This is a genomic window from Microbacterium sp. NPDC089186, from assembly GCF_040685115.1.
In the GTDB taxonomy this organism is placed as follows: Bacteria; Actinomycetota; Actinomycetes; order Actinomycetales; family Microbacteriaceae; genus Microbacterium; species Microbacterium galbum.
In genome coordinates this window covers 113,185-564,193 of record NZ_JBFBHJ010000003.1, presented here as the reverse complement: position 1 = coordinate 564,193, position 451,009 = coordinate 113,185, and the positions used below count along the sequence as shown (strand labels likewise).

The following is a 451,009-nucleotide window of genomic DNA, read 5'->3' as shown; positions in this document are numbered from 1 at the left end:
CCCCTGATGGAGGCGCTCACCGCCTACTCCCGCGAGCGCGAAGCGGCGGCCGCCAAGGCCCGCAAGCAGCTCGGCGTGAACGAGCTCGACGCGAAGGCCCTCGCGATCGTCGGGGCTCGCCCGGGGATGCGTCCGTCGGAACTCGCCGCCACCCTCGGCGTCACCTCGGCCGGAATCACCACGATGGTCGAACGCCTCGTGCGGCGGGGCATCCTCCGGCGCGAGGCGGATGACAGCGACCGTCGCGTGAACCACATCCACCTCGCGGTCGATCTCGAGAAGGAGCCGTGGTCGCAGCTCGCGCGCTTCGACGACGCCTGCCGACGCATCATCGGCAGTCTCGACGCGCAGATCGAACGCGACCTGGCCGATTTCCTGACGAAGACCACGGCCGCGGCGACCGAGGAAGTGGAGCGCGTCGACGCCGAGGCCGACGCGTCCGCTGCGGCCTGACCTCCTCCGAGGGGCGGCGCGTCCGGTCGACGTGGGTCGAGGGCGCCGCGTCCTCGCGTCCGTGACGATCGGGCGTCAGGGCAGGGGGGTGTTGCGACCGTCGAGACGCGAGGTGTCGACCGTGTCGCGGGCGCCGCGGACGAGCGCCCACAGGAAGCCCGCTCCCCACGAGACGTGCATCGACGGGAGTACGGCGGCTGTCCACGCCTTGTCGCGCCAACCGCGGCCTCCGGCACGGCCGAGCGCGCCGGTGGCGACGAGCGCCGCGTACGCCGCCACGGGCAGATGCAGCACCGTGAGTCGTCCGGGGCGACGTCGGGCGATCTGGGCGACCCCCGCCACCAGTGAGACCAGCGTCGCGACCAGCAGCGCCGGGGGAGCGAAGAAGCGCAGCGGCGTGCGCCGCGGGTAGCGCCGCACGAGCTCGCCGCGCCAGGCGCCGGTCGCACGGAACTGCCGGATCAGGCGGGTCCAGCTCTCACGCGGCCAGTAGACGACCGACAGGGCCGGATCGAACCACACGCGATAGCCCGCGCGACGGATGCGGAGGTTCAGCTCCCAGTCCTCCCCGCGACGGATGCTCTCGTCGAACAGCCCGACCTCCTCGAGCACGCTGCGGCGCATGACCCCGAGGTACGCCGACTCGGCCGGCCCTTCGGCGCCGCCGCTGTGGTAAGCCCCGCCACCGAGTCCGACGCGGGAGTTGTAGGCGCGGGCGACCGCTCGCTGGAACGGCGACCGGCCGTCGGCGCGCATCACCCCGCCGACATTCGCGGCTCGCACGCGGCGCAGGGTGTCGAGGGCACGGCGGGTGTATCCCGGTGACAACTCCGAGTGCGCATCGACCCGCACGATCGTCGGGTACCGGCTCGTGCGGATGGCGAGGTTCAGTCCCACCGGGATGTCGGCCGCGGGATTGTCGACGAGGACGATGCGCCCGTCGGCATCCGCCAGCTCCTTCGCGATCGCGTCGGTGCCGTCGGTGGAGGGCCCGAGCGCGAGCACCAGCTCCACCGGTCCCGGGACGTCCTGGGAGAGAGTGGATGCCACGGCCCGGCGCAGATACCTCTGCTCGTTCAGCACGGGCATGACGAAGCTCACGCCGGCATCGTCGGGGGGAGCGGGCGCGTCTCTTCCGCCGGGGGTCGGGAGGGGCATCCGTCGATCCTGTCATGCGAGCCTGGCCGGTACCCTGGAACGATGCCTCTCGCCCGCGACGCCCAGCTGGCCGTGGGGCTGCTGCGCAAAGCCCTCGCCACCCGCAACGCCCGCCGCGACCTGCGCCGCGCCCTCGACGCGCGTGGTCCGCTGCCCGCCGGGCGCTTCACCATCGCGGTCTACTTCGCCGACGGCGCGGTGAACATGTACCAGATGCGCCAGTGGTACGCGCCCCTGCAGGAACTGGCGAAGACCTGGCCGGTCGTGGTCATCAGCCGAGCGATCCGCGGCGCGGACGCCCTGCTGAAGGATGACGCGCTCCCCATCGCCTACGCCCCCACCGTCGGCGCGGTGGAGGAGGTGCTCGCGGAGCAGGACATCCGCGTCGTGCTCTACGTCAACCAGAACACCCGAAACTTCCAGATGTTCCGGTACGGGCATCGATGGCACGTCTTCATCAACCACGGTGAGAGCGACAAGATGTACATGTCGACGAACCAGTACAAGGCCTACGACTACGCCTTCGTCGCGGGAGATGCGGCTCGCGCCCGCCTCTCGCGCGTGCTGTGGGACTACGACCTCGACCGCCGCACGTTCTCGATCGGCCGCCCGCAGGCCGACCACTACTCCGGCGACGTGCCGTACGAGCCCGACGACCGCACGGTCGTGCTGTACGCGCCCACCTGGGAGGGCGACCGTCCCTCCGCGCACTACGGGTCCGTCGTCACGCACGGGGAGACCCTCGTGAGGGCCCTGCTCGCCACGGGGCGCCACCGCGTCGTCTACCGCCCCCACCCGCGGTCGGGAGTGGTGGATGCCGCCTACGGCGCGGCCAACGCGCGGATCGTGTCCGCGCTCGCCGCGGCGAACGCCGCCGACCCCGACGCGCACCACGTCCATGACACGGGCGCCGAGCTCGGCTGGCAGCTCGCCGCGGCCGACATGGCGATCGTCGACATCTCGGCGATGGTGTACGACCGGCTCGCGGTCGGCAGGCCCCTGATGATCACGCGACCCCTCGACCCCGAGGCCCTCGTCGATGACAGCGGTTACCTTTCGGACTGCGAATGGCTGGATGCGTCGGCATCCGGGTCGATCGTGGCCGAGGCCGACCGGGTGCTGGGGGATCCCGACGCGGTCGGGCGGCTCGAGCACTGGGTGCGCCACTACTTCGGCGACACCGGCCCCGGCGCCGCCACCGCCCGCTTCGAGGCCGCGATCGGCGAGCTGATGCAGCGGTGGGAGCAGTGGCACGCCGACTCGGCCGGCTGAGCGCACGCGGCGGACATCGCTGAGCCCGGCGAAGGGTCCGGGACCCGCGGCGCACCGGAGGTCCCTGAGCCTGTCGATTGGTCCGGGACCCGCTGCGTCGACGGGCTCAGCCCCCTCGCGCCACCGTCAGGTGAGGGGAGCCAGGCGTCCGATCGCGGCGAGCGGGATGCCGACCCAGTCGGGGCGGTTGCGCGTCTCGTAGATCGCCTCGTACACGGCCTTGTCGAGTTCGAACGCCGCGAGCAGGGCGTCGTCGACCGCCCGGTCGGGGCCCGCCGTCTCGGCGTATCCCGCGAGGAACGCCTGCTGGGCGGCGATGACCCACGCGCGCACCGCGGCACCGTCGTCGTCGGCGACCGCACCCGAGACGTAGTCGAACGAGCGCAGCATGCCCGCGACGTCGCGGACGGCGACGTCGGGCTGCAGGCGCTCGGCGATGGGCCGCAACGGCTCGCCCTCGAAGTCGAGCAGCACCCATCCGTTCGCGGCCGTGTCGAGCACCTGCCCGAGGTGCAGGTCGCCGTGCACGCGCTGCAGCGCGGGCCAGGGGGCGGCGGCCGCCACGGCGTAGACCTCCCGGATGCGGTCGGCGTAGGGGGCGAGCGCGGGGACCTCGGCGAGGGCGATCGACAGCCGTCGCTCCCATGCGCCGGCCACGGCCGCTCGGTCGGCGTCGTCGGGCTCCCGCGTCGGGAACTGCGCGGCGAGGGCCACGTGCATCCCGGCGACGCTCGCGCCGAGCGCGTGCGCCCGAGCGGCGAAGTCCTCATCGGCGGCCGCGGCGTCCAGCGCCACCCGCCACGCGTCCTCGACGCCGGCGAAGAACTCCTGCGCGAACGCCAGCGATCCGCTGACGGGCACGCCCTCGGGGGTCACCCACGATCCGCGGACCTCGCCGATCGCGGCGGGGACGAAGGCCGCACCGCCCGCGGCCAGCGCCGACTGCAGCTCCACGTCGGGGTTGATGCCGGGGTTCACCTGGCGGAAGAGCTTGCAGATGACCGGGATGCCGGCATCCTGCGCGTCCGCTTCCGCGCCGTCCGCCGTGGCGGGACGGAAGATGAGCGACGTGTTCGACTGCTCCCCGCTGAGGACCTTCGCCGTCGCGCGCGGGGCCGGGACCCGGGGGCCGGGGGAGGCGAGGGCGATGCCGAGGAATCCGTTCTCGGGTGTTCCGACCTCCCCGCCGACGGTCACCCAGGAGTACAGCTGATCGGTGAAGCCGGGGTCGGTGGTGGCATCGGCCCACACGTCGTCATCGGAGGCGGAGCCGATCAGGCTGCCGGGAGGCACCGATCCCTCGGGGCGCCGCGCGACCGGTACTTGGTAGACGATCGCGGGCTGCACCGCCTCGTCGCGGACGAGGAGGAGTCGCGTGTCGGCGTCGAGCGTCCAGTCGGCGACGACGGTGAGCCGAGGATCGCGGCCCTTCGTGCCGTACCAGCGCTGACGCGGCATCCAGACCGCGAGGAGATCGAGGAGGTCGCCCATGCGGCGAGGCTAACGCGCCCGCCGCCGCGACACGCGGGCCTTGCGCCGGTGCGGGTGTCGATGAGATGAGAGGGGAATCCGGTGGCGGTCGGGCGGCGATGCCGTCAGTCGAGCGCCGTATCGCCACCGGTGTCGGCGTGGGTCTCGGCTGTTGCGGCTCTCCGGCGCCGCGGGAGCGCCCCGCGAGCGGCGGATCCGGTCCTGCGTCCGGCGCCGGCGACCGCGGCAGAGAGCGCATCTCCCACGCGGCGCACGCCTCCGACCGCGGTCCTCTCGGGGCGCTCGGTTCCCGGGCGCGGTTCGAGGTCGGTCGGCAGGACGAGCGGCGGGGCGCCGAACGCGCGGCGGGCGGTGACGAGCACCCGGCGTCCGAGGACGTGGTTGCCGGCTCCGCCGACGACGGCGCCCACGCCGAAGGGGAGGGCCTTGCCGACCCAGGACGCGCCGCCCCGAGTGGCGAACTGGCGGACGAACATCGTCTTGAGCCGGTCGACGAGCGGTCCGACGGCCGCGCGCGGCAGGGTCTTCGTGATCGTCTCGCCCCACGAGCCGGAGCGGGTCGTTCCGCGACCGTCACCCTGCCGGGCGAGCTGCGCGACGAGGTCGACGCCCTCCTTGCCGAGCAGGAGGGCGAGCACGAGGGCGCGGGCGCGGTCGGGGTCGTCGACGGCGACGCCGTGCACCTCGGCGACCGACTGCGCGTAGAGCGCCGTCGCCTCGAGGAATCCGAGGGTCTCGACGCCGCTGAGGGCGAGGGTCACCCCGGTTCCGATACCCGGGACGACAGCGGTCGCCCCCACCGCTGCGCCGCCCGTCGTGACCGCGGCCAGGTAGCGACGCTCGAGGATCCTCAGGATCTCGCCCACCGCGGCATCCGGATGCCGCAGGCGGATGCTCCGCAGGTGCGCGAGCACGACGGGTCGCTGCACCGACAGCACGCGGTCGAGCAGGCGGATGGCCTGCGGGTGCTCCTCCGACCCCGCGGGAGGCAGTCCCCCCTGCCAGGGGGCGTCCGACGGGAGGGAGTGGATGCGGTGCACCTTCTCGGCCATGCGCTCATCCTCTCCCGCTGGGCTGAGCGGTGGGCGAGAGCTCTCGCGTGCGCCGAGGAGATCGGGGCCGACCTGCGGTGCGCTCGGCCCGCGGCGGGTTCAGACGAAGAGGTTCGCGCGCTCGAGATCCTCGGCGAAGTCGACCTCGACCGCATACAGGTCGGAGATGTCGAGGGGCTCCACGCGCACGCCGTCCTCGGCGATGGCCAGTTCGAGGCCGCGCTCGAAGTAGTCCTGGTCGTCGACCCGCTGCAGATGGCGCTGCAGCGTCTTCTTGTCGCGCGACGAGATGTAGTTGATGCCCACGGCCTCGCCGATGCCGCCGACGACGACCTTCGACAGCTGGTGGATGAAGCCCTCGGCATCCACCGTGTATTTGACCTCTTCGTCGCTCACCTTGGCGGTGTCGACCGTGACGAACGAGCGGTCGTCGGCGACCAGGCGCGCGGCGCGACGGAGGACGAGGGGGTCGAACACGACGTCGCCGTTCATCCAGAGAACGCCGCCGCGGCCCGTTTTGGCGAGGGCGCGGAGCAGGCTCTTCGACGTGTTGGTCTGGTCGTAGCGGTCGTTGTAGACGTAGTCGACCCGGGGGAAGGCATCGACGATGGTCTCTGCGCGGTATCCGACCACCGTGGTGATGCGCGCGTCGGCGCCGAAGGCCGCGTGGATGTTGTCGTGCTGCTGCTGCATGATGCTGCGGCCGTCGGCGAGGGGCGTCAGCGGTTTCGGCAGGCTGCGGCCGAGGCGCGAGCCCATGCCCGCTGCGAGGATCACGATCTGGACTGTCAAGGCTGGCTCCTGGGGGGATGAGTCGTCATGTCCGGTTCACCGGAATGTCACGCCTTCGTGTTCGATCAACAGTAGCGAGGGGGGCCTGGAAGGTGGCATGATTCGCGCCGGTCGTTGTGGTTTCGTGATGCCGGTGGATCGCTGCGCCGCGCGACCAGCCTGCGGGCGGTGTCGGAGGAGGTTGATAGTTTGGTGCGATGACAGCCTCGCTGCCGGAATCGCCTGAACCCTCCTCGTCCTCCGTCGAGGGTGGTTCGGAGAGCGTCGAACCTTCTGCGTCGACGCCGGCGAAGCCGCGCACGCCGCGGGCTCCGCGCACCTCCACCCCGCGCACGACCACGCCTCGGACCACGACGCCGCGGACGCCCCGGCGGGCGCCGGGCTCCGCCGCGTCCGCGACGGCGGGCGACGCCGTCGAGAGTGCCGACGAGTCCGCGTCCCCCGCGCCGAAGCCGCGCGCGCCGCGCGCGAGCGGTTCCGCGACGACCGGTTCGTCGCCGCGCACGCCCGCCGCGAAGAAGTCCGCCGCGTCCAAGACCACCGCGGCGAAGACCACCGCGGCCAAGACCACCGCAGCGAAGACCACTACCGCGAAGACCTCTGCGGCGAAGTCCTCCGCCGCGAAGCCCGCGGCGAAGCGTCCGGCCGCCAAGAAGCCCGCCACGCCTCGAGGACCGGCCTCCGTGGCGCCGACGCACGCGCCCGCTGATCCGGCCGAGCAGCCGAACACGGCGGCGGATGCCGCTGTGCAAACGCCGGAAGAGGGCGTCGCCGCCCCGGCCGCCGCCAGCGAGACCGTGACGCCGGTCGCGTTCCCCGATGACATCGTGGTGCCCCCGCGTCCGCCGCTGCCCGCTCCCGCCGCGAGCACCGTCTCCGGTGACGTGATCGCCGACCCGGCAGCCCCCCTCGCCGCGTCCGCCGACGCGGACCCGTCGGCGGACGCGGATGCCGGAGCATCGACACCCGCGGAGGGTTCAGCAGACGACGACTCGTCGGCACCTGCGGGCGTCGATATCGCACCGAACTCCGACGACGCGGCGTCGGCGGACGCACCCGCCGCCGATACCGATGAGGCCGCGCCCATGGATGCGGATGTCGTCGCGGATGCCGCCGCGCCCGTCGACCCCACTCCGGCCGACGTCGCCGTGGAGGAGCCCGTCGTCGAGCAGCCGGTCGATGCGGAACCCATCAGCGCTGGGCCCGCCGCGACCGAGGCCGTCGACGGTGAGCCCGCCGGTGACGAAGCCGTCGACGCCGAGCTCGGCGGCGCGGAGCCGGGTAGGGCAGGACTGCCCGCCGACCCCGCTGCCCCGACGTCATCCGGCGACGGCACAGCCGCCGCCGGTGAGCTCATCAGTGCGGACACGCCCGCGGAAGAGGCGGACGACACCGCCTCGACCGACGCGCCCGCCCGCCTCCTCGACACCCCGCAGGTTCCCGCGGGAGAGGCCGCCGAGGGCGAGGATCCCACGCCTCCCGAGGTCCGTGTCGAGGAGCTGACCGTCGACGAGACGCCGGACGCCCCCGTGCACGCCCCGAGTGCCGAGGAGTGGATCCTCGATGCGGACGAGCCCGGCGTCGACGAGTCCGGAGACACCCGGCCCGGAACCGACGAACCCGTGACCGACGACCAGGGCGCCGACGACGCGGCGACCCACGACCCCGCGTCCGACGTTTCGGGGACCGACGTCTCCGCGACGGACGTCTCCGCGACGGACGTCTCCGCCGCCGGAGTCTCCGCGACCGACGTCTCCGCCGCCGACGTCCCCGCGACGGACGACCCCGACCTCGCGCTCGCCGCCGACACCGCCGTGATCGCCGACCGCCCCGCCGCCGAGGTCGACCCCGATGCCGTTCCCGTGCTGAGCCTGCGCAACGTGTCGAAGTCGTTCGGGGAGCTCCGCGCGGTCGACGCCATCGACCTGACGGTGCCCGCCGGCTCGTTCTACGGCCTGGTCGGCCCCAACGGCGCGGGGAAGACCACCACGCTGTCGATCATCGCCGGACTCCTGCGCGCCGACTCCGGCGCGGTCTCGATCAACGGCGTCGACGCGACGAAGCGCTCGCGCGAGGCGAAGAAGCTCATCGGGGTCCTGCCCGATCGTCTGCGCACCTTCGACCGCCTCACGGGACGCCAGCTGCTGTCGTACTACGGCGCCCTCCGCGGGCTGCCCGCCCCCCTCGTCGAGAGTCGCACGACCGATCTGGCCCGTGCGTTCGACCTCGTCGACGCGCTGACCCGTCCCGTGTCGGACTACTCGGCCGGTATGACCAAGAAGGTCATGCTGGCCGGAGCGATGATCCATTCGCCGCGCCTGCTCGTGCTCGACGAGCCCTTCGAGGCCGTCGATCCCGTGTCGAGCGGCGTCATCCTCGACATCCTCGGGTCGTACGTCGATCACGGCGGAACGGTGATCCTCTCCAGCCACGGCATGGAGCTCGTCGAACGCGTCTGCTCACGGGTGGCCGTGATCGTGTCGGGTCAGGTGCTCGCCGAGGGCACCGTCGACGAGGTGCGCGGCGAGGCGAGCCTGGAAGAGCGCTACCTCGAGCTGGCCGGCGGCCTGGGCGACGTGGAGGGCCTCGAGTGGTTGCACACGTTCTCCGCCTGAGACTGGCGATGATGGTGGGCGCCCTGCGGGGCGACCCGCGCGAGGTGGTGCGCCGCGCGATCGGCGTGGTACTGCTGATCGCCGCGACGGGAGTCGCCGCGGTCAGCGCCGCCGGCCTCGCCGACGCCGACCGTCTGACCACGGCCGTCGTGACGGTTCTCGCGGGTTCCGCCGTCACCCTCGGCTTCGCAGTGGGGCCCCCGGTGACCGCCTCGGTCGATCCGCTCGACCCGCGCCGCTTCGCCGTCGTCGGACCCGAGCCGCGTCCGCTGGCGGGTGCCCTCCTGCTCGCCGGTTTCCTCAGCGTCCCGGTCCTCGTCGTCCTCGTGCTCGGCATCAGCCTCGCCGTCGCCTGGAGCGCCCACGGTGCTCCGGCGGTGGCGACCGTGGCATCCGTCATCCTCGGGCTCACCACGTGCGTGCTGCTCGCCCGCGTCAGCATGGCCCTCGGCGCGCTCGTGCAGCGACCGCGGCAGTCCCGCGAGTTGATGGGCGTGTACCTCGTCGCCGTGCTGGTGGTCGTCGTGCCCGTCGGGGTGTTCCTCGGCTCGCTCGAGTGGCGCGGCGCCGTCCCCTCGCAGTTGGCCTCGGCGGCCGAGATCCTGGTGTGGACGCCGATCGGTGCCGCATGGGGCATCGCGCTGGCACCGACCGCGGGCGCCGCCATCGGCAGTCTCGTCGTGGCCCTCGTGACCATCGCCGTGCTCGGGCTGGCGTGGTTCGCTCTCGTGACTCTGCTCCTGACGACCACGCGCCGTCCGGCGGCGGCGCGCGAGCGCGGGGGGCTGGGGTGGTTCGCGATCCTCCCGGGCACGCCCGGGGGAGCTGTCGCCGCCCGCAGCCTGTCGTACTGGCTGCGCGACCGTCGGTACATCGTCAACGTGGTCGTCGTGCCGATCGCGGCCGTCGTGTCGACGGTGCCCCTGCTCGTGGCGGGTGTGCCCTTCGAGCTCGCGGTGCTGCTGCCCGTACCGATCATGGCGCTGTTCTTCGGCTGGCTCCCGCACAACGATCTCGCGTACGACTCGACCGCCCTGTGGATGCACATCGCCAGCGGCATGCGTGGCGCCCCCGACCGCATCGGCCGTCTCGTGCCGGTGCTGCTCATCGGCATCCCGGTGCTCGCCGTCACTCTTCCGCTAGCCGTCGTCGCCCACGGGCGGTGGGCGATCCTGCCCGCCATGATCGGCGTCTGCGCTGCTCTCTTCCTCGCCGGTCTGGGGCTGTCCAGCGTGTCGTCGGTGCTCGCCCCCTACGCGGTGTCGCGCCCGGGCGACAGCCCGTTCCAGCAGCCGCAGCGCACCGGCTCGGGCGGTGTCATCGCGCAGGGCCTCGTGATGGTGGGAGCCATCCTCGCGGCCCTGCCGTCGATCCTGCTGACCTGGCGAGCCGTCGGGGGAGACACCATCGATGCGATGTTCGCGATGTGGGTCGGTATCGGAGCCGGAGGCGTCGTCCTGATCGTCGGCATCACGGTCGGCGCGGTGCTCTTCGAGCAGCGGGCGACACGACTCATGGAGTTCGCCGAAGCGACCTGAGCGCGAACCCGACCGAGCCCGGGGCCGGGGTCGCGGCTACACTGGCTCTCCATGAGCACGCCTCTCGACAGTCCGGACAGCGGGGGTCTCGCGACCCTCGATCGCGAGCTCGAAGAGCTCATCCGCGAAGAGAACATCGAGCCCGGCGATCATGAGCGCTTCTCGCATTACGTGAAGAAGGACAAGATCCTCGAGTCGGCGATCACCGGCAAGCCCGTGCGCGCCCTCTGCGGCAAGAAGTGGACACCCGGGCGCGACCCCGAGAAGTTCCCCGTCTGCCCCCAGTGCAAAGAGATCTACGAGTCGCTCGTCAACTGAGGACTCTCCCCCCGTGAGGGGTCAAGAGATGTCGCCCGTGCGTCCGCCCGGCGGCACTTCTTGACCCCTCACGTGCGTCTCCGGCGTCTCGCGCGCTCCCCTCCCTGCGAAACTGCTCGGGCTCGTCTCCGCGTGGCCGCGCCGGCGACGATCCCCCGCACCTGACGCGGCCGGGGCTCGGTCGCGGCGGGGCGAGGTCGTTTCTGCGGTTGTGTTTGCCGTAGTTGGCCGCAAGGGGGGCGTGGGGGCGGCCTTGTGGGGCAATCGAGGCCGCGCGGGGGCCTCGGCTCGCGGCGGGGCGAGGTCGTTTCTGCGGTTGTGTTTGCCGTAGTTGGCCGCAAGGGGGGGCGTGGGGGCGGCCTTGTGGGGCAATCGAAGCCGTGCGGGGCCCGGCTCGCGGCGGGGCGAGGTCGTTTCTGCGGTTGTGTTTGCCGTAGTTGGCCGCGAAGGGGGCGTGGGGGCGGCCTTGTGGGGCAATCGAGGCCGCGCGGGGCCCGGCTCGCGGCGGGGCGAGGTCGCCTCTCGGATCGTGTTCGCCGCACATCGCCGCGCAGCGGTCGGCCGGGGGAGAACCCTCAGCCGTTCACGCCGCCGGGACCCGCGACCCCGCGTGAGGGCGGGGAGGGTCCTCCGCGCTTCCGACCGGCACACCACCCCGACCACGTGAGCACCGTGCGGGGCCACGGCCGTGCCGTACGTGCATCCGGTTCGTGAGCACCGTGCGGTGCCACGGCCGTCCCGCACGTGCATCCGGCCCGTGAGCGCCCGGTCCTCCGCGCGCGCGGCGCCGGGATCGCGCCATGGCCGAAGCCCCGCGTCAGACGGTGAGCGCCCCGTGCGTCACTGCGCCTCGCGATATTCCGTGGGCAGCGCGGGGTCGGCCTTGCTCAGCGCGAGCGCCCGCACGGGGAGCTCCTCCCGCACGCGCGCGTGGTGGGCCCGTGCGGCCTGCACGCCCGCGGCACCGAGGGCCGCGGCATCCGCTTCGCCGTGGTGCATGAGGGTCGTCTGCAGGGGGCGGGCATCGGGGTGCTCGGCCGCCGTCGACAGCTCCTCGAAGCCGTCGCTGACGACGACAAGCTCCGAGGTGGCGGTGCCCGCGTCGAGCGTGCGGAACGCCGCCTTGCGGCCGCCGTGCGACGCCTTCTGCGCCGAGGCCTTCGCCACGCCGACCCACGAGCCGTCGGCCGCCTCGCGCGCCACGAGCTTGAAGACCAGCCCCGCCGTGGGAACGCCCGACCCGGTTGCGACCGACGTGCCCACGCCGTACGCGTCCACGGGCGACGCCGCAAGCGCGGCGAGGGCGTACTCGTCGAGATCGCTCGTCACGGTGATGCGGGTTCCGGTGGCGCCGAGCTCGTCGAGCAGCTCCCGCACTTCGCCGGCGACGATCGGCAGGTCGCCGGAGTCGATGCGCACGCCCCCGAGCCCCGTGCCGGCGACGCGCACGGCGGTGCGCACGCCCTCGGTGATGTCGTAGGTGTCGACGAGCAGGGTCGTGGCGCTGCCGAGCGCGTCGACCTGCGAGCGGAACGCGTCCTCCTCGCTGTCGTGCAGGAGCGTCCACGCGTGCGCGGCGGTGCCCATCGTCGGCACGCCCCACCGTCGGCCGGCCTCGAGGTTGCTGGTCGCCGAGAACCCGGCGATGTAGGCGGCGCGGGCCGCGGCGACCGCCGCCTCCTCGCTCGCGCGACGCGAGCCCATCTCGGCGAGGGGGCGGTCGCCGGCGGCGACGCTCATGCGCGCGGCGGCGGTCGCGACCGCCGAGTCGTAGTTCAGGATGCTGAGCGCCAGCGTCTCCAGGATCACGGCCTCGGCGAACGTGCCCTCGATGGTGAGAAGGGGAGAACCGGGGAAGTACACCTCGCCCTCGCGATAGCCGGTCACGGATCCCGTGAAGCGGTAGTCCGCGAGGAAGTCGAGGGTCGCGGCATCCACGACCTTCTCATCATGCAGATAGCGCAGCTCGTCGTCGCCGAAGCGGAAGTCCTGGATGGCATGGAGCAGGCGGCCCGTGCCGGCGACCACGCCGAAGCGGCGTCCGCCCGACAGGCGCCGCCCGAACACCTCGAAGACGCATCGGCGCTGCGCCGTGCCGTCGCGGAGGGCCGCGTCGAGCATCGTGAGTTCGTAGCGGTCGGTGTGCAGGGCGGTGCTGCGGCTCATCGCGCCAGCCTATTGCGGCAGCCGCGCGCAGCCCGCCCGTCCCGTCGGCGGTTGACACGGGCGCGACGGTTCGCCCCGGCCCACCGAGCTCGTCCTTGCCCGCCGGGTAGGCTGGACCCCTATGGATGACGCGCCGATCGGGATCTTCGACTCGGGAGTCGGCGGTCTCACCGTCGCCCGGGCCGTGTCGGCGCAGCTGCCGCGCGAGTCGATCCTCTACATCGGCGACACCGCGCGCTCGCCCTACGGCCCCAAGCCCATCGCCGACGTCCGCAAGTACTCGCTCGAGGTGCTCGACACCCTGGTCGAGCAGGGCGTGAAGATGCTCGTGATCGCGTGCAACACGGCATCCGCCGCCATGCTGCGCGATGCGCGCGAGCGCTACGACGTCCCCGTGGTCGAGGTCATCGGCCCCGCGGTGCGCACCGCGATGTCGACCACGCGCAACGGCCGCATCGGCGTCATCGGCACGACCGGCACGATCGGCTCCCGCGCGTACCAGGACATGCTCGAGGTCAACGAGCGCCTCACGGTGTTCGCGGAAGCCTGCCCGCGGTTCGTGGAGTTCGTCGAGGCGGGTGTCACCGACTCGCCCGAGGTGCTCGCCACGGCGGAGCAGTATCTGGCGCCGCTCCGGCACGCGGGCGTCGACACCCTCGTGCTGGGCTGCACGCACTACCCGTTCCTCGAGGGCGCCATCAGCTACGTGATGGGTCCCGACGTGAGCCTTGTCTCGAGCGACAGCGAGACCGCGAAGGACGTGTTCCGTCAGCTCGTCTCGCGTGACCTGCTCGCGAGCCCGGATGCCGTTCCCCACCACCGCTACGAGGCCACCGGCTCGTCGGCCGACGATTTCCTGCGCCTGGCGCACCGCCTCATGGGCCGGGAGGTGCGCGAGGTGCAGCTCGTGCAGACCGGTGCCATCGACCTGCCGCGCTGAGGCGTGGCATCCATCTTCGTCCTGAGGAGGACCCATGACCCGCAAAGACGGTCGCGAGAACGACCAGCTCCGTCCCGTGACCATCGAACGCGGATGGTCGGCGCACGCCGAGGGCTCCGCGCTCATCACCGTCGGCGGCACGAAGGTGCTGTGCACCGCGTCGTTCACCAACGGCGTTCCGCGTTGGCTGACCGGCAAGGGCAAGGGCTGGGTCACCGCCGAGTACGCGATGCTGCCGCGCGCGACGAACAGTCGCAACGACCGCGAGAGCATCAAGGGCAAGGTCGGCGGTCGCACGCACGAGATCTCGCGCCTGATCGGCCGTGCCCTGCGCGCCGTCGTCGACACGAAGGCGCTGGGCGAGAACACCATCGTGATCGACTGCGACGTGCTGCAGGCCGATGGCGGCACGCGGACGGCGGCCATCACGGGTGCGTACGTCGCCCTGGCGGATGCCATCGCCTGGGGCCGCGAGAAGAAGTTCATCGCCCAGCGCTCCGAGGTGCTGCGCGACTCCGTCGCCGCGGTGTCGGTGGGCATCATCGACGGTGAGCCGATGCTCGACCTCGCTTACGTCGAGGATGTGCGGGCCGAGACCGACATGAACGTCGTCGTCACCGGGCGCGGTCTGTTCGTCGAGGTGCAGGGCACCGCCGAGGGGGCGCCCTTCGACAAGGCGGAGCTGGACCGGCTGCTCGACCTCGCGGTGAACGGCTGCGCCGATCTGCGCGGCATCCAGTCCGCGACTCTCGAGGCCTGAGATGGCGCGCGTCGTCCTCGCCACGCACAACCCGCACAAGGTCGAGGAGTTCCAGGCGATCGTCGCCGCCGTCCGCCCCGACCTCGAGGTCGTCGGATACGACGGGCCCGAGCCGGTCGAGGACGGCGTCACCTTCGCGGCGAACGCGCTGATCAAGGCGCGGGCGGCGGCGGCCCACACGGGACTGCCGGCGTTGGCGGATGACTCCGGCGTCGCGGTCGACGTGCTCGGCGGGTCTCCCGGCGTGTTCTCCGCGTACTGGGCCGGCCACCGGAAAGACGCCACAGCCAATCTCGAGCTGCTGCTCGATCAGCTGTCCGACGTCGCCGACCCGCATCGCGCGGCGCAGTTCGTGTCGGTGATCGCGCTCGTGCGTCCTGACGGGACGGAGAACGTTGTCGAGGGCCGCTGGCCCGGTCGCCTGGCGACCGCGCCCGCCGGCCCGGGCGGTTTCGGGTACGACCCGATCTTCATCCCCGACGGTCAGCCCGAGGGCGCAGAGCGCGCGGTGGGGGAGTGGACCGCCGAGGAGAAGAACGCCGCCTCGCACCGCGCCCGGGCGTTCGTCGAGCTGGTGCCGCTGCTCGCGACGCTGTAGTCGGGCCCCGGAGGTGCTCGACGAGGGACACCGTCGTGGCGCCCGGTGGTCGGGGTCAGTCGGCCAGCGTCGCGGCCAGTCCGCGAAGCGTTCCGCGATACATCGTGGTCAGGTCGCGCACGATACGTGAGGGCGCGCGGCGCGTGACCGTGTGCACGTCGAGCAGCTCGCGCGAGTTGAACAGCGCGTTGCAGGTTGCGAGGGCGCGGTCGTAGAGCGACTCGTCGACGCCGTCGAGTCTCATGAGCTCGCGCACGGCGGGTCCCCAGGCCGCGTCGATGATGAGCGCGTGGCGTTCGCCCCGGGCCTTGCGGGTGAGGAACCCCTCGCGCGAGCGGATGAGCACCATGGCCGGTCCGTGGGCCACGACGAGTTCGAACCACTTGCCGAGAACCGCCTCGAAGAGGTCGGCGCCATCGAGGTCCAGATCTCGGGCGTAGCCGATGAGCTGTTCGAGGACGTCGAGCAAGTACTCGCGATGAAGCTCGTCGATGGTCGGGAAATAGCGGTACGCCGTGGCGACCGACAGGCCGGCCCGCGCGGCGATCGCCGGCATCGACGCGGCCTCCGGATCGGCCAGCAGCAGATCACCGGTCGCAGCCAGGAGAGCGGCCTTGTTCCGCGCCACATCCTGCCGCGGACCCCGCCGCCGTACCGAGCCGGCGGCGGGGTCCGCGGCGGCGTCGACGGCGGGCAGGGGGGTCATGCAGAAAGGGTAGCGCGGGAGTCGGCGGCTCTGGGAACCGCCGACCCCCGCGTGCGTCACCGGTAGAGGTGGCTCGTGCTGTCGCGGCTGGGGCGCACCCCGGCGGTCACGAGGACGAGGCCCAGGAGGCCCGCCACGATGAGGATGAACGCCGGCATGTAGGTGTTGCCCGTGGCGTCGATCAGCCACGTGGCGAGGTAGGGACCCGCACCGCCGCCGATCACGGCACCGACGCTATGGCCGACGGCGACACCGGTATGACGGATGCGGGTGGGGTAGAACTCGGAGACCGAGCCATAGGTGCCGGCCTGGCACAGAGCGTACGGAATCATTCCCAGAGCCAGACCGAGGACGGCGAGCCCGAAAGACCCGGTGTTCATCAAGGCGAACGAAGGCAGGGTGATCACGACGTACGCGATGTAGGCCACGACGAGGGTGCGCTTGGCGCCCACGCGATTGCCGAACACACCGGCGAACGGGATGAGACAGGCCGCCAGCAGCACCGCGACCAGCACGATCGTCGAGGCTTGGCTCTTGCTGAAGCCGAGCACCTCGGAGAAGTAGACGGCGACGAACACGGTCCCGACGTAGGTCCCGAGGTTCTGGACGGTCGAGATGCCCATCACCTTGAACAACTGCGGGCGGTACTCGCGGACGAGGTCGAGGAACGGCTTCTTCGTGGTGGCGTCCTCCTGAGCGAGGGCGGTGAACTCGGGGCTGTCCTCGACCTTCAGGCGCATGTACAGGCACAGGATGCCGAGCGGCAGCGCCGCGAGGAAGGGCAGACGCCAGCCCCAATCCACCATGATGTCGGCCGGGATCAGCGCGGCGATCAGTGCCGCGGCGCCTGCAGCCAGGCCCTTGCCGAGGTTGGCGACGCTGGGGATGAAAGAGATGTAGAGCGGTCGACGGTGCGGCGGTGCCCACTCGCGGATGTAGGAAGCCGCGCCGCCGATCTCTCCACCGGCGGAGAATCCCTGCAGCATGCGCAGCAGGACCAGGAGGGCGGGGGCGAGGATGCCGATCTGCGCGTAGCCGGGCAGCAGGCCGGTCAGTGTGGCCGCGGCTCCCATCAGGGTGATGCTCGCCACGAGACTGACCCGGCGTCCACGCCGGTCACCGAGCCGACCGAAGTACCACGCTCCGAGGGGGCGCACGAGGAATGCCGAGCCGAAGACCAGGAAGGTATTGAGCAAAGCGACGGTCGGGTCGTCGCTCGGGAAGAACACCAGGGAGAGGGTCGCGGCGACGTAGCCGTAGACGCTGAAGTCGTAGTACTCGATGAACGTGCCGAAGATTGCGGCACCGGTGGCCTTCTTGGCGCCCGTTCGGCGTTTCTCGGTCACAGCGGTCATGAGTGAATCCTGTCTCCGTTGACTAAATGCGCCTTGTGTCGCACTTTACGAGTTCAGCATGAGGGGGTTTCGGCATGCTGTCAAGACGCCCATCGCGTGACTGCAGGAGCCGCATCACGTGCGAGACGATGATTGAGGACGACGCCGTTGCGACGTATGGTGTTTAAAACGAGAGCAGTGTCTCGATTAGCAAAGGTGCAGCGATGAGTCACATCCATGTCACGAACCCCATCGACGAGGACGTCTTGGCGGACCTGCGACGATCCCACCACGTCACCGTCGGGTTCGGAGACGACGCCCGGGGGTGGGGTGAGGTGGCGACCACGGTCGAGGCCACGATCGTCCGCGCGGAGACCATCGACGCGCGCATGATCGCGTCGGCCCCTCGCCTGAAGATCATCGCCCGGCACGGCGTCGGAACCGACAACGTCGACCTCGACGCCGCCGCTGCGGCGGGCATCTGGGTCACCACCACGCCCGGTGCGAACGCGCGCGCGGTTGCTGAGCACGTCTTCGCGCTGATGCTGACGCTCATACGACGCGTTCGAGAAGCCTCGTCGAGCGTTCAGCGCGGGCGCTGGAGCGAAGAGCGTCCCTCGCTCACCGGAGGAGAGTTGAACGGGCGCACCCTGCTGCTCGTCGGCGGAGGGGGGATCGCAGCCCTCGTCGCCCCGATCGCGCGTGGATTCGGAATGCGGGTCGTCGTCGCCGACCCCTATCTCGCACCCGAGGCGGCTCACGAGCTCGGCGTGGGCCTCGCCGGCCTCGACGACGCCCTTCCTTCGGCCGACGTGGTCAGCCTTCACGTTCCGCTGACCGCCGAGACGCGGCATCTGCTCGACGACCGTCGCCTCGGATTGCTACCCGCGCGAGCCGTCGTGATCAACACCTCGCGCGGCGGCGTCATCGACGAGGCGGCCCTCGTCGCCCGACTGCGGTCGGGGGCGCTCGCCGGCGCGGGGCTCGACGTGATCGAGGCCGAGAGCATCGACATGAACGACCCCCTGACCCACACTCGCACCGACCTGACGCTCGGGAACCTCCTGGTCACCCCGCATGTGGCCGGTCAAACGGAGGAGGCGCTCGTCGCGGTCGGCCGACTCGCGGCGCAGAGCGTGGAACAGGCGCTCGCCGGACGTCGTCCCGACCGGGCCGTCCGCGATCTCGCCGCAACGGCGGTGGTCTGATGTTCATCGCCGCCGACGCTTCCTCCATCTCCGTCTCCCCGGGGTGGCGTCGCGCCCCGATCGGCCTCGTCGACGCTGTCGCCGCGTATCCCGTCGCCCTCATCGGCGACGTCACCGCGCGCATGGGCATGATGACTTCCGTGATCCGCCCGCAGAATGGTCTCCCTCGGTTCGCGGGTACCGTCCTGCCCGTCCTCACCCGCGACGGTGACAACCTCGCCATCCATCGTGGTCTCGACGAAGCGGCCCCCGGCGACGTGCTCGTCGTCGACGCGCACGCTGAGACGAACCGCGCGGTCTTCGGCGACATCCTCGGCGAGGTCTGTGTCGTCCGCGGTGTACGCGGCGTCGTGATCGACGGGGCGACCCGCGACGTCGATGAGCTCGAGAGACTCGGCCTGCCCGTCTTCGCGCGAGCGGTCAATCCGGCCGGCCCCTCGAAGGCCGGCCCGGGGGTGGTGGGAGCGCCGGTCGCCGTCGGCAATGTCGTCTGCCGCGCCGGTGACGCGATCGTCGCCGACCGTGACGGGATCGTCGTGCTCCCCGCCGCGGCCCTCGAGGAGGTGCTCGAACGGTTGTCGGCCCAGGACGCCTTCGAGAACGGCCTGCGCGCGCGCATCCGGGGTGGCGAGGCCGTCGACGGCGGCTGAGCGCGTCAGGCGGCGATGACGAGAGGGGTTCTCATTCCCGACTTCCCCGGAATCACGCGGATGTCGCCGCACCGCGCCTAGCCTGGACCGATGCACGACCACGCCCCGTCCGGTGGCATCCGCGATGCCGGCAACCGGCGCCTGCTCGCCACCGCACTCGCGCTCACCGCGACGGTGATGCTCGTGCAGATCGTCGGGGCGATCCTGTCGGGCTCCCTGGCGCTGCTGGCCGACGCGGCGCACATGTTCACCGACGCGGCGGCGCTCGTCGTCGCGCTCGTGGCGACCGCGATCGCCGCGCGCCCCGCCGACGACCGCCGCACGTTCGGGTACCAGCGCGCCGAGGTGCTCGGAGCACTGGTCAACGGCGTCATCCTGATCGTCCTGTGCGCCTGGGTGGGGGTCGAGGCGGTGCAGCGGCTGCTCGCTCCCGCCGAGGCCGAGGTGCAGGGCGGGCTCATGCTCGTCGTCGCCGTTGTCGGCATGGTCGCGAATGCGGTGTCGATGTGGCTGCTCAGCCGCGCGCAGAAGCGCAGCATCAACGTCCGCGGCGCCTACCTCGAGGTGCTGGGCGACCTGGTGGGGTCGATCGCGGTGATCATGGCCGCGATCGTGATCGTCACGACGGGTTTCGTGCAGGCGGATGCCATCGCCTCCCTGCTCATCGCGGTGCTCATCGTGCCGCGGGCCATCGGGCTACTGCGCGAGGTCGTCGTGGTGCTGACCGAGTCGGCGCCGGTCGGGATGCACGTCGCCGAGATCCGCGAGCACCTGCGCGGAGCGGACGGAGTGGTCGACGTGCACGACGTACACGTGTGGCAGCTCACCCGCGGCGCGCCCGTGTTCAGCGCGCACGTCATCGTCGAGGACGCGGCTCTCGCGGACGGTCGCGCCGCGGCCATCCTCGCGTCGCTGCAGACGTGTCTGGCAGATCATTTCGATGTGGAGCACTCGACGTTCCAGCTCGAACCCGCCGGTCACGTCGAGCACGATTCGCGCCACGCCTAGGTCGCCGGACCCGGCGGCGTCGACGCGCTCAGCCACCTCGCGCCGCGGGCCGGGGGCTAGACCTCCCGCACGACCTCGTCGGGGCTCTTGTCCGGCCGCAGGCCGCGCCACCGCGCCTGGCGCAGGATGCCGCCGGGCGTGAATTCCGCGAACTCCACCTCTCCCACGAGCTCCGGCCGCACCCACAGCGCGTCGCGGGCGTCTGCCGCCGGAACCCCGACGAACGGGTCGGTCTCCGACCGGAGCGGCTCGAGAAGACCGCGGAGGCGGGCGAGCGTCTGCTCGCTGAACCCCGACCCCACGCGTCCCGCGTACCGCAGCCCGTCCGTCGACGGGACACCCACCAACAACGAGCCGATCGTGCCCGCGCGGTTCCCCTTGCCCGGACGGATCCCCCCGATCACCACCTCCTGCGTCCGCGAATGCTTGACCTTGAGCCACTGCTCCGACCGCGCCCCTCGGCGGTAGGTCGAGCCCGGGTCCTTGACCACGACCCCTTCGAGGCCGAACCGCTCGCTGGTGGACACGGCGGCATCCACGTCGTCGAAAACGGGCGGCACGACGATCGGCGCACCGGCCGCGGCGGCGAGGTCCTCGAGCACCTCACGACGCTGAGCGAGGGGGAGGGATGCCACATCGCGCGCTCCCACCGACAGCACGTCGAAGAGGTAGAGGTGCACGGGCGTCCGGGCCGCTTCCCGCTCGATCTCGCGGGGCTGCGCCAGGTTCATGCGCTTCTGCAGGAGCGGGAAGCTCGGTCGTCCCATGTCGTCGAGGGCCACGATCTCGCCGTCGAACACGGCGGGCTGGGGGCCGAGGTGCAGATCGACGGCGCTCAGCTCCGGGTAGGCGGCGGTGAGGTCGTTGCCGTTGCGCGAGCGCAGTCGCAAGCGGTCGCCGTCCCAGACCCCCAGACCCCGGATGCCGTCCCACTTCATCTCCACCCACGGGGTGCCACCCCAGCGCGCCGCCGCCGCGCGCGCGATTCCCGGCGTGGCGGAGGTGGCGAGCATGGGTCGAAGGTCCGCGGCGACGGGAGTGTCGCTCGCCGATCGGCCGATCACGGCGTCCGCGGCGACGGGGGAGGGCATGGGCGCCGCCCGGTCGCGCGCCACGACCGGGGCTCCCTCGTTCTGCGGGTGGCCGTCGGCATCCGTCTTCATGCGGTGCAGCAGCCACTGCGACTTCTCGCCCCGCCCCTCGGTGCGGATCAGCGCGAGACGCACGCGCCCGAGCGGACCACCCTCTCGACCGGTGAGGGTGGCGATCACCTCGTCGTCGCGCCACTTCTCGAGGGCGTAGGTGCCGGTGTCCCACACCGTCATGGTTCCGGCGCCGTACTCCCCGCGCGGGATCTCGCCCGCGAAGTCGAGGTATTGCATCGGATGGTCCTCCGTCATCACGGCGAGGCTGTTCTTCGCCGTGGTCGGCGGGACGCCTTTCGGCACCGCCCAGCTGACGAGCACGCCGTCGCGTTCGAGCCGGAGGTCCCAGTGCAGCCGCGAGGCGTGGTGCTCCTGGATGACGAAGCGGGGCGCGCCTTCGCCACGGGGAGCGCCGTGAGGATGCTCGGGCACCGGCTCGGGCGTCCGATCGGCGGATCGTTTCGCGATGTACGCGCGGAGGGGTCCATGGACCTCGTCGACCGGGGCCAGGGGGTCCTCGGGCCTGTCGAGCACCTCGGTGAACAGCAGATGCCGCAGCTCGGGATCGTCGAGCTCGGCCCACGTGCGGGGAGCTGCGACGAACGGCTGCGTGCGCCCGCGCAACGAGTACGGAGCGATCGTCGTCTTCGAGCCGTTGTTCTGGCTCCAGTCGATGAACACCTTCCCGGGCCGCGCGGCCTTGGACATCTGGCTGACCACGAGCTCCGGGTGATCCGCCTCGATCGCGCGCGCGAGTTCCTTCGCCACCGCACTCGCCGCGTCGCTCGACTGCCGCCCGTCGAGGCGCGCGTACAGGTGGATGCCCTTGCTCCCGCTCGTGACCGGCAGGGGATCCAGTCCCATGTCGGTCAGGATGGCGCGCGCCCACCGTGCGACCTCGGCGCACTCCGCGAGCCCTGTGCCCGGACCCGGGTCGAGATCGAGCACCAGCCGGTCGGGGTTCTGACGCTCTCCCTCGCTCGAGAAGCGCCATTGCGGCACGTGCAGCTCGAGGCTCGCCACCTGCGCCAGGTAGACGAGGGTGGGGAGGTCGTCGACCAGCGGGTAGTCCTTGGCGCCCGAGGAGTGGTCGATCGGGAAGCGCCGCACCCACGCCGGCGCCCCGGGCTCGAGGGCCTTGGCGAAGAACGGCTCGCCCGGTGCGGACGCCGTGCCGACGCCGTCGGGCCAGCGCTTGCGGGTGAGAGGCCGATCGGCCACGTGGGGCAGCAGCAGCGGGGCGATGCGCGAGTAGTAGTCGATGACCTCGCCCTTGGTGGTCCCGGTCTCGGGGTAGAGCACTTTGTCGAGGTTCGAGAGGCGCAGGCGGCGGCCGTCGATCCGCACCGTCTGCTCCGTCATCGCCCCAGCGTAGGGCGGGGGAGGGTCCGGATGCCGAGGGGGTTGCGCCCCGTCGGCCCTCCCGATGGCGTCGACGGGCTCAGCCACCTCCGCGGGAAGGTCCCTGAGCGTGACGAAGGGACCGGGGCTCTCCCCCCGGCGCAAGGGGCTCGGCATCCGTCCCCCTCCGGGTGTTCACTGGGGTCATGCGATCGATCTGGAAGGGCGCCCTGACGTTCGGCCTCGTCAACGTGCCCGTCAAGGTGTACTCGGCCACCGAAGACCACGACGTCTCGCTGCACCAGGTGCACAACGCCGACGGCGGACGCATCCGGTACCAGCGCATCTGCGAGATCGACGGCGAGGTCGTGCCCTACAGCGACATCGACAAGGCGTACGACGACGGCGAGCAGACGGTCGTCCTCACCAAGGACGATCTGGCGTCGCTGCCGAGCGAGCGCAGCCGCGAGATCGAGGTCGTCGAGTTCGTGCCCAGCGAGCAGGTCGACCTGCTCACCCTCGACAAGGCCTACTACCTCGAGCCCGACTCCTCGTCGCCGAAGGCGTACGTGCTGCTGCGCAAGACGCTCGAGCAGACCGACCGCACGGCGATCGTCCGGTTCTCCCTGCGGCAGAAGACGCGGCTCGCCGCCCTGCGCGTCCGTGGCGATGTGCTGGTGCTGCAGACGCTCCTGTGGGCCGACGAGGTGCGCGAGGCCGCGTTCCCGGCGCTGGAGGAGAGCGTGCGCATCTCGGCGAAGGAGCTCGAGATGTCGGCATCCCTGGTCGACAGCTTCTCGAAGGACTTCGACCCCGAGGAGTTCACCGACGAGTACCAGGAGGAGCTGCGCACCCTCATCGACGCCAAGCTCGAGCAGGGCGACGCCCTCGACACGGATGCCACCTTCGGCAAGGCCGAGGACGACGACGGCGGCGAGGTGATCGACCTCATGGAGGCGCTGCGGGCGAGCGTCGAGCGGTCGCGCGCCGCGCGGGGCGAGAAGGATGCGCCCGCGAAGAAGGCTCCGGCGAAGAAGAAGACGTCGAAGGCGTCGTGACGGGGTCGGGTGCCCGAGGCGTCGGCGGCAGCAGAGCGCCGGCGGCGCCCACGGCATCAGCGCGTCGGCTGGTCTCCGTCTTCGAGGGTCTTCGGGTCGAGGGAGAGTGACTCTGCCTCGGCGGGGGTGACCGCGCCCTCGCGCTTGGCGGCGGCGCGCTCGCGGAAGTAGTGGACGACGACGAAGCCCACCGTGCCGACGACGACCGCGAGGAGGATGACGTCGATGTACTCGGCGACGAACTCGCCCACGCCGGGGATGAGGCTCAGCACGTACCCGAACACCGTCAGGCCGAAGCCCCACAGCACGGCTCCGATGAAGTTGTAGAGGGTGTACTTCCACTTGTTCATGTGGCCGACGCCCGCGGCGATGGGGGCGAAGGTGCGCACGATCGGCACGAAGCGCGCCAGGATGACGGTCAGACCACCGAAGCGCACGAAGAACGCGTTGGTGCGCTCGACGTTCTTGCGGCTGAACAGGCCGGAGTCCTTGCGCTCGAAGATCGCCGGACCGGCCTTGTGGCCGATGACGTAGCCCACCTCACCGCCGAGGAACGCGGCGAGACCGATGAGCAGCCCGGTGACCCACACGTTGACGCCGAAGACGCCGTGCGGGGGGTGCGTGACCGGGTTCGACAGGATGCCGGCCATCACCAGCAGCGTGTCGCCGGGAAGGAGGAAGCCGATGAGCAGGCCCGTCTCGGCGAAGATGATGAGGCAGACGATGGCCAGGGCCCACGGGCCGGCCGAGTCGATGATCGTCGCGGGGTCGAGCCACGGGAGCAGTGAGGCGGTGGTGTGGATCACATCGGTCCCGTTCGGGTCGGAGAGGCGGTGCTGGCGAAACGGTGAACGTGCGGAAGGGGGGACTTGAACCCCCACGCCCGAAGGCACAGGAACCTAAATCCTGCGTGTCTGCCGATTTCACCACTCCCGCGAGTGGGATCAGTCTAAGCGCGCGCACGCGCGCGCTCGATGTGAACGAGCCGTCAAACCCCCGCGATCTCACCCGCGGCCGCCGCGGGGGCGGGGGCCCGCCGACACGCCCACGGGAATGCCCCTGCGCCGAGGCGGTTTGACTCCGTATGAAGGCGATCACGTATACCCAGCCCGGTGACTCCTCCGTCCTGTCGCTCGTCGAGCGACCACTGCCCGAGCCGGGCCCCGGCGAGGTGCGCGTGCGCATCACGGTGTCGGGGGTGAACCCCACCGACTGGAAGGCGCGTGAGAGCGCCGGCCGCCCCCTCCCGTTCGACGAGATCACCCCGAACCAGGACGGAGCGGGCATCGTGGATGCCGTCGGCCCCGGCGTCTCGACCCTCTCGGCGGGCCAGCGGGTCTGGGTCTACCTGGCCGCCCACCAGCGTCCGACCGGCACCGCCGCCGAGTACGCGGTCCTCCCGGCCGAGCGGGCGGTGCCCCTGGCCGACGGAGCGTCGTTCGAACTCGGCGCGAGCCTCGGCGTGCCCGCGATGACCGCCCATCGCGCGCTCACCGTGCACGAGGACGGCCCCTCGCGCCTCGCGCCCGGTGCTCTCACCGGCCGTACCGTGCTCGTCCAGGGCGGTGCCGGCGCCGTGGGGCACGCGGCGATCCAGCTCGCCGCCTGGGCCGGCGCGAAGGTCATCGCCACCGTCAGCAACGACGAGAAGGCGAAGCTCGCCCGCGCGGCCGGCGCGCACCACGTGCTGCAGTACCCGAGCGCGTCGCTGGCCGACGGCATCCGTGAGATCGCCCCCGACGGGGTCGAGCACATCGTCGAGGTCGCCATCGCCGACAACGCCGCCCTCGACGTCGAGGTCGTCGCCAACCACGGCACGATCGGCTACTACGCCGACAACGGCGGTGACACCTTCGCCGCCCCCGTCCGCCCCAGCTTCGCGAAGAACGTGCGCTGGCAGGGACTGCTGCTGTACACCGTGGGGGAGCGCGCGCTGGCCGCAGCGGCCGAGGACGTCGCGGCCGCGGTGGCCGACGGTGCCCTCCCGGTGGGCGAGGCGCACGGCCTGCCGCTGACGTGGTTCGACCTGTCCGACACCGCCGCCGCTCATGACGCCGTCGCGGGAGGCGCCACGGGCAAGGTCCTCATCCGGGTGACCGACGCGGAGTGAGCCCCCCTCATCGACGAACCGCCGGGACCCGAACGGGCCCCGGCGGTTCGCGTTCGCCTGCTTACTGCTGAGTGCGACGGCGGGCGATTACGGTGCCGGCTGCGACGATCAGCCCCAGGGCCAGCATGCCGGCGCCGACCGCGGGCAGCGGCGAGCCGTCGACGTCGCTACCGGTGTTCGCCAGGTCGCCGCCGCGCGGGCCGCTTCCGGCCGGGCCCCCGGTGGCGCTGGGCGCGGGGCTCGGTGCCGTGGTCGGCGCCGCGGTGGGCTCAGCCGTCGGGGCGACGGTGGGCTCGGTGGTCGGCTCGGGCGACGGCTCACCCGGCGTGGGCTCGGGGGAGGGCTCCACCGTGGCGTCCCACGCGAGGGCGAACGCGGCGTGGCCGATCGCGGGCGCGAAGATGTCGATCGCGTCGCGATTGACGTTCGCCAGGGTGTCGTCGATCGTGTGGTAGTTGCGGTCCATGAACACCCCGGCCGTTCCGCCGAACAGGCGCGCCTGCTCCTCGGTCTTGATGTCGTCGGCACCCGAGAACAGACCGCCCGCGGGGATGCCGTTGTCGATGAAGGCCTGGTAGTCGCTGCGGCCCGAGTACTCGGTGTCGATCCACGGCTGATCGATCGCGTCGAAGTAATCGGTGTAGATCTGCTCGATCTCCGCCGAACCCGCGGGGATCTCGACGGGCGCCTCGTACGTCGACTCGTTCGCGTCGTAGACGCCGACGGTGAAGTTCTCCGACCCGATCATGTCGTAGTTGAGGTAGGACGAGATGCGCTCGAGCTCGGCGGGGTCGTTGGCGATCAGATCGTCGACGTACGCGGTCGAGCCGACCAGGCCGACCTCCTCGGCGCTCCAGAGCGCGAGGCGGATCCGCTTGTCGTTGGGCGTCTCGGATGCCGCGATCCTCTCGGCCAGGGCGAGGATGGCCGCCGAACCCGAGGCGTTGTCGTTGACGCCGGGGCCCTCGGCCACACCGTCGAGGTGCGCGCCGATCACGACGGTGTCGTCGGGGTCGCCCGCGATGCTGTCGGCGATGACGTTGAAGGACTCGGTCACGAGGAACTGCTTCTCGATGACCGCCGTCCCTTCGACTGGAACGTCGGCAGGGGCCGCGGCGACGAGCGCCGCGATGGCGTCACCGCTGGCCTGGGGCAGCGTGGCGGCGGGGGAGTCGTCTTCGTTGCGCGGTCCCGAGGCTACGTTGGTCAGCTGGTCGTCCGGGGAAACGCCCTCCTCGGCGGGACGCTCGTTGTTGTAGACGAACACCGCTCCCGCCCCGGCCGCGGTGGCGTTGTCGATCTTCGCCTCGAAGGTGCAGATGCCGCGCTGGATGAGCACGATCGCGCCCGCCGGGACGGCGGCGAAGTCACCGGGCTCGCAGCCGAGGTGCGCGCCGTCGGCGTCGGAGGGCAGGGACAGCTGCGCGGTGTAGTCGCCCTCGATGCCCTCGCTGAGGTCGAAGTGCGACCCGGTGTAGGTGGTGCCGTCCACCGTGAGCGAGGCCTCGCCGAACTCCGGGGTGGGGACCTCGAACGTCTGACGCGAGACGGTGAAGGCGCCGGTTCCCTCGAGGACCTGCTCGGCGTAGCGGGCGGCGGCCTCGTACCCGGGTCCGTTCCAGACGCGGTAGCCGTCGGCGGCGAATGACTCGCTGATGTCCGACAACTCGGTCAAGTGCGTCATGACGTCGGCGCCCGTGACCCCGAGGTCATCGGGCGGGGTGGCCGGGGCGGCGAACGCGGCCGGGGCGATCAGCAGGCCGCCGCCCACCAGGGCGCCGGTCGCCAGCAAAGCCGACGCCCGTCGAGCGCGAGAGGGAGGGGAATGCAGGGTGTTTCGGAGCACGATGAATGCGCCTCTCCGCGGGCATCGATGCCCGCATCATCCAGGGGGAATGACGCGACGCCCAGAGAAGGCGATCGCGAGACGATTCTCATAGGGGATTCGTAAAAAACGCAATGGTGGCCGCATTCTTCACAGGGTTGAAACCTGGGGGTCACACGGCCGAGGACCCCGAGCGACCGGCGGCGCGATCAGCCGCGCCGCGGATTCCGCCCGACGATCGCCGCTGCCACGAGCATCGTCGCAGCGGCCGTCGCGAGCGCCGCGGAACTGCCGAGGTCGTGCGCGAGGGCGCCCAGGACGGCACCCGCGACGAGCGCCGCCCACAGCAGCAGGGGGCGGCGCCACGCGGTGCGAGAACGACCGGTCACGAGGGCGGCGAGACCCAGGCCAAGGCTCACGAGCGTGCCGGTGGAGTAGGTTATGGCGACGCGCGCCCGATCCTCGGCGAGGAACAGCGTGTTGAGGGCTCCCATCGCCGCGGCGAGCAGGCCCGCGCGCCACAGTGTGGACGGACCGGCGGTCGCGAGCACCGCGGCGAGCCCCACCACGAGGGCCGATCCCGCGATGAGCGAGGCCTGCGCGCGCCGCGACCGCGGGCGCACCGCGCCGCCGACCGCGACACCCACGACGAACGCCGCGATGAGGCCCAGCGGCACGAGGGCCAGGGCGAGCGAGCTCGGCACGTCGACCGCGCCCTGCGTGGAGTTGCCGCTCATGAACGACACGAACAGTCCGCCGGTGTCGAGGTACCCGACGGCGTCGACGAAGCCGGCGACCGCCGCCAGTGCGGCCGACAGCGCGAGGGCTCCCCGTCCGACGTTCTGCACCGTGCCTCCTCGCCTCGGTCGAGGGATCGAGGCGCTCCATCGTCGTCCCGGCACGGCGTACCCGGCAAATCCGTCCATCCGCGGCATCCACCGCCGCCGGGGTTCCGGGCCCCGCCGTCAGCGCACGCGGGGCACGTATCGCGGCACCCAGCGGATGAACCCCGCTGCGCCGAGGACCGCGATGACGCCCATGGCCCCCACGCCGATCGACAGCGTCGCCACCGCGGTGAGCGCCGACACGATCAGCGGGGCGACGGCACCGCCGGCATCCGTGAGCGTCCGCCACGAGCCGAGGAACGCCGCGGGCTCGTTCGGCGGTGCGATGTCGGCCCCGAGGGTGAGCAGGATGCCGCTGGACAGACCGTTGCCGACCCCGAGCACCGCGGCGAACATGGCGTACCACATGGCCGCCGAGTCCAGGTCGTGCGTGAACGACAGGGCGAAGAACCCCGCTCCCATCAGGATCATCGCGGGCAGTGCCGCCCACAGGCGTCCGAAGCGGTCCATGACCTGGCCGCTGGCGTAGAACAGGGCGAAGTCGATCGCGCCCGACACCCCGACGACCACCGCGATCGTCCCGGCATCCAGTCCGAGCGACACGCCCCACAGGGGCAGCACGACCTGCCGCGCCGACCGCACCGCCGACAGCGAGGCCGCGGCGAGCCCCAGCCGCGCGAGCACGCCGCGGAACCGCCACATCGTGCGGAACACCCCGGCGCGCTCGACTGTCGGGATCGCTCCCGTCACGGGTTCTCCGGTGTCCTCCGCGTCGCGCGAGTCGCCGTCGACGCGGCGCGCCCCCGCGCCCACCGGCACCGCCTTCTCGGGATCGGGGCCGAAGAACACGAGGAGGACGGTGGTGACCTGGCACACCGCGAAGAAGACCACGGATGCCGTCTCGTCGCCGAAGATCCCCAGCAGTGCCGCCGAGATGAACGGGCCGACGAACATCCCGAGGCGGAACGTCCCGCCGAGCAGCGACAGGGCCCGCGCCCGGAAGTGCAGCGGCACGCGGGTCGTCATGAACGAGTGGCGCGCGAGCGCGAACGACGCGGCGCAGAACCCGATGAGGAAGACGGCCGCGGCGGAGAACGCCAGCGACTGCGCGAACACGATCCCGGTCAGGCCCGCGAGCACGATGATCCCGGCCACGCCCATCGTGAGGCGCTCGCCGAAGCGGGCGACGGCCCATCCCGCCGGGATGTTGCCGCACAGCTGGCCCACGACGAGGGCGGCGGCGACGAGGGCGGCCACGGCGACGTCGGCGCCGAGGCGGTTGGCGATCACGGGGATGAGGGGGATCACCGCGCCCTCGCCGAGCGCGAAGAGCAGGGTGGGGCCGTAGATCATCGGTGCGAAGCGCACCAGCACGTTCCGGGGAGAGTCGGCTGTCACCGTCTCCACGATAGGCTTGATGTCTCATGCTCGAACTCGATTTGACCGCCGACATCCAGGCGCTGCGCTCGACCTTCGCCGATATCCAGGCCGTGGTCGACGTCGACGCACTCAAAGCCGACATCGATCGCCTCAGCGAAGAGGCCGGTGCCCCCGACCTGTGGGACGACGTCGAGAACGCCCAGAAGGTCACCAGCCGTCTGAGCCACCGTCAGGCCGAACTCAAGCGGGTCTCGGAGATCGAGCAGCGTCTCGACGACCTCGAGGTGCTCGTCGAGCTCGCGATCGAGATGGACGACGAGGACTCCGCCGACGAGGCCCGTCGCGAGCTCGCGGCACTGAAAGACGTGATCGGCCAGCTCGAGGTGCAGACGCTCCTCGACGGGGAGTACGACCCGCGCTCCGCGGTCGTCACGATCCGTTCGGGAGCGGGCGGCGACGACGCGACCGACTTCGCCGAGATGCTCCTGCGCATGTACCTGCGCTGGGCCGAGCGCCACAAGTACCCCGTCAAGGTCATGGACACCTCCTACGCCGAGGGCGCCGGCATCAAGTCGGCCACCTTCGAGGTCGACGTCCCCTACGCCTACGGCACGCTGTCGGTCGAGGCCGGCACCCACCGCCTCGCGCGCATCAGCCCGTTCGGCGGCGCCGACAAGCGTCAGACGAGCTTCGCCGCGGTCGAGGTCATCCCCGTGATGGAAGAGGCCGTCGAGGTCGAGGTCCCCGAGGGTGACATCCGCGTCGACGTCTTCCGTTCCTCCGGCCCCGGCGGGCAGTCGGTCAACACCACCGACTCCGCCGTGCGCATCACGCACCTCCCGACCGGCCTCGTGGTGTCGATGCAGAACGAGAAGTCGCAGATCCAGAACCGCGCCGCCGCCATGCGCGTGCTGCAGACGCGCCTGCTTCTGCTCAAGCGAGAAGAAGAGGCCGCCAAGAAGAAGGAGCTCGCCGGCACGATCACCGCGAGCTGGGGCGACCAGATGCGCTCCTACTTCCTCTACGGCCAGCAGCTCGTGAAAGACCTGCGCACCGGCTACGAGGTCGGCAACCCCGCCGTCGTCTTCGACGGCGATCTCGACGGTCTGATCGCCGCCGGCATCCGCTGGCGCAAGCGCAAGGACGACGACGACTGATCATCCCCTTTCGACGAGAGTCCTATGGATGCCGGTACCCCCGGCATCCATAGGACTCTCTCGGTTTGGCGACACGGCGCGTCCTGACGGGCTGTTTCGCGCCCGCGCTTAGGCTCGTCGAGCCATGATCCGGTTCGAGAACGTCACCAAGAGGTATCGCGGCACCGCGAAGCCCGCCCTCAACGCCGTCGACTTCGAGGTGCAGCGCGGGGAGTTCGTCTTCCTCGTCGGAGCCTCGGGTTCGGGCAAGTCGTCGTGCCTGCAGCTCATCCTGAGGGCGGAGACCCCCACCGAGGGGCGCGTCGTCGTGCTCGGCCGCGACCTGCGCACCCTGTCGAACCGCAAGGTCCCCTACTTCCGCCGCCACATCGGGTCGGTGTTCCAGGACTTCCGCCTGCTGCCGAACAAGACCGTGCACCAGAACGTCGCTTTCACGCTGCAGGTCACGGGCGCCTCGCGTGGGTTCATCCAGCAGGCCGTGCCGGAGGTGCTCGCGCTCGTCGGCCTCGACGGCAAGGAGAAGCGCCTGCCGCATGAGCTGTCGGGTGGCGAGCAGCAGCGCGTCGCGATCGCGCGAGCGTTGGTCAACCGCCCGCAGGTGCTCCTCGCCGACGAGCCGACCGGAAACCTCGACCCCGGCACCTCGATCGACATCATGCGCCTTCTCGCGCGCATCAACGCCGGCGGGACGACCGTCGTGATGGCCACGCACGAGGCTGGTTTCGTCGACCAGATGCAGCGCCGCGTGATCGAACTGCGCGGCGGCGAGATGGTGCGCGACGAACGCCACGGCGGCTACGGCGACACCTCCAGCCTCCCGCGACTCGCGCCCGAGGTCGAGAAGGGCGCCGCCGCGGTGGCCGCCCTCACCGCGGTGCTCGAGGTCCAGCGCGAGGTGACGAGCGTGACCGGCCCCGTGGAGCCGCTGCCGTCGGCGGCCGTCACCCGCCCCGCGGCCGCATCCGACCCGGCTACCACGACCCCCGCCCCCGCGGTGACCACGCCGGCCGCCGAGCAGACGCGCGAGCCGGGCACCAACACGCGCTCCATCCCCGTCACGACCCCCGACGTCGAGGCCCTCGGCGTCGCCGACCGCCTCGGTCTGGGCGCGAAGACGGATCGCAACGACGAAGTGGGACCCACGTCATGAGGTTCGGGCTCATCCTCTCGGAGGCCTTCACGGGCCTGCGACGCAACGCCTCGATGGTGATCTCGGTCATCCTCGTGACCTTCGTGTCGCTCACCTTCGTCGGCGCGGCGATGCTCATGCAGATGCAGATCGGCAAGATGCAGTCGTACTGGGCCGACCGCGCCCAGGTGGCGGTGTCGATGTGCGCGACCGTGTCGGACGTCGACACCTGCACCACCGGTCAGGCCGCCACGCAGGAGCAGATCGACGCGGTGACGGCGAAGCTCGACGGCGACGCCCTCGCCCCGCTCATCCGCGACTACACCTACGCCACCAGCGAGCAGGTGTTCGAGAACGCCAAGGGCCTGCTGCCCGACGACATCATCGGCGTCGTCACCGCGGATCAGTTCAATGCGACCTTCAGCATCAACCTCGTCGACCAGAACCAGTCCGACGTCATCATCGAGGCCTTCAGCGGCCAGGCGGGCGTCGAAGAGGTCACGAACCAGATGCAGTACCTCGAGCCCCTGTTCCAGGCGCTCACGGTCGCGACCTACGTCGCGGTCGGCATCGCCGGGCTCATGCTGATCGCGGCGGTGCTGCTGATCGCCACCACGATCCGCCTCTCGGCCTTCGCGCGACGCCGCGAGCTCGGGATCATGCGTCTCGTCGGTGCCTCGAACCGCTTCATCCAGACGCCGTTCATCGTCGAGGGCGTGCTGGCGGCGCTGATCGGCTCGGCGCTGGCGAGCGTGGCGGTGTGGGCGATCGTGGGCGTGGGTGTCAACCAGTACCTGCGCGACCGCATCGGCTTCATCACGTCGTGGGTGGGTATCGGCGACGTCGCGTTCGTCATCCCGGTCATCGTCGTGATCGGCGTGATCCTCGCCGCCCTCAGCGCGAGCTTCGCGATCCGTCGCTGGTTGCGCGCCTGACCGTTCGCGACGGCGGGCTCCGGCGTCCTGTAGGCTGAGGGGCTCTGTGTGCCCATGATCATGAGGAGGTGGCACCATGCCTCGTGAGCAGGGTGAGAAGCTCATCGCGTCGAACAAGAAGGCGCGTCACGACTACGCCATCGAGAAGACCTACGAGGCCGGTCTCGTCCTGACCGGCACCGAGGTGAAGTCGCTGCGCCAGGGGCGGGCGAACCTCACCGACGGCTACGCGTACATCGACGGCGGTCAGGCGTTCCTCGATGCCGTGCACATCCCCGAGTACTCGCAGGGACACTGGACGAACCACTCCGCCAAGCGCACGCGCAAGCTGCTGCTGCACAAGGAGGAGATCGTCAAGCTCTCGCACGCGGTCGCCGCGGGCGGCTACACCCTCGTCCCGCTGCGCCTGTACTTCCTCGACGGGCGCGCGAAGGTCGAGATCGCGGTCGCGAAGGGCAAGCGCGAGTTCGAGAAGCGTCAGACCATCCGCGAGCGCGAGGACAAGCGCGAGGCCGAGCGTGCGATGCGCACGAAGAACCGCCTGGGCGAGTAAGACCCGTCACTCGGCGCGGAAGCGCCCCTCGACGACCGAGGTCACGACGATCTCCGGCGGCTGCAGGCTGAACGACGATCCTCCGGCCGACGCAGCCGCCATCATGCGGGCGCCCATCGGCGCGGGGGAATCGGGGCGGGTCGCGAGCAGCCCGGCATCCGCCACCTCGACGGCGGAGACGGATGCCAGCCCCAGGGCGTCGGCGTAGGCGGTCGCGCGCTCCACGGCCACGTGCACGGCCTCGGCGGCGACCTCGCGCTCGGTGCGTGCGCGCGTGTCGGGGGAGAGGCGCCAGTCGACGGCGGTGACCTGCACGTCGTCGGACTCGGTGACGTCGCCGAGCCACCACGACAAGGCGCCGGCGTCGATGAACGTGGCCGAGAGCTCGACGCTCGCGTGGTGGACGAGGGGGAGTTGCGCCCCCTCGGCGTTCCACGGCCGGTCCGACCAGACCGAGACACGGGCGCTCGACCATTCCGAGACCTCGCCCGAACGCAGGTGGGCGACGAGGCCGTCCTGCACCGACGATGCGCGCTCCTGCGCCTGCTCCACGACGGGGCCGCGAGACGGCCCGTCGACCGAGACCGTGACACGGACCGCCGCTTCTTCGGCACGGACGCGGGCGTTGCTCTCGCCTCGGACGGTGATGACGACGTCGCTCATGCGGTGAGCCTACGCGACGGCGTCGACGGGGCGACGGGCGTGCGACGGTCCGATGCGCGAGTCGTCGACGCGGGGAATTCGCGGGCCGACGCGACGGGGCGACGGGCGCGGGGCGGTCCGATGCGAGAGTCGTCGACACCGGGAATTCACGAGCCCCCGATGCGTTGTAGACTGTGATGCTCGGGTGCTTTCTGCTCCCGGCATGGCAACTCAACAGCGTGACAACGGCCGCTCCTTCACGGAGTTCCCGGGGCTGATCGGTTTCGACAGCGCCTGCGAACCCGCGAGAAGCGGGCCGAGGATGTGGGGTTATCTCGTAAACGCTCCCTGCAAAACAATAAGTGCCAATGCTAAGCGCACTGACTTCGCCCTCGCTGCGTAAGCGAGCCCGATAGTCCGTCAGACCGTGTGTGACCCCGCCACGGATCCTGGCGTCATTTAGGGGTCTTGCTGCGTGACGGCGTCTGGACGTCACGCGGGACTTTTCCCAGGCTGGGCTCGTCGACTTAGGTGTCTGTGACAAAGGTCGGAGCCGAGCAGAACGTCTGCACAGACTGCGCCCGGAGAAAACGCGGAGACCCAGCGTTGGACGGGGGTTCGATTCCCCCCAGCTCCACGAGCCGTTGTCACGATGAGTCGTCAGAAAGCCCTCGCTCCCGCCCGTTTCGGTGGGGCGGGGGCTTTCGCGTACGCCGATGAGCGCCGCGCGGGCCTCTGTGCGGCGTGAGCGTCACCGGTGGGCGCGACGTACCCGGCCGTGTGCTCGGCCCGCCTGCCGGCGCCGCTCAGCTCGCGCTGCGCGTGTGGATGTCGCTCTCGCCCGAGGCGCCGTTCAGCTCGAGGTAGATGCGTCCCTCGGTGCGCGTCAGGGTGGCCGTGTTCCGTCGCTCGATCGACTCCGCGAGACGCTCGACGAACCCGGGGTCGAAACTGTGCAGCAGCACCTCGTCACCGCGGTGGATGCGCTTGCCCGCCCACGCGGCGGCGACCTTCTCGGGGTCGCGGTGGGTATAGACCGCGACGCGTTCGGCCTTCATGCTCCCGGTGTGCAGGCGGGCGGCATCCGGGGCTCCCACCTCCACCCAGGCGACGAGCGCGCCGGTGAGGTCGCGCACCAGGACGGCGGGTTCGTCGGTCGCGGCGACTCCCTCGCTGAAGGCGATGCCCTCTTCGAACTCGAGGCAGTAGGCGAGCACGCGGGTGAGCATGTAGGGCGCGGTCTCGGACGGATGCCGCGCGACGCGCAGCTGCAGCTCGTCGTAGACGCCGCGGTCGACATCGGAGAGCTGCACGGTGAACGTGTGAATGGTCGCGCCGATAGCCACGAGGGTCGAGCCTACGTGAGGAGCGGGGATCCTCGTGCCTCCGGACTCCGACCGCGGAGGGACGTTGCCCGGATGACTCCGTGCCGCCTAGCGTCGAAGGATGCCAGATCCCCGCGCCCTCCGCATCGACGTCGGTCCGTTCCACCTCGCCCCGACGCCCGACGCGTCCACGTGGACCGCCGAGCAGGAGCGCGGCGGACGCGGCGCCGCATCCGGGATCGACGCCGACGGGAATGACGCGGGACGGATCACGGCCGGGTGGACCGACTGGGTCGCGTTCGCGCAGCGGGTGCTGCAGGCCGATGCCGTGTGGCGCGATGTCGAGGCGCGGGGCGACGCGTGGGACGAGGGGTTCTCGGCGGCTCGCGACGTGGAGGCGCGCAACCCGTACCGGTGACGGGCGACGCCGAGCCGGCGACCGTCGGCGCCGTCGGCTACCGGGGGCTCTGGACGAGGATCAGGCTCTGTCGGGTGTCGGCGAGCTTCACGAAGCCGTCGCCGAAGAAGTAGGTCAGGCCGTAGCCGTCGGCACCGCGTCCGTTCAGCCAGTCGGGGTTCTCGGTCACGTAGACGCCGTCGGCATCTTTCTCGACCTTCCATCCCGCTGCGACGAGGTCTTTCTGCGCCGTCTTCGCGGTGGCGTCGTCGATGGGTGCCCAGCCGAAGATCTGCACACGGTCGGAGGCGATCTTCGTGTCGCCCCACTTGCACTGGATGCCGTCGTCGAGAGCCGTGGCGCCCATGCGGAACTGGTCCTCCTGCGACGTCCAGCCGAGGCTCTTGAAGTCGTCGGCGGTGGCTTGGGGGATGATGTTCTCGCACGTGGGGTCTGCGGGCGGGGTCGCCGAACCGGATGGCGATGCGGCCGGCGCAGGCGTCTCGACACCGGCGGCGGGCGCGGCCGAGGAGGGTGCCTCTGCGGCCGGCGCGGGCTCGGGTGCGGGGGCCGCGCACCCCGCGAGGACGAGGGCCGCGAAGGCGCCGCCTGCGACGAGAGCGGACACACGAGCACGGGCGGAGCGCCGCCGCGAGACGGTGGTCGCGCGCATCATCGTGAACCCTCGCCTTCGTGCAGCAGGGTGAGGAAAGCGTCGTGCAGCACGCCGTTCGTCGCGAGCGACGATTCGGCGTCGAGTCGGTCGGCTCCGTCGAACGCGGTGAAGCGTCCGCCGGCTTCGCGCACGATGGGGGCGATCGCGGCGATGTCGTACTCCTTCACGCCGAACTCGGCGACGAGCTCGAGCCTCCCCTCAGCGAGCCACATGTACGGCAAGGCGTCGCCGTAGGCGCGGTCGCGCCACACGGCACGGGCGAGGCGCTCGAGCGTCGGCACGAGGTCGACGTCATCCCACTGCTCGATGCTCTGGAAGCTGATGCTCGAGGCCGCGACGTCGTCGATACCGGAGACGTGGATGCGGCGGGTCTCCCCGGTGGCGGTGGTCGTCCACGCGCCCTGGCCGGTCGCCGCCCACCAGCGGCGCCCGATCGCGGGCTGGCTGACGACGCCGACGGTCGGGACGCCGTCGACGGTGAGGGCGATGAGCGTGGCCCACACGGGGATGCCGCGCATGTAGTTGTGGGTGCCGTCGATCGGATCGATCACCCAGCGCCGCGAGGTGTCGCCGGAGCTGCCGTACTCCTCGCCCAGGATCGCGTCGGCGGGGCGCTCGGCATCCAGGATCTCCCGGATGGCGCGCTCGGTGGCGAGGTCGGCCTCGGTGACGTGCGTGCGGTCGGGCTTGGTGTCGATGCGCAGGTCGGCGGCGTCGAAACGCTGCATCGCGACCGCGTCGGCGGCGTCGGCCAGGCGGAGGGCGAGTGCGAGATCGTCGGTCAGGTCCGCGAGGGTCGCGGCGGGCTCTTCGATGCGGGACACGGCTCCAGGATAACCGGCGCTCCTGGCTCGATTTGGTGTGGTCGCGTCACCCCTGGTATTGTCATTCCTCGGCGCGGAGAGCGAATCTCCCGCCGAACGGAACGCACCTCTAGCTCAATCGGCAGAGCAACTGACTCTTAATCAGTGGGTTCTGGGTTCAAGTCCCAGGGGGTGCACCACCACCGGAATCCCCTTCGCAGCCTCGCGGTTGCGGAGGGGATTTCGGCGTCTGCGGGGGAGGTCAGGTCAGGTTCGGTCGCAATCCCGTTGCGCGAGGGAATGCTCTCGGCATGATGGGATCCTGGCCGCTGAGCAGCGGCGCGAAGGCGGGAGGACACATGGCCGACGACGAGATGTGGGACGTGACCGACATTCAGGGCACGCCCACGGGCACCCTCCACCGACGCGGTGACGGCCCGGTGCCGGCCGGGTCATTCCATATCGTGGCATCCGTCTGCCTCGTGTCGTCGACCGGCCGCGTGCTGATGAGCCGCCGCGCCGAGGGCAAGGACTACCCCCTCGCGTGGGAGTTCCCGGCCGGGAGCGCGCTGCGCGGCGAGACGAGCCGCACCGGTGCGGTGCGCGAGCTCGCCGAAGAGACCGGGATGAGGGTCGCCCGCGACGACCTCGTGCTGGTCGGGCGGGTGATCGAGGAGCGGGCGCTCTTCGACCTGTGGGTCGCGCGCGTCGACGGCCAGCCCGTGCCCGTGCCGGATCCGGAAGAAGTGCTCGAGTCGGAGTGGGTCGGCCTCGACGTGGTGCGCCGTCGGTGGGAGGAGGGCCTGTTCGCGACGCCGTGGAACGCGCGATTCGACCAGCTGTGGGACACGCTCCAGGAGCGCGTGGCGGATATGGGGGTGGGGTTCGCTCGCTGATCCGGATGCAGCGGCTACGCCGGGGGGAGAGCTGCGATTAATCGCGAGCCGGATATCGACACGGCGACGATGGCCGCGGTCCCGGCCAGCGGCAGTACCGCGAGCGGGACGGCGGCGCTGGGGCCACGTTGTGCCCCCATATGTCGACCCTATGCAAACTGCTCGCCGGTCGCGAGGTCGTCACCGGCCCGTCCGCGGTCGGCAGCTGCGGGCATCGCATGCATTGCCGGTGCCGCGGGTCGCGGTGTCGGGCCGCCGTGCCACGATGTCGCCATGCCGAACGAGAGCGCCTCGCCAGCCACGTACGTCACCCATGACCTCGCGGTCGCGGAGGGAGACCTGCGCGTCGGTGAGTGGCATCCGGATGCCGAGGGCACCCCGTGGCTGCTCGTGCACGGGGTCACCGCGTCGCACGTGGCGTGGGCGTGGGTCGCGGCACAGAGTTCGGCGCGGCTGATCGCCCCCGATCTGCGCGGGCGCGGGCGCAGCACGGCATCGGCGCGGCGAATCGGCCTGGCGCAGCACGCCGATGACCTGGCAGAGGTGCTCGACGGCCTCGAGGTCGAGCGGGCGATCGTGGTCGGGCACTCGATGGGCGCGTTCATCTCGTTGGTGTTCGGCGAACGGCACCCCGACCGGGTCGAGCGGATCGTCCTCGTCGACGGCGGGCTGCCCCTGACACTGCCGCGTGGGATGGAACCGCGCGAGGCGGTGCGCCACGTGCTCGGACCGACCGCGGCGCGGCTCGACATGCGCTTCCCGAGCGAGGGCGCGTACCGTGATTTCTGGCGGGCGCACCCCGCGTTCACAGGGCGCGAAGACCCGCTGCTCGACGCCTACTACGCCTACGACCTGGTCGGTGAATCACCCGCGCTTCGGCCGGCGACGACGTTCGCCACGGTCGAAGCCGACTCCATCGACCAGAACGCCGGCGAGGCCATCGCGGGAGCGCTCGAACGCCTGCGCCGCCCGACGCGGCTGATCGCGGCTGAGCGGGGATTGCTCGGCGAGGTTCCGCCGCTGTACCCCGACCTCGACGGCATCCGCAGCCGATTCCCCCGGCTTGCGGCGACGCGCCGGGTGCCGGCCGTCGATCACTATTCGATCGTCATGTCGGCACCCGGCGCGCGGGCTGTGGTGCAGGAGGTCCTTGCGGGGGAGTGACGGTGTTACGCAGCGTCTCCGACCAGCACGGCGGCGCCTTCATCGGCGGCGTCGGGGTGCGAGCCGTCGACGTGGGCCAGCAGGCGACGGCCGAACAGGATGCACGCAGCGGCGATGAACACCGAGGCGGCGGCCATGAAGTACGGCACATCGGCGCCGTAGGCGTGCCAGAGCCACGCCGCGAGCGGCGGAGCGACGGCCCCGCCGAGGAAGCGGACGGCGGAGTACGCCGACGAGGCGACCGAGCGCGGCAGGTCGGTGGCCTCCATCACGGCCTCGGTCAGCGCGGTGTTGACCACGCCCAGCACGAGGCCACCCACGATGATGCACACGACGAGGGCGGTCGACGACGCCACAGTGAAGGCCGCGACCACCAGGTCGATTGCCAGCAGGGGCAGCGCGATCAGCAGCACGCTTGTCAGGCGCAGCCTGCGCAGCAGCAGCGGAGCGACCCAGACACTCGTGATCGCGAGGCCCACGCCCCAGCCGAAGAAGGTGAGGCCGATACCCATGGCACCGAATCCGAGGGGGAACGGCGAGAACGCCAGCAGGGTGAAGAAGCCGATGTTGTAGAACAGGGCGGTCGCCGCGAGGATCGCGAGCGCCGGGCGGCCCAGCGCGCGGAACGGGGCGCTGAAGGGAAGGGGCGTACGCGCGGGCTTCGGTCCGCGAAGAAGGACCGCCACCGCGATGAACGCGATCGCCATCAGGGCGACGACGCCGAAGAACGGTCCGCGCCAGCTGACCTCGCCGAGGACGCCGCCCAGCAGCGGACCGACGGCGATGCCGAGGCCGAGTGCCGCCTCGTACAGGATGATCGCCGACGACGTGCCGCCCGATGCGGCCCCGACGATCGTCGCGAGAGCGGTGGAGATGAAGAGCGCGTTGCCCAGACCCCACCCGGCGCGGAAGCCGATGACGGCGTCGACGCTGCCGCTCAGGGCGCAGAACAGTGCGAACACCACGATCAGCCCGAGACCCACCAGCAGGGTGGCCTTGGCGCCGATGCGGCTGGAGATCCAGCTGGTGACGAGCATCGCGAGACCGGTCACCACGAGGTAGCTCGTGAAGAGCAGCTCGGTCTGCACCGGGCTCGCCTTCAACGACTCGGCGATCGCGGGAAGAATCGGATCGACGAGCCCGATACCCATGAACGCCACGACCGACGCGAAGGCGACTGCCCAGACTTGTGCGGGCTGTTTCCAGACGCTCGGGGCCTTATCGACCGGGTCGGCTGCGGTACCGGCGCTCACCGGACCACCTCTCTTTCTTCTTCGGAGCGACGTGCGGCACCGCGCGAGGCGCGTACCTGGTCGCTCGGTTTCTCGGTGTGTTCGTTCGACCCGACGGGCGCCATCCCGACCTGGCGCGAGAGAGCCGAGGCCGCCGTGCTGACGGCCTCCCACTCCGCGGGGGACAAGTCGGCCACGTGCGGCGCGAGGGCAGCGCGGAAGAGCTCGTACCAGCGCTCGAGGGCGTCGAGGCCGTCCTCGGTGGCCGCCACCACGCTCACGCGGGAGTCGTCGGGGTGACTGCGACGCGACACGAGTCCAGCGGCATCCATCTGCCGGATCAGCCGGGTCATACCGGGCTGCGTGACGCGGCTGAGCGTCGCAAGGTCGCCGAGGCGCTGCGGGCCGTGGTCGCGCAGCAGCGTCAGCGTGCGCCACTGCGCCGCGGGAGCGTCGGAGTTCGTGTCGAGGGCGGCCACACGCGTGAGCGCATGCACGGCGAGCAGCAGGCGCTGGAGGTCGTCGTCCCGGGTCATAGGTGAAAGTATACCCCAGTTATATACCGTAGGTATCTATTGCGGGCTCCGCGCGCGCGGCCGGCGCCACACGTCGTGACAGGGCGCCGAGCGCCGGCGGCGCGCGCCCTGTTATCGCGCGGCGATCCGCGTCGACAACTGGTGCGCGTGCGCCAGCAGGATCCGCCCGAGTTCGGCGAGTCGCTCGCCGCCGAACCGGAACTCGACTCCCGTCAGGCTCAGCGCCCATTGCGGGTCGCCGGCCCGCGTGAAGACCGCGGCGCCCACACCCCAGCTGCCCTCGACGATCAAGCCGGGGTTGACCGCGTAGCCCCGCGCCTGTGTGTCGGCGACGCGCGCGCGTAGCCGCGCGGGGGAGTGGGAGGCTCCCCAGCGTTCGACGAGCTCCGGATGCCGTTCGAGGTAGGCGTCCACGTCCTGGGGCGGCAGGAACGCGAGGATCGCGAGCCCTGCCGACGCGACGCCCAGGGGGAAGCGCACCCCCTCCGACAGCACGAACGAGCGGATGGGGAAGCTCCCGTCCTCGCGGACGAGGCAGACGGTCTCGTCGCCGCGCCGCACCGAGAGGAACGCGCTCTCCTCGGTGCGGACCGCCAGCGAGCGCACGATGTCGCGCGCGGTCGCCGTGATGTCGAAGCGGGATGCCGCGACGCTGCCCATCAGGTACAGCTCGGGTCCCGGGAGCCAGTGCCCGGTCGCGTCGTCGCGGTCGACGAGACCTTCGGCTCGCAGGGCACTCAGCAGTCGGTGAGTCGTCGGACGTGTCAGATCGGCGTCGCGCGCGAGGTCGGCCACCGCGGCACCCGCCTCGCCGGCGGCTGTGACCAGACGCAGGAGGTGCGCTGCGCGGGCGATGGCCTGGGCTCCGGGGACGGTGGCCGGGGTCTCTCGCGCCGCGGCACGATGTGGTCGCGGCCCCCTCGGAGTGACTTCCCCGGGTGATTCGGGCGATCTGGTGTCCACGATGTGGACGCTACGCCTGGCGGCATCCACATGGCAAGAACGGGCTGGCCGCGGCGCCGGCCCGCGCCGCAGGGTGGAGGGACGCCGCTACGAAGGAGTTCGCGTGATCGACAAGACCGTCGCCTCAGCTGCCGAGGCCGTCGCCGACATCCCCGACGGAGCATCTCTCGCTGTCGGCGGCTTCGGCCTCTCGGGCAATCCCATCGCCCTGATCGAGGCTCTGCTCGCCCAGGGAACCCGCGACCTGTCGGTCGTGTCGAACAACTGCGGCGTCGACGACTGGGGGCTCGGCATCTTGCTGGGCGCCGGTCGCATCCGCAAGATGACCTCGTCGTACGTCGGCGAGAACAAGGAGTTCGAGCGGCAGTTCCTCTCGGGCGAGCTCGAACTCGAGCTCACTCCGCAGGGCACGCTCGCCGAGAAGCTGCGGGCCGGCGGCTCGGGCATCGCGGCCTTCTACACGCAGACCGGAGTGGGTACCCAGGTCGCCGAGGGCGGCCTGCCCCGCCGCTACGACGCGGCCGGCGGTATCGCTGTGGCCTCCCCGGTCAAGGAGGTGCGCACCTTCGACGTGAACGGCGAGCAGCGCGAGTTCGTGCTCGAAGAGGCGATCACCACCGATTTCTCGCTCGTGCACGCCTACCAGGGCGACCGCCACGGCAACCTCGTCTTCCGCAAGGCCGCGCGGGCCTTCAACCCCCTCGCCGCCATCGCCGGCCGTACCTGCATCGTGCAGGTCGAGCACCTCGTCGAACCCGGCGAGCTCGATCCGGATGCCGTGCATCTGCCCGGCGTCTACGTGCATCGGATCGTCGAGGTCGGGCCCGACATCCCCAAGCGCATCGAGAAGCGCACCGTCCGGGAGGGGAACCGGTGATCATGCCGAAATGCTGCCCCCGGTCCCTTCGACAGGCTCAGGGACCTGGAGAGGCTCAGGGACCTGGACAGGCTCGGAGACCTCGCGGTCAGGGGCCCCGCTTCGCGCCGATCTCGACCGTCACCGAGGAGAACTGAGATGCCCCTGTCCCGCATCGAGATGGCGGCCCGCGCCGCCCGGGAGCTCGCCGACGGCGCGTACGTCAACCTCGGCATCGGGCTTCCCACGCTCGTCCCCAACCACGTGCCCGACGGGGTGACGGTCGTGCTGCAGTCCGAGAACGGCATCCTCGGCGTGGGTCCCTACCCGACCGAGGACGCGGTGGACCCCGACCTCATCAACGCCGGCAAGGAGACGGTCACGACGTTGCCGGGAGCCGCGTTCTTCGACTCGGCCCTGAGCTTCGGCATGATCCGAGGCGGCAAGATCGACGCCGCGATCCTCGGGGCGATGCAGGTCTCGGCATCCGGAGACCTGGCGAACTGGATGATCCCCGGGAAGATGGTCAAGGGTCCCGGCGGCGCGATGGACCTCGTGCACGGCGCCGCCCGCGTGATCGTGCTGATGGAGCACGTCGCGAAGGACGGCTCGCCCAAGATCGTCGACTCCTGCTCGCTTCCGCTGACCGGTCGCGGCGTGGTCGACCGGATCATCACCGACCTCGCCGTCATCGACGTGACGGAGGATGGACTCGTGCTCGTCGAGCTCGCCCCCGGGGTGAGCGTCGACGAGGTGCGGGATTCCACCCAGCCCCCGCTGACCGTGGGACTCACCGAGAAGCGCACAGAGAAGCTCACAGAGGAGCAGAACGCATGACCACCGACAACGACGTCGTCATCGTCGCCGCCGCGCGCACCCCGCAGGGTCGTCTGAAGGGGCAGCTCGCGCCGCTCACGGCTGTCCAGCTCGGCGCCGCGGCGATCCGCGGGGCGCTCGAGCGCGGCGGCATCCCCGCCGACGCCGTCGACGCGGTGCTCGTCGGGCAGGTGCTGCAGGCCGGGGCGGGGCAGAACGCGGCGCGACAGGCCGCGATCGCAGCGGGCATCGGCTGGAATGTGCACAGCGCCACGATCAACAAGGTGTGCCTCTCGGGGCTCACCGCGGTCATCGACGCCGCGCGCATGCTCCGCCTCGGAGACGCGAGCGTCGTGGTCGCCGCCGGCATGGAATCGATGACCCGCGCCCCGCACCTGCTCATGAACTCGCGCGAGGGGTACTCCTACGGCTCCGTCGAGGTCCTCGACCACATGGCTCACGACGGGCTGACCGACGCGTACGACAGCGAGAGCATGGGCGCGTCCACCGAGCGCGCGAACGCCCGCTACGAGGTCACGCGCGAGGCGCAGGACGCCGTCTCGGCGCGGTCGCACCAGCGAGCCGGCGCAGCCCAAGCCGACGGGATGTTCGAGGCCGAGATCGTGCCCGTCTCGATCCCGCAGCGCAAGGGAGACCCGGTCGTCGTCACGGCTGACGAGGGGATCCGCCCCGACACCACGGTCGAGACGCTCGCGAAGCTGCGCCCGGCGTTCGCCGAGGGGGGATCGATCACCGCCGGCAACGCCTCGCAGATCTCCGACGGCGCCTCGGCGGTCGTCGTCACCACGCGCGCTGTCGCCGCCGAACACGGCTGGGACGTGCTCGCGGTCGTCGGCGCCGCGGGGCAGGTCGCCGGCCCCGACAACTCCCTCCACGCCCAGCCCGCGCGGGCGATCGAGAAGGCGCTGCAGAAGCAGGGACTCTCGGCCTCCGATCTCGACCTCGTCGAGATCAACGAGGCGTTCGGCGCGGTCGTGGCGCGGTCGCAGGCCGAACTCGGGCTTTCCGACGACGTCGTCAACCCGCACGGCGGGGGCATCGCGATCGGTCACCCGATCGGCGCCTCGGGCAACCGCCTCGTCGTTCACGCCATCCACGAGCTCGTGCGCCGCGGGGGCGGCACGGCGGCGGTCGCCCTCTGCGGCGGCGGCGGCCAGGGCGACGCGCTGATCCTCACCCGCTGACCCGCAGACGGAAAGACGGATGCCACGACCCTCCGGCCGCGGCATCCGTCGGTGTCAGGGGGTCAGCGACCCAGGCGCTTCTTGAACAGCTTGTCCTGCTTCTTCGAGACGGGGGAGTCGCCCGCGATGACGCGGCCGCGGCGCGCGCGGCGGGTGTCGACCACGGCGCCGATCGCCAGCGCCAGGGTGATGCCCCAGCTGAGCCACGCCAGCGCCGTGCGCCAGGTGAACGGCTCGTCGTTCTTGAGGCCGCGCAGGAGCGTGACGCCACCGGTGATGGCGCTGAGGAGACCGGTTCCGAAGATGTACTGCCGCATGCGCCCAACCTATCGAGGAGGGCGATCGGATGCCGCGCCTTGACAGCGCTCGACCCGGGGGCGCCCTGAGCACCGCTTATCGCATCGCGTCCACCCCCGTGCGCGGACCGAGCCCGCTGTTAGCCTGAGGACGATCCCCGAGGAGGACCTGTGACCCAGGCCGATTTCGTCGTCGTCGCCAACCGCTTGCCCGTCGACCGCACCCCCGACGGAGAGGGCTGGCGCCGATCGCCGGGCGGGCTCGTCACCGCTCTCGAACCCGTCATGCGCCGCGCCGAGGGTGCCTGGGTGGGGTGGGCCGGTCAGGCCGACGCCACCGTGGAGCCGTTCGACTTCGAGGGCACGCACCTCGTCCCCGTGACCCTGTCGGCCTCCGACGTCGAGCTCTACTACGAGGGCTTCTCGAACGACACCATCTGGCCGCTCTACCACGACGTCATCGCGGCGCCGACCTACAAGCGGGCCTGGTGGGACGCCTACGTCAAGGTCAACCGGCGCTTCGCCGAGGCCGCGGCCGAGGTCGTCGCCGACGGCGGCATCGTGTGGGTGCAGGACTACCAGCTGCAGCTCGTGCCGAAGATGCTGCGCGAGCTGCGCCCCGACCTCACCATCGGCTACTTCCACCACATCCCGTTCCCCGCCTACGGCCTCTACGCTCAGCTCCCCTGGCGCAAGCAGGTGCTCGAGGGACTCCTCGGCGCCGACGTCATCGGTTTCCAGCGCGTGGCCGACGCGGGCAACTTCGCCCGCGCCGTGCGCCGACAGCTGCGGTACGAGACCAAGGCCAGCGGCATCCTGGTCCCCGAGGGCGAGACGACGCGCGTCGCGCTCGCCAAGGCGTTCCCCATCTCGATCGATGCCGACTCCTACATCGAGCTGGCGCAGAAGCCGGAGATCCAGCAGCGCGCCAAGGAGATCCGCGAGGGTCTCGGCAATCCGCGCAAGATCCTCCTCGGCGTCGACCGCCTCGACTACACCAAGGGCATCCGCCACCGTCTCAAGGCGTGGGGCGAACTGCTCGAAGACGGTCGCGCGACGGTCGAGGACGCCACCCTCGTGCAGGTCGCGAGCCCCAGTCGCGAGCGCGTCGACGCCTACGTGCAGCTGCGCGACGAGATCGAGATGACCGTCGGCCGCATCAACGGCGACCACGACACCACGACGCACACGGCGATCCGCTACCTCCACCAGTCGTACCCGCGGGAGGAGATGGTGGCGCTGTTCCTCGCCGCCGACATCATGCTCGTCACGGCGCTGCGCGACGGCATGAACCTCGTCGCGAAGGAGTACGTGGCCAGCCGCGTCGACAACCGCGGCGTGCTCCTGCTCAGCGAGTTCGCCGGCGCCGCCGACGAGATGGGCAGCGCCCTGCTCATCAACCCGCACGACATCGACGGCATGAAGGATGCCATCGTGCGCGCGCTCGAGATGCCCGCCGCCGAACAGGGCCGCCGCATGCGGGCGTTGCGCAAACGCGTGCGCGACCACGACGTCGAGGACTGGTCGCAGGACTTCCTCGAGGCGCTCTCGGTGTTCCACGAGAAGGCCTCCAGCGCTGCGGCCGCCGCCGAGGTCACCCGCGACGACGACGGCTCCGCTCCCGAGCTCGAGCCCATCGACGAGACGGATGCCGGATGACGGGGTCGCAGCTCGACCCGATCCGCATCGATGAAGGGATGGATGCCGGATGACCGCCGCCGACGCCTCCGTCGAGGCCGTCGCGACGACCGCGACGCTGCTGATCGCCCTCGATTTCGACGGCACGCTCTCACCGCTGGTCGACGAGCCGATGTCGGCGCGCATGACGCCGGACGCCCGCGCGGTGCTCGAGGAGCTCGCGGGCCTCCCGGCGACGACCGTGGCCCTCGTCTCCGGCCGCACGCTCGCCGATCTCCGCGTCATCGCGGAGCACGACGACTCCTCTCCGTGGTGGCTGATGGGCTCGCACGGGGCCGAGGCCTGGGAGCCGGGCTCCGGTGCCGTCGAAGCGGACGACGACGCCGACGACCGCGCGCTGCGCGACCGCCTCACCGCCGAGGTCCGCGACGCCGTCGCCGCGTTCCCCGGAGCACGGGTCGAGCCCAAGCAGTTCGGGCTCGGACTGCACACCCGGACGGCGGATGCCGATGCCGCCCGCGCCGCGCGGGAGGCGACCGACGCCGTCCTGGCCGCCCAAGCGCCGTCGTGGCGACGGCGCACCGGACACGACATTCTCGAGTTCTCGTTCCGGCACGAGGGCAAGGACTCGGCCGTCGCGCACCTGCGCGAGCGCGTGAGCGCCACGGCGGTGCTCTTCGCCGGCGACGACGTCACCGACGAGGACGCCCTGCGATCGCTGGGGGCGGGCGACCTCGGCGTGCGCGTCGGCGGGGGAGAGACGGCGGCGACGCTGCGGGTCGACGACATCGCGGCCTTCGTGGCGGTCCTCGAGCGGATCGCCCGATTGCGGAGCGCGCACGCGGGGTGAGCGCCGGGGGCAGCGGCCCTCGACGATGAATCCACCGTTCACCGCCCGGGCGGCGTCGCGCGCGTGCCGCTCGCAATAGACTTCGAGAATGCCCGCACCGCAGAATCCGAACACCGGCGAGTTCGACATCAAGCCCCGCAGTCGCGTCGTCACCGACGGCATCGAAGCCACCACGTCGCGCGGAATGCTCCGCGCGGTCGGCATGGGCGACGAGGACTGGGACAAGCCCCAGATCGGCATCGCGTCGAGCTGGAACGAGATCACCCCCTGCAACCTCAGCCTCGACCGGCTCGCGCAGGGCGCCAAAGAAGGCGTCCACGCCGGCGGCGGTTACCCCCTGCAGTTCGGCACCATCTCCGTCTCCGATGGCATCTCCATGGGCCACGAGGGCATGCACTTCTCGCTCGTCTCGCGAGAGGTCATCGCCGACAGCGTCGAGACCGTCATGATGGCCGAGCGCCTCGACGGCTCCGTGCTCCTTGCAGGCTGCGACAAGTCGATCCCGGGCATGCTCATGGCATCCGCCCGTCTCGACCTGTCGAGCGTCTTCCTCTACGCCGGCTCCATCGCCCCGGGCTGGGTGAAGCTCAGCGACGGCACCGAGAAGGACGTCACGATCATCGACTCGTTCGAGGCCGTGGGCGCGTGTCTCGCGGGCAAGATGAGCGAGGCCGACCTCAAGCGCATCGAGTGCGCGATCGCCCCGGGCGAGGGTGCGTGCGGTGGGATGTACACCGCCAACACCATGGCCTCCGTCGCCGAGGCGCTCGGACTGAGCCTCCCCGGTTCGGCCGCCCCGCCCTCCGCCGACCGTCGCCGCGACTATTTCGCCCACCGCTCGGGCGAGGCCGTCGTCAACCTCCTCCGTCAGGGGATCACCACGCGCGACATCCTCACCAAGGAGGCGTTCGAGAACGCCATCGCCCTCGCCATGGCGCTCGGCGGTTCGACCAACGTCGTGCTGCACCTGCTCGCGATCGCGAACGAGGCCGAGGTCGAGCTGAACCTCCACGACTTCAACCGCATCGGCGACCGCACCCCGCACGTGGCCGACATGAAGCCGTTCGGCCAGTACGTCATGAACGACGTCGACCGCCACGGCGGCATCCCCGTGATCATGAAGGCGATGCTCGACGAGGGTCTGCTGCACGGCGACGCGCTCACCGTCACGGGCAAGACGCTCGCCGAGAACCTCGCCGACCTGAACCCCGACCCGGTCGATGGCAAGGTCATCCACTCGTTCGACGACCCGATCCACGCCACCGGCGGCATCACGATCCTGCACGGCTCGATGGCCCCCGAAGGCGCGGTGGTGAAGTCGGCCGGCTTCGACGGCAACGTGTTCGAGGGTCCCGCCCGCGTGTTCGAGCGTGAGCGCGGCGCGATGGACGCCCTCGAGGCCGGCGAGATCGCCGCCGGCGACGTGGTCGTCATCCGCTACGAGGGCCCCAAGGGCGGCCCGGGCATGCGTGAGATGCTCGCCATCACGGCGGCCATCAAGGGCGCGGGGCTCGGAAAAGATGTACTACTCTTGACGGACGGTCGATTCTCAGGCGGCACAACCGGACTGTGCATCGGCCACATAGCTCCCGAAGCGGTGGACGCAGGTCCCATCGCCTTCGTGCGCGATGGTGATCTGATACGGGTCGATATCGCCGCTCGCACTCTCGACTTGATCGTCGATGACGCCGAGCTGAGTTCCCGCCGTGATGGCTGGGAACCGCTTCCCCCGCGCTATACCCGTGGCGTTCTGGCCAAGTACTCCAAGCTCGTGCACTCCGCCGCGGAGGGCGCGGTCACGGGCTGACGGCCGTCCCCTTCTCACCTTCTTACGGTTCTCGAGGTACTCCCATGTCCATCGATTCCCCTACGGCGGCCGTGCCCCGGCCCCCCGCCCGCACCGCCCCGGCGCCCGTGATGACGGGTGCACAGGCGGTCGTCCGCTCGCTCGACCTGCTCGGCGTCACCGATGTGTTCGGCCTGCCGGGCGGAGCGATCATGCCCGTCTACGACCCGCTCATGGACGACGAGCACGTCCGCCACATCCTCGTCCGTCACGAGCAGGGCGCCGGTCACGCGGCCGAGGGCTACGCCGCGGCCTCGGGCAAGGTCGGCGTCGCGATCGCGACGTCGGGCCCCGGCGCGACCAACCTCGTCACCGCGATCGCCGACGCCTACATGGACTCGGTGCCGCTCGTGTGCATCACCGGGCAGGTGTTCTCCACCCTCATGGGTACGGATGCCTTCCAGGAGGCCGACATCGTGGGCATCACGATGCCGATCACCAAGCACTCGTTCCTGGTGAAGACCGCCGATGAGATCCCCGGCGCGATCGCGGCGGCCTTCGAGATCGCCTCGACCGGTCGTCCCGGTCCGGTGCTCGTCGACATCACGAAGGACGCCCAGCAGGCCGAGGCGCCGTTCGTCTGGCCGCCCAAGATCGACCTGCCCGGCTACCGCCCGGTCACCAAGGCGCACGGCAAGCAGATCCAGGCCGCGGCCCACCTGCTCGCCACCGCGCACAAGCCCGTGCTGTACGTGGGCGGCGGTGCGATCCGCGCCAACGCGGCGGCGGAGCTGAAGGTGCTCGCCGAGGCGACGGGCGCCCCCGTCGTCACCACGCTCATGGCGCGCGGCGCGTTCCCCGACTCCCACGAGCAGCATCTGGGCATGCCCGGCATGCACGGCACCGTCCCCGCCGTCCTCGCCCTGCAGGAGAGCGACCTCATCGTCTCGCTCGGCGCCCGCTTCGACGACCGCGTCACGGGCAAGGCGTCGCTGTTCGCGCCGAACGCCCAGGTGGTGCACGTCGACATCGACCCCGCCGAGATCTCCAAGATCCGCACGGCCGACGTGCCGATCGTGGGTGACCTGAAAGAGGTCCTCGTCGACCTGGACGCCGCGTTCCGCGCCGCCGACGCCGAGCACCCGCACGACTACAGCGAGTGGTGGACCTACCTGAACGGCCTCCGCGAGGAGTTCCCGCTGGGCTACACGCCCACCACCGACGGCCTCCTGTCGCCGCAGCATGTCATCCAGCGCATCGGCGAGATGACCGGACCCGAGGGCGTCTACGCCTCGGGCGTCGGCCAGCACCAGATGTGGGCGGCGCAGTTCATCAAGTACGAGCGTCCGAACGCGTGGCTCAACTCCGGCGGCGCCGGCACCATGGGCTACGCGGTCCCCGCGGCCATGGGCGCCAAGGTGGCCCAGCCCGATCGCGCCGTGTGGGCGATCGACGGTGACGGCTGCTTCCAGATGACCAACCAGGAGCTCGCGACCTGCGTCATCAACGACATCCCGATCAAGGTCGCGATCATCAACAACTCCTCCCTCGGCATGGTGCGCCAGTGGCAGACGCTGTTCTTCGACGGCCGCCACTCCAACACCGACCTCAACACGGGCCACGGCACGCGTCGCATCCCCGACTTCGTGAAGCTCGCCGAGGCGTACGGGTGCCTCGCGATCCGCGTTGAGAAGGAAGACGAGATCGACGCCGCGATCCAGCTCGCGCTGGACACGAACGACCGCCCCGTCGTGATCGACTTCGTCGTGAGTGCGGATGCCATGGTGTGGCCGATGGTCCCGCAGGGCGTCAGCAACAGCTACGTCCAGTACGCGCGCGATCACTCGCCCGCCTTCAACGAGCAGGAGGACTGAGATGTCTCGTCACGTTCTGAGCCTCCTCGTCGAGGACAAGCCGGGTCTGCTGACCCGCGTCGCCGGGCTCTTCGCCCGCCGCGGCTTCAACATCGAATCGCTCGCCGTCGGCGTGACCGAGGTGCCGGGTCTCTCGCGCATCACGGTCGTGGTCGACGTCGAGGGCCTGCCGCTCGAGCAGGTGACGAAGCAGCTCAACAAGCTGATCAACGTCATCAAGATCGTGGAGCTCGACCCCGCGGCATCCGTCCAGCGCGAGCACGTCCTCGTCAAGGTGCGCGCCGACAACGCCAGCCGCTCGAACGTGCTCGAGGTCGTGAACCTCTTCCGCGCCTCGGTCGTCGACTACGCACCCGATGCCATCGTGATCGAGATCACGGGCGACTCGGGCAAGGTCGGTGCGTTCCTCAAGGCCATCGAGCCCTTCGGTGTGAAGGAGCTCGCACAGTCGGGCCTTCTCGCCGTCGGTCGTGGCGGCAAGAGCATCACCGAGCGCGTCCTCCGCGGCTGACCCCGTCGGTCCCCGAGCCGGGCGGTCCTGAGCCTGTCGAAGGGTCCGACTCTCCGAATCCCGTCGGTCCTCGACCCTGTCGAGGGGTCCGACATCCGAACTTCATACGTCCCACAACCCCCGGTCCCTTCGACAAGCTCAGGGACCTGACTCAAGGAGAAACATCCTCATGGCAGAGATCTTCTACGACGACGACGCCGACCTCTCGATCATCCAGGGCAAGAAGGTCGCGATCGTCGGCTACGGCTCGCAGGGTCACGCCCACGCGCAGAACCTGCGCGACTCGGGCGTCGAGGTCGTCATCGCCCTCAAGGACGGCTCCAAGTCGGCCGCCAAGGCGCAGGAGGACGGCTTCGAGGTCAAGAACGTCGCCGACGCGGCCGAGTGGGCCGACCTCATCATGATCCTCGCGCCCGACCAGCACCAGCGCTCCATCTTCGCCGACTCGATCAAGGACAAGCTCACCGAGGGCAAGACGCTCGCCTTCGCGCACGGCTTCAACATCCGCTTCGGCTACATCGACGCCCCCGAGGGCGTGGACGTCATCCTCGTCGCCCCCAAGGCCCCCGGCCACACCGTGCGTCGCGAGTACGTCGCCGGCCGCGGCATCCCCGACATCATCGCCGTCGAGCGCGACGCCTCGGGCTCGGCCTGGGACACCGCCCTCTCGTACGCGAAGGCCATCGGCGGCACCCGCGCCGGCGTCATCAAGACGACCTTCACCGAAGAGACCGAGACCGACCTCTTCGGCGAGCAGGCCGTGCTCTGCGGTGGCATGAGCCACCTCGTGCAGGCCGGTTTCGAGACCCTCACCGAGGCGGGCTACCAGCCGCAGATCGCGTACTTCGAGGTGCTGCACGAGCTCAAGCTCATCGTCGACCTCATGTGGGAGGGCGGCATCGCCAAGCAGCGCTGGTCGATCTCCGACACCGCCGAGTACGGCGACTACGTCTCGGGCCCGCGCGTCATCTCGCCCGACGTCAAGGAGAGCATGAAGGCCGTCCTCGCCGACATCCAGTCGGGCGCGTTCGCCGAGCGCTTCATCGCCGACCAGGACAAGGGCGCCCCCGAGTTCCTCGAGCTCCGCGAGAAGGAGCAGGGTCACCCCATCGAGGCCACCGGCAAGGAGCTCCGCGGCCTCTTCGCGTGGAAGCAGCAGGACAGCGACTACGTCGAGGGCTCGGCTGCGCGCTGATCTCCCGATCGTCTCGAACGCCCCGTGGCTCCGGCCGCGGGGCGTTCGCCGTTCGGCGGGACGTCTTCGGTTCCGGATGCCGCGCACCCGGCGTGATCGGCGGGGCGCGACCCGGCCGCGGGGGAGCCCGCTACCGTGGAACCGTGAGCACTCCGCGCGATGACGACGCCCTCTCGTGGGGCGGTGACGACGACCCGACCCTCGACGTCGGCGAGAAGCGCGCGACCGAGGTGCGACCGTCGGATCCCGTGCAGCCCGTGTCGAGCGAGCCCGAGCCGCTGCAGCCGGCGGCCGAGCCGGAGCCGCTGCAGCCCGCCGCGAGGTCGGCGTCGCGGACTCCGCAGGTGGCGGCATCCGCGGTGCACGACGACCCCGCCGACGCCGGGCCGGCCGTCGACGACCACGACGCGGATGCCGACTCCTCGGCGCCGCTGGGCAACGTCGGTCTCGTGGGCATCGGCATGGTCGCCGCGACGTTCCTGCTCTTCGCCCTCGGCTGGCTCCTCGCCGGTCTGCGACTGCGCAGCCTGGGGCTGCCGATCCCCGACGTCACGGTGATCGCCCTCACCGCGGGAGCCGTGCTGGCCCCGCTCGTGTGGTTCGTGGCGGTCCTGGTGCTCACCCGTGCATGGCGGACATGGCAGCGATTCCTGCTGCTGATCGTGGGGATCGTGCTGCTCGTCCCCTGGCCGTTCCTGTCGGTGGGAGCACTCGCATGAGCACCGCCACGCGCACGCGCGTCCTGCCCACATGGGTCGTCGTGGCCATCGCCGGCCTCTTCGGGCTGTTCTACGCCTACGTCGTCTGGAGCGCGGTCGCGCTGCTCATCACGCAGGCGACCGGTCCGCTGGGTCTCAACACCCTCGGGTGGGTGGTCTACATCCTCCCGATCGTCTTCCCCCTGCTCGCGTTCGCCGTCGCCTTCGCGATCGGTGCGCGCCGCGCGGCGGGGGAGTTCGCCCTGGCGATGCTCGCGGGTCTCACCCTCTCGGCGGCGTTCTGGCTCGCGATCGTCGGCTACGGAGCGACGTCGTACGGGCTCTACGGGGGCTGAGGCGGGCGACTCCGGTCTCCGGCCGTGCGCCCCGCGGCGAAGCGGTGTCGTGCCGGCGTCCGATCGGGCGCCCCGCGGCGTGACGTCGTCGTGCCGGCATCCGTTCGTGCGCCCGCGGCATGACGTCGTCGCGCCGGCATCCCGAACCGTGGGCCGAAGCCGAGCCGCCGGGAGATGCCGCCTTGCGGCGTGACCGAGGGGCCGCGCGAGCCCGTGCGTCGCCGTCGTCGATGGGCCGAGGCGTCCGGCGTCATACGGTCGGGCGCCGTCGCGGGGCCGCGCTAGGCTGACACACGGCCCGCACGGGTCGTGCGCCCGGTTCGCGCCGGCGGTGCGCGGCGGTGCGCGCCGGTCCCCAGCACCGTTTCGAAGGACGCATCCGTGACGAAGCCCGTCGTGCTCATCGCCGAAGAACTCTCTCCCGCCACGATCGACGCGCTCGGCCCCGACTTCGACGTGCGCAACGTCGACGGGACCGACCGCCCCGCGCTGCTCTCGGCCCTCGCCGACGCGCACGCGGTGCTCGTGCGCTCGGCCACCCAGATCGATGCCGAGGCGCTTGCCGCGGCTCCCTCGCTCAAGGTCGTCGCCCGCGCCGGGGTCGGCCTCGACAACGTCGACATCAAGTCGGCCACCGCCGCAGGTGTCATGGTCGTGAACGCCCCGACCTCCAACATCATCTCGGCCGCCGAGCTGACCGTAGGCCATGTGCTGAGCCTCGCGCGCCGCATCCCCGCCGCGCATGCCTCTCTCGCGCAGGGCCTGTGGAAGCGCAGCTCCTTCACCGGCACCGAGCTCTTCGAGAAGACGATCGGCATCATCGGCCTCGGACGCATCGGCGCCCTCATCGCCGCGCGCCTTCAGGGATTCGACATGCGCGTCATCGCGTACGACCCCTACGTCACGGCCGCGCGTGCGCAGCAGCTCGGCGTGCAGCTGGTCTCGCTCGACGAACTCCTCGAGCAGAGCGACTTCGTCACGATCCACATGCCGAAGACGCCCGAGACGACCGGCATGATCGGCGCCGAGCAGCTGCGCCGCATGAAGAACTCCGCGTACGTCATCAACGTCGCGCGCGGCGGCCTCATCGACGAAGAGGCGCTGTTCGACGCCCTCACCTCGGGCGAGATCGCGGGGGCCGGCCTCGACGTCTTCTCGACCGAGCCCCCCGCCGAGGGCGGCCCCGCCCGCAAGCTCCTCGACCTTCCGAACGTCGTGGTCACCCCGCATCTCGGGGCCAGCACGGAGGAGGCGCAGGAGAAGGCCGGCGTCTCCGTCGCCCGTTCGGTCAAGCTCGCCCTCGAGGGCGACCTCGTCCCGGATGCCGTGAACGTCGCCGGGGGAGCGATCGACCCGTTCGTGCGTCCCGGTATCGCCCTGGTCGAGATGCTCGGTCAGTTCTTCAGCGGTCTCGCCGACAGCGCGCTCACGAGCCTGGACATCGAGGTGCGCGGAGAGCTCGCGCAGTACGACGTGAGCGTCTACCGCCTCGCGGCGCTGAAGGGCTACTTCAGTCGGATCGTCAGTGAAACGGTGTCCTACGTGAACGCCCCGCTCTTCGCCGAGCAGCGCGGCGTCGAGGCGCGCTTGGTCGTCGAGGCCGAGAGCCCGCTGTACCGCAACATCACGATCCTCCGCGGCACCCTCGCGGACGGCTCGACCCTCACGGTGGCCGGTACGCTCGCCGGCACTCGCATGGTGCCCAAGGTCGTCGCGATCAACGGCTACGACATCGAGGTGCCGATCGAGCAGCACCACATCGTCATGCGCTACGCCGACCGCCCCGGCATCGTCGCGATCTACGGCCAGAAGCTCGGTGAGGCCGGCATCAACATCGCGGGTCTCCAGGTGGCGGCCCAGGATGCCACGGGCCGCGCGCTGTCGGTGCTCACGGTGGACTCGCCGGTTCCCGACGAGATCCTCGGTGCGATGCGCGAGTCCGTCGGCGCCGATCTGTTCCGGCAGATCGAGATCATCGAGGGCTGAGTCCCGGACGCATCACGGGGGAGGGGGTCGCTGCGGCGGCCCCCTTTTCTCATTCGAAGGGCGGTGCCGCGTCGCGTTGCGGACTGGCTGCCTCAGGTGGTGGCAGCCACCACGGCGTCGATGAGCTTGTCGAGCTCCGGTCCCTCGAGGGTCGGGCCGGGGACGGCGTTGAGGTCGAGGACCGCGTTGAAGTAGAGCCCGTCGCTGACCAGCAGCACCATCTGCAGCGCCGTCTCGTCGCGCGTGTGCGCGCGGAGGCTCTCCTCCCACAGTTCGCGCACCCGGCGAAGCGAGGCGGATGCCGCATCGTTGCCGTTCTGGGCGAGCCGTGAGACGGCGAGGATGGTCACATCGAGCGGGGACCCGGTGTTCTGCGACGAACGAAGATGCGCCGCGACGACGCCTTCGGCGGACTTCTCGATCTCGTCGACGTCTTCCTGCGCCAGGCGCTCGAGGCGGTCGACCAGTGCCGCTTCGAGAGCGCTCTTCGAGTTGAAGTGGTAGAGCAGGCCGCCCTTCGACACGCCGGCGCCGCGCGCCGTGGCATCCATCGTCGCGGCGCGCTCGCCCTCGTCGACGAGGATCCGTGTGAAGGCGTCGAGGACGGCTTCGCGGGCGAGAGGGGGGCGACTCATGACTCCTCGATCGTACTGGCGGGTGGGACCTCGGACCTGATACTATACCGGCTGGACGGTTAAGAAACGGATCGGAAGAATGCTCACCTCGTCGATGCCCACCTCGGAGATCACCGTGACCCGCGCCGGGTGGCGCGGGTGGTTCGCGCTGGCGGTGCTCATGCTGCCCGTGCTGCTGGTCTCGGTCGACAACACGGTGCTGAGTTTCGCGCTGCCCGAGATCGCACTGTCGCTGCAGCCGTCCAGCATCGAGCAGCTGTGGATCATCGATGTCTACCCGCTCGTGCTCGCGGGCCTGCTCGTCACGATGGGCACCTTGGGCGACCGGTTCGGCCGTCGGCGTCTGCTGTTGATCGGCGCGACCGGCTTCGCGGCCGTCTCCGCACTGTCGGCCTTCGCGCCCACGGCGGCCCTGCTCATCGCCGGCCGCGCCCTCATGGGCGTCTTCGGCGCCATGCTGATGCCGTCGACGCTGTCGCTCCTGCGCAGCATCTTCCGCGACCGCGATCAGCGGCGCTTCGCCATCGCCATCTGGGCGTCGGGTTTCTCGGCGGGCGCCGCCCTCGGGCCGATCGTCGGAGGCTTCCTCCTCGAGCACTTCTCGTGGGGATCGGTGTTCCTCATGGCGGTGCCCGTGCTCATCCCCCTCCTGATCCTCGCCCCGTTCTTCGTGCCCGAGAGTCGCGACCCGCACCCCGGCCGCTTCGACCCCGTCAGCGTGCTGCTCTCGCTCGCGACGATGGTCCCGATCGTCTACGGCATCAAGAAGCTCGCCGTCGACGGCCCGCTTTCGCTCGCCCCGGCGCTCTTCGTCGTCGGCATCGTCTTCGGATGGCTGTTCGTGCGCCGTCAGCGCTCGCTGCCCACGCCGATGCTCGACATGTCGCTGTTCCGTCGAGGCACCTTCTCCGGCGCCATCCTCGTGAACCTGCTCAGCGTGGTCGGACTCGTCGGATTCCTCTACTTCGTCGCGCAGCACCTGCAGCTGGTCGTGGGGCTGTCGCCGATGGTCGCGGGCTTCGCGCTCCTGCCCGGGCTCGTACTCATGATCGTCTCCGGACTCGCCGTGGTGCCGGTCGCGAAGCGGTTCGCCCCGCGCGTGGTCGTGCCCGTCGCGCTCACGTTCTCTGTCGTCGCGTATGTCCTCGTCGCGCTCTCGACCGCCGACCTCGTCCAGCTCATCGTGGCGTTCGGCCTGCTGGGCATCGGTATCGGTGCCGCCGAGACCGTGTCGAACGAGTTGATCCTGTCGAGCGCTCCCTCGGCCAAGGCCGGTGCCGCGAGCGCCGTCTCCGAGACGGCCTACGAGGTCGGCGCGGTGCTGGGCACCGCCGTGCTCGGTGGCATCCTCGCGGCCTTCTATCGGGCGCAGCTGGTGCTCCCGGCGGGGCTCCCGGATGCCGCGGCCCAGGCGGCCCGCGAAACCCTCGCCGGGGCCGTGGCGGTGTCGCAGACCCTCGACGACCCGGCGCTGGCGGACGCCCTGCGGCTCGCCGCCGCGCACGCCTTCGACTCCGGCGTGGTCATCACGGCCTTGATCGGCGCGGGGCTGATCGTCGTGGCCGCGGTGATCGCTGCCACTACCCTGGGAGGAACCCGCGGCGCGTCGACGAAGTGACGTGCCCCGAGCTCTGAGGAGAGCGATGTCGCGTGTCGTGAAGCTGGCCGTCATCCCCGGTGACGGCATCGGTCCCGAAGTCGTCGCCGAGGCCGTCAAGGTGCTCGACGCCGTCACCGCCGAGTCGGATGTCGTCTTCGACAAGACGCCCTTCTCGCTCGGCGCCGGGCGCTACCTCGAGACCGGCGACACGCTCACCGACGACGACCTTGCCGCGATCGCGGGCCACGACGCGATTCTGCTCGGCGCCGTCGGCGGGGTCCCCGGCGACCCGCGCCTGAAGGACGCGAACATCGAACGCGGCCTGCTGCTGAAGCTCCGCTTCGAGCTCGACCACTACGTCAACCTGCGACCGTCGAAGCTCTACCCCGGCGCCGCGGGCCCCCTGGCAGACCCGGGCGACATCGACTTCGTCGTCGTGCGCGAGGGGACCGAGGGGCCGTACGTCGGCAACGGCGGTGCCATCCGCCGCGGAACCCCGCACGAGGTCGCCAACGAGACCTCGGTCAACACGGCCTACGGCGTCGAGCGCGTCGTTCGGTACGCCTTCGCCCTGGCCGAGCGCCGTCGCCGCACGCTCACGCTCGTGCACAAGACCAACGTGCTCGTCCACGCGGGCGGCATGTGGAAGCGCATCGTGGATGCCGTGGCATCCGAGTTCCCGGGGGTCGACGTAGACTACCTGCACGTCGACGCGGCGACGATCTTCCTGGTCACGAACCCGGGCCGCTTCGACGTGATCGTCACCGACAACCTCTTCGGCGACATCCTGACCGACCTGGCCGGCGCCGTCACCGGTGGCATCGGCCTCGCCGCATCGGGCAACATCAACCCCGACGGCGCGTTCCCCTCGATGTTCGAGCCCGTGCACGGATCGGCGCCCGACATCGCGGGAAGCCAGAAGGCCGACCCCACGGCCGCGATCCTCTCCGTCGCGCTGCTGCTCGATCATCTCGGGCTCACCGACGAATCCGCCCGCGTCACCCGCGCGGTGGAGGACGACATCGCCGGCCGCGAGGGCTCGCGCACCACCGCTCAGATCGGCGACGCGATCGCCGCGCGCGTCCAGGCGTAACCTGGACCGACCGGCCCGCCTCGCCCCTCGGCATACGAAGAGTTTTGGATCAAGATGACCACGATCGACACCGACCCCGACACCGGACTCGACCCGCTCGAGTTCTCCGTCACGCGCAACCTCGCGGCCAAGAGCACCGCCGACCGCGACGCGATCCTCGCCAGCCCCGGCTTCGGGCAGAGCTTCACCGACCACATGGTCGACATCTGCTGGTCGGTCCGCGGCGGCTGGCACCGCCCCCGAGTGTCTCCGTACGGCCCGATCTCGCTCGACCCGGCTGCGGCCGTGCTGCACTACGGCCAGGAGATCTTCGAAGGCATCAAGGCCTACCGCCACGCCGACGGGTCGGTCCACACCTTCCGGCCCGATCAGAACGGGCGACGGCTGCAGCGCTCGGCCCGACGCCTCGCGCTGCCCGAGCTGCCCGTTCCGTACTTCCTCCAGTCGCTGCGCGAACTCATCGCCGTCGACGGCGCGTGGGTGCCCTCCGGCGAGGACCAGAGCCTCTACCTGCGGCCGTTCATGTTCGCGAAGGAGGCGTTCCTCGGCGTCCGTCCCGCTCATAAGGTCGCGTACTACCTGATCGCCAGCCCGGCCGGCGCCTACTTCAAGGGCGGCGTCCAGCCGGTCTCGATCTGGCTGAGCGAGGACTACTCGCGCGCGGGCAAGGGCGGCACGGGGGCGGCAAAGACCGGCGGAAACTACGCCGCGAGCCTTCTTCCCCAGTCCGAGGCGTACGAGAACGAGTGCGACCAGGTCGTCTTCCTCGACCAGGATCGCAACGTCGAGGAGCTCGGCGGCATGAACGTCGTCTTCGTCTATAAGGACGGCACGATCGTCACTCCGCAGTCCGACTCGATCCTCGAGGGCATCACGCGCGACTCGCTTCTGCAGCTCGCGCGCGACCGCGGCCACCACGTCGAGGGGCGCAACGTCTCGCTGACCGAGTGGCGCGAGGGCGTGGCATCCGGAGACATCGTCGAGGTGTTCGCGTGCGGCACCGCTGCCGTGGTCACCCCGATCGGCATCCTCAAGGGGCGCGATTTCATCGACGAGCAGCCTTCGGGGACGCTCGCGCTCGAACTGCGCGAAGAGCTGACGAACATCCAGTACGGCCGCGCGGAAGACAAGCACGGCTGGTTGTACCGCCTCGACGCCTGATCCGCGTCGTCGGATGGAGGGGTTCCCGGATGCCGGGGGCCCCTTCGTCCGTGCACCGAGAGCTTCGACAAGCTCAGCCCCCGACGTCGCAGCCGCAACGGGAGCGAGGTCCCTGAGCCTGTCGAAGGGACCGGGCCCCGCCCGTATCGGACCCCGCGGATAGGCTGGCCCGGTGAAGATCGCTCGATTCAGCCACCAGGACGCCCTCCGCTACGGCATCGTCGACGACGACCACGTCGTCGTGCTCGAGGGTGACCCCATGTTCGCCGGGTTCGACACCACGGGTGAGCGCATCCCCCTCTCCGACGTGACGCTGCTGGCCCCCGTCATCCCGCGCTCGAAGGTCGTGTGCATCGGTAAGAACTACCACGACCACGCTGCCGAGATGGGGGGTGAGGCGCCCGCCGAGCCCCTGATGTTCCTCAAGCCGAACACCTCCGTCATCGGCCCGAACGACGTCATCGTGCGCCCGACGGCCCTCAGCTCGCAGACCGACTACGAGGGCGAACTCGCCGTCGTCATCGGCCGTATCGCCAAGAACGTCCCGGTCGAGCGGGCGGGGGAGTACATCTTCGGCTACACCGTCGCCAACGACGTCACCGCGCGCGATCTGCAGCGCAGCGACGGCCAGTGGTCGCGCGCGAAGGGGTTCGACACCTTCTGCCCCGTCGGCCCGGTCATCGAGACCGACCTCGACGTCTCATCGGCCACGATCGTGACCCGCGTGAACGGCGAGGTCCGTCAGGACGGCCCGGTCTCCGACATGATCCACGACATCCCGACCCTCGTCGCCTACGCCTCCGCGGTGTTCACGCTGCTTCCGGGCGACCTGATCCTGACCGGAACGCCCGCCGGGATCGGCTCCTTCGGTGCGGGCGACGTCGTCGAGGTCGAGATCGGCGGCATCGGGGTGCTGCGCAACACCGCCCGCGATGCCTGACACCGCCGCGCCGGCGGGTGTCGACCTCGTCGCCACGCAGCGCCGTACGGTGCGCGTGCTCGCGGCGGGGCAGGTGCTCACCGGCGTGGCCTTCGGGGCGACGCTCTCGCTCGGCGCCCTCCTCGCCGCCGACCTGTCGGGCCAGGGGGCGCTGTCGGGCTTCGCGACCGCCTCGGTGACGCTGGGGGCCGCGTTGACGGCGATCCCTCTCGCGCGTCTCGCTGCGCGCCGGGGGAGGCGCCTCGCGCTGACCACCGGCAACATCGCCGCGCTGACGGGCATCGCGGTGGTCATCGCCGCGGCGGCGTCGCGCGCCTTCCCCCTGCTGCTCGTGGGGATCGCGTTGATCGGAGCCGGCAACGCCGCGACCCTGCAGTCGCGTTTCGCCGCGACCGATCTCGCACCCACCGCCCGGCGGGGCCGCGACCTCGCCACGGTCGTCTGGGCGACCACGGTGGGTGGAGTGGTCGGTCCGCTCCTGCTCGCTCCCGGCGAACTCCTCGGGGCGAGCATCGGGATGCCGCGCCTCACCGGGGCGTACCTCTTCTCGTTCGCGGCCCAGGCGTGCGCCTTCGCGCTCTACGTGCTCGTCCTGCGCCCGGATCCGCTGCTGCTCGCCCAACGCCTCGATCGTGAGAGCACGGCATCCGCCCCTGCCGTGCCGCAGGCCGACAGTCCCGCGCTCGCGCGCTTCGCGATGCTCGCGGTCGCCGCCTCGCACGTGACGATGGCGTCGGTCATGGCGATGACGCCCGTCCATCTGTCTCACATCGTCGCCCCGGAGGCCGTCACCCTGGCCGTCGGCGTGACGATCGCCCTCCACGTGTTCGGGATGTACGGGCTGTCGCCGGTGTTCGGCATCCTGGCCGACCGCCGGGGGCGGATCCCCGTCATCGTGCTCGGGCAGGTGCTGCTCGCGGCTTCGCTCGCCACCGCGTCGGCTTTCGGTGGCTCCCAGGCCGGCGTCCTGGTGGCGCTGGTGCTGCTCGGCCTCGGATGGAGCGCGGCGACGGTGGCCGGCTCCGCCCTGCTCACCGAGGCGACGCCGGTGGCGCTGCGGCCGCGTCGTCAGGGACGCAGCGACACGCTGATGACGGCGTGCGCGGCTGCGGGCTCCGTACTCGCGGGCGTGATTCTCGGCCTCGTCGGGTACGGCGGTCTCGCCCTCTGGGCGCTCGTTCCGGTGACCGTGGTCTGCATCACCGCCGTCGTGGCGCTCCGCACCCGCGGGTGAGTCGCCGAGAATTATCGCTTTCGAGCCCCACCGAGCGACGATTCTCGGCACCTCGCACGGGGGAGTGGGTCAGATCGCGTAGACCAGGCCGTCGAAGGCCGAGAGGTTCTCGATCCCGCGCACGCCGAGCGCATGCAGGGCGCGGTCGACGTCGCGCTCGTCGTTGAAGACGTGGAAGGCCACCCGGGCGCGACCCGCGCGGCCCGACGCTGTGATGCCGTGGGCGGTGAGCTGCGCGAGGGCTTCGCCGGTGGCATCCGGCCAGGTGACGATGGCCGAGGGGCGCTCGGGGTGAGCCAGGCCCAGGCCGTCGCGGAAGCGCGCGGCGAGGCCCGTGGTGTGCGCGTACGTCGCGGTGATGTCGGCATCGGCGAACAGAGCCAGGGCGGGAGCGGCGCCGACGAAGGCCTGCCACGCCGGCGAGACGTCGAAGCGGCGCGCGTCGGGGGCCAGCGCGCCGCCCGTTCCATAACACGACGACCACGGGTCGTCGCCGGAGTACCAGCCGGCCTGCACCGATCGGATCTCGTGGGCGAACGCGGGTGAGATGGTGAGGAACGAGACGCCGCGGGGGCAGCACAGCCACTTGTAGGCGTGGCACACGGTCGCGTCGAACATCGTCGCGTCGACGGGCAGCCACCCGGCGGCCTGCGTGAGGTCGCAGAGCGTCCGCGCACCCGCGCGTGCGGCGGCGGCGGCGATGCCCACGGCATCCGCCACGTCGCCGGTGGCCGACTGCACGAGCGAGAAGGCCACGAGCCAGGTGTCGGCGGACACAGCGGCCGCGAGCTCCGAGAGGGGAGCGGTGCGCAACCGGATGCCTCGACCCGCGTGGGCGAACGGCGCGACGAGCGAGGAGAAGTCGCCTTCGGCGCAGAGCACCTCGGCGCCGTCGGGAACCGAGGCGGCGACGAGCGCGACCTGCACCGACGTCTGCGATCCGATCGCGACGTCGCCCCGCGGCGCGCTCACGAGGCGGGCGTACGACGCGCGGGCGTCCTCCACTGCCTGCGAGGCCGCGACGACGTCGGGGCGACCGGATGCCGCGGCGTCGAGATCCGCGCGGACGGCGCGCACCGTCTCGCGCGACGGTAGGCCGAGGGTGCAGGCGGCGAGGTAGTCGCGGCCGCCGGCGAAGTGCGAGGCGAGGCTGCTCATGGAACCAGGTTCGTCCGTCAGCGCCTATTGCACTAGGGCAGGTGTTGCATGAGAAGCATCCATCCTGCTTATGTGTTCGGATGAGCGACATCGACGAGGGCCTCGACGCCCACGGCCTGCGGGTCGTCAAAGCGATCGCCGACACCGGATCGATCACCGCCGCGGCGCGTGCCCTCCGCTACAGCCAGCCCGCGGTCAGTCAACAGTTGCGGCGCCTCGAGCAGCGCGCGGGCATGCCCATCGTCGAGCGCGTCGGGCGTGGGGTGCGCCTCACCGAGGCCGGCTGGGTGCTCGCCCGGCACGCAGCCACGGTGACGACGGCCCTCGATGCCGCCGCGGGCGACCTCGCGGAGCTGAGGGGGCTGCGCGCCGGACGCGTGCGGATCGCGGCGTTCCCCTCCGCGTCGTCGACCGTCGTGCCCCGCGTCATCGCCGCGGTCACGGCCCGCCGCCCCGGCGTCTCGATCAGCTTCGTCGAGGCGGAGCCGCCCGAGGCCATCTCGGCGGTGCGCGAGGATCGCGCCGACATCGCGCTCATCTACAGCTACCCCGGCGACCGCCGGGAGCAGCTCGCCCAGGCCGCCGCCGGGCTCTCGGTGCGCCGTCTCGGCGACGACGACACCGTCGTGGTCGTCCCCGCCGAGCACCCGGCCGCCACCGACGACCCGATCGACCTCTCGCAGCTCGCGGGGGAGCGATGGATCGCGGGCTGCCCCCAGTGCCGCGGGCACCTGCTCGAGGCCTGCGGGCGGGCGGGCTTCACCCCCGACATCGCGTTCGAGACCGACAACTACATCGCCGTCGAGAACCTCGTCGCGCTCGGCGTCGGCATGGCGATCCTGCCGCGCATGGCGGTGGCATCCCTTCCCCTCCCCGCCGGGATCGCGGTGCCGCGCCTCCCCGCCGCCGAAGCCCGGACGCTGCACGTCGTCACCGCCCGCGGCGCCGAGAGCGTGCCCGCGGTCGGTGCGGCCCTCGAGGTCGTGGCGGAGGTGCTGGCCGACCATCGGTCCGGTAACGCCCGCCGGTAGGATCGAGGGGATGTCTGCCACGCCCGATCCCCGCACCACGACCGCCACCGGCGCCGACGTTCGCGTCCGCTTCTGCCCGTCCCCGACGGGCCTGCCCCACGTCGGTCTCATCCGCACCGTCCTGTTCAACTGGGCCTACGCCCGGCACAACGGCGGCAAGCTCGTCTTCCGTATCGAAGACACCGACGCCGCGCGCGACAGCGAGGAGAGCTACCAGCAGCTCCTCGACGCGCTGCGGTGGATGAACATCGACTGGGACGAGGGCGTCGAGGTCGGCGGCCCGCACGCGCCGTACCGGCAGTCGCAGCGCCATGAGATCTATCGCGAGGTGCTCGACAAGCTCGTCGCGGCCGGCGCGGTGTACGAGAGCTACTCGACGGCGGAGGAGATCGACGCCCGTAACGAGGCTAACGGCCGCGCGAAGCAGCTCGGCTACGACAACTTCGACCGCGACCTCACCGATGAGCAGCGTGCGGCCTTCCGCGCCGAGGGGCGTCAGCCCGCGTGGCGTCTGCGCGTCCCCGATCACGACCTCAGCTACGTCGACCTCATCCGCGGCGAGGTGACGTTCCCGGCGGGGTCGTTCCCCGACTTCGTGCTCGTGCGCGCCGGCGGAGTGCCGCTGTACCCGTTCGTGAACCCGGTCGACGACGCGCTCATGGGCATCACCCACGTCATCCGCGGTGAAGACCTCATGCCGTCGACGGCGCGCCAGCTCGCTCTGTACTCGGCCCTGGTGGATGCCGGGGTCACGACGTTCATCCCGCGCTTCGGCCACATGCCCCTCGTGCTGGGCGAGACGGGCAACAAGAAGCTGTCGAAGCGCGACCCGCAGGCCGATCTGTTCCTGCAGCGCGAGAAGGGCTTCATCCACGAGGGCCTGCTCAACTACCTCTCGCTGCTGGGGTGGTCGCTCGCGAGCGATCGCGACGTCTTCTCGCTCGACGAGATGATCGCCGCCTTCGACATCGCCGACGTGAACCCGAACCCGGCACGCTTCGATCAGAAGAAGGCCGAGGCGATCAACGGCGACCACATCCGCATGCTGGATGCCGACGACTTCGCCGCGCGGATCGTCCCTTACCTCGCGGGCGCGGGGTATATCGCGGAGGAGCCGTCGGAGGAGCACCGCGCCATCATCGCCGTCGCAGCGCCCCTCGTGCAGGAACGCGTGCAGCTGCTCGGCGAGGTCCCGGGCATGCTCGGCTTCCTCTTCGTCTCCGACGTGTCGTACGCCGAGGACGCGCTGAAGGGGCTTCCCGCGAACGCGGCGGAGGTGCTCACGGCATGCTCCCGCGCCCTCGAGGGCGTCGACGACTTCACCGCCGCCGGTGTGCAGGCGGCGCTGTCGACGGCGCTCGTCGACGAACTGGGACTCAAGCCGCGCGTGGCCTACGGTCCGCCGCGCGTCGCCCTGACGGGCCGGCGGGTGTCGCCGCCGCTGTTCGAGTCGATGGAGCTGCTCGGGAAGGACGAGACGCTGCGGCGCCTGAACGCTCTGGTGCAGCACCTGGGCTGAGCGTCCTCGTCCGCGCGACGCGCGCGGGCGGGGCGGGATTTGGCAGGGGAGCGGCTCTCACGTAAGCTTGATCCTCGGCACGAGTTCCGGCTCAGCGCCTTGGGGTATGGTGTAATTGGCAACACGGCGGTTTCTGGTTCCGTTGTTCTTGGTTCGAGTCCAGGTACCCCAGCTTCGAGAAAAGTCCCGATGATCGAGAGATCGTCGGGACTTTTCCGTTTCTCCCAGCCCACGCCGAAGCGGCGGGCGCACACTGGTGCGATGGGACTCTTCGTACAGCGACCCGAGGAACCGAGCGAGTGGGCCGGGCTGCCCGGTGAGCCGGTGCGGCAGCGGACGCGCGCCGAGATGCTCCCCGACGATGACCACCCCGAAGCCTCCCCGGCCGGTCTGCTGGGGCTCGTCGACGCGCCCATCGCTTCGATCGAGATCCCGGTCCCGCCCGCCGAGGGCGCGAGGGGCTGAGCGCGTGATCATGCGTCGCGCCGCGACTCCGCCGTCGCGCGCCGAACGGGGGAGGCCGCGCGTCGTCGCCGCGGTGGCGGTCGGGCTGCCGCTCGTCATCGCGGGCTGCGCGCCCACGGCATCCTCCCCTGTCATTCCGGCCGAAAGCGCCCGCGCGCCCTCTCCGTCGGCGTCGCCGGGCACGCAGGTGCCGGAGCGCGCCATCGCGTCGCCTGACGACCTCGCGGGGACCGATGTCCGCGTCGCCATCGGGAGCGCGCTCGTCGTCGCCGTCCCCGACGGCACCGAGGCGGAGTGGGCCGGTACCACCGCCGACGTGACGATCGGGGAATTCTCCGCCGGCGGACCCTCGGAGGGCGCGGTGTTCCGCCCCGGGTTCATCGCCCGCGCGCTCGGGACGACGGCTGCGACCGTCACCGGCCCTGACGGGAAGCAGGTCGACTTCACGATCTCCGTGGTGGCGCCTTAAGCGCCGACCGCTCGTCATCTCGTGTCGAGCGGGGGTCTTCGAGGCCCGCCCGTTCGTCGCGCGGGGAGAGCGGCGGAGGACCGCGCGCCCGCGCGCCGCTGTGCCGCGCCTTTCCCGTGAGGACGCGTTCCGCCGTGTCGGTGCGCCGCGCATCTTCGCTGGATCCGATCATTCTGTTGCCCTGTGTGGGTTCATGTTGTACTGTGTGGGAATCTTCGAAGGAGATCCCGTGTACGCAATGGAGCGCCAGCAGCTCATCGAGCGCGAACTGCGCGAAGTCGGACGCGTCAGCGTAGTCGATCTCGCCCGCCGCTTCGACGTGACGACGGAGACCGTGCGTCGCGACCTCGACCGTCTGGAGAGCCTCGGCTCCCTCCGTCGCGTCCACGGCGGAGCGGTCGACGCCGGTCGGGCCAGCACGGCGGAGTCCCCGCTCACCGAGCGCCGCGAACGTCACGGCGATGCGAAGCGCGCGATCGCCGCGACCGCGGTCTCGCTGCTGGGTCCGGACTTCCGCGGCTCGGTCTTCCTCGATGCGGGGACGACGCCCGCTGCGGTGGCCGCTCTGCTGCCCGAGGCTCTCGTCGCGGGTGTCGGCGCCGTCGAGGTCGTGACGCACTCGCTCGAAGCGGCGCATGTGCTCTCCGGCGATGACCGCCTGTCACTGACCACCATCGGGGGCCGCGTCCGCGGGGTCACCGCCGCCGCGGTCGGCGCGCACACGGTCCGCACGATCGGTCAGCTGCGGCCCGACATCGCCTTCGTCGGCACGAACGGCCTCAGTGCGGGCTTCGGCCTCAGCACGCCCGACCCCGACGAGGCCGCGGTGAAGGCCGCCATCATCCAGTCGGCCCGCCGCGTCGTGCTCGTCGCGGATGCGGCCAAGTTCGGAGAGGAACTGCTCGTGCGTTTCGCCCAGCTCGACGAGATCGACGTCCTGGTCACCGATGCGACCCCGCCCGCCGATCTGGCCGACGCCCTCGCCGACGCCGACGTCGAGGTGCGCGTCGCATGATCGTCACCCTGACCGCCAACCCCTCGGCCGACCGCGCCGTCGTGCTGTCCGACGCCCTCGTCCCGGGCGAGGTCCAGCGCGCCGTGTCGTCGCGGGAGGATGCCGGGGGCAAGGGCGTCAACGTCGCGCGCGTCGTCACGGCTGCCGGCGCCCCGGCCCGCGCGGTCGTGCCGGTCGGCGCCCACGACCCCTATCGCGTCCTGCTCGAGGACACCGGCATCGGCCTCGACATCGTCGAGGTGGCCGGTCGTGCCCGCGCGAACCTCACCATCACCGACCCCGCCGGCGAGACGACCAAGCTCAACCTTCCCGGCGCCGAGCTGAGCGCCGCCGAGGCCGAAGCCCTCACGGCGGGTGTCGTCGCGGCGGCCGAAGGGGCAACCTGGCTCGTGCTCGCCGGGTCGCTGCCTCCCGGGGTCCCCGCGTCGTTCTACGCCGATCTCGTGTCCGCGGTCCGCACGCGGTGGGGTGTCGCCGCCCCGCTCATCGCCGTCGATGCCTCGGGCGAGGCCCTCGCGGCCGTGGTCGAGAGCGCGCGCCCCGACCTCATCAAGCCCAACCACGAGGAGCTCGCGGAGCTGGTGGGCGAGGATGCCGCAGACGACGTCGACGTGCTCGCCGAGGCGGTGCGTCGAGCCACGGCCCTCGTGCCCGGCCGTGTGGCATCCGCTCTCGTGACCCTCGGCGCCGATGGCGCCCTGCTGTTCACGGCCGAGGGAGCCTGGCGCGGACGCGCCCCCAAGATCCAGGTCGCCAGCACGGTCGGCGCGGGCGACAGCTCGCTCGCCGGCTATCTGCTGGCCGATCTCGACGGGGCCTCGGCCCCCGACCGTCTCGCACGCAGCATCGCCTACGGCGCCGCTGCCGCGACCCTGCCGGGGACGCAGGCCCCGACACCGGCCGATCTGCCCGCGGGCCCGATCGCCGTATCCGATTTCGCCACCCCCATCGCCACATCCTGACCACGGAGGTCACGACAATGTCCGACATCATCACTCCGGAGCTCGTCACTCTCGACGTGCCCCTGGGCACCGACAAGCAGTCGGTGATCCGCGCCCTGGCCGAGCGCGTCGTCGCGCAGGGCCGCGCGACGAGCGCTCAAGAGCTCTTCGACGACGCGTGGGCCCGCGAGCAGAAGGACGAGACCGGCCTGCCCGGCGGCATCGGCATCCCGCACGCGCGGAGCGCGTCGGTCACCGAACCGACCCTCGCCTTCGCCCGCCTCACGCCGGGCGTCGACTTCGGCGCCCCGGACGGTCCCGCCGACATCGTGTTCCTCATCGCCGCGCCGGCGGGCGCCGACGAGGCCCACCTCGCGGTGCTGTCGCAGCTCGCCCGCAGCCTCATGAACGACGGCTTCATGTCGGGTCTTCGTGCAGCGACGACGCCGTCCGACGCCGTGCGCATCATCACGGATGCCGTGAACCCCGCCCCGGCGTCCGCCCCGGCCGCCGAGGCCCCCGCCGCGACCCGCGCCGAGGCGCGCACCGCCACGGCCACCAAGACGAAGAAGATCGTCGCGGTCACCGCGTGCGCCACCGGCATCGCCCACACCTTCATGGCCGCCGACGCGCTCACCGCGGCCGGTGCCGAGACCGACGGCGTGGAGCTCGTCGTCGAGCCGCAGGGCTCGAGCGGCTACAAGGCGCTCCCGCAGAGCGTGATCGACGACGCCGACGCCGTGATCTTCGCGGTCGACGTCGACGTCCGCGAGCCGCAGCGCTTCGCGGGCAAGCCGGTCGTCCGCGCCGGCGTCAAGCGCGGTATCGAACAGCCGAAGCAGCTCATCGCCGAGGCCCTCGCCGCGTCCGACAACCCGAACGCCGCACGCGTGCAGGGCGCCGCCACGGTATCCGCCTCCGACGCTCCGGCGGCCCAGCAGTCGGTCGGCCGTCGCATCCAGCGATGGCTGCTCACCGGTGTGAGCTACATGATCCCGTTCGTCGCCGGTGGCGGTCTGCTGATCGCCCTGGGCTTCCTGCTCGGCGGCTACCAGGTGACGCAGAACGCCGCGAACGTCATCATCCAGAACTCGCTGTGGGACCTCCCGACCGACGGCATCACCTCGCCGCTCGGCCCGATCGGCCAATACCTCGGCTCGGTGGCCTTCATGATCGGTGCGACGTCGATGGGCTTCATCGTCGCCGTGCTCGCGGGCTTCATCGCCTACGCGATCGCCGATCGCCCCGGTATCGCGCCCGGCTTCGTGGCCGGTGCCGTCGCCGTGCTCATGAACGCGGGCTTCATCGGCGGCATCATCGGTGGTCTGCTCGCCGGCTTCATCGCCTGGTGGCTCGGCCGCTTCGACGCGCCGCGTTGGTTGCGGGGCCTCATGCCCGTCGTCATCGTGCCGTTCCTCGGATCGATCTTCGCCTCGGGTTTGATGATCCTCTTCCTCGGTCGTCCGATCGCCGCCCTCATGGCCGCCCTCACCGACGGTCTCAACTCGCTCGCCGCCTCCGGCGCCGGTGCGATCCTGCTCGGCGTGATCCTGGGCCTCATGATGTGCTTCGACCTCGGTGGACCGGTCAACAAGGTCGCCTACGTCTTCGCCACCACGGGCCTCGCCGCCGCCACGCAGACCAACACGGCTCCGTACCTGATCATGGCCGCGGTCATGGCCGCCGGTATGGTCCCGCCGCTCGCGATGGCCCTGGCCTCGACGCTTCTCGCCCGCAAGAAGTTCACGCCGGTCGAGCGCGAGAACGGCGCGGCCGCGTGGCTGCTCGGCGCCTCGTTCATCTCCGAGGGGGCGATCCCGTTCGCTGCGGCCGACCCGCTGCGCGTCATCCCCGCGTCGATGGTGGGCGGTGCCATCACCGGTGGTCTGAGCATGCTGTTCGGCACGCAGTCGTTCGCCCCGCACGGCGGCATCTTCGTCTTCTTCGCGATCAACCCCTTCTGGGGTTTCGCCCTCGCGATCGTGGCGGGTACCGTCGTGACGGCGCTGATCGTCGTCGCCCTCAAGGGCATCGGCCGCAGCACCAAGGACGCCGCCGTCGCCGAGACTGCTCCCGCAGCCACGGTCGCCGCGTAACACCCCGTCGAATCGGAAGGATTCACCATGGCAGAACGTCAGGCCACCATCGCCAGCGCCTCGGGCCTCCACGCCCGACCCGCCAAGCTCTTCGTGCAGGCCGTGCAGGAGAAGAAGGTCCCGGTCACGATCGCCGCCCAGGGCGGTCCCGACCTCAACGCGGGCAGCATCCTGTCGCTCATGGGTCTCGGCGCCGGCCACGGCACGGTCGTGACGCTCAAGGCCGAGGGCGAGGGTGCCGAGCAGGCGCTCGACGAGCTCGTCGCGCTCCTCGAGACCGACCTCGACGCGCAGTAAGCACTGGTTTCTCAGAACACCGGATGCCACGGGCCCCAGGGCTCGTGGCATCCGGTGTTTCTGTGTGCCCGGCGGGGGCCGTACACACCTACTCTGAACAGGCGCGAATTGGTCGCTCAGGACGTAAACGGCGTTGGTCTGCCGGAGTCGCGCCGTCTCGGGGCGTCAGACCTCGACCGAGTCGCCGGGCTTCAGATCGACGAAGGAGCCGCCGTTCTGCTCGACCGCCCACGTCAGGCGGGCGTCGCCCATCTGCTTGCCGGCGACCGACAGGGTCATGTCGTGGGTGGCGAACACCCGCTCGGGCTTGACCGCGAGGACGTAATCGATCGCGTCGCCGATCTTGAGCCAAGGGGCCCCGACCGGCGCGGCGAGGAGCGAGACCTTCTTGTGCTTCGGCACCGCGTAGGAATCGCCGGGGTAGTAGAGCGTGTCGTTGACGAGGACGCCGACGTTGTCGACCACGGGGATCGACTCGTGGATCACCTCGTGACGTCCGCCGAAGAACTCGAGGTGGAACGACCCGAGATCGAGCCGGTCGCCGGGTTTCACGACCATCACCTCGAACCCGGCAGCGGCGTCGCGAACGCCCTCGGGGCCGTAGATCGGCACGTCGGGGTGGGCCTTCTGCAGTCGCGTCAGGTGCTCCGGGGTCCAGTGGTCGGGGTGCTCGTGCGTGATGACCACGCCGACGAGACCCACCAGGTCTTCGAGGGGCGAGGTGAAGCTGCCGGGATCGATGACGAGCGTGTGCCCGGATTCGACGACGACGAGAGCGGCGTGTTCGTGTTTGGTGAGGCGCATACTCCGATCCAACTCCCGGATGCCAGGGGGCGGCAAGCGCTGGCGCGTGAGGTGAACAGCGTCTAACGCCTCTTCCGTTGACCGCCGGATCGCGGTACCGTGGCCGGACACGCCCGGGATATCGGCGGCTCGGCCCCGATTTTGCGTGCGCGTCATTCGTGGTGCATACTTGAACACGTTGCGACGCGGCCCCATCGTATAGCGGCCTAGTACGCCGCCCTCTCACGGCGGTAACGCGGGTTCGAATCCCGCTGGGGTCACCAACACGAAGAAGAGCTTCGACCGGATGGTCGGAGCTCTTTTTCGTTGTCGGCGACCTCAGTAGGACGAGGAGCCGCATGCGCGGGTTGGGCCCCACCGCCCGGAGGCTCCGCGGCATCCCTTCAGCTCTCGCGTGCGGCGCGGCGGCGGCGGATGATCCGGCGAACGCCCCACACCACGGCCGCGGCGATCGCGGCCACGGCGATCCACGGCAGCAGGAACCCGAGACCGATGACCGCCCCGTTCAGCGTCGCGACGAGCCCGTTCCACCCGGCGGAGAGGCCGTCGCCGAAGCCGGCCGGGTCGGCGGCGACGGATGCCGTGCGGGCGGTCAGCTGCACGCTCAGCGACGACATCTCCACCTGGGAGGACAGCGACTGCAGGACCTGCCGATCGCTGTCGAGCTGAGCCTGCCGCTCCGCGAGGGCGGACTCGGCGGCGATGAGGTCGGACACCGAGCCGGCCTGGGCCATCAGTTCGGTCAGCCGGGCGACCGAGGCCTCGCCGGCGGCCACCCGCGCGCGCAGATCGATCGCCTGGTCGGTGACGTCGGACCGGGTCACACTGGTCGCGGTGACCTCGCCCACGTCGCCGAGGCTGTCCATCACGCCGGTGAGCGAGTCCGCGGGCACTCGGACGGTGATCCACCCGGACGAGAGCGTCGCGCTGGTCGTGGCACCCTCGAGGGGCATCGCGACACCGCCGTCACCGAGTTGCGACGATTCGACGTAGCCGCCGGCGGCGGTGGCGGTGTCGCCGATCGCCTCGATGGCGGTACCGATGTCGTCGACGGCCACGGTGCTGGACCCCGTGGCGACGATCTCCCGCCCGGCGGTGGCCGTCGACGCGGAGGCTTCGGACCGGACTCCCGCGCCGCTCTGGTCGGGGGCGACCGGGGCGGAACCCGCCCCCGCGCCGGCGAAGCCCTGGGCGGACTGATCGGTCGTCCCGCTCTCCGGCGCCCTATCGGCCGCTCCCACGGCGGTCGACGAACCGCTGACGCCCGAGGTCGTGCCGAGCGAGGGGCCCACGACGGCGGCCACCACGACGACGGCCGCGGCAGCGCCGACGCCCGTCCACACGCCGCGGCGACGACGGCGACGACGGTCGCGCTCATCGGCGATCCGCCCGAAGACGGCCGTCTCGATGGCATCCACACGATCGGCGGGAAGGGTGGGGAGGGTGGGGCTGCTCATGGTGTCTCCGTCTCCATCGCGGTGGCGCGCATCCGTGAGCGGATGCGGGAGAGGCGGTTGCGCACCGTGCCGTGCGACACGCCCAGCGAGGCGGCGGCGGCCTCGTACCCGTAGCCCTCCGCCGCGCACAGCCGGAAGATCTCGCGGTCGAGCTCGCTCAACCGGTCGACGGCGGCCAGGATGGCGGCGACGGTCTGCACCTGCACGACCTGCGCTTCGACGTCGACGATGGAGGGGATGTCCGCGTCGAGTTCGGCGTGACTGCCGTGCCGCCGACGCGCCCGCAGGCGATTCTGCGCCTGCAGGCGGCAGATCGTCGCGAGCCACGGGAGGAGCGAATCGCCCTCCAGGCGCAGCGTCGGGATCTTCCGCCACGCGACGACGAAGGTCTCCTGGGTGACGTCCTCCGCGTCCGCGGCCTGGCCGACCAGCCCGAACGCGACCCAGTACACGGGCCGCACGTAGGCGCGATACAGCTCCCGGAAGGCCGCGTCCGACCCGGCGGCGGCGCGCGCGACGAGCGCCCTGTCGTCGATCACGGCGTCGGTCATCGGCATCCCTTCCCGGTCGGGCGAGGCTCTTCGAGCACTCTCTCATTGAGAGGTGTCCGCGCGCGGCGGATCGTCTCGCACAACTACGCACGCAATGAGAAGTACTTGCATAACCCGCGGGCCGACGAAGGGCGCTCGATAGACTCGAGCGTTTCCCCCGGAGAAAGGCCACGCGATGGAGCTGCAGCTCGACCCGCTCTTCCAGACGATCACGCTGGTGGTGCTGGTCGTCATCCTGATCGCCGACCTGCTGATCATCCTCAAGCGTCCGCACATCCCGGCGCCCAAGGAGTCGACGCTGTGGGTCGTCTTCTACGTCACTCTCGCGCTGATCTTCGCGGGCGTCCTGTGGATCGTCGCCGGGGGAGAGGTCGCGGGCCAGTTCGTCGCCGGCTGGCTCACCGAATACAGCCTGTCGATCGACAACCTCTTCGTCTTCGTGCTGATCATGGGCCAGTTCTCGGTACCGCGTCGCTACCAGCAGGAAGTGCTGATGGTGGGCATCATCATCGCGCTCGTCCTGCGCGGGGCGTTCATCCTGGTCGGCGCGACGATCATCGAGAACTTCAGCCCGATCTTCTACCTCTTCGGCCTGTTCCTGATCTACACCGCGATCCGGCAGGCGTTCCCGGGCGACGACGACGACGATGCGCAGAAAGAGAACCTCATCGTGCGGACGCTGCGTCGCGTGCTGCCCATGAGCGACTCCTACGACGGCAAGAAGGTCATCACCCGCGTGAACGGCAAGAAGCTGTTCACGCCGATGATCATCGTGTTCGTGGCGATCGGTGTGACCGACCTGCTCTTCGCGATCGACTCCATCCCCGCGATCTTCGGCATCACGCAGAGCCCGTTCATCGTGTTCACCGCGAACCTCTTCGCCCTCATGGGTCTGCGCCAGCTGTACTTCCTGCTCGGCGACCTGCTCGACCGCCTGAAGTACCTGCACTACGGCATCGCGTTCATCCTCGCCTTCATCGGCGTGAAGCTCATCCTGCACGCGATGCACGTCAACGAGCTGCCGTTCCTCAACGGCGGCGAGGCGATCGAGTGGGCGCCCGAGATCTCGACGTGGGTCTCGCTCGCGGTGATCATCCTGTCGATGGCGGTGGCCACGGTCGCGAGCCTGATCGCGGCGCGTCGGGACCCGGATGCCGATGGACGTCAGGATGCTGCGGCGGTCGTCGCCGACGAGAAGGGCACCCCCTCGACGGTGGAGCAGCCCGAGCGCGACTGATCCGGCGGCGCAGCAGGAGCGCGCGAGACCGGGAGGACCCTGGGCCCGTCGAAGGGTCCGGACGTGCGCGGGGGACGGTGGCTTCGACAGGCTCAGCCACCTCGCGGGAGCTCGGCCACCGTCTGGGCCCCGGCCTCCCGACGTCCGGGATCTAGAACGCGCGCAGGTTCGCCTGCAGACCGCCGTCGACGTACTCCTCGCGGAGGATGCCGCGGCGCCGGAGGATCGGCACCAGGTCGTCCAGCACCCGGTGCACCGTGACCGGGTGCAGGTCGCCCCACAGCAGCACGCCGTCGTTGCCCCACTCGCCGAGCTCCTCGATGCGGTCGGCGAACTCGTCGGCCGTGCCCACGAAGCCGGAGCCGTCGTTCAAGCGGCCGAGGCGTGCGTGCGCAGCGAGGAGTGTGCGCAGCGGGGTGTCGGCGTCGTGCTTCCCGACGAGGCGCCGGATGCTGCCCTCCGACACGTGCTCGCCGAAGATCGAGCGCTCGAGAGGGCGGTCGAGATCCAGACCCGTCAGGTCGGTCTCCAGGTCGCTCGACTGCTTGCGCGCGATAGCGATCAGGGCGTCGTCGGAGGGATCCGCGGATGCCGCCACCAGCCGGTCGGCTTCCTCCGGCGACGACACGAGCACGGGTTGGATCGCGAAGAGGATCTTGATGTCGGCGGCGGAGCGCCCGGCCGCCTCGGCAGCGGTGTGGATGCGCCCGCGATACGCGCGGATGCTCGCTTCGTCGAGCGGCGCCAGCGCGAGCTGAACGTCCGAGTTGTGCCCGGCGAACGAAAGACCGCGGCCCGAGCCGCCGGGGGAGACGATGGCGGGCTCGCCGTCGGTGAAGGGGATGGCGTTCAGCGGCCCGTCGAACCCGAAGTACTCGCCGCGGTGATGCGTGGCATCCATTTTCGTGCCGTCGGCGTAGACGCCGGATTCCTCATCGACGACGAGGGCGCCCTCGCCCCAGCTGCGCCAGAGCTGCCGGATGCCGTCGAGCCACTCCTCGGCACGGTCGTACGCCGCATCGTGCCCGAGCTGGGGAGCCGTGGAGAAGTGGCGTGCGCTGCCGGTGTCGGTGACGACGTTCAGGCCCAGGCGGTGCCCGCTGAGGTGCTGGAGCGTCGCGAACTGTCGGGCGGCGGTGTAGGGCAGGGAGGCCGCGGGATTGACGGTCGGGACGACGCCGAGGTGCTGCGTCGCCGCGAAGAGGTACGGTGCGAGCAGCAGCGGGTCGTGCTTGGGGCCGCCGAAGGCGTGGCGCACGCGCAGGTCGATCGTGTCGGCGCTGCCGAGCGAGGGCGCGTCCTCGATGATCAGCAGGTCGAAGCCCGCCTGCTCGAGGGTGCGCGCGGAATCCTGGTAGAGCCCGGGCTCGGTCCATCGGTGGTTCCACCGCAGGTACGGGTGCCCCCAGCCGTGCGGGCCGAAGCCGCGCGCCAGGAACCAGCCGAAATGCTGCAGGCGGCTCACAGGACGACCGTCTTCCGCTCAAGGGAGGGCACACCGACGAGCGCCTGCTCGAGGTCGGCGATGATGTCGTCCACGTCTTCGATGCCGATCGACAATCGCACCGTGCCCGGGAACACGCCGGCCCGCTCGCGCTCGGCGACCGTGCGTGCGGAGTGGGAGGTGCTCTGCGGATGCAGGATGAGCGATCGCACGTCACCGAGGTGCGTCATGTGCGTGATCAGGCGTACCGACTGCACGAGGTGACGCGCGGCTTCGAGCCCGCCGCGCAGGGTCACGGTGAAGACCGAGCCGTGCCCGGCTCGGAGATACCGCTCGCCGAGAGCGTGGTGGGGGTGCGATTCGAGCCCGACGTAATCGACGCGCTCCACTTCGGGGCGCCCCTCGAGCCACCGCGCCACCACCAGCGCGTTCGCGGACTGGCGCTCGACGCGCAGGCTCAGCGTCTCGATGCCCTGGCCGATGAGGAAGGCGTTGAGGGGCGACGGGGAGGGTCCGAAGCGCGGCGCCACGCTCTCGCGGATGTACTGCCCGCGCGCGCGGGGCCCGTGCTTCTCGGCGTAGCTCGCGCCGCCCAGCCGGTCGGTCTGCACCAGGTGGGGGAAGAGGTGCCCGGATGCCGCGGCGTCGAAGCGTCCGTCGTCGACGATGACACCGCCGAGCACCGCCCCCTGACCGGCCAGGAACTTGCTCGCGGAGTGCACCACGACGGCCGCGCCGTGCTCGATCGGGCGCAGGAGGTACGGCGTGGTGAAGGTGCTGTCGACGACGAGGGGGATGCCGCGCTCGGCACCGACCGCGGCGACGGCGGCGACATCGAGCACGTCGTTGCGGGCGTTGGAGAGGGTCTCGGCGAAGAGGGCCTTCGTCCGGGGTGTGACGGCTTCGCGGACGGCATCCGGATCGGAGACGTCGACGAAGGTCGTCTCGACCCCCAGCCGCGCGAGGTTGTCGAGCAGGAGTCCGCGCGTGCCCTCGTAGATGTGCTCCGAGACGACGACATGGTCGCCCGCGCCGGCAAGGGCGAGCAGGGCCACGGTCACCGCGGCCTGGCCGCTTGAGACGAGGACGGCCTGATCCCCGCCCTCGAGCGAGGCCAGGCGCTCCTCGACGGCCTGCACGGTCGGGTTGCCGGTGCGGCTGTACCCGAAGCCGGCGCCGGTCCCGAAGTGCTCGGCCGATTCGTCGAGGTCGCTGAAGGTGAACCCCGCGGTCAGGTAGATCGGTGTGGCCCGCGGCGTGGCGGGCGCGGTGGCCGAGCCCGCGTGCACCTGGCGGGTCGAGAATCCGGTGTCGGCACCTGCGGTCATGGGGCGCGCTCCTTCCTTCGGGATCGGGTCAGATTCGCACGCCTCGGCGCGGATCGACGAAATGTGCGGCGCCGTGTTACGCGGAAGGGGGTGTCGCGGCCGGTGGTATCGTGACCGGATGCGGATCGCTCGCCTCCTCCTTAGCGGCCGCGACGAGACCTTGTCCTAGGCCTCTCTCGTCGCGGAGTTCGTCGCGGGCCTCACACCCCTTCCGAGGAGAAACGCCACCATGAGCAGCACATCGATCGACGGCATCCACGTTTCGGAGCGCCCCCGCACCCTGGCCGAGAAGGTCTGGGACGACCACCTCGTGGTCAAGGGTGAGAACGGCCAGCCCGATCTCATCTACATCGACCTGCACCTCGTGCACGAGGTCACGAGCCCGCAGGCGTTCGACGGTCTGCGCGCCGAGGGGCGTCCGGTGCGCCGTCTCGACCTGACGATCGCCACCGAGGACCACAACACCCCGACCCTCGACATCGACAAGCCGATCGCCGACCTCACCAGTCGCACCCAGATCGACACCCTCCGTCGCAACGCGGAGGAGTTCGGCGTGCGCATCCACTCGCTGGGCGACAAGGAGCAGGGGATCGTCCACGTCGTCGGCCCGCAGCTCGGCCTGACCATGCCCGGAATCACCGTGGTCTGCGGCGACTCGCACACCTCGACCCACGGCGCCTTCGGCGCGATGGCGTTCGGCATCGGCACGAGCGAGGTCGAGCACGTGCTCGCCACGCAGACCCTGCCGCTGAAGCCCTTCAAGACGATGGCGATCACCGTCGAGGGCGAGCTGAAGCCCGGTGTCACCGCGAAAGACATCATCCTCGCGATCATCGCCAAGATCGGCGCGAACGGCGGCCAGGGCTACGTGCTCGAGTTCCGCGGCAGCGCGATCCGCTCCCTCTCGATGGAGGGGCGCATGACGATGTGCAACATGTCGATCGAGGCGGGCGCCCGCGCCGGCATGATCGCCCCCGACGAGACGACCTTCGCCTACGTCAAGGACAAGCCGCACGCCCCGCAGGGGCAGGACTGGGACGACGCAGTCGCCTACTGGCGCACCCTCCCCAGCGATGAGGGCGCCGTCTACGACGCGGAGGTGTTCCTCGACGCGAACGAGCTCGAGCCCTTCGTCACGTGGGGCACCAACCCCGGTCAGGGCGTGTCGCTGTCGGACGTGGTCCCGACCCCCTCCGACCTCGCCGATCCCAACGAGCGCGCCGCCGCCGAACGGGCCCTGGAATACATGGACCTCGCCGCGGGCACGCCGATGAAGGACATCCCGGTGGATGCCGTCTTCATGGGCTCGTGCACCAACAGCCGCATCGAAGACCTGCGGGCCTTCGCCTCCGTCATCGAGGGCCGGTCGAAGGCCGAGAACGTCCGCGTGATGGTCGTGCCGGGGTCGGCGCGGGTTCGTCTGGAGGCCGAGGCCGAGGGCCTCGACAAGGTCTTCATCGCGTTCGGCGCGGAGTGGCGCTTCGCCGGGTGCTCGATGTGCCTGGGCATGAACCCCGACCAGCTGGCGCCGGGGGAGCGCTGCGCATCCACCTCGAACCGCAACTTCGAGGGACGCCAGGGCAAGGGCGGGCGCACGCACCTCGTGTCGCCGCTCGTGGCCGCGGCCACCGCCGTGCGGGGGACGCTGTCGAGCCCCGCCGATCTCGACCCGCTCCCCGCGGAGACCGTTTCGGCCGGGGCGGAGGCCTGACATGGAGAAGTTCACGACGCACACCGGTGTCGCCGCCCCGCTGAAGCGCTCGGCCGTCGACACCGACCAGATCATCCCCGCGGTGTTCCTCAAGCGGGTCACCAAGACCGGCTTCGACGACGCGCTGTTCGCCAACTGGCGGCAGGATCCCGACTTCATCCTGAACCAGGACGCCTACCGCTCGGCATCCATCCTGGTGGCGGGCCCCGACTTCGGAACGGGTTCCAGCCGCGAACACGCCGTGTGGGCGCTGCGCGACTACGGTTTCCAGGTCGTGCTGAGCCCGAAGTTCGCCGACATCTTCCGCGGCAACTCCGGCAAGCAGGGCCTGGTCACGGGCGTGATCACCGAAGACGATCTGGAGCGCATCTGGGCCGCCATCGAGGCGCAGCCGGGCATCGAGATGACCGTCGACCTGCAGGCCAAGACGGCGATGATCGGCGACCTCACGGTCTCCTTCGACATCGACGATTACACTAGGTGGCGGCTTCTCGAAGGGCTCGACGACATCGGGCTCACGCTGCGCGATGAAGACAAGATCACGCAGTTCGAGGCGCGCCGCGAGGCATGGCGGCCGCGGACCCTCCCGGTCCGCTGAATCCGATCGACCCGATCGGATCGATTCGCCGCCCCTCGTCCACGAAGTGAGGTCCACCCCCCTATGAGCACACTCGTCACCGATTCCGGAGACCGCACCCCCGGACAGCCGGACTGGGAATCCGCGGAGACCCTGGCCATCCGCGGCGGGCGCCCGCTGCGGGGGACGGTCGAGGTCAAGGGCGCGAAGAACCTCGTGACCAAGGCGATGGTGGCGGCCCTCCTGGGCGAGACCGCGAGCACCCTGCGCGACGTGCCGATGATCAGCGACGTCAAGGTCGTCCGCTCGCTCCTCGAGGTGCACGGCGTCACGGTCACCGAGGGCGACGAGGAGGGCACACTCCACCTCGACCCCTCGGGCGCCGTCGCCGCGCACTTCGAGGAGATCGACGCGCACGCGGGGGCATCTCGCATCCCGATCCTCTTCTGCGGCCCGCTGCTGCACCTGCTCGGTGAGGCGCTCATCCCCGATCTCGGTGGATGCCGCATCGGCGACCGTCCGATCAACTTCCACATGGACGCGCTCCGCGCCTTCGGCGCGGTCGTCGACAAGAGCTACGAGGGCATCCGCATCACGGCGCCCAACGGCCTGCACGGCGCGAACATCACGCTGCCGTACCCGAGCGTCGGCGCCACGGAGCAGGTGCTCCTCACCGCCGTGCGCGCGAAGGGCGTCACGGAACTGCGCAACGCCGCGATCGAGCCCGAGATCATGGATCTCATCGCGGTGCTGCAGAAGATGGGCGCGATCATCTCGTACGAGCCCAACCGCGTCATCTTCATCGAGGGCGTCGACAAGCTCGTCGGCTACGACCACCGCGCGATCTTCGACCGCAACGAGGCCGCATCCTGGGCCTGCGCGGCCCTCGCGACCGACGGCGAGATCTTCGCCAAGGGCGCGCGTCAGCAGGACATGCTCACGTTCCTCAACGTCTTCCGCAAGGCCGGGGGATGGTTCGACGTGCGCGAAGACGGCATCCTGTTCCGTCGCGGCGACGAGCTCAAGCCCGTGATGGTCGAGACCGACGTGCACCCCGGCTTCATGACCGACTGGCAGCAGCCGCTCATCGTCGCCCTCACGCAGGCGGCGGGCACCTCGACCGTGCACGAGACCGTCTACGAGAACCGTCTCGGGTTCACCGCCGCGCTGAACAAGATGGGCGCCGACATCGTCGTGCACCCCAAGGGCATCGACAGCCCCGACCGTCGCGTCCCGCGTCGCGACCTCGAGCAGGCGGCCGTGATCAACGGCCCCACGCCGCTGCACGCCGCCGACGTCGAGGTCCCCGACCTGCGCGGCGGGTACAGCTACGTCATCGCCGCGCTGGCGGCCGAGGGCGAGTCGACGGTGCGCAACATCGGCATCATCCGCCGTGGGTACGAGAAGTTCCTCGAGAAGCTCACGGCTCTGCACGCCGACTTCGACGTCGTGGGCTGACGCCGGTGGCCTCGAACCCCGAGAAGAGCCGCCCGAGCGCCTTCTGGCCGCTCGCGGCGATCGTGGTGCCCCTCACCGGGCTCTTCGCCCGCATCGAGATCCGTGGTGCCGAGAACCTCCCGCGGGAGGGGGCGTTCGTACTCGCCCCCAATCACAACTCGGAATTCGATCCCCTCGTGGTCGCCGTCGCGGTGTGGCGGGTCGGTCGAGCCCCCCGCTTCCTGGCGAAGGAGAGCCTGTTCCGCGCCCCCGTCCTCGGTGCGGCGCTCAAGGCGACGGGGATGGTGCCCGTTCCCCGCACCTCGACGAGCGCCAACCAGTCCATGAAGGCCGCCGAGCAGATCGCCCGCGACGGGCGGGGCGTCATCGTCTATGCCGAGGGCACGCTCACGCGCGACCCCGAGCTGTGGCCGATGCGCGGCAAGACGGGAGCGGTGCGGCTTGCTCTCGCGGGCGACCTGCCCCTCATCCCGATGGCACAGTGGGGTGTGCAGCAGATCCTTCCGCGCTACGGCAAGCTGCGGTTCCCGCGCCGTTCGCGGGTGATCGTGGAGTTCGGACCGGCGATGGACATGTCGGACTACGCCGCCGCGCCCACCCAACCGGCGACGCTGACCCGGGCGACGGACGCGTTGATGAACCGCATCACGGAGATGCTCTCCGGCATCCGCGGCATTCCCGCGCCCACCGAGCGGTGGAACCCGTCTCAGCACGGGCAGAACGAAACGGGCCGCCTTGACTCGTAAGAACCTGCAGCCGGCCGCGGGTCCGAAGGTCGCCGTCGTCGGTGCCGGCAGCTGGGGCACGACGTTCGGCAAGATCCTCGCCGACGGCGGAGCCTCGGTCGTCATGTGGGCGCGGCGCCCGGAGCTCGCGGCCGAGATCACCGAGTCCAAGCGCAACAGCCGCTACCTCTCGGGCATCAACCTGCCCCGCTCCATGACGGCGACGACCGACCTGGCGGAGGCGTTGACCGGAGCCGAGCAGATCTACCTGTCGGTGCCGAGCCAGTCTCTGCGCGAGAACCTCGCCGCGATCCGCCCGCTCGTGGAGCGCACCGACGTCCCGCTCGTGTCGCTCATGAAGGGTGTCGAGAAGTCGACCGGCCTGCGCATGAGCCAGGTCATCGAGCAGGTGCTCGAGTGCGACCCGGCGCGCATCGCGGTGGCATCCGGTCCGAATCTCGCTCTCGAGATCGCGCGCGAGCAGCCGACGGCCGCGGTCATCAGCTCGTTGAGCCCCGAGACGGCCGAGGCCGTCGCCCGGCGCGCCCGCAACCGGTACTTCCGCTCGTTCGTGAACACCGACGTCATCGGCACCGAGTTCGGCGGCGTGCTGAAGAACCTCATCGCGGTCGCGATCGGCATCGTCGACGGCGTGGGCTACGGCGAGAACACGAAGGCCTCGATCATCACCCGCGGGCTCGTCGAGATGACCGACTTCGCGGTCGCCCAGGGCGCGCAGCCCGAGACCCTGCAGGGCCTCGCGGGCCTCGGCGACCTGATCGCGACGTGCCAGTCGCCGCTCAGCCGCAACAACACCGCGGGGCGGCTGCTCGGCCAGGGCTACGGCTACAAAGAAGTGGTCACGCAGATGCAGCAGACCGCAGAGGGGTTGGCATCCGTCGCGCCCGTGCTGCAACTCGCGAAGCAGGTCGGCGTCGACATGCCGATCGTGCAGCAGGTGAAGATGGTGCTCGACGGGACGATGGATCCCCGCGACATCGCCCCGCACCTGACCACAGACGACGACCAGCCGCAGGGCGAGAGGACGCAGAATGAGCAATCCGGTGGTGGTGGTGCTCTTCGGCGGGCGCTCCAGCGAGCATTCGATCAGTTCCGCCACGGCGGGCGGGGTGCTGCGGGCGATCGACCGTGAGCGCTTCCGGGTGATCCCGGTCGGCATCACCCGCGACGGCGCCCTCGTGCTCGAGGACGACGACCCCGACAAGTTCGCGCTGATCCCCGACGCGCTGCCCGAGGTCCGCGACAACGGCACGCGGGTACGCCTGCCCGATTCGACGCTGTCGCGCGAGTGGACGGTGACGGATGCCGACGGCACCCGCTCGCTGGGCGAGGTCGACGTGGTGCTCCCGATCCTGCACGGACGGTTCGGCGAAGACGGCACGGTACAGGGCCTGCTCGAGCTCCTCGGCATCCCGTACGCCGGCGGCGGCGTGCTGATGTCGGCGATCGGCATGAACAAGCACGTCACCAAGCAGGTGCTCCGCGCGGCCAGCGTGCCCGTCGTGCCGTGGGTCGCCGTCACGCGCGCAGACCTCGCCCGCGACCGCGGGCTGTGGGAGCGGCGGATGCGGGCGCTCGACCTGCCCGTGTTCGTCAAGCCCAACGAGGCGGGTTCCAGCGTCGGTGTGACGAAGGTCTCGCGCTGGGAAGACCTGGACACCGCCCTCGACACCGCCTTCGCCGAAGACGGCCTGGTGCTGGTCGAGAAGGCGATCGTCGGACGCGAGGTCGAGTGCGGCGTGCTGCCCGGGCGCGACGGCGGGCCGGTGCGGGTCTCGGTGGCGGGGGAGATCGTCGTCACGGGCCGCGAGTTCTACGACTTCGAGGCCAAGTACCTCGACGCCCCCGGCGTCGACCTGGTCTGCCCCGCGGACCTTCGCGACGGCGAGCTCGCCGAGATGCAGCGCATCGCCGCCCAGGCCTTCGAGGCGATCGGCGGTCAGGGGCTGGCCCGCGTGGACTTCTTCTACACCGGCACCGAGTTCTACGTGAACGAGGTCAACACGATGCCCGGGTTCACCCCGATCTCGATGTTCCCCACGTGCTGGATCGCCTCGGGCCTGTCGTACCCGGACCTCATCAGCGACCTGCTCGACGCCGCGCTCGAGAAGGCCTGACCCGTCGCGGGGTGCCGCGGCCGCGCACGACCGCGGGTCGTCGAGACGACACGGCGGGGGTGAGCGCCCGGACGAGGCGTGTCTGCGAACCGACCCGCGGTCGTGCTCGCGTCATCCCTCCGCGGGCCGTCGCCGGATTCCGCGCTCTGCCGATCTCCGCATCGTCCCCTTCCGTGCACAACGGCGGGCCGACGGTCCGGCACGCCGCGACTGGATGCCGGTGAGCGGCGTGTCGCCGTGTTCCACCGCCGCGGTGCTCATGGGTGCGCCGTGGCCCCCGGGCCGGGTCCGCTGTCGGGAGGGGGCGGGCTACGGCGCGGCGCTGGGGGTCGCCGTGGCGTCGGACGCCGAGGTGCACACCGAGCCGGTGGGCTGCAGATAGGTGCGGATCAGCGGTCCGAGCGCCTGGGCGACGTCGCCGCTGCTCGCCGCCTCGTAGTCGAGGTAGACCTGCAGGGCGGGGGTGCGACCGAACGTCGTGAGCGTGTAGCGGTTGTCGGCGGCCTGAGACTCATCGACGAGCCAGTCGACGCCGTCGAAGGAACGGCACGGCAGCGTCGAGGGGCCGGGCGTCTCGAGCCCGCAGGTCATCAGGATCGCGGCGGGGTCGCCCCACGCTCCGGTGGCCTGGGCGTCGGTCCATCGACGTTCCTGGCCCGAGATGGTCTGCGGCAGGCGCGAGACGATGTCGGCGCACGCCGGGTCGTTCGCGTCCTTCGCCGGTTCCATCGCCACCGTCGCGCTGCACGCCGCGAGCCCCGGGAGCAGGGCGAGGGCGGTCAGCAGCGCGAGGGTACGGGGAGAGCGGGGCACCCCTCCAGGCTAATAGCGTGGGAGGGTGACCGACGCCGAGACCACCCCCGAGACAACTGTGGGCGAGCTGTCCGAGGGGCAGGTCCTCCGCGGCATCCTCGATCGCCTCCCGCCCTCGACCGCGCCCGTGGGCCCGGGCGACGACGCCGCCGTGCTCTCGGTGCCCGACGGGCGCGTGGTCGCCACGACCGACACGCTCGTGCACGGGCCCGACTTCCGCCTGGCCTGGTCGTCGCCGTTCGAGCTCGGTTTCAAGGCCGCAGCGGTCAACCTCGCCGACGTGGCGGCCATGGGCGCCCGCCCCGTGGCTCTTCTGGTCGCGCTGGCGATGCCCGACGCGACACCCGTGTCGTTCGTGCAGGGCCTCGCCGACGGTCTCGCGGCGGCGTGCGACGAGCTGGCCCCCGGCTGCGCGGTCGAGGGTGGGGACCTCACCGTCTCGGACACCCTCACCATCGCTGTGACGGCGCTCGGCAGCCTCGAGGGGCGCGACCCCGTTCGCCGTTCAGGTGCCCGCGTGGGCGACGGCGTCTACGTGATCGGCGAGCTCGGCGAGGCGGCGAGGGGGCTCGAGGTGCTGTTCCGGCGTTTCACCGACGCCGACGGCGCCCCCGTCGCCCTGACGCCGCAGGCCCGCGCGGCGCTCGACCCCCTCGACGCACGGGCCGTGTCGCGCCAACTCGCCCCGCGCCCGCCTCTGGCCGCGGCGCTGGCGGCCGCGGCATCCGGGGCGACGGCCATGATGGACGTCTCCGACGGTCTCGTCCTCGACGCCACGCGCCTGGCCGACGCCTCCGACGTCACGATCGAGATCGACAGTGCCACGCTCGGCGATGAGCCGGCGCGCGCCCTGGACGGGGGAGAGGACCACGGGTTCCTCGTCGTGTTCCCCCCGGATGCCGAGCCCCACGGCCGTCGCATCGGCACGGTGGTCGCCCGGGGCGACGACGCGGTGCGGGTCGACGGGCACGCCTGGGAGGGCCCGGGCGGGTGGGACCCGTACCGCGATTGGGACGCGGGGCGCGGCTGAGGCCGCGGTCCCCGTCGGCGGGGCGTGACCACCGTGCGCGCTCCTGTCGCTCGAACGGCGTGGGCCGCGCGTTCTCCGGCCCTCCCGTCGACCGTGCGACGAGGCGCTCGTCAGGTCGCGGGGCGTCCCCACCACATCGTCGTGTCGCCGTACGCCCGGTCGCGGTCGGCCTCGAGGCCGGCGGCGACCCAATCGGGCGCGGGGGAGCGCTTCGCACGCTCGACGATCACGGTCGCCTCCGGGCTGAGCCGCGGCGCGAGCGCGACGAGCACGCTCGTGATCTCGGTCTCCGAGACGTCGTAGGGCGGGTCGATGAACACCAGGTCCCAGACCTGCGCGGAGGCCGCGAGGTAGGTCGTGACGTTCGCGCGGTGCACGCGCGCGGGCGCGGTGACGCCCGCCGTGCGCAGACGGTCGGCGTTCTTGCGGATGAGGGCCGCCGCCGGGGCGGAGAGCTCGACGAGGTCGGCGGACGCGGCGCCGCGACTGAGGCTCTCGAGGCCGAGAGCGCCGGACCCGGCGTATAGGTCGGCGACGCGGGCGTCGTCGAGGACGCCCGCGGACTCGAGAGCGCCGAAGAGGGACTCGCGCACCCGGTCGCTGGTGGGGCGCGTGCCCTTCGGGGGGACGTCGAGGACGGTGCCGCCGGCGCGGCCCGAGATGATGCGCGTCACCGCTCCAGCCTACGGTTTCCGGATGCCGCGGATCGGCCCCGCGACCAGGGGCCCGCTCCGGGCGGACTCGGGGTGCGGGCGGGTCGTGTCCGAGGGGCTGCCTAGACTCGGAGCATGCCCGGACTCTCGCTCGCGTCCCGCCTCGACGGCGCCGTCGGCGGCAAGACGGCGACGGCGTTCGACAAGGCGTTCGGCGTCAAGACGGTCGGCGAGCTCCTCGAGCACTACCCGCGTCGGTACGCGCGGCGGGGCGAGCTCACGCCCATCGCGACGTTGCCGCTGGGCGAGCCGGTGACCATCGTCGCCGAGGTGGTCAGCGCGAACGAGCGGCGAATGCAGAACCGCCGCGGGTCGCTGCTGGAGGTCGTGATCAGCGACGGCGACGGGCGTATGTCGCTGACGTTCTTCAACCAGCCCTGGCGACTGAAAGACCTCACCCCCGGTCGACGGGGGATCTTCTCGGGGAAGGTGGGCGAGTACCGGCGGCAGACGCAGCTGACGAACCCCGACTACGAGCTGTTCGACGACATCGCCGAAGCGCGCGCCGAAGCGGAGGTCACCGCGAAGCGACCCATTCCGATCTATCCGGCCACGAGCTCCGTCCCGAGCACGCTCGTGCAGAAGACGATCGCGCTCGTGCTCGACGGGCTGGGCGAGATCGACGACCCCCTGCCCGACGATCTGCGCGCGCGCCGCGGCCTCCTCGACGCCCGCGCCGCGCTCGAGCGCATCCATCGCCCCGAGAGCGACGACGACATCCCGCCCGCGGTCGAGACGCTGCGCATGCAGGAGGCCTTCGTGCTGCAGACCGCGCTGCTGCAGCAGCGGCAGTTCGTGCGTGCGCTCTCCGCCGCCCGACGTCCCGCCGCCGCAGGAGGGCTTCTCGAACGCTTCGACGCCATCCTCCCGTTCGACCTCACTCCCGACCAGCAGAGCGTCGGCGCGCAGCTGGCGGCCGACCTCGTCGGCGACTGGCCGATGAACCGGCTCGTGCAGGGCGAGGTCGGGTCGGGCAAGACCCTGGTCGCCCTGCGCGCCATGCTCCAGGTCGCCGAGTCCGGCGGCCAGTCCGCGCTCATCGCGCCCACCGAGGTGCTCGCGGGCCAGCACCTGCGCTCGATCGCCCGCATGCTGGGACCGGAGCTGGCCCCCGAGCTCATGCCCACCCTCCTCACCGGGCAGATGCCGGCGGCCGAGCGTCGGAAGGCGGCGCTGCGGGTGGCCTCCGGTCAGGCGCGCATCGTCGTCGGCACCCACGCGCTGCTGAGCGCGACCACCACCTTCGCCGACCTCGGGTTCGTCGTGGTCGACGAACAGCACCGCTTCGGCGTCGACCAGCGCGAGGCGCTGCGCTCCAAGGGCGACTCTCCGCACACCCTCGTCCTCACGGCGACGCCCATTCCGCGCACCGTGGCGATGACGGTCTTCGGCGACCTCGACGTCTCGACCATCCGCACCATGCCGGCCGGGCGTGCCGGCATCCAATCGTTCGTCGCTCCGCTCGCCGAGAAGCCGGGCTGGTTCGCCCGGGTCTGGGACCGCGTGGCCGAAGAGGTGGCGCTCGGCCGGCAGGCCTTCGTGGTGTGCCCCGCGATCGACGCGGAGCAGGTCTCCGCCGACGGCAAGAGCGACGAGCCCGCCGACGCCCCGGTCGCCACCGCCGCGGGCGAGGGAAGTCGCACCCGATGGGGCGTCGTGCAGGTCGACGCGCTCCTCGCACAGCTGCCGTCGTTCGCCGACATCCGCGTGCAGATCCTGCACGGCAAGATGGCCTCCGACGAGAAGGATGCCGTCATGCAGGCCTTCTCGCGCGGCGACATCGACGTGCTGGTCGCCACCACGGTGATCGAGGTCGGCGTCGACGTGCCCAACGCATCAACGATGGTGATCCTCGAAGCCGATCGCTTCGGCGTCTCGCAGCTGCATCAGCTGCGCGGGCGCGTCGGCCGCGGCGGTCTGCCGGGTCTCTGCCTGCTCGTGACGGAGGCTGCTCCGGGCACCTCCGCCCGGTCGCGGGTCGAGGCCGTCGCCGCGACCCTCGACGGATTCGCCCTCGCCGAGGTCGACCTCGAGCTGCGCGGCGAGGGAGACGTGCTCGGCGGCGCGCAGTCGGGGGTGCGGTCTTCGTTGCGGCTGCTGCGCGTGGTCACGGATGCCGCGCTCATCACCGAGGCCCGCGCCGAGGGCGAGCGCGTCCTCGCCGACGACCCGGCGCTCACCCGGCATCCGGGCCTCGCCGCCGCCCTGGAGCGGCGCGTCGGCGTCGAGGAGCGCGCCGCGCTGGCGAAGTCCTGAGTGGTCGGCCCCGCGGGGGAAGCTCCTCGCTAGGCTGGCCGAATGGACCCCCGGATCGCCGTCGTCCCCGGCTCGTTCGACCCGCCCACGCTCGGCCATCTCGACGTCATCCGACGCGCGGCCGGTCTGTTCGACCAGCTCCACGTGCTGGTGGTGCACAACCCCGGCAAAGAGGCCATGCTGCCCATCGCGCAGCGGCAGAGTCTGCTCGAGCAATCCATCCGCGAGGCGGGCATCGAGGGCGACGTGATCGTGGCGGCCTGGAGCATGGGCCTGCTGGTCGACTACGCGACCGACGTGGGCGCCAAGGTGCTCGTCAAAGGCATCCGTTCGCAGGTCGACGTGGCGTACGAGACCCCCATGGCGATCGTCAATCGCGACCTCGCGCACGTCGAGACCGTCTTCCTGCTGCCCGACCCCTCGCACGCGCTCGTGTCGAGCTCCCTCGTGCGGCAGGTCGCGGGACTCGGGGGCGACGTGTCGCCGTACGTGCCGGCGGCCGTGGCGCGGTTCCTCGACACGGGCGCGCGCGACCTCTGACGTCGCGGCGCCGCATCCGTGACACGCGCGCGCGGCGGGCGACATCGCAGGAGGCGGGCTCGCCGCGCGGCGCCCGGCCCGCGCCCAGGGGCGCGCGGGTAGCATTGTCGACCGTGAGAACCCACCGTCCCGGACCTTTCCAGCTCCCCGTGCGCGACATCGAGCGCAAGCCCGGAGAGATGCGCGAGCACTCGCTCGACATCCCCGCCCCCGAGAAATGGGGCGAGGGTCTCGTCTCGGTCCCCGAGGCCGAGGTGCTCGAACTCGACGTGCGTCTAGAGTCCGTGCACGAGGGCATCCTCGTGTCGGGAACCGTCGACACCACCGCCACGGGCGTGTGCGGACGCTGCCTCATCGACATCACCGAGCCTGTCGAAGTCGAGTTCCAGGAACTTTTCACGTATCCTGGGGGAGAAGCGAGTGACTTCGACGTTCAAGACGACCACGTGGATCTTGAAAATCTGGTCCGGGATGCCATTGTCCTGTCGCTTCCGTTCCAGCCGGTGTGTCAGCCGGATTGCCCCGGGCTCGACCCGAACACGGGCGAGAGGCTGACGGAAAGCCCCGGCGAACCGGAGCAGTCGCCCGTCGATTCTCGATGGGCTGCGCTCCAGCAGTACACCCCAGACCACGGCGATGCGCTCCGCGCCGCCCCCAAGACAGAGAAGAGCTAGACATGGCAGGTAACCCCCCGAAGCGGAAGGTCTCCCGCTCCAACACCCGTTCGCGTCGCGCCCAGTGGAAGGCTGAAGCCCCCGCCCTGGTCAAGACCATCGAGAACGGCAAGGTCGTCTACAGCCGCCCTCACCAGGCGAAGGTCGTCACCGACTCGCAGGGCACCGAGCTCTTCCTCGAGTACAAGGGCCGCAAGGTCGCCGACGTCTGATCGGCACTTCGTGACGCGTAACAACGTCGAGCGCGATGCGCTCACCGAGAAGCTCGGGGTCGACATCGACCCCGAGCTTCTTTCTCTTGCTCTGACGCACCGCTCGTTCGCCTACGAGAACGGTGGCATCGCCCACAACGAACGCCTGGAGTTCCTCGGCGACTCGGTGCTGGGCCAAGCCGTCACGGTGCGTCTGTTCACCGGGCATCCCGACCTCGACGAGGGCAGCCTGGCGAAGCGTCGTGCGAGCGTCGTCTCGACCGTGGCGCTGGCCGAGGTCGCCCGTGGCATCGCACTCGGCGATCACGTGCGTCTCGGCCGTGGCGAGATCCTCACCGGCGGGCACGACAAGGACTCGATCCTCGCCGACACCATGGAGGCGATCATCGGCGCGGCCTTCCTCTCGGCCGGACCCGAGGCGGCGACCGCGATGGTGCTGCGCCTGGTCGAGCCGCTTCTCGCCGATCCCGAGCGTTACGGCGCCGCGATGGATCCGAAGACGAGCCTGCAGGAGATCGCGGCCCGTCTCGGTCTGACCGCCCCCGTCTACGGCGTCGAAGCCGCCGGACCCGACCACGACCGTCGTTTCACCGCGACCGTCACGGTGGGCGACGTCGTGACCACGGGCCAGGGCTCCAGCAAGAAGCAGGCGGAGATGGCCGCCGCGCTGACCGCCTGGCGCGAACTCGACGCGCGTGCCTGAGCTTCCCGAGGTCGAGGTCGTACGGGCGGGCCTCGAGCCCGCCGTCCGCGGGGCGCTCATCACATCGGTCGACGTGCGCGACGACCGCGCCCTGACCCGCCACACCGGGGGAGCGGCCCACTTCGAAGGCGAGCTCACCGGCCGACGCATCGACGCGGCCGTGCGACGCGGCAAGTTCCTGTGGATGCCGGTGTCCGACGACGAGACGATCGTCACGCATCTCGGCATGAGCGGTCAGATGCTCCTGCGCGTTCCCGGGGCTCCCGAGGAGCGGCACGAGCGTATCCGGATCGAGCTCGAGCACCCCGTGCACGGTCCGCTGTCGGTCGTCTTCGCCGACCAGCGCACGTTCGGCTCGCTCGCGATCGACGAGCTCGTCGACACGCCCGACGGCGCCGCAGGGGGACGCGGTTCCGGACTCGCTCGGGTCCCCACGCAGGTCGCGCACATCGGGCGCGATCCCCTCGACCCGGCCTTCGACGCCGCGCGCTTCCGCACACGGCTGGGGCGCACGTCGTCCGGCGTCAAGCGCGTGCTGCTCGATCAGACGGTGGCCAGCGGCATCGGCAACATCTACGCCGACGAGTCGCTGTGGGCCGCGCGCATCCACCCCGAGACTCCGGCATCCGCTCTGTCGACGCGGGCGGTCAACCGCCTGCTCGGCGAGGTGCAGGCGGTTCTCGAGAAGGCTCTCGCCGAGGGGGGAACGAGCTTCGACGCGCAATACGTCAACGTCAACGGGCAGGCGGGGTACTTCGCCCACTCGCTCAACGCCTACGGGCGCACCGGCCAGCCGTGCCCGCGATGCGGTCGGCCGATCGTGCGCGTGTCGTTCATGAACCGCTCGAGCCACTTCTGCCCGCACTGCCAGCGCCTGCGCTGACCACGACTCGCGCGAGTCGCCAGGAATCGTCGCTCCGGGCTGCTCCCCGGCGACGATTTCTGGCGACTCACACGATCAGGCAAGGATCTTCTTCCACACGCCCTCGTACGAGATGGGGGCGAAGCCGATGCGTTCGTTGATCGAGAGCATCGGGCGGTTCTCCTCCGCGTTGTACGTCATGACGCGCGGGGACAGCGGCGCGACGTCGTGCCACGCGAGAAGCCCGGCGCACTTGACGAGCAGGCCGAGGCGGTGGCCGCGGTGGGCGGCGACGACCAGGGTGTCCTCCTGGCTCGTCACCGTGGTGCGGTCCTTCCCGATCACGAGCTCGTTGAACGCCGCGAGCTCGCCGCTGTCGATGTGCTGGGCGGCGGTGACGAGCATGTGCCGCCCCGCGTCGAGGTATCCGGCTTCGTAGCGGCGGAGGCGGTCGGCATCCCACACCTCCTCGTCGAACTCGAGATCGGCCGAGGGCGCGTCGGTGACCATGCGCGACTTCATCCACGCGAAACCGTCGACGAACTCGTCGGGGGTGGGCAGCGTCCACTGCACGACGCGGTAGCCCGAGGCCGCCTCCTCCGCCTCGGCCAGCAGGGTTCCGAGGTGCGGGCGCGCGCCGGCCAGATCGAGTTGACTCACCCGCACGATCTGCTCGAGGGTGCACCCGGATGCCAACAGGAAGCGCGCCGCGTGGTCTTCGGGTATCGCCCCGAAACCCGTGGGTGCCGCGAGACGGGGGCCGTTTGCGGCGGGGTGCTCCGCCCACGCCTGCAGAATGGTGCGGCCTTCGTCGCGGGCGATGCGCTCGATCTCGGCGAAGGCGGCGCGGCCGATGCCGTGGCTCCAGGCGGAGCGCCGCAGTTCGATCAGCCAGAACCCGGTGCGGGCGCCGTCTTCCTGCGGGAAGTCGAGACCCACCCGGCCCACGACTTCGCCGTGGAAGACCGCGATCCAGGAGAACCGTTTCATCTCGGGTCGTGGCTGATAGAGGGGGAGCAGTTCGTCGGCGGGCATCGAGGAGTCGTCGTGGCCGGAGACCTCGGCATAGACGAGGTTGCGCAAACGCACCATGTCGAGGAAGTCCGCGGCATCGGGACCGTCGAGGGAGGTCGGGATGTGGAGGGGGCGCAGCTCGAGGCCGGCCGGAAGGGTGGTCATGTCACAGCTTTCGGATCGAAGGGGGATGCCGGTGGGGCCGACGTCATCCGTCGGCCCCACCGCTCAGAAGGGCGGGCGGCTGAAGGCCGCAGCGCTTCGCCAGGCGCGTTCGCGCTTCTCGCGCTCGGCCTGGACCGTGCGGGCGCGGTACGCGCTGACCGCCTGGTGGTCGAGCGCCCGGGCTCGATCGGCGTGCCGCGTCAGCAGCCAGAGGCCGAGGCGCAGCGACAGCCGGTCGAGCAGGCCGAGCGGGCGGTAGGCGGTGGTGTCGAACGTGACCGTCGACGGGGTGGGTGTCGGGGTGGGCGCGGCCGAGGCGTGCTGCGGCGCGCGCGTGAACAGGGCGTTCATGCGGATACTCCGTGAGGATGAAAGCGAGCGGATGACGCGACGAGCGCGTGGAGGGACCGGGAAGGTCCGGCGAGCACGAGAGGCTCGCGGACGCGGAGACGGGGAACGTCTCGACGCGACGGGGTTATCCGAGTCGGGAGGGCATGCCGACGGTGGAAGCCCCTTCGGACACGGATGCGGAGAGCACGGGGACGGCGATGAAGCCGGGGGCGGTGAAGCCGGTGGTGATGCGAATCATGGAAGGAACCTCCTTTCGACGTCGGTTGCGACCCCCGACGCTAGCGAACGCTTTCAGCGAATGTCAAGCTCATCCTCAGAAACGGCCGCTCCCCGGGCGCGTCTGCGCGTCGAGATCGGCCCGCCGCCGCGGAATTCCGGGGGTGTTCGGATAGCGTGGAGCGCCGGGACGATCGAGGGAGGGTGACGTGCATCTGAAGAGCGTCACGCTCAAAGGCTTCAAGTCCTTCGCCCAGTCGACCACCTTCGCCCTCGAGCCGGGCGTCACCTGCATCGTCGGCCCGAACGGCTCCGGCAAGTCCAACGTCGTCGACGCACTCGCGTGGGTGATGGGGGAACAGGGGGCGAAGACGCTGCGCGGCGGCAAGATGGAGGACGTCATCTTCGCCGGCACATCGACGCGCGGCCCGCTGGGCCGTGCCGAGGTGCAGCTGACGATCGACAACGGCGACGGCGCCCTGCCCATCGACTACAGCGAGGTGACGATCAGTCGCACGCTGTTCCGCAACGGGGCGAGCGAGTACGCCATCAACGGACAGACCTGCCGATTGCTCGACGTGCAGGAGCTGTTGAGCGACTCCGGCCTCGGACGCGAGATGCACGTCATCATCGGCCAGGGGCGCCTCGACACCGTCCTCCAGGCCACCGCCGAAGACCGACGAGGCTTCATCGAAGAAGCCGCCGGCATCCTCAAGCACCGTCGCCGCAAAGAGAAGACCGTCCGAAAGCTCGAGGCGATGGAGACGAACCTCACGCGCCTGAGCGACCTGGCGGGCGAGCTGCGTCGTCAGCTCAAGCCCCTCGGCAAGCAGGCCGAGATCGCACGAGAGGCGGCGACGATCGCGGCGGTCGTGCGCGACGCCAAGGCGCGCCTGTACGCCGACGACCTCGTGCGCCTGCGCACGGAGCTGGCCGACGCGGCCCGCGCCGAGAGCGAGCGCCACACCGAGCGCCTCGGGCTCCAGGAGCAGGCCGACGGACTGCGTCGGCGCGTGGAGCGCCTCGAGAACGATCAGCGTTCCGAGGCCGTCGATCGGGCCCGCAGCGTCGCCTTCGCCCTTCAGCAGGTGCAGGAGCGTCTGCGCGGCCTCTACACCCTCGCCGGGCAGCGCCTCACCCTGCTGAGCGATGACGACAGCGACGGGTCCGGGTTCACACCGACGGTGTCGCAGCGCACGATCGATGACGTCCGCTCCGAGATCGACGACATCGCATCCGGTCTGGGCGACGCCCAGGATGCCGCGGCCGATGCGGCACGCGCTGTCGTCCGTGCGCGGGCCGACCTCGATGCCCTCGACGTCGACATCGCCGCCCAGAGCGCCCTCGTGTCGGAGCACGACCTCAGGATCCAGGCTCTACGGGGAACGGCGGATGCCGCGAACTCGGCTCTCACCGCCGTGCGCGGCGGTCTGGAGCGGCAGCAGAGGGCTTTGGACGCCGCGCTCGCGCGTCGAGCGGAAGCGGAGGAGGCCCGGGCCGAGTTGGATCCCGATGTCGTCCCCGAGGCGTCGACGGCGGAGCACGCGGCCGCGTACGAGCGCGCGCAGCGCGACGCGAACGAGGTCGAGACGACCGTGGCCGGACTCCGTGAGCGCCTGCACGCCGCCGAGCGCGAGCGTGACGCCCTGGCCGCCCAGACGACGGCCCTCGGCCGGGCCCTCGACGTGCGCAACGCCGCTGCCGACCTCCTCGCGGCGGGCGGGCCCGGCGTGCGCGGGCTCGTGAGCGACGACGTCAAGGTCACCGCGGGCTTCGAGGCCGCCATCGCGGCGGCGCTCGGCTCGCTCGCGGAGGGCCTGCTGGTCGACGACGCGGCATCCGCCTTCGCCGCTGCGCGCGAGGCGTCGGCGTCCGACCTCGGCCTGGTCGAGATCGCCATCGCCGGGGATGCGGACGCGGTGTCGCCTCCCGACCTCGGCGCGACCCCGGCGACGGACGTGATCACGGCGTCCGACGGGGTGCGCGGCATCCTGAGCCGGACCGTGATCGTCGACGACCTCGCCGCCGCGCACGCGCTGCGCGAGCGGATCCCGCACGACGTGACCGTCGTCACGCGTACGGGTGAGGTGATGACCGCGCACACGCTCCGGGCCGGATCGGATTCGGGGCGCTCGCGTCTCGAGCTCGCGGCCGAGCGCGACGCCGCGGCCGAACGGCTCGACGAGATCGTGGTGGTCGCCGACTCGCTCCGCGAAGCCCTCACCGACGAGCAGCGGGCGCTGGCGGACGCGCGGCAGCGCACCAAGGAGACGCTGTCGACACTGCGCGCGCATGATGCCGCCCTGGCGGCCCACGCCGAAAAGGTGAACCGCGTCACCGTTCGTCACGAGGCGGCGATGGCGGAGTGCGACCGGCTCGCGGCCGGTGTCGCTCAAGCGGAGACGGCCGTGGCCGAGGCCGAGTCGGCGGCGCGACGGGCCGACGACGCCCTCGCCCGTGCGCTGGACGCACCCCGGCCGCTGCTGGACGCAACGGCGAGGGAGCCCCTGGCCGCCGAGGTCGAGACGGCGCGCGAGCGCGAGATGCGCGCGCGCCTCGACATCGAAACGCTCAGGGAGCGGGTGCGTGCCGGTGAGCTGCGCATCGTGCAGCTCGAGCAGCAGCGCGAACGCGAACGCGCCGCCGCCGACGAAGCCGCCCGCCGTGCCGTGATCCGCCGCGCCCAGCGCGAGGTGGCGGCCGAGGTCGCCGGGGCGCTCCCGGCCCTCCTGGACTCGGTCGACCGCTCGGTCAGCCAGGCCCGCGTGGAGCTCGCGGCGGCCGAGACCGCGCGCGCCGCGGTCACCGACGAGCTGACCCGCGCCCGTGCGGAGGAGGCGGCCGTGCGCGACCGCCTCGCGCGCCTGACCGAGAACGTGCACGGTCTCGAGCTCCAGATGCACGAGAAGAAGCTCCACGTCACGAGCCTGCTCGAACGCGTGCGATCGGAACTGGCGCTCGAGGAGAACATTCTCGTTTCGGAATACGGTCCCGACCAGGGTGTCCCCGCAGATGGCGATGGGCAGCCGACGGCCTTCGACCGCGCGGCTCAGAAACGCCGCCTCCAGGATGCGGAGCGCAAGCTCGGGCAGCTCGGCCGGGTGAATCCGCTCGCGCTCGAGGAGTTCGCGGCGCTGGAGCAGCGGCACGCCTTCCTCACCGAGCAGCTCGCCGACCTGCAGCAGACGCGCGCCGATCTGCAGACGATCATCGCCGAGCTCGACGAGCGGATGCAGACGATCTTCGTCGCCGCGTTCGAGGACACCCGGGCGGCGTTCACCGACATCTTCCCGATCCTCTTCCCCGGCGGTTCCGGCAGCATCTCGCTCACCGATCCCGACTCCCCGCTGACCACGGGCATCGAGGTGGCTGTGCGGCCCGTCGGCAAGAAGATCGAGCGGCTGTCCCTTCTCTCCGGCGGGGAGCGTTCTCTCGCGGCGGTGGCGTTCCTGACCTCGATCTTCACGGCGCGCCCGAGCCCCTTCTACATCCTCGACGAGGTCGAGGCGGCCCTCGACGACGCGAACCTCGGCCGGCTCCTCGGGGTGTTCGAGAAGCTGCGCGCCAGCAGCCAGCTCATCGTCATCACCCATCAGAAGCGCACGATGGAGATCGCCGACGCGCTGTACGGCGTCTCGATGCGGCAGGACGGGGTGTCGGCTGTGGTGGGGCAGCGCGTGGGCGACCGCGCGGCGTCGCGACCGGCTGCCCCCGCCGCCGCCCGCGACGAGGCCGCCCCCGTAAGCTGAAGCAATGGCTGAGAACTCCTGGTCGCTGGGCCGCGCGCTGCGCGGGTTGTTCGTCAAACCCACCATCGACGAGACGACCTGGGACGACCTCGAGACGGCGCTGCTGACCGCGGACTTCGGTCCCGACGTCACCGAGCGCCTCATCGACGAACTGCGCGAGAAGGTCGACCGCTATCGCACCACCGATCCCCGAGATCTGCAGCGCATGCTGCGCGAGACGCTCGAGGAGCACTTCGCGAAGTTCGATACCACGCTGCGCCTCACCGAGCGTCCCGCCGTCGTGCTCGTGGTCGGCGTGAACGGCGTCGGCAAGACGACGACGATCGGCAAGTTCGCCAAGTTCCTTCAGCGCTACGGCCGTACCGTGGTGGTCGGAGCCGCCGACACGTTCCGCGCCGCCGCCGTCGACCAGCTCGCGACGTGGGCCGAGCGCGGGGGAGCCACGATCGTGCGCCCGCAACACGAGGGTCAGGATCCGGCGTCCGTCGCCTTCCAGACCGTCGCCCACGCCAAGGAGACCGCCACCGAGATCGTGCTCATCGACACGGCCGGGCGCCTGCACACCAAGGGCGGACTCATGGACGAGCTCGGCAAGATCAAGCGCGTCGTCGAGAAGCAGGCCCCCATCAGCGAGGTGCTGCTGGTGCTCGATGCCACGACGGGCCAGAACGGGCTCATGCAGGCGCAGGCGTTCCTCGACAGCGCGGGCGTCACCGGGCTCGTGCTCACCAAGCTCGACGGTTCCGCGAGAGGCGGGTTCGTCCTCGCGGTGCAGGAGCGCACCGGCATTCCCGTCAAGCTGCTCGGCCAGGGCGAGGGCATCGGCGATCTCACCGGTTTCACCCCGCACGTGTTCGCCGCGTCGCTCGTCGACTGAGCGCCCATACCGCACCGTCGGCTCCGGGCGGGTCTCCTTCCCGAAGCCCGCGCGTGATGCTTACATGGGACTCATGGCGATCGAGCACGACTTCTTCGGACTCCTCGAGTCGGGCCCCGACGGGTCGATCTTCTGGAGCGAGAACGTCGAGTTCGGCGACCAGAGCGTGACGGTCGACCTCACCGCGCCCGACCAGGACGACGTGTCGACCGAGGCCCTCGACGTCGCCGCCTCGCTCATCTCGTCGCTCGAGGCCGTCGATCTCGCCGCCCGCAATGCCATGGTCAACGAGCTCGACTCGCGCACCAGCGAGGTGACCGAGTACATCCTCCAGCAGCAGGCGACCCTGGGCGACGAGCTCGACGACCTGCTCGTCGATGCGTCCGGCGACACCCATATCGACGTCATCAAGGCCCTGCAGTTGATGAGCATGACGATCCTCGCCGACGAGCACGGCGGCGCCGACCCGTTCGCGGTGCTCGAGTACGCGCTCGATCCCGATGCCACCGACGACGTGCTGCTTGTCAACCTCGCCTCCGACGGGCGGGTGCAGTCGGTTACCAGCGCCGACTGATCGTGCAGACCTTCCTGCCGTACCCGTCGTTCCGCGACTCCGCCGCCGCCCTCGACCCGAAGCGCCTCGGCAAGCAGCGCGTGGAGACGTTCCAGCTGCTCCGAGCGCTCACCGTGCCCGGTCACGGCTGGCGCCACCACCCGGCCGCGAAGATGTGGGACGGCCACCTGCCGGCCTTGGTCGCCTACGGTCTCGTGATGTCCGACGAGTGGATCGCCCAGGGCCACGCCGACACGGTGCGCGAGAAGATCCTGGCGTTCGCACCCGAGGTCGACGGCACCGCGCAGAGCGATCTCGACCTCCCGCCCTGGATCGGCGACGAGGCGTTCCACCTCGCGCACCGCTCCAACCTCGTCCGCAAGGACCCGGAGTTCTACGTCCCGCGGTTCGGCGACGTCGCCGACGACCTGCCGTACGTCTGGCCGGTCTGACGCGTCACGCCTCGGCTCGCGGATGCCGCGGCATCCGCTGCGGGGCGGACGCTCCCGGCATCCGTCGGCTCACACCGCCTGCGCGAAGCCGGCGTCGGCGGAGGCGATGTCCTTCGCGAGGTGAGCGAGGTGCGGGGGGATCTCGCGCCCCTTCGACACCATCGACTGCGCCCACAGGCGCCCCGCGCGGTACGACGAGCGCACCAGCGGGCCCGCCAGTACGCCGAGGAAGCCGATGCGTTCCGCCTCCTCCTTGAACTCCACGAACTCCGCGGGCTTCACCCAGCGCTGGACGGGGAGGTGGCGCGGGGTGGGGCGCAGGTACTGCGTGATCGTGATGATGTCCGTACCCGCTGCGTGCAGGTCTTCGAGCGCCCGCACGACCTCCTCGGGCTCCTCGCCCATGCCGAGGATGAGGTTCGACTTCGTGATGAGCCCCGCATCGCGCGCGGCGCTCAGCACCCCGAGGGAGCGGTCGTACCGGAAGGCGGGACGGATGCGCTTGAAGATGCGCGGCACCGTCTCGACGTTGTGCGCGAACACCTCGGGGCGCGAAGAGAACACCTCGTCGAGGTGCGCGGGGTTGCCCGAGAAGTCGGTCGCGAGGATCTCCACTCCCGTGCCGGGGTTCTCGGCGTGGATGCGACGCACCGTCTCGGCGTGCAGCCAGGCGCCCTCGTCGGGGAGGTCGTCGCGCGCGACGCCGGTCACGGTGGCGTAGCGCAGCTGCATGCGCGTGACGCTCTCGGCCACGCGGCGCGGCTCGTCGCGGTCGTAGTCGGCGGGTTTGCCGGTGTCGATCTGGCAGAAGTCGCAGCGGCGCGTGCACTGCGAGCCGCCGATGAGGAAGGTGGCTTCGCGATCCTCCCAGCACTCGAAGATGTTGGGGCACCCGGCCTCCTGGCACACGGTGTGCAGCTCTTCGGTCTTCACGAGGTTCTGCAGCGCGGTGTACTCGGGGCCCATCTTGGCCTTCGTCTTGATCCACTCGGGCTTGCGCTCGATCGGTGTCTCGGCGTTGCGCACCTCGAGCCTCAGCAGCTTCCGCCCGTTCGGGGCGGTGGATGCCGGAGCCCCGGCGCCGCCGGTCCCGCAGGCGCTCATGCGGCGACCGCCGCGTACTCGGCGCGGAAGACGCGTTCGATGGCGGGCACGAGATCGGCGGGGGAGACGTCGGCCCCGAGCACCTCGCTGACGGTGGTGACCCCGGCATCCGAGATCCCGCACGGCACGATGTGCCGGAACCCCGCGAGGGTGTTGTCGCAATTGACGGCGAAGCCGTGCATCGTCACTCCTTTTTCGACGCGGACACCGATCGCCGCGATCTTGTCGACGCCGAGGGGGCGTCGGACCCAGACGCCGCTGCGTCCCTCCACGCGGAACCCGTCGACGCCGTTCGCACCGAGGGCGCCGATCAGCAGCGCCTCGAGGCGCCGGACGTGCGCGACGACATCGATCGGCTCGGGCAGGCGAACGATCGGGTATCCCACGAGCTGCCCCGGCCCGTGCCAGGTGATCTTGCCTCCGCGGTCGACGTCGACCACGGGGGTGCCGTCGTCGGGGCGCTCGTGCGCCTCGGTGCGCTTCCCCGCCGTGTAGACGGCCTCGTGCTCGAGCAGGAGCAGGGTGTCGGCGCGGGTGCCGGCCACGACGTCCGCGTGGATGCGACGCTGGTGTGCCCAGCCGTCGAGATACGGGACGTAGTGCGGCGCGAGGCCGGCGTCGTGGATGTCGATCATCGACCCCTCCGATGTTGGATTGAGTCCAACAATACATCCCGGGTCGCGACATAGTCTGGAGCGGTGACCCCCGAGCCCCGCAGCGGCAGACCGCGCGCCTCCTCGCGCGAAGTGCTGTCGGAGGCCGCGTGCGAGCTGTTCCTCGAGCAGGGGTACGACGCGACCTCCGTCTCGGACATCACCCGCCGTGCCGGCGTGAGCCGCTCGAGCTTCTTCAACTATTTCTCCGCCAAGAGCGACGTGCTGTGGTCGGGCTTCGACGAACGGGTCGACGCGGCGGTCGCCGACCTGCGCGACGGGGGCGCCCCTCTCGAGGTCCTCGCCGCGATCGGCGACGGGCTCGCCCCGGACGCCCTCGCACTCGCCATCGTCAACGCGGATGCCATGGGGATCGCCGCCGAGCTGGATCGCGATCGTGCGATCCGCCAGTTCCGCCTGCAGCGCGAGGCCGCCGCGCGGCTGGTCCGCGAGGGCGCCGCACCCCTGGCCGCGCAGGTGCGCGCGGGCGCTCTGTCGGCGGCCGTCCTCGCCGCCGTCTGGGCATGGGCCGATCACACGGCCGGCCGCTCGTTGACCGACGCGATGTCAGAGGCCCTGGCCGCGGCGTGAGGGGCCGGCATCCGGTGTCGGGCCGTCCCCGGCGGCGGTCCGGGCCGTCGCCGCGTAAACTCGACTCATCATGGCGACTTTCGGCACCCTCTCCGACCGGCTCACAGAGACCTTCCGCAACCTCCGGAAGAAGGGCCAGCTCACGCCCGCCGATGTCGACGGGACGGTGCGCGAGATCCGCCGCGCCCTCCTCGACGCCGACGTCGCGCTGCCCGTGGTCAAGGAGTTCACCGCCGCGGTGCGCGAGCGCGCCCTCGGCGACGAGGTCAACCGGGCGCTGAACCCCGCGCAGCAGGTCGTGCAGATCGTCAACGACGAGCTCATCGGCATCCTGGGCGGACAGCAGCGCCGTCTGCAGTTCGCCAAGAACCCGCCGACCGTCATCATGCTCGCCGGCCTCCAGGGCTCCGGAAAGACGACCTTCGCCGGCAAGCTCGCCAAGATGCTCGAGAAGGACGGCCACACGCCCCTCCTCGTGGCGTGCGACCTCCAGCGTCCCAACGCCGTCAACCAGCTGCAGGTCGTCGCCGAGCGCGCCGGTGCCACCATCTACGCCCCCGAGCCGGGTAACGGCGTCGGCGACCCGGTCAAGGTCGCCCGCGACGGCGTCGCCTACGCGACGCGTCAGCAGCACGACATCGTCATCATCGACACCGCCGGACGTCTGGGCGTCGACGCCGAGCTGATGAAGCAGGCCGCCGACATCCGCACGGCCACCCAGCCCGACGAGGTGCTCTTCGTCATCGACGCGATGATCGGTCAGGATGCCGTGAACACGGCCAAGGCCTTCCAGGACGGCGTCGACTTCACCGGCGTGGTGCTGTCGAAGCTCGACGGTGACGCCCGCGGTGGCGCTGCCCTCTCGGTCGCCTCGGTCACCGGACGCCCGATCATCTTCGCGTCGACCGGTGAGGGTCTCGACGACGTCGAGCCCTTCCACCCCGACCGCATGGCGTCCCGCATCCTCGACCTCGGTGACATCCTCACCCTGATCGAGCAGGCGCAGTCGGCCTTCGACGAGGCCGAGGCGATGAAGGTCGCCGAGAAGCTCGCGACGGAGACCTTCACGCTCGAGGACTTCCTCGAGCAGATGCAGCAGATGAAGAAGATGGGCTCCATGAAGAAGATGCTCGGGATGCTCCCGGGCATGGGGAACATGAAGCAGCAGCTCGAGGACTTCGACGAGCGCGAGATCGACCGCACCGAGGCCATCATCCGCTCGATGACGCTGGCCGAGCGTCGCAACCCCAAGATCCTCAACGGTTCGCGCCGTCTGCGCATCGCGCGCGGTTCGGGCATGACCGTCACCGACGTCAACCAGCTCGTCCAGCGATTCGACCAGGCCGCGAAGATGATGAAGACCGTCGCGCGCGGCGGCGTGCCCAACATCCCCGGCATGGGGCCGGTGGGCGGAAAGCCCGGCGCCTCGTCGAAGCGCGGCAAGCAGCCGAAGGCCAAGGGGTCGCGCTCGGGCAACCCCGCCAAGCGGGCGGCCGAGAACGCCGGGATCGCGGCGACCACAGCCCCCACGGGTTCGGGGTTCGGTCTCGGCGGTCAGAACGCACCGAGCGAGGCCGACCTCGCCGAGCTGCAGAAGATGCTCGGTCGGGGCTGACCGGCGCGATCCGAGGCCCTAGGGCAGGATGCCGGCGTCCTGCAACGCCGACATGACGGTCTGCTCGATCGCCCGCTGCCCGCGGGGGGTGGGGTGGACGTCGTCCTCCTGCATCCACTCGGGGTGACCTCGCAGCGGCTGGCCGATGTCGAGATAGGTCCCGCCCACCGCGTCGACGGCTTCGCGCAACGCGTCGGAGGTGACGGCCGTGTCGTCGGGGACGTCGTCCTCGTCGTTCCAGATGGTGCTGAGCCCGACGATGCGCGCATCGGGGGCGGCGTCGTGCAGTTCGGCCACAGTGTCCTGGGTGTCGGCCCGGATCTCGTCGGCATCCTCCCAGAAGTCGTTGCTCGAGGATTCGACGATGAGCAGCTGAGGCTGCAGAGCGGCGACCGCGGGGACGAAGCCCGCGTAGGTGGTTCCGCAGTCGCCCTGCACGACGAAGCCCATCCCGGCACATGCGAGGTTCGTCATGGCCACCTCGCCGCGCGCGGCCAGCATGACCGGCCACGCCTCGGCGGGATCGAGACCGAAACCCGACATGAGCGAGTCGCCCAGGGCGACGGTGCGCACCGGCGCGGGGGTGATCGCGGGACTCGGCGTGACGGAGGCGGTGGCCTTCGGCGCCGGCAGCTGCGGGGCCGCCAAGGACGGCGTGGGGGCTGCACCGACCGGTTCGGCCGCGCACCCGGCGAGCAGGGCCACCGCTCCCGCGCAGAGGGCCACCAGCGAGGTCGCCCGAACGCGGCGCGCAGAATGCATGACGCGATCCTACGAGCGCGCGCCTATGAACCCGCGCGGAGACCGCCCTCTAGACGCGCAGCGCGGCGAGGTGCTCGCGCAGCGTGGGGCCACCCCGGAACTCGCGGATGAGATGCTGCACGACCTCGCGCAGGTCGCCGTCGGCCGCGTCGGCCACCGCGACCTGTCGAGCGGAGCTGCCCCCGGTGGCGAGGATGGTCTCGAGGCTCGCGAACTCGCGCGCGCACTTCAGCTCCAGCGCCACCTCGGCGAGCTCCTCCATGGTCTCGCGCAGGTGCTCCACCACCGGGCGCTGCGTGCCCTCGCGGTCGACGATCACCCGGGCGTCGAGCCCGTAGCGAGCGGCACGCCACTTGTTCTCGCGCGCGTACCAGGGCGGGATGCCGGGCAACTCGCGCCCCTCGTCGAGCAGGCGCGAGAAGTACTCGACCAGTGTCTGCGCGAGGGCCGCGACGGCGGCGAGCTCCGGCAGCGTCGACATCCCGTCGCATGCGCGGATCTCCACCGTTCCCCACTTCGGCGCCGGACGGATGTCCCACCGCACCTCGCTGGCATCCGCCATGACGCCGGTGCGCACCATGTCGTCGAGGTAGCCCTCGAAGTCGTCCCAGGTCTGCAGCTGCCAGGGGAGTCCCGCGGTCGGGAGCTGCTGGAAGACGAGGGCGCGATTCGAGGCGTACCCCGTGCGTTCGCCGGCCCAGAACGGGCTCGAGGCCGACAGCGCCTGCAGGTGGGGGAGGAACACGGTGAGGGCGTTGACGATGGGGATGACCTTGTCGACGTCGTCGACGCCGATGTGCACGTGGATGCCCCAGATCATCATGTTGCGGCCCCACCACTGGGTCCGCTCGATGAGCGTGTGATAGCGCGTCTTGTCGGTCACCTGCTGGTCGTACCACTGCGCGAACGGGTGGCTGCCGGCGCAGAGCAGCTCGACGCCGCGCGGCTCGGTCTCCTCGCGCAGCGCGCAGATCGCGTCGCCGATGTCGTCGACGGCCTCGGCGACGGTGTGGCCGACGCCGCTGGTCACCTCGACGGTGTTGGTGAGCAGCTCTCCGGTGACCGTGAAGCGCTCGAGCGCCGACTTCTCCTCGAGTTCCTCGAGGACCTCAGGGGCGCGCGGGACCAGGTCACCGGTCTCGCGGTCGGCGAGCATGAGCTCCCACTCCAGACCCACGGACGAACGCGTCGATGCAGCGAACGGGAGCCTCATGCGGTCAGTCTGACACGGGGCCCCGACGCGCCGATCCTCCGCTACCCTCCGTGTCGCGGCGTGTCGCCTGTCACCGCGAGGTCCGCGCGTCTGGCAGAATAGAGGGCTGGACCCGCCACTCGACCCTCTATCCAGTGTCGGTCCACCCTTTTGAGCTTCCGCCGGGTGTGCACCCCACTCTCCAGGCGTTCGGTTCGTTCGTTTTCATCATTTGGAGTCATCGTGGCTGTCAAGATCCGTCTCAAGCGCCTCGGAAAGATCCGCGCGCCCTACTACCGCATCGTCGTCGCCGACTCGCGCACCAAGCGCGACGGTCGCGTCATCGAGGAGATCGGCAAGTACCACCCGACCGAGGAGCCCTCGTTCATCGAGGTCGACTCGGACCGCGCGCAGTACTGGCTGTCGGTCGGCGCCCAGCCCACCGAGCAGGTCGCCGCCATCCTCAAGCTCACGGGCGACTGGGGCAAGTTCAAGGGCGACAAGGACGCCGTTTCGACCGTCAAGGTCCGCGAGCCCAAGGCCGCGTTCGAGGCCGACGCCTCGAAGAAGTCGGTCGTCAAGCCCAAGGCCGAGAAGAAGGCCGACGCTCCCGCCGAGGCGCCCGCTGAGGACGCCGCCGAGACCTCGGCCGAGTAATCCCCGTGCTGTCTGCCGCGCTCGAACACGTCGTCAAGGGGATCGTCGATCACCCGGATGCCGTCACCATCCGTTCCAGCACCTCGCCTCGCGGCGACGTGCTGGAGGTTCGCGTGCACCCCGATGACCGGGGCCGCGTGATCGGGCGCGGCGGACGCACCGCCAAAGCACTTCGCACGGTGGTGTCGGCTCTCGCCGACGGCCGCCGCGTGCGCGTCGACGTCGCCGACGACTGATGACGAACGACGAGACCGCGGGCGCCCAGCCCGCCAAGACTCAGCTCCGCGTCGGACGCCTCGTGAAGGCCCACGGCCTCAAGGGCGCGTTCAAGCTCGAGCTCTACACCGACGACCCCGATGGACGCTTCGCGCCGGGGAGCACGTTCACCCTCCAGGTTCCGGAGTCCTCGCCGTGGCACGGCCGCGAGCTGACGGTCCGCGAGTTCCGCTGGATGAACTCGCACCCGGTGGCCTTCTTCGAGGGCGTCGACGACCGCACCGCGGCGGAGGAGCTCGTCAAGGCGATCCTCTGGATCGATCAGGACACCTCCGAGGCGCCCGCCGAGGACGACGCGTGGTACGACCACCAGCTCGTCGGCCTCGACGTGGTCCGTGACGGGGCGGTCATCGGCCGCGTCGCGCGCGTCGACCACTTCCCCGCGCAGGACCTGCTGATCGTCAAGCAGTCCGGCGACGACCGCGAGGTGCTCGTCCCCTTCGTGAGCGCGATCGTGCCCGAGGTCGACATCGCGGGCGGCCGCGTCGTGGTCACGCCCCCGGCGGGGCTGTTCGAGGAGCTTCCCCCGGAGCCGGACGACGAGCAGGAGCCGACGTCCGAGCAGGCTTCCGCCGCCGACGCACCCGCCGACGACGCTCCCACCCACTCCGAGGACTGACGTGCGCATCGACGTCGTGTCGATCTTCCCGACGATCTTCGACGCGCTCGAGGTCTCCCTCCTCGGCAAGGCCCGGCAGAGTGGTCTCCTCGACGTGCAGGTGCACGATCTCCGTGCGTTCACGCACGATCGACACCGCACGGTCGACGACACCCCGTACGGCGGCGGCGCCGGAATGGTGATGAAGCCGGAGCCGTGGGGCGAGGCCCTCGACGCCATCGTCGGCGAGGCCGATCCGCGCCCCGTGATCGTCTTCCCCTCTCCGGCGGGCGAGCGTTTCACCCAGTCGATAGCCCGCGAGCTGTCCACGGCCCCGCACCTGGTCTTCGGATGCGGCCGGTACGAGGGCATCGACGAGCGCGTCTTCGACTACGCGTCCGAGCTCGGCGACGTGCGGCTTCTCTCGCTCGGCGACTACGTCCTCAATGGCGGCGAGGTCGCCGTCATGGCGATGCTCGAGGCCATCGGCCGGCTGGTGCCCGGCGTGGTCGGCAACCCCGAGAGCCTCGTCGAGGAGTCGCACGAGGACGGCCTGCTCGAGTACCCGTCCTTCACGAAACCCGCGACGTGGCGCGAGCGCGAGGTACCCCCGGTGCTGCTGAGCGGCAACCACGGCGCCGTCGCGCGCTGGCGCCGTGAGCAGCAGCTCGAGCGCACGCGGACGCGTCGCCCCGATCTGCTCGCCGACTGAGCGTCCGCGTTCCGGCTCCGGCGGCGTCCAGCCGCCACCTCGTGTTCGCCGCGCCCGACGTCGGCGCGTTCCGCGCCCGGCGGGGCGCGCACGCCGCGATTGCCGTGCGGTGCTGCGCGGCCCGAACGCGACGGATGCCGCGACCCCGGGGCCGCGGCATCCGGAACACGAACTCAGTCGACGCCGAGGAACGACCGGTCGGTGAGCACGATCGGGCCGGCGGCGGTGATCGCGACGGTGTGCTCGGAGTGCGCGCCGCGGGAGCCGTCGGCGCTGCGCAGCGTCCAGCCGTCGGGGTCGGTCACGAGCTCGTCGGTCGTCTGGAGGAACCACGGCTCGAGGGCGACGACCAGGCCGTCACGGAGGGGATACCCGCGACCCGCCTTGCCGTCGTTCGCGACGTGCGGGTCGCCGTGCATCGTGCGCCCCACGCCGTGGCCGCCGAAGTCGGTGTTGATGCTCAGGCCCTCGGCGTGCGCCACTGCGGCGACGGCGGCGGAGATGTCGCCGATCTTGTGACCTACCGTCGCGGCGTCGATCGCCGCGGCGAGGGCGCGCTGCGTGGTGTCGATGAGGGCGAGGTCCTCGTCGCGGGGCGTGCCGACCACGAACGATACGGCGGAGTCGGCGACCCACCCGTCGACGGAGGCGGCGAAGTCGAGCGAGACGAGGTCTCCGTCGCGCAGGACGTAGTCGTGGGGGAGCCCGTGCAGGACGGCGTCGTTGATCGAGGTGCACAGCACCTTGCCGAACGGGCTCGCGCCGAACGACGGGTGGTAGTCGATGTAGCAGGACTCCGCCCCGGCCGAACGGATCATGTCGTGCGCGCGACGATCGAGGTGCAGGAGGTTGGTGCCCACCTTGGTCTCGTCGCGCAGCGTGGCCAGCACCTCCGCGACGAAGCGACCCGCGGGGCGCATCGCGTCGATCTCGGCCGGCGTACGCAGTTCGATCATGGTGGTTCCCTTTCGTCGAGCTTCCATTCTCCCCGATCGATGCGGATGCCGTGGGCTCGGGCGCGGCCATGGACTTCTCAAAGGTGCCGCACATGGTCGCGCCCTAGCATCGGCTCATGGTGCTGCGCCGTCTGTTCTTCCGCTGGATGTTCCCGGCCGCCGTCGTGCTGCCGCTGTGGCTGTTCGTCGGCTGGATCGTCTTCTCGGGCGGGAGCGGGTGGGCGCTGCTCTGGCTGTTCGTCGCCATGCCCGCCGTCTTCGTCTCGCAGCTGCTGCTGTCGCTGCTGGTCCGCGCACGGGGGAGCGTCCGCGAATCCCGCGCGGTGTCCTGGCGCGACGCGGTCGGCATCGGGCTCTGGCACCTCGTCATCGTCGCGCTCGGACTGTTCGACTCGCGGGTGTTCTTCCCGCTCCTCGTGCTGTCGGTCGTGGGAGCGCTCGTGCTGTTCTGGTCATCGCTCGCTCAGGTGTGGAACGAGGCCCGCGGCGCCGGGACCGTGCTGCACGCGACCGATGGCACCGCGTACATCCCGGCGCCGCAGGAGCGTCCGCAGCAGAGGGTCGACGGTGACGTCATCGTCGTGTCGGAGTCGCGACGCGCTGAGTGATCGCCGCGGCGCCGCTGGCGCACGCACGTTTTGGTCGCGACGCCGGAACATGGCAGAATGATCCTTTGTGCCCTGACCGGCTCTGCCTCAGGGGAGTCCGCCGCATCCGCGGCTCGGGCACGCCTCACCTTTTCCCTTTTCATCGTGCGATCGACCTGTGGCGGTCGCAGGAAGTGACGATCATGCAGATCCTCGACTCCGTCGACGCGGCTTCGCTCCGCTCCGACATCCCCGCCTTCGCCCCCGGCGACACCGTCAAGGTGCACGTCAACATCACCGAAGGCAACCGCTCGCGTATTCAGGTGTTCCAGGGCGTCGTCATCGGTCGCTCGGGCGACGGCGTGCGCGAGACCTTCTGCGTCCGCAAGGTCAGCTTCCAGGTCGGCGTCGAGCGCACCTTCCCGGTCCACAGCCCCGTGATCGACCACATCGAGGTCGTCACCCGTGGTGACGTGCGTCGCGCGAAGCTCTACTACCTGCGCAGCCTGCGTGGCAAGAAGGCCAAGATCAAGGAGAAGCGCGACCGCTGAGTCGACTCTCTCGAACGCCCCGTGGGTTTCCCCACGGGGCGTTCGGCGTTTTCGCGGCGACGCGGTCACGGTGCGGCACGCGGGTGTGCGACCCTTGTTGCTGCGGTTCTCCGGTGTGCGGGAACCCGGTGAAGGAAACATGAGCGACCAGACCGCCTCGACCCCGGATGCCGTGTCCCCGGCATCCCGTTCCACCGTCCGCCGTCGAGGCTGGGGGTCGTTCCTGCGCGACCTCGTCGTGATCGTGGTCATCGCGCTGCTGGTGTCGTTCCTGGTCAAGACGTTCGTGGTGCGATCGTTCTACATCCCGTCGGCGTCGATGGAGAACACCTTGATGATCAAGGATCGGATCCTCGTCGACGAGCTCACCCCGCGCTTCGGCGAGTACTCCCGGGGGGACGTCGTGGTGTTCCGCGATCCGGGTGGATGGCTCGACACGGCCCCGGCCCCGGAGCGGTCCGCATTCGTGGAGGGCGTGGACTGGGTGCTGTCCCTCTTCGGCCTGTCGGCCCCCGACAGCGACGACCACCTCATCAAGCGCGTCATCGGCACGCCGGGCGACCACGTCGTCTGCTGCAACGCCCTGGGGCAGACAACCGTCAACGGCGTGCCGCTCGACGAGAGCTACGTGCGCCTGGCGCCGGGAGCCACGGCTCCCGAACCCGTTCCCTACGACGTCACCGTGCCCGACGGTTCCCTCTGGGTCCTCGGCGACAACCGCAACAGCTCGCGCGACTCGCGCTTCAACCAGGCGCAGCCGGGGCAGGGCTTCGTTCCGATCGACAACGTCGTCGGCCGCGCGTTCGTCATCACCTGGCCCTTCGACCGGTTCGGGCTGATCGATTTCCATCACGAGGTGTTCGCGGGGGTCCCCGCGCCGGGGCAGCAGTGATCGAGCCGACCCTCACCCTGGAACGCCGACTGCTCAAGCAGCACGCGATCGTCATCGCGTGCGACGAGGTCGGCCGAGGGGCCCTCGCAGGCCCGGTCGCCGTCGGCGCTGCCGTGGTCGATCCGGCCCGCTCGCGTAAGCGCGTGCCGGCGGGTCTGCGCGACTCGAAGCTCGTTCCCGAGGCGCGCCGGCCGGAGGTCGCCTCCCGCGCGGCGGCGTTCGTGCAGCACAGCGCGGTCGGGTGGGCGAGCTCGGTCGAGGTCGATGAGATCGGCATCATCCGCGCGCTCGGGCTCGCCGCGGTCCGCGCGATCGCCGACCTGCGCGCTCACGGCGTCGTCCCGGAGGAGGCCGTCGTCATCCTCGACGGCAATCACGACTACATCACGCCGGCGGGGGAGTCGGGTCTGACGGTGCGCCCGGTCATCAAGGCCGACCGTGACTGCGCGAGTGCGGCCGCGGCGTCCGTCATCGCGAAGGTCGCGCGCGACGCCCTCATGACCGGGCTGCACGACGACCTGCCCGTGTACGGGTGGGCGCGGAACAAGGGCTACGCGAGCCTCGATCACCGCGAGGCCATCTCCCTGCACGGGATGAGCACGCACCATCGCCATTCGTGGGCCATCGCGGCGGCGCCGACGCTGTTCTGACACCCGGGTGGACGCGCCCGGGCGGGTGCTCCCGTGCGGCTGCGGTCGTCGCGCGCGCCTAGGATGGGAAAACCATGGATGACGACGTCTTCGAGGATTACGACCGCGAACTCGAACTGGCCCTGTACCGCGAGTACCGCGATGTCGTGCGCCAGTTCACCTACGTGATCGAGACCGAGCGCCGGTTCTACCTCGCGAACGACGTCAACGTCGTCCGCCGCGACACCGAGCACGACTTCTACTTCGAGATCTCGATGACCGACGTGTGGGTGTGGGACATCTACCGCGCCGACCGCTTCGTGAAGTCCGTGCGCGTGCTGACGTTCAAGGACGTCAACGTCGAGGAGCTCTCGCGCCACGACTTCCAGCTGCCCGACGAACTGTCGCTCGACAACTGACGCCTCCTCCCCACTCCGGCCCTCCCTCGATCCATCCACCGACAGGGCTCCGGGCTCCACGGGGAGGATGAGCCTGCTGCCACGCTCTCGGGCATGGCAGCGAAAGACGACCTCGGCAGAGCCGGAGAAGACCGCGCGGTCGCCTATCTGATCGGCGACGGCTACCGCATCCTGGCGCGCAATTGGCGATGTCCACAGGGGGAGATCGACGTCGTGGCCGAGCGCAGCGGCACGCTCGTCGTCGTCGAGGTCAAGACCCGACGCAGTGAGGACTACGGTCACCCGTTCGAGGCAGTCGATCGACGGAAGGCCGAGCGCCTCTGGCGGCTGTCGATGGCCTGGCTCGCCGAGCATCCGCAGCACGCGCGCGGGCGTCGTCTGCGGGTCGACGTCATCGGCCTGATCGGTGACGATCCCGCCGACGCGCGCCTCGAGCACCTCGAGGACGCCCTGTGACGGTTGCGCGCACGTGGGCGGTGGCGTTGACGGGACTGCGCGGCGACCTGGTCGAGGTCGAGGCGGACGTGTCGTCGCAGACTCCCGAGTTCGCGATCATCGGCCTGGCCGACAAGGCCCTGGGCGAAGCGGGCCGGCGGGTGCGCAATGCGTGCGCCAACCGTGGCCTGGACCTCCCCAAGCGGCGGATCACCGTCAACCTCTCCCCGGCGAGTCTGCCCAAGCGCGGCTCGGGCTTCGACGTCGCGATCGCCGTCGCGGCCCTCGCGACCTCCGTGCGGATGGATGCCGCTCACGTCGCCGACACGGTCCACATCGGCGAGCTCGGACTCGACGGTCGGCTGCGGCCCGTGGCCGGGGTCCTCCCCGCGGTCGTGGCGGCCCGCGCCGCGGGGCTGACCCGGGTCGCCGTACCGAAGGCGAACGCGGCGGAGGCGGCACTGGTCGACGGCATGGAGGTGTACCCGGCCGTCTGCCTCGCCGACGTGGTGCGCTGGCACGGGGGCAGCAGCGAGGCGCCCGACCTGGCCGCCGTCGAGCTGCCCGAATCTGCCGAACCGGCCGACGCCGTGCTCGATCTGGCTGACGTGGTGGGCCAGCGCGAGGCGGTCGAGGCCCTCGTGGTGGCGGCCGCGGGCGGGCATCACGTCCTCATGAGCGGACCACCGGGGGCCGGTAAGACCATGCTGGCCCGCCGACTGCCCGGCATCCTGCCGCCGCTCGACGACGAGGCGGCCCTGTCCGTCGCGTCGGTGCGCTCGCTCTCCGGCGAGACCGTGACCCGTCTGACGCGCGTACCGCCGTTCGAGAGTCCCCACCACGGGGCGACGGCGGCCGCGCTCATCGGGGGCGGCTCCGGAGTGATCCGCCCGGGCGCGATCGCGCGGGCGAGTGAGGGCGTTCTGTTCCTCGACGAGGGCGGGGAATTCCCGGCCACGGTCTTGGACGCCCTGCGGCAACCGCTCGAGAGCGGGGTGATCCAGGTGCATCGCTCCGGCGTGGCGGCGACCTATCCGGCGCGGTTCCAGCTGGTGGTGGCCACCAATCCGTGTCCGTGCGGGCAGTACGGCGTCCCGGGAGCCACGTGCGAATGCGCCCCGCAAGCGATCCGCCGCTACACCCGGCGCCTGTCGGGACCGCTGCTGGACCGCATCGACATCGACCTTCGCCTGCAACGCGTCTCGTCGGTGCGCCGCGACTTCGCAGGCGCGACGATGACGACGGCGCATGCCCGGTCGCTGGTGGCGGAGGCACGCGCCCGTGCCGCGCGACGGTGGGACGAGACGCCGTGGCGGCGGAACGCCGATGTCCCCGGAACCTGGCTGCGCGGACCCGCTGCGCCGAGCTCCGAGGTGCTCGCGCCGCTCGACGTCGCGCTGCGACGAGGCGCCCTGACGCTGCGCGGATACGACCGCCTCATGCGCGTCGCCTGGACGGTCGCCGACATCGCCGGCCACGACCGCTTGGAGGCAGCCGACGTCGGTCGAGCGCTCTTCCTGCGGCGCGGAGCGAACGCCTCATGATCCCCATCGAACTGTCCGAGGCGTCGGCGCGCCGCGCGCTCGACGGGCTTCGCGAGGGCGTCGACCTCGGCGACGAACCGCTCGACCCGGCGGAGGTCTATGCGCGCGCGGTGTGGAGCGTGCTCGTCGAGCCGGGAGACAGCGAGGCGGGCGTGCTGATCGCGGCCGTCGGCGCCGCCGCAGCGCTCCGTGTGGTGATGGACGGCCGCGGTGACGCCCTCGACCGGGCACGAGCGCGATGGATGCCGAGACTCCAGGGTTCGGCGGTCGACGGCGCTCTCGACGCGGCTCGGCGATGCGGCGCCCGCCTCGTGGTTCCCGGAGATGAGGCGTGGCCAGCGCGCTTCGGAGATCTCGAGGCGCACGCCCCGGTCGCCCTCTGGCGACGGGGGAGAGGGACGCCGTCGGATGCGCCCACGGTCGCTCTCGTGGGCGCGCGTGCCGCGACCGCGTACGGCGAAGGTGTGGCGGCCGATCTCGCCGCCGAGCTCGCGGCGGCAGGTGCGGTGGTGATCTCCGGCGCCGCCTACGGCATCGACGGCGCGTGCCACCGGGGTGCGCTGTCGATGGGTGGCACGACGGTGGCCTTCCTCGCCGGAGGGGTCGACCGCCCGTACCCCCGCGGACATGAGGGTCTTCTGGAGCGGATTGCGGCGACGGGGGCCGTGTGGAGCGAGACCCCGTGCGGAGCGGCGCCGACGAAGTGGCGGTTCCTCGGGAGGAACCGCCTCATTGCGGCGATGGCCCACGCGGTCGTCGTCATCGAGGCCGGCTGGCGGAGCGGATCCCTGAACACCGCCGGCCACGCCGCGATGCTCGGCAGGCGGCTCGGGGCGGTGCCCGGTCCGATCACGAGTGCGGCGTCGGCCGGATGCCATCGGGTGCTGCGCGAATTCGACGGCGTGTGCGTGACGTCGGCGGCGGACGTCCTCGAAATGCTGGGAGCGGACGGCCCTCCCGCGGGCGACAGTGGGCGCGCCGCCGATGCCGGCAGGACCGATGACACCACGAGGCTGTTCGACGCGCTGTCGCCTCGATCGGCGAGGTCGGTCGACGATGTGGCACGACGGAGTGGACTCGCCCGTGACGATGCCGCCGTCCTGCTCGGCTTCGCGGAGTTGGAGGGTCGTGCCGTCCGCGGCGACGACGGCGCGTGGCGTTCGGTGACGCGGGGGAGTACTCGGCCATGAGAGGGGGCGACGCCGCGTCCGGCTGCAGCGCGGCGGTCCTGGGCGGAGCGCATCGTCGGCGACGGGCCGAGGGCCGGGGCACCGGCTCGCGCGCTTCCCGCGCGTCACCCGCGGCTCGGCGACGGCGGGAGTCAAAGTGGGAGGGTGCGTACATCCGCGGTGGTCGAGGGCTATCTGTCCCACCTGGCGGAGGTGCGCCGCCTCTCGGCCGCGACGGTCCGCGCCTATCGGTCGGATCTCGACGACCTGGTGCGCGTCCTGAACGATCCGCCGATCGCCGAGATCGGGGTCGACGACCTTCGCGAATGGCAGTGGCGCGCCTCGCAAGCGGGCAAGAGCAAAGCCACCGCGGCTCGACGCACCTCGACGGTGCGCGGGATGTTCGCCTGGGCGGGCGACGCCGGCCTCGTCACCGTCGATCCGTCCCAACGGCTCGTCTCCCCCAAGCGCGGGCGGACGCTCCCCGCCGTGGCCACGCAGGACGCGCTCTCGGAGGTGCTCGCCGCGGTGGCCGAGTCGGCGACGCAGGGCGATGCCGTCGCTCTCCGCGATCACGCCCTTCTCGAACTGCTCTACGGCTCCGGGGCGCGGGTCTCCGAGGCATGCGGACTCGACCTCGACGACATCGACCACGAACGGCGGACCCTCCGGCTACGCGGAAAAGGCGACAAGGAGCGCGTCGTGCCGTTCGGACTGCCGGCCGAGCGCGCCCTCCAGGCCTACCTCGTCCGGGCTCGGCCGGTCCTCCGCGCCCGGAGGGAAGCGCAGGCGTCCGACGATCTCCCCCGCAGCGACCGGGGGCGCCCCGACGCAGCCCGTGGCGATGGCGGTCGGGCGGCCCGCTCCAGCTCGGGCGGCGCTGCACACGGCACGGACCGCGACGCGCGAGCTGTGTTCCTCGGAGCGAAGGGGTCGCGCCTGGGACCGCGCGCCGTCCATGCGCTCGTGTCGCGCACCGTCGGTCCGCGGCTGGGGACCGACGTGCTGGGCCCGCACGCGCTCCGGCACTCCGCCGCCACACACCTCCTCGACGGCGGCGCCGATCTGAGGGCCGTGCAGGAGATCCTGGGCCACGCCAGTCTGGGGACCACTCAGATCTACACGCACGTCTCGGCGGAGAGGCTCCGGGAGGCGTACCGTCTCGCCCACCCTCGAGCCTGAGCCCGGCGGCCCCCGGCTGGCGTGCGCGACCCCGCACCCCGTAGCGTGGGAGCCGTGCCGTCCCGTCGAGTCGTCGCCGCTGTCGCAGGTGCGTTGTTCGCCTGCGGTGCGCTCACCGCGTGTGCGATGCAACCCCAACCGGTCGAGACGCGACTCCCGCCCGGTTACGGAGCCTCGGACGCTTCGCCGACGGCATCCGTCCCGACGGCATCCGTTCCGTCGCCCTCGGTCGTGACGCGCTCGCCGGCCCCGGACGCCGATGCGACATCCGCGCCGCTGGTCACCGTCACTCCGCAGCCCTCGAGCCCCGTCGCCGACCCCGGCGCGCTCTCGTGCGGCGACGGCGGCAGCCAGAACATCTCGGGCTCCGAGCGATCCGTGCGTGTCACGGGCACGTGTTCGGAAGTGACCGTGTCGGGGTCGGCCCTCACCGTCGACGCCTCCGGGGCGTCCATCGGCACGCTCCGGATCTCCGGCGACCGGGCGCGTGTCGTCGCCGCCGGAATAGACATGGTCGTGGTGCAGGGGAACGACGGCTCGGTCGAATCCTCGGGCGGGATCGGAAGCGTCGACCTCAGCGGCGACCGTACGTCGATGCAGGCGGCGGGTGCCATCTCGGCGGTGACCGTTCGCGGGCAGGACAACGTGGTGCGCGCCGGTGGGGGCATCGGAACGACGACGATCGAGGGTCGCGGCAATCAGATCGGGTGATGCCGGTCCTCGACCGGGCGCCGGTGAGGCCGATCTTCGCCCGACACGGGGGAGCACGACGGGGCCCGAGGCGGCGCCCCACGAACGGGAGCGGTGAGGCCGACCTTCGCCCGACACGGGGGAGCACACGAGCCCTGTTGCAGCGCCCCGAACGGCAGCCGGTGAACCCGATCCTCGCCCGACACGGGGGAGCACCAGGATGTCCGAGCGGCGCCCTGCGACCGGGCGCCGGTGAGCCGATCTTGGCCCGAAGCGGGGCAGGACGGGGACCCGAGGCAGGGGCCCGGGGTGACGCCGACACGGGGAGGAGCGCCCCGGAACGACACCGCGAGTCACCCTCCGCCGCTCAGCAGCACGGCAGGAGCACAGCGCGTGGCACGCCGCCGAGAAGACGGAGCGGATTGACGTACTCGCCGTCGAGGCGGACCCCCAGGTGTACCGTCGCGGGCGCGGTGTGCCCGCCCTCGGCGACCATCGCGAGCGGCTGGCCCCGCGCCACGTGCTCACCGACCGCCAGGTCCGAGACGACCGGCTCGAACGAACTCACCAGGCCCCCGCCGTGGTCGATCGTGAGCACCCCGCGCCCCGCGACCGCGCCGACGAAGGCGACGACCCCGTCGGCGGGAGCGCGCACCTCCGTGCCGGCGAGGTCGACGCCCCGATGGCCCGGACCGTAGGGGTGCGCGGGGGCCTCCCACCCGCGCACGATCCTCACCGGAGAGACCGGCCACACCCAGCCGCGCTCGGCGAGGGGGGCCGCACCGTCCCCGCGAGCCGGGGCGTTCATGCCGACGAGCGCTGCGCACAGGGTCAGGATCACGACGATCGCAGCGAGGCGTCGGCGCGCGGAAGGAGGAGTCATGGCGGGGAGTCTGCCCCTCCCCGTCACCTCCGCGTGGCGGCCGCGGCGCGAATCGGGACGGACCCGTGCGCGCACGCGGTGGGGAGGAGGCGTCCTGTATGCTGGGGGATGCATCCCGCACGTCGGGATGACTCCGCGTGCCCACAGCGCATCGCGTCTTCTTCCCAGAAGCCGCACCGCGCGGCCTCCACACCCCATGGTCCTCCGCTCCGGCGGGTGGCGGGTGTGCGCCGGGCACCAGGCTCGCCGGACGGTCCGTCCGGCGCGAATAACCGCAACCACGGCGCGAAAGCGCCCAGAAACAGGAGTACGACCATGGCCGTCGTCACCATCCGCCAGCTGCTCGACAGCGGCGTTCACTTCGGACACCAGACCCGCCGGTGGAACCCGAAGGTCAAGCGCTTCATCCTGACCGAGCGCTCCGGCATCCACATCATCGACCTGCAGCAGTCGCTCGGCTACATCGACAAGGCGTACGAGTTCGTCAAGGAGACCGTCGCGCACGGCGGCACCATCCTCTTCGTCGGCACCAAGAAGCAGGCGCAGGAAGTCCTCGCCGAGCAGGCGACCCGCGTGGGCCAGCCCTACGTCAACCAGCGCTGGCTCGGTGGCCTCCTCACCAACTTCCAGACGGTGTCGAAGCGCCTCGCCCGCATGAAGGAGCTCGAGGAGCTCGACTACGAGAACCCGGCCGAGAGCGGCTTCACCAAGAAGGAGCTCCTGCTCAAGAAGCGCGAGCTCGACAAGCTGCACAAGTCGCTCGGCGGTATCCGCAACCTGCAGAAGACCCCGTCGGCCATCTGGGTCGTCGACGCCAAGCGCGAGCACCTCGCGGTCGACGAGGCCAAGAAGCTCGGCATCCCCGTGATCGGCATCCTCGACACGAACGCCGACCCCGACGAGTTCCAGTACCCGATCCCCGGTAACGACGACGCGATCCGCTCGGTGAGCCTGCTCACGCGCATCATCGCCGACGCCGCGGCCGAGGGCCTCATCCAGCGTCACCAGCCCGCCGGTGAGGAAGAGGCCGCCGAGCCTCTCGCCGAGTGGGAGCGCGAGCTGCTCGAGACCAACGCCGAGACCACCGAGGCCGCGACCGAGTCGGCTGACGACGCCGCCGGCGCCGAGGCTCACGACGAGGCCGTCGCCGCCGAGTCGGGCGAGACCGCGACCGAGGTCGCGGACGCCGAGGCCACCGACAGCAAGTAAGCCGCACGACGCCGCCGTCACCCCCGCGTGCACGGCGCGTCACCCGCACAGGCTACGATCCGGCGGGGTCGTGACAGCCCCCTTCTCGTGAGGGCGGCGACACGGCCCCGCCGGGCCCACATCTAGAACGCAAACGACAAGGAGACCGCCACACCATGGCAAACTTCACGATCGCCGACATCAAGGCGCTGCGCGAGCAGCTCGGCACCGGCATGGTCGACACCAAGAAGGCGCTCGAAGAGGCCGACGGCGACGTCGAGAAGGCCGTCGAGATCCTGCGCCTCAAGGGCGCCAAGGGCAACGCGAAGCGCGCCGACCGTTCGACGAGCGAGGGCCTCGTGGTCGCTCGCGAGAACGCCGGCTCGGTCACGCTGCTCGAGCTCGCCTGCGAGACCGACTTCGTCGCCAAGAACGAGCGCTTCATCGCTCTGGCCGACAAGGTCGTCGACGCGGCGGCCGCCGCCGGTGCCGACTCGGTCGAGGCCGCTCTGGCCGCCGACGCCGAGGGCAAGACCGTCGAGCAGCTCATCTCCGACGAGGCCGCGATCATCGGCGAGAAGGTCGAACTGCGCCGCGTGCGCACCATCTCGGGCGACAAGTTCGAGGTCTACCTGCACAAGACCAGCAAGGACCTGCCCCCGCAGGTCGGCGTGGTCCTCGCCTACACCGGTGACGACGCCGAGACCGCTCGCTCCATCGCGCAGCACATCTCGTTCGCCAACCCCTCGTACCTCACCCGCGACGCCGTGCCCGAGGCCGACGTCGAGAAGGAGCGCGAGATCGTCACCGAGATCTCCCGCAACGAGGGCAAGCCCGAGGCCGCCCTGCCGAAGATCGTCGAGGGACGCGTGAACGCGTTCTTCAAGCAGGTCGCCCTGCTCGACCAGGACTACGCGAAGGACAACAAGCTGTCCGTCGCCAAGGTCGCGTCCGACGCCGGTCTCACCCTGACCGACTTCGCCCGCTTCAAGGTCGGCGCGTAACCCTTCGACAGGCTCAGGGCCCGTCATGAGGCCCGGGATGCCATGGCATCCCGGGCCTTTTCCCTGCCCGCGGCCCGTATCGGTCGGCGTCGGCGGGGGGATAGTTTGTTCAAGACGAGAGGACACCACACGTGATCGATGAAGCCACCAAGCGCCGCCGGGTTCTGCTGAAGCTGTCGGGGGAGGCGTTCGGCGGAGGCCAACTGGGTGTCAATCCCGACGTCGTCAGCCAGATCGCACGCGAGATCGCCGAGGCGGTGGACCGGGTCGAGATCGCGATCGTGGTCGGCGGCGGCAACTTCTTCCGCGGCGCCGAGCTCAGCCAGCGCGGCATGGATCGCGGCCGCGCCGACTACATGGGCATGCTCGGCACCGTGATGAACTCCCTGGCCCTGCAGGACTTCCTCGAGCAGGCGGGAGCCGCCACGCGCGTGCAGTCGGCGATCTCGATGACGCAGGTGGCCGAGCCCTATATCCCGCGACGGGCCGTGCGTCACCTCGAGAAGGGCCGCGTCGTGATCTTCGGCGCCGGCGCCGGCCTGCCGTACTTCTCCACCGACACCGTCGCCGCCCAGCGCGCGCTCGAGATCGGTGCGACCGAGGTGCTGGTCGCCAAGAACGGCGTCGACGGCGTGTACACGGCCGACCCGCGCGTGGACCCCAGTGCCACCAAGCTCGACCACCTCACCTACAGCGACGCGCTGCAGAAGGGCCTCAAGGTCGTGGACTCGACGGCGTTCAGCCTCTGCATGGACAACGGCATCGACATGCGCGTGTTCGGCATGGAGCCGGCCGGCAACGTCACCCGTGCGCTGCTGGGCGACGAGATGGGAACCCTCGTCACCGCGTGACGCGCCGCGCGGGCCCGGGGAGCCGGGCCCGCGCGCGACTAGACTGGCACCTCAGTCCAACGAATGGAGTCACCGTGATCGCCGATGTCCTCGCCGATGCCGGAGCGCGAATGGATCGCGCCGTCGAGGCCGCGAAGGAGGACTTCGCGACCGTCCGCACCGGACGCGCGAACCCCCAGATGTTCCAGAAGGTCCTGGTCGACTACTACGGGTCGCCCACCCCTCTCGCGCAGCTCGCGTCGCTGAACAACCCCGAGGCGCGCACCCTCGTCATCAACCCCTACGACAAGTCCGCGTTGAAGGCCATCGAGCAGGCCATCCGCGACATGCCGAACCTCGGCGTCAACCCCACCAACGACGGCACGATCGTCCGCGTCACCATGCCGGAACTCACGCAGGACCGCCGCAAGGAGTACGTCAAGATCGTGCGCGGCAAGGGAGAAGACGCGAAGGTGCAGGTGCGCAACCTGCGCCGCAAGGCGAAGGACGACCTCGACGCCCTGAAGAGCGACGTCGGCGAGGACGAGCTCGTTCGGGCCGAGAAGGAGCTCGACGCCGTCACGCGCACGCACGTCGACCTGATCGACGACGCGCTCAAGCGCAAAGAGGCCGAGCTTCTCGAGGTCTGACCCGCATGCCCGACGCCCCTGAGACCGGTGACGCCGAGCCGGTCGACCCGCTCGACGTCCGTCGTGCCGATCCGACGCGCCGTCCGACGACGGGCGAGGGGGTCACGGCGATCGAGTCGCAGCTGCGTGCCATGCGATCGGATGCCGAGCAGCACATCGCGCACGCGCGCGCCGAGTTCGACCAGGCGAACGAGCGTCTGAAGCAGCGCACGGGGCGCGACCTGATCGTCGCGACGCTCATCGGCGTGGGGATCGGTGCGATCGTGATCGCCTCGCTGATCTTCGTGAAGTGGGCCTTCGTCCTCTTCGCCGCGGCCGCGATGGTGCTGGGGGTCGTCGAGTTCAGCCGAGCCCTGCAGGTCGCCGGGCGGCGCGTCGACGTCGTCCCGCAGCTGGTCATGGGGTTCGTGCTGCTGCTCAGCGGGTTCTTCCTCGGCGCCTGGGTGCACTGGATCGCCACCCTCGTCGCGGTCGTCGTGGTCGTCGTGTGGCGGCTGGTGGCGCAGCTCTTCGCCGCCGACGGACGGCTGCGCATCGACGTCATCGGCGATGTGCTCGTCGCGGGGTTCGTGCAGCTGTACGTCCCGTTCCTCACCAGCGTCGCCATGATCCTGCTCGCTCAGCCGCGCGGGGAGTGGTGGGTTCTCGCGTTCCTCATCCTCGCCGTCGCGGCCGACACGGGTGCGTACATCTCGGGCCTCACATTCGGTCGGGGCGGGCGGCATCCGATGGCTCCGCGCATCAGCCCGAAGAAGACCTGGGAGGGTTTCGCGGGCGCGTGCGTGGCGGCTCTGGTCGCCGGGGCGCTTCTGGCCGTGTTCATGCTCCAGGTCCCGTGGTGGGCCGGGCTCATCTTCGGCGCGACCGTGCTGGCCACGGCGACCGTCGGCGACCTCGGCGAGTCGATGGTCAAGCGCGACCTCGGTATCAAGGACATGAGCTCGTGGCTCCCCGGACACGGGGGGGTGCTCGACCGCCTCGACTCGATCCTGCCGTCGGCGACGGCCGCTCTGGTGATGTTCTATCTGCTCGCCCCGTTGGGAGTGTCATGACCGAGACCCCGATCCACGACAAGGTCGCCGCGACCCCTTTCCCCGAGACGACGGGACGCACCAAGGGCTACGAGAAGCGCGCCGTCGACGCATTCCTCGCCCGCGCGCGCGACGCGTTCGAAGCCGACGACCCCGGCGTCCTGCGCTCGTCGGAGGTTCGCGCGGTGTCGTTCCCGCTGGTTAAGGGCGGCTACGCCGTGGCATCCGTCGACGCGGCCCTGGGTCGGGTCGAAGACGCCTTCGCCGCACGAGAGCGCGAGCACGCTCTCTCCCGGCTCGGGGCGCGGGCCTGGGTCGCGGAGACGCGCGACACCGCCCAGGTCGTGCTCGACCGTCTCGGTCGGCCGCGCGGACAGCGCTTCGAGCGCGTGTCGCTGCTGCATTACGGGTACCGGGTCGACGAAGTCGACGTCGTCGCCGACCGCGTCGCGCGCTACCTCGCGGCGGGCGACCCCGTGACGCCCGACCAGGTACGCGCCGTCGCCTTCCGCCTGCAGCGCGGTGGATACCGCGAGACCCAGGTCGATGCGGTGCTCGACGCCGTCGTCGAGGTCATGCTCGCCGTCGGATGAGGCATCAGGATGACACCCGTTCCGACTCGTCGGTAGACTCGGCGGCACTGTGACTTCTGGCTCGGAACTCTCGCGTAGATCATCGGACCGCGTCGCCCGTCGAGGCGTCGGGTCGGTCGACGTGGTACCCCCCGCTCTTCCGCGCCGCTCGGCGCCACGCTGGTCCCGTCGTCGCGGCGTGGTCGGCGTGTTCGGCGCGTGCGCGGCGGTCCTGTTCGCGGCCGCCTACGTCGGGCCCATGAGCGCCGCGTTCTCGCCGGCGCAGGCCGAGGAGCCCCGCACGGTCACCCTCTACGCGGAGGGCCTCGGTGACACGCAGGCGGTGTCGACCTCGGGCGAGAAGCAGGCCCCCGACCTGCAACGCTCGAGCTACAACGTGTACGTCAAGCCGAAGCCGACCCCCACCCCCACGCCCACGCAGACGCGCAGCAGCGACTCGGGTTCGTCGGCCGGCGGCGACGGCGGTGGCGGTGGCGGAGGGCCGCTGTATTACTCCGGCGGGGGAGCGCCCGCGGAATGGATGGCCGCCGCCGGCATCTCGGATGCCGACATGGGCTACGTCGACTACATCGTCAGCCGCGAGAGCGGGTGGAATCCGAACGCCACCAACCGCTCCTCGGGAGCGTGCGGTCTCGTGCAGGCCCTGCCGTGCAGCAAGGTCCCCGGCAACGGGTACGACCCGGTCGACAACCTGCGCTGGGCGACCGGGTACGCCACGGGCCGATACGGCAGCTGGGCGGGCGCGTACGCGTTCTGGACGAGCAACCACTGGTGGTGAGCGGCATCCATGCCCCGCTCCCGTAAGCGCCGCCCCGATCCGGGTCGCGGCGACGACTCGCTCGATCGTCTGATCGCGGGGTGGAAGCGCACCGAGGTCAAGCGCGGATCGGAATGGACCGTGCAGCCGCTCTCGGGGCCGCAGGCGGTCAAGGACTACACTTGCCCCGGATGCGGACGCACGGTCGCTTCCGGCACCCCCCACCTGGTCGTCTGGCGCGCCGACGGCGTGCTCGGCGACGCGGCGGATCTCGCCGCACGTCGGCACTGGCACACCCACTGTTGGAGGATCGCCTGATGGAGATTCGCGGACCCGTCCTTCTGCCCGCACGCCGGGAAGACGTCGCCCTGCACACGGTCGATGAGCTCACCCTCGTCGGCGAGCTCGCCCTGCCCCTCGACCGCGAGCCGGTGGCGACCCTCGTGACGTTGCACCCGCTGCCCACGGCGGGCGGGTTCATGGACTCGCACATCCTGCGCAAGGCGGCCGGCCGCCTGCCGGCCCTCGCCGATCTCGCGGTGCTGCGGTTCAACACCCGGGGCACGACGTCTCCCCGCGGCACGAGCGACGGCGCCTTCGACGGGGGAGCGAACGAGTGCTTCGACGTGGCGGCGGCGATGGATCTCGTGCGCGAGCGCGGTCTGCCCCGTCCCTGGCTGGTGGGGTGGTCGTTCGGCACCGAGCTCGCGCTGAAGTACGGCCGCGACCACGAGATCGAGGGCGTCATCCTGCTGTCGCCCCCGCTGCATCGGGCGACCGCCGACGAGGTCGCGGCGTGGGCGGGAGACGAGCGCCGGGTGGTCGTGCTGGTTCCCGAGTTCGACGACTACCTGCGACCCGACGAGGCCCGCGAGCGCTTCGCGTCGATCCCGGAGGCCACGCTCATCGCCGTCGAAGGCGGGAAGCATCTGTGGGTCGGCGAGACGCAGACGCGCCGCGTGCTCACCGAGATCGTCGCCGCGGTCGCCCCCGACGCCCTTCCGCTCCCCACCGAGTGGGATGGCGACGTCGTCGGCTGAGCTCAGCTCAGCGCTCGTTCTGCCGCGGGATGATGACCTCGCGGTAGATGATGAGGATGCTTGCGGCCACGGGGATCGCGATGAGGGCGCCCAGCAGGTTGAGCAGTGCGCCGCCGGCCAGCGCCGAGATCACGACGACCGAGCCCGGCACCGACACCGCGCGGTTCATGATGCGCGGGGAGATGACGTACGCCTCGATCTGCATGTAGACGAGGTAGTAGATCGCCGCCGCGATGATCGCCCACCCCGGCGTTCCGAGACCCGGAATGAGGCAGGTGAGCACGATGATCGTCGAGCCCGTCAGCGTTCCCACCAGGGGGATGAGCGAGAAGAAGAATGCGATCACGGCGAGCACGGCCGGGAACGGCGCGTTGATGATGGTGAGGAAGATGGCGCTGAGCACGCCGTTGATGACGCCCAGGCTCACCTGCCCCATGACGTAGTAACCCACGGAGTCGGTGATCTTCTCGGCGAGCTCGATGAAGCGCGCGCGCTTGGACGCCGGGACCAGCTGGTACACCGCCGACTTGAGCGAGGGAGTGGATGCCGTGAAGTAGATGGTCAGGATCAGCACGATGAACGCGCCGCCGAGGCCCGCTGCCACGGCGCCGGCGCCCGTGAGCAGGCTGTTGCCGATGACCGTGGAGATCGAGCCGACGTCGAGGGTCGTGAACCAGTGCTGGATGCCGGCCCAGACGTCGTCGATCTTGAGCCAGGGAAGGGAGTCGGACACCCACTGCTGCACCTGCGTGACGATCTCGTTCCAGCGTCCCGGCTGCAGCAGCTGCTCGACCTGGGAGATCAGCTGGGCGATCTGGCTGACGATGATCGGCACGACCATGAAGATGATGCCGGCGAAGACGCCGAGCACCGCGAGGATCGTCACGAGGACGGCCGCCCAGCGGGGCAGACCGCGCCGCTCCAGGAAAGACACCACGGGGTCGAGGCCCAACGACAGGAACAGGGCCGTCCCGACGTACAGCAGGATCGTCGAGAGGTTCTGCACGCTCCCGATGAGCAGCAGGCCGACGCCGACTCCGAGAGTCGCCAGGAGTGCGACCCGGAAGGGGTTGTGGATCTTCATGCCGAACGACTCCCGCCTCAGCCGGGCACGCGCCCGTCTCGTCAGGATAGTGACCGTGCGGGGCGGGATCGGCGAGGCGCGAGCCTCGCCGCGAACTTTCAGCCGCCCTCCGATAGTCTAAAACGTCGATTCTTCGGTGGCGCCCGAGCTGCCGGTGGGGATGGTGTGAAGCGTGAGATTCGTCTGGGCCGTGGTGGCGTTCGTCATCGCCGCCGCCATGATCGGTGCCGGGATCGCTCAGCGCACGGTTTTCCAGGGTCCATCTGAGACCACCACGTCGGTGCAGACGGAGGGGTCGGCGGCGTACACGCTGATCGACGGCTCCGTGCTTACGAGCGTCCCGGGCGCCCAGACGCTGCGCGTCGAGGGCGACGGCGCGGTGTTCGTCTCCTACGGGCGCACGGCCGACCTCAAGGCGTGGCTCGCCGACGTCGACTACACCGCGGTGACCGTGGACGGTGAGGGGACGGTGCAGACCGCCGATCAGGCCCCGACCGTGACACCCACCTCCGACGCCGCCGCGGGGCGGAGTCCGATCGACAACGACCTGTGGCTGGACGAGTACGAGCAGACCGGGTCGCTGTCCACCACCCTGCAGCTGCCGGACGACATGAGCGTGCTCGTGGCATCCGACGGCACGGCTCCCGCGCCCTCGAACATCAGCGTCACGTGGCCCATCGACGACTCGACGCCCTGGGCGGGTCCGCTCATCGTCGGCGGCGGTATCGCCCTGCTCGCGGGCATCGTGCTCTACCTGCTCGGCATCCGGCACGTGCGCCGTTCGCGGCGCCCGCGCCGGAAGGGATTGCCCCTGCCGGTCACGGAGCCCATCTCCATCGCCGAGTCGGATGCCGCAGCTCGCGACGCGTCCGCGTCCAAGGGGGTCGTGAGCGAGAGCCCCGCGCGCCGCGGGACAGGCTCGCGCGGCCGGCGCGCACTCGTCGCGGTCCCGGCCCTCGGCGTCTCCGTCGCACTGCTCGCCGGCTGCTCGGCGGATGCCTGGCCGCAGTTGGCGGCATCCGAGACTCCGAGCCCGACGCCCACGGTCGTCGTTCCCGAGGGGCAATTCCCGCCCGCCGTGACCGAGGCGCAGGCGAAGCGGATCGTCGCGCGCGTCTCGAGCACCGTTTCCTCGGCCGACGCGGCGCTCGATCAGAACGCCGCCGCCCAACGCCTGTCCGGACCGGCGCTCGCCGAGCGCGCCACCAACTACACGCTGCGTGCGGCTCTGCCCGACCGCCCGGCGCTCCCGGCCATTCCCGCGGAGCCGGTTCAGATCGTGCTGCCGCAGACGACGGGTACCTGGCCGCGCACGCTCATGACCGTGGTGGAGTCGGCGGATGCCGCGACCCCGACCACGACGATCATGATGATGACGCAAGAGACGCCGTGGGACGAGTACAAGGCGTCGTACGTCGGGAACCTCGAGGCCTCCACCAACCTGCCGGAGCTCGCCGCACCGTACGTGGGCGCGACGCAGGTGCCGCCGGACTCCTCGTTCCTCACCCTCGCTCCCGAGAAGGTCGCCGCCGCCTACGCCGACATCATCAACAACGGCGAGAACAGCACCTCGGCCGCGCTCTTCGACACCGCGAACGACCTGTTGCTCTCCGCGATCCAGGACAACAAGACGAAGCGCACCGACGAGCTCAACCAGACCGGCGCCGGAACGGCTGAGATCAGTTTCGCCGCCTCGGCGGGGCCCGCCGCCCCCATCGCCCTCGCGACGCTCGACACCGGCGCGATCGTCGCCGTGAATGTCTACGAGAGCGACACGGCGAAGCCCACGAACGCCGACGCGGTCATCAAGCTCGACAACAATCCGGCGGTCAAGGCCCTGACCGGTGTCGACCAGTCCGCGACAGGCTTCACCACGACCTACTCCGACCAGGTGTTCTTCTACGTGCCCAGCCAGGGCTCCGACGACAAGATCCGCCTGCTCGGCTACCGTTCCAGCCTCCTCGAAGCGAAGGTGTCCCCGTGAGCACTCCCGCCCCCGGCTCCGTCATGCGCGGTGCCGTCGACCTCTCGTCGCTGCGCAACCGTCCCGCCGCCCCCGCGGCCCCCGCGACCCCTCCCGCCGAGGGCGCCGCCCCGGCCGGTGCCCTGCCCCTGGTCTTCGATGTGACCGACGCGACCTTCGGCGAGGTGCTCGAGCTCTCGCGCACGGTTCCCGTCGTCATCGACCTGTGGGCCGAGTGGTGCGGGCCGTGCAAGCAGCTCAGCCCGGTGCTCGAGAAGGTCGTCACCGAACTGGCCGGCCGCCTCGTACTGGCGAAGGTCGACGTCGACGCCAATCCGCAGCTGGCGCAGGGCTTCCGCGCGCAGTCCATTCCGATGGTCCTCGCGCTCGTCGCGGGTCAGCCCGTTCCGCTGTTCACCGGCGCGGTGCCCGAGCAGCAGGTGCGCGACGTCTTCGCTCAGCTGCTGCAGCTCGCCGCCCAGCACGGCGTCACCGGCACCGTTCCCGTCGCCGGGGCGGCCGATGCGGCTCCGGCAGAGGAGCCCCCGCTGCCGCCGCTGCACGCCGAGGCGTTCGCCGCGATCGAGGAGGGCGACTACGCCCGCGCGATCACGGCGTACGAGAAGGCTCTCGCCGAGAATCCGCGTGACTCCGACGCCCGTGCGGGCCTCGGTCAGGTGCGCCTGCTCGACCGCGTGCAGGGCGCCGACCTGCAGGCGGCGCGCGCCGCGGCGGCGGCCGATCCCACGGGCGTCGACGCCCAGTTCGTCGTCGCCGACCTCGATGTCGTCGGCGGACACGTCGATGACGCATTCGGGCGTCTGCTCGATCTCTTCGCGGCGCTCCCTGCCGACGAGCGCGCCCCGGTCCGCGAGCGCCTGCTCGAGCTGTTCGGGATCATCGGCGACGACGACGCCCGCGTCGTACGGGCGCGCGCGCGACTGGCATCCCTGCTCTTCTGACACGACCGACGACGCGGCCCGGTCCCTCTCGGGGGTCCGGGCCGTCGTTCGTCCTAGCCGGCGCGAGATGCGATCGTCGATCAACACGCGGGTGTCCCCTCCCACCGGAGGCCGGTCACGGACCCCGGGCACGCGAACGCCCCGCCCCGGTGATCGGGACGGGGCGTCGGACTCCGCGGGTCAGGACCCGGCGCGGTGGTGCAGCCAGAGCACCCCGAGCGGCGGGAGGGTGAGGGTCGCGCTCCCGCGGCTATCGGTCGTGACCGTGCCGAGGTTGCCCTGGCCAGAACCGCCGAACACCTCCGCGTCGCTGTTGAGCACTTCGGTCCACGACCCGGATTCGGGCAGGTCGAGCGGGAAGTCGGTGAGCGGGACGCCGGAGAAGTTGCACACGACCGCGATCGTGTTGCCGTGGTGGTCACGACGGGCGAAAGCGAGCACGTTCGGGTTCCACGCGGGCGCACCGAGACGCGAGAAGGCCGCTCCGTCGTGGTCGCGTGACCACAGCGCCGCCTGGTCCTTGTACACGCGGTTCAGCTCGGCGACGAATTCGTGCAGTTGCTTGTGGGAGGGCTGGTCGAGCATCCACCAGTCGATCGACCGGGACTCGGACCACTCCGACATCTGGCCGAACTCCTGGCCCATGAAGAGCAACTGCTTGCCCGGGTGACCCCACATGTACGCCAGGAAGGCGCGCATGTTGGCGAGCTTCTGCCAGTGGTCTCCCGGCATGCGGCCGAAGAGGCTCCCCTTGCCGTGCACGACCTCGTCGTGGCTGATGGGCAGGACGAAGTTCTCGCTGAAGGAGTAGACGAACGAGAACGACAGCTCGCCCTCGTGGTGCGACCGGTACATCGGATCGCGACCGATGTACTGCAGCGAGTCGTTCATCCACCCCATGTTCCACTTGAAGCCGAAACCGAGTCCGGCGTGCGACGTCGGGGCGGTGACGCCGGGGAAGCTCGTCGACTCCTCGGCGATGAGGGCGATGCCGGGGTAGCGCTTGTAGGACGTCGCGTTGACTTCCTGCAGGAAGCGGATCGCCTCGAGGTTCTCGCGACCGCCGAATTGGTTCGGTGCCCATTCGCCGTCGTTGCGGGAGTAGTCGAGATAGAGCATGGATGCCACGGCATCCACGCGCAGACCGTCGACGTGGAACTCCTCGAACCAGTACAGCGCGTTCGCGACGAGGAAGTTGCGCACCTCGTTGCGGCCGTAGTCGAAGATGAGCGTGCCCCAGTCTTTGTGCTCGCCGCGGCGGGGGTCGGGGTGCTCGTAGAGGGCCTCGCCGTCGAAGCGGGCGAGGGCGAAGTCGTCTTTCGGGAAGTGCCCCGGCACCCAGTCCATGATGACGCCGATGCCGGCCTGGTGAAGACGGTCGATGAGGTAACGCAGGTCGTCGGGGGAGCCGAAGCGGCTCGTGGGGGCGTAGTAGCCCGACACCTGATAGCCCCACGACCCTCCGAAGGGGTGCTCGGCGAGCGGAAGGAACTCGACGTGGGTGAAGCCCTGAGCGCCGACGTAGGCGATGATCTCGTCGGCCGCATCGCGGTACGAGAGGCCCTGCTTCCACGAGCCGAGGTGCAGCTCGTAGATCGACATCGGGCGGTCGATCGGCGCGGTGCGGGAGCGCTCGTCGATCCAGCCGTCGTCGGCCCAGGCGTAGGCGGAGTCGGTGACGACCGACGCGGTGGCCGGGGGGACCTCGGCGAGGCGCGCCATCGGGTCGGCCTTCTCGATCCACTGGCCACCACGGGTGAGGATCTCGAACTTGTAACGGGCGCCGATCCCGACCCCGGGGATGAAGAGCTCCCAGACGCCGCTTCCGCCCATCGAGCGCATCGCGCTGCCCGACCCGTCCCAGCCGTTGAAGTCGCCGATCACGCGCAACGCACGGGCGTCGGGCGCCCACACGGTGAAGGCGGTGCCCGAGGACCCGTCGAGTTCGCGGACGTGCGCTCCGAGCACGCGCCACAGCTCCTCGTGACGTCCCTCGGTGATGAGGTGCAGGTCGAGCTCGCCGATGGAGGGGGCGTGGCGATAGCCGTCATCGGCCGCATGCTCCGACCCGTCGTACGACGCACGTACCAGGTAGGCACCGGGGAAGGCGTCGACCGCGGCCTCCCAGATGCCCCCGCGCACGTGCTCGAGCGGAACCGGGGTACCGTCGGCGAGCTCGGCGACGACGGTCGCGGCGAGGGGGCGCCGCGAGCGGATGACCCACCCGTCGCCGGTCTCGTGCACGCCCAGCACGCTGTGCGGGTCGTGGTGGGAGCCGTGGGCCACGGCATCCAGGATCTCGGGGGAGAGGGAGGTCATCGGTTCTCCTTGACGTGCAAGATGTGCACGGGCTCGCTGAAGGCGTCGAGGCGGACGAAGTTGTGGTCGGCCCAGGTCCAGACCTGGCCGGTCACGAGGTCTTCGACGTCGTACGACGCGCCGGGTTCGACGCCGAACGCGGTCGTGTCGAGGTGGACGGTGGTCTCGCGCGCCGAGTGCGGGTCGACGTTGGCGACGACGATCACCGTGTCGGAGGTGCCCGTGGGGCTGAGGGCGGCATCCAGGTGCTTGGAGTACACGAGGATGGCGTCGTCGTCGCTCCAGTGCACCTGCAGGTTGCGCAGCTGACGGAGGGCCGGATGGGCGCGGCGCGCGGCGTTGAGCATGCGCAGGTAGGGGGCGAGAGAGTCGCCCGCTGCCTCGGCGCCCGCCCAGTCGCGGAACTTGTACTCGTACTTCTCGTTGTCGATGTTCTCTTCGGAGCCCGGGCGCGCGATGTTCTCGTAGAGCTCGTACCCGGCGTAGACGCCGTAGGTGGGGGCGGCCGTCGCGGCGATCGCGGCGCGGATCTTGTAGGCCGGGCGCCCCCCGAACTGCAGGTACTCCGTGAGGATGTCGGGGGTGTTGACGAAGAGGTTGGGCCGCAGGAAGTCGTCGGTCTCGTGGGCGAGGCCGCCGAGGAACTCCTCGAGCTCCTCCTTCGTGTTGCGCCAGGTGAAGTACGTGTAGCTCTGCTGGAACCCGGCCATCGCCAGACCCTGCAGGGGTGCCGGACGCGTGAACGCCTCCGCCAGGAAGACGGCGTCGGGTTCTTCCGCGCTCACCGTGGCGATGAGCCACTCCCAGAACTGCAGCGGCTTGGTGTGGGGGTTGTCGACGCGGAAGATGGTGACTCCCTGCGCGATCCAGTGGCGCACGATGCGTAGCACCTCGGCGCGGATGCCCTCGGGGTCGTTGTCGAAATTGACCGGGTAGATGTCCTGGTACTTCTTGGGCGGGTTCTCGGCGAACGCGATCGAGCCGTCGGGGAGCGTCGTGAACCACTCGGGGTGGTCTGCGACCCACGGGTGGTCGGGCGAGGCCTGCAGCGCGAGGTCGAGCGCCACCTCGACGCCGTTCTCGCGCGCGGCGGCGACGAAGGCGCGGAAGTCCTCGAGCGTGCCGAGGTCGGGGTGCACCGTGTCGTGCCCGCCCTCCGCGGCGCCGATGGCCCACGGCGAGCCCGGGTCGCCCGGCTGCGTGACGAGCGTGTTGTTCGGACCCTTGCGGTTGGTCACGCCGATGGGGTGGATCGGCGGGAGGTAGAGCACGTCGAAGCCCATGTCGGCCACGCCGGGGAGGCGATCGACGGCGGTGCGGAACGTGCCGCTAACCACGGACCCGTCGTCGTGGCGCGTGGCGCCCTCCGAGCGCGGGAAGAACTCGTACCAGGCGCCCACGCCGGCGCGCTCGCGCTCGACGAGCAGCTCGGCGTCTTTACCGACCGAGACGAGTCCCATCATCGGCCGGACCTCGAACAGCGCGGCGATCGCGGGGTCGCGCACGATCTGCAGGGCGGTGTCGTCGTGCACCTCCGGGTCGCGCAGCGCGCGGGCGGCGTCGTACAGGCGGTCCTTGTCGCTGCCGGGGCGCTTCTTCTCGCCACGGGCGCGGTCGAACAGCTGGGCGCCCATCTCGCGCATGAGCGCGGTGTCGACACCTGCGGCGATCTTCAGGTCGGCCGCGTGCTCCCATGTCGCGAAGTCGTCGGCGAACGACTCGAACCGGAAGCGCCACACGCCCTGCTCGAGCGGGGCCACGAGGGTCGACCAGCGGTCGAAGCCGTCGTTGAGGGGGCTGAGTCGATGCAACGACTCGTCACCCGAGGGCGAGAACAGTCGCACCTGGACGCCGATGCGGTCGTGCCCCTCGCGGAATGCGGTGACCGTGAAGGGAACGGCTTCGCCCAGGTACGCGGACGGGCGGAATCGCCCACCCGGGACGCTCGGATGCGGCAGGGCCATCGGGATGCGCGGCGTGACCACGCTGCGCGAGGCCGGCGTCGGCTTGACCGGACGCACGGGAATCGAGGCGGCGCTGCGCCAGGGCAGCTCGGGCGAAGGAGTCGTCGTGGTGGCCACGATCCGAACCTACCGCGGGCCACCGACGTTGCCGCATCGTTTCGCGCGGCCTTGACAGGGCGCTGCGGTTACTCGACGCGGAACAGCATCATCGACGCGCCCGTCACCGGCACGACGTCTCCCGCGGCGAACCGGGCTGGGGCGGACGTGGGCGTCTCGTCGGCACTGGACCACAGGGCGAGGTAGGCGAGGTCGGGCTCTCCGTCGATGCGCGGCAGCACGATCTCGGTGTCCGCCTCGGTGCCGTGCACCACGAGAAGCACGCGGTTCGGGTCCTCGTCCTCGGGCGTCGAAGTCGCGAGGTACTGCAGCGTGCGGTGGGCGGGGTCGTTCCACCGGTCGCTCGACATCGTGTCGCCGCGCTCGTCGAACCACTCCATGACGGATGCCGAGGGGATCCGCTCCCCGAGCCGGGCGAAGCGGCGGGGGCGCAGGGCGGGGTTCTCCCGCCGCACCTGCAGCAGGCGCTGGGTGTGGGCGAACAGGTCGCGCTGCCAGGGCGCGAGGTCCCACGACAACCACGTCAGGGCGGAGTCGTGGCAGTAGGCGTTGTTGTTGCCGCGCTGCGTGCGCCCCATCTCGTCTCCGGCCGTGATCATGGGGACCCCGGCGGACAGCAGCAGGGTGCCCATCAGGTTGCGCATGGCCTTGCGTCGCGTGGCGAGGACGCGCTCGTCGTCGGTGCGGCCCTCGGCGCCGTGGTTGAACGAGCGGTTGGTGTCGGCACCGTCGCGGTTCTGCTCGCCGTTGCCCAGGTTGTGCTTGACGTCGTACGACACGAGATCGCGCAGCGTGAAGCCGTCGTGGGCCGTGACGAAGTTGACGCTCGCGAGCGGGCCGCGCTCCTCGCTGAACGTGTTCGACGAACCCGCGAGCCGGGTGGCGAACCCGCCCACGCCGACCGGGGCGGTGTCGGCGCGGCGCGCGTAGTCGATGTCGCTCAACCAGAAGTTGCGCACGCGGTCGCGATACCGGTCGTTCCACTCCAGCCACCCGGGGCCGAAGTTGCCGGTCTGCCATCCGCCCATGCCGACGTCCCAGGGCTCCGCGATGAGTTTCGTGTCCGCGAGCCGCTCGTCCTCGCGGATGGCCGTGAGCAGCGGGTGATCGGGGGTGAAGGAGTGATGCGCGTCCCGCCCGAGCGTCACCGCCAGGTCGAAGCGGAAGCCGTCGATCTGCACGTCTTCCGACCAGTAGCGGAGCGAGTCCAGGACGAGCCGGGCAGCGGCATCCGTCGAGGTGTTCACCGCGTTGCCGCATCCGGTCTCGTCGATGTAGACGCCCTCGGCCGTCTGCCGGTAGTAGGCGCTGTTGTCGATCCCGCGCAGGCTCGTGCGGGGACCGCCGATGCCCTCTTCGGCGGTGTGGTTGTAGACCACGTCGAGCAGCACCTCGAGCCCCGCCTCGTGCAGGAGCTTGACCATCCCCTTGAACTCGCGCAGCACTGCGTCGGGGCCCTCGGCGCGGCTGGCGGCCGTGGCGTAGGGCGCGTGCGGGGTGAAGAAGTTGAGGGAGTTGTAGCCCCAGTAGTTCGACAGTCCGAGCTGCAGCAGGCGCGGTTCGGTGGCGAAGGCGTGCACGGGCAGCAGTTCGACGCTGGTGACCCCGAGCGAGAGCAGATGGTCGATCATCGCGGGGTGCGCGAGGCCCGCGTACGTGCCGTGCAGTGCCGGGGGGATGAAGGGATGCCGCTTGGTCAGGCCCTTCACGTGCCCCTCGTAGATCACCGTGCGGTCCAGGGGCACACGGGGCTTCGCCGACGAGCCCCAGTCGAACGAGCCGTCGACCACGACCGAGCGCCAATCGCCGAAGCTGCCCGACACGAGTCCACGCGAGTACGGCTCGATCAGCAGCGACTGCGGGTTGAAGGTGTGTCCCGGTCCGTGCGGTCCGCCCACGCGGATCGCGTACCGTGCCCCGGGCCGCAGGAGCGGTGTCGACGCCTCGAACACGCCCCCGCCCACGGGAGTCATCGTGATCGTCTCGGTGGCCCAGTCGAGGTCGACATCGTCGAAGACGAGCAACTGCATCGCGTCGGCGGCGCCCGACCACACGCGCAGCGTCCCGCCGTCGGGACCGAGGCGCACCCCGAGGTCGTCGAGCGCGGGAGTCAGCAGGCTCGGTCGGGTGGAGGAGCGGGCGGGGAGGACAGTCTCGGGTCGGACCATGCGTCTTAGGGTAGTGAAGACGGACGGCGGAGCCGGGAGGGTGGCGGATGCGGGTCTACCTCGATCACGCAGCGACGACGCCTCTTCGCGCAGAGGCGCGGGAGGCCTGGCTCGCCGCGCACGAGGTGCTCGGCAACCCCTCGTCGATCCATGGGGCGGGTCAGGATGCGCGGCGCCTGCTCGAAGACGCCCGTGACGGTCTCGCCGAGGTCCTGGGATGCCAGAGCATCGAGGTCGTGCTGACCTCGGGCGGCACGGAAGCGGCGAATCTCGCTCTGAAGGGGCTCTGGTGGGCGCGCGAGCCCGGTGCCCGTGCCCTGGTGCTGCCCGACGGCGAGCACCACGCGACCCTCGACGTCGTCGGCTGGCTCGCGGCGTCGCAGGAGGCCGAGGTCCGCTCCGTGCCCCTCGATCCGGTCGGGCGCATCGACGGCGACTCCTTCGCGGCCGCCCTGCCCGGGGCCGCTCTCGCGACGGCGCTCGTGGCCAACAACGAGGTCGGGACGATCCAGGATGCCGCGGGCCTGGCGGCAGCGGCATCCGGTGCCGGAATTCCCCTGCACCTCGACGCGGTGTCGGCGCTCGGGCAGATCCCGGTCGATTTCGCCGCGTGGCGCGGGGCCGGCTCGGCGCGCGGGGGACTGGTCGCGATGTCGGTGTCGGCGCACAAGGTCGGCGGACCCGTCGGCGTGGGCGCCGCCGTCGTGTCGCGGCACGCCACGATGACACCGCTCCTGCACGGCGGCGGTCAGCAGCGCGGGCTCCGCGCCGGGACGCAGGACGTCGCGGGTGCGGCCGGCTTCGCCGCCGCCGCACGAGCGGCCGAGGCGGAGCGCGAGCGGGAGAGCGCGCGTCTGGCGGCCCTGCGCGACCGTCTGGTGAGCGGCATCCTGCGGTCCATCCCCGCCGCGCGGCTGCTGGGCGACCCCCACGACCGCCTTCCCGGCAACGCGCACGTGCTGTTCCCGGATGCCGCCGGCGAGACGCTGCTGTTCCTGCTCGACATGGCGGGGGTCGCGGTCTCGACAGGGTCCGCCTGCCAGGCCGGGGTGGCCGAGCCCTCGCACGTGGTGCTCGCCCTGGGCCACGACGACCGTGCGGCGCGATCGGTGCTGCGCTTCACCCTTGGGCACACCTCCACGGCCGATGACGTCGAGTCCGTTCTCGCCCGGCTCCCCGACGCGTACGCGCGGGCCGTGGCATCCGGCGCATCCGGCGCCCGTTCAGCGGGCCGTTCGTAGACTGGGACGATGCGAGTTCTGGCGGCGATGAGCGGAGGCGTGGACTCCGCGGTGGCGGCGGCCCGCGCCGTGGAGGCCGGTCATGACGTGGTCGGTGTGCACTTGGCGCTCTCGCGGGCCGGCGGGACTCTTCGCGCCGGGAGCCGCGGCTGCTGCACGATCGAGGACGCCATGGACGCGCGCCGCGCGGCCGACAAGCTCGGGATGCCCTTCTACGTGTGGGACTTCTCGGAGCGCTTCCGTGACGACGTCATCGAGGACTTCGTGTCGGAGTACCGCGCGGGCCGCACCCCCAACCCCTGCATGCGGTGCAACGAGAAGATCAAGTTCGCCGCCCTCCTCGAGCGCGCGATCGAGCTCGGCTTCGACGCCGTCTGCACCGGCCACTACGCCACCCTCGTCGACACTCCGGAGGGTCGCGAACTGCACCGGGCCTCGGATGCCGCGAAGGACCAGTCCTACGTGCTCGGCGTGCTGACGGCCGAGCAGCTCGCGCACACGTACTTCCCGCTCGGGTCGACCCCCTCGAAGGCGGTCGTGCGTGCGGAGGCCCAGGCGCGGGGACTCACCGTCGCGCACAAGCCCGACAGCCACGACATCTGCTTCATCCCCGACGGCGACACGCGCGGCTGGCTCGCCGACAAGGTGGGCGCCGAGCGCGGTGACATCCTCGACCGCACGGGCGCCGTCGTGGGCACCCACGAGGGGGCGCACGCCTTCACCGTGGGGCAGCGACGCGGACTGCAGCTGGGGGTTCCGGCATCCGATGGGAAGCCCCGGTTCGTGCTCGAGGTGCGCCCGGTGAACAACACCGTCGTGGTGGGACCGAAGGAAGCCCTGGCCTGCAGCGAGATCGCCGGGGAGCGCTTCACCTGGGCGGGCCGCGCGCCGTCGGCGTCGACCTTCGCCTGTCACGTGCAGATCCGGGCTCACGCCGACCCGGTGCCGGCCGCCGCCGTGCTCGAGGACGGGGTCGTGACCGTGCGACCCGAGACGCCGTTCGACGGTGTCGCACCCGGGCAGACCGCCGTGCTGTACGACGGGACGCGCGTGATCGGTCAGTTCACCATCGACCGGACGGTGTCGGCGGTTCCGGTCGAGGTCTGACGCGTTCGACGTCGCGCGGTGGTGCGCGCCCAGGGCAGAACGGCGCGCGGCAAGGGCCGCGGCGATGTCGGAGGCCCTCCCTAAGCTGGATGCCGTGACTGAGCTCCCCGACATCCCCCTCGACGCGGCGCGCGCCGAATGGACCGACCTGGCCCAGCGCGTGCTCGACGCGCGCGACGCGTACTACGGGCGCGACGCCGAACTCGTCGACGATGCGACGTACGACGGATGGATGCATCGGCTCGAGGCCCTGGAGCGCCGCTATCCCGAGCTGCAGGGGCAGGACAGTCCGACGCAGTCCGTCGGAGCCGCCGAGGCGACCGACCTCGTGACGATCGAGCACGCCGAGCGCATGCTGAGTCTCGACAACGTGTTCTCACCCGACGAGCTGCGCGATTGGGCGGTCAAGACGCAGGCGTCGGCGGGCCGGCCCGTGCAGTGGCTCAGCGAGTTGAAGATCGACGGGCTCGCGATCAACCTCCGCTACGAGAACGGCGTCCTGACTTCGGCGGCGACGCGCGGAGACGGCCGCGTCGGCGAGATCGTGACCGAGAACGCCCTGCGCGTGACCGGCATCCCTCGCGAGCTGTCGGGCGAGGGGCATCCGGCCCTCGTCGAGGTGCGCGGCGAGGTGTTCATCCCCGTCGCCGCGTTCGAGAACCTCAACCGTCTGCAGGGCGAGTACCGCGAGCGCGCGATCGCCGAGGCGCGTGAGCGCTCCGCGGGACGACGCGGAGGGCGGGCGTTCGACGAAGAGAAGGCGGAGCTCGCCGCGGCGCGCCGCTTCCCGGCCTTCGCGAATCCGCGCAACGCGGCGAGCGGCGGGCTGCGGCAGCAGATCGAGAAGAAGAGCGGTCTCGAGCTCGAGGCCGGGCTCGCCCGTATCGCCTCGCTGGCCCTGTACGTGCACGGAATCGGCGCCTGGCCCGATCCGCCGGTGGCGGCGCAGAGCGAGATCTACGATCTGCTGAAGGGATGGGGCCTGCCGACCTCGCCGTACAGCAAGGTCGAGGCCTCGATCGACGGCGTCCTCGACTTCGTCGCCCATCACGGTGAGCATCGGCATGACGTCGAGCACGAGATCGACGGTGTCGTCGTCAAGGTCGATGAACTTGCCCTCCACGACGAGCTCGGCGCCACGAGCCGTGCGCCCCGCTGGGCGATCGCGTACAAGTACCCGCCCGAGCAGGTCAACACGAAGCTGCTCGACATCGTCGTGTCGGTCGGCCGCACCGGGCGCGCCACGCCGTTCGCCGTGATGGAGCCCGCCAAGGTGGCCGGAAGCGTCGTGCGCCAGGCGACGCTTCACAACCAGGACGTCGTGAAGGTCAAGGGCGTGCTCATCGGCGACACCGTCGTGCTGCGCAAGGCGGGCGACGTCATCCCCGAGGTGCTCGGTCCCGTCGTCGAGCTGCGCGACGGCACCGAGCGGGCCTTCGTCATGCCCGCCGACTGCCCGGAGTGCGGCACGCCGCTGCGCCCGGCGAAAGAGGGCGACATCGACCTGCGGTGCCCGAACGCGCGTTCGTGCCCCGCGCAGGTCCGAGGTCGCGTCGAGCACATCGGCTCGCGTGGTGCCCTCGACATCGAGGCGCTCGGCGAGGTGACGGCCGCCGCCCTCACGCAACCAGAGGTTCCCGAGCGCCCGCCGCTCGACACCGAGGCCGGGCTGTTCGATCTCACCGTCGACGAGCTGGTCCCCATCGAGGTCGTCGTCCGCGACTCCGAGACGGGGGAGCGCAAAGTCGACGCCGACACGGGCGAGCTGGTGCGACGCGCACCGTTCCAGAAGCTCGGCCCCGCGACCTACCCGCCCGGATCCGAAGACCTCGACCCCGCGGAGCGCCGCCGTCGTGGCATCCGGAAGGACTACCGCGAGGTGCGCCCCTCGGAGCAGGCGACCAAGCTGGTCGCCGAGCTGGAGAAGGCCAAGACCAAAGACCTGTGGCGCCTGCTCGTCTCCCTGAACATCCGTCACGTGGGTCCGGTCGCCGCGCGCGCTCTCGCGCAGTGGTTCGGATCGCTGGATGCCATCCGGGCGGCCACGCGGGAAGAGCTCGCCGCCGTCGAGGGGGTCGGCGGCATCATCGCCGACGCGGTGATCGATTGGTTCGAGGTCGACTGGCATCGCGAGATCGTCGAGCGCTGGCAGGTGGCCGGCGTGCGCTTCTCGATCCCCGGCCACCCAGGCCCGGGCGCCGCCGCCGCGGCGGGGGGCGTGCTCGCGGGCGTCACCGTGGTCGCGACCGGTTCTCTCGACGGCTACACGCGCGAAGGAGCTCAAGAAGCGATCATCTCGGCGGGTGGCAAGGCCGCGTCGAGCGTGTCGAAGAAGACGGACTTCGTCGCCGCCGGCCCGGGTGCCGGATCCAAGCTCGCCAAGGCCGAGGAACTGGGGCTGCGCATCCTCGACGCGGCGCAGTTCAAGATCCTGGTCGAGCAGGGGCCCGCCGCGCTCGACGGCGCGAGGTCGGAGGGTGACGCGGAGGCGCCGACCGAATGACGGGGGAAGGGCGGGGCCGAAGCCCCGCCCTTCCCCTTTGCGGGACCGCAGCCCCGCCCTTCCGGCTCGCGGGACCGCAGCCCCGCCCTTCCGGCTGCTGCCCGTCAGCCGGCGCAGGCCGTGCCGGCCTGTGTGAAGCTCTCCTGCAGTGCGGTGATCTGCTCACCCAGCCCACTCGCTTTGCTCGGGTCGGCCATGACCCCCTCGAGGAACGTGACGTACTGGTCGAGGGTCTGAGTGGCGTTCTGCGCCGCGGGGGCGATCTCCGCGTTCGTGATCTGCGAGAAGTCGCCCTTCACCTTGCTCGCGAGCTCCTTGAAGCGGGTGACCGCAGCCTGGGGATCCGACGTGTCGATGTCGCCACTGGCGGAGGTGACGTCGTTGAACGACGTGATGATGATCTGGCAGGCGTCCTGCTTCGACTGGTCTCCGGCCGGCGCGACCGGTGCCTGCGACGGCGTCGGGGCGGAGCCCGATGCGACGCTGCTCGGCGCCGAGCTCTCCTGCGCGGCGGAGTCCGCATCCGAGGATCCGCCCCCGGAACACCCCGCCAGGAGCAGAGCGGTCGCGGCGACGGCGGCGAACGAGGCGCGTTTGATGATCATGTGAGTCCCCCCAAAGGTCACGGCCGGGCCAGGGATCGGCCCGTCGCCCCACGGTAGCGAAGCCGCGCTCATCGGCACGGATCCGGTTACCCCCTTGCGCGGAGCGGGTCGCATCCCCCTCGGACGGTCGTGCGCCGAGGACCGGTCGCCGGGCAGCCCCGCGGCGCCCCCTCAGTCCGCCAGCAGCGTCTCCCGCACCTGACGGCGCAGGACTTTGCCGATGAGCGAGCGCGGGAGGTCGTCGACGATCACGATGCGACGGGGCACCTTGTACGGCGTCAGGATGCCGCGCGCGAACGCCCGGACCGCTTCGACGTCGAGTTCGCCGGCGACGGTCGGCACGACGGCCGCGACGACCTCCTCGCCCGAGTGCTCGCTCGGCAGGCCCACGACGGCGACGTCGGCGACGCCGGGGTGCTGACGCAGCACGTTCTCGACCTCGGTGGGAGCGACGTTGAACCCGCCGGTGATGATGAGCTCCTTGATGCGGTCGACGATGCGGACGAAGCCGCCCTCGTCGATCGTGACGATGTCGCCGGTGCGGAACCAGCCGTCGACGAACACCGCGTCGGTCTCCTCCGGCTTGCCGTAGTAGCCCGAGAACACCTGCGGTCCGCGCACGAGGAGCTCGCCGCGCTCGACGTCGGTCCGCGGGTCGTCGGGGTCGACGACCCGGCACTCGGTTCCCGGCAGCGGGAGTCCGACCGTCCCCGCGACACGGTTGTCGGCGACGGGGTTGGCCATGAGCACGGGGGAGCACTCGCTCAGCCCGTACCCCTCGACCAGGTATCCGCCCGTGGCCTCCTCGAAGGGGACGACCAGCTCGTGCGGCAGCGCCATGGCGCCGGAGATGGCCACGTCGGTGCCGGCGAGCGACACGCCCCGCTCCCGGGCGGCGGCCAACAACCGCTCGGCGATGGGGGGAACGAGCGGCAGAAAGGTCGCCGGATGCTTCTTCGTCACGGCGAGCACGAGGTCGGCGTCGAACTTCGGGAAGAGCACCAGCCGGGCGCCCATCGACATCGCGAAGGTGAGGCAGAGAGTGAGGCCGTAGGCGTGGAACATCGGCAGCACCGCGTAGACGACGCATCCCTCTCCCCGCACGATCTGCGGGACCCAGGCCCGCGCCTGCGCGGCATTGGCCAGCAGGTTGGCGTGGGTGAGCATGGCGCCCTTGGGCGTGCCCGTGGTGCCGCTCGTGTACTGGATGATGGCGAGGTCGGACGTGACCGGGCGCGGATGCGAGGCGGGCAGAGGTGCGTGGCGCACGACGTCGTCCCATCCCACTGCGCCCTTGGTGGCGGCGTGCAGAGCTGCGCGGGATTCGCGGGCCTTCGCGACCGGCAGACGCAGCGCGAGACGCGTCGTCCATGGCATCGCCCGGGTCACGTCCACCGAGATGAGGGTGTCCAGGCGCAGATCGGCCGGGAACTCCTGCACGGTCGCCACGACCTTGCTCCACACGATCGCGTGCTTCGCCCCGTGGTCCTCGAACTGCTTGCGCAGCTCCCGGGCGGTGTAGAGCGGATTGTGCTCGACCACGACCGCTCCGAGCCGCAGCACGGCGTAGAACGCGACGATGTGCTGCGGGCAGTTGGGCAGCACGAGCGCCACCGGGTCCCCCGCACGCACACCGTGCGCGGCGAGGGCCGCCGCGGCGCGCGCGATCTGCTCCGACATCTCGGCGTAGGTGGTCTCGCGTCCGAAGAACTGCAGGGCCGGGGCGTCGGGGTAGTCGCGCGTGGAGGCGTCGACGATGTCGAGGAGCGACCCCGTCTGCGCTTCCAGGTCTTCGGGCACCCCCGCGGCATAGCTCGAGGTCCAGGGTCGCGGCGGATCGAAGCTCGTCACCCGGCCAGCCTAGGGCGGCGTTCCGGTGGGAGCCAGGCGGCGCGCGACGGGGAGGAGACCGTCTGCGAACTAGACTCGGGGGGTGTCTGAAATCACTCCTGATCTCGTGCGCCATCTCGGTGTGCTCGCCCGGATCCAGTTGAATGACGAGGAGGTCCAGAGCCTCACCGGCCAGCTGGATGCCATCGTCGACAACATTGCGAAGGTGTCCGAGGTGGCGACGCCCGACGTGGCGGCCACGAGCCACCCGATCCCGCTCGAGAACGTCTTCCGCCCCGACGTCGTCCAGCAGCAGCTGACGCGCGAGCAGGTGCTGCAGAACGCCCCCGACCAGGCCGACGGCCGTTTCCGTGTGACCGCGATCCTGGGAGAAGAGCAGTGACCGACCTCACTCGCCTGACCGCGGCCGACCTGGCCGCCAAACTCGCCTCGTCCGAGGTGTCGAGCGTCGAAGCCACGCAGGCGCACCTCGACCGCATCGCCGCCGTCGACGGCGACGTCCACGCCTTCCTGCACGTGAGCGATCACGCGCTCGAGGTCGCGGCCGACATCGATCGCCGTCGCGCCGCGGGCGAGCATCTCCACGAGCTCGCGGGTGTCCCGCTCGCCGTCAAGGACGTGCTCGTCACCACCGACATGCCCTCCACGAGCGGATCGAAGATCCTCGAGGGCTACATGTCGCCCTACGACGCCACGGTCGTCGCGCGTTCCCGTGCGGCCGGCCTCGTGCCCCTCGGCAAGACGAACATGGACGAATTCGCGATGGGCTCCTCGACGGAGTTCTCGGCCTACGGTCCCACCCGCAACCCCTGGGACCTCGATCGCATCCCCGGAGGCTCCGGCGGCGGGTCGGCGGCGGCCGTCGCCGCGTTCGAGGCGCCCCTGGCCCTCGGCTCCGACACCGGCGGCTCGATCCGTCAGCCCGCGCACGTCACCGGCACGGTGGGCGTCAAGCCCACGTACGGCGGGGTCAGCCGCTACGGCGCGATCGCCCTGGCATCCAGCCTCGACCAGGTCGGTCCGGTCACGCGCACCGTCCTCGATGCGGGCCTGCTGCACGACGTCATCGGCGGGCACGACCCGAACGACTCGACCTCGCTCTCCGACGCGTGGCCGTCGTTCGCCGCAGCCGCCCGCGAGGGCGCGACCGGAGAGGTCCTCAAGGGCCTCAAGGTCGGCGTCATCCGTGAGCTCGACGACCGTGGCTTCCAGAAGGGCGTGTCGGACTCGTTCCGCGCGTCGCTGGCGGCCATGCAGGCCCAGGGGGCCGAGATCGTGGAGATCAGCGCCCCGCACTTCGAATACGGCGTCGCGGCGTACTACCTGATCCTCCCCGCGGAGGCGTCGAGCAACCTCGCCAAGTTCGACTCGGTGCGCTTCGGTCTGCGAGTCACGCCGCAGGGCACCCCCACGGTCGAGAACGTCATGGCCGCGACGCGCGATGCCGGGTTCGGTCCCGAGGTCAAGCGCCGCATCATCCTCGGTACGTACGCGCTGTCGGCGGGTTACTACGACGCGTACTACGGCAGCGCCCAGAAGGTGCGCACGCTCATCCAGCAGGACTTCGACGCGGCGTTCGCGCACGTCGACGTCATCGCGACTCCGTCGGCTCCCACCACGGCGTTCCGCCTGGGGGAGAAGCTCGACGACCCGCTGCAGATGTACCTCAACGACGTGACCACGATCCCGGCGAACCTCGCCGGCGTCCCGGGCATCTCGATCCCGAGCGGCCTGGCGGACGACGACGGGCTGCCCGTCGGCATCCAGTTCCTCGCCCCCGCCCGCGAGGACGCGCGTCTGTACCGCGTCGGTGCCGCGCTCGAGGCGCTGCTGGTCGACCAGTGGGGCGGACCGCTGCTCGACAAAGCCCCTTCTCTCACGAACGGAGCGTCCCTCTGATGGCCAAAGACGCACTCATGGACTTCGACGAGGCGCTCGAGCTGTTCGAGCCCGTCCTCGGTTTCGAGGTGCACGTCGAGCTGAACACCGCGACCAAGATGTTCTCGGCCGCTCCCAACCCCGCCAACGAGGCCCACCACGGCGCCGAGCCCAACACGCTCGTCGCCCCGGTCGACATGGGCCTGCCGGGTGCGCTGCCCGTGGTCAACGCCGAGGCGATCCGCTCCTCGATCAGCCTGGGCCTCGCCCTCGGCTGCTCGATCGCGCCCTCGAGCCGTTTTGCGCGGAAGAACTACTTCTACCCCGACCTCGGCAAGAACTACCAGATCTCGCAGTACGACGAGCCGATCGCCTTCGAGGGCTCGGTCGAGGTCGAGCTCGAGGACGGCACCATCGTCACCGTGCCGATCGAGCGAGCCCACATGGAAGAGGATGCCGGCAAGCTCACCCACATGGGTGGCGCGACCGGTCGCATCCAGGGCGCCGAGTACTCGCTCGTCGACTACAACCGCGCGGGTGTGCCGCTCGTCGAGATCGTCACGAAGCCGATCTTCGGCGCGGAGCACTCCGCTCCGGCGCTTGCGAAGGCCTACGTCGCGACGATCCGCGACATCGTGCGCGGTCTCGGCATCTCGGAGGCGCGGCTGGAGCGCGGAAACCTCCGCTGCGACGCGAACGTCTCGCTGCGCCCCCGCGGGCAAGAGAAGCTGGGCACACGCACCGAGACGAAGAACGTCAACTCCATGCGCTCGGTCGAGCGCGCGGTGCGGTACGAGATCCAGCGTCAGGCCGCGATCCTCGCCAAGGGCGGGACGATCACGCAGGAGACGCGCCACTGGCACGAGGACACCGGTCGCACCTCTCCCGGTCGCCCCAAGTCGGATGCCGACGACTACCGCTACTTCCCCGAGCCCGACCTGCTGCCGGTCGTGCCCGCGCCCGCGCTGATCGAGGAACTGCGCGCCGCGCTGCCGGAGCCCCCGGCCGCTCGCCGTCGTCGCCTCAAGGCCGAGTGGGGCTTCACCGACCTCGAGTTCCAGGACGTCGCGAACGGCGGGCTGCTCGACGCGGTCGCCGACACGATCGCCGCGGGCGCCGCCCCCGCCTCGGCGCGCAAATGGTGGACGGGCGAGATCACGCGCGTCGCCAATGCACAGGAGCGCGACGCCGCCGACCTCGTGTCGCCCGCGAACGTCGCCGCGCTGCAGAAGCTCGTCGATGAGGGAACGCTCACCGACAAGCTCGCGCGCCAGGTGCTCGAGGGCGTCATCGCCGGAGAGGGCACCCCGCAGGAGGTCGTCGACGCCCGAGGCCTCGCCGTGGTCTCCGACGACGGGGCGCTCATCGCCGCGATCGACGACGCCCTCGCCGCCCAGCCGGACGTGCTCGCGAAGATCCGCGACGGCAAGGTGCAGGCCGCCGGCGCCGTCATCGGGGCGGTCATGAAGGCCATGAAGGGCCAGGCCGACGCCGCGCGCGTGCGCGAGCTCGTGCTGGAGCGCGCCGCGCAGTAAGACACCGGATGCCACGGCCCCGGCGCTCCACGCGCGCGGGGCCGTGGCATCCGTCGTTCGCGGGGCGTTCCGCGGGGTGCCGACGGGGATCGTCGACCCGCCCTCGGTCAGCTGAGCCGCGGAATCGCTACGGAGCGGGGCAGATCGCCGTAGGCGGATCGCTGACTCGAGGGGTCGTCGCCCGCGCCGACCTCGATGTCGGAGGTCCGGGGGACAATGGACGCCATGGGACGCGGAGACGGCACGGGGCGCATCGTCTCGCGACCCGACGCCGACGACACGGGCACCGGCATCCTGCACGTCGACATGGATGCCTTCTTCGCGTCGGTGGCCGTGCTCGACGATCCGTCGCTCGCGGGCAAGCCGCTCATCATCGGCGGTTCCGAGGGGCGCGGCGTCGTCTCGAGCGCCTCGTACGAGGCACGCCGCTACGGCGTGAAGTCCGCCATGCCCGTGGCGATCGCACTGCGCCTGTGCCCCACCGCGATCGTGGTCAACCCGCCGTACCACCGCTACACAGAGATGTCGCGGCAGGTGATGGCGATCTTCCACGACGTCACTCCGCTGGTCGAACCGCTCTCGATCGACGAGGCGTTCCTCGACGTGCGCGGGGCGCGTCGGCTGTGGGGGAGTCCGGGCACGATCGCGCGCGACCTGCGAGCCCGCGTGCTCGCGGAGACCGGTCTCACGTGCAGCATCGGCGTCGCGGCCACCAAACACGTTGCCAAGATGGCCTCCACCATCTCCAAGCCCGACGGCCTGCTCGTCGTGGCGGCCGCCGACACGGAGGCGTTCCTGCGGCCGCGGTCCGTCCGCGCCCTGTGGGGAGTGGGGCCCAAGGCCGCCGAGGCTCTGGAGGCCCGCGGCATCCGTCTCATCTCCGACATCCTCGACACACCGCGGCACGCGCTCGATCAGGTTCTGGGGGCGGCGATGGGGGAGCGCATCTGGCACCTGTCGCGCGGGATCGACGCACGCGAAGTGCACACGGGTCGGTCCGAGAAGAGCGTCGGCCACGAGGAGACGTTCCACACCGACATCTCCGACACGCGCACGCTTCACGTGGAGCTGCGCCGCCTCGCCGACCGGGTCGGAGCGCGCCTGCGGACGCAGCAGTACGAGGCCGCGACGATCTCGATCAAAGTCCGCTTCTCCGACTTCACCACGTTGAGCCGCTCGCGCACGCTGCCCGAGCCCACCTCGGTCGGACAACGCATCGGCGACGCGGCGATCGACCTGTTCGACTCGATCGACCGCCTCCAGGCCGTCCGGCTGGTGGGGGTGCGTGGCGAGAAGCTCAAGCCGGCGGCCATGGCCGCGACGCTCTGGGACGACGACGCCGAATGGCGACGGGTCGAGGGCGCCCTCGACGGCGCGGCTGCGCGGTTCGGCCGTGGAGCCGTGACCCGCGGGTCGTTGCTGGGACCGTCGCGAGGGGGCGGCGCCCTGCCGACGAACCCGCGGCCGTCGTACGACCACTGACGACGAGCGAGACCCTCGCACGAGCCGTGACGGCGCGCAACGCCCTGCGGCCCGGCGAGGCGGGCCGCTACGGTGGGGGCATGCCCAACATCGCATTGGAACTCGGCAAGCAGGCCACCAGCTTCGGCGTCACCTCCGCGTACGGGGAGCAGCAGGACGTGGACGGCGTGCGCATCGTCCCCGTCGCGCTCACCTGGGCCGGGTACGGCGGCGGCTCGGACGAGCAGGGCAACGGTGGAGGCGGGGGAGGCGGATACACCCTCCCGCTCGGCGCCTACATCCGCCGCGGCGACGACCTGCGGTTCGACCCGAACCTCGTGTCGCTGCTCGCCGTCGGCATCCCGTTCGTGTGGGTCGCCGGTCGCGCGCTCAGCCGTGTCATCCGCGCCCTCAAGAAGTAACACGGACCCGGTCGACGAGGCCCTCACCGCGGCGGTGGCCGCGGTCTCGGCGCGTATCACGGCGGTCGGCGCACCGAACCCGGCCGTCGTCATCGACGGACGCAGCGGCGCCGGCAAGAGCTCGCTCGCACGGCGGCTGGTGTCGGCGTGGCCCGGTCGCGGGCGCGTGCAGCTCGTCGCGCTCGACGACGTCTATCCGGGGTGGGACGGGCTCGCCGAGGGCGTGGCCTACGCCCGGGAGGTGATCCTGCTGCCCCATGCCCGTGGACTGCTCGGCGTCTGGGAACGGTGGGATTGGGAGGCCGGGACGCGCGCCGAGGCGTACGCGGTGGACCCCTCGCTTCCGCTGGTCGTCGAGGGGGCGGGCATCCTCACCCCCGAGGTCGCGCGGCTGGCCGACGTCTCGGTCTGGGTGGAGGCGCCGACCGACTCGCGCCGGCACCGCGCGCTCGAGCGCGACGGCGACACCTATCGCCCGCACTGGCGGCGCTGGGCGCTCCAAGAGGACGCCCACCTCGACGCCCACAGCCCGGCTGAGCGTGCCGACGTGCGCGTTCGCATCCCCTGACACCTCCGCCGAGGCCGACCCGACCCGGGCTCAGGGGCGTTCGAGAGCGGCCATGAGGCCGTCGAGGCGATAGCCGATCCAGTCATAGACCCCGAACCTCGGATCGTCGGGCTGGTGATCGTCTTCGTCCTGGATGCCGAGTCTCGTGGCGAGCACGAGGCGCACCGCCGACAGCGTGCGCATCCACGCGAGGGCTTCCCCTTCGCCCAGGGCGACGGCGATCGTCGCATCCGGGTCGCCCGCGGGGGTGGGCTCACCGCCGTCGGCGCCCAGCGTCTGAAGGACGGTTGCGGCATCCTGGGAGCGCCGCTCGATCAGGTCGCCTCCGGTGAGCCGACGGAACTCGCGACTGGCGGCTTCGTCGTCGGGGTAGGCGTCGGGCATCAGTCGCGCCACGGCCGGGTCGTCGTCGGTGCGGGAGTCGGCGAGGAGATCGCGGAACTGCCCGACGATGCCGGCGAGGTGGAGGGCTTCGAGACCGCTGATCTCGAGGACGACGATCCGCTCGCTCACGAGGGGTCCTTCCTGACGGTGGCCCAGAGACCGAAGTCGTGCATGGCCTGGGTATGGGCTTCCATGACCTCGCGCGGACCGCGTGCGACGACGGCGTGACCGTCGTGGTGCACAGCCAACATGAGGCGGTGGGCCGTCGCGGCGTCGAAGCCGAAGTAGGTGCGGAAGACGTGGCTCACGTAGCTCATGAGGTTCACGGGGTCGTTCCAGACGACCGTCTGCCACGACGACGGCGGCTGGGCGTCGAGGTCGCGTTCGACGTCGGAATCCAGGTCGGGCGAAGCGAGGCCGGCCATCACGCCCACCCGAGTTCGTGCAGGCGGTCGTCGTCGATGCCGTAGAAGTGCGCGATCTCGTGCACGAGAGTGGTGTGGATCTCGTCGCGCAGGTCGTCCTCGTCGGTACAGGCGGCGAGGTGCGGTTCGCGGTAGACGATGATGCGGTCGGGCAGCTCGCCGACGCCGTAACGGTCGCGCTCGGTGAGCGCCCATCCGTCGTAGAGCCCGAGGAGATCGAGCGAGCCGTCCTCGGGACGGTCCTCGACGACGAACACGACGTTGTCGAGACCCTCGACCATGTCGTCGGGGAGGCGGTCGAGTTCGTCGACGACGAGCTGCTCGAACGCCTCCGGCGACATGACCATCGCGGGGCGCGCGTCGACGTCGTCGTTCACGTGGCCTCCCGGGTGTCGAAGCGAGGGGCGGATGCCGCATCCGTGCGGGCGGCGTCCACCGAACGATTCTACGGGCGTGGGGGAGGCGGCATCCGGAAATGCAGAAGCCCGGCGCGATCTCGGCCGGGCTTCTGTGAGTGGGGTGGCTAACGGGACTTGAACCCGCGGCCCCCGCGACCACAACGCGGTGCTCTACCAACTGAGCTATAGCCACCATGTGTCCTCGGAAGAAGACAACTGAAAGATTATGTCACACGTCGAGGGCGAACGACGACACTGCCGACGCTGACACGGCCTTCGCCTCGTCGCTCGTGGGGCCGGGCTGGGGCACGAACACGGCGGCGCGGTAGTAGGCGAGCTCGCGGACGGACTCGCGGATGTCGGCGAGGGCGCGGTGGCCGCCGTTCTTCGCGGGGGCCTGGAAGTAGGCGCGCGGGTACCACCGGCGCGAGAGCTCCTTGATGCTCGACACATCCACGTTGCGGTAGTGCAGCCAGCGGTCGACACGCGGCATGTACTTCGCGAGGAACATGCGGTCGGTGCCGATGGTGTTGCCCGCGAGCGGCGCCTTGCCTTCGACCGGCGCGAAGCGCTGGATGTACTCGAGCGTCTGGAACTCGGCATCCGCGAGGCTGACGCCGTTCGGGATCTCGTCGAGCAGTCCCGACGACCGGTGCATCTCGGTGACGAACTCGCCCATGTTGGCCAGGGCGGAGTCGTCGGGCTTGATGACGATCTGGAAGCCCGGATCGAGCACGTTCAGCTCGAAATCGGTGACGACGACGGCGATCTCGACGAGCTCGTCGACGCCGAGGTCGAGGCCGGTCATCTCGCAGTCGATCCAGACGAGCCGGTCGTTCTCGGAGGCGTTTACCATCCCCACATCCTACTGAGGGGGTGCGACACCGGTTCTGGTCCCCCAGACACGATTCGAACGTGTGACCGGCGGATTAGAAGGCCGCTGCTCTATCCACTGAGCTACTGGGGGTCGTCGGTCCAGGATATCGGTCGCACTCTCGGCGCGGCACCAGCCCCTGGCGCCGGCCCCCGCGCGGGCGTAACCTCCGGGCGAAGGAGAGCAAAGGAGCACTCATGTCAGACACCGCGACACGACGACTCTGGGTGGCCTACGGCCCGGTGGGGGTCGTCGGCACCATCCAGAAGGATGCCGAGGGCTACAGCGTCCACATGACGGGTAAGGACGAGCGGCTGGGCGTCTACCCGTCGATGGACATCGCCAAGAGCGCGTTGCACGCGCACCTCAAGCCCGGCAGCGACCGCCCGGAGTTCCGCGAGCACTGAGCGCGAAGCGCCCCGCCCGCGCGGTATCCGTCGCGGGCGGGGCGCTCGTGTTAGACCCGTGCCGCCGACCGCGGGCGCGGCGCCGACCGGGGAGTCGCGAGAAGCGGCATCGCGATGTGCACGAGGGGTCCGATGCCCAGGGCGAAGACGACGGTGCCGATTCCCACGGTGCCGCCCAGGAGCCACCCGAGCACGAGCACCGACCCTTCGACGGTGAGCCGGCACGCCCAGATGGGCCAGCCGAAGCGTCCGTGCAGGCCGGTCATGAGCCCGTCGCGGGGGCCGGGACCGAAGTTCGCTCCGATGTAGAGCCCGGATGCGACCGCCACGAGCACCACGCCGGCGACGAGCATGAGAGCCTGGAGCCAGAAGACGTCGGGGTGCGGCAGGATGCCGAGGGCGAGTTGCAGGCTGGTGCCGACCAGGAGGATGTTCGCGATCGTGCCGACGCCCGGCTTCTGACGCAGGGGGATCCACAGGAGCAGGACGCCGAGGCCGATGATGTTGGTGACCCACCCGATGCCGACGCCCGTCACGCGGGCGATGCCCTGCGCGAAGACGGTCCACGGGTCCACGCCGAGCCCGGCGGCGACGGTGAGGGCGCAGCCGGCGCCGTAGAGGACGAGGCCGACGAGGAGGCGGGTGACGCGGGAGAACATGAGGCAATCCAATCATCGGATTGGACCGTTGCTTAGAGGCCAATCGGGATAGTGTGGCCGCATGGACTCACGGATCTCCGCGCGCGCCCTCGCCGCAGCCCTCGGCGGCTGGCGGGGGAGCGGCCCGGCGTACGAGGCGCTCGCCGACGGGGTGCGTCTGCTGTGCCTCGACAACCGCCTCGCGCCGTCGACCGCTCTCCCCGCCGAGCGCGAGCTCGCCGCCGCGCTGTCGCTCAGTCGGACGACCGTCGCAGCGGCCTATCGCAGCCTGCGGGAGACGGGGCACATCGAGAGCCTGAGAGGCAGCGGCAGCGTGACGCTCCCGCTGCGGCGGAGCGACCCCGGCCGCCTGGAGGCCGACGCCGACAGCATCGACCTGCAGCAGGCCAGCCCGGCGGCGTGGCCGGGGCTCCCCGCCGTCATCGCCGAGGCGGCGGCCCAGGCGCCGGCGCTCGTCGCCCGGATCGGATACGACGTCGTCGGCGACCCGTCGCTGCGGGCGGCCATCGCGGATCACTACACGGCGCGCGGGCTGTCGACCGCCCCCGATCAGATCCTCGTCACGACGGGGGCGCAGAGCGCGATCCATCTGATCGCGTCCGTACTCATCGGCCGCGCCGACCGGGTCATGCTCGAGACGCCGACCTATCCGCACGCGGCCGACGCCTTCCGCCGGGTGGGTGCGCGGCTGATCGGCGTGCCCGTCGACGCGGAGACCGGGTGGGACATCGAACGCGCCGAGCAGAGTTTCGCGCGCGCCCTTCCGTCACTGGCTTACCTCATGCCCGACTTCCACAACCCGACCGGCCGCACGATGGACCCCCGCGAGGTCGACGCGTTCTTGTCGGGGGCCCGCGGCGCCGGAACGCTCCTCGTACTGGACGAGACGACAGGGCAACTCGACATCGACCGCCGGGGGGATGCCGCGCCCTTCCCGGACGACGATCGCATCATCCGCGTCGCTTCGTTGGGCAAGACCGTCTGGGGCGGCCTGCGGGTGGGATGGGTGCGCGCCGCTCCCGACATCATCCGCCGCCTCGCCAGCGGGCGCCCCGTGCACGACCTGGGAACGCCGGAACTCGAGCAGGCCATCGCGACGCGACTGGTGCCGCGGCTCGACGAGATCGCGCGGCAGCGGGGAGAGCTGCTGCGGGCGGGACGCGACGCCCTGCGCAGCGCGTTGATCGACGCGTTCCCGGAGTGGGACGTCCCGCGGGTGAGTGGCGGCGTGTCGATGTGGGTCGGCATCGGAGAGCCGCTCAGCACTCCGCTCGTCATGAACGCGCGCTCACGCGGTCTCGCTCTCTCCGCCGGCTCGCGGTTCGCCGTGGAAGGCGGCCACGACCGGCGCCTGCGCGTGCCCTTCACCGCTCCGCCTGCCACGCTCGAGCGCGCGGTGGGGATACTCCGTGCGGCGTGGGACGACGTGCGCGGTGGACGAACGGTGCCCGCGCGGGAGGACTTCGCCACGGTCGTCTGAGCCGGTCGCCGTCGCGCTCGGTCGGGGCTCACCCGGGTGCGGATGCGTCTGCGCACGTCGATGCGCCCGCGTGTCGGATGTCGCCGCGTCGGTGCACCCGGATGTCGAGGCGTCGCCGTGTCGAGGCGTCGCCGTGCCGGTGCGTCGCTGTGCCGAGGCGTCGCCGTGCCGATGCGCCCTGGCGTCGATGTACCCCGTGGTCAGTGCACACCCGCGTCGATGCCTCCGGCGTCCATAGACCCCGGCGTCGAGGCGCGCCCCGTGTCGATGCTGCCTGTGTTGCTGCCTCGCGTCGAGGCGCCGTTCATCGGGCGTAGCGCAGACACTCGACGGCATCGCTCGACGACCAGAACTCGCCGAGGCGTCGGAAGCTGCCCGAGGCGGCGTGGAAGCGTTCGGCCGCGTACCGCCATCCTCCATCGGACGCGATGGCACGGATGTGGCCGACCATGACGCCGCGCGGGTCGGCGATGCGCCACAGACCGGCGGCGACATGCGTCGCCGCACCCCACCCGGCCGGGCGCGGTGCCGGAGCGAGGTCGTTCCACAGTGCGGTGCTCATGCGGACACCGTACGACCGACCTCCGACATCACCGTCGCCGTGCCCATCCCACTCCTCCTCCCCACCGCCTCGGCTGCCCCATCCGTCCACGGAACCGGCGGAATCGCCTCCGCCGCCCGGGCGAGTCGCGCGACGCTGACATGGCTCCGGCATCCGTCGGGCACGCGGATGCCGGAGCGTCACAACACATCGAGAGGACACATCATGAGCGATCACATCACCCTGGTCGGCAACATCGTCGGCGACCTCGAGCAACGCACCACCCGCGGGGGCGGGCCGGTCGCGGCGTTCCGACTCGCAGTGGGCGAGAGGAAGTTCGACCGGGAGAAGGGCGAGTGGGTGGACGGACACACGAACTTCTACGCCATCTCGGTCTTCGGCGACCTCGGCGCCAACGTCCTCCGCTCCTTCCGGAAAGGCGAGCGCGTGATCCTGAGCGGCCGCCTGCGTCTGCGCGAGTGGGAGACCGAGAGCAAGCGCGGGGTCAGCGCCGACGTCGTCGCAGACGCGATCGGCCACGACCTGCGCTGGGGGGTGTCGGTGTTCCACCGCGCCGCGAAGCCGCAGACTGCCACCAGCCCGTCTCCCGCTGAACCCGCACCGCGCGCCGAAACGGACGGCGACGGATGGAGCCTGCCGGGCGCCTCGCTCAAGACGGACGCCGGGGGTTCGGGTGAAGGGGCCGAACGGGCTCGGGCTGAGGTCGGCGTGGCGGCGGGGGAAACCGGTCGTGTCGAGACGCCCGCCGACGCCACCCCGTTCTGATCCGGGGCGGGTCACCCTCCGGTGGTGCGTGGACGGGTCCGTAGACTCGTGATCGTGCCTCGCTTCCCCGGACGACTCTTCGCCGCTCTGACCCTCGTGGCCGTGTTCGGGCTCGCGGGCTGCACGGGGAATTCGGCCGCACCGGGGCCGGATGCCGGCGACGCGGCGACGTCGACGGCAGGGGAGACGCCCGGCGCGGAGGCGACGACTCCGTCGTCCGCGGGCGATGCGTCGTCGACCCCGGCGGCCTCGTCCGCGAGCGAGGGCGCGCAGCGCCTTCCGCTGTTCTCGCAGACCGTGGCCTCGGTATGGGCCGGGCCGAATCCGGCGTCGGGGCGCGCGTACATCGACGCCCTGACGGCGGCGGGCTTCGACAAAGCGGCGATGCAGGTCACCGCCGATGAGTCCACCATCGGCAATGCGGCGGAGAGCATCGAATTCGCGGTGCGCCTGGGCGACGAGTGCCTCGTCGGACAGGTGGGCCCGTCGATCGGCGACCCTGTGACGACGGTGCTCCCGGGACTCGGCTCCGGTGGATGCCTGATCGGGCAGACGCGCGCGATCGATTGGTGACGGACCCGCGGCGGCCGCTGTGCGCTCGTCACGTCGGTGCGCAGGGGAGCCGCCCCTAGACTGGAACGGTTATGGCCGAATACATCTACTCCATGGTCCGTGCCCGCAAGGCGGTCGGCGACAAACTCATCCTCGACGACGTCACGATGTCGTTCCTCCCCGGCGCCAAGATCGGCATGGTCGGTCCGAACGGTGCGGGAAAGTCCACGATCCTCAAGATCATGGCCGGCCTCGACACGCCCTCCAACGGTGAGGCGCGCCTCAGCCCCGGCTTCACCGTCGGCATCCTGATGCAGGAGCCCGAGCTCGACGACAGCAAGACCGTGCTGGAGAACATCCAGGACGGCGTGGCGATCAAGCCCAAGCTCGACCGCTTCAACGAGATCTCCGCCCTCATGGCCGACCCCGACGCCGACTTCGACGCGCTGCTGGCCGAGATGGGCACGCTGCAGGAAGAGATCGACGCCGCCGACGGCTGGGACCTCGACTCGCAGCTCGAGCAGGCGATGGACGCCCTGCGCACCCCGCCCGCCGATGCGAGCGTCGTCCCGCTCTCCGGTGGAGAGCGTCGCCGCGTCGCGCTGGCGAAACTGCTGCTGCAGAAGCCCGACCTGCTGCTCCTCGACGAGCCCACCAACCACCTCGACGCCGAGAGCGTGCTGTGGCTCGAGCAGCACCTCAAGGCCTACAAGGGTGCGGTCATCGCCATCACCCACGACCGGTACTTCCTCGACAACGTCGCGGAGTGGATCGCCGAGGTCGACCGCGGTCACCTGTACCCCTACGAGGGCAACTACTCGACCTACCTCGACAAGAAGGCGCAGCGCCTCGACGTCCAGGGCAAGAAGGACGCGAAGCTGGCCAAGCGCCTGAAGGACGAGCTCGAGTGGGTCCGCTCCAACGCCAAGGGTCGTCAGGTCAAGTCGAAGGCCCGCCTGGCGCGCTACGAGGAGATGGCCGCCGAGGCCGAGCGCACGCGCAAGTTGGACTTCGACGAGATCCAGATCCCCGCGGGTCCGCGCCTGGGCAGCATCGTCATCGACGCGAAGAAGCTCGAGAAGAGCTTCGGAGACCGCTCGCTCATCAGCAACCTGAGCTTCAACCTCCCGCCGAACGGCATCGTCGGCGTGATCGGTCCGAACGGTGTGGGAAAGACGACGTTGTTCAAGACGATCGTCGGCCTCGAGCCCCTCGACGGCGGAACGCTGAAGATCGGCGAGACCGTCAAGATCAGCTACGTCGACCAGTCGCGCGCGAACATCGACCCCGAGAAGACGCTGTGGGAGGTCGTCTCCGACGGTCTCGACATCATCACCGTGGGCAAGACCGAGATCCCCTCGCGCGCCTACGTGTCGAAGTTCGGTTTCAAGGGCCCCGACCAGCAGAAGAAGGCCGGGGTGCTCTCCGGTGGTGAGCGCAACCGCCTCAACCTCGCCCTCACGCTGAAGGAGGGCGGGAACCTGCTGCTCCTCGACGAGCCGACCAACGACCTCGACGTCGAGACGCTGAGCTCGCTCGAGAACGCCCTGCTCGAGTTCCCCGGCTGTGCCGTCGTCATCACCCACGACCGGTGGTTCCTCGACCGCATCGCGACGCACATCCTCGCCTACGAGGGCACCGAGGAGAACCCCGACCAGTGGCACTGGTTCGAGGGCAACTTCGAAGCCTACGAGGCGAACAAGATCGAGCGCCTCGGAGCGGATGCCGCCAACCCGTCGCGGTCGACCTACCGCAAGCTCACGCGTGACTGACGCAGAAGCATTCCCCGACTCGGGCCCCGCCACCGCGGGGCCCGAGCGGCTTCACGTGCCGATCCCCCTGCGCTGGGGCGACCTCGACGCGCTCGGACACGTCAACAACACCTCGATGCTCAAGCTGCTCGAAGAGGCGCGTCTGCGCGCTTTCTGGCGCGGGGACGGCGAGGGCGAGGCCCTGCCGACGGCCGTCTTCGACATGAGCGTGCTCGAGAGCGGCGGAGAACGCGCGACGCTGATCGCTCGTCAGGAGATCGAGTACCTCCGTCCCGTGCCCTACAGCCAGCGTCCGCTGGACGTGCGCATGTGGATCGGTGCGATGGGGGGCTCGAGCGCCGACATCTGCTTCGAGGTGTTCAGCCCGATCGGCGACGCCGAGCAGGTGCTCTACGCGCGCGCCACGGCCGTCGTGGTCCTCGTCGACACCGCGAGCGGCCGTCCCATCCGCTGGAGTGCGGCCGAGCGGGCTGCGTGGGGGCCCTACGTCGGTGACCCGATCGAGTACCGTCGCCGAGCCGCGAAGGGCTGACTCCGGTCGACGCACGAGGTCTGCGCCTCGACGCCGCCGTGCGTCGACATGGCGCGGGACGGATGCCGCCGGGCGGCGGCATCCGTGATCGCGGTCACTCGCGCGGGACCCGCACCATGACCTCCTGCGCGACGCTCGCCAGCAGCGCACCGTCACGCGTATAGACGCGGCCCGTCGACAGCCCGCGACCGCCGCGGGCGTTCGGCGACTCCTGCACGTAGAGCAGCCACTCGTCCACGCGTCCGGGACGGTGCCACCACATCGCGTGGTCGAGGCTCGCCACGCGCAAGCCCGGTGCGTTCCAGGGCACGCCGTGGGCGCGCAGAATCGTCTCCTGGATCGTCAGATCGCTGAGGTACGCGAGGGAGGCCCGGTGCACGGCCGGGTCATCGGTGATGGGACGGCGCAGCTTCATCCACACGGCCTGCCGCGGCACTCGCGGCCCCTCGACCGAGGCGTACACCGGTGACGACACGTGACGCACGTCGACAGGGCTCGCCGACAGCATCCGCCGGCTGATGGGGTGCAGCGTCTCGACGTCGACGGGCGCCGTGTCCTCGGGCGGGGCGATTCCGTCGGGCATGGGCTCGAAATGCTCGAGTCCGGGGTCGTCGTCCTGGAATGACGCGATCATCGAGAAGATCGGAACGCCCGACTGGAACGCCTGCGTGCGCCGGGTCGAGAACGACCGGCCGTCGTGGATCCGGTCGACCGAGAACGTGATGCCGTCGGCCGGATCGCCGGGACGCAGGAAGTACCCGTGCATCGAGTGCACGGTGCGTGCGGCCGGGAGGGTACGCGAGGCGGCGACGATCGTCTGCGCGAGCACCTGGCCGCCGTAGACACGGCCGGTCGGCATCGCCTGCGACACACCCGTGAAGATGTCTTCGGTCGTCCGGGCGCCGGCATCGCGGAGGTCGAGGACCGCGAGCAACGACGCCACGGGATCGATGGCGTCGGTCACGCTGACTCCCGTTCCGGTGCGGCGAGGTGCGCACCGCTTGCTAGTTTAGAGCGGGTGTCCGCGCGCCTGTTGTTCCCCGACCCGCAGGCGGCAGCCGACCTGCTGACCTTCTCCAGTCGAACGATCCGTCTCGGCGACGGAACCGTGCGCCTGCGCGCCCGCGGGGGAGTGCTCGTCACGACGGCCGCGCCCCTCGCGCCGCGCGGCCTGATGGACGCGACGCCCACCGTGCTCGGGCTGCGCGCATCGGCGATCGACCCCGAGCTGGAATGCGACCTCGTCGTCGAGGCGTCCGCGCTTCTGCCGGCCCCCGACGACGCGAACGCGGTCGTCCTGCCCGAGACGGCGACCTCTCCGGCATGGGCGGGCATCTCGCCGCCGCAGGGCGGCTGGGAGCAGACGGATGCCGTCGACTCGGCCGTCCTCGCCGCGCGTGCCCAGTACGGTGTCGCCGCCGTCGCCGACGCGCTCCCGGCCGACGCGGGCGAGGACGTGGTGCGGGTGATCCGGGCCCAGGTGTGGGGACAGGCCGACGAGGCTTTGGGCGGACTGCCGCTCGGGGTGGCCTTCGCGGCGTTCGCGCTCGGGTTCATCGCCGGCGGCGAAGAGGCGCCCGTGCGCCGCAGCGGAGCGTGGACGCGGCTGAGCCTCACCCGCGGGCACGTGCTCGTGCGCGGGCCGGTGCGCTCGGGGCTGACGGCGGTGCGCGCCACCGGAAGCTGACCGCACGGCGGCCGAGCGTCATCCAGGAAGCACAAAGGTGCCCGCCCTACCGTGGAAGCAGCAAGGGGAGTACTCCCGACGCGGCGTATCCGTCATCACGAGTCCACGGTTGGATTCCGGGTACGTCGGCCCCGAGGGGCGGAGGAGACCTTGACGTCGCGGCAGCATGCCGCCCGTCGAGAGGTATCCCCGTGGTTTCATTCTCCCGTCTGTTCGACCTCGCCTCGAAGGCCGCCGGCAAAGCCTCGGCCGCCAAGAGCGGGTCCCCGTCTTCCGGGAATCGCGACTGGCGCGACATGGTGCGCTCGGCCGCCGACGCCGTGACCGGCGACTCGCGGCCGCGCACCCCGGGGGCGCCGCCCGCCACCCCCGCCGATCGGTACGCCCCGCCCGCGGCGGGCCGACGCCCGGCATCCGGAGGCGCCGTCTCGGCCGACGATCGCGCCGCCATCGCGCGCTACGACTACCTGCTGCGCACGGCCGACCCCGACCGCGTCGAGCAGATGCACCGCGAGGCCTTCGCTCGGCTCACCCCGGCGCAACGCGCGCACGTGCGCGAGCGGATGGATGCCGAGCTGGCGCCGCACGAGCAGCCCCGGTCCGACGCTCCTGACGACCTCGCCCGCACCGCGGCGCGGGCGGAGGCGGCGAGACCGGGTCGCATGTCGTCGCTGCTCGCGAGGGCCGGGAAGGGCGGACTCGTCGGCGCCGGTATCGTCGGCGCCGGCGGCCTGCTCGCCGCGGTCGCCGGAGGCGCGATCGTCAGCGCGGTCGCCGCACCCCTGCTCGCGCAGGCGATGCAGTCCGGGGTCGACTTCGCGGGACTCGCCGAGGGAGTGGACCTGGAGGCCCTGGCATCCGGAGTCGATCTCACCTCGCTCGCGGAAGGATCGGGCATCGGCGAATGGGCCGGAGGGGCGCAGGATGCCGTATCGGGAGCGGGCGAGAAGATCAGCGGGTTCGGCGAGGGCCTGTCGAACCTCGACCTCCCGGGCTTCGGCGACTTCCTCGGCCGCTGAGCCCGGGCGACGGGCGGAGCGGCACCCGCGGGCGGGGTGCACCGACCCCGCGGTTGCTCGGCGAGGCCACCCGCGCTCGCTGAGCGGCGCGGGCCGGCGGGGCGGACGGCCGTCAGTCCGCTGAGCGGACCGGCAGCCCCGTATCGGGGCGTCCGTTCTGCTGCGGGCCGATCCCGCGCGCCTCGAACGTGTTGACCATGGCGTAGGCGGCGCGTTCGAGGTAGTCCCACAGGGGGGCCTCGAAGGCCGGCGGCAGGGCGATCTCATCGACGGCGGCGCGCATGTGTCGCAGCCAGCGGTCGCGCGCGTCGGGATCGACGTGGAACGGCATGTGCCGCATGCGCAGGCGCGGGTGCCCGCGCGTCTCGCCGTAGGTCGTCGGTCCACCCCAGTACTGCGCGAGGAAGAGCGTCAGCCGGTCGGCGGCCGGGCCGAGGTCCTCTTCGGGGTACATGGGCTTGAGAACCTCGTCGGAGGCGACGCCGCGATAGAAGGCGTCGACGAGTCGGCGGAAGGTGTCCATACCGCCGACCTGATCGTAGAAGCTGACGGGTTCGGTCATGACGTGCTCTCTTCGTCGGCGCGCACGGCCGGGGGAGTCGGCTTCGGCGTGTCGGCGCCCGGCGCGGCGGGCAGATCCACGACCGAGGTGGGGGTGTCGTCGCGCAGCGTCTTGGTCTTCTTCGTCTTCGGCGCCGGCGCGCCGTCGTGCTCGGTGTGGTCCTCCACCGTCTCGGAGACGTCGATGCGACGCCCGCGCGGCTTCCACCGGGGACGGTCGTTCACAACGGCGACGGGCGTCTCCTTCGTCTTCGGCGGGTGGGCGCCGCGCACGCTCTGCGCGCCCTCTGCTCCGGTGAGCACGATGGAGTTCAGCTGTGGCAGCGCGATCCCCATCGCATCGATGGCGCGCTTGAGGCGCGCGCGCAGCTCGCGGGCCACGTCGTCCTTCGCGCTCGAGCGCGTCTTCATCACCAGGCGGATGACGAGGGCGTCACCGCTGATGGACTCCAGGCCCCAGATCTCGGGCTGCTCGATGATGCGCGAGCGCCACTTCTGCTCCTTCGACATCGTCTTCGCCGCGGTGAGCATGGCCTGCTCGACGTCGTCGATGTCGGCATCCACCGGCACGGCGAGATCGATGATGACGCGCGACCAGCCCTGCGACATGTTGCCGATGCGCGTGATCTCCCCGTTGCGCACGTACCAGAGCGTGCCGTTGACGTCGCGCACGTGCGTGATGCGGACGCTCACGAACTCCACGATGCCCGTCGCCAGGCCCAGGTCGACGACGTCGCCGATGCCGATCTGGTCTTCGGCCACGATGAAGATGCCGTTGAGGACGTCTTTGACGATGTTCTGCGCGCCGAAGCCGAGGCCGGCGCCGATCGCGGCGGTGAGCAGGGTGAGGGATGCGAGGGCGTCGGGCGCGACGATGCCGGCGATCCACACGAGGGCGACGATCACGAGCACGACGTTGACGATGTTCTGCAGGATCGTCCCCAGGGTGCGCGTTCGCTGCACGAGGCGGACGGCGCTCAGGGGAGATCGGTCGAGGGCCTGCGTGTCGTCGACCCGCGCCTTGACCTTGGCGCCGTTGACGATGCGGTCGACCACGCGGCGGATGACCACGCGCAGGATCCATGCGGCGATGGCGATACCGACGACAATCCCCAGGATCTGCAGGAGCACGCCGCCGAAGTCGAGCAGGCGGCCGCCGATCCACGTCCAGGTGTCGAGGTTGGCGAGGTCCGAGGGCGAGGTGATCGTGGGAGACGGACTGGGGGAGGGATTTTCGGCGAGAACGAACATCGGGATTCAGACTAACGACGGATGCCTCGGCGCCGGCTGAGCGTCGAGGCATCCGTGGAGGGTGCGAAGGATGGGGAGGAACGATCAGGCGTCGCGTGTGCGCAGCGCGATCCATCCGAGCGCGAGCGGACCGACGACCCACCCCGCCAGCGTGAGCGCGGGCTCGAGCAGGTCCTGCGCTCCGGGTTGCGTCAGCGCAGCCGCCGCGTTGACGGGAAGGTACTTCGCCGACTCGACGATCCACATCCACTCCGGCCCCGCGATTGAGAAGAGGCTCAGGACGATGGGCAGCACGAACAGCACGCCCACCGTGACCGCGATGGCCCCCGCGCCGCTGCGCAGGAGGAAGCCGAAGCCGACGCCCATCAGGGTGAAGCACGCCATCGACAGCACGCCGAAGCCGAGCGGGACGACCGAGTCCGCCGGGGTCGCCCAATCGACAGGGGCCTGCATCATCGGTGCGGTGACGGCCATCGCGACGGCGTAGATCACGACCGTGGTGACCATCATGGTCGCGGCCACGACCATCGCCTTGGCCAGCAGCACGGCGCCGCGACGCGGTTCGGCGGTCAGGGTCGAGCGGATCATGCCGGTGGAGTATTCGCCGGTGACGACGATCGCGCCGAGGATCCCCGCCACGAGCATGGTGAACTGGGTGGGAGCCAGGATGACGTTGGTCGGCGCCATCGCCCCGCCGGTGTCGCTCGTGGCCAGGGCGATGAGGAGCGACATGCCGACGGACATCGCCGCGGTCACTCCGAGCGACCACCACGTCGATCGGAGGCTGAGGACCTTGACGGCCTCGCTGCGCAGCAGGTGGGCGAAGGTCAGACGGTGAGCCGGAGTGTGCGTGGACCTGCGGGGTCCGGCGGCGAGCGTGGTCATGCGATCTCCTTGGTCTTGTACTCGACCGAGTCATCGGTCAGGGCGAGGTAGGCGTCCTCGAGGGACCCCACGCGCGGACTGAGTTCGTACAGGGGGATGCCGCGGGCGGCGGCGATGTCGCCGACCGTCCGGGCCGTGACCCCGGTGATCTGGGCCGCGCCCGGCTCGATGGCCGTGACCGTGGCATCCGGGGTCTGCAGCGCGGTGACGAGGTCGTCGAGCCGGGGCGAGCGCACGACGAGGGTGGTGGTGGTCCACGCCCCCACGAGGTCGGCGAGAGGGGCGTCGGCGAGGACGCGGCCGCGCCCGAGGACGATGACGTGGTCGGCGGTCTGGGCCATCTCGCTCATGAGGTGGCTCGACAGCAGCACCGTGCGACCCTCCGCGGCCAGGTGACGCACGAACTGGCGCACCCAGCGCACGCCCTCGGGGTCGAGGCCGTTCACGGGCTCGTCGAGGATCAGCGTGTGCGGGTCGCCGAGGAGGGCCGCCGCGATGCCGAGGCGCTGTCCCATCCCGAGCGAGAACCCGCCCGCGCGCTTGCCGGCGACCGCGCCGATGCCCGTGAGCTCGATGACCTCGTCGACGCGATCGCGGCCGATGCCGTGCGTCGCGGCCAGGGCGCGCAGATGGTTCCTGGCCGAGCGGCCGGTGTGCACGGCCTTCGCGTCGAGCAGCACCCCGACCTCGGTGAGCGGCGAGCGCAGCTGGCGGTACTCCTGGCCCGCGACCGTGACCCGTCCGGCGGTGGGACGGTCCAGTCCCACGATCATGCGCATGGTCGTGGACTTGCCCGCGCCGTTGGGGCCGAGGAAGCCGGTCACCCGGCCCGGGGCGACGGTGAACGAGACGCCGTCGACGGCGGTCTTCGCGCCGTAGCGCTTGGTGAGGTTGTCTGCAACGATCATGCGTTCGACGCTACGGATCGGCCCCCGGACCGGTCATCGTCCGCGGGGATGATCCCGCGTCGCCGCGAGGATGACCGGAGACGACGGATGCCCCCTCCCGGGGTGGGAGAGGGCATCCATCGGGGGGCGCGACTTACTGCGCGTCGCGCTCCTGCACGGCCAGCGCGCGCTCGACACCGGCGAGGTTCTCGCCGACCAGGCGACGCAGCGCGGGAGCGGCGTCGGCGTGCTGCGAGAGCCACGTCCGCGTCGCGTCGCGCAGCGCCGTGTTCGCGAGGGCCGCGGGGTACAGACCCACGATGAGGTACTGCGCGATCTGGTAGCTGCGCGATTCCCAGATCGGCAGCAGCATCGCGAAGTAGGGCTCGACGAAGTCGGCGAGCACGTCGACCGTGGTCGGGTTCGTGAACCCGGCCGCGGTGGACCGCACGATCGTGTTGGGGGCGTCGGAGCGCGCGATGAGCGAGTCCCAGGCCTCCTGCTTCGCCTCGTGCGAGGGCAGCGACGCCTTCGCCATCGCGGCGAATTCGCCGCCCTTGGCGGTGTTGTCGGCGGCGCGGGCCTCGTCGATGTCGTTGGCGGTGACGGCGCCGGCCGCGGCGAGCGAGACGAGCAGCTGCCACGACAGGTCGGTGTCGATCTCGAGACCCTCGAGGGTCGTCGACCCGTCACGCAGGGCCTTCACCGTCTCGGCGTGGGCCGGGGTGGATGCCGCCGACGCGAACGCCGTGACGAACTGCAGCTGGCTGTCGCTCCCGGCCTCCGCCTGCTGCGCGAGCGTCCACAGCCCGTCGGCCACGCGCTCGCGCGCGGCGTCGCGGGTCGCCGGAGCGACGTAGGAGTTTGCGGCGAGCTGCAGCTGGGCGAGGGTCGTACGCACGGTGGTGGACTCGGTCTCGGAGCCGATGTTCTGCAGCACCAGATCGAGGTAATCGGTCGCCGAGGCCTCGGCATCCCGGGTCTGATCCCAGGCCGCACCCCATACGAGCGAGCGGGCGAGCGGGTCGGAGATGTCCTTGAGGTGGGCGATCGCGGTGGCCAGCGAGCGCTCGTCGAGACGGATCTTCGCGTACGCGAGGTCGTCGTCGTTGAGCAGCACGAGGTCGGGACGACGGATGCCGCGCAGCTCGGCCACCTCCGTGCGGTCGCCGTCGACGTCGAGCTCGATCTGGTGCACGCGCTCGAGCGCTCCCGCGTCGTTCAGCGAGTAGAAGCCGATGCCGAGGCGGTGCGGGCGGATGGTGGGGTAGTCGCTCGGCGCGGTCTGCACGATCGCGAAGCGCGAGATGGTGCCGTCCGCGCCCTCCTCGATGAGCGGGGTCAGCGTGTTGACGCCGGCCGTCTCGAGCCACTTCTTGGCCCAGTCGCCCAGGTCGCGGCCGCTCGTGGTCTCGAGCTCGGTGAGCAGGTCGCCGACCTCGGTGTTGGACCACTGGTGCTTCTGGAAGTAGGCGGCGACCCCGGCGAAGAACTGCTCGATACCGACCCAGGCGGCCAGCTGCTTGAGCACCGACCCGCCCTTGGCGTAGGTGATGCCGTCGAAGTTGACCTGCACGTCTTCGAGATCGTTGATCTCGGCGACGACGGGGTGCGTCGAGGGCAGCTGGTCCTGGCGGTACGCCCAGGTCTTCTCCATCGCGTTGAAGGTCGTCCAGGCGGCCTCCCACTCGGTGGCCTCGGCGGTGGCGATCGTCGACGCCCACTCGGCGAACGACTCGTTCAGCCACAGGTCGTTCCACCACTTCATGGTGACGAGGTCGCCGAACCACATGTGCGCGAGCTCGTGCAGGATCGTGACGACGCGGCGCTCCTTCACGGCATCCGTCACCTTGGAGCGGAAGACGTAGGTCTCGGTGAAGGTGACCGCACCGGCGTTCTCCATCGCGCCCGCGTTGAACTCGGGCACGAAGAGCTGGTCGTACTTGGCGAAGGGGTAGGGGAAGCCGAACTTCTCCTCGAAGTACGCGAAGCCCTGGCGGGTCTTGTCGAAGACGTAGTCGGCATCCAGGTACTGCCACAGGCTCTTGCGGGCGAAGACCCCGAGCGGGATGACGCGGCCGTCGGCGCTCGTCAGCTCGCTGTAGGTGGCCTCGTAGGGGCCGGCGACGAGCGCGGTGATGTACGAGGAGATGCGCGGGGTCGCGGGGAAGTCCCAGCGGGCGGCGTCGTCGGAGACGGCGACCGGCTCGGGCGTGGGGGAGTTGGAGACGACCTTCCAGCGTGCGGGCGCCGTGACCGAGAAGGTGAACTCCGCCTTCAGGTCGGGCTGCTCGAACACCGTGTACATGCGACGCGAGTCGGGCACCTCGAACTGCGAGTAGAGGTAGACCTCGCCGTCGACGGGGTCGACGAAGCGGTGCAGGCCCTCGCCCGTGTTCGTGTATTCGCAGTCGGCCTCGACGACGAGCTCGTTCGAGGCTTCGAGACCGTCGAGCGCGATGCGCGAGTCGGCGAAGACGGTCGCCGGGTCGAGCGAGCGACCGTTGAGCGTCACCGAATGCACGGTGCGGGCGATGAGGTCGATGAAGGTCGACGCTCCCTCGGTCGCGGCGAAGGTCACCGCGGTGCGGGAGGAGAACACCTCGTCTCCGCGGGTCAGGTCGAGCTGCACGTGGTACTCGTGCGTGTCGACGATCGCGCGGCGCTCCTGCGCTTCGATGCGGGTCAGGTTCTCTCCTGGCACTGGCGTTCTCCCGGGGATGAGGGTGGGATCGTCGCGGATGACGCGCCGGCGTGGGTGACGACGGACGCCGTCGGCGACGACGACAACCGTAATAGCCTAGTCGCGAGATAACTCGCGTCCAGGCCCATCGGGTGGATGGGAAGATGACTGCGTGAGCACGACCGACACGGACACCAGCCCTGAGACCGTCCTCTACGCGTCGCCCGCCGCGTCATCCGGACCCAAGTGGGTCGAGACGCCCGTGGCGTACGACGGCATCCTCCTCGCCGGCTTCGGCGGACCGGAGGGCCAGGACGACGTCATCCCGTTCCTGCGCAACGTCACGCGCGGGCGCGGCATCCCCGACGAGCGCCTCGAAGAGGTCGCCCATCACTACCGCCACTTCGGCGGAGTGAGCCCGATCAACCAGCACAACCGCGAGCTCAAGGCCGCCCTCGAGGCGGAGATCGCCAAGCGCGGGCTGGGGCTTCCGGTGTACTGGGGCAACCGCAACTGGTCGCCGTACCTCGAAGAGGCCGTGACCGAGGCGGCCGAGGCCGGCGACACCACCCTCCTGGCCATCGCGACCAGCGCGTACAGCTCGTTCTCGAGCTGCCGCCAGTACCGCGAGGACTACGCGCGGGTCCTCGAGGCCACCGGCCTCGGCGAGACCGTGACCATCGACAAGGTGCGCCAGTTCTTCGACCACCCCGGCTTCGTCTCGACCTTCGTCACGGGCGTCTCCGAAGCCGTGTCGGCATTCGTGGCCGAGGGCATCGCCCCGGAGAAGATCCGCGTGCTCTTCTCCACCCACTCCATCCCCACCGCCGATGCCCAGCGCTCCGGCCCGCGCGACGTGGACTTCGGCGAGGGCGGGGCCTACGAGGCCCAGCACAAGGCCGTCGCCGCCTTCGTCATGGCCGAGGTCGCCGCCGCCGTCGCCGACGTCGAGTGGGAGCTCGTCTACCAGTCCCGCTCGGGCCCGCCCACGCAGCCCTGGCTCGAGCCCGACGTCAACGACGTCATCGCCGAGCTCCCCTCGCGCGGGGCGGAGGCCGTGGTGATCGTGCCGCTCGGCTTCGTCAGCGACCACATGGAAGTGCTGTGGGACCTCGACACCGAGGCGATGGAGGCCGCCGAAGAGGCCGGCATCCGCGCCGTGCGCACGCCGACCCCCGGCATCGACCCCGCCTACGTGTCCGGCCTGGTGGATCTGGTCGAGGAGCGACTCAAGGGCACACCGAAGGCCGACCGTCCGCACCTGACCGACCTCGGGCCCTGGTACGACGTCTGCCGCCCCGGATGCTGCGAGAACATCCGCGCCGGCTTCAAGCCCGTCGCGGCGGGTCTGCGCCCCTGACGCCCCCGATGCCGCCCGTCCCTCGCGAGGGGGCGGGCGGCATCGTCATCCCCACCCGCGTCGCCCGCGGCCCTCAATAGGATTGGCCCCATGCGCATCCACATCGGCACCGATCACGCCGGTCTCGAGTTCTCCACCCAGATCCAGCACCACCTCGCCGCCCAGGGACACGAGGTCATCGACCACGGGCCGGTCGAGTACGACCCGCTCGACGACTACCCGGCGTTCTGCATCCGCGCCGCGCAAGCCGTCGTGCGCGACCAGGCGGCGGGCGTCGAGGCCCTTGGTGTGGTCTTCGGCGGCTCGGGCAACGGTGAGCAGATCGCGGCGAACAAGGTGCTGGGCGTGCGCGCCGCGCTCGTGTGGAACATCTCCACCGCCGAGCTCGCCCGCGAGCACAACGACGCTAACGTCATCTCCATCGGCGCGCGCCAGCACACCTTCGACGAGGCCGCGTCGTTCATCGACCGCTTCATCGCGACGCCGTTCTCGGGAGAGGAGCGCCACGCGCGCCGCATCGGCCAGCTCGCCGCGTTCGAGCAGGACGGGGTGCTTCTTCCCGACCCGCGCGCCGGCCGATCGGAGAACACCATGACCGACGCGAGCGATTCGTTCGACCCCGAGGCAGGCTGATGCCCGAAGGGCATTCCGTCCATCGGATCGCTCGGCAGTTCGAGCGCAACATCGTCGGACGCACGGTCTCGGCATCCAGCCCGCAGGGCCGATTCGCCGAGGGTGCCGCTGTGCTCGACGGACGCGAGGCGCTCGAGGCGCGGGCGGTCGCGAAGCAGATGTTCCTCCGCTTCGACGGCGACGTCTGGCTGCGGGTGCACCTGGGCATGTACGGCGCGTGGGACTTCTCGGGCGAGGTCTCGGTCGACGCCACCATCGCGTCGTCCAACGGGCGCATGGGCCAGACGAACCAGCGGGGCACCGTCGTCGACGGAGCGATCATGGATGCCGCGGGCGAGAACTCCCTGAGCTCGATCGGCGCCCCGCGACGTTCCCGCGTGCGGATGTCGGAGCAGACCACCGGCCTCGACGAGGAGACGGAGTGGCCGCCGCCACCCGTGGGAGCGGTGCGTCTGCGTCTTCTCACCGAGACCACGTGCGCCGACCTGCGCGGCCCGACCGCGTGCGCCCTGCAGACGCCCGACGAGGTGCAGGCGACGATCGACAAGCTCGGGCCCGACCCGCTGGTCGACGACCTCGCCGAGGGCGAGGAGCGCTTCACCGCAACGGTGAGGAAGAAGCCCACCCCCATCGGGCTGCTGCTCATGGACCAGTCCGTCGTCAGCGGCATCGGCAACGTCTACCGCGCCGAGCTGCTGTTCCGCGCCCGACAGAACCCGCACACCCCCGGTCGCGAGGTGCCCGAGGAGGTGGTGCGCGATCTGTGGCGCGACTGGTCGCGGCTCCTGCCGATCGGCGTCGAGACCGGCCAGATGATGACGATGGACGATCTCGATCCCGAGGCGTACCGCCGCGCGATGGCGCACCGCGACGACCGGCACTGGGTGTACCACCGCGCGGGGCTCCCGTGCCGGATCTGCGGCACGACGGTGCTGATGGAGGAGGCCGCGGGGCGGAAGCTCTACTGGTGCCCCACCTGCCAGGCGTGAGGGCGTCCCGAGGAGGTCGAGCCCGGTCGAGCCTCCAGGCGTTTCGGGGGTTCCGGTCTCTTCGACGGGCTGAGGGACCTGCGTCGGGCGAGGAGGCCGAGCGCGTCGGAGGCCGGCTCCGTTCTAGGCTGATCCGGTGCGCCAGAATCCGAGCTTCGCGATGACCGACGTCGGTGAGATCCGCCGTCTCATCGACCTCCATCCGTGGGTGACCCTCGTGAGCCAGACCGATGACGGCCTCGTCGCCTCGCACTACGCCGTCATGCTCGACGACACCCGCGACGATCTCACGATCGTGGGGCACGTGGGCAAACCCGACGATGTCATCCTCGGTCTCGGTGATCGCGAGCTGCTCGTGGTCGTCCAGGGCCCGCACGGCTACATCACCCCGCGCTGGTACGGCGACGTCCCCGCCGTGCCGACCTGGAACTTCATCTCGGCGCACCTGTCGGGCATCCCGGAACTGCTGTCGGCGGAGGAGAACCTCCGCGTGCTCGACCGGCTCGTCGACCGCTTCGAGGGTGACGGCGCCGATGCGCGCGGGCTGTACACGCTCCCGAACGACGCCGCCTTCGTCGAGCGCCTCGAGCGCGGCACGGTCGGCTTCCGCCTGACGCCGACGCGCGTGACGGCGAAGCGCAAGCTCAGCCAGAATCGCAGCCCCGAGGTGATCGACACGATCATCGCGGGACTCGGGTCTGACAACCCGGGGCTCGCGGCGGAGATGCAGCGCGCCGCCGACGCACGGGTGCGCCCGTGATCGGGGAGAGCGTCGGCTTCGTCCGCGCCGTGCGCGTGGCCGGCCCCGGGCGCGAGCTGCTGCCCACCGACGAACCGGTCGACCTCGTCCTCGTCGACGGGGTCATCGCCGACATCGCGCCGACCGGCAACCTGCGCCCCGCCGGTGTCGTCGTCGAGGGCGAGGGCGGGTGGCTCCTCCCGGGCCTGTGGGACCACCACGTGCACGTGCTCCAGTGGGCCCTCGCGGCGGATCGCGTCCCGTTGGGCGAGATCTCCTCCGCGCATGAGGCCGCGGCCGTCATGGCGCTCGCGCCCCTCAGTGACGGGCGACGGATCGGTTCCGGCTTCCGCGACGGGTTGTGGGCCGACGCGCCGCGCCTCGACCTGCTGGATGCCGCGACCGGCGACGTCCCGACCTATCTCATCAATGCCGACGTGCACAGCGTCTGGATGAACTCCGCGGCCTTCCGTCGCGAGCGGTTCGCTCCCGTGGCATCCGGGATGCTGGTCGAGGAGGACGCGTTCGAGATCTCCCGTCGCCTGAACGCCGTGGAGGCCGACGTCGCCGACGGCGCCGTCGAGCGCATGGCGCGAGCCGCGGCGGCCCGGGGCCTCGTCGGGCTCGTCGACCTCGACATGACGTGGAACGACGAACCGTGGCAGCGTCGCGCGGCGCGGGGCTTCGACGCCCTGCGGGTGTCGTACGGCACCTACCCTCAGCACCTCGACCGGGCGATCGCCGAGGGCCTGCGGACGGGTGACCGCGTGCGCGGCGGGCGGAACGACCTCGTCCGCGTCGGACCGCTGAAGGCCATCACCGACGGCTCGCTCGGCACGCGAACCGCCGCGTGCGCTCACCCCTATCCCGGCGATCCCGCCAACCGCGGTCTGCTCACCGTCGCCCCCGACGACCTCGTCGAGATGATGACGCGAGCGACCGCCGCCGGTCTCGCGTGCGCGATCCACGCGATCGGCGACGTCGCCAACAGTCACGCGCTCGACGCCTACGCGGTGACGGGTGCGGTCGGGACGATCGAGCACGCGCAGCTCGTGGCCCACGCCGACATCCCGCGTTTCGCCCGCCTCGGCGTGGCGGCCAGCGTGCAGCCCGAGCACGCGCTCGACGACCGCGACATGACGGATGCCATCTGGGCCGGGCAGTCGGCGCAGCCCTACCCCCTGCGGGCCCTTGCTGACAGCGGCGCCAACCTCCGCTTCGGATCCGATGCTCCGGTGGCGCCGCTGGATCCGTGGGCGGCGATGGCCTCCGCGGTGTTCCGCACCCGCGATGGGCGCGAGCCCTGGCAGGCGCATCAGAGGGTGGAGATCGGCACCGCGATCGCGGCATCCACCGCCGGGGGATCCACGACACCGGCCGAGATCGCGCCGGGGGCGGTCGCCGACCTCGTGATCGTCGGCGTCGATCCGCTGACCGCCGATGAGCGCGCGCTGCGGTCGATGCCCGTGCGCACGACACTGGTGGCCGGCCGGGTGACCCACGGCGTCTGACGGCTTCTCCCGCGTCGCGACGGTCCGGCATCTCCGGGACCGCCCGGATGACCGAGGGCGCCCGGGCATGACGAAGGGGGCGGTGCTCACGCACCGCCCCCTTCGTCGACGTCTTACGCGGCGAGGTGCGCGAAGAGGAACCAGCGGTCCTTGTCGAGGCCGCGCTTGATCTCGATCGCGACGTCCTGGCTCGACATGTCGATCTCGTCGAGGCCCTCGATGGCGGCCTCGATGTCGACGAGAACTGCGTCGATGTCGGCGATCACCGCACGGATCACGACGTCGGACTGCGCGAAGCCGGCAGGCACTTCGGTCGCCTTCGCCTTGGCGGCGACGGTGGACAGGCGCGAGTCGATCGGCAGGCCCAGGGCCACGATGCGCTCGGCCGCGAGGTCGGCCCAGTCCTGCGCGTGGGCGACCACGGTGTCGAGCAGCTCGTGCACGCCGATGAAGTTCGAGCCGCGCACGTGCCAGTGCGCCTGCTTGCCGTTGACGACGAGGGCCTCGAGGCCGATCACGACGGGGGAGAGGAACTGGGCCGTGCCGGCGGCCATCGTGGGGTCGACGGTGGTGGCGGCGGGGGTCTGAACGGTGCTCATGTCTGCTCCTTGTCGCAGTGAACGAAGTCTGATGGGTGCAACGCTACTCACGCCCGAGCATTCCGCAAGCAAGATGAGGCTCGGCTAAATCCCCGGTGAGGAGGCAATCCTTACCTTCCCTCCGCTCCTCTCCGACGTCCTGCCGCGGCGCCGGCTATCAGGGCGGCGGTAGCCACGATGACGAGCCCGACCGGAGCCGCGGGCGCACCCGTCCGGGGGAGCTCTGCGGAGGTCGGCCGCCCGGGGAGCACCGCACCCGCGGTCGCCTGGGTCAGCTGCACCACCGGGGTCACCGTGGCCCGTCCCCGGCGGGAGTCGTTCTGCGCCTCCGCGTCGAGACGCAGTGCCATGTCGAGGCGCACCGTGCGCCCCGCCGGAATGATCTCGCTCACCCACGCGCCGCCGGGCGGCACCGGGACCGACGCCACGACCAACCGCAGGGCGTCCGCCAGCGCTCGGCTGGCAGGGTCGCCGTCGTCGGTGGTCTCGAGCCGCAGTCCCGCGCGAGCGGGGTCGGCACTGCCGTTGCGGATCCAGAGAGTGGCGACGCTGCTCGTCCCGGGGACGAGCGGTCCATCCGGTGCGAAGAGGCGGATGGAGCCGTCGGCGACGAAGTGCTCGCCGTCGTCGCTCACGAGGAGCCGCGCTGGAGAGGAGCCGACGGTGTCCGCCCTCGCGGGCGCCGGGACCGCCACCGAGCACGACGCGGCCAGGATCGCCGCGACGACCGCCATCGGGGTGCGCGAGCGGCGTCGAGGACGACGCAGGTCGAGAGCGAACATCACCGCGCCCCACGCGATCACCGCGACGCCGACGACGGCGATCGCCGCCCCGCGCTCCTGGCCGCCGAAGACGGCCGAAGGGTAGCCGAGCAGCGGGAGCGCGAGCACGACCGTGCCGCGGAGCTGTTCGCGTTGCACGGGAGGGTCGTCGAGGTCGTTCGCGTCACCACGGGTGATGAGAAGTCGGTCCCCGCTCGTGCTCGAGGTCGTCCCCACGACGCGATGCGTCACCACGGCCGGCTCGCCCGACCGGATCTGGTAGGTCACGACATCGCCCACGCGTACGGCGTCGAACGGCGTCGGGCGCACCGCGATGAGGCTCCCCGGCGGCATCCCGGGATTCATGCTGCCGGTGAGCACCGTGTAGGTCTGCGCGCCGAGGACGGTGGGCACGACGACGGTCAGGAGGGCGAACGCCGAGACGGCGATCAGGAGGATCGTCGACAGGATGCCGCGCGCCCGCGCCATGCGTCCGGGGGAGGGCGGGGCGGAACGGCGATCGCGCCGGAGGCCGACGTTCACGGACACGTCGCACCCCCGAGGACGAAACCGAGGCCGTTCCCGGGGACGACGGTCTGCGCAGCGCTGGGCGACGACCGCCAGAGGCCGTTGATCGACACGGCGGCGACGGTGGGATTGCCGGTCAGCAGGGTCACCACGCCGCCGAGCAGTCCGCCCTGCACGGTGACAGAGAACGTCTCTCCGGTCACGGTGGCATCCTGCACGCGCGCGAGCTCGGGGGGCTGACCCGTCCGCACGTTGGTGGCGATCACGGAGTACTCCTTCGCCCCCGTCACCCGCGCCCAGGTGAGGCGCGCGGCGGCGAGCCCGTTGGCGGTCGTCGGCGCGCACGACAGCAGCGTCGGCGCACCGAGTGCGCCCGCATTCAGGGCGGGCAGCGGGACGGGCGCGCTCACCTGCCACGCGGCGGATGCCGGGCTGGCGCCCGCCAGGGCCAGGATCAGCGCGGTCACCGCGACCGTGGCCCGCGCGTGTCGACGCCGCGTCGTCACTGCACGACCTGGTCGGCGGTGACGACGACGGTCGGCGTGAGCGCCGTGCCCTGGAGGGAGGCGGGGGCATCCGCCGCGAGGGTGGCGCGCACGCACAGGTCGACCGACTGTCCCGGGCTGAAGCCGCCGGCCGGTGCGTAGGACGTACCCGAGGCGATGACCGTCGCGCTTCCGCACGAGCCGAGGTAGACCCGCGTCGTGACGTACGCCGGTGCGGTGACGGTGGGCGTCAGACGCCAGCGCAGCGTCGTTCCGCCGGCGCCGGTCTCGGTGACTCGCAGCAGGGGGGTGTCGCTGGAGCGGTCGGGGTACAGCGGCGTCCACGTCGACCAGTCCCCGATCCACTGGGTGGCGAGGTCGAACGACCCGGATGCCACGGGTCCCGCCGTCAGCGATGCCTGAGCGCGCCAGGAAGCCTGGGCGGCAGCGGTGCCGGTACCGAGCACCAGGGCCGCCGCGAGCACCGCCGCTGCGCGCAGTCGTCCGCGGGGGGACGCATCACGCGTCGACATCGAGGCACCGGGTCAGCTGGACGCCTGCGTGAGCGTGAAGGCGATGTCGTTGAGGTTGACGCTCTGGGCGGCTCCGGCACGGCCCGTCGTCCCGGGCTTGAAGGTGATGGTGAGGGTCGCCGTGGCGGCGCCGCTGTTGGCCGAGGTGAGGCGGTAGGTGTTCGTGCCGGTCGCCGTGCCGTAGCTGCTCACCGTGAGGACCACGTCGAGGTTGCTGCCCAGGGCTCCCGACGTGAACGTCGACCCCACCTCGGCCTTGAGGTCCGCGGCGATGGTGGTGCCCACCAGCGTCACGTCCAAGGGCTGGGTCAGGGTGAGGACGTCTCCGGGGACGATCTTGACGGTGGTCAGGTTGCTCACCGATTGCGCCGAGCCCAGCACGCCCTTCAGGCTCCACGTGCCCGTGCCGAGCGAGAGGTTGAGATCACCCGCGCTGACGGGGCCAGCGGTGAGCGCGGTCTGGGTCGACCAGTAGGCATACGTCCCACCGCCTGCCGACAGCAGGGCGGCACCGACGGCGATTGCGAGGATGGCGGTGGTGCGCCGGTGCCGTCGGACGGGTCGGTCGGTGGGGGTGGGGGCGGGGGCGGGTGCTGTCGACGATGACATGACGACTCCAAGAGCGGCTGCGACTGAGGTGGCTCCGAACCTACGAGGGCTCCGGCCGGCTGCCACTACCGGTTCTGGGTCGCCGGGTACCGTTCCGCTCGTCCCTCGGTAGTCGTCAGTAGTGCCCCGCGACGGCTAGCCTCGGCCCATGACGATCGCCCCCGATGCCTCCGTCCTGACCCTCGACGGCGCGACGCCCTCCCTGCACGGCAGTGCGTTCGTGGCATCCGGGGCCCGTGTCGTGGGTGCGGTGACCCTCTCCGAGGGGGCGAGCGTCTGGTACAACGCCGTCCTTCGCGCCGACAGCGCCCCGATCGTGATCGGGCCCCGCAGCAACCTGCAGGACAACGTCTCCGTGCACGTCGATTCCGGCCACGGGGTCGTCATCGGCGCCGACGTATCGGTCGGCCACAACGCGGTCGTGCACGGATGCAGGATCGACGACGGATCGCTCATCGGCATGGGCAGCGTGGTGCTCTCGGGTGCGCACATCGGCGCGGAATCGCTCGTGGCCGGGGGCGCGGTGGTGCTCGAGGGGACGATCGTGCCGCCGGGGTCGCTGGTGGCGGGTGTTCCGGCGAAGGTGCGCCGCGAGCTCACGGCGGCGGAGCGCGAGGGGATCGTCCGCAATGCGGAGACCTACCTCAGGCACACGGCGCGCCACGCCCACGCGCAACACGTCTGATCCATCACGCGGGACCGTCGGTGCTCGGGACGCGGTGCGCAGTGAGCGCGGCCCGCTGTTTCGCTCGCCGTCCGCCACCCGCGATGGGTGGGCGTCGCGAGCGAGGCGTGCATAGGGTGGGGCGATGACCATCACCACTCTTGAGCCCGGTGAGGTCTTCGTCTTCGGGTCGAACGCGGCCGGCGCGCACGGCGGGGGAGCGGCCCGGTTCGCCCTCGATCGTTTCGGGGCCGTGTGGGGACAGGGCGAGGGGCTGCAGGGTCGGTCCTACGCGATCGACACGATGTCGGGGCCGACCGTCTTCGAGGAGCAGGCGCGCCGATTCGTCGCGTTCGCCGCCGAGCACCCGGAACTGCGCTTCCTCCTCACCGAGGTGGGCTGCGGGATCGCCGGATACCGCCCCGAGCAGGTGGCGCCGTTCTTCACGGGGGCCGGTCGCAACGTCGAACTGCCCGCGTCGTTCCGCCGCGTCCTGGCCCGCCGTGCCCCCGGTGCCGAGGGAGAGGTCCCGTGATCATCGCCCTCAGCACCGCCGTCCCTCTGCTGATCGCCGGGGCGCTCATCGCGTGGCTGGCCTACCGGTCCTCCCGCGGCACGCTGACCCGCAACCTCTGGATGGGCATCCGCACGACCTCCACGATGCGCAGCGACGAGGCGTGGCGGGTCGGACACACCGCGGCCGTCGTGCCGATGGCCGTGTCCGGGGCCGGTCTCATCGCTGCGGGAGCCGCGGCGGTCGTCGCGGGCGAGGACGCGGCTGTGTGGACCGCGATGGCCGGCTGCGCGTGGGCAGTCGTGTGGCTTCTCGTCGCCGCGGTCGTGGCCGGGCGCGCGGTGGAACGGATGGATGCCGATACCGGGCGCTGATCGCAAGGAGCCGTGATCGTCGCAACGACGGGGGAGTGGAGGGGCTGACGAGAATCGAACTCGCATCATCTGTTTGGAAGACAGAGGCTTTACCACTAAGCTACAGCCCCGAATTCCGCCGCTCATGACGAGCCGCGGAGTCGGACTCGTCTACTGTACGACACGGCGCAGGCGGTCGCGAACGCACCCGGTCGACTCGGATGCCGATTTCGCCCCGCACCGCGAGAAAACCGGCGGTCCCAGGTCGATCGACTAGACTTTCCGAGGTCGTTTCGTCGAACGCGTTCGCGCGCGTCGCCCCGGGGCGTAGCTCAGCTTGGTAGAGCGCCCGCTTTGGGAGCGGGAGGCCGCAGGTTCAAATCCTGTCGCCCCGACGCAACGGCCCCACAGACCACAGGCCCACACGGCCCCCGCGTGCGCGCGGGCCACACGAGGAGAACACACCGCATGGTCAACAGCACCGTCGAGCAGCTCAGCCCCACCCGGGTCAAGCTCCACATCACGGTCTCGCCCGACGAGCTCAAGCCGAGCATCGCCCACGCCTACGAGCACATCGCCCGCGACGTGCAGATCCCCGGCTTCCGCAAGGGCAAGGTCCCCGCGCCGATCATCGACCAGCGCATGGGCCGCGGCGCCGTCATCGAGCACGCCGTCAACGAGGGTCTCGACGGTTTCTACCGTCAGGCCGTCGAGGCGCAGGACCTCCGCGTCATCGGCCGCCCGAGCGCCGAGATCGTCGAGCTCCCCGAGCTGAAGGACTTCTCCGGCGACCTCGTCGTCGATGTCGAGGTCGACGTGCGCCCCGAGTTCGAGCTGCCCGCGTACGACACCATCACGGTGACCGTCGACGCGGCATCCGCCGACGAGGCCGGCATCGACGCCGAGCTCGACCGCCTGCGCGCCCGCTTCGGCACGCTCGTCACCGTCGACCGTCCGGCCACCAGCGGCGACTTCGTCGAGCTCGACCTCGTCGCCACGATCGACGGCAACGAGATCGACCGCGCCGAGGGCGTGTCGTACGAGATCGGCTCCGGCGAGCTGCTCGAGGGCATCGACGAGGCGATCGAGTCGCTCACCGCCGACGAGCAGACCACCTTCCGCTCGAAGCTCGTCGGTGGCGAGCACGCCGGCGAAGAGGCCGAGGTCGCCGTCACCATCAAGGCCGTCAAGGAGCGCGAGCTCCCCGACGCCGACGACGACTTCGCCCAGATGGCGTCCGAGTTCGACACCATCGCCGAGCTCCGCGAGTCGCTCAGTGAGCGCGTGTCGCAGCAGGCCGTGTTCACGCAGGGTTCGGCCGCGCGCGACAAGTTCATCGACGCCCTCCTCGAGGCCGTCGAGATCCCCGTGCCCCCGCAGCTCATCGAGGACGAGGTGCACAACCACCTCGAGGGCGAGAACCGCCTCGAAGACGACGAGCACCGCGCCGAGGTCACCGAGGCGAGCGAGAAGCAGTTCCGCACGCAGATGGTGCTCGACAAGATCGCCGAGGACGCCAACGTCCAGGTGTCGCAGGACGAGCTGACGCAGTACCTCATCCAGTCGGCTGCGCAGTACAACATGGCGCCGCAGGACTTCGTCAACGCGCTGCAGCAGGGCAACCAGCTCCCCGCGCTCGTCGGCGAGGTGGCCCGCAACAAGGCCCTCGCGATCGCGCTCGGCAAGGTCACCGTCGTCGACACCGACGGCAAGCCCGTCGACCTGACCGGTTTCGTCGCCGTCGAGGGCGAAGAGCCCGTCGAGGGTGACGACGTCGCGGACGAGGCGCCGGCCGAGGAGGCCGCCGCTGAGGAGGCCCCCGCGAAGGCTCCGGCCAAGAAGCGCGCCCCCGCGAAGAAGAAGGCCGACGCTGACGCGGCTCCCGCCGAGGAGGCCGCCGCTGAGGAGGCCCCCGCGAAGGCTCCCGCCAAGAAGCGCGCCCCGGCCAAGAAGAAGGCCGACGCCGCCGACGGCGAGTAAGTCATGACGGAGGGGGTGGATGCCACGGCATCCGCCCCCTTCTTCGTTCCCGGATTCCGGTGAGCGTCCACGACACGCCCTCCAGCGCACCGCTCGCGCGTCGTGTCCAGACGCTCGACATCCGGGTCACCGACCCCTGTTGAGTGTCCCGAACACGCCGCGCGTACCGACGGTCGGCGGAGTGTCCTGGACACTCGACATGCCTGACGAGAGATGGATGCGACACATGGACGACTGGCAGAGCAGAGTGGATGCCGTCTGGGCCGATGATGCGCTCAGCCCCACCGAGGTGATCTCGCGGATCGACGAGCTCGCCGCCGAGCGACCCGACGACGACGCCGTGGCGCTCTTCGAGCGGGCGGGAGCACGCGACTCGGCGGGCGTCGAGGACGAGGCCGAGGTGTTGTACCGTCGCGCGCTCGAGATCGGCCTCGACGATGAGCGCCGCACCCGCGCGACGATTCAGCTCGCCAGCACCATCCGCAACCTCGGCAAGACGGAGGAGGCGCTCGGGATGCTCCGGGCGGAGTACGAGCGCGAGCCGCGCGGGGAGCTGCACGACGCGGCTGCCGCCTTCTACGCCCTCGCGCTGGTGTCGAGCGGGGAGCCGGAGCAGGCGGCATCCGTCGCTCTCCAGGCCCTCGCGCCGCACCTGCCGCGCTATACCCGTTCCGTGACCGGATACGCGCGAGAAATCGCCGACGATCCGCGCTGATCCGCCCGCGGCGAACACGGCATCCCGCCCCCGGACCCGCCGGTAGATTCGTTGCAGATCACCGGAAGAGGAGCACACATGCCCGAACCCCTTATGGCAACGAGCGTCTTCGACAGGCTGCTGAAGGACCGCATCATCTGGCTCGGTTCGGAGGTGCGCGACGAGAACGCGAACGAGATCTGCGCCAAGATCCTGCTGCTCGCGGCAGAGGACCCGCAGAAGGACATCTACCTCTACATCAACTCGCCCGGCGGCTCCATCACGGCCGGCATGGCGATCTACGACACGATGCAGTTCGTGCCGAACGACATCGTCACCGTCGGCATCGGCATGGCGGCGTCGATGGGCCAGCTGCTGCTGACCAGCGGCACCAAGGGCAAGCGCTACATCACGCCCAACGCGCGCGTGCTGCTGCACCAGCCCCACGGCGGCTTCGGCGGCACGTCGAGCGACATCCAGACGCAGGCGCAGCTCATCCTCGACATGAAGCGCCGCCTCGCCGAGATCACCGCGAACCAGACCGGCAAGAGCGTCGAGCAGATCAACGCCGACGGTGACCGCGACCGCTGGTTCACCGCTCAGGAGGCCCTCGAGTACGGCTTCGTCGACCACATGCGCGAGCACGCCACCGACGTCACCGGCGGCGGCGGAACCGCGGCCTGAGTCGAGAGGAAAAGGACACCGACATGAACATCCCCACCTTCGGTGGCGCAGCGGCCCACATGCCCTCGAGCCGCTACGTCCTTCCTCAGTTCGAGGAGCGCACGGCCTACGGCTACAAGCGCCAGGACCCCTACAACAAGCTGTTCGAGGACCGCGTCATCTTCCTGGGCGTCCAGGTCGACGACGCCTCGGCCGACGACGTCATGGCCCAGCTGCTCGTGCTCGAGTCGCAGGACCCCGACCGCGACATCATCATGTACATCAACTCGCCTGGCGGCTCGTTCACGGCCATGACGGCGATCTACGACACGATGCAGTACGTCTCGCCGCAGATCCAGACCGTGGTTCTCGGTCAGGCCGCGTCCGCGGCATCCGTGCTCCTGGCCGCCGGCGCGCCCGGCAAGCGTCTGGCCCTGCCGAACGCCCGCATCCTGATCCACCAGCCCGCCATGGGCGAGGCCGGTCACGGGCAGGCGTCCGACATCGAGATCCAGGCGCAGGAGATCCTCCGTATGCGCACCTGGCTCGAAGAGACGATGGCCCGCCACACCGGTCAGGACGTCTCGAAGGTCAACAAGGACATCGACCGCGACAAGATCCTCTCCGCCGCCGAGGCGATGGAGTACGGCATCGTCGACCAGGTGCTCACGACCCGCAAGCGTCAGCCCGCGGCCCTCACCGCCTGACACGCTCGCGACACGACGAAGCCCCGCAGACCCGTTTCGGTCTGCGGGGCTTCGTCGTGCGCGGGGCGCTCCGTGTGAGTCGCCGGAATTCGCCGTCCCCGGCGATGCGGGAGCGACAGATCCTGGCGACTCACGCGGGGGAGGGAGGGTCCGCCGTCGGCGATCACGACACCGCCGGGCGCGCAAATGCCCTCGGATGTCGCGGGCTCGGGTTAGGCTCGGGTACACACCGGCGGGGGCCGGGTGACGGGAGGAACCGGCATGGCACGCATCGGTGAGAGCGCCGACCTGTTCAAGTGCTCCTTCTGCGGCAAGAGCCAGAAGCAGGTGCAGCAGCTGATCGCCGGTCCCGGCGTGTACATCTGCGACGAGTGCGTGGAGCTCTGCAACGAGATCATCGAAGAGCGCATGGCCGAATCCTCGGCCGGCGAGGTCGCCGAATTCGACCTGCCCAAGCCGCGCGAGATCTTCTCCTTCCTCGAGGAGTACGTCGTCGGTCAGGAGCCCGCCAAGCGCGCCCTGGCCGTCGCCGTCTACAACCACTACAAGCGCGTCCGCGCGCACGGCACGCTGCAGCCCGCCGAGGCGCGCGCCGAAGAGATCGACATCGCCAAGAGCAACATCCTGCTGCTGGGCCCCACGGGCTGCGGCAAGACCTACCTCGCCCAGACGCTCGCGAAGCGCCTCAACGTGCCGTTCGCGGTGGCGGATGCCACGGCCCTCACCGAGGCCGGCTACGTCGGTGAAGACGTCGAGAACATCCTCCTCAAGCTCCTCCAGGCCGCCGACTTCGACGTCAAGCGCGCCGAGCAGGGCATCATCTACATCGACGAGGTCGACAAGATCGCCCGCAAGGCCGAGAACCCCTCGATCACGCGCGACGTGTCGGGTGAGGGCGTGCAGCAGGCGCTCCTGAAGATCCTCGAGGGAACCGTCGCCTCGGTTCCGCCGCAGGGGGGCCGCAAGCACCCGCATCAGGAGTTCATCCAGATCGACACGACGAACGTGCTGTTCATCGTGGCCGGTGCCTTCGCGGGGCTCGAGGAGATCATCTCCGCTCGCGTCGGCAAGCACGGCGTCGGCTTCGGCGCTCCGCTGCAGCGTAAGGAGGACGCGCCCGATCTCTTCAGCGAGGCGCTGCCCGAAGACCTGCACAAGTTCGGTCTGATCCCCGAGTTCATCGGTCGTCTGCCCGTCGTGGCATCCGTCTCGCCGCTGGATCAGGACGCGCTGATGGAGATCCTCACCGCGCCCCGCAACGCCCTCGTCAAGCAGTACCAGCGCATGTTCGAGCTCGACGGCGTGCAGCTCGAGTTCGACGACGACGCGCTGCGCGCGATCGCCGATCTCGCGGTGGCCCGCAAGACGGGTGCGCGCGGTCTGCGCGCGATCCTCGAGGACGTGCTCGGCCCCATCATGTTCGACGTGCCCTCGGCCGACGACATCGCGAAGGTCGTCATCACCCGCGCGGCCGTCGAAGACGGAGCCCAGCCGACGATCGTGCTGGCGCAGAAGCGCCGCAGCGCCTGACCACTCCGCTCGTGTTCCACGGGCGCGGTGAGCGGCTGCGGGTGAGCCCTCTCGCCGTCGGGGGAGTGACGCGCGGGGCGCGGCTGGTCGTGCGTGACGATCCGGGGGCTGCGCTGTCGACTCTCGTCGACGCCCTGCGTGCCGAGCGGTTCGACGTCGGCGACGACCGCATGTCGCGGGCCCTGTCGGCGCGGGGGTCGGAATGGATCGCGCAGGACGTGCGCATCGGGGATCCCTCCCCGACATGGTCGTCGGGGATCTTGGATGCCGCGCTGCAGCACACCCCGCTCGCCTTCCTACCCGGGCTCCGCCGACGCGCCACCCCGACGGTCGTCGTCGCGAGCGCCCGCGCTCACGACGAAGGGGCGGAGCTCGTGGCGTTCTCGCACCCGACCCTGGTCGGCTGGACCACGACGAACGACGCGGCGCACCTCCTCACCGCTGCCCTCGACCGCGTCGAGGCGCAGTACGCGCCCGCGGGACTCCTGGTGACGCGAGAGGCCCTGCGCGGCATCGCGAACGACGGAGCGCCCGCCTCGCAGCAGTTCGTCCGCGACGTGCTCGGCTGGCGCTGAGGTCCTCCGCTCCCGCGTCCGCGGTGCACCGGTGCGCGGACGCCCTCCGGCGGCCGGGCCGAGGAGCGCGCGGCCGGCGCGCCCACCCGACGGACGCCGAGCACCGTCCTGCACCCCGAGGCCAAAGAGGTTCCGAGGCGGGCAGGATGGAGGGATGCTGTCCGCTCTTGCTGTCCCCGTCGCCCTGTCGAGTCGAGCCGGGGAGGTGCAGCTGCGTCGGGCCGTTCCGGCCGACCTGTCCGGGCTGATGGTCCTTCTCGCGGATGATCCGATCAGTGCGGCGCGCGGCGACCGCGGTGACGATTCCGACGGCACGGCCTATGCGGCGGCGCTGCGAAGCGTGCTCGAGGCTCCGTTGAACGACCTCCTCGTCGTCGACGATGCGGAGGGCCGTCTCGTCGGCACCCTGCAGCTCACCGTCATCCCCGGCATGGCCCGACGCGGCGCCACCCGCCTGCTGGTGGAGGCCGTGCGCGTGGCCTCGACGGAACGCTCGGCGGGCATCGGCACGGCCGTGATGCAGTGGGTGATGCACGTGGCCGCACCGGCGACCGGCGCGAGCCTCGTGCAGCTGACCTCCGACGCGGCGCGCGTGGACGCCCACCGGTTCTACACGCGTCTCGGCTTCGTCGACTCGCACATCGGGTTCAAGTACGCGCTCTGACCCGGCGTCCCCGGACGCCGGGAGCGGCCGCGCGCACCGACCTCAGCCGGCGAGACCGCGCCGCTCGAGGAGCGGCTGGATCTCGGCATCCCGACCCCGGAAATCGCGGTAGGCGGCGAGGGGATCGCCGGACCCACCGACCCCCAGCAGCCTCCGGCGGAAGCGGTCGCCGTTCGCGCGCGTGAGTCCGCCGTTCTCGCGGAACCACTCCACGGTGTCGGCGTCGAGCACCTCGCTCCAGATGTAGGAGTAGTACCCGGCGCTGTACCCGCCCGAGAAGACGTGCGCGAAGTACGTCGAGGCGTAGCGGGTGGGAACGGCGGGGTTGTCGAGGCCGATGTCGGCGAGGGCTCGCGCCTCGAACTCCGCCACGTCGATACCCGCCGAGGCCTGGTCGACCGAGAGGCCGTGCCACGCCTGGTCGATCCAGGAGGCCGCGAGGTACTCGCTGGTCGCGAAGCCCTGGTTGAACGCCTCGGAGGCGTGCAGTCGCTCGACGACATCGGCGGGGAGCGGCTCGTCGGTGTCGATGTGGCGGGCGTAATTCGTGAGGATCTCGGGCCAGAGGATCCACATCTCGTTCACCTGGCTGGGGAACTCGACGAAGTCGCGGTAGACGGCCGTGCCGCCGAAGTGCGGATAGGTCACCGTCGCGAAGAGCCCGTGCAGGGCGTGGCCGAACTCGTGGAAGAGGGTGGTGACCTCGTCGAGCGTCAGCAGCGTCGGGGTTCCGGGAGCGGGCTTGTTGACGTTGAGGTTGTTGACCACCACCGGGGCCGTGCCGCGGAGCCGGGACTGCGTCACGATCGAGTTCATCCACGCGCCCCCGCGCTTCGTGTCGCGCGTGTACAGGTCGAGCAGGAACAGCCCGAGCTCGCCGCCGTCGGCGTTGTGCACCTCGAACACGCGCACGTCGGGGTGGTACCCCTGCAGGTCGTGGCGTTCGGTCATGCGGATGCCGTAGAGCTGCTCGGCGGCGAAGAACACGCCGTCGCGCAGCACGCGCTCGGCCTCGAACCACGGCCGGAGGGCCGCGCGATCGAGGTCGTACCGTTGGGCGCGCACCTTCTCGGTGTAGAACGCCCAGTCGTGGGCTTCGATGCGGATGCCGTCGGCATCCGCGATCTCCTGCAGGGCGTCCTGCTCGCAGCGTGCGTTGGCCGCTGCGGGGGCGGCGAGCCGTCGCAGCAGGTCGCGCGCGGCATCCGGCGACCCCGCCGTCTGATCCGCGAGGACGGCCGCCGCGTGCGAGGGGTAGCCGAGAACGGCGGCGCGCTCGGCGCGCAGGCGCACGATCTCGCGGAGGAGCCCGCGGTTGTCGTTGTCGTTGCCGCGCGCGGCGCGGGAGCGCGACGCCTCGAGCAGGCGGCGGCGGCTCTCACGATCCGTCAGAGAGGCGAGAAGCGGGTGCCCCGTGTACAGGGTGAGGGTGACGACGTAGCGGCCGTCGAGTCCGCGGCTGGTCGCTGCCTGAGCGGCGGCGGACAGTTCGCCGTCGCTGAGTCCGTCGAGTTCGGCGGCGGTGTCGAACACCACCGCGAGGTCGTTCGTGTCGGCGAGGAGGTTCTTCTCGAAGGTGTTGGTGAGCACCGACAGTCTCTGATTGAGCTCGGTCAAGCGCTGCTTCTCGGCGTCGTCGAGGCCGGCGCCCGCGAGCGACATCTCGCGGTGGTACCGCTCGACGAGGTAGCGGCTCTCGGCGTCGAGATCGAGGTCGTCGAGCTGCGCGTGCACGGCGGCGATGCGGGCGAACAGCGCGGAGTCGAGCTGGATGGCGTCGCGGTGTGCCGACATGAGCGGAGCGAGCTCCTCTTCGACGGCCTGGATCTCCGCGGTGCCGTCAGCACCGGTGACGGTGTAGAACGTGCGGCTCACACGACCGAGCAGTTCGCCGCTGCGCTCGAGTGCGACGAGCGTGTTCTCGAAGGTCGGCGCATCGGACTGCGCGGTGATCGTGTCGATCTCGTCGCGCTGTGCGGCGAAGCCGGCCTGGAACGCGGGCAGGTAGTGCTCGACGCGGATGCTGCCGTAGGGCGGCAGATCGTAGGGGAGCGAGGGCGGCGCGAGGAGGGGATTGGGGGCATCCGTCATCGGTCCAGCCTAGGCGGCGTGCCGTCCGCGGTCACGGCCGCGGCTCTTCCGCTGCGACGGCATCGACGCGCTCAGCCACCCGGGGCGGAGGGTCCTGAGCCTGCCGAAGGGACCGGGACCTCTCGACGTCGAACGAGAGAGCCCGCCGTCCGCCCGGAGGCGGCGGCGGGCTCTCTCCGGCGACGACGGCTCAGGCGAACTCGGCGTCGTCGTCATACCGCACGACGACCTCGCCCGAGGCCTCCTGCGAGACGATGACCCCCGTGTCGAGCTCGGCCACGGGGCGTCCTTCGAGGAAGGTCAGCGTCCACCGCGGCGCGGGGGCGCTCAGACCATCGGGGTTGAGCGCGGCCTCGACCGCGGCGATCTGGGCGTGCAACGCCTCGGGAACGGCCTTCGGCGGCTGCTCACGGGCGGTCCAGCGGGTTCCGAGCTGCATCAGGCCTCCTGGGGTGCGAACACGATGTCGGTGACGGTGGTGGTGTCGGCCTCGGCGAACGAGATCGTCTCGATGCGCCCGACCGCGCGCAGGTCGCCCTCGGCGAGACGCAGGGCCGCGACGTTCGGACCCGACACGATCAGCGAGGTGACCGGCGTCTTCTGCGAGGCCTTGGCCTCGGTCTTGGCGCGACGGATGCCGATGAGCGCGGCGCTCACCGCGGTCAGGACCGCGGGGTCACCCTCGATGCCCAGCGGCTCGGGCCAGGAGGCGGTGTGCACCGATCCCTCTTCGAACCACGACCACACCTCTTCGGACGCGAACGAGAGCACGGGGGCGAACAGGCGCACGAGCGTCGACAGGGCCGTTCGCAGCGCGAGGGCCGCCGAGGCCTGACCCACGTCGGTCTGGTCGTAGGCGCGCTCCTTGACGAGCTCGAGGTAGTCGTCGCAGAACGTCCAGAAGAACGACTCCGTGATCTCCAGCGCGCGTGCGTGGTCGTACGCCTCGAACGCGGCGGTGGCGTCGCGCACGACGGCATCCAGGGTCGCCAGTATCGACGCGTCGAGCGCGTGCGTGACCTGGGCCCCCTCGGGGACGGGGAACGACAGCACGAACTTGGCCGCGTTCAACAGCTTGATCGCGAGGCGCCGACCGATCTTCACCTGCGTGGGGTTCTGCGGGTCGAACGCCGCGTCGGTGCCGAGGCGGCTCGACGCCGACCAGTAGCGCACGGCGTCGGAGCCGTGCTGCTTGAGGATGTCGGCGGGCGTCACGACATTGCCCTTCGACTTCGACATCTTCTTGCGGTCGGGGTCGACGATGAAGCCCGAGATCGCGGCATCCGACCAGGGGCTCCGGTCGTCCTCGAGCGCGCTGCGCAGCATCGTGGAGAAGAGCCAGGTGCGGATGATGTCCTGACCCTGCGGGCGCAGGTCGAACGGCGAGACGAGGTTCCACAGCTCCTCGTCGCGCTGCCAGCCACCGGCGAGCTGCGGGGTGAGCGAGGACGTCGCCCACGTGTCGAGGATGTCGCGCTCGGCGTCGAAGCCGCCGGCGACGCCCCGCTGATCCTCCGTGTAGCCCGGGGGCACGTCGGTCGTCGGGTCGACGGGGAGCGAGGCGAGGTCGGGCGTGAGCACGCGCGAGTAGTCCCGCTCGCCGTTCTCGTCGAGGCCGTACCAGACGGGGATCGGCACGCCGAAGAACCGCTGGCGCGACACGAGCCAGTCGCCGGTGAGGCCGTTGGTCCAGTTCTCGAAGCGCACGCGCATGAAGTCCGGATGCCACGACATCTCGCGGCCGAGGGCCACCAGACGCTCGCGCAGCTCGGCATCCCGAGCGCCATTGCGGATGTACCACTGGCGCGTCGACACGATCTCCAGCGGGCGGTCGCCCTTCTCGAAGAACTTCACGGGGTGGGTGAAGGGCTTGGGGGCGCCCTCCATGGCGCCGGACTCCTGCAGGAGCTCGACGATGCGCTTCTTGGCGCTGAACACCGTCTTGCCCGCGAGTTCCGCGTACGCCGCCTTCGCGGCATCCGTCACGATCACATCGGGGGCCTCGGCGACGATGCGACCGTCCTTGCCGATGATCGTGCGGTTCGGCAGGTCGAGCTCGCGCCACCAGATGATGTCGGTCACGTCGCCGAAGGTGCAGATCATGGCGATGCCCGATCCCTTGTCCTTCTGCGCGAGGGGGTGCGCGAGCACGGGCACCTCGACGTCGAACAGCGGGGTGCGCACCGTGGTGCCGAACAGCGGCTGATAGCGCTCGTCATCCGGGTTCGCCACGAGCGCCACGCACGCCGGCAGCAGCTCGGGACGGGTGGTCTCGATGAACACGTCGCCCGAGCCGTCGGTCTTGGCGAAGCCGACGCGGTGGTAGGCGGCGGGCTGGTCGCGGTCCTCGAGCTCGGCCTGGGCGATCGCGGAGCGGAAGTCCACGTCCCACAGCGTGGGGGCGAGCGCCTGGTAGGCCTCGCCGCGCTCGATGTTGCGCAGGAACGCCAGCTGACTCGTGCGGATCGAGTCGTCCGAGATCGTGCGGTAGGTCTGGGTCCAGTCGACGCTGAGGCCCAGCTCGCGGAACAGCTCCTCGAACTGCTTCTCGTCTTCGATGGTGAGCTGCTCGCACAGCTCGATGAAGTTGCGGCGGCTGATGGGCACCTGGTCGGCGGCCTTGCTGCTCTTGTTGTCGCCGCCCGCGAACGGCGGGGTGAAGTCGGCGTCGTAGGGGAGCGAGGGGTCGCAGCGCACGCCGTAGTAGTTCTGCACGCGGCGCTCGGTCGGCAGGCCGTTGTCGTCCCAGCCCATCGGGTAGAACACCGTCTTGCCGCGCATGCGCTCGAAGCGCACCTTCACGTCGGTGTGGGTGAACGAGAACACGTGGCCGATGTGAAGGCTTCCGGATGCCGTCGGCGGCGGGGTGTCGACCGAGTACACGCCCTGACGGCCGGCCTCTGCGGCGCGCAGGCGGTCGAAGACGTACGTGCCGCGCTCGTTCCACGCGGCGTCCCACTTCTGCTCGAGGCCTTCCAGCGCGGGCTTGTCGGGAATGGTGGCAGCCATGGGGTACTCCTCGAGCGATATGGGCGGCACTGTGTGAGCGTGCCTGATGGGTGTGGGGTCCAGAATACCGGGGTCGCGGGCGGCACGTGGGTCTGCGGAGGGTGTGGCGGGAGCTGGCCGTGAACGAGACAGGGCCAGGGCGCTCCCGCCGCCGCCCTAGCGTTCGCGATCTGCCCAGCGTCAGTCGTGTTCGAGGTTCGGTGACTGAGCGGAGGCGGATTGCGAACGGGGAGCGGTGATAGGAGAGGGCGGACAGTGTCAATGCCTGCGGAGTGGACGGGAGATCGGGTTCGACAGTCGCTCGGCGACCCTTCCTCCCCAGGGCTTCGTGGTTCCACGGATCGTCCCATCGGCCCCGGTGGCTCTCCGCGAGCGGACACGATGGACGGTATGCACCCTCCGCCGACTCTTCTAATCGCCGATCGTGTGGCGCTGCTCGGCGGCGTCGCCCGCTCGACACGGCTCCTCGACGAGGGACACAGCAAGCATCACCTGGCCCGCGCGGTGGAGAAGGGACTGCTCTTCCGCGTGCAACGCAACTGGGTGGCCGTTCCGGGTGCGGATCCGCTTCTCGTCGCAGCGGCCCGTACGGGCGTCGTGCTGTCTTGCGTCACCGCGGCTCGGCGTCTGAAGCTCTGGATCGCAGAGTCGCCCGAGCTCCCGCATGTCGCGTACCGCGGGTCGGGTCGGGTGCGTGGGCCCGCAGCCGTCGTCCATTGGCAGCGACCGGTCGTCCCGAGGCATCCTGACGCCCTCGAAGACGGGGTGGAGAACGTGCTCATGACGGTCGCAGCGTGTCAGCCCTACGAACGGGCGCGAACGGTGTGGGACTCGGCGCTCAACCAGCGACTCATCGACGTGGAGGTTTTGCGGCGGCTGCCGTGGACGGGAGCGGCGCGGCGCCTCGCTCACGAGTCGTCACCGTGGGCCGACTCCGGGCTCGAGACCATCTTCATCGTTCGGCTGCGGTGGTTGCATCTCCCCGTCCGCCTGCAGATCTGGATCGCGGGTCACCGCGTCGATGTGCTGATCGGCGAGCGTCTCGTGGTTCAGATCGATGGCGCGCATCACGTCGGCGCACAACGGACTTCCGACATCGATCACGACGCGCAGCTCATGCTGATGGGCTATCACGTCATCCGAGTCGGGTACGCCCAGGTCATGCACCAGTGGGAGGACGTGCAGGAGCGGATCATGCACGCCGTCGCGCAAGGTCTGCACAAGGCCTGACGCACGGCCGACCGGGAGAGTGGTGGGCGCCGTCCTGGCGAGGGTCGAGGCCCGGTGCCGTCGCAGGGTCAGTTATCTGCCCTGAGGCGGGTGCCGTGGCAAGGAGGCGACTGATCGGGCGCCGATCACTGACCCCGGCCGGATCGCTGACGTGGGCCGGGGTCGAAGCTCGGTGCCTCTGCAGGCTCAGTGACCTGCTCCGGGTAAGTGCGGTGGCGGGGAGGCGACTGATCGGAGGCCGATGACTGACCCAGGGCAGACGACCGCACAACGGCCGATCGCCCCGCACGGGCAGATCGCGCGGCGCCGCAGCCGCCACTTTCCGCACCCGGTCCAGGAACACCGGTAGGCTGGGGGTTCCCCACCCGATACCTCGAGGTTTCGTCATGCCCTCTCAGCTTTCCCGCCGCGTCCTCTCGGCCGTGGCCGTCGGCGCGGTCGCCGCTCTGTCCCTCTCCGCCTGCGCCGGGTCCGACCCGGCGGCATCCGGTGACGGCGAGATCGTCTGGGCCATCGAGGGCGCGAACCTCTCGGCCGGCAAGATGGACCCGCAGACCAGCCAGCTCGACGTCACCGCGATGGTGCAGCGGGCCGTGCTCGACTCGCTCGTGTTCCAAGAGGCCGACGGATCGTTCTCGCCCTGGCTCGCCGAGTCGTGGGACATCGAGGACGGCGGCGCGAGCTACCTCTTCCGCCTGCGCGACGACGTGACCTTCCACGACGGCACGCCCTTCGACGCGGCCGCGGTCAAGGCGAACTTCGACCGCATCGTCGACCCCGACACCGCCTCCGCCCAGGCCGCGAGCATGCTCGGCGGCGAGCTGTACGCGGGCACCGACGTCGTCGACGAGCACACCGTGCGCGTGCGGTTCACGCAGCCGTACGCGCCGTTCCTGCAGGCCGCGAGCACGGCGCTCCTCGGCTTCTACTCCCCGAAGGTGCTCGAGACCCAGGCCGACCAGCTCGCCGCGGGCGGTCCCGACGTCACCGTCGGCACGGGCCCCTTCGAGCTGACCGAGTACACGCCCGACCAGGACATCGTCTACACCCGCAACGACGACTACACCTGGGGTCCCGACGGCGCCGGCGCGCCGACCTTCAAGACGCTTCGCGTCGACATCCTCCCCGAGGCCTCGGTGCGGGTGGGGGCGCTCTCCAGCGGCCAGGCGGACGTCGTGACCAACCTGCCGCCGAACCTCGTGTCGCAGGTGCCGGCCGACGACACCGTCCAGTCGATCGCCTACCCGGGCCTGCCCTACTCGCTCTTCCTCAACGAGAAGTACGGTGTCTTCGCCGATCAGAAGGTGCGCCAGGCGTTCACCCGTGCGATCGACGTCGACACCGCCGTGAGCGAGATCTTCTTCGGCCAGTACCCTCGCGCGTGGAGCATCCTCGGCGCCACCACCCCCGGCTACGACGCGAGCCTCGAGAACTCGTGGCCCTTCGATCCGGCCGCCGCGAACGCCCTGCTCGACGAGGCCGGCTGGACCGGACGGGATGCCGACGGCATCCGCACCAAGGACGGCCAGCGCCTCACGGCCCGCTGGATCGCCTGGACCCCCGTGCCCGATGACCGCGCCGCGCTGGCCAACGCCGTGCAGAGCGACCTGAAGGCCGTGGGCTTCGACCTGCAGCGCGAGGTGCTCGAGCCGGGCGCGTACAACGAGCAGTACGGCCCGAAGACCTACGACGTCACCGACTGGGGCTTCTCCGGCGTCGACCCCGACCTGCTGCGCAGCCACCTCGCGACCGACGGGTTCCAGAACGCCTCGCAGGTGAGCGACCCGGCGATCGACGCCCTCCTCGAGCAGGGCGCCTCGACCACCGACACGGCCGCGCGCAACGACGTGTACGCCCAGGTGCAGCAGTGGAACGCCGAGCACGCCGCGATCGTGCCCCTGTACAGCCCCACGCTGATCAGCGCCGTGCGCCCCGACGTCACCGGGCTGAGCTTCGACCTCTACGGTCGTCCGCTCTTCGCCACCGCCACGGTCGGCTGAGCGCCCCTGCGACGACGGATACCGGATGCCACGCTCTCGCCCGCGCGCGATCCTCACGCGCGTCGGCGGGCTCGTGGCATCCGTCGTCCTGGTCCTGTGGGGGGCGGCGACCCTGGCGTTCGTGGCCTTCCGCGTCATCCCGGGCGATCCCGTCGAGGTGATGCTCGGGCCGCAGGCGCAGGTGAGCGATGCGGTCAAGGCGGCGATGCGCAGCGATCTCGGCCTCGACCGCCCGGTGCTCGAGCAATATGCGGCGTTCCTCGGTCGCCTCGCCCGCGGCGACCTGGGCGAGTCGTACCAGCTGCGCCTGCCCGTGACCGAGGTGATCGGCCGGCAGCTCGGGCCGACGCTGCAGCTCTCGGCGCTCGCCCTGGTGATCGCGCTGGTGCTGGCCCTGGCATCCGCTCTGCTCGTGCGCGGGCGGACGGGCCGGGCCGTGGCATCCGGAATCGAGCTCGTGGTGCTGTCGTCGCCGGTGTTCTGGACGGGGCTCGTGCTGCTCAGCGTGTTCTCGTTCCAGCTGGGGTGGTTCCCGGTGTCGGGGGCGCGGGACGGCGCCGCGATCGTGCTCCCCGCGGTGACGCTGGCCCTGCCCGTCGCGGCCCTGCTGTCGCAGGTGCTGCGCGACGGCGTCGAGGCGGCCGAGCGCGAACCGTTCCTGCTGATCGTGCGGGCCCGCGGCGCCGGGGCGGTGCGCGAGAGCGTGCACCACACGCTGCGGCACGCGGGCGTCGGGGGACTCACCCTCGCCGCCTACCTCGTCGGATCCCTGCTGGGCGGGGCGGTGCTGGTCGAGACCGTATTCGCCCGACCGGGCATCGGCCGCGTGACGCTCACCGCCATCACCGACCGCGACCTGCCCGTGATCACCGGGGTGATCCTGCTCAGCGCGCTCGTCTTCGTCGTGGTCAACACGATCGTCGACCTCGTCGTGCCCCTCATCGACCCGCGGCTGCGTTCCGCGGGACCTGCTCTGCGCACGCGGACGGCGGTGCCGTCGTGAGCGGGCGCGCGACGAGCCGCGCCGGACGAACGGCGGCGCTGGGCGCCGCGGGCGTCGTGCTGGCGGCCATCGCCCTCGCCGCCGTCGCGCCGACGCTGCTGGCGACCCATGACCCGCTGCTCACCGACGTGCGCTCCGCGCTGCAGCCGCCCAGCGCGGCGCACTGGTTCGGCACCGATCAGAGCGGCCGCGACGTCTACTCGCGCGTCGTGCACGGGGCGGGGCGCTCGGTCGGCATCGGCCTGCTCGCCACCACCCTGGCGCTCGCGGTCGGCGTCGTGGCGGGCTCGCTGTCGGCCGTGGCGCCGCGCTTCGTCGACGCGGCCACGATGCGTGTGGTCGACGTGCTGCTGGCCTTCCCCGAGTTCCTCGTGGCGCTGCTCGTGGTGGCGGTACTCGGTCCCGGCGCGGTCAACGTCGCGATCGCGGTGACGATCGCGGCGGTTCCGGTGTACGTGCGACTCGCGCGCGCGCAGACGCGCTCGCTCGCGGCGGCGGAGCACGTCGAAGCGGCGCGCCTCATCGGCGTTCCCGCCCCGGTGGTGCACGTGCGCCACGTGCTGCCGGGGGTGCTCGGTGCCGTCAGCGTGCTCGCGACCATCGGGATCGGGACGAGCATCCTCGCCGCCGCGGGGCTCAGCTTCCTGGGACTCGGTCCCACCGAGCCGACGCCGGAGTGGGGCCTCATGCTCTCCGCGGGGCGCAACCTCCTGCTGCAGGCCCCGTGGGTGGCGCTGTTCCCGGGGGTGGCGATCACCGCGACCGTGGTGAGCGTCAGCGTCATCGGCCGCATCCTCCGCGCACGGGTCGAGGAGCGGGGCGCATGAGCGGCGTGCGGGTGCGGGGCTTGCGCATCGACGGTCCGTCGGGCGCGATCGTCAGCGGTCTCGACCTCGACGTCGCTCCGGGGGAATGCGTCGCGATCGTCGGCGAGTCGGGCACCGGCAAATCGGTGAGCGCCCGGGCGCTGCTGGGGCTCACACCGACGAACCTGCGAAGCACGGCCGACGAGCTCGAGATCGACGGCGTCGACGCGCGCGGCTTCGGCGAGAGGCAGTGGAGAGGGCTCCGCGGTCGTCGCATCGCACTGGTGTCGCAGGACGCCCTCGTCTCGCTCGATCCTCTGCGCCGCATCGGTGCCGAGGTCGCCGAGCCGGTCCGCATCCACGAGCCCGCGGTGCGCGGTGCCGCTCTCGCCACCCGGGTGCGCGACAGCCTCGAGCGCGTGGCGATGCCGGAGCCCGACGAGCGTGCGCGGCACTACCCGCACGAGCTGTCGGGGGGCCTTCGTCAGCGCGCGCTCATCGCCTCCGCGCTGGCGGCGCACCCCGCGGTGCTGGTCGCCGATGAACCCACGACGGCACTGGATGCCACCGTGCAGGCCCGCGTGCTGGGCCTGCTCCGCCGCATCGCCGACGACGGCGTGGCGGTCGTGTTCATCAGCCACGATCTCGGTGCGGTCGCCCGGGTCGCCGATCGCATCGTCGTCATGCACGAGGGACGCGTCATCGAGACCGGTGCGACGGCCGAGGTGCTGGCATCCCCTCGCGATCCGCACACGCGAGCGCTCGTGGCGGCGGTCTCGCACGAGCCGCTCGGCCGGGCCCCGCGCACCGACGAGCCCCTGGTGAGCGCCGAGGGCCTCGTCAAGCGTTTCGACGATCGCGTGGCGGTCGACGGCGTCTCGCTCGCGGTGCGCCGCGGGCGCACCCTCGCGGTGGTGGGGGAGTCGGGCTCGGGCAAGACGACCCTCGCCCGCATGATCGTGGGGGTGACGGATCCGGATGCCGGGTCGCTGCGCTTCGACGCCCGTCCCTGGTCATCGCGGGTCGCCGTCGGCGCCGCGCGCACGCGCGTGCAGCTGGTGCAGCAGAATCCGTGGGGCGCGCTCGACCCGCGATGGACGGTCGGACGAACCCTGACCGAGGCCGTCGCCGCCGGAGGGGTGCCGCGCAGGGGGCGCCGCGCCGCCGTCGCCGCGCTGCTGGACGAGGTCGGGCTCTCCCCGGGGTTCGTGCGCCGTCGTCCCGCGCAGCTTTCCGGCGGGCAGCGGCAGCGCGTGGCGATCGCTCGCGCCCTGGCGGTGTCGCCCGATCTTCTCGTGCTCGACGAGCCCGTGTCGGCCCTCGACGCCGCGGTGCGGGCGCGCATCCTCGACCGCCTCCTCGCGCTGCAGGCCGAGCGCGACCTCGCGATGGTGTTCATCACGCACGACCTCGACGTGGTCGCCGCGATCGCCGACGACGTCATCGTGATGAAGGACGGTCGAGTGGTCGACTCGGGCGCCGTCTCGTGCGTCTTCGCCGACCCCGGGCACCCCTTCACGCGCGAGCTGCTCGCCGCCGCCGGCCTGGGCCCCGCGGCATCCTGAGCCCGCTCCGGGTCGCCGGCCCCCGCAGCCGCATCCCTTCCCACGCGCCCGCCCCGCGGCCGCACGCCCTCCCGCACGCCGCGCCCGGCGCCCGGGCCCGCCCCCGTCGAGCGTCGAGCGTCCACGACACGCCGCATCGCTCCGTGCCGTGCGGCGTGTCGTGGACACTCGACCTGAACGGCGTCCGGTACGTCCTGAGAACCGCCGCGTAAGACGCCCGGCTCGCGTAGAATGGGGGGAACGGCGTCGATCCGGCCATCACCGGGGAGCTCGTGGAAGAAACGGGTCCAGGCCCGGACTAGAACCGCGCGGGGCAGGCCCGTCACAGCCGCAGTGAGAGTGGCGCTCCGTCGCGGGGCGCAATGCAGGGTGGTACCGCGGTCCCCACAGGATCGTCCCGGCGAGCAGACCTCGACCCGCGGAGAGACATGACCTACCCTCGCCCCTCATCCTTCGGCCCCGCCGCTGACCTCAGCGCCGCGGAGACGGCATCCGTCGTCCCCAGCCCCCGCTTCCCGACCATCGAGCAGGACACGCTCGCGTTCTGGCGGAGCGACGACACCTTCCGTGCGTCGATCGCGAACCGCGAGGGCGCCGAGGAGTGGGTGTTCTACGACGGCCCGCCGTTCGCGAACGGCCTGCCGCACTACGGTCACCTGCTCACCGGCTACGCGAAGGACGTCTTCCCGCGCTTCCAGACCATGCGCGGCAAGAAGGTCGACCGCGTCTTCGGGTGGGACACCCACGGCCTGCCCGCCGAGCTCGAGGCGATGAAGCAGCTCGGCATCACCGAGAAGGACGAGATCGAGGCGATGGGCGTGGCGACCTTCAACGCCAAGGCCCGCGACTCGGTGCTCGAGTACACGCGCGAGTGGCAGGACTACGTCACGCGCCAGGCCCGCTGGGTCGACTTCGAGCGCGGCTACAAGACGCTCGACACGACCTACATGGAGAGCGTCCTCTGGGCCTTCAAGACCCTGCACGACAAGGGCCTCGCGTACGAGGGCTACCGCGTGCTGCCGTACTGCTGGCGCGACGAGACGCCGCTGTCGACGCACGAGCTGCGCATGGACGACGACGTGTACAAGATGCGCCAGGACCCGTCGGTCACCGTGACGTTCCCGCTCGTCGGCGCCAAGGCCGAGGCCCTGGGCCTCACGGGTGTGCGCGCCCTGGCGTGGACGACGACGCCGTGGACGCTGCCGACGAATCTCGCGCTCGCGGTGGGTCCCGGCATCCGGTACGCGGTCGTCGAGGGCGGACCCCACGGCGCCGCCGACGTGCACCGGGCTCCCGACGGCACGGCCGACGAAGCCTTCGAAGCGGTCGCGCATCGCTACCTGCTGGCCGAGGACCTGCTGCCGAACTACGCCAAAGACCTGGGCTACGAGAGCCCGGATGCCGCTCGCGCGGCCGTGCAGACCACGATCCTGGGCGCGGAGCTCGAGGGCGTGTCGTACGACCGCCTCTTCGACTACTACGCCGACGCCGAGACGTGGGGGACGCAGAACGCGTGGAAGATCCTCGTCGACGACTACGTCACCGTCTCCGATGGCACCGGCATCGTGCACCAGGCTCCGGCCTACGGTGAGGACGACAAGCGTCTCGGGGATGCCGCGGGCCTGCCGACCATCATCTCGCTCGACGACGGCGGCCGGTTCCTCTCGGCGGTCACCGACGTCGCGGGGGAGCTCTGGATGGAGGCCAACCGGCCCCTCATCCGCTTGCTCACGCAGGCCGGCCGCCTGCTGCGCGAAGCGTCGTACGAGCACTCGTACCCGCACTGCTGGCGCTGCCGGAACCCCCTGATCTACAAGGCCGTGTCGAGCTGGTTCGTGCGCGTGACCGACATCAAGGACGATCTGCTGGCGAACAACCAGCAGATCACCTGGGTGCCCGAGAACGTCAAGGAGGGCCAGTTCCGCAAGTGGCTCGAGGGCGCGCGCGACTGGTCGATCAGCCGCAACCGCTACTGGGGTTCGCCGATCCCGGTCTGGAAGAGCGACGACCCGAACCACCCGCGCGTCGACGTGTACGGCTCGCTCGCCGACATGGAGGCCGACTTCGGCCGCCTCCCGCGCAACGCCGACGGCGAGGTGGATCTTCACCGTCCCTACATCGACGATCTGACGCGCCCGAACCCCGACGACCCGACGGGTGAGTCGACGATGCGCCGCATCGAAGACGTCCTCGACGTCTGGTTCGACTCGGGTTCGATGCCGTTCGCGCAGGTGCACTACCCGTTCGAGAACCACGAGTGGTTCGACGAGCATGCCCCCGCCGACTTCATCGTCGAGTACATCGGGCAGACCCGCGGCTGGTTCTACGTCATGCACGTCCTGTCGACCGCGCTCTTCGACCGCCCGGCCTACACGGGCGTGTCGTGCCACGGCATCGTGCTCGGCAACGACGGGCAGAAGATGTCGAAGTCGCTGCGCAACTACCCCGACGTCCGCGAGGTCTTCGACCGCGACGGCTCGGATGCCATGCGGTGGTTCCTCATGTCGTCGAGCGTGCTGCGCGGGGGGAACCTCGTCGTGACCGAGGAAGGCATCCGCTCGGGCGTGCGCGAGTTCCTGCTGCCGCTGTGGAACGCGTGGTACTTCTTCGCGACCTACGCGAATGCGTCAGGCACTGAGGGGTACACCGCCGAGTGGCGCACCGACTCGACCGACGTGCTCGACCGGTACATCCTCGCGCTCACCGGCGACCTCGTGACGAACGTCGCGGCCGATCTCGAGGGCCTCGACTCCACGACCGCGGCCGAGCGCCTGCGCGACTTCGCCGAGGTGCTGACGAACTGGTACATCCGCCGCTCGCGCGACCGCTTCTGGGTCGGCGTGACCGACGACCCGACGAGCCGCGAGGCCTTCGACACGCTCTACACCGTGCTCGAGACGCTCACCCGCGTCGCCGCCCCGCTCATCCCGCTCGTGTCGGAGCGCGTGTGGCAGGGGCTCACCGGCGGGCGCAGCGTGCACCTGACCGACTGGCCCGACGCCTCGGCGTTCCCCGCGGCGGAAGACATCCGCACCGCGATGGACACCGTCCGCGAGGTCTCCAGCGTCGCCAACGCCCTGCGCAAGAAGGAGGGCAAGCGCGTGCGCCTGCCGCTTCCGCGTCTGACGGTGGTGACCCCGGATGCCGCGGGCCTCGCGCAATTCGACGACATCCTGAGCGAGGAGCTCAACGTGAAGAGCGTCGAGCAGGTCGCGCTGCAGGACGGCACCGCCGCCGAGTACGGGATCACGCACCGCCTGTCGGTCAACGCGCGGGCCGCGGGGCCGCGCCTGGGCAAGCAGGTGCAGCAGGCGATCAAGGCCGCCCGCGAGGGCGACTGGAGCGAGCTCGACGGACAGGTCGTCGCCGGCGGCATCCCGCTCGAGCCCGCCGAGTACGACCTGGTCGTCGAGACCGCGGGCCGGCCGGAGGGCGAGGCGCTCGCGGTCCTCGCCGGCGGTGGTTTCGTGCTGCTCGACACCGTCACCACCCCCGAGCTCGAGGCCGAGGGCCTGGCGCGCGACATGATCCGCGGCATCCAGGACACCCGCAAGGCCGCCGGCTTCGACGTGAGCGACCGCATCTTCCTGTCGCTCACCTTCGTCGAGGACGCGGACGCGCAGGCGGTCGCCCAGGCGTTCGATGCCGCCGGGGTGGCCTCCGAGACGCTCGCCGAGGCGGTCGTCCTGGCCGGTCCCGAGGGCCGGCTCATCGAGCGCGGTTCCGCCCTGCCCGCCGAGTACGAGACGCAGCTCGCCGCCAAGACGTACGCGAACGTCGGTGCCGTCACGGTCGCCGTCGCGCGGATCGGAGCCCCCGCATGAGCGACCGCACCCGCGCCGACGCCGTCTACAGCGCGCTCCTCGAGCGCCAGGGCGAGCAGTGGGTCCAGCCGCGCGTCGAACGCACGCGCCGCGTGCTCGAGCTGCTCGCCGACCCGCAGCGCACGTACCGCGTGATCCACGTCACCGGCACCAACGGGAAGACCTCGACCAGTCGCATGATCGAGAGCCTGTTGCGCGCGATTGGCCTGCGGACGGGCCTGTTCACCAGCCCTCACCTCGAGCGTTTCACCGAGCGCATCCTCATCGACGGCGAACCCGTGGCGGATGCCGCGATCGCCGACGCGTGGGACGAGATCCAGCCGTTCGTCGACATGGTGGATGCCGAGCTCTCGGCATCCGACGACGCTCCGCTGACCTTCTTCGAGCTCCTCACCGTGCTCGCCTTCGTCGTGGCGGCGGACGCCCCGATCGATGTGCTCGTGCTCGAGGTCGGCATGGGCGGCGAGTGGGATTCCACCAACACCGCCGACGGGGACGTGGCGGTGTTCACCCCGATCGACATCGACCACGCGGACCGCCTCGGGTCGACGATCGCCGAGATCGCGACCGTCAAGGCCGGGATCATCAAGCCCGGTGCGGCGGTCGTCACGGCCGCCCAACCGCCCGAGGCGCTGCGGGCCATCCGCGCGCGCGCCGAGAAGGAGGGCGCCACCGTCTCCGTGGCGGGCGACGGCTTCGCCCTCGAAGACCAGACCCTGGCCGTCGGCGGGCAGCAGGTGTCGATCCGCGGCGTGGCCGGGAGCTACCGCGAGGTGTACCTCCCGCTCTACGGGGCCCACCAGGGCGCCAACGCCGCCCTCGCCGTCGCCGCGGTCGAGTCGCTCATCGGCGGGGGAGAGCAACCGCTCAACGCCGACGTCGTGGCCGACGGCCTCGGCAACGCGACCTCGCCGGGCCGCCTGCAGCTCCTCGGTACCGCGCCGACCGTGTTCGTCGACGCCGCCCACAACCCGCACGGCGCCCGCGCCCTGGTCGCGGCGTTGAGAGAGTCGTTCGACATCGACGAGTGGGGCGCCGTGGTCGGCATCCTGGAGGGGAAGGATGCCGCGGGCATCATGACGACGCTCGCCCCGGCCGTCGCCCGGGTCTTCGCCACCGCGCCCGACAGCGACCGCGCGACCGATCCCGATGCGATCGCCGATGTCGCCGAGGCCGCCGGCCTGCCGGTGACGGTGCACCCGACGCTCGAGGACGCCGCCGACGCGGCGCGCTCCTGGGCCGTCGAGTCGGACCGACGGGCTGTCGTGATCGCCGGGTCCGTCGTTCTCGCGGGAGAGGCTCTGCGCCTGTCGGAACTCGAGGACTGGAAGGCCGGGTGGCAGGGATGAGCCCGCACGAACCGCGTGCCCCGCGGCCCCGTCGTCAGCGCGGCGCGCAGGAGTCCCTCGGCGCGGTGGTCCTCGGCTTCGAGTCGATCATCGTCTTCCTCGGCGGTCTCGTGGTCTACGGCCTCAAGGTGCTTCCGTTCGGCATCGAGCCGTGGTGGGGGATCGTCGGCGGTGTCGTCCTCGCCGTCGCCATGGTCGCGGTCTCGGGCTCGTTGCGGCACCGCTGGGCGCTGTTCGCCGGGTGGGGGCTGCAGGTGCTCCTCCTGCTCGGGGGGTTCCTGGTTCCGGCCCTCGCCGTGGTCGCTCTCATTTTCGGCGGCATGTGGGCGTATGCGACGATCAAGGGAGCGGCCCTCGATCGTGCGAACGCGCGGCGGGCCGCCGACCCCGACCTCTCGAACGGAGAATGACCCATGGCCACCGAAGAGACCCTCGTCCTGGTCAAGCCCGATGGCGTGGCTCGCGGCCTGACCGGCGCGATCCTCGCCCGCATCGAGGCGAAGGGCTACGCCCTCGTCGACATCCGCCTGGTCGAGCCCGACCGTGAGACCCTCGCCCGGCACTACGCCGAGCACGAGGGCAAGCCCTTCTACGAGCCGCTGCTCGAGTTCATGATGTCGGGCCCCTCGGTCGCGATCCGCCTCGCGGGCAACCGCGTCATCGAGGGATTCCGCTCCCTCGCCGGCACGACCGACCCCACCACCGCCGCCCCCGGCACCATCCGCGGCGACTTCGGCCGCGACTGGGGCCTCAAGGTGCAGCAGAACCTCGTGCACGGCAGCGACAGCGTCGAATCCGCGGAGCGCGAGCTCGCGATCTGGTTCGCCTGAGCCTGGATGCCGAGAAGGCCGTCGCCCGAGAGGGTGGCGGCCTTCGTCGCTCCCGCGGACCTGTCGTGACGCACCGCCGGCCCGTCGCGGCGTGAGGTGGCTGAGCCTGTCGACGCCACCGCCTCGGCGGTTCCCGGCCCCTTCGACGGGGTCAGGGACCTCCGCTCGCGACCCGGGTGGCTGAGCCTGTCGACGCCACCGCCCCCCCCGGGACTCTGTGCCGCCGGGTGCGCTCGGGCCCCGCGTTTCAGACGCGCGGACGACTCACCGCGCTCCGGCGACCCGCCGTGAGCCAGGCCACCGGACCCAGCACGGGCACCAGCAGAATGAGCGCCGCCCACAGTGCCACCGCCAGTGACGACGCCGAGTCGGCCGTGCGCGAGAGACTGACCAGCCCCCAGATCGCGAGCCCCAGCGCGACGACGGCGCCACCCGACCACACGAGGTCGCTCGTCGCGGGCACCAGGGGGTTCACGGCATCCATGTCCCGAACGCTACCGCGCTCGCGTCAGAGCTGCGACAGCACGTCCAGGCGCACCTGCGCCAGCACGGCGACGACGACGTAGCCCGCGAAGCTCATGAGGGGCACCCACACCATCAGTCGGTCGGCGATCTCCCGCACCTTCGGCGCGCCCGGGATCACGCCCTCGCGCAGCACGTGCAACGTCACCACGAAGAACGACGGGATGACCACCGACCACGTGACCATGCACCACGGGCAGAGGGTCGCGAGGACGAAGAGGCTCTGCGCGATGAGCCAGACGACGAAGCCGATGGCGAAGACGAACCCGAGCCAGAACAGCCCCCAGAACCACCGGGCGAACCGGGCACCCGCCAGCAGCGCCATTCCGACCACGATCGGCGCGATCCACGCGGCGAGGCCGATGATCGGGTTGGGGAAACCGAAGACGCTGCCCTGCGACGATTGCAGATTGGTCGAGCACTGCACGAGGACGCTGAAGTCGCACGAGGCGGCGGCCCCCGGGTTCATGAGCTGATGGAAGCGTTCCATGGTGAGCGAGAACGCCGCCCACCATCCGACCGCGCCCGCGAGGATCAACCAGATCGCGACGCCGATCGGACGACGGGGGGTGACGCTTTCGCTCATGGGGCGATTCTGCCACCGTCGGCATATCGGCCCGCTGTGGGCCTCTCGGCGTCGAGCGAACGCCGGGAGACGCGCCACGGGAGGGGCGGATGCCGCCGCGTGTCGCCCGTCGCCGTCGATCGGGCCGCTCGACGGGACCGTCCGCTGGCTGTTTCGCCGGTCCGTGCGATAATGAAAGCTGATGTGACCGCGGCCGCGCCGCAGGAACATCACCCAGAAGACTTCGGGCGATGACCGCCCTTCGCAGCACGAGCCGCAGGCCTGCTGCAGACCGAGTGAGTTCGCAGCCCCGCCGGGTGCGGCGCTGCATGAGATTTCGTCGGGCGACGCGCGGTGTCGCCCGCCAGGGAGAACCCCGAATGGCCGAAGTGACCGACGATCAGACCCCCGCCGAGCAGGCGCCGATCGAGAACCCCGAGACCGAGACCCGCGAGACCGAGGCGGTCGCCACGTCCGACCCCGCCGACACCACGCCTGCCGCGACCTCCGGTGTCGACGAGGAAGAGGCTGCGGTCCAGGATGCCGCGCATGCCGCCGCCGAGGACACCCGGGCGCCGGCCGTGCTCGAGGGCGACACCGCCACGGGCGACACCGCCACGGGCGACGCCGCCACGGGCGACGCCGCCACGGGCGAGCAGCCCGAGGGCGAGGCCGACGCGGAGGCTCCGGTCGACCCGTCCGCCGTCTCGGCAGACGACGCCCCCATCGGCGGCGACTCCGACGCCCCCGCCGACGTGCTCGTCGAGCGGAGCGGCACCTCTTCGACCGCCGAGGCGACTGCCGCCCGCGAGGAGCCCTCCGCCGAGGAGCCCGCCCCCGAGAAGCTCGCGAAGGCCGAAGAGGCCGTCGCGGTGGAGCCGGAGAAGCCCGCCGAGACCGAGAAGCCCGCGCGCCCGACGGCGGTGTCGCTCGGCCTTCTGCCCGAGAACTTCGTGTCGGCCGTCTCGACCGCTCTGCACTTCTACGCTCCCGCGCTCCCGCCGCTGCCCGTCCGCGAGGAGTCGTGGGATCGCGACGACCGCGACGATGAGGGTCCCGCCGAGCGCGGTTCGTCCAACGCCCGTCGACGCAACCGCCGCCGTGGGGGAGCGGGCACCGGCGCCGCCGATGACGCCCCTGAGGCTCCCGCCGCCCCCGTCCGCCAGCGCGCGGTCGAGGTCATCACCGAGCCGCAGCGCATCAAGGGCTCCACGCGTCTCGAAGCCAAAAAGCAGCGTCGCCGCGACGGACGCGAGGCCGGCCGCCGCCGGCCCGTGGTGACCGAGGCGGAGTTCCTCGCCCGCCGCGAGGCCGTCGACCGCGTCATGGTCGTGCGCTCGAAGGCGGGTCGCATCCAGATCGCCGTGCTCGAGGACAACGTGCTCGTCGAGCACTACGTCGCCCGCAACCAGGACGCCTCGCTCATCGGCAACGTCTACCTCGGTCGCGTGCAGAACGTGCTCCCGAGCATGGAGGCGGCGTTCGTCGACATCGGCCGTGGCCGCAACGCGGTGCTGTACTCCGGCGAGGTCGACTGGGATGGCGTCGAGACCAACAACCAGCCCCGCCGCATCGAGCTGGCGCTCAAGTCGGGCGACCGCGTGCTCGTGCAGGTCACGAAGGATCCCGTGGGCCACAAGGGTGCACGCCTGACGAGCCAGATCTCGCTGCCCGGCCGCTACCTGGTCTACGTGCCGAACGGCACGATGAACGGCATCTCGCGGAAGCTCCCCGACACCGAGCGCGCCCGTCTGAAGAAGATCCTGAAGGAGGTGCTCCCCGAGTCCTCGGGCGTGATCGTGCGCACCGCCGCCGAAGGCGCCACCGAGGAGCAGCTCACCCTCGACGTGCAGCGCCTCACCTCGCAGTGGGAGCACGTGTCGAGCCAGGTCAAGACGATCCAGGCCCCGGCCCTGCTGCACTCCGAGCCCGATCTGCTCGTCAAGATCGTGCGCGACGTCTTCAACGAGGACTTCACGCGCATGCTCATCCAGGGCGACGAGGCGCTGCAGACGATCTCGTCGTACCTCCAGGGCGTCGCCCCCGACCTGCTCGAGCGGGTCGAGAAGTACGAGGGCGAGCAGGACCCGTTCGACGCGTTCCGCGTCACGGAGCAGATCGAGAAGGCCCTCGACCGCAAGGTGTGGCTGCCGTCGGGCGGTTCGCTCGTCATCGACCGCACGGAGGCGATGACGGTCGTCGACGTCAACACCGGCAAGTTCGTCGGTTCGGGCGGCAACCTCGAAGAGACCGTCACCAAGAACAACCTCGAGGCCGCCGAGGAGATCGTCCGTCAGCTCCGCCTGCGCGACATCGGCGGCATCATCGTCGTCGACTTCATCGACATGGTCCTGGAGTCCAACCGCGACCTCGTGCTCCGACGCCTCATCGAGTGCCTGAGCCGTGACCGTACGAAGCACCAGGTCGCCGAGGTCACCTCGCTCGGCCTGGTGCAGATGACGCGCAAGAAGCTCGGCCTCGGCCTGCTCGAGACCTTCAGCGAGGCGTGCGAAGTGTGCGCCGGCCGTGGCGTCATCGTGCACCACGATCCCGTGGTGCGCCACCGCGCCACGGGATCGGCGGGCGGCAACGGCGGCGGTAACGGCAACGGCGGTTCGTCGAACCGACGCGGTCGCGGCGGAAACGGGCAGAACGGCAACGGCCAGAACGGCGGCAACGGAAACGGCTCGTCGCAGAACGGCGGCAACGGCGGCAACACCGGGGCAGCCGCCGCGCAGGCCGGCGGAACGCACGTCATCACCGAAGGGGTGAAGTCCGCCCTCGCGCAGATCGCGGCATCCACCGTGAAGCCCACCATCGACGACCCGGCGGTCGTCGAAGCCGCGGTCGTCGCCTCGGTGGAGGCCGTTCTCGAGGCCAAGTCGGAGTCCGAGGCCCCCGCGGCACCGGCGCGCGAGAAGCGTCCGCGCAAGAAGCGCGAGCCCAAGGCCCCCCGCACCGAGAAGGACGCCCTCCTCGAGTCCGTGCTCGAGGCGCTTCCCGAGCCCAAGGCTCCGGGACAGGGTCGCTCACGTCGGCGCGTGACCACGGCCGCCCTCACCGGCACCCCGGTGAACGCGCAGCCGCCCGCCGACGCCTGAGCTCCCGGCATCCGTCATCGAGGTGTCGGACGTGTCACCCCCGCTCGTCTGCGGAGGGCGCGTCCGGCACCTCACTCGTGGGGACGACGCCGCTCGCGCGCGGTGATGCGCAGCCCCGAGGCGCGCAGGCGGCGCACGAGCTCCTTGCCGCCCACGTGCTGGGCACCCGCGGCGACGAGGTCGGCGTGCCGCTCATCGGGCACGTCGTAGTGGTCGAGATCGAAGGCGCGCGGAGGGATGCCGGCGGCGGCGGCGAAGGCGTGCAGCTCGTCGAGGTCGCTGTCGCTCACCAGGTGCGCCCACAGCCGTCCGTGCGCGGGCCACTGCGGGTCGTCGATGAGGATCGCCATCCCGCGATCCTACGGTCGACACGCGGGGCGGATGCTTTTGCCGGATCCTCCCGGGTGAGCTAAACTTGACCCTTGGTGCGTCGCGTCCGCTCTCATCGGAGCGTGACCCCGCTGACTTTCGTCGGCCGGATCGCACCGAGACTTGGGTCGTCAGACCCTCCCGACGTCATCAGACAACCGGAGCCGTGCGCTCCCGAACGAAAACAGGTGTGAAGTGGTTTACGCAGTTGTGCGCGCCGGCGGCCGCCAGGAGAAGGTCCAGGTCGGCACGGTCGTCGTGCTCGACCGCCAGAAGGCGAAGGTCGGCGAGAGCATCCAGCTGCCCGCCGTCCTGTTCGTCGACGGCGACGCGGTCACGACCGACGCCGACAAGCTCGCGAAGGTCTCGGTCACGGCCGAGGTGCTCGGCGAGGAGCGCGGTCCGAAGATCGTGATCCAGAAGTTCAAGAACAAGACCGGCTACAAGAAGCGCCAGGGCCACCGTCAGGACCTCACGCGCGTCAAGATCACCGGCATCAAGTAAGAGCCAGGAGACGCAGAGATGGCACACAAAAAGGGCGCAAGCTCCACCCGCAACGGTCGTGACTCCAACGCACAGCGCCTCGGCGTGAAGCGCTTCGGCGGCCAGGCCGTCAACGCCGGCGAGATCCTCGTCCGCCAGCGCGGCACGCACTTCCACCCCGGCGCCAACGTCGGTCGTGGTGGCGACGACACGCTGTTCGCTCTGGCCGCCGGTGCGGTCGAGTTCGGCAACAAGGGCGGCCGCAAGGTCGTCAACATCGTCGCTGCTGCGGAGTAATCCTCAGCGCTCCGGCGCTTCCGAGGGGGTGGGCACTGCCCGCCCCCTCGTCTTTTTTCCCGTGCACGGCTGACCCGAACCCCGCCTGCACCGACGGCATCCCCGTCTCCGCCGCGTCGGCCCCGCCGCCGCCCACCCGGAAGGACCCGCCATGGTCACCTTCGTCGACCGCGTGACCCTGCACCTGCGTGCGGGCAAGGGCGGCAACGGCTGCGTCTCGGTGCGCCGTGAGAAGTTCAAGCCGCTGGCCGGTCCCGACGGCGGGAACGGCGGCAGCGGCGGCGACGTCGTGCTCGTCGCCGACCCGCAGGTGACGACCCTGCTGTCGTACCACCACTCGCCGCACCGCTCCGCGGGCAACGGCGGTTTCGGTATGGGCGATCACCGCTCGGGCGCCCTGGGCGAGGACCAGGAACTCCCCGTCCCGCTCGGCACCGTGGTGAAAGACCCCGACGGCAACGTGCTGGTCGACATGCTCACCCCCGGCATGCGCTTCGTCGCCGCGCCCGGCGGCCTGGGCGGTCTCGGCAATGCGGCCCTGGCCTCGCCCAAGCGAAAGGCCCCCGGCTTCGCCCTGCTCGGCACCCCCGGATGGGAGGGCGATGTCGTCCTCGAGCTGAAGACCGTGGCCGACGTGGCGCTGGTCGGCTTCCCGTCCGCCGGCAAGTCGAGCCTCATCGCCGCGGTCTCCGCCGCGCGGCCCAAGATCGCCGACTATCCCTTCACCACCCTCCACCCCAACCTGGGCGTGGTGCAGGCGGGCGATGCGCGGTACACGATCGCCGACGTACCCGGCCTCATCGAGGGCGCGAGCGAGGGCAAGGGTCTGGGGCTCGAGTTCCTGCGTCACGTCGAGAGGTGCACGGCGCTGGTCCACGTGCTCGACTGCGCGACGCTCGACCCGGGCCGCGATCCGTTGAGCGACCTCGACATCATCCTCGCGGAGCTCGCTGCCTACCCGGTGCCCGAGGGTCAGGTGCCGCTGCTCGAGCGCCCGCAGATCGTCGTGCTCAACAAGATCGACGTGCCCGAGGCGCACGAGCTCGCGGACTTCGTCCGTCCCGACATCGAGGCGCGCGGCTTCCGGGTCTTCGAGATCTCCACCGTCAGCCGCGCGGGTCTGCGCGAGCTCACGTTCGCCCTCGGCGACATCGTGGAGCAGCACCGCCTCGCCACCATCGACGACGCTCCCGCCGAGCGGGTCGTCATCCGTCCCAAGGGCGCGGAGAAGGACTTCGAGATCAAGGTGGAGGGCGGCACGTACGGCCCCCTTTACCGCATCCTCGGCGACAAGCCGGTCAAGTGGGTGCAGCAGACCGACTTCCAGAACGAGGAGGCGGTGGGTTATCTCGCCGACCGCCTCGCCCGTCTGGGCGTCGAAGACGGTCTCTTCCGCGCCGGCGCGGTCGCCGGTGCGACGGTCGTCATCGGGCCCGGCGACGGCATCGTCTTCGACTGGGAGCCCACGCTCACCTCCGCCGCGGAGCTCATGACCGCGCCGCGCGGAACCGACCCCCGCCTGGTGCAGAACAACCGCCGCACCTCCTCGGAGCGTCGCGAGCAGTATCACGAGCGAATGGATGCCAAGGCCGACGCCCGCGCCGAGCTCGAGGCCGAGCGCCGTGCGGCGCGTGCCGCGGGGATCTCGCCCGACGGCGACTCGTCCGCCCTGACGTCCGAGGACGAGGAGCGGTGACCGCGACGACCCGCGCCGATATCCCCGGCGCATCCCGCGTCGTGGTCAAGGTCGGGTCGTCGTCGATCAGCGGCGACGGCGCTCACCGCATCGACACGATCGTCGACGCGCTGTCCCGCGCCCACGGAAGCGGCACCGAGGTGGTCCTCGTGTCGTCGGGCGCGATCGCCACCGCCCTGCCCCTGCTCGACCTGGAGGGGCGGCCGAACGACCTCGCGACGCAGCAGGCGGCCGCCGCCGTGGGCCAGAACGTGCTCATGTGGCGCTACCAGACCTCGCTCGACCGGTTCGGACTGCTGGCCGGGCAGGTGCTGCTGACCGCCGGCGACCTCGAGAACGCCACGCACCGCTCCAACGCTCGGCGTGCCATGGAGCGGCTGCTCGGTCTCGGCATCCTGCCCATCGTCAACGAGAACGACACCGTCGCCACCCACGAGATCCGCTTCGGCGACAACGATCGGCTCGCAGCCCTCGTGGCCCAGCTCATCGGTGCCGACGCCCTGGTGCTGCTGAGCGACATCGAAACCCTCTTCACCCGCCCGCCGAGCGAGCCGGGCGCCCGCCCGATCACCGATGTGGCCTGGGGCGACGATCTCTCCGACTTCGAGTTCGGTGCCGGGGTCGTCAACGGTGTCGGCACCGGGGGAGCGGCCACGAAGGCGTCCGCGGCGAAGCTCGCGTCGACCGCCGGCGTCGGTGTGCTCGTCACGAGCGCCGACCTCGTGGCATCCGCCCTCGCGGGAGACGCGGTGGGCACCTGGTTCGCTCCGAACCCCGATCCCGTCACCCTGGCCACGGGCCCCGTGGGCGCCGTGAGCGCGCCGGTACACTGAGCCCATGACCGTGATCGCCGCCTCCGTCGACGAGCGCCTGCGTCTGGCCAAAGACGCCGCGCGAGAGATCGCGCTGCTCGACTCGGCGCGCAAGAGCGCGCTGCTCGTCGCCGTCGCGGACGCCATCGACGAGGCCTCCGCCGAGATCGTCGCGGCCAACGCCGACGATCTCGAGCGCGGTCGGACGGATGCCATCGGCGAGTCGCTGCTCGACCGTCTGCGCCTCGACGCGGGGCGCGTCGCGGCGCTGGCCGCCGCCGTCCGCGCGGTCGCCGAGCTCCCCGACCCGGTGGGTCGCGTGCTCGACACGCGGACGCTCCCCAACGGTCTCGCGCTGCAGAAGGTCGCCGTGCCGTTCGGCGTCGTCGGCTCGATCTACGAGGCGCGCCCGAACGTGACCGTCGACATCGCGTCGCTCGCGCTGCGCTCGGGCAACGCCGTCGTCCTGCGGGGCGGTTCAGCGGCGCAGAGCAGCAACGCCACGCTCGTCCGGGTCATGCGCGATGCACTGAGCGCCCAGGGCGTCGACCCCGAGGCGATCCAGAGTGTCGACGACTTCGGGCGAGACGGTGCGCGCGCGCTCATGAATGCTCGCGGTCTCGTCGACGTCCTCGTGCCGCGGGGGAGCGCTTCGCTCATCGAGACCGTGGTGACCGAGTCCACCGTCCCCGTGATCGAGACCGGCGCGGGCGTGGTGCACGTCTTCCTCGACGCCACGGCGCGTGACGACTGGGCGCGCGACATCGTCCTGAACGCCAAGGTGCAGCGGCCGAGCGTGTGCAACGCCGTCGAGACGGTCCTCGTGCATCGCGACGCCGCCGACCGTCTGCTGCCCGAGCTGCTGGCATCCCTCTCCGACGCCGGGGTGACCGCGCACGGCGACGACGCCACCCGCGCGCACGACGACCGAGTCGTGGGCGCCACCGACGACGACTGGGCGCGCGAGTACGGGACGCTCGACCTCGCGGTGCGCGTGGTCGACGACCTCGACGAGGCTCTCGCGCACATCCGTCGCTATTCGACCCAGCACACGGAGTCCATCGTCACGGCCGACCAGGCCGCCGCCGACCGGTTCCTGGCGGAGGTCGACTCCGCCGTGGTGCTCGTGAACGCATCCACGCGTTTCACCGACGGAGGCGAGTTCGGCTTCGGCGCCGAGGTCGGCATCTCCACCCAGAAACTGCACGCCCGCGGACCCATGGGTCTCGCCGAGCTGACGAGCACCAAGTGGCTCGGGCGCGGCGACGGCCAGGTGCGCGCCTGACCGCCTAAAATGGCAACGCGCGTTGCGATGCGCGGATCTTTCGAACGGAGCACTGATGACTTTCGTGTCACTTCTCGCCCAGGCCGCTGAAGAGGGCGCCCACCACGGGGGCAACGTCCAGGCCTCGACCTTCTGGTACGGCGTGGTGGCCTTCGTCGTCTTCGTCTCGTTGAGCCTGGTCACGCTGTCGTACCGCAACGTGTCCAACCGGCACGCGCACAAGGCCGCGGCCTACACGCAGAAGCACGGCACGCCCACGCCCGAGGCCCACGGCCACTGAGGGCCACCGTATGTCGGTGACGCGCGCCCCTCGTATCGGGGTCATGGGTGGGACGTTCGATCCCATCCATCACGGTCACCTCGTCGCGGCCAGTGAGGTCGCGCAATCGTTCGATCTCGACGAGGTCGTCTTCGTGCCCACGGGTCGTCCCTGGCAGAAAGACGACGTCACCGAGAGCGAGCATCGCTATCTCATGACGGTGATCGCGACGGCATCCAATCCGCAGTTCACCGTGAGCCGCGTCGACATCGATCGCGCGGGCCCCACCTATACGATCGACACCTTGCGCGACCTGCAGGAGCAACGCCCCGGCGCCGAGCTCTTCTTCATCACCGGAGCCGACGCGGTCGCGCAGATCCTCAGCTGGCGCAATCACCAGGAGCTGTGGGACCTGGCGCATTTCGTCGCCGTCTCGCGTCCGGGTCATGTGCTCACCACGGAGGGACTCCCCTCCGAGAACGTGAGCCAGCTGGAGATCCCGGCGTTGTCGATCTCGTCCACAGACTGCCGCGCGCGTGTGCGCCGAGGACACCCGGTGTGGTACCTCGTGCCCGACGGCGTCGTGCAGTACATCGCGAAGCATCACCTCTACCGGAGTAAGGCATGAGCTCTTCCGAGACCCCAGAGACGCCCGCCCTGACCCGTCGTCAGCTGCGCGAGCTGCGTCAAACCGGCGCGACCCCGATCATCCCGCCGCAGCCCGAGGGTGAACAAGCTCCGGATGCCGAGACCTCCGCACCCGCAGAGGTCATCGACGCAGTGCCCGCCGCCGCGGGCGACGAGGCGGCCAACGGCTCCGCGGGCGACGAGTCGACCGCCGATTCCGCGGGTGACGAGTCGACCGCCGATTCCGCGGGTGACGTCGTGGACGACGGCGCCGTGGGCACGCCCGCCGAGGAGCCCTCCGTCGAGAACACGCCGGTTGAGGAGGCCCCCGCCGAGGAGGAGGCCTCCGTCCCGGCACCCTCCGAAGAACCGGCCACCCCCGCCCTGCGGCCCGCCGTCTTCGACTCGGCCTTCGCCGACGCGGGCGCCGAGTTCGGCGTGTCGGGTCTGACCCGACGCCAGGCGCGCGCGCAGGAGAAGATCCGCACGGCGGCCGTTCCGATCATCAGTTCCGACCTCGAGCCCGCGCAGCCCCGCCAGGCCGCCCCGCAGGCCCCGGTCGCCGAGGAGACCGCGCCTCCCGCGATCTTCCGTCCCGCCGCCTCCGAGACGGACGAGAGCCCGGTCGCGACCACCCAGGAAGCGCCCGCGCCGTCGGTGGTCAATCCGGCACTGGGCTCCGACCTGCTCGACGGGCAGACGCCCGACATCAGCCTGCCGGCGTCGTTCGATCAGCTCATCTCGCGCAACACCGGCGCCACGGGCGCCGTCTCCACCCCGAACGCACTGATCCTGTCGCAGACCCCGACCGGCGTGCCGCTGGTCGGCCCCATCAACGGCACGGGCGAGATCATGATCACCGGCACCTTCGCGCTCCCCGAGGGGCTCGGATCCGTCGGCCACGCACCCGGCACCACCGACGGCCGTGACGCCGACGCGGTGCTCCTCGACGGCGAGCTCCCGCCCGCCTCGTCCCCCACGCCGATCGCCGCCAGCGCCGCGATCAGCACCGTCAAGCAACCCGGCGAGATCATTCGCCCCCCGGCGCCCGAGAAGGGGAGCAAGCTCCTCGTCGGCCTCATCATCACGACCGGCGCCCTCGCGCTGGCGGTGGCTGTCACTCTCGTGCTCGCCTTCACGACAGGAGTCTTCCGATGACAGCCACCGACAACGGGCGGGAGATGGCGCAGATCGCCGCTCTCGCCGCCGACTCCAAGAGCGGCGACGACATCGTCGCCCTCGACGTGTCCGAGCCCCTTCCGCTGGTCGACGTGTTCCTGCTCGTCACCGGCCGCAACGAGCGCAACGTCGCGGCGATCGCCGACGAAATCGAAGAGAAGCTGCTCGAGGCCGGCCACAAGCGCCTGCGCCGCGAGGGCCGCCAGGAGTCCCGCTGGGTCCTCCTCGACTTCGGTGATCTGGTCGTGCACGTGTTCCACGAGGAGGAGCGCGTCTACTACGGTCTCGAGCGTCTGTGGAAGGACTGCCCGGTCATTCCGATCGAGCTGCCCACCCCCGCGACCGCGTCCGAGTGACCACGCCGCGAACATCGCCCTCTGCCGATCGGCAGGGGGCGTTTTCGTGTGGCCGGAGCGGGCGAGCCGACGTGCCCTCCGAAAGGCCCCGGATCGGCATCCGTTCAGGCATCGAGATCGGATGCCGAGATCCGGATCGCCCCGATTCCCGAGGCGTCCCGGGAAGCTAGGCGGCAGGGAGAAGGCGACTGGCGGGAACGCCGCCGCAACCAGGAAAGCCCCCGCCGAAGCGGGGGCTTTCTCTGCCGGGTGGACCTGAGGGGACTCGAACCCCTGACCCCCTGCATGCCATGCAGGTGCGCTACCAGCTGCGCCACAGGCCCGTATTTTTTATTTTCCGCCCCGTTTGAGGCAACTCCATGAGCTTACAACACGGACCGCAGACGAGGAAAATCGACGCCGCCGGGCGTGTCGTCGGACGACGTCACGGCAGCCAGCAGTCGCTGTCGCAGCTCCTGACCACGGGCGCTGAGCGCGCGCTGTCGCGCGACGTACGCGGCTTTCCCCTTCGGCGTTTCGATGGCCACCGCGTCGTAGCCCCAGTCGGTGAGGTCGTACGGCGACGCTTCCATGTCGAGGGTGCGGATGTCGCGGGCGAGTGCGAACGCGTCGAGGAGCACGGAGCCGGGGACGAGAGGGCCGAGCTTGACCGCCCATTTGTAGACGTCCATGCCGGCGTGCAGGCAGCCCGGCTGCTCCCACTCCACCTGATCGTCGCGCCGCAGCGTACGGCGGTTGAGCGGCACGGCGTCGGGGGTGAAGAATCGGAACGCGTCGAAGTGGGTGCACGTGAGGTCATGCGCGTCGACCACCGCGTCGGTGCCGGCACGGCCCAACCGCAGCGGAACGGCGTGGCGCACCTCGTCGGCACGGTAGGCCATCGCCCACTCGTGCAGACCGAAGCACCCGAACTGCGGGGGGCGATCGCGCGTCGCGCGCAGGAGGTTCACGATCCCGCGGTACATCGAGCCCCTGTCGGCGCGGAAGCCGGCGGCATCCACGCGCACGTCGTCGCCGTCGGCGCGGTACCAGCGCCAGGAGGTGCGTTCGGTCGCGTCTCGCAGGATCACGTCCGGTCCCGGATGCCACCGCCGCAGGATCGCGGGCTTGTACGAGTAGTACGTGAACAGGAAGTCCTCGACGGGGTGCTTCTCGCCGCGGCTCGCGCGCGCGCGGTGCGCGGCGGTCATCGCGTCCGCGCGCTCAGCGTGGGCGGAGGCCAGCGGCGTCCATTCGTCGCGGGGGAGAACCGCGTCGGTGTCGATGGTCACGGTCATTCGACGGGGGCGATGAGCTCGGGGGAGTCGTTGCGCACGTTGCCGACCGCCGACGACACGACGTGGTCGTCGAGCGTCTCGGCCACGTCGGGGGCCGCATCGATCGCGGCGTCGAGGATGTCGCCGACGTTCTCGGTGGTCGGGTCGAGCCACGCATCGGCGACATCGGGGTCCATGAACAGGGGCATGCGGTCGTGGATCGAGCCGAGGCGGCCGATGGAGTCGCGCGTGAGGATCGTGCAGCTCAGCACCCATCGCGCCGGATCGTCCTCGGCGCGGGCGGGGTCTTTCCACCACTCGTAGAGTCCCGCGAAGAACAGCGGCGACCCGTCGGCGGGGTGGATGTAGTGCGGCGTCTTGCCCGCCTCGGTGGTCTTCCACTCGTAGTACCCGGATGCCGGGATGATCGCGCGCCGCTTGATGAGCGCGTTGCGGAACATCGGTTTGTCTTCGACCTCTTCGCTGCGGGCGTTGAAGGCCCGCGCGCCGATTTTCAGGTCTTTCGCCCAGCCCGGCACGAGACCCCAGCGGGCCACTTCGAGGCGGCGCACCGGCGGCTCGCTCTTGAGCGAGTCGAGCACGATGGACACCGGCGAGGTGGGAGCGATGTTGTACGACGGCTGAGGCAGGTCATCGGCCTCGACGTCGACGCGCAGCACCCCCACGAGTTCACTGGCGACATTGGCCACGACGAATCGACCGCACATACCTCCACCGTACGCGGACCCTCCGACATCGGCGCGACCGTCACCCTTCCCGCGCTCTCGGCGAAGCGCAGAGCCGCGCGCATCCGACGGTCTCGCGGCGTGCGGGTTCTCGGCACACCACCGGATCGCCGATTACCTCCGAGACCCGCCGAGGCTGCGCGACTCCTCGAGGTTCCGCACGGCGCGGGGCGCCGCGGCATCCGGGATCAGGCGTCGCGGGAGATGACGCCGACGTCCTCCAGGCGGTCGAGCAGGGCGGCCCCGTCGGAGCCGGTGACCCACGGCACCTCGGCCGCGGAGTGATCGTCGACGACGGTGCGACCACCGGCGAGCACGGCCTCGGCGGGCAGGAGGCGGCGGATCGCGACGGCCTCGACGTTCTGCGGGTGCTCGATGGCGAAGCCGGTGTAAATGGCGTCGTCGTGCTGGCCGTCGTCTCCGACCAGCAGCCACTTCACGTGCGGGAACTCGGCGGCGAGGCGGCGCAGGTTGAGCTCCTTGTGGTCGCGGCCGCTGCGAAACCAGCGATCGTGCGTCGGACCCCAGTCCGTCAGAAGGAACGAACCCGCCGGGAACAGGTGACGGCGCATGAACCGGGTGAGCGTCGGGGCGACGTTCCACGCGCCCGTCGAGAGGTACACCACGGGCGTACCCGGGTGCTCGCGGGTGAGACGCTCGAGCATGACCGCCATGCCGGGGACGGGCTGTCGCGCGTGCTCGTCGACGACGAAGGAGTTCCACGCCGCCAGGAGGGGACGGGGGAGAGCCGTCACCATGACGGTGTCGTCAATGTCGCTGACCACGCCGAAGCGCACGTCGGAGCCCACGATGAAGACGCGGACCTCCGCCGGGGTGCTGCCCTCGACCGACATCGTGACCGTCTGCCAGCCGGGCTTGAGCGCGGCGGGGAGCTTCGCGTCGATGACGCCCCCGCGATCGGCGGCGACCTGGTGCGTCACCCCGTCGATCACGACGGTGACGTGAGCGAAGCCCACCGGAACGGCCGCGAAGCTGCGCCACCCGCGGAGGCTCTCGAGTTCACCCGTGGAGGTGCGCTTGGTCGGCGGGGCGATCAGGACGCGGCCCAGGACACGCACCCATTCCTCGGTGCCGTAGCCGGGGAAGCCGGTGACGGCGGGACGGAGGCCGCGGGCGCGTGCGCGTCGTTCGCGCCAGCGGTGGAAGCGACGCTCCAGTCGGGCGAACCAGAGCACTTTGGCGCGAGGATTGCGAGGCATCCGCCTCAGTCTTTCACGTCGCCGTCCGCGGATTCCAGGACGTGCCCGTCATCGGTCAGGTGACGACGTTCCATCCGTTCGATGACCTTCTTGCCCACGAAGACCAGCACGAGGAAGACGACGAGGATGCCGACGAAGACGTAACCGGCGTAATGGATGCGGTCGCTGAGCTCGCGGTAGGTGCCCGCCGCCCCCGCGGCGACCGTGACGTAGAGGCTCGCCCACACGACGCACGCGGGCGTGGTCCACGCGAGGAACCGGCGGTAGCTGTACCCGCTCATCCCCACCGTGAGGGGGACGAGGGAGTGCAGCACGGGGAGGAATCTCGAGAGGAAGATGGCCGGCCCCCCGCGCCTGCGCAGGTAGCGGTCGGCGCGGTCCCAGTTGCGCTCGCCCAGCTTCTGCCCCAGGCGCGACGCACGGATGCGCGGGCCGAAGTACCGCCCGAGCCAGAAACCGAAGCTCTCGCCGATGAGCGCCCCCACCACGATCGCGGCGGCCAGCACGACGCCCTCCAGCGGAGAGGCGACAGCCGTGCCGGCGACGATGACCATCGTGTCGCCGGGGACGATGAGGCCGACCAGCACGCTCGTCTCGAGCATGACCGCCAGACCGGCGATGACCGTGCGCAACACGGGGTCGACGTTCTGGACGACGTCGAGCAGCCACGTGAGGATCTCGTTCACCTCCCTCAGCCTAGAGCCGCCGGGCACGCCTAGCCTGGGAGCGTGCCCCACTCCGCCTCTCCATTCACCCGGCACGCATGGATCGACCCCGAGGCGGTGTTCCTCCACCTCTTCGCCACGGCCGCTCACGCGTTCTGGCTCGACGCCGGAGTCGATGCCGAGACGGGATGGAGCTGGATGGGGGCGGGGAGCCCGGCGGGGGAGGTCGGCCCCTCCGGCGTCGATGCGGCGCGGGCGAGCGCACCCGACGATGACGGGGCCGGCGCCTTCCGCGGGGGATGGGTCGGCTGGCGCACGTACGAGGGCGACGGGGCGTGGCTGCGCGTTGACGCGTTCCTCGCGTTCGACCACGCTTCCCGCCGCCTCTTCGTCTTCGGCGACGCGGCGGCGGCGGAGCGCCTCGTCTCCGTTCCCCCCGCCGACCCCGTTCCGGACGCACCGGCCCGGGGCGTGGCATCCGCGCGTGTCTCGCCCGACCGGTACGCCGAACTCATCCACGCGTGCCGCGAGCGGATCCGCGAGGGCGACGCGTACCAGCTGTGCCTCACCACCCGGTTCACCGTGCCGGGAGCGGTCGATGCGCTCGACGTGTTCCGCCGTCTGCGCCGGGCGTCGGGGTCGCATCACGCGGGATTCCTGCGGCAGGGCGGGACCGCCCTCGCCAGCGTGTCACCCGAGCGCTTCCTCGCCGTGCGCGACGGAGACGTGCACACGCACCCGATCAAGGGCACGCGGCGCCGCGCCGCCGATGCCGAGACCGACCGGGCGCTGGCCGAGGAGCTGCGGACGGATGCCAAGGAGCGCGCCGAGAACGTCATGATCGTCGACCTGATGCGCAACGACCTGTCGCGCGTGTGCGAGCCGTCGACGGTCGGCGTCGATCGCCTCCTCGAGGTGGAGACCTACCCGAGCGTGCACCAGCTCGTGAGCGAAGTGTCGGGGAGGTTGCTGCCCGGAACGACGATCGGGGAGCTGCTGTCCGCGACCTTCCCGGCCGGGAGCATGACGGGCGCCCCCAAGCAGTCGGCGATGGACATCCTGGCCGGGCTCGAGGGAGCGCCCCGCGGTGTGTACTCCGGCGCCTTCGGCTGGGTCGGCGACGACGGCTCCGCCGACCTCGCCATGGTCATCCGCAGCGTCGTCGTGGAACCGGATGCCGCCTGGGTCGGCGCCGGCGGCGGCATCACGTGGCGTTCGGTCGCGGCAGCCGAGGTGGCCGAAGTGGGGCTCAAGGCCCGCAGTCCGCTCGCCGCTCTCGGGGCCGACGTCCCGCCCGGGTGGTGACCGGGACTCCGATAGCCTGGGAGCCGGCCCTCGTGGCCTCCCGACCTTCACGATTGGCTTCACCCGTGTCTCAGAATTCCGCAGCAGACCCCCGCGAGGGGGGCTTCGACACCCACGCCATCCAGGCGAAGTGGCAGCAGGCTTGGGCCGAGAAAGACCCCTTCCGCGCCGGTGGCGACGACGACACGCGCCCGCGCAAGTACGTGCTCGCGATGTTCCCCTACCCCTCGGGCGACCTGCACATGGGTCACGCCGAGAACTACCTCTACTCCGACATCGTGGCGCGCTTCTGGCGCCACCGCGGCTACAACGTGCTCAACCCCATCGGGTGGGACTCCTTCGGCCTGCCGGCCGAGAACGCCGCGATCAAGCGCGGCGCCGACCCCGTCGAGTGGACGTACGCGAACATCGACCAGCAGAAGGCGAGCCTGAAGGACTACGGCGTCTCGTTCGACTGGAGCCGGGTGCTGCACACGAGCGACCCCGAGTACTACCGCTGGAACCAGTGGCTGTTCCAGAAGCTGTACGAGAAGGGCCTGGCCTACCGCAAGGACGCCCTGGTCAACTGGGACCCGGTGGATCAGACCGTGCTCGCCAACGAGCAGGTGCTGCCCGACGGCACGAGCGAGCGCAGCGGCGCCGTCGTGGTGAAGAAGAAGCTGACGCAGTGGTTCCTGCGCATCACCGACTACGCCGACCGTCTGCTCGACGACCTGAACCAGCTCGAGGGCTTCTGGCCGAGCAAGGTCATCCAGATGCAGCGCAACTGGATCGGTCGCTCGGTCGGTGCCGACATCGAGTTCGAGATCGAGGGTCGCGCCGACAAGATCACGGTCTTCTCCACGCGCCCCGACACGCTGCACGGCGCGACGTTCTTCGTCGTGGCACCGGAATCCGATCTCGCGGCCGAGCTCGCGGCATCCGCTGATCAGGGGGTGCAGGAGACGTTCCGCGCCTATCTGGAGCAGGTGCAGCGCGCGACCGACATCGAGCGTCAGTCGACCGACCGGCCCAAGACGGGCGTGTTCCTGGGGCACTACGCCGTCAACCCGGTCAACGGCGAGAAGCTGCCGATCTGGGCCGCCGACTACGTGCTGGCCGACTACGGCCACGGAGCGGTCATGGCCGTGCCCGCGCACGACCAGCGCGACCTCGACTTCGCGCGCGCCTTCGACCTGCCCGTCAAGGTGGTCGTCGACACCAACGCGCCCGTCACCGGGGCGATCCCGGTCATCGAGCTGGATGCCGACGGCGTGCCGATCGATCCGCTCGGCGACGTCGACGACCTCGATCCGGTCAAGACCGGGGTCGCGCTGACCGGTGACGGTCGCATGATGAACTCGGGTTCGCTGAACGGGCTGAGCAAGCGCAACGCGATCGCCCGCATGATCGAGGAGCTCGAGGCGAAGGGCGTCGGCCGCGCGGCCAAGACGTACCGCCTGCGCGACTGGCTGATCTCGCGCCAGCGCTACTGGGGCACGCCGATCCCGATGCTGCACGGCGAGGACGGCTCGATCACCCCGGTGCCCGCCGACCAGCTGCCGGTGCGCCTGCCCTCGGTCGAGGGTCTCGACCTCAAGCCCAAGGGCACCTCGCCCCTGGGGGCGGCGACCGAGTGGGTGCAGGTCACCGACCCCGAGACGGGGCAGACGCTGCTGCGCGACCCCGACACGATGGACACCTTCGTCGACAGCTCCTGGTACTACCTGCGCTTCCTGTCTCCGAACAACGAGACCGAGGCGTTCCCGACCCGCGAGGCGTCGAAGTGGGGTCCGGTCGACTTCTACATCGGTGGCGTCGAGCACGCGATCCTGCACCTGCTGTACGCGCGTTTCATCACCAAGGCGCTGTTCGACATGGGCCTGGTGGAGTTCACCGAGCCCTTCTCGAGCCTCATCAACCAGGGCATGGTCATCCTCGACGGCGCGAAGATGTCCAAGAGCAAGGGCAACCTGGTGCTGTTCCAGGAAGAGCTCGACGCCCACGGCGCCGACGCGCTGCGCGTCGCGCTCGCCTTCGCCGGCCCGGTCGAGGACGACAAGGACTGGAACGACGTCTCGACCACCGGTGCGGCGAAATTCCTCGCCCGCGCCCTGCGCATCGCGCACGACGTCGACAGCGAGACGGACGTCGTCTGGGCCGAGGGAGACGCGTCGCTGCGCCGCGTGACCCACCGCCTGCTGGCCGAGGCGCCGAACCTCATCGAGCAGACGAAGTTCAACGTCGTCGTCGCACGCCTCATGGAACTGGTCAACGCCACCCGCAAGGCGATCGACGGGTCCGCCGGGGCGAGCGACCCCGCCGTGCGCGAGGCCGCCGAGGTCATCGCCATGACCCTCGACCTGTTCGCCCCGCACACCGCGGAGGAGATGTGGCAGACGCTCGGCTACGAGGGATTCGTCGGCCTCGTCACCTGGCGCCAGGCCGACCCGACGCTGCTGGTCGAAGACACCGTCACCGCCGTCGTGCAGATCGACGGCAAGGTGCGCGGCACGCTGCAGGTTTCGGCCAAGATCGGCGCCGACGAGCTGGAGAAGCTCGCCCGCGCCGACGAGAAGGTGCTGCGCGCCCTGGGCGACCGCGAGATCGTTCGCGCGGTCGTGCGCCCGCCGAAGGTGGTCAGCTTCTCGACGAAGTGATCGTCGCCTCCGGATGCCACGTCCTGACGCTCCCCGGAGCGTTGGGGCGTGGCATCCGGTGTTCTCGGGGTGGGGGCATGAGCCGTGGCGCTTCGTGAGCGGGTGAGCGGGCCGGCCTCGATGCGGTAGCGGCGACGCCGTCGGGGAACTCCGCCTCAGGCGGTTCCTCCCCACGGGGCGAGATGGCGGGCTCGTCCACGGATGCCGTCGGCGTGCCCACTCGGGAACGGTGCTCCTGCCTACCGTGAGCGTATGACCGCCCGTCCCGTGCAGACCCCGGATGCCGACTCGTCCGGTGCGCGCCGGAAGCTCGGCGTCGGTGCGGTCATCGTGCTCGTGTTGGCGGCCTTCGCCATCACCATCGGGATCGGGATGTTCCGCGCAGCGACCGGGGCCGAGACCGTCACGCCCGGCCCGTCGCCGTCGCGCAGCGCGATCGTGCCCGTCCCGTCCGGCATGTACGTCCATGTCGCCGGTGCCGTCCGCCGGGCGGGGCTCTATCGGCTCGATGCCGGTGGCCGGGTGGCTGACGCCGTCGCGCTGGCCGGCGGGTTCGCCGACGACGCGGACCGCGACGGCGTCAATCTCGCCCGCACGGTGACCGACGGGGAGCAGATCGTCGTTCCGGTGGCGGGTGCCGCTCCGGAGACGAGCGCGCCGGCGACCGCGGGAGGCGCGAACACCCTCATCGACCTCAACACGGCGACGGCCGAGCAGCTCGACACCCTGCCGCGGGTGGGGCCCGCGATGGCCGACCGCATCATCGCCTGGCGGACGGAGAACGGACGGTTCACCAGCGTCGACGACCTTCTGTCGGTGCCGGGCATCGGCGACAAGATGCTGGCCGCCATCCGCGACCTGGTGCACGTGTGAACGTGAGGCGGGCACTGCTGCGGCGGTCCCTGCGGCCGGTCGCTGTGGCGGGGGGCACGTGGGCGGCGGCCGCCGCGGCGACCGTCCTGACCGATCCCGGCCTTCTCGCGGCGGGCCTTGCGGCGGCCGCGGCCGGAGCGGTGGCGCTCCTCACCCGGGTGCGGCATCCGATCCTGGTCGTCGCCGCTGTCGCGCTCGGCTGCGCGGGCGCCTCGGCCGGCACGGTGGCGTCCCTCGTCCCCACGCGCGAGGCCGTCGCGCATCTGCAGGTGGAGGGCGGGCGGCATCTGCGCGTCACGGCGACCGTGACGGGACATCTCGCCCGCAGTTCCCAGGGCGGGGCGTGGGCGGATGCGACGGTCTCCCTCGTCGCTGCGGGCGACACCGCGGTGCGCGGGCTGATCCCGGCCCGGATCGGCCTCGACTCCGAGACCCTGGACGACGCCGCTGCACTCGGGCCCGGCAGCGAGCTCGTCGTCGCGGGAACGGGTATCCCCACTGATCCCGCCGACCGCGCGATCCTGGCGCTGCGGGTGACCGAGGTCGAGCGGGCGGCTGCGCCCGAAGGTCTCTGGGCGACATTCGAACAGCTGCGAGACGGGCTGGTCGACTCGACTCGCGGCCTGCCGCAACCGGGGGCGGGCCTCATCCCGGGACTGGCCGTCGGAGACACCTCCAGCCTCGACAGCGCCACCGAGACCGCCATGAACGCCGCCTCCCTGTCGCACCTGACGGCGGTGTCGGGTGCGAACTGCGCCTTGGTCGTGGGGTCCGCGTTCGGTCTCCTCTCCCTGTGCGGGGTCGGCCGCGGCATCCGGGTGGTCGGCGCGCTCACCGTCCTGGCCGCGTTCGTCATCCTGGTCACACCCGAGCCCAGCGTCGTCCGAGCAGCGGTGATGAGTGCGATCGCGCTGCTGGCGGTCGCCCTGGGGCGATCGGCCGTCGGAATCGCCGTGCTGGCGGGGGCGACGACCGCGCTGCTGATCGCCGACCCGTGGCTGTGCCGATCGCTCGGCTTCGCCCTGTCGGCCGCGGCGACCGCGGCCCTGCTCGTGTTGGCGCGCCCGCTCGCCGACGGTCTCGGGCAATGGATGCCGGCACCCCTCGCTCTGGCGCTGGCGGTGCCCTCGTCGGCTCAGGTCGTGTGCGGCCCGCTGATCGTGCTGATCGACCCCCACGTTCCGCTGCTCGGGGTGGTGGCGAACATACTCGCCGATCCGGCCGCGGCGCCGGCGACGATCGCGGGGGCGCTCGCATGCATCGCCCCCATCCCCTGGTTGCGCGATGGTCTGACGGTGCTGGCGTGGATCCCCGCCGCCTGGATCGCCGCGGTCGCGCACACGACCGCCGGTGTGCCCGCGCAGAACCTGCCGTGGCCGGACGGGACCACGGGTGCTGCGCTTCTGGCCGTCGTCGGTGCCGCGATCATCATGGCGATCGTCCGCCCTCAGCGGGTGCCGCGCCTGACCGCCGTTGCGACGGCGATGGTCGCGGTCCTGGTGGGGGTGGCCGGCGCCACGGGAACCGTGCGCTCCGTGGCCGGGCCGCTCACCGTCCCGGTGGCATGGCAGGTGGCCATGTGCGACGTCGGGCAGGGCGATGCCACGCTGTGGCGGTCCGGTGCAGCGGTCGCCCTCGTCGACACGGGGCCGGACCCGCAACCGCTCGCGGACTGCCTGCAGACCCTCGGCATCGCGCGCCTCGACCTGGTCGTGCTGACGCATTTCGACAAAGACCACGTGGGCGGGTCGGCAGCGGTCGTGGGCCGAACCTCGCTGGTGCTCCACGGCCCCCTGGGAGAGTCGACCGATCAGAAGCTGCTCGACCGCTTCTCTGCCGGTGGGGCGCGGCTCCTCGCCGCCACGATGGGGATGACGGGCGAGGTGGGCGACACGCGGTGGCAGGCGCTCGGCCCCCTGCCCGGAATGGAGCCGGGAAACGCCGCGAGCGTCGCGATCGACGTCGCCGGCGAGAACTTCCCGCGTACCGTTCTGCTCGGCGACCTCGGCGCCGAGCCGCAGGCGGCGTTGCTGCGCCGCATCGAGCTGCCGCGGGTGGAGATCGTGAAGGTGTCCCACCACGGTAGTGCCGACCAGGACGCCGAGCTCTACCACCGGTTGCACGCCGCCGTCGGGCTCATCGGCGTCGGAGCCCACAACACCTACGGACACCCGACCGCGCGTCTGCTCGACATCCTGCAGAAGGAGGGCACGATCGCGGCACGGACGGACACCGGCGGGATCCTCGCCGTCTGGCATGACGATGAAGGACGACTCGCGCTGTGGCGCCAGCGCGAGGCATGACCGGACCGGCGCCCGTTCGGCGCTCGACCCGGGCCGCCACGCCCTGAGACGCCGACCGACCACGGTGTCCGAGGGCATCGGTAGGCTGGGGGAGTGACCCCGGCCCCTCGACGCGCAGCGCCCGCCAAGGCCAAATCGGCCATCCCGCAGGTGTCCTGGCGTGCCCCGCAGCCGGCGCCCATCGTGCTGGTCTCCGGCCCCGAAGAGGTCTGCGCCGAGCGTGCCATCGCCGGCATCCGTTCCTTGCTGAAGAGCGAAGACCCCAGCCTCGAGGTCACCGACATCCGTGCCGACGACTACGCCGCCGGCACCCTGCTGTCCGTCACGTCACCGTCGCTCTTCGGCGAGCCGCGCCTCGTCCGCGTCAGCGGGGTCGAGAAGTGCAGCGACACGTTCCTCACCGAGGCCGTGTCGTACCTGTCGCAGACGCAGGAGGGCGCCACGGTCGTCCTGCGCCACACCGGCGCGAGCGTCCGCGGGAAGAAGCTCCTCGACGGCATCCGCGCGGGTCAGGGGAGCGGCATCGAGATCGCCTGCCCCGCCGTCAAGCGCGACTCCGATCGCTTCGACTTCGCGGTCGGCGAGTTCAAGGCGGCCCAGAAGCGTATCGCCCCCGTCGCGCTCCGCTCGCTCGTGTCCGCTTTCGCCGATGACCTCACCGAGCTCGCCGCCGCATGCCAGCAGCTCATCGCCGATGTGCCGGGCGACATCGACGAGCGCATCGTCGAGCGCTACTACGGCGGGCGCGTCGAGACCTCGGCGTTCACCGTCGCCGACACGGCCATCGCCGGGCAGTACGGCCCGGCGCTGCTCGCGCTGCGGCACGCCCTGGCATCCGGAGCCGACCCCGTGCCGCTCGTCGCCGCTGTTGCGATGAAGCTGCGCACCATGGCGCGGGTCGCGGGGACACGCGAGTCGTCGTCGGCCACCGCGCAGCGTCTCGGCATGAAGGACTGGCAGGTCGACCGCGCGCGCCGCGACCTCGTCGGCTGGACCGGCAACACCCTCGGCATGGCGATCCACGCCACGGCGCGTGCCGATGCCGAGGTCAAGGGCGCCTCGCGCGACCCCGTGTTCGCGCTCGAGCGGATGATCACCGTCATCGCCACGCGCGCGCCGTACGGCGACTGAGGGGGCGCCCGGCGTCGGGGCCCCCGTGAGCAAGCGCCTCAGGTACGGGCGACGACAGCGCATCGTTCGGAGACAGGTCCGATCCGGCCGGGATGCCCCTGTCACGGAACGATCCCCTGTCCTCGAGTGCGAGCCGCGTCGGCACCCGATCACGCCCGCGCGATGTGGCGCGCCAGGAACGTCGCCGCCCGGAGCGTGAGTCGCGGCTCCGCTCGCCGCAGGTCGCGAACCACGACCACCTCATCGTCATCCGGTGAGGACACCGCCCGCGCCCACCGGAGCGCCGGTTCCGGAGGCTGCCCACCCGCCGGCATCTCACCGCTGAACAACTGCACCAGCCGGGACCGTGGATCCTCCCGGTCGCCGAAGACCTTCGCCGCTCGTTCGCTCTGCATGCTGCACCTCCCGGCATCCACGCTACGAACGCCGGTGCGCGGGTGCCTCCGCCGCGAGGAGGAGATCGCGTACGCCCAGGCCTGAACATGCCGCGGACATCCCGGACGCGACGAGACCCCCGGATGCGCTGGACCGAACCTCTCGCTCCGGGAACGACGAAGCCCGCCCCGCTGAAGCGGGACGGGCTGTCGAAACAACTGCGGCTCAGAGAGCGTTGACCTGCTTCGCGATGGCCGACTTGCGGTTCGCGGCCTGGTTCTGGTGGATGACACCCTTGCTCACGGCCTTGTCGAGCTTCTTGCCGGCGAGGACGAGCGCCTTCTCGGCGGCTTCCTTGTCACCGGCCAGAACGGCCTCGCGGGTGCGACGCACGTGCGTCTTCAGCTCGCTCTTGACGGCCTTGTTGCGCTCGCGCGCCTTCTCGTTGGTCTTGTTGCGCTTGATCTGCGACTTGATGTTCGCCACGTCGACGGTCTTTCGTTTGAGTGAGTGTTGGAAGTGCCGGTCGAGCGGTAGAGGGGCGCTGTACCGGCGGTCGTGGAGGTCGGGAAAAACCCCACACGCAAGCCAAGAGACGAGTCTAACAGGTCGAGGTCTCGACTGTGGTGAGCGCCACCTCGAGCAACGCGTTGAACACGCGGGGCCGCATCGCCGTGACGAGGTGGGTCGTGCGCGGGACCACGATCAACTCGGCATCCTTTGCGATTGACGTGAAGAGCTTCTCGTTCACGCGGAGTTGGTCCCACTGCCCGTTCACGAACCACAGCGGCACCTCGATGCGCCGCAGCGCCGCGAGCAGGTCGAGCACCGACAGCGACGCGAGAGCGGAGTCCTGCGCGTCGAACGCGTAGCCGCCGGCACCGAAGTCCGGCCGCGTCTCGGGCGGGAGCGTGCGGTCGAGCACCCGGTTGGTCAGACCCAGGCCGCGGTCGGGCAGGCTGTCGAATCGACGCGCGAGGAACCGATATGCGGCGAGCCCCACCCCGCGCGGGATCGAGGTGCAGGACGCCGCGATGAACGCCGCGACCGGCGGCGGGTCTTCGCGCCCGACGTATTCGATCGAGAGCAGACCGCCCATCGAATGGCCCACGAGCAGCACGGGACCGCGGGTCGCGGCATCCCGGACCGCCCGATCGATGGTCGCGAAGGCTTCGTCGAGGGTGAACTCCTCGCCCCGACGCGTGCCGTGCCCGGGCAGGTCGACGGCGGTCACCGGGGTGCCGCGCTGCTCGAGGTGGGCGACCTGCGCGCGCCACATGGTCGCCGACGTGCGGATGCCGTGCACGAGCACGACCTGGACCGCCATGGCATCCACCTTAGAAGCGCCGTCGAGGCGCAGCCTGAGCGTCCGCGGACGGCGATGTCGGCGCGCCACCGTAGAATCGACGGAACATGTCACCGCGCGCCCTGAAGCCCCTCGAGCCGTCCGCCACCCCGCCGGCGCAGATTCGCAACTTCTGCATCATCGCCCACATCGACCACGGCAAGTCGACGTTGGCCGACCGCATGCTGCAGATCACCGGCGTCGTCGCCGACCGCGACATGCGCGCGCAGTACCTCGACCGCATGGACATCGAGCGCGAGCGCGGCATCACCATCAAGTCGCAAGCGGTCCGGATGCCGTGGTCCACGGCCGACGGCACGTTCGCCCTCAACATGATCGACACCCCCGGTCACGTCGACTTCACCTACGAGGTGAGCCGTTCGCTGGCCGCGTGCGAGGGCGCGATCCTGCTCGTCGACGCCGCTCAAGGCATCGAGGCGCAGACCCTCGCCAACCTCTACCTGGCGCTCGAGAACGATCTGACGATCATCCCGGTGCTGAACAAGATCGACCTCCCCGCCGCCGACCCCGACAAGTACGCGGCCGAGCTGGCGGGTCTCATCGGCGGCGACCCCGCCGACGTGCTGCGCGTCAGCGGCAAGACGGGGATGGGCGTCGAGGAGCTGCTCGACCTCATCGTCGAGAAGATCCCCGCTCCCGTCGGCGTGGCGGACGCGCCCGCGCGCGCGATGATCTTCGACTCGGTCTACGACGCCTATCGCGGCGTGGTGACCTACGTCCGCATGATCGACGGGGCACTGCAGCCGCGCGAGCGTCTGCAGATGATGTCGACCGGCGCGACCCACGAGGCGCTCGAGATCGGCGTCTCCAGCCCCGAGCCGATCCCCACCCAGGGGCTCGGCGTCGGCGAGGTCGGCTACCTCATCACCGGCGTGAAGGACGTGCGCCAGTCGAAGGTCGGCGACACGATCACGACGCACCGCAAACCCGCCACCGAGGCTCTCGCGGGGTACACCGACCCGAAGCCCATGGTCTTCTCGGGTATCTACCCGATCGACGGCAGCGATTACGCCGAGCTGCGCGAGGCCCTCGACAAGCTCAAGCTCTCCGACGCCTCGCTGCAGTACGAGCCCGAGACCTCCGTCGCGCTCGGCTTCGGGTTCCGTTGCGGCTTCCTCGGCCTGCTGCACCTCGAGATCATCACCGAGCGCCTCTCACGCGAGTTCGGTCTCGATCTGATCACCACCGCTCCGTCGGTGACCTACGAGGTCACCACCGACACCGGCGAGACCGTGTCGGTCACGAACCCGAGCGAATACCCCGACGGCCGCGTGGCCTCGGTCTCGGAGCCGATCGTCAAGGTCGGCATCCTGCTCCCGAAGGACTACGTCGGTACCGTCATGGAGCTGTGCCAGTCACGCCGCGGCACGCTTCTCGGCATGGACTACCTCAGCGAAGACCGGGTCGAGCTGCGCTACAACATGCCGCTCGGCGAGATCGTCTTCGACTTCTTCGACCACCTGAAGTCGCGGACGCAGGGCTACGCGAGCCTCGACTACGAACCGGCCGGACAGCAGACCGCCGACCTGGTGAAGGTCGACATCCTGCTGCAGGGCGACAAGGTCGACGCGTTCAGTTCGATCGTGCACCGCGAGAAGGCCTACAGCTACGGCACGATGATGGCCGAGCGGCTGCGCAAGCTCATCCCGCGCCAGCAGTTCGAAGTGCCCATCCAGGCCGCGATCGGTGCGCGCATCATCGCGCGCGAGACGATCCGCGCGATCCGCAAGGACGTCCTCGCCAAGTGCTACGGCGGTGACATCACCCGTAAGCGCAAGCTCCTCGAGAAGCAGAAGGAGGGCAAGAAGCGCATGAAGATGGTCGGTCGCGTCGAGGTCCCCCAGGAGGCGTTCATCGCCGCGCTCTCCGGCGACGTCGAGGCCAAGAAGTAGAACGCACGCAACCGAGAGGGGTGGATCATGCGCAGGCAGAACTTCACCGATGACACGGTCGACTACGCGGCGGTCGGTGCCACCCAGGCGCCCGACCTCATGCAGTATCCGCCGGAGCACTCCGTGCCCGCCGAAGACGCCTGGCGCATCGGCAGCGGCGAGGAGCGTTTCGCCGCCGCGAGCGAGCTGCTGCTGTCGTGGGCGCCGTTGCGCGGCGAGGAACTCAGCATCACCGACGTGCGCCCGGCATCCGGGGAGGGCTACGCGGGCGTCGGCTTCGACGCCGAAGGCGCGCCCGTCGCGCCGAGCCGGCTCGAAGCAGAGCAGCGCTTCGCCGCCGACGGCACGCCGTTCGTCCGCCCCGGCACCGGCGTGCGCCTGCACGGCAAGGTCGATGGACACCGCGCCGACGCCGAGTTGCGCGTCATCTCGGTCTTCGAGGAGCCTCGTCGTGTCGGCTTCATCCTGGGCACCGTGGGGTACTCGATCGTGAGCGGCGAGGAGCTCTTCAGCCTCGAGTGGCGCGAGAACGACGAGGTCTGGTTCGTCGTACGCGCCTTCGATCGGCCCACCGCCCCGTCGTACCGCCTCTTCACCAGCCGCGTCCGGCGTCGGCGCAAGGCGTTGTTCGCGCGCTACCTGCGCGCGATCTCGCCGCTGTACTCCTCCTGATGGGCGGGCCCCTCCCGCTCGGAGACCCCGCGCCGGTCGACGGACGCCTCCCCGACGACCTCGTCATCGATCCCGGCGCCGATTTCGGCGTCTACCTGCACGTGCCGTTCTGCCGTGTGCGCTGCGGCTACTGCGACTTCAACACCTACACGGCGAGCGAGCTCCGCGGAGCGCGGCAGGACGACTTCGCCGACACCCTGGCCACCGAGGTGCGCCTGGCGGGCGCAGTGATGGATGCCGCGGGCGGTCGGCGCGCGGCATCCACGGTGTTCTTCGGGGGAGGGACGCCGACGCTGCTGCCGCCGGGTGACCTCGCTCGCATGCTCGACGCGGTCCGCGACGAGTTCGGTATCGCGGAGGGCGCCGAGGTGACCGTGGAGGCGAACCCCGACACCGTGGACGACGCGGTCGCCGGCACCCTCGCCGCCGCCGGGGTGACGCGCCTGTCGATCGGCATGCAGTCGGCCCGGCCCCACGTGCTCGCGGCGCTCGACCGCACCCACGATCCGCTGAACGTCGCCACCGCGGTCGCGGCCGCGCGCCGCGCCGGTCTCGACGTCTCCGTCGACCTGATCTACGGCGCGCCGGGGGAGTCGCTCGACGACTGGCGCGCCTCGCTCGAGGCGGCGACCGCTCTCGAACCCGACCACGTGTCGGCGTACGCGCTCATCGTCGAGGACGGGACGAAGCTCGCGCGGCAGATCCGCTCCGGCGCCGTCGCGACGCCGGACGACGACCTGCAGGCCGACATGTACGAGCTCGCCGACGATCTGCTCGCCACCGCGGGCTACGACTGGTACGAGGTGTCGAACTGGTCGCGGGGCGTCGCGCACCGTTCGCGCCACAACCTCGCGTACTGGCGCGGCACCGACTGGTGGGGCTTCGGTCCGGGCGCGCACAGCCATGTCGCGGGGCTGCGCTGGTGGAACGTGAAGCATCCCGCCGCGTACGCCCAGCGGCTCGCCGCCGCCGAATCGCCCGCCGCGGCGCGAGAGCGTCCCGACGAGACGGCGCGTCGGCTCGAATCGGTGCTCCTGCGCAGCCGCATCCGCGAAGGGCTCCCGGTGTCGGAGATCCTCGGCGAGGGGCGCAAGGCCGTGGCATCCCTCATCGCCGACGGGCTCATCGAGGGCCCGGATGCCGTTCGCGGGCGCATCGTGCTGACCCGTCGCGGACGCCTGCTGGCGGATGCCGTGGTGCGCGCGCTGACGGCCTGACCCGGGGACGCCTCTGCTGCCCACGGGCTGAATCGTCGGGCGTGACGATGCCCGCGGCCCGTTGGCGCGTCGGTGCTTCGTGCAAACGCCCGGCGAGGCGTAAACGCCCTGTCCGGGGGTTCGCCGCTCGGAGCGGCGTTCACACGCACGCCGCGCCGCCTGACCGCGACGCCGCCGACCTCCGCGAGCCGCTCGACGCACGGGCGGGGCGATCGTCGTAGAATTGGCACTCAGTCGAGTCGAGTGCCAAACGGGAGGAGCAGCCATGGTGTCGGAACGCGGCCTCCAGGTTTTGCGCGCGATCGTCCAGGACTACGTCGACACGCGCGAGCCCGTCGGCAGCAAGGCCATCGTCGACCGCCATGCCTTCGGGGTGTCGGCGGCGACCATCCGCAACGACATGGCCCTTCTCGAGGACGAAGACCTCATCGTCGCGCCGCACACGTCGTCGGGACGCGTCCCGACCGACAAGGGCTACCGCGTCTTCGTTGACCACCTCGCCGAGCTCCGCCCGCTGTCGAGCGCGCAGCGCAGCGCCATCACCTCCTTCCTCGATGAGGCGGGCGACCTCGACGACCTCCTCGCACGCACGGTACGGGCGCTGACGCAGCTGACCGGCCAGGTCGCGATCGTGCAGTACCCCTCGTTCGCTCGCGCCAACGTCACGCACGTCGAACTCGTCGCCCTCGGCGGGCCCCGGGTTCTCGTCATCCTGGTCACCGACACCGGTCGGGTGTCGCAGCGCATCGCGCTCGTGCCCGCCGAGCCCGGCGAGAGCGACATCGCCCTACTGCGCGCGCGCGTGGGCGCGGTGCTCGTCGGACACAGCGTCGCCGAGAGCTCCCAGCGCGTCTCCGAGGCCCTCACTGCCGGCCCGCGCCCCGGGGTCGTGCTCGACGCGATCGCCGACGCGGTCCTGCGCGTGGTCGGGGAGGAGCTCGAGGCCTTCCGTCAGGACCGTCTCGTCATGGCCGGCGCCGCGACCCTCGCCAAGCGCGAGCAGGACTTCCGCGGCAGTATCTACCCGCTCCTCGAAGCGATCGAGGAGCAGGTGACCCTGCTGCGCCTGATGAGCGAGATGGTCGCCGACGAGAAGGGACTGTCGGCGAGTATCGGGCGCGAGAACGAGCCCTTCGGCCTCGTCGAGGCCTCCGTGCTCGCGAGCCGGTACGACGGCTCCACCGGCGGGGCCCGCGTGGGTCTGCTCGGGCCGACCCGCATGGACTACTCCTCCAACCTCGCGGCGGTCCGCGCCGTCGCGCACTATCTGACCCGGATGCTCGAAGACGACGACAGCTCGCGCTGACGTCTCGCGCCGCGAGCACTCCCCACGAGAACGACCCCGCGCGAGCGGGCAGGAAGGCGATTGTGGCTGACCACTACGAGGTCCTGGGCGTCGAACGCGACGCCAGCCCGGAAGACATCAAGAAGGCCTACCGGCGTCTCGCGCGCCAGCTGCACCCCGATGTGAATCCCGGCGAGGACGCGTCCGAGAAGTTCAAACTCGTGACACACGCCTACGACGTGCTGAGCGATCCCGAGCAGCGCCGCCGCTACGACATGGGCGGCGACCAGAGCCCGTTCGGGGGCGGGGGAGCGGCCGGGTTCGGCGGTTTCAGCGACATCTTCGAGACGTTCTTCGGCGGCGCGCAGGGCGGCGGCGGAGGCCGCGGCCCGCGACCGCGGTCACGCCGGGAGCGCGGCCAGGACGCCCTCGTGCGCGTCACGCTGCAGCTCGGCGACGTCGTCTTCGGTACGCACCGCGACCTCGAGGTCGACACGGCGGTCCTCTGCGAGACGTGCCAGGGAGCGTGCACGCAGCCCGGTACCAGCGAGGTCACGTGCGACATCTGCCACGGTTCCGGTCACGTGCAGCGCACCGTGCGGAGCCTCCTCGGCAACGTCGTCACCAGCCAGCCCTGCACCGTGTGCCACGGTCACGGCACGACCATCCCCTACCCCTGCGGCACCTGCCAGGGTCAGGGCCGGGTGCGCGCGCGCCGCACGGTGTCGGTCGACATCCCCGCGGGCGTCGAGTCGGGCCTGCGCCTGCAGCTCCCCGGCTCGGGCGAGGTGGGCCCGGCCGGAGGCCCCAACGGCGACCTGTACCTGGAGATCACCGTGGAGGCGCACGACGCATTCAGTCGCGAGGGTGACGACCTCGTCGCCACCCTCGAGGTGTCGATGCCTGACGCCATCCTCGGCGCCACCACGACGATCGAGTCGCTCGACGGCTCCGTCGACCTCGAGGTGCGCCCGGGCGTGCAGTCGGGCGACGTGCTGACGATCAAGGGCCGCGGCATCACGCCCCTGCGGGGCAGCCAGCGCGGCGACCTGAAGGTCGGTGTGCACGTGGTGACCCCCACGCGCCTCGACCACAAGGAGCGGGCTCTCATCGAGGAGTTCGCCAAGCGCACCAAGGCTCCCGGGCCCCGCCTGGCTGAGCACCAACAGGGCATGTTCAGCAAATTCCGCGATCGCTTCCGCCACTGAGCATGGCGCTGCACTTCGTCACCGACGACGCCACCGACGCACAGCCGGGGGATGCCGTGACCCTCACCGGGTCGGAGGCGCATCACGCCGCGAGCGTGCGGCGCGTGCGGGTCGACGAGGCGGTCACGCTCGGCGACGGACGCGGCGTGTGGCTCTCGGGAGTCGTGACCGCTCTCGGCCCCAAGCAGGTCGACGTGCACGTCACGGGCCGCGAGGAGGTCGCGGCGCCCGTCCCGCGGTTCGTGCTCGTGCAGGCATTGGCGAAAGGCGACCGCGACGAGCTGGCCGTCCAGGCGGCGACCGAGCTCGGCGTCGATGAGATCGTCCCGTGGCAGGCGGCGCGCAGCGTCTCGCGCTGGGATGCCAAGGCCGACAAGGGGCTCGCGCGCTGGCGGACGATCGTCCGCGAGGCTGCGAAGCAGGCGCACCGCGCGTGGGTGCCCGAGGTCGAGGGCGTGGCCCGGACGGCCGACCTCGTCGCCCGTGCCGGTGCCTCTGTCGTCCTCGTGCTCGAGCCGACGGCATCCGTCCGCCTCACCGAGGTGGCCGCGGAGGAATCGGACGGTCGCGACGTGGTGCTCGTGGTGGGCCCGGAGGGCGGGATCGCCCCGGAGGAGCTGTCGGCGCTCGAAGAGGCCGGCGCCCGCCTCGTGCGGCTGGGCGACACCGTGCTGCGGACCTCCACCGCCGGGGCCGCGGCCATCTCGGTGCTGTCGGCGGCGCACGGGCGCTGGTGAGCCTGGCCGTGCCGGGCGCTTCTCGCATCCGGCGCGGATACGGCAGATCGGGGCGTAGATTCTCCGCCCCGAGCGGCGGGATCCGCCCCGATCCGGGTCGGTGAGCGCCGAGAGGGCGTCGGCGAAACGGCCGAGCCCCGGTGTCGGAGGCCCTCACTAGACTGGATGCCATGAGCGAACCGTCGATCTTCACGCGCATCCTGCAGGGCGAGATCCCTGCCGAGATCGTGGCCGAGACCGAGAACGCCTTCGCGATCCGCGACATCGCCCCTCAGGCGCCGGTGCACCTGCTCGTCATCCCCAAGACGCAGCAGTATCGCAACGTCGTCGAGCTCGCGGCCGGCGATCCGGAGCTGCTGACCGAGGTGATCGGTCTCGCGAACAGCGTCGCCGCCGAGCACGCCGACGGCGATTTCCGTCTGATCTTCAACACCGGCGAGGGTGCCGGACAGACCGTTTTCCATGTGCACGCCCACGTTCTCGCGGGCGGCCTGAACGAAAAGAGCCTGGGTGGCTGATTCCCCCGAAGAGACCGTCTCCGAGCAGATCGCCGTCGACGGCGTGGCCATGGTGCAGCTGCTCGGTCCGCAGGACCGTCTCCTGCGCGTCGTCGAGAAGGAGCATCCCGACGTCGACGTGCACGTGCGCGGCAACGAGATCACGCTGTCGGGCTCTCCCGCGGCGGTGCGGGCCGCTCGCGGCCTGGTCGACGAGCTGGTCGCCATGACCCGCTCCGGCCACGGCCTCGACCCGGCCGACGTGACGAGTTCCAACCGCATGCTCCGCACCGACGGCGGGCCTCGCCCGTCCGAGGTGATGGGCGAGGCGATCCTGTCGTCGCGCGGAAAGGTGATCCGCCCCAAGACGGCCGGCCAGAAGGAGTACGTCGACGCGATCGACGAGAACACGATCGTGTTCGGCATCGGCCCCGCCGGTACGGGCAAGACCTACCTCGCGATGGCCAAGGCCGTGCAGGCGCTTCAACGCAAAGAAGTCAACCGCATCATCCTGACCCGACCCGCCGTCGAGGCGGGCGAGCGCCTCGGGTTCCTCCCCGGAACACTGACCGACAAGATCGACCCGTACCTGCGCCCGCTGTACGACGCGCTCAACGAGATGATGGACCCCGACATCGTGCCCAAGCTCATGGCGACGGGCACGATCGAGGTCGCCCCGCTGGCCTACATGCGCGGTCGCACGCTGAACGACTCGTTCGTCGTGCTCGACGAGGCGCAGAACACCACGCCCGAGCAGATGAAGATGTTCCTCACGCGCCTCGGCTTCGGCACCCGCATGGTGGTCACCGGCGACATCACGCAGGTCGACCTCCCGCAGGGCGCCTCGGGTCTGCGTCTGGTCACCCGCGTGCTCGGCGACATCGACGACATCCACTTCTCGCGCCTGACCAGCGACGACGTCGTGCGTCACTCCCTGGTCGGCCGTATCGTCGACGCGTACAGCGAGTACGACGAGAAGCGCCTGGCCGCGCGTCGCGAACGCGACGAGGCCTCCGAGTTCGCCAACCGTGCGGAGCGACGCGGCCCCGGTGCCGCCGGTCCCCGCGATCACCTCCCGAGACGAAACCGCTCATGACGATCGAGATCAACAACGAATCCGGCCACGAGGTCGACGAGCAGGTCCTGCTGCGCCTGATGGAGTACAACCTGGCGGAGCTGCACGTCAGCGCCGACGCCGACGTGGCGATCGTGCTCGTCGACGAGGGGGCCATGGAGTCGCTCCACGTGCAGTGGATGGACGAGCCCGGCCCCACCGATGTGCTGAGCTTCCCGATGGACGAGCTGCGTCCCGGCTCCGAAGACGCCCCCACCCCCGCAGGGCTGCTGGGCGACATCGTGCTGTGCCCCGCCGTGGCCGAGACGCAGGCGGTCGCCGCGAAGCACTCGACGCAGGACGAACTCATCCTCCTCACCACGCACGGGTTGCTGCACCTCCTCGGATTCGATCACGCCGAACCCGACGAGGAGCGCGAGATGTTCGGGCTCCAGCGGGAGCTGATCACCGGGTTCCAGGCCGTCGAGCGCCAGCGTCGGGCATGACCGAAGCGCTCCTCCTCGTCGCCGCCTTCCTCCTCGTCGCGTTCGGCGGCCTGATGGCGGCCTCCGAGGCGGCGCTCGGCGTGACCTCGCGCACCGACCTCCTCGAGCTCGGCGCCTCAGGCCGCAACGCCCGATCGCTCCGGCGGATCGCCGACGACACGAGCGCGCACAACACCGCGGTGGTGTTCATCCGCGTGCTCGCCGAGACGACCGCCGCCGTGCTCGTCGCCGCCGCGTTCATGCTGATCTTCGACGACATCTGGTGGGCCGTGATCGCCGCGGCCGTGCTCATGACGGGCATCTCGTTCGTCGCGGTGGGGGCGAGTCCGCGCACCGTCGGTCGCCAGCACGCGCGCGGTCTGCTGCGCGGCGTCGCCCCCGTCATCCGGGGCATGCGCATCCTGCTCGGCCCGCTCGCGCATGGTCTCGTCGCCGTCGGCAACCGCGTGACGCCGGGGGTGTCGCACTCCACCTCGTTCGCGTCGGAGGAGCAGCTGCTCAGCATCATCGACGAGGCGGCCGAGAACGAGTTGATCGAGGAAGACGATCGCGAGCTGATCCACTCGGTCTTCGACTTCACCGATCGCTACGTCCGCGAGGTCATGGTGCCGCGCACCGACATGGTCAGTGTGGATGCCGCGGCCACCTCCCGCGAGGCCCTCGCGCTGTTCCTCGAGAAGGGCGTCTCCCGGGTGCCCCTCGCCGATGACGACGCCGACGACGTCGTGGGCGTGCTGTACCTGAAGGATCTCGTGCAGTTCGGCTTCCGCGACGAGGCCGGCTGGCGCGACGCCCCCATCCGCCGCATCGCCCGGCCGGCCGTCTTCGTCCCCGAGTCGATGAAGGCCGAGACGCTGCTGCAGCAGATGAAGAAAGATGCCGTCCACGTCTGCCTGGTCGTCGACGAGTACGGCGGCGTCGCGGGTCTCGTGACCCTCGAAGACCTCATCGAGGAGCTGGTGGGCGAGATCGCCGACGAATACGACGCTCCGAACACCGAGATCGTCGAGCTCGGCGAGGGCCGCTACCGCATCAACGCGCGCCTCGGGCTCGACGAGGTCGGCGACCTGTTCGGTCTCGAGCTCGACGACGAGGACGTCGACTCGATCGGCGGCCTGCTCGGCAAGGCGCTCGGCCGCATCCCTCAGCCCGGCGCCACCGCCGAGCACTCCGGCCTCGTGATGACCGGAGGCGCGTCGCGCGGCCGGAACCGGGGCATCGCCACCGTGATCGTCGAGCGCAGCGAGGTCTCCGCCGACGACGACGCCGACGCAGAGCTGTCGGCGCGTGAAAGGAACGACAGATGACCGACACCCGCTCCGGGTTCGTGACCTTCGTGGGGCGACCCAACGTCGGCAAATCCACTCTGACCAATGCGCTCGTGGGCGAGAAGGTCGCCATCACCAGTGAGAAGCCGCAGACGACGCGCCGCGCGATCCGCGGCATCGTCAACCGCCCCGGCGGTCAGCTCGTGGTCGTGGACACCCCCGGCATCCACCGCCCGCGCACCCTGCTCGGTCAGCGCCTGAACGACCTCGTCGAGCAGGTGCTCGGCGACGTCGACGTCATCGCCTTCTGCGCACCGGCGACCGAGAAGGTCGGTCCCGGAGATCGCCGCATCGCGGAGTCGCTGTCGGGCTACCCGCGCGCGAAGAAGGTCGCCCTCGTGACCAAGACCGACGCCGCGACCCGCGATCAGATCACCGAGCGTCTCGTCGAGGTCGATGCACTTCGCGAGGACTGGGCGGCGGTCATCCCGCTGTCGGCGGTGACCAACGATCAGCTCGACGTGCTGAGCGACGAGCTGCTCGCCCTCATGCCCGAGGGCCCCGCGCTGTACGCCGACGACGTGGTGACCGACGAGACGCTCGAAGACCGCATCGCCGAGATCATCCGCGAGGCGGCCCTGCACGGCGTGCGCGACGAGCTCCCGCACTCGATCGCCGTGACGGTTGACGACGTCGCGCCGCGCGAGGACAGCGACCTGACCGACGTGTACGCGAACATCGTCGTCGAGCGCGACAGTCAGAAGGCCATCATCATCGGCAAGAAGGGCTCGCGCCTGGCCGATGTGGGCGCGCGAGCACGCGCGGGCATCGAGCCGCTCGTGGGCGGCCGCGTCTATCTGTCGCTGCACGTGCGGGTGGCGAAAGAATGGCAGCGCGACCCGAAGCAGCTCGGACGCCTCGGCTTCTGAGCCCCGGAGACCGCGCGACACCCGCTCGGCCCCCGACCGCGTGACCCCGACCGTGCCGAACGCGCGGTCGCAACGAAAGGTGCAGGCATGGCGAAGAGGTGGACGGCTCCGGCTCCGGGGCCCATCGAGACGTGGAGCTTCGACGAGGTCGACGTCGCCGCCCCCGGGCCGGGCGAGGTGACGATCCGCGTGCGCGCGGCCGGCATCAACCCGGCCGACGCGAAGCACGTCGCGACGCAGCGCCCCGGCGCGACGTTCCCGGTGCCGATCGGGTACGAGCTGTCGGGTGAGATCACCGCGGTCGGCGATGGCGCGGTCGGCGGCTCGGGAGAGCTCGCGGTCGGCGACGAGGTCGTGGCGTTCCGGGTGCAGGGCGCCTACGCGACCGACCTCACCGTGCCCGCCCGCGACGTCTTCGCGAAGCCTGCGGGCCTCTCGCATCCCGAGGCGGCCAACCTGCTGCTCGCCGGAACCACGGCGGCCGAGATGATCCAGGTCACCCGGGTCGTCGAGGGCGAGACGGTGCTGCTGCACGCCGCCTCCGGCGCCGTCGGGGTGAGCCTGCTGCAGCAGGCGCGCGAACTCGGCGTCCGCGTGATCGGCACGGTCGGGGCGGATGCCGACGACTCGGCCGAGCGCGTTCGTCGCTACGGCGGGATCCCGGTGGCCTACGGCGACGGGCTGCGCGAGCGCGTCGAAGCCGCGGCGGAGGGAGCGGCGATCGTCGCCGCCTGGGACGCGGCGGGGACCGACGAGGCCATCGACGTCTCGCTCGAGCTGGTTTCGGAACGCGACCGCATCGTCACCATCGTCTCGCCCGATCGCGCGAAGGCCGACGGCTTCCTGTGGATCGCCGGAGCCCGCCCGGAGAGCGCCCGTTTCCGCGACATCGCCCGCGCTCGGGTGCTGGAGCTCGCGGCATCCGGGGCCCTGGAGGTTCCCCTCGCCCGCACGTACCCGCTCGCCGAGGCGGTCGAGGCCGTGCGCTTCGTCATGACCGGGCACCCCGGCGGCAAGGTCGCCCTCCTGCCGTGAGCACGTCGCCGTTCGCCCTGCCGCCCGCGCCCGAGACCCTCGAGGTGACGGGGGAGCGCGTGCGCCTGCGCCCTTTCGAGGAGCGCGACCTCGAGGCCATGGCCGGCTACCGCGGCGACGCCGAGGTGTGCCGGTTCCTCCCGTTCGACCCGCAGTCGCCCGACGACATCCGGCGCCGCATCGGGCATCTGTTCGGCGGGACGAGCCTGGACGGCGAGCGCGGCGGTGTCGTCCTGGTCATCGAGAGCGAGGGCGCCGTCATCGGCGACCTCGTGCTGTTCCACCTCGACACGGACGCGGGATCCGCCGAGATCGGCTGGGTCGTGAGCCCGGGGGCATCCGGCCGGGGGCTCGCCACCGCCGCGGTGCGCGCTCTCATCGACACCGCCTTCGGCGTCTACGGTCTGCGGCGGGTGGAGGCCCGGATCGATCCTGACAACGCCCGCTCGGTTGCGCTCGCCGAACGCCTCGGCATGCGCCGGGAGGCGCATTTCGTCGAGAAGGAATGGTTCAAGGGGCGCTGGGGCGACCTGCTCGTGTACGCCGTGCTGACGCGCGAGTGGGCAGCGCCCGCGGCCTGACGTCGGCGGCTCGCGACGCGGACGCGGCGGAGGCCGCGGTGCGGGGCTGCTACGATCGCTCCATGCGCTTCGGTGGCCTTCTTCTTCTTAGCTGCCGCGACGAGTCCTCGTTCTAAGGGCCTTCCTCGTCGCGGAGATCGTCGTCGGCCCCACCGAACGAATCTAAAGAAGCGACACATCATGAAGAACACCCAGAAGCCCACGTCCGCTCCGGTGCACAAGTACCGTCCCTTCCACGAGCAGATCCGGGTCGACCTGCCCGAGCGCACGTGGCCGAGCAAGCGCATCGAGGTCGCACCGCGCTGGTGCGCCGTGGATCTGCGCGACGGCAACCAGGCCCTGATCGATCCGATGAGCCCCGAGCGCAAGCGGGTCATGTTCGACCTGCTGGTGAAGATGGGCTTCAAGGAGATCGAGGTCGGCTTCCCCAGCGCCAGCCAGACCGACTTCGACTTCGTCCGCCAGCTGATCGAAGAAGAACTCATCCCCGACGACGTCACGATCCAGGTGCTGACGCAGGCGCGCGAGCACCTCATCGCCCGCACGTACGAGGCGATCGCCGGCGCGAAGCAGGCCATCGTGCACCTGTACAACTCCACGAGCGTGCTGCAGCGCGAGGTCGTGTTCCGCACCGATGAGCAGGGCATCGTCGACATCGCGCTCGAGGGCGCGCGCCTGTGCAAGAAGTACGAGGCGACGATCCCGCAGACCGAGGTCTATTACGAGTACTCGCCCGAGAGCTACACGGGCACCGAGCTCGCCTTCGCGCTGCGCATCTGCAACGAGGTGCTCGAGGTCTTCCAGCCGACGGCCGAGCGCAAGGTCATCCTGAACCTCCCCGCCACCGTCGAGATGGCCACGCCCAACGTCTACGCCGATTCCATCGAGTGGATGTCGCGGAACCTCGACCACCGCGAGAACGTCATCCTGTCGCTGCACCCGCACAACGACCGCGGCACGGCGGTGGCCGCCGCCGAGCTGGGCTACATGGCCGGCGCCGACCGCATCGAGGGGTGCCTGTTCGGCAACGGCGAGCGCACCGGCAACGTCGACCTGGTGGCCCTGGGCATCAACCTGCTGACGCAGGGCATCGACCCGCAGATCGACTTCAGCGACATCGACCAGGTCAAGCGCACCGTCGAGTACTGCAACCAGCTGCCCGTCCCCGAGCGCAGCCCCTGGGCCGGCGACCTGGTCTTCACCGCGTTCAGCGGTTCGCATCAGGATGCCATCAAGAAGGGCTTCGAGGCGATGGAGGCTCGCGCGACGGCCGAGGGCAAGACGATCGACGAGATCGAGTGGGCGGTGCCGTACCTGCCGATCGACCCGAAGGACCTGGGCCGCTCCTACGAGGCCGTCATCCGCGTCAACTCGCAGTCGGGCAAGGGCGGCGTCGCCTACCTGCTGAAGGCCGACCACGCGATCGACCTGCCGCGCAAGCTCCAGATCGAGTTCTCGGGGGTCGTGCAGGCGCGCACCGACGCCGAGGGCGGAGAGGTCTCGAGCGCCCAGATCTGGGACATCTTCACCGACGAGTACCTGCCCGCGACCGACGACGACCAGCGCTGGGGCCGCTTCGAGCTGCTCTCGACCCGCTCCTCGAGCGACATGTCGGGCGATGTGCACCTCGACGTCTCGCTGCGCGACGGCGACACCACGCACCCGGCCTCGGCCGTGGGCAACGGTCCGGTCGCCGCGTTCCTCGAGATCGTCCGTTCGCAGGGGTTCGACGTGACCCTGTACGACTACGTCGAGCACGCCCTCAGCTCCGGCGGCGACGCGCAGGCCGCGGCCTACGTCGAGCTGCAGGTCGACGATCAGCGCCTGTGGGGCGTGGGGATCGACGGCGACATCTCGACGGCGTCGCTGAAGGCGATCGTGTCGGGCGTCAACCGCGCGATCCGCACGCGTCAGGCCACCGGCGCCCTCGCGGGCGTCTGACCCGACCGGAGCCTCCGGCCGTGGCCTACGCCCACGGACACCACGAGAGCGTGCTGCGTTCCCACGCCGCGCGCACCGTCGCCGACTCGGCGGCGTACCTGGTGTCTTCGCTGTCGGCCGGCACCCGCATCCTCGATGTGGGCGCCGGCCCCGGCACCATCACCGTCGACCTCGCCGACCGGGTCTTCCCGGGTGAGGTCGTCGGGGTGGATGCCGCCTCCGACGTCGTCGAGATCGCCCGCGCCGCCGCCGGCGAGCGCACGAACGTGACCTTCCGCACCGGCGACGCCTACGCCCTCGACGTGCCCGACGCCTCGTTCGACATCGTCCACGCCCATCAGGTGCTCCAGCATCTCGAGCGGCCCGTCGACGCCCTGCGGGAGTTCCGCCGCGTCGCGGGACCCGACGGCCTGGTGGCGGTGCGCGACGTCGACTACGGCGGGGTGATCTGGCATCCGCTCATCCCCGCCCTCGACGAATGGCTCGAGATCTACCACGGCGTGCACCGCGGGTCGTCGGGAGAACCCGACGCGGGGCGCGTGCTGAAGGCGTGGGCGCGCGAAGCCGGGTTCTCGCGCGTCGAGGCGAGCGCGAGCGTGTGGGTGTTCGACACGCCGGAGAAGCGCGCCTGGTGGGGCGGCATGTGGGCCGACCGTGTACTCGCCTCGGCGTTCGCGGGGCACGCCAGGCGACTGGGCCTCGCGGATGGGGCGACCCTGCAGCGCATCTCGGACGCGTGGCGGGAGTGGGCCGCGCACCCCGACGGGTGGATCCTGCTGCCGCACGGCGAGGTGCTCGCGCGGTGGTGACGGCGGTGGAGGGCGTGGATGCGAGGATGAGCGATGTGATCCGCGTCGACGCCCTCTACCGCTACCCCGTCAAGGGCTTCACGCCCGAGAAGCGCGACAGTCTCGTCGTCCAGGACGACGGTCGCGTGCAGGGCGATCGCTCGCTCGTTTTCCGCTTCGCCGATGCCCTCGAGCCGGCGGATGCCACCTTCCCGAAGAGCCGCGGACTCGCGCTCATGTCGTTCCCCACGCTGGCGCGCGTGGAGCTCACCTTCGACGATGAGGCGCGGACGCTGCGACTGCGCGTCGACGACATCGACGTGACCGCCGATCTGAGCGACGAGGGCCGTGCGCGGCTCAGCGAGGCGGTCACGGCCTACCTGCGCTCGACGAGCGATGCGAAGCTGCTCGAGGCCGACGGCATCCTGCCCCTGGGACTGCTCGGAGACGGGGTGACGGCACGCTTCCAGGACCGGCCCCGCGGGTACATCTCGCTGCATGGAGCGCCCTCGGTGTCCGACCTGGATGCCGCGGTGCCGGCGCCCGTCGACGATCGCCGGTTCCGCTCGAACATCGTCGTCTCGGGCGCTGCCCCGTGGGAAGAGCTCACGTGGCGCGGTCGCGTGCGGATCGGCGAGGTCGAGTTCGAGGTGCAGAAGCCGATCGAGCGGTGCGCGGCGATCACCGCGAACCCCGACACCGGCGTGCGCGACGCGCGCCTGCTCCGCGTGCTGACCGGCGAGTTCGGTCAGCACGAGCCGACCCTCGGCATCCTGTTGCTCCCCGTCGCGGCGGGCGGAACGATCCGCGTCGGCGACGAGGTCGTCCTCGACGGGTGAGTCGCCGGGATTCGTCGCCGCGCGCCCGCCCGAGGCGACGAATCGCGGCGACTCGCGCGGTCACTCGTCGGTGCGGATGATGGGGATGCCGGTGGTCTCGACCGCGACCTTGCGGCGGTAGAGCTTGCGCTGCTCGGGCAGCGAGAGGTCGAACAGCACGGCGAGCACGCGGATGACGGTCGTCACCACCACACCGATCACCGCGGCGATCGGCAGCGGCACGCCGAAGGCGGCGGTCGTCGCCAACACGACGCATCCGCCGCCCGCAGCCACGGCGTAGAGCGAGCCCACGTGCATGATCGCCACCGGCAGGCCCATCAGCACGTCGCGGAGCACGCTGCCGCCGGCCGCGGCCAGCACCCCCACGAAGATGGCGGGTACCGCGGGCATCCCCAGGGCCAGCGCCTTCGAGGTGCCGAAGGCGCCGAAGAGGCCGATCACGACGGCGTCGAGCATCACGATCGCGCGGTTGAGTCGCTGGAAGATCCCCGACAGCAGCATGCCCACGATCGAGGCGAGCGTCGCGGTGATGAGGTACCAGTTGCTCTGCAGCGTGGCCGGCGTGAGACCCAGCAGCAGGTCGCGGATGAGACCCCCGCCCATCCCGAGCAGGATGCCGATGATCGCCACCCCGAGCAGATCGAGCCGGCGCTGGCCCTGGAACCCCGAGGCGAAGAGGGCTCCCTGGACGCCGCCGAGCGCGACGGCGGTCAGGTCGGCCCACAGGGGGATGACGAAGGTCGGGGAGTCCACGGCATCCATTCTCCGGCCCGTGCCTGGGCGGGTGGGGGAGGCGCGTCGCGCAGGCCGCTCACGGGTGCGCGGACGGATAATGGACTGTGCCCACCTACCGCGACGAAGTCGTGGTCCTGCGTACCCACAAGCTCGGGGAGGCGGACCGCATCCTCACCCTCCTCAGCCGCCGCAACGGAAAGATCCGCGCGGTCGCGAAGGGCGTGCGGCGGACGTCGTCGAAGTTCGGCTCGCGCCTCGAGCCCTTCATGGTCGCCGACGTGCAGCTGTTCAAGGGCCGCAACCTCGACATCGTGCAGCAGGCCGAGTCGCTCGGCTCGTACGGAGCCGAGATCGTGGCGAACTACGACGTGTACACCACGGCCAGCGCCATGGTCGAGACCGCCGATCGTCTCAATGAGGCCGAGGCGACGCCCCAGCAGTATCTGCTGCTGGTCGGTGGACTGCGTTCCCTGGCGCGCGGTGAGCATTCCGAGCGGAGCGTGCTCGACTCGTACCTCCTGCGCGCCATGGCCCTCTCGGGCTGGGCGCCGGGGCTCACGGAGTGCGCGCGCTGCGGCACGATCGGCGACCACGATTACTTCCTCGCCCAGCTCGGCGGCGTCGTCTGCTCGACGTGCGCGCCCGCGGGCTCGCCGCGCGTCGCGCGCGACACCGTCGACATGCTCCGCGCGCTCATGGCGGGGGAGTGGGAGACCATCGACACCGCCCCCGGCCGCACGGTGGCCGCCGCCTCGGGCCTCGTGGCCGCGTACGCGCAGTTCCACCTGGAGCGCGGCATCCGTTCCCTCTCGCACCTGGAGTCGCATCGATGACACCGAAGCCGTTCACGCACCGCGACGCCGTGCCGTACCGCCCCCTCGACTGGACGGGCGAGTACCCGCCCAGCTACCCCAAGGGGGCCGTGCCCGAGCATGTCGCGATCGTCATGGACGGCAACGGCCGCTGGGCCAACCGCCAGGGGCTCACGCGCGTCGAGGGTCACCGCGCGGGAGAGGCCGCGCTGCTCGACGTGGTCGCGGGAGCCATCCAGGCCGGGGTGAAGCACCTGTCGGTGTACGCCTTCTCGACCGAGAACTGGTCGCGTTCTCCCGATGAGGTGCGCTTCCTCATGGGCTTCAACCGCGAGGTCCTGCACCGTCGTCGCGATCAGCTGAACGAGTGGGGCGTGCGCATCCGCTGGTCGGGTCGTAAGCCGCGCCTGTGGGGCTCGGTCATCAAGGAACTGCAGCACGCCGAACGACTCACCGAGGGCAACTCGACTCTGACGCTGACCATGTGCGTCAACTACGGCGGGCGTGTGGAGATCGTGGATGCCATGCGCCGGATCGGCGACGACATCGCGGCCGGGAAGCTCAAGCCGTCGGCCGTGACCGAGAAGCTCATCCGCAAGAACCTCTACCAGCCCGACATGCCCGACGTGGATCTGTTCGTGCGCTCCAGTGGCGAGCAGCGCACCTCGAACTTCCTGCTGTGGGAGTCCGCGTACGCCGAGATGGTGTTCCTCGACACGCTCTGGCCCGACTTCCGCCGCACGCACCTGTGGGATGCCATCGGGCTCTACCTCTCGCGCGATCGCCGCTTCGGCGGTGCGGTCGACGCGCCGACGGCGTGACCGACTACGGCGCCAGCTCGGCCCGGAGGGAGGCGGCGGCCTCCATGGCCACGCGACGCATCGCCTCGCGCGTCTGCCCGCCGATGTGAGGGGTGACCACCACGTTCGCCCGATCGCGCAGCGGGTGGTCGGCGGGCATCGGCTCGACTTCGGAGACGTCGAGGCCCGCTCCGCCCACCTCCCCGGCGTCGAGCGCGGTGGCGAGGGCGTCCTCGTCGACGACCCCGCCGCGAGAAGTGTTCACCACGACCGCGTGAGAGCGCATGCGTCGGAACTGCGCGGCGCCGAGCAGCCCTCGCGTCGCGGGGACGAGGGGGACGTGCACGCTGACCGCGTCGGACTCGGCGAGCAGTTCGTCGAGGGCACGCGGGTCGGAGCCGTCGGCGCGGACGACGTCGTCGGGCACGGCGGGATCGAACGCGAGGATGCGCACGCCGAAGCCTCCCTGGGCGATCCGCGCGACGCGGCGTGCGATCCGGCCGTAGCCGATGAGCCCGAGCGTCGAGCCGCTCAGTTCGGCCCCGACCAGGGCGTCACGGTCGGCGGTACCTGCGGCCGCGGCCCCGATACCGCGCCGCACCGCCATGAGCAGGGCGATCGCGTGCTCGGCGACCGAGAGCACGTTCGCTTCGGGTGTCGTCGTGACCCGGATGCCGTGCTCCCGGGCGAAGGCGGTGTCCACGGTGTCGGTGCCGACGCCGTGCCGCGCGACGATGCGCAGCCGTGGCATCCGGCTCAGCTGTCCGGCATCCATCCGGGCGGTGCGCAGGAGCACGCCCTGTGCAAGCGGCGCGATGTCGGCCTCGGTCGCGGCATCCTGCCCCCAGCCTCGGCGGACCTCCGCCCACGTCTCGAGCTCGCCGATCGCGTCGGGGTGCACCTCTCGGGGGATCCAGATGAGCGGGCGGGCGGTTGCCACCTCAGACACGCGGCACCAGGGCGCGGTTGGCGCTGCGGCGGTCGGCCTCTGCGCGCACCAGGGCGTCGGCGGCGGACATGACCTCGGCGATGCGCTCGCGAGGGACGATCGTGATCCCGTCGGCATCGCCGACGACCCAATCGCCCGGCGCCACGGGAACCCCGCCCACGGTGACGACGCCGCCGAGGCGGTAGGGGCCGGTCTTCCACGGCCCCGCGGGCGTCACCGCGCGGGCGAAGACCGGCACCCCCACCTCGCGGAGCTCGACCGCATCGCGGGCGGCCCCGTCGAGCACGATGCCGGCGACGCCCAGCGCCTTGGCCTTCTCGGCGACGAGTTCGCCGATGAGCGCGCGCGTCTCATCCGCCCCGCCGTCGACGACGAGGACCTCGCCCGCGCGGATCTGCTCGAACGCCGCGTGCACGCCCTTGTTGTCACCGGGGCGGGTGAGGAGCGTGGCCGCGGGTCCGGACACGACCGCCCCCTCCCACAGGGGGGAGACGCCGCGGGCGACCCCGAAGCGCTCCATCGCATCGCCGACGGTCGCGGCGGCGTAGGCGCCCGGAGGCGGGTAGACGGTGCTGTCGGGGATCGTGCTCGTCATCGGGCGGTCCTCTCGATCGGGAAGGGGGTCAGTCCAGGGCGGCGGGCAGGCCGGTGCGCCGGATGTCGGCGGCCGCCGCCGTCAACGCGTCGAGGAACACGGGCACCCGTTCCTCGGTGAAGCGCGCGGTGGGTCCGCCGAGCCCGAGCACGACCGCCGGTCGGCGCTCGTCGCCCTCGCGCACGATGACCGCGACGCCGCTGTTCCCCGGCTCCCGTGCGCCGTGCGAGACGGCGTACCCGTCGCGACGGGCGTCGTGGACCGCGGCGCGGAAGGAGGCGACGTCGACGGCGGACCGCTCGGCCGCGGGAAGCGCCTCGAGGACGTGGTCGGCGGCGTCCGGCCCGCTCGCCGCCACGAGGAGCGTCGAGGCGGCTCCGAGCACGAGCGGCATCTCGTCGCCGACCTGGACGACGTGGCGGAGCGAGTAGGGGCTGGGCGACTGCCCGACGGCTACGCGCCGCAGGCCGCTGCGCGCGTAGAGGCTCGCGGTCTCGCCGGTCTCCTGGGCGAGCCGCGTCATGCGGTCGGCGGTCTCGTCGGGGACGGCCCACGCGGCCTCGGCGAACGCCGCCAGACGGATCAGGCGCGCCCCCACCGTGATGCGTCCGTCGGCAGCGTGCCGCAGCATCCGCTCGCCGACGAGGGTGTCGATCAGGCGCAGCACCGTGGTGCGCGGGAGCCCGCTCTCGCGGACGATCTCGGCGAGCGAGAGCACGGGCCGGGCCGCGGTGAAGCACTGCAGCACCTCGAACGCGCGGGCGACGGCGCGCACGCCCCCTCCCTCGGAAGCAGAACGCTCGGATGCCTCGGTCACGGTGGACACGGTCGCTCCCCTCCGCGGTGCGCCGGTTGCACCTGCTCGGTCCCGAGTGTACCGTCTGGTGGACACCGGAGTCCACTAGATGGACACCTGACATCTTCACGAAGGAGTGACGACGTGAGAACCAGACGCGTCCTGTGGAACGCCCTCGGGATCGCCGCCACCGCGGCGCTCGTCGGCGTGGCCGCAGTGAATGCCAGCGGCTCGACCGCCGGAGTAGACCCCCGCGCCAAGCTGACCATCATGGCCCCGGCCGCACCCGGCGGGGGGTGGGACCTCGCCTCCCGCGAGTCGCAGCAGGTCCTGCGCTCGACCTCGGTCGTGAACAACGTGCAGGTGGTGAACGTCCCCGGAGCCGGCGGCACGATCGGTCTCGGCCAATTCACTCAGCTCGGCGACGATCCGACGAACCTCATGATGACCGGCACGGTCATGGAGGGCGCGATCACGGTCAACGGATCGGAGGCGACCCTGGGCGACACGACCCCGATCGCCCGGCTCGCCGAGGACTACATCGTCTTCATCGTGCCCGCGAACTCGCCCTTCCAGAACCTCGACGACTTCATCCAGGCCTGGCGTGCCGACCCGCACGGCCAGGCCGTCGGCGGCGGCGGCATCGGCGGCACCGACCATCTGCTCACCGGTCTGACGGCGCAGGCCGCCGGCATCGACCCCGGAGCGATCAACTACGTCTCGTACGCCGGCGGAGGCGAAGTGCTGACCGCCCTGCTGTCGAACACGGTGGCGGTCGGCGTCAGCGGCTACAACGACTTCAGCGATCAGATCGAGGCCGGACGCCTCCGGGCCCTCGCCGTCTCGGCCGAGGAGCCGGTGCCCGGCATCGACATCCCCACCTTCATCGAGCAGGGCGTCGACGTGAACCTGCCGAACTGGCGAGGACTCGTGGCACCCCCCGGCATCACCGACGCGCAGCGCGACGAGCTCGTCGCGATCGTCGAGGAGATGGCCGCGACCCCCGAGTGGACCGAGGTGATGGAGCGCAACCGCTGGCGCGACGCACTGCTGACCGGCTCCGAATTCGCCGACTTCATCGAGCAGGACCAAGCGCGTGTGAACGCCATCATCGAGGAGCTGGGCCTGTGAGCGGCGTCATCCCCACCATCCCGCGGACCCACCGCGTCCGCACCTCCGACGGGTTCTGGCGCCGCCGCTCCGGACTCGTCGTCCCGGCGGTGATGCTCGCCATCGGCGTCGCGCTCATCATCGGAACGATCACGATGACCGTGCCGGCCAACACCGCACCCCCGGGCCCGCAGCTGTTCCCGACGATCATCGCGGTCGCCGTGATCGTGCTCGCGGTGCTGCTCGCGGTCGACATCCTGCGCCGGCCCGAACCGGTCGACGTGGCCGACGCCGGCGCCACCGACGATGACGCCGACGTCGACGACGAGGCGCTCCTCGCCGCCGTGGAGGGCCGCGAACCCGAAGCGCCCGCCGTGCGGCCCCGCAGCAACCTCTGGGCCATGCTGGGCGCCGTCGGGACGGTCGTCGTCTTCATCGCGGCGCTCACCCCGCTGGGGTGGCTGCTCTCGGGAGCGTTCCTGTTCTGGGGGATCGCGCGCGCGCTCGGCAGCCGCCGGCCGGTCTTCGACATCTTCCTGTCGCTGGCGATCTCCGCCCTCGTGCAGATCGCCTTCTCGGGCGGCCTCGGACTCAATCTTCCGCCCGGAATCCTGGAGGGACTCTTCTGATGGATGCGCTCGTCAACCTGGGGGAGGGCTTCGCCGTCGTCCTCACCCCCATCAACATGCTGTGGGTGCTCATCGGCGCCGTTCTGGGGACCGCGGTCGGTGTGCTGCCGGGCCTCGGCTCGGCGATGGCCGTCGCCCTGCTGCTGCCCGTCACCTTCTCGCTCGACCCCATCGGCGCGTTCATCATGTTCGCCGGCGTGCTCTTCGGCGGCCTCTTCGGCGACTCGATCGCCGGCATCCTCATGAACACCCCCGGCAACAGCACCGCGATCGCGGGCTCGATCGAGGGTCACCGCATGGCCAAGAGCGGCCGCGCCGCGCAGGCGCTCGCCACCTCGGCGATCGGCGCCTTCATCGGTGGGATCGTGGCATCCATCCTCGTGGTGTTCTTCGCGCCGCGACTGGCGGAGCTGGCGACCCTCTTCGGCCCCGCCGAGTACCTCGCGCTCGCCGTGTTCGCGTTCGTGGCGATCTCCGCCGTGGTGACCGAGTCGGTGGTGCGCGGTCTCGCGGCCCTGGTGATCGGCCTGGCGATCTCGGTCGTCGGCATCGACGGCGCCTCCGGCACCTCGCGCTTCACCTTCGGCCTGCCGGAACTGTTCGACGGCATCGACATCGTCGTGATCACGGTCGGGCTCCTGGCGCTGGGCGAGGTGTTCAGCGTCGCCGCACGACGCGGCACGCCCGACGAGACGAAGCTGCTGCCCTCGACCGGCCGGCTCTGGCTGTCGTTCCGCGAGCTGCGGCAGGCGCTTCCCGCGTGGCTGCGCGGCACGGCGATCGGCATCCCGTTCGGCATCATCCCCGTCGGCGGCTCCGAGGTGCCCACGTTCCTGTCGTACGGCGCCGAGCGCAAGCTCGACGGTCGCCGCAAGAAGCCGATGTTCGGACGCGGAGCGATCCAGGGTGTCGCCGGTCCCGAGGCGGCCGGCAACGCCACCGCCGGAACGGCGATGGGCGCCCTGCTCGCGCTGGGCCTTCCGACCTCGGCCACCGCGGCGATCCTGCTCGCGGCCTTCCGGCAGTACGGACTGCAGCCGGGGCCCCTGCTGTTCGACCGCGCGCCCGACCTCGTGTGGGCTCTGCTGGCGAGCTTCTTCGTCGGCATGGTCGTGCTGCTCATCCTCAACCTCCCGTTCGCGCCGTTGTGGGCGAAGCTGCTGAAGGTGCCGCGTCACTACCTCTACGCCGGCATCACGGTCTTCGCGATGCTGGGCGTCTACGCCACCAGCAGCAAGATCCTCGACCTCGTGCTCGTGCTCGTGGTGGGCCTGCTCGGCTTCCTCATGCGCCGGTACGGGCTGCCCGTCGCGCCGATGCTGATCGCGATCATCCTCGGACCGCTCGCCGAGACCGAGTACCGCCGTGCGATGGCCGTCAGCGAGGGGGATGCCGGCATCCTGGTGTCGAGCCCCATCTCGATCACCCTCTATGCGGTGCTCGCGGTCGCGATCGTCGGGGTCGTCTTCACCCGCGTCCGCTCGGCCCGCCGTTCGAAGGCCGCGGTATGACCGACACGGATGCCGGGACGCCCGGGCCGCTGGCCGGAGTGACGGTCCTCGATCTGACGAACGTGCTCGCGGGCCCCTATGCCGCGTACCAGCTCGCGCTGATGGGCGCCGACGTCATCAAGGTCGAGACCCCGCACGGCGGCGACCTGGCCCGACGGCTCGGCACCTCGGCCGAGCTGAACGCGCGCCACCTGGGCATCTCCTTCCTCGCCCAGAACGCGCAGAAACGGTCGATCACGCTCGATCTCAAGACCGAGGGCGGCGCGCAGGCGCTGCGCCGGCTGGTCGCGACCGCCGACGTGCTCGTGGAGAACTTCCGGCCGGGGGTGCTCGAGCGGCTCGGGTTCGGCTGGGAGCAGCTGCAGGCCCTCAACTCCCGCCTCATCCTGTGCCAAATCTCCGGATTCGGCCAGACCGGACCGATGCGGACGAAGCCGGCCTACGACCAGATCATCCAGGGCTACTCGGGGATGATGAGCGTCACGGGGACCGAGGAGACCGGCCCGCTGCGCGCCGGCTTCCCCCTCGCCGACACCATCGGCGGGCTCGCCGCGGCCTTCGCCGTGTCGAGCGCCCTCGCCGGCCGGGCCCGAACGGGGGTCGGCAGCGTCATCGACGTGTCGATGCTCGAGACCGCCGTGACCGCGATGGGCTGGGTGGTGTCGAACCTGCTCGTCGACGGTCACGAGCCGCGACCGCTCGGCAACGACAACGGCACCGCGGCACCCTCGGGCGCCTTCGCCACCGGCGACGGGCTGCTCAACATCGCCGCGAACAAGCAGGAGCAGTTCGAGACGCTGTGCGCGCTCGTCGATCGGGCGGAGCTCAGCACCGACCCGCGGTTCGCCGAACGCGAGAGTCGCAAGACCCACCGGGCGGCCCTCACGGCCGAGCTGGAACGCGCCCTCGCGGCCCGGCCCGCGGCCGAGTGGGAGGACCTCCTGAGCTCGGCCGGGGTCCCGGCCGCGGCGGTCCTGCGCGTGGACCAGATGCTCGCGAGCCCGCAGATCCGCGATCGCGGGCTCGTGCACGAACTGCCGTTCCCGGGCGGCGGCGGTGATCCGTTGCGGGTGCTCGGCAACGGCATCCGCATCGACGGGGCTCCCTCCACCCCGCGCACCCCGCCCCCCGTGCTCGGCGAGCACACCGACGAGATCCTGGCGGCGCTCGGCTACTCCGCCGACGACATCGCCGCCCTGCACGAGGAAGGCGCCGTATGACCGACGACCAGCTCGCCCCCGTCACCGCCTGGTGGGCGACCGCCATCACCCGCATCCAGCCCGGGGAGATCGCCTTCCGCGGTCGCCCGGTGCAGGACCTCATCGGCACGACGGGCTTCGTCGACACGATCTGGCTGCTCGTGACCGGTGGCGACCTCGCGCCGGCGCGCCGGCACCTCCTCGAGGCGACCCTGGTCGCCAGTGTCGATCACGGACCGCAGGCGCCGTCGATCGCGAGCGCACGCATGGCGGCCACCTGCGGCGTCGGCATCAACTCGGCGATGGCGAACGGCATCAACGTGCTCGGCGACACCCACGGCGGCGCCGGTCAGCAGTGCGTCGCGATGCTCGGCCGCATGGTGGACGCGCACCGCGAGGGCGCCGGGAACTGGGACGACCTCGCCACCGACGAGATCGCGCAGCACCGCGCGCGCGGCGCGTTCGTGCCGGGCTTCGGGCATCGCTTCCACCCCGTCGACCCGCGCCGGGATCCGCTGCTCGCGCTGGTCGAGCAGGCCGCGGCATCGGGAGACGTCGTCGGCGACCATCTGCGTGCCGGCCTCGCGATCGAACGGGCGCTCGCCTCACGCGGAGTGCCGATGAACATCGACGGCATCTCGGCGATCGTGTACGGCGAGCTCGGGGTCGAGCCGGAGCTCGCGCGCGGACTCTTCGTCCTCGCGCGCTCCGTCGGGATCCTCGCCCACGCGTGGGAGGAGAGCCGCTCGGGTCGGCGCATCAAGGGTCCGCTGCCTCCTCCGCTGCTCGCGGACTACACGGGGCCGGCGGTGCCGGAGCGATGACCCGCCGGTGATGAACGGCGAGGGATCCGGGAGAAGGATGCCGCGCGGGGAATAGACGGACGAGTCGCGCCGTTGCACGCGATATGACGGATGCCATCAAGATCGACGTGTGGAGCGACATCGCCTGCCCCTGGTGCTACATCGGCAAGCGGAACCTCGAGAACGGCCTGGCGGCCACGGCCGCGGACGACGACGCCCCGGTCGTCGAGATCGAGTACCACTCGTTCGAGCTGTCGCCCGACACCCCCGAGGACTTCCACGGCGGCGAGATCGACTACCTCTCGCAGCACAAGGGCATCTCCGCCGAGCAGGCCCGCGAGATGCTCGACCGCGTCACGGGTGTCGCGGCCGACGCGGGGCTCGCGTACCGCTTCGACATCCTGCAGCACACCAACACCGTGAAGGCGCACGAGCTGCTGCACTTCGCGAAGGAGAACGGCAAGCAGCTGGAGCTCGCGGAACTGCTCATGTCGGCGTACTTCCTCGAGGGCAAACACGTGGGTCGCGACGACGACCTCGTCGCCCTCGCGGTCGAGGTCGGTCTCGACGAGGCCGAGGCCCGCGAGGCCCTCTCCTCGCAGCGCTACCGCGCCGCCGTGCGCGCCGACCAGGAGCAGGCCCGCCAGTTCGGCATCACGGGCGTTCCCTTCTTCGTGATCGACGGCAAATACGGCGTGAGCGGTGCACAGCCGGTCGAGGCGTTCTCGCAGATCGCGCGTCAGGTGTGGGGCGAGCGTCGTGAGGTCGCGGAGACCGCCGACGCGTGAGGCTCCTCCCCACCCGGTGCCCGTCCCCGCATCCGTCGGGGGCGGGCACCGTCATGAGCGCACGTCTGGGAGAATGACATGGTGAACACGGCACTGGCCCCGGCGCGGACGCTCCGCATCGGCAACATCGAACTCGACGCCCCCGTCGTGCTCGCCCCCATGGCCGGCATCACGAACACGGCGTTCCGTCGCCTGTGTCGCGAATACGGTGCCGGGCTCTATGTGAGCGAGATGATCACGACGCGCGCCCTCGTGGAGCGCAACGACACCACGATGCGGCTCATCCGGCATCACGAGTCCGAGACGCCGCGCTCGATCCAGCTCTACGGCGTCGACCCCGCCACGGTGGAGGCGGCGGTGCGCATGATCGTCGACGAAGACCACGCCGATCACATCGACCTGAACTTCGGCTGCCCCGTCCCGAAGGTCACCCGTCGCGGCGGGGGGGCCGCGCTGCCCTGGAAGACCTCGCTGTTCCGCGAGATCGTCGAGCGCGCGGTCGCGGCCGCGGGCGACAAGCCGCTGACGGTGAAGATGCGCAAGGGCATCGACGCCGACCACCTCACCTACCTCGAGGCCGGTCGCATCGCCGAAGGGGCGGGGGTGGCATCCATCGCCCTGCACGCCCGCACCGCGAGCGAGTTCTACTCGGGCCACGCCGACTGGGCGGCGATCACGAAGCTGAAAGAGACCGTCTCGAGCGTGCCGGTCCTCGGAAACGGCGACATCTGGTCGGCCGACGACGCCGTGCGCATGATGGACGAGACCGGCTGCGACGGCGTCGTCGTCGGTCGCGGCTGCCTCGGTCGCCCGTGGTTGTTCGGCGACCTCGCCCGCGCCCTCGGCGGCCCCGGTGCCGCGCACGGAGAGCCCGTCGACGCCACGCTCGGATTCGTGGCGAAGGCCTTCCGCCGCCACGCCGAGCTGCTCGTGGAGTTCTTCGACGACGAGGGCCGCGGATGCCGCGACATCCGCAAGCACGTCGCCTGGTACTTCAAGGGCTACCCCGTCGGCGGCGAGCTTCGTGCCAGCCTTGCGACCGCGTCGACGCTCGAGGAGATCGACGAGCTGCTGGCCACGATGGAGCTCGACGCGCCCTACCCGGGCGCGGCGGCGGAGGGGCAGCGCGGTCGCGCCGGCACTCCCAAGCGCCCGGCCCTTCCCGACGGCTGGCTCGACTCCCGCGAGATCGGCCACGACGCCGGCCGCGCCCTCGCCGATGCGGAGCTGCACCACAGTGGTGGTTGAGGCGTCGGCCACGGCCGCCCGTCCGGCCGGCTACGACGATGACGACGCCGGCCGTTTCCACGTCGAACGGCACCGCTCGCAGCGCGACGACTTCGCGCGCGATCGCGCCCGCGTGCTGCACTCGGCCGCTCTGCGCCGCCTCGCCGCCAAGACGCAGGTGCTGAGCCCCGCGAGCCCCGCCGATTTCGCCCGCAACCGCCTCACGCACTCGCTCGAGGTCGCTCAGGTGGGCCGCGAGCTCGCGACCGCGCTGCAGCTGTCGCCCGACGTCGTCGACACCGCGTGCCTCAGCCACGATCTCGGTCACCCGCCCTTCGGGCACAACGGCGAGCGGGCGCTCAACGAATGGGCTGACGACATCGGCGGGTTCGAGGGCAACGCGCAGACCCTGCGGATCCTCACGCGCCTCGAGCCCAAGGTGTTCGGCGCCGACGGCGAACCGTTCGGTCTGAACCTGACCCGCGCCAGCCTCGACGCCACGTGCAAGTACCCGTGGACGGTCGACGAGCCGGTGCCCGACCCGGGCGGTCGGCTGAAGTTCGGCGTCTACCCCGACGACGAGCCGGTGTTCCACTGGATGCGCGGGGGCGCCCCGGCGCGACAGCGCTGCATCGAAGCCGAGGTCATGGACCTCTCCGACGACATCGCCTATTCGGTGCACGACTTCGAGGACGCCGTCGTCAACCGCTACGTCGATCCTGCGCGACTGGCCTCACGGGTCGGTCGCGAGGGGCTCCTCGACGCCATCCAGCGCTGGGTCGGGTACGACTTCGTGCGCGACGACCTGGCCGCAGGGCTCGAGCGACTCATGGCCATGCCGGAGTGGATCCACTCCTTCGACGGCACCCGGCCCGCGCTCGCGCGACTGAAGAACCTCACCTCCGACCTGATCGGTCGGTTCGCCCGCGCGGCCACCGCGGCGACGCGCGAGGCGTACCCCGCCGACGAGCTCACCCGCTACCGCGCGCATGTCATCGTCCCGGCCGAGGTCGAGGTCGAGATGGCGGTGCTGAAGGGCATCATCGGCGCGACCGTCGTCTCGATCGACGGCCGCAAGGTGCTGTACCGCGAACAGCGCCACGTGCTCAAGCGTCTGGCCTCCGCGCTGTGGGAGAACCCCGGTGCGCTCGACGCCCTGCACGCCCCCGACTTCGCCGCCGCGGCCGACGACGCCGCGCGCCGCCGCGTCGTCGTCGACCAGGTCGCGAGCCTCACCGACCAGCTGGCCATCTCGTGGCATGGGCGTCTCGTGGGCGAGGTCGACGCCGCCGAGCTCGGTGTCTGGGCCCCCGGCGCGCGGGCGTCGCGCGGAGCGGATGCCTGATGGCCGGACGCATCCGTCAGGCCGACGTCGACGAGGTCAAAGCGCGGGTGAACATCGCCGACGTGATCGGCGAACGGGTCGCGCTCAAGCCCGCCGGCGTCGGGTCGATGAAGGGACTGTGCCCCTTCCACGACGAGCGCAGCCCGAGCTTCAACGTGCGGCCGCAGGTCGGCTACTACCACTGCTTCGGCTGCGGCGAATCGGGTGACGTCTACTCGTTCCTGCGCGCGATGGACCACGTCTCGTTCACCGAGGCGGTCGAGCGCATGGCGGCCCGTGTCGGCTACACCCTGCACTACGAAGACGGGGGAGCGGCCCCCGAGACGTCGGGGCGGTCACGCCTGTACGCCGCGAACGCGGCCGCGGCGGAGTACTTCCGCGCGCAGCTGATGACCCCCGAGGCCGAGACCGGCCGCCGTTTCCTCGGCGATCGCGGGTTCGACGCGGGGGCGGCGGCGCACTTCGGTGTCGGATACGCACCCAAGGGCTGGTCGCATCTGCTCGACCACCTGAATGCGCAGAAGTTCACGCGCGACGAGCTGCTGCAGGCCGGGCTCGTCTCCCAAGGGCAGCGCGGGGTCTACGACCGGTTCCGCGGGCGCCTGGTGTGGCCGATCCGCGACATCACCGGCCAGGTGATCGGCTTCGGGGCGCGCAAGCTCTACGACGACGACCAGGGCCCGAAGTACCTCAACACCCCCGAGACCCCGCTCTACAAGAAGACCCAGGTGCTCTACGGGCTCGATCTGGCCAAGCGCGACATCTCGCGATCGCACCGCGTGGTGGTCGTCGAGGGCTACACCGACGTCATGGCCTGCCACCTCGCGGGCGTGACCACCGCCATCGCCTCGTGCGGCACGGCCTTCGGCAGCGACCACATCACCGTGCTCCGCCGCGTGATGGGCGATGACAGCAGCTCCGGCGAGGTCGTGTTCACCTTCGATCCGGATGCCGCGGGGCAGAAGGCGGCGCTGCGCGCCTTCGCCGACGAGAAGCGATTCGCGGCCCAGACGTACGTCGCCGTGGCTCCCGAGGGCCTCGACCCGTGCGACCTGCGCCTCCAGCGCGGCGACGGCGCCGTCCGCTCGCTCATGGAGACCAAGGCCCCCATGTTCGAGTTCGTCATCGACCAGCGTCTCAAGGACTTCAACCTCTCCAGCGTCGAGGGGCGCGCCGGTGCCCTCCACGCGGCGGCGCCCATCGTGGCCGACATCCGCGACCCCGCGCTGCGGCCGGGTTACGTCCGCGTGCTGGCGCGCCGACTCGGACTCGACATCCCCGAGGTGCAGGCCGCCGTCGAACGCGCCGCCCGCGGCGCCGACCGCGCCGAGAAGCGCGACGCGCAGCGCACCGCCGAGCCCGCCCCGGTCGCCGTGTCGGTCACGATGGCTTCGCTCCCGCACACCCGCGACGTCGCGCTCGAGCGCGGGGCCATGATGGCGTTCCTGCAGTACGGGCACCGGATCGATCCCGACCTGTTCCTGCGTGCGCTGCAGACGCCGTTCGGCCACCCCGCTCTCGAAGCGGTCCGCAGCTCTCTGGCATCCACCGATCTGTCGCAACCGGGCTGGGCCGTCACGGCCGTCGAGGCGGTGCGCGAGCCGTTCCGTTCGCTCGCCGCCGAGCTGCTGACGGCCGAGTTCCCGGCGCGCACCGAGGAGGGCGCGGTGGCGTCGGCGAACGACCTCGCCCGCGGCCTGCTCGTGCGCGAACTGCAGCGCGAGAAGGACGAGCTGCTGCGCGGGATCCAGCGTGTTCCCGCGGAGTCCGAGGAGGGGCGCCGCCTCCGCCTGCGCCTGCGCGAACTGGATGCCGATCGCCAGCGTCTCGTCGCCGGCTGAGACCGACGCGCGCTACCGCACCGGCGTGTCGTGAGGAAGCCCCGCGACGGGGAGGCGGATCCTCGGCGAGGATGGGGGCATGCCCCGGTCACTCGACACCGACGTCGCCCTCCGCACCGACGACCTCTCGCTCGCGCGCAGCGGCGTGCGCGTGATCGACGGCATCACCCTCACCCTGCCCGCCGGGCGCACGCTCGTGGTGCGCGGGGCGACCGGGGCGGGGAAGACCTCGCTCGTGTCACTGCTGGCCGGTCACCCCGACGACGGCCTCACGGTCGTCGGCGGAGACGCGCGCGTGCACGGCATCTCGGCACGGCGTCCCGGTCGTGCCCGTCGTGAGTGGACCTTCCACACCGGCTACCTGCCGCAGGGAGCCGGTGCCGGATTGCCCTCCCGCCTCACCGTGCAGGATGTCATCGCCGAGCCCATCACCAGCCGCGACCGCCGGGTCAACACCCGGGCGCTGGCGGTGCGCGTGGCGACGCTGCTCGACGAGATGGAACTGCCGCTGGGCACCGCGCCCAAGTACCCCTACGAACTGAGCGCCGGCATGCGCCAACGCGTCGCCCTCGCGCGCGCCCTCGTTCTCGAGCCGCGCCTCTTCGTGGCCGACGACCTCTACGCCAACCTCGACGTCGAGGTGCGCGCCGCCGCGCGCGCGTCGATCATCCGCCGCCGCGACGAGCGGGGGATGGCCTCGCTCATCGTCACGAACGACGCGGATGCCCCGCGCGATCTGGACGCCGACGTGCTCGTGCTGCACGCCGGCCACGCCGTCGCCCTGGGACACGGCGACCAGACGCTGCAGTGGACACCCGACGGCACGCCCGAGCGACGGATTTCGGCCCGCTGATTTTTCCGCCGCCCCCGCGTGCTGTTAGTATCGTGGGGTTGCCCGCCGCGAGGTGAGCATGATCCTCGGTAGCTCAATTGGCAGAGCAATCGGCTGTTAACCGATAGGTTCTTGGTTCGAGTCCAAGCCGGGGAGCCACAGAAGGCCCGACCTCCGCGTCGGGCCTTCGTCGTCTCACCCGACGGCGACGGGCAGGTCTTCGTCGGAACGCGGCGGATGCGCGACGAGGTCGCGCGCCTGCGCGGAGTCGAGGTGCGTGGGGAACAGCGTCCGCGAGAACCTCCCCGTCGGATCTTCCTTCGCGCGGGGCAGCTCGATCGCCGCGGCGTCCACCAGGGCGAGCGCGGCTCGTCGCTGCACCGGAGTCATCGCGAGCGCGCCGTGGCGACGCAGCAGCAGGGGGACGCGGAGCTTCTCCGGCCCCTCCAGGATGAGGAACAGCGATCGCGTCCCGCCGATGATCATCGCGGTGGCGCTCAAGCGCGCCGAGGTCAGCTCGCTCCCCGCGACGACCCGCGACCCGACCCGCGCGCGTCCCGCCTCGACGTCGACCCACACGTCGGGGACCTGGCGCCGCGCCCACGCGACTCCGCCCGCGACGGCGGCCACCACGCCGACCCCGAGGGCGACGAGGATCCCCGCCGGCGCCTCGCGAACGGTCAGCAGCACGAGCGGCACGAACTGCCACACGCCCCACACCCCGGCGACGAGGGCGGGAACGGCGAAGATGAGCAGGGAGCCGCGATCTCGCCGCGAGACGAGGATCCACCCCGAGGGGAGCGGACCGTCGCCGGGTACGGCATCCTCTTCTTTCCGACCCCGCCCCGTCCCGCGCGCGATGACGATGCTCACGGCGCCGAGGATCAGCAGGCCGACCCCCAGAGCGCCGAAACGCACCGTCGCGCGTTCGCCGTCATCCATCCCGTGCGAGAGCACCAGGATGCCGAGCCCTCCGGCCACACCGACCCACCCCTGCACCCGCAGCAGACGGCGTGCGCGGCGGTGCGCCGCGGCGCGGTCGGGGGTGCGCGGGGAGGCGGCGGGCTCCGGCTCCCACGACGAGCGGGTCGCCCAGACCAACGCGACGCCGACGCCCGTCAGGCCCGCGGCGAGCCCGAGGGCCGACACCAGGCTGACGACGCCGCCCGAGGGGAGCGAGACGAGGGATGCCACCACCACAGGCAGTGCGACGACGGCGACGACGATCGCGGCTCTCCTCGGCGACATTCTTCCCCCCGCGCACAGTGAAGCGCGATCCGCGCCCGCACGCGAGGGGTTGCGGCCGGCCCGCTCCGGATGCCACGGCCGTGAACGGGGGAGGCGGCTTCGCGCCGCGGAGCAGGCATACGCTCCAGAGCGAGATCGGCGGGTCAGGCCCGGTCGTCGAGGCCTTCGGTGCGTCGGGCCTCTTCCTCGGCGGGGTCGGCGTCCATGTCGGGGACGATGGAGGTGTCGTCGCGGTCGGTCTTCTGCGCGGCGGGGTCGGGGACGGGGAGACGGTCGGGATCACTCATGCCGGTAGCGCATCATGCTGCCGCGTCCGGCGTCACGACCGTTGACACGCAAGACCCGCCGCGCCGATCCGCACGACCGTCGCATCACCGCTTCCCGGGGCCGCCGTTCGCGTTACCGACGCCCGCGCCGTTTCCGTTGCCTGAGCCGTTGGCGTTCCCGTTCCCGTTCCCGTTCCGGTTATCTGCGCCGTTCGCGTTGCCTCGGCCCGATCCGGGCCCCCCGCCGGCATCCCTCCCCGGCTCGGCTCCTGACCCCGGACCGGGGTCCGTTCCCGGGTCCGACACGGGCGGGTCGGCGGGCGCGGGCTCGAGCGGCACGACCTCGACGGGAGTCTGATCGGCGGGTGACGTCTCGGTCGTTCGCTGGTCGGTGTTCACGACCGGATCGACGAGCGTGTCGGAGACCGGTGCCGAGGGAGTCGACTCCGGGGTCTCGGCCACGAGCGAGGGCGCAGGGGAGGGGACGCCCCCGGTGGCGGGGACGCCGCCCGCTCCCGCGAACGAGAACGCGACGAGGTGGCCCCCGACCACGACGGCGGCGGCCGTCCCGACCCCGGCCCACGCCCACCGGCGTCGGCGTGAGCGCGCCGCAGCGGGAACCGTCTCTCGCTCTGCCGGGTCGGATGCCACAGGCGAGGGGTGATCTTCGTCCAGCGCGGCCGACCTCGCCGTGGAGGATGCTGCGTCGAGGAATGCAGGAGCTGCCACCGGCCCGGCGGGCCGGCTGGCAGCCACAGCCGGAACGGGTGCCGTCACCCGCGCGGTGGGGGAATCGTCATCCGGCGTCGGATCGGGCAGGCCGAGGTCGGCCCATGTGGTGCCCGTCGCCACGGTCAGCGGACCCGTGTCGGCCGCGATCGCCTGCTGGCCGACCGCGAGCGCCGCCGCTCGCTCGGCCACCGCGGACGCACGGGGGCGGGCGGACGGATCGTGGGCGGTCATCGCCGACAGCAGGGATCTCCACTCGTAGCCGAGCGTCGACGGAACGTCGGGTTGCCGCGCGAGCCGCGCCAGCAGGGTCTCCTGCACGGATCCGCCGCCGAACGGGTGGAGGCGGGTGAGGGCCTCGATCGCCAGAAGCCCGAGCGCGTAGACGTCCGAGGCAGGCTGCGGCGCCTCACCGCGCACCTGCTCGGGGGCGAGGTACGCAGCGGTGCCGATGACCGTCCCGGGTGTCGTCAGCCGCGTGGCATCCACGAGGTGGGCGACGCCGAAGTCGGCCAGCACGGCTTCGACGGCGCGGTCGCTTCCCCGCAGGGGTCGCAACAAGACGTTCGAGGGCTTGACGTCGCGGTGCACGATCCCCGCCTCGTGGACGATGGCGAGGGCTGCGGCGAGGTCGGCCATGATGCCGGCGACCTCGGCGGGGGCGAGCACCCCCTGTTCGATACGCCGCTGGAGCGACGGACCGTTGATGAGCTCCATCACGAGGTAGACGTGATCGTCGGTGTCGAGGCGGGCGTCGTAGAGCGTCACGAGCGCCGGGTGATCGAGGGCGGCCAGTGCGCGCGCCTCCGCCATCCGACGCAAGGACTCGGCCTCGTCGGTGCGGTCGGTGAAGAAGATCTTGATCGCGACGTCACGGCGGAGCACCTCGTCGCGGGCGCGGAACACCCGTCCCATCCCTCCGGCGCCGATGCGCTCGGCGAGCACGTAGCGCCCTCCGAGGATGTCACCGGCGTGGGGCATCGTCAGGTCGGGAGCGTGGCTCATCGGTTCCTTCACAGGGGGTGCCGCGAGGGCGAGCAGCGGGCGGGCGTCGGGCGACATCCACCGATCCGAACGCTACGGGCCTCCGCCGCTCGCACAGCAGGGGTAGCGGCGGGCGCGGGGGGCGCGCATAATGACGGGCCGATCAGTTGCCGCCGCTGTCGCTCGACCACACCGCTCGCGCCCCGCTGTCGCCCACTTGCACGACCGAGTAAGTGGTCGCTCCGGCGACCAGCACCGCGACCACCGCGATGACGATCGTGGCCACGCGCGCCCCGGGTCTGGTCGTGCGCGCCGCGTCGTCGGTGCGTCGTGCCCGCAGTCGGAACCACAGCCACTGCCCGGCGGCGACGACGAAGAGCCCGATCGCCCACGGCAGGAGCTGGTCGCCGAGCTCGGTGTGCCGTTCGAGCACGGCGGATTCCGGCACCTGCCGCTCCAGCGCCTCTCCGGCCTCCTTCGCCAACGGTACGAAGACGAGGGCGACGAGCGCGACGATCGGGGTCAGCATGCCGAGCCGTCGGCGCGCCGCCGGCCACACGCTTCCCACGACCAGCATGAGGGCGGCGAGGGGGATGAGCACCACGACGGCATGGACCAGGAGAGGGTGGGCGGGGAGCCCGGCGATCTGCCACATGCGCTGATCGAAGCACCACCGCACGGGGGAATCTGGGGCTTGCACGTGGTCAGGCTCCGTGCTGCGTAATGAGGACACCGGTGGCGTTCATATGGGAGCGCTTCCACTATGCTCTTCCCGGCCGCTTCCCACCGGTCGGAAGGGACTCCCGTGACCGCTGGTGCCCCGCGCGTGCGCCGCGACCTCCAGGGGCTTCGAGCGGTGGCCGTTCTCGCCGTCGTCGCGACGCATCTCACGGGGTGGCCGCGCGGAGGGTTCGTCGGTGTGGACGTGTTCTTCGTCTTGTCGGGGTTCCTCGTGACCGGCATCCTTCTCGCCGATCTGCGCGCCGAGGGGACCGTTCGCCTGGCAGCCTTCTTCGCGCGGCGGGTGAAACGCCTGCTCCCCGCGGCTCTGCTCGTCATCGGCGGGGTCGTGGCCGTGGCATCCGCGCTCTTCTCCGCCACCCGGGTCGATCGCACCCTCGGCGACGCCCTGGCCGCGGTGGGCCTGGTGTCGAACTGGCGCTTCGGGCTCGAGGGCCGCGACTACTTCGCCACCGGCGACGTCTCACCCCTGCAGCACTTCTGGTCGCTCTCGGTCGAAGAGCAGTTCTCCCTCGTCTGGCCCCTCCTGGTGCTGCTGGCGGTGGCGCTCCTGCCCGCAGCTGCCCGTCGCGGACGCATCGCCCGCGCGACGATCGCGGTCCTCGCGCTCGCGGTCGTGGTGGCATCCGGTGCCGCCGCCGTGATGCTGACGCCGGGCGACCCCTCGTTGGCGTACTTCTCGACCGTCACGCGGGTGGGGGAACTCGCCGTGGGTGCGGTGCTCGCCGCGAGCGCCGGCCCGCTCTCCCGCGTCCCGGCCCCGATCGGCGGGGCAGGGGCCTGGACCGGTGTGGCGGTCATCGTCGCGGCGTTCTTCGTGGTGGACCCCGCCGCTCCCTTCCCCGCGCCCTGGGCGGCGCTGCCCGTAGCCGGTGCTGCTCTGGTGATCGCGGGCGGAGTGGCCGGCGACCCGCGTCACCGCCATCTCTTCGTGTTGACCAATCCCCTCTCCGTCGCCCTCGGCGACATGTCGTACTCGCTTTACCTCTGGCACCTCCCGGTCATCGTCTTCGCCGGCGTGGTGCTGACGCCGGGGCCGGCGGCCCTCGCGATCACCGCTCTCGCGATCGTCGTCCTCTCGGTCGCGACCTTTCTGGGCGTCGAGCAACCACTGCATCGCCTGCCGTGGCCGCGCGGTCGACACGTCGCCCTCGAGGCCCCGGCCTCGGCGCGCACCACCCCCGCCGCGCGACCCACGACCACCGCGCGCACCACCCCGGCCGCGCGCACCACCCCCGCCGCGCGACCCACGACCGCCGCGCCTCCGGCGGCCGCCGCGCCTCAGGCCCGTGTCGGCGCCCTCGCGTCGCGTCCCGCGGGCTGGGTGCCCGGTCAGCGGTACTACCCGGGCGCGCGACCCGCCGCCCGCGCCGAGGTCGAGGCCGCTCTTCCCGCGTCCGAGGAAACCGCCTCCGCCGAGCGCTCCGCCCCCGCGGCGCAAGCCCCCCGGCCGCCCCCGCCGAGCCGGGTCGTGCGACCGCCTCGCCCGTACGCACCCCCGCCGCGACCTCCTCGCCCGCGACCGGCGCCCCGACCACGGTCCCGTCCACCGCCGAGGCATGGGCGTCGTGGCGCTCTCGTTTCGCCCCGCGCGTCGGAATGGCCCTCGCCACCCTCGTCATCGGCGCCGGCGCGACCCTCCTCGCCGTCTTCGCGACCTACGGCGCCCCCACCCTTCCGGGCATGCCCGTCGCCGCGCCGGCCCCGGCCGAGGTCGACGCCGTGGCCGGAGACGCGCTCGCCACGCTGCAGAGCGACCTCGCGGCCGCGACGACGGCGAGCACCTGGCCCACCCTGCATCCGTCGCTCGACGACGCCATGCGCGACTCGTCGGCCGCCAACCTTGCGCACGACTGCTTCACCCCCGATCGTGCCCCCGATCTCCGCGGCTGCACGTGGGGCGATCCCGGCGCCGCGCACCACCTCTACCTCGTGGGCGACTCCAGCGCGATGGCCTACGCGCCCGCGTTCGCGCGTCTGGCCGACGAGAGCGGCGGCGCCTGGCGGGTGACGACCGTCGGCATGTACGGATGCCGTTTCACCGACGTCCTGATCGAGAGCCGTGACCCCGCGGTCACGGCCGGCTGCGGCGCACGCAAGAGCGACGTGGCGGCGATGGTGGCGTCCGACCCCGCGGATCTGCTCGTGGTGTCGAACGCGTTCACCCTCGCGCGCACGATCGACGGTCGGGACCTGAACGCGGGCGAACTGGCATCCTCCACCGCCCGGGAGGTCGCCGGCTGGGCTCCGCCGGGACGCACCGTGTATCTGGCGCCTCCGCCGCACGGCGCCGACCTCGGCCGGTGCTTCTCGCCCATCATGGGACCGGCATCGTGCCTGTCCGCCGTCGACGACGTCTGGACCGCCATGGAGGAGGCGAGCGAGAAGCAGGCGGCGTCGACCGGCGACGCCGCGATCAGCGCGCTGCCCTTCACCTGCTGGCAGGGGGGCTGTCCCGCTTTCGCCGGCGACACCCCCGTGCGCTACGACGACACGCACGTGACGCCGGCTTTCGCCGAGCGCCTGACCCCGATCCTGCGCGGCGAACTGGCGGCGCGCGGCCTCTACTGACCGCCGGAAAGCGCAATCGCCCGCGCCTGCGCCGGAGAGGGCTGCGAGGGTGGGGGAGTGACCCCTCCCGCATCGCCGTCTCCTGCCGACCCCTCCCGTTACGACGTCGAGGCGCTGCGCACGCGCCTGCGCCCCCACCGCGATGGTCGGGTCGACGACAGCATCCCGGCTCTCGCCGCCGCCGACCCCGACCTGTGCGCCATCGCCCTGGCCCTGCCGGACGGCAGCGTCCGCGGCAGTGCCGAGGCCGGTGTTCGCGTCAGCGTGCAGTCGGCGGTCAAGCCGTTCCTGTTCGCTCTCGCGCTGCTCGACACCGATGGCGGTGCCCTGGAGCGCGTCGGCATCGAACCGACGGGGGAGTCCTTCGACGCCATCACGCTCGAGACCGGCACGGGTCGTCCGCCGAACCCGATGGTCAATGCGGGTGCGCTGCTCACGGCATCCCTCGTCGACGGCACGGGCCCGGAGGGGCGGATGCAGCGGATCGCGGCCGGGCTGGCGGCATTCGCCGGCCGCGAGCTCGACGTCGACGACGAGGTCGCCCACGATGAGCACCTGCGGGGTGACCGCAATCACGCCCTCGCCCACCTCCTGCGCGCGGAAGGCGTGCTCGACGCGTCGGCCGACGACGCCGTCGCCGTCTACGCGCGGGCGTGCGCGACGCTGGTGGATGCCGAGACCCTCGCCATCATGGGCGCGACGCTGGCGGGAGGCGGCGTCAACCCGCGCACGGGAGACCGCGTGATCCCCGCGCGCGTCGCTCGAGACGTCGTGTCGGTGATGGCGACGTGCGGGATGTACGACGGATCGGGACGATGGATGCGGGCGGTCGGTGTCCCGGCCAAGTCGAGCGTGTCGGGCGGGATCGTCCTCGCCGCACGCGGCGGTCTGGGAGCCGCGATCATCAGCCCGCCGCTGGACGCTCAGGGCACGAGTGTGCGAGGACACGTGGCGAGCGAGCTCCTCAGTGAGGACCTCGGGCTGCACGCCTTCGGCGGGTGAGGTGCGGGGCGGTCCCGGGCGCACGACAGCAGACGAGGCCGTCGGTCGGCCGCTCGTATGGTCCGGATCGCGTCCCCCGGATGCCGGGACCGGCGGGGACGGTCAGGCGTCGATGTCGTCGACGCCCGGCATCCACGAGGCGCCCGGCTTCCCCCACTTGCGCTTCTTCGCGATCTTGGCGACCACGCGCGCGTCCTCGTCATCGAGACGGTCGATGTACAGGATGCCGTCGAGGTGATCGAATTCGTGCTGCAGGATGCGTGCGCGCCACCCCGACACCTCGATGCGCACCGCGTGGCCGTCGAGGTCGGTGCCCGTGAGCACAGCGGCCTCCGACCGGCGGAGCGGGAAACGCTCGCCGGGGAACGACAGGCACCCTTCGCTCTCGTCGTCGGGGTCGGGGTAGCCCGGCTCGAGCGGACGGATCCACAGCTCCGGGTTGATCACGACGCCGCGCCACGGGAGACCCTCGTCGTCCTCGTACGTGTACGTGAAGATCCGCAGACCCACGCCCACCTGGGGGGCGGCGAGGCCGACGCCGGGGGCGGCATCCATCGTCTCGAACATGTCGGCGACGAGCTGACGCACCTCGTCGGTGATCTCGTCGACGCGGGAGGCGGGAGCGTGCAACACGGGATCGCCCATGATGCGGATCGGGAGTACGGCCACGTCACCAGCCTATCCAGCGGGCGGACGGCTATCGTCGAGGGGTGATCCCGCTCGATGCAACCCTCAGCGACGGAATCGACCAGCTCGTCGGCGTGTTCCGCGATCCGCGCATCCTGCTCGGCATCCCGCTCGCCCTGCTGGGTGCGGTGTTCATGTCGTTCGGGGCGCAGTACCAGCACCGCGGGGTGCAGAAGGTGGAGCGCCTGTCGGGCAAGACCACCGGGGGGCTCTCGCGCTCGCAGCTCGCCTCGTTGCTGACGCGCCCGTCGTGGGTGGCGGGCACGCTCATGCTGGGCCTCGCGATCGTCTGCCAGCTCTCCGCGCTCTCGGTGGCGCCGCTCATCCTCGTGCAGCCCCTCGGCGCGATCGCCCTGGTCATCACGACCGTGCTGAATGCGCGCGTGTCGCGCCACAAGCCGACCAAGCAGTCGCTGTTCGCAATCGCGCTGTGCGTCGGCGGCATCTTCATCTTCGTGACGATCGCCGCGTTCTTCGCCACCGAGCACGTCATCACCGAGCGCGAACTGCTGATCATCCTCGGCATCCTCGCCGTGGTCGTCATCGTGTTCGGCGTGTTCTGGGTGCTCGTTCGTCGTCGCGCGCAGGCGCTGTTCTACATCATGGCCGCGGGCGTGATCTACGGGTTCGTCGCGACGCTCGCGAAGGTCGTCATCAGCCGCGCCCAGGCCGGCAACTTCGAGTGGCTGACGCTTCTCTGCCTCGTGGCGCTGCTCGCCGCGGTCGCGGTCGGCGCGTACTTCGTGCAGACGGCCTACTCGGTCGGTCCGCCCGACCTGGTGATCGCGGGACTGACCGTCATCGACCCCATCGTCGCCGTGCTCATCGGCCTGCTCGTCCTCGGCGAGGCCTCCACGGCCCCCGCCTGGGCGCTCATCGGGTTCGTCATCGCGGGGGCGATCGCCACCTGGGGCGTCATCCAGCTGACGAAGCACCACCCGCAGATCACCGCCGACGGCAAGCCCGCCGCACCGCGCGTGCACTGACGAGGCGACGGGATCCGGCGGTGTCGTTGCGTTCGCCGACCGCACGCTTGGCCGGTCGCACGTACTTCGCGCTGCAGGCGGTGGCCGGCGCCGCCTGGTGGGTGTCGGTGTTCACCGTGCCCTTCGTCCGTGAAGCGACCCTCGGCGGGCTCGACCCGGTCGTTGTGGCCGTGGTCGACATCCCGCTGTTCGTCGTGTCGTCCGCCCTGGCCGCCGTGCTGCCGGGCCGGGCGTCACGGGTGGCAGCGGGAGCGGCGACCGCCTGGACCCTGGTGGTGACGGCCCTCCTCGCGCTGTACGCGACGATGACGACCCTCGCCGGGGTGGGGGTGATCCTCATGATCGCGGCGAGCGCCGCCTCCGTGGGCGCGTGGCTGCTGCTCGTCTTCGGCCGCATCCCGACCTCGCTGCTGCTGGTCGGTCTGTTCGCCTTCCGACCGGCTCGCTCGCGCGCGACGCCCCTGGCCCACGTCATCGCGACGGCCGCGCAGATCGTCGTGTTCTGGGGACTCTTCCTCGTCGTGTTCCCCCTCGTCATCCGTTTCCTCGAGGAGCGGTGGCGGCTCGTGCTGCCGCTGCACCACGGCGTGGTCATCACGGGGGTCACGGTCGTGGTCGCCGCCAGCGCCCTCGGGCTGTGGTCGGCGGCGGCCATGACCGTCAAGGGGGACGGCACGCCCCTGCCCTCCGCCATGCCGAACCGTCTGGTGGTGGCGGGGCCGTACCGTTTCGTCCGCAACCCGATGGCGCTCGCGGGCATCGCGCAGGGCGTGGGGGTCGGACTGCTGATGTCATCGTGGATGGTGGTCGTCTACGCTCTCGCGGGCTCGCTCGTCTGGAACTACGCGATCCGTCCCCACGAGGAGTCCGACCTGGTCCGGGCCTTCGGCGACGACTATCTCGCCTACGCGCACGACGTGCGGTGCTGGATCCCCCGCCTGACGCCGGTGGTCTCTCGGCGCTAGCCGCGCGCATACGGACGGCGCCGGCCGCGATCGCTTTCGAGATCGGCATCCGGATGCCGGTAGGCTCGTTTCCGCTGGGGGCGGTGGCCAAGCTGGTCAAGGCAGCGGGCTCATAACCCGACGATCGTGGGTTCAAGTCCCACCCGCCCTACTCAAGCCCTCCGCCTGGTTTTGCCAGGTCGGGGGGCTTTTTTTGTTGCCTCAGGACGCGCGGATACCGAGGTCTGCCCACACTTTGCCCACATCCGTTGCGGCTGTGGCGCGCGCGTCAAGCAGCGTGGCGACGTTGTCGAGGTCGTCGTCGAAGAGGTCTGCGTAGGTGTCGAGGGTCATGGCCGCGGACTTGTGGCCGAGCATCCGCTGCAGCACCTTGACGTTGGCGCCGGCCGACACGGCGAGCGACGCTGCGGTGTGTCGAAGGTCGTGCGGGGTGAGGCGCTCGATGCCGGCCGTCCGGAGACCGGTGAGGAACCACGACTTCGGCGCGAACGGCATCGTTCTCCGCGGTGAGGGCGCTGGCGGGTACAACTTCGAGGCGGTCGTGGAGAACATCGAGGGCGCCGCGCTGCTCGCCGAGCCGGGCTTCCGGCTCACCCCGGGTGGCCTGCGTGTCGCGCTGCAGGTCTTCCGCGCGCTCAAGGGCGTGGACTGGCGCGCCGGCGGACGCATGGAACCGGACGTGATCTTCGAGGACGGGCACTACGAGGACAGCAACATCGGCCTCGACCTGCGCACCGCCATGCTGGCCCCCGGCATCCACCGGAACACGTTCCGCTCCACCTCCGGTGCGCAGCCAATTGCGGTGCGGTTCGACCCGGCAATGCCGGTCTCAAAGGCCGTCATCAGCGAGAACGTCGCCATCGACACCGCCACGTTTATCGACGGCCGTGCAGCGCTCACCGAGCTCGTCGAGCGCGACAACCGCGTCGTGTCGACGTCGGTGGACCCGAGCGTGATCTTCTTCGACCAGATGACGGCCTTCCCGGACGTCAGCGGACTCGGCGACGGGTGGATCGCCGCCTCCGTCGGTGCGTTCACGCAAAGTCACGTCTGGGGTCGCGGGCGCTACGGCGCGCAGCCTCAGCCGGGCGGCACCGGAAACTCGGGAGCGGGCGTCCGCTACCGCGACGCCGGCGTCCTCGGCTACTCGATCAGCGCGTGGATCGACCCGCCCTCCACCGGAATCGGCCGCCGCGGCATCGTCGCGTCGTTCGATCCGGCGACGGGTGTCTGCATGGTGATCGAAAACTCCTCGACCTACTACCAGGTCACCCGGTACGACCTGGCCGGAGCACGTCAGACCGTCGCAACGTCAACGGTCCCGACGGCCACGCGGGCGCACGTCGAGATCCGCCAGAGCGCCACAGGCAACTCGTTCTGGTTCTACATCAACGGCGAGCTCGTGCGCGAGGTGTTCAACACCAGCACCGTCCCGAAGACGCGCTACACAGGCATGTTCGGCCTGGCGTCCGCGGACGGCTGGATCAACGGTCTGGCGATCCGCCCGTGAGCGGCGCGAGAGGAGAAGACGCGATGTCCGACGGCGTGGTGAAGCGGACGGCGCTCGAGCGGCTGCAGGCGGCCCTGGGCGACCTGCCCGAGGAGCGATCGGCGCAGATCAAGGTGACGATCGAGACGGAAGGGGAGGTCGCCGCTGAGTGGCACGACGGCGACGCCTGGACGTACGTCTCGATTCGCGAGGACGACACGATGTTCCTCGTGCGTCAGCGTGGTCACGAACTTGAGGAAAAGGTGGTGCCCTTCGACGAGCGGCTGCTCCCCGCCCTTTTCGACTGGTCCGCGGAGCAGGAAGCGCCCGCCTGAGCATGGTGGGGCCGCGCAGCTAGAGCAAGGGCGCGCGGCTCAAACGACACGGCCACGACCCGACTGCGCCCGCCACACTGAACGCCCCCGGCGTCCCTCCTCGGAGGTGACGCCGGGGGCGTTTCGTCGTTCCTGGCTATAGGGTGCGGGTATGTCGCAAGTCCTCGTCCGCTGCCCTGTGCATGGCATCCAGTCTGCGGGCGGCATGTTCGGGGGCGACGCGAGCGTCATCTTCCGCAACGTGGGACTCAGTTGCCCGGTGCCGGGGTGCAGGCAGACGGCGTCGATGCTCGAGGGGGAGTACGAGTTTCGCGATTCGCTGCGGCTTCCCACGCTCTTCACTCCGACTCCGGCGGAAGCGCGGCGATTGCGGAATGTTCTGATTTGGGCGCAGGCGGAGGCGGCAAGCGACCGCCGTCCCGCGGAGGCGATCGCCGCCACGATCGAGCGCACGTTGGAGAAGGATGCTCCCGCAGTCGCGGGTTGGCTGAGCGCATTCAAGGGCCCAGTCAGTGCAAACGCAGCGGCCTGGCTGGCTGTGCTCCTAGCGATTCTCATGTGGGTCACGTCCGGGAGCGACGGCTTGACCCCGGAAGACGTGAGTCGGATCGTCGAGGAGACGGTCAAGACGGTGCAAGACGGCGGCTCGCCCGCCGGAGGTCCGCCAGCGATACCTCCTGCGGCGCCTGACGCGCCCGCCACCGGCCCGTAGGCAGCAGAGGCGTAGGGCGCTTCACCGGTTGCGAACGGTAATGAGTGCCCACCCGTCGGGGATCTGCGCGTCGAGCGCGGCGCGGTCGGCGGCTTCGATGTCGCGCGCGCCGTCGCGGCGGACGAACGTCCCGACCGCGGGGAGGAGTGTGGTGCCCTTGCCCATCGTGACGGGGGTGTTCGCGAGCTCGAACCCGGGAGGGCACTGCGCTTCGAGCAGGTCGTGCGCTTCGGCAAGGGAGTGGGCCTCGACCTCAACGCTGCGGGTTTCGACGCGGCGGATGGTTCCAATCAGCACCGGTCCATCGTAGAAGCGTCCGCCGACATCTTCCCCCGCTCATTCGGTCGGCGCACTGGGGCCCCGGAGATCAGCCGCGTGCCAGCTGCCAGGTCAGGTAGCCCGCTTCCTTCACGTTCACCTCGACGGCGTATTGCACCCCGTCCTCGAGCGCCGCGACGCACGTGAAGGTGTTGCCTTCGACCATGGACGGCGCGGCCGGGCAGTCGACGTCGACGAACGCGAGGCCCTGCTGGCTGGACCAGGCGAGGATGGCCTGTTCGGTGCCTGCCTCATCGAACACTGCGGGAGCGAACCAGGCGGCGACGGCGGGCGCCACGACGACGAAGAACCACAGCGTCGCCAGCGCTGAGATGCAGATTCCGACGATGGCTTTGGTACGGCCGACGGCGACGCCGGTGACCTCACGGATCCGCTGCGAGCGGATGAGTCCGATGATGCTCAGCGCGAGCGCACCGAGCTGCAGGAGCAGCGTGACGGAGATGACGCCGGACGCGATCGCCAGCCACATGCCGGCGGTGGCGAGCGGGTTTCGAGGGAGGGCCTTCCGCTCGCTGGGGGTGAGGGCGCCGTACCCGTCGGGCGCCTCCAGCAGCGGCATGGAGTCGTAGGACGGCGTCACCTGAACGGGAGGGGGCGGGGGCGCGGTGACCGGCGCTGCGGGGGCGGTATGCGCCGTCCATGACGTACCGTCCCAGTACCGCTGGCCTGTCGGGGATGAGGCCTCGGGGTACCAGCCGGGCGGTGTCGACATCATGCAGCCTTTCATATAGGAGCATGCCCACATCGGCGAGCCCCAGTCTGGTCAGCCTACGGTGCCCGCGCTCGGCGAATCTGGAGCACGAGGTCAGCCTAAGCGGCGGACGGTGACGGCGTCGGGTCGCTGTGCGCCCGGCCTTAGAGCTGGTGGTTGATGTGCGAGTGCTCTGGCTGAGACCTGGGGCGTTCGCGAAGATGTTGAGTGTGACGTCCGTCGGCGTCGGTGCATTCGTCTGATATGCCGACGCGTTGACGTACAGCCCGTCCGGCGTTGACGACTGGCCCGGTTGCAGGGTGATCATGTAGACGTCTCGACCGGGGGACGTCCACCCGTTTCTGTATGCCGCGCCAACAGTGGTGGGCGAGTAGGTGACCGTGACGGTGACGGTGAGTGCTTCGGTCGTGGGGTTGGCCACGATGGCGGCTGCCTCGAAGGTCCGGATGCCGGGGTACAACTGCTCGGTTGTCGTGAGTGGGACGGTCTGCTCGCTTGCCGACGCGGCGGGGGCGGCCACCGCGAGGGCGATGACTGGTGCCGCCCATGCTCCAGCGAGCAGCGCTCCGCGCCTAGATACCTGTGGCGGCGCTTCGCGGCCCTGAGGGTTCTGCACGTGCTGAGACTCGAGGGAAAGTTGCCTGGCCGCACTACCAAAATCGGTCCGGCCCCGCCCGACAAAAAGGTTCACCGGCTCACATGCCGCGGACGGTCACCGCGTGGCGCCAGACGACGGGCTACCGGTGCCCGCCGTCGCGGGCGCATCGAGCACTCCGACGCGGTCGCTCGAGAATGCGCGCGGATCGCTACTCCCGGATGAGCCATGCTCGACCGCCGATGACGGTCTGGTCCAGGGGCGGGTTTGAGACTCGGGCGTCGTAGCGGAACCGCACGGGGTAGTAGGTGTTCGCCTTCGGCAAGCTGTCAATGGTCAGGGGCCACCGGCGCTTCGCATGATCGCCGGGGTAGATCTCGACGGAGAGCGACTCGGCGCGGCGGGTGTACGGGGCGTCGACGTCCATGCCGACGCCGATGTCGTATTCCGGGAGGCCGATGCTCGAGCCCCAGACGCGGTCGCCAATGCCGGAGAAGTATGTGGAGGAGCCGGGGGTGGCGAAGACGTCGGCGCCGAGGGTGATGAAGCTGCCGCGCCATGTCCAGTAATGGCAGGTCCCGGTGTTAGTGAGGCGGGTGTCGACGTGGAGGACGTCGCCGACGGAGACCTTATAGACGGGCTCCCTCTTGCCATCGACCGTGCGGTAGGCGTCGGGCTTCTCGACCGGGTAGGAGGTCATTGTTGCGGTGATGGCGGCGCCCGCTTTACCTGGCACGGTGAGGCAGTCGGGTGCGTCGGCCGCCTGAGCTGCCGACGGGGCGAGCCCGATGGATAGCGCCAGAAGCGGGGCCAGGGCGAGGGTGATACGACGGCGCATTCGGCTCTCCTAGTCGAGACGTATGCGCAGGCTATGGCGGGGCATCAATACGCGGCCAGTGATTGCGGTGCCGCGGCACTGACCGGTATGCAACCAGGCGCCGTCGACATGGAAGGGGCGCGGCTTGGACAGAAGCGGTGATGCACGCGCGCCCACGCAGAAATGATCCCCGCACCGACGGGCGATGTCACGCGGCGAGTTCGACGCGACGGCCCACACCCCACTCTTCTGTGTCTGTCGTCGACACGATGGCGTACGTACCCGGTGGAACTCCTGGCAGAGCACTCAGCTCTCGCGCCAAGTCGAGCAGCGCATCCTCGTCCGCATCCGCGAGGAAGAACAGGTACTCGCCGTCGTACTCTTCCCCGTCGCCGTACATTTCTCCCCGGCCTTCACCCTCCAATTGGAAGAGGAAGCTCTCGATGGTCTCCAGGTACGGGTAGGGGTACTCGCCGTCCGGCACGGTGGAGGGTGCGAGCGGAACGTGGACTTCGATGACAGGTTCTGACACGGTCTCAGTTTGCTGTGCGCCACCCCAGCCCGCCTGATGTGTTTCCAGCCGACCGGGTAGTTGTCTCGCTCACGAGAACGGACCCAGGCGGCGCACCCTGACGGCGTTGCGCCAGACAACGGGCTGCCAGTGCCCGCCGTCGCAGGGCACCTCGAGTACGACGATGCGGTCGTTCGCGCCCATCGCCCACGCCTCGACGCGCTCGGCGGCTCGGTTCGGCCACTGCACCCACGCCCACACGGGCCGCTTCTGCTCGAACCACTCGACCGGCTGCGACCCGCACGCCTGCAGCGGGAGCGTGATCGGATGAACGGATGCCAGCGTGCGCGACAGCATCTCGTCGCTGACCTTCGTCGAACCCATAGACCGGTCCCCTTCCCCGGCCGGTAGACAGGCTACGCCGCGAACGGGCGAGCGTCGAAGGCGCGGGCAAGAGCGGCGTCCTGCAACATCGTGGGCGCGCTGAACGCGCCGTCGACGGCCAGTCCTACGAGGTAGACGGCCCCGCCCCCCAGTGTGGCTCGGCGCAGCTTGGCGAGGGTGTCTGGCCCGTACAGCCGGGTGACGGCGCGGGCGATCTCGTGGATGTCTACGGAGCGTCGGTCGCGGCCGCTTGTCCAGCCGGAGAACGAGATGATGACGAGCGCGCCTGAGAACAGTGTGGACTCGAGCGAGCCGGGCGCGTCGAGTCGTGAGACTCCCACCTTGATGCTTCCCTCACCGGTTGAGATGTGCGCGAAGGCCGGCTCGACGTCGTTCATCGACTCATCAAAGGGTCGGCGTCGTAGTGGTGTCAGATCGTCCATAGTGGGACCGTACGATTGACCTCTGACATTGCAGGCGGAAGCCAGGGCCGACGATAGCCTCGGTGACGTGCGTCATTCCGACCTAGAACATCTCGACTCGCTTCTGCGTTCTGCCGAGACGGGGTCCCTGACGAGATCCGACGTCGTTTCGCTACTCATCCTCGTTCGAGGTAGCGCGAGGCGAGGCTCAACGCTGCGAGACATTGGCGATGGTATCGCCCACGATGAGCGAGATCGAGGGCAGGCCTTCCAGACGCTCAAGGCAACGGCACGAACCATCATTCGTACAGCCATCACCGGCGGTTTCTGGGACTTTCCTCTGCTGTACCCCATCGACTCGCTCATTTCTGATCTAGTCGAGGTAGCGCAGGAGTTGGGTTGCCCAGTCGACGCAGACGCTCTCCATCTTCGGAGAGTGGAGCTGAGCACGTCGGTGGCCTCCGCGCTCGACGGAACGAAGTTCACCGTCAACAAGATGGTGGAAGTCGAGTTGTTAGCTGGCCCCCCGCCACTGTGGTCGGTCACATCTTTGTACGACGTCCGGGGGGATGCGCTCACGTTACGTCGGGGCAACACCTTCGGTGGTCACATGTTCATGGCTGACGGCCCGGGTCAGTCCGACGCGTAGTTGCCCACATTTTGCCCACAGGCTGCCCGTACCGCACCGTATTTCGATGTGCTCAACGGTGCCCTACCGGGGCATACTTCCGCGGGAGTTCAGCTGTGCCGCGGATGCGGACAGGGTTCAAGTCCCACCCGCCCTACTCCTTTCCTCGGGGCTCACGCGGGTCCCGCCCCCCGGGGCCTACGCGCGCGGGAGCTCGACACCGAGCCGCACGCCACCGGCGATCACCAGGGCGAGCCCGAGATCCATGATGTTCCATCGCCCCACCCCGTCGATGTCGAACGGTGCGACCGCGGCGAAGACGATCACCGCGGCGGTGCACAGCCACATCCACAGCGGAACGGATCCAGGCGGGGGAGTCGTCGTCACTCGACGCGAGGCACCTTCACCCGGCCTCGCCTCCGTCCCGCGGTGGTGCCGGCTCCCGCGCGCCGGCGATTCCGCGGCTCCTCCGTCGGTGTCGGGGGTCGGCGCTACCGTCGGGCGCGTGCCGGAGAGAGTGCAAGCGTGGTGGGCCCGCAGGCAGTGGTCGAAGGGGCTCGAGGTGCCCTACCCCCTGGGGGCGTACCGCGCGGCCTGGGCCACGTTCCCGGCTCTCGTGCGGCAGTATCATCCCGACCTCAACGACGGGATCGCGCTGAGCCAGGTCCCTCCCGCCGCCGACGTCCTGCTGCTCTGGCAGTGCGACGCCGGACACCGGTTCGCCGCCACCCCGGCCGAGCAGCGCCTGCGCCCAGGGCGGGAGCGCCGTCGCAGCGCGTGGTGCCCCGACTGCAGCGAGCGGGCGAACCCCACCCGCGCCGTGGCGCTGCCCCTGCGCGACGACGTCACGAAGCCCGCGGTGTCCGCCAACGCGGTCCTGCGGGCGCGACGCGCCCCGCGCCCGCAGCGTCTGTGCGGCAAGACGCCCGACGTGACCGTGGGGGAGGCGTTCGTCTCGGTGTGCGCTCCGAAGCCCGCCTCCGCCGTCGAAGGGCGGGTGCGCGCTGACCTGCGCGAGCGGCTGAACCTGAGCGAGAAGCTGAACGCGGTCCGCGTGGCGCGGCCATTCTTCGATCACCTGGAGGTGTGGCCCGACTTCGTCTTCCCCGAACTGCGCATCGCCGTCGAGTACGACTCGATCGGCCGGCACGGCCTCGAGCACGTCGGTCGTCGCGAAGACGCCGATCGGCGCAAGGACCGCGCGCTCCGCGGGGCGGGGTGGGAAGTCGTGCGGCTGCGCACCGGGAGGCTCGAGCCACTCGGCCCCCACGATCTGCAGCTCGCGAGTTGGAACCGCGCGGCGCTCGATCGATTGGTCGAGGCGTTCCGCGGCATCCGGGGGTCTTTTCTCGTCGACGCTTACGTGCGCTGACCCACCCGCGGCGCGACGGCGTTCGATGGAGCGTCCGTCGAGGCGCACGTGGCGAGACGAGCGCCGATCGCTCAGGTCGACTCGCGCGTGTGCAGCACGGGGAGGACGTACGTCCGCTGGACCGGCCGGCTCGCTCCCTCGCTCAGGCGTCCGACCATGGTCTCGACAGCGAGACGTCCGACGTGCTGCTTCGAGGGGCGCAGGGCCGTGATCGGCGGTTCGGCGCTCTCCGCGACCTCGTCGTCGTAGGCGAGTATCGCGAGGTCTTGGGGAACGTGCCAGCCGTGGTCGCGCGCGTACTGCTGCACGAGCACCGCCTGCGGGTCGGAGTGCACGAGCAGCGCTGTGGTGCCGGTGGCGCGGCACTGGGCGAGCAGGTCGGCCACGACCGCCTCGCGGGCGGTGCCGTCGAGGGCGTCGAGCGAGGCGTCGACGTCGACGGGGCAGTCGAGCCCGAGTTCGGCGAGCGAGCGTTCCCATCCGCGCCGCAGCTGCGACGAGGTGGGCGATCCCGCCGAGGTGAGGATCCCCACGCGGGTGTGTCCGCGCGTCGCGAGGTGATCGGCCGCGAGCGACCCGCCGAAGACGTGATCCGTCGTGACCCATTCGAGCTTCGTGAGGGCGAGGGCGGATGCCGCCCGGCGTTCGGCGAGCACGACGGGGAGCGGGAGCGACTCGAGCCAGTGCAGGAAAGCCCGCCCGTCGGCGCCGGTGGTCTCGGGGGCGACGATCAGGCCGTGGAGGCTCCCCGAGTCGACGAGCGAGGCGATCTGCCGCCGCTGATCGGCGACCGAGTAGCTGGCGCCGCGCAGCACGAGCTGCACACCGAGCTCGGTGGCGGCGGCGCGGGCGCCGACGATGATGTGCGGCCAGTAGTACGTGAGCGACGGGGTGACCATTCCGACCCGAAAGCGGATGGGCGCCGACGTCCGAGCCTCGGCGGGAACGCTGGTGTCGAGCCGGCTGCGCAGCGTCGCTCCGCCGTGCACCCGGGTCAGCAGTCCACGGTCGGCGAGTTGGCCGATGTCGCGCCGGATGGTCAGCTCGGCGACGCCGAGATCGCGGGCGAGGTCGGCGACCCTCACGGATCCGGTGCGGCGAAGCTCGTCGAGGATGCGTTCACGGCGCGACAGTCCGAAGGGCGGAGAACCTGCGCTCATGATCGGCCAGCGTAGGGCGATGTACGTATCGATTCAAGAGTGATCGAACGTGTTCGTTTTGCTTCCGCGCGACATACCTGGTGACCGACGATGTGGGCGGGCACACGGGCGTGCCCTGCGGCGATCGGAACGGACCGACGCTGCGCCCCCGTCGAAGGAGACTCCCCATGGTCACGGCACCGATCCCCCCGGTTCGACCTCATCCCCGTCCTACGGTCCGCACTGCGGCGGCGGCCGCACTCGTCACGGCGACGATGATCGGCGCCCTTCTCGTTCCGACCGCGGCACAGGCGGCCGGCGCCGATCCCGTCACCGTGACGGTGCGCGGCAGTGACGTCGCCGCGGCGGCGAAGAACGTCAACGGTCTGACCTTCAAAGGCTTCGGGGTGCTCAGCGCGAACTCGACGAGCGCCCTGCTGCTGGACTACAAGTCGCAGCACCCCGAGAAGTACTGGGAACTCATCGAGACGCTCTTCGGTGGCGACCATCCGATCATGAACACCGTAAAAATCGAGATGGGCAACGACCGCAACACCTCGACTGGAGCGAACGCCTCGACCATGCGCTCGCGCGACGAGTACCCCAACGTGCTCCGCGAGCCCGGATTCCAGCTCGCCGCCGATGCGAAGACCGTCGCGCACGGTCCGGTGCACGTCAGCATCCTCCGCTGGAACCGCCCGACGTGGGTGACGAACCACCAGGACCAGTACGTCTGGTTCAAGAACACCACCCTGGCTGCCTACCGGCAGTTCGGCTACATGATCGACTCGATCAACCCCGACGCGAACGAGACCTCGAACCCCGACCTGCAGCTCTATAAGGACTTCTCCGGGTGGCTGCGGAACGACACGAAGGGCTACGAGGGCGCCACCGCGGGCGACCCGAACAACGGCTTCGCCTCGCCGACCGAGCGCGAGCTGTACACCTCGATCCGTACGATCGCCGGCGACACCGTCGGCACCCCGCCGGTCGCCCTGGGCGATGCGATGACCGGCAGCGACTCCTCGTTGCGTGACGCCGTCGATATCGTCGGCTTCCACTACAGCAGCGCCGACGACCGCAACGGCAACATGAAGAAGATCGCCGAGCAGCTCGATCGTGAGGTGTGGAACTCCGAGGGCCAGTCGACGTTCTCGAACTCCGCCGACCGCCCGAACAACACCAACAGCAACGAGCAGGGCGGGGTGGGCACCTCGATGGGCGGCCCCGGCAGCGCGCTCGAGATGGGCAACTGGGTCACCACCGGCTTCTCGGCGTCGCGCCGCACGCTCAACATCTTCCAGCCGGCGATCGGGTCGTTCTACGACGGCTTCCAGTACTCCTCGAAGGAGCTCGTGAACGCCCGTGAACCCTGGTCGGGCTGGATCTCGTACGACGGCGGCCTTGCGGTGCTCGAGCAGTTCACGCAGTTCGCCACGCTCGGGTGGGAGAACGACGACAACACCGCGGGCATCTGGCGCGCGATCCCGCAGGCCTCGGGCAGTGAGCTCGGCACGGGCAACCCGCCGAGCGGCGCCCGTTCGGGCGGGGCGTCGTACACGACCCTCGCCGACCCCGACGGTGCGGACTTCTCCACCGTCATCGTCAACGACAGCTCGTTCACCAAGACCTACCGCGTCGCCGTCGACGGGATGCCCCTGGGCGACGACAGGACGCTGGAGGTGTGGGAGACGCGCGCGGCCGACGCCGGGCAGGCGGCGGATGCCAACTACGTCCGCCCCCTCGCCGAGATGGCGCCCGCCGCTGACGGGAGCTACACCGTCACCGTGAAGCCGTGGTCGACGGTGACGGCCACGACGCTCGATCACGCCGAGACACGCGATGGCGAGATCGCGCCGCGCGAGGGCTTCGGACGCACCGCCCCCGCGACGACGGAGTACACCGCCACCGACGGCGGCCGCGACGTGCTCGATACCGATTCGACCGGCGACGTCAACGGTGTGGTCGACGACGGCTACCTGTACGCCGACGACTTCGACTACCGCGGCACGGGCGACGTGCAGGGCTACGACCCTGACACGCGCACCCTCGTCGACAGCGGCGAGGGCTACCTCTCCAGCAGGGGAGCGGCCGACAAATCGTCGGGCACCCCGAGCGTGCAGGCCGAAGACCAGGGTGCGACCCCGCGCTACACCAACGACACGAACGGCGCCTTCGAATCCGTCGCGACCTCCGACGCCGCGCACGGGCGCGTGCTGCGCCAGCAGATCGGTTCGGGCATGGCCGGCGGCGCATGGAACGGCGGTGACCCCAAGACGACCATCGGCGACGCGCGGTGGGCGAACTACGTGGTCGGCGCCGACGTGATGTTCGAGGCCGACGGGGCTCAGTACGCCACCATCGGCGCGCGCGAGCAGGGCGGCACGGCGAACGGCCAGGCGGTCTCGGCCGCCGAGCTGCGCGTCGAGCCCACCGGGGCGTGGGCCCTGCAGCGCTACGGCACGGTGATCGCCACCGGCAACACCTCGACGACGGCGGGCGTCGACTTCCGCACCGGCTCGGGCGTGTGGAACCGCATCGCCCTGAAGGTGGCGGGAGAGGTCTACACCGCGCAGATCAATGGGGTCGAGGTGGCCTCATACACGGATGCCGCCCCCCAGGCGACCGGACGCATCCAGCTCGGATCGAGCTTCAGCTTCGTGCGCTTCGACAACCTCACCGTCGAGACGGTGCCCGGGTACACGCCGTACTACACCCAGATCATCGACGGCATGCACCAGACCAGCTGGAGCGACACCTCGGCATCCGTCCTGCGTTTCGACGAAGGGTGGAGCCATGTCAACGGCCAGGGCATGTACGAGTGGCAGCGCACCGCCTCGAAGAGCACCCGACAGGGTGCGACCATGGCGTACACGTTCGCGGGGACCGGTCTCGACATCGTCGGCACCAACTCCGGAGCTCCGACCCTCGACGTGATCGTCGACGGCGAGCAGCTCGTCGCCGCCGCGCCGACGCTGGCCGCGGGCAGCGAACGCACCGCGTACATGCTGCGGGGGCTCCGCAACGGCACCCACACGGTCGAGATCCGCACCGCGAACGCCGACGCGCTGAACATCGACGCGGTGGGGGTCGTGACCGCGAACGCCGACGCGAGCAAGGTCGACACCTCGGCTCTGGCCGCGCGCGTGGACACGGCACGCGCCCTCGACGAAGACAAGTACAGCGTCGACTCGTGGGCGCGGCTTCAGTCGGCGCGCGACGCCGCTCGCGACGCGGTCGCCGATCCGGGAGCGTACGGACTCGACGCCGAGGGCGCCCGCGCTCTGGAGGCGCGTCTGGCCGTCGCCGTCGATCAGCTCACCCCGCGCGACGTCAGCGACGACGTGAAAGACGTCGGCACGCTCTCGATGACCCTCCCCGCTCGCACCCTCCCCGCGACGGTGTCGGTCGAGGGCACGGATGCCGCGATCACTTGGACCGCGGGTTCGGTGAGCGCTGCGGGCTCCGCCGCCGAGCTGAGCTCGTTCACGGCCACCGGACACACGTCGGAGAAGACCGCCGCCGGCGTGTACCAGCGCATCACCGCGTCGGTGCTGACCCTGCCGGCCGATCTGACGTACGTGATCGACTCCGGTTCGTCGGGCGCGGCCGCCGGCTCGGTGTTCGCCACGGCGAAAGCGGCGTTCCCCGACCTGCGCAACGACAGCGCCGACCAGAAGTGGGACGGCACCAGCTCCGCGGCGACCTGGGGCTACGCGACCACCGCGACGACCGTCGCGGCGGGTTCACCGACCGATTGGGGCTCGTCGTACCTCGGCGCCGACTTCAACAAGCCGATCGTCTACAGCCTCACCCTGCCCGCCGGCTCCTACAACGTGGTCGCCGTGCAGGCTCCGCGGGCGGGGCTGACGACCAACGTCTACAGCAAGGTGCGGGCTCCGGGCGCAGCCGAGACCACGCAGTCCGCGGTCTCGAACGGCGCGGCCACGCCGGTCGCCCAGCGCATCACCCTCGCGGCGGACGGTGTCGTGCGCATGGAGTTCGGCACCACGGGGACGTCGGGTTACAACGCCCGCCTCGCCCTCGTCTACGTGCAGGCGCTTCCGCGCGATCTCGGCGTGGTCGGCACGCTGAAGGCCGACGACGAACTGCCCGCAACGGTCCCGGTCGACGGGGCCGACATGGCCGTGACCTGGGATGCCGACTCGGCCGCCCAGAAGCGCACCGACCTGCAGAAGCTGGTGTTGACCGGGCGCTTCACCGAGGGCGGTCAGAAGGTGGTCGCCGCCTATGAGGTGATCCCCTCGGGGCTCGTCTACTACATCGACTCCGGAACCGGCACGACGCCGTCGCCGCAATTCACCGCGGTCCAGAAGGCCGTACCGACGCTGCGCAATGACGAAGTCGATCAGGTCTCGACCTCGGCGGGCGAGTGGGGATACGTCGCCGACGGCATGAAGGTGAAGGGCTCGACCGACATCACCGACAAGTTCTCGACCGGGCTGTACCAGGACACCACGCGACTCACCTACCGCCTCCCGCTGCCCGCGGGGCAATACACGCTGACCGGCGGGTTCACCGAGTGGTGGGGTCTGAACCGCACGATGAATCACACCGTGTCGGTCGGCGGGACCGAGCTCGCCAAGGGCAATGTGCCACTGACCGGGGTGAGCGGACCGCTGACGGGCGATCTGACGTTCACCCTGACCGAGGCGGCGACGGTCGACTACGTGATCACCAACGAGGGCGCGGGCAGCGAGAAGCCCGTCATCTCGTGGCTCGCCGTGAGGGACACCACCCGCGCGACGGCACCGCAGAAGGTCACCGCCACCGCGGCATCCGACACCTCGATCACTGTCGCGTGGGAGGCGCCGGCGCAGATCGGCGCGGCGCTGTCGGGCTACCGGGTCTACGAGGCCGGCGCCACCGAGCCGGTGTGCGAGGTGGCCGAGACCACTTGCACGCTGTCCGACCTCGCGCCGGGTTCGGCGCACGCCTTCGAGGTGGCGGCCGTCAACGCCGTCGGCGAGGGAAACCGCTCGGCCGCGACGTCGACGATCACCCTGCCCGAGGTCCCGTCGAACGACGGGGCCACCGCCGCCCCGGGCACGGGCGTGCTCTCGTCGAACGACGGCTGGGACACCGGCCTGAAGGACGGCACCTTCCAGCTCACGATGAACCTGTGGTGGGGCTCGAACGGCTCGCTGTTCAAGCTGTACCGCGACGGGGAACTGGTCGCGACAATGCCCCTGACGATGGCGACGCCGAATGCGCAGAAGAGCGTCGTCGACATCGCCGGGCTCGGCAACGGCACCTATCAGTTCACGGGTGAGCTGGTGAACTCGAAGGGGACGACGGCGACCAAACCGCTCACGGTGAAGGTGACGGATGCCGCTCCGGGAGCGCCCGTGCTCTCCTCCGACAACAGCGACCGCGACGGCGCGTACTCCCTGACGGCGAACCTCTGGTGGGGCACGAACGCGACCTCGTACCGCCTGCTCGAGAACGACGTCGAGATCGCGTCGGGCGCGCTCACCGCGGCGACCCCGGCCGCGCAGAAAGTGGTCGTTCCCGTCACCGGCCGCGCGGTCGGCACGTACACCTACACCATCGAGTTCGCGAACGCCGGAGGAGCGACCACGAGCGCTCCGTTGAGGGTGGTGGTGGTGGCGAAGTAGAGCGGCGCGAGATCGCCCCACGGGTGCCTGCTCGGGCGCCCGCGGGGCGGTTCACGTGTACCGGGGCGCATCCCGTGCGAGGGGCGGTCACCGGACGCCCCACTGCACGGACGGCGCCCCGGAAGGCGCCGGACTCGCGATTACGAGCCGTGCGCCTCTTCGGACACCGGCTGCCATTCGCGCCACGTCTGCAGACGCGACTCGTAGTCGCGCTCGGCGATGCCGAGGGGCGCCTTGCCGAAGAAGATGCGCAGCGGCGGGTTCTCGGCATCCACCACCTTCAGGATCGCGGAGCGTGTGGCTTCGGGCTTCCCGGGGTCGTTGGCCGACGGACGCTTGGCCGCCTCCTCGCGCACGGCGGAGTACGCGTCGATCTCGTCGCTGCGCTTGGCCGACGGACCCGACCAGTCCGTGGAGTACCCGCCGGGCTCGATGAGGGTGACATGGATGCCGAAGCCCGCGACCTCTTGCGAGAGCGACTGCGACAGTCCCTCGAGCGCCCACTTCGACGCGTGGTAGGCGCCGACGGTCGGGAACGCGCTGATGCCGCCGATGCTCGAGACCTGGATGATGTGGCCCGAGCCCTGCTCCCGCATGATCGGAAGAGCCGTTTGAGTGACCCACAGCGCGCCGAAGAAGTTCGTCTCGAGCTGAGCGCGCACCTCGTCTTCGGTGAGCTCCTCGACCATGCCGAAATGCCCGAAGCCGGCGTTGTTGACGACCACGTCGAGTACGCCGAACTTCTCGTGCGCCTTCCGCACGGCGTCGATGTCCGCCGAGCGGTCGGTGACGTCGAGCTGCAGGGGCAGGAACGTGTCGGGGTGGGAGTCGACGAGCTCCTGCACGTCGTCGAGGTTGCGGGCCGTTCCGGCGACGTTGTCGCCGCGCTCCAGCGCCGCCTCGGCCCATTCGCGGCCGAAGCCCTTGGATGCACCGGTGATGAACCAGGTCTTGCTCATGGATGTCCTCCGAAGAGATGAGGGGGTGAATGCGGGCGACGGTACGCCGCGTTCCTCATCCCTCCGGACGGCTTGACAGCCCGACCTGACTCTCGCGCTCCGGCATCACCCGACCGGTTCGGGGCGGAATCCTCGCCTCGGGGCGCGCGATTCTCGCCCTGAACGGAAGGATCCGCCCCGAACCGAGTCATCCCGCGGCGACGACCTCGGGCTCGCCCGGCCCGGGCAGGATCTCGCGCAGCAGGTCGTCGAGCGTGACGACGCCGACGAGCCTCTCGCCCTCGACCACGGTCGCGAGCTGCACCCGTCCGCGGCGCATGCGGGCGAGGGCGTCGTAGGCGGATGCCGAGGGCTCGAGCAGCAGCGGATCGCGGGCGATGTCGCGCGCCGGCGTCGACGGATCGATGGCAAGCGTGTCGCGCACGTGGATCACGCGAGACGCCGCACCCGAGCCCACCAGGATGCGCAGGTGCGTGGACGACGCCGCGACGGCCTGGACGTCGGCGACCGTGGCGTCCATCGCAACGGCCGTGGGGGAGCGGTCGGTGCGCACGATGTCGCCCACGGTGAGCGTGCCGAGCGCGATCGCCTGGGCGATGGGTTCGGAGTATTGCTGCTCGAGCGTGCCCGCCTGACGCGAGTGCGCGACCAGTTCGCGGATCGTGTCGGCGTCCTGCCCACCCGCCGCGGCCTTGTCTACGGGCTCGACGCCCGAGGCCTTCACCAGGCGGTTCGCGATGTGGTTGATCCACAGCAGGAACGGACGCAGCGGCCAGGTGAGCGCACGGGCCAGGATGCCGGTGGCCTTCGCCGCGGTCTCGGGGTGCGCGATCGCCCACGACTTCGGCGCCATCTCGCCGATGACCAGGTGCAGGAACGTCACCACGATCAGCGCGAGCATGAACGCGATGATGTCGGCCAGGACGTAGGGGAGACCCCACGCCTCGAACACCGGGGCCAGCGCGTAGTCGATCGCGGGCTTCGTGATCGCTCCGAGCAGGAACGTGCAGGCGGTGATGCCGAGCTGCGCGAACGCGAGCATGACGGTGAGCTCGTTGACCCCGCGCAGGGCCGCGCGGGCGGACGCGCTCGTGGCGGCCTCCTCCTCGAGCCGGTGACGACGGGCCGCGAGGAGGGCGAACTCGACGATGACGAAGAAGGCGCTCGCGATGATGAGCGCGGCCGTGATGAGCGCGACGGTCCAGCCGTTCATCGGGCCACCTCCTCGCCGTGGGCCGGGCCGTCGACGGCGGCGGCATCCCGATCCACCTCGTGCAGCTGCACGCGCAACTGCGACGGCACGTGACGGTCGACCTCGACGACCTCGACCGCGAGCCAGCGCTCGTAATCGAGTCCCTGCACGGTCTCGGACGCCCGCTCGGGCAGGTCGATCCGTACGACCCCGCCGACGGGCGGGAGGTCGCCGTGCGTTTCGATCACGAGACCCGCGACGGTCTCGACGTCGCTGTGGGCGAGGTCGTGACCGATGAGCCTCTCGAGCTCGTCGAGGTGCAGGTCGCCCGGTACGCTCCACGCGTCGTCGCCGACAGCGGACACCTCGGCCACCTCGGCGTCGTGCTCGTCCGAGAGCTCGCCGATGACCTCTTCGGTCAGGTCCTCGATGGTCAGGATGCCGTCGAAGTTGCCGTACTCGTCCACGACGCACGCCAACTCGTTGCGCGTCTGCCGCATGCGCTCCAGGGCCACCGGGAGCAGCATCGATGTCGGGATGACGACCGCCGACCGCATGACGGATGCCACCGGCGCGGCATCCGCGGAATCCTCTCGGAGGATGTCGATGAGCTCGACCACGCCGACGGGGGAGTCCTCCGCGCCGATCACGGGGTAGCGCGTGTGGCCGGTGGCCATGAGAGCGCGCACCTCGCCGACGGTGGTCTCGGGCGTCACCGATCCCACCTGCGATCGCGGCACCATCGCATGCTCGACGTCGCGCTGGGGGAAGTCGAGGATGCGGTCGATGATCATCGACAGGTCGTCGGGCAGGTCGCCGCTCTGGCGCGACTCCTCGATGATCGCTTCGAGGTCTCGCGCCGTGGCGCTCTCGTCGACGTCCTCGAGGGGCTCGATGCGCAGGAGGCGCAGAAGCGCGTTGGCCGCGACGTCGAACACCGTGATGAGCCAGCCGAAGAGCAGCAGGTAGATGCGCGTCGGCACGGCGAGGGCGCGCGCGAGCGGCTCGGGGTTCGCGATCGCCAGGTTCTTCGGGTAGAGCTCGCCGAAGATCATGGTGACCACGGTCGCGAGCAGCAGCGCGCCGACGGTTCCGATCAGCACGGACACGGCCGGGTCGACGCCGACGCCGCCCAGCAGCGTGCCGATCGACTCGCCGATCAGCGGCTCGGCGACGTACCCGATGAGCAGTCCGGTCACCGTGATGCCGAGCTGGGCACCCGACAGCATGAACGACGTGCGCTTGGTGATCGCGAGAACACGTTTCGCTTGCGCGTCGCCCTTCTCGGCCCGCGCGGTCAGCCGCGCCCGGTCGACGGACATGTAGGCGAATTCCTGCGCGACGAAGAATCCGCAGGCGACGATGATCGCCAGGGTCACGATGATCCCCAACAGAAGCGTCAGGGCCGCAGCCAGCATCAGATCTCACCCCCTCTCGAGAAGAGGGGGCTCGAAGATCGGCCCTCCTGGTCGGGGGAGGTGCGGTGATGGCTCACGGGTTTCTCTCTCGTGGGTCGGATGATCGCAGATCGTGACCCAACTTAGCGACCCTGTCGTCGGACAGCCTGGGCATTCGCCGCGACCTCTAGAACGGCCCCCGAGGCGCGACACACCCGGTGAGCGATATATCGCTCGCGGAGTATCCCCACGGCGTGCGGAGTGGAATACTGGAACTCCCGCATTGCCTCGCTTCCCGGCGTGGTCCCGCCCTTGCTCTACCGGTACGTTTCGGCGCGCCAGAAAAGGACCTGTCGTGGGAAGACTTATCTACCGAGACCGCGCATCGTTCGACATCGACGACCGCATCCTCGCTCACCTCCGCATCGTCGTCATGAACAAGTTGCGACGCAATGAGGGGTTCATGCTCCAGCTGCCCGTCAACGAGGGCGTGCGCCAGGCGAGCCTGTGGATCCACGCCTCGAACGCGTTGGTCATGCAGTTCTACGGCGGTCGGGAGCCCGCGATCGACCGCGAGCTCATCGATCAGATGATGCACGACGCCAGCGGCGCCGACGGTCTCACACTCACGGCCGCGGGAATCGCCCCGCCGCCCGCCCCGCCCCGCCGCCCGGTGGGTCGCACGGCGAACTGACGCATCCCCGCCCCGGGCTGACGGCGCGGGCGCCGTTCACGCTCCGCCCGCCGGGCGGACGGCGCCCGCGCCCGGCGCGCGCTCATCGTCTCGCCTCACGCGCGGCGCGCTGATCGCGCCGCGTTCAGGCGACGGTGAACGGCAGCTCGACTTCGAAACGCGCCCCCGTCGGCAACGCGACGTACTGGACGTCGCCGCCGTGCGCGCGGGCGATCCCGCGGGCGATCGGCAATCCCAGTCCGACGCCCGCGGCCGAGGCCCGCGCGGCATCCAGGCGCACCAGCCGGTCGAAGATCCGCTCCCGGTCGGCGGCGGGCACCCCCGGGCCGTCGTCGGTCACCGAGATCACGGCGCGTCGGTCGTCCATCCGCAGGGCGAGTTCGATCTCCCCGGTCCCGCCCGTCGCACGGGCGGCGTTCTCGATCAGGTTCGCCACGACCTGGGCGATGCGATCGACATCCACGGTCGTCCGGACCGGCTGGTCGGGGACGGCCGTTCGCAGCCGCACCGAGGGGTGAACCAGCGGCATGCGACGCGCTTCGGCATCCACGAGCGTGCGCAGATCGATGTCGACGCGTTGCAGATCGAGTCCACGATCCACTCGCGCCATCGTCAGCAGGTCGTCGACGAGGCGCGACGCGCGCGTGGCCTCCCGTGCCACGTGCGCGGCGAGCATCTCGCGTTCGGGCCCGTCCAGGTCGGCACGCACGAGGGTGTCGGCGGCCGCCCGGATGCCGGCGACGGGCGTGCGCAGCTCGTGAGCGGCATCCGAGAGGAACGCCCGCAGCCGCTGCTCGGCCTCGCGGGCCGTCTTCTCCGCGCCCACGACATCGTCGAGCATGTCGTCGAGCGCCGTCGCCACTCGACCGATCTCGGTGTCGGTGCGCGTCGGGTGCAGTCTCCGCTCCCGTTCGCCCGCGCCGATCGCTCGGGCGACCTCCGAGACCCGGTCGAGGGGGCGCAGGCTCCGCCGGACGACGAGTGTCACGGCGCCCGCCGCGAGGACGAGCACCCCGATCGACGACACGGCCATGATCCATCGCACTTGCCCCAGGGTCTCGCCGACACCGACGGCCGAAGCGGTGAGCGTTAAAGTCGATCCGTCGCTGAGCGTCGAGCGCAGGGTGATCAGTTGATCGTCGCCCGACACCTCGGATGCCACGACATCCACGCCGCTGGAGGGCGTGGGCTGCGGTACCGAACGCTCCCCGGGCGCCCCGCCCCCCGGTCCTCCCGGCCCGCCCGGCGCCTCGCGCAGCTGCTCGGGGCTCGGGCCCGCCACCACCGACCCGCCCCCGGCGGAGTCGATGCGGACGGCGAGGCCCTGGTCCGACAGACGCTCCGCCAGGTCGGAGTCGTCGACGATGCCGACCAGCGACGCTGTGGCGGCGGCGCGATCACGCAAGCGCTCCTCGATCTGTCCGCGCAGTCGCGCGCCGAGCGCCAGGTCCACCACGACCGCCAGCACCACGAGCAGCAGCGCCACGAGAGCCACGACGGCGACGATCGTGCGGCGTCGCAGCGACCCGGAGCGTAGGACCGCGGAACTCACGCGACCGCGCTCAAGCGGTAGCCCAACCCGCGCACGGTGTGGATCAGCCGGGGCCCGTGCTGCTCCATCTTGCGACGCAGGGCGCTGAGATGCACCTCGACGAGGTTGGGGTCGTAATCGTCGTAGCCCCACACCTGGGTGAGGATCTGCGCTTTCGACAGCGTGCGTCCGCGACTCTCCGCGAACAGCTGCAGCAGGCGGAACTCCGTCGCCGTCAGGTCGAGCGGCGCTCCCGCGCGGTGGGCGGTCGCGGCATCGGGATCCACCAGCAGGTCGCCGACCGCGATGGTCTGCGGAAGGCGCCCGCGCCGACGGAGCACGACCCCGGCGCGCGCGACGAGCTCGGCCATCGTGAACGGCTTGACGACGTAGTCGTCGGCGCCCTCCGCGAAGCCGCGCAGACGGTCGTCGACCTCGTCGCGCGCGGTCAGCATGATCACCGGGATGTCGCCCGTCGCGCGGACGAGGGGCAGCAACCGGATGCCGCTCGGTCCCGGCATCATCCAGTCCAGGATGACGAGGTCGGGACGGAATCGATCGAGGCGGGCGCTCAGGTCGCTCCCGTCGGGGGCGGCCTCGGTGACGAAGCCGTCCGCCCGCAGCGCGGTCTGCACGGACACGCGGATCGTCTCGTCGTCGTCGAGGACGAGCACACGGGCGGGAGCGGACATCCGAGTGACGATAGGGCCGCCCCCTGAACGCGAGATATGGCTTGCGTATGCGCTCGCCTCTCGGGCACCGGCTTCAGGTTCGCTTCAGTCCCGGCTCGAAGTCTGGTCTCAGAGCCGGTGACAGCCACCGGTGCAGGAGGACATCATGAACGACGACGAATACCCCACCCAGCCGCTCCCGCGTCTGGAGGAGACCACCGAGCAGCGCCGCCGCTCCTGGCGGCGACCCGCCCTCATCGCGGGGGCCGTGATCGTGGCGGCGGGGCTCACCGGCGGCAGCGCCGCCCTGGCCGCGCAGACCGGGGGAGCGACGCTCACCGCGGCGACCTCGGCTCCGAGCGCCGACGGGGGCGCGACCGGCCCCGGCACCGTTCCCACGCCGGGCTCCACGCCGAGCGGAGCCCCCGCCGAGGGTACCGCGCCCACGCCCGCACCGGCTCCGACCGACGGCACCGCGCCCGCCGGCCCCGCCGCTCCCGACGGCACCGGCCCCGGTGAGTGCGGCCCCGGCGACGGCCCGGGCGCGAACGGTCCCGGAGCCCACGGCCCCGAGGCCGGCGGAGAGAAGCCCGCCCCGCCGACCGACGGCTCCGCCCCGACGCCGCCCGCTCCTCCCGCCGAGGGATCCGCTCCCACCCCTCCCACCGACGGCACCGCGCCCACCCCGCCCGCACCGCCCGCAGAGGGCTCGGCTCCCACGCCGTCGGCTCCGTCCGGCAGCTGAGTCGGGATCGCTCCGACCCCCTCACCGCGCTGACCGCCTCGCCACGCCATCCCCGTGCGTGCAGCGAGCGGTCAGCGCGGTGCGGCACGATCGAGGGGTGGTGAAGAGACGCAGGCGACGGCCTTCCGCGGCCCGCGCGCGCGTGCTCCGCCGTCGCCGGATCACCGTCGGCGTCACGGCCGTCGTGCTCGTCGCTCTGATCGTGGTCGCCCTCGTGCCGCTGGTGTCGCTCACGCGGGCGTGGAACGCCGCGTGGAGCGCCGAGACCCGACGCGACGCGGTCGACTTGGCGTCCTTCGACCCCGGCACCTTGATCGGCGACGACGACTTCTACGACGGTGACGCACTGACCGCCGATCAGATCCAGGCGTTCCTCGACGACCAGGTGGGCGCGTGCACGGGCGACACGTGCCTCGCCGATCTGCGCGTGGACTTCCCCGCGCGTGAACCGATCGTCTCGGATGCCACGGGCGAGACGGTTTGCGACGGGTGGGACGGGGGAGAGCTATCCGCCGCGCAGGTGATCGACCGCGTGCAGCGCGCGTGCGGCATCTCGGCGAAGGTCATCCTGGTGACCCTGCAGAAGGAGCAGAGCCTCGTCGCCGGTCGCTCGGCCCGCGCCCCCCGCGCCGAGCAGCTGGGGGCCGCGATGGGGGCGCGCTGCCCCGACGACGCCGCGTGCGACCCGGGCGCGGCCGGCTTCGCCGAGCAGGTCGCCCAGGGAACGACCGATCTGAAGTCGTACAGCGCCTCGGGCTTCATGCGCCAGCCCGGAACGCACTACATCGCCTACTCGCCCGACCCGGCCTGCGGCGGCACCGACGTGACGATCACGAACCGCGCCACCGCGGCGCTGTACAACTACACGCCCTACCAGCCGAATCCGGCGGCCCTCGCCGCCCGGTGGGGCGCAGGCGACGCCTGCTCGGCCTACGGCAACCGCAACTTCGCGTTGTACTGGGCACTCTGGTTCGCCTGACAGCGCCTCCGTGACGGGCGGCCGAATCACAGTGTTGTGATTTCGTTATGCACGGGCGATAATTGCCGGGACAAACGAACAGCCGCCGTGCTCCATCACAGGTCGTAGGGGAAGACGTACCTGACGAAGGAGAGACCATGGCGATCACGTCTTCGCGCGGAGTGATCCTGATCCACTCCGCGCCCCGCGCGTTGTGCCCCCACCTCGAGTGGGCGGTAGGACGCGCTCTCGGCCGTGCCGTCAACTTCGACTGGGCCGACCAGCCCGTGCTGATGGGCAGCCGCCGCGCGGAGTTCTACTGGGAGGGCCCGGTCGGCTCCGGCGCGGCGCTCGCGAGCGCGATCCGCGGATGGGAGCACCTGCGCTTCGAGGTGAGTGAAGACCCCACGCCGCGCAGCGACGGCGGTCGCTGGATGCACACGCCGGGGCTCGGCATCCACTACGCGCAGACCGACGCCTCGGGCAACGTCGTCATCGGCGAGGACCGCGTGCGCTACGCCATGGAGGTCGCCGCGGGCGATCCCTTCGAGTTGCAGCGCGAACTCGACGTGGCCCTCGGCTCCGCGTGGGACGAAGAGCTCGAGCCGTTCCGCCACGCGGGCGACGATCAGCAGATCGTCTGGCTGCACAAGGTCGGCTGAGACCCCCGGGCGGGGAGGCGCCACTACCGGAGGCCGGTGTCCATACCCGGCACCGGGACCGCGTATCCCCACCCGGATGAGAGAGAACGCCCCCTGGCATCCCCGATCGCAGTCGGGGGGATGCCAGGGGGCGTTCTTCTGCGGTCAGACCGAGGCGATCGCGACGACGGCGTTGTGCCCGCCAAAGCCGAACGAGTTGCTGATGGCGAGCTGGTCGCCCGCCCCCAGCTCGACGGGAGAGCCGGAGAGGGCAAACGGAACCTCGGGGTCCTGCTCGGTGAGGTTGATCGTCGGCGGCGCGACGCGGTTCTGCAGAGCCAGCACGGTGAAGATCGCCTCGAGGGCACCCGTGCCACCGAGCAGGTGGCCGGTGGAGGCCTTGGTCGCCGAGACGGGGATCTCGTCGACGCGGTCGCCGAAGACGGAGCGCAGTGCCTTGTACTCGTTCGGGTCGCCGACGGGCGTCGAGGTGGCGTGCGCGTTGATGTGGGTCACGTCGTCGACCGACGCTCCGGCCATCTCCAGCGCCATGTGCACCGCGCGGGCGGCTCCGTGGCCCTCGGGGTCGTTGGCGGTGATGTGGTACGAGTCCGCGGTCACGCCGCCGCCCACGATCGAGGCGTAGATCTTGGCGCCGCGGGCCTTGGCGTGCTCCTCGGTCTCGAGGATGAGGACGCCGGCGCCCTCGCCCATGACGAAGCCGTCGCGGTCGATGCTCGCCGGGCGCGAGGCGGTCTCGGGGGAGTCGTTGCGCTTGGACAGCGCCTGCATCGACGCGAACGAGGCAATCGTGATCGGGTGGATGGCCGACTCGGTCCCACCCGCGATCACCACATCGGCGAGGCCGTCGCGGATGTGCTGCACGGCGTTGACGATCGACTCCGTGCTCGAGGCGCAGGCGGAGGCGACCGTGCGTGCGAAGGCGCGCGCGTTGAAGTGCAGCGAAAGGTTGCCCGCCGCGGCGTTGGGCATGAGCATGGGCACCGTCATCGGCATGACGCGACGCGGGCCCTTCTCGCGCAGGGTGTCCCAGGCGTCGAGCAGCGTCCAGACACCGCCGATGCCGGTGGCGAAGTCGACGCCGAGACGGTCGGGGTCGATGTCGGGGCTGCCGGCGTCTTCCCATGCTTCCTTGGCCGCGACCATGGCGAGCTGCGACGAGGGGTCGAGCCGCTTGGCGACGGGTCGCTCGAGCACGGTCTCGGGACGCACGAGCGCCTCGGCGGCGAAGGTGACGGGCAGGTTGTACTGCTCGACCCATTCGTGCTCGAGGGATCGGGCGCCGGAGGTTCCGGCGAGCAGGGCGGACCAGCTCTCGGGTGCCGTTCCGCCGATGGGCGAGGTGGCTCCGATGCCGGTGACGACGATGCGGGGTGTGCTCATGAGCGAGAGATCCTTGGTGCGGCCGACAGGTCGTGACCGGTGGGGGCCGAAGCCCCCACCGGGAGGTGTCAGGACTGGTTCGACGTGATGAACGTCACGGCGTCGCCGACGGTCTTGAGGTTCTTGACCTCGTCGTCGGGGATGGTGACGCCGAACTTCTCCTCGGCGTTGACGACGATCGTCATCATCGAGATGGAGTCGATGTCGAGGTCGTCGGTGAACGACTTCTCGAGGGCGACCTCGTCGGCCGAGATACCGGTCTCGTCGGTGATGAGCTCGGCAAGGCCGGCGAGAACCTCGTCGTTGGTGAATGCCATGATGTCTCCTGTTTCTTGGGGGCGGGCCTGACAGGCCCCGATCAGTCTAGGGTTCGACGCTCTCGCGTCAGGGAAGCACGACGACCTGCGCGCCGAACACGAGCCCGGCGCCGAAGCCGATCTGCAGCGCGAGACCGCCGCTGAGCTCGGGGTGCTCCTCGAGCAGACGGTGGGTGGCGAGCGGGATGGATGCCGCGGAGGTGTTGCCCGTGGTCTCGATGTCGCGGCCGATGACGACGGTCTCGGGCAGGCCCAGCTGCTTGGCGAACTCGTCGATGATGCGCATGTTGGCCTGGTGCGGCACGAACGCCGCGAGGTCGCCGGGCTCGATGCCCGCGGCCTCGATCGCCTGACGCGCGACCTTCACCATCTCCCACACGGCCCAGCGGAAGACCGTGGGGCCCTCCTGGCGGAGGGTGGGCCACGGCGCCGTGCCGTCGCGGAACTCGTTGAGCGTGGCGTTCATGCCCACGGCATCCGCCTTCGAGCCGTCGGACCCCCAGACGGTCGGGCCGATGCCGGGGGTGTCGCTCGGTCCGACGACCACGGCGCCCGCGCCGTCGCCGAGGAGGAACGAGATGCTGCGGTCGGTGGGGTCGACGATGTCGCTGAGCTTCTCGGCTCCCACGACGACGACGTGCGTCGCGAGACCCGCGCGCACGAGAGCGTCGGCCTGGCCGACGCCGTAGGCGAAGCCCGCGCACGCGGCGTTCACGTCGTAGGCGGCGGCGGGGTTCGCGCCGATCCGGTCGGCGACGATCGCGGAGGCCGAGGGCGTCTGCTTCGGGTTGCTGATGGTGGCGACGATCACGGCGTCGATGTCGGCGGGGGAGACGCCGGACTTCTCCACGGCTTCGCGTGCGGCCTCGGCGGCCAGGTCGATGGCATCCGTCTCTTTGTTGGCGCGGACGCGCGTGACGATGCCGGTGCGCTGGCGGATCCACTCGTCGCTCGAGTCGATGGGACCCACGAGGTCGTCGTTGGGGACGAAGTTCTCGCCGCGGGCCGCGCCGTACGAGTAGATGCGGGTGTGGGCCGCGCCCTGGGTCTGGCGGAGGGTGGGGGTGCTCATGCCTGGTCTTCCTTCAGCAGTGAGACGGCCGCGTCGAGGTCGTCGGGGGTCTTGACCGCCACGGTCGGGGTGCCGCGCAGGGCGCGCTTCGCGAGCCCGGTGAGCGCCCCCGCGGGCGAGAGTTCGATGATGCCGGTGACGCCGCGCTCCGCGAACGAGGCCATGCAGCGATCCCAGCGGACGGGCGAGGCCACCTGCGCGACGACGAGGTCGAGCGCGCGGCGGCCGTCGGAGACGACGGAGCCATCGGAGTTGGTCCACAGCGTCAGGTTCGGGTCGACGACCTCGACGTCGGCCGCGGCGGATCGCAGCGTCTCGACCGCGGGCTCCATGAAGCGGGTGTGGAAGGCACCGGCGACCTGCAGCGGGATGACCCGCGCACCGCGGGGAGCCTCCGCCGTGAGTTCGGCCAGGGCCGGCAGCTCCCCGGCGGCGACGATCTGCCCGCCGCCGTTGTAGTTGGCGGGGGTGAGGTCCAGCGCCGCGAGGCGTTCGAGAACGGCCTGTTCGTCTCCGCCGACGACGGCGCTCATTCCGGTGTCGACCGCCGAGGCCGCCTCGGCCATCGCGCGGCCGCGCAGACCGACCAGGCGCAGCGCGTCCGCGTCGCTCAGGACCCCGGATGCCGCCAGAGCGGCGATCTCACCGACGGAGTGCCCCGCGACACCGGCGACGGGTGTGCCCGTGCGCTCGTTCAGTGCCGCCCACGACAGCAGGGACGCGGCGACGATGAGCGGCTGGGCGACCGCGGTGTCGCGGATCCGGTCGGCATCCCATTCGGTACCGGCGGCGATGAGGTCGACTCCGGCCTGATCGGAGAAGGCGGCGAGGCGCTCACGCGCCCCGTCGATCTCGAGCCACGGCGAGAGGAACCCAGGGGTCTGCGAGCCCTGTCCGGGGAAGACGGCGATGATCACCGTCCCATCCTGCCAAGGATCGGGCCGGTGCTTATGGAGATATCGGCACAGATATGCGGCGTGTCTTTGTGCGCGCCGTGCATCAGCACGGCCGCCACCCCTCCGTCGAGTGTCCACGACACGCCGCACGCCGGTGCGCGGAACGGCGTGTCGGGGACACTCGGCGAGAGGAAGCCGAGGGGCGCGTCAACGGGACGCGAGCGGTCGCCGACTGGCGAGACCGCGCCGGCGGGTGGCATCCGTGCCGATCGAGCCCAGGATCAGCGCCGTCTGCAGGATCAGCGCCTCGCGGGGGCCCGTGGCATCCCAGCCGATCACCTCGGAGACGCGCTTCAGGCGATAGCGCACCGTGTTGGGGTGCACGTAGAGTTCGCGGGCTGTCGCCTCGAGCGACCGGCCGTTGTCGAGGTAGCTCCACAGGGTCGCGACGAGATCGGCGCTGTGCGCCTGCAGGGGGCGGTAGACGCGGTCGACGAGGGTCTGCTTGGCCACCGCGTCTCCCGCGAGGGCTCGCTCCGGGAGCAGGTCGTCGGCCTCGACCGGACGCGGGGCGTGGCGCCATGCCCGGGCGACGGCGAAACCCGCCAGCGCGGCGCGGGCACTCTGGCCTGCGTCGACCAGAGCCGGAACGGCCGGGCCCAGCACGAGGTGCCCCGACCCGAAGCCGGGCTCGAGGCGCTTCGCGATCTCGGGGAAGGGCAGTTCAGCGGTGTCCTCTCCGCTCGAGCGTGCGGGCAGATCCGCACGGCCGACCACCAGCACGAGCCTCGACCCCTGCACGCCGATGAGCACATCCACGCCGAGCTTGCGCGCCGTGCGCCGCACCTGATCGACGTCGAGCTGCGGGGGAGTGGTGCCCACGAGCACCGCGACCTCGCCATGACCGTGCCACCCGAGGGCGGCGATGCGGCTGGGGAGTTCGTCGTCGGCCTCGCCCGTGAGGATCGAGTCCACCACGAGCGCCTCGAGACGCGCGTCCCACAGGCCCCGGGCCTCGGCCGCCCGGGCATAGACGTCGGCGGCGGCGAAGGCGACCTCGCGCGAATACGACAGCATCGCCTCGCGCACCTTCTCGCTCCGCCCGGCGACGCGTTCCTCCATGACCTCGACGGTCACGCGTACCAGCTGCAGCGTCTGCGTCAGGCTCACACTGCGCAGCAGTTCGCGCGGGGCCGCGGCGAAGATGTCGGCCGCGATCGCGGGGGTGGATGCCGGTTCCTCGAACCACTGCAGGAACGAGGTGATGCCGGCCTGCGCGACCAGCCCCACCGCCGATCGCCGCGCGGGGGGCATCTCGGCGTACCACGGGAGCGTCTCTTCGAGGCGCTGGATCGTCGCGGTGGCGAGATCGCCGGAGATGCGCCGCAGCCATGTGAGGGTCTCGGCCTTCTCGACCGCGGCGTCCCCCGCCGAAGACCGGTCGGACCCGGCCCCGCCCGCGGTGCGGGGGGAACCGGGTCCGACGGTGGAGTCCGTCACCGGACTCAGGCCTCGCCGCCCGCGTTGCCGCTGGTGCCGGCGTTGACGTCGTGCAGGCGGTACTTCTCGATCGCCTGACCGACGACGGCGCGGTCGACCTTGCCCTCTTCGGCCAGGGCCTGGAGGGCGCGCACGGCGAGCGAGGGGCCGTCGATCTTGAAGAAGCGACGGGCCGCGGCACGCGTGTCGGAGAAGCCGAAGCCGTCGGCGCCGAGCGTCCAGTAATTCTGCGGAACCCACTGGCGGATCTGGTCCTGCACCGCGTGCATCCAGTCGCTGACGGCCACGACGGGACCCTCGGCCTCCTTCAGCTTGTCGGTGAGGTAGGCCACGCGGGGCTCCTCATCGGGGTGCAGGAAGTTGTGCTCGTCCGCGGCGAGACCGTCGCGACGCAGCTCCGACCACGAGGTCACCGACCACACATCGGCTTTCACACCCCAGTCGTCCTTCAGCAGACGCTGCGCCTCGAGGGCCCACGGCACACCGACGCCCGACGCGAGCAGCTGGGTGCGGGGACCGTCGCCCTCACCGGTGGAGATGTGGTGGATGCCGCGGACGATGCCGTCCACGTCGACGCCCTCGGGCTCGGCGGGCTGCACGTACGGCTCGTTGTAGACCGTCATGTAGTACATGACGTTCGGGTCGGAGTGCTCGCCGCCGTACATGCGCTCGATACCGCTGCGCACGATGTGGGCGATCTCGTAGCCGTAGGCCGGGTCGTACGACACGGTGGCGGGGTTGGTCGAGGCCAGCAGCTGCGAGTGACCGTCGGCGTGCTGCAGACCCTCGCCCGTCAGCGTGGTGCGGCCGGCGGTGGCGCCGATGATGAAGCCGCGCGCCATCTGGTCGCCCGCGGCCCACTGGGCGTCGCCCGTGCGCTGGAAGCCGAACATCGAGTAGAAGACGTAGACCGGGATGAGCGGCTCGCCGTGGGTCGCGTACGCCGTGCCGGCCGCGGTGAACGCCGCGAGGGCGCCCGCCTCGTTGATGCCGACGTGGATGATCTGGCCCTCGGGGCTCTCCTTGTACGCCAGCAGCAGCTCGCGGTCGACGGAGGTGTAGTGCTGGCCCTTGGGGTTGTAGATCTTCGCCGTCGGGAAGTACGCGTCCATACCGAACGTGCGCGCCTCGTCGGGGATGATCGGCACGATGCGGTGGCCGAAGCCCTTGACGCGAAGCAGGTCCTTCAGCAGACGCACGAACGCCATCGTGGTCGCCACGTCCTGGGTGCCGGAGCCCTTCTTGGGCAGCGCGTACGCGGCATCCCCGGGCAGTTCCAGACCCACGTGGGTCGTGCGACGCTCGGGCAGGAAGCCGCCGAGCGAGCGACGACGCTCCAGCATGTACTGGATCGTCTCGTCCTTCTCACCGGGGTTGTAGTACGGCGGCTGGTAGGGGTTCTCTTCCAGCTGCGCGTCGGTGACGGGGATGTCCATCGCGTCGCGGAACGACTTGAGGTCGTCCAGCGTCAGCTTCTTCATCTGGTGCGTGGCGTTGCGGCCCTCGAAGTGGGGACCGAGGCCGTAGCCCTTGATGGTCTTGGCGAGGATGACGGTGGGCTGTCCCTTGTGCTCGGCCGCCGCCTTGAACGCCGCGTAGACCTTGCGGTAGTCGTGGCCGCCGCGCTTGAGGCCCCAGACCTGCTCGTCGGTGTAGTCCTTGACGAGTTCGAGCGCACGGGGGTCGCGACCGAAGAAGTTCTCGCGGACGTACGCGCCGTTCTCGGCCTTGTAGGTCTGGTAGTCGCCGTCGGGCGTGGTGTTCATGAGGTTGAGCAGGGCGCCCTCGGTGTCGCGGGCGAGCAGGTCGTCCCACTCGCGACCCCAGACGACCTTGATGACGTTCCAGCCGGCGCCGCGGAAGAAGCTCTCGAGCTCCTGGATGATCTTGCCGTTGCCGCGGACGGGGCCGTCGAGGCGCTGCAGGTTGCAGTTGATGATGAAATTGAGGTTGTCGAGGCCCTCGTTCGCCGCGACCTGCAGCTGGCCGCGGCTCTCGACCTCGTCCATCTCGCCGTCGCCGAGGTAGGCCCACACCTGCGAGCCGCCGACGTCCTTGATGCCGCGGTTGGCGAGGTACTTGTTCGACATCGCCTGGTAGATGGCGTTGATCGGACCGAGACCCATCGACACCGTCGGGAACTGCCAGAACTCCGGCATGAGACGGGGGTGGGGGTAGGAGGGGATGCCGTTCGGCGCCGCCGACTTCTCCTGACGGAAGCCGTCGAGCTGCGCCTCCGTCAGGCGACCCTCGAGGAAGGCGCGCGCGTAGGCGCCGGGCGAGGCGTGGCCCTGGATGAAGATCTGGTCGCCACCGGACGGGTCGTCGAGGCCGCGGAAGAAGTGGTTGAAGCCCACTTCGTACAGGGCCGCCGACGACGCGTAGGTCGAGATGTGGCCGCCGACGCCGATGCCGGGACGCTGCGCGCGGTGCACGGTGACCGCCGCGTTCCAGCGAATCCACTTGCGGTAACGACGCTCGAGCTCTTCGTCGCCCGGGAACTCGGGCTCGTTCTTCTGAGCGATCGTGTTGATGTAATCGGTGGTCGGAACCATCGGCACGTTGAGGTGCAGTTCCTTCGAGCCCTTGAGCAGGCTCAGCATGATCTCGCGAGCGCGAGCCGGACCCTTCGCCTGGACCAGCTGTCGCAGGGATTCCTGCCACTCCCCGGTCTCTTCCGGGTCGCTGTCCTGCGGCCCCTGCGAATACGGATCCTGGTCGTGAACAGTCACGGAAGACCTTTCGTCGTCTGGCAGGTCATGCCAGAGAATCGCCATACGAGTGCGGCAACCCTTGTTCGCTCCGCACAATCAACCAGCGTCCAGCCTAGCGAGTCGGCGCGCCATCGGGTGCGCGGGGAGCCCGCGGTCCTGCTCCGACCGTCGCGACCCTTCGACGTCGAGGAGTCCCGTCCCGGCTGTGGAGGAGCGATGAAGGACGCCCGAGCCCGGGCCCGAGGGCGGGACGGGTCTAGCCTGAGCGCGTGAGCCCGCAGGATCCCTCCGCGTTCCGCACGCGGCCCGAGCACCGCTGGCCGGTGCTGATCGCCCTCGCCGTGGGGGCGGGACTGTACGCCTTCCTGCCCACGGAGGCCGCCGGCATCCTGAGGTACGTCGTCGTGGGCGCCGGCGTGCTGTGCGCCGTCCCCATGGTGGTGACGAATCCATCGCGACTCACGCGCGAGTCGCGATGGGGGCGCGGCTTCGCGCTGGCGTTCACCGCCGTGCTGCTGCTCGCGAACCAGGTGGCGCTGGTGCTGCTCGTCCACCAGCTGTTGCAAGGACAGGGCGACGGGGCCGGAACGCTGCTCGGCGCCGCACAGGTGTGGGCGATCAACGTGATCGGCTACGCCGTCGTCTACTGGGAGATGGACCGGGGCGGGCCGATCGCCCGCCGTCGGGACCCCCGAGACGAGCTCCCGGCCGCCGATTTCCAGTTCCCGCAGGACAGCGACCGCGACGCCGTCAGCGAAGTGCGGCGACGCTCGTCCGACGTGGATGACTGGGCGCCCGGGTACGTCGACTACCTGTACTTCTCGGCATCCAACGCCATGGCCTTCAGCCCCACCGACGTCATGCCGCTGTCGAGTCGGGCGAAGCTGTTCATGATGGTGCAGGCGGTGTCGGGGTTCATCCTGCTGGCGCTGGTGATCGCGCGGAGCGTGAACATCCTGAACTAGCGCTCGGCGGCCGCGGGGGCCGTCAGCCACGAACCGTCGGCCAGAAGCTCGCGCAGTTCGTTCACGAAGCGGGCGGCGTGGAAGCCGTCGGCCGCGGCGTGGTGGATCTGCAGGGCGACGGGCAGCAGCACGCGGCCGTCGCGGTCGACGTACCGGCCGAGCGTGACGATCGGCGCGAGATGCGCCCAGCCCTTCTGGATGTGCAGCGTGAAGCCGGTGAAGTCCGTCCACGGCAGGCTCGAGACGTCGAAGGTGTTGCGCGGCGGTTCGCCCTGCGGGAAGAACTCCTCGGATGCCGCGTGCTCGGCGATCGTGCGCACGGCGGCATCGTGGAACGCGGCGAAGTCCGGGTCGAAGGGAACCCAGAGGCACGAGAAGGTCTCGCTCTCGGCGTGGAAGACCGTGAAGGCCGGGTGCACGCGATCCCACACGGCCGGCGCGCCCGTCTCGTCGAGGCTGAGGCGGAACTCGGGATGCCGATCGACGATCGCCGAGAGGGCCCAGATCTGCGCGACGTACGTGCGACGCTCCGACGCCCGCACGGCCGCGACGAAGTCGGTGACGTCGACCTCGACGGTCAGCGCGTACGTGCACGGCGACGCGTGCAGGTAGTGGTCGAAGTGCTGCCGACGCGGCCACGAGTCGAGGTCGATGGGGGTGCGGTGCTCCATCGCTCCATGATGCGCGACGTGAGCGGACGGTGTACGGCACCGCGGAGGTGGTGGGCCCTGCCGGGATCGAACCGACGACATCCACGGTGTAAACGTGGCGCTCTACCAGCTGAGCTAAAGGCCCGGGATGCCCCGAGTCTAGCCGCGGGCCCCCGCCGCGTGCGCACCCGCCGCTTCGATCGCCGGCCGACGCGCGCGAGATGACACGTCCGGCGCGAGGTCGCACCGAAGTGCGCGGCCCTACGCAGTGATCTCGCGCCGAAGGTGTGATCTCGGCACCGGGCGCGCGCGGGCCGCGCTGTCGGCGCGTACCGCCGATGTCCGACCCCCGGGGTAGCGTTGCATGCGTGAATGCCGATCCCGCCGACCAGCGCAAACTGCTCGATCTCGCCGACCTCGACGCCCGCATCCGTCGTGATGAGCGCGTCGCGGCGAACCCGCCGCAGGCCGAGCGCGTGCGCGAGCTCATCGCCCAGCGGGCGACGCTCGCGCAAGAGCTCGGTACCCGGGCCAACGTGCGCGACGACATCACCGCCGAACTGAAGCGCCTCGAATCCGACGTCGCCGTCGTCGACGCCCGCATCGCACGCGACACCGAGCGTCTCGCCGCCTCGTCCAACCCCAAGCAGGCGCAGGGCTTCGAGAACGAGCTCGTGTCGTTGAAGCGCCGCAAGGGCGACCTCGAAGACATGGAGATCGCGCTCATGGAGCGCCTCGAGGCCGCCGACGCCGCGGTCGCCGAGCAAGAGGCACTGATCGCCGACACCAACGCGCAGGGCGCGCAGCTCAGCGCCGAGGCCAAGACCACCGTGTCCGACGCGACGACGCGCCTCGACGGTGCGCGCCGCGATCGTGACGCCGTGGCCGCGTCCGTCCCCGCCGACCTGCTGGGGCTCTACGAGCGTCTCGCCTCCCGCGGCAACGGTGCGGGTCTGCTGCGCGCCGGCGCCTGCGAGGCCTGCCGCATGGTTCTCCCGCCGAGCGACCTGGCCACGGTTCGCCGGGCACAGACCGACGAGGTCGTGTTCTGCCCCGAGTGCGGCGCGATCCTCGTCCGCACCGAAGAATCGCGATGACCCCTGCCGGCGCCCGTGCCGTCTGACACGGTCGTCGTCGGGCGCACCGGCCCCGGCCGCTTCGCCCTCCAGTCGCTCGACGTCGACGCAGCCCCCACCGACGTCCCCGCCCACCGGCTCGCCGAAGCCGTTTCCGATCGTGAAGCGCGCGGAGACGTCCGGTGGGTGTGGGCCGATACGGCGAGCACGTATCCCGCTCTGCTGTCGGCGGGGGTGCGTCTGGCCCGCGCCTGGGATCTGCGACTGGTGCACGGCATCCTGCGCGACGCCGAAGGCGTGGTCGACGATCACGGGCTCCGTTCCCACCCGGAGTGGGATGCCGGCAGCGCCGCGCCCGCGGCGGGCGACACGCTCTTCGACCTCGGCGATCCCTCGACCGTCCTGCCCGACTCGCTCGACGACGCTGTCGCCGAGTTTCGACGGCAGCTCGCCGCCATCGACTCGGCGGCGGCCCCCGGCGCTCTGCGCCTGCTGTGCGTCGCCGAATCGGCCGGCGGATTGATCGCCGCCGAACTCCACGCGGCCGGTGTGCCGTGGAGCCGGCGCGCGCACGAGGAGATGCTCGAACGCGAGCTCGGCTCGCGTCGCGGCGGAGGTCTGCCGGAGCGCATCGAGCGCACCGCGGCGATCGTCCGGGCCGCTCTCGAGGATCCGACGGCCTCCCTGGACTCGCAGCCTCGCCTGCTGCGCTCCCTGCACCGGGCGGGGCTCCAGGTGACCTCCACGAGCCGGTGGGAGCTCGCCGAGCACGACCACCCCGTCGTCGACCCTCTGATCGCCTACAAGAAGCTCATGCGCCTGTACACGGCCAACGGATGGGCGTGGATGCAGGAGTGGGTGCACGACGACCGTTTCCGCCCCGTGTACGTTCCCGCCGGAGTCGTCACGGGCCGATGGGCGTCGTCGGGCGGCGGAGCGCTGCAGATCCCGCGCTCGCTCCGCACCGCCGTCCGCGCCGATCCGGGCTGGACCCTCGTGACCGCCGACGTGGCCCAGCTCGAACCGCGGGTGCTCGCGGCGATGGCGCGTGACACGGCGCTGGCGGAGGCGGCATCCGGTCGCGACCTCTACGCCGGCATCGTCGAACGCGGGGCCGTCGCCAGCCGCGCCGAGGCGAAGCTCGCCATGCTGGGCGCGATGTACGGCGCCACCACCGGGGAGAGCGGGCGCCTGCTCCCGCGTCTGCGCCGCACCTTCCCGCGGGCGATGCAGCTCGTCGACGACGCCGCGCGCACGGGTGAGAACGGGGGAGTGGTCCGCACGTGGCTCGGGCGCACCTCACCCGCCGCGGGAGAGGCGTGGCAGCACCTGCAGTCGCGCGCGAGCGACGCCGCGGCATCCGGAGTCGACGAGAGCCGCGCGCGTCGATCCGCTCGCGACCGGGGCCGCTTCACCCGCAACTTCATCGTGCAGGGCACGGCCGCCGAGTGGGCCCTCGCGTGGCTCGCCGACCTGCGCGCGCGTCTCGCCGTCCTCCCCGCGGCGGATGCCGCCCACGCGGCGCCCGCCTCGGGTCCGGTGTTCGCGCGGGTGCCCCACCTGGCGTTCTTCCTGCACGACGAGATCGTCGTGCACACCCCGCTCGAACACGCCGACGCCGTCGCGGATGCGGTGCGGGAGTCCGCGGCATCCGCGGGCCGTCTGCTGTTCGGGACGTTCCCCATCGACTTCCCCCTCGACCTGCGGATCGGCGAGACGGCCGAGAAGGGCTGAGCGGCCCGCGTAGACTCGACCCTGCGAATGGGTCGGCTGGACGGTCGCGTCACGGGTTCGCCCGTGCCGAGGAACGTCCGGGCTCCACAGGGCAGGACGGTGGGTAACGCCCACCCGGAGCAATCCGCGAGACAGTGCCACAGAGAGCAGACCGCCGCGGTCCGTCAGGACCGGGGTAAGGGTGAAAGGGTGGTGTAAGAGACCACCGGGGTCGTGGTGACACGACCCGCGAGGTAAACCTCGTCCGGAGCAAGGCCAGACAGGGGATGACGACGCGGCTCGCCGAGTCCCCGGGTAGGCCGCTGGAGCGGCACGGCAACGTGTCGCCGAGAGAGATGACCGTCCACGGGGTCCCCCGGGACCCCCGGACAGAACCCGGCGTACAGGCCGGCCCATTCGCATCCCGGTCCCGATCGAGTCGAAGCCGCGCTCTCGGACTCCGGATGCCACCACCCGCGACGGACGAAACCAGTAGTCGCACGAGGGATCTGTCCGCCTCCACGCTCCGAAGAGGAGTCGTGACCCAGCGCGATGCCCGCGATTTCCTGATCAACCTCATCGACCGTGCGGATGCGACCGGCCGACCGTTCTGGGACGCATCGCCGGAGGAACGCGCGCTCGTCCGCGCGCGCTTCGGAACACCGACTGCAGCGCTGCAGACAACGGCGACCGCCGACGGCGACACGCGGACGATCGGCGCTGCCGACCTCTTCCTCGGCACCGCGATCCTCGTCGAGATCGCGGCCGAGCTGCTGCAGGGTCCGAGCACCGGGCGCACGCGGGAGGAGGCGGTGGACGTTCTCCGGAGCCGCGTGCATCTGCTCCTCGGGTGAGGCACCGCGCATCCTCACCCGGTCGAGTGTCGGACATATGTTCTAGACTCGATCACGGCCGGGGAAGGGGTCCGGTGCATGGGGTCGATGAGAGTCAGCGACGAGATGGTCGCGCGGGTGCTGGCATCCATTGCCCCCTGCACGCTGCAGCCCGAGACCTGGGGCGTCCGTCCGATCGAGTGGTACGCGCAGAAGCGCCCGGTGTGGGCGTGGGTCACCTGGCCCAACCGGGCTTCGACGCGGGAGGCGGCCTGGGCGACCGGGGGCAACGACCGCGTCGTCATGCTCGAGGTGCCCTGCGAGGGCGGCCACTGGGCGCCCGTGGTGTGGCGCAACGCCGTCAGCGTCCGCGACGCGGCTCCGTGAGCGGACTCAACAGAGCGATGTGCGGGCGGCCCGCACGACGGCACCGATCTCTTCGCCGTCCGTGAGCAGCCGACCTCCGACGGTGATGACGATCGGCTCGCCCGGGTTCAGGTCCGTGTGATCCACGCAGTACTGCCAGGCCCCGGCGAGGACGTCCTCATCTCTCGACATCGCCACCACTCCTCCGTGCGGGGCGGCCGCGCGCACCGCGTCGAGGAAACCATCGGGATCGGCCGCGCGCGTGGCCAGGTGATACCGAGGGGCGGCCACCGTTTCCGTGTACTCGACGCCGGCGGAGACGACGGCCGCGACGACGACCAGGGCGACTAGAAGCCGCCGCCGACTCACCCGCACAGCGACACAGACGCGGCCTCGATGATGGCGAGGGCATCGTCGCCGCCGCGGGGCAGGGCCGACCCGGCGAGATTCAGCGCCATGACGGCCGGGACGAGGGAACGCTTCACGCGTGCCACCCTACCGAGCCTGTGAGCCGGCTGAGTGCCGTCTCAGTCGGAGGGGCAGAGGATGCTCCGTGCTGCGCTCGCGATCACGACAGCGTCATCGGCTTCGACGCGCATGCCGCCGACGACCTCCGGAAGCGGCGGCCTGTCATCGGCCTCCGCGGCGAGGAAGCAGAAATCCTCCCCGGCCTCCGCGAGCGCGTCATCCGAGGACGCTCGCAACGCACTCGATTCCGACAAGGCCGCGCGGACGGCGTCCACGAAGTCGCCCGGCGCCTCGTCGACCTCAGGGCTCGGCCGCTCCGTCTCCTCGACGAGAGGGGCTGCGTCGCTCCACCACCCGTGCTCGGTCACGATCGACCCCGTCTCCGACGGAGCGGCGTCAGCGGTGGACGCGCAGCCCGTCAGAGTCGCGACCCCGAGTCCGACGAGCGTCAGGATGCCACCCGCCCGGCGCCTCACTTGACGGCGGGCAGCGCCTCGGGAACCGGCACGGCGAGGGAGGCGGCACCGATGATGCCGGCGTTGTTGCGGTGCTTCGCCGGGACGATCGGCGCCCGCAGCTTCAGCAGCGGCAGGAAGTTCTCGGAGTGCTTCGACACGCCGCCGCCGACGACGATGAGGTCGGGGCTGAAGAGGAACTCGACGTAGTCGTAGTACCACTGCAGGCGCTTGGCCCACTTGTCCCACGACAGTTCCTCGCGCTCCATCGCGGAGTAGGCGGCGAAGTGCTCGGCATCCTTCTTGTGCCCGGCGCGCTGGAGGTGACCGAGCTCGCTGTTGGGGACGAGGACGCCGTCGTAGATCATGGCCGACCCGATGCCGGTGCCGAGCGTGGTGAGGATGACGAGACCGTCGACACCCTTCGCCGCGCCGTACCGCACCTCGGCGATGCCCGCCACGTCGGCGTCGTTGGCGAAGTGGATGTCGCGCGAGAGCCCGTGCTCGAAGAACTTCTCGGCCTCGAATCCGATCCACGACTTCGACACGTTCGCCGCCGACAGCGTGCGCCCGCCTTTCACGATCGCCGGGAACGCCACGCCGAGGGGCAGGTCGGCAGGAGCTTCGAGCGTTTCGAGGACCTGTCTCACCGCCGCCAGCACGTCGGCGGGCTCCGCGCCTTCGGGGGTGGCGACCTTCACCCGGTCGCTGACGAGCTCGCCGGCCTCCAGGTCGACGATCCCCGCCTTGATGCCGGTTCCGCCGATGTCCACTCCGACCGCACGAGACGCATTCGTTGCCATGCCCCTCAGCCTATCCAGCCGCGGGGTCGGCATCAGTAGGATCGGGGGAGCACCGGCGGGACCGCGCCGATCCGCGAGACCCACGTGAGGAGCCATCGTGAGCGACGACAACGAGAAGTACTGGTACAACCTCGAGACCGGCCAGGTCGAGAAGGGGTACGAGTCGCCCGCGATCGACCGCGCCGGTCCCTTCGACACCGCCGAAGAAGCGGCGAACGCGCCGCAGCTGCTCAAGCAGCGCGCCAAGCAGTGGGCCGACGAAGAGGCCGAGAACGACTGAGGCTCGGATCCGACGGACCGACCGCCCCCGAAACGAAGGATGACGATGGACAAGCAGCGTGATTTCGTCCTGCGCACGATCGAGGAGCGCGGCGTCAAGTTCGTGCGCCTGTGGTTCACCGACGTGGTCGGCACGCTCAAGTCGGTGGCGATCGCGCCCGCCGAGGTCGAGGGCGCCTTCACCGAGGGCCTGGGCTTCGACGGATCGGCGATCGAGGGCCTCACCCGCTCCTACGAGTCCGACCTGCTCGCCCACCCCGACCCCACGACGTTCCAGATCCTGCCGTGGCGCGGTGAGATCGACCCGACGGCGCGCATGTTCTGCGACATCACCACGCCCGACGGTCAGCCGGCGGTCGCCGACCCCCGCCACGTGCTCAAGCGCACCCTCGCCAAGGCGGCCGACGCGGGCTTCACGTTCTACACGCACCCCGAGATCGAGTTCTACCTGCTGAAGTCGTCGCAGCTCGGCGCCGACGGACGCCCCCAGCCGGTCGACTCGGCCGGCTACTTCGACAATGTCCCGGGCGGCACGGCCCACGACTTCCGTCGACGCTCGGTGCGCATGCTCGAAGACCTCGGCATCTCGGTCGAGTTCAGCCACCACGAGGGCGGCCCGGGTCAGAACGAGATCGACCTGCGGTACGCCGACGCGCTGACCACCGCCGACAACATCATGACGTTCCGCACGGTGGTGAAGGAGGTCGCGATCGAACAGGGCGTCTACGCCACCTTCATGCCGAAGCCCATCAGCGGGCAGCCCGGCAGCGGCATGCACACGCACCTGTCGCTCTTCGAGGGCGACATGAATGCGTTCTACGAAGAGGGCGCGCAGTACCAGCTGTCCAAGGTCGGCCGTCACTTCATCGCGGGTCTGCTGCGCCACGCGAACGAGATCTCGGCGGTCACCAACCAGTTCGTCAACTCGTACAAGCGCCTGTGGGGCGGCGACGAGGCCCCCAGCTTCATCTGCTGGGGCCACAACAACCGCTCGGCGCTCGTGCGCGTGCCGCTGTACAAGCCGAACAAGGGCCAGTCGACGCGCGTCGAGTACCGCGCCCTCGACTCCGCGGCGAACCCCTACCTGTCGTACGCGCTCATGCTCGCGGCCGGCCTCAAGGGCATCGAGGAAGAGTACGAACTCCCCGCCGAAGCCGAGGACAACGTGTGGTCGCTCAGCGACACCGAGCGCCGTGCCCTCGGCTACGCACCGCTCCCGTCGAGTCTCGACCACGCCCTCGAATACCTCGAGGAGTCCGAGCTCGTCGCCGAGACGCTGGGCGAGACCGTTTTCAAGTACGTCCTGCTCAACAAGCGCCGCGAGTGGAACCAGTACCGCGCGCAGGTGACGCCGTTCGAGCTCGCGAGCAACCTCGAAGCGCTCTGACGGACCGCCGATGACCTCGGGCGATCGCACCACCGCGCTCACCGCCCTCGCCCGCACCGGCTTCTCGCAGCTCACCGAAGCAGACACCCTGCTCGGCGAGCTCGAGGAGTCGGTGGGCGTTGACCGGGCGGACGCCATGCGGCTCGCGCAGCGCGTGGCCGATCCCGACCGCGCGCTGCGGGCGATCCTCCAGGTGGCGCGGCGCGACGTCGCCGCGGTCCGCGCCGCGGCCGCCGACGCCGGCGCCTGGCGTGCCCTGTGGGACATCGTCGGGGCGTCCGACGGCTTCGCCGAGTTCTACCTTCGGCATCCCGATGAGCTCGTGCACCTCTCGGGCGCCGGCCTCACCCTGCCCGACGAGCCCACGATGCGCACCGAACTGCTGGCATCCGTGGGGGACGACGAGGGTTTCGCGGCGGACGCGACGGATGCCGCCTGGGTCGCCCTGCGCGTCAGGTATCGGCGGCTGCTCGCCCGCATCGCCGCCTACGACCTGGGTCAGGACGACCCGGCGGGGGCGATCGACGTCGTCTCGTCGTCACTCGCCGACCTCGCGGGTGCAGCGCTCGAAGCCTCGCTGAGCGTCGCACGCTCGCGGGTCTCGGGAGCCGGACCCGGCGCTTTCCCCCGCGCGCAGGTCGAGGCGACCCGGTTCGCCATCATCGCCATGGGCAAGACCGGCGCGCGCGAGCTCAACTACGTCAGCGACGTCGACGTCATCTTCGTGGGAGGCTCGGCGGACGAGGAGGTCGTGAGCGAGGCGCGTGCGATCGACATCGGCACACGACTCGCGGTGCAGACGATGCGAGGCATCGCCGGGCCCGAGATCGAACCGCCGCTCTGGGAGGTCGACCCCAACCTGCGCCCGGAAGGCAAGCAGGGCGCGCTGGTGCGCAGTCTCGCCTCGCACCAGCAGTACTACGCGCGCTGGGCGAAGAGCTGGGAGTTCCAGGCGCTGCTCAAGGCGCGCGCGATCGCGGGTGACGCCTCGCTCGGCGCGGAGTACGTCGCCGCGGTGCAGCCTCTGGTGTGGCACAGTGCGGCGCGCGAGAACTTCGTCGAGGGCGTGCAGCGCATGCGCGAGCGCGTGACCGACCACATCCCCGCCGCGGAGGTGAACCGGCAGCTGAAGCTCGGCCCCGGCGGCATCCGCGATGTGGAGTTCACCGTGCAGCTGCTGCAGCTCGTGCACGGCCTCACCGACGAACGCATCCGGCAGCGCGGGACGCTCGAGGCGCTCGAGGCCCTGGTGGCCGAGGGCTACATCGGCCGGAGCGAAGCCGAGGCCTTTGGTCGCGACTACCGGCTCCTTCGTCTGCTCGAGCACCGTCTGCAGTTGCGCGGGCTCCGTCGCACGGCGCTGCTGCCCGAGAAGGACGACGATCTGCGGGTGCTCGCGCGCGCGTCGCGGCTGGCCGAGTCGGCATCCGGGGTGCAGGCGGTGTGGGAGGGCATCAAGCGCGAGGTGCGCGACATCCACGTGCGCCTGTTCTACCGCCCGCTGCTCTCCGCCGTCGCGGCGCTGCCCGAGGGCGAGCGCACGCTGTCGACCGAACAGGCGCGCGATCGCTTGGCGGCCATCGGATTCCGCGACCCCGCCGGAGCACTCCGGCACATCGCCGCGCTCACGAGCGGCCTGAGCCGGAAGGCGACCATCCAGCGGCACCTCATGCCGATCATGATCCGGTGGTTCGCCGACGGCGTCGACCCCGACTACGGCCTGCTGGTCTTCCGTCGCATCAGCGAGCGGCTGGGCAACACGCCGTGGTTCCTGCGGATGCTCCGCGATTCCGCCGGCGCCGCCGAGAGCCTCACACGCGTGCTCTCGGGTTCGCGATACATCGGCGAATTGATGGAGTGGATCCCGGAGTCGGTGGCGTGGCTCGACGACGACGCTCTCCTGCGCCCGCGCTCGGGCAAAGCCCTCGAAGACGAGGCGCGCGCCATCCAGACCCGCTGGCAGAACATCGACGATGCGATGCGCTCGGTGCGCGCGCTGCGCCGTCGGGAGATGCTGCGTGTGGCGATGGCCGCGGTCCTGGGCACCGTTTCGCTCGAGGAGCTCTCCGACGCCCTCACCACGATCACCGAGGTGACGATCCAGGCGACCCTGCGTGCGGTGCGTCGCGTCGTGGTGCCGCCCGAGGACGACGACCTCGACTTCGCCGTCATCGCCATGGGGCGCTTCGGCGGACGCGAGCTCGGTTTCGGGTCGGATGCCGACGTGATGTACGTCTACCGCGCGAACGGCGTCGATCCGCAACGAGCGAGTCAGCTGGCGCTGAAGATCGTCGCGGGGCTGCGCGAGCAGTCGGAGGACCACCGTCTCCCGCTCGACCTCGACGCGGAGCTGCGCCCGGAGGGACGCAGCGGCCCGCTGGCCCGCTCGATCGAGGCCTACACGGAGTACTACCGTCGGTGGTCGCTGTCGTGGGAGGCGCAAGCGCTGCTGCGGGCGCGCGGCGTCGCCGGCAGCGTCAAGCTGATCGCGGCGTTCATGGAGCTCGCCGACGAGGTGCGGTACCCGGTCTCAGCCGATCAGAACGGTCTGCGCGAGATCCGCCGCATCAAGGCGCGCGTCGAGAACGAACGCCTCCCGCAGGGCGCCGACCCCGCGCGGCACCTCAAGCTCGGTCCGGGCTCGCTGAGCGACGTCGAGTGGCTCGTGCAGTTGTTGCAGCTGCAGCATGCGCGTGCCGTGCCCGACATGCGCACGACGTCGACGCTCGGAGCCCTCGAGGCGGCGACCGTCGCCGGACTGGTCGAGCGCGACGCGAGCGACAAGCTCGCCGCCGCCTGGCACCTGGCATCCCGCCTGCGATCCGCCAACACCCTGCTGTCGGGTCAGACCAGTGACATCCTCCCGGTGGACCGTGGCCGCCTCGACGGCATCGGACGCATCCTCGAGTACGCGCCCCGCTCCGCGACGCAGGTCGAGGAGGATTACCTCGGCGCGACGCGACGGGCCCGGCGGGTCTTCGACAAGCTCTTCTACGGCTGATCACCCGTCGGCGGCAGCGGCGGGGCGGCCGGCCCGACCGGGCATCCCTTCACCTGAACGCTCGAGGCATCGAGCGCCCCGCCCCCGGCGCAGCAGCGATGGATGCCGTTCCGGCCGGGCGGTCGGCATCCGTTGCTGCCGTCGTGCTCAGGACATGAGACGCTCGCGCACCTCGCGCCGCTGGACCTTGCCGATGAGCGAACGCGGGAGGTCGTCGACGATGACGACGCGCCGCGGCACCTTGTACGCCGCGAGCCTCTGCTTGCAGAAGTCGCGGATCGCGTCGGGTTCGACCTGGACGCCCTCGCGCAGCACGATCGCCGCGGCGACGTCTTCGCCCCCGCTCGACTTCGGCAGCGCGACCACGGCCGCCCCGGCGATGTCGGGGTGGGAGGTGAGAACGTCTTCGACCTCGCTCGGCGAGACGTTGAAGCCACCGGTGATGATGATCTCCTTCAAGCGGTCGACGATGGTGACGAACCCGTCGGGGGATACCGACGCGATGTCTCCGGTTCGCAGCCACCCGCCGTCGAGGAGGGTGGCCGCGGTGTCGGACGGCCGGTTCCAATAGCCCTGGAACACCTGCGGACCGCGGAGGAGGAGCTCGCCGGGCTCGCCGAGGGGAAGATCGACGGTCGGGTCGTCGGGATCGACCACCCGGATCTCCGTGCTCGGGAACGGCACGCCCACCGTGCCGGGGCGTCGGGAGGGGCCGATCGGGTTGCCGAGCGCGACCGGCGACGACTCGGTCATCCCGTAGCCCTCGACGAGCAGCCCGCCGGTGGCAGCCTCCCAGCGGTCGACCGTGGCCACGGGCAGACTCATGGCGCCCGAGATCGCGAAGCGCACGCTCTTCAGATCGATCGTGCCGCGTGCCGCCGCGCGGGCGAGCTGGTCGTAGATGGGCGGCACGGCCGGGAGGAAGGTCGGAGGGCTCTTCTTCGCGGCGGACGCGACGAGGTCGAGGTCGTACTTCGGGAACAGCACGAGCTTCGCGCCGATGCTCATCGCGAACGTCAGGCACAGGGTCAGGCCGTAGGCGTGGAAGAGCGGGAGGACCCCGTAGAAGGTCTCCTCGCCGTCGTGCAGCCCGGGCACCCAGGCGCGGCCTTGCATCGCGTTGGCGCGCAGGTTCGCGTGCGTGAGCACCGCACCCTTCGGACTCCCGGTGGTGCCGCTGGTGTACTGCAGGAGCGCGATGTCGTCGAGCGCGGGACCGCCGTGCCGGCGCGAGAGCGAGCCGTGGGTCAGGAGCTTCTTCCACGCGACCGGCCGCTTCGACGTGGGCGCGGATGTGAGCTGGGCGCGGGCCGCCCGCGCCTTCGCCACCGGCAGACGCAGCGCGAGCCTCTTGCCGAGGGGGAGCGCCTCGGTGATGTCGACGCTCACCACGTGCTCGAGCGCCAGGTCGGAGGGGAACTCCGCGACGGTGTCGGCCAGCTTGTCCCACACGATTGCGAAGCGCGCGCCGTGGTCTTCGAATTGGTGCCGCAGCTCGCGGGGCGTGTAGAGCGGGTTGTGCTCGATGACGATGGCCCCGAGCCGCAGAGCGGCGTAGAAGGCGACGACGTGCTGCGGCGAGTTCGGCAGCACGAGGGCCACTCGGTCGCCCGCTCGCACGCCGAGCCGGCGCAGTCCCTCAGCCGCACGGGCGACCTGCTGACCGAGCTCCGCGTAGGAGGTCGATGCGCCGAAGAACTCGAGCGCCGTCTTCTTCCCGTAGCGGGCCACCGAGGCGGACAGCATCTCGGGAAGCGTCTGCGAGGGCTCGTCTATCTCCAAGGGAACGCCCTCGGCATACGAGGTCGACCACGGACGCGAGGCGTAAGGGGAGTCCGGCATCCCTCCATCCTGGCGTGCCCCCGTGACATCGCGGCGGAAGGGCACCTGTGCGGATGCCGGGAAGCGGATGCCGGCAAGCCGACGCCTCGGGGACGGGCCTGTGCCGGAGACCGCCGCAGGCGTGCTTCGATGGAGCGATGCCGCCGCCTCCGTGCCTCACCCGCCCCGACCGGACCCTGTACGTCCCCGACGAGTGGATGCGACGGGCCGCGGGGGAGTCGTCGTGACACCGTTTCGGAAGCGCTGGACCGACAGCCTCGACGCGAGCCTGCTGCGCCTCGGGCGCGGGCGGGCGCTGCTCCTGGTCGCCACGGCTCTCGTGATGGGTGCGATCATCGCCGCGTTCGCCCTCTCCACTCTCGCGCAGATCGCCGCCGGTGACCTGCAGTGGACCGACGCCGTGGGATCCGGCCGACGCCGCATGCCCGCGGTGCTCGTGGTCGGCATCGGCGGCCCCGTGGCCGTGCTGTTCGTCGTCTACGGCGTCGGCCTGGCGGGGCGTCTCGTTCGCCGGTGGCCCGACATCCCCGCTCGCCGCACGCGGTGACCTCGCGCGTCGCGCGCGAGGGGCCTAGCGTGTCGGGCATGTGCCGAAACATCGTTCCCCTGCACAACTTCACGCCCCCGGCGACGGATGCCGAGTGCCACGACGCCGCGCTGCAGTTCGTCCGCAGGATCGTGGGCACGACGACGCCGTCGCGGGCCAATCAGGACGTCTTCGATCGCGCGGTCGCCGAGATCACGGCATCCGTCCGGCATCTCCTCGACGACCTCGTGACGAGCGCACCACCGAAGGTGCGCGAGGTCGAGGCTGCCAAGCGGCAGGCCCGCTCCGCCGAGCGATACGAGGCGATCCGGGTGTTCCAGGAGCAGAAACGCGCGGCGCGAACCACCGGCTGACGTGCCGGGCCACCGCATCCATCTCGTCCCCGGGGAGGGATGACGACGCCCGCCCCCGCGAAACGGCGGGGACGGTCGTCGTCGTGAGGATCGGGCGATCAGACCCCGAAGTACAGCTCGTACTCGAAGGGGTGCGGACGCTGGGCGATCGGCTGGATCTCGTTCTCGATCTTGTACTCGATCCAGGTGTCGATGAGCTCCTGCGTGAACACGCCACCGGCGAGCAGGAACTCGTGGTCGGCGCGCAGGGCCTCGAGCGAGTCGAGCAGCGAGTTGGGAACCTGCGGGATGTTCTTGGCCTCTTCGGCGGGGAGCTCGTAGAGGTCCTTGTCGACGGGCTCGTGCGGCTCGATGCGGTTCTTGATGCCGTCGATGCCGGCCATCAGCTGAGCCGCGAACGCGAGGTACGGGTTGCCCGAGGCGTCGGGCGCACGGAACTCGATGCGCTTGGCCTTGGGGTTCGTGCCCGTGATCGGGATGCGGATGGCGGCGGAGCGGTTGCCGGCCGAGTACACCAGGTTGACCGGCGCCTCGAAGCCCTTCACCAGGCGGTGGTAGCTGTTGAGGGTCGGGTTGGTGAAGGCGAGCACGGCGGGCGCGTGCGCCAGCAGACCGCCGATGTACCAGCGGGCGATGTCGGAGAGTCCGCCGTAGCCGGTCTCGTCGTAGAAGAGCGGCTTGCCGTCGTTCCACAGCGACTGGTGGGTGTGCATACCCGAGCCGTTGTCACCGAAGAGCGGCTTGGGCATGAAGGTCGCGACCTTGCCCCACTGCTCGCAGGTGTTCTTGACGATGTACTTGAACTTCAGGATGTCGTCGGCCGCGTGCAGCATCGTGTCGAAGCGGTAGTTGATCTCCTGCTGACCACCGGTGCCGACCTCGTGGTGCGAGCGCTCGAGCGCGAAGCCCGCCTCGATCAGCTTGAGGGTGATGTCGTCGCGGAGGTCCGCCGTCTTGTCGACGGGGGAGACGGGGAAGTAGCCGCCCTTGTAGGGGGTCTTGTTGGCGAGGTTCCCGCCCTCTTCCTCGCGGCCGGTGTTCCAGGCGCCTTCCTCGGAGTCGACCGAGTAGAAGCTCGAGTTCTGCTTCACTTCGTAACGCACGTCGTCGAAGATGTAGAACTCGGCCTCGGGGGCGAAGAACGCGGTGTCGGCGATGCCGGTGGAGGCGAGGTACTTCTCGGCCTTCTTGGCGACCTGGCGCGGGTCCTTGCCGTAGATCTCACCGTTGCGCGGGTTGTAGATGTCGAAGACCATGACGAGGGTCTTCGCCTCGCGGAACTGGTCGACGTACGCGGTCGTCACGTCGGGGATCAGCTGCATGTCCGACTCGTGGATGTTCGCGAACCCGCGGATCGACGAGCCATCGAACAGCTGTCCGACGGTGAAGAACTCCTCGTCGACGGTCGAGGCGGGGATGTTGAAGTGCTGCTGCACACCAGGAAGGTCCGTGAAACGGATATCGAGGAACTTGACGTCCTCGTCCTGGATGAACTTCAGCACCTCGGACGAATCTTTGAACATGAAGACTCCAGAGGTAGAACATTCGGGATCATGCCGGCCTCGGCCAGCCTCCTCGACCCTACCCAGAACCGGTGTCCCGGTCATATCTCGCATGTTTCCGGGATGTTACGACGGCCCGATTACGCTGGATGCCGTGAGCGTCCCCGCCGAGAACGAATACCCGGGCCAGCGGCTCGGCCTTCCCCGCGAGGGTCGCGGCTCCATCGCCCGTCCGGGACGCCGCATCGCGGCCCTCCTGATCGACGTCGCGAGCGCCGGATTGATCGGCTTCGCATTCTTCTCCACCCCCGACCCGGTGACGGGCGTGCCGTTCGCCAACCCCATCGCGACGAACCTCATCTTCTTCGCGGTGCAGATCCTCTTCATCCCGCTCATCGGCGGAAGTCCCGGGCACCGGCTGATGGGCATGCGCCTCGAATTGGCATCCGGGGGCTGGGTGGGGCTCTGGCGCCCCATCGTGCGGACGCTCCTGCTCGCCGTCATCATCCCCGCGGTCGTGTGGGACGCCGATCAGCGCGGTCTGCACGACAAGGCGGTCGGGACGGTCCTGGTCCGCAGCTGACGTAACCCCGCGCCGACGAGGAAGGCCCCCGCTGAGCGGGGGCCTTCCTCGTGTGATCAGCGCGGGCGCGGAGCGCGCATCTTCGTCGGGTCGACGCCCTTCGGGATGGGCAGCGACGACAGGCCCTGCGAGACCGACGAGACGCGCTTGATGACGGCGGCCATCGTGGCGCGATCGACCTTCTTGGGCAGCGCCTTGATGGTCGAGGCGAGCTTGGCGATCGGCACCTCGTCGTCGCCGTGACCGACGTAGAGGACAGTGACCGGCACGCCCGCCGCGACGCGGAGTACACGGGAGCGCTCCTCGCCGACCAGACGGGTGAGGCGGCTGCGGTTGCCCTCGCCGATCAGCACGACGCCTCCGCGACCGATCGCGCGGTACAGCGCCTCCTGGGTGCGCGGGTTCACGCCGACCGGGGCCTCGGAGGCCTGCCAGTTGCGGCCGAGCGACGACGAGAGCACGTGGCCGGTGGCGCCGGGCATGCCGTCGATCTTCTTGTACATCGCCGTGGTCGACAGCCGCGTCATCGTGATCATCCCGGCCAGGATGCCGGCGAGAAGACCCGTGACACCCCACAGAATGATGCTCCACACCGCCAGCGGCGGGATGAGGAAGCCGACGAGCACACCGAGGGCGATGCCGACCAGGACGATGCCCGCGAGCAGGAAGGGCAGCCAGCGGTACTCCTTCTGCGTGAAGGTGTAGAGCGTTTTGAGCTGCGAGAAGAAGCCCGGACGCTTCTCGGGCGTGGTGGTGCGAGCGGCCATGAAGACGATTCTATCTTCGCCGCGAACGGTTCCTCCCCAGGGGCGCCGTCGCAGCGGTCATCCCCATCCGGCCCCGGCCGTCCCGCGCGCACCTCCCTCGCCGGCGCACGATCGGGGAATGAGCACCTCCCTCTCATCGACCCCCGTCGAGCCGTTCATCGTCTACCTGCGTCGCCGGGGCGCCAGCGCGACCGCGTTGACCCCCGGCGAGGTCGTCACCGCCGCCGTCGGTCTCCTGCGCGGATGCCGGAGCGCGGCCGTCCGAGGCGGGGGAGCCGCGTGGTGGTTGACGGCGGAGGGGCGACCCGTCGTCGTCGAAGATCACGGCGCTCCGGACGTCGTCGCGTCGACCGCCGACGGCCTTCGACGGCTCGCCGTGCTCGTCCCCGATCCGACGACGCGCGGCCTGATCGACCGAGCGGGAGAGGTGGTGGCGACCCGCCCGCCGCGGGAGTGGGATGCCGTCGAGAGGCGGCTCTTCGCACACGCCGACCCGGCACCGCTCGTGCTGGGACCCCTGGCACCGGTGATCATCGAGGAACGGGCGGAAGATCGCGACGACGCGCTGACGGGCGGTCCGCTCGGACTCCTCGACGACGACTTGTTCCGCACGATACGGAACGGCACGGCGGGCCTCCGCGAGCGATGGGCATCGTCGCCTCGTTTCCGCGCGGCCGTCATCGGGGTGGGCGTCCTCGCGGTCGCCGCCGTCGTGTCATCCGTCTTCCTCCCCGAGGTGCGAGAACCCGCGCCGGTGGCATCCTCGACGCCCCACGTGTCCCGTATCGCGCCGCCGACCATGTCGATCACTCCCCGACCCTCGGCCACGTCGCCCTGGCCGGCGGACGGTCGCGTTCCGCTCTCCGACGACATCGTCGAGGTCGCACGACGCGTCTTCGGCGAGATCTCCCGGTGCGGAGACGATCCCGAGTGCCGCAGCGCATTCGACGAGGGGTCGACGTTCACACGGGAGCCGCTGCTTCCCGATGCCGAGCACGCCGATATCGCGCTCCTCGAGGACTTCGGGGGTGTCGCCGTCGTCCGCGTCGCGGATGCGGACAGGGCGCAGTACGTCACGCTCGTCCGGCACGACGACAAATGGCTGGTCCGCGCCGTCGAAACGGTCGCGGACCAGCCATCATGAGCCGGCGGTCGGCGGTGTCAGATGCCGAGGTCGCCCTCGAACTGCGCCGCCTCGAGGCGGGCCTTGACGGCACCGAGGAAGCGGGCCGCGTCGGCACCGTCGATGATGCGGTGATCGTACGACAGGGCCAGGTAGACGTAGGAGCGCACCGAGATGGCATCCTTACCGTCGACCGACACGACGCCCGGCTTCTTCACCACGGCACCGAGTCCGAGGATCGCGGACTGGGGCAGGAACACGATCGGCGTGTCGAAGAGCGCGCCGCGCGAACCGGTGTTGGTCAGCGTGAACGTGCCCCCCGCGAGCTCGTCCGGCTTCAGCTTGTTGTCACGCGTGCGAGCGGCCAGGTCGGCGATCTCGCGCGCCAGCTGAGCGATGTTCTTCTCGCCCGCGTCCTTGACGACGGGGGTGAGGAGGCCACGCTCGGTGTCGACCGCGATCGCGACGTTCTCCTGGGCCGGGTAGACGATCTCGTCGCCCTCGACCGTGGAGTTGATGATCGGGTACGTCTTGAGGGCTTCGATGGCGGCGATCGCGAAGAAGGGGAGGAACGACAGCTTGTCGCCCGTCTTCTGCTGGAACTCGCCCTTGAAGCGGTCCCGCAGCGCCGCGACCTTGGTCACGTCGACCTCGACCACGGTGGTCAGCTGAGCGGTCGCCTGCATCGACGCGACGGCACGCTCGGCGATGACCTTGCGCAGACGCGACATCTTCTGCGTCGTTCCGCGCAGCGGCGAGACCTCGACCGGGGCGGAGGGCGCTGCGGCCGGGGCTGCCTGCGCGGCGGGGGCTGCGGAGGCGGACTTCGCGGCTTCGGCCGCCTTGAGCACGTCTTCCTTGCGGATGCGACCGCCGACGCCGCTGCCCTTGACCGTCGTCAGGTCGACGCCCTGCTGCTGCGCCAGGCGACGCACCAGGGGGGTGACGTAGGTGACGTCGTCGTTCGACGAAGCGGCGGGTGCCGGAGCGGCGGGTGCCGGAGCGGCGGGTGCCGGAGCGGCGGGCTTCTCCGCGGCGGGCTGCTCTGCGGGCTTCTCCTCCGCGGCGGGCGCGGGCTGCTCGGCCGGCTTCTCCTCCGCAGCGGGCGCGGGCTGCTCGGCCGGCTTCTCCTCGGCGGCGGGAGCGGCGGGGGCCTCCTCCTGCGCGGGGGCGGCCGCACCGCTGCCGATGCGGGCGAGGGCGGCTCCGACGTTGACCGTCTCGTCCTCCTGGACGAGGATCTCCTGCAGCGTGCCGGCGACCGGCGAGGGGATCTCGGTGTCGACCTTGTCGGTGGAGATCTCGAGCAGCGGCTCGTCGACCGCGACGTCGTCGCCGACGGCCTTCAGCCAGCGCGTGACGGTTCCCTCGGTCACGCTCTCGCCGAGCTCGGGAAGGACGACCTCGGTGGAGTCGCCGGAGGCAGCGGGAGCCGACGCGGCCGGAGCGGGCTGCTCGGCGGGGGCCGACTCGGCCGGAGCGGCGGGAGCGGACTGCTGCTCGGCGGGAGCGGACTCCTGCTCGGCAGGGGCGGCCTGAGGGGCGTCGTCGCTGGACGAGGCGCCGGAGCCATCACCGATCTTGGCGAGGACGGCACCGACCTCGACGGTCTCGTCCTCCTGGACGAGGATCTCTTCGATCACGCCCGCGACGGGGGAGGGGATCTCGGTGTCGACCTTGTCGGTCGAGATCTCCAACAGCCCCTCGTCCTCCTGGACGGTGTCACCGACCTGCTTCAGCCAGCGGGTGACCGTTCCCTCGGTGACGCTCTCGCCGAGAGCGGGGAGGACGACGGATGTGCTCATGGATATGTCTCCTTCGTACCGGATGCGGTATCTAGCTTAGTGACCGGTTGTCGGTCAGAGTGCGTGCAGCGGCTTGCCCGCGAGCGCCAGGAAGGCCTCGCCGAGCGCCTCGCTCTGGGTGGGGTGCGCGTGGACGAACGGCGCGATGTCTTCGGGATGCGCTTCCCAGCCGACGGCGAGCTGGGCTTCGGAGATCAGCTCTCCCACGCGATCGCCCACGAGGTGGGCCCCGACGACGGGTCCGTCGACACGACGCACGATCTTGACGATCCCCGAGGTCCCGATGATCTCGCTACGGCCGTTACCGGCCAGGTTGTACTCGTATGCGCGGACGGCCTCGGATCCGTAACGATCCTGAGCCTGGGCCTCGGTGAGTCCGACCGACGCCACCTCGGGGTGCGAGTAGGCGACCCGCGGCACGTCGACGTCGGGGACGAGCACGGGCGAGAGCCCCGCGATCTCCTCGGCGACGAAGATGCCCTGCTGGAAGCCGCGATGCGCGAGCTGCAGACCGGGCACGATGTCGCCCACGGCCCACACGTGCGCCGCAGCGGTGCGCAGGCGGGAATCGGTCTGCACGAAGCCGCGCTCGAGCACCACCCCGGCCTCCTCGAAGCCGAGACCGGAGGTTGCGGGACCGCGGCCCACGGCCACCAGGACGTAGTCGGCGACCAGCTCGCTGCCGTCGTCGAGGGACACCGTGACGCCGCGGTCGTCCGAGGTGAGCGACGTGAATCGCCGGCCCAGCTGGAAGGCGATGCCGCGTTTGCGGAAGGCGCGCTCGAGAGCCTTGCTCGACGAGACGTCCTCGGCGGGGAGGAGGTGGGGGAGGGCTTCGACGATCGTGACCTCGACGCCGAACGAGCGCCACACGCTGGCGAACTCGACGCCGATGACCCCGCCGCCGAGCACGACGACGCGCTCGGGGATGACGTCGAGATCGAGAGCCTGCTCGCTGGTCAGGACGCGCCCGCCGATCTCCAGGCCCGGAAGGCTACGACTGTACGAACCCGTCGCGAGGATGACGTCCGTTCCGCGGTACAGGTCGTCTCCGACGCGCACAGCGGGCCCTGCCTCGAGCGTCCCCTCGCCCGAGACGACGCGGATGCCGCGGGCCGAGATGAGACCCTCGAGACCCTTGTACTTCTTGGCGACGATCCCCTCGCGATACGCGCGCACCCGGGCCGGGTCGATTCCGCTGAACGTCACGTCCACACCGATGTCCGACGCACCGCGGGCGGCATCGGCGACCTCACCGGCGTGCAGCAGGGCCTTCGTCGGGATGCAACCTCGGTGCAGGCAGGTGCCGCCGAGCTTGTCCTTCTCGATCAGGACGACATCCTTGCCGAGCTCGGCGAGGCGCAGCGCGGCGGCGTATCCGCCACTGCCGCCACCGAGGACGACGACGTCCGCGGTGTACTCGGTCACCGCGCGCCGTCCGAGACGAGCAGTTCCACCAGCGAACGGACGGTCGCGCCGGTCACGCCCTTGTCGGTGTATCCGAACGGGGCGGACTTGTTCATACCGACCCCCGCGATGTCGAGGTGCACCCACGGGATGCGAGGCGCATCGGCCTCGTCGGACACCCTGCCGACGAAGTGGCGCAGGAACAGGCCGGCGAAGAGCGAACCGCCTGCGGGGTCGCCGATCTTCGCGTTCTGCAGGTCGGCGATGGGGGAGTCGAGGTCGTCCACCATGTGGTCGGGCAGCGGCAGCTGCCACGCCAGCTCCGCGACGCGACCCGCCGCTTCGAGGTACGACGCGACCGCGGCGTCGTCTCCCATGACCCCGGTGTGGCGGTTGCCGAGGGCGACGGTGATCGCTCCGGTGAGAGTAGCGACGTCGACGATCAGGTCGGGGTTCTCGCGGCTCGCCGCGGCGAGACCGTCGGCGAGCACGAGGCGACCCTCGGCGTCGGTGTTCAGCACCTCGACGGTCGTGCCGTCGAGGGTGCGCAGCACGTCTCCGGGGCGGGTGGCCCGACCCGACGGCATGTTGTCCGCGATGCAGAGCCAAGCGCTGACCTTGACGGGCAGGGCCATCTCGGCGGCGGCCTTCAGCACGGCGAGGACCGTGGCGGCGCCGCACATGTCGTACTTCATCCCGACCATGGATGCGGGCGGCTTCAGCGACAGACCACCGGTGTCGAAGGTGATGCCCTTACCGACGAGGGCCACGTGGCGCTCGGCCCCGGCGGGCGAGTACTCGAGGCGGACCATGCGGGGCGGGCGATCCGAACCCTGGCCGACGCCGAGGATTCCGCCGTAGCCACCCTGGCGCAGCGCAGCCTCGTCGAGCACCTCGACCTCGACAGGCAGATCCTTCACGGCCGCGACGGCGGCATCGGCGAAGTCCGCGGGTCCAAGCCACTCGGCGGGCGTGGTCACGAGGTCCTTGACGAGCGCGACGGCTCCCGAGATCGCGGCGACCGCGGTGACGTCGGTCTCGGCCGGCGCTTCGCTCGTCGACACACTCACGCGCTCGGCTCGCGCCTTCGCGGCCTTCTTCTTGTAGTCGGCGAAGCGGTATCCGCCGAGTGCGGCACCCTCGGCGATCGGACGCCACGGCGCCGCCACCAGCGACTGGATCGCGACATGCGCGAAACCGGTGAGTTGGCGCAGGCCGACGCCGGCGGCATCCCGGACGGACGCGTCGGTCGCGTCGGAGCCCGCACCGACCACGGCGACGGGCTTGTCGACACCGGGCACGTGCACGCGCTGGTAGGACCCGACGGCCCCGGTGAATCCGACCGCGGACAGCGCCGCCCCCAGTCCGTCCCAGCCATCGGGGTCGGACGCTCCCTCCGCAGTGGTGGGGACGATCAGCAGGATCGCGTCGGCATCGGATTCGAGGACGGGGGCGTCGGTGTACGCCACGGAGGGGAACGGCATGACATCCATCCTAGGTTCGTGCGTGTTCGCTAGCAGCGGGACGCACCGCGACCGGGCATCCGGGAGCGCTCGTAGAGTGGATGCATGCCCTCCTCCGCCCCGCTGTACGACCGCGCCCCCGCGGCGCCGCCCGTGCCGTCGGGCCTGCCGCTCGTGATCGCCCTCACGGGGTTCACCGACGCCGGCGGGGCCGTCACCCGACTGGTCGAGTACTTCCGCGACGACCTGGAGCCGAACCCCGTCGTCGTGTTCGACAACGACGTGCTGCTCGACTACCGCGCGCGGCGTCCGGTCATCACCTTCGTCGAGGACCACCTCACCGACTACCGACCGGCCCGGCTCGAACTCTCGCTCGCGCACGACTCGCTCGGGCACCCGTTCCTGCTGCTGGCCGGCTACGAGCCCGACTTCCTGTGGGAGGCCTTCGCCGAGACCGTTCTCGAGCTCTCCGCCGGCATGCAGGTGTCGTCGGTCACGTGGGTGCACGCGATCCCCATGCCGGTGCCGCACACGCGGCCCATCGGCACCACGGTCAGCGGCACGCGACCCGACCTCGCCGAAGCGCACTCGGTCTGGCGCCCGCACACGCAGGTCCCCTCCACGGCGGGTCATCTGCTCGAATACCGCTTCGCGGAGGCCGGCGCCAAAGTGGCCGGCTTCGCGCTGCTCGTTCCGCACTACCTCGGCGACACGGAATACCCGGCCGCCGCCCTGGCCGCTCTGGACAGCCTCACCGTCGCGACGGGACTCGTGTTCTCCGGAGAGGTGCTGCGCGAGGAGAACCGCGAGTTCATCGGCAAGGTCGCCGAGCAGGTCGAGGGAAGCGAAGAGCTCACCCGCATGCTCGAGGGGCTGGAGGAGCGCTACGACTCCTATATGGCCGGCTCCACGCACGCGACCCCCATCATCCACACGGGCGACCTGCCCAGCGCCGACGAGCTCGCGGCGGAACTCGAGCGGTTCCTCGCCACCCGCCCCGGCGACGACGACCGGCGCGGCAAGCTCGGCTGAGTCCGGCGGAGTACGGCGACGCGCCCAAGACGCGGCGACCGCGCGGCGACCCCGTCACCGGATGCCGCAAGGTACGGCGTCCGGAGGGAATGCGGATGGCCGGAAGGGCGTTGTCTACGCATAGATCCCCGGTCCGCGTCAAGTCCCGGTCGGGGGATGTGAGACAATGAAGAACCTGACCCGTTGTCATCCGGTCAAGGAGCCACGCTCCTCGGCTCGGTACTTGACAAGGGTCTTACTAGTGTCCGAGAACGACCGGTGGCCGTGCAACGTACGTTCCCGGTGAAAGGCGAAACGTGGCAGGCACGACAACCAAGACCCGCTCCCGGGGTGCGAAGGACACCGAGCTCGAGAACTCCGAGGAGACCGTGACGGCGTCGACGACGACGACCGCGAAGAAGGCTCCCGCCAAGAAGGCCCCCGCCAAGGCCAAGGCGACGCCCGCCAAGGCCAAGACCAAGGCGAAGAAGGACGACGACCTCGAAGACGAAGAGGACGTCGAGGACGAGGGCGACGTCGAGATCGACGTCGAAGACAGCGACGACGCGGAGGAGTCCGACGACGCGGCCAAGCCCGGCGCCAAGAAGTCCGACGACGATGAGGACGACGAGACCCCGGCCGCGCCCGCCGAGGCCCTGCCGTCCGGCGCGATCGTCATCTCGTCGAGCGATGAGGACGACGTCCCCGTCTACTCGGCGCAGATCACCGGCGCGACCGCCGACCCGGTCAAGGACTACCTCAAGCAGATCGGTAAAGTCCCGCTGCTGAACGCGGCCGAAGAGGTCGAGCTCGCGATGCGCATCGAGGCGGGCCTGTTCGCCGAAGAGAAGCTGTCGAACATGTCGGCCGCCGAGAAGACCGGTCAGCTGGGTCTCGACCTGCAGTGGGTCGCCCGCGACGGCCAGCGCGCGAAGAGCCACCTGCTCGGCGCCAACCTCCGCCTCGTCGTCTCGCTCGCCAAGCGCTACACCGGTCGCGGCATGCAGTTCCTGGATCTCATCCAGGAGGGCAACCTGGGTCTGATCCGTGCAGTCGAGAAGTTCGACTACACCAAGGGCTTCAAGTTCTCGACGTACGCCACCTGGTGGATCCGTCAGGCGATCACCCGCGCCATGGCCGACCAGGCCCGCACCATCCGCATCCCGGTGCACATGGTCGAGGTCATCAACAAGCTTGCACGTGTTCAGCGTCAGATGCTGCAGGACCTCGGTCGCGAACCCACCCCGGAAGAGCTCAGCCGCGAGCTCGACATGACCCCCGAGAAGGTCATCGAGGTGCAGAAGTACGGCCGCGAGCCCATCTCGCTGCACACGCCCCTCGGTGAAGACGGCGACAGCGAATTCGGTGACCTCATCGAGGACACCGAGGCCGTGGTCCCCGCCGACGCGGTCGGCTTCACCATGCTGCAGCGTCAGCTGGAGTCGCTCCTCGACTCGCTGAGCGAGCGCGAGGCGGGCGTGATCCGCATGCGCTTCGGCCTCGGCGACGGTCAGCCCAAGACCCTCGACCAGATCGGCGACACGTTCGGCGTCACGCGCGAGCGCATCCGCCAGATCGAGTCGAAGACCATGGCGAAGCTGCGTCACCCCAGCCGCTCGCAGTCGCTCCGGGACTACCTCGAATGAGTGCGGAGGCCAACGCCGGCAAGGCGCTCACCCGTACCGTCGACGGCACGTCGTACGCCCGCATCCCGATCCGCACGCGGGTCGTCATGCCGGGTGACGACCTCGACGCCTTCATCCTCGAGTACGCGAAGGAAGCCGTTCAGCCGGGCGACCTGCTGTTCGTCACCGAGAAGATCGTCGCGATCACGCAGGGCCGCTCGTTCAAGCTCGACTCGATCACGCCGCGCAGGCTCGCTCTGTTCCTGTCGAAGTACGTCACGCGCACTCCATACGGCATCGGTCTCGGGATGCCCGAGACCATGGAGATGGCGCTGCGCGAGTGCGGCACGCCCCGCATCCTGTTCGCCGCGGCGGTCTCCGCCGTGACCAAAGCGTTCGGGCGCAAGGGCGACTTCTATCGCATCGCCGGCGACAAGGCCCGCGCGATCGACGGTCCGACCAAGGGCACGATCCCGCCGTACAACCAGGCCGTCGTCCTCGGCCCGGAGCGCCCCCGAGAGGTTGCGGCCCGTCTGAAGTCGCTGCTCGGCATCGACCTCGACGTCGCCGTCGTCGACATCAACGATCTGGGCGGTAACATCCTCGGCTCCACCATGGACAAGGCCGGTGAGAAGCGACTTGTCGCGATTCTGAAGGACAACCCGCTCGGTCAGGGTCACGAGTCGACTCCGCTGGGTATCGTCCGCCACAGCTGACACCTGTCGCACGGAAGGCCCGTCCCGTTCGCGGGGCGGGCCTTTGCTGTGTGGATGCCGAGGGGCGTCGTGCCGCGCCATGACCCTTCGTCGAGCTCAGGCTCCTCGCCACCCAGGTGGCTGAGCCCGTCGAAGCCACCGGAACCCCTGACGACCCCAGCGCCCTCCGGGCACGCGTGAGGCCCGCCCCCGCGTGGGGAGCGGGCCTCACGGCATCCGGGATCAGAACCCGATGGCTGCCTGGTAGCGCGGCTTGTGCCCGGTACGGATCCCCGTCACGCTCGGCTTGTTCTCGTAGACCCCGGCACCCCAGTTGCCCTCGACGAGCACGGGACCCTCGGGACCGACGACGATGTCCCAGCCGACGTACTGCACCTGCGGCACGACACGGGCGACCTGGTCGACGAACGCCTTGACCTCGTCGATCATCGGCAGCTGGAAGTCGGCGATGCGCACGCCCGAGTCGGGGTGCAGCTCGTGCACGTGGCCGTGCGAGTCGTACCCGGCGCCGAGGGCGTGGCCGTTCTCGTCGAGCATCGTGTAGAAGCCGCCGAACGTCATCTGGTCGCTCACCGCACCGCGGCCGAACTTCTGCGCCATCGCCAGGATGTGGGTCTTCTCCCCGTCGAAGAACGCCGTGACGCGCGTGGTGTTGACGGTTCCGGGGCAGACCGCTGCGAGGTCGTCGTGCTGGCGGATGACCTCTTCGACGAGGATCTCTCCGCGCTCGAGGAGCCCGCGGTGGAACTGCGTCCAGTCCTCGACCCCGGCCGCGTGGTAACGGTGCACACCGGTTCCGGCCTGGCCCACCGGCTCCTTCGTGACGATGGTGCCCAGCCGCTCGGTGAAGGCGCGCAGCTCGTCGGCGTTGCCGGCATCCACCACCATCCAGTCGCGGCGGAGGAAGTCGCTGAATTTCCGGTCGAACTCCACCTTGTCCTGGAACAGACCGCGGTAGTCGGGGTGGTCGTACTTCTGCGAGATCTGGTTCGAGACCGGGTGCGTCATGTACGTCGCGCGCTCGGCGGGCGTGAGGATCGCGAAGTCGTAGTCGATGTAGTCCTGGAAGCCGACGTTCTTCACGCCGGCCTGGAAGAGCATGTCGGCGACGACCAGCGGCAGCGACTTGCCGTGCTGGGCGGAGGCCTCCTTGGCGCGCTCCACGACGGATCCGACGTCGATGCGACGGGCGCGTCCGGCGAGGTAGCGCAGACGGGTGACGGGGGAGAAGCCCTGGCTAGGCATGCACGCTCCGGGGTCGGGGACGAAGGACCCCGTTAGTCTAAAGGGGTGACCTCCACGCTCCCTGCCCGCACGCCCGGGGCCGGGGGAGTCGCTCCCGTCGCGGCTCTGTCCACCGCTGCTCTGAGCGCCAACGCCCCGCTCTCCCTGGCGCCGAACGGCGCCGACGCCCTCGCCGCCGACGCCTGGGGCCACGGTGCCGCATGGGTGGCATCCGTCCTCGCCGACCTCGGAATGGATGCCGCCGCCCTCGACCCGGTCGCGCTGTACGGCCTCCCGGGGGCGCACACGCGCCCGGTGATGTCGCTGCGCGGGCGCGCTCTCGGCACCAAGCCGCTGCTGCGCGGGGAGGGGGTGTCGTACGGTTACACGCACCGTGCCCCGCACGACACGACCGTCGCCCTGGTCACCGGGGGCTACGCACAGGGCGTCGTGCGCGCCCTCGGCAATGCCGCGACGGTGTCGATCGACGGGCGGCGTCATCGGATCGTCGGGCGCGTGGCGATGGACGTCAGCGTCGTCGATGTCGGCGACACGGCGATCACCCGCGGAGCAGAGGTCGTGTTCTTCGGCGATCCCGCCGATGGGCACCCCTCCCTCGAGGAGTGGGCGGATGCCACGGGCCTCACCGCAGCCGAGATCGTCGCCATGGTCGGCGCGCGTGCCGAACGGGAAGTGATCGCGTGACCGCCTCGTACCGCGTCGACCTCGACGCCTTCTCCCGCAACCTCCACCGCGTGCGCGAGGCCGTCGCCCCCGCCGCCCACATGCTGGTGGTCAAGGACGACGCCTACGCGCATGGACTCGAACGCCTCGTCGCCCACGCGTTCGCGCAGGGCGTGCGCTGGTTCGGCGCGTTCGACGTCGTCACCGGCGCGGCCGTCCGGGCGGTGGTCGGTCCCGAGGCCCGCATCTTCGTCTGGCTCATCGGCGGGGCCGATGACCTCGCCGCCGGCATCGCGGCCGATCTCGACCTCGGCGTCGGCGACGAGGCCCTGCTCGACGACCTCGCCGGCCTGACCGTGGGCGGTGTGGCGCGCATCCACCTCAAGATCGACACGGGCCTGCACCGCAACGGCATCCGTCCCGAACGGTGGGGCGAGGCGCTCGATCGCACCGCCGCGCTCGTCGCGCGGGGCCGCGCGGAGCTCGAGGGCATCTGGTCGCACATCTCCGAGGCATCCGACGCCGACGACGATGAGGCCCGAGCGGTGTTCCTCGCCGCGCGCGAGTCCGCCCGCGCCGCCGGTCTCGATCCTCGCTTCTCGCACCTCGCCGCCAGCGCGGCCGGGTTCGCCCGTGGGGAGTTCCGAGAAGACCTCGTGCGCGTGGGGGCGTTCTCGTACGGCATCCGCCCCGCCGGCGGCCCCGACGAGGCCTCACTGGGGATCGAACCGATCGCGGCTCTCGTGGCGACGGTGACCGACGTGGACGCCGCGGGGGTCCGCCTCGATGTCGGTAGTCTCCACGGGCTGCCGAGTACCCTCGCGGGGCGCTTCGACGTCGACACCCCGGCGGGTCCCCGGCGGGTCGAGGCGATCACCCCCGTCTCCGTGTCCGTCGCGCCCTGGCCCGGGGCGGCCCCGGGAGACGAGGTCATCGTGTTCGGACGGGGATCACGCAACAGCGCCACCGATCTCGCCGAACTCATCGACACGATCGGCGAGGAGATCGCCCTCCGCGTGTCTCCCGCCGTACCGCGCCGCTACGTCTCGAGCTGACCGGACGGGCGAGCGGGCGCGAGTCGGGCAGGCATGCCGTCGCGCGGGGGTCGGACGGCAGGCCGCCGGTGCGGGTGAGATCGCCGTGCCGGAGCGCGGAACGGGCCCCGGACCGGCTCCCGAAGGAGACGGCACGAGGCCCGTTCGGACGGTGTGTCAGTCGGCGGCGTTGAGGCGCGCCGTCTCGTCGTGCCAGGAGGTGGCGACGCTGCGGAGCTTCTCTTCGTACTTGCGGCCGTGGTGCGCGCAGAACAACAGTTCGCTGCCGTTCACCTCGGCGGCGATGTAGGCCTGAGCGCCGCAGGAGTCGCAGCGATCCGCCGCCGTCAGGCGGTGGTCGAGAACAGACGCGTCGGGTGCGGTCGTGGTGGTCATCTCGGGTGCCCTCCTCAGGTGATCGTGGGCGAGTCCACACATATAACCACGCGGATGTTTCCCCTATGCCGCGGCTTGATCACATTTCGCTGTGCGCGTACGGTGACCCGACCCCGCTGTGTGTCTGGCAGGCGATGTCGGTGGCCCCGATTACGCTGAAAACCGTGACGTCCGAGTACTCCGCCCACCACCTGCAGGTCCTCGAGGGCCTCGAAGCCGTGCGCAAGCGCCCCGGAATGTACATCGGCTCGACCGACTCCCGCGGCCTCATGCACTGCCTGTGGGAGATCATCGACAACTCCGTCGACGAGGCCCTCGCCGGCCACGGGACGCGCATCGACATCGTGCTGCACGCGGACGGCAGTGTCGAGGTGCGCGACCGCGCGCGCGGCATCCCCGTCGATGTCGAACCGCGCACGGGACTCACCGGTGTCGAGGTCGTCTTCACGAAGCTGCACGCGGGTGGCAAGTTCGGCGGCGGTTCGTACGCGGCATCCGGCGGTCTGCACGGCGTGGGCGCGTCGGTCGTCAACGCCCTCTCCGAGCGCCTCGACGTCGAGGTCGACCGCTCGGGCAAGACCTACGCCATGTCGTTCCATCGCGGCGAGCCCGGCCTGTTCGCGGGCGACGGACCCGACGCGCCCTTCACGCCCTTCGAGCGCAGCAGCGAGCTGCGCGTGGTCGGCAAGGCCGCCCGGGGCGTCACCGGCACGCGCATCCGCTACTGGGCGGATCGGCAGATCTTCACGAAGGATGCCGCCTTCGGCCACGACGAGCTCGTCCAGCGCGTGCGTCAGACGGCGTTCCTCGTGCCGGGGCTCGAGATCGTCGTCCTCGACGACCGCGGCGAGGAGCGCGTCGAGACGAGCTACCGCTTCGACGGCGGCATCTCCGAGTTCGCCGACTTCCTCGCCCCCGACGCGGCCGTGACCGACACCTGGCGCCTCACGGGAACGGGGACGTTCACCGAGACCGTACCCGTTCTGCAGCCGGGCGGGTCGATGATCCCCACCGAGGTGCAGCGCGAGTGCGAGGTCGACATCGCCGTGCGGTGGGGGACCGGGTACGACACGACGGTCCGGTCGTTCGTCAACATCATCGCCACGCCCAAGGGCGGCACGCATCAGCAGGGCTTCGAGCAGGGTCTGATGAAGGTCCTGCGCTCGCAGGTCGAACAGAACGCGCGCAAGCTCAAGGTCGGAAACGACAAGATCGAGAAGGACGACATCCTCGCCGGACTCTCCGCGGTCCTCACCGTTCGCCTGCCGGAGCCGCAATTCGAAGGCCAGACCAAAGAGGTCCTCGGCACTCCTGCCGTGCGCCAGATCGTGGCATCCGTCGTGCAGAAGGAGCTGGCGGCGTTGTTCGCCTCGACCAAGCGCGACGACAAGGCGCAGACCGCGCAGCTGCTCGAGAAGATCGTCTCCGAGATGAAGGCGCGCATCTCGGCGCGCACCCACAAAGAGACCCAGCGGCGCAAGAACGCCCTCGAGTCCTCGTCGCTGCCGGCCAAACTGGTGGACTGCCGTTCCAACGACGTCACCGATTCGGAACTGTTCATCGTCGAGGGCGATTCCGCGCTCGGGACCGCCAAGCTCGCCCGCAACAGCGAATACCAGGCGCTGCTGCCGATCCGCGGCAAGATCCTCAACACGCAGAAGGCGTCGATCAGCGACATGCTGTCCAACGCCGAGTGCGCCTCGATCATCCAGGTGATCGGTGCGGGCTCCGGCCGTTCCTTCGATCTCGACGCCGCCCGCTACGGCAAGATCATCCTGATGAGCGACGCCGACGTCGACGGGGCCCACATCCGCACCCTGCTGCTGACGCTGTTCTTCCGCTACATGCGACCGCTCGTCGAAGAGGGGCGGGTCTTCGCCGCCGTCCCGCCGCTGCACCGCGTCGTGGTGATGAATCCCGGGACCAAGCCCAACGAGACCATCTACACCTACAGCGAGCAAGAGCTGCACGCCCTGCTCACGAAGCTCAAGCGCTCCAACAAGCGCTGGCAGGAGCCCGTGCAGCGCTACAAGGGTCTTGGCGAGATGGATGCCGACCAGCTCGCCACGACCACCATGGACCGCGGCGGGCGCACCCTCCGTCGCGTGCGCGTGCAGGACATGGAGGCCGCGGCCTCCGTGTTCGATCTGCTCATGGGCAGCGACGTCGCGCCGCGTCGCGAGTTCATCATCGACTCCAGCGACCGGTTGGCGCGGGAACGCATCGACGTCTGAGTCCGTGGCGGGTCGACCCGCTGTACCGGCCCGCGTCGAGACCGACTCGCGGAGCTGAGCCCACGGTCCCGGTACCTCCGATGAGAGGCCGGCCGCGGCTCTCGAGGCGGCGCGGCGCTGACGCGCGAGGTGTGCACACCAGCGGGCGCCGGCCCGCGAGGCGTGCACAACGGCGGGCACCCAGGACGCCGCGCCGGGGATCCGACGGCGCACCCGGCGTTTCTTCGGAGACCCTCGCGATCGTGCACGCCGGTGCCGGCACGGGCGACCCGCGCCCGGCCCGACTCAGCGGACCACGGTGCCGATCGCGCCGACGGCGGCCTCGAGAGGCTGACCCGACGCGTCGCGCTTGGCTCCGGACTCCGGCAACGCCCGGACGGAGCCGTCCGAGCCCACGGCCCGGGGGTCCGTCCCGACCCAGGCCACGGTGAGGGCGTCTTCTCCGCGCAGCAGGCGTTGCGCGCGCACGCCGCCCGTGGCCCGACCCTTCGCGGGGAACTCCGTGAACGCCGACACCTTGGCCGTGCCGGCGTCCGTTCCGGGCAGGGCCGACGACGATCCCGCGACCGTCACGACGACCGCGTCGAAGGCCGAGGCGCCGACGACCGCGAACGCGATCACGCGCGCGCCGTCGGAGAGACGGATGCCGGCCATCCCGCCTGCGGATCGCCCCTGCGGTCGTACGGAGGAGGCATCGAAGCGCAGGAGCTGCGCATCGCTGGCGACGAACACCAGCTCGGCGTTGTCACCCGCCGGTGCGGCCCCCACCACCTCGTCGCCGTCGCGCAGCGAGATGATCTCGATCTCGTCTTTGGTGCCGAGCTCGGTCGCGGCGACGCGCTTGACCACGCCCTGCGCGGTGCCGAGCGCGATCGTCGGTGCGTCGACGAGGGGGACGAGGGCGACGAGGGTCTCGCCCTTGGCGAGGGCCAGGTACTGCTCGACCTTCGTGCCCGCGCTGAGGTGCACCGAGTTGGCCGGAACAGAGGGCAGATCGACGGGGGAGAACCGCACGAGGCGCCCGGCCGAGGTGACGGCACCGATGTCACCGCGTGTCGTGGTGTCGACGGCCGAGCGGACGGCGTCGTGCTTCGACCGTCGCGTCGGAGCGATCACCCCTCCGCCCGGCGCGTCGGCGACGAGCTCGGCGCGCACCATGCGCCCGGTGGCCGACAGGTACACCCGGCAGGGGGCGTCGGCGATCTGCAGGTCGGCGGCGGCCGCGGCCCGCGCGGATCGGGGCTGCACCGGTCCACCGTTGAGCAGCATGGTGCGGCGAGGGGTTCCGTACGCCTCGGCCGCGGCATCCAGTTCCGTCGCGACCTGCTGGCGCAGGAGCGTCTCGCTTCCGAGCAGTTCGACGAGCTGGGCGATCTCGGCGTGCAACTGGTCGCGCTCCGCCTCGAGTTCGATGCGCGAGAACTTCGTGAGGCGCCGCAGGCGCAGCTCGAGGATGTACTCGGCCTGCGGATGCGAGAGGTCGAAGACCTCCTGCAGCTTGGTACGGGCCTGCTCGCCGTCGTCGGAGGAGCGGATGACCTGGATGACCTCGTCGATGTCGAGGATCGCGATGAGCAGTCCCTCGACGAGGTGCAGGCGTTCGCGCTTGCGCGCGAGGCGGTACTCGCTGCGACGCGTGACGACGCGGATGCGGTGGTCGATGTAGACGCGCAGCATGTCGCGCAGGCCGAGCGTCTGCGGTTGCCCGTCGACGAGCGCGACGTTGTTGATGCCGAACGAGTCCTCGAGGGGGGTGAGCCGGTAGAGCTGCTCGAGAACGGCCTTGGGGTCGAAGCCGGTCTTGATGCCGATGACGAGCCGGAGTCCGTTGTTGCGGTCGGTCAGGTCGGTGACGTCGGCGATGCCGGCGAGCTTCTTCGCCTGCACGGCGTCTTTGATCTTCTCGATCACGCGCTCGGGGCCGACGAGGTACGGCAGCTCCGTGATGACGATTCCCGTGCGGCGCGGCCCCAGCGACTCGATCGACGCTTTCGCCCGCGTGCGGAACGTGCCGCGGCCGTTCGTGTAGGCGTCCTTGATCCCGTCGAGACCGACGATGATGCCGCCCGAGGGGAGGTCGGGTCCCGGGACGAACTCCATGAGCTCCTCGACCGTGGCATCCGGATTCTGCAGCAGGTGGGTCGCCGCGGCGACCACCTCGATGAGGTTGTGCGGCGCCATGTTGGTCGCCATGCCGACCGCGATGCCCGTCGCACCGTTCACGAGCAGATTGGGGAAGGCCGCCGGGAGCACCTCGGGCTGCTGGAACTGTCCGTCGTAGTTGGGGATGAAATCGACGACGTCTTCGTCGAGATTCTCGGTGAGGGCGAGGGCCGGGGGAGCGAGGCGCGCCTCGGTGTAGCGGGGTGCCGCCGGGCCGTCGTCGAGCGAGCCGAAGTTGCCGTGCCCGTCGACCAGGGGGACGCGCAGCGAGAAGTACTGCGCGAGGCGCACGAGGGCGTCGTAGATGGGCGCGTCACCGTGCGGGTGGAGCTTTCCCATCACCTCGCCGACGACGCGCGCGCTCTTGACGTGGCCGCGGTCGGGGCGCAGCCCCATCTCGGCCATCTGGTAGAGGATGCGACGCTGCACGGGCTTCAGCCCGTCGCGGGCGTCGGGCAGCGCGCGCGAGTAGATGACCGAGTAGGCGTACTCGAGGAACGAGCCCTGCATCTCGGTCGAGACATCGACGTCTTCGATGCGCTCGGTCACGGGGGAGCCCGTCGCGGGCGAGGAAGAACGGGAAACGGGCATATCAACGGCCTCGGGTCGGGCGGGCGTCCGGTCGGGACGGGGTCGGGAGCCGTGTGGAAGACTTGCTCCGATGTCACTCAGCCTACCGGCGGACCCGCCGCGCTCCCGGAGCCTCACCGGTGTGGTGGAGCAGTCGATCGCCGCACTGTCCGGCTCGTCGGAGTGGTTCGCGCCCGCCCAGAGCGCGATCGTCTTCGTGATCGACGGCCTCGGCGCCCACAACCTCGCGGCGCGACGCGGTCACGCGCGGTTCCTCGGTTCGGTGGGCGGGCGCCGCGACGTCGCCCGCACCGTCTTCCCGTCGACCACCGCCGCCGCGCTGACGAGCCTGCTGACCGGAACCGCCCCCGGCGCCCACGGGATCGTGGGGTATCGCGTCCGCATCCCCGGGACCGACCTGGCGCCGAATCAATTGCACGGCTGGGAGACCGACGGCCTCGACCCGCATCTGTGGCAGCGTCGGACGCCGTTGTTCGAGACGCACGCGGCGGCCGGCCGGGAGGCCTTCGTCGTGTCGCGCACGAGCTACACGGGTACCGGCTTCACCGAAGCCACCCTCCGCGGCGCGTCCTTCTTCCCCTCCGACGACCTCGACGAGCGCGTGCGGCTGGCGGCCGATCTGGCCGCGCGGCATCCGGGATCCATCACGTACCTGTACGCGCCCGAGCTCGACACCGCCGGTCACCGCGACGGCTGGGAGTCCGACCGGTGGACCGACGCGCTCGAACGCGTCGACGCGGCGGCCCGTCGCCTCGCGGAGTCGATCGGCCCCCGCACCGGTGTCATCGTCACGGCGGATCACGGCATGGTCGACGTGCCCGCTCACAAGCACGTCCTGCTGCGCGACGGACATCCCCTCCTCGACGACGTCGCCCTGCTCGGCGGCGAGCCGCGAATGCTCCATCTCTACGCCCACGATGGACGGGCGGATGCCATGGCCTCGCGCTGGAAGAGCGACGAGGCCGCGCGGGCGTGGGTGCTGACGCGCGACGAGGCGATCGCGGCCGGTCTCTTCGGCCCCGTCGACGACGAGGTGCGCGAGCGCATCGGCGACGTCGTCGTGGCGGCGCGCGGGCGCTTCGCGTATTACGACGACCGCGAGGTCGACAAGCGACCGCAGCGCATGATCGGCCAGCACGGCTCCCTCACCGACGAGGAGCGCACGGTGCCGCTGCTCCGCCTGGGCGCTTTCGCCTGAGGCCCGGCGCCCTCAGCTCTCGTCGGTGCGTGCGCCGAAGACGATCTCGTCCCACGACGGCATCGACGGGCGACCCTTGGCGCGTCGTACCGTGTCGGGCTGCGGGCGTTCCGGTTCGACGGTGTCGTCGACGGAGTCCTCGACGTAGCCCGGCTCGACGGCGTCGAAGAGGGCGACCGGCGGCGACGCGGGCCGCGGCTCGGGCTCGACATCCGACGTCCCGGGCAGAGGCTCGCGCTGTCCGCGGCGTCGACGGAGGGCCTCGAGCAGATCGGCGGTCTCGGACGAGGCCACCGGGGCGTCGGGGGCGCGTTTGATGGCGGCCGCCTGAACCGCCGGGGCCACCGGTCCGGTCGCTTCGACGCCGGGTTCGTCGTCGATGTCGAGGCGCCGGGGACCGAATGCGCCGCTGTCGAAGCGGGAGTCGTCCTTCGCCACGTTGTCGAGGGCGCGCAGACGCGGGATGAGGCCTTCCGGCAGCGATCCCTGGCGGGACAGCTGGATCGCATCGGCGTTCTGCGGGGAGAGGCTGCTGCGGCGCGGCTCGAAGCCCCACCGCGCGTCGTGCTCGATCCCGTTGGCGGTGAACTCCAGCTTGACCATCCAGCCGGAGCCCTCCTTCCAGCTGGTCCATCGCTCGGCCGAAGCCCCGGCCTCGGCGAGCTTGGCCCGCACCGCTGCTCCGAAGGTGATGGGGGCGTCGTGCTCGAGGGTGCCGCCCAGCAGGACGGGGACCGCGAGGGCCTGCGCCACGACATGCTCGCGCTCGGCGAGCACCGGCCCCTCGAAGCGCTCCACGTCCTCGACGCGGGCGTTCAGAAGCGTCGCCACCTCGCGCGCCGACAGACCCGCCCGGATGTGCGCCTGGATCTCGCGGGGGCTGGGACGCGGGGCGCGGTCGTCGTCTTCACGGTCCCGGCGCGCGCGGCGAGCCTCGGCGCGCAGCACCTCGTCGAGCGCCAAAGCGAAGCGTTCACCCGATTGCGTCGCCACGACGAGGACGTCATCTTCGGTTCCGATGACTTTGAGCTGTTCCATGCGAAACACCCCTCCGATCTGCGGTCAGCGCCCATGCTGACATGCGCGTCGCCCGGTTCCGGGAATATCCGGGGCGCGCCGCGAGTTTCCCGTCTCGCCCGACACGCAGGCGCGCCCGCGAGCATTTGCTTATCGCAGACGTGTCATGCAAACTATGGCCGCCCGATCGGGCACCCGATGGGGCACAGCACCACGAAAACCGGAAGTAGAGACCCGCACGCATGGCAACCGATTACGACGCACCGCGCAAGACCGAGGACGACAGCGAGTCGATCGAGGCCCTCAAGGAGCGCGTGCCCGACAAGGCGTCGGGGTCGATCGACAACGAGGATGCCGACAACCCCTCGGGCTTCGAACTGCCCGGCGCCGACCTCTCCGACATCGAGCTGGATGTCGTCGTCCTGCCCCCGCAGGAGGACGAGTTCACCTGCATGAACTGCTTCCTCGTGAAGCACCGCTCTCAGATCGCAGAGGAGAGCGGCCCCGGCTTCATCTGCCTGGAGTGCGCAGCCTGAGCTGAGCACGCTGGATCGCCGCGACGAGGCGATCCGGCGTGCGGGTGGACACCACCCACGACGGGGTCGGGTCGTCGGGATCGGTCACGGGAATCGTGACGATGCCGTCGATCCCGCCCCGGATGACATGCCAGGCCCGATGGTCGAGACCACTTCCACGGGCTATGCGGGCCTCCTCGGCGACGACGCCGGCGGGAACGCCCAGGAACTCCACCGGGATGTGCGCGCGACCGGCGCGCAACTCGCCGTCGCGCACCTCGACGACGGGTGAGATCGCGAGGAGACCGACCACGATCGCCACCGACACGATGAGGCCGATGAACAGCGCCAGAGTCGTATCGAGCGGCGAGAAGACGACGGCGGCCATGGGACCGCACACGGCGGCGGCGACGAGCGCCCACAGCGACGGGCTCAGACGCTCTCGATACTCGACTGCGGTGCGGATGCCGCACCCCCTCTTCTGCATTACCCTCGTGGGGTGACCGAAACGGTGGACGTCCCAATTGTCGCATCCGAGCCCCCGGTCTTCGCCCACCCCGGCGACGCCGGCGCCGACCTGACCGCCGCCGAGGCGGTTCGTCTCGAGCCCGGACGCCGCGCCCTCGTGGGCACCGGTGTTCGCATAGCCCTTCCCGAGGGCCACGCCGCCTTCGTGGTTCCGCGCAGCGGTCTGGCCGCCAAGCACGGCATCACCATCGTCAACGCGCCCGGAACGATCGACGCCGGATACCGCGGCGAGATCAAGGTCGCGCTGCTGAACACCGACCTCGACGAGGCCTACGACATCGCGGTCGGAGACCGCATCGCCCAGCTCATCGTGATGCCCGTCCCGCCCGTGCGCTTCGTCCCCGTCGACGAACTCCCCGAGAGCGTGCGCGGCGAAGGCGGTTTCGGATCGAGCGGATACCAGAGCCTGCAAGGGAGCACCCGATGACCGACGAGTCGCAGACCACCCCCACGCCCGAAGGGTCCGAGACCACGGAGCCCGGGACCGAGCTGGCTCCGCCCGCGAAGAGCGCCCCGGTCGACCGCGACAGCGCGGGACCCTTCGACGAAGCCGAAGCGAACCCCGTCCGCCCCTACATCGACCTCGGCGGTATCAAGATCCTTCCGCGCGAGGGCCTGAACCTGCGTCTCGAGGTGGAGGAGCAGACCAAGCGCATCGTCGCCGTGGGGCTCGACTACGCCGACTCGACCCTGCAGGTGCAGCCCTTCGCCGCTCCGCGCTCGAGCGGGCTGTGGGAGGAGACGCGCGAGCAGATCCGCCAGCAGGTCAAGCAGCAGGGCGGACGCGTCGAGGAGCGCGAAGGCCCCCTGGGTCCCGAACTGCTCGCCGAGGTCCCGGTCATGGCGGGAGCGGACGGCGCGGGGAAGCGTCTCGCGCGCTTCGTCGGCGTCGACGGCCCGCGCTGGTTCCTGCGCGGAGTGGTCGGGGGAGCAGCGACGAGCGACGTCGAAGCCGCCGCCGCGGTCGAAGACCTCTTCCGCTCGATCGTCGTCGTCCGGGGAACGTCGCCGATGCCGCCGCGCGACCTGATCCCCCTGCGGATGCCGTCGAGCCCCGCGACCGCATGAGCGAGGAGTCCTCGCGCTCGACGTCGGACTCCGACCGCGTGCCGCTGCAGCCACCGTCCGCCGCCGACAGCATGGGAGCAGCCCTCGGCAACGCCGCGCGGCGCGCCGGCCTCGACCCCGCGGCGCACGCCAGTACCGGAGCGGCGGTGTGGTCCGCGATGGGCGGGTGGCGCGGCATCCTGGAGTCGGTGCTGCCGTCGCTGGCGTTCGTCGTCCTCTTCACCGTCACGATCGACCCCGAGACGCGACAGGGCAACCTGTGGCTGAGCCTCGGCGTCTCCGTCGGGCTCGCCGTGGTCTTCACCCTCGCCCGGCTGATCGCGAAGTCGCCCCCGAGCGCCGCGATCGGCGGACTGCTCGCCACCGTCGGAGCCGCCGTCCTGGCCCTCGTCACCGGTCGCGGGCAGGACAACTTCGTGCTGGGCTTCTTCACCAACGGCGCCTACGGCACGGCGTTCCTCGTCTCGGCGCTGGTCGGATGGCCGCTCATCGGCCTCGCCGCGGGATACCTGCTGGGCGAGGGGACGCGCTGGCGCTCCGACCGGCGCAAGAAGCGCGCCTACACGTGGCTCTCGCTGGCGTGGGCGGCCCTCTTCGCCGCGCGCCTCGCGGTTCAGCTCCCGCTCTACTTCGCGGGCGACGTGACCGCGCTCGGGACGCTGAAGATCGTCATGGGCCTGCCGCTCTTCGCGCCGATGCTGGCCGTGACGTGGCTCGTGGTCCGATCTCTCTCGCCACGCCGCGAGTCCTGATATTATCTTGACATCAAGATAAATCCGTCCCCCCGATCGGTTAGGCCGACCTTCCTGGAATCGGCTGCGCAGCGCGGGGAAGATGGAGAAATGCGGGCCGACGCCTGCGCATTCGCCGACGAAGGAGACGATCGTGTCCACGGTTGACAGCTTCGGTGCAAAGAGCACCCTGACGGTCGGCAGCACCGACTACGAGATCTTCCGGATCGACACGGTCGCCGGTCACGAGAAGCTCCCCTTCAGCTTGAAGGTGCTGCTGGAGAACCTGCTCCGCACGGAGGACGGTGCCAACGTCACCAAGGAGCAGATCGAGGCGCTCGGCTCGTGGGTGCCCACGGCCGACCCCGACACCGAGATCCAGTTCACGCCCGCCCGCGTCGTGATGCAGGACTTCACCGGCGTCCCGTGCATCGTCGACCTCGCCACCATGCGCGAGGCCGTCACCGCTCTCGGCGGCGACCCGAACAAGATCAACCCGCTCTCGCCCGCCGAGATGGTCATCGACCACTCGGTCATCGCCGACCTCTTCGGCAGCGAGAACGCCCTCGAGCGCAACGTCGAGATCGAGTACGAGCGCAACGGCGAGCGGTACCAGTTCCTCCGCTGGGGCCAGACGGCATTCGACGACTTCAAGGTCGTCCCCCCGGGAACGGGCATCGTCCACCAGGTCAACATCGAGCACCTGGCCAAGGTCATCTACGACCGCTCGGTCGACGGCGTGCTGCGCGCCTACCCCGACACCTGCGTCGGCACCGACTCGCACACCACGATGGTCAACGGCCTGGGCGTGCTCGGCTGGGGCGTCGGCGGCATCGAGGCCGAGGCGGCCATGCTCGGCCAGCCCGTCTCCATGCTCATCCCGCGCGTCGTCGGCTTCAAGCTCAGCGGCGAGATCCCCGCGGGCGTCACCGCGACCGACGTCGTGCTGACGATCACCGACATGCTGCGCCAGCACGGCGTGGTCGGCAAGTTCGTCGAGTTCTACGGCGAGGGCGTCGCTTCGGTGCCGCTCGCCAACCGCGCCACCATCGGCAACATGAGCCCCGAGTTCGGCTCGACCGCGGCGATGTTCCCCATCGACGACGTCACGCTCGACTACCTGCGCCTCACCGGTCGCGACGAGCAGACCGTCGCCCTCGTCGAGGCGTACGCCAAGGAGCAGAAGCTCTGGCACGACCCGGCCCGCGAGCTCGTCTTCAGCGAGTACATGGAGCTCGACCTCGGGACCGTCGTCCCCTCGATCGCCGGACCCAAGCGTCCCCAGGACCGCATCCTGCTCTCCGAGGCCAAGAACCAGTTCGAGAAGGACATCCTCAACTACGCCGGCACGTCGGTCTCGGACTCGATCGTCGACCTCGAGGTCGACGGCACGTTCCCGGCATCCGACCCGGGCTCGGTCCCCGGTGAGGAGCACGAGGAGGTCACCGAGAGCGAGGTGCTCATCTCGTCGGGTCACCCCGCGAACGCGTCGAACCCCGTCAAGGTCACCACGCCCGACGGGCAGTCGTACCTGCTCGACAACGGTGCCGTCACACTCGCGGCCATCACCTCGTGCACGAACACCTCGAACCCCTCGGTCATGATCGCGGCGGGTCTGCTCGCCAAGAACGCCGTCGACAAGGGTCTGAAGCGCAAGCCGTGGGTCAAGACGACGCTCGGCCCCGGCTCGAAGGTCGTCACCGACTACTACGAGAAGTCCGGTCTCGACAAGGCGCTCGAGGGTCTCGACTTCTACACCGTCGGCTACGGCTGCACGATCTGCATCGGCAACTCGGGCCCCCTCATCGAGGAGGTCTCCGAGGCGATCAACGAGAACGACCTCGCCGTCACGGCCGTCCTCTCGGGTAACCGCAACTTCGAGGGTCGCATCAGCCCCGATGTGAAGATGAACTACCTGGCTTCTCCGCCGCTGGTCGTGGCCTACGCCCTCGCCGGCTCGATGAATTTCGACTTCGAGACCGACGCCCTCGGCAAGGACCAGAACGGCGACGACGTCTTCCTGAAGGACATCTGGCCCGCGCCCGACCAGGTGCAGACCATCATCGACGCGTCGATCTCGCGCGAACAGTTCATCCAGCAGTACGCCACCGTCTTCGAGGGCGACGAGCGCTGGAAGAACCTGCCCACGCCTACCGGCCCCGTCTTCGAATGGGATGCCGACTCCACCTACGTCCGCAAGGCCCCGTACTTCGACGGCATGTCGATGGAGCCCTCGCCGGTCGCCGACATCACCGGTGCGCGGGTCATGGCGACCCTCGGTGACTCGGTGACGACCGACCACATCAGCCCGGCCGGCAACATCAAGGCGGGCACGCCCGCCGCGCAGTACCTGACCGAGCACGGCGTCGCGCAGAAGGACTTCAACTCCTACGGCTCGCGCCGCGGGAACCACGAGGTCATGATCCGCGGCACGTTCGCGAACATCCGCTTGAAGAACGAGCTGACGGCGGCGGTCAACGACGGCGCGGTCGTCGAGGGCGGCTACACCCGTGACTTCACGCAGCCCGGCGGCCCGCAGTCGTTCATCTACGACGCGAGCCAGAACTACCAGGCGCAGGGCACCCCGCTGGTGATCTTCGGCGGCAAGGAGTACGGCTCGGGCTCGTCGCGCGACTGGGCGGCCAAGGGCACGAACCTGCTCGGCGTCAAGGCCGTCATCACCGAGAGCTTCGAGCGGATCCACCGTTCGAACCTCATCGGCATGGGCGTCGTGCCGCTGCAGTTCCCCGCGGGCGAGAGCTGGAAGTCGCTGGGCCTCGACGGCACCGAGATCGTCTCGATCGAGGGCATCGAGCAGCTCAACGAGGGCGTCACGCCCAAGACGGTGAAGGTCACCGCCGAACCGAGCGAGTTCTCGCCCGAGGGCAAGCAGACCGTCACGTTCGACGCCGTGGTCCGCATCGACACCCCCGGTGAGGCCGACTACTACCGCAACGGCGGCATCCTGCAGTACGTGCTGCGCTCGCTCGTCTGAGCGACATCCGTCAGGTGCCCCGGGAGCCTCGCGCTCCCGGGGCACCTTCGTTTTCCCCTCGGGTAGATTCGACGGATGACGATCTGCCCACGCCAGCCCCGCCCGGGGCCGGCGACGAACGAGGGGACACCTCTGTGCGCAGATCATTCGCCAATGCCGTCTTCCGCCTGACGGGTCACCGTCTCTGCTGCGGCCGCATCCCGGAGTGGGCCGCCCACGTCGGTCAGCCCTGGCGGCCCATCGACGAAGCCCCGCTGAATCTCTACAACGTGATCTGGCGCCTTCAGACCACGCTGCGGGGGTGGATGGACTGACCAGCGGGGCGACACCGCGGCTCTCGCGGTGTCGTCCCTGCGCCCGCGAAGGCGGACACTACCGGAGCGCGATCGGCAAGCCGTTGCCGGGCCCTCCGCACCCCCCGAGACTAGAATCGACAGACGCGCAGACCCCTGCGCGCCCCGCACGAGAGGAGTCACATGGCTCTCCTACCCGGCATCCACGGCCCCCGTGACCTCGACAGCCTGAACCCCGACGAGCTGCGTCAGCTCGCCGCCGAGGTCCGATCCTTCCTCGTCGAGAACGTCGCCCGCACCGGCGGGCACCTGGGTCCGAACCTCGGCGTCGTCGAGCTCACGATCGCCTTGCACAAGGTGTTCGACTCGCCCGCGGATCCCATCATCTTCGACACCGGACACCAGTCCTATGTGCACAAGATCCTCACCGGGCGCCAGGACTTCGAGAACCTCCGCTCGCGCGGTGGACTCGCCGGCTACCCCCAGCGCTCCGAGAGCGAGCACGACGTGGTGGAGTCATCGCACGCCTCCAGTTCGCTCAGCTGGGCTGACGGCGTCTCCCGGGCGTTCAGCCGCACCGGCCGCCGCGATCGCCACGTCATCGCCGTCGTGGGCGACGGTGCCCTCACCGGCGGCATGACGTGGGAGGCGCTGAACAACATCAGCGACGACAACGACCGCAACCTCGTCATCGTCGTCAATGACAACGGACGCTCGTACGCCCCCACCATCGGCGGCATGGCGCGCTACCTCAACCGTGTCCGCACGAACGAGGCGTACCGCACCCTGCACCGCGGCTCCGACACGCTCTTCCGCCGACTGGGTCCGGCGGCCCGCGCCGTCTATCGCGGCGTCCGTGGAGGCACCCACGGCTTCCTCTCGCGCTTCACCAACAACGAAGCGCTCTACAGCAACCTCGACATCAAATACCTCGGCCCGATCGACGGGCACGACTTCGAGTCGCTCATCGAGACGCTCGAACTGGCGAAGTCGTACGGTGCCCCCGTCATCGTCCACGCCATCACCGACAAGGGCAGCGGCTACGCGCCGGCCATGAGCGACGAGGCCGACCAGTTCCACGCGGTGGGCAAGATCGATCCGATCACGGGCGAAGCACTCGGTTCCGGTGGCGGGGTGCAGTGGACCGATGTCTTCGCGGAGGAGCTCGTCACGGTCGGCGCCGAACGCGATGACGTGATCGCGATGACGGCGGCGATGCTGCGCCCCACCGGCCTGCAGAAGTTCGCCGAGCGCTTCCCCGAGCGGGTGTACGACGTCGGCATCGCCGAACAGCACGCCGTGGCATCCGCCGCCGGCCTCGCCTTCGGCGGGCTGCACCCCGTCGTCGCCATCTACGCCACCTTCATGAACCGCGCGTTCGACCAGGTGATGATGGATGTCGCGCTGCACAAGGCCGGCGTCACCTTCGTCCTGGACCGCGCCGGTGTGACCGGCCCCGACGGCCCCAGCCATCACGGCATCTGGGACCTGGCGATGCTGCAGCTGGTTCCCGGTATCCGGATCGCGGCCCCGCGCGACGCCGCCCGTCTGCGCGAGGTGTTCCGCGAGGCCACCGCGGTCGAGGATGCCCCCACTGTCGTGCGTTATCCCAAGGGCAAGGTCAACGACGACGTCGAGGCGATCGAGCGCCTGCATGACGGAGTCGACGTCCTCAGTCGCGGTTCGGGTGAGGACGTCCTCCTGGTCGGCATCGGCCCGATGGTGCACCTGGCCCTCGAGGTCGCGGAACGGCTCAAGGCGCAGGGCATCGGCGCCACCGTGATCGACCCGCGCTGGGCCATCCCCGTGCAGCCCTCGATCGTCGACCTGGCGCGGGAGCACCGTCTGGTCATCACCATCGAGGACGGCATTCGCGTGGGCGGTGTCGGCACGCGGGTCCGTCAGGTGCTGCGCGAGGCCGGAGTCGACACGGCGGTCGACGAGCTCGGCATCCCCGATGAATTCATCGATCACGCCACGCGCGAGCAGATCCTCGAGGATGCCGGTCTCACGGCGTCGAAGATCGCCCACGACGTGGTGGCCCAGGTGCTCGGCACCCGCATCCCCATGGCCCGCCAGACGCCCACCGGCTCGATCCCGACGATCGAGGAGTGGGAGAAGTCGCGCCCGTAGGCGCGTGAGCAAGCGCGAACGGGCCGGGATGCCGATATCCCGGCCCGTTCTGCATGTTCGGCGCCGATCCGCCGTCACCAGTACAGGGGAGGCGACGAGAACAGGCTGAGATCGCAGCAAGCGGCCTGTCCTCGTCGCACAGCCTGTTCTGGTGATCATGCCGCGGGCACGCCTCGCGCACCCTGCCGTCACGAAAACAGGGCGATGCACCGAGAACAGGCCGAAACGGCCGGAACCGCCCTGTCCTCGTCGCGCACCCTGTTCTGGTGACGGCGCTCGACTTGCGCGAACGACGACGGCGCCGCCCCCGAGGGGACGACGCCGTCGCGAGGGAGAGTCTCAGCCTCCGATGCCGCGGATGGGCGGGTGGTGGAACGTGTCGCCGAAGGCGCGCTCCGACGCCCCCTCGCGGTCGAGGTAGGGCGAGGCCCCACCGTCGATGAAGGGCCAGCCGGCGCCGAGGATGAGGCACAGGTCGATGTCCTGCACCTCGGGGACCACGCCCTCGTCGAGCATGATCTTGATCTCCTGCGCGAGGCCGTCCTGCACGCGGGCGAGGATCGTCTCGGGCGCGACGGGCGTCTTGCCGGCGACGAGCACCTTCTGCGCGGCCTTGGTCCAGCCGGTGACACGGCCGCCCTTGTCCTTCTCGACGACCTCGGGGAGAGCGGCGAGCTCGTGGAAGTTCTCCGACGAGAAGAATCGGTCGGGGAACGCGTGCGCCATGGTGTCCTGCACGTGCGCGGCGACCTTCCAGCCGACGAGGTCGATCAGCTGGAACGGACCCATCGGCAGGCCGAGCGGCGCGAACGCCTTCTCGACGACCGTGATCGGCGTTCCCTCGTAGACTGCCCGGGCCGCCTCGCCCATGACCTTGGCCAGCAGACGGTTCACGACGAAGCCGGGCGCGTCCGCGGTGAGCACCGCGTTCTTACCGAGGCCCTTCGCCACGACGAACGCCGTCGACAGAGCGGCGTCGGAGGTGGCATCCGTCTTCACGACCTCGATGAGCGGCATGACCGCGACGGGGTTGAAGAAGTGGAAGCCCACGAGACGCTCCGGGTTCTGCAGCACCGAGCCGATTTCAGCCACGGAGAGCGACGAGGTGTTCGTGGCCAGGATGGCGTCGTCGGCGACGATCTTCTCGATCGCGGAGAACACCTCCTGCTTCACGCCGACCTCTTCGAAGACGGCCTCGATCACGAAGTCGCAGTCCGCGAACTCGCTGCGGTCGGTCGTGCCGTGCACGAGCGCGCGCAGCTGGTTGGCGGTGTCGCCGTCGAGGCGCCCCTTGGCCTCGAGCTTGCCGATCTCGTCTCGAATGGATGCCACGCCCTTGTCGACGCGTCCCTGGTCGAGGTCGGTGATGATCACCGGCACCCGGAGCTTGCGCACGAACAGCAGCGCGAACTGCGAGGCCATGAGACCCGCGCCGATGACGCCGACCTTCGTGACCTTCTTCGCCAGCGCCTTGTCGGGGGCCCCGACCGGACGCTTCGCGCGCTTCTGGACGAGGTCGAAGGCATACATGGATGCCGCGAACTGGTCGCCCGTGATGAGCTCGGCCAGCGCCTCGTCCTCGCGGGCGAAGCCCTCGGCCTTCGTACCGCTCTTCGCCTTGTCGAGCAGGTCGAGCGCGACGTAGGGGGAGCGGGGCACGGTGCCGATCTTCGACTCGAGCATTCCGCGGGCCATCTTGATCGCGATGGGCCATTTGGTCAGGCGCTCGAGCTTGCCCGGCTCGCTCTTGCGCTCGACCTTGACGCGGCCGGTCAGCACGCCGTCAGCCCACCGCAGCGAGTCCTCGAGGTAGCTGGCCGCCGGGAAGAGGGCATCCATGATCCCGAGGTCGAAGGCCTGCTGGGGCTTCAGCATCCGGTTCTGCTTGAGCGGGTTCGAGATGACGACCTCGAGCGCATTCTCGATGCCGATGAGGTTCGGCAGCAGGTAGGCGCCGCCCCAGCCGGGGATGATCCCGAGGAACACCTCGGGCAGCGCGATCGCCGCCGCCGAGGAGTCGACCGTGCGGTAGGTCGAGTTCAGCGCGATCTCGAGGCCACCGCCGAGGGCGAGGCCGTTGACGAACGCGAACGAGGGCACGCCCAGCTCCGACAGCGAGCCGATCACCTGGTGTCCGCGCTGCGCGATGAGGCGGGCGACCTCCGTGGAGGGCAGCTTCGCGACATCGGACAGGTCGGCACCGGCGGCGAGGATGTACTGCTTGCCGGTGATCGCGACGGCGTGGATCTCGCCCGCGGCGGCGCGCCTCTTGAGCGTCTCGAGCGTCTGCCCGAGTTCGGCCAGGGTCGCGGGCCCCAGGGTGTTGGGCCGGGTGTGGTCGCGCCCGTTGTCGAGCGTGATCAGCGCCAGCACGTTGCCCGAGGGCAGACGCACGTCGCGGACGGGGGAGTGGGTCACGACCTCGTCCCCGGTCAAGGCGTCGAGAGGCGAGAAGTCGATCGAGGTGTAATCGGTCACTTGCGCTTCTTCTTTCCGTCGAAGAACGGGTTCTCCCAGATGACCGAGCCGCCCTGGCCCAGGCCCACGCACATCGCGGTGAGGCCGTAGCGCACGTCGGGTCGCTCGGCGAACTGCGCCGCGAGCTGGATCATGAGGCGGACTCCGGATGCCGCGAGCGGGTGCCCGACGGCGATCGCGCCGCCCCACGGGTTCACGCGCGGGTCGTCGTCGGCGATGCCGAAGTGATCGAGCAGCGAGATCACCTGGATCGCGAACGCCTCGTTCAGCTCGAAGAGCCCGATGTCGTCGATCGTGAGTCCGGCCTTCTTCAGCGCCTTCTCGGTCGAGGGGATCGGACCGATGCCCATGATCTCGGGCTCGACGCCGGCGAAGGCGAACGACACCATGCGCATCTTGGGCGCGAGACCGAACTCCTTCACCGCGCCGGCGCCGGCGAGGAGGCTGATGGTCGCCCCGTCGGTCAGCGGCGACGACGTGCCGGCGGTCACCCGACCGTGGGGGCGGAACGGTGTCTTCAGCGTCGCGAGACCCTCGACCGTGGTCTCGGGGCGCCGCCCCTCGTCCTCGGTCGCGAGGCCCCAGGCACCGTCGGCATCCTTCACCGCCACCGGCACGAGATCGGGCTGGATCTTCCCGGCCTCGTATGCCGCCTGGACCTTGTGCTGACTCGCGGCGCCGAAGCGGTCGGCACGCTCCTTGGTCAGGTGCGGAAAGCGGTCGTGGATGCGCTCGGCCGTTACCCCCATGTTGAGGGCGCCCGGGTCGACGAGCTTCTCGGCCACGAAGCGGGGGTTGGGGTCGACGTTGCCGCCGATGGGGTGGCGTCCCATGTGCTCGACACCGCCAGCGAGGGCGAGGTCGTACATGCCGACGCCGATCGAGGCGCCCATGGTCGTCACGCTCGTCATGGCGCCGGCGCACATGCGCTCGATCGCCAGCCCCGGCACGGTCATCGGCAGACCCGCGAGGATCGCCGCCGTGCGCCCGAGGGTCAGCCCCTGATCACCGGTCTGCGACGTCGCGGCGATCGCAACGTCGTCGATCCGGTCCTTCGGCACGTCGCCGTTGCGCTCCATCAACCCGATGATCGCTTTGACGACCAGGTCGTCGGCGCGGGTGTTCCAGTACATGCCCTTCTCGCCGGCGCGCCCGAAGGGGGTGCGCATTCCGTCGACGAAGAAGACGTCCGTCATCTCGGCCACTCTGCCTCCATAGTTTGGGATGACCCCAGCCTAGGAAGAGCACTCGACCGCGCCGAATCGGTTGTCCGAACCTACGAATCCGTGCCAGGGGCCTCGTCGGTGGGTTTGAGGGAAGCTACAAAGCTATCGACGATCACCTGTGCAGTCTGGTCAATCTGCCACGGGCGTGCGCCGAGATCCGCGAGAGCGGCCCCGACGTTCTCGACCGTGAAGTCGGCCGGGGGCGCCCATGCCAGACGGCGCAGCGACTCGGGGGTGAGCAGGTTCTCGGTCGGCATCCGCAGCTCCTCCGCCCGCGCCTCGACCGCGGGACGCGCGGCCTTGAGGCGACGGTCGGCCTCGGGGTTGCGGTCGGCCCACGCGCGCGGCGGCGGAAGGGTGTCGCTGGGTACCCGGTCGGCGGGGAGGTCCGTGGTCTCGCGTCCCGCCACGATGGCGTTCCACCAGCGGTCCAGCTGCGTACGGCTCGCCCGACCGTTGAACTCCTTGACCGCCGCGAGCGCCTGCTTGCTCGAGGGATCCGCCAGGACCGCCGCCACCAGGGCGCGATCGGGCACGAGCCGACCGGGAGCGACGTCCTGCTCGCGGGCGTAATCCTCGCGCGCCTGCCACAGTGCCCGGGCGATCGCGAGGGAGCGGCGCCCCCGCACGGTGTGCAGGCCGCTCAACCGGCGCCACGGGTCATCGCGCGGAGGCTTGGGCTCGCGATCGAGCACGGCCTGGAACTCCTGCCGCGCGAATTCCGTCTTCCCCTGCTCCGCCAGCTCGGCGACGAGCACGTCCCGCACGTCGATGAGGTGCTCGACGTCGAGACCGGCGTACTCGAGCCAGGATGCCGGCAAGGGGCGCGTCGACCAGTCCGCGGCAGAGTGCGCCTTGGCGAGCGTGATGCCGAGGGTCTGCTCGACGACGGCGCCGAGACCCACCCGCTCGTGGCCGAGCAGGCGCGAACCGAGCTCGGTGTCGAAGATCACCGGCGGCTCGAGACCGCGCTCGCGCAGCGACGGCAGATCCTGGCTGGCCGCGTGGAAGACCCACTCCGCCTCGCCGATCGCGTCCTGCAGGGGGGAGAAGTCGTCGATCGTCGTGGGATCGAAGAGGAACACGCCGGCATCCCGGCGGAACACCTGGATGAGATAGGCGCGCTGCGAATAGCGGAAGCCCGAGGCCCGCTCGACGTCGACCGCGACCGGCCCCGTTCCGGCGGCCAGCGCCTCGCACGCGGCAAGGAAGCCCGCAGCATCCTCGATGACGATGTACTCAACCACGCGTGGGCCTCCGGGCTCCGAACACGGCAACGCCCTCCGACCCCGGGGGGAGGCCGGCGAGCATGCACACGAGCTCCGCCCACGCCTCGAGGTGCGGGCGGAAGGGACCGCGCGGCGACCATGACGCGCGAAGTTCGATCTGCGACCCCTCACCCTGGGCGGCGAGAGCGCCGAACCCGGTCGAGAGGGTCTTGGTGGCGGTGCCCGACTCGGAATGACGGTCGGCTCCGCGCGAGTCCAGCGCGTCGATGAGCCACGACCAGGCGACGTCGGCCAACAGAGGGTCGACCCCGATCTCCGGCTCGAGCGGCGCCTGGGCGAAGCAGACGATGCGCCACGCCCCTCCCCAGGGCTCGGGCTCCTCGGGGTCGTGCAGGAGGATGAAGCGACCGGTGCCGAAGGGCGAGTCGGTGGCGTGCTCCTCGGGGCGCACATCACCGGCGAGGGCGAGCGAGAAGGGCGCCAGACCCGCCGGGGAGGGGATCTCCCGCACGACGAGGTCGTCACGGAACGTCGTGGCACGCACCTCCTCGGCGGCACGCGCGAACGGTCCGGCGGCCTCCGCCGGGCGATGGTCACTCACGGCAGCAGACTAGAGTGAGGCCTCGATGAACGCTCCCAGGCGCGCCGCGGGTCCCCGCGCATCGCGGCGCCGCATCACCGGTTTCCGCATCGCCCTCTCCTCCCTGGGTCTCGCCCTGGCCGCCTCGGCGGGCGCACTCAGCGCCGTCTCGCTGCGCGTCGCCCGCACCGTCGTGCGCCCGGCCGGCCGTCGCCCCGACACCCGCATCCTGCGCCTGGACGCCGCCGCGCAGACCATCACCCTGGCGCGAACGCCCGACACCGCGCTGCCCGGCCGATACGGACTCTTCACCGTCGGTTCGGCCGAGTACCTGCGCCTCGGCGCCATCGTCGGCAGCGAAGAGACGAGCGTCACCCGCAAGCTGCTCACCCACGTCGCCGCCGGCGGTGATCTCGCTGCCGAGGCCGCATTCAGCGGCTGGTACTACGACCAACCCGGTCAGCTGCATCTGCCGTTCCATGATGTCGACATCGAGACCGGAGTGGGCCCGTGCCCCGCGTGGGAGTTCCCCGCCTCCGACCCCACCGACGTCTGGGTGATCCAGGTGCACGGTCGCGGCACCACCCGCGCCGAGACCCTCCGCGCCGTCCCGGTCTTCCACGCGCTCGGCATCACGAGCCTCGTCGTGTCGTATCGCAACGACGGCGACGCCCCGACGAGCCCCTCGGGCACCTACGGCCTCGGCGCGACCGAGTGGCGCGACCTGGATGCCGCGATCGGGTACGCCCGACGGCAGGGGGCGCGCCGCGTCATCCTCATGGGATGGTCGATGGGCGGTGCGCTCGCCCTGCAGGCGGCCCTCGAGTCGCCGCACGGCGACGTGATCGCCGGTCTCGTGCTCGACTCGCCCGTCGTGGACTGGCGCACGGTCCTCGCGTTCCAGGGACGCATGATGCGTCTGCCCGCGCCGGTCATCGCGCTGGCCCAGACCACGATCCGCTCCGGCTGGGGCGCGGCGATGCTGGGCGCTGACGAACCCATTCCCCTCGATCGGCTCGACGTGGTCGCCCGCGCGCGGAGCCTTCGGCATCCCCTGCTCATCCTCCACAGCGACGACGACGGCTTCGTCCCGTCGGACGCCTCGCACGCGCTCGCGACGGCCCGGCCCGACCTCGTCACGATGGAGACGTTCACGACCGCCCGCCACACCAAACTGTGGAACTTCGACGAGACGCGCTGGTCCGACGCCATCGCGCGATGGCTGCGCGAACGGGGTCTTTCCCGAGCGAGCTGATCCCGGATGCCGGAACCCGGCGGGAACACCGAGATCGGCTCGACCCCGAGGGGGAGCGCTTCAGGCGGCGCGCTTGGCGCGCACCTGGCGCTTGGCACGCATGAGCATGCCGGTCATGCCGGCGATGCGGAGCGGGCTCACGGCGCGGGTGAGACCGATGCTCTGCGGGAAGTCATCGGGCACGGCGAGCATCTCGTCGGCGCTCAACCCGGTCAGCCCCTGCGCGAGGATGCTGGCGAACCCGCGCGTGGTCGGCGCCTCGGCGGGCGCCGTCGCGTGCATCGCGACGCGGTCGTCATCGTCGACGGTGACGATGATGAACACCGGCGACTGGCATTCCGCCACCCGTTCAGCGAGCTCCGGGTGATCCGCGTACTCCGCGGGCACCTCGGGCAGCTCCTGGGAGAACTCCAGCAGCAGCTGCAGGCGGTCGGGCTCGTCGAGCTCGAGGAACTCCTCGCGGATCTCGGCGAGGCGGGCGGGGAGGGCGATTTCGGACATCACCGTCATCCTCCCACGCCCACCGCGGCCGGGCTCAGCGACCCGGGACCTCACCCGGCTCGGCGCCGGCGACGATCGGCACGCGCACGGCGCTGCCCCACTCGGTCCACGAGCCGTCGTAGTTGCGCACGTCGTCGAAGCCGAGCAGGTGCTTGAGCACGAACCAGGTGTGGCTCGAGCGCTCGCCGATGCGGCAGTACGCCACGATCTTGTCGCCGTCGGCCAGGCCCGCACCGTCGCGGTAGATGGCATCCAGTTCGGCACGCGACTTGAAGCCGCCGTCCTCGGCGACGGCCTTGCCCCACGGCACGCTCTGCGCGCTCGGGATGTGACCGGCGCGCAGCGCGCCCTCCTCGGGGTAGGCGGGGGCCGTGGTGCGCTCGCCGGAGTACTCCTCGGGGGAGCGCACATCGATGAGGGGGTTGCCGAGGTGGGCGAGCACGTCGTCCTTGTAGGCACGCAGCAGGGAGTCGTCGCGCTCGACGACCGGGTAGTCGGTGGGCTCGACGACGGTCTTTTCGGTGGTGAGGGGGCGTCCCTCGGCGATCCACTTGTCGCGGCCGCCGTCCAGCAGCCGCACGTCCTCGTGGCCGAACAGCGAGAACACCCAGAGGGCGTACGCGGCCCACCAGTTGTTCTTGTCGCCGTAGATCACGACGGTGTCGTCGCGGGAGATGCCCTTGCCGCTCAGCAGCTTCGCGAAGCCCTCGCCGTCGACGTAGTCGCGCACGACGGGGTCGTTGAGCTCGGTGTGCCAGTCGACCTTCACCGCCCCGGGGATGTGACCCGTCTCGTACAGCAGCACGTCCTCGTCGGACTCCACCACGACGAGCCCCGGCGCCCCGAGACGCTCCTGCAGCCATTCACCGGTGACGAGTCGGCCGGGCTCGGAGTACTCGGCGAATTTGGGGGAGGTGGTGTCGATCTCGACGGTCACGGAGAACTCCTCTTGTCGGGGCGGCAGGAACGGCGGCATAGGGTGGACACCGCACCATCGACCCTAGATCCGCGGCAGGGGGCACGCACCCCTCCCGTAAGACTGCGACACAGGACGGCCATGACCTCTACGCCCGCGACGACCGGCCTCATCCACCTCACCGATCGCGAGCCCGCGGTCACGGGCGCCGAGATGGTGAGTGCACTGGTGCCGCCGCCGCAGTTCGACGGGGCGACGTTCGAGTCGTACCGAGCGGACGACGCGTACCCCTCGCAGCAGGAGGCCAAGGAGCTGCTTCAGGCCTTCGCGGGCAAGCAGTCGGCCCCGGCCAAGAAGGGCGGGTTCTTCCGCCGCGCCGAGAAGACGCCGCCCATCAAGCCCGGGGTCTACCTCGACGGCGGGTTCGGCGTCGGCAAGACGCACCTCCTCGCGTCGATCTACCACGCGATGCCCGCCCGCCGGAAGTACTTCGGCTCCTTCATCGAGTACACCGCCCTCGTGGGCGTGCTCGGCTACGCGAAGGCGGTGGAGCTGTTCCGCGGTTCCGACCTGCTGTGCATCGACGAGTTCGAGCTCGATGACCCGGGCGACACGATGGTCATGACGCGGCTCCTCGGCGAGCTGGTCGCATCCGGAACCCGACTCGCCGCGACCTCGAACACCCCGCCGAACGCGTTGGGCGAAGGTCGCTTCGCGGCGCAGGACTTCCTGCGCGAGATCCAGTCGATGTCCGACAGCTTCCGCACGATCCGCATCGACGGCACCGACTTCCGCCAGCGCGCCATCGACGGTGAGGCGAAAGCGCTCTCCGGCGACGAGTACCGGACAGCGCTGGATGCCGCGGCCTCCGGCTCGGTGGCCTCCGACGACGCGTTCACCGACCTCGTCGGGCATCTGGCTCGGGTGCACCCGTCGCGCTTCATCCGCCTGATCGACGGCGTCGACGTCATCGGTCTGCGCGATGTCGAGGTGCTGCACGACCAGTCGGCCGCCCTTCGCCTGGTGGCCTTCGTCGACCGCGCCTACGACGCCCAGATCCCGATCCGCGCCACGGGGGTCGCGCTCAACTCGGTGTTCGGCGACGAGATGCTCGCCGGGGGATACCGGAAGAAGTACCTCCGCGCGGTGTCGCGCCTGGTCGCGCTGACGCACTCCTGAACCCGGTTCATCAGCGCCTCCCATCGGCGCGAAACGCGATGTTTACCGGAGGGCCGCGCCTGTAACCTTCGCGAAACACGGGGCGGACGGCGGTGGTAACCGCGACTGGGAACACTGAGGGGACCCGACGCTTTACCTGCGTCCCTGCAGAGAGGTTTCCTCCGAGATGGATCAAGGCAACACCGCATTCATCCTGATAGCAGCGGCACTCGTGCTGCTCATGACGCCAGGACTCGCGTTCTTCTACGGCGGCCTGGTCAAGGCCAAGAGCGTCATCAGCATGATGATGATGAGCTTCGGCGCCATGGGCCTCATGGGGGTCCTCTGGGTGCTCTACGGCTACTCGATCGCGTTCCCGACCACGGCTGAGGGCACCACCCAGTTCCCGTGGGCGATCGACCCCAGCAACTTCAGCCTCGCCGGCGTCCTCGAGACGCCCGAGGGCGCGGCCTACCCGCCGCTCGCCTTCGTCGCGTTCCAGGCCACCTTCGCCATCATCACCGTCGCCCTGGTCTCGGGTGCCATCGCCGACCGCGCCAAGTTCGGCGCGTGGATGATCTTCGCCGGCATCTGGGCCACCGTGGTGTACTTCCCGGTCGCCAGCTGGGTGTTCAACTTCGGCCTCGCCGACGACGCGTCGTTCTCGTACGGCGGCTGGATCACGCACGGTCTGCAGGACGTCTTCGGCGTCGGCGCGATCGACTTCGCCGGTGGAACCGCTGTGCACATCAACGCCGGTGCCGCCGCCCTGGCCCTCGCTCTGGTGCTCGGCAAGCGCGTCGGCTTCCAGAAGGGCGCCCACGTCCCCCACAACCCGCCGTTCGTACTGCTGGGCGCCGGTCTGCTGTGGTTCGGTTGGTTCGGCTTCAACGCCGGCTCCGAGCTCGCCGCCGACGGCACCGCCGCGCTGGCCTTCGTCAACACCATCGCCGCCCCGGCCGCAGCTCTCCTGGCCTGGCTGATCGTCGAGAAGATCAAGGACGGCAAGCCCACCTCGGTCGGCGCCGCCTCCGGTGCCGTCGCGGGTCTGGTCGCCATCACGCCCGCCTGCGCCGCCCTCACGCCGTTCTGGGCCATCGTCCTGGGTCTGCTCGCCGGTGCGGTCTGCGCCCTGGCCATCGAGCTGAAGTTCAAGCTCGGCTTCGACGACTCGCTCGACGTGGTCGGCATCCACCTCGTCGGCGGTCTGATCGGAACCCTGTACCTGGGCATCTTCGCCACGGGCACGGGCCTCATCAACAGCGGTTCGTTCAACCAGCTGATCGTCCAGGCGATCGCGGCCCTCGCGGTGCTCGTGTACTCGTTCGTGCTCGCCTTCGTCATCGGCTTCGCGATCGAGAAGACGATCGGCTTCCGCGTGAAGAACGAGGACGAGATCGCCGGTATCGACACCGTCGTCCACGGAGAAGAGGGCTACGTGCTCTCCGACGTGCGCGGCTGAGTCCGCTTCACCCCGAGCGGGGCGCCACCGATTCGTCGGCGGCGCCCCGTTCCGCGTGTCTAGGGTGGGCCCATGGGAACGACTTCTCGCGTGCTGTCGGCGCTGCTCGGCCTCTTCCGGTCCGGATCCGCGCCCGCCACCCCCGCCCGCCCCCCGCGCCCGGCCACGGCCCCTACACGGCGCCCAGCGAGCCCCTCACGGCCCGCCACCGCCTCGACCGCGCCCGCAGGCACCGAGACCGTCGAGATCGATCCTCCGCGGCGCCTGACGCTGTCGTACGCCCCGGAGCGCGACGACGCACCCGACGGGGGAGAGATCATCTGGACGTGGGTGCCCTACGAGGAGCGGGACGGCCGCGGAAAAGACCGCCCCGTGCTCGTCCTCGGCAGAGCGGATACCACCCGGTCCTACGCCGTGCGCCTGACGAGCAAGCCGCACGACGGCGACCGCCAGTACCTGTCGCTCGGCACGGGGGAGTGGGACCCGCAGCGCCGACCGTCGTGGGTCGACGTGGAGCAGGTGTACCTCGTACACGACGCGGGCATGCGCCGCGAGGCGGCCGCCCTCGACCGGAAGCGCTTCGACGCCGTCGCGGCAGCCCTGCAGAAGCGGTACGGGTGGTCGCGGGCGTGAGCGAGATGCTCCTCGATGGACCGAGGGGACGTCGACTGTGTCTCGAGTACGCGTGTCGCGATCCGCGGCTCGCCCACCTCGTGAGCTCCTACGCCTTCCACCATCGGGACGAGCGGTCCACGGTCATCGCGTTCGACGATGGGGAGCGGGCACCGATCCCCGACCCCGGCGTGGGCGACATCGCCGACGTGCTGGCCGCGGCGTCCGCGGCTCCGCTCGACGACGTCGCCCTCGCAGCCGCGCTGCGCGCGACGGTCGATGTCGCGCGGTACTGGCAGGAGCCCGACACCCTCGACGGGCTCTGCTTCGATCCACGCGTCATCGGAGCGCTGAGCCCGCTCGCCCGCGACCTCCTCCGCCACGCGGGGGGCCGGTGGAACCGCGAGCGGAACGAAGAGCAATGGGCCGTGCAGTGGCGGCGGCCCGAGGCGACCGGGCCTCTCGCCCACGACGCCGCCAGCGCGCTCGCGGCGTGGGACGCCGGCATGCGCGCTCTGGAGGAGAGCGCGCGTGAGGAGTGGCCGAGCGATCCGACGGCCCGCCTGTCGGGCGAGTGGTGGTCGGTGCCCGTGCGGCTGCTGTCGACGCGAGGGAGCGTCGACGCGGCGCTCGACCTCGTCGAGGACTCCCTCGGCGAGGAGGTCGCGACGGTGGTCCCGGTCGTGGGATCGGGGCGCACGCTCGAGATCCGCGGCGCCGCGGACTGGGCGGCGCTCTGCCGGCGGTACCCCGTCGAGGTGACGGCCTCGCGCCGGCACGACTGGTTCCGCACGACGGGGCGCGACGGGCGCTGGCTCGTACCCGACTGGGGCCGCGTCGCCCACGAGTGGGAGGCCGTGCACCTGACCACCCTCGGCTACCTCGCCGGCGCCACACGAGCCATCACCGTCGACGACGAGTACGCGAGCGTCATCGCGGGATGGGAACCGGATTCGACGATCTGGCTCGCTGATGCGGTGGTCGAGAACGGTGATCGACAGGAGTGGAGACGCGATCATCCGGATGCCGCGTGGACGCGGGTCGCGTGAGTCGACACCCCGGGAACGACGAAGGCCCCCGGATGACCGGGGGCCTTTTCGGTGGGCGATACCAGACTCGAACTGATGACCTCTTCCGTGTGAAGGAAGCGCGCTACCAACTGCGCCAATCGCCCGCATCCCGAACGGGACTCATCGATCGTACCGGATGCCGAGAGGTGCTCCCGACCATTCCGGGAGACACGCGCGGGGCGCACCTCGTTTTGCGCGCGCGCTCAGATCGGGTAATGTCTTACGAGTGCTCGGGGCAAGCCCCGGGAACGAAATGCGGATGTAGCGCAGTTGGTAGCGCACAACCTTGCCAAGGTTGGGGTCGCGAGTTCGAGTCTCGTCATCCGCTCGAGTGGAGGGAACTGTCATCAGCACGGCTGATAAACAGATCACGACACGTGGGTCGAACCACATCACGGTGGCGTGGCCGAGCGGCTAGGCACCGGCCTGCAAAGCCGTTTACACGGGTTCGAATCCCGTCGCCACCTCAACTCACAAAAGAACAGCCTGTATAGGCGCGATTGGCGCAGCGGTAGCGCGCTTCCCTGACACGGAAGAGGTCACTGGTTCGATCCCAGTATCGCGCACCGAATAAAACCCCCGGTTCGCCCGGGGGTTTTTTCGTTCGCGCGGCGGGGGATGAGGAGCCGGCATCCCGGGCGCCTGTTCGCGCGAAGAGACAGCCCTGCCGAATCAGGTCGAGCGTGGCCGGCGCCGTCGTCGCGATCTTCGCGCGAGGAAAGTGCTCGCCGCCTCACGTGCGAGCTCCTGACGGGTGGGCGGATCGGCGTCACCGTGCCGAAGCCGTCTTCGAGTTCCTCATCGCTGAGGAACTCGTCCACCGGCGATGGCATCCCGGGCGAACCGGGGGAGTGGTCGTTCCCGCCGCCAGTAAGGGGGGCTGCGGAGTGCCTGGCGGCGGGAACGACACGACGCTAACCCATGTCCACCGAAAGGGGGACACGAATCCACCGGTCTTGCGGCACCGTTGCGCATTCCTTGCGCCGGCGTTGAGGTTCGGCATAGTCGCCGCACAGGCGGGTCGATCAGATCACGTCGAGGCTCTCGAGATATTGCGCCACTCGCTCCTCGTCGACGACGTCCAGCGGCTGGCCGTTCACCCGGCGGACGGATGCCAAGGTCGTCATCGACTCGTTCGTCAATCCGAACCGGTACGTCTCCAGCGACACGACCACAGGCCCCACCTGCGGGACGTCATAGCTCCCCATGACCGCGAGCGTAGGGGCGCGGGAACACCACATGGAAGCGCTCCCATGAACAGTCTTCGCAATTTGGCCGCCCTCCGGCGTCTCGCGCAACCCCCGAGTGGGCTGTTCGAACCTCGCTAGCGTGGAACCATGACGGTCCCCGACACCCACTGGCGTGAGATCGCCTCGTCGCCCTTCGTCTCGCTCGGCACCTTTCGAAAGAACGGCGCACTCGCGGCGGTGCCGGTATGGATCGCCCGCGACGGCGACGAACTCGTCGTCACCAGCGAGCGGTCCACGGGGAAGGTCAAGCGCCTGCGCAACGATTCGCGGGTCGTCCTGCGCCCCTGCAGCCGCATGGGGTCCATCGACCCGGATGCCATCACCGTCGAGGCGCATGCGCGCATCGCGGGGCCCGCGACCGACGATGACCGGGCCGATCGCGCCCTGCGCCGGAAGTACGGCCTGCAGTTCCGCATCATCCTCGGCGTCGAGGCGCTGGTCCGGCGCATCCAGCGCAAGCCCGGTGATCGGGTGATCCTGCGCATCTCGCGCGCCGGCTGACGTTCGGCATCCGTCCGGGATGGACGCATCGCGCGAACCACTAGCCCCGTAGCGACGGAGGAACAAGGGGGTTTGCGCCGGACGGCTGGATGGGGGACAGTGCACGAAGAGACGGCGATGGAACCCCGGCCATCAGCGTTCGACTTCTCGCCGAGAGATGCGCACTCCGGGGCGACGATCGCCGGGGGGTCATCATGGGCAAATTCATCTACGACGGCGACGTCAAAGTCGATTTCGAGGACCGTCTCCTTGCGCACCTCCAGGCGGTGATCATGGCCAAGGTGCGTCGCGGGGAGTCCTTCCCCTTCACCTGGAAGGACGACATCAGCACGGGCGGAGGACGGACGACGGTGTACATCCACCCCAACGTCTCCCTGGTGTTCAAGTACCACGGCAGCCGGACGCCGCAGCTGAGCCCGGCATGGCTGCACGCGCTCACCTACAACGCCAACTCCGGGCGGGGCCTCTACGTCATCCCCGAACCCGACGAGTTCTCTCCGCGCGAGAGCCTGCAGCGGGAGGAGATGGTCTTCCGCGAGGTGCCGAACGAGCAGGCCCCCGCCCCCGCGCAGTCCTGAGAACGGGAATGCTCGGCGGTCGCGCGGCGGTTACGACTCGCATGACCTCCTGGACCGATGCGAAGCCCTTCTTCGAGACGAACGCCGTCGCCCACCTTTCCACCCTCATGGCGGACGGCTCTCCTCACGGGATCCCGCTGTGGGTGGGTGTCGACGGGGAGCGTCTCATGATCTTCACCGAGGTGGACACGCTCAAAGACCGCAACATCCGGCGTGATCCCCGCGTCGCCATCTCGGTGACCGGCACGGACAACCCCTACGCCATGGCGTTCGTGCGCGGCGAGGCGGTCGAACGCATCGACGGCGAGGACGCGCTGCCGTACGTCGACCGCATCTCGACCCTTTATACGGGTGAACCGTACGGCCTTCGCGACGGCCTCGCCGTGTGGTTCATCGAGCCGCGCAAGGCGTGGTCGCGCACCTACGAGGACTGACCCTCAGAGCGCGAGCGGCAGGACCCCGAGCAGCAGGATCAGGGGGGCGATCACGGCGCCGAGCACGATGAAGCGACTCCAGCGCACCTCGACACCCGCCGCCACGAGCCGGTCGTGCCACAGCAGCGTCGCGAGCGACGCCCATGGCGTGACGATCGGCCCGGCGTTGACGCCGATCAGCAGCGCCGCCAGACGCACGGGGGAGCCCGCGACGGATTCCAGCGCGAGGTACGCGGGCAGGTTGTTGATGCCGTTGGCCACGAGCGCCCCGACTCCGGCGAGCTGCCAGAGCGACCCCAGGTCGTCGCCCGTGCCCGCGAGCACCGAGGTGACCCGTCCGATGCCGAGGGCCTCGAGGGCTCCGACCGCAAGGAACAGCCCGCCGGCGAACACGAGCAACGACCAGGGCACCAGCCGGATGCCGAGGCTCTTCGGCGCGCGCAGGGCGAACGCGACGACCAGCACGACGGCAGCGGCGACCGCCGGCATCCACGGTTCGAGACCGACCACGAGCAGCGGCAAGAGCGCCACCGTGACGATGCCCGCCACGCGCAGGAGAACGGGGTCCGAGACGGTGGGGGCGGCGGCATCCGGGTAGGTCCGGGGGAGACGGCGGAGGAAGACGACCGTCAGCACCACCACCGACACCGCGATCGCGATGACCGCGGAGGGACCGAGCAGGGCCAGGAACGCCACCGGATCGTGTCCCCCGCCGAGGGCCTCGGATGCCAACAGGTTGGTGAGGTTCGACACGGGCAGCACGAGCGAGGCGGTGTTCGCGAGCACCACGGTCACGAAGGCGAACGGCAGAGGATCCATCCTGCGTGCGACCGCCATGGCCACCACGACGGGTGTCAGCAGCACCGCGGTCGTGTCGAGGGAGAGGAAGGCGGTCGCCACGGTCGCGAGCAGCACGACGAGAGCCCACAACAGGGCGGTACGTCCTCGCGCGATCTTCGCCAGACGCGCCGCGACCACGTCGAAGAGCCCCGCTTTGGACGCCAGTTCCGCCACGATCGTCACGGCGACGACGAAGAGCAGGATCGGCCACACGCGATCGGCGACGGCGAGGGCGTCGGCGGCGGGGAAGGCGCCGGTGAGCAGCGCGATGATCCCGAGGATCCAGAGCACGCCGCCGATGATGGCCAGAGTCACCGCTCCACTATGGGGCACGTCCGGTGCGATCGAGGCCACGCCCGCCCGGTAGCCTGGAACAGACCCCTTCAGGAGATGTTCTGTGACTGATTTCCCCGCCGATGGCTTCGCCCTCTTCCCCGACCGCTCGGTCGTCGCCCTGCGCGTGAACGGGGAGCTGAAAGACCTGGCCACGACCGTGACGGCCGACGATCAGGTCGAGCCGGTCACCATCGACAGCGCCGACGGTCTCTCGATCCTGCGCCACTCGACGGCGCACGTGCTCGCGCAGGCCGTCCAGCGTGTCAAGCCCCAGGCCAACCTCGGCATCGGGCCGCCGGTCACCGACGGCTTCTACTACGACTTCCAGGTCGACGAGCCCTTCACCCCCGAGGACCTGAAGGTCATCAAGAAGGAGATGGAGCGCATCGTCCGCGAGAACCAGCGGTTCGTGCGCCGCGTCGTCTCCGACGACGAGGCTCGCGCCGAGCTCGCCGACGAGCCGTTCAAGCTCGAGCTGATCGGGCTGAAGGGCGGGTCCGCCGAGGCCGCCGAGGGCGCGTCCGTCGAGGTCGGCGCCGGCGAACTGACGATCTACGACAACGTCACACGCGACGGCGAGACCGCGTGGAAAGACCTGTGCCGCGGACCCCACGTGCCCGGCACCCGTCTGATCGGCAACGGCTGGGACCTCACGCGTATCGCCGGCGCCTACTGGCGCGGTAGTGAGAAGAACCCCCAGCTGCAGCGCATCTACGGCACCGCGTGGCCCACGAAAGACGAGCTGCGCGCGTACCAGCATCGCCTCGAGGAAGCCGCGAAGCGCGACCACCGCAAGCTCGGCAAGGAGCTCGACCTCTTCTCGTTCCCCGATGAGATCGGTCCGGGACTCTCGGTGTTCCACCCCAAGGGCGGCATCATCCGCTACGAGATCGAGCGTTACATGCGCGAGCGCCTGCTCGCGAGCGGGTACGAGGTCGTCAACACCCCGCACATCACCAAGGGCGACCTGTTCATGACGAGCGGGCACCTGCAGTGGTACGCGGACGGCATGTACCCCCCGATGGTCCTCGACGAGGTCGTGGATGCCGACGGGCACGTCTCGCGGGAGGGCCAGGAGTACTACCTCAAGCCCATGAACTGCCCGTTCCACAATCTGATCTTCCGCTCGCGCGGACGCAGCTACCGCGAGCTCCCCCTGCGCCTCAGCGAGTTCGGGTCGGTCTACCGCTACGAGAAGAGCGGGACCCTGTCGGGCCTCACGCGTGTGCGCGGCATGACCCAGGACGACACGCACATTTACGTCACGGCCGATCAGGTGAAGGACGAGCTGACCCACAGCCTCGACTTCGTGCTGCAGACGCTCCGCGACTACGGTCTCAACGACTTCTACCTCGAGCTGTCGACCAAGGAGGACGGCAACCCGAAGTTCATCGGCGACGACGCCCTCTGGACCGAGGCGACCGAGACCCTCCGCGAGGTCGCCGAGGCCTCCGGACTCGAGCTCGTTCCCGACCCGGGCGGGGCGGCGTTCTACGGACCGAAGATCTCGGTGCAGGCTCGAGACGCGATCGGCCGCACGTGGCAGATGTCGACGATCCAGCTCGACTTCAACCAGCCGGAGCGCTTCGAGCTCGAGTACACGGGCCCCGACGGCGAGAAGCACCGTCCTGTCATGATCCACCGCGCGCTGTTCGGGTCGGTCGAGCGCTTCTTCGCCATTCTGCTCGAGCACTACGCCGGGGCCTTCCCCGTGTGGCTCGCGCCGGTGCAGGTCGTGGCCGTGCCCGTCGCCGCCGAGTACGGCGACTACCTGCAGGGCATCGTCGCCGACCTCAAGACCAAGGGCGTGCGCGCCGAGGCCGACCACAGCGACGACCGCATGCAGAAGAAGATCCGCACCCACACCACGCAGAAGGTGCCGCTCATGCTGATCGCCGGCGAGCAGGACCGCTCCAACGGCACGGTGTCGTTCCGGTTCCGTGACGGCACGCAGCTCAACGGCATCCCGGTCGACGAGGCCGTGGCGCGGATCACCGACGCGATCTCCGACCGCACGCTCGTCAACACCGCCGAGGACCTGGCATGACGGACGATCCGGATGCCGCCGCGGCGGGCCCGTCGCCGGTGACCGGCGAGACGGCCCCCGTCGGCGGGTCCGGATCTCCGACGACCGACGCTGAGCTCGTCGACGCGATGACCCTGCCCGGCGTTCCCGACGAGTTCCAGCGCCTGTGGACTCCGCACCGCATGGCGTACATCTCCGCGGGGCGGGAACCGATGGAGCAGAACTGTCCGTTCTGCGCGGCGCCGGACAAGAGCGATGAAGACGGGCTGATCGTCGCGCGCGGGAAGACCGCGTACGTGCTTCTGAACCTCTTCCCCTACAACTCGGGGCATCTGCTCGTGTGCCCGTACCGTCACATCGCCACGTACGATCAGGCGACCGACGAAGAGGTGGCCGAGATCGGTGCCCTCACCCAGCGCGGAATGCGGGTCCTGCGGGCGGTGTCGAACTGCGACGGTTTCAACCTGGGGATGAATCAGGGAGCGATCGCGGGGGCCGGGGTGGACGCTCACCTGCACCAGCACATCGTTCCGCGGTGGGCGTCGGATGCCAATTTCTTCCCCATCATCGCCAAGACGAAGGCGCTGCCGCAGTTGCTCGGCGACGTGCGTCGGACGGTGTCGGAGGCCTGGAACGCCTGAACCGGCGTCATCCACAACCCCGCTCGGCGCGGGCGGCCGCCTGGTTATGGTGTTCCGATGAACGCTCGGACTCGCCCCTTCGTGCTCACGCTGACACTGACCGCCGTCGTCGTGGCGACAACCGCGTGCCTTCCGCTTCCGAGCCCGCTCGACCGCGGAGAAGCCGGTGAGGTGTCCGCGGCGACCCCCACCGCGGCGCAGCCGTCCACGCCCGGCGACGAAGCGACCGCCGATCCTGACGACTTCGCCGACGTCTTCGCCGAGCGGGACGAGTTCTTCCGCGCGCAGCAGCTGCCGATGGATGGCACGCCGCTGGTCGCGGTGACACCGGCTCAGCAGGACTTCATCGCGCAGCAGCGCGCGTACGTCGAACAGCAGGGGCTCGAGTGGACGGCATCCGATGAGAATCTCGCCCTCGCCCTCGCGGGCGACGCGTGCGAGACCGCGATCCTGAGCCGTCATCAGGTGGACTCGTCGACGCTCATCGCCCACGTGACAACGTCGCCGCTGTTCGCTCAGCTCATCCCCGCCGAGCTCGACGGCGACGCCCGCACGCAGGCGGAGGCCCCGATCGCGAGCGTGATGGTCTTCGGGACGACGTTCCTCTGTCCCGACGACGGTACGCAGTGGGTGACCGCGTACCGCGAGGTGTACGGGGGCTGAGGCCTCGCCGCCCCGCGGCTCGCAGGTCGGGCTCGGTCCCTTCGACAGGCTCAGCGACATCCGCTTGCGCAGGTCACGCACGCGGGTCGGCGCCTTCGACAGGCTCAGGGGCTCCGCTCGCGCGGGTCGCGCACACGGATCGGCGCCTTCGACGGGCTCAGAGGACTCGACGGGCCGACGAGAGCAGAACCGGTGGCCGAGCCCGTCGAAGCGGCAGGGCCGTCGCCGGGGTGCTAGCGCACCTGGCGCACGGCGAACTGCAGGCGCGGGTGGGCGTAGGCCTCTTGCGACTCGACGAGACGCAGCTCGCGCGAGCCCGACTCGTACGTGTTCGACAGCAGGTCGAAGACGCTCGACGCGGTGCGGGCCAACGCGTCGGCCGCATCGCCGGAGCGGCGGTAGTGCGCGGTGAAGAGCGCCGCGGTCACGTCGCCAGAGCCGTTCGCCTTCATGGGGATGAGGGGGGTCTGCACGATCCAGGCGCCGGCATCGTCGATCACCATCATCTCGATGGTGTCGGCCTCCCGGTCGGGGCGCTCGACGCTCGTGACCAGGACCGTGCGCGGGCCGCGCTCGCGCACGAGATCGGCGGATGCCAGGGTCGAATCGATGCTCCCGGGCTCGGTGCCGGTGAGGAAGCCGAGCTCGAACTGATTGGGCGTGATGATGTCGGCCACGGGCACCACGCGCTCGCGCAGCAGCTCGGGGATGGCCGGAGCGACGAAGCACCCCGACTTGGCGTTGCCCATCACGGGGTCGCAGGCGTAGACGGCATCCGGGTTGGCCTTCTTCACACGCGAGACGGCGTCGATGATGACGTCTCCGATGCCCTCTCCGCCCTGGTAGCCCGAGAGCACCACGTCGATCTCGGGGAAGACACCGCGGTCCTCGATGCCGGCGATCACGGCGGCGACGTCGTCGGGCGAGATGAGCGGTCCGCGCCACGCGCCGTAACCGGTGTGGTTCGAGAAGTTCACCGTGTACACGGGCAGCACCTCGACGCCGATGCGCTGGAGGGGGAAGACGGCGGCGGAGTTGCCGACGTGCCCGTACGCGACGGCGGACTGGATCGAGAGAACCTTCATGCCTCGATCCTTCCACTTCCCGCGTCCGCGCGGAGCACCCGGCACGCACGCGCGAGATCGTCGGCCAGGGTGCGCGCCGAGGCCTCGTCGAGGTCGTGCACGGTCAACCGCAGGAACGCGCCGTGGTCGCCGTCGCCGAGGAAGAACGGGTCGCCCTCGCGCACCAGCCACCCGCGGCGCATGAGGTCCTCGCGGACGCGGGCAGCGGCGACCGGGAGCGGCACCCAAAGGTTGAGACCGTCGCCGGGGGAGACGGGGACCCCTCTCTCGGTGAGCGCGCGGGCGAAAGCGGCGTTGCGCTCGGCATAGTGCACGGCGGCACGTTCGATCCCGGCGCGCACCCCCTCATCGGTGACGAGCGCCAGGGTCAGTCGCTGGAGGATGTGGCTCACCCACGTCGTGCCGGGGGTGAGCCGCACCGCGAGACCGTCGGCGGTGTCGGCATCGGATGCCGTGACGGCCAGGCACGTGTCGGGTCCGAGGAACTTCGACATCGAGCGGATGCGCGCCCACCGCCGCTGCGCGGGGCCGATCACTGTGTGCAGCGGCGCGCGCGACAGCAGGGAGAAGTGGTCGTCTTCGATGACGAGCACGTACGGATGCTCGGCGAGCACCGCACGCAGCGCCGCGGCCCGGTCGGCGGTCAGGCTCGCCCCGGTGGGGTTGTGCGCGCGCGGGGTGACGACGACCGCGCGGATGCCGGCGGCCAGCGCCGCGCGGAGTCCCTCGACGGTCATGCCCTCGGCATCCACCGGGACGGGTACCGCGCGATAACCGCCGGTGCGCACGGTGTGCAGCGCCGAGAGGAAGCACGGGTCCTCGAGCGCCACCGCGTCGTCGCGTTGCAGCGCCTGCGCGAGCAGCCGCTCGATCGCATCACTCGCGCCGCTGGTGACGGTGATGCGCGTGTCGTCGTGGGGGAGCTGATCGGTCATCCACTGACGCGCCCACGCCTCGAGTCCGGGGTCGATGACCGGCTCGCCGTAGAGCACGGGACGCGCGGAGCGGGCGAGGGCCGCGGTCGGGTCGGGGATGAGGGCGGGATCGGGATTGCCCGTGCCGACGTCGCGCAGCACGGTGTCGGGCGCGTAGCCCTCCTGGGCCACGGCGGCGCGGTCGGCCACCCGGGTGCCGCCTCGACCGCGCGCCTCGACGAGCCCCGCCTGCGCGAGCTGGCGATACGCCGCCACGACGGTGTTGCGGTTCACGCCCAGCTCGGCCGCGAGCGTGCGGACGGGAGGGAGAAGCGTGCCCGGGGGCAGCTCGCCGCGTTCGATGCGCGTGCGGAGCCCGGCGGCGATCTCGGATGCCGAGCGCCCGGTGATGTCGATGGTCATGTGCCCCCCGGAGTCGACGTCCAGCCTATGTCCTGAGCCATGCTACGGTTTGGCCTAAGCCAATAGATCGCGCCCCGAAGCGCGGAACGGAGCAGTCATGACCGACACCGGAACCTCCCGCGTCAAGCGGGGACTCGCCGAGATGCTCAAGGGCGGCGTCATCATGGACGTCGTCACCGCCGAGCAGGCCCGCATCGCCGAAGACGCGGGCGCGGTCGCCGTGATGGCGCTCGAGCGCGTGCCCGCCGACATCCGCGCCCAGGGCGGCGTGGCGCGCATGAGCGACCCCGACCTGATCGACGACATCATCGCTTCGGTGTCGATCCCCGTCATGGCCAAGGCGCGCATCGGCCACTTCGTCGAGGCGCAGATCCTGCAGGAGCTCGGCGTCGACTACATCGACGAGTCCGAGGTGCTCTCGCCCGCCGACTACGTCAACCACATCGACAAGTGGAACTTCACCGTGCCGTTCGTGTGCGGCGCGACCAACCTCGGCGAGGCGCTCCGGCGCATCACCGAGGGCGCGGCGATGATCCGGTCCAAGGGCGAGGCCGGCACGGGAGACGTGTCGGAGGCGACGAAGCACATCCGCACGATCCGCTCGGAGATCAACGCCCTGCGCGCGAAGACCAAGGACGAGCTCTACGTCGCGGCGAAGGAGCTGCAGGCCCCGTACGACCTCGTCGCCGAGATCGCGGAGACCGGCGAGCTGCCCGTCGTGCTCTTCACCGCCGGGGGAGTGGCGACTCCCGCCGACGCCGCCATGATGATGCAGCTCGGCGCCGACGGCGTGTTCGTGGGCTCGGGCATCTTCAAGTCGGGCAACCCCGCCCAGCGCGCCGCGGCGATCGTCAAGGCGACCACGTTCCACGACGACCCGAAGATCGTGGCGGAGGCGTCGCGGGGACTCGGCGAGGCGATGGTCGGCATCAACGTCGCCGACCTCCCCGCCCCCCACCGCCTGGCCGAGCGTGGCTGGTAACGGTCCCCGCGTCGGCGTCCTCGCCCTGCAGGGCGATGTGCGCGAGCACCTCGCCGTGCTGACCACCCTCGGAGCCGACGCGCAGCCCGTGCGTCGGCCCGAGGAGCTCGCCGCCGTGGAGGGCCTCGTGCTCCCCGGCGGCGAGTCGAGCGTCATCGACAAGCTCGCGCGCACCTTCGGCCTGTTCGACCCGATCCGCCAGGCGATCACCGACGGGATGCCGATGTACGGCACCTGCGCCGGGCTCATCCTCCTCGCCGACCGCATCGACGGCGCCATCGCCGGCCAGCGCACCTTCGGCGGAATCGACGCGCGGGTGGCCCGCAACGCCTTCGGCTCCCAGACGCAGTCCTTCGAGACCGACCTCGAGGTGCCCGCGCTCGGCAGTCCGCCGGTGCACGCGGTGTTCATCCGCGCGCCCGCGGTCGTGGAGTGGGGCCCGGATGCCGAGCCCCTGGCATCCCTCCCCGATGGGCGCGTCGTGGCGATCGAGCAGGGGTCGCTGCTCGGAACGGCGTTCCATCCGGAGTCGACGGGGGAGACGCGCTTCCACGAACGGTTCCTGCACCGCGTGCGCAACCGACGCGGCGCAGGCCGTGTCGCACCGTAAACTGGAGCAATGTCCGGACATTCCAAATGGGCCACGACCAAGCACAAGAAGGCGGTCGTCGACGCCCGCCGCGCGAAGTCGTGGGCCAAGCTCATCAAGAACATCGAGGTCGCGGCCAAGCTCGGCGGTGCCGACCTGCAGGGCAACCCGACCCTCTTCGACGCCGTTCTGAAGGCCAAGAAGACCTCGGTCCCCAAAGACAACATCGATCGCGCGATCAAGCGCGGCGCGGGCATCGGCGGCGAGGCCGTCGAGTACGCCTCCATCATGTACGAGGGCTACGGTCCCAACGGCGTCGCGTTCCTCATCGAGTGTCTGACCGACAACAAGAACCGAGCGGCCGCCGAGGTGCGCACGGCTCTCAGCCGCAACGGCGGCACCCTGGCCGATCCGGGCAGCGTCGCGTACAACTTCAGCCGTAAGGGCGTCATCGTGGTCCCCGCCGAGGGCACCAGCGAGGACGACGTCATGCTCGCGGTCCTCGAGGCCGGCGCCGAGGAGGTCGAGCCCCACGGCGAGGGCTTCGGCGTGATCACCGAGGCGAGCGACCTCGTGTCCGTGCGCAGCGCCCTGCAGGACGCCGGGATCGAGTACGACTCCGCCGACGTCGAGTTCGTCCCCTCGCTCAAGGTGGAGGTCGACGCCGACACCGCCCGCAAGGTGTTCCGCCTCATCGACGCGCTCGAAGACAGCGACGACGTGCAGAACGTCTACACGAACTTCGACATGACGCCCGAGGTGCAGGCCGAGCTCGAGAACGACGAGTAAGGGCGCGCCCTTCTCCGCGACACGGCCCCTGCGCTTAGCGTGGGGGCCGTGTCCCGTTCTCTGCGCGTCCTCGGCATCGATCCCGGCCTCACGCGCTGCGGCATCGGGATCGTCGATGTCTCGCCGAACCGCACCGCGTCGCTCGTGCATGTCGGCGTCGCGCGGTCGGCGCCCGGCGACCCGATCGAGAAACGTCTCGCGGCCATCGCCGCCGGCATCCGCGAGGTGCTCGTCGCCCACCAGCCGCACGTGGTCGCCGTCGAGCGCGTCTTCGCACAGAACAACCGGCACTCGGTGATGGGAACCGCCCAGGCGAGCGGCATCGCGCTGCTCCTGGCCGCCGAGCACGGACTGACCGCGGCGACGCACACCCCCAGCGAGGTGAAGGCGGCCATCACGGGGTACGGCGCCGCCGACAAGGTGCAGGTGCAGACCATGGTCGCGCGCGTGCTGCGCCTCGACACGCTGCCCCAGCCGGCCGACGCCGCCGACGCGCTCGCGATCGCCCTCTGCCACGCCTGGCGCGGCGGCCCGGCGACCCCCTCGGCGGAGGCCGCCCTCACGCCTGCTCAGCGGGCCTGGCGGGATGCCGAGAAGCGACGTTCTCCACAGCCCCGTGTCGCTCGAACACATGTACGAACGCCCGGCGTAGGCTGATCGCATGATCTCTTCGCTGCATGGGTCGGCGGCGCACGTCGCCGACGATTCGCTCGTGGTCGTCGTCGGAGGCGTGGGCTTCTCGGTCGCCGTGACCGCGCAGTTCGCGCGGACGGTTCACCTCGGCGACGATGTGCACCTGCACACGAACCTCATCGTGCGAGAAGACGCCCTGTCCCTCTACGGCTTCGAAACGCGGGAAGAGCTCACGGTCTTCACCCAGCTCATCAGCGTGACCGGCGTCGGACCGAAATCGGCCCTCGGGGTGTTGTCCTCCCTGACCGTGCCGCAGATCGCGCAGGCCGTCGCCGATGACGACGACGCTCCCTTCCGTCGCGTGTCGGGGATCGGCCCCAAGACCGCCAAGCTCATCGTCGTGCAGCTCGCCGGGAAGCTCGCCGTCGCGCCCGCGTCCGCGCCCGCCGCCGTCGCGCCGCACGGCCAGATCCCCGTCCAGGTCACCCAGGCGCTGATCGGCCTCGGGTGGACCGAGCGCACCGCGGCCGAGGCCGTGGCATCCGTCGCCGAGAACGCCTCCGAAGCCGACCGCGCCTCCGTCCAGGCCCTGCTGCGCCTGACGCTGGCGCTGCTCGGTCCGGCACGGAAGGAGAACGTGGGTGGCTGACGTCCGCGACGCCGGCACCCCCGACGACGAGACCGAACTCGCGATCGAAGGAGCCCTCCGCCCCACCTCGCTCGCAGAGTTCGTCGGTCAGCAGAAGGTGCGGGGGCAGCTGCAACTCCTGCTCGATGCCGCGCGCATCCAGCAGCGCTCGCCCGACCACATCCTGCTGTCCGGCCCTCCTGGGCTCGGCAAGACCACCCTGGCCATGATCGTGGCGCATGAGAGCGGACGTCCACTGCGCCTCTCCAGCGGGCCGGCGATCCAGCACGCGGGTGACCTCGCGGCGCTGCTGTCGTCGCTCACGCCGGGAGAAGTGCTGTTCATCGACGAGATCCACCGGATGGCGCGCTCCGCCGAAGAGATGCTGTACCTGGCGATGGAGGATTTCCGCATCGACATCATGGTCGGCAAGGGGGCGGGTGCCACGAGCATTCCCCTCGACCTGTCTCCGTTCACCCTGGTCGGAGCGACCACGCGCGCGGGCCTGCTCCCCAACCCCCTGCGGGACCGTTTCGGCTTCACCGCGCACCTGGAGTACTACGAACCCGAAGAACTCGAGCAGGTGGTCTCGCGGTCCGCGGCCATGCTCGACGTCGGCCTGCCGGGTACCGCGCGCTCCGAGATCGCCCGACGTTCGCGGGGCACGCCGCGCATCGCCAACCGCCTGCTCCGGCGCGTGCGCGACTACCTGGTGGTCCACGGCCCCTCGGCGGGCGCCGAGGACGGCGATGCGGACGTGCGCACGGTCGGCGCCGCCCTCGATCTCTACGACGTGGATGCCATCGGGCTCGATCGCCTCGACCGAGCGGTCCTCGACGCCGTCGTGCGTCGATTCCGCGGCGGACCGGTGGGTCTCAGCACGCTCGCGGTGGCCGTCGGCGAAGAACCCGAGACCATCGAGTCGGTCGTGGAGCCCTACCTCGTCCGTATCGGTTTCATGGGACGCACGCCGCGCGGACGCGTCGCCACCCCCGAGGCATACGACCACCTCGGCGCCCCTCACCCCGACGGCCTGCTCCGGTTCAGCCAGGGGTCATGACCTATACTCGGCGAGGGATTCCCCGACCCCCGCTTGACTCACGCTAGGCAGTGCCGCACGGCGCGCCTGACTCGAAAGGTGCACCGCCTCGATGGATATCGCCCGGTTCTTCGCTGATTACGGCATCGTCATCCTGCTCATCGCCCTGCTGATCTTCATGTTCTACAGCTCGCGGCGCCGCATGCAGAAGCAGAAGGCGGAGCTCGAGAAGAAGTCGCGCGAGACCGTTCCCGGCGCTGAGGTGCTCCTGCAGGGCGGCCTCTACGGCACCGTCGTCGAGTACGACGGCGTCGACCTCGACAAGCCCGCCCTGGTCGAGATCGCCCCCGGTGTGGTCATCAAGGTGCACAGCCAGGCCGTGCTGCGCATCGTCGACCCCGCTCAGGGCGCCGTCACCGAAGACGAGTTCATCGAGGCGGAGGAGACCGAGGCCGAGTACGTCGCCGGGGTCGCCGACGGCGACATCACCTCGATCAGCGACGACCAGCGCGCCGCCCGCCAGCACGCGGCCGACCCCGACCAGACCGACAAGGACCGCCCGCAGGCCTGACGCCCGCTCCGCCGTTCCCGCCCGCCGCACAGAAAGCCGACTCCGTGGCGCCCTCGACCCCTGTCCGTCATGCCTGGCGCGTACTGACCGGATTGCTCGCCATCGTCGGCGTGCTCTTCGGCATCAACGCGCTGGGCGTGTACGTCTTCAACGCAAGTTCCTGGACGCCCGAGCTCGCGCTCGACCTCCAGGGCGGGACGCAGATCATCCTGCAGGCCCAGACGACCGACGGGGCGGCCCCCGACAGCGAACAGCTGGCCCAGGCCGTCACGATCATCCGTCAGCGCGTCGACGCCTCGGGCGTCGGTGAGGCCGACGTCGCCACCGAGGGCGGGCGCAACATCGTCGTGCAGATCCCCGGTCAGGCCGACGACGCCACGCGTCAGCGCATCCAGAGCTCCGCACAGCTCCAGCTGCGGCCCGTGCTGTTCACGGGTTCGCCGGCGACGTCGTTCGTGGGCGAGGACGGCAACAACACCCCGTACCCGACGCCCGACCCGAGCCTGCCGGGGACGCCCACCGCGTCGCCGACCAACGCGAGCGACCCCGCGTACATCACTCCCGCCCTCCAGGCCGAGTTCCTCTCCTACGACTGCGCCAACCCGCCGTCCAACCCCGCGCAGGCCCCGGCCGATCAGCCGATGATCACCTGCGACGTCAACGGGCAGGCGAAGTACATCCTCGGCCCGGTCGAGCTCGACGGAAACGACATCTCCGACGCCACCAACGGCCAGGAGCAGAACACGGGCCAGTGGGCCGTCAACCTCGTCTTCAACGACCAGGGCACCCAGAAGTTCGCCGACGTGAGCCAGCGTCTGTACGGAGCGCAGGCCCCGTTCAACCAGTTCGCCTTCGTCCTCGACGGCAGCGTGCTGTCGGCCCCGTCGATGAACGGCATCATCGTCGACGGTCGACCGAGCATCACCGGAAGCTTCACGCAGGAGTCGTCGAAGGCCCTCGCCGACCAGCTGAAGTACGGTGCCCTGCCGTTGAGCTTCACCGTCGTCAGCTCCGACACCGTCTCAGCCACCCTCGGCTCCCAGCAGCTCCAGGTCGGCTTCATCGCCGGGCTCATCGGCCTCGGTCTCGTGGCGATCTACTCGCTGATCGTGTACCGCGCCCTGGGCACCGTGATCATCGCGTCGCTCGCCGTGATGGCGGTGTTGACGTATCTCGCCCTGTGCATCCTGGCCTGGCGCGCGGGCTTCCGACTGTCCCTCGCCGGCGTCGCGGGCCTGATCGTCACGATCGGCTTCACGGCAGACTCGTTCATCGTCTACTTCGAACGCATCCGCGACGAGCTGCGCGACGGCAAGTCGATCACCGCGGCCGTCGAAGACGGATGGTCGCGCGCCAAGCGCACGATCTACATCTCGAAGTCGATCAACGTCCTCGCCGCCGTCGTGCTGTACATCCTGGCGGATGCCACGGTGAAGGGCTTCGCGTTCACGCTCGGACTCACGACCGCGATCGACGTCCTCATCTTCATCCTCTTCACGCACCCGGTCATGCAGCTGCTCGCGCGCACGCGTTTCTTCGGCTCCGGCCACCCGCTCTCGGGTATGGACCCGAACGCGCTCGGCGCTGTGTACCGGGGCCGTGCGCAGTTCCGCGCCCCAGTGGCCGATGCCGGTCGCGCCAAGCGGTCACGCGGCGAAGCCCAGCGCCGCCAGACGATCGCTGAGCGCAAGCAGGCGGAACTCGCGGCCGCCGCGCGCGGCGATAGCGGCTCCACGAAGGAGGGAAGCGACTGATGCGCTCCATGTCGCAGCTCGGTAACGACCTCTACTCCGGGAAGACCTCCTTCCCGTTCGTGCAGCGTCGTCGCCTGTGGTTCATCATCGCGGCGGTCCTCGTGATCGGCGCCGCTCTCGTGCCGCTGTTCCGGCCCGTGCAGTTCTCGATCGAGTTCACCGGCGGGTCGCAGTTCACCGTGTCGAACCCGACCTCCTTCGATCAGGCCCTCGCCACCGACGCGGTCACCTCGGTCGTTCCGGGAGCGACGACCCGAGTCACGACGATCAGCGACCAGGCCGTTCGCGTGCAGACCGACCAGCTCGGCAGCGACGAGACGCAGGCCGTCTCGGCCGCCCTGGCCAGCGCGTACGACGTTCCTGCGTCGGAGGTCACCGACTCCTTCATCGGTCCCACCTGGGGTGCCGACGTCACGCGTCAGTCGCTGTGGGGTCTGTCGATCTTCCTCGCGCTGACATTCCTCATCCTCGCCCTGTACTTCCGCACGTGGAAGATGTCGGTCGCCGCGATCATCGGCCTCGTCGATGTTCTCGTCATCACGATCGGCGTCTACGCGGTCTTCGGTTTCGAGATCTCGCCCGCTGCCGTGATCGGCTTCCTCACGATCCTCTCCTACGCGCTCTACGACACCACCGTCGTCTTCGACAAGGTGCGGGAGAACACGAGAGAAGACGGGGAGATCTCCGGCCGCACGTTCGCCGAGTCGGTCAACCTCGCGGCGAACCAGACGCTGATCCGCTCCATCAACACGACCGTGGTCGCGATCCTGCCCGTCGGCGCGATCCTGTTCATCGGTGTACCGCTGGGAGCGCGGACGCTCAGCGACATCTCGCTGTCGATCTTCGTCGGCACCATCGTCGCGGCCTACTCGACCCTGTTCGTCGCCGTCCCGATGTACGCCCTGCTGCGCGAAGGCGAGAAGCCGATCGCCCAACGCGATCAGCGCGTGCGCGCCGCCCGGGAGAAAGCCGGCATTCCGGCCTGATCACCGCAGCACCCCCGCGTACGCCCATCGTGCGCGTGTGAGCTCCCCCGACGTGCCCTCTTCGGCACGTCGGGGGAGCGTAGACTTGATCGACTGGCCGTGAGGAAGGGGTGACGATGACAGAGACCGCCTCTTCTGCGCCGCCGCCGTCATCGCTGCGACGCCTGGTTCCGCGCATCTTCTCGCGCGCCGCCCGCCGCGACGACGTCGACAAACTGCTGCGAACTGTCCGTACGCATCACCCCAAGGGCGACCTCGCAATCATCGAGCGCGCATACGCCGTTGCCGACAAGGCGCACGACGGTCAGAAGCGCCAGAGCGGCGAGCCCTACATCACGCACCCGCTCGCGGTCGCGCAGATCCTCGCCGAGCTGGGGCTCGGACCGAAGGCGATCGCCGCCGCCCTCCTGCACGACACGGTAGAGGACACGGGCTACCCGCTCGATGAGCTCGCGGCCGACTTCGGCGACGAGGTCGCCATGCTCGTCGACGGGGTCACCAAGCTCGACAAGGTCAAGTACGGCGACAGCGCTCAGGCCGAGACGGTGCGCAAGATGATCGTGGCGATGTCGAAAGACATCCGCGTCCTGCTCATCAAACTCGCCGACCGTCTGCACAACGCCCGCACGTGGGGCTTCGTGCCCCCGCACAAGGCCGCGAAGAAGGCCACCGAGACGCTGGAGATCTATGCGCCCCTGGCGCACCGTCTCGGCATCCAGGCCATCAAGAGCGAGCTCGAGGACCTCTCGTTCGCGGTCATGCATCCCAAGCTGTACGCCGAGATCGACAGCTTGGTGAAGCAGCGCACCCCGCAGCGCGAGCAGTACGTGCAGAACGTGATCGACGCGGTCGACGCCGATCTGCGCGAACTCCGTGTGCGCGGTCGGGTCATGGGCCGCCCGAAGCAGTTGTACTCCGTGTACCAGAAGATGGTCGTACGCGGCCGCGAGTTCGACGACATCTACGACCTCATCGGCATCCGCATCCTGGTCGGCACGGTTCGCGACTGCTACGCCGTGCTCGGCGCCATCCACGCGCGATGGACGCCCCTTCCCGGGCGGTTCAAGGACTACATCGCCACGCCCAAATTCAATCTCTATCAGTCGCTGCACACGACGGTGATCGGTCCCGGCGGTCGTACCGTCGAAATTCAGATCCGCACGAACGAGATGCACCAGCAGGCCGAGTTCGGTGTCGCCGCGCACTGGAAGTACAAAGAGCGCATGGCGGGCGGCAAGGCGGATGCCAAGGCCGTCGACGCCGACATGGCATGGATCGCGCACATCTCCGACTGGCAGGCCGAAACCGCCGACCCGGGGGAGTTCCTCGACTCGCTGCGCTTCGAGATCGGCGCGAAAGAGGTCTACGTCTTCACGCCGAAGGGCCGGGTGGTCGGCCTTCCGACCGGGGCGACTCCGGTCGACTTCGCCTACGCCGTGCACACCGAGATCGGTCACCGCACGATGGGCGCCAAGGTCAACGGCCGCCTCGTTCCGCTCGAGTCGACCCTGCAGAGCGGCGACGTCGTCGAGGTGTTCACCTCGAAGAACCCCGACGCCGGCCCCAGCCAGGACTGGCTCGGATTCGTCAAGAGCACCCGCGCGCGCAACAAGATCCGCGGCTGGTTCACGAAGGAACGCCGCGAAGAGGCGATCGAGCAGGGTAAGGACTCCATCGCCCGCGCGATGCGGCGGCAGAACCTGCCGCTCCAGCGCCTGATGAACCAGGATTCCTTCACCGAGGTCGCCCGCGGTTTCCACTACGAGGACGTCTCGGCGCTGTACGCGGCCGTGGGCGAGGGGCACGTCTCCACCCAGTCGGTGATCGAGAAGGTCACCGCACTGGTCAGCGCCGAGGAGACCAACACCGGACCGATCGACATCCCGGTGGGCCGCAGCCGCGCACCGCGCGGTGGCGATTCGGGTGTGCTCGTCCGTGGAGCGCCCGACATCCTGGTCAAGCTCGCCAAGTGCTGCACGCCGGTTCCGGGCGACGAGATCGTCGGCTTCGTGACCCGGGGCAGCGGCGTCTCGGTGCACCGGGGCGACTGCACCAACGTGCGGTCGCTGAAGGAGGAGCCCGACCGTCTCATCGATGTCGAGTGGGCCCCCACGACGAAGAGCGTGTTCCTGGTGCAGATCCAGGTCGAGGCTCTCGACCGCTCCGGCCTGCTGAGCGATGTGACGCGCGTGCTCAGCGAGCACCACGTCAACATCCTGTCCGCGACGGTGTCCACGACGAACGATCGACTCGCGCTGAGCAAGTTCGTCTTCGAGATGGGCGACACCGTCCACCTCGACCGCGTGCTCAATGCCGTGCGGCGCATCGACGCCGTGTACGACGTGTACCGCGTCACTTCGTCGTAGACCGGGGATCCGCCACCCGACGACCTCGCGTCAGTCGTCGGCATCCGCCCCGGCCCCTTCCGCCGGGACGGCACCCGCGTCAGCGGCGGCACGGAGCAGACGGGTGGCGCGGTGGACATGCGGAAACCGCGGATGCCGCTCGAACCAGACCTCGGCATCCCTTCGAAGCAGCGGGTCGCGGTACGCCCATGCCCGCGCCGCGGCGATCTCCTCGCGGGCGTCGGATCGGGCCAGATCGACGAGCGTCCGCGCGGGGGTGCTGACGGGAACCCCGGCGACCGACATGATGTCGTCGGCCGGGAGGCGCACGTCGTGGAACACGGCGCGAAGGTCGCATCCCGCGCGGACACGGGCGGCGCGGACGCGTTGCAGGTGATGGATCGCCGGCTCCTGGGCGATGCCACCGTGCACCCATGCCGCGGTCAGACGGATGGCTGCCCACCGATCGCCGAGCAGGGGCGCCACACTGCGCGCGCGCATCCACTTCGTCTCCGCCGCGTCAGCGGGCATGTAGCCCTCGCCCAGAGGAACGAGCGCCCCGTCGAGGCACGCCGCCGTGAGCTCGGCGAGCGAGAGTCTTTCGTCGGCGAAGAAGAGAAAGGGCGACACCATCCCGCCAGTGTGGCGGAGCGGTGTCGCCCCTGACGGCGAACCGTCGGATCTGTGGAGAGCTGGTCAGCCGCCCAGGGCGCGCAGCCAGGTACGACGCGCCTCGAGCGCCTCCGAGGCCTGCGCGGCGGCACGCTTGTCTCCGCGTGCCTCGGCCTCGGCGAGCTCGGCCTCGAGCTTGTCGATCGCGTCGGTGAGCTGACGCGTCATGTCGTTCGCACGCGCCTTCTGCTCCGGATCGTTGCGCTTCCAGTCAGCGTCTTCGCGCGTGCGCACGGACTGCTCGATCTTGCGGAGCTCGTCGTCGAGGGTGCGCTCCTTGTCGCGCGGGAAGATACGACCGATCTCGTCCCACTGACGCTGGATCGCCGTGAGCTTCTGACGGGCCGTCGCGAGGTTCTTCTCGTCGACGATGGGCGCCGCCTGCTCGAGCAGGGCGCGCTTCTGCTCGATCTTCTCCTTGGACGCTTCGGCGTCAGCCGTCTCGCGCTCGATGCGAGCACCGTACAGCGCGTCACCGGCCGCCTTGAACCGCGCCCACAGGGCGTCGTCGACCTTGCGGCCCGCGCGGCCCGAAGCCTTCCAGGCATCGAGCAGATCGCGGTACGCCCCGATGCCGTCCTCCCCGCGGGGAGCGAGCGCCTCAGCGCGCTCGACGAGGCGGGTCTTCGCCTCGCGGGCGGCCTTGTGCGTCTCATCGAGCGACGAGAAGAACTCCCGCCGGTGGCGGTCGACCGTCGCACGGGCGTCGCGGAAACGACGCCACAGCTGCTGCGCCGTGGACTTCGACAGACGCGGGCCGTTCTGCTGATGGGCCTGCCACCGGTCGAACAGGGCCGCCATGTCGGCGGTCATCTGCTTCCACTGCACCGACTGCGGATCGCGGGCGGCCAGGGCCTCGGCCTCTTCGACGATCGCGGTGCGCTCGCGCACCGCCTCCTCGGATGCCTGCTTGTTGGCGACGGCCTCGGTCTCGCTCGCCTCGGCGAGCTCGGCCGTGAGGGCGTCGACGCGGCCGAGGAGGGCGCCGAGGTCGCCGACCGCGGCGGCTCCGTCGAGCTTCGCACGCAGCGTCTTCGCGGTCGATCGGAGATCGGATGCCGAGGCTCCGCCGCGACGATGACGGGTCTCGAGCAGCGTCACCTCGCCGGCCAGGTCGGCGAACTTGCGCTGGAAGTAGGCGAGGGCCTCCGCGGGGGTGCCGTCGGGGTACTGACCCACGACGCGCCAGCCGTCGCCCTCTCGGACCGAGACCGTGCCCTCGTCGTCGACGCGACCCCAGGGCTGGCTCGCCGTCTTCGACGCCGTGGCGCCGGGCGGGGGACCGGGGATGCGTGCGCCCGGTACGGGGCGCGCGGCGGGCTGCGGCGCGGCGGGGGTGTCCGCAGCCTCGGGCGCATCGGCTGCCGGTTCGGCGGACTCGGCGTCGGCGGTCTCCGCCTCGGCGGTGCCGGGCTCATCGGAGGAGGAGCCCGCCGCGTCATCAGTCGGCTCGGGCGCAGCCTCGGCCGCGTCGACGGCGTCCGTCGACTCGTCGGCGGGGGTCGCGGCATCCGCCGACTCGTCGGTCGCGGAGGAGGCCGAAGGCGCGGGCGCCTCGGCATCCGTGATGTCGGCCGCGATCTCGGTCGCGGCGGGATCGACCTCGGGGGTGCTCGCGTCGTCGCGCGGGTCGGAGGTCTCGGGGGAGGGAACGGAAGTCACGGGTAGCACCTCATCGCGGCAGAACCGCCTGGGGGAGAAGGACCCTCCGAGCCTAGTACGAGCGGCCGCGCCGCCACAGGTGCGTGGACCGCGGGGGATAGGCGTCGACCTTCTCGCCGCCGTCGAGGCGGCGGGTCAGGGAGCCGTCGTCGGAGCTGTGGTCGGCGACGCGGGCGACTCGGTCACGGGCGCAGACGGGCTCTGCGCCGGTGCGGGCGCGCCCGGGCCGGCGACGAAGTACGCCGTCTGCGCACCGACCGCCCCGGCGATGACGATGAGACCGATGACGACGCCGAGCACGTCGTCGCGGGTGCGACGGCGGCGCTGACGCTCGTGAAGGGCGACGCGGACCTGATAGGCGCGGGCTCGCTCGCGTTGTTCCCGCGTCTGCCGGTCTTTCCCGCGCGTCGCCACATCGACCTCCTCCGCCCGCCACCGGGCTCCTCGATCCTACAAAGCCCGCGAGCAGGCGTCCGCGGGGCCGCCGCGCTCGGAACCGGTGTCGGAGGCCGCGGTTAGCCTGGAGGGGTGACACCCTCCTCCGCGCTGTTCCAGGGCCAGACGCCGCTCGCGGTCCGGATGCGCCCGGTGAGCCTCGACGAGGTGGCGGGTCAGGGGCATCTGCTGCGCCCCGGGTCGCCGCTCGTCACCCTCGCCACCACCGATTCCTCGGCATCCGGGGCTGCGGTCTCCGTCATCCTCTGGGGTCCGCCCGGCACCGGCAAGACGACCCTGGCTCAGGCCATCGCGCGCTCGTCGGGGCGACGGTTCGTGGAGCTCTCGGCCATCACCGCAGGGGTGAAAGACGTGCGGGAGGTCATGCAGGAGGCACTGACGCAGCGCGATCTGTACGGACAGTCCACCATCCTGTTCCTCGACGAGATCCACCGCTTCACCAAGGCGCAGCAGGACGCCCTCCTCCCCGGCGTCGAGAACGGGTGGGTGGTGCTGATCGCGGCGACCACCGAGAACCCGTCGTTCTCGGTCATCTCGCCCCTGCTGTCGCGGTCGCTGCTGCTGACCCTGCGCCCGCTCGGCGACGACGACCTGGGCGCGCTCGTCGATCGCGCGGTCACCGACCCGCGCGGTCTCGCCGGACGCGTCGTGCTCGACGACGACGCCCGAGCCGCACTCGTGCGACTGGCATCCGGCGACGCGCGCCGCGCGCTCACCGCGCTCGAGGCCGCTGCGTCGGTCGCGGGCGACGACGGGGGATCCCCGAGCGACGTCACCCGCTCGGGAGGGCACGAGGACGACGATGACGACGACGGGGCCCCGTTCGAGCTGACGGAGACGGAGCCACCCGTCATCACGGCCGACCACATCGCGCAGGCCGTCGATCGCGCTCTGCTCCGTTACGACCGCCAGGGCGACGAGCACTACGACGTCATCAGCGCCTTCATCAAGTCGGTGCGCGGCTCCGACCCGGATGCCGCGATCCACTACCTCGCGCGAATGATCGAGGCCGGCGAAGACCCCCGGTTCATCGCGCGCCGACTGGTCATCTCCGCCGCGGAGGACATCGGCATGGCCGACCCGCAGGCGCTGCAGATCGCCGTGGCCGCCGCAGACGCCGTCGCCTTCATCGGTATGCCCGAAGGGCGCATCCCGCTCGCCGAGGCGACGATCTACCTCGCGACCACGGCCAAGTCGAACGCCGCGTACAACGCCATCAACACCGCGATCGCCGATGTGCGAGCCGGCGGGTTCGGGCGCGTGCCGATGCACCTGCGCGACGCCCACTACCCGGGCGCCAAGCGGCTCGGACACGGCAAGGGATACAAGTACGCCCACGACAGCGAGATCGGCATCGTCGCCCAGCAGTACCTTCCCGACGAACTCCGCGGGCGCCGGTATTACGAGCCGACCACCCACGGCACCGAACGCGACGTATCGGCGCGGTTGGAGAAGATCAGACGCATCCTCGAGGGGAAGTGACGCGTGCAGGGGTTCCCCGGGGCGCTCTGATAGCATGAACCGGCTCGAAACAGGGTTTTCGGGCATCCCCTCCTTTCTGTGATCACCTTCCGACGCGCCCCGGCGTGCGCGTCGGATCGGGCGGAAGGGGGCGATACGCCCGTGAGCCGTGAAAGGCGCGGCCACGTCATCGGAAGGAGAACTTCGTGACCACGAAGTCTCAGGACCGCCGCAAGGTGCGTCTGTCGCGCGCCCTCGGCGTCGCACTCACCCCCAAGGCCGCCCGCTACCTCGAGAAGCGTCCCTACGCTCCCGGCGAGCACGGTCGCACCAAGCGCAAGGCCGACAGCGACTACGCCGTCCGTCTGCGCGAGAAGCAGCGTCTGCGCGAGCAGTACGGCATCCGCGAGAAGCAGCTGCGCATCGCGTTCAACGAGGCCCGCCGCACCGACGGCCTGACCGGTGAGAACCTGGTCGAGCTGCTCGAGATGCGTCTGGACGCCCTCGTCGTGCGTTCGGGCTTCGCCCGCACCACCGCGCAGGCCCGTCAGCTCGTCGTGCACCGCCACATCATGGTCGACGGCCAGCTCGTGGACCGCCCGTCGTTCCGCGTGAAGCCGGGTCAGCAGATCCACGTCAAGCCCAAGAGCGAGGGTCTCGAGCCCTTCCAGGTCGCCGCCGCCGGCGGGCACGCCGAAGTGCTGCCCCCCGTCCCGGGCTACCTCGAGGTCGACCTCTCGACGCTGCAGGCGAAGCTCGTGCGTCGCCCCAAGCGCGCCGAGGTGCCCGTCACGTGTGACGTGCAGCTCGTCGTCGAGTACTACGCCGCCCGCTGATCCCAGCGAGCAGAGAAGGGCGTCGGGTTCTCCCGGCGCCCTTCGCGGTTTCAGGACGCGCTCTCGCGCTGCCCTCCGTCGTCCGGGTCGCGCTCTCGCGCTGCCCTCCGTCGTCCGGGTCGCGCTCTCGCGCGGCCCTCTGTCGTCTGGGGTGCGCTCTCGCGCGACTCTCTGCCGTCCGGGTCGCGCTCACGCGCGGCCCCTTGACGCTTCCGGGGCCGTTGGCGGCCTGTCGAGCTGACGCTGCCGTGTGCGGCGAACATCGATCGCGCCCCGTTCGATTGCCCGAGACAGCGGATCATGCCCGGCCTCACCGCCCATCTGCGGCAAATGAACGAAAAGGCCACGCGCTCGCTCGCCCCAGAACGCCGCCCCTCACCGAGCCACCGACCACCCGCGGCAACCCGAATGAAGACGCCGCGCGCTCGTTCGCCCCGGATCGCCGGCTCCCGCTGAGCCACCGACCACCCGCGCCAAACGAACGAAGACGCCACGCGCTCGCTCGCCCCAGAATGCCGCCCCTCACCGAGCCACCGACCACCCGCGGTAATCGCACGCAGAGGTGCCGGTCCTGCTGCCCCGGTCGGCGCCCACGCGGGTGTGCGGTCGCGTCCGGTACGCGGTGGACTCCGGGGAGTCGGCATCCACAGGTCTCTTGCACGAGGCACGGGGGCCGTCGCCTACGATGAAGGATGCCGCGACCGCGGCGTCGCCTCGAGGAAGAAGTCGTGATCGTGAAAAGCCTCTTCTGGTTCGCGCTGGGGATCGCCGGCGGATTCGTCGCCGCGCATCTCGTCAACAAGGACCCCCGCGGTCAGGAGTTGCTCGCCCAGCTCGATTCGCGGATCGGGGAGTTCACCGACCACATGAGCGACGCCTACCACCAGCAGGAGACCCGCCTGTCGGAGATCATCGACGACGCCAAGGGCGTCGCCGCCTCCGCGGTCGACCGGGCCTCCGAGGCGATCGGCGACGCCGCCGCCTCCGCGAAGACCGCGGCATCCTCGACCGACTGACCTCCCCGGCATCCGGCCCCCGATGACCCGGGGTCGGCCACCGCACGCGCACGGAAAGACCCGCCATGAAAACCGCCGAGATCGCCCAGCGCTTCCTCGACTTCTTCGAGAAGAAGAACCACACGATCGTCCCCTCGGCCTCGCTCGTCACCGACGACCCGGCCCTGCTGTTCACCGTGGCGGGCATGGTGCCCTTCATCCCGTATCTCAGCGGCGTCGTGCCGCCGCCCTACCCGCGTGCGGCGGACGTGCAGAAGTGCATCCGCACCAACGACATCGAAGAGGTCGGCAAGACACCGCGGCACGGCACGTTCTTCCAGATGCTCGGCAACTGGTCGTTCGGCGACTACTTCAAGGAAGACGCGATCCGCTTCGCCTGGGAACTGTTGACCGCGCCCGAGTCCGAGGGCGGCCTGGCCTTCGACCCGAAGGACCTCTGGGTCACCGTCTACGAGGAGGACGACGAGGCTCGCGACCTCTGGCTGAAGCTCAGCACCCTGCCCGACGAGCGCATCCAGCGCCTCGGGAAGGACACGAACTACTGGTCGACGGGCCTTCCCGGCCCCGCGGGCCCCTGCTCGGAGATCTTCTTCGACCGCGGTCCGGACTACGGCATCGACGGCGGTCCCGCGACCGACGACGACCGGTACGTGGAGATCTGGAACCTCGTGTTCATGCAGTACGAGATCACGAACGTGCGCTCGAAGTACGACTTCGACATCGTCGGAGAGCTCCCCGCGAAGAACATCGACACCGGCATGGGCCTCGAACGCATCGCGTTCATCAAGCAGGGCGTCGACAACATGTACGAGACCGACCAGGTGCGCCCCGTGCTCGACCTGGCGGCGAAGCTGGCCGGCAAGGCGTACGGAGCCGAGTCGCACGAGGACGACGTGCGCCTGCGCATCGTCGCCGACCACGTGCGGTCCTCGCTCATGCTGCTCGCCGACGGAGTGACCCCCTCGAACGAGGGCCGCGGCTACATCCTGCGGCGCATCATGCGTCGCGCGATCCGCTCGATGCGCCTGCTCGGCGTCGAGGGCGCGACCTTCCCCGAGCTGTTCGCGGCCTCGCGCGACGCGATGAAGGAGTCGTACCCCGAGGTCGAGACCGACTACGCCCGTCTCTCGGCCTACGCGATCGCCGAGGAGCAGACGTTCCTCCGCACCCTCGCGGCCGGCTCCGCGATCCTCGACCAGTCGGTCGCCGAGGCCAAGACCGGCGGCGGCACGACGCTGTCGGGCTCCGAGGCGTTCCTACTGCACGACACGTACGGCTTCCCGATCGACCTCACGCTCGAGATCGCCGAAGAGGCCGGGCTGTCGGTCGACCGCGGCGCGTTCGACCAGCTCATGCTGGAGCAGCGCACGCGTGCCAAGGCCGATGCGCGTGCCCGCAAGGGTGCCATCGCCGACCAGAGCGCGTACCGCGAGTTCCGCGCGCTCGGCGAGACCGTGTTCACCGGATACACCGAGCTGCAGACCGAGTCGAAAGTCCTCGGCATCCTGGTCCAGGGGCAGGGGACCGACCGCGCCTCGGAGGGTCAGATCGCCGAGGTCATCCTGTCCGAGACCGCCCTCTACGCAGAATCCGGCGGCCAGGTCGCCGACAAGGGCGTCATCGTGGGCCCGGGTTACGAGCTCGAGGTGCTCGACGTGCAACGTCCCGTGCCGGGTCTGGTCAGCCACACGGTCGAGGTGACCACCGGTGAGGTCGCCGTGGGCGCACCCGCCACCACCGTCGTCGACGGACTCAACCGCCACGCGGCGCAGCAGGCGCACACCGCCACGCACCTCGTGCACGCGGCGATCCGCGACACTCTCGGCAAGACCGCGACGCAGACCGGGTCGCTCAACCGTGCCGGCTACATGCGCTTCGACTTCAGCTGGGGCTCGGCGCTCTCTCCCGAGACCCGCACCGAGATCGAGGACATCGCCAACAACGCCGTCCGCGACAACCTCGAGGTCACCACGCGCGTGATGTCGCTCGACGAGGCGAAGGCCGCGGGCGCCATGGCCCTGTTCGGCGAGAAGTACGGCGACACCGTGCGCATGGTCGACATCGGCGGCCCGTGGTCGCGCGAGCTCTGCGGCGGCACGCACGTCGCGCGCAGCGCCGAGATCGGCCTCGTGAACCTCGTGGGCGAGCAGTCGGTCGGCGCCTCGAACCGACGCGTGGAGGCGCTCGTCGGCCTCGACGCCTTCCGTGACCTCGCCGCGGAGCGCGCGATCGTCTCGCAGCTGTCGACGTCGCTCAAGACACCGCGCGAGCAGTTGACCAACCGCATCGCCGAGCTCGCCGCGAGCCTCAAGGCCGCCGAGAAGAAGATCGCCGCCTTCGAGGCACAGGCCCTCACCGGCCGCCTGCCGCAGCTGGTGGAGTCGGCGGTGGCCGTCGGCACCGTCAAGGTCGTGGCGCAGAGCCTCGGCGAGGGCGCCTCGGCCGACGACGTGCGCTCCCTGGCCCTGCAGGTGCGCGACCGCCTCGGCAGCGACCCCGCGGTCGTCGCCCTCGGTTCGGTCGCCGGCGGCCGCGCGACGGTCGTCGTCGTCACGAACGACGCGGCACGCGAGCGCGGTCTCGCCGCCGGTGCCCTCGCGAAGGCCGCAGCCGCCGTGCTCGGCGGCGGCGGCGGCGGTCGTCCCGACGTCGCGCAGGGAGGCGGAACGGATGCCGCGGCCCTGCCGCAGGCGCTCGACGGCATCGTCGCCGACGTGCGGGCGACGACCGCGTGACGGAGTTCCGACGCGGCATCCGTCTGGGGATCGACGTCGGGCGCGCCCGCGTGGGCGTCGCCCGCTCGGACCCGGACGGCGTGCTGGCCGTGCCCGTCGAGACGGTGCCGCGCAAAGGCGAGCCGGTGCGCCGGATCGCCGCACTGGCGGCCGAGTACGAGGCGTTCGAGGTGCTGGTGGGTCTGCCGCTCAACCTCCGCGGGGAGGACACCCCGTCGACCACCGATGCACGGAGATTCGCCGAGCAGCTCGCATCCGCTCTGCCCATACCGGTGCGGCTGGTCGACGAGCGACTGAGCACCGTGTCGGCGCACGGCGTGCTGCGGGAGGCAGGTCGTTCCCAGCGCGACTCTCGTAGCATTGTGGATCAAGTCGCCGCTGTGGTGCTGCTGCAGCAGGCGCTCGACGTGGAGCGACAGTCCGGCGAGCCGGCCGGACCCGCCGTATCACCGGGACAGGAGCCCGCCTGACATGCCCGAGAACCAGCCCCCCGAGAGCGATCCGTTCGCCGACCTGTACGGTCGCCTGCCCGACCCGCGCAGCGGCGCGCGCGCGGCCGACGATTCGGCCGACGCCGCTCCGCCCTCGCGTCGCGCTGCTCGTGAGGCGCGCCGCGCGCAGACCGGCCCGACCGACACGACACCCGCCGTCGCCGCGGCCCCCGCCCCGGACGGTGCCGCCGCCCCGGCGCCCCGGTTCGACGCGGCGCGACGCGCGCCGGAGGAGACCTCCGCGCCGGAGCCCACCCGCGCCGCGGAGCGCATGCCCGCGCCGCGTGCCGCCGAGCCCGCGCCGCGCACCGCCGCACCCACCCCGGCGCCCCGCGCCACCGAGCCCGCGTCCGCGCCGCGAGCCACCGACGCGGCCGCAGCCACGGCATCCGCCTCATCCTCGGACGTCGCACGCGACGGCGGAGCATCCGCGCCCGGACCCCGCCGGACGAGCGCGTCGGCGACGATCGACGACGTCTCGCGCGAGGCGCAGCCGGCGCTGATCGGTTCCGCGACGGCCGGACGCCCCGCTCCGGGTGCCGCCGGCATGGCCTCCGGGTCGCTCGAAGACCTCTTCACCGGCCAGACCACGACCCACGAGATCGGCCACGCCGCGCCCCGCGCCCCCAAGAAGCGCCGTCGCGTCGGCGGCTGGATCGCCCTCGCCGTGGTCCTGGTGCTGCTCGGCGGCATCGCCGCGGGCGGCATGGTCGTCTGGAACACCTACGGCGATCGCATCCAGGCGTTCTTGGGCAACGGCGAGCCCCTCGACTACGAGGCGGGGCAGGCCACGGGCGAGGCCCGCGTCACCATCGTCTCGGGCGACACGGGGGAGTCCGTCTCACCGAAGCTGTTCGAGGCCGGCATCACGAAGGCCTCGAATTCGCTCTACAAGTACATGGTCGACAACTCCGTCGCCTTCACCTTCCAGCCGGGCGTCTACAAGCTGCAGCAGCAGATGACGTCGGAGGCGGTCCTGGCCGCTCTCCGCGACCCCGCGAGCCGTCTGGACTACTCCGTGCAGCTGCGCGAGGGGCTCACCCTGACGCAGTCGCTCGACGTCATCTCCGAGCAGCTGAGCATCCCGCGCGCCGATCTCGACGCCGCCGCCGCCGACCCGTCGGTGTACGGCGTGCCCGCCTCGACGCTCGAGGGGTGGATCTTCCCGGCGACCTACGACTTCGACGAGGGCGTCACCGCCCAGCAGGTCATCGAACGCATGGTGCAGCGCACCATCCAGTCGCTCGACGCCGCGGGGGTCCCGGAGTCCGACCGGGAGCGCATCCTCATCGTCGCGTCGATCATCGAACGCGAGGCGCGCAGCAGCGAGGACTTCTACAAGGTCTCGCGAGTGATCGAGAACCGCCTCCAGCCCGACAACACCGAGACCCACGGCCTGCTGCAGATGGACTCGACCGCCCAGTACGGCGCGGGAGAACTGGATGCCGGGTCGTCGTCGTCGTCCGAGAACGCGCTCACCAGCGACAACCCGTGGAACACCTACGTGCGCCCGGGTCTGCCGATCGGGCCCATCGCCAACCCCGGCGATCTCGCGATCGACGCGGCGATGAAGCCGGTGGACGGCTCGTGGTACTACTTCACCACCGTCAACCTCGCCACCGGCGAGACGGTGTTCTCGACGACCTACGCCGACCAGTTGAAGGCCGTGGACCAGTTCCGTGCGTGGTGTCGCGAGAACCCCGACGGCGGATGCTGACCGACGCCACCCGGTTGGCCGTCTGGGGCGACCCGATCGCGCATTCGCGGTCGCCCCGGCTGCACGCCGCCGCGTACGGCGTGCTCGGACTCGACTGGGAGTACGGACGGCGACGCGTCGACGAGGCGACCTTCGCCGCGGAGGTCGACGGGTTGGATGCCACCTGGCGCGGCCTGTCGTTGACGATGCCGTTGAAGCACGTCGCGGCCGCCCGGGCCACCACCCTCGACGATGACGCGCGACTGACCGGCGCCGTCAACACCTACCTGCTGACCGACGGGGGAGCCCACGGCTTCAACACCGACGTGGGCGGACTCGCCCGCGCCCTCGACGAGGTCGGCGTACGCCGACCCGAGCGCGTGCGCGTGCTGGGTGCGGGAGCGACGGCGACCTCGGCCCTCGTCTCGGCGGCCCGCGCCGGAGCGGTCGAGGTGGAGGTACGGGCTCGGCGCCCCGAAGCGGCAGCGGCCCTCGCCGAGCTGGGGGCGCTCCTGGGCGTCGCGGTGCGGACCGCGCCTCTCGACGCGCCCGATCCCGTCCAGGTCGACACCACCATCGCCGCCCTGCCCGGCGGCACCGACCTCGGCGCCCTCGCGGGGGCGCTGGCGTCCACGTCCGGGCCCCTCGTCGACGTCGTCTACGGCGGCTGGCCCACACCTCTGGCGCGGGCCTGGGAGAGCGCCGGGGTGGCCGCGCACGACGGGCTCACGATGCTGCTGCACCAGGCACTGCTGCAGGTGCGCGTCTTCGTCGCCGGTGACCCTGCGCAGCCACTCGTCCACGAGGACGAGGTGCTGGCCGCAATGCGCATCGCGCTCGTGGGAGACTAGACGAATGCTTCGCGTCTTCACCGCCGGCGAGTCCCACGGCCCCGAACTGATCGCCCTCATGGAGGGGATGCCGGCCGGTGTCCCGGTCTCCTCGGCCCAGATCCGCGCCGAACTGGCGCGCCGTCGACTCGGGTACGGTCGCGGCTCGCGCATGAAGTTCGAAGAAGACGAGCTGACGCTGTCGACGGGCATCGTGCACGGCTTCACGATCGGCAGCCCGATCGCCCTGCGCATCGGCAACACCGAGTGGCCGAAGTGGACCGAGGTCATGAGCCCCGAGCCCGTCGAGCTGTCCGACCGCTCCCGCGGACGCGGAGCCGCGCTCACGCGCCCCCGCCCCGGCCACGCCGACCTCGTCGGCATGCAGAAGTACGGCTTCGACGAGGCCCGCCCCATCCTCGAGCGCGCTTCCGCCCGCGAGACCGCAGCACGCGTCGCCCTGGGCGCCGTGGCCCGTTCGTTCCTCAGCGAGCTCGGCATCCGCCTGGTCAGCCACACGCTCTCGATCGGTCCCGTGCGCGTGCCCGACGACGCCGAACTGCCCACGCCCGACGACGTCGACCGGCTCGACGCCGATCCGTTGCGGTGCTTCCACGCCGACACCAGTGCGGCGATGGTCGCCGAGGTCGACGACGCGAAGAAGGCGGGCGACACGCTCGGCGGCATCGTCGAGGTGCTCGCGTACGGCCTGCCCCCGGGGCTCGGCTCGCACGTGCAGTGGGACCGCCGTCTGGACGCCCGCCTCGCCCAGGCGCTCATGAGCATCCAGGCCATCAAGGGCGTCGAGGTCGGCGACGGCTTCCTCACCACGACGCGCCGCGGTTCTCAGGCGCACGACGAGCTGTTCGCCACCGAAGACGGCATCACCCGATCGTCCGACCGTGCCGGCGGCACCGAGGGCGGCATGTCGACCGGCACCGTGCTGCGCGTACGCGCCGGCATGAAGCCGATCGCGACGATCCCCAAGGCCCTGCGCACGGTCGACGTCGCCACCGGCGACACCGCCGCCGCGCACCACCAGCGCTCGGACGTCTGCGCGGTGCCCGCGTCGGGCGTCGTCGCGGAAGCCATGGTCGCGGTGACCCTCGCGGATGCCGTGCTCGAGAAGTTCGGGGGCGACAACGTCGCCGAGACCCGCCGCAACCTCGAGTCGTACCTCGCGAACCTGCCCGAGACCCTGCGCACGACCGACGCGTCGGACGCCGCGCTTCTCGCGCATGACCTCGCCTGAGCAGGCTCCCGCCGGAGCCGACGACCGTACGCCGGTGACCGGGACCGGTTCGGCCGTCGTGCTCATCGGTCCGATGGGCGCCGGGAAAACCAGCGTGGGGCGCCGCGTCGCTCGCGCCCTCGGCACCCCCTTCACCGACACCGACAAGCTCGTCGTGCGCGAGCACGGGCCGATCCGAGACCTGTTCCTCGTCCACGGCGAAGCGCACTTCCGCGCGCTCGAACGCGACGCGGTCGTCGAGGCGCTGGGCCGCGGGGGCGTCGTCGCGCTCGGCGGGGGAGCGGTGCTCGACCCCGCGACGCGGGAACGCCTCACCGCGCATCGCGTCGTCCTGCTCACCGTAGCGCCGCACGTGGTGGCATCCCGTATCCACGGCGACGATCGGCCCCTCCTCGGGGGCGAAGACCCCGTCGAACGCTGGCGGCGCATCTACGACGAGCGGCGCCCCGTCTACGAGGCCACGGCCGACATCACCATCGACACGTCGTCGGGGCCCCTGTCCCGCGTCGTCGACGACATCGTGGCCTGGGCGCAGAGCGTCCCGGCCCAGGAGACATCATGAGCGACACCACCACGATCAGCGTCGCCGGCGACCCCGGCTACGACATCACGATCGGCCGGGGCCTGTTGGCCGCGCTGGGCGAGAAGCTGCCCGCCGCCGCCCGGAAGGTGCTCGTGGTGCACCCACCCACCCTTGCTGCGCAGGCCGAGGCTCTGCGCGCGCAGCTGGTGGGCGATCGCCAGGTACTGCTGGCCGAGATCCCCGATGCCGAGCAGGGCAAGCGCGTCGAGGTCGCCGCGTTCTGCTGGCAGGTCATGGGCCAAGCCGACTTCACGCGCACCGACGTCGTGGTCGGTTTCGGCGGGGGAGCCGTGACCGACCTCGCGGGCTTCGTCGCGGCGACCTGGTTGCGCGGGGTCGCCCTCGTGCAGGTCCCGACCACCGTTCTGGGCATGGTCGACGCCGCCGTGGGCGGGAAGACCGGCATCAACACCGCCGAAGGCAAGAACCTGGTCGGTGCGTTCTGGCCGCCCGTGGCCGTGGTCTGCGACCTCGACCTGCTCGACACCCTCTCGAAGAACGAGGCGACCGCCGGCTTCGCCGAAGTGGTCAAGGCGGGCTTCATCTGGCATCCCGAGATCCTCGACCTCATCGAGGCCGACCCGACGGGCATCGTCGATCCGAAGGGCGACGCGTTCCGCCGCTGCGTCGAGCTCGCGATCGACATGAAGGCGCGCGTCGTCGGGGAAGACCTGCGCGAGGCGGGCCTTCGCGAGGTGTTGAACTACGGGCACACCCTCGGCCACGCCATCGAGCATGCCGAGCGCTACCGCTGGCGTCACGGGGCGGCGATCTCGGTGGGCATGGTGTTCGCCGCCGAGCTGTCGCGCCTCGCCGGGCGCCTGTCGGACGACGTCGCGCAGCGGCACCGCACCGTGCTCGAGTCGCTGGGGCTGCCGACGACCTACCGCGCCGGGGCGTTCCAGACGCTGAAGGCGACGATGCAGCGCGACAAGAAGAGCCGCGGGAGCATGCTGCGCTTCATCGTGCTCGACGACCTGGCGCGGCCCACCGTGCTGCAGGCACCCGACGAGTCGCTGCTGTTCGCGGCCTACCAGGAGGTCGGTGCGTGACCACCTCCGTGCGCCGCGTGCGCGCGGGGGAGGGCGGACGCGTCCGTGAGCTGCGGCTGCGCGCGGTCGGCGACCCGGCGGCATCCATCGCGTTCCTCACGACCTACGACCAGGAGCTCGAGCGGGACCAGGCGTTCTGGGACGAGCGAGCGGCGGGCGGCGCCGACGGCGACTCCGCCGCGATGTTCGTAGCCGAGAGCGCCGACACGTGGATCGGCACGTGCACGGTGCTCGTCCGGCGCGCGGGCGACGTCGACCACACCGGGCGACGACTCACCACGGGACGCGCCGACGTCGTGGGGGTCTACGTCGATCCCGCACATCGCGGATCCGGCGCGATCGACGCCCTGCTCGACGCCGCGGCGCGTTGGAGCGCCGATCAGGGATTCGAGACGCTCTCGCTCGACGTGCACGTCGACAACGCCCGGGCCCAGGCCGTCTACCGCCGCGCCGGCTTCGTGCCGACGGGCGAGACCTTCACGAGCCCCATCGGCGACGAGCTCGCGATGAGCCGGTCGCTTCGCACACTGTGACACGGCCCGGGCCGGCCGGCCGACGCTCCCGTCGGACGAGCGCAACGGAGGCCGCTGATAGCGTGCGGGACATGACCACGCCCCGCCGACTGCTCCTCGTCAACGGCCCCAACCTGAACCTCCTCGGCACCCGTCAGCCCGAGATCTACGGCCGCGACACCCTCGCCGACGTCGAACGCGTGACGGCCGAGGCCGCCGGCCGGCACGGCCTCGAGGTCCGCGCGATCCAAAGCAACCACGAGGGCGTCCTCATCGACGCGATCCACGCCGCCCGGCTCGACTGCGCGGGCATCGTCATCAATGCCGGGGGGTACACACACACCTCCGTCGCGCTGCGCGACGCCCTGGCATCCGTCGATCTCCCCGTCGCCGAGGTGCACATCTCGAACATCAAGGAGCGTGAGGCGTTCCGGCACTTCTCATACATCGAGAACGTCGCCGCGGTGCACGTGATCGGCGAGGGCGTGCCCGGATACGCGCGAGCCGTCGACCTGCTCGTGGAGGTCATCTCGGGCCGCGCCGACGGCTGAGCCCGCTCATCACGTAGACTCTGACGTCGGGCTCTCGCCCACTTCGACTCACGAAACGGAATATCGGCACTCATGGCATCCACCGCAGACATCAAGAACGGCGTCGTCCTGAACATCGACGGTCAGCTCTGGAGCGTCGTGGAGTTCCAGCACGTCAAGCCCGGCAAGGGCGGCGCCTTCGTGCGCACCAAGCTCAAGAACGTCATGAGCGGCAAGGTCGTCGACCGCACGTTCAACGCCGGCGCCAAGATCGACCTCGAGAATGTCGACCGTCGCGACTTCACCTACCTCTACAACGACGGCGAAGGCTTCGTCTTCATGGACGTCGCCGACTACGACCAGATCACCGTGGGAGCCGCGACCGTCGGCGACGCGGCGAACTTCCTGCTCGAGAACCAGCAGGTGCAGATCGCGCTGAACAACGGCAACCCGCTCTACATCGAGCTGCCGCCGTCGGTCATCCTCGAGGTGACGTACACCGAGCCCGGTCTGCAGGGCGACCGCTCGTCGGCCGGCACCAAGCCCGCCACCGTCGAGACCGGTTACGAGATGCAGGTTCCGCTGTTCCTCGAGACCGGCACCAAGATCAAGGTCGACACTCGCACGGGCGAGTACCTCGGCCGCATCAGCTGACGTCTCGATCCCGACAGAATGAGTGCTCGTACCAAGGCGCGCAAGCGCGCCCTCGACATCCTGTTCCAGGCCGACGTGCGCGGCGAGGAGCTGCCCGTGATGCTGGCCACCGAGGCCAAGCGCGCGGCCTCCGAGCCCGACCGTCAGGCCTCGTGGCTGTACGCTCGCGACATCGTCGACGGCGTGATCGACAACCGCGATGCGATCGACGAGCAGATCACCACGTTCGCCAAGGACTGGTCGCTGCAGCGAATGCCGGCCGTCGACCGGGCGCTGCTGCGGATCGGCACGTGGGAGATCCTCTACAACGACGAGGTGCCCACCGCCGTCGCGATCGACGAGGCCGTCGAGCTGGCGAAGGAGTTCTCCACCGACGACTCCGGTTCGTTCGTGCACGGCGTGCTGGCCCGGATCGCCCGCTCGTCCTGACCCCGCCCCACGAACGTCGACGCGGCCCCGACATCTCGTCCGCGGCCGCGTCGCGGCGTTCGCGGGTCGGGTGGGTTCGAGGCAGAGTGGGTATATGAGCTCGTGGCGTGACCTCATCCCCGGGGCCGAGCGCGCGTCGTTCGACGCCCTCGCCCTGGGCATCGAGCTGCGCCAGCGCGAGGCCTACGACCCGGCCCGGTGGGAAGCTCGTGCCGTCGTCCCGGTGACACCACGCCTGCTGGCCCGACGGCAGGACGACCTGCAGCTCGTCGCCCGTCCGCTCGTGCGCGGCGCCCGCGACGCCTGGATCCGAGCGGATGCCACGTGGGACATGGTCCGTCGGTCCTCCGGCCGCTTCGATCCGGCGCATGTGCGCTGGTTCGCCGAGCTGCACGCCCTCGCCCAGGCGATGCGCACGACGGGGCCCTTCGCCGCGCCCGGTGACACGATCGCACTCGACACGGTCGATTCCCCACTGCTCTGGCCGCACCTGGCCGCGGCGGCGGAGCTCGGCATCCCGCTGACCGCGATGCATGCGCAGCAGAGCGTGCGCCTCGCCGCCGGGGCCGAGGCCCGCGTGGCGATCGACGCCGAGGTCGGGGGAGCACTGCGCCTGTCGGCCGACGTCTCGCTCGACGGCGCGCCCGTCGCGGCCGCACACGTCCGACCCCTCGGGGGCTCGGGGATGTTCGCCTTCGCGCTCGACCGCGATCCCGTGCCGATCGTGCTGGCGCCCGTGGCGCTGCCGGCGCCCCTGCCCGCCCTGCTCGGCACCGACGGGGTCGAGATCGCGCGCACGGACGCGGGGGAGTTCCTCGCCGAGGCCTACCCGCGGCTCGCGCGCCGCGCCCCGCTGTCGGTGGGCGCCGGCGTCCCCGCACCGCCCGCGCCCCGCCCGACGCTCGAGGTGACGGTCGGCTACACCGATGACGACGTCTCGTACCGCCTGGAGTGGGTGTACCCCGGCTCCCTCCGCTTCGCCTATGACGGCGAGGGTCCGGATGCCGGGCGACCGGGCGGGGCGCCGGCTGCCGACGTCGGTCCCGCCCTCGCCGAGCGCGACGCGCGCGCCGAGGCGCAGATCGGCGAACGTTTCGAGACGGCGTGGATGGCGGCATCCGATCTCCCCGTCGTCGGGCGCGCGCGTCTGCTCGACGCCGATGCGGCGGCGTTCACGACGCGTGTACTGCCGGCCGTCGACGTCGTCGACGAGGTGCGCGTGCGCACGAGCGGCACCGTTCCGACGTTCCGCGAGCTGCGCGGAGACCCCCACCTGCGCATCACCGCGGTGGAGTCCGTCGATCGCGACTGGTTCGACCTGGGGATCGTGGTCACCATCGACGGACGCGCGATCCCGTTCGGCACGCTGTTCTCGGCGCTGTCGCGCGGCCGCACACGCATCAAGCTCTCGGACGGGGCGTGGTTCTCCCTCGCCCACCCATCGCTGCAGCGTCTGCGCGATCTGCTCGACGAGGCCGCGGCCCTCGACGAGTGGGAGACCGGTCCTCGCCTGCCGCGCACGCACCTCGCTCTGTGGGCGGAGTTCGAGGACCTCGCCGATCAGTCCGAGGCCGCGGTGGAGTGGCGCGGTCTCGCCCGGGCGTTGCACGACGTGGATCAGGTCCCCGCGGTGTCGACGCCGCCGGACTTCCGCGCCGTGCTGCGGCCCTACCAGAGGGAGGGCCTGTCGTGGCTCGCGCTGCTGCACGGGCACCGGCTCGGCGGGATCCTGGCCGACGACATGGGCCTCGGCAAGACGCTGCAGCTGCTGGCCCTCATCGCGCACACCCGCGCTCGCGGCGACGAACGCCCGTGGCTGGTGGTGGCACCGACGTCGGTGCTGCCCACGTGGCGCGACGAGGCGGCGCGCTTCGCCCCCGGGCTCCGGGTGAGCGTGGTCGAGGCCACCGCGGTGCGGCGCGAGCGCACGGTCGCCGCGATCGCGTCCGCGGCCGACGTCGTGGTCGCCTCCTACGGCATCGTCCGGGCGGATGCCGCGGAGTTCGCCGCGCCGCACTGGTCGGGGGTCGTCCTCGACGAGGCGCAGTTCGCCAAGAACCCGGCCACCCGCATCCATCGGGCGATCGCGGGCCTGTCCACCGACGCCGTGTTCGCCGCGACGGGGACGCCCATCGAGAACGGCCTCGACGACCTCTGGGCGCTGCTGTCGCTGACCGCGCCGGGGCTCTTCCCCTCGATCCGGCAGTTCCGCGAGGACTACACCCGGGCGATCGAACAGCTGCCGACCGATCAGCCCACGGCGCTCTCCGCCGCCGCAGCGAGCGCGCACCGCGACAAGACGCTCGCGCGGCTGCGTCGCCGCGTGCGCCCGTTCCTGCTGCGCCGCACCAAGGACGTCGTGGCATCCGATCTGCCTCCCAAGCAGGAGCAGGAGATCGTGGTGCCTCTCGCGCCGGCCCATCAGGAGGTGTACGACCGGGTGCTGCAACGCGAGCGGCAGAAGGTGCTGGGGCTGCTCGACGATCTCGATCGACAGCGGTTCATCGTGTTCCGGTCGCTGACGCTGCTGCGCATGCTCGCCCTCGCACCGGGCCTGGTCGACGAACGCGACGCGCACCTGGGTTCGGCGAAGCTCGACGTCCTGCTGGATCGTCTGGTCGAAGTGGCTGCCGAGGGGCACCGCGCGCTGGTGTTCAGTCAGTTCACCTCGTTCCTCGACCTCGCGGCGGAACGCCTGGATGCCGCCGGCCTGGCGTACGCGCACCTCGACGGCAGCACCGCGCGGCGGGGCGAGGTGGTCGAGGGGTTCCGCGAGGGCGACGCGCCCGTCTTCCTCATCAGCCTCAAGGCGGGCGGGTTCGGGCTGACCCTCGTCGAGGCGGAATACGTGTTCTTGCTGGACCCGTGGTGGAACCCCGCGGCCGAGAACCAGGCCGTCGATCGCGCCCACCGCATCGGGCAGACGCGGAGCGTGTTCGTCTACCGGCTCATCGCCGCCGGCACGGTGGAGGAGAAGGTTCGCGCCCTCCAGCGCCGCAAGGCCGCGTTGTTCGACGCCGTGATCGATGACGGAGAGGCGTTCGCGGCGTCGCTGGACGCCGATGACATCCGCTCGCTGCTCGGGCCGTGACGACGCCGGTCCGTAGGGTGGGACGATGACGACCTCCGTGGCGATCGAGGTGATCCCGGATGCCGAGCTCGCCGACGCCGCGACGGTCCGGTCCTCGTCGACATCGACGGCACGTCGCGAACCCTGATCCTCGACACGGGAGGCGCCACGAGCGGTCTCCGCGCCGATGATCTCCCCGCGTCGTCCTCGACGGTCGCGCGGGAACGCCCCGGCGGTAGAGGCGCATTCGCCCCGGGCGGCGCCACCCGGCAGGTCGAGGCCGAGGTCGTGACCGTCGGCGATCTGCGCGTCCCCGGCCTGTCGTTCGACGTGGAGGAGCATCCGGCCGCACGTTCCATCCTCGGTCTCGACGTGCTCGCGCACCATCGCCTCGCCCTCCGTTTCGGTCGGGGCGTCCTCGAGTTCGACGGCGACGAGGCGGTCGACCGGCGGCATCCCCTCGTCCGGTCCGCCCACGGCCACCCGTTCGTGCGCGCGTGCTGGGACGACGTGGAGACCGACGCCCTGTGGGACTCCGGCGCCGAGGTCACGGTGGTCGACGAGTCCTTCGCGGCCCGGCACGGGCGTCTGTTCACTCCGCTCGGCGACGCGGAAGCGGGAGACGCGCGCGGGGCGAGCCGAGAGGTGCGACTCGTCCGCATGGCGGGCGTCACGATCGGCGGACGCGCTTTTCCGCCCAGCACCGCCGTGATCACCCCGCTCGCGGGGCTGGAACGACCGGGCGTGCCTCGTCTCGACGTCATCCTGGGCATGCCCGTGCTGCGCCGCGCGGACTGGACGCTGCACCTGGCCGAGGGCTGGTGGGGCTATCCGTCGGCGGCGTCGTGACCGTGCCCCGTCGCCGCTCGGCTCAGCCCAGCTCGCCCGTGACGAACTGCGCGACGCCGCGGCCGAACGACCAGTCCGCGTCGCCGTTCTCGGTGATGCTGACGACGAGGTCGTTCCCCTGGACCCCGACGCGTTCGCCCAGATACTGGGCGAGTAGCCGGTAGAGCTCCACCTTCGCGCCCTCGGTGCGCTGCTTCGACGCCAGGCGCACAATCACGAGGCGTTCGCTGCGCTCGATGCCGAGTCCCGTGTCGAGGGCGACGAGCTCGAACGGCTCGTGCTGCGTGAGGATCTGATACCTGTCGGGGACGCCGAACGCCTCGACGACGGCCTCCTGCACGGCATCCATCATCGTGCGCAGTTCGGACTCGTCGTAGCGGCCGCGGATCGTGTCGATCATCACCAGGGGCATGGGAATCCTTTCGTGGGGGTCCGCACGTTACCCGCGGCGATTGTGCGGGCGGACCGCTTGACGCGGACACCCCTGCTGCTCTCAGGCCTCTTTCCGGAGCCCCGCGTAGACTCGACGGGTTCGCCAACGACACAGGAGCGGCATGAGAATCACCGGCCTCGGCCACGCGGGAATGTTCATCGAGACGCGCGGCGGCAGCATCATCTGCGACCCCGTCCTCGGTCCGAGCTTCTTCGGCTCGTGGTTCCCGTTCCCCGACAACCGTGCCCTCGACTGGGAGCGCTTCGGCAAGGCGGACTTCCTCTACATCTCGCACCGTCACCGCGATCACTTCGATCCGGCTCTGCTCGAGCGCTACGTGCCGAAGGACATCAAGGTGCTCCTGCCCGAGTACCCGACCGACGACCTCGAGCAGGACCTCCTCGCCCTCGGCTACACGAACCTCGTCCGTACCGAAGCGGGCGTGCCTTTGCAGTTCGGCGACCTGAAGCTCATGGTGACGCCGCTGCGCGCCCCCTCCGACGGTCCGATCGGCGACTCGTCGCTCTCGCTCGACGACGGCACCGCCTCGGTCCTCAATCAGAACGACTCCCACCCTCTGGATCTCGAGAAGCTGTTCGACTTCGGCAAGCCCGACGCGTACTTCACCCAGGTCTCGGGCGCGATCTGGTGGCCGATGGTCTACGACCTTCCCCAGGATGCCAAGCAGAACTTCGCCCAGCTCAAGCGCGACGCGCAGAACAAGCGCGCGATGTACTACATCGACAAGGTCGACGCCGAGCACGTGTTCCCGATGGCGGGCCCGCCCATGTTCCTGCGCGAAGAGCTGTTCCGTTACAACGGCACGGGCCTCGAGAACGACTCGATCTTCACCGACCAGCGCGAGTTCCTCGCGCACATGAAGGAGCAGCGCCCCGACCAGAAGGGCTATCTGTTCCTTCCCGGCACCGAGGTCGAGGTGCAGGGCTCCGACGTCACGGTGACGCAGACGCTGTACACGGATGCCGAGATCGAGCGCGTCTTCGGCGACAAGTGGAACTACCTCGCCGAGCAGCGCGACAGCCGCCAGGCCGAGGTGCGGGCCGAAGAGGCGACCCGCGCGGATATCATCCCGCCGGCCGAGATGCTCGCCGCCCTCAAGGAGTGGTGGGAGCCGCTGCTGCGTCGCGCCCGCACGATCCGCAACGGCGTGGGCGGCATGGTGCGCTTCCGCATCGGTGAGCTCGACATGGTCGTGGACTTCCCCAAGGCGAAACTGCGCGAGTACGCGGGGGAGGAGTGCATCTACTGGTACACCATCCCCGCCGACCTCGTCTCCACGAACATCCGCGACCACGAGATCGACTGGTCGAACTCGATCTTCCTGTCGATGCAGTTCGAGGTCGGTCGCTCGGGCAAGTTCAACGAGTTCCTCACGACGTTCCTCAAGTGCCTCTCGCGCGACCGCATCGAGTACGTCGAGAACTGGTACGCCGAGCAGTCGGACCAGACCGAGGATGCCGAGATCGGCGACTGGACCGTGCAGCGTCGCTGCCCGCACCTGCGCGCCGACCTGACGAAGACCGGCAAGATCGAGGACGGCGTGCTGACGTGCTCGCTGCACGACTGGAAGTGGGACCTGGAAACGGGTCGCTGCCTGACGACGACGGGGCATCCCATCCGCTCGTCGCGCGTGCGCACCACCCCGAGCGGAGAGCGCGCCGCCGCCGAGGTCGCCGCGGGCTGACCCGTGCCCGGCTTTCACCACGTCGAGGTGTGGGTCAGCGACCTGACCACGGCGCAGTCCGAATGGCGCTGGCTGCTCTCCGCGGTCGGTTTCGAGCGAACCGCGCACTGGGCCGACGGCGAGACGTGGAGTGCGGGTGATGGCCCGTACCTGACGCTGACGACCTCACCGAACCTGTCGGGGCTCGATCACGACCGGCGCGCTCCCGGGGTGAACCATCTCGCCTTCCTCGGCGGCTCTCGCGGGCAGGTGGATGCCGTGATGGCCGCGGCGAGCGCCCACGGGTGGCGCCCGCTGTATCAGGAGCGTTACCCGTTCGCCGGCGGCCCGTCGCACTATGCCGGGTGGCTCGAGAACTCCGCGGGATTCAAGGCGGAGGTCGTCGCGGACGAGGAGTGACCCGACCGCGGGCGTTCGACCGCACAGCGGTGAGCAGGCGGTGGATCCGCGGGACTCGGGGAGCAATGCTCCGTGACCCGACCCCGCGCGTTCGAACGCACAGCGGTGAGCAGGCGGTGGATCCGCCGGACTCGGGGAGCGAACCTCCGAGACCCGACCCCGCGCGTTCCGCTGCACAGCGGGGAGGAGGCGGAGGATGCCGCGATGCCCCGGGGTGCGCCCTTCCGTGACCCGACCCCGCGCGTTCGAACGCACAGCGGTGAGCAGCCGGCGGATACCTCGACGCTCAGGGTGCACCCTGCACGGCACGATTCCCTTCGGGCGATCTGCATCCGCCCGCGCTCGCTCACGCCGCGCCGAAGCGGCGCGGAGATCTCGACCGCAACAGCGTCGGCGGTCGCACCTCGCCCGTGCGCGGATCGGGTGGCGCGTGCAACCAGTACGAATCCCTGCCGGTCACGGGATCCCGCTGACGCACGATCTTCTCGCCGCGATTGTGCAGACCGAGGTGGTGGTTCCGACAGAGCGGAACGCCGTCGTCGACGTCGGTTCTGCCACGATCCGACGCCCAGTGATCGATGTGGTGCATCTCGCACTGCGAGATGGGAGCTCGGCATCCGATGCCGACGCAGCCGCCGTCGCGCACGGCGATCGCAATCCGCTGGGCGCGGGTGAACAGACGCTGATGCCTCCCGACGTCGAGCGGCCGCCCCGCCTCGCTCAACGAGACAGGCACCGCGCCCGCATCGCAGAGATAGCTCTCGACGACCCCGCCGGGGAGGACCTCCCCACCGTCTTCGAAGTGTCCGACGCCGCGCACGACAGTCTTGACACCCGACCGCACTTCGGTCCCGACGCTCGGTCGCTCGACGCCATCCGCCGCGCTCGAAACCAGCGCCGATGCCTCCAGCACGATCCGCACCCCAGGCTGCCGGTCGCCGAACGCCTGCGCCGGATCCGCTGCGGCTCCGGTGCGTAGGACCGCGATCAACGTGTCGTAGGCGATCTGCTCGCCCGACCGATCATCGGGGGCGTCAGCGACCACGGCATCCGGATCCACGAACCGCGGTCCACGCCGCGGACGCAGAGCGGCCTGAATGATCGCGTCGACCCATGCCGCCGCGTCGTCGTCGAACACGAACCGTCCGTGCCGTTGCCCGTGCTCATCGACCCACGAACGGTACGACCGGGCGGCGAATCGCTCCTCGAACCGCACCCTCACACCGACGGGGTCGAGCCGGTCGCGCGCGATCCGGGCGGACGCCCGCAACTCTTCGACCGGCCGATGCGGCGCCTCGTCGATCAACCGCTCGACGGCCGTCGCCCAGGCGCGGGGGAGGAGGTCCGGGTCGAGCTCGCGATACCTCTCGACAGGTGGCTCACCCAGCCCCACGCGGATGGCCCGGAACTGCGCGTGGCTCAGCGATCCGTCACGCAGCGCGCCGGCTGCGCGCTCGAGCCATTCCGCCCCCGCTCCGCTCGCTGCCGACCCCGCGCTCGCCGCCGGCCCCGCGCTCGCCCCCGGCGCCGTGGCCGGGCACGCTGCCGGGCCTGCGCTCGACGCCGGACCGCCAGCCCCGCTCCCACGCTCGAGAGGTGCCTCACCGAACAGATCACCCCCGGTCTTCACCGACCGGGTCACATCCCCCCGGGGCAGGCCCGTCAGCGACTGCAGCAGTTCGGTCGCATTGCGATGCCCCGCCCTCTGCGCGAGGCCCGCGCCTCCCCGATCGCGCGTCGACCTCGCGTCGATGACCCGCGCAGCGCACGCCGCCAGCACGTCGAGGGCGTTCCGCGCCGCGGTGACCTCGGCCATCACTTCCACGACCTCGCGATCGCCGAGGAGTTCGATCTCGTTCCCCGCAACCAGCTCGACGACACGCTCGCTCGCCACCCGAAGGCGGTCGATCGGTGCGCTCACATCCATAGAACAAATGTACGAATATCCGCACTCACCGCGAGCGCCAGAGCCCGAGATCAGCCGCCGCCGCTCAGATTTCACCCCGCCGCACCCGCTAAGCTGGTCAACGAACCACAGCAACCTTTAACCCCGTCCCGTGAGGCGGAGAAGGGAGCGGCGGATGAATACGCGCACCGTCATGCACGATGCCGATATCGCCCGCGCTTTGACGCGCATCTCGCACGAGATCCTGGAGTCCAACAAAGGACCGGATGGACTCGTCCTCCTCGGCATCCCGACCCGCGGCGTCACGCTCGCGAACCGGATCGGCCCCCTCGTCAGCGAGTTCGGGGGAGCGGCCGTCCCGGTCGGATCCCTCGACGTGACGATGTACCGCGACGATCTGCACCGCAACCCCACGCGGGCCCCGCGCAGGACCGAGATCCCCGCCGGCGGCATCGACGGCAAGACCGTCGTGCTCATCGACGACGTGCTGTTCTCGGGGCGGAGCATCCGCGCCGCCCTCGACGCCCTGCAGGACATCGGACGCCCCGCCGCGGTGCGCCTGGCGACGCTGATCGACCGCGGCCACCGCGAGCTGCCGATCCGCCCCGACTTCGTGGGCAAGAACCTCCCCAGCGCCCGCGACGAGCGGGTCAACGTGCGCCTCGCCGAGATCGACGGCGTCGAGGAGGTGACGATCGAGTCATGAGGCACCTCCTCGACACCCAGCACCTCTCCCGCGCCGACGCGCTCGAGATCCTCGACGTCGCCGAGGACATGGCCGACACCCAGCGCCGCGAGATCAAGAAGCTCCCGACGCTGCGCGGCAAGACGGTCGTCAACCTCTTCTTCGAGGACTCCACGCGCACCCGCATCTCGTTCGAGGCCGCGGCCAAGCGTCTTTCCGCCGACGTCATCAACTTCTCGGCGAAGGGCTCCAGCGTCAGCAAGGGCGAATCGCTGCAGGACACCGCGCAGACGCTGCAGGCGATGGGGGCGGATGCCGTCGTCATCCGCCACGGAGCCTCCGGCGCACCCCGCACGCTCGCCACCAGCGGCTGGATCAGCGCGGGCGTGGTCAACGCGGGCGACGGCACGCACGAGCATCCCACTCAGGCACTGCTGGACGCGTTCACCATCCGCAAGCGCCTGCACGGCGACGACAGCCGCGGCCGCGACCTCGACGGCATCCGGGTCACGATCGTCGGCGACGTGCTGCACTCGCGCGTCGCCCGCTCGAACGTATGGCTGCTGCACACCCTCGGCGCGCACGTCACGCTGGTCGCCCCGCCGACGCTCGTGCCCCAGGACGTCAGCGGCTGGCCCGTCGAGGTGGACTACGACCTCGACCACGCGATCGCGGCCGGACCCGACGCGCTCATGATGCTCCGCATCCAGCTCGAGCGCATGTCGGCTGCGTATTTCCCGACTGAACGGGAGTATTCCCGCCGGTACGGTCTCGACGCGCGGCGTCTGCAGGCCCTCCCGGGCGGTAGCATCGTTCTACACCCCGGTCCGATGAACCGGGGCCTGGAGATCTCCGCCGAAGCCGCCGATTCCCCGCGCTCGACGGTGCTCGAGCAGGTCACGAACGGTGTCTCCGTGCGGATGGCCGTGCTTTACCTGCTGCTGGCGGGCGAGCGGCCCGACAGCGAGAGAGAGGACCTCCGATGAGCCACGCCACCCCCCAGACCCTTCTGGTGCGCGGCGCACGCGTCGAGGGTCAGGATGCCACCGACCTCCTCGTGAAGGACGGCGTCATCGCCGAGACCGGCTCCGGCCTCTCGCACGCGGGCGCCACGGTCGTCGACGCCGACGGTCTCATCGCCCTCTCGGGTCTCGTCGACCTGCACGTGCACCTGCGCGAGCCCGGCTACGAGGCGTCCGAGACGATCCTCACGGGCTCGCGCGCCGCGGCGGCGGGCGGGTTCACCACCGTCTTCGCGATGCCGAACACCTCGCCGGTCGCCGACACCGCCGGCGTGGTCGAGCAGGAGCTCGCCCTCGGCGAGGCCGCCGGCTACGTCCACGTGCAGCCGATCGGCGCCGTGACGGTGGGGCAGAAGGGCGAGCGCCTCGCCGAGCTCGGCGCGATGGCCGACTCCCGCGCGCGTGTCCGCGTCTTCAGCGACGACGGGTTCTGCGTCTTCGACCCGCTGATCATGCGCCGAGCCCTCGAGTACGTGAAGGCCTTCGACGGCGTCGTCGCGCAGCACGCGCAGGACCCGCGCCTCACCGAAGGCGCGCAGATGAACGAGGGCGCCGTCTCGGCCGAGCTGGGCCTCACCGGCTGGCCCGCGGTCGCCGAGGAGTCGATCATCGCGCGCGACGTGCTGCTGGCCGAGCACGTGGGCTCTCGCCTGCACGTGTGCCACCTGAGCACGGCGGGCTCGGTCGACATCATCCGCTGGGCCAAGAAGCGCGGCGTGAACGTGACCGCCGAGGTCACCCCGCACCACCTCCTGCTGACCGATGAGCTCGTGCGCGACTACGACGCGCGGTTCAAGGTCAACCCGCCGCTGCGCCGCGAGGAAGACGTCATGGCCGTGCGCGAGGGCCTCGCCGACGGCACGATCGACATCGTGGCGACCGATCACGCTCCGCACCCGACCGAGGCGAAGGCCTGCGAGTGGGCCGCCGCGTCGAACGGCATGGTGGGCCTCGAGAGCGCCCTGCGCGTCGTGCAGCAGGCGATGGTCGACACCGGGTTGCTCAGCTGGGCCGACGTGGCGCGGGTGATGTCGAAGACCCCCGCGCGGATCGGCCGCCTCGACGGGCACGGCACCTCCGTCGCGGAGGGCCGGCCGGCCTCGTTCACCCTGTACGACCCGCGCCCCTCGCGCACGTTCGTGCTCGACGACCTGCGTGGCCGGAGCAAGAACTCCCCGTACCTCGGCCGAGAGCTCCCGGGAGAGGTGCGCTGGACCGTGCGCTCCGGCATCCCCACGGTCGTCGACGGTTCCGTTCTCGACACCCCGGGAGTGCTCGCGTGAGCAAAGAGGGTGCCCTGCTCGTCATGATCGGCGTCGCCGTCGCGCTCCTCGCGGTTCTCGCGTGGGCGTGGTGGCGACGAACGCGGCGCGATGCGCGCTACTCCGCCCCGGTGGGGGAGCTGCCCGCGGACGCCGTCGAGACGGCGGTGTTCCCGGGGCTCTACGTCGCCACGACCCGTCATGACGAGCCGCTCGAGCGTCTCGCTGTCAAGGGCCTCGGCTTCCGCTCCCGCGTCGACGTCACGGTCACCTCGGCCGGCGTCGCCCTCGACCTCCCGGGCCAGCCCCGCATCGCGCTCACCCGTGACCGCCTGGTGGACGCCGCCCAGGCCACCGTCGCCATCGACCGCGTGGTCGAGGCAGGCGGCCTCACGCGCGTCAGCTGGCGCATCGACGACGACACGATCGTCGACACCTACCTCCGTCCTCAGGACGCCTCGGCCAAATCACTGGCCGACGCCATCCGCCCCCTCACCTCGACAGGAAGCGACGCATGACCTCCCTGATCCCTTCCGCGCTCTCCGCGCGGGAACCGGCCGTCCTCGTGCTCGAAGACGGCACCCGCTACACCGGCCGCGCTTACGGCGCACGCGGCGAGACCCTCGGCGAGGTCGTCTTCGCCACCGGCATGACCGGGTACCAGGAAACGATCACCGACCCCTCGTACGCGGGCCAGATCGTGCTGCAGACGGCCCCCCACATCGGCAACACCGGCGTGAACGACGAAGACCCCGAGTCGCGGCGCATCTGGGTCGCCGGCTACGTCGTGCGCGACCCCTCGCGCATGGTGTCGAACTGGCGCGCGAACCGCTCGCTCGACGAGGCGCTCGTCGAAGACGGCATCGTGGGCATCTCGGGCATCGACACCCGCGCCGTCACCCGCCGGATCCGCTCCTCGGGCAGCATGCGCGGCGGCGTCTTCTCCGGCGAGGCCGCGAGCCTGGATGCCGAGGAGCAGCTGCGTCGCGTGTGCGAGGCTCCGGGCATGGCGGGCCGCAACCTCTCGGCCGAGGTCTCGGTCACCGAGGTCGAGGTGACCCCCGCGACCGCGAAGCGCATCGGCAACCTGGCGGTGCTCGATCTGGGCGTGAAGAAGTCGACCATCGACAACCTCGCCACGCGCGGCTTCGACGTGCACGTGTTCCCCCAGTCCGCCACGATCGACGAGATCCGCGCGATCGAGCCGGTCGCGGCGTTCTACTCGAACGGCCCCGGCGACCCCGCGGCATCCGACCAGCACGTGGAGCTCCTGCGCGAGGTGCTCAGCGACGGCCTGCCCTTCTTCGGCATCTGCTTCGGCAACCAGCTTCTGGGCCGCGCCCTCGGTTTCGGCACCTACAAGCTGCCGTTCGGACACCGCGGCATCAACCAGCCCGTGCTCGACAAGACCACCGGCCGCGTCGAGATCACGTCGCAGAACCACGGCTTCGCCGTCGACGCGCCGCTCGACGCCGTCATCGACAGCCCGAACGGCTTCGGCCGGGTCGAAGTGAGCCACATCGGCCTCAACGACAACGTCGTCGAGGGTCTGCGCGCCCTCGACATCCCCGCGTTCAGCGTGCAGTACCACCCCGAGGCCGCCTCGGGTCCGCACGACGCCAACTACCTGTTCGACCGCTTCCGCGACATGGTGATCGCGACCCAGGAGACCAAGACCAATGCCTAAGCGCGACGACATCACCTCCGTCCTCGTCATCGGCTCCGGCCCGATCGTCATCGGTCAGGCCTGCGAGTTCGACTACTCCGGCACCCAGGCGTGCCGCGTGCTGCGCGAAGAAGGCGTGCGCGTCATCCTCGTCAACTCCAACCCGGCGACGATCATGACCGACCCCGACTTCGCCGACGCGACGTACATCGAGCCCATCACCCCCGAGGTGATCGAGTCGATCATCGCCAAGGAGAAGCCGGATGCCGTGCTCCCCACCCTCGGCGGACAGACGGCCCTGAACGCGGCGATCCAGCTGCACAAGCGCGGCATCCTCGAGAAGTACGACGTCGAGCTCATCGGCGCCGACTTCGACGCGATCAACCGCGGTGAGGACCGCCAGATCTTCAAGGAGCTCGTGCTCGAGGCGGGCGCCGACGTCGCGGCATCCGTCATCTGCCACTCGATGGACGAGCTGCTGGCCGGAGCCGAGAAGCTCGGCTACCCGCTGGTCGTGCGTCCGTCCTTCACCATGGGCGGCCTCGGCTCCGGCTTCGCGTACGACGAGGCTGACCTCCGCCGCATCGGCGGTGCGGGCCTGCACGACTCGCCCACCAACGAGGTGCTGCTCGAGGAGTCGATCCTGGGGTGGAAGGAGTACGAGCTCGAGCTCATGCGCGACACCGCCGACAACACGGTGGTCGTCTGCTCGATCGAGAACGTCGACCCGGTCGGCGTGCACACGGGCGACTCGATCACGGTGGCTCCCGCGCTCACCCTGACCGACCGCGAGTACCAGCGCCTGCGCGACATCGGCATCGACATCATCCGCGCGGTGGGCGTCGACACCGGTGGCTGCAACATCCAGTTCGCCGTCGACCCCCAGACCGGCCGCATCATCGTCATCGAGATGAACCCGCGCGTGTCGCGGTCGAGCGCGCTCGCGTCGAAGGCGACGGGCTTCCCGATCGCCAAGATCGCGGCCAAGCTCGCCATCGGCTACCGGCTCGATGAGATCCCCAACGACATCACCAAGGTCACCCCGGCGAGCTTCGAGCCCACGCTCGACTACGTCGTGGTCAAGGTGCCGCGGTTCAACTTCGAGAAGTTCCCCGCCGCCGACACCACGCTGACGACCACCATGAAGTCGGTCGGCGAGGCGATGGCGATCGGCCGCAACTACTCCACGGCCCTGCAGAAGGCGCTGCGCTCGCTCGAGAAGCGCGGCTCCAGCTTCCACTGGGGCGAGGAGTCCCGCTCGGTCGAGGAGCTGCTCGAGATCGCGAAGACCCCGACCGACGGCCGCATCGTTGTGCTGCAGCAGGCGCTGCGCAAGGGCGCGACGCCCGAGCAGGCGTTCGACGCCACGGCGATCGACCCGTGGTTCATCGACCAGATGGTGCTGATCAACGAGGTCGCGGAGTTCATCGCGCAGGCCGACGAGCTGGATGCCGACACCCTCCGCGTCGCGAAGGAGCACGGTTTCAGCGACGCCCAGATCGCCGAGATCCGCGAGCTCGACGAGACGGCGGTGCGCGAGGCCCGCTACGCGCTCGACGTGCGCCCGGTCTACAAGACGGTCGACACGTGCGCGGGGGAGTTCCCGGCCCTGACGCCGTACCACTACTCCTCGTACGACGCCGAGACCGAGGTCACCCCCTCCGACCGCACGAAGGTCGTCATCATCGGCTCGGGCCCCAACCGCATCGGCCAGGGCGTCGAGTTCGACTACTCGTGCGTGCACGCCTCGTTCGCCCTGTCGGACGCCGGGTACGAGACCGTCATGGTCAACTGCAACCCCGAGACCGTGTCGACCGACTACGACACGTCCGACCGCCTGTACTTCGAGCCGCTGACGCTCGAGGACGTGCTCGAGGTGCTGCACGCCGAGAGCCAGTCGGGCACGATCCTCGGCGTCGTCTGTCAGCTCGGCGGACAGACACCTCTGGGCCTCGCGAAGGGCATCGAGGCCGCGGGCTACACGATCCTCGGGACCAGCCCCGAGGCGATCGACCTCGCCGAGGAGCGCGAGCTGTTCTCGCGCCTGCTCGACGACGCCGGCCTCGTCGCACCCCGCAACGGCACCGCGATCGACGTCGAGGGCGCCGTGCAGGTGGCCGAGGAGATCGGCTACCCCGTGCTCGTGCGCCCGAGCTTCGTGCTCGGCGGACGCGGCATGGAGATCGTCTACTCGACCGAGGCGCTGCGCGACTACTTCGTGCGCGTGGCCGATCAGGCGATCATCGGACCCGGCCTGCCGCTCCTGGTCGACCGCTTCCTCGACGACGCGATCGAGCTCGACGTCGACGCGCTGTACGACGGCACCGACCTGTACATCGGCGGCGTCATGGAGCACCTCGAGGAGGCCGGCATCCACTCCGGCGATTCCTCCTGCACGCTGCCGCCCGTCTCGCTCGGCCGCACCGAGGTCGACCGCGTCCGCGAGGCGACGCTCGCGATCGCGAAGGGCGTCGGCGTCCGCGGCCTGCTCAACGTGCAGTTCGCGATCTCGGCGGGAGTCCTCTACGTCATCGAGGCGAACCCCCGCGCGAGCCGCACGGTGCCGTTCGTCTCGAAGGCACTCGGCATCCCGCTCGCGAAGGCCGCCAGCCGCATCATGGCCGGTAACGCCATCGCCGAGCTCATTGCCGAGGGACTGCTGCCCGAACAGGACGGCTCGCGCGTGCCGCTCGATGCGCCGGTCGCCGTCAAGGAGGCCGTGCTGCCGTTCAAGCGGTTCCGCACCGCCGACGGGCACACCGTCGACTCGGTCCTCGGACCCGAGATGCGTTCGACGGGCGAGGTCATGGGCATCGACCGCGACTTCCCGACCGCGTTCGCGAAGTCGCAGGAGGCCGCGTACGGCGGCATGCCGACCTCGGGCACCGTGTTCATCTCAGTCGCCGACGCCGACAAGCGCGCCGTCATCCTGCCCGCCCACCGCCTCCAGGAGCTCGGCTTCCAGCTCATGGCGACCGAGGGCACGGCCGAGATCCTCGCGCGCAACGGCATCCGGGTGAAGGTCGTCGAGAAGTACTCCGAGACGCAGGGCTCCGGCCAGCAGAACGTGGTCGACCTGATCAACGCCGGCGAGATCGACATGATCGTCAACACGCCCTCCGGCGGCACCGCGCGCGCCGACGGCTACGAGATCCGCGCCGCCGCCGTGGCCGCCGACAAGGCGCTGTTCACCACGATGGCCGTCCTCGGCGCCGCGGTGAGCGCTCTCGGCGCCATGAAGGACGGCTTCGCGGTGCGCAGCCTCCAGGAGCACGCCACCGACCGCGCGGGACGCCTGTGAGCGACACGTTCGGTCAGCGCCTTCACGCCGCCCTCGACCTGCACGGCGCCCTGTGCGTCGGCATCGACCCCCACGCCGCCCTCCTGTCGGCGTGGGGGCTGGATGCCACGGCCGAGGGCGCGCGGGAGTTCGGCCTGCGCACGGTCGAGGCCGCGCGGGGGAGGGTCGGCGTGGTCAAGCCGCAGGTGGCGTTCTACGAGCGCTACGGCTCCCGCGGCTTCGCCGCCCTCGAGGACGTCATGGCCGCCGCCCGCGACGCGGGGCTCATCGTGATCGCCGACGCCAAGCGCGGTGACATCGGCACGACGATGGAGGGCTACGCCCACGCGTGGCTCGAGCCCGGTTCTCCCCTCGAAGCGGATGCCGTGACGCTGACGCCCTACATGGGTGCCGACTCGCTGCGCGACACGCTGTCCCTCGCGGTACGCCACGGCAAGGGCGCGTTCGTCCTCACCGCGACGAGCAACCCCGAGGCCCGCGCGCTGCAGAGCGCGATCGTCGACGACGCCCTCGCCATCGGCGATCACGAGCACGTGGCGGCGCGGGTCGCCCGCGACGTTAACGAGGCCAATGTCGGCGCCCCCGGCGCTCTCGGTCCCGTCGGAGTCGTGGTGGGGGCCACCGTCGACCGTGCGGCCTTCGGTCTCGGCGATGTGGCCCTCGCGGGCATGCCGATCCTCGCGCCCGGCTTCGGCGCTCAGGGAGCCGCGCCCGCCGACCTCGGCCGACTCTTCGGATACGTGGCCTCGGCCGTCGTCGCCAACGAGAGCCGAAGCATCCTCGCGGTCGGGCCCGAACGCCTCGCCGCCCGCATCGACGAGCGCGCCGCGCTCTACCGGGAGTCCCTGCATGGCTGAAACCCGTCGTCCGCCCGAGGTCGACCGTGCCGCCGCCTCGCGCCGCGCCGTCGAGGCGCGGCGCGAACGCGCCGCGCTGAAGCGCGACGTCTCCACCCGCGTGATCTCGCCGCAGGAACTGCTGCGCCGGGGCCTGGCCGACCCGCTGTCGCCGGCCGGGGCGATGCGCGTCACCGAGTTCCTCACCGCGATCCCGGCGATCGGCGAGAGCAAGCGCGACCGCATCCTGGCATCCCTCGGGATCTCGCCCGTGAAGCGGCTCGGCGGTCTCGGCACTCGCCAGCGCGACGCGCTCCGCGACTTCCTCGACACGCGGTGGCCCGAGCCGGGGCCGCGCGACGGACGCAGCCGCCTCATCGTGCTCGCCGGGCCGACGGCCGTCGGCAAGGGCACGGTCGCCGCGCACATCAAGGAGAACTACCCGGAGATCCACCTGTCGGTGTCGGCGACCACGCGCACCGCGCGCCCGGGTGAGGTCGAGGGCGAGCACTACTACTTCGTCGACGACGCGGAATTCGACCGCCTGGTCGCGTCGGGGGAGCTGCTGGAGTGGGCCGTCGTGCACAACAAGAACCGCTACGGGACCCCGCGCGCTCCCATCGAGCGCGTCCTCGCCGAGGGGGGCACCGCCCTGCTCGAGATCGATCTGCAGGGCGCGCGTCAGGTGCGCGCGGCCGACCCGTCGGCGACCCTGGTGTTTCTCCTGCCGCCGAGCTGGGACGAGCTCGTCCAGCGCCTGGTCGGGAGGGGGACGGAGGATGCCGAGGAGCGCGCCCGGCGCCTGCGCACGGCCCGCGTCGAGCTCGCCGCGCAGAACGAGTTCGACTACCGGGTGGTGAACGACGAGGTGGCGCACGCCGCCGCCCAGGTCGTCGCCCTCGCCGCCGCTCAGCACTGACCGGGGCCTGAACCGGGTTCGCGGCGGATTCCCGTCATCCGGGCGTGGAAGATCCGCCCCGGACGGCGTGACCCGTCCCGAACCCGCGAGCCCGACCCACCCGACCGCCCTCGGCACGAGCCGCGCGGGCGTCGGCTAGAATAAGAGGATGCTTCGGCGCTTCAGCGCCGCATCCACCCCATCCGCCGAACCAGGAGGTTCCCCATGGCCGGACGTGACAAGGGCATCATCGACCCGCCCATCGACGCTCTGCTCGACAAGGTCGACTCGAAGTACCAGCTCGTCATCTACGCGTCCAAGCGCGCGCGTCAGATCAACGACTACTACTCCGACCTGCACGAGGGCAACCTCTTCGACAACGTCGGCCCGCTCGTCGACTCCACCGTCGAAGACAAGCCGCTGACGATCGCTCTGCACGAGATCCACGAGGACAAGCTGCGCCTTCGCGCCGCCGAGTGATCTGTTCACAGATGTGACGATGCCCCGGGCGGCCTGGCGCCGCCCGGGGCATACTTGTGCCCGTTCCCCGCTCGCAACCACCCCGGAGTCGTCTTGACCGACCTGCGCCTGTTCACGTCCGAGTCCGTCACCGAAGGACACCCCGACAAGATCTGCGACCAGATCTCCGACAGCATCCTCGACGCCATCCTCACCGACGACCCCACCGGTCGCGTGGCCGTCGAGACCCTCGTCACGACGGGGCTCGTGCACGTCGCCGGCGAGGTGTCGACGAGCGCCTACGTCGAGATCCCCGCGATCGTGCGCGACGTGGTCAATCGCATCGGCTACACCTCGAGCGACACCGGCTTTGACGGGGAGTCGTGCGGGGTCAGCGTGTCGATCGGCGCGCAGTCGTCCGATATCGCCGCGGGCGTCAACAAGGCGTTCGAGCAGCGCGAGCGCGGCTCCGTCGACCCCCGTGATCTCCAGGGCGCGGGTGACCAGGGCATCATGTTCGGCTTCGCCACGAACGAGACGCCCCAGCTCATGCCGATGGCCGCGTGGACCGCCCACCGCATCGCCGAGCGCCTGGCATCCGTCCGCAAGAGCGGCGCGCTGCCCTTCCTCCGCCCCGACGGCAAGACGCAGGTGACCCTCGGCTACGACGGCTTCACCCCGCGCACCGTCGACTCGGTCGTGCTCTCCACGCAGCACCACCCCGACATCTCGCAGGAAGACCTGCGCGCCGAGGTGCAGGCGGCGGTCATCGACCCGGTGCTGGCCGAGACGGGTCTCGAGCTGCCCGACGTGAAGTACTACATCAACCCCGCGGGACCGTTCGTCATCGGAGGGCCCAAGGGCGACGCCGGGCTCACCGGCCGCAAGATCATCATCGACACCTACGGCGGGGCCTCGCGTCACGGCGGTGGCGCCTTCAGCGGAAAGGACCCGTCGAAGGTCGACCGCTCCGCGGCATACGCCATGCGGTGGGTCGCCAAGAACGCGGTGGCAGCGGGCCTGGCCGACCGTCTCGAGGTGCAGGTCGCCTACGCGATCGGCAAGGCGAACCCCGTCGGTCTGTACGTCGAGTCGTTCGGAACGGCGCACGTGGCCGACGACGTCATCGTGCGGGCCATCCGCGACGTGTTCGACCTGCGACCTGCCGCGATCGTCGAGCAGCTCGACCTGCTGCGTCCGATCTACGCGCAGACGGCGACCTACGGCCACTTCGGCCGTGAGCTCTCCGACTTCACGTGGGAGCGCACCGACCGCGTCGACGAGCTGCGTACCTCCGCCGGACTCTGACGGTGGGTGGGGGAGAGCACCCCGCCCGCGTCGAGGGTGCGTGCCAGGGAGGCTCGCGCGGTGACGCGGCCGCTGCCGGCCGCCCGGCTGCTGAGCGGGCCCGCGGCGAGGATGCGCGCTCATGAGCGAGCGCCGCGTCGCGCGCGTGCAGCTCGAGTCGCCCGTCCCTCAACTCGACCGCCTGTTCGACTACGCCATCCCGCACCCCCTCGTCGCCGACGTGGCACCGGGGGTGCGGGTCAAGGTGCCCCTGCGGTCCGCCGGTCGCATGATGGAGGCGTTCGTCGTCGAGGTCGTCGCCGACGACGGCACCGAACGTCCGCTCTCCTCCGTCGAGGCGGTCGTGTCCACGACGCCCGTGCTGCCGGCACGCCTGTACACGCTCGCTCGGCGCGTCGCCGATCGCGCGGCGGGTTCGGTCAGCGACATCCTGCGTCTGGCCGTGCCCAAGCGCATGGTCCGCGCCGAGAAGGCGTGGGCGGCGGCCCCCGCACCCGCGACGCCCGACGTCGTCCCCGCCGCGCGCGACCACGCCGACAGCGTCCTCGGCGCGTATCCCGGCCTCGGCGCCGCCCTCGACGCGGGCGAGCGCCTCGCGGTCGACGCCCCGCCGCACCCGCACCCCGAGCTGCCACGCGGCGCCTGGGCCGACCTCCTCGCCGCCGCCGCGACCCGCACGCTGGCACGCGGCCGGAGCGCTGTGCTGATCGTGCCCGACTACCGCGACCAAGCACAGCTGCTGGCGGCCCTGGCCGAGCTCGTGCCCGCGGAGGCGATCGTCCGCGACGACGCCGACCAGTCGGGTCCCGCGCGCTACGGGCAGTATCTGCGCACCCTCGCCCCCGTCCCGTGCATCGTCGTCGGACGTCGCTCGGCGGTGTACGCCCCCGCGCACGACACGGGCCTGGTCGCGCTGTGGGACGACGGCGATTCGCTGCTCGCCGAACCGCTCTCGCCGGGCGTGCACGCGCGCGACGCCGCCCTCGTGCGACAGGAGATCGAGCACTCGGCGCTCGTGTTCGCCGGACACACGCGCACCTCCGACGTTCAGCGACTGGTCGACGTCGGCTACGTGCGCGAGGTGCCCCAGGCACGACGCCCCAGCCCCCGTGTGGTGCTGAGTGCGACGCGCGAGGGCGAGCAGCGACAGTCCCGCGTCCCGTCCTCGGCCTTCGCCGCCGCGCGCGAAGCCCTGCAGCACGGACCGGTGCTCGTGCAGGTCGCGCGTCCGGGCTACGCGCCGTCGCTCGTGTGCGCCGACTGCCGCCGGCCCGCGCGGTGCCCGCACTGCGCGGGTCCCCTCCGCGCCGCCCGCCCCGGGGCGACGCCGGTGTGCGCGTGGTGCGGCCGCAGCGCGCACGCGTGGTCGTGCGGTCACTGCGGGTCGGTCAAACTGCGCATGGCCTCTTCGGGCAGCGAGCGCACGGCCGATGAGCTCGGCCGGGCCTTCCCGAACACACGGGTGATCGTCGCCGACGGCGCGCACCAGGTCGCCGAGGTGGATGCCGCCCCGGCCCTGGTGATCGCGACGCGCGGCGCCGAACCGCTCGCGCGCGGCGGGTACCGCGCCGTGATCCTGCTCGACGGCGACCGCATGCTGCAGAACGAGGCGCTGCGCATCGGGGAGCACTGCCTGCGCTGGTGGTCGAACGCCGCGGCCCTCGCCGCGCCCGGCGCGCCCGTTCACCTCGTCGGCGTCGCCGGGCCCGTCGCGCGGGCGCTCGCGACCTGGACGCAGCCGGCCTACGCCCGCGCCGAGCTCGCGGACCGCGCGCCGCTGCGGATGCCCCCGGCCGTCCGCGTGGCGAGCGTCGACGGACACGCCCGGAGCGTCGACACTCTCCTCGCCTCCCTCCGCGAGACGGTGCCCGATCTCGACGCCCTCGCCGTCCTGGGGCCGGTCGACACCTCGACAGACCCCGACACCGCGACGGCCCGCGCGCTCGTGCGCTTCGACTACGCCCACGGCCGCGCGGTCGCGGAGGCGCTGCGCGCGGGAGTCATCGCCGACGCGCTACGGGCGCGCAAGTCGCGCAAAGATCGCGGTCCCCGCCCGCGCAGTACGCTCAGAGTCCGCCTCGACATCCCCGAGCCCGACCTCTGAGCGCGCCCCCCACCCATCCGCCCGCTTCCGAGAGTCTGAGGAGAACCATGCGCCTCGTCTTCGCCGGCACCCCCGCCGTCGCCGTCCCGTCGCTCCGCGCCCTGGCATCCGGTCCCCATGAGATCGCCGCGGTCGTCACGCGCAGCGACGCCCCGCTCGGACGAAAGCGCGTCCTGACGCCGTCGCCGGTCGCCCAGGCCGCCGACGAGCTCGGCCTGCCCGTCATCAAGGCCGATCGCCTCGACGCCGACGCCACGGCCCGCATCGCCGCGCTCGAGCCGCACCTCGGCGTGATCGTCGCCTATGGCGGTCTCGTGCGCGAGCCGCTGCTCTCGACCCCCGATCGCGGCTGGATCAACCTGCACTTCTCGCTGCTGCCGCGCTGGCGTGGAGCCGCCCCCGTGCAGCGCGCGCTCATCGCGGGCGACGCCGTCACGGGAGCCAGCGTGTTCCAGCTCGTCGCCGCCCTCGACGCCGGCGACGTCTTCGCCGAGGAGCGGTACGAGGTCCCGTCGGGGGCGACCTCGGCGGACCTCCTGGACGCCCTCGCCGACATCGGCGCTCCTCTGCTCGCGCGCGTCGTCGACGGGATCGCCGACGGCACCGCCGTCGCGGCCCCGCAGGAGGGCGAGCCCACCCTCGCCCCGAAGCTCACCCTCGACGACGGCGCCCTCGACCTCACCCGCGACGCAGCCTCGCTCCTGCACCAGATCGCGGGCGTCACCCCCGAGCCCGGGGCCCACACCACGTTCGACGGCGCCCGACTCAAGGTGCTGCGCGCGTCGGCGTCGGACGCACCGCCCCTTCCGCCCGGCCGGGTCACGGCATCCGGCAAAGAGGTCGTCGTGGGCACGGGCACTTCGCCGCTGCGTCTCGAGACGGTTCAGCCGGCCGGCAAGGGCGCGATGAACGCGGGCGACTGGTTCCGAGGCCTGCGCACCGACCAGCCGGTGCTGGGCGCATGAGCGTTCAGGGAGCACGCGCGGCGGCCTACGAGGTGCTGCGGGCCGTCTCGGGAGACGAGGCCTACGCCAACCTGCTGCTGCCGCACGCGATCGCCCGGCAGGGTCTGGATGCCAAGGACGCCGGCCTCGCGACCGAGCTGACGTACGGCACCCTCCGCCGTCGCGGCACGTACGACGCGATCATCGCGATCGCCGCCGATCGCACGGTCGACCGCATCGATCCCGCCGTCCTCGATGCGCTCCGCCTCGGCGTCCATCAACTGCTGTCGACGCGCGTCGCCTCGCACGCGGCGGTCAACGAGTCGGTCGAGCTCGCCCGCCGGAACGGGGGCGGGCGCGGTGCCGCCGGGTTCGCCAACGCCGTGCTGCGTCGCGTGTCGCGCGACAACCCGGGGCACTGGATGGAGCGCGTCGCCGAGGGGGCGCGCAGCGACGACGAGCGCATCGGCCTGACGACCTCGCACCCGGTGTGGATCGTGCGGGCCCTGCGTCGCGCTCTGACCGCCGAGGGACGCGCGGATGAGCTCCCCGGACTGCTCGAGGCCGACAACGTCGCTCCGCGCGTGGCGATGATCGCCCTCCCGGGCCTCGCCGAGGTCCCCGACGACGCCACCCCCGCGCGCTTCGCGCCGACGGCGTTCACCACGCGCGGGGGCGACCCCGAGCACCTCATCCGCGAGACGGGCGGACGTGTCCGCGTGCAGGACGAGGGCTCGCAGCTCGCCGCCCTGGCGCTCAGCCGGGCGCTGCCCGTGCGCGAGGGGGAGCGCTGGCTCGACCTGTGCGCCGGCCCCGGAGGCAAGACCGCCCTGCTGGCCGCGGAGGCCCTCGCCCACGGGGCCCGACTGGATGCCAACGAGATCGCGCCGGCGCGAGCGGGACTCGTGCGGCAGGCCGTGGCATCCGTCCCCCTCGAGGTCGAGGTGAGCGAGGAGGACGGGCGCGAGCGCGCGGCCCGCGCGGCGGGGGAGTACGATCGCATCCTCGTCGACGCCCCCTGCACCGGGATCGGAGCCCTGCGCCGACGGCCCGAGGCGCGCTGGCGCAAGACGCCGGCCGACGTGCCCGATCTCACCGAGCTGCAGCGCGAGCTCGTGCTCTCGGCGTTCGAGGCCCTGAAGCCGGGTGGGGTGCTGGCGTACGTCACGTGCTCCCCGCACCTGGCCGAGACCTCCGGAGTGCTGGCCGAGGTGACGCGGACGCTCGGCGACGCGGCGGAGGAGCTCGACGCCCGCGCCGTCGTGCGCGCCGTGGCGGTCGACGAGATCGACCTGCCGGAGCAGGCCGACGGCTCGCTCCGCGCTCAACTGTGGCCGCACCGCCACGGCACGGATGCCATGTCGATCGCCCTCCTCCGCAAGCGCTGACGCGCCCGCGCGCCGCGCCGCGCCGCGCCGCGCCCCGCCTCCACGCACGCATAAACGGCATCCGTGCCCGGAAACGCTCCCGCAACGCGTTTCTGAGCACGAATGCCGTTTATGGAGCCGGGCATCGACGAAACCGGCACGCGCAGGGTCACACGCCCATAATGGTCGGGTGCCTACCGACGCCCCGCGCATCAACCCGAGCATCCTGGCCGCCGACTTCGTGAACATGGAGGCCGAGCTCGCGCGCATCGCGGGAGCCGACTTCGTGCACGTCGACGTGATGGACAACCACTTCGTGCCGAACCTCACCTTCGGTCCGCAGATGGTCGGTCGCATCCAGGAGACGAGCCCCGTGCCGCTGGACGTGCACCTCATGATCGACGACCCCGACCGCTGGGCTCCCGCGTACGCCGAGCTCGGTGCGGCTTCCGTCACCTTCCATCTCGAGGCGGCGGCATCCCCGGTCGCCCTCGCCCGCCAGCTGCGCGCGATCGGTGCGCGCGCGGGCGTCGCCGTCAAGCCCGGCACGCCGGTCGAGAACCTGTTCGATTCGCTCAACGAGTTCGACCAGATCCTCGTCATGACCGTCGAGCCGGGGTTCGGCGGCCAATCGTTCATGCCCGAGACGATGCCGAAGCTGCGTGCCCTGGCCGACGAGGCGAAACGACGCGGGTCGAGCGTCTGGCTGCAGGTCGACGGGGGCATCGGCGAAGCGACGATCGCCCAGGCCGCCGAGGCCGGGGCCGACACCTTCGTCGCGGGTTCCGCGGTGTTCGGCGCCGACGACCCCGACCGCGCGATCCAGTCGCTGCGCGCCTCCGCCGCCCGCCACCGCCACTGACCGCGCGTTCGTCACCGCCCCCCAGCCGCCCCGCGACAACCCCACCCCCGTCGACCCGATACCCTGGAGGGGTGAAGACCTTCGACGACCTGTTCGCGGAACTCAGCGCCAAGGCCGTCGAGCGACCCGAAGGCTCCGGCACCGTCGCGCAACTCGACGCCGGCGTGCACGCGATCGGCAAGAAGATCGTGGAAGAGGCCGCCGAGGTGTGGATGGCCGCCGAGTACGAGTCCGACGAGGCCGCGGCCGAGGAGATCTCGCAGCTGCTCTACCACCTGCAGACCCTCATGCTCGCGAAGGGGCTGTCGCTCGAAGACGTCTACCGACATCTCTGAGCCGCACTCGCCCTCCCCACGCTCACACAACACGAAAGCCCCCGTCATGCTGCGAATCGCCGTGCCGAACAAGGGGTCGCTCGCCGAGACCGCCGCCGAGATGCTCTCGGAGGCCGGATACACCGGACGACGCGACTCGAAAGACCTGTACACGGTCGACCCCGTCAACGAGGTCGAGTTCTTCTACCTGCGTCCCCGTGACATTGCGACCTACGTCGGCTCCGGCGCGCTGGACGTCGGCATCACCGGTCGCGACCTGCTGCTCGACGCCCGCATGCCCGGCGCGCGAGAGGTCGAGTCCCTCGGCTTCGCCGGCTCCACCTTCCGCTTCGCGGGTCGCCCCGGCCGCTTCACCGACGTGCAGGACCTCCAGGGTCTCCGCGTCGCGACCGCCTACCCGGGCCTGGTCGACGCCTTCCTCGACGAGCGCGGCATCGCCGTCGACATCGTGCCGCTCGACGGCGCGGTCGAGTCGGCCGTGCAGCTCGGAGTGGCGGATGCCGTGGCCGATGTCGTCTCGACCGGCACGACGCTGCGCCAGGCCGGGCTCGAGATCTTCGGACCGGTCCTGCTCGAGAGCGACGCCGTGCTGATCGCCGGTCCGCAGGAGGCCGACGGCACCGAGACGCTGCTGCGACGCCTGCGCGGTGTCCTCGCCGCCCGCAAGTACGTGCTCATCGATTACGACCTGCCCGCCGCCCTCGTCGAGCAGGCGGTCGCGGTGGCCCCGGGTCTGGAATCGCCCACGATCTCGCCGCTGCGCGACCCCGAGTGGGTCGCCGTGCGGGTGATGAGCCCGCGCCGCGACGTCAACCAGGTCATGGACGCGCTCTACGCGATCGGCGCGCGAGCGATCCTCGTCACCGAGATCCTCGCCGCGAGGCTCTGATGACCCTCGCGCGTCGCGTCATCCCCTGCCTCGACGTCGCCGCGGGCCGCGTCGTGAAGGGCGTCAACTTCCTCGACCTGCGCGACATGGGCGACCCTGTCGAGCTCGCGAAGCTCTACTTCGACCAAGGCGCCGACGAGGTCACGTTCCTCGACGTCACCGCCACCGTCGACGAGCGCTCCACCACCTACGACGTCGTGCGCCGCACGGCCGAGCAGGTCTTCATCCCGCTCACCGTGGGCGGGGGAGTGCGCTCGAGCGACGACGTCGCACGACTCCTCGCCGTCGGCGCCGACAAGATCGGCGTCAACTCCGCCGCGATCGCCCGTCCGCAGCTCATCGACGAGATCGCCGACCGCTTCGGCGCCCAGGTCGTCGTGCTCTCGCTCGACGTCAAGCGGGCGGCATCCACCCCGTCCGGCTTCGTGGTGACCACCCACGGCGGCCGCACCGAGACGACCCTCGACGCGCTCGAGTGGGCGCGCGAGGCCGTCGAGCGCGGAGCTGGCGAACTGCTGGTCAACTCGATCGACGCCGACGGCACCAAGCAGGGCTTCGACCTCGAGCTCGTGCGCCTCATGCGCCTGGTCGCCGCGGTCCCGGTCATCGCCTCCGGCGGTGCGGGTGAGCTGGAACACTTCGCCCCCGCCGTGCAGGCCGGTGCCGACGCGGTGCTGGCGGCATCCGTGTTCCACTCCGGTCAGCTGACGGTCGGAGAGGTCAAAGACGCCATGGCCGCCGAAGGGATCGAGGTGCGCCGATGAGCGTCGACCGTGTCACCTACAACGCCGACGGTCTGGTTCCCGCCGTCATCCAGCAGTTCGACACGCGCGAGGTGCTGATGATGGGGTGGATGGATGCCGAGGCCCTGAACCGCACCCTCACCAGCGGCCGCGTCACCTTCTGGTCCCGCTCGCGTCAGGAGTACTGGCGCAAGGGCGACACCTCCGGGCACATCCAGATCGTGAAGGGCGCGCGCCTGGACTGCGACGGCGACACACTGCTCATCGAGGTCGACCAGATCGGCGCCGCGTGCCACACCGGCGACCACACGTGCTTCGACGCCGACGACCTGCACCCCGTTGTGGGGGAGCGCTGATGCGACGCGCCCGCTCCCTGGCGGTGCTCGCGATGCTCGCCGCGGGGGCGATCGGCGTCATCGCGTCGACGCAGACGTGGATCGACGTCACCCTCGACGACGGTGCGCAGCAGACCATCGCCGTCTCCGGCGCGGACGCCCTCCCCGTGCTGACCCCCCTCAGCCTCGCCGCCCTGGCCCTGGGCGCGGCCCTGTCGATCGTCGGCCCCGTGCTGCGGTACCTGTTCGGAGTGCTCGGCATCCTGATCGCGGGTCTCGTGGGCGTCGGAACCGCGCAGCTGCTGTTCGCCACCCCCGTCTCGGCGACGGCCGCGGCGGTCACCGAGGCGACGGGGATCTCGGGGACGGATGCCGTCGCCTCGCTCGTCAGCGGCCTGTCACTCACCTCCTGGCCCGCCGTGACGCTGGTGGCCCAGGTCGTCCTCGCCGCGGCGGCCGTCTTCACGCTCGTCACCGCGCGCCGATGGGCCTCGGGCGCGAGCCGCAAGTACCGCACGGCCGAGGAGGCCGGCACCGCCACCGGTCGACCCCACGACGCGATCGACTCGTGGGACGACCTCTCCCGCGGCGACGACCCCACGGCCTGAGACCGACCTCGCGACATCGAAACGACGGCGGGAGAGGCCCACCGCGCTTCGATAGACTGGTCGAACGCTTTCCCCCGCGCCCGCGCGCGACTGTTAGGAGTCCCATGAGCAACCCCATCGGCGATCCCGGCCACGGACACTCGCCCGCCGCCTGGACGGCCGTGATCATCATGCTGGTCGCCTTCACGCTCGGCACGCTGTTCTTCTGGCTCGACATGCCGGTGCTGGTGTGGGCGTCGGTGGGTCTGCTCGTCGTCGGCGCGATCGTCGGCTGGGCCATGACCAAGGCCGGTTACGGCGCGAACGGCGCGAAGTCCAACCCGAAGGCGCACTGACCGTGCTGGCCGATCTGACGGCCGGAGCGGTGGAGGATGCCGAGCAGCGCGCCCAGACGCGCTCGCTCGCCGATGTCGAACGCGACGCCCTCGCGCAGACCCCGGCCCGTGACGCGCTGGCCATGCTGGCCCCCGCCGACCGGGTGAAGGTCATCGCCGAGGTCAAGCGCGCGAGCCCCTCGCGCGGCGACCTCGCGTCGATCCCGGATCCCGCGCGACAGGCGCGCCTGTACGAGGAGGGCGGCGCTTCGGCGATCTCCGTGCTCACGGAGGGCCGCAAGTTCAAGGGGAGCCTCGCCGACCTCGAGGCCGTCCGTGCCGCGGTGAGCGTCCCCGTGCTGCGCAAGGACTTCATCGCCACGCCCTACCAGGTGCTCGAGGCTCGCGCGTCGGGCGCCGATCTGGTGCTGCTCATCGTCGCCGCACTCGACGACAAGACGCTTGGCGAGCTGTACGGTCTCGTCACCGACCTGGGCATGACCGCCCTCGTCGAGACGCACTCGGCCGACGAGCTGGAACGGGCCTCGCAGCTCGGGGCGAAGCTCATCGGCGTCAACGCCCGCAACCTCTCGACGTTCGAGCTCGACCGCGACCTGTTCGGCTCGCTCGCCGACCGCTTCCCGACCGATGCGATCAAGATCGCCGAATCCGCCGTGCTCGCCCCCGCCGACGTCGCCCACTACCGCGCCGCCGGCGCCGACGTGGTGCTCGTCGGCGAGGCCCTCGTGACCGGCGACCCCGTCGCCACCCTCCGCGCGTTCCTCCAGGAGACGTCATGACCACCGTTCCCGTCCAGAAGCTGCGCGACCAGAAGGGGCCGTTCTTCGGCGACTTCGGCGGGCGCTACATGCCCGAGTCGCTCATCGCCGCGATCGACGAGCTCACCGAGGTCTACGAGTCGGCCATGGCCGACCCGGAGTTCCACGCCGAGTTGAGCGCCCTGCTGCACGACTACGCGGGTCGCCCCTCGGTGCTCACCGAGGTGCCGCGCTTCGCCGAGCACGCGGGGGGCGCACGCGTCTTCCTCAAGCGCGAAGACCTCAATCACACCGGCTCGCACAAGATCAACAACGTGCTCGGCCAGGCGCTGCTCACCAAGCGCCTCGGCAAGACGCGCGTGATCGCCGAGACCGGAGCCGGTCAGCACGGCGTCGCCACCGCGACCGCGGCCGCGCTGTTCGGTCTCGACTGCGTGATCTACATGGGCGAGGTCGACACCGAGCGTCAGGCGCTCAACGTCGCGCGCATGCGCCTGCTGGGCGCCGAGGTCGTGCCGGTCACGACGGGGTCGCGCACCCTCAAGGACGCGATCAACGAGGCCTACCGCGACTGGGTCGCGTCGGTCGAGACCACCAACTACATCTTCGGCACCGCGGCGGGCCCGCACCCGTTCCCGGCGATGGTGCGCGACTTCCAGAAGATCATCGGCGAAGAGACGCGCGCCGAGTTCCTCGAACGACTCGGTCGCCTTCCGGATGCCGTTCTCGCCTGCGTCGGCGGCGGATCCAACGCCATCGGCATGTTCGACGCCTTCCTCGACGACGAGGGCGTGGCCCTCTACGGCGTCGAAGCGGCGGGCGACGGCGTCGACACCCCCAAGCACGCGGCGTCCATCGGTCGGGGTCGCCCGGGCGTCCTCCACGGCGCGCGCACCTACGTCCTGCAGGACGAAGACGGTCAGACCACCGAATCGCACTCGATCTCGGCCGGCTTGGACTACCCCGGCGTCGGCCCCGAGCACGCGTGGCTCGCCGACATCGGCCGTGCCCAGTACATCCCGGCCACCGACGACGAGGCCATGCAGGCCCTGCGCCTGCTCTCGCGCACCGAGGGCATCATCCCCGCGATCGAGTCCGCGCACGCCCTCGCGGGCGCCCTGCGCATCGGGCGCGAGCTCGGCCCGGATGCCGTCATCGCGATCAACCTCTCCGGCCGCGGCGACAAGGACATGGACACCGCCGCCCGGTACTTCGACCTCTACGACGCGGAGCACGCGCCGGAGATGGCCGAGGGCCGTGCGCAGACGCGCGCCGCCGAGACCGTGGCATCCGCTCCCGGATCCCCGGTCGACGTCGCGCCGGCGCCCGACGCGGCCAGCGGTGCGGGGGTCGAGCTATGACCTCGCGCGTCGCCACGGCGATCGAGGCCGCCCACGCGGACGGTCGCGGCGCGTTCGTCGGCTACCTGCCCGCCGGCTACCCCGACGTCGCCACGAGCATCGAGGCGGCCGTCGCCCTCGCCGAGGCCGGCGCCGATGTCATCGAGCTCGGACCGCCCTACAGCGATCCCGTCATGGACGGCCTGGTCATCCAGGAGGCGACGCAGACGGCGCTGGCAGGCGGCTTCCGCATGCGCGACCTCTTCACGATCATCCGCGAGGTCACGGCGCGCACCGACGTGCCCATCCTCGTCATGACGTACTGGAACCTCGTCGAGCAGTACGGCGTCGACCGATACGCCGACGAACTGGTCGCCGCCGGGGGAGCGGGCCTCATCACGCCCGACATCACCCCCGACGCGGGCGAGGCCTGGATCGCGGCGAGCGAGCGCACGGGGCTCGACCGCGTCTTCCTCGCCGCTCCCACCTCGTCGGACGAGCGCTTGAAGATGATCGTCGACGCCTCCACGGGCTTCGTGTACACCGTGTCGACGATGGGCATCACGGGGGAGCGCGCTTCTCTCGACGCCGCCGCGCGGGGTCTCGTGGAGCGGCTGCGGGCGTTCGGGGTGCAGCACGCGTGCGTGGGTATCGGCATCTCCAACGCCGAGCAGGTCGCCGGTGTCGTCGAGTACGCCGACGGCGCGATCGTCGGCACCGCGCTGGTCAAGGCGCTGCGCGACGGCGGTGTCGACGGCCTCTCCTCCCTCGCGAGGGAGCTGTCCGCGGGCGCCGTTCAGCGCGCCTAGACTCGTCTGCATGACGTTCGCCCTCTCGAGCGCCGCCTCCGGCGTGCTCGCCAGCATCCCGAGCCCGACGATCTCCTACGTCGATCTCGGTCCGCTCCGCATCCACTTCTATGCCCTGTGCATCGTCGCGGGCATCATCGTCGCGGTGTTCCTCACGAACGCCCGTCTGACGCGTCGCGGCGCCGAGAAGTGGGTCGTCATCGACATCTGCCTCCTGGCGGTGCCGCTCGCCATCATCGTGGCGCGCATCTACCACGTGGCCACGCATACGGGCTTCTACTTCGGCCCCGGCTCCAACCCGTGGAACATCACGCAGCCCGGGTCCGTGTGGGCCATCTGGGAGGGGGGCATCGCCATCTACGGCGCCCTCATCGGCGGCGCCATCGGCGCAATCCTCGGATGCCGCTGGACCGGCATCCGGTTCTGGACCTTCGCCGACGCCCTCGCGCCCGGCCTCATCATCGCCCAGGCCATGGGACGCTTCGGCAACTGGTTCAACCAGGAGCTCTTCGGCCAGCCCACCGACCTGCCGTGGGGGCTCGAGATCGCCGCGGGCAACTCCGCGATCCCCGTCGGCCTGCCCGCGGGCACGCTGTTCCACCCCACCTTCGCCTACGAGGTCATCTGGAACCTGCTCGGCGCCGCGGTCATCCTGTACGTCGGCAAGCGTTTCACGCTCCAGTGGGGCAAGCAGTTCGCGATCTACCTGGTCTGGTACAGCGCCGGCCGCATCGTGTGGGAGTCCATCCGCATCGACCCCAGCGACATCATCCTGGGCCTGCGCACGAACGTCTGGGCCGCGATCTTCGGCGTCATCCTCGGCATCGTCATCTTCGCCGTGCAGTCGCGCCGTCACCACGGTCTCGAGCCGTCACCGTACGTCCCGGGGCGCGAGTCGAAGGCTCCGGGGGCTGTAGACTCAGGCGACCCCTCTGACTTCGTCGACGTGAGCGAGCCGCCCGCGACGAACGACACCGTCGGCACCAGCGCCACAAGCAGCCCCGCCACGAACTAACACTCTGGGCCGACGTCGTCCCATTCGAAGCATCAACGTGAGGACGGTTGATATGGCTTCCAGCCTGCGCTCCAACACCGTCGGAGGAGCATTCCCCGCCCGACAGGGAATGTACGACCCGTCGTTCGAGAAAGACGCCTGTGGCCTCGCCATGGTCGCCACTCTCCGCGGCGAAGCCGGTCACGACATCATCGACCTGGCGCTGACGGCGCTGCGCAACCTCGAGCATCGCGGCGCCATCGGCTCCGACGCGGGCACCGGTGACGGTGCCGGCATCCTGACGCAGATGCCCGACGCATTCCTGCGCGCCGTGGTCGACTTCGACCTGCCGCCGGTGGGGGAGTACGCCGCCGGCATGGTGTTCCTGCCCCTCGGGCACGACGAGCGCGTCGCGATGAAGGCCGGGATCGAAGAGATCGCCCGCCACGAGAACCTCGAGGTGCTCGGCTGGCGCGAGGTGCCCGTCGAGCCCGAGAACCTCGGCAAGCTCGCGTACGAGGCACGCCCCGCGTTCGAGCAGCTCTTCGTGTCGCGCCCCGCCGTCGGCGACCAGCCCGCCCTGGCGGGTATCGCGCTCGACCGCCGCGTCTACCGGCTCCGCAAGCGCGCGCGCCACGAGCTCGAGGCGTACTTCGTCTCGCTCTCCAGCCGCACGTTGGGCTACAAGGGCATGGTCACGACGCTGCAGCTCGAGCCGTTCTACCCCGACCTGCAGGACGAGCGATTCGCGTCCGAGCTGGCCGTGGTGCACTCGCGCTACTCGACCAACACCTTCCCGTCGTGGCCGCTCGCGCAGCCGCTGCGCATGCTCGCGCACAACGGCGAGATCAATACCGTCAAGGGCAACCGCAACTGGATGCGCGCCCGCCAGTCGCAGCTCGAGTCCGAGCTGATCGGCGACGTGCGCCCGCTGCTGCCCATCTGCACCGAGGGCGCCAGTGACTCGGCATCCTTCGACGAGGTGCTGGAGCTGCTGACCCTCACCGGTCGCAGCCTGCCGCACGCGATCATGATGATGGTGCCCGAGGCCTACGAGAAGCAGGCCACGATCGACCCCGATCTGCGCGCCTTCTACGACTACCACTCCATGCAGATGGAGCCGTGGGACGGACCGGCCGCGCTCATCTTCACCGACGGCACGCTCGTCGGCGCCACGCTCGACCGCAACGGTCTGCGCCCGGGCCGGTGGACCGAGACCACCGACGGCCTCGTCGTGATCGGCTCCGAGACCGGTGTGCTCGACTTCGCGCCCGAGCGCATCAAGCGCCGCGGTCGTCTGCAGCCCGGACGCATGTTCCTCGTCGACACGGCCCAGCGCCGCATCGTCGAGGACGAGGAGATCAAGGCCGACCTCGCGGCGCTCCAGCCGTGGGGCGAGTGGGTGGACAAGGGGCGCGTCAAGCTCAGCGAGCTTCCCGAGCGCGAGCACATCGTGCACCCCATCGCCTCGATCACCCGTCGCCAGCGCACCTTCGGCTACACCGAGGAGGAGGTGCGCATCCTGCTGACCCCCATGGGCCAGGGCGGCACCGAGCCGCTCGGTGCGATGGGCAGCGACGCGCCCGTCGCGGTGCTGAGCGATCGTCCGCGCCTTCTGTTCGACTACTTCTCGCAGCAGTTCGCGCAGGTCACCAACCCGCCTCTCGACTCGATCCGCGAGGAGGTCGTCACTTCGCTGTCGCTGGGTCTCGGCCCCGAGCGCAACCTCCTCGACTGGGGCCCGGACCACACCCGCACGGTGACGCTCGACTTCCCCGTCATCGACAACGACGAGCTCGCCAAGATCCAGCACATCGACACCGCCCTGGCCGGGCGCTCCTCGGTGACGATCCGCGGCCTGTACCGCGTCGAAGCGGGGCACAAGGGGCTCCAGAAGCGCCTCACGCAGATGTGCACCGAGGTCGACCAGGCCATCGAGGACGGCGCCGAGTTCATCGTGCTCAGCGACCGCGACAGCAACAAGGACCTCGCGCCGATCCCGTCGCTGCTCATGCTGGCCGCCGTGCACCACCACCTCATCCGCAAGGAGACGCGCATGAAGGTGGGCCTCGTGGTCGAGGCCGGTGACGTGCGCGAGGTGCACCACGTCGCCACCCTCATCGGCTACGGCGCTTCGGCGGTCAACCCGTATCTGGCGATGGAGACGGTCGAATACCTCGTCCGCGCCGGCTTCATCACCGGTGTGACGCCCGAGAAGGCCGTGAAGAACCTGATCTACGCGCTCGGCAAGGGCGTGCTGAAGATCATGTCGAAGATGGGCATCTCGACCGTGTCGTCGTACGCGGGCGCTCAGGTGTTCGAAGCCGTCGGCCTCTCCCGGGAGTTCATCGACGCGTACTTCACCGGAACCGAGACCAAGCTCGGCGGCGTCGGCCTCGACGTCATCGCGGCCGAGAACGCCGCGCGTCACGAGTACGCCTACCCCCAGGATGCCGCGGCGCGCGCGCACGAGCGCCTGTGGACCGGTGGCGAGTACCAGTGGCGTCGCGACGGCGCCCCGCACCTGTTCAACCCCGACACGGTGTTCCGCCTGCAGCACGCGACCCGCGAGCGCCGGTACGACATCTTCCGCGAGTACACGCAGCTCATCGACGACCAGGCGCACGAGCTGAAGACCCTGCGCGGACTCTTCGGCCTGCGCACCGGTCAGCGGCCCGCCGTGCCGATCGACGAGGTCGAGCCCGTCTCCGCGATCGTCAAGCGCTTCTCCACCGGCGCCATGAGCTACGGCTCCATCTCGAAAGAGGCGCACGAGGTCCTCGCGGTCGCGATGAACCGCATCGGCGGCAAGTCGAACACCGGTGAGGGCGGGGAGGACGTCGACCGTCTTCTCGACCCCGAGCGCCGCAGCGCCATCAAGCAGGTGGCATCCGGTCGCTTCGGTGTGACGAGCCTGTACCTGACCGAGGCCGACGACATCCAGATCAAGCTCGCCCAGGGCGCCAAGCCCGGCGAGGGCGGTCAGTTGCCGCCGACGAAGGTGTACCCGTGGGTGGCGCGCACGCGTCACGCGACCGCGGGAGTGGGTCTCATCTCGCCGCCGCCGCACCACGACATCTACTCGATCGAAGACCTCAAGCAGCTCATCTTCGACCTCAAGCGCGCCAACCCCTCGGCCCGCATCCACACGAAGCTCGTCAGCCAGTCGGGCATCGGCGCGGTCGCGGCGGGCGTCGCGAAGGCGCTGAGCGATGTCATCCTGGTCTCGGGTCAGGATGGCGGCACGGGCGCGAGCCCGATGAACTCGCTCAAGCACGCGGGCACCCCGTGGGAGCTGGGCCTGGCCGAGACGCAGCAGACGCTCATGCTCAACGGCATGCGCGACCGCGTCGTCGTGCAGGTCGACGGACAGATGAAGACCGGCCGCGACGTCATCATCGGCGCCCTGCTCGGCGCCGAGGAGTTCGGCTTCGCGACCGCGCCCCTGGTCGTCTCGGGCTGCATCATGATGCGCGTGTGCCACCTCGACACCTGCCCCGTGGGCGTCGCGACGCAGAACCCGGTCCTGCGCCAGCGCTTCACCGGCAAGGCCGAGTACATCGTGAACTTCATGGAGTTCATCGCGCAGGAGGTGCGCGAGTACCTCGCCGCCCTCGGCTACCGCTCGATCGACGAGATCGTCGGCCGGTCCGAGCTGCTCGATGCGAACGAGGCTATCCAGCACTGGAAGGCGCGCGGTCTCAACCTCGCGCCGATCCTCGAGGGACCGCGCTTCGCCGACGACGAGCCGCGCCGTCACGCCCGCAACCAGGACCACGAGCTCGACGACCACTTCGACGTGCAGCTCATCGAGCGCGCGCAGGACGTCATCGCGCACGGAGGCCAGCTCACGATCGACCTGCCCATCCGCAACACCGCCCGTGCGGTGGGGACCATGCTGGGCCACCACGTCACCAAGGCGCGGGGCGAGCACGGTCTGCCGGAGAACTCGATCGACGTGCACCTGACCGGTTCGGCCGGGCAGTCGTTCGGCGCGTTCATGCCCGCCGGCATCACGCTGCGTCTCGAGGGCGACTCGAACGACTACGTGGGCAAGGGGCTCTCGGGCGGAACGATCGTGGTGCGCCCGCCGCGCGGGTCGTCCTTCGCCGCGAGCGAGAACGTCATCGCCGGAAACGTCATCGGCTACGGCGCCACGCAGGGACAGATGTTCCTCAACGGTGTGGTGGGCGAGCGCTTCCTCGTGCGCAACTCCGGAGCCACGGCGGTCGTCGAGGGTGTGGGCGACCACGCGCTCGAGTACATGACCGGCGGACTGGCCGTCATCCTCGGCGCCACCGGCCGCAACCTCGGCGCCGGCATGTCGGGCGGACAGGCCTACGTCTACGAGCTCGACCGCGACAAGGTGAACCGCGAGGCCATGGCATCCGGTGAGCTCGTCCTCGGCGCCCTCGGATCGGGGGATGCCGAGATCCTCCGCGATCTGCTCGAGAAGCACGTCGCGGAGACCGATTCCACGCTGGCCCGTCGTCTGCTCGACGACTTCGAGGCCGAGGTGGACAACTTCGTCCGGGTGCTGCCGCGCGACTACGCCGCTGTGCTGCAGACCCGCCAGGAGGCGGTGGCCGAGGGGCTGGACCCCGACGGCGACGTCGTCTGGACGCGCATTCTGGAGGTGACGGGTGGCTGACCCGAAGGGCTTTCTCAAGACCACGGAGCGCGAGCTCCCGAAGCGTCGACCGGTGCCCGTGCGCATCATGGACTGGAAAGAGGTGTACGAGCCGGGTGATTCGGCCGTCATCAAGCGCCAGGCCGGCCGCTGCATGGACTGCGGTATCCCGTTCTGCCACAAGGGGTGCCCGCTCGGAAATCTGATCCCCGAGTGGAACGACCTCACATGGCGCGGCGAGGGCCGCGCGGCGATCGAGCGCCTGCACGCGACGAACAACTTCCCGGAGTTCACGGGGCGCCTGTGCCCCGCGCCCTGCGAGAGCTCGTGCGTGCTCGGCATCAACCAGCCGGCCGTGACGATCAAGCAGGTCGAGGTCTCGATCATCGACGAGGCGTTCGGCAACGGCTGGGTCGAGCCCGAGCCGCCGGAGCGTCTGACGGGTAAGACCGTGGCGGTCGTCGGCTCCGGGCCCGCGGGTCTCGCGGCCGCGCAGCAGCTGACCCGCGCCGGGCACACCGTCGCCGTCTTCGAGCGCGACGACCGCATCGGCGGTCTGCTGCGCTACGGCATCCCCGATTTCAAGATGGAGAAGCGCCACCTCGAGCTGCGCCTGCGCCAGATGCAGGCCGAGGGCACCCGCTTCCGCGCGGGAGTCGAGATCGGCACGGACATCTCGTGGAGCGACCTGCGCGCGCGCTACGACGCCGTCGTGGTGGCCACCGGTTCGACCGTGCCGCGCGACCTCGCCATCCCGGGTCGCGACCTCGACGGCGTGCACTACGCCATGGAATACCTCATCGAGGGCAACAAGGCCGTCGCGGGCGACCAGATCCCGCAGCAGATCAGCGCCGCCGGCAAGCACGTGGTGGTCATCGGCGGCGGCGACACCGGCGCCGACTGCATCGGTACGGCCCACCGCCAGGGCGCGCTGAGCGTGACGAACCTCGCGATCGGCAAGCAGCCACCCTCCGAGCGTCCGTCCGAGCAGCCCTGGCCGATGATGCCGAACCTGTTCGAGATGGCATCCGCTCACGAGGAGGGCGGGGAGCGCACGTTCCTCGCCTCGACCGTGGAGTTCCTCGGCAATGCCGCAGGAGAGGTGCGCGCGCTGCGCGTGGCCGAGACCGAGTACGTCGACGGCCGTCGCGTGCCCAAGAGCGGCACCGAGCGCGAGATCCCCGCCGACCTCGTGCTGATCGCGATGGGCTTCACCGGCCCGGAGCGAAAGCACCTGGAGAGCCAGCTCGGCACGCAGTTCACGAACCGCGGCAACGTCGAGCGCGACGCGACCTATGCCACCACGACGCCGGGCGTGTTCGTGGCCGGCGACGCGGGGCGCGGACAGTCGCTCATCGTGTGGGCCATCGCGGAGGGCCGCGCGGCCGCCGCCGAGGTCGACACCTTCCTCATGGGCGAAACGGTGCTCCCCGCGCCGGTGCGCCCGACCGATGTCGCCATCGGCCTCCTGCCCGCCTAAGCTGGCAAGGGCCGATCGGCCACTTCCCGAAAATCCTCACGGAGCTTGAAAACGGATGAGACGCGCCAAGATCGTCGCAACACTCGGGCCCGCCACGTCGTCGTATGAGATGGTTCGCGCCATCATCGACGCCGGGGTGGACGTCGCCCGCCTCAACCTGAGCCACGGAGACTACTCCGTGCACGACGCCAACTTCGCCAACGTGCGCAAGGCCGCAGAGGACGCCGGTCGCCCGGTCGCCGCTCTCGTCGACCTCCAGGGCCCGAAGATCCGTCTCGGCAAGTTCGAGAACGGTCCGCACGACCTGCTGCCCGGCGACATCTTCAAGATCACGATCGAAGACATCCTCGGCACCAAGGAGATCGTCGGCACGACCTTCAAGGGCCTGCCCCAGGACGTCCGCCCGGGAGACTTCCTCCTCATCGACGACGGCAAGGTGCGCGTGGAGGTCGTCGAGACCGACGGCACCGTCGTGACCACCAAGGTCATCGTCGGCGGTCCCGTGTCGAACAACAAGGGCATCAACCTGCCCGGCGTGGCCGTGAACGTCCCCGCGCTGAGCGAGAAGGACGAGTCCGACCTGCGCTGGGGCCTCAACGCCGGTGCCGACCTCATCGCCCTCTCGTTCGTGCGGGATGCCAAGGACATCGAGCGCGTGCACGAGATCATGGCCGAAGAGGGACGCTACGTGCCCGTCATCGCCAAGATCGAGAAGCCGCAGGCAGTCGACAACCTCGAAGAGATCATCGACGCGTTCGACGGGATCATGGTCGCCCGCGGCGACCTGGGCGTCGAGCTTCCGCTCGAGGCCGTGCCGATCGTGCAGAAGCGCGCCGTCGAGCTCGCCCGCCGCATGGCCAAGCCCGTCATCGTCGCGACGCAGATGCTCGAGTCGATGATCACCAACCCCGTCCCCACGCGCGCCGAGACGTCCGACGTCGCCAACGCCGTGCTCGACGGTGCCGACGCGGTCATGCTGTCCGGCGAGACCAGCGTGGGCGCCTACCCCGTGGTGGTCGTCGAGACGATGGCCCGGATCGTGGAGTCGACCGAGGAGCACGGTCTCGAGCGCATCGCGCCGCTGACCAACAAGCCCCGCACGCAGGGTGGCGCCATCACCCTCGCCGCCGTCGAGGTCGCGGACTTCGTCGAGGCGAAGTACCTGTGCGTCTTCACCGAGTCGGGCGATTCCGCCCGCCGGATGTCGCGCCTGCGCTCGACCATCCCGATGATCGCGTTCACGCCGGAGCCCGGCATCCGCCGTCGTCTCGCGCTGACCTGGGGCGTTCGCTCGACCCTGGTGGAGCACGTGTCGCACACCGACAAGATGTTCCTGCAGGTCGACGACTACCTGCTCACGCACGACCTGGCCAAGGTCGGCGACAAGGTCGTCGTCATCTCCGGTTCCCCTCCCGGAATCGCCGGTTCGACGAACGACCTGCGCGTGCACCGCGTGGGCGACGCCGTGCACGGCGCGGCCCCCGGGTACCAGGAAGTCTGAGCCCTCACGACGCGCGCCGGAGACCCCGGCGCGCGTCGTGTTGCGTTCCCGCCCGGTACATTGGGAACGCAACACCTGCCGGTGTGGCGGAATGGCAGACGCGGGGCACTCAAAATGCTCTGTCGAAAGACGTGTGGGTTCGAGTCCCACCACCGGTACGCCCTATCGCATCCGCGGTCTCCCGTGGGTGCGCGAATCCACGTTCTAGGATGGTCTCGTGACTGATCAAGAAGCCGCCCCGGCCACTGCGCCGACCGCACCGCGTCGCGTCGTCGTCGCGGAAGACGAGTCGCTGATCCGCCTCGACATCGTCGAGATCCTCCGCGACAACGGCTTCGACGTCGTCGGCGAGGCAGGTGACGGCGAGACCGCCGTGCAGCTGGCCACCGAGCTGCGTCCCGATCTCGTGATCATGGACGTCAAGATGCCGCAGCTCGACGGCATCAGCGCCGCCGAGAAGCTGAGCAAGAACCACATCGCCCCCGTCGTGCTGCTGACGGCGTTCAGCCAGAAGGAGCTCGTCGAGCGCGCCAGCGAGGCGGGCGCCCTGGCCTACGTGGTCAAGCCCTTCACGCCGAACGACCTGCTGCCGGCGATCGAGATCGCCCTGGCCCGGTACGAGCAGATCATCACGCTCGAGGCCGAGGTCGCCGACATGGTCGAGCGTTTCGAGACCCGCAAGCTCGTCGACCGCGCGAAGGGTCTGCTGAACGAGAAGATGGGCCTGAGCGAGCCCGAGGCCTTCCGCTGGATCCAGAAGGCGTCCATGGACCGCCGCCTCACCATGCAGGACGTCGCCAAGGCGATCATCGAGCAGCTGGCGCCCAAGAAGGGCTGACCGCAGCGCCTTTCGAGAATGGATGCCACGTGCGTGGCATCCATTTCTCGTTGTGCCCGGACCCTTCGACAGGCTCCGGGTCCTCCCGCGCGAATCCGGGTCAGGGCTGCGGGGCGTCCTTGATCATGTTCGTGATGCGGATGGTCGAGCAGCGCCGGCCCTGTTCGTCGCTCACGGCGATCTCGTGGACCGTCAGCGAGCGACCGAGATGGATCGGGGTGCAGACCCCCGTGACGATGCCCGAGGTGGCCGAACGCGTGTGCGTGGCGTTGATGTCGATGCCGACCGCGAGCTTGCCGGATCCGGCGTACAGATTGGCCGCCATCGACCCGAGCGACTCGCCGAGGACGACGTAGGCGCCGCCGTGCAGGAGACCCACCGGCTGGGTGTTGCCCTCGACGGGCATCGTCGCGACGCTGCGCTCGACCGAGAACTCGACCCACTCGATGCCCATCTTCGCGGCGAGGGCCCCCATGCCGCGCTCGCGCGCCCAGTCGAGGCCACTGCGGGTGTCGGGAGTCGTGGAGCTGCTCATCGTCGCCTTCGTCGTACCGGGCGGGACGGCCGCGAATCGGGCCGAGCCGGGGGAGTGTCCGTGGTTCTCGTTACGCTGGGAGAGTGACGGATGCCGAAAAGCCTACTCTCCTCGTCGTCGACGGCCACTCGCTGGCCTACCGCGCGTTCTACGCGCTGCCGGTCGACAATTTCTCGACGAAGGACGGCCAGCACACCAACGGCATCTACGGCTTCCTGTCGATGTTCGTGAACCTCGTGAAGGCCGAGAAGCCCACGCACCTCGCCGTCGCCTTCGACACGTCGCGGCAATCGTTCCGCACGCGCGAATACACGGAGTACAAAGCCAACCGCAGCGAGTCGCCGGCCGAGTTCAAGGGGCAGATCCCGCTCCTGCAGGAGTGCCTGGCCGCGATGGGTGTTCCGGTCTTGAAGAAAGAAGACTTCGAAGCCGACGACATCCTGGCGACCCTCGCCACGCAGGGGGAGGAGCAGGGCTTCACGGTGCTGGTCTGCTCGGGTGATCGCGACACCATCCAGCTCGTGACCGACGACGTCACGCTGCTCTACCCCAACGTGCAGGGCGTCTCGCAGCTCAAGCGCTACGACACCGACGCGGTGATCGAGAAGTACGGGCTGCCGCCGGCTCAGTATCCCGAGATCGCCGCCCTCGTCGGCGAGACGAGCGACAACCTGCCCGGCGTGCCGAAGGTGGGCGAGAAGACCGCCGTCAAGTGGCTGACACAGTGGGGGTCGCTCGAGGCCCTCCTCGACAACGCCGACAAGATCACCGGCGTCGTCGGCAACAACCTGCGCGAGCACCTCGACGCCGTCAAGCGCAACCGCGCGCTGAACCGCCTGCTGCGCGATGTCGAGCTCCCGGTCGGCCCGAACGACCTCGCCGTCCAGCCGCTCGATGCGCAGGCCGTCCGCGACATCTTCGCCCGCTTGGAGTTCCGCACGCTGCTGCCGCGCGTCTTCGACGCGCTGGGCGCCGAGGGCGGCGTCGTCGAAGAGGTCCGCCCGACCGCGACCGCTCCCGCTCCGCAGCGCCTCGACCCCGCGGCCCTCGCGGCGTGGGCGACCGACGCGCACGGCGAGGTGGGGGTCACCCTCAGCCTCTCCGGTTCCGTGCCCACGGCGATCGGTCTCGCGTCTGCTGACGCGGCCGTCGAGGCCGAATGGAGTCCGGCCGTCCGCGACGCGCTGGCGCCGTGGCTGGCATCCGACGCCCCCAAGGTGTTCTGCGATGCCAAACCCCAGATCAAAGCCCTCGCCCGCGAGAGAATCACGGTGGGCGGCGTGGCATTCGACGTGCTGCTGGCCGGATGGCTCGTTCGCCCGAGCTTCCCCGACAAGTCGCTCGCCGACCTCGTGGAGCGCGAGCTCGACGAGAAGCTGCCGGTCGCCGATCCCACCCAGCTCGTCCCCGAGACGGAGGGCGCGACTCCCGGCCAGCTGTCGTGGTTCACCCGCCGCGTCGCCGAGGCGCAGCGCGGGACGCTGCCCGAGAAGGTCGCCTCCGTGCTCGACGACATCGAGCTGCCCACCCTCACGGCGTTGGCCGACATGGAGCTGGCCGGGGTGGCCGTGTCGCACGAGAAGCTGTCCGGGTTCTCGGCCGAGCTCGGTGCGCGCGCCGACGCCCTCGCGCGCGACGCCTACGCGGCGATCGGGCACGAGGTGAACCTCGGCTCGCCCAAGCAGCTGCAGGAGGTGCTGTTCGACGAGCTCCAGCTGCCCAAGACGCGCAAGACGAAGAGCGGGTACACGACGGATGCCGCTGCCCTCGCCGACCTGCAGGAGAGCGCTCCGCACCCGTTCCTCGACCTGCTGCTGCGCCACCGCGAGGCGACGAAGCTCAAGCAGATCATCGACGCCCTCGACACCGCGACCGGCGCCGACGGACGCATCCACACGACGTATGTGCAGACCGGCAGCCAGACCGGCCGCCTGTCGAGCACCGACCCGAACCTGCAGAACATCCCGATCCGCACCGAGGAGAGCCGTCGCATCCGCGCCGCGTTCGAGGTCGGCGAGGGCTACGAGACGCTGCTGACCGCCGACTACTCCCAGATCGAGATGCGGATCATGGCGCACCTCTCCGGCGACCCCGGTCTGATCGAGGCGTTCAACTCCGGCGAAGACCTGCACCGGTTCGTCGGCGCGCGCGTCTTCGGTGTCGACCCGCAGGACGTCACGCCCGCGATGCGCACGAAGGTGAAGGCCATGTCGTACGGCCTCGTCTACGGACTGTCCGCCTTCGGCCTGTCGAAGCAGCTGCGCATCGAACAGTCCGAGGCCAAGAAGCTCATGCTCGAGTACTTCGCCCGCTTCGGTGCGGTGCGCGACTACCTGCGGGGCTCGGTCGAGCAGGCCCGTCAAGACGGCTACACCGAGACGATCTTCGGTCGACGCCGGCCGTTCCCCGATCTCACCAGCATGAACCGGGTCCTGCGCGAGAACGCGGAGCGCGCGGCGCTGAACGCCCCCATCCAGGGCAGTGCCGCCGACATCATGAAAGTCGCGCTGTTCCGCATCCGCGACGAGTTGGCATCCGCGGGACTGCGTTCTCGCGTGCTGCTGCAGATCCACGACGAACTCGTCGTCGAGGTCGCGGCGGGGGAGTGGGATGCCGTGGAGGGCATCGTGCGCGCGCGCATGGCCGACGCGGCCGACCTGTCGGTGCCCCTCGACGTGCAGATCGGTCGCGGCGGCGACTGGGACGAAGCGGGTCACTGATCCCGGCCACCCCTCCTCCCCGACGCCTCCACCGGCGGGGGCGGGGTGCGCCATCGCTGAGCCTTCCCTAGGCTCGGAGGATGACTGACGCACACCGCAGCCCCACGCCGATCGACACGATCGCGGACGCGTGGGTGGACACCCTGGCCGAGCGCGAGCCGACACTGGCGACCTACATCGGCCGGTTCGAGCACAACGGCCGCTTCGGCGACTACAGCCCCGAGGGGGCCGAGGCCCTCGTGTCCGATGCGCGCGCGACGCGGAGCGCGCTCGAGACCGCCGAGCCCGTCGACGCGATCGACACGGTCACGAAGATGGACCTGGGTCGCGAGCTCGACCTGACGATCGAGCAGCACGAGGCGAAGACGCATCTGCGCGACCTCAACGTCATCGCCTCGCCGGCGCAGGACATCCGCTCGACGTTCGACCTCATGCCCACCGCCACAGTGGACGACTGGTCGATCATCTCGGAGCGCATGAAGGCGCTCCCGGCTGCGATCGACGGGTATGTCGCGACGCTCCGTCGCGGAATCGCCGAGGGCGTCGTTCCGGCCCGCCGTCAGGTGACCGAGGTCGTGACGCAGATCGCCCGCTATACGTCCGACACGGGGTTCTTCGCCGAGTTCGTCGGTGATGCCGCTCCCGAGGAGGGCCAGCTGCCGGCATCCCTCGCCCGCGACCTGTCCGCCAACGCCAATGCCGCACGCGTGGCCTACGACGCGCTCGCGACATTCCTCGCGGGGGAGCTCGCCCCGGCGGCGGGCGACGTCGACGCCGTCGGCCGCGAGATGTACGCGCTGCACTCGCGCCGCTTCCTCGGGGCCGAGATCGACCTCGACGAGACGTACGAGTGGGGCGTCGAAGAGCTCGCGCGCATGGTCGCCGAGCAGGAGGCCATCGCGAACGAGATCCTGCCCGGCGCGAGCGTCGAGGAAGCCGTGGCCTTCCTCGAGAAGGACGAGTCGCGCAAGCTCCGCGGAACGCAGGCCCTGCAGGAGTGGATGCAGCGCACCAGCGACAACGCCGTCGAGGAGCTGGGTCGCACGCACTTCGACATCGCCGAGCCCATCCGTCGCCTGGAGTGCATGATCGCGCCCACGAACGAGGGCGGCATCTACTACACAGGTCCGACCGACGACTTTTCCCGACCGGGTCGCATGTGGTGGTCGGTGCCGGAGGGCGTCGACACGTTCGACACGTGGCGCGAACTCACGACCGTCTACCACGAGGGCGTGCCGGGCCACCACCTGCAGATCGCTCAGGCCGTGTACAACCGCGCGGAACTCAACTCGTGGCGCCGCCTGCTGGCCGGCACCAGCGGGCACGCGGAGGGCTGGGCCCTCTACGCCGAGCGTCTGATGGAGCAGCTCGGCTACCTCGACGACCCCGCCGACCGTCTCGGCATGCTCGACGGGCAGCGCATGCGCGCGGCGCGCGTGGTGCTCGACATCGGCGTGCACCTGCAGAAGCCGCGCCTCGACGGCAACGGCACCTGGGATCACGACTACGCCCTCGCCTTCATGCTGAAGAACGTCAACATGAGCGAGGAGTTCGTGCGCTTCGAGGTGAACCGATACCTCGGGTGGCCGGGGCAGGCACCGTCGTACAAGGTCGGCCAGCGCATCTGGGAGCAGGTGCGCGAGGTGGAGCGGGAGCGCCGCGGGGCGGACTTCTCGATGAAGCAGTTCCACACCCGGGCCCTCGACATCGGCGGCGTCGGTCTCGACACGCTGCGCACAGCTCTGGCATCCGTCTGATTCCCCGAGGGGTGCCGCTGCGGCGGTGCCCCTCGTCGATGCGGGGGAATACCCCGAGCACGCGTAAAGTTCATTCATCCGAATGCAAGGAGACCTCATGGACGTTCGCCCTCTCGAGCTCGGCCTCGACACCTTCGGAGACATCTCACGCGGCCCCGACGGGTCGCTGCTGTCCGATGCGCAGACCATCCGCAACGTCGTCGACCAGGCGGTCCTGGCCGACCAGGTGGGCGTGTCGTTCTTCGGGGTGGGCGAGCACCACCGCAAGGACTTCGCCGTCACCAGCCCCGAGATCGTCCTCGCCGCGGCGGCCGCGCGGACGCGGGACATCCACCTCGGCACGGCTGTCACGGTCCTCTCCAGCGACGACCCCGTGCGCGTTTACGAGCGGTTCGCGACCCTCGACGCCGTCTCGCACGGGCGTGCCGAGGTGATCCTCGGGCGTGGATCGTTCATCGAGTCGTTCCCGCTCTTCGGCTACGACCTCGCCGACTACGAAGTGCTCTTCGAGGAGAAGCTCGAGCTGTTCTCGCTCCTCCTGCAGGAGAGGCCCGTCACGTGGTCGGGCCGCACGCGCCCCGCGCTGCAGGACGCCGACGTCTACCCGAAGACCGAGAACGGTCTGAAGGCGTGGGTGGGAGTCGGGGGCTCACCCGAGTCGGTCGTGCGCACGGCGCGCTACGGGTACGGCCTGGTCCTCGCGATCATCGGCGGCTCGGCGGCGCGGTTCCGTCCGTACGCGGACCTGTACCGCCGCTCGCTCGCCGAGCTCGGCAAGCCGCAGATGCCCATCTCGGTGCACTCGCCCGGGCACGTCGCCGCCACGGACGAACAGGCGTGGGAAGAGGCGTACGAGGGCGTCGCCGAGCTGAACAACACCATCGGGCGCGAGCGCGGCTGGCCGGAGTACAACCGCCTGCGCTTCCAGCACGATGTCGGCCCCGAGGGCTCGATGTACGTGGGCTCGCCCGAGACGGTCGCTCGCAAGATCGCCGCGACCGTGCGGGCCCTCGGCAACAGCCGCTTCCAGCTCAAGATGGCCAGCGGGTCGATCTCGCACGACCACCTCCTGAGCAGCATCGAGCTGTACGGCACGCAGGTACGGCCGCTCGTGCACGACATGCTCGCCGACGCTCCCGTCGCCCGGTGACCACGAGCACCGACACCGTCCGGGTGTCCGAGCGTCTCGACGCCCTGCCGTTCACCCGGCGGCACGGCAGGATCCTCGGCGGATCGGGGCTGGGATGGGCCCTGGATGCCATGGACGTCGGGCTCATCTCATTCGTCATCGCCGCGCTCAGCGTGCAGTGGCAGCTGGCCCCGACGCAGGCGTCGTGGATCGCGTCGGCGGGGTTCGCCGGAATGGCGATCGGGGCGAGCGTCGGCGGACTGCTCGCCGACCGTTTCGGCCGCCGTCACGTCTTCGCCCTCACCCTGCTGGTGTACGGCGTGGCCACCGGCGCGAGCGCCCTCGTGGGAGGGCTGGCGGCGCTGCTCGTGCTGCGCTTCGTCGTCGGATTGGGCCTCGGGGCGGAGCTGCCCGTGGCCTCGACCTACGTCAGCGAGTTCGCGCCGGCGCGCATGCGGGGGCGTCTCATCGTCTTCCTCGAGGCGTTCTGGGCGGTCGGATGGACGGCCGCCGCGGTGATCGGCTACCTCGTGGTGCCGTCGTCCGCCGACGGCTGGCGGTGGGCCTTCGCCCTCGGCGCCATCCCCGCGGTGTACGCGCTCGTCGTCCGGTGGGGGCTGCCCGAGTCCCCGAGGTGGCTCGCCTCGCGCGGACGCAACGCGGAGGCGGTCGTGATCGTGCGCGACCTGGAGGCCGCCGCCGGTCGCATCGCCCTCGAAGCGTCGACGGAAGGGGTCGCGGCATCCTCTCCCGCCCCCCGGCCGCGCGTGAGCGCACTGTGGGCACCCGCCCTCCGGGCGCGCACCGCGAGCCTGTGGGTGCTGTGGTTCTGCGTGAACTTCTCGTACTACGGGGCGTTCATCTGGATCCCCACGATCCTCGTCTCGCAGGGCTACGACCTCGTGCGCTCGTTCGGTTTCACCCTGGTGATCACGCTCGCCCAGCTGCCCGGCTACGCCGTCGCGGCCTGGCTGATCGAGGCGTGGGGCCGCCGTGCGACGCTCGCGACGTTCCTCGCGGGATCCGCCGTCTCGGCGGTGTTGTTCGGCACGGCGTCGGGCGAGGTCGCGGTGATCGCAGCGGGCATGGCCCTGTCGTTCTTCAACCTCGGCGCGTGGGGCGCGCTCTACGCCGCCACCCCGGAGACCTACCCGACGGCCCTGCGTGCGACGGGCGCGGGGTGGGCCGCGGGGGTCGGGCGCATCGCATCCATCCTCGCCCCTCTCGCTGTGCCGCCTTTGCTCGGGCTCGGCGGAGCGCCCCTGCTCTTCGTCGTCTTCGCGGCGTTCTTCGCCGTCGCCGTCGTGGCCGCCCTCTTCCTGCGCGAGCAGAGGGGTCGGGCACTGGCGTAGCCCCGCTTTTCCCGGCGCAGCCGCTCACGGAGGCCATGTTCCCTTGGTTCGGGGCGAATTCCACCGTTCGGGGCGCGAACCATCCGCCCCGAACGACGGGATGCGCCCCGAACCGGCGGATATGGCGGGCAACCGACTGCGCGTCGCCTGTGCGTCGCGCGCGTAGGCTCGGGGCATGGCATCCGTGCGCTACGTCGCGATCGGCGACTCGTTCACCGAGGGGGTCGGCGACGAACTACCCGACGGCACCGTACGAGGCTGGGCCGATCTCGCAGCCCAAGGGTGGGCGGATGCCGCGGGGGAGCCGATCGAGTACGCGAACCTCGCTATCCGCGGCAAGCTCATCGAGCCGATCGTCGCGCAGCAGCTCGAGCCGGCGCTCGCGCTGAAGCCGACCCACCTGTCGTTCAACGGCGGCGGCAACGACATGCTGCGCCCGCGGACCGGCATCGAGCGCATCGTCGACCTCTTCGACCACGTCGTTCGCCGCTGCGATGAGGAGGGCGTGCAGCTCATCGTGCTCTCCGGTGCGAACCCCTCGGCGGGGCTGCCGCTCGGCAAGCTCATCGAAGCGCGCGGAGACCGCCTCTCTCACGCGGTCGAGAAACGCCTCGAGAAACGGCCCGACGTGCTCACGGCCTACAATTGGTTCGACCGGGAGCTGGCGGGCGCGGAGTTCTGGTCGGTGGACCGCCTGCACATGAATCCTCGCGGCCACCATCGCGTCGCCGCCCGCGTGATCGAGTCCGTCGGCCTCACCCCGCCGGGGGAGTGGTGGCATCTGCGCGAGATCCCCGAGATCGAGCGGCTGAAGGGCTCCGCCTACTATCGCGAGCACGTCGCGCCCTGGGTGCGGCGGCGGTTGACCCGCACGTCGTCGGGCGACGGCCGCGAGCCGAAGTTCGGCGGCCGATGGGTGACTCTCGAACCCCTGACCTGACCGCGGCTCCGGCGTCTGCGACACCCCGTGCCCGCTGACCCGTCACACGCGACGCACGGACGCCCGCCCCGTCACTGCCTCACGCGTGACGCGCTGTGCCCGCGCCTGTGTCACGAGGCACGGCACGGCGCCGTCAGCGAGAGGTGCAGCAAGCCGTCGATCGTCGACATGTCGCGCGCGGAGAGCCGTACGACGCCGTTGTCGCGGAGGTCCTCCTGCATCGCGCGATCGGCGGAGAAGCCCTCGGCGTCCCACGCCGCGAGGATCGACGCGTACGAGGCGCTGTTGTCGCCCGTCGCGAAGGCGAGGGCGATCCCGGTCGTGCCGTCGCACGGCAGATCGGATGCCGCCGGGGCCTCGACGAACGCCCCGTCCGCGTCTCTGACGGCTGTGGTCGCGGCATCCAGGGTCACCTGCACCATGCGAGCCACCTCAGCGCGCGTGTCGCGGAGAATCGGGGCGGGCGAAGGCCCCTCCTCGGACTGTCGAGCCGCCGGCTCCGCCGTGGGCGTGCGAAGCGGCCCCTCCCCATCCGGCAGACCGCACGAACCGGATACCGGATCGGCGAGCACCGGAAGAACGAACGTGGGACCGGTGAGGCGGGACGACCGCACGCGCAGGTTCTCGCCGTCGCTAACGATTCGGTAGTCCCCCTCGGCAAAGGGGTGCCCGCCGTCGCGAGCCGTCCCGCTCGCGACGAGCGTTCCCGTCAGCCCGTCGACTCGGAGCACCCGCACGTCGGTCTCGTCCCACGGCCGGCGTTCGCTGACCACGTAGCCGCTCCGGCACCCGTCCACGACGAGAGGCACGACGGTTCCGCCTGTCTTGAACGCCGCGAGGAGCAGCGCACCGAGAAGCACCACGCTCACCGCCAGGCGCAGCGGCACGAACAGCAGCAGCCACCACCGCGGAGCCCGGATCGCGCACAGGACCACGAGCAGGAGCAGACCGGATGCCGGTCCCGCCACGGAGAGGATCGCGTCGGCATCCCACGATCCGACGACGACCTCGGTCCTCCCGTCGCCGCGCTCCGACGGCAATGACGATCGTCAGCACCGCGAGGCACAGCACGAACAGTCCGGTCGCCGCGAGAGCCACGGTCGTCCGCGGACGGCGCCTCATGGCGCGGCGAAGACCGTGCCCCCGATCGATCGTCATCGCGTCAGCCTGTCAGCGTTCGCTGGATGAGAACCGCATTTCCCTCTCGCGCGGACGGGAGGAGGATGAGCGTATGACTACTGCGCTCGTCACCGGCACCTCTAGCGGCATCGGCCTGCACACGTCCATCGGACTCGCGAAGGCGGGTGTCGCGGTCATCGCGACGGTGCGCGACGTCTCCCGCGCCGACGCCTTGCGCGAGGCCGCCGCCCGGGCGGGGGTCGAGCTCGACATCCGCGCCCTGGAGGTGACGGATGCCGCTGCAGCCGAGGCCTTGATCGAGGCCGTCGGGCCCGTCGACATCCTCGTCAACAACGCCGGGCGCGGCGCCGTCGGCACGCTCGAGCAGCTGTCGGATGCCGATCTCCAGGCGCAACTCGACACGAACTACCTCTCGGTCGCCCGTCTCACCCGTCTCGTGCTGCCGGGAATGCGCGAGCGCGGCCGCGGCCGCATCGTGACCGTGACGAGCGTCGGGGGAGCGGTCGGCCAGCCGTTCGCCGACGCGTACTGCGGGGCGAAGTTCGCCGTTGAGGGGCTCATGCAGTCCCTCGCCCCGGTCGTCGCGCCGTTCGGCATCGACGTCTCGATCGTCGAGCCCGCGGCGGTGGCATCGTCGTTCACCGACTCGGTGCACCGCGCCCCGGCCGGCCCGTACAGCGAACTGCAGCAGGCTTACCTCGACCGCACGGCCGCGTCGTTCGCGGCCGCGCAATCGGCGGAGGACGCCGCGAAAGCCGTCGTCGAGGCGGCCACCACGTCAGAGCCGAAATTCCGGTGGCAGACGTCGGAGGCCGCGGTGCGCTTCGCCGGCCTGTCGCTGGGCGATCTCGACGGGTCGCGGGTGATCGGCGTCACGTCGGAGTGGATCCGCACGGGGTCCTGACTCCGACGGAGAGACAGCGCACGGGTTTCCCTCGGCGCGGGGGATCCGCTCGATCGACGTAAACTGACATAATGTGCATTATCGGCTTGCGTCACCAGCGGCCCAGCGGCCACGCAGCAGCCCGCCTCAGCCGAAGATCTCCGACAGGAACGCCTTCATCGCCGCCCAGCTGCGTCGCTCGGCGGTGGCCTGGAACTGCGCGCCCTGCTCGGGAGCATCGGCATCCGGCAGCGTGAACGCGTGCATCGCGTTCGCGTACGACACGAGCTGCCAGTCGACCGACGGCGCCGTCCGCAGATCGTTCTCGAAGGCGATCATCGCGTCGTCGGGCGCGACGGGATCCGCCGCGCCGTGCAGCACCAGGATGCCGGCGGTGATGTTCTCCGCTTCACCCTCGGGCCCGGTGAGCAGGCCCCCGTGGAAGCTGACGACCGCGTCGACGTCCGCGCCCGTGCGAGCGAGCTCGAGCACCGAGGAACCGCCGAAGCAGTAGCCGATGGCCGCGGTGCGGTCGGCATCCACCGAGGGGTCGACGCGAAGCTGCTCGAAGGCCTCGACGAGGCGCTTCCGCCACATCGGACGATCCTGGTAAAAGCGCCCGGCGACCGCCGGGGCTTCCTGTGGGGTCGGTCGCACGTCTGCGCCGTACACGTCGGCGGCGAACGCGGCGTAACCGAGCCGGGCGAGCATGTCGCACCGCATGCGCACGTAGTCGGTCACACCGAGCCAGTCGTGCACGACCATGACGCCCGGATACCGCCCCTCGCCGGCCGGCCGCGCGCGATACCCGCGATACGCGACGCCGTCGATCTCGTACGCGACGTCGTCCGAGTCGATCCCGGATGCCGGCAGCGGTTCACGCTCGAGGATCTCGGTGAGGTTGGCGGGGTAGGTGTTCACTCGGAGCTCCAGACGGTCGATGGCCCCCGACGGGGATGTCAGGAGCCGAGGATAGAGCCGCGTCCCGGGCCTCCCCCGGGACTTGCGCCGCTGCCCGTGACCCGACACGCCCCCGCTCCGTGCGAAGCTCCCTCCCGCCCCGCACCCGCGTCACGGCCGCCTCCGCGCCCCCGCTACGCTCGAGAGGATGCCTCTCTCCCCCGCCCCGTCCCGTCACGGGATCCACGCGTGAGCGGCATCCTCACCGGATTCGCCGTCGTCGGCCTCGCCGTGATCGTGGGCTATGTCATCGCGCGCATCGATCTGCTGGGTCCGCACGCGCGGCACGTCCTCAGCCGCCTGACCTTCTTCGTGCTGTCGCCGTTCCTGCTGTTCACGGTGCTCGCCACGGCCGACGTGGCGACGCTGTTCTCGGCCCTGCTGCCGGTGTCGATGATCACCGCCGCCGCGATCATCGCCGTCTCCGTGCTCATCTCGGCGCTGATTCTGCGCCGACCGGTCGGTGAGACCGTGATCGGCGCGCTGTCGGCGGGGCAGGTGAACAGCAACAACATCGGCATCCCGATCTCGCTCTACATGCTCGGCAACGCCGCGTTCTCGGCGCCCGTCATCCTGTTCCAGCTGCTCGTGCTGATGCCGATCGCCCTGGGCATCCTGGATGCCGCGACCTCGGGCTCCCGGAACATCGGACGCATCCTGGCGCAGACGGCGAAGAACCCGATGCTCATCGGCTCCGCGCTCGGCGTCCTCGTCGCGCTGCTCGGCATCGACCTGCCGCCCATCGTCTTCGACCCCCTCCATCTCATCGCGGGCGCGTGCGTCCCCGTGCTGCTGATGTCGTACGGCATGTCGCTGTACGGCCAGCGCGTGCTGACGGAGCCCGGGCGCCGCGTGGACGTCGTCATCGCCTCGGCGCTCAAGCTGACCACCATGCCCGCGATCGCGCTGCTGGTGGCGTCGCTGTTCGGTCTGCCCGAGGACCAGATCTTCATCGTCGTGGTGCTCGCGGCACTTCCCACCGCGCAGAACGTGTTCAATTTCGCACAGCGCTACGGGGTCGGCGAGATCCTCTCGCGCGACGTCGTGTTCATCTCGACGGTCGGGTGCCTGCCCGTACTGTTCGCGGTCGCGCTCCTGCTCGACCACTCCCCCGCGTGACCGTCCGCGACGGGACGTTCGCGCGGGTTTCACGCCCGGGTCTAGGGTAAGCACTGTTCTCAGCGTTCACTCAGAAAGGCTCGCCATGTCGCCCTCGTCCACGACCAGTCCCGCCGTCGGAGCCGTCCGGACCGCCCTCGGCGTGAGCGGCGCGCTGTCGCTCGTCATCGGCCTGCTGATACTGCTCTGGCCCGGTCGCACAGCCCAGGTCGCCGTCGGGATCATCGCCGTCTACGTCATCATCGCCGGAGTGGTGAACATCGGTATCGGTCTGTTCTGGCGCTCCGGCTGGGCGCGCATCGGCTACATCGTGCTGGGCGTGCTGTTCATCGTCGCCGGCATCTTCTCCTTCACCAACCTGCCGGCCACCGCCGCGTGGTTCGGCGTCTTCATCGGCACGCTCGTCGGCATCCTGTGGATCATCGAGGGCGTCGTCTCGCTCACCACCGCGGGCCACGGATCGAAGGCGCGCGCATGGACGATCTTCTTCGCGATCGTCAGCATCGTCGCCGGCGTCGTCCTGCTGTTCTCGCCGCTGCTGGGGGCGGTCACGCTGTTCCTGCTGATCGGCGTCTCGCTCGTCATCCTCGGCGTCTTCCAGATCGTCCGCGCGATCCAGTTCGGCAAGGCCGTCTGACCCCGACCGCCGGACGGCCCGGATGCCCTCGCGTCCGGGCCGTCCGTCAAGTCACCGGCAGATGCCGGCCCCACCACTCAAGCACGGCCTCGAACCGCTGGACGCGGTGCTGCGGCCGCCCGGCGCGGGTGAGCTCGTGATCCTCGCCGGGAAAGACGAGCATCTCGGCATCGGTCCCCTGCTGCTTCAACGCCGCGTAGTAGCGCGTGGCCTGTTCGAGCGGGCAGCGGAAGTCGAGCTCGGAGTGGAGCACGAGCGTCGGCGTGCGCACCCGGTCGACCACAGCCATCGGACTCTGCGCCGCGACCTGCGTCGGATCGGTGCCGACGTACTCCTGGCCGAAGAACGAGCCGATGTCGCTCGAACCGGGGAAGGAGGCGGGGTCGAGGAAGCCGCGCTCGACGATCGCGCCCGCGAAGCGGTGG

At 70.7% G+C, this 451,009-nt stretch carries 424 protein-coding genes, 17 tRNA genes, 2 other RNA genes and 3 pseudogenes (2 of these 446 running past the window's edge); 302 read left to right on the top strand and 144 right to left on the bottom strand.

All coding sequences use genetic code 11. The annotated features are described in order from the left end of the window. Positions 1-453, top strand: the 3' portion of a protein-coding gene (locus tag AB0N82_RS12975; RefSeq protein WP_315995421.1) for a MarR family transcriptional regulator. 54 nt of this gene lie to the left of the window's left edge; 453 of the gene's 507 nt are visible here — the last part of the coding sequence; its start codon lies off the left edge, out of view; its stop codon occupies positions 451-453. 75 nt (positions 454-528) lie between these two features. Here AB0N82_RS12975 and AB0N82_RS12970 read toward each other — a convergent pair whose 3' ends face one another. After that, positions 529-1,611, bottom strand: a complete 1,083-nt coding sequence (locus AB0N82_RS12970; RefSeq protein WP_363392075.1) for a glycosyltransferase family 2 protein — start codon at positions 1,609-1,611, stop codon at positions 529-531. A gap of 42 nt (positions 1,612-1,653) precedes the next feature. Here AB0N82_RS12970 and AB0N82_RS12965 point away from each other — a divergent pair, with 42 nt between their 5' ends. Beyond that, a complete protein-coding gene (locus AB0N82_RS12965) occupies positions 1,654-2,883 on the top strand; it encodes a CDP-glycerol glycerophosphotransferase family protein (RefSeq protein WP_363392073.1) in 1,230 nt (409 codons plus the stop codon). Positions 2,884-3,009: 126 nt separating this feature from the next. On the opposite strand, the gene AB0N82_RS12960 is transcribed toward AB0N82_RS12965, so the two are convergent. The 4 genes from AB0N82_RS12960 to AB0N82_RS12945 all read right to left on the bottom strand — a co-directional run bounded on the left by AB0N82_RS12960 (position 3,010) and on the right by AB0N82_RS12945 (position 6,882). Then, positions 3,010-4,374 carry an aminoglycoside phosphotransferase gene (locus AB0N82_RS12960; RefSeq protein WP_363392071.1) on the bottom strand — a complete coding sequence of 455 codons (1,365 nt, stop codon included), beginning with the start codon at positions 4,372-4,374 and terminating at the stop codon, positions 3,010-3,012. 104 nt (positions 4,375-4,478) lie between these two features. Continuing rightward, positions 4,479-5,426 carry a hypothetical protein gene (locus tag AB0N82_RS12955; RefSeq protein ID WP_363392069.1) on the bottom strand — a complete coding sequence of 316 codons (948 nt, stop codon included), beginning with the start codon at positions 5,424-5,426 and terminating at the stop codon, positions 4,479-4,481. Between the two features lie 99 nt (positions 5,427-5,525). Next, entirely contained in the window at positions 5,526-6,218 is a 693-nt protein-coding gene (locus AB0N82_RS12950; RefSeq protein WP_363392067.1) for a phosphocholine cytidylyltransferase family protein, read from the bottom strand. 25 nt (positions 6,219-6,243) lie between these two features. Further along, complete coding sequence (locus tag AB0N82_RS12945) at positions 6,244-6,882, bottom strand: hypothetical protein (protein ID WP_363392065.1); 639 nt, start codon at positions 6,880-6,882, stop codon at positions 6,244-6,246. A gap of 19 nt (positions 6,883-6,901) precedes the next feature. On the opposite strand from AB0N82_RS12945, the gene AB0N82_RS12940 reads away from it, so the two are divergent. From AB0N82_RS12940 to AB0N82_RS12930, 3 genes are read left to right on the top strand one after another with little or no spacing between them, the layout of a single operon-like run. Then, positions 6,902-8,833 (top strand): ATP-binding cassette domain-containing protein, encoded by a 1,932-nt coding sequence (locus AB0N82_RS12940; protein ID WP_363392063.1) that lies wholly within the window; start codon positions 6,902-6,904, stop codon positions 8,831-8,833. 11 nt (positions 8,834-8,844) lie between these two features. Then, complete coding sequence (locus AB0N82_RS12935; RefSeq protein ID WP_363392061.1) at positions 8,845-10,371, top strand: hypothetical protein; 1,527 nt, start codon at positions 8,845-8,847, stop codon at positions 10,369-10,371. Positions 10,372-10,422: 51 nt separating this feature from the next. Beyond that, on the top strand, positions 10,423-10,689 hold the full coding sequence (locus tag AB0N82_RS12930; protein WP_136585370.1) for a DUF3039 domain-containing protein: 267 nt from the start codon (positions 10,423-10,425) through the stop codon (positions 10,687-10,689). A gap of 840 nt (positions 10,690-11,529) precedes the next feature. Here the strand turns inward: AB0N82_RS12930 and AB0N82_RS12925 are convergent. Beyond that, the gene (locus AB0N82_RS12925) at positions 11,530-12,855 is read right to left on the bottom strand and encodes a nicotinate phosphoribosyltransferase (RefSeq protein WP_315995430.1); all 1,326 of its coding nucleotides are present in this window, start codon (positions 12,853-12,855) and stop codon (positions 11,530-11,532) included. 121 nt (positions 12,856-12,976) lie between these two features. Between AB0N82_RS12925 and murI the strand changes: the two genes are divergently transcribed. The 3 genes from murI to rdgB are packed head-to-tail and all read left to right on the top strand — an operon-like array spanning position 12,977 to position 15,153. Beyond that, entirely contained in the window at positions 12,977-13,795 is an 819-nt protein-coding gene (gene murI, locus AB0N82_RS12920) for a glutamate racemase (protein ID WP_363392059.1), read from the top strand. A 34-nt stretch (positions 13,796-13,829) separates the two neighbouring features. Further along, entirely contained in the window at positions 13,830-14,555 is a 726-nt protein-coding gene (rph, locus tag AB0N82_RS12915; protein WP_363392057.1) for a ribonuclease PH, read from the top strand. 1 nt (position 14,556) lies between these two features. Next, a complete protein-coding gene (rdgB, locus tag AB0N82_RS12910) occupies positions 14,557-15,153 on the top strand; it encodes an RdgB/HAM1 family non-canonical purine NTP pyrophosphatase (RefSeq protein ID WP_363392055.1) in 597 nt (198 codons plus the stop codon). Positions 15,154-15,208: 55 nt separating this feature from the next. Here the strand turns inward: rdgB and AB0N82_RS12905 are convergent, their stop codons facing one another. Together AB0N82_RS12905 and AB0N82_RS12900 are read right to left on the bottom strand one after the other, a co-directional pair. Continuing rightward, complete coding sequence (locus tag AB0N82_RS12905) at positions 15,209-15,859, bottom strand: TetR/AcrR family transcriptional regulator (protein ID WP_363392053.1); 651 nt, start codon at positions 15,857-15,859, stop codon at positions 15,209-15,211. Positions 15,860-15,915: 56 nt separating this feature from the next. Next, positions 15,916-17,214, bottom strand: coding sequence for an MFS transporter (locus tag AB0N82_RS12900; protein ID WP_363392051.1), 1,299 nt, complete (start codon positions 17,212-17,214; stop codon positions 15,916-15,918). A 203-nt stretch (positions 17,215-17,417) separates the two neighbouring features. On the opposite strand from AB0N82_RS12900, the gene AB0N82_RS12895 reads away from it, so the two are divergent. The 3 genes from AB0N82_RS12895 to AB0N82_RS12885 all read left to right on the top strand — a co-directional run bounded on the left by AB0N82_RS12895 (position 17,418) and on the right by AB0N82_RS12885 (position 20,059). Further along, positions 17,418-18,401, top strand: coding sequence for an NAD(P)-dependent oxidoreductase (locus tag AB0N82_RS12895; protein ID WP_315995436.1), 984 nt, complete (start codon positions 17,418-17,420; stop codon positions 18,399-18,401). Further along, positions 18,401-19,051 carry an RraA family protein gene (locus AB0N82_RS12890; protein ID WP_363392049.1) on the top strand — a complete coding sequence of 217 codons (651 nt, stop codon included), beginning with the start codon at positions 18,401-18,403 and terminating at the stop codon, positions 19,049-19,051. Before AB0N82_RS12895 ends, AB0N82_RS12890 begins: the two co-directional genes overlap by 1 nt. 90 nt (positions 19,052-19,141) lie before the next feature. After that, positions 19,142-20,059, top strand: coding sequence for a cation diffusion facilitator family transporter (locus AB0N82_RS12885; RefSeq protein WP_363392047.1), 918 nt, complete (start codon positions 19,142-19,144; stop codon positions 20,057-20,059). Between the two features lie 56 nt (positions 20,060-20,115). On the opposite strand, the gene AB0N82_RS12880 is transcribed toward AB0N82_RS12885, so the two are convergent. After that, positions 20,116-22,566, bottom strand: a complete 2,451-nt coding sequence (locus AB0N82_RS12880; protein ID WP_363392045.1) for an ATP-dependent DNA ligase — start codon at positions 22,564-22,566, stop codon at positions 20,116-20,118. 185 nt (positions 22,567-22,751) lie between these two features. On the opposite strand from AB0N82_RS12880, the gene AB0N82_RS12875 reads away from it, so the two are divergent. Continuing rightward, entirely contained in the window at positions 22,752-23,603 is an 852-nt protein-coding gene (locus AB0N82_RS12875) for a Ku protein (RefSeq protein WP_315995440.1), read from the top strand. 56 nt (positions 23,604-23,659) lie between these two features. Here the strand turns inward: AB0N82_RS12875 and AB0N82_RS12870 are convergent, their stop codons facing one another. Both AB0N82_RS12870 and AB0N82_RS12865 read right to left on the bottom strand, forming a co-directional pair. Continuing rightward, positions 23,660-24,406, bottom strand: coding sequence for a VTT domain-containing protein (locus AB0N82_RS12870; protein ID WP_315995894.1), 747 nt, complete (start codon positions 24,404-24,406; stop codon positions 23,660-23,662). A 51-nt stretch (positions 24,407-24,457) separates the two neighbouring features. Then, positions 24,458-24,539: transfer RNA gene (locus AB0N82_RS12865), tRNA-Leu, on the bottom strand. A gap of 148 nt (positions 24,540-24,687) precedes the next feature. Here AB0N82_RS12865 and AB0N82_RS12860 point away from each other — a divergent pair. Beyond that, positions 24,688-25,713: an NADPH:quinone reductase gene (locus AB0N82_RS12860; protein ID WP_315995441.1), complete on the top strand. Its 1,026-nt coding sequence runs from the start codon at positions 24,688-24,690 to the stop codon at positions 25,711-25,713. Positions 25,714-25,774: 61 nt separating this feature from the next. Here the strand turns inward: AB0N82_RS12860 and AB0N82_RS12855 are convergent, their stop codons facing one another. The 3 genes from AB0N82_RS12855 to AB0N82_RS12845 form a co-directional block, all read right to left on the bottom strand. Next, a complete protein-coding gene (locus AB0N82_RS12855) occupies positions 25,775-27,559 on the bottom strand; it encodes a M20/M25/M40 family metallo-hydrolase (protein ID WP_363392042.1) in 1,785 nt (594 codons plus the stop codon). A gap of 188 nt (positions 27,560-27,747) precedes the next feature. Continuing rightward, the gene (locus AB0N82_RS12850; protein WP_315995443.1) at positions 27,748-28,386 is read right to left on the bottom strand and encodes a DUF1275 family protein; all 639 of its coding nucleotides are present in this window, start codon (positions 28,384-28,386) and stop codon (positions 27,748-27,750) included. A gap of 117 nt (positions 28,387-28,503) precedes the next feature. Next, on the bottom strand, positions 28,504-29,736 hold the full coding sequence (locus tag AB0N82_RS12845; RefSeq protein ID WP_363392289.1) for an MFS transporter: 1,233 nt from the start codon (positions 29,734-29,736) through the stop codon (positions 28,504-28,506). Between the two features lie 71 nt (positions 29,737-29,807). On the opposite strand from AB0N82_RS12845, the gene prfB reads away from it, so the two are divergent. The 4 genes from prfB (at position 29,808) to smpB (ending at position 33,537) form a co-directional block, all read left to right on the top strand. Then, positions 29,808-30,920, top strand: coding sequence for a peptide chain release factor 2 (gene prfB, locus AB0N82_RS12840; protein WP_298872117.1), 1,113 nt, complete (start codon positions 29,808-29,810; stop codon positions 30,918-30,920). A gap of 124 nt (positions 30,921-31,044) precedes the next feature. Continuing rightward, the gene (gene ftsE / locus AB0N82_RS12835; RefSeq protein ID WP_363392039.1) at positions 31,045-32,070 is read left to right on the top strand and encodes a cell division ATP-binding protein FtsE; all 1,026 of its coding nucleotides are present in this window, start codon (positions 31,045-31,047) and stop codon (positions 32,068-32,070) included. Further along, complete coding sequence (gene ftsX, locus AB0N82_RS12830; RefSeq protein WP_315995445.1) at positions 32,067-32,984, top strand: permease-like cell division protein FtsX; 918 nt, start codon at positions 32,067-32,069, stop codon at positions 32,982-32,984. Before ftsE ends, ftsX begins: the two co-directional genes overlap by 4 nt. Positions 32,985-33,060: 76 nt before the next feature. Beyond that, the gene (smpB, locus tag AB0N82_RS12825; RefSeq protein ID WP_076676126.1) at positions 33,061-33,537 is read left to right on the top strand and encodes an SsrA-binding protein SmpB; all 477 of its coding nucleotides are present in this window, start codon (positions 33,061-33,063) and stop codon (positions 33,535-33,537) included. Positions 33,538-33,543: 6 nt separating this feature from the next. Here smpB and AB0N82_RS12820 read toward each other — a convergent pair whose 3' ends face one another. Next, a complete protein-coding gene (locus tag AB0N82_RS12820; RefSeq protein WP_363392036.1) occupies positions 33,544-34,200 on the bottom strand; it encodes an SIMPL domain-containing protein in 657 nt (218 codons plus the stop codon). Positions 34,201-34,449: 249 nt separating this feature from the next. Between AB0N82_RS12820 and ssrA the strand changes: the two genes are divergently transcribed. Beyond that, positions 34,450-34,819, top strand: a transfer-messenger RNA (tmRNA) gene (ssrA, locus tag AB0N82_RS12815). Between the two features lie 166 nt (positions 34,820-34,985). On the opposite strand, the gene AB0N82_RS12810 is transcribed toward ssrA, so the two are convergent. Beyond that, on the bottom strand, positions 34,986-35,525 hold the full coding sequence (locus AB0N82_RS12810) for a YaeQ family protein (RefSeq protein WP_315995447.1): 540 nt from the start codon (positions 35,523-35,525) through the stop codon (positions 34,986-34,988). Between the two features lie 100 nt (positions 35,526-35,625). Here AB0N82_RS12810 and AB0N82_RS12805 point away from each other — a divergent pair, with 100 nt between their 5' ends. Then, positions 35,626-35,922: a hypothetical protein gene (locus AB0N82_RS12805; RefSeq protein ID WP_363392034.1), complete on the top strand. Its 297-nt coding sequence runs from the start codon at positions 35,626-35,628 to the stop codon at positions 35,920-35,922. 37 nt (positions 35,923-35,959) lie between these two features. Here the strand turns inward: AB0N82_RS12805 and AB0N82_RS12800 are convergent, their stop codons facing one another. Further along, complete coding sequence (locus AB0N82_RS12800) at positions 35,960-36,574, bottom strand: hypothetical protein (protein ID WP_363392032.1); 615 nt, start codon at positions 36,572-36,574, stop codon at positions 35,960-35,962. Beyond that, positions 36,574-37,401: an inositol monophosphatase family protein gene (locus AB0N82_RS12795; protein WP_315995450.1), complete on the bottom strand. Its 828-nt coding sequence runs from the start codon at positions 37,399-37,401 to the stop codon at positions 36,574-36,576. Before AB0N82_RS12795 ends, AB0N82_RS12800 begins: the two co-directional genes overlap by 1 nt. 103 nt (positions 37,402-37,504) lie before the next feature. Between AB0N82_RS12795 and AB0N82_RS12790 the strand changes: the two genes are divergently transcribed. The 3 genes from AB0N82_RS12790 (at position 37,505) to AB0N82_RS12780 (ending at position 39,440) form a co-directional block, all read left to right on the top strand. Then, a tRNA-Lys gene (locus AB0N82_RS12790) sits at positions 37,505-37,580 on the top strand. A 111-nt stretch (positions 37,581-37,691) separates the two neighbouring features. Further along, positions 37,692-38,276 carry an NUDIX hydrolase gene (locus AB0N82_RS12785; RefSeq protein ID WP_363392030.1) on the top strand — a complete coding sequence of 195 codons (585 nt, stop codon included), beginning with the start codon at positions 37,692-37,694 and terminating at the stop codon, positions 38,274-38,276. 273 nt (positions 38,277-38,549) lie between these two features. Then, on the top strand, positions 38,550-39,440 hold the full coding sequence (locus tag AB0N82_RS12780; RefSeq protein ID WP_363392028.1) for an alpha/beta hydrolase: 891 nt from the start codon (positions 38,550-38,552) through the stop codon (positions 39,438-39,440). A 5-nt stretch (positions 39,441-39,445) separates the two neighbouring features. On the opposite strand, the gene AB0N82_RS12775 is transcribed toward AB0N82_RS12780, so the two are convergent. The 3 genes from AB0N82_RS12775 to AB0N82_RS12765 form a co-directional block, all read right to left on the bottom strand. After that, positions 39,446-40,693: an MFS transporter gene (locus AB0N82_RS12775; protein WP_315995454.1), complete on the bottom strand. Its 1,248-nt coding sequence runs from the start codon at positions 40,691-40,693 to the stop codon at positions 39,446-39,448. Continuing rightward, positions 40,690-41,208: a MarR family transcriptional regulator gene (locus AB0N82_RS12770; RefSeq protein ID WP_315995455.1), complete on the bottom strand. Its 519-nt coding sequence runs from the start codon at positions 41,206-41,208 to the stop codon at positions 40,690-40,692. Before AB0N82_RS12770 ends, AB0N82_RS12775 begins: the two co-directional genes overlap by 4 nt. A gap of 111 nt (positions 41,209-41,319) precedes the next feature. Continuing rightward, positions 41,320-42,063 (bottom strand): IclR family transcriptional regulator, encoded by a 744-nt coding sequence (locus tag AB0N82_RS12765; protein ID WP_315995896.1) that lies wholly within the window; start codon positions 42,061-42,063, stop codon positions 41,320-41,322. A 211-nt stretch (positions 42,064-42,274) separates the two neighbouring features. Here AB0N82_RS12765 and AB0N82_RS12760 point away from each other — a divergent pair, with 211 nt between their 5' ends. The 3 genes from AB0N82_RS12760 (at position 42,275) to AB0N82_RS12750 (ending at position 45,048) form a co-directional block, all read left to right on the top strand. Next, positions 42,275-43,048: a CoA transferase subunit A gene (locus AB0N82_RS12760; RefSeq protein WP_363392025.1), complete on the top strand. Its 774-nt coding sequence runs from the start codon at positions 42,275-42,277 to the stop codon at positions 43,046-43,048. A gap of 138 nt (positions 43,049-43,186) precedes the next feature. Then, entirely contained in the window at positions 43,187-43,864 is a 678-nt protein-coding gene (locus tag AB0N82_RS12755) for a CoA transferase subunit B (protein ID WP_363392023.1), read from the top strand. Further along, positions 43,861-45,048, top strand: coding sequence for an acetyl-CoA C-acetyltransferase (locus AB0N82_RS12750; RefSeq protein WP_363392021.1), 1,188 nt, complete (start codon positions 43,861-43,863; stop codon positions 45,046-45,048). The genes AB0N82_RS12755 and AB0N82_RS12750 overlap by 4 nt, the downstream gene beginning before the upstream one ends. Before the next feature lie 62 nt (positions 45,049-45,110). Here AB0N82_RS12750 and AB0N82_RS12745 read toward each other — a convergent pair whose 3' ends face one another. Beyond that, positions 45,111-45,365 carry a hypothetical protein gene (locus AB0N82_RS12745; protein WP_315995459.1) on the bottom strand — a complete coding sequence of 85 codons (255 nt, stop codon included), beginning with the start codon at positions 45,363-45,365 and terminating at the stop codon, positions 45,111-45,113. 150 nt (positions 45,366-45,515) lie between these two features. Between AB0N82_RS12745 and otsA the strand changes: the two genes are divergently transcribed. The 9 genes from otsA to serA all read left to right on the top strand — a co-directional run bounded on the left by otsA (position 45,516) and on the right by serA (position 56,238). After that, a complete protein-coding gene (gene otsA / locus AB0N82_RS12740) occupies positions 45,516-47,003 on the top strand; it encodes an alpha,alpha-trehalose-phosphate synthase (UDP-forming) (protein ID WP_363392019.1) in 1,488 nt (495 codons plus the stop codon). Between the two features lie 49 nt (positions 47,004-47,052). Then, on the top strand, positions 47,053-47,832 hold the full coding sequence (gene otsB, locus AB0N82_RS12735; RefSeq protein WP_363392017.1) for a trehalose-phosphatase: 780 nt from the start codon (positions 47,053-47,055) through the stop codon (positions 47,830-47,832). An 88-nt stretch (positions 47,833-47,920) separates the two neighbouring features. Continuing rightward, positions 47,921-49,639, top strand: coding sequence for a dihydroxy-acid dehydratase (gene ilvD, locus AB0N82_RS12730; RefSeq protein ID WP_315995462.1), 1,719 nt, complete (start codon positions 47,921-47,923; stop codon positions 49,637-49,639). A gap of 44 nt (positions 49,640-49,683) precedes the next feature. Continuing rightward, positions 49,684-51,492, top strand: a complete 1,809-nt coding sequence (locus tag AB0N82_RS12725) for an acetolactate synthase large subunit (protein ID WP_363392015.1) — start codon at positions 49,684-49,686, stop codon at positions 51,490-51,492. Between the two features lies 1 nt (position 51,493). Then, the gene (gene ilvN / locus AB0N82_RS12720) at positions 51,494-52,003 is read left to right on the top strand and encodes an acetolactate synthase small subunit (protein ID WP_315995464.1); all 510 of its coding nucleotides are present in this window, start codon (positions 51,494-51,496) and stop codon (positions 52,001-52,003) included. A 169-nt stretch (positions 52,004-52,172) separates the two neighbouring features. Further along, a complete protein-coding gene (ilvC, locus tag AB0N82_RS12715; RefSeq protein WP_315995465.1) occupies positions 52,173-53,198 on the top strand; it encodes a ketol-acid reductoisomerase in 1,026 nt (341 codons plus the stop codon). Positions 53,199-53,341: 143 nt separating this feature from the next. Beyond that, entirely contained in the window at positions 53,342-53,917 is a 576-nt protein-coding gene (locus AB0N82_RS12710) for a DNA polymerase III subunit gamma/tau (RefSeq protein WP_363392012.1), read from the top strand. Further along, positions 53,914-54,252, top strand: coding sequence for a bacitracin resistance protein (locus AB0N82_RS12705; protein ID WP_315995467.1), 339 nt, complete (start codon positions 53,914-53,916; stop codon positions 54,250-54,252). The genes AB0N82_RS12710 and AB0N82_RS12705 overlap by 4 nt, the downstream gene beginning before the upstream one ends. 381 nt (positions 54,253-54,633) lie before the next feature. Further along, the gene (gene serA, locus AB0N82_RS12700; RefSeq protein ID WP_363392010.1) at positions 54,634-56,238 is read left to right on the top strand and encodes a phosphoglycerate dehydrogenase; all 1,605 of its coding nucleotides are present in this window, start codon (positions 54,634-54,636) and stop codon (positions 56,236-56,238) included. Between the two features lie 92 nt (positions 56,239-56,330). Here serA and AB0N82_RS12695 read toward each other — a convergent pair whose 3' ends face one another. Then, positions 56,331-56,873, bottom strand: coding sequence for a TetR/AcrR family transcriptional regulator (locus AB0N82_RS12695; protein ID WP_315995469.1), 543 nt, complete (start codon positions 56,871-56,873; stop codon positions 56,331-56,333). A gap of 94 nt (positions 56,874-56,967) precedes the next feature. Here AB0N82_RS12695 and AB0N82_RS12690 point away from each other — a divergent pair, with 94 nt between their 5' ends. From AB0N82_RS12690 to AB0N82_RS12670, 5 genes are all read left to right on the top strand, one after another. Beyond that, positions 56,968-58,491, top strand: coding sequence for an MFS transporter (locus AB0N82_RS12690; RefSeq protein WP_363392008.1), 1,524 nt, complete (start codon positions 56,968-56,970; stop codon positions 58,489-58,491). Positions 58,492-58,516: 25 nt separating this feature from the next. Next, complete coding sequence (locus tag AB0N82_RS12685) at positions 58,517-59,566, top strand: 3-isopropylmalate dehydrogenase (protein WP_363392006.1); 1,050 nt, start codon at positions 58,517-58,519, stop codon at positions 59,564-59,566. Between the two features lie 54 nt (positions 59,567-59,620). Beyond that, positions 59,621-60,727, top strand: coding sequence for a branched-chain amino acid aminotransferase (locus AB0N82_RS12680; protein ID WP_363392004.1), 1,107 nt, complete (start codon positions 59,621-59,623; stop codon positions 60,725-60,727). A gap of 172 nt (positions 60,728-60,899) precedes the next feature. Continuing rightward, the gene (locus AB0N82_RS12675) at positions 60,900-61,667 is read left to right on the top strand and encodes a fumarylacetoacetate hydrolase family protein (protein ID WP_315995473.1); all 768 of its coding nucleotides are present in this window, start codon (positions 60,900-60,902) and stop codon (positions 61,665-61,667) included. Then, the gene (locus AB0N82_RS12670; RefSeq protein ID WP_363392001.1) at positions 61,660-62,901 is read left to right on the top strand and encodes an MFS transporter; all 1,242 of its coding nucleotides are present in this window, start codon (positions 61,660-61,662) and stop codon (positions 62,899-62,901) included. The genes AB0N82_RS12675 and AB0N82_RS12670 overlap by 8 nt, the downstream gene beginning before the upstream one ends. A 69-nt stretch (positions 62,902-62,970) precedes the next feature. Here the strand turns inward: AB0N82_RS12670 and AB0N82_RS12665 are convergent, their stop codons facing one another. Beyond that, on the bottom strand, positions 62,971-64,059 hold the full coding sequence (locus AB0N82_RS12665) for an aminotransferase class V-fold PLP-dependent enzyme (RefSeq protein ID WP_363391999.1): 1,089 nt from the start codon (positions 64,057-64,059) through the stop codon (positions 62,971-62,973). A gap of 80 nt (positions 64,060-64,139) precedes the next feature. Between AB0N82_RS12665 and AB0N82_RS12660 the strand changes: the two genes are divergently transcribed. The 9 genes from AB0N82_RS12660 to AB0N82_RS12620 all read left to right on the top strand — a co-directional run bounded on the left by AB0N82_RS12660 (position 64,140) and on the right by AB0N82_RS12620 (position 71,892). Further along, positions 64,140-65,090, top strand: a complete 951-nt coding sequence (locus tag AB0N82_RS12660; RefSeq protein WP_363391997.1) for a LysR family transcriptional regulator — start codon at positions 64,140-64,142, stop codon at positions 65,088-65,090. A 10-nt stretch (positions 65,091-65,100) separates the two neighbouring features. Next, positions 65,101-66,609 carry a glutamate--tRNA ligase gene (gltX, locus tag AB0N82_RS12655; protein ID WP_363391995.1) on the top strand — a complete coding sequence of 503 codons (1,509 nt, stop codon included), beginning with the start codon at positions 65,101-65,103 and terminating at the stop codon, positions 66,607-66,609. A gap of 100 nt (positions 66,610-66,709) precedes the next feature. Next, positions 66,710-66,781, top strand: a tRNA-Gln gene (locus AB0N82_RS12650). A gap of 89 nt (positions 66,782-66,870) precedes the next feature. Then, positions 66,871-67,074, top strand: coding sequence for a hypothetical protein (locus AB0N82_RS12645; protein ID WP_363391993.1), 204 nt, complete (start codon positions 66,871-66,873; stop codon positions 67,072-67,074). 4 nt (positions 67,075-67,078) lie between these two features. Beyond that, positions 67,079-67,543, top strand: coding sequence for a hypothetical protein (locus tag AB0N82_RS12640; RefSeq protein ID WP_363391991.1), 465 nt, complete (start codon positions 67,079-67,081; stop codon positions 67,541-67,543). A 229-nt stretch (positions 67,544-67,772) separates the two neighbouring features. Continuing rightward, positions 67,773-68,558, top strand: coding sequence for a DeoR/GlpR family DNA-binding transcription regulator (locus AB0N82_RS12635; RefSeq protein WP_363391989.1), 786 nt, complete (start codon positions 67,773-67,775; stop codon positions 68,556-68,558). Further along, entirely contained in the window at positions 68,555-69,520 is a 966-nt protein-coding gene (locus tag AB0N82_RS12630) for a 1-phosphofructokinase family hexose kinase (protein ID WP_363391987.1), read from the top strand. Before AB0N82_RS12635 ends, AB0N82_RS12630 begins: the two co-directional genes overlap by 4 nt. Positions 69,521-69,537: 17 nt before the next feature. Beyond that, positions 69,538-71,595 carry a fructose-specific PTS transporter subunit EIIC gene (locus tag AB0N82_RS12625; protein ID WP_363391985.1) on the top strand — a complete coding sequence of 686 codons (2,058 nt, stop codon included), beginning with the start codon at positions 69,538-69,540 and terminating at the stop codon, positions 71,593-71,595. Between the two features lie 27 nt (positions 71,596-71,622). Further along, entirely contained in the window at positions 71,623-71,892 is a 270-nt protein-coding gene (locus AB0N82_RS12620) for an HPr family phosphocarrier protein (RefSeq protein ID WP_058623374.1), read from the top strand. Between the two features lie 165 nt (positions 71,893-72,057). Here the strand turns inward: AB0N82_RS12620 and AB0N82_RS12615 are convergent, their stop codons facing one another. Next, positions 72,058-72,696, bottom strand: coding sequence for an MBL fold metallo-hydrolase (locus tag AB0N82_RS12615; RefSeq protein ID WP_363391983.1), 639 nt, complete (start codon positions 72,694-72,696; stop codon positions 72,058-72,060). Between the two features lie 187 nt (positions 72,697-72,883). Here AB0N82_RS12615 and AB0N82_RS12610 point away from each other — a divergent pair. Next, positions 72,884-72,959: transfer RNA gene (locus tag AB0N82_RS12610), tRNA-Glu, on the top strand. A 120-nt stretch (positions 72,960-73,079) separates the two neighbouring features. Here the strand turns inward: AB0N82_RS12610 and AB0N82_RS12605 are convergent. Further along, the gene (locus tag AB0N82_RS12605; protein ID WP_363391981.1) at positions 73,080-74,153 is read right to left on the bottom strand and encodes a DUF4349 domain-containing protein; all 1,074 of its coding nucleotides are present in this window, start codon (positions 74,151-74,153) and stop codon (positions 73,080-73,082) included. Beyond that, positions 74,150-74,704: a sigma-70 family RNA polymerase sigma factor gene (locus tag AB0N82_RS12600; protein WP_363391979.1), complete on the bottom strand. Its 555-nt coding sequence runs from the start codon at positions 74,702-74,704 to the stop codon at positions 74,150-74,152. Before AB0N82_RS12600 ends, AB0N82_RS12605 begins: the two co-directional genes overlap by 4 nt. A 175-nt stretch (positions 74,705-74,879) precedes the next feature. On the opposite strand from AB0N82_RS12600, the gene AB0N82_RS12595 reads away from it, so the two are divergent. Then, on the top strand, positions 74,880-75,941 hold the full coding sequence (locus tag AB0N82_RS12595; RefSeq protein WP_363391977.1) for a TerC family protein: 1,062 nt from the start codon (positions 74,880-74,882) through the stop codon (positions 75,939-75,941). Between the two features lie 151 nt (positions 75,942-76,092). Here AB0N82_RS12595 and AB0N82_RS12590 read toward each other — a convergent pair whose 3' ends face one another. Beyond that, complete coding sequence (locus AB0N82_RS12590; RefSeq protein WP_363391975.1) at positions 76,093-77,406, bottom strand: LLM class flavin-dependent oxidoreductase; 1,314 nt, start codon at positions 77,404-77,406, stop codon at positions 76,093-76,095. Beyond that, entirely contained in the window at positions 77,403-78,713 is a 1,311-nt protein-coding gene (locus AB0N82_RS12585) for a PLP-dependent transferase (protein ID WP_363391973.1), read from the bottom strand. Before AB0N82_RS12585 ends, AB0N82_RS12590 begins: the two co-directional genes overlap by 4 nt. Before the next feature lie 229 nt (positions 78,714-78,942). On the opposite strand from AB0N82_RS12585, the gene leuC reads away from it, so the two are divergent. The 6 genes from leuC to AB0N82_RS12555 all read left to right on the top strand — a co-directional run bounded on the left by leuC (position 78,943) and on the right by AB0N82_RS12555 (position 85,322). Further along, complete coding sequence (leuC, locus tag AB0N82_RS12580; RefSeq protein WP_363391971.1) at positions 78,943-80,424, top strand: 3-isopropylmalate dehydratase large subunit; 1,482 nt, start codon at positions 78,943-78,945, stop codon at positions 80,422-80,424. Between the two features lies 1 nt (position 80,425). Continuing rightward, positions 80,426-81,022 (top strand): 3-isopropylmalate dehydratase small subunit, encoded by a 597-nt coding sequence (leuD, locus tag AB0N82_RS12575; RefSeq protein ID WP_315995492.1) that lies wholly within the window; start codon positions 80,426-80,428, stop codon positions 81,020-81,022. Positions 81,023-81,085: 63 nt separating this feature from the next. Then, entirely contained in the window at positions 81,086-82,459 is a 1,374-nt protein-coding gene (gene murA / locus AB0N82_RS12570) for a UDP-N-acetylglucosamine 1-carboxyvinyltransferase (protein ID WP_363391969.1), read from the top strand. A gap of 5 nt (positions 82,460-82,464) precedes the next feature. Continuing rightward, on the top strand, positions 82,465-83,205 hold the full coding sequence (locus tag AB0N82_RS12565; RefSeq protein ID WP_315995494.1) for a lysophospholipid acyltransferase family protein: 741 nt from the start codon (positions 82,465-82,467) through the stop codon (positions 83,203-83,205). Continuing rightward, complete coding sequence (locus tag AB0N82_RS12560; protein ID WP_315995495.1) at positions 83,195-84,337, top strand: NAD(P)H-dependent glycerol-3-phosphate dehydrogenase; 1,143 nt, start codon at positions 83,195-83,197, stop codon at positions 84,335-84,337. The genes AB0N82_RS12565 and AB0N82_RS12560 overlap by 11 nt, the downstream gene beginning before the upstream one ends. Then, entirely contained in the window at positions 84,237-85,322 is a 1,086-nt protein-coding gene (locus AB0N82_RS12555; RefSeq protein ID WP_363391967.1) for a D-alanine--D-alanine ligase family protein, read from the top strand. Before AB0N82_RS12560 ends, AB0N82_RS12555 begins: the two co-directional genes overlap by 101 nt. A 309-nt stretch (positions 85,323-85,631) precedes the next feature. Here AB0N82_RS12555 and AB0N82_RS12550 read toward each other — a convergent pair whose 3' ends face one another. Then, on the bottom strand, positions 85,632-86,135 hold the full coding sequence (locus AB0N82_RS12550) for a DUF3515 family protein (protein ID WP_315995497.1): 504 nt from the start codon (positions 86,133-86,135) through the stop codon (positions 85,632-85,634). Positions 86,136-86,160: 25 nt separating this feature from the next. On the opposite strand from AB0N82_RS12550, the gene thiL reads away from it, so the two are divergent. Then, positions 86,161-87,165 (top strand): thiamine-phosphate kinase, encoded by a 1,005-nt coding sequence (thiL, locus tag AB0N82_RS12545; RefSeq protein WP_363391964.1) that lies wholly within the window; start codon positions 86,161-86,163, stop codon positions 87,163-87,165. A gap of 110 nt (positions 87,166-87,275) precedes the next feature. On the opposite strand, the gene rsmD is transcribed toward thiL, so the two are convergent. After that, a complete protein-coding gene (gene rsmD / locus AB0N82_RS12540; protein WP_363391962.1) occupies positions 87,276-87,839 on the bottom strand; it encodes a 16S rRNA (guanine(966)-N(2))-methyltransferase RsmD in 564 nt (187 codons plus the stop codon). A gap of 114 nt (positions 87,840-87,953) precedes the next feature. Here rsmD and AB0N82_RS12535 point away from each other — a divergent pair, with 114 nt between their 5' ends. The 6 genes from AB0N82_RS12535 (at position 87,954) to mutM (ending at position 93,146) form a co-directional block, all read left to right on the top strand. Beyond that, positions 87,954-90,134, top strand: a complete 2,181-nt coding sequence (locus AB0N82_RS12535) for an ATP-dependent DNA helicase RecG (protein ID WP_363391960.1) — start codon at positions 87,954-87,956, stop codon at positions 90,132-90,134. A gap of 42 nt (positions 90,135-90,176) precedes the next feature. Then, the gene (gene coaD / locus AB0N82_RS12530) at positions 90,177-90,674 is read left to right on the top strand and encodes a pantetheine-phosphate adenylyltransferase (RefSeq protein WP_298872270.1); all 498 of its coding nucleotides are present in this window, start codon (positions 90,177-90,179) and stop codon (positions 90,672-90,674) included. A 179-nt stretch (positions 90,675-90,853) separates the two neighbouring features. Then, a complete protein-coding gene (locus AB0N82_RS12525; protein ID WP_315995897.1) occupies positions 90,854-91,348 on the top strand; it encodes a DUF177 domain-containing protein in 495 nt (164 codons plus the stop codon). A gap of 2 nt (positions 91,349-91,350) precedes the next feature. After that, on the top strand, positions 91,351-91,560 hold the full coding sequence (gene rpmF, locus AB0N82_RS12520; RefSeq protein ID WP_013586329.1) for a 50S ribosomal protein L32: 210 nt from the start codon (positions 91,351-91,353) through the stop codon (positions 91,558-91,560). Positions 91,561-91,570: 10 nt separating this feature from the next. After that, entirely contained in the window at positions 91,571-92,263 is a 693-nt protein-coding gene (gene rnc / locus AB0N82_RS12515) for a ribonuclease III (protein ID WP_315995502.1), read from the top strand. Further along, positions 92,256-93,146, top strand: a complete 891-nt coding sequence (mutM, locus tag AB0N82_RS12510) for a bifunctional DNA-formamidopyrimidine glycosylase/DNA-(apurinic or apyrimidinic site) lyase (RefSeq protein ID WP_363391957.1) — start codon at positions 92,256-92,258, stop codon at positions 93,144-93,146. Before rnc ends, mutM begins: the two co-directional genes overlap by 8 nt. A 75-nt stretch (positions 93,147-93,221) precedes the next feature. On the opposite strand, the gene AB0N82_RS12505 is transcribed toward mutM, so the two are convergent. Beyond that, a complete protein-coding gene (locus tag AB0N82_RS12505; RefSeq protein WP_363391955.1) occupies positions 93,222-94,304 on the bottom strand; it encodes a GNAT family N-acetyltransferase in 1,083 nt (360 codons plus the stop codon). Positions 94,305-94,367: 63 nt separating this feature from the next. After that, on the bottom strand, positions 94,368-94,655 hold the full coding sequence (locus AB0N82_RS12500) for a hypothetical protein (RefSeq protein ID WP_315995505.1): 288 nt from the start codon (positions 94,653-94,655) through the stop codon (positions 94,368-94,370). A 425-nt stretch (positions 94,656-95,080) separates the two neighbouring features. Between AB0N82_RS12500 and smc the strand changes: the two genes are divergently transcribed. The 4 genes from smc (at position 95,081) to AB0N82_RS12480 (ending at position 100,502) form a co-directional block, all read left to right on the top strand. Further along, on the top strand, positions 95,081-98,620 hold the full coding sequence (gene smc / locus AB0N82_RS12495; protein ID WP_363391953.1) for a chromosome segregation protein SMC: 3,540 nt from the start codon (positions 95,081-95,083) through the stop codon (positions 98,618-98,620). 4 nt (positions 98,621-98,624) lie between these two features. Then, positions 98,625-99,497 (top strand): signal recognition particle-docking protein FtsY, encoded by an 873-nt coding sequence (ftsY, locus tag AB0N82_RS12490; protein WP_315995507.1) that lies wholly within the window; start codon positions 98,625-98,627, stop codon positions 99,495-99,497. A 73-nt stretch (positions 99,498-99,570) separates the two neighbouring features. Beyond that, positions 99,571-100,071 carry a DUF2004 domain-containing protein gene (locus AB0N82_RS12485; protein WP_363392286.1) on the top strand — a complete coding sequence of 167 codons (501 nt, stop codon included), beginning with the start codon at positions 99,571-99,573 and terminating at the stop codon, positions 100,069-100,071. Positions 100,072-100,073: 2 nt separating this feature from the next. Then, positions 100,074-100,502: an MSMEG_6728 family protein gene (locus AB0N82_RS12480; protein ID WP_315995509.1), complete on the top strand. Its 429-nt coding sequence runs from the start codon at positions 100,074-100,076 to the stop codon at positions 100,500-100,502. A 69-nt stretch (positions 100,503-100,571) separates the two neighbouring features. Here AB0N82_RS12480 and lipA read toward each other — a convergent pair whose 3' ends face one another. Further along, a complete protein-coding gene (gene lipA, locus AB0N82_RS12475) occupies positions 100,572-101,606 on the bottom strand; it encodes a lipoyl synthase (protein ID WP_315995510.1) in 1,035 nt (344 codons plus the stop codon). Next, positions 101,603-102,241, bottom strand: a complete 639-nt coding sequence (gene lipB / locus AB0N82_RS12470; RefSeq protein WP_363391950.1) for a lipoyl(octanoyl) transferase LipB — start codon at positions 102,239-102,241, stop codon at positions 101,603-101,605. The genes lipA and lipB overlap by 4 nt, the downstream gene beginning before the upstream one ends. 63 nt (positions 102,242-102,304) lie before the next feature. Here lipB and AB0N82_RS12465 point away from each other — a divergent pair, with 63 nt between their 5' ends. Continuing rightward, positions 102,305-102,850, top strand: a complete 546-nt coding sequence (locus tag AB0N82_RS12465; RefSeq protein ID WP_315995512.1) for a helix-turn-helix domain-containing protein — start codon at positions 102,305-102,307, stop codon at positions 102,848-102,850. Between the two features lie 70 nt (positions 102,851-102,920). Then, complete coding sequence (gene ffh, locus AB0N82_RS12460; RefSeq protein ID WP_363391947.1) at positions 102,921-104,465, top strand: signal recognition particle protein; 1,545 nt, start codon at positions 102,921-102,923, stop codon at positions 104,463-104,465. Positions 104,466-104,483: 18 nt separating this feature from the next. Here the strand turns inward: ffh and AB0N82_RS12455 are convergent, their stop codons facing one another. Then, a complete protein-coding gene (locus AB0N82_RS12455; RefSeq protein ID WP_363391945.1) occupies positions 104,484-105,227 on the bottom strand; it encodes an SGNH/GDSL hydrolase family protein in 744 nt (247 codons plus the stop codon). Between the two features lie 49 nt (positions 105,228-105,276). Further along, complete coding sequence (locus tag AB0N82_RS12450) at positions 105,277-106,440, bottom strand: glutamate--cysteine ligase (protein WP_363391943.1); 1,164 nt, start codon at positions 106,438-106,440, stop codon at positions 105,277-105,279. A 222-nt stretch (positions 106,441-106,662) separates the two neighbouring features. Between AB0N82_RS12450 and rpsP the strand changes: the two genes are divergently transcribed. Genes rpsP through trmD form a run of 4 tightly spaced genes read left to right on the top strand, consistent with a single transcriptional unit; the run spans position 106,663 to position 108,662 of the window. Further along, the gene (rpsP, locus tag AB0N82_RS12445) at positions 106,663-107,076 is read left to right on the top strand and encodes a 30S ribosomal protein S16 (RefSeq protein ID WP_315995516.1); all 414 of its coding nucleotides are present in this window, start codon (positions 106,663-106,665) and stop codon (positions 107,074-107,076) included. Between the two features lie 5 nt (positions 107,077-107,081). Continuing rightward, positions 107,082-107,312 (top strand): RNA-binding protein, encoded by a 231-nt coding sequence (locus AB0N82_RS12440; RefSeq protein ID WP_315995517.1) that lies wholly within the window; start codon positions 107,082-107,084, stop codon positions 107,310-107,312. After that, positions 107,312-107,971: a ribosome maturation factor RimM gene (gene rimM, locus AB0N82_RS12435; RefSeq protein WP_363391940.1), complete on the top strand. Its 660-nt coding sequence runs from the start codon at positions 107,312-107,314 to the stop codon at positions 107,969-107,971. The genes AB0N82_RS12440 and rimM overlap by 1 nt, the downstream gene beginning before the upstream one ends. 1 nt (position 107,972) lies before the next feature. Continuing rightward, positions 107,973-108,662, top strand: coding sequence for a tRNA (guanosine(37)-N1)-methyltransferase TrmD (gene trmD, locus AB0N82_RS12430; protein WP_363391938.1), 690 nt, complete (start codon positions 107,973-107,975; stop codon positions 108,660-108,662). A 173-nt stretch (positions 108,663-108,835) separates the two neighbouring features. Here the strand turns inward: trmD and map are convergent, their stop codons facing one another. Next, entirely contained in the window at positions 108,836-109,618 is a 783-nt protein-coding gene (map, locus tag AB0N82_RS12425) for a type I methionyl aminopeptidase (protein WP_315995520.1), read from the bottom strand. Positions 109,619-109,734: 116 nt separating this feature from the next. On the opposite strand from map, the gene AB0N82_RS12420 reads away from it, so the two are divergent. The 9 genes from AB0N82_RS12420 (at position 109,735) to AB0N82_RS12380 (ending at position 117,026) form a co-directional block, all read left to right on the top strand. Then, positions 109,735-110,226, top strand: coding sequence for an MFS transporter permease (locus AB0N82_RS12420; protein WP_363391936.1), 492 nt, complete (start codon positions 109,735-109,737; stop codon positions 110,224-110,226). 182 nt (positions 110,227-110,408) lie between these two features. Next, positions 110,409-110,756 (top strand): 50S ribosomal protein L19, encoded by a 348-nt coding sequence (gene rplS, locus AB0N82_RS12415; protein ID WP_058231655.1) that lies wholly within the window; start codon positions 110,409-110,411, stop codon positions 110,754-110,756. Positions 110,757-110,895: 139 nt separating this feature from the next. After that, positions 110,896-111,648, top strand: a complete 753-nt coding sequence (gene lepB, locus AB0N82_RS12410; protein WP_315995522.1) for a signal peptidase I — start codon at positions 110,896-110,898, stop codon at positions 111,646-111,648. Continuing rightward, positions 111,645-112,298 (top strand): ribonuclease HII, encoded by a 654-nt coding sequence (locus AB0N82_RS12405; RefSeq protein WP_315995523.1) that lies wholly within the window; start codon positions 111,645-111,647, stop codon positions 112,296-112,298. The genes lepB and AB0N82_RS12405 overlap by 4 nt, the downstream gene beginning before the upstream one ends. Before the next feature lie 74 nt (positions 112,299-112,372). After that, positions 112,373-112,696, top strand: coding sequence for a DUF2469 family protein (locus tag AB0N82_RS12400; RefSeq protein WP_055836674.1), 324 nt, complete (start codon positions 112,373-112,375; stop codon positions 112,694-112,696). A 93-nt stretch (positions 112,697-112,789) separates the two neighbouring features. Next, positions 112,790-113,152: a YraN family protein gene (locus AB0N82_RS12395; protein ID WP_315995524.1), complete on the top strand. Its 363-nt coding sequence runs from the start codon at positions 112,790-112,792 to the stop codon at positions 113,150-113,152. After that, on the top strand, positions 113,149-114,675 hold the full coding sequence (locus AB0N82_RS12390; protein ID WP_363391932.1) for a YifB family Mg chelatase-like AAA ATPase: 1,527 nt from the start codon (positions 113,149-113,151) through the stop codon (positions 114,673-114,675). The genes AB0N82_RS12395 and AB0N82_RS12390 overlap by 4 nt, the downstream gene beginning before the upstream one ends. Then, positions 114,672-115,865, top strand: a complete 1,194-nt coding sequence (gene dprA, locus AB0N82_RS12385) for a DNA-processing protein DprA (protein WP_363391930.1) — start codon at positions 114,672-114,674, stop codon at positions 115,863-115,865. The genes AB0N82_RS12390 and dprA overlap by 4 nt, the downstream gene beginning before the upstream one ends. A 144-nt stretch (positions 115,866-116,009) precedes the next feature. After that, complete coding sequence (locus AB0N82_RS12380; RefSeq protein WP_315995527.1) at positions 116,010-117,026, top strand: tyrosine recombinase XerC; 1,017 nt, start codon at positions 116,010-116,012, stop codon at positions 117,024-117,026. A gap of 164 nt (positions 117,027-117,190) precedes the next feature. On the opposite strand, the gene AB0N82_RS12375 is transcribed toward AB0N82_RS12380, so the two are convergent. Then, on the bottom strand, positions 117,191-117,415 hold the full coding sequence (locus tag AB0N82_RS12375; protein ID WP_315995528.1) for a hypothetical protein: 225 nt from the start codon (positions 117,413-117,415) through the stop codon (positions 117,191-117,193). 22 nt (positions 117,416-117,437) lie between these two features. On the opposite strand from AB0N82_RS12375, the gene AB0N82_RS12370 reads away from it, so the two are divergent. Next, positions 117,438-117,737: a hypothetical protein gene (locus AB0N82_RS12370; RefSeq protein WP_315995529.1), complete on the top strand. Its 300-nt coding sequence runs from the start codon at positions 117,438-117,440 to the stop codon at positions 117,735-117,737. A gap of 346 nt (positions 117,738-118,083) precedes the next feature. Here the strand turns inward: AB0N82_RS12370 and AB0N82_RS12365 are convergent, their stop codons facing one another. Beyond that, positions 118,084-118,599 (bottom strand): M23 family metallopeptidase, encoded by a 516-nt coding sequence (locus tag AB0N82_RS12365; RefSeq protein ID WP_315995530.1) that lies wholly within the window; start codon positions 118,597-118,599, stop codon positions 118,084-118,086. A 315-nt stretch (positions 118,600-118,914) separates the two neighbouring features. Between AB0N82_RS12365 and rpsB the strand changes: the two genes are divergently transcribed. The 9 genes from rpsB (at position 118,915) to AB0N82_RS12320 (ending at position 125,692) form a co-directional block, all read left to right on the top strand. Beyond that, positions 118,915-119,808, top strand: coding sequence for a 30S ribosomal protein S2 (gene rpsB / locus AB0N82_RS12360; RefSeq protein ID WP_315995531.1), 894 nt, complete (start codon positions 118,915-118,917; stop codon positions 119,806-119,808). Between the two features lie 155 nt (positions 119,809-119,963). Continuing rightward, positions 119,964-120,791, top strand: coding sequence for a translation elongation factor Ts (gene tsf / locus AB0N82_RS12355; protein ID WP_136585461.1), 828 nt, complete (start codon positions 119,964-119,966; stop codon positions 120,789-120,791). 131 nt (positions 120,792-120,922) lie between these two features. Then, positions 120,923-121,642: a UMP kinase gene (gene pyrH / locus AB0N82_RS12350; protein ID WP_315995532.1), complete on the top strand. Its 720-nt coding sequence runs from the start codon at positions 120,923-120,925 to the stop codon at positions 121,640-121,642. A 74-nt stretch (positions 121,643-121,716) separates the two neighbouring features. After that, a complete protein-coding gene (gene frr / locus AB0N82_RS12345; RefSeq protein WP_315995533.1) occupies positions 121,717-122,271 on the top strand; it encodes a ribosome recycling factor in 555 nt (184 codons plus the stop codon). Positions 122,272-122,276: 5 nt separating this feature from the next. Beyond that, complete coding sequence (locus AB0N82_RS12340) at positions 122,277-123,323, top strand: phosphatidate cytidylyltransferase (RefSeq protein WP_315995534.1); 1,047 nt, start codon at positions 122,277-122,279, stop codon at positions 123,321-123,323. Next, complete coding sequence (locus AB0N82_RS12335; protein ID WP_315995535.1) at positions 123,320-123,895, top strand: DivIVA domain-containing protein; 576 nt, start codon at positions 123,320-123,322, stop codon at positions 123,893-123,895. The genes AB0N82_RS12340 and AB0N82_RS12335 overlap by 4 nt, the downstream gene beginning before the upstream one ends. A 178-nt stretch (positions 123,896-124,073) precedes the next feature. Then, positions 124,074-124,673: a transglycosylase SLT domain-containing protein gene (locus tag AB0N82_RS12330; RefSeq protein ID WP_363391924.1), complete on the top strand. Its 600-nt coding sequence runs from the start codon at positions 124,074-124,076 to the stop codon at positions 124,671-124,673. A 9-nt stretch (positions 124,674-124,682) separates the two neighbouring features. Beyond that, positions 124,683-124,970, top strand: coding sequence for a hypothetical protein (locus AB0N82_RS12325; RefSeq protein WP_363391922.1), 288 nt, complete (start codon positions 124,683-124,685; stop codon positions 124,968-124,970). Continuing rightward, positions 124,970-125,692, top strand: a complete 723-nt coding sequence (locus AB0N82_RS12320) for an alpha/beta hydrolase (RefSeq protein ID WP_363391920.1) — start codon at positions 124,970-124,972, stop codon at positions 125,690-125,692. The genes AB0N82_RS12325 and AB0N82_RS12320 overlap by 1 nt, the downstream gene beginning before the upstream one ends. Before the next feature lie 7 nt (positions 125,693-125,699). Here AB0N82_RS12320 and AB0N82_RS12315 read toward each other — a convergent pair whose 3' ends face one another. Beyond that, the gene (locus AB0N82_RS12315; protein ID WP_315995539.1) at positions 125,700-126,776 is read right to left on the bottom strand and encodes an AI-2E family transporter; all 1,077 of its coding nucleotides are present in this window, start codon (positions 126,774-126,776) and stop codon (positions 125,700-125,702) included. Between the two features lie 172 nt (positions 126,777-126,948). Between AB0N82_RS12315 and AB0N82_RS12310 the strand changes: the two genes are divergently transcribed. Together AB0N82_RS12310 and AB0N82_RS12305 are read left to right on the top strand one after the other, a co-directional pair. Further along, positions 126,949-128,760, top strand: a complete 1,812-nt coding sequence (locus tag AB0N82_RS12310) for a glycosyl transferase (protein WP_363391918.1) — start codon at positions 126,949-126,951, stop codon at positions 128,758-128,760. Then, the gene (locus tag AB0N82_RS12305; RefSeq protein ID WP_363391916.1) at positions 128,757-129,701 is read left to right on the top strand and encodes a tetratricopeptide repeat protein; all 945 of its coding nucleotides are present in this window, start codon (positions 128,757-128,759) and stop codon (positions 129,699-129,701) included. The genes AB0N82_RS12310 and AB0N82_RS12305 overlap by 4 nt, the downstream gene beginning before the upstream one ends. Positions 129,702-129,881: 180 nt before the next feature. On the opposite strand, the gene glgB is transcribed toward AB0N82_RS12305, so the two are convergent. From glgB to glgX, 3 genes are all read right to left on the bottom strand, one after another. Then, positions 129,882-132,020: a 1,4-alpha-glucan branching protein GlgB gene (gene glgB, locus AB0N82_RS12300; RefSeq protein WP_363391914.1), complete on the bottom strand. Its 2,139-nt coding sequence runs from the start codon at positions 132,018-132,020 to the stop codon at positions 129,882-129,884. Next, positions 132,017-133,984: a maltotransferase domain-containing protein gene (locus tag AB0N82_RS12295; protein WP_363392284.1), complete on the bottom strand. Its 1,968-nt coding sequence runs from the start codon at positions 133,982-133,984 to the stop codon at positions 132,017-132,019. The genes glgB and AB0N82_RS12295 overlap by 4 nt, the downstream gene beginning before the upstream one ends. 185 nt (positions 133,985-134,169) lie before the next feature. Beyond that, the gene (gene glgX / locus AB0N82_RS12290) at positions 134,170-136,269 is read right to left on the bottom strand and encodes a glycogen debranching protein GlgX (protein ID WP_363391912.1); all 2,100 of its coding nucleotides are present in this window, start codon (positions 136,267-136,269) and stop codon (positions 134,170-134,172) included. A gap of 47 nt (positions 136,270-136,316) precedes the next feature. On the opposite strand from glgX, the gene AB0N82_RS12285 reads away from it, so the two are divergent. From AB0N82_RS12285 to ligA, 3 genes are all read left to right on the top strand, one after another. Then, the gene (locus AB0N82_RS12285) at positions 136,317-137,510 is read left to right on the top strand and encodes a cysteine desulfurase family protein (protein ID WP_363391910.1); all 1,194 of its coding nucleotides are present in this window, start codon (positions 136,317-136,319) and stop codon (positions 137,508-137,510) included. Positions 137,511-137,519: 9 nt separating this feature from the next. Then, the gene (mnmA, locus tag AB0N82_RS12280) at positions 137,520-138,617 is read left to right on the top strand and encodes a tRNA 2-thiouridine(34) synthase MnmA (protein ID WP_315995545.1); all 1,098 of its coding nucleotides are present in this window, start codon (positions 137,520-137,522) and stop codon (positions 138,615-138,617) included. A gap of 64 nt (positions 138,618-138,681) precedes the next feature. Beyond that, positions 138,682-141,120 carry an NAD-dependent DNA ligase LigA gene (gene ligA / locus AB0N82_RS12275; protein WP_363391908.1) on the top strand — a complete coding sequence of 813 codons (2,439 nt, stop codon included), beginning with the start codon at positions 138,682-138,684 and terminating at the stop codon, positions 141,118-141,120. Positions 141,121-141,224: 104 nt separating this feature from the next. On the opposite strand, the gene AB0N82_RS12270 is transcribed toward ligA, so the two are convergent. Together AB0N82_RS12270 and AB0N82_RS12265 are read right to left on the bottom strand one after the other, a co-directional pair. After that, the gene (locus AB0N82_RS12270; protein WP_363391906.1) at positions 141,225-141,725 is read right to left on the bottom strand and encodes a hypothetical protein; all 501 of its coding nucleotides are present in this window, start codon (positions 141,723-141,725) and stop codon (positions 141,225-141,227) included. Between the two features lie 171 nt (positions 141,726-141,896). Next, the gene (locus tag AB0N82_RS12265) at positions 141,897-143,576 is read right to left on the bottom strand and encodes a long-chain-fatty-acid--CoA ligase (protein WP_363391904.1); all 1,680 of its coding nucleotides are present in this window, start codon (positions 143,574-143,576) and stop codon (positions 141,897-141,899) included. An 82-nt stretch (positions 143,577-143,658) separates the two neighbouring features. Here AB0N82_RS12265 and gatC point away from each other — a divergent pair, with 82 nt between their 5' ends. The 6 genes from gatC to AB0N82_RS12235 all read left to right on the top strand — a co-directional run bounded on the left by gatC (position 143,659) and on the right by AB0N82_RS12235 (position 149,440). Further along, positions 143,659-143,958, top strand: coding sequence for an Asp-tRNA(Asn)/Glu-tRNA(Gln) amidotransferase subunit GatC (gene gatC / locus AB0N82_RS12260; RefSeq protein WP_298872388.1), 300 nt, complete (start codon positions 143,659-143,661; stop codon positions 143,956-143,958). Next, complete coding sequence (gatA, locus tag AB0N82_RS12255) at positions 143,955-145,475, top strand: Asp-tRNA(Asn)/Glu-tRNA(Gln) amidotransferase subunit GatA (protein ID WP_363391902.1); 1,521 nt, start codon at positions 143,955-143,957, stop codon at positions 145,473-145,475. Before gatC ends, gatA begins: the two co-directional genes overlap by 4 nt. Next, entirely contained in the window at positions 145,475-146,989 is a 1,515-nt protein-coding gene (gene gatB / locus AB0N82_RS12250) for an Asp-tRNA(Asn)/Glu-tRNA(Gln) amidotransferase subunit GatB (RefSeq protein ID WP_363391900.1), read from the top strand. Before gatA ends, gatB begins: the two co-directional genes overlap by 1 nt. Before the next feature lie 225 nt (positions 146,990-147,214). Then, positions 147,215-148,471: a DNA polymerase IV gene (locus AB0N82_RS12245; protein ID WP_363391898.1), complete on the top strand. Its 1,257-nt coding sequence runs from the start codon at positions 147,215-147,217 to the stop codon at positions 148,469-148,471. A gap of 80 nt (positions 148,472-148,551) precedes the next feature. Further along, positions 148,552-148,872 (top strand): hypothetical protein, encoded by a 321-nt coding sequence (locus AB0N82_RS12240; protein ID WP_076675934.1) that lies wholly within the window; start codon positions 148,552-148,554, stop codon positions 148,870-148,872. Further along, positions 148,847-149,440 (top strand): hypothetical protein, encoded by a 594-nt coding sequence (locus tag AB0N82_RS12235; protein WP_315995554.1) that lies wholly within the window; start codon positions 148,847-148,849, stop codon positions 149,438-149,440. Before AB0N82_RS12240 ends, AB0N82_RS12235 begins: the two co-directional genes overlap by 26 nt. 30 nt (positions 149,441-149,470) lie before the next feature. Here the strand turns inward: AB0N82_RS12235 and AB0N82_RS12230 are convergent, their stop codons facing one another. From AB0N82_RS12230 to AB0N82_RS12205, 6 genes are all read right to left on the bottom strand, one after another. After that, complete coding sequence (locus AB0N82_RS12230; RefSeq protein WP_315995555.1) at positions 149,471-149,953, bottom strand: DUF2017 family protein; 483 nt, start codon at positions 149,951-149,953, stop codon at positions 149,471-149,473. Beyond that, positions 149,950-150,258, bottom strand: coding sequence for an ATP-dependent Clp protease adapter ClpS (gene clpS / locus AB0N82_RS12225; RefSeq protein ID WP_315995556.1), 309 nt, complete (start codon positions 150,256-150,258; stop codon positions 149,950-149,952). Before clpS ends, AB0N82_RS12230 begins: the two co-directional genes overlap by 4 nt. Then, the gene (locus AB0N82_RS12220; protein WP_363392282.1) at positions 150,249-150,596 is read right to left on the bottom strand and encodes a metallopeptidase family protein; all 348 of its coding nucleotides are present in this window, start codon (positions 150,594-150,596) and stop codon (positions 150,249-150,251) included. The genes clpS and AB0N82_RS12220 overlap by 10 nt, the downstream gene beginning before the upstream one ends. A 168-nt stretch (positions 150,597-150,764) precedes the next feature. Beyond that, positions 150,765-150,840, bottom strand: a tRNA-His gene (locus AB0N82_RS12215). 36 nt (positions 150,841-150,876) lie between these two features. Beyond that, positions 150,877-151,503: an oligoribonuclease gene (gene orn, locus AB0N82_RS12210; protein ID WP_315995557.1), complete on the bottom strand. Its 627-nt coding sequence runs from the start codon at positions 151,501-151,503 to the stop codon at positions 150,877-150,879. Between the two features lie 35 nt (positions 151,504-151,538). Next, positions 151,539-151,614 (bottom strand) — tRNA-Arg (locus tag AB0N82_RS12205). A 104-nt stretch (positions 151,615-151,718) separates the two neighbouring features. Here AB0N82_RS12205 and AB0N82_RS12200 point away from each other — a divergent pair. Further along, complete coding sequence (locus tag AB0N82_RS12200; RefSeq protein ID WP_315995558.1) at positions 151,719-151,928, top strand: methyltransferase; 210 nt, start codon at positions 151,719-151,721, stop codon at positions 151,926-151,928. Between the two features lie 50 nt (positions 151,929-151,978). On the opposite strand, the gene AB0N82_RS12195 is transcribed toward AB0N82_RS12200, so the two are convergent. Further along, positions 151,979-152,587 (bottom strand): hypothetical protein, encoded by a 609-nt coding sequence (locus AB0N82_RS12195; RefSeq protein WP_315995559.1) that lies wholly within the window; start codon positions 152,585-152,587, stop codon positions 151,979-151,981. Positions 152,588-152,648: 61 nt separating this feature from the next. Here AB0N82_RS12195 and AB0N82_RS12190 point away from each other — a divergent pair, with 61 nt between their 5' ends. Then, on the top strand, positions 152,649-154,067 hold the full coding sequence (locus AB0N82_RS12190) for a PLP-dependent aminotransferase family protein (RefSeq protein WP_315995560.1): 1,419 nt from the start codon (positions 152,649-152,651) through the stop codon (positions 154,065-154,067). 304 nt (positions 154,068-154,371) lie between these two features. On the opposite strand, the gene AB0N82_RS12185 is transcribed toward AB0N82_RS12190, so the two are convergent. Then, entirely contained in the window at positions 154,372-154,629 is a 258-nt protein-coding gene (locus AB0N82_RS12185) for a hypothetical protein (protein ID WP_363391893.1), read from the bottom strand. 204 nt (positions 154,630-154,833) lie between these two features. Between AB0N82_RS12185 and AB0N82_RS12180 the strand changes: the two genes are divergently transcribed. The 4 genes from AB0N82_RS12180 to AB0N82_RS12165 all read left to right on the top strand — a co-directional run bounded on the left by AB0N82_RS12180 (position 154,834) and on the right by AB0N82_RS12165 (position 158,250). Continuing rightward, on the top strand, positions 154,834-155,394 hold the full coding sequence (locus tag AB0N82_RS12180) for a single-stranded DNA-binding protein (protein ID WP_363391891.1): 561 nt from the start codon (positions 154,834-154,836) through the stop codon (positions 155,392-155,394). Between the two features lie 54 nt (positions 155,395-155,448). Continuing rightward, positions 155,449-155,967 carry a hypothetical protein gene (locus tag AB0N82_RS12175; RefSeq protein ID WP_363391889.1) on the top strand — a complete coding sequence of 173 codons (519 nt, stop codon included), beginning with the start codon at positions 155,449-155,451 and terminating at the stop codon, positions 155,965-155,967. A gap of 71 nt (positions 155,968-156,038) precedes the next feature. Further along, positions 156,039-157,718 carry an energy-dependent translational throttle protein EttA gene (gene ettA / locus AB0N82_RS12170; RefSeq protein ID WP_315995564.1) on the top strand — a complete coding sequence of 560 codons (1,680 nt, stop codon included), beginning with the start codon at positions 156,039-156,041 and terminating at the stop codon, positions 157,716-157,718. Continuing rightward, positions 157,711-158,250: a thioesterase family protein gene (locus AB0N82_RS12165; RefSeq protein ID WP_315995565.1), complete on the top strand. Its 540-nt coding sequence runs from the start codon at positions 157,711-157,713 to the stop codon at positions 158,248-158,250. The genes ettA and AB0N82_RS12165 overlap by 8 nt, the downstream gene beginning before the upstream one ends. Positions 158,251-158,344: 94 nt before the next feature. Here AB0N82_RS12165 and AB0N82_RS12160 read toward each other — a convergent pair whose 3' ends face one another. Beyond that, entirely contained in the window at positions 158,345-159,214 is an 870-nt protein-coding gene (locus AB0N82_RS12160) for an acyl-CoA thioesterase II (RefSeq protein WP_363391886.1), read from the bottom strand. A 54-nt stretch (positions 159,215-159,268) separates the two neighbouring features. Between AB0N82_RS12160 and AB0N82_RS12155 the strand changes: the two genes are divergently transcribed. Both AB0N82_RS12155 and AB0N82_RS12150 read left to right on the top strand, forming a co-directional pair. After that, a complete protein-coding gene (locus AB0N82_RS12155; RefSeq protein WP_363391884.1) occupies positions 159,269-159,937 on the top strand; it encodes a hypothetical protein in 669 nt (222 codons plus the stop codon). Between the two features lie 191 nt (positions 159,938-160,128). Beyond that, complete coding sequence (locus tag AB0N82_RS12150) at positions 160,129-160,956, top strand: cation-transporting ATPase (protein ID WP_363391882.1); 828 nt, start codon at positions 160,129-160,131, stop codon at positions 160,954-160,956. 112 nt (positions 160,957-161,068) lie between these two features. On the opposite strand, the gene AB0N82_RS12145 is transcribed toward AB0N82_RS12150, so the two are convergent. The 5 genes from AB0N82_RS12145 to pepN all read right to left on the bottom strand — a co-directional run bounded on the left by AB0N82_RS12145 (position 161,069) and on the right by pepN (position 167,244). Next, positions 161,069-161,518 (bottom strand): globin, encoded by a 450-nt coding sequence (locus tag AB0N82_RS12145; RefSeq protein ID WP_315995569.1) that lies wholly within the window; start codon positions 161,516-161,518, stop codon positions 161,069-161,071. Continuing rightward, positions 161,515-162,768 carry a mechanosensitive ion channel domain-containing protein gene (locus AB0N82_RS12140; RefSeq protein ID WP_315995570.1) on the bottom strand — a complete coding sequence of 418 codons (1,254 nt, stop codon included), beginning with the start codon at positions 162,766-162,768 and terminating at the stop codon, positions 161,515-161,517. The genes AB0N82_RS12145 and AB0N82_RS12140 overlap by 4 nt, the downstream gene beginning before the upstream one ends. A gap of 84 nt (positions 162,769-162,852) precedes the next feature. Then, positions 162,853-163,653, bottom strand: coding sequence for an ABC transporter permease subunit (locus AB0N82_RS12135; protein WP_363391879.1), 801 nt, complete (start codon positions 163,651-163,653; stop codon positions 162,853-162,855). Next, a complete protein-coding gene (locus AB0N82_RS12130; RefSeq protein ID WP_363391877.1) occupies positions 163,650-164,561 on the bottom strand; it encodes an ATP-binding cassette domain-containing protein in 912 nt (303 codons plus the stop codon). The genes AB0N82_RS12135 and AB0N82_RS12130 overlap by 4 nt, the downstream gene beginning before the upstream one ends. Before the next feature lie 133 nt (positions 164,562-164,694). Next, the gene (pepN, locus tag AB0N82_RS12125; protein ID WP_363391875.1) at positions 164,695-167,244 is read right to left on the bottom strand and encodes an aminopeptidase N; all 2,550 of its coding nucleotides are present in this window, start codon (positions 167,242-167,244) and stop codon (positions 164,695-164,697) included. 151 nt (positions 167,245-167,395) lie between these two features. Here pepN and AB0N82_RS12120 point away from each other — a divergent pair, with 151 nt between their 5' ends. The 5 genes from AB0N82_RS12120 to AB0N82_RS12100 all read left to right on the top strand — a co-directional run bounded on the left by AB0N82_RS12120 (position 167,396) and on the right by AB0N82_RS12100 (position 172,455). Further along, positions 167,396-168,583, top strand: coding sequence for a ferrochelatase (locus tag AB0N82_RS12120; protein ID WP_363391873.1), 1,188 nt, complete (start codon positions 167,396-167,398; stop codon positions 168,581-168,583). Positions 168,584-168,673: 90 nt separating this feature from the next. Then, positions 168,674-169,216 (top strand): ribose-5-phosphate isomerase, encoded by a 543-nt coding sequence (locus AB0N82_RS12115; RefSeq protein WP_315995575.1) that lies wholly within the window; start codon positions 168,674-168,676, stop codon positions 169,214-169,216. Then, entirely contained in the window at positions 169,216-170,205 is a 990-nt protein-coding gene (locus tag AB0N82_RS12110) for a DNA-formamidopyrimidine glycosylase family protein (protein ID WP_363391870.1), read from the top strand. Before AB0N82_RS12115 ends, AB0N82_RS12110 begins: the two co-directional genes overlap by 1 nt. A gap of 136 nt (positions 170,206-170,341) precedes the next feature. Continuing rightward, positions 170,342-170,965, top strand: coding sequence for an FMN-binding negative transcriptional regulator (locus AB0N82_RS12105; RefSeq protein ID WP_363391868.1), 624 nt, complete (start codon positions 170,342-170,344; stop codon positions 170,963-170,965). Continuing rightward, complete coding sequence (locus AB0N82_RS12100) at positions 170,962-172,455, top strand: amidohydrolase family protein (protein WP_363391866.1); 1,494 nt, start codon at positions 170,962-170,964, stop codon at positions 172,453-172,455. The genes AB0N82_RS12105 and AB0N82_RS12100 overlap by 4 nt, the downstream gene beginning before the upstream one ends. A 113-nt stretch (positions 172,456-172,568) precedes the next feature. Here AB0N82_RS12100 and AB0N82_RS12095 read toward each other — a convergent pair whose 3' ends face one another. From AB0N82_RS12095 to AB0N82_RS12075, 5 genes are all read right to left on the bottom strand, one after another. Beyond that, on the bottom strand, positions 172,569-173,054 hold the full coding sequence (locus AB0N82_RS12095) for a DNA starvation/stationary phase protection protein (RefSeq protein WP_076675873.1): 486 nt from the start codon (positions 173,052-173,054) through the stop codon (positions 172,569-172,571). Between the two features lie 110 nt (positions 173,055-173,164). Beyond that, entirely contained in the window at positions 173,165-174,364 is a 1,200-nt protein-coding gene (locus tag AB0N82_RS12090; protein ID WP_363391864.1) for a signal peptidase I, read from the bottom strand. Continuing rightward, positions 174,355-174,810: a hypothetical protein gene (locus tag AB0N82_RS12085; RefSeq protein ID WP_363391862.1), complete on the bottom strand. Its 456-nt coding sequence runs from the start codon at positions 174,808-174,810 to the stop codon at positions 174,355-174,357. Before AB0N82_RS12085 ends, AB0N82_RS12090 begins: the two co-directional genes overlap by 10 nt. Before the next feature lie 35 nt (positions 174,811-174,845). Then, positions 174,846-175,361: a hypothetical protein gene (locus tag AB0N82_RS12080; RefSeq protein WP_363391860.1), complete on the bottom strand. Its 516-nt coding sequence runs from the start codon at positions 175,359-175,361 to the stop codon at positions 174,846-174,848. A gap of 12 nt (positions 175,362-175,373) precedes the next feature. Further along, complete coding sequence (locus tag AB0N82_RS12075; RefSeq protein ID WP_363391858.1) at positions 175,374-175,970, bottom strand: alternate-type signal peptide domain-containing protein; 597 nt, start codon at positions 175,968-175,970, stop codon at positions 175,374-175,376. Positions 175,971-176,118: 148 nt separating this feature from the next. Between AB0N82_RS12075 and AB0N82_RS12070 the strand changes: the two genes are divergently transcribed. From AB0N82_RS12070 to AB0N82_RS12060, 3 genes are all read left to right on the top strand, one after another. Further along, the gene (locus AB0N82_RS12070; RefSeq protein WP_363391856.1) at positions 176,119-176,655 is read left to right on the top strand and encodes a gamma carbonic anhydrase family protein; all 537 of its coding nucleotides are present in this window, start codon (positions 176,119-176,121) and stop codon (positions 176,653-176,655) included. Positions 176,656-176,779: 124 nt separating this feature from the next. Continuing rightward, positions 176,780-177,169 carry a hypothetical protein gene (locus AB0N82_RS12065; RefSeq protein WP_363391854.1) on the top strand — a complete coding sequence of 130 codons (390 nt, stop codon included), beginning with the start codon at positions 176,780-176,782 and terminating at the stop codon, positions 177,167-177,169. Beyond that, positions 177,166-177,522: an SdpI family protein gene (locus AB0N82_RS12060; RefSeq protein WP_363391852.1), complete on the top strand. Its 357-nt coding sequence runs from the start codon at positions 177,166-177,168 to the stop codon at positions 177,520-177,522. The genes AB0N82_RS12065 and AB0N82_RS12060 overlap by 4 nt, the downstream gene beginning before the upstream one ends. A 36-nt stretch (positions 177,523-177,558) precedes the next feature. Here AB0N82_RS12060 and AB0N82_RS12055 read toward each other — a convergent pair. Next, a tRNA-Gly gene (locus AB0N82_RS12055) sits at positions 177,559-177,632 on the bottom strand. Positions 177,633-177,822: 190 nt separating this feature from the next. Between AB0N82_RS12055 and AB0N82_RS12050 the strand changes: the two genes are divergently transcribed. The 8 genes from AB0N82_RS12050 to AB0N82_RS12015 all read left to right on the top strand — a co-directional run bounded on the left by AB0N82_RS12050 (position 177,823) and on the right by AB0N82_RS12015 (position 184,314). After that, a tRNA-Pro gene (locus AB0N82_RS12050) sits at positions 177,823-177,896 on the top strand. A 73-nt stretch (positions 177,897-177,969) separates the two neighbouring features. Beyond that, positions 177,970-179,481, top strand: a complete 1,512-nt coding sequence (gene tig, locus AB0N82_RS12045) for a trigger factor (RefSeq protein WP_363391850.1) — start codon at positions 177,970-177,972, stop codon at positions 179,479-179,481. A gap of 199 nt (positions 179,482-179,680) precedes the next feature. Continuing rightward, complete coding sequence (locus tag AB0N82_RS12040; RefSeq protein ID WP_315995587.1) at positions 179,681-180,196, top strand: tetratricopeptide repeat protein; 516 nt, start codon at positions 179,681-179,683, stop codon at positions 180,194-180,196. A 78-nt stretch (positions 180,197-180,274) separates the two neighbouring features. Beyond that, a complete protein-coding gene (locus AB0N82_RS12035) occupies positions 180,275-180,859 on the top strand; it encodes an ATP-dependent Clp protease proteolytic subunit (RefSeq protein ID WP_058231493.1) in 585 nt (194 codons plus the stop codon). A 23-nt stretch (positions 180,860-180,882) separates the two neighbouring features. Then, the gene (locus AB0N82_RS12030; RefSeq protein ID WP_315995588.1) at positions 180,883-181,545 is read left to right on the top strand and encodes an ATP-dependent Clp protease proteolytic subunit; all 663 of its coding nucleotides are present in this window, start codon (positions 180,883-180,885) and stop codon (positions 181,543-181,545) included. Positions 181,546-181,806: 261 nt separating this feature from the next. Continuing rightward, entirely contained in the window at positions 181,807-183,075 is a 1,269-nt protein-coding gene (clpX, locus tag AB0N82_RS12025; RefSeq protein WP_315995589.1) for an ATP-dependent Clp protease ATP-binding subunit ClpX, read from the top strand. Between the two features lie 41 nt (positions 183,076-183,116). Next, on the top strand, positions 183,117-183,650 hold the full coding sequence (locus tag AB0N82_RS12020) for a hypothetical protein (RefSeq protein WP_363391847.1): 534 nt from the start codon (positions 183,117-183,119) through the stop codon (positions 183,648-183,650). 154 nt (positions 183,651-183,804) lie between these two features. Beyond that, complete coding sequence (locus AB0N82_RS12015; protein WP_315995591.1) at positions 183,805-184,314, top strand: GNAT family N-acetyltransferase; 510 nt, start codon at positions 183,805-183,807, stop codon at positions 184,312-184,314. 42 nt (positions 184,315-184,356) lie between these two features. Here AB0N82_RS12015 and AB0N82_RS12010 read toward each other — a convergent pair whose 3' ends face one another. From AB0N82_RS12010 to valS, 3 genes are all read right to left on the bottom strand, one after another. Beyond that, positions 184,357-186,405 carry a M3 family metallopeptidase gene (locus tag AB0N82_RS12010; protein ID WP_363391844.1) on the bottom strand — a complete coding sequence of 683 codons (2,049 nt, stop codon included), beginning with the start codon at positions 186,403-186,405 and terminating at the stop codon, positions 184,357-184,359. Between the two features lie 190 nt (positions 186,406-186,595). Further along, positions 186,596-186,844: a hypothetical protein gene (locus tag AB0N82_RS12005; protein ID WP_298872502.1), complete on the bottom strand. Its 249-nt coding sequence runs from the start codon at positions 186,842-186,844 to the stop codon at positions 186,596-186,598. After that, the gene (valS, locus tag AB0N82_RS12000) at positions 186,844-189,414 is read right to left on the bottom strand and encodes a valine--tRNA ligase (RefSeq protein ID WP_363391842.1); all 2,571 of its coding nucleotides are present in this window, start codon (positions 189,412-189,414) and stop codon (positions 186,844-186,846) included. Before valS ends, AB0N82_RS12005 begins: the two co-directional genes overlap by 1 nt. Positions 189,415-189,804: 390 nt before the next feature. Here valS and AB0N82_RS11995 point away from each other — a divergent pair, with 390 nt between their 5' ends. From AB0N82_RS11995 to ndk, 9 genes are all read left to right on the top strand, one after another. Further along, positions 189,805-190,644, top strand: a complete 840-nt coding sequence (locus AB0N82_RS11995) for a DUF559 domain-containing protein (RefSeq protein ID WP_363391840.1) — start codon at positions 189,805-189,807, stop codon at positions 190,642-190,644. Positions 190,645-191,030: 386 nt separating this feature from the next. Next, positions 191,031-192,644, top strand: coding sequence for an ABC transporter substrate-binding protein (locus AB0N82_RS11990; RefSeq protein WP_363391838.1), 1,614 nt, complete (start codon positions 191,031-191,033; stop codon positions 192,642-192,644). A gap of 25 nt (positions 192,645-192,669) precedes the next feature. After that, positions 192,670-193,647 carry an ABC transporter permease gene (locus tag AB0N82_RS11985; RefSeq protein WP_363391836.1) on the top strand — a complete coding sequence of 326 codons (978 nt, stop codon included), beginning with the start codon at positions 192,670-192,672 and terminating at the stop codon, positions 193,645-193,647. Then, positions 193,644-194,474, top strand: a complete 831-nt coding sequence (locus tag AB0N82_RS11980) for an ABC transporter permease (protein ID WP_315995598.1) — start codon at positions 193,644-193,646, stop codon at positions 194,472-194,474. Before AB0N82_RS11985 ends, AB0N82_RS11980 begins: the two co-directional genes overlap by 4 nt. After that, positions 194,471-196,018, top strand: a complete 1,548-nt coding sequence (locus tag AB0N82_RS11975) for an ABC transporter ATP-binding protein (protein WP_363391833.1) — start codon at positions 194,471-194,473, stop codon at positions 196,016-196,018. Before AB0N82_RS11980 ends, AB0N82_RS11975 begins: the two co-directional genes overlap by 4 nt. A 428-nt stretch (positions 196,019-196,446) precedes the next feature. Next, on the top strand, positions 196,447-199,842 hold the full coding sequence (gene ileS / locus AB0N82_RS11970) for an isoleucine--tRNA ligase (protein ID WP_363391831.1): 3,396 nt from the start codon (positions 196,447-196,449) through the stop codon (positions 199,840-199,842). After that, the gene (locus tag AB0N82_RS11965) at positions 199,839-201,191 is read left to right on the top strand and encodes a folylpolyglutamate synthase/dihydrofolate synthase family protein (RefSeq protein ID WP_363391829.1); all 1,353 of its coding nucleotides are present in this window, start codon (positions 199,839-199,841) and stop codon (positions 201,189-201,191) included. The genes ileS and AB0N82_RS11965 overlap by 4 nt, the downstream gene beginning before the upstream one ends. Continuing rightward, positions 201,188-201,601, top strand: a complete 414-nt coding sequence (locus AB0N82_RS11960; protein ID WP_363391827.1) for a DUF4233 domain-containing protein — start codon at positions 201,188-201,190, stop codon at positions 201,599-201,601. The genes AB0N82_RS11965 and AB0N82_RS11960 overlap by 4 nt, the downstream gene beginning before the upstream one ends. 3 nt (positions 201,602-201,604) lie before the next feature. After that, complete coding sequence (gene ndk, locus AB0N82_RS11955) at positions 201,605-202,021, top strand: nucleoside-diphosphate kinase (protein ID WP_103209139.1); 417 nt, start codon at positions 201,605-201,607, stop codon at positions 202,019-202,021. 247 nt (positions 202,022-202,268) lie between these two features. Here ndk and AB0N82_RS11950 read toward each other — a convergent pair whose 3' ends face one another. Next, the gene (locus AB0N82_RS11950; RefSeq protein WP_315995603.1) at positions 202,269-202,505 is read right to left on the bottom strand and encodes a PLDc N-terminal domain-containing protein; all 237 of its coding nucleotides are present in this window, start codon (positions 202,503-202,505) and stop codon (positions 202,269-202,271) included. A 24-nt stretch (positions 202,506-202,529) separates the two neighbouring features. Continuing rightward, positions 202,530-203,129 carry a vitamin K epoxide reductase family protein gene (locus AB0N82_RS11945; protein WP_363391826.1) on the bottom strand — a complete coding sequence of 200 codons (600 nt, stop codon included), beginning with the start codon at positions 203,127-203,129 and terminating at the stop codon, positions 202,530-202,532. Positions 203,130-203,488: 359 nt separating this feature from the next. On the opposite strand from AB0N82_RS11945, the gene AB0N82_RS11940 reads away from it, so the two are divergent. Then, positions 203,489-206,209 carry an Rne/Rng family ribonuclease gene (locus tag AB0N82_RS11940; RefSeq protein ID WP_363391824.1) on the top strand — a complete coding sequence of 907 codons (2,721 nt, stop codon included), beginning with the start codon at positions 203,489-203,491 and terminating at the stop codon, positions 206,207-206,209. 71 nt (positions 206,210-206,280) lie between these two features. Here AB0N82_RS11940 and AB0N82_RS11935 read toward each other — a convergent pair whose 3' ends face one another. Further along, positions 206,281-206,559: a DUF4031 domain-containing protein gene (locus AB0N82_RS11935; protein ID WP_315995606.1), complete on the bottom strand. Its 279-nt coding sequence runs from the start codon at positions 206,557-206,559 to the stop codon at positions 206,281-206,283. A 214-nt stretch (positions 206,560-206,773) separates the two neighbouring features. Between AB0N82_RS11935 and rplU the strand changes: the two genes are divergently transcribed. The 9 genes from rplU (at position 206,774) to rsfS (ending at position 213,572) form a co-directional block, all read left to right on the top strand. Next, positions 206,774-207,082, top strand: a complete 309-nt coding sequence (gene rplU / locus AB0N82_RS11930; protein WP_076675829.1) for a 50S ribosomal protein L21 — start codon at positions 206,774-206,776, stop codon at positions 207,080-207,082. 18 nt (positions 207,083-207,100) lie between these two features. Next, positions 207,101-207,358, top strand: a complete 258-nt coding sequence (rpmA, locus tag AB0N82_RS11925; RefSeq protein ID WP_058596273.1) for a 50S ribosomal protein L27 — start codon at positions 207,101-207,103, stop codon at positions 207,356-207,358. 151 nt (positions 207,359-207,509) lie between these two features. Beyond that, positions 207,510-209,054 (top strand): GTPase ObgE, encoded by a 1,545-nt coding sequence (gene obgE / locus AB0N82_RS11920; RefSeq protein ID WP_315995607.1) that lies wholly within the window; start codon positions 207,510-207,512, stop codon positions 209,052-209,054. Continuing rightward, positions 209,051-209,887 (top strand): glutamate 5-kinase, encoded by an 837-nt coding sequence (proB, locus tag AB0N82_RS11915; protein WP_315995608.1) that lies wholly within the window; start codon positions 209,051-209,053, stop codon positions 209,885-209,887. Before obgE ends, proB begins: the two co-directional genes overlap by 4 nt. A gap of 4 nt (positions 209,888-209,891) precedes the next feature. Next, positions 209,892-211,151, top strand: a complete 1,260-nt coding sequence (locus tag AB0N82_RS11910) for a glutamate-5-semialdehyde dehydrogenase (RefSeq protein WP_363391820.1) — start codon at positions 209,892-209,894, stop codon at positions 211,149-211,151. Between the two features lie 55 nt (positions 211,152-211,206). Further along, positions 211,207-211,431, top strand: a complete 225-nt coding sequence (locus AB0N82_RS11905; RefSeq protein ID WP_315995610.1) for a hypothetical protein — start codon at positions 211,207-211,209, stop codon at positions 211,429-211,431. A 10-nt stretch (positions 211,432-211,441) separates the two neighbouring features. Then, a complete protein-coding gene (gene nadD / locus AB0N82_RS11900; protein ID WP_136585537.1) occupies positions 211,442-212,038 on the top strand; it encodes a nicotinate-nucleotide adenylyltransferase in 597 nt (198 codons plus the stop codon). Next, a complete protein-coding gene (locus AB0N82_RS11895) occupies positions 212,035-213,195 on the top strand; it encodes a hypothetical protein (protein WP_363391818.1) in 1,161 nt (386 codons plus the stop codon). Before nadD ends, AB0N82_RS11895 begins: the two co-directional genes overlap by 4 nt. Further along, positions 213,192-213,572: a ribosome silencing factor gene (gene rsfS / locus AB0N82_RS11890; RefSeq protein ID WP_315995612.1), complete on the top strand. Its 381-nt coding sequence runs from the start codon at positions 213,192-213,194 to the stop codon at positions 213,570-213,572. Before AB0N82_RS11895 ends, rsfS begins: the two co-directional genes overlap by 4 nt. Before the next feature lie 250 nt (positions 213,573-213,822). On the opposite strand, the gene AB0N82_RS11885 is transcribed toward rsfS, so the two are convergent. The 5 genes from AB0N82_RS11885 to AB0N82_RS11865 all read right to left on the bottom strand — a co-directional run bounded on the left by AB0N82_RS11885 (position 213,823) and on the right by AB0N82_RS11865 (position 217,480). Further along, positions 213,823-213,895 (bottom strand) — tRNA-Ala (locus tag AB0N82_RS11885). Positions 213,896-213,937: 42 nt separating this feature from the next. After that, positions 213,938-214,762, bottom strand: coding sequence for a 3-methyladenine DNA glycosylase (locus AB0N82_RS11880; RefSeq protein ID WP_363392280.1), 825 nt, complete (start codon positions 214,760-214,762; stop codon positions 213,938-213,940). An 83-nt stretch (positions 214,763-214,845) separates the two neighbouring features. After that, positions 214,846-215,556: an SOS response-associated peptidase gene (locus tag AB0N82_RS11875; RefSeq protein ID WP_363391816.1), complete on the bottom strand. Its 711-nt coding sequence runs from the start codon at positions 215,554-215,556 to the stop codon at positions 214,846-214,848. Positions 215,557-215,762: 206 nt separating this feature from the next. Further along, positions 215,763-216,794: a phosphatase domain-containing protein gene (locus AB0N82_RS11870; protein WP_363391814.1), complete on the bottom strand. Its 1,032-nt coding sequence runs from the start codon at positions 216,792-216,794 to the stop codon at positions 215,763-215,765. A 5-nt stretch (positions 216,795-216,799) separates the two neighbouring features. Then, positions 216,800-217,480, bottom strand: a complete 681-nt coding sequence (locus AB0N82_RS11865; protein ID WP_315995615.1) for a DedA family protein — start codon at positions 217,478-217,480, stop codon at positions 216,800-216,802. A gap of 42 nt (positions 217,481-217,522) precedes the next feature. Here AB0N82_RS11865 and AB0N82_RS11860 point away from each other — a divergent pair, with 42 nt between their 5' ends. The 5 genes from AB0N82_RS11860 to holA all read left to right on the top strand — a co-directional run bounded on the left by AB0N82_RS11860 (position 217,523) and on the right by holA (position 225,710). Beyond that, positions 217,523-218,764 (top strand): anthranilate synthase component I family protein, encoded by a 1,242-nt coding sequence (locus AB0N82_RS11860; RefSeq protein ID WP_363391812.1) that lies wholly within the window; start codon positions 217,523-217,525, stop codon positions 218,762-218,764. Positions 218,765-218,829: 65 nt separating this feature from the next. Further along, positions 218,830-221,403: a leucine--tRNA ligase gene (leuS, locus tag AB0N82_RS11855; RefSeq protein WP_363391810.1), complete on the top strand. Its 2,574-nt coding sequence runs from the start codon at positions 218,830-218,832 to the stop codon at positions 221,401-221,403. A gap of 252 nt (positions 221,404-221,655) precedes the next feature. Further along, the gene (locus tag AB0N82_RS11850; protein WP_315995618.1) at positions 221,656-222,276 is read left to right on the top strand and encodes a ComEA family DNA-binding protein; all 621 of its coding nucleotides are present in this window, start codon (positions 221,656-221,658) and stop codon (positions 222,274-222,276) included. Between the two features lie 2 nt (positions 222,277-222,278). Beyond that, positions 222,279-224,579 (top strand): ComEC/Rec2 family competence protein, encoded by a 2,301-nt coding sequence (locus AB0N82_RS11845; RefSeq protein WP_363391808.1) that lies wholly within the window; start codon positions 222,279-222,281, stop codon positions 224,577-224,579. Positions 224,580-224,672: 93 nt separating this feature from the next. Then, on the top strand, positions 224,673-225,710 hold the full coding sequence (gene holA, locus AB0N82_RS11840) for a DNA polymerase III subunit delta (protein WP_363391806.1): 1,038 nt from the start codon (positions 224,673-224,675) through the stop codon (positions 225,708-225,710). A 600-nt stretch (positions 225,711-226,310) separates the two neighbouring features. Here holA and rpsT read toward each other — a convergent pair. Both rpsT and AB0N82_RS11830 read right to left on the bottom strand, forming a co-directional pair. Continuing rightward, entirely contained in the window at positions 226,311-226,571 is a 261-nt protein-coding gene (rpsT, locus tag AB0N82_RS11835) for a 30S ribosomal protein S20 (protein ID WP_136585549.1), read from the bottom strand. Positions 226,572-226,686: 115 nt separating this feature from the next. Beyond that, complete coding sequence (locus AB0N82_RS11830; protein ID WP_315995621.1) at positions 226,687-227,412, bottom strand: alpha/beta hydrolase; 726 nt, start codon at positions 227,410-227,412, stop codon at positions 226,687-226,689. A gap of 86 nt (positions 227,413-227,498) precedes the next feature. Between AB0N82_RS11830 and lepA the strand changes: the two genes are divergently transcribed. The 16 genes from lepA (at position 227,499) to AB0N82_RS11750 (ending at position 243,900) form a co-directional block, all read left to right on the top strand. After that, complete coding sequence (gene lepA, locus AB0N82_RS11825) at positions 227,499-229,343, top strand: translation elongation factor 4 (RefSeq protein ID WP_315995622.1); 1,845 nt, start codon at positions 227,499-227,501, stop codon at positions 229,341-229,343. A 27-nt stretch (positions 229,344-229,370) separates the two neighbouring features. Beyond that, complete coding sequence (locus tag AB0N82_RS11820; RefSeq protein WP_363391803.1) at positions 229,371-230,015, top strand: DUF1990 family protein; 645 nt, start codon at positions 229,371-229,373, stop codon at positions 230,013-230,015. Beyond that, on the top strand, positions 230,015-231,232 hold the full coding sequence (hemW, locus tag AB0N82_RS11815; RefSeq protein ID WP_363391801.1) for a radical SAM family heme chaperone HemW: 1,218 nt from the start codon (positions 230,015-230,017) through the stop codon (positions 231,230-231,232). The genes AB0N82_RS11820 and hemW overlap by 1 nt, the downstream gene beginning before the upstream one ends. 265 nt (positions 231,233-231,497) lie before the next feature. Beyond that, entirely contained in the window at positions 231,498-232,538 is a 1,041-nt protein-coding gene (hrcA, locus tag AB0N82_RS11810) for a heat-inducible transcriptional repressor HrcA (RefSeq protein WP_363391799.1), read from the top strand. A 62-nt stretch (positions 232,539-232,600) separates the two neighbouring features. Next, entirely contained in the window at positions 232,601-233,725 is a 1,125-nt protein-coding gene (gene dnaJ / locus AB0N82_RS11805) for a molecular chaperone DnaJ (RefSeq protein WP_363391797.1), read from the top strand. A 2-nt stretch (positions 233,726-233,727) separates the two neighbouring features. Beyond that, positions 233,728-234,462, top strand: a complete 735-nt coding sequence (locus AB0N82_RS11800) for a 16S rRNA (uracil(1498)-N(3))-methyltransferase (protein ID WP_363391795.1) — start codon at positions 233,728-233,730, stop codon at positions 234,460-234,462. Between the two features lie 170 nt (positions 234,463-234,632). Further along, positions 234,633-234,980, top strand: a complete 348-nt coding sequence (locus tag AB0N82_RS11795) for an HIT domain-containing protein (protein ID WP_363391793.1) — start codon at positions 234,633-234,635, stop codon at positions 234,978-234,980. A 49-nt stretch (positions 234,981-235,029) separates the two neighbouring features. Continuing rightward, positions 235,030-236,055: a PhoH family protein gene (locus tag AB0N82_RS11790; RefSeq protein WP_315995901.1), complete on the top strand. Its 1,026-nt coding sequence runs from the start codon at positions 235,030-235,032 to the stop codon at positions 236,053-236,055. Further along, positions 236,052-236,519, top strand: coding sequence for an rRNA maturation RNase YbeY (gene ybeY, locus AB0N82_RS11785; protein WP_076675771.1), 468 nt, complete (start codon positions 236,052-236,054; stop codon positions 236,517-236,519). The genes AB0N82_RS11790 and ybeY overlap by 4 nt, the downstream gene beginning before the upstream one ends. Beyond that, the gene (locus tag AB0N82_RS11780; RefSeq protein WP_315995629.1) at positions 236,516-237,826 is read left to right on the top strand and encodes a hemolysin family protein; all 1,311 of its coding nucleotides are present in this window, start codon (positions 236,516-236,518) and stop codon (positions 237,824-237,826) included. The genes ybeY and AB0N82_RS11780 overlap by 4 nt, the downstream gene beginning before the upstream one ends. Next, positions 237,823-238,716 carry a GTPase Era gene (era, locus tag AB0N82_RS11775; protein WP_315995630.1) on the top strand — a complete coding sequence of 298 codons (894 nt, stop codon included), beginning with the start codon at positions 237,823-237,825 and terminating at the stop codon, positions 238,714-238,716. The genes AB0N82_RS11780 and era overlap by 4 nt, the downstream gene beginning before the upstream one ends. Before the next feature lie 87 nt (positions 238,717-238,803). After that, positions 238,804-239,751: an NADP-dependent oxidoreductase gene (locus AB0N82_RS11770; RefSeq protein WP_363391790.1), complete on the top strand. Its 948-nt coding sequence runs from the start codon at positions 238,804-238,806 to the stop codon at positions 239,749-239,751. Further along, entirely contained in the window at positions 239,748-240,332 is a 585-nt protein-coding gene (locus tag AB0N82_RS11765; RefSeq protein WP_363391788.1) for a GNAT family protein, read from the top strand. Before AB0N82_RS11770 ends, AB0N82_RS11765 begins: the two co-directional genes overlap by 4 nt. Before the next feature lie 180 nt (positions 240,333-240,512). Beyond that, positions 240,513-242,273: a 2-isopropylmalate synthase gene (leuA, locus tag AB0N82_RS11760; RefSeq protein WP_363391786.1), complete on the top strand. Its 1,761-nt coding sequence runs from the start codon at positions 240,513-240,515 to the stop codon at positions 242,271-242,273. A 20-nt stretch (positions 242,274-242,293) separates the two neighbouring features. Beyond that, complete coding sequence (locus AB0N82_RS11755) at positions 242,294-243,082, top strand: methyltransferase domain-containing protein (protein WP_363391784.1); 789 nt, start codon at positions 242,294-242,296, stop codon at positions 243,080-243,082. Between the two features lie 26 nt (positions 243,083-243,108). Beyond that, positions 243,109-243,900: an MOSC domain-containing protein gene (locus AB0N82_RS11750; protein ID WP_363391782.1), complete on the top strand. Its 792-nt coding sequence runs from the start codon at positions 243,109-243,111 to the stop codon at positions 243,898-243,900. A 60-nt stretch (positions 243,901-243,960) separates the two neighbouring features. On the opposite strand, the gene AB0N82_RS11745 is transcribed toward AB0N82_RS11750, so the two are convergent. Then, complete coding sequence (locus AB0N82_RS11745; protein ID WP_363391780.1) at positions 243,961-244,653, bottom strand: TRIC cation channel family protein; 693 nt, start codon at positions 244,651-244,653, stop codon at positions 243,961-243,963. Positions 244,654-244,739: 86 nt separating this feature from the next. On the opposite strand from AB0N82_RS11745, the gene recO reads away from it, so the two are divergent. Together recO and AB0N82_RS11735 are read left to right on the top strand one after the other, a co-directional pair. Beyond that, positions 244,740-245,468, top strand: coding sequence for a DNA repair protein RecO (gene recO, locus AB0N82_RS11740; RefSeq protein WP_315995637.1), 729 nt, complete (start codon positions 244,740-244,742; stop codon positions 245,466-245,468). Next, on the top strand, positions 245,465-246,268 hold the full coding sequence (locus AB0N82_RS11735; RefSeq protein ID WP_315995638.1) for an isoprenyl transferase: 804 nt from the start codon (positions 245,465-245,467) through the stop codon (positions 246,266-246,268). The genes recO and AB0N82_RS11735 overlap by 4 nt, the downstream gene beginning before the upstream one ends. Before the next feature lie 4 nt (positions 246,269-246,272). Here AB0N82_RS11735 and AB0N82_RS11730 read toward each other — a convergent pair whose 3' ends face one another. The 3 genes from AB0N82_RS11730 to AB0N82_RS11720 are packed head-to-tail and all read right to left on the bottom strand — an operon-like array spanning position 246,273 to position 248,617. After that, entirely contained in the window at positions 246,273-247,196 is a 924-nt protein-coding gene (locus AB0N82_RS11730) for an NAD(P)-dependent oxidoreductase (protein ID WP_363391778.1), read from the bottom strand. Further along, positions 247,189-247,791 (bottom strand): methyltransferase, encoded by a 603-nt coding sequence (locus AB0N82_RS11725; protein WP_363391776.1) that lies wholly within the window; start codon positions 247,789-247,791, stop codon positions 247,189-247,191. Before AB0N82_RS11725 ends, AB0N82_RS11730 begins: the two co-directional genes overlap by 8 nt. 28 nt (positions 247,792-247,819) lie before the next feature. Then, positions 247,820-248,617, bottom strand: coding sequence for an IclR family transcriptional regulator (locus AB0N82_RS11720; RefSeq protein ID WP_363391774.1), 798 nt, complete (start codon positions 248,615-248,617; stop codon positions 247,820-247,822). A gap of 114 nt (positions 248,618-248,731) precedes the next feature. Between AB0N82_RS11720 and AB0N82_RS11715 the strand changes: the two genes are divergently transcribed. The 11 genes from AB0N82_RS11715 to AB0N82_RS11665 all read left to right on the top strand — a co-directional run bounded on the left by AB0N82_RS11715 (position 248,732) and on the right by AB0N82_RS11665 (position 260,031). After that, positions 248,732-249,718: a tripartite tricarboxylate transporter substrate-binding protein gene (locus AB0N82_RS11715; protein WP_363391772.1), complete on the top strand. Its 987-nt coding sequence runs from the start codon at positions 248,732-248,734 to the stop codon at positions 249,716-249,718. After that, a complete protein-coding gene (locus AB0N82_RS11710; protein ID WP_315995643.1) occupies positions 249,715-250,326 on the top strand; it encodes a tripartite tricarboxylate transporter TctB family protein in 612 nt (203 codons plus the stop codon). The genes AB0N82_RS11715 and AB0N82_RS11710 overlap by 4 nt, the downstream gene beginning before the upstream one ends. Next, entirely contained in the window at positions 250,326-251,837 is a 1,512-nt protein-coding gene (locus tag AB0N82_RS11705; protein ID WP_315995644.1) for a tripartite tricarboxylate transporter permease, read from the top strand. The genes AB0N82_RS11710 and AB0N82_RS11705 overlap by 1 nt, the downstream gene beginning before the upstream one ends. Continuing rightward, positions 251,834-253,057: a CoA transferase gene (locus AB0N82_RS11700; RefSeq protein ID WP_315995645.1), complete on the top strand. Its 1,224-nt coding sequence runs from the start codon at positions 251,834-251,836 to the stop codon at positions 253,055-253,057. Before AB0N82_RS11705 ends, AB0N82_RS11700 begins: the two co-directional genes overlap by 4 nt. Then, on the top strand, positions 253,054-253,860 hold the full coding sequence (locus tag AB0N82_RS11695; RefSeq protein WP_315995646.1) for a citryl-CoA lyase: 807 nt from the start codon (positions 253,054-253,056) through the stop codon (positions 253,858-253,860). The genes AB0N82_RS11700 and AB0N82_RS11695 overlap by 4 nt, the downstream gene beginning before the upstream one ends. Positions 253,861-253,943: 83 nt before the next feature. Continuing rightward, on the top strand, positions 253,944-254,627 hold the full coding sequence (locus AB0N82_RS11690) for a DsbA family oxidoreductase (protein WP_363391769.1): 684 nt from the start codon (positions 253,944-253,946) through the stop codon (positions 254,625-254,627). Positions 254,628-254,705: 78 nt separating this feature from the next. Further along, positions 254,706-255,875, top strand: a complete 1,170-nt coding sequence (dusB, locus tag AB0N82_RS11685) for a tRNA dihydrouridine synthase DusB (protein WP_363391767.1) — start codon at positions 254,706-254,708, stop codon at positions 255,873-255,875. Next, a complete protein-coding gene (locus tag AB0N82_RS11680; protein WP_315995649.1) occupies positions 255,847-257,199 on the top strand; it encodes a deoxyguanosinetriphosphate triphosphohydrolase in 1,353 nt (450 codons plus the stop codon). Before dusB ends, AB0N82_RS11680 begins: the two co-directional genes overlap by 29 nt. Then, the gene (gene dnaG, locus AB0N82_RS11675; RefSeq protein WP_363391765.1) at positions 257,199-259,040 is read left to right on the top strand and encodes a DNA primase; all 1,842 of its coding nucleotides are present in this window, start codon (positions 257,199-257,201) and stop codon (positions 259,038-259,040) included. Before AB0N82_RS11680 ends, dnaG begins: the two co-directional genes overlap by 1 nt. 79 nt (positions 259,041-259,119) lie before the next feature. Continuing rightward, entirely contained in the window at positions 259,120-259,893 is a 774-nt protein-coding gene (locus AB0N82_RS11670) for an ATP-binding cassette domain-containing protein (RefSeq protein ID WP_315995651.1), read from the top strand. Between the two features lie 62 nt (positions 259,894-259,955). Then, positions 259,956-260,031 (top strand) — tRNA-Asn (locus AB0N82_RS11665). Positions 260,032-260,067: 36 nt separating this feature from the next. On the opposite strand, the gene AB0N82_RS11660 is transcribed toward AB0N82_RS11665, so the two are convergent. From AB0N82_RS11660 to AB0N82_RS11645, 4 genes are all read right to left on the bottom strand, one after another. Then, positions 260,068-261,120 (bottom strand): hypothetical protein, encoded by a 1,053-nt coding sequence (locus tag AB0N82_RS11660; RefSeq protein ID WP_363391763.1) that lies wholly within the window; start codon positions 261,118-261,120, stop codon positions 260,068-260,070. Positions 261,121-261,263: 143 nt separating this feature from the next. Then, positions 261,264-261,407, bottom strand: coding sequence for a hypothetical protein (locus AB0N82_RS11655; RefSeq protein WP_363391761.1), 144 nt, complete (start codon positions 261,405-261,407; stop codon positions 261,264-261,266). 84 nt (positions 261,408-261,491) lie between these two features. After that, a complete protein-coding gene (locus tag AB0N82_RS11650) occupies positions 261,492-263,177 on the bottom strand; it encodes a protein kinase (RefSeq protein ID WP_363391759.1) in 1,686 nt (561 codons plus the stop codon). Between the two features lie 85 nt (positions 263,178-263,262). Continuing rightward, positions 263,263-263,799, bottom strand: a complete 537-nt coding sequence (locus AB0N82_RS11645) for a DUF2231 domain-containing protein (protein WP_315995655.1) — start codon at positions 263,797-263,799, stop codon at positions 263,263-263,265. Positions 263,800-263,862: 63 nt separating this feature from the next. Here AB0N82_RS11645 and AB0N82_RS11640 point away from each other — a divergent pair. From AB0N82_RS11640 to glsA, 3 genes and pseudogenes are all read left to right on the top strand, one after another. Beyond that, positions 263,863-264,870: pseudogene (locus AB0N82_RS11640) on the top strand (acyltransferase); the annotation flags it as partial. A gap of 569 nt (positions 264,871-265,439) precedes the next feature. Beyond that, positions 265,440-266,411, top strand: coding sequence for an SGNH hydrolase domain-containing protein (locus AB0N82_RS11635; RefSeq protein ID WP_363391757.1), 972 nt, complete (start codon positions 265,440-265,442; stop codon positions 266,409-266,411). A gap of 57 nt (positions 266,412-266,468) precedes the next feature. Further along, positions 266,469-267,413, top strand: coding sequence for a glutaminase A (glsA, locus tag AB0N82_RS11630; RefSeq protein ID WP_315995657.1), 945 nt, complete (start codon positions 266,469-266,471; stop codon positions 267,411-267,413). A 102-nt stretch (positions 267,414-267,515) separates the two neighbouring features. Here glsA and def read toward each other — a convergent pair whose 3' ends face one another. Continuing rightward, complete coding sequence (def, locus tag AB0N82_RS11625) at positions 267,516-268,082, bottom strand: peptide deformylase (RefSeq protein WP_315995658.1); 567 nt, start codon at positions 268,080-268,082, stop codon at positions 267,516-267,518. Positions 268,083-268,123: 41 nt separating this feature from the next. On the opposite strand from def, the gene AB0N82_RS11620 reads away from it, so the two are divergent. The 3 genes from AB0N82_RS11620 to AB0N82_RS11610 all read left to right on the top strand — a co-directional run bounded on the left by AB0N82_RS11620 (position 268,124) and on the right by AB0N82_RS11610 (position 270,202). After that, positions 268,124-269,086 carry a DMT family transporter gene (locus AB0N82_RS11620; protein ID WP_363391754.1) on the top strand — a complete coding sequence of 321 codons (963 nt, stop codon included), beginning with the start codon at positions 268,124-268,126 and terminating at the stop codon, positions 269,084-269,086. A 20-nt stretch (positions 269,087-269,106) separates the two neighbouring features. Then, positions 269,107-270,051 carry a methyltransferase gene (locus AB0N82_RS11615; protein WP_363391752.1) on the top strand — a complete coding sequence of 315 codons (945 nt, stop codon included), beginning with the start codon at positions 269,107-269,109 and terminating at the stop codon, positions 270,049-270,051. 77 nt (positions 270,052-270,128) lie between these two features. After that, a tRNA-Ile gene (locus tag AB0N82_RS11610) sits at positions 270,129-270,202 on the top strand. 50 nt (positions 270,203-270,252) lie between these two features. Here AB0N82_RS11610 and AB0N82_RS11605 read toward each other — a convergent pair. Beyond that, a pseudogene (locus tag AB0N82_RS11605) lies at positions 270,253-270,489 on the bottom strand (tyrosine-type recombinase/integrase); the annotation flags it as partial. 25 nt (positions 270,490-270,514) lie between these two features. Here AB0N82_RS11605 and AB0N82_RS11600 point away from each other — a divergent pair. From AB0N82_RS11600 to AB0N82_RS11590, 3 genes are all read left to right on the top strand, one after another. Further along, positions 270,515-271,561 (top strand): hypothetical protein, encoded by a 1,047-nt coding sequence (locus AB0N82_RS11600; RefSeq protein WP_363391750.1) that lies wholly within the window; start codon positions 270,515-270,517, stop codon positions 271,559-271,561. 23 nt (positions 271,562-271,584) lie between these two features. After that, entirely contained in the window at positions 271,585-271,875 is a 291-nt protein-coding gene (locus tag AB0N82_RS11595) for a hypothetical protein (RefSeq protein ID WP_363391748.1), read from the top strand. Between the two features lie 151 nt (positions 271,876-272,026). After that, a complete protein-coding gene (locus AB0N82_RS11590; RefSeq protein ID WP_363391746.1) occupies positions 272,027-272,587 on the top strand; it encodes a hypothetical protein in 561 nt (186 codons plus the stop codon). Positions 272,588-272,608: 21 nt separating this feature from the next. On the opposite strand, the gene AB0N82_RS11585 is transcribed toward AB0N82_RS11590, so the two are convergent. From AB0N82_RS11585 to AB0N82_RS11560, 6 genes are all read right to left on the bottom strand, one after another. Then, entirely contained in the window at positions 272,609-272,884 is a 276-nt protein-coding gene (locus tag AB0N82_RS11585) for a hypothetical protein (RefSeq protein ID WP_363391743.1), read from the bottom strand. Positions 272,885-272,954: 70 nt separating this feature from the next. Beyond that, the gene (locus AB0N82_RS11580) at positions 272,955-273,638 is read right to left on the bottom strand and encodes a DUF2510 domain-containing protein (protein ID WP_363391740.1); all 684 of its coding nucleotides are present in this window, start codon (positions 273,636-273,638) and stop codon (positions 272,955-272,957) included. An 806-nt stretch (positions 273,639-274,444) separates the two neighbouring features. Beyond that, a complete protein-coding gene (locus tag AB0N82_RS11575) occupies positions 274,445-275,071 on the bottom strand; it encodes a hypothetical protein (RefSeq protein WP_363391737.1) in 627 nt (208 codons plus the stop codon). Positions 275,072-275,258: 187 nt separating this feature from the next. Further along, positions 275,259-275,582, bottom strand: coding sequence for a hypothetical protein (locus AB0N82_RS11570; RefSeq protein WP_363391734.1), 324 nt, complete (start codon positions 275,580-275,582; stop codon positions 275,259-275,261). Positions 275,583-275,651: 69 nt separating this feature from the next. After that, positions 275,652-275,945 (bottom strand): hypothetical protein, encoded by a 294-nt coding sequence (locus AB0N82_RS11565; RefSeq protein WP_363391731.1) that lies wholly within the window; start codon positions 275,943-275,945, stop codon positions 275,652-275,654. A 32-nt stretch (positions 275,946-275,977) separates the two neighbouring features. After that, on the bottom strand, positions 275,978-276,388 hold the full coding sequence (locus AB0N82_RS11560; RefSeq protein ID WP_363391728.1) for a hypothetical protein: 411 nt from the start codon (positions 276,386-276,388) through the stop codon (positions 275,978-275,980). 67 nt (positions 276,389-276,455) lie between these two features. Here AB0N82_RS11560 and AB0N82_RS11555 point away from each other — a divergent pair, with 67 nt between their 5' ends. After that, positions 276,456-277,016, top strand: a complete 561-nt coding sequence (locus AB0N82_RS11555) for a hypothetical protein (protein ID WP_363391725.1) — start codon at positions 276,456-276,458, stop codon at positions 277,014-277,016. Between the two features lie 177 nt (positions 277,017-277,193). Here the strand turns inward: AB0N82_RS11555 and AB0N82_RS11550 are convergent, their stop codons facing one another. Next, complete coding sequence (locus AB0N82_RS11550) at positions 277,194-277,382, bottom strand: hypothetical protein (protein ID WP_363391722.1); 189 nt, start codon at positions 277,380-277,382, stop codon at positions 277,194-277,196. Positions 277,383-277,500: 118 nt separating this feature from the next. On the opposite strand from AB0N82_RS11550, the gene AB0N82_RS11545 reads away from it, so the two are divergent. Next, the gene (locus tag AB0N82_RS11545) at positions 277,501-278,367 is read left to right on the top strand and encodes a zinc-ribbon domain-containing protein (RefSeq protein WP_363391719.1); all 867 of its coding nucleotides are present in this window, start codon (positions 277,501-277,503) and stop codon (positions 278,365-278,367) included. 71 nt (positions 278,368-278,438) lie between these two features. Here AB0N82_RS11545 and AB0N82_RS11540 read toward each other — a convergent pair whose 3' ends face one another. Further along, a complete protein-coding gene (locus AB0N82_RS11540) occupies positions 278,439-279,527 on the bottom strand; it encodes a substrate-binding domain-containing protein (protein WP_315995663.1) in 1,089 nt (362 codons plus the stop codon). A 254-nt stretch (positions 279,528-279,781) separates the two neighbouring features. On the opposite strand from AB0N82_RS11540, the gene AB0N82_RS11535 reads away from it, so the two are divergent. Next, on the top strand, positions 279,782-285,145 hold the full coding sequence (locus AB0N82_RS11535; RefSeq protein ID WP_363391716.1) for a fibronectin type III domain-containing protein: 5,364 nt from the start codon (positions 279,782-279,784) through the stop codon (positions 285,143-285,145). 140 nt (positions 285,146-285,285) lie between these two features. Here AB0N82_RS11535 and AB0N82_RS11530 read toward each other — a convergent pair whose 3' ends face one another. The 3 genes from AB0N82_RS11530 to AB0N82_RS11520 all read right to left on the bottom strand — a co-directional run bounded on the left by AB0N82_RS11530 (position 285,286) and on the right by AB0N82_RS11520 (position 288,714). Further along, entirely contained in the window at positions 285,286-286,104 is an 819-nt protein-coding gene (locus tag AB0N82_RS11530; protein WP_363391713.1) for an SDR family oxidoreductase, read from the bottom strand. Positions 286,105-286,291: 187 nt separating this feature from the next. Beyond that, positions 286,292-287,317 carry a CNNM domain-containing protein gene (locus AB0N82_RS11525; RefSeq protein WP_315995666.1) on the bottom strand — a complete coding sequence of 342 codons (1,026 nt, stop codon included), beginning with the start codon at positions 287,315-287,317 and terminating at the stop codon, positions 286,292-286,294. Continuing rightward, positions 287,314-288,714 carry a hemolysin family protein gene (locus AB0N82_RS11520; protein ID WP_315995667.1) on the bottom strand — a complete coding sequence of 467 codons (1,401 nt, stop codon included), beginning with the start codon at positions 288,712-288,714 and terminating at the stop codon, positions 287,314-287,316. Before AB0N82_RS11520 ends, AB0N82_RS11525 begins: the two co-directional genes overlap by 4 nt. 334 nt (positions 288,715-289,048) lie before the next feature. Between AB0N82_RS11520 and AB0N82_RS11515 the strand changes: the two genes are divergently transcribed. Continuing rightward, positions 289,049-289,387, top strand: a complete 339-nt coding sequence (locus AB0N82_RS11515) for an ATP-dependent DNA ligase (RefSeq protein ID WP_298872682.1) — start codon at positions 289,049-289,051, stop codon at positions 289,385-289,387. 124 nt (positions 289,388-289,511) lie between these two features. Here AB0N82_RS11515 and AB0N82_RS11510 read toward each other — a convergent pair whose 3' ends face one another. Together AB0N82_RS11510 and AB0N82_RS11505 are read right to left on the bottom strand one after the other, a co-directional pair. Beyond that, positions 289,512-290,939: a HAMP domain-containing sensor histidine kinase gene (locus AB0N82_RS11510; RefSeq protein WP_363391708.1), complete on the bottom strand. Its 1,428-nt coding sequence runs from the start codon at positions 290,937-290,939 to the stop codon at positions 289,512-289,514. Then, positions 290,936-291,610 (bottom strand): response regulator transcription factor, encoded by a 675-nt coding sequence (locus AB0N82_RS11505; RefSeq protein ID WP_363391705.1) that lies wholly within the window; start codon positions 291,608-291,610, stop codon positions 290,936-290,938. The genes AB0N82_RS11510 and AB0N82_RS11505 overlap by 4 nt, the downstream gene beginning before the upstream one ends. A gap of 145 nt (positions 291,611-291,755) precedes the next feature. On the opposite strand from AB0N82_RS11505, the gene AB0N82_RS11500 reads away from it, so the two are divergent. From AB0N82_RS11500 to AB0N82_RS11490, 3 genes are all read left to right on the top strand, one after another. Beyond that, positions 291,756-292,334 carry a hypothetical protein gene (locus AB0N82_RS11500; RefSeq protein WP_363391703.1) on the top strand — a complete coding sequence of 193 codons (579 nt, stop codon included), beginning with the start codon at positions 291,756-291,758 and terminating at the stop codon, positions 292,332-292,334. Positions 292,335-292,431: 97 nt separating this feature from the next. Continuing rightward, the gene (locus AB0N82_RS11495) at positions 292,432-293,313 is read left to right on the top strand and encodes a hypothetical protein (RefSeq protein ID WP_363391700.1); all 882 of its coding nucleotides are present in this window, start codon (positions 292,432-292,434) and stop codon (positions 293,311-293,313) included. A gap of 137 nt (positions 293,314-293,450) precedes the next feature. After that, positions 293,451-293,954: a DUF3145 domain-containing protein gene (locus AB0N82_RS11490; RefSeq protein ID WP_076675660.1), complete on the top strand. Its 504-nt coding sequence runs from the start codon at positions 293,451-293,453 to the stop codon at positions 293,952-293,954. A 144-nt stretch (positions 293,955-294,098) separates the two neighbouring features. Here the strand turns inward: AB0N82_RS11490 and AB0N82_RS11485 are convergent, their stop codons facing one another. The 6 genes from AB0N82_RS11485 to aceE all read right to left on the bottom strand — a co-directional run bounded on the left by AB0N82_RS11485 (position 294,099) and on the right by aceE (position 301,854). Next, positions 294,099-295,337 carry a beta-ketoacyl-[acyl-carrier-protein] synthase family protein gene (locus AB0N82_RS11485; protein WP_315995672.1) on the bottom strand — a complete coding sequence of 413 codons (1,239 nt, stop codon included), beginning with the start codon at positions 295,335-295,337 and terminating at the stop codon, positions 294,099-294,101. Positions 295,338-295,405: 68 nt separating this feature from the next. Further along, positions 295,406-295,654, bottom strand: a complete 249-nt coding sequence (locus AB0N82_RS11480; protein WP_022880558.1) for an acyl carrier protein — start codon at positions 295,652-295,654, stop codon at positions 295,406-295,408. A 67-nt stretch (positions 295,655-295,721) separates the two neighbouring features. After that, positions 295,722-296,726 carry a beta-ketoacyl-ACP synthase III gene (locus tag AB0N82_RS11475; RefSeq protein WP_315995673.1) on the bottom strand — a complete coding sequence of 335 codons (1,005 nt, stop codon included), beginning with the start codon at positions 296,724-296,726 and terminating at the stop codon, positions 295,722-295,724. Further along, positions 296,723-297,643, bottom strand: coding sequence for an ACP S-malonyltransferase (locus tag AB0N82_RS11470; RefSeq protein ID WP_363391695.1), 921 nt, complete (start codon positions 297,641-297,643; stop codon positions 296,723-296,725). The genes AB0N82_RS11475 and AB0N82_RS11470 overlap by 4 nt, the downstream gene beginning before the upstream one ends. Before the next feature lie 186 nt (positions 297,644-297,829). Beyond that, positions 297,830-299,011: a helix-turn-helix domain-containing protein gene (locus AB0N82_RS11465; RefSeq protein ID WP_315995902.1), complete on the bottom strand. Its 1,182-nt coding sequence runs from the start codon at positions 299,009-299,011 to the stop codon at positions 297,830-297,832. A gap of 116 nt (positions 299,012-299,127) precedes the next feature. Further along, positions 299,128-301,854, bottom strand: coding sequence for a pyruvate dehydrogenase (acetyl-transferring), homodimeric type (gene aceE / locus AB0N82_RS11460; RefSeq protein ID WP_315995675.1), 2,727 nt, complete (start codon positions 301,852-301,854; stop codon positions 299,128-299,130). 251 nt (positions 301,855-302,105) lie between these two features. Here aceE and AB0N82_RS11455 point away from each other — a divergent pair, with 251 nt between their 5' ends. After that, positions 302,106-302,801, top strand: coding sequence for a hypothetical protein (locus AB0N82_RS11455; RefSeq protein ID WP_363391692.1), 696 nt, complete (start codon positions 302,106-302,108; stop codon positions 302,799-302,801). On the opposite strand, the gene AB0N82_RS11450 is transcribed toward AB0N82_RS11455, so the two are convergent. Beyond that, positions 302,798-303,472: a CatA-like O-acetyltransferase gene (locus AB0N82_RS11450; RefSeq protein ID WP_363391689.1), complete on the bottom strand. Its 675-nt coding sequence runs from the start codon at positions 303,470-303,472 to the stop codon at positions 302,798-302,800. The two genes, AB0N82_RS11455 and AB0N82_RS11450, sit on opposite strands and share 4 nt — an antisense overlap. A 48-nt stretch (positions 303,473-303,520) precedes the next feature. Further along, positions 303,521-303,596 (bottom strand) — tRNA-Val (locus tag AB0N82_RS11445). Positions 303,597-303,819: 223 nt separating this feature from the next. Here AB0N82_RS11445 and AB0N82_RS11440 point away from each other — a divergent pair. From AB0N82_RS11440 to AB0N82_RS11420, 5 genes and pseudogenes are all read left to right on the top strand, one after another. After that, positions 303,820-304,548, top strand: coding sequence for a C4-type zinc ribbon domain-containing protein (locus AB0N82_RS11440; RefSeq protein WP_315995678.1), 729 nt, complete (start codon positions 303,820-303,822; stop codon positions 304,546-304,548). Beyond that, positions 304,545-306,261: pseudogene (locus tag AB0N82_RS11435) on the top strand (bifunctional 3'-5' exonuclease/DNA polymerase). Before AB0N82_RS11440 ends, AB0N82_RS11435 begins: the two are co-directional and overlap by 4 nt. Positions 306,262-306,289: 28 nt before the next feature. Continuing rightward, positions 306,290-306,660: RNase P RNA component class A (gene rnpB, locus AB0N82_RS11430), an RNA gene on the top strand. Between the two features lie 119 nt (positions 306,661-306,779). Continuing rightward, positions 306,780-307,094 carry a hypothetical protein gene (locus AB0N82_RS11425; protein ID WP_363391686.1) on the top strand — a complete coding sequence of 105 codons (315 nt, stop codon included), beginning with the start codon at positions 306,780-306,782 and terminating at the stop codon, positions 307,092-307,094. Between the two features lie 78 nt (positions 307,095-307,172). Next, positions 307,173-307,460, top strand: coding sequence for a hypothetical protein (locus AB0N82_RS11420; RefSeq protein ID WP_363391683.1), 288 nt, complete (start codon positions 307,173-307,175; stop codon positions 307,458-307,460). Positions 307,461-307,466: 6 nt separating this feature from the next. Here AB0N82_RS11420 and AB0N82_RS11415 read toward each other — a convergent pair whose 3' ends face one another. From AB0N82_RS11415 to ppgK, 3 genes are all read right to left on the bottom strand, one after another. Further along, the gene (locus AB0N82_RS11415) at positions 307,467-307,808 is read right to left on the bottom strand and encodes a hypothetical protein (protein WP_363391680.1); all 342 of its coding nucleotides are present in this window, start codon (positions 307,806-307,808) and stop codon (positions 307,467-307,469) included. 158 nt (positions 307,809-307,966) lie between these two features. Further along, positions 307,967-308,275 carry a hypothetical protein gene (locus AB0N82_RS11410; RefSeq protein ID WP_363391677.1) on the bottom strand — a complete coding sequence of 103 codons (309 nt, stop codon included), beginning with the start codon at positions 308,273-308,275 and terminating at the stop codon, positions 307,967-307,969. A 104-nt stretch (positions 308,276-308,379) separates the two neighbouring features. Then, complete coding sequence (ppgK, locus tag AB0N82_RS11405) at positions 308,380-309,165, bottom strand: polyphosphate--glucose phosphotransferase (RefSeq protein WP_363391674.1); 786 nt, start codon at positions 309,163-309,165, stop codon at positions 308,380-308,382. A gap of 97 nt (positions 309,166-309,262) precedes the next feature. On the opposite strand from ppgK, the gene AB0N82_RS11400 reads away from it, so the two are divergent. The 3 genes from AB0N82_RS11400 to AB0N82_RS11390 are packed head-to-tail and all read left to right on the top strand — an operon-like array spanning position 309,263 to position 313,832. Then, positions 309,263-309,445, top strand: coding sequence for an SPOR domain-containing protein (locus AB0N82_RS11400; RefSeq protein WP_315995684.1), 183 nt, complete (start codon positions 309,263-309,265; stop codon positions 309,443-309,445). A gap of 45 nt (positions 309,446-309,490) precedes the next feature. Beyond that, entirely contained in the window at positions 309,491-310,831 is a 1,341-nt protein-coding gene (glnA, locus tag AB0N82_RS11395; protein ID WP_076675636.1) for a type I glutamate--ammonia ligase, read from the top strand. Between the two features lie 10 nt (positions 310,832-310,841). Continuing rightward, the gene (locus AB0N82_RS11390; protein ID WP_363391670.1) at positions 310,842-313,832 is read left to right on the top strand and encodes a bifunctional [glutamine synthetase] adenylyltransferase/[glutamine synthetase]-adenylyl-L-tyrosine phosphorylase; all 2,991 of its coding nucleotides are present in this window, start codon (positions 310,842-310,844) and stop codon (positions 313,830-313,832) included. Between the two features lie 147 nt (positions 313,833-313,979). Here the strand turns inward: AB0N82_RS11390 and AB0N82_RS11385 are convergent, their stop codons facing one another. Further along, positions 313,980-315,674, bottom strand: a complete 1,695-nt coding sequence (locus AB0N82_RS11385; protein WP_363391667.1) for a long-chain-fatty-acid--CoA ligase — start codon at positions 315,672-315,674, stop codon at positions 313,980-313,982. 223 nt (positions 315,675-315,897) lie between these two features. Between AB0N82_RS11385 and AB0N82_RS11380 the strand changes: the two genes are divergently transcribed. Further along, complete coding sequence (locus AB0N82_RS11380; RefSeq protein ID WP_315995687.1) at positions 315,898-316,221, top strand: hypothetical protein; 324 nt, start codon at positions 315,898-315,900, stop codon at positions 316,219-316,221. A 38-nt stretch (positions 316,222-316,259) separates the two neighbouring features. Beyond that, positions 316,260-316,574 (top strand): DUF2277 domain-containing protein, encoded by a 315-nt coding sequence (locus AB0N82_RS11375; protein ID WP_363391664.1) that lies wholly within the window; start codon positions 316,260-316,262, stop codon positions 316,572-316,574. A gap of 98 nt (positions 316,575-316,672) precedes the next feature. On the opposite strand, the gene glnA (AB0N82_RS11370) is transcribed toward AB0N82_RS11375, so the two are convergent. Continuing rightward, entirely contained in the window at positions 316,673-318,097 is a 1,425-nt protein-coding gene (gene glnA, locus AB0N82_RS11370) for a type I glutamate--ammonia ligase (protein ID WP_094734498.1), read from the bottom strand. Positions 318,098-318,230: 133 nt separating this feature from the next. On the opposite strand from glnA (AB0N82_RS11370), the gene AB0N82_RS11365 reads away from it, so the two are divergent. Further along, entirely contained in the window at positions 318,231-318,659 is a 429-nt protein-coding gene (locus AB0N82_RS11365) for an RDD family protein (protein WP_315995689.1), read from the top strand. Positions 318,660-318,715: 56 nt separating this feature from the next. Here the strand turns inward: AB0N82_RS11365 and AB0N82_RS11360 are convergent, their stop codons facing one another. Beyond that, positions 318,716-319,426, bottom strand: coding sequence for a DUF4191 domain-containing protein (locus AB0N82_RS11360; protein WP_315995690.1), 711 nt, complete (start codon positions 319,424-319,426; stop codon positions 318,716-318,718). A gap of 118 nt (positions 319,427-319,544) precedes the next feature. Here AB0N82_RS11360 and AB0N82_RS11355 point away from each other — a divergent pair, with 118 nt between their 5' ends. After that, positions 319,545-320,570 carry a hypothetical protein gene (locus tag AB0N82_RS11355; RefSeq protein WP_363391660.1) on the top strand — a complete coding sequence of 342 codons (1,026 nt, stop codon included), beginning with the start codon at positions 319,545-319,547 and terminating at the stop codon, positions 320,568-320,570. A 17-nt stretch (positions 320,571-320,587) separates the two neighbouring features. Here the strand turns inward: AB0N82_RS11355 and sucB are convergent, their stop codons facing one another. Genes sucB through AB0N82_RS11340 form a run of 3 tightly spaced genes read right to left on the bottom strand, consistent with a single transcriptional unit; the run spans position 320,588 to position 325,245 of the window. Further along, entirely contained in the window at positions 320,588-322,354 is a 1,767-nt protein-coding gene (gene sucB, locus AB0N82_RS11350) for a 2-oxoglutarate dehydrogenase, E2 component, dihydrolipoamide succinyltransferase (RefSeq protein ID WP_363391657.1), read from the bottom strand. A gap of 54 nt (positions 322,355-322,408) precedes the next feature. Then, positions 322,409-323,782 (bottom strand): dihydrolipoyl dehydrogenase, encoded by a 1,374-nt coding sequence (lpdA, locus tag AB0N82_RS11345; protein ID WP_363391654.1) that lies wholly within the window; start codon positions 323,780-323,782, stop codon positions 322,409-322,411. After that, positions 323,779-325,245 carry a leucyl aminopeptidase gene (locus tag AB0N82_RS11340; protein ID WP_315995694.1) on the bottom strand — a complete coding sequence of 489 codons (1,467 nt, stop codon included), beginning with the start codon at positions 325,243-325,245 and terminating at the stop codon, positions 323,779-323,781. Before AB0N82_RS11340 ends, lpdA begins: the two co-directional genes overlap by 4 nt. A gap of 84 nt (positions 325,246-325,329) precedes the next feature. Here AB0N82_RS11340 and AB0N82_RS11335 point away from each other — a divergent pair, with 84 nt between their 5' ends. The 3 genes from AB0N82_RS11335 (at position 325,330) to AB0N82_RS11325 (ending at position 328,576) form a co-directional block, all read left to right on the top strand. Then, a complete protein-coding gene (locus AB0N82_RS11335; protein ID WP_315995695.1) occupies positions 325,330-326,256 on the top strand; it encodes a PAC2 family protein in 927 nt (308 codons plus the stop codon). A gap of 296 nt (positions 326,257-326,552) precedes the next feature. Next, the gene (locus AB0N82_RS11330; protein WP_315995696.1) at positions 326,553-327,881 is read left to right on the top strand and encodes an RNA polymerase sigma factor; all 1,329 of its coding nucleotides are present in this window, start codon (positions 326,553-326,555) and stop codon (positions 327,879-327,881) included. Further along, a complete protein-coding gene (locus tag AB0N82_RS11325; protein WP_363391649.1) occupies positions 327,878-328,576 on the top strand; it encodes a coenzyme F420-0:L-glutamate ligase in 699 nt (232 codons plus the stop codon). The genes AB0N82_RS11330 and AB0N82_RS11325 overlap by 4 nt, the downstream gene beginning before the upstream one ends. Before the next feature lie 222 nt (positions 328,577-328,798). Here the strand turns inward: AB0N82_RS11325 and AB0N82_RS11320 are convergent, their stop codons facing one another. Then, a complete protein-coding gene (locus tag AB0N82_RS11320; protein ID WP_363391646.1) occupies positions 328,799-329,821 on the bottom strand; it encodes a sugar-transfer associated ATP-grasp domain-containing protein in 1,023 nt (340 codons plus the stop codon). Positions 329,822-329,866: 45 nt separating this feature from the next. Between AB0N82_RS11320 and AB0N82_RS11315 the strand changes: the two genes are divergently transcribed. Then, complete coding sequence (locus tag AB0N82_RS11315; RefSeq protein ID WP_363391643.1) at positions 329,867-330,505, top strand: alanine racemase C-terminal domain-containing protein; 639 nt, start codon at positions 329,867-329,869, stop codon at positions 330,503-330,505. Then, the gene (locus AB0N82_RS11310) at positions 330,502-331,539 is read left to right on the top strand and encodes an alanine racemase (protein WP_363391640.1); all 1,038 of its coding nucleotides are present in this window, start codon (positions 330,502-330,504) and stop codon (positions 331,537-331,539) included. The genes AB0N82_RS11315 and AB0N82_RS11310 overlap by 4 nt, the downstream gene beginning before the upstream one ends. Positions 331,540-331,695: 156 nt before the next feature. Here the strand turns inward: AB0N82_RS11310 and AB0N82_RS11305 are convergent, their stop codons facing one another. After that, positions 331,696-331,914 (bottom strand): hypothetical protein, encoded by a 219-nt coding sequence (locus AB0N82_RS11305; protein WP_076675603.1) that lies wholly within the window; start codon positions 331,912-331,914, stop codon positions 331,696-331,698. Between the two features lie 134 nt (positions 331,915-332,048). On the opposite strand from AB0N82_RS11305, the gene AB0N82_RS11300 reads away from it, so the two are divergent. Next, a complete protein-coding gene (locus tag AB0N82_RS11300; protein WP_363391637.1) occupies positions 332,049-334,148 on the top strand; it encodes a DNA topoisomerase IV subunit B in 2,100 nt (699 codons plus the stop codon). 285 nt (positions 334,149-334,433) lie between these two features. Here the strand turns inward: AB0N82_RS11300 and AB0N82_RS11295 are convergent, their stop codons facing one another. Beyond that, positions 334,434-336,902, bottom strand: coding sequence for a DNA topoisomerase IV subunit A (locus AB0N82_RS11295; RefSeq protein ID WP_363391634.1), 2,469 nt, complete (start codon positions 336,900-336,902; stop codon positions 334,434-334,436). Positions 336,903-336,972: 70 nt separating this feature from the next. On the opposite strand from AB0N82_RS11295, the gene AB0N82_RS11290 reads away from it, so the two are divergent. Then, a complete protein-coding gene (locus tag AB0N82_RS11290; RefSeq protein ID WP_363391631.1) occupies positions 336,973-338,100 on the top strand; it encodes a nucleotide pyrophosphatase/phosphodiesterase family protein in 1,128 nt (375 codons plus the stop codon). Between the two features lie 12 nt (positions 338,101-338,112). Here AB0N82_RS11290 and sepH read toward each other — a convergent pair whose 3' ends face one another. Continuing rightward, positions 338,113-339,138 (bottom strand): septation protein SepH, encoded by a 1,026-nt coding sequence (sepH, locus tag AB0N82_RS11285; RefSeq protein ID WP_315995704.1) that lies wholly within the window; start codon positions 339,136-339,138, stop codon positions 338,113-338,115. A 221-nt stretch (positions 339,139-339,359) separates the two neighbouring features. Here sepH and AB0N82_RS11280 point away from each other — a divergent pair, with 221 nt between their 5' ends. Beyond that, complete coding sequence (locus AB0N82_RS11280) at positions 339,360-339,653, top strand: DUF4193 domain-containing protein (protein ID WP_056231545.1); 294 nt, start codon at positions 339,360-339,362, stop codon at positions 339,651-339,653. Here the strand turns inward: AB0N82_RS11280 and AB0N82_RS11275 are convergent. After that, entirely contained in the window at positions 339,628-340,119 is a 492-nt protein-coding gene (locus AB0N82_RS11275; protein ID WP_363391626.1) for a DUF3093 domain-containing protein, read from the bottom strand. The two genes, AB0N82_RS11280 and AB0N82_RS11275, sit on opposite strands and share 26 nt — an antisense overlap. A gap of 12 nt (positions 340,120-340,131) precedes the next feature. Here AB0N82_RS11275 and dut point away from each other — a divergent pair, with 12 nt between their 5' ends. The 6 genes from dut to dxs all read left to right on the top strand — a co-directional run bounded on the left by dut (position 340,132) and on the right by dxs (position 347,380). Beyond that, positions 340,132-340,587: a dUTP diphosphatase gene (gene dut, locus AB0N82_RS11270; protein WP_363391623.1), complete on the top strand. Its 456-nt coding sequence runs from the start codon at positions 340,132-340,134 to the stop codon at positions 340,585-340,587. Then, on the top strand, positions 340,584-341,228 hold the full coding sequence (locus AB0N82_RS11265; protein WP_315995707.1) for a DUF3710 domain-containing protein: 645 nt from the start codon (positions 340,584-340,586) through the stop codon (positions 341,226-341,228). Before dut ends, AB0N82_RS11265 begins: the two co-directional genes overlap by 4 nt. Next, positions 341,225-341,980, top strand: coding sequence for a DUF3159 domain-containing protein (locus tag AB0N82_RS11260; protein ID WP_315995708.1), 756 nt, complete (start codon positions 341,225-341,227; stop codon positions 341,978-341,980). The genes AB0N82_RS11265 and AB0N82_RS11260 overlap by 4 nt, the downstream gene beginning before the upstream one ends. Positions 341,981-342,113: 133 nt before the next feature. Next, complete coding sequence (gene acnA, locus AB0N82_RS11255) at positions 342,114-344,954, top strand: aconitate hydratase AcnA (RefSeq protein WP_363391619.1); 2,841 nt, start codon at positions 342,114-342,116, stop codon at positions 344,952-344,954. A gap of 134 nt (positions 344,955-345,088) precedes the next feature. Then, a complete protein-coding gene (locus AB0N82_RS11250; protein WP_315995710.1) occupies positions 345,089-345,268 on the top strand; it encodes a hypothetical protein in 180 nt (59 codons plus the stop codon). A gap of 162 nt (positions 345,269-345,430) precedes the next feature. After that, positions 345,431-347,380, top strand: a complete 1,950-nt coding sequence (gene dxs / locus AB0N82_RS11245; protein ID WP_315995711.1) for a 1-deoxy-D-xylulose-5-phosphate synthase — start codon at positions 345,431-345,433, stop codon at positions 347,378-347,380. Between the two features lie 339 nt (positions 347,381-347,719). Here dxs and AB0N82_RS11240 read toward each other — a convergent pair whose 3' ends face one another. The 4 genes from AB0N82_RS11240 to AB0N82_RS11225 form a co-directional block, all read right to left on the bottom strand. Beyond that, positions 347,720-349,858: a 3-hydroxyacyl-CoA dehydrogenase NAD-binding domain-containing protein gene (locus AB0N82_RS11240; RefSeq protein WP_363391615.1), complete on the bottom strand. Its 2,139-nt coding sequence runs from the start codon at positions 349,856-349,858 to the stop codon at positions 347,720-347,722. Then, a complete protein-coding gene (locus AB0N82_RS11235) occupies positions 349,855-351,063 on the bottom strand; it encodes a thiolase family protein (protein WP_363391612.1) in 1,209 nt (402 codons plus the stop codon). Before AB0N82_RS11235 ends, AB0N82_RS11240 begins: the two co-directional genes overlap by 4 nt. A gap of 71 nt (positions 351,064-351,134) precedes the next feature. After that, positions 351,135-352,331, bottom strand: coding sequence for an HRDC domain-containing protein (locus AB0N82_RS11230; protein ID WP_363391609.1), 1,197 nt, complete (start codon positions 352,329-352,331; stop codon positions 351,135-351,137). Continuing rightward, the gene (locus AB0N82_RS11225; RefSeq protein WP_315995715.1) at positions 352,324-352,914 is read right to left on the bottom strand and encodes a DUF3000 domain-containing protein; all 591 of its coding nucleotides are present in this window, start codon (positions 352,912-352,914) and stop codon (positions 352,324-352,326) included. Before AB0N82_RS11225 ends, AB0N82_RS11230 begins: the two co-directional genes overlap by 8 nt. 25 nt (positions 352,915-352,939) lie before the next feature. Here AB0N82_RS11225 and AB0N82_RS11220 point away from each other — a divergent pair, with 25 nt between their 5' ends. After that, positions 352,940-354,148, top strand: a complete 1,209-nt coding sequence (locus AB0N82_RS11220; RefSeq protein WP_363391606.1) for an alpha/beta fold hydrolase — start codon at positions 352,940-352,942, stop codon at positions 354,146-354,148. Between the two features lie 60 nt (positions 354,149-354,208). Here the strand turns inward: AB0N82_RS11220 and AB0N82_RS11215 are convergent, their stop codons facing one another. Together AB0N82_RS11215 and AB0N82_RS11210 are read right to left on the bottom strand one after the other, a co-directional pair. Continuing rightward, positions 354,209-354,649 carry a SufE family protein gene (locus AB0N82_RS11215; protein WP_315995717.1) on the bottom strand — a complete coding sequence of 147 codons (441 nt, stop codon included), beginning with the start codon at positions 354,647-354,649 and terminating at the stop codon, positions 354,209-354,211. Between the two features lie 34 nt (positions 354,650-354,683). Further along, complete coding sequence (locus AB0N82_RS11210; protein WP_315995718.1) at positions 354,684-355,586, bottom strand: sulfurtransferase; 903 nt, start codon at positions 355,584-355,586, stop codon at positions 354,684-354,686. A 120-nt stretch (positions 355,587-355,706) separates the two neighbouring features. Here AB0N82_RS11210 and zapE point away from each other — a divergent pair, with 120 nt between their 5' ends. The 4 genes from zapE to AB0N82_RS11190 all read left to right on the top strand — a co-directional run bounded on the left by zapE (position 355,707) and on the right by AB0N82_RS11190 (position 359,846). Beyond that, complete coding sequence (zapE, locus tag AB0N82_RS11205) at positions 355,707-356,744, top strand: cell division protein ZapE (protein ID WP_363391601.1); 1,038 nt, start codon at positions 355,707-355,709, stop codon at positions 356,742-356,744. Positions 356,745-356,910: 166 nt separating this feature from the next. Beyond that, positions 356,911-358,185: an ammonium transporter gene (locus AB0N82_RS11200; RefSeq protein WP_315995720.1), complete on the top strand. Its 1,275-nt coding sequence runs from the start codon at positions 356,911-356,913 to the stop codon at positions 358,183-358,185. Positions 358,186-358,257: 72 nt separating this feature from the next. Beyond that, the gene (locus AB0N82_RS11195; RefSeq protein ID WP_363391598.1) at positions 358,258-358,818 is read left to right on the top strand and encodes a type II toxin-antitoxin system PemK/MazF family toxin; all 561 of its coding nucleotides are present in this window, start codon (positions 358,258-358,260) and stop codon (positions 358,816-358,818) included. Next, a complete protein-coding gene (locus AB0N82_RS11190; protein WP_363391595.1) occupies positions 358,815-359,846 on the top strand; it encodes a hypothetical protein in 1,032 nt (343 codons plus the stop codon). The genes AB0N82_RS11195 and AB0N82_RS11190 overlap by 4 nt, the downstream gene beginning before the upstream one ends. Before the next feature lie 52 nt (positions 359,847-359,898). Here the strand turns inward: AB0N82_RS11190 and AB0N82_RS11185 are convergent. Next, positions 359,899-359,971: transfer RNA gene (locus tag AB0N82_RS11185), tRNA-Val, on the bottom strand. 151 nt (positions 359,972-360,122) lie between these two features. Between AB0N82_RS11185 and AB0N82_RS11180 the strand changes: the two genes are divergently transcribed. From AB0N82_RS11180 to AB0N82_RS11170, 3 genes are all read left to right on the top strand, one after another. Then, positions 360,123-360,195 (top strand) — tRNA-Gly (locus AB0N82_RS11180). A gap of 68 nt (positions 360,196-360,263) precedes the next feature. Beyond that, positions 360,264-360,334 (top strand) — tRNA-Cys (locus tag AB0N82_RS11175). Between the two features lie 27 nt (positions 360,335-360,361). Next, positions 360,362-360,433 (top strand) — tRNA-Val (locus tag AB0N82_RS11170). Positions 360,434-360,892: 459 nt separating this feature from the next. Here the strand turns inward: AB0N82_RS11170 and AB0N82_RS11165 are convergent. Next, entirely contained in the window at positions 360,893-361,075 is a 183-nt protein-coding gene (locus AB0N82_RS11165) for a hypothetical protein (protein WP_363391592.1), read from the bottom strand. 129 nt (positions 361,076-361,204) lie between these two features. On the opposite strand from AB0N82_RS11165, the gene AB0N82_RS11160 reads away from it, so the two are divergent. The 3 genes from AB0N82_RS11160 (at position 361,205) to AB0N82_RS11150 (ending at position 362,630) form a co-directional block, all read left to right on the top strand. Further along, the gene (locus tag AB0N82_RS11160; RefSeq protein ID WP_363391589.1) at positions 361,205-361,618 is read left to right on the top strand and encodes a PPOX class F420-dependent oxidoreductase; all 414 of its coding nucleotides are present in this window, start codon (positions 361,205-361,207) and stop codon (positions 361,616-361,618) included. A gap of 194 nt (positions 361,619-361,812) precedes the next feature. Further along, entirely contained in the window at positions 361,813-362,196 is a 384-nt protein-coding gene (locus tag AB0N82_RS11155) for an ATP-dependent DNA ligase (protein WP_315995725.1), read from the top strand. 41 nt (positions 362,197-362,237) lie between these two features. Continuing rightward, positions 362,238-362,630, top strand: coding sequence for a TIGR03618 family F420-dependent PPOX class oxidoreductase (locus AB0N82_RS11150; protein ID WP_315995726.1), 393 nt, complete (start codon positions 362,238-362,240; stop codon positions 362,628-362,630). Between the two features lie 3 nt (positions 362,631-362,633). Here the strand turns inward: AB0N82_RS11150 and AB0N82_RS11145 are convergent, their stop codons facing one another. Beyond that, entirely contained in the window at positions 362,634-363,785 is a 1,152-nt protein-coding gene (locus AB0N82_RS11145) for an SLC13 family permease (protein WP_363391586.1), read from the bottom strand. Positions 363,786-363,867: 82 nt separating this feature from the next. On the opposite strand from AB0N82_RS11145, the gene thrS reads away from it, so the two are divergent. The 3 genes from thrS (at position 363,868) to AB0N82_RS11130 (ending at position 367,136) form a co-directional block, all read left to right on the top strand. Further along, a complete protein-coding gene (thrS, locus tag AB0N82_RS11140) occupies positions 363,868-365,853 on the top strand; it encodes a threonine--tRNA ligase (RefSeq protein WP_363391583.1) in 1,986 nt (661 codons plus the stop codon). A 107-nt stretch (positions 365,854-365,960) separates the two neighbouring features. Then, positions 365,961-366,473: an HIT domain-containing protein gene (locus AB0N82_RS11135; RefSeq protein WP_315995903.1), complete on the top strand. Its 513-nt coding sequence runs from the start codon at positions 365,961-365,963 to the stop codon at positions 366,471-366,473. Positions 366,474-366,530: 57 nt separating this feature from the next. Then, positions 366,531-367,136: a hypothetical protein gene (locus tag AB0N82_RS11130; RefSeq protein ID WP_363391580.1), complete on the top strand. Its 606-nt coding sequence runs from the start codon at positions 366,531-366,533 to the stop codon at positions 367,134-367,136. A gap of 233 nt (positions 367,137-367,369) precedes the next feature. Here AB0N82_RS11130 and pdxY read toward each other — a convergent pair whose 3' ends face one another. Both pdxY and AB0N82_RS11120 read right to left on the bottom strand, forming a co-directional pair. Beyond that, positions 367,370-368,221, bottom strand: coding sequence for a pyridoxal kinase PdxY (gene pdxY / locus AB0N82_RS11125; protein ID WP_363391577.1), 852 nt, complete (start codon positions 368,219-368,221; stop codon positions 367,370-367,372). Continuing rightward, the gene (locus AB0N82_RS11120) at positions 368,218-369,558 is read right to left on the bottom strand and encodes an aminotransferase class I/II-fold pyridoxal phosphate-dependent enzyme (RefSeq protein ID WP_315995731.1); all 1,341 of its coding nucleotides are present in this window, start codon (positions 369,556-369,558) and stop codon (positions 368,218-368,220) included. The genes pdxY and AB0N82_RS11120 overlap by 4 nt, the downstream gene beginning before the upstream one ends. Positions 369,559-369,655: 97 nt before the next feature. Between AB0N82_RS11120 and pdxS the strand changes: the two genes are divergently transcribed. The 10 genes from pdxS to AB0N82_RS11070 all read left to right on the top strand — a co-directional run bounded on the left by pdxS (position 369,656) and on the right by AB0N82_RS11070 (position 379,895). Next, positions 369,656-370,540 (top strand): pyridoxal 5'-phosphate synthase lyase subunit PdxS, encoded by an 885-nt coding sequence (gene pdxS, locus AB0N82_RS11115; RefSeq protein ID WP_174799665.1) that lies wholly within the window; start codon positions 369,656-369,658, stop codon positions 370,538-370,540. Continuing rightward, the gene (gene pdxT, locus AB0N82_RS11110) at positions 370,530-371,150 is read left to right on the top strand and encodes a pyridoxal 5'-phosphate synthase glutaminase subunit PdxT (protein ID WP_363391572.1); all 621 of its coding nucleotides are present in this window, start codon (positions 370,530-370,532) and stop codon (positions 371,148-371,150) included. Before pdxS ends, pdxT begins: the two co-directional genes overlap by 11 nt. 9 nt (positions 371,151-371,159) lie before the next feature. Then, a complete protein-coding gene (locus tag AB0N82_RS11105; RefSeq protein ID WP_315995734.1) occupies positions 371,160-371,918 on the top strand; it encodes a YebC/PmpR family DNA-binding transcriptional regulator in 759 nt (252 codons plus the stop codon). 48 nt (positions 371,919-371,966) lie between these two features. Then, a complete protein-coding gene (ruvC, locus tag AB0N82_RS11100) occupies positions 371,967-372,575 on the top strand; it encodes a crossover junction endodeoxyribonuclease RuvC (protein WP_363391569.1) in 609 nt (202 codons plus the stop codon). A 4-nt stretch (positions 372,576-372,579) separates the two neighbouring features. Beyond that, positions 372,580-373,200 carry a Holliday junction branch migration protein RuvA gene (gene ruvA / locus AB0N82_RS11095; protein WP_363391566.1) on the top strand — a complete coding sequence of 207 codons (621 nt, stop codon included), beginning with the start codon at positions 372,580-372,582 and terminating at the stop codon, positions 373,198-373,200. Then, complete coding sequence (gene ruvB / locus AB0N82_RS11090) at positions 373,193-374,239, top strand: Holliday junction branch migration DNA helicase RuvB (RefSeq protein ID WP_315995737.1); 1,047 nt, start codon at positions 373,193-373,195, stop codon at positions 374,237-374,239. The genes ruvA and ruvB overlap by 8 nt, the downstream gene beginning before the upstream one ends. Before the next feature lie 91 nt (positions 374,240-374,330). Then, positions 374,331-374,789: a preprotein translocase subunit YajC gene (locus AB0N82_RS11085; protein ID WP_298872885.1), complete on the top strand. Its 459-nt coding sequence runs from the start codon at positions 374,331-374,333 to the stop codon at positions 374,787-374,789. 44 nt (positions 374,790-374,833) lie between these two features. Further along, a complete protein-coding gene (gene secD, locus AB0N82_RS11080) occupies positions 374,834-376,543 on the top strand; it encodes a protein translocase subunit SecD (protein ID WP_363391562.1) in 1,710 nt (569 codons plus the stop codon). Continuing rightward, positions 376,543-377,529: a protein translocase subunit SecF gene (gene secF, locus AB0N82_RS11075; RefSeq protein ID WP_315995739.1), complete on the top strand. Its 987-nt coding sequence runs from the start codon at positions 376,543-376,545 to the stop codon at positions 377,527-377,529. Before secD ends, secF begins: the two co-directional genes overlap by 1 nt. 116 nt (positions 377,530-377,645) lie before the next feature. Beyond that, positions 377,646-379,895, top strand: a complete 2,250-nt coding sequence (locus AB0N82_RS11070; protein ID WP_315995740.1) for a bifunctional (p)ppGpp synthetase/guanosine-3',5'-bis(diphosphate) 3'-pyrophosphohydrolase — start codon at positions 377,646-377,648, stop codon at positions 379,893-379,895. A gap of 30 nt (positions 379,896-379,925) precedes the next feature. Here AB0N82_RS11070 and AB0N82_RS11065 read toward each other — a convergent pair whose 3' ends face one another. The 3 genes from AB0N82_RS11065 to AB0N82_RS11055 all read right to left on the bottom strand — a co-directional run bounded on the left by AB0N82_RS11065 (position 379,926) and on the right by AB0N82_RS11055 (position 382,622). Next, positions 379,926-380,507, bottom strand: a complete 582-nt coding sequence (locus AB0N82_RS11065) for a type IV toxin-antitoxin system AbiEi family antitoxin (RefSeq protein WP_363391557.1) — start codon at positions 380,505-380,507, stop codon at positions 379,926-379,928. 63 nt (positions 380,508-380,570) lie between these two features. After that, entirely contained in the window at positions 380,571-382,208 is a 1,638-nt protein-coding gene (locus AB0N82_RS11060; RefSeq protein ID WP_363391554.1) for a DUF349 domain-containing protein, read from the bottom strand. Positions 382,209-382,343: 135 nt separating this feature from the next. Further along, positions 382,344-382,622, bottom strand: coding sequence for a dioxygenase (locus AB0N82_RS11055; RefSeq protein WP_363391551.1), 279 nt, complete (start codon positions 382,620-382,622; stop codon positions 382,344-382,346). Positions 382,623-382,736: 114 nt separating this feature from the next. Here AB0N82_RS11055 and AB0N82_RS11050 point away from each other — a divergent pair, with 114 nt between their 5' ends. From AB0N82_RS11050 to AB0N82_RS10975, 16 genes are all read left to right on the top strand, one after another. After that, a complete protein-coding gene (locus tag AB0N82_RS11050) occupies positions 382,737-384,146 on the top strand; it encodes a replication-associated recombination protein A (protein WP_363391548.1) in 1,410 nt (469 codons plus the stop codon). A 185-nt stretch (positions 384,147-384,331) separates the two neighbouring features. Continuing rightward, positions 384,332-384,961: a 30S ribosomal protein S4 gene (gene rpsD, locus AB0N82_RS11045; protein ID WP_076675537.1), complete on the top strand. Its 630-nt coding sequence runs from the start codon at positions 384,332-384,334 to the stop codon at positions 384,959-384,961. Positions 384,962-385,689: 728 nt separating this feature from the next. Beyond that, complete coding sequence (locus tag AB0N82_RS11040; protein WP_315995745.1) at positions 385,690-385,977, top strand: ATPase; 288 nt, start codon at positions 385,690-385,692, stop codon at positions 385,975-385,977. A 65-nt stretch (positions 385,978-386,042) separates the two neighbouring features. Continuing rightward, positions 386,043-388,712, top strand: coding sequence for an alanine--tRNA ligase (alaS, locus tag AB0N82_RS11035; RefSeq protein ID WP_363391544.1), 2,670 nt, complete (start codon positions 386,043-386,045; stop codon positions 388,710-388,712). Further along, positions 388,709-389,182: a Holliday junction resolvase RuvX gene (ruvX, locus tag AB0N82_RS11030; protein WP_363391541.1), complete on the top strand. Its 474-nt coding sequence runs from the start codon at positions 388,709-388,711 to the stop codon at positions 389,180-389,182. Before alaS ends, ruvX begins: the two co-directional genes overlap by 4 nt. Before the next feature lies 1 nt (position 389,183). Next, positions 389,184-390,920 carry an endolytic transglycosylase MltG gene (gene mltG / locus AB0N82_RS11025; RefSeq protein ID WP_363391538.1) on the top strand — a complete coding sequence of 579 codons (1,737 nt, stop codon included), beginning with the start codon at positions 389,184-389,186 and terminating at the stop codon, positions 390,918-390,920. Beyond that, positions 390,914-391,750, top strand: coding sequence for a shikimate dehydrogenase (locus AB0N82_RS11020; protein WP_363391535.1), 837 nt, complete (start codon positions 390,914-390,916; stop codon positions 391,748-391,750). The genes mltG and AB0N82_RS11020 overlap by 7 nt, the downstream gene beginning before the upstream one ends. 4 nt (positions 391,751-391,754) lie before the next feature. Beyond that, positions 391,755-392,981: a chorismate synthase gene (aroC, locus tag AB0N82_RS11015; protein WP_363391532.1), complete on the top strand. Its 1,227-nt coding sequence runs from the start codon at positions 391,755-391,757 to the stop codon at positions 392,979-392,981. A 73-nt stretch (positions 392,982-393,054) separates the two neighbouring features. Further along, positions 393,055-393,543, top strand: coding sequence for a shikimate kinase (locus AB0N82_RS11010; protein WP_315995904.1), 489 nt, complete (start codon positions 393,055-393,057; stop codon positions 393,541-393,543). Beyond that, the gene (gene aroB, locus AB0N82_RS11005) at positions 393,540-394,616 is read left to right on the top strand and encodes a 3-dehydroquinate synthase (RefSeq protein WP_315995751.1); all 1,077 of its coding nucleotides are present in this window, start codon (positions 393,540-393,542) and stop codon (positions 394,614-394,616) included. The genes AB0N82_RS11010 and aroB overlap by 4 nt, the downstream gene beginning before the upstream one ends. After that, positions 394,613-395,149 (top strand): GNAT family N-acetyltransferase, encoded by a 537-nt coding sequence (locus AB0N82_RS11000; RefSeq protein WP_315995752.1) that lies wholly within the window; start codon positions 394,613-394,615, stop codon positions 395,147-395,149. Before aroB ends, AB0N82_RS11000 begins: the two co-directional genes overlap by 4 nt. A gap of 71 nt (positions 395,150-395,220) precedes the next feature. Next, on the top strand, positions 395,221-395,679 hold the full coding sequence (locus AB0N82_RS10995; RefSeq protein WP_363391527.1) for a type II 3-dehydroquinate dehydratase: 459 nt from the start codon (positions 395,221-395,223) through the stop codon (positions 395,677-395,679). Positions 395,680-395,751: 72 nt separating this feature from the next. Next, positions 395,752-396,312 carry an elongation factor P gene (gene efp, locus AB0N82_RS10990; protein ID WP_315995754.1) on the top strand — a complete coding sequence of 187 codons (561 nt, stop codon included), beginning with the start codon at positions 395,752-395,754 and terminating at the stop codon, positions 396,310-396,312. A gap of 18 nt (positions 396,313-396,330) precedes the next feature. Continuing rightward, entirely contained in the window at positions 396,331-396,741 is a 411-nt protein-coding gene (nusB, locus tag AB0N82_RS10985; protein ID WP_298872920.1) for a transcription antitermination factor NusB, read from the top strand. A 94-nt stretch (positions 396,742-396,835) separates the two neighbouring features. After that, positions 396,836-399,832, top strand: a complete 2,997-nt coding sequence (locus AB0N82_RS10980; RefSeq protein WP_363391524.1) for a DEAD/DEAH box helicase — start codon at positions 396,836-396,838, stop codon at positions 399,830-399,832. Positions 399,833-400,099: 267 nt separating this feature from the next. Beyond that, a complete protein-coding gene (locus AB0N82_RS10975) occupies positions 400,100-400,660 on the top strand; it encodes a retropepsin-like aspartic protease (protein ID WP_363391521.1) in 561 nt (186 codons plus the stop codon). A gap of 22 nt (positions 400,661-400,682) precedes the next feature. On the opposite strand, the gene AB0N82_RS10970 is transcribed toward AB0N82_RS10975, so the two are convergent. Next, on the bottom strand, positions 400,683-401,072 hold the full coding sequence (locus tag AB0N82_RS10970; protein ID WP_363391518.1) for a tautomerase family protein: 390 nt from the start codon (positions 401,070-401,072) through the stop codon (positions 400,683-400,685). Between the two features lie 142 nt (positions 401,073-401,214). Here AB0N82_RS10970 and AB0N82_RS10965 point away from each other — a divergent pair, with 142 nt between their 5' ends. Both AB0N82_RS10965 and AB0N82_RS10960 read left to right on the top strand, forming a co-directional pair. Next, positions 401,215-402,798 (top strand): MBL fold metallo-hydrolase, encoded by a 1,584-nt coding sequence (locus AB0N82_RS10965; protein ID WP_363391515.1) that lies wholly within the window; start codon positions 401,215-401,217, stop codon positions 402,796-402,798. Positions 402,799-402,801: 3 nt separating this feature from the next. Beyond that, a complete protein-coding gene (locus AB0N82_RS10960) occupies positions 402,802-403,197 on the top strand; it encodes a VOC family protein (protein WP_363391512.1) in 396 nt (131 codons plus the stop codon). Positions 403,198-403,543: 346 nt separating this feature from the next. Here AB0N82_RS10960 and AB0N82_RS10955 read toward each other — a convergent pair whose 3' ends face one another. Beyond that, entirely contained in the window at positions 403,544-405,124 is a 1,581-nt protein-coding gene (locus AB0N82_RS10955; protein ID WP_363391509.1) for an HNH endonuclease, read from the bottom strand. 154 nt (positions 405,125-405,278) lie between these two features. Between AB0N82_RS10955 and pyrR the strand changes: the two genes are divergently transcribed. The 29 genes from pyrR (at position 405,279) to AB0N82_RS10810 (ending at position 437,412) form a co-directional block, all read left to right on the top strand. Continuing rightward, positions 405,279-405,809, top strand: coding sequence for a bifunctional pyr operon transcriptional regulator/uracil phosphoribosyltransferase PyrR (pyrR, locus tag AB0N82_RS10950; RefSeq protein WP_363391506.1), 531 nt, complete (start codon positions 405,279-405,281; stop codon positions 405,807-405,809). After that, complete coding sequence (locus AB0N82_RS10945) at positions 405,806-406,774, top strand: aspartate carbamoyltransferase catalytic subunit (RefSeq protein ID WP_315995761.1); 969 nt, start codon at positions 405,806-405,808, stop codon at positions 406,772-406,774. The genes pyrR and AB0N82_RS10945 overlap by 4 nt, the downstream gene beginning before the upstream one ends. Continuing rightward, positions 406,771-408,093 carry a dihydroorotase gene (locus AB0N82_RS10940; RefSeq protein ID WP_363391502.1) on the top strand — a complete coding sequence of 441 codons (1,323 nt, stop codon included), beginning with the start codon at positions 406,771-406,773 and terminating at the stop codon, positions 408,091-408,093. Before AB0N82_RS10945 ends, AB0N82_RS10940 begins: the two co-directional genes overlap by 4 nt. Next, on the top strand, positions 408,090-408,590 hold the full coding sequence (locus tag AB0N82_RS10935; RefSeq protein ID WP_363391499.1) for a hypothetical protein: 501 nt from the start codon (positions 408,090-408,092) through the stop codon (positions 408,588-408,590). Before AB0N82_RS10940 ends, AB0N82_RS10935 begins: the two co-directional genes overlap by 4 nt. Continuing rightward, positions 408,587-409,759: a glutamine-hydrolyzing carbamoyl-phosphate synthase small subunit gene (gene carA, locus AB0N82_RS10930; protein WP_363391497.1), complete on the top strand. Its 1,173-nt coding sequence runs from the start codon at positions 408,587-408,589 to the stop codon at positions 409,757-409,759. Before AB0N82_RS10935 ends, carA begins: the two co-directional genes overlap by 4 nt. Further along, positions 409,752-413,039, top strand: coding sequence for a carbamoyl-phosphate synthase large subunit (carB, locus tag AB0N82_RS10925; protein ID WP_363391495.1), 3,288 nt, complete (start codon positions 409,752-409,754; stop codon positions 413,037-413,039). Before carA ends, carB begins: the two co-directional genes overlap by 8 nt. After that, positions 413,036-413,896 (top strand): orotidine-5'-phosphate decarboxylase, encoded by an 861-nt coding sequence (gene pyrF / locus AB0N82_RS10920; protein WP_363391493.1) that lies wholly within the window; start codon positions 413,036-413,038, stop codon positions 413,894-413,896. Before carB ends, pyrF begins: the two co-directional genes overlap by 4 nt. After that, the gene (gene gmk, locus AB0N82_RS10915) at positions 413,889-414,794 is read left to right on the top strand and encodes a guanylate kinase (RefSeq protein WP_315995767.1); all 906 of its coding nucleotides are present in this window, start codon (positions 413,889-413,891) and stop codon (positions 414,792-414,794) included. The genes pyrF and gmk overlap by 8 nt, the downstream gene beginning before the upstream one ends. 204 nt (positions 414,795-414,998) lie before the next feature. Next, positions 414,999-415,253 carry a DNA-directed RNA polymerase subunit omega gene (gene rpoZ / locus AB0N82_RS10910; RefSeq protein ID WP_055837405.1) on the top strand — a complete coding sequence of 85 codons (255 nt, stop codon included), beginning with the start codon at positions 414,999-415,001 and terminating at the stop codon, positions 415,251-415,253. A gap of 93 nt (positions 415,254-415,346) precedes the next feature. Next, positions 415,347-416,540 carry a methionine adenosyltransferase gene (gene metK, locus AB0N82_RS10905; protein WP_315995768.1) on the top strand — a complete coding sequence of 398 codons (1,194 nt, stop codon included), beginning with the start codon at positions 415,347-415,349 and terminating at the stop codon, positions 416,538-416,540. A 121-nt stretch (positions 416,541-416,661) separates the two neighbouring features. Further along, on the top strand, positions 416,662-418,644 hold the full coding sequence (locus tag AB0N82_RS10900) for a primosomal protein N' (RefSeq protein WP_363391488.1): 1,983 nt from the start codon (positions 416,662-416,664) through the stop codon (positions 418,642-418,644). A 47-nt stretch (positions 418,645-418,691) separates the two neighbouring features. Continuing rightward, positions 418,692-419,609, top strand: coding sequence for a methionyl-tRNA formyltransferase (gene fmt / locus AB0N82_RS10895; protein ID WP_363391485.1), 918 nt, complete (start codon positions 418,692-418,694; stop codon positions 419,607-419,609). Next, on the top strand, positions 419,606-420,976 hold the full coding sequence (locus AB0N82_RS10890) for a transcription antitermination factor NusB (RefSeq protein WP_363391482.1): 1,371 nt from the start codon (positions 419,606-419,608) through the stop codon (positions 420,974-420,976). The genes fmt and AB0N82_RS10890 overlap by 4 nt, the downstream gene beginning before the upstream one ends. A 169-nt stretch (positions 420,977-421,145) precedes the next feature. Then, entirely contained in the window at positions 421,146-421,817 is a 672-nt protein-coding gene (rpe, locus tag AB0N82_RS10885; RefSeq protein WP_315995772.1) for a ribulose-phosphate 3-epimerase, read from the top strand. 71 nt (positions 421,818-421,888) lie between these two features. Beyond that, the gene (locus tag AB0N82_RS10880) at positions 421,889-422,152 is read left to right on the top strand and encodes a phosphoribosyl-ATP diphosphatase (protein ID WP_094732978.1); all 264 of its coding nucleotides are present in this window, start codon (positions 421,889-421,891) and stop codon (positions 422,150-422,152) included. 46 nt (positions 422,153-422,198) lie between these two features. Beyond that, positions 422,199-423,041 carry an ATP phosphoribosyltransferase gene (gene hisG, locus AB0N82_RS10875; protein WP_076675493.1) on the top strand — a complete coding sequence of 281 codons (843 nt, stop codon included), beginning with the start codon at positions 422,199-422,201 and terminating at the stop codon, positions 423,039-423,041. Beyond that, entirely contained in the window at positions 423,041-423,805 is a 765-nt protein-coding gene (hisF, locus tag AB0N82_RS10870) for an imidazole glycerol phosphate synthase subunit HisF (protein WP_363391477.1), read from the top strand. Before hisG ends, hisF begins: the two co-directional genes overlap by 1 nt. Further along, entirely contained in the window at positions 423,802-424,140 is a 339-nt protein-coding gene (gene hisI, locus AB0N82_RS10865; RefSeq protein WP_363391474.1) for a phosphoribosyl-AMP cyclohydrolase, read from the top strand. Before hisF ends, hisI begins: the two co-directional genes overlap by 4 nt. Beyond that, the gene (locus tag AB0N82_RS10860; RefSeq protein WP_363391471.1) at positions 424,140-424,727 is read left to right on the top strand and encodes a Trp biosynthesis-associated membrane protein; all 588 of its coding nucleotides are present in this window, start codon (positions 424,140-424,142) and stop codon (positions 424,725-424,727) included. The genes hisI and AB0N82_RS10860 overlap by 1 nt, the downstream gene beginning before the upstream one ends. Positions 424,728-424,831: 104 nt before the next feature. Next, positions 424,832-425,062, top strand: coding sequence for a DUF6704 family protein (locus AB0N82_RS10855; protein ID WP_116239751.1), 231 nt, complete (start codon positions 424,832-424,834; stop codon positions 425,060-425,062). Between the two features lie 2 nt (positions 425,063-425,064). After that, positions 425,065-425,841: an indole-3-glycerol phosphate synthase TrpC gene (trpC, locus tag AB0N82_RS10850; RefSeq protein WP_315995776.1), complete on the top strand. Its 777-nt coding sequence runs from the start codon at positions 425,065-425,067 to the stop codon at positions 425,839-425,841. Continuing rightward, entirely contained in the window at positions 425,838-427,181 is a 1,344-nt protein-coding gene (trpB, locus tag AB0N82_RS10845) for a tryptophan synthase subunit beta (protein ID WP_315995777.1), read from the top strand. Before trpC ends, trpB begins: the two co-directional genes overlap by 4 nt. Further along, positions 427,178-427,969 (top strand): tryptophan synthase subunit alpha, encoded by a 792-nt coding sequence (trpA, locus tag AB0N82_RS10840; protein ID WP_315995778.1) that lies wholly within the window; start codon positions 427,178-427,180, stop codon positions 427,967-427,969. Before trpB ends, trpA begins: the two co-directional genes overlap by 4 nt. Before the next feature lie 10 nt (positions 427,970-427,979). Next, a complete protein-coding gene (gene lgt, locus AB0N82_RS10835; RefSeq protein ID WP_363391466.1) occupies positions 427,980-428,984 on the top strand; it encodes a prolipoprotein diacylglyceryl transferase in 1,005 nt (334 codons plus the stop codon). Positions 428,985-429,036: 52 nt separating this feature from the next. Then, entirely contained in the window at positions 429,037-433,614 is a 4,578-nt protein-coding gene (gltB, locus tag AB0N82_RS10830) for a glutamate synthase large subunit (protein WP_363391463.1), read from the top strand. Beyond that, positions 433,607-435,073, top strand: a complete 1,467-nt coding sequence (locus AB0N82_RS10825; RefSeq protein ID WP_363391460.1) for a glutamate synthase subunit beta — start codon at positions 433,607-433,609, stop codon at positions 435,071-435,073. Before gltB ends, AB0N82_RS10825 begins: the two co-directional genes overlap by 8 nt. A 55-nt stretch (positions 435,074-435,128) precedes the next feature. Then, positions 435,129-436,574 carry a pyruvate kinase gene (gene pyk / locus AB0N82_RS10820; RefSeq protein ID WP_315995782.1) on the top strand — a complete coding sequence of 482 codons (1,446 nt, stop codon included), beginning with the start codon at positions 435,129-435,131 and terminating at the stop codon, positions 436,572-436,574. A gap of 77 nt (positions 436,575-436,651) precedes the next feature. Then, positions 436,652-436,732: transfer RNA gene (locus AB0N82_RS10815), tRNA-Leu, on the top strand. Positions 436,733-436,791: 59 nt separating this feature from the next. Further along, positions 436,792-437,412, top strand: coding sequence for a response regulator (locus AB0N82_RS10810; RefSeq protein WP_076675473.1), 621 nt, complete (start codon positions 436,792-436,794; stop codon positions 437,410-437,412). Positions 437,413-437,512: 100 nt separating this feature from the next. Here the strand turns inward: AB0N82_RS10810 and AB0N82_RS10805 are convergent, their stop codons facing one another. Beyond that, entirely contained in the window at positions 437,513-437,947 is a 435-nt protein-coding gene (locus tag AB0N82_RS10805; RefSeq protein WP_315995783.1) for a hotdog fold thioesterase, read from the bottom strand. Between the two features lie 83 nt (positions 437,948-438,030). Between AB0N82_RS10805 and polA the strand changes: the two genes are divergently transcribed. From polA to AB0N82_RS10780, 5 genes are all read left to right on the top strand, one after another. Next, positions 438,031-440,667 carry a DNA polymerase I gene (gene polA, locus AB0N82_RS10800; protein WP_363391455.1) on the top strand — a complete coding sequence of 879 codons (2,637 nt, stop codon included), beginning with the start codon at positions 438,031-438,033 and terminating at the stop codon, positions 440,665-440,667. 80 nt (positions 440,668-440,747) lie between these two features. After that, entirely contained in the window at positions 440,748-442,424 is a 1,677-nt protein-coding gene (locus tag AB0N82_RS10795; RefSeq protein WP_363391452.1) for a DUF885 domain-containing protein, read from the top strand. Between the two features lie 97 nt (positions 442,425-442,521). Continuing rightward, entirely contained in the window at positions 442,522-443,574 is a 1,053-nt protein-coding gene (locus tag AB0N82_RS10790; RefSeq protein ID WP_363391449.1) for an LLM class flavin-dependent oxidoreductase, read from the top strand. Next, a complete protein-coding gene (locus tag AB0N82_RS10785) occupies positions 443,571-444,905 on the top strand; it encodes an MFS transporter (RefSeq protein WP_315995787.1) in 1,335 nt (444 codons plus the stop codon). The genes AB0N82_RS10790 and AB0N82_RS10785 overlap by 4 nt, the downstream gene beginning before the upstream one ends. Before the next feature lie 175 nt (positions 444,906-445,080). After that, positions 445,081-445,845 (top strand): SGNH/GDSL hydrolase family protein, encoded by a 765-nt coding sequence (locus tag AB0N82_RS10780; RefSeq protein WP_363391446.1) that lies wholly within the window; start codon positions 445,081-445,083, stop codon positions 445,843-445,845. 110 nt (positions 445,846-445,955) lie between these two features. On the opposite strand, the gene AB0N82_RS10775 is transcribed toward AB0N82_RS10780, so the two are convergent. Further along, the gene (locus AB0N82_RS10775; RefSeq protein WP_363391443.1) at positions 445,956-446,885 is read right to left on the bottom strand and encodes a hypothetical protein; all 930 of its coding nucleotides are present in this window, start codon (positions 446,883-446,885) and stop codon (positions 445,956-445,958) included. 191 nt (positions 446,886-447,076) lie between these two features. On the opposite strand from AB0N82_RS10775, the gene AB0N82_RS10770 reads away from it, so the two are divergent. Beyond that, positions 447,077-447,889 (top strand): SDR family NAD(P)-dependent oxidoreductase, encoded by an 813-nt coding sequence (locus AB0N82_RS10770; protein ID WP_363391440.1) that lies wholly within the window; start codon positions 447,077-447,079, stop codon positions 447,887-447,889. A gap of 126 nt (positions 447,890-448,015) precedes the next feature. Here AB0N82_RS10770 and AB0N82_RS10765 read toward each other — a convergent pair whose 3' ends face one another. After that, positions 448,016-448,789: a dienelactone hydrolase family protein gene (locus AB0N82_RS10765; RefSeq protein WP_315995791.1), complete on the bottom strand. Its 774-nt coding sequence runs from the start codon at positions 448,787-448,789 to the stop codon at positions 448,016-448,018. Positions 448,790-449,017: 228 nt separating this feature from the next. On the opposite strand from AB0N82_RS10765, the gene AB0N82_RS10760 reads away from it, so the two are divergent. Continuing rightward, positions 449,018-449,947 carry an AEC family transporter gene (locus AB0N82_RS10760; protein ID WP_363391437.1) on the top strand — a complete coding sequence of 310 codons (930 nt, stop codon included), beginning with the start codon at positions 449,018-449,020 and terminating at the stop codon, positions 449,945-449,947. 85 nt (positions 449,948-450,032) lie between these two features. Further along, on the top strand, positions 450,033-450,584 hold the full coding sequence (locus AB0N82_RS10755; RefSeq protein WP_315995793.1) for a DUF308 domain-containing protein: 552 nt from the start codon (positions 450,033-450,035) through the stop codon (positions 450,582-450,584). Positions 450,585-450,630: 46 nt separating this feature from the next. Here AB0N82_RS10755 and AB0N82_RS10750 read toward each other — a convergent pair whose 3' ends face one another. After that, positions 450,631-451,009, bottom strand: partial view of a S9 family peptidase gene (locus AB0N82_RS10750; protein WP_363391434.1) — the 3' portion only. Its footprint extends 1,592 nt past the window's final position; only the last 379 of its 1,971 coding nucleotides appear in the window; the start codon falls outside the window, past its right edge; its stop codon occupies positions 450,631-450,633.

Excerpts from the sequence above, each read along its gene's own strand:
- AB0N82_RS12970 (WP_363392075.1), bottom strand. The coding sequence starts at position 1,611 with ATGCCCCTCCCGACCCCCGGCGGAAGAGACGCGCCCGCTCCCCCCGAC.
- AB0N82_RS12965 (WP_363392073.1), top strand. The coding sequence starts at position 1,654 with ATGCCTCTCGCCCGCGACGCCCAGCTGGCCGTGGGGCTGCTGCGCAAA.
- AB0N82_RS12960 (WP_363392071.1), bottom strand. The coding sequence starts at position 4,374 with ATGGGCGACCTCCTCGATCTCCTCGCGGTCTGGATGCCGCGTCAGCGC.
- AB0N82_RS12955 (WP_363392069.1), bottom strand. The coding sequence starts at position 5,426 with ATGGCCGAGAAGGTGCACCGCATCCACTCCCTCCCGTCGGACGCCCCC.
- AB0N82_RS12935 (WP_363392061.1), top strand. The coding sequence starts at position 8,845 with ATGGTGGGCGCCCTGCGGGGCGACCCGCGCGAGGTGGTGCGCCGCGCG.
- AB0N82_RS12930 (WP_136585370.1), top strand. The coding sequence starts at position 10,423 with ATGAGCACGCCTCTCGACAGTCCGGACAGCGGGGGTCTCGCGACCCTC.
- AB0N82_RS12925 (WP_315995430.1), bottom strand. The coding sequence starts at position 12,855 with ATGAGCCGCAGCACCGCCCTGCACACCGACCGCTACGAACTCACGATG.
- murI (WP_363392059.1), top strand. The coding sequence starts at position 12,977 with ATGGATGACGCGCCGATCGGGATCTTCGACTCGGGAGTCGGCGGTCTC.
- rph (WP_363392057.1), top strand. The coding sequence starts at position 13,830 with ATGACCCGCAAAGACGGTCGCGAGAACGACCAGCTCCGTCCCGTGACC.
- rdgB (WP_363392055.1), top strand. The coding sequence starts at position 14,557 with ATGGCGCGCGTCGTCCTCGCCACGCACAACCCGCACAAGGTCGAGGAG.
- AB0N82_RS12905 (WP_363392053.1), bottom strand. The coding sequence starts at position 15,859 with ATGACCCCCCTGCCCGCCGTCGACGCCGCCGCGGACCCCGCCGCCGGC.
- AB0N82_RS12900 (WP_363392051.1), bottom strand. The coding sequence starts at position 17,214 with ATGACCGCTGTGACCGAGAAACGCCGAACGGGCGCCAAGAAGGCCACC.
- AB0N82_RS12895 (WP_315995436.1), top strand. The coding sequence starts at position 17,418 with ATGAGTCACATCCATGTCACGAACCCCATCGACGAGGACGTCTTGGCG.
- AB0N82_RS12890 (WP_363392049.1), top strand. The coding sequence starts at position 18,401 with ATGTTCATCGCCGCCGACGCTTCCTCCATCTCCGTCTCCCCGGGGTGG.
- AB0N82_RS12885 (WP_363392047.1), top strand. The coding sequence starts at position 19,142 with ATGCACGACCACGCCCCGTCCGGTGGCATCCGCGATGCCGGCAACCGG.
- AB0N82_RS12880 (WP_363392045.1), bottom strand. The coding sequence starts at position 22,566 with ATGACGGAGCAGACGGTGCGGATCGACGGCCGCCGCCTGCGCCTCTCG.
- AB0N82_RS12875 (WP_315995440.1), top strand. The coding sequence starts at position 22,752 with ATGCGATCGATCTGGAAGGGCGCCCTGACGTTCGGCCTCGTCAACGTG.
- AB0N82_RS12860 (WP_315995441.1), top strand. The coding sequence starts at position 24,688 with ATGAAGGCGATCACGTATACCCAGCCCGGTGACTCCTCCGTCCTGTCG.
- AB0N82_RS12845 (WP_363392289.1), bottom strand. The coding sequence starts at position 29,736 with ATGATCTACGGCCCCACCCTGCTCTTCGCGCTCGGCGAGGGCGCGGTG.
- prfB (WP_298872117.1), top strand. The coding sequence starts at position 29,808 with ATGCTCGAACTCGATTTGACCGCCGACATCCAGGCGCTGCGCTCGACC.
- ftsE (WP_363392039.1), top strand. The coding sequence starts at position 31,045 with ATGATCCGGTTCGAGAACGTCACCAAGAGGTATCGCGGCACCGCGAAG.
- ftsX (WP_315995445.1), top strand. The coding sequence starts at position 32,067 with ATGAGGTTCGGGCTCATCCTCTCGGAGGCCTTCACGGGCCTGCGACGC.
- smpB (WP_076676126.1), top strand. The coding sequence starts at position 33,061 with ATGCCTCGTGAGCAGGGTGAGAAGCTCATCGCGTCGAACAAGAAGGCG.
- AB0N82_RS12820 (WP_363392036.1), bottom strand. The coding sequence starts at position 34,200 with ATGAGCGACGTCGTCATCACCGTCCGAGGCGAGAGCAACGCCCGCGTC.
- AB0N82_RS12805 (WP_363392034.1), top strand. The coding sequence starts at position 35,626 with ATGCCAGATCCCCGCGCCCTCCGCATCGACGTCGGTCCGTTCCACCTC.
- AB0N82_RS12800 (WP_363392032.1), bottom strand. The coding sequence starts at position 36,574 with ATGCGCGCGACCACCGTCTCGCGGCGGCGCTCCGCCCGTGCTCGTGTG.
- AB0N82_RS12785 (WP_363392030.1), top strand. The coding sequence starts at position 37,692 with ATGATGGGATCCTGGCCGCTGAGCAGCGGCGCGAAGGCGGGAGGACAC.
- AB0N82_RS12780 (WP_363392028.1), top strand. The coding sequence starts at position 38,550 with ATGCCGAACGAGAGCGCCTCGCCAGCCACGTACGTCACCCATGACCTC.
- AB0N82_RS12770 (WP_315995455.1), bottom strand. The coding sequence starts at position 41,208 with ATGACCCGGGACGACGACCTCCAGCGCCTGCTGCTCGCCGTGCATGCG.
- AB0N82_RS12755 (WP_363392023.1), top strand. The coding sequence starts at position 43,187 with ATGCCCCTGTCCCGCATCGAGATGGCGGCCCGCGCCGCCCGGGAGCTC.
- AB0N82_RS12750 (WP_363392021.1), top strand. The coding sequence starts at position 43,861 with ATGACCACCGACAACGACGTCGTCATCGTCGCCGCCGCGCGCACCCCG.
- AB0N82_RS12745 (WP_315995459.1), bottom strand. The coding sequence starts at position 45,365 with ATGCGGCAGTACATCTTCGGAACCGGTCTCCTCAGCGCCATCACCGGT.
- otsB (WP_363392017.1), top strand. The coding sequence starts at position 47,053 with ATGACCGCCGCCGACGCCTCCGTCGAGGCCGTCGCGACGACCGCGACG.
- ilvD (WP_315995462.1), top strand. The coding sequence starts at position 47,921 with ATGCCCGCACCGCAGAATCCGAACACCGGCGAGTTCGACATCAAGCCC.
- AB0N82_RS12725 (WP_363392015.1), top strand. The coding sequence starts at position 49,684 with ATGTCCATCGATTCCCCTACGGCGGCCGTGCCCCGGCCCCCCGCCCGC.
- ilvN (WP_315995464.1), top strand. The coding sequence starts at position 51,494 with ATGTCTCGTCACGTTCTGAGCCTCCTCGTCGAGGACAAGCCGGGTCTG.
- ilvC (WP_315995465.1), top strand. The coding sequence starts at position 52,173 with ATGGCAGAGATCTTCTACGACGACGACGCCGACCTCTCGATCATCCAG.
- AB0N82_RS12705 (WP_315995467.1), top strand. The coding sequence starts at position 53,914 with ATGAGCACCGCCACGCGCACGCGCGTCCTGCCCACATGGGTCGTCGTG.
- AB0N82_RS12695 (WP_315995469.1), bottom strand. The coding sequence starts at position 56,873 with ATGAGTCGCCCCCCTCTCGCCCGCGAAGCCGTCCTCGACGCCTTCACA.
- AB0N82_RS12690 (WP_363392008.1), top strand. The coding sequence starts at position 56,968 with ATGCCCACCTCGGAGATCACCGTGACCCGCGCCGGGTGGCGCGGGTGG.
- AB0N82_RS12685 (WP_363392006.1), top strand. The coding sequence starts at position 58,517 with ATGTCGCGTGTCGTGAAGCTGGCCGTCATCCCCGGTGACGGCATCGGT.
- AB0N82_RS12680 (WP_363392004.1), top strand. The coding sequence starts at position 59,621 with ATGACCACGATCGACACCGACCCCGACACCGGACTCGACCCGCTCGAG.
- AB0N82_RS12670 (WP_363392001.1), top strand. The coding sequence starts at position 61,660 with ATGCCTGACACCGCCGCGCCGGCGGGTGTCGACCTCGTCGCCACGCAG.
- AB0N82_RS12665 (WP_363391999.1), bottom strand. The coding sequence starts at position 64,059 with ATGAGCAGCCTCGCCTCGCACTTCGCCGGCGGCCGCGACTACCTCGCC.
- AB0N82_RS12660 (WP_363391997.1), top strand. The coding sequence starts at position 64,140 with ATGAGCGACATCGACGAGGGCCTCGACGCCCACGGCCTGCGGGTCGTC.
- gltX (WP_363391995.1), top strand. The coding sequence starts at position 65,101 with ATGTCTGCCACGCCCGATCCCCGCACCACGACCGCCACCGGCGCCGAC.
- AB0N82_RS12645 (WP_363391993.1), top strand. The coding sequence starts at position 66,871 with ATGGGACTCTTCGTACAGCGACCCGAGGAACCGAGCGAGTGGGCCGGG.
- AB0N82_RS12630 (WP_363391987.1), top strand. The coding sequence starts at position 68,555 with ATGATCGTCACCCTGACCGCCAACCCCTCGGCCGACCGCGCCGTCGTG.
- AB0N82_RS12625 (WP_363391985.1), top strand. The coding sequence starts at position 69,538 with ATGTCCGACATCATCACTCCGGAGCTCGTCACTCTCGACGTGCCCCTG.
- AB0N82_RS12620 (WP_058623374.1), top strand. The coding sequence starts at position 71,623 with ATGGCAGAACGTCAGGCCACCATCGCCAGCGCCTCGGGCCTCCACGCC.
- AB0N82_RS12615 (WP_363391983.1), bottom strand. The coding sequence starts at position 72,696 with ATGCGCCTCACCAAACACGAACACGCCGCTCTCGTCGTCGTCGAATCC.
- AB0N82_RS12605 (WP_363391981.1), bottom strand. The coding sequence starts at position 74,153 with ATGAGCAGCCCCACCCTCCCCACCCTTCCCGCCGATCGTGTGGATGCC.
- AB0N82_RS12600 (WP_363391979.1), bottom strand. The coding sequence starts at position 74,704 with ATGACCGACGCCGTGATCGACGACAGGGCGCTCGTCGCGCGCGCCGCC.
- AB0N82_RS12595 (WP_363391977.1), top strand. The coding sequence starts at position 74,880 with ATGGAGCTGCAGCTCGACCCGCTCTTCCAGACGATCACGCTGGTGGTG.
- AB0N82_RS12585 (WP_363391973.1), bottom strand. The coding sequence starts at position 78,713 with ATGACCGCAGGTGCCGACACCGGATTCTCGACCCGCCAGGTGCACGCG.
- leuC (WP_363391971.1), top strand. The coding sequence starts at position 78,943 with ATGAGCAGCACATCGATCGACGGCATCCACGTTTCGGAGCGCCCCCGC.
- leuD (WP_315995492.1), top strand. The coding sequence starts at position 80,426 with ATGGAGAAGTTCACGACGCACACCGGTGTCGCCGCCCCGCTGAAGCGC.
- murA (WP_363391969.1), top strand. The coding sequence starts at position 81,086 with ATGAGCACACTCGTCACCGATTCCGGAGACCGCACCCCCGGACAGCCG.
- AB0N82_RS12555 (WP_363391967.1), top strand. The coding sequence starts at position 84,237 with ATGAGCAATCCGGTGGTGGTGGTGCTCTTCGGCGGGCGCTCCAGCGAG.
- AB0N82_RS12535 (WP_363391960.1), top strand. The coding sequence starts at position 87,954 with ATGCCCGGACTCTCGCTCGCGTCCCGCCTCGACGGCGCCGTCGGCGGC.
- coaD (WP_298872270.1), top strand. The coding sequence starts at position 90,177 with ATGGACCCCCGGATCGCCGTCGTCCCCGGCTCGTTCGACCCGCCCACG.
- AB0N82_RS12525 (WP_315995897.1), top strand. The coding sequence starts at position 90,854 with ATGCGCGAGCACTCGCTCGACATCCCCGCCCCCGAGAAATGGGGCGAG.
- rpmF (WP_013586329.1), top strand. The coding sequence starts at position 91,351 with ATGGCAGGTAACCCCCCGAAGCGGAAGGTCTCCCGCTCCAACACCCGT.
- AB0N82_RS12505 (WP_363391955.1), bottom strand. The coding sequence starts at position 94,304 with ATGACCACCCTTCCGGCCGGCCTCGAGCTGCGCCCCCTCCACATCCCG.
- AB0N82_RS12500 (WP_315995505.1), bottom strand. The coding sequence starts at position 94,655 with ATGAACGCCCTGTTCACGCGCGCGCCGCAGCACGCCTCGGCCGCGCCC.
- ftsY (WP_315995507.1), top strand. The coding sequence starts at position 98,625 with ATGGCTGAGAACTCCTGGTCGCTGGGCCGCGCGCTGCGCGGGTTGTTC.
- AB0N82_RS12485 (WP_363392286.1), top strand. The coding sequence starts at position 99,571 with ATGGCGATCGAGCACGACTTCTTCGGACTCCTCGAGTCGGGCCCCGAC.
- lipA (WP_315995510.1), bottom strand. The coding sequence starts at position 101,606 with ATGAGCGCCTGCGGGACCGGCGGCGCCGGGGCTCCGGCATCCACCGCC.
- lipB (WP_363391950.1), bottom strand. The coding sequence starts at position 102,241 with ATGATCGACATCCACGACGCCGGCCTCGCGCCGCACTACGTCCCGTAT.
- ffh (WP_363391947.1), top strand. The coding sequence starts at position 102,921 with ATGGCGACTTTCGGCACCCTCTCCGACCGGCTCACAGAGACCTTCCGC.
- AB0N82_RS12455 (WP_363391945.1), bottom strand. The coding sequence starts at position 105,227 with ATGCATTCTGCGCGCCGCGTTCGGGCGACCTCGCTGGTGGCCCTCTGC.
- AB0N82_RS12450 (WP_363391943.1), bottom strand. The coding sequence starts at position 106,440 with ATGAGGCTCCCGTTCGCTGCATCGACGCGTTCGTCCGTGGGTCTGGAG.
- rimM (WP_363391940.1), top strand. The coding sequence starts at position 107,312 with ATGACGAACGACGAGACCGCGGGCGCCCAGCCCGCCAAGACTCAGCTC.
- map (WP_315995520.1), bottom strand. The coding sequence starts at position 109,618 with ATGATCGAACTGCGTACGCCGGCCGAGATCGACGCGATGCGCCCCGCG.
- AB0N82_RS12420 (WP_363391936.1), top strand. The coding sequence starts at position 109,735 with ATGGTGCTGCGCCGTCTGTTCTTCCGCTGGATGTTCCCGGCCGCCGTC.
- rplS (WP_058231655.1), top strand. The coding sequence starts at position 110,409 with ATGCAGATCCTCGACTCCGTCGACGCGGCTTCGCTCCGCTCCGACATC.
- lepB (WP_315995522.1), top strand. The coding sequence starts at position 110,896 with ATGAGCGACCAGACCGCCTCGACCCCGGATGCCGTGTCCCCGGCATCC.
- AB0N82_RS12400 (WP_055836674.1), top strand. The coding sequence starts at position 112,373 with ATGGATGACGACGTCTTCGAGGATTACGACCGCGAACTCGAACTGGCC.
- AB0N82_RS12395 (WP_315995524.1), top strand. The coding sequence starts at position 112,790 with ATGGCAGCGAAAGACGACCTCGGCAGAGCCGGAGAAGACCGCGCGGTC.
- dprA (WP_363391930.1), top strand. The coding sequence starts at position 114,672 with ATGATCCCCATCGAACTGTCCGAGGCGTCGGCGCGCCGCGCGCTCGAC.
- AB0N82_RS12365 (WP_315995530.1), bottom strand. The coding sequence starts at position 118,599 with ATGACTCCTCCTTCCGCGCGCCGACGCCTCGCTGCGATCGTCGTGATC.
- rpsB (WP_315995531.1), top strand. The coding sequence starts at position 118,915 with ATGGCCGTCGTCACCATCCGCCAGCTGCTCGACAGCGGCGTTCACTTC.
- tsf (WP_136585461.1), top strand. The coding sequence starts at position 119,964 with ATGGCAAACTTCACGATCGCCGACATCAAGGCGCTGCGCGAGCAGCTC.
- AB0N82_RS12340 (WP_315995534.1), top strand. The coding sequence starts at position 122,277 with ATGCCCGACGCCCCTGAGACCGGTGACGCCGAGCCGGTCGACCCGCTC.
- AB0N82_RS12335 (WP_315995535.1), top strand. The coding sequence starts at position 123,320 with ATGACCGAGACCCCGATCCACGACAAGGTCGCCGCGACCCCTTTCCCC.
- AB0N82_RS12325 (WP_363391922.1), top strand. The coding sequence starts at position 124,683 with ATGCCCCGCTCCCGTAAGCGCCGCCCCGATCCGGGTCGCGGCGACGAC.
- AB0N82_RS12320 (WP_363391920.1), top strand. The coding sequence starts at position 124,970 with ATGGAGATTCGCGGACCCGTCCTTCTGCCCGCACGCCGGGAAGACGTC.
- AB0N82_RS12315 (WP_315995539.1), bottom strand. The coding sequence starts at position 126,776 with ATGAAGATCCACAACCCCTTCCGGGTCGCACTCCTGGCGACTCTCGGA.
- glgB (WP_363391914.1), bottom strand. The coding sequence starts at position 132,020 with ATGACCTCCCTCTCCCCCGAGATCCTGGATGCCGTGGCCCACGGCTCC.
- AB0N82_RS12295 (WP_363392284.1), bottom strand. The coding sequence starts at position 133,984 with ATGGCCCTGCCGCATCCGAGCGTCCCGGGTGGGCGATTCCGCCCGTCC.
- glgX (WP_363391912.1), bottom strand. The coding sequence starts at position 136,269 with ATGGTCCGACCCGAGACTGTCCTCCCCGCCCGCTCCTCCACCCGACCG.
- AB0N82_RS12285 (WP_363391910.1), top strand. The coding sequence starts at position 136,317 with ATGCGGGTCTACCTCGATCACGCAGCGACGACGCCTCTTCGCGCAGAG.
- mnmA (WP_315995545.1), top strand. The coding sequence starts at position 137,520 with ATGCGAGTTCTGGCGGCGATGAGCGGAGGCGTGGACTCCGCGGTGGCG.
- ligA (WP_363391908.1), top strand. The coding sequence starts at position 138,682 with ATGTCGGAGGCCCTCCCTAAGCTGGATGCCGTGACTGAGCTCCCCGAC.
- AB0N82_RS12270 (WP_363391906.1), bottom strand. The coding sequence starts at position 141,725 with ATGATCATCAAACGCGCCTCGTTCGCCGCCGTCGCCGCGACCGCTCTG.
- gatB (WP_363391900.1), top strand. The coding sequence starts at position 145,475 with ATGGCCAAAGACGCACTCATGGACTTCGACGAGGCGCTCGAGCTGTTC.
- AB0N82_RS12245 (WP_363391898.1), top strand. The coding sequence starts at position 147,215 with ATGGGACGCGGAGACGGCACGGGGCGCATCGTCTCGCGACCCGACGCC.
- AB0N82_RS12240 (WP_076675934.1), top strand. The coding sequence starts at position 148,552 with ATGCCCAACATCGCATTGGAACTCGGCAAGCAGGCCACCAGCTTCGGC.
- AB0N82_RS12220 (WP_363392282.1), bottom strand. The coding sequence starts at position 150,596 with ATGGTCATGTCGCCGGAGGCGTTCGAGCAGCTCGTCGTCGACGAACTC.
- orn (WP_315995557.1), bottom strand. The coding sequence starts at position 151,503 with ATGGTAAACGCCTCCGAGAACGACCGGCTCGTCTGGATCGACTGCGAG.
- AB0N82_RS12200 (WP_315995558.1), top strand. The coding sequence starts at position 151,719 with ATGTCAGACACCGCGACACGACGACTCTGGGTGGCCTACGGCCCGGTG.
- AB0N82_RS12195 (WP_315995559.1), bottom strand. The coding sequence starts at position 152,587 with ATGTTCTCCCGCGTCACCCGCCTCCTCGTCGGCCTCGTCCTCTACGGC.
- AB0N82_RS12190 (WP_315995560.1), top strand. The coding sequence starts at position 152,649 with ATGGACTCACGGATCTCCGCGCGCGCCCTCGCCGCAGCCCTCGGCGGC.
- AB0N82_RS12185 (WP_363391893.1), bottom strand. The coding sequence starts at position 154,629 with ATGAGCACCGCACTGTGGAACGACCTCGCTCCGGCACCGCGCCCGGCC.
- AB0N82_RS12180 (WP_363391891.1), top strand. The coding sequence starts at position 154,834 with ATGAGCGATCACATCACCCTGGTCGGCAACATCGTCGGCGACCTCGAG.
- ettA (WP_315995564.1), top strand. The coding sequence starts at position 156,039 with ATGGCCGAATACATCTACTCCATGGTCCGTGCCCGCAAGGCGGTCGGC.
- AB0N82_RS12145 (WP_315995569.1), bottom strand. The coding sequence starts at position 161,518 with ATGACCGAACCCGTCAGCTTCTACGATCAGGTCGGCGGTATGGACACC.
- AB0N82_RS12140 (WP_315995570.1), bottom strand. The coding sequence starts at position 162,768 with ATGTTCGTTCTCGCCGAAAATCCCTCCCCCAGTCCGTCTCCCACGATC.
- AB0N82_RS12135 (WP_363391879.1), bottom strand. The coding sequence starts at position 163,653 with ATGACCACGCTCGCCGCCGGACCCCGCAGGTCCACGCACACTCCGGCT.
- AB0N82_RS12130 (WP_363391877.1), bottom strand. The coding sequence starts at position 164,561 with ATGATCGTTGCAGACAACCTCACCAAGCGCTACGGCGCGAAGACCGCC.
- AB0N82_RS12115 (WP_315995575.1), top strand. The coding sequence starts at position 168,674 with ATGCGCATCCACATCGGCACCGATCACGCCGGTCTCGAGTTCTCCACC.
- AB0N82_RS12110 (WP_363391870.1), top strand. The coding sequence starts at position 169,216 with ATGCCCGAAGGGCATTCCGTCCATCGGATCGCTCGGCAGTTCGAGCGC.
- AB0N82_RS12095 (WP_076675873.1), bottom strand. The coding sequence starts at position 173,054 with ATGAGCACCGTTCAGACCCCCGCCGCCACCACCGTCGACCCCACGATG.
- AB0N82_RS12080 (WP_363391860.1), bottom strand. The coding sequence starts at position 175,361 with ATGTCGACGCGTGATGCGTCCCCCCGCGGACGACTGCGCGCAGCGGCG.
- AB0N82_RS12075 (WP_363391858.1), bottom strand. The coding sequence starts at position 175,970 with ATGTCATCGTCGACAGCACCCGCCCCCGCCCCCACCCCCACCGACCGA.
- AB0N82_RS12070 (WP_363391856.1), top strand. The coding sequence starts at position 176,119 with ATGACGATCGCCCCCGATGCCTCCGTCCTGACCCTCGACGGCGCGACG.
- AB0N82_RS12065 (WP_363391854.1), top strand. The coding sequence starts at position 176,780 with ATGACCATCACCACTCTTGAGCCCGGTGAGGTCTTCGTCTTCGGGTCG.
- tig (WP_363391850.1), top strand. The coding sequence starts at position 177,970 with ATGGTCAACAGCACCGTCGAGCAGCTCAGCCCCACCCGGGTCAAGCTC.
- AB0N82_RS12040 (WP_315995587.1), top strand. The coding sequence starts at position 179,681 with ATGCCTGACGAGAGATGGATGCGACACATGGACGACTGGCAGAGCAGA.
- AB0N82_RS12035 (WP_058231493.1), top strand. The coding sequence starts at position 180,275 with ATGCCCGAACCCCTTATGGCAACGAGCGTCTTCGACAGGCTGCTGAAG.
- AB0N82_RS12030 (WP_315995588.1), top strand. The coding sequence starts at position 180,883 with ATGAACATCCCCACCTTCGGTGGCGCAGCGGCCCACATGCCCTCGAGC.
- clpX (WP_315995589.1), top strand. The coding sequence starts at position 181,807 with ATGGCACGCATCGGTGAGAGCGCCGACCTGTTCAAGTGCTCCTTCTGC.
- AB0N82_RS12015 (WP_315995591.1), top strand. The coding sequence starts at position 183,805 with ATGCTGTCCGCTCTTGCTGTCCCCGTCGCCCTGTCGAGTCGAGCCGGG.
- AB0N82_RS12010 (WP_363391844.1), bottom strand. The coding sequence starts at position 186,405 with ATGACGGATGCCCCCAATCCCCTCCTCGCGCCGCCCTCGCTCCCCTAC.
- AB0N82_RS12005 (WP_298872502.1), bottom strand. The coding sequence starts at position 186,844 with ATGCAGCTCGGAACCCGCTGGACCGCCCGTGAGCAGCCGCCGAAGGCC.
- valS (WP_363391842.1), bottom strand. The coding sequence starts at position 189,414 with ATGGCTGCCACCATTCCCGACAAGCCCGCGCTGGAAGGCCTCGAGCAG.
- AB0N82_RS11995 (WP_363391840.1), top strand. The coding sequence starts at position 189,805 with ATGCACCCTCCGCCGACTCTTCTAATCGCCGATCGTGTGGCGCTGCTC.
- AB0N82_RS11990 (WP_363391838.1), top strand. The coding sequence starts at position 191,031 with ATGCCCTCTCAGCTTTCCCGCCGCGTCCTCTCGGCCGTGGCCGTCGGC.
- AB0N82_RS11985 (WP_363391836.1), top strand. The coding sequence starts at position 192,670 with ATGCCACGCTCTCGCCCGCGCGCGATCCTCACGCGCGTCGGCGGGCTC.
- AB0N82_RS11975 (WP_363391833.1), top strand. The coding sequence starts at position 194,471 with ATGAGCGGCGTGCGGGTGCGGGGCTTGCGCATCGACGGTCCGTCGGGC.
- ileS (WP_363391831.1), top strand. The coding sequence starts at position 196,447 with ATGACCTACCCTCGCCCCTCATCCTTCGGCCCCGCCGCTGACCTCAGC.
- AB0N82_RS11965 (WP_363391829.1), top strand. The coding sequence starts at position 199,839 with ATGAGCGACCGCACCCGCGCCGACGCCGTCTACAGCGCGCTCCTCGAG.
- AB0N82_RS11960 (WP_363391827.1), top strand. The coding sequence starts at position 201,188 with ATGAGCCCGCACGAACCGCGTGCCCCGCGGCCCCGTCGTCAGCGCGGC.
- ndk (WP_103209139.1), top strand. The coding sequence starts at position 201,605 with ATGGCCACCGAAGAGACCCTCGTCCTGGTCAAGCCCGATGGCGTGGCT.
- AB0N82_RS11950 (WP_315995603.1), bottom strand. The coding sequence starts at position 202,505 with ATGGATGCCGTGAACCCCCTGGTGCCCGCGACGAGCGACCTCGTGTGG.
- AB0N82_RS11945 (WP_363391826.1), bottom strand. The coding sequence starts at position 203,129 with ATGAGCGAAAGCGTCACCCCCCGTCGTCCGATCGGCGTCGCGATCTGG.
- AB0N82_RS11940 (WP_363391824.1), top strand. The coding sequence starts at position 203,489 with ATGGCCGAAGTGACCGACGATCAGACCCCCGCCGAGCAGGCGCCGATC.
- AB0N82_RS11935 (WP_315995606.1), bottom strand. The coding sequence starts at position 206,559 with ATGGCGATCCTCATCGACGACCCGCAGTGGCCCGCGCACGGACGGCTG.
- rpmA (WP_058596273.1), top strand. The coding sequence starts at position 207,101 with ATGGCACACAAAAAGGGCGCAAGCTCCACCCGCAACGGTCGTGACTCC.
- obgE (WP_315995607.1), top strand. The coding sequence starts at position 207,510 with ATGGTCACCTTCGTCGACCGCGTGACCCTGCACCTGCGTGCGGGCAAG.
- AB0N82_RS11910 (WP_363391820.1), top strand. The coding sequence starts at position 209,892 with ATGACCGTGATCGCCGCCTCCGTCGACGAGCGCCTGCGTCTGGCCAAA.
- AB0N82_RS11905 (WP_315995610.1), top strand. The coding sequence starts at position 211,207 with ATGACTTTCGTGTCACTTCTCGCCCAGGCCGCTGAAGAGGGCGCCCAC.
- nadD (WP_136585537.1), top strand. The coding sequence starts at position 211,442 with ATGTCGGTGACGCGCGCCCCTCGTATCGGGGTCATGGGTGGGACGTTC.
- AB0N82_RS11895 (WP_363391818.1), top strand. The coding sequence starts at position 212,035 with ATGAGCTCTTCCGAGACCCCAGAGACGCCCGCCCTGACCCGTCGTCAG.
- rsfS (WP_315995612.1), top strand. The coding sequence starts at position 213,192 with ATGACAGCCACCGACAACGGGCGGGAGATGGCGCAGATCGCCGCTCTC.
- AB0N82_RS11880 (WP_363392280.1), bottom strand. The coding sequence starts at position 214,762 with ATGACCGCCGCGCACCGCGCGCGCGCGAGCCGCGGCGAGAAGCACCCC.
- AB0N82_RS11875 (WP_363391816.1), bottom strand. The coding sequence starts at position 215,556 with ATGTGCGGTCGATTCGTCGTGGCCAATGTCGCCAGTGAACTCGTGGGG.
- AB0N82_RS11870 (WP_363391814.1), bottom strand. The coding sequence starts at position 216,794 with ATGCCTCGCAATCCTCGCGCCAAAGTGCTCTGGTTCGCCCGACTGGAG.
- AB0N82_RS11850 (WP_315995618.1), top strand. The coding sequence starts at position 221,656 with ATGACCGCCCGTCCCGTGCAGACCCCGGATGCCGACTCGTCCGGTGCG.
- AB0N82_RS11830 (WP_315995621.1), bottom strand. The coding sequence starts at position 227,412 with ATGGCGGTCCAGGTCGTGCTCGTGCACGGCATCCGCACGTCGGCGACC.
- lepA (WP_315995622.1), top strand. The coding sequence starts at position 227,499 with ATGTCACCGCGCGCCCTGAAGCCCCTCGAGCCGTCCGCCACCCCGCCG.
- AB0N82_RS11820 (WP_363391803.1), top strand. The coding sequence starts at position 229,371 with ATGCGCAGGCAGAACTTCACCGATGACACGGTCGACTACGCGGCGGTC.
- hemW (WP_363391801.1), top strand. The coding sequence starts at position 230,015 with ATGGGCGGGCCCCTCCCGCTCGGAGACCCCGCGCCGGTCGACGGACGC.
- hrcA (WP_363391799.1), top strand. The coding sequence starts at position 231,498 with ATGGTGTCGGAACGCGGCCTCCAGGTTTTGCGCGCGATCGTCCAGGAC.
- AB0N82_RS11800 (WP_363391795.1), top strand. The coding sequence starts at position 233,728 with ATGGCGCTGCACTTCGTCACCGACGACGCCACCGACGCACAGCCGGGG.
- AB0N82_RS11795 (WP_363391793.1), top strand. The coding sequence starts at position 234,633 with ATGAGCGAACCGTCGATCTTCACGCGCATCCTGCAGGGCGAGATCCCT.
- AB0N82_RS11790 (WP_315995901.1), top strand. The coding sequence starts at position 235,030 with ATGGTGCAGCTGCTCGGTCCGCAGGACCGTCTCCTGCGCGTCGTCGAG.
- ybeY (WP_076675771.1), top strand. The coding sequence starts at position 236,052 with ATGACGATCGAGATCAACAACGAATCCGGCCACGAGGTCGACGAGCAG.
- AB0N82_RS11780 (WP_315995629.1), top strand. The coding sequence starts at position 236,516 with ATGACCGAAGCGCTCCTCCTCGTCGCCGCCTTCCTCCTCGTCGCGTTC.
- era (WP_315995630.1), top strand. The coding sequence starts at position 237,823 with ATGACCGACACCCGCTCCGGGTTCGTGACCTTCGTGGGGCGACCCAAC.
- AB0N82_RS11770 (WP_363391790.1), top strand. The coding sequence starts at position 238,804 with ATGGCGAAGAGGTGGACGGCTCCGGCTCCGGGGCCCATCGAGACGTGG.
- leuA (WP_363391786.1), top strand. The coding sequence starts at position 240,513 with ATGAAGAACACCCAGAAGCCCACGTCCGCTCCGGTGCACAAGTACCGT.
- AB0N82_RS11750 (WP_363391782.1), top strand. The coding sequence starts at position 243,109 with ATGAGCGATGTGATCCGCGTCGACGCCCTCTACCGCTACCCCGTCAAG.
- AB0N82_RS11735 (WP_315995638.1), top strand. The coding sequence starts at position 245,465 with ATGACACCGAAGCCGTTCACGCACCGCGACGCCGTGCCGTACCGCCCC.
- AB0N82_RS11725 (WP_363391776.1), bottom strand. The coding sequence starts at position 247,791 with ATGACGAGCACGATCCCCGACAGCACCGTCTACCCGCCTCCGGGCGCC.
- AB0N82_RS11705 (WP_315995644.1), top strand. The coding sequence starts at position 250,326 with ATGGATGCGCTCGTCAACCTGGGGGAGGGCTTCGCCGTCGTCCTCACC.
- AB0N82_RS11700 (WP_315995645.1), top strand. The coding sequence starts at position 251,834 with ATGACCGACACGGATGCCGGGACGCCCGGGCCGCTGGCCGGAGTGACG.
- AB0N82_RS11695 (WP_315995646.1), top strand. The coding sequence starts at position 253,054 with ATGACCGACGACCAGCTCGCCCCCGTCACCGCCTGGTGGGCGACCGCC.
- AB0N82_RS11690 (WP_363391769.1), top strand. The coding sequence starts at position 253,944 with ATGACGGATGCCATCAAGATCGACGTGTGGAGCGACATCGCCTGCCCC.
- dusB (WP_363391767.1), top strand. The coding sequence starts at position 254,706 with ATGGTGAACACGGCACTGGCCCCGGCGCGGACGCTCCGCATCGGCAAC.
- AB0N82_RS11680 (WP_315995649.1), top strand. The coding sequence starts at position 255,847 with ATGCGGAGCTGCACCACAGTGGTGGTTGAGGCGTCGGCCACGGCCGCC.
- dnaG (WP_363391765.1), top strand. The coding sequence starts at position 257,199 with ATGGCCGGACGCATCCGTCAGGCCGACGTCGACGAGGTCAAAGCGCGG.
- AB0N82_RS11670 (WP_315995651.1), top strand. The coding sequence starts at position 259,120 with ATGCCCCGGTCACTCGACACCGACGTCGCCCTCCGCACCGACGACCTC.
- AB0N82_RS11660 (WP_363391763.1), bottom strand. The coding sequence starts at position 261,120 with ATGTCGCCGAGGAGAGCCGCGATCGTCGTCGCCGTCGTCGCACTGCCT.
- AB0N82_RS11655 (WP_363391761.1), bottom strand. The coding sequence starts at position 261,407 with ATGAGTGATCCCGACCGTCTCCCCGTCCCCGACCCCGCCGCGCAGAAG.
- AB0N82_RS11650 (WP_363391759.1), bottom strand. The coding sequence starts at position 263,177 with ATGTCGCCCGACGCCCGCCCGCTGCTCGCCCTCGCGGCACCCCCTGTG.
- AB0N82_RS11635 (WP_363391757.1), top strand. The coding sequence starts at position 265,440 with ATGGCCCTCGCCACCCTCGTCATCGGCGCCGGCGCGACCCTCCTCGCC.
- AB0N82_RS11595 (WP_363391748.1), top strand. The coding sequence starts at position 271,585 with ATGTCCGACGGCGTGGTGAAGCGGACGGCGCTCGAGCGGCTGCAGGCG.
- AB0N82_RS11590 (WP_363391746.1), top strand. The coding sequence starts at position 272,027 with ATGTCGCAAGTCCTCGTCCGCTGCCCTGTGCATGGCATCCAGTCTGCG.
- AB0N82_RS11580 (WP_363391740.1), bottom strand. The coding sequence starts at position 273,638 with ATGTCGACACCGCCCGGCTGGTACCCCGAGGCCTCATCCCCGACAGGC.
- AB0N82_RS11575 (WP_363391737.1), bottom strand. The coding sequence starts at position 275,071 with ATGCGCCGTCGTATCACCCTCGCCCTGGCCCCGCTTCTGGCGCTATCC.
- AB0N82_RS11565 (WP_363391731.1), bottom strand. The coding sequence starts at position 275,945 with ATGGGTTCGACGAAGGTCAGCGACGAGATGCTGTCGCGCACGCTGGCA.
- AB0N82_RS11560 (WP_363391728.1), bottom strand. The coding sequence starts at position 276,388 with ATGGACGATCTGACACCACTACGACGCCGACCCTTTGATGAGTCGATG.
- AB0N82_RS11540 (WP_315995663.1), bottom strand. The coding sequence starts at position 279,527 with ATGAGCGCAGGTTCTCCGCCCTTCGGACTGTCGCGCCGTGAACGCATC.
- AB0N82_RS11535 (WP_363391716.1), top strand. The coding sequence starts at position 279,782 with ATGATCGGCGCCCTTCTCGTTCCGACCGCGGCACAGGCGGCCGGCGCC.
- AB0N82_RS11530 (WP_363391713.1), bottom strand. The coding sequence starts at position 286,104 with ATGAGCAAGACCTGGTTCATCACCGGTGCATCCAAGGGCTTCGGCCGC.
- AB0N82_RS11525 (WP_315995666.1), bottom strand. The coding sequence starts at position 287,317 with ATGAACGGCTGGACCGTCGCGCTCATCACGGCCGCGCTCATCATCGCG.
- AB0N82_RS11520 (WP_315995667.1), bottom strand. The coding sequence starts at position 288,714 with ATGCTGGCTGCGGCCCTGACGCTTCTGTTGGGGATCATCGTGACCCTG.
- AB0N82_RS11505 (WP_363391705.1), bottom strand. The coding sequence starts at position 291,610 with ATGTCCGCTCCCGCCCGTGTGCTCGTCCTCGACGACGACGAGACGATC.
- AB0N82_RS11500 (WP_363391703.1), top strand. The coding sequence starts at position 291,756 with ATGAACGACGACGAATACCCCACCCAGCCGCTCCCGCGTCTGGAGGAG.
- AB0N82_RS11490 (WP_076675660.1), top strand. The coding sequence starts at position 293,451 with ATGGCGATCACGTCTTCGCGCGGAGTGATCCTGATCCACTCCGCGCCC.
- AB0N82_RS11485 (WP_315995672.1), bottom strand. The coding sequence starts at position 295,337 with ATGAGCACACCCCGCATCGTCGTCACCGGCATCGGAGCCACCTCGCCC.
- AB0N82_RS11480 (WP_022880558.1), bottom strand. The coding sequence starts at position 295,654 with ATGGCATTCACCAACGACGAGGTTCTCGCCGGCCTTGCCGAGCTCATC.
- AB0N82_RS11475 (WP_315995673.1), bottom strand. The coding sequence starts at position 296,726 with ATGAGCACCCCCACCCTCCGCCAGACCCAGGGCGCGGCCCACACCCGC.
- AB0N82_RS11450 (WP_363391689.1), bottom strand. The coding sequence starts at position 303,472 with ATGGAGCACCGCACCCCCATCGACCTCGACTCGTGGCCGCGTCGGCAG.
- AB0N82_RS11420 (WP_363391683.1), top strand. The coding sequence starts at position 307,173 with ATGGGGTCGATGAGAGTCAGCGACGAGATGGTCGCGCGGGTGCTGGCA.
- ppgK (WP_363391674.1), bottom strand. The coding sequence starts at position 309,165 with ATGGCAACGAATGCGTCTCGTGCGGTCGGAGTGGACATCGGCGGAACC.
- glnA (WP_076675636.1), top strand. The coding sequence starts at position 309,491 with ATGGACAAGCAGCGTGATTTCGTCCTGCGCACGATCGAGGAGCGCGGC.
- AB0N82_RS11390 (WP_363391670.1), top strand. The coding sequence starts at position 310,842 with ATGACCTCGGGCGATCGCACCACCGCGCTCACCGCCCTCGCCCGCACC.
- AB0N82_RS11385 (WP_363391667.1), bottom strand. The coding sequence starts at position 315,674 with ATGCCGGACTCCCCTTACGCCTCGCGTCCGTGGTCGACCTCGTATGCC.
- AB0N82_RS11375 (WP_363391664.1), top strand. The coding sequence starts at position 316,260 with ATGTGCCGAAACATCGTTCCCCTGCACAACTTCACGCCCCCGGCGACG.
- glnA (WP_094734498.1), bottom strand. The coding sequence starts at position 318,097 with ATGTTCAAAGATTCGTCCGAGGTGCTGAAGTTCATCCAGGACGAGGAC.
- AB0N82_RS11360 (WP_315995690.1), bottom strand. The coding sequence starts at position 319,426 with ATGGCCGCTCGCACCACCACGCCCGAGAAGCGTCCGGGCTTCTTCTCG.
- AB0N82_RS11355 (WP_363391660.1), top strand. The coding sequence starts at position 319,545 with ATGAGCACCTCCCTCTCATCGACCCCCGTCGAGCCGTTCATCGTCTAC.
- sucB (WP_363391657.1), bottom strand. The coding sequence starts at position 322,354 with ATGAGCACATCCGTCGTCCTCCCCGCTCTCGGCGAGAGCGTCACCGAG.
- AB0N82_RS11340 (WP_315995694.1), bottom strand. The coding sequence starts at position 325,245 with ATGCCGTTCCCCTCCGTGGCGTACACCGACGCCCCCGTCCTCGAATCC.
- AB0N82_RS11335 (WP_315995695.1), top strand. The coding sequence starts at position 325,330 with ATGCCCTCCTCCGCCCCGCTGTACGACCGCGCCCCCGCGGCGCCGCCC.
- AB0N82_RS11325 (WP_363391649.1), top strand. The coding sequence starts at position 327,878 with ATGAGTGCGGAGGCCAACGCCGGCAAGGCGCTCACCCGTACCGTCGAC.
- AB0N82_RS11320 (WP_363391646.1), bottom strand. The coding sequence starts at position 329,821 with ATGCCTAGCCAGGGCTTCTCCCCCGTCACCCGTCTGCGCTACCTCGCC.
- AB0N82_RS11305 (WP_076675603.1), bottom strand. The coding sequence starts at position 331,914 with ATGACCACCACGACCGCACCCGACGCGTCTGTTCTCGACCACCGCCTG.
- AB0N82_RS11300 (WP_363391637.1), top strand. The coding sequence starts at position 332,049 with ATGTCGGTGGCCCCGATTACGCTGAAAACCGTGACGTCCGAGTACTCC.
- AB0N82_RS11295 (WP_363391634.1), bottom strand. The coding sequence starts at position 336,902 with ATGCCCGTTTCCCGTTCTTCCTCGCCCGCGACGGGCTCCCCCGTGACC.
- AB0N82_RS11290 (WP_363391631.1), top strand. The coding sequence starts at position 336,973 with ATGTCACTCAGCCTACCGGCGGACCCGCCGCGCTCCCGGAGCCTCACC.
- sepH (WP_315995704.1), bottom strand. The coding sequence starts at position 339,138 with ATGGAACAGCTCAAAGTCATCGGAACCGAAGATGACGTCCTCGTCGTG.
- AB0N82_RS11280 (WP_056231545.1), top strand. The coding sequence starts at position 339,360 with ATGGCAACCGATTACGACGCACCGCGCAAGACCGAGGACGACAGCGAG.
- AB0N82_RS11275 (WP_363391626.1), bottom strand. The coding sequence starts at position 340,119 with ATGCAGAAGAGGGGGTGCGGCATCCGCACCGCAGTCGAGTATCGAGAG.
- AB0N82_RS11265 (WP_315995707.1), top strand. The coding sequence starts at position 340,584 with ATGACCGACGAGTCGCAGACCACCCCCACGCCCGAAGGGTCCGAGACC.
- AB0N82_RS11260 (WP_315995708.1), top strand. The coding sequence starts at position 341,225 with ATGAGCGAGGAGTCCTCGCGCTCGACGTCGGACTCCGACCGCGTGCCG.
- dxs (WP_315995711.1), top strand. The coding sequence starts at position 345,431 with ATGGCTCTCCTACCCGGCATCCACGGCCCCCGTGACCTCGACAGCCTG.
- AB0N82_RS11220 (WP_363391606.1), top strand. The coding sequence starts at position 352,940 with ATGAACGCTCCCAGGCGCGCCGCGGGTCCCCGCGCATCGCGGCGCCGC.
- AB0N82_RS11215 (WP_315995717.1), bottom strand. The coding sequence starts at position 354,649 with ATGTCCGAAATCGCCCTCCCCGCCCGCCTCGCCGAGATCCGCGAGGAG.
- zapE (WP_363391601.1), top strand. The coding sequence starts at position 355,707 with ATGACCTCTACGCCCGCGACGACCGGCCTCATCCACCTCACCGATCGC.
- AB0N82_RS11200 (WP_315995720.1), top strand. The coding sequence starts at position 356,911 with ATGGATCAAGGCAACACCGCATTCATCCTGATAGCAGCGGCACTCGTG.
- AB0N82_RS11195 (WP_363391598.1), top strand. The coding sequence starts at position 358,258 with ATGGGAACGACTTCTCGCGTGCTGTCGGCGCTGCTCGGCCTCTTCCGG.
- AB0N82_RS11165 (WP_363391592.1), bottom strand. The coding sequence starts at position 361,075 with ATGGGGAGCTATGACGTCCCGCAGGTGGGGCCTGTGGTCGTGTCGCTG.
- AB0N82_RS11160 (WP_363391589.1), top strand. The coding sequence starts at position 361,205 with ATGACGGTCCCCGACACCCACTGGCGTGAGATCGCCTCGTCGCCCTTC.
- AB0N82_RS11155 (WP_315995725.1), top strand. The coding sequence starts at position 361,813 with ATGGGCAAATTCATCTACGACGGCGACGTCAAAGTCGATTTCGAGGAC.
- AB0N82_RS11150 (WP_315995726.1), top strand. The coding sequence starts at position 362,238 with ATGACCTCCTGGACCGATGCGAAGCCCTTCTTCGAGACGAACGCCGTC.
- AB0N82_RS11135 (WP_315995903.1), top strand. The coding sequence starts at position 365,961 with ATGACCCTGCCCGGCGTTCCCGACGAGTTCCAGCGCCTGTGGACTCCG.
- AB0N82_RS11130 (WP_363391580.1), top strand. The coding sequence starts at position 366,531 with ATGAACGCTCGGACTCGCCCCTTCGTGCTCACGCTGACACTGACCGCC.
- pdxY (WP_363391577.1), bottom strand. The coding sequence starts at position 368,221 with ATGAAGGTTCTCTCGATCCAGTCCGCCGTCGCGTACGGGCACGTCGGC.
- AB0N82_RS11120 (WP_315995731.1), bottom strand. The coding sequence starts at position 369,558 with ATGACCATCGACATCACCGGGCGCTCGGCATCCGAGATCGCCGCCGGG.
- pdxS (WP_174799665.1), top strand. The coding sequence starts at position 369,656 with ATGACCGACACCGGAACCTCCCGCGTCAAGCGGGGACTCGCCGAGATG.
- AB0N82_RS11105 (WP_315995734.1), top strand. The coding sequence starts at position 371,160 with ATGTCCGGACATTCCAAATGGGCCACGACCAAGCACAAGAAGGCGGTC.
- ruvA (WP_363391566.1), top strand. The coding sequence starts at position 372,580 with ATGATCTCTTCGCTGCATGGGTCGGCGGCGCACGTCGCCGACGATTCG.
- AB0N82_RS11085 (WP_298872885.1), top strand. The coding sequence starts at position 374,331 with ATGGATATCGCCCGGTTCTTCGCTGATTACGGCATCGTCATCCTGCTC.
- secF (WP_315995739.1), top strand. The coding sequence starts at position 376,543 with ATGCGCTCCATGTCGCAGCTCGGTAACGACCTCTACTCCGGGAAGACC.
- AB0N82_RS11070 (WP_315995740.1), top strand. The coding sequence starts at position 377,646 with ATGACAGAGACCGCCTCTTCTGCGCCGCCGCCGTCATCGCTGCGACGC.
- AB0N82_RS11065 (WP_363391557.1), bottom strand. The coding sequence starts at position 380,507 with ATGGTGTCGCCCTTTCTCTTCTTCGCCGACGAAAGACTCTCGCTCGCC.
- alaS (WP_363391544.1), top strand. The coding sequence starts at position 386,043 with ATGAAAACCGCCGAGATCGCCCAGCGCTTCCTCGACTTCTTCGAGAAG.
- mltG (WP_363391538.1), top strand. The coding sequence starts at position 389,184 with ATGCCCGAGAACCAGCCCCCCGAGAGCGATCCGTTCGCCGACCTGTAC.
- AB0N82_RS11020 (WP_363391535.1), top strand. The coding sequence starts at position 390,914 with ATGCTGACCGACGCCACCCGGTTGGCCGTCTGGGGCGACCCGATCGCG.
- aroC (WP_363391532.1), top strand. The coding sequence starts at position 391,755 with ATGCTTCGCGTCTTCACCGCCGGCGAGTCCCACGGCCCCGAACTGATC.
- AB0N82_RS11010 (WP_315995904.1), top strand. The coding sequence starts at position 393,055 with ATGGGCGCCGGGAAAACCAGCGTGGGGCGCCGCGTCGCTCGCGCCCTC.
- aroB (WP_315995751.1), top strand. The coding sequence starts at position 393,540 with ATGAGCGACACCACCACGATCAGCGTCGCCGGCGACCCCGGCTACGAC.
- AB0N82_RS10995 (WP_363391527.1), top strand. The coding sequence starts at position 395,221 with ATGACCACGCCCCGCCGACTGCTCCTCGTCAACGGCCCCAACCTGAAC.
- efp (WP_315995754.1), top strand. The coding sequence starts at position 395,752 with ATGGCATCCACCGCAGACATCAAGAACGGCGTCGTCCTGAACATCGAC.
- nusB (WP_298872920.1), top strand. The coding sequence starts at position 396,331 with ATGAGTGCTCGTACCAAGGCGCGCAAGCGCGCCCTCGACATCCTGTTC.
- AB0N82_RS10980 (WP_363391524.1), top strand. The coding sequence starts at position 396,836 with ATGAGCTCGTGGCGTGACCTCATCCCCGGGGCCGAGCGCGCGTCGTTC.
- AB0N82_RS10970 (WP_363391518.1), bottom strand. The coding sequence starts at position 401,072 with ATGCCCCTGGTGATGATCGACACGATCCGCGGCCGCTACGACGAGTCC.
- AB0N82_RS10965 (WP_363391515.1), top strand. The coding sequence starts at position 401,215 with ATGAGAATCACCGGCCTCGGCCACGCGGGAATGTTCATCGAGACGCGC.
- AB0N82_RS10955 (WP_363391509.1), bottom strand. The coding sequence starts at position 405,124 with ATGGATGTGAGCGCACCGATCGACCGCCTTCGGGTGGCGAGCGAGCGT.
- pyrR (WP_363391506.1), top strand. The coding sequence starts at position 405,279 with ATGAATACGCGCACCGTCATGCACGATGCCGATATCGCCCGCGCTTTG.
- AB0N82_RS10945 (WP_315995761.1), top strand. The coding sequence starts at position 405,806 with ATGAGGCACCTCCTCGACACCCAGCACCTCTCCCGCGCCGACGCGCTC.
- AB0N82_RS10940 (WP_363391502.1), top strand. The coding sequence starts at position 406,771 with ATGAGCCACGCCACCCCCCAGACCCTTCTGGTGCGCGGCGCACGCGTC.
- carA (WP_363391497.1), top strand. The coding sequence starts at position 408,587 with ATGACCTCCCTGATCCCTTCCGCGCTCTCCGCGCGGGAACCGGCCGTC.
- carB (WP_363391495.1), top strand. The coding sequence starts at position 409,752 with ATGCCTAAGCGCGACGACATCACCTCCGTCCTCGTCATCGGCTCCGGC.
- gmk (WP_315995767.1), top strand. The coding sequence starts at position 413,889 with ATGGCTGAAACCCGTCGTCCGCCCGAGGTCGACCGTGCCGCCGCCTCG.
- rpoZ (WP_055837405.1), top strand. The coding sequence starts at position 414,999 with ATGGCCGGACGTGACAAGGGCATCATCGACCCGCCCATCGACGCTCTG.
- AB0N82_RS10900 (WP_363391488.1), top strand. The coding sequence starts at position 416,662 with ATGAGCGAGCGCCGCGTCGCGCGCGTGCAGCTCGAGTCGCCCGTCCCT.
- fmt (WP_363391485.1), top strand. The coding sequence starts at position 418,692 with ATGCGCCTCGTCTTCGCCGGCACCCCCGCCGTCGCCGTCCCGTCGCTC.
- AB0N82_RS10890 (WP_363391482.1), top strand. The coding sequence starts at position 419,606 with ATGAGCGTTCAGGGAGCACGCGCGGCGGCCTACGAGGTGCTGCGGGCC.
- hisG (WP_076675493.1), top strand. The coding sequence starts at position 422,199 with ATGCTGCGAATCGCCGTGCCGAACAAGGGGTCGCTCGCCGAGACCGCC.
- hisF (WP_363391477.1), top strand. The coding sequence starts at position 423,041 with ATGACCCTCGCGCGTCGCGTCATCCCCTGCCTCGACGTCGCCGCGGGC.
- hisI (WP_363391474.1), top strand. The coding sequence starts at position 423,802 with ATGAGCGTCGACCGTGTCACCTACAACGCCGACGGTCTGGTTCCCGCC.
- AB0N82_RS10860 (WP_363391471.1), top strand. The coding sequence starts at position 424,140 with ATGCGACGCGCCCGCTCCCTGGCGGTGCTCGCGATGCTCGCCGCGGGG.
- AB0N82_RS10855 (WP_116239751.1), top strand. The coding sequence starts at position 424,832 with ATGAGCAACCCCATCGGCGATCCCGGCCACGGACACTCGCCCGCCGCC.
- trpB (WP_315995777.1), top strand. The coding sequence starts at position 425,838 with ATGACCACCGTTCCCGTCCAGAAGCTGCGCGACCAGAAGGGGCCGTTC.
- trpA (WP_315995778.1), top strand. The coding sequence starts at position 427,178 with ATGACCTCGCGCGTCGCCACGGCGATCGAGGCCGCCCACGCGGACGGT.
- lgt (WP_363391466.1), top strand. The coding sequence starts at position 427,980 with ATGACGTTCGCCCTCTCGAGCGCCGCCTCCGGCGTGCTCGCCAGCATC.
- gltB (WP_363391463.1), top strand. The coding sequence starts at position 429,037 with ATGGCTTCCAGCCTGCGCTCCAACACCGTCGGAGGAGCATTCCCCGCC.
- pyk (WP_315995782.1), top strand. The coding sequence starts at position 435,129 with ATGAGACGCGCCAAGATCGTCGCAACACTCGGGCCCGCCACGTCGTCG.
- AB0N82_RS10805 (WP_315995783.1), bottom strand. The coding sequence starts at position 437,947 with ATGAGCAGCTCCACGACTCCCGACACCCGCAGTGGCCTCGACTGGGCG.
- AB0N82_RS10795 (WP_363391452.1), top strand. The coding sequence starts at position 440,748 with ATGACTGACGCACACCGCAGCCCCACGCCGATCGACACGATCGCGGAC.
- AB0N82_RS10790 (WP_363391449.1), top strand. The coding sequence starts at position 442,522 with ATGGACGTTCGCCCTCTCGAGCTCGGCCTCGACACCTTCGGAGACATC.
- AB0N82_RS10780 (WP_363391446.1), top strand. The coding sequence starts at position 445,081 with ATGGCATCCGTGCGCTACGTCGCGATCGGCGACTCGTTCACCGAGGGG.
- AB0N82_RS10770 (WP_363391440.1), top strand. The coding sequence starts at position 447,077 with ATGACTACTGCGCTCGTCACCGGCACCTCTAGCGGCATCGGCCTGCAC.
- AB0N82_RS10755 (WP_315995793.1), top strand. The coding sequence starts at position 450,033 with ATGTCGCCCTCGTCCACGACCAGTCCCGCCGTCGGAGCCGTCCGGACC.